The sequence below is a fragment of the Rossellomorea sp. KS-H15a genome (assembly GCF_024195245.1).
Lineage (GTDB): Bacteria > Bacillota > Bacilli > Bacillales > Bacillaceae_B > Rossellomorea > Rossellomorea vietnamensis.
On sequence record NZ_CP096886.1, the window covers coordinates 3,009,493 to 3,470,865 of the forward strand.

A 461,373-nucleotide genomic window follows, 5' to 3' on the forward strand; every position below is an offset into this window, starting at 1 on the left:
GTTGAATGCTTTGAACTGCCATGTAGATAGGGATGGACCAATACATCTTATATCCCTTGTCGAAGTGGAAGATTCCGATTTTTACTGTAAACCACTCCATTAAGAGGGAGAAAGCGGTCCAGATTAATATGTACGCTAGGTTCATGATTCCGTTGATTCTCAATTTACGATAGATATAAATAAAAAAATAACTATAGGGCCCATACATAATATAACTGATAAAATCAATTCCCTGATAGGCGGAACTATCGTTTACATCATAAAAGTCCCATGGCGGGATGCTGATGGTATGATCATAGAACATACCCACCGAGATTCCATAAACGAAATAGCTCATCCCTTCAAGAAAGGAGAAGATCTTCGGAGTAACCCATATCAGCAATAGAAGACCGATCAGACTAATGATGATGAACCATTCATTTAAATCAAAGGATCTCTCATATATCCTGTCCACGTCTTCCCTCCTCCTTCTTCTGGAAATAATATAGCCCCTTCCCCAACCAAATACAGAATACTAAATACAACGCATTGACGATGACAGTATTAAAAAGACTCCAGTCCGGATAGGAAAGAGAATGAAAATGCACGTGTAGGATGTCCAATACACTTATTAACAACAAAAGACTTACATAATAAAGGATTTTTCCGCTTCTTTTATTATAATTCAAGTACCCATTCACCATGATCACACCCACCAAAGGTAAAATACATTCCCTGTTTATGAGAAGACTGATAAATTGGGTGACATCCTCGGAAGCTTTCATCCATTCCAGGTTATTCGTCATAATGGTAATATAATTAGTGGAAATAATGGATAACACCATAAATTGAATGGAGTTAGCAGTAAATGAAAGTTTCTTCTTCATAAAGAGAGCAATGTATATCAACATGATCAACACGGTAATAAAGAAAGGGAGCGACATAAGGATCACCTATACCTTTTTTCTTCATTCTTCCCTTAAACCCCTCTTCACATAACACACGGAACGCACTAAAATGTTTGAATTACTCTACTTGGGGAAAATAAGGAAGAAGAAGCAAGGAGGTAAAACGATGAGACATGAAACGATAAACCCTACAAATGGAACAGACGAAATCAAAGAAATTTTCGTAGATGGATTGCAACGTGACCTGTCAACCGAAGAGGAAAGCCTTCTATCCGGATGGACCCGCACATTCGATAAGACCGAGAGAGCAACCATCATCAATATGATGAAGGAATTACTTAATAAACATAAAAGACACGACTAAACAGCGGGCATAATTAGTGTGAAATATGAAGAAGGCAGGCCCTAATGTAAGGGCCTGCCTTCTTCATTCTCTATATGGAACTCTTCTTATATATCACTTGTCAATTCTAATAGTTTATCGATGTCGACGCGATAGATTGGTCGATTGATATCTTCTTGTCCAAGTTCTACGGTATCTTCTAGTACTTCGTCTATATTCATACTTATAAATACCTCCCAAAGTTGTAATATCAGAATATGTTGAGAGATGATCCATCATCCTCAATATAATATACGGATTCATCACTTCATTCTTGGGGGTACTTATCAACTCTTTCAATCAGACAATTGTATTAAATAATCAGAAATTTGAGTAAAGTAATCGTTTATGTTATCGTTAGACAACCATAGATTCTACTTAAATAGTAATAGATGGGTAGAATGGCTCTCTCCTTAAAGGAGGCATACTGATGAAACGATTTTCCATGCTTCATGTACCTAAGGATTTCAGGCATAGAGGGCGACCAGCTGTTACCGTTCATGTTTTACCTGTTCATAAAGAATACTTTGCAATAGGTAAATCACTAAAGGGAAACGGTAAAGCTGCTAACAACAATGAAAAACTAGCCGCATATTATGCGTATCTAGATACATTAGAATAAACGCTTATCTCTATAGAAAAGCTGATCAGAACCTTCTCTGATCAGCTTTTTTTCGATAGTGAAACTGGTTTATAACGGTATGTATTGACACACTTCAAATCCATTCCCATCCATGTCATGAAACTCAAAATAGGTCACATCTTCATCCACTTCAATTTCCCCTGCCTTCACATTCTTCTCCAAAAGCTTCAACCTTGTTTCTTCCAGCGCATCGGAAAACAAGATGGGTTTGACCGATGAGGAACGGACCTCTCCTTCTTGAATCGTCAGAGTCGTTTCCCCCACCCCTATTTTGAATACCAAGTATTTTCCTGAATCAAAGACTTGTTCCAACTCCAATACCTCTCCGTACCAGTGTTGAGCTTTCTTTAGATTCTTCACTTGAATATGTACCGTGTCGATTTTCGAAAACAATGCAAATTCCTCCTTCACTCTCTCTAATCTTTTAATAGGGACAAATGGCCGACAATTTCTTTAGCTTCATCTTTTTCCATCGGAGGCAGTGCGGTCACAGTCAATGACCCTTCTTTGATTTCAGTTAACCCACTGTCATGTATGCTGAAATACCCCTTCTTTTCTAATTTCTCCAGCTCTGCCGTTTTCCCCTTTAATACCACTTTCTTCATGCCCGTCTGCACCCACTCTATAAATTCCTCCTGCCTGTCTTGGAAAGGAGAATCCTTTGACATCATCGTCAAAGTACTCAATGTGGCGGCATGTGCCACTTGTGCAGCGGTCTTCCCTTTCGACATCGATAGATCTCTGTTAACGATAAAATATTGAACAAGGTCCTTATTCGTCATATGCATAATCATTCCTATCATAAATGAATTCAATACTATGGTATTATCCTACCACACTTACTTCCTTCTTAGTTTTACCTCATTTTTATCAATGGACACTATTCTGACCTTCTCCCCAATGTTGTAATCAAGGTATTCATCGCAGTCCACTGAATACGTATGACCATTATCAAATTTCATGGCACATGCGGAAACAAGTTGAGAAGTATCTGGTTTCCCCCCCGACTTGATTCCTAACGGATCATGTCCATCCCTTAAGGGAAAGTACTTCTCTTCGATTACTACCCAGTCATCCTTCGTACTAACCACTATTTTCAAAAACAGTAAACATACCAGCGTTATAACCAATAAACTAAGAATGGCCGCTTTCCACCATAAGACTTTCATGCGAATCCCCTTTCCCCCGATTAAAATCAACAGAAGATTATATGTATGGGATAGGCGGATCATTCGCATGTATTCTTTAAGAGTGATCATTTTCAATTCTTGCATTTTGCTGTAATCGATATTATAATTAAACTAACGACCGTTAGTTAGTTTCAGAGAGAGGGATCATCGTGAATGATAATAAGCAGCTGATAAAAAGTGTGGCTTTGGATCTATTTGGACAAAAGGGCTATGAAGATACATCTTTGGCAGAAATCGCAAAGGAGGTTGGAATTAAAAAACCTTCTATATATAATCACTTCCGCAGTAAAGAGGATCTCTTTATTGACGTATTAGAGGACTTGATTGTGTCAGAGGTGACCGCGTACAGAAAAACGGAGGTCGCCATGAATCATCAAGAACCACTCAAGAATGTCAGGGTGCTTTTTGATTTGTTTTGTCAACGTCTTATGACAACGAAAGAAGCTTTACTGTGGAAAAGGGTGACATTCTTCCCTCCTGAACAGTTTAAGGATTTAATACAGGAACAATTCATTCATTTGGAAAAGGTTACCACATCCATCTTAGTTTCGGTCTACAAGGAAGGCGTGAACCAGGGAATGTTTCAAGAGGTCACTGAGGATGAATTTGTAGCGTCTTTTTTATGTCTGGTTGACGGTGTTTTTCTGGAGCATCACTATTACACGGATGAAATCTTTCAACAACGAATCGAATCGGCTTGGAAAGTCTATGCACTTGGAATATCAAGCCGTAAAGGAGAGTAGCAACATGGGCTGGCTATATGTGATTATTGGGGGAATCCTGGAAATTGGCTGGGCAACGGGATTATCCCTTTCAGAAGGGTTTACAAAACCGGTGCCAAGTGTCATTACGGCATTCCTCATTTTAGTGAGTTTTTACTTTTTTTCTCAATCAATGAGACTCCTCCCAATCGGGACAGCATATGCCGTCTTCACTGGTATAGGCGCAGCAGGAACGGCTGTGGTTGGTATGTTCTTTTTGAATGATGGGATAAGCATATTGAAGATCGCTTTCATTACTTTACTCATTTTTGGAGTCATTGGACTAAAGATGAGTGATAAAGAAGAAACAGATACTGGGGGTGGCTACTGATGGCTTGGGTAATTCTCATCTTTGCAGGTTTCTCCGAAGTGATCATGGTAACGTTCATGAAGCTTTCAGAAGGATATAAAAGATTCGTGCCTTCCTTGATCAGTTTCACAGCGGGAGCCATGAGTTTTTACCTGTTGTCTCTATCCCTGCTGGATATTCCCGTCAGCACAGGCTATGGGATCTGGACCGGCATCGGCTCGGCAGGTGCTGTGCTCATGGGGATGATGTTTTTCAATGAAACCAGGGATATGAAAAGGCTGTTTTTCATCTGCTGTATTGTTGGAAGCATCATCGGCTTAAAGATGGTCTCTTGATCATGATACATGGTCCAGTACTTTAAATGTACTGGACCATTAGTTTATAATCCCGTGTCCTATAATATCGACTTTGATTGTCGGTACGATCGTAATCTCAGGGTAAGCTTCATCCCAATTTACTTTTTCCCAAGTTTTGGGGTGGAACGCCATCAGCTGCCTCCCGACCCCGAATAAATCCGAGTTTGCCAGTTGAATCTTCTCAATCATCCCTTCTGCATCTTCTGTCAGTTTTTTTGAAATCTCATCATTGAGTTTTTTTAATTTTTTCTTATCCGTTAATTTATCCTGGGGAAATTCAACGATTGATACTTCCATAGCTACGTCTATCCCCACCTGGATGTTATCCGGGGCATCTGAAATGATTTTGAGCTTTGACTTGGATGCTGTTACATTATACGTGATATAATTATCCACATTCAAAGGTTTATCCTTTTCTATTTTGGATACAAAACGGGCAAGTTTTGCCTTTTTGTTATCCATGATCAGGAATAATGAGGATTCCTTGAACGTTAAAGTACCGGATAATGAATGCTTATGGAAAATACCCGTACCTGCTAATATGACCTCACCATCTTTTAATTTTAAGAGAGGCAGGGCAAAATCCTTTCCTTCATCAAACATGAGTGTGCAGACCGTTTGTAAATTTTGTTTCGGAACTCCCGTGGAAGATTCAGCACTCGTAAGTAATTCAATTAAAAACTCTGATATTAGAACGTTCTTTTCGCTCAATTTAGAAAGGATGTCTCCTCCATTCCCCTCTACCACGGCAAGCTTTGAAGAAATCGAACTGTTAGGATCCCGGTAAAAAATATCCAAAAACTTATAGATATCCTCTGTGGCTAATTCTTCTCCCAATAAAAATATCCGGTTTTTAGACGGCTCAAATGCCCCGGATATCTTTCTGTCCATTGCCATCCGTGTTTCACGAATGGTCTTCCCTTCGCCTTGGACTATTGTATTCATAGGAGTTCCATTCTTGAAATCCCGGATGATGGCAGTGGCTCTGATGGTTTCATCATCCAGGAGATCAAAAGAAGATGAAAAAACAAGCCTTCCATTTTTAAGCAGCCGCTGATCCCAACAACCAGTTAAGGAAGGGAGAACAACAAGAAGTATGCTGATGATGAGCAATCGTTTTTTCATGCGTCTCCCCCTCTTTCTGCTTTCTTGAAAAGATATGAAATGCTTAATAATATAACAGGGATCACCAATATATAGAGATACGAAAGATTGATCACCATTTTATTATAGATTTCCATTTCTCCTTCTTTACCTGGAATTAATGCTATGATAAATGCCACCATACCAAATAACAAAGTATAGATGTACCGTTTCCGTTTAAACCACCGGAACGTATGTATACTCCCTTCCGTTGATAAAAAAAGATAACTTGTCAGGGAAGTGATGACATTGACGACCCAAAGAGACATGAAAACTAAGTCAATCCTCTCAACAATCTGTAAATAAAGGGATTTTACAAAGTAAAGAACCGGTTGAGGGACAATGACTATTTCTTCTGGGCTGAAGGTAATCAGGCTGACGATGGTGAGAAATGTATATGTCATTGTCACAAAGAGGTTCGCAATCGATGCTGAATACAGGACAGAACGTTCACCAGTGTGTTGAAAATATGGAAACAGAAAGAGCAGCAATTCAAACCCTAACATGGAGAAGTATGCTTCTTTTGCTCCCTTTAATATCTGAATACCACCGGATTGCCCGATTGGCAATAAGTATCTCCATTCAATGGGATAAGTGACCAGTACCACTACAGAAATCAGGAGAAGAAAAAAGATGAGACTCGATACCACTACATATACATCGCTGATCGCAGCAACCTTTTCCTTTCCCAAGTAGATTGCAGTAAAAATCAATAGAAACATGACAATCCATTTGGGCGTAAGGGGAAGCACCCACGTCTTGATGATGGCGGTCGAATACATCAATATCAATGCCGTGACCAGAACCCCGTATATGATAAAAGAAATATTGACCATAGAACCTGCCAGTTTACCCAAAAGTTGACGGGAATACTGAAAAAGGGATTTCTTTGGAAATCTCCTCCCCAATATCCAGAAGAGAACGATAAGGATCTGAACAATGAAGCCGGCAAGCAATACAGATATCCATGCATCTGACTTCGAAACTGAAAATACACTGAATGGAAGACCGAGAACCCCTACTCCGATCTGAGTCTGAATAATAAAGAAAATTAGCTGAATGGAAGTAAGGTTAGTCTGTATCTTCATTTTTTTCCCATCCCCGGGAATCCGACGTTTTCCATCTGTATACTGTTCTTAAATCCTTCGGCCGCTTTTTCATCAGCCATACAGGAAGCCGAATAAACGTATCTTTCAGTCCCTTAACATCAAAAGGGGCTACCGGGTATAAATAATGATGGCCCATCGACTTCAGATTGGACATGTGGATCAAGAGCAGCATCAGACCGATGACAATTCCAAGAACACCGAATAACGCTGCAGCAATCATAAGCGGGAACCCAAGGACCCTAACAGATGTGCTCAGCTCATTGGAAGGAATGACAAAAGAAGAAATCGCTGTGATCGCTACGACAATGACCATCGTATTCGAAACCAGATTGGCTTCTACAACAGCTGTCCCAATGACGAGACCACCCACAACCCCGATGGTTTGCGCAATCGGATTGGGAAGCCGTATCGCTGCTTCCCGCAGCAATTCCAGGGTAAGCTGCATGATTGCCGCCTCAATCAATGGTGGAAAAGGCACATATTCAAGCGAGCTTTTTATCGAAAAAATGATTTCCACAGGGATGATCTCATAATTATAAGAAATCACGGCGATATAAAATGCCGGTAAACAAAGGGTCGCAATAAAGCTGATCAACCTGATGAAACGAATAAAGGACCCAATAAAGGCGCGATTATTATAATCCTCCGACGTTTGAAAAAAGCTGAAGAAGTTTACAGGGAAAATCAGCACAGTCGGACTTCCTTCCATCACCAAGGCCACCCTCCCCTCCATCAGATTTCCCGCAACACGGTCAGGACGTTCCGTATTCAAAAACTGTGGGAATGGGGAAAACGAATTATCTTCGAGGAATTCCTCAAAATACCCTGGTGATTGTATCGAATCGGTGTCAATATAGCTGATCCGGTCCTCTATGGTCTTCACTATATCCATATCTGTCAGATCGGATAAATAAACAAGAGAATACTTCGTTTTTGTCGTCTCCCCTACACTCGAGTATTTCACGGTCAGCTTTGGACTGGAGATTCTTTCACGGATCAGATGGATATTTTCTGAAATGTTTTCACTGAACCCCTGATGAGATCCCCTGATTACCTTTTCATTAATGGGCTCATTTCGGTTAGAAGGAATCTTTGGCATACTTATGAAAGTAACCCATTCACTATCTTCTTGTAAAATGATACAGTGCCCATCTACCATTACACTAAGTGCCTCTTCTAAGTGAAGTGTTTCATTCACACTATTACTGTTTACCGTATCTTGGATCGTTCCGGCCTCTTTCTCTAAGAGGGGCTGGATGATGTATGTCTGTAAGCTTCTATTATCAATGACAGAGTCTAAAAAAAGGATGGTCATTCTTTTTGCATTAAACGTTACGTTTCTTATTTTCAGATCATCCGTATGAAAAAGACCTTCCTTAAAATAAGACACTTTCTCGTCCAAGGTGAGTGGTTCAATGATTACTTCATTTTTTTCTGAAAGGAGCTGTTTCGGCTTTCTTCTATTCTTTTTGTAAAAGGAACTCATATTCGCACCTTCAGTCAGAATCATTTTTTACTATGCTCCCCAAAGATGGTATCATTATGCATTTTCACTTGCAGTGCCAGGATGGTCCATATGTTTCAAATACTTCTTCTCAAAAATAATTTTGGATTACCTCAGATATTAGTAGGGGTTCTCCTCCTATTTTTGATATACTTAATCAGATAAACTAGTCGTAGCAGAGGTGAACAGGTTGACCAGGAAAAAAGTTTATTCGTGGAGCTTACAAATTCTTATCATTCTTACCATCATTTATGTTTCAACTAAGATTTCTTTTCTATTTGAACCGATTGTCGTATTTGCATCTACCTTATTTTTCCCGATCATCATTTCAGGATTTCTTTATTTTTTATTGAATCCATTAGTCAATCTTCTGGTGAAAGCAAGGCTGCCACGGACGATTGCGATCATCGTTCTTTACGCTGCGATCATCGGGGCATTGGTGTTGATCATTGGGAATATCGCACCTATTATTACCCGTCAGGTGACTGCGTTATTCAATGCCCTGCCGGAGTATGCAAAGCAAACGAGGAACTTCATTGAATATTTGTCTGAAACAGAGCAGTTTAAATGGATGATGAATCAGGATTATGTGTCACTGAAAGATATTGAGAATCAGCTGGTGGATTTCGCCAATACACTGCCTGATAATATCACCACTGCCTTGAAGGGATTACTCAGTGTGTTGACAAGCATCACCATTCTCATTGTTACCGTACCTTTTCTTCTGTTCTTCATGTTCAAGGACGGTCATAAATTCCCGAAGGCCATTTCAAAATTTTTGCCTCCTGCGTACCGCGAGGAAGGAATCAACACATTAAAGGATACGAGTGAAACACTTGCCGCTTACATTCAGGGTCAATTGACAGTCGCTTCATTCGTAGGGACGCTTACCTTTATCGGTTACTTGATCATCGGGTTGCCTTATGCACTCGTGATGGCACTGATCGGGGCCGTCACGAATATCATCCCATTTATCGGCCCGTTCATCGGTGCAGCACCAGCCATCATCGTGGCCTTGTTTGATTCACCGACGAAGGCGATACTTGTCGTAGTGGTGGTCACGATTGCTCAGCAAATTGAGGGAAATCTTCTTTCCCCCCTTATCCTGGGCAAGCGATTGGATACCCACCCTGCCACGATCATCATTTTATTACTCGTTGCAGGTAATTTAGCGGGAATACTCGGTATGATCTTAGCCGTACCTACCTACGCAGTATCAAAAACGATTGTATTGAATTTAGTGAAGTTCATTAAACTGAGAAGATCTTCCATACAGGAGTGAACACTGGAGACAACCGGGCTATCGCCCGGTTGTTTTTTTGCAGGAGGATATACCTTTTTTACAACGCTTTGAATATCATCCAATGAGGACTTATAGGCTCCTCTATTTCAAAGAAATCACCTGACTGTATCAGTTCACTATACAAAAAGAAGCAACCTCACAGAAGATTGCTTCTTTCAAAGTCTTATTTCTTTTTAAATAGTTTATTGGATGCACCTTGTATGGCTTTACTTGCTGTATCAACGGTTTTGCCGACCATTTTATTTCCGGTGCTGCTTACGTTTTTCACGAAGTCTGCCGATGTATCCGACACTTTCCCCACCAATCCACCTTCTCCGCTCACACTCTTGACAATCCCATTTGCTGTATCGGCTGTTTTATTCAGAAGTTCACTTGCCTGCTTTGATGTGTTCTTAACCAAATCTCCGGCCATGTTGCGCTTATCCTCTTTCATGATGATTCTCCTCCCTGGAAAAAGACTCATCACTATCCCTATGTGAAGGGACGCCGGAGTATGCCCGGTTCTTGAAAATTACATAGGATTTCCCAAATATTTGGTCGCGATTTTGAACTCTTGAATCATACCATCTTTTTTCTCAACCCGGTAAGCCGTCGCGTTTGGTCTTGAACTCACTGCTTTGGCAAGTCCTAGATCAATGAAATGTAAAGCCGCTCCATCATCAGCGGCATAGCCCGGTTTCAATTCTCCTCTCTCAATAAAAGAATGATAGAGGGGACGACGGTTTTCTTCTCCGTCATAATGAGGGGAGTGACTGCCTGCTATCAAGCCTAATCCCTCTATGGTATCTAGACCATCTCCGTATGAATCGGTGGTTCCTTCTTCGAACCAGCAAATCGATCCTGCACTCAATCCAGCCAGAATGGTTCCTGACTCCCAAGCCTTCCTCAGTATCACGTCAATTCCCCACTCTTTCCATAAGGCAAGCATACTCTTCGTATTTCCCCCTCCAACATAAATAATATCTTTTTCAAGCAGGAAACCTTCTAAGTCCCTGGTGGAGGGCTTGAATAAAGATAGATGAGAAGGTTCACTTGTCAGGGATGAAAAGGCTTTGTAAAAGCGTTCAATATACCCTTCTGCATCTCCGCTTGCCGTAGGAAGGAAACATACCTTTGGCCTGGATGCATTTGACTGATTTATGATGTACTGATCCAATAACAGGTTATCAGGTTCCATTGAGAAACCTCCACCACCCATTGCAATGATTTGTTTCATGAACAATCCCCACTCTCCATTTGGTATCTCTATTTTACCAAATGAATGATGCTTTCGGAGACCCGAATGGAAATATTTACATCCATTACACATTCACCCCCCTGTCAAGATGACAGGGGGGTGAATACCTAATTATTTAATGCCTATCTGTTTCCCTTTTATTCTTCAACCTGGTCTCTTTCTGAAAAGAAATGAGCAAGCCATATGTCATGACGAGGAGGATGATCCCGAGGGGCAGCGCGGTGATGATCGTGGCTGCCTGAAGTCCACTGATGCCTCCGGTTCCCATTATAATGGCAGCGATCGCCGCCAAGATGATTCCCCAGCTGAATTTCACAAAGAATGGAGGATTCAGACTGCCATTGGATGTTTGCATGCCCAATACGAAAGTGGCAGAATCGGCAGAGGTAACAAAGAAAGTAATGATCAGGAATAGGGAAATGATCGATAAAACCCCACTCAAAGGCATCTGATCGAACACATAAAATAATGCCGTTTCCAAACTTTGACCCGCTACATCCACTCCCTGGACAAGATCATAGTACAATCCCGTTCCTCCGAAAACCCCAAACCATAGCGAGCAAACAATGGTAGGAACGATGATGACCGCAATGATGAATTCACGGACAGTCCTTCCTTTTGACACCCTGGCAATGAATGTTCCCACAAAAGGTGTCCATGAGATCCACCATGCCCAATAAAAAATCGTCCAGTCCTTCACCCACTGGTTATTTTCCACATTAAATGGTGAAAAACGCAATCCCATACTCGGCAGGTTCTGAACATAGCTTCCAAACGTTGTCAAAAATAATTCCAGAACAAATTGTGAAGGTCCTACGATAAGGAATAAAATGAATAACAAAACCGCGAGAACCATATTGGCATTACTCAAATATTTAATTCCTTTAGATAAGCCAGTAGAAGCAGATGTAATGTAAAGGACCGTAGCAATCCCCATGATGATCAGCTGGATGCTGAAATTAATCGGTACATCCATGAGGTAGTGGAGGCCACTATTGATTTGTTGGGCTCCTATTCCAAGTGAAATGGCCACTCCAAAAATGGTGGCAAATACAGCGATAATATCCACGATGTAACCGATCGGACCTTTCGCTCTATCACCGATGACCGGATAGAGCGTGGCGCTCATCAGCCCAGGCATTCCCTTCCTGAACTTATAATAGGCCAGTGCCAGTGCCACCACGGCATATATGGCCCAGGCATGGAATCCCCAGTGAAGATATGTATACCGTAACCCGACCTTGGCTGATTCAATGGTCCCTCCTTTTCCAAACGGTGGAGTGGCATAATGTGAAACTGGTTCAGACACCCCGTAAAAAAGCAGGCCGATTCCCATTCCTGCACTGAACAGCATGGCAAACCAGGTCAATGTAGAGTATTCAGGTCTGTCCGTGTCTTTCCCCAAGCGAATCTTTCCATATTTACTCAGGGCAAAGAAGATGGCAATGATAAAAAAGAATGTGGCTGAAAATTGATAAAACCAGCCGAATTTATCAAGGAGAACCCCTTGAGTATTTGTCATGACATCGATCAGCATTTGAGGAAAAAGGACTCCCCATAAAACAAAGATCACTCCAATCGAAATCGCGATCCAAAACATTGGTGTAAATTTTTTCAACTTGCTTCCCCCCTCAATCAATTGTGTCTCTTACTTATGTAAATAATAATAAAGGCATGAACTTAGTGTTACCCTCTTTTTAAAAGAGCTAAACTAGTAAGTAACTGGAAACGGAGTCTGAAGAGAATTGTAAAAAATAATATTTCGAGTATCTTTTTTTCAAAACCGGGCAAATTAATGTAGAGGGAGGTGATCATGATGACAAACAATAATAACAAAAAGCCACAACAACAAAAAAATGAAGCTGAATTTGCTCAAGAACAAAACGCTTCTGAAAGAGCTAAAAAAGCTGCTAAACAACAAAACCAACAAAATAAATAATCTAACATAGGATCAATATCCGATACTTAAAGGGAGATCAGTCACATGACTGGTCTCTTTCCTTATGTATCGATACCTAAATTAGATTAAATCTAAAAAACCTCCCCAATTTGGGAAGGTTTATTTTTCGTTCTAAGAAGCAATTGCTACCTTTTATGTGCCCCGCTTTTTTTGAACGGTTTATAGGCGACCAATACGGCAATGACAGCTGAAGCTCCATTTATCATGGTCCCGATCATGGGAGAACCTTTATAACCGGTACCATCGTACATATAGGTGATGATCAGACCGGTTATGATACTCAATAAAAGACTTATCCCGAGGAATACTCCTATAAAAATAAAAAATTTCTTAGCATTTTTCCACAAAATCAAAACACTCCAATGCAATGTATCAATCCCTGATCTTGTACCTGATTCGCTGTTCAAAGACCAGGGATGAATGGGTATTTCTTCTATTCCTTCATTTTCTCAGAAGAAGGAGCGGTTGTCACTTCAAGTCTTGATTTCCCCATCAGGAACACAAATACTAATGCAATGCCAAGGGGTATCAATGCATAGGCAAAAGTGGTTGTGATGGAATCTGACATAGCATCCGTGATTTTAGAAAGAACAAAATTCGGGATCTTTTCACGCATTTCAGGTTCAAAAATACTTCTTGGATCCCCCTGGAAGCCCCCTCCTGCTTCCTGTCCCTTGAAGGCATCTTCAAGGTTAGAGGCAAAAAGCTTTGTTTGCAGCGTCCCATAGACTGTGATTCCGATGGTCATCCCCAGTGAACGGAAAAAGGCGTTTGTGGAGTTCGCAGACCCTCTAAACCTCGGATCAAGTTTATGGATCGTGGCGTTAGGCAGTAATGAAAAAGAAAAACCTACTCCAAAACCACTTATGACCATATAGAGCGTCAACAGCCACCTGCTCGTATCCGGCCCCATCGTCGCAAGTAATACCATACCTGTTATAAACGAAATGATGGAAACCCACATGATATTACGGTAACTTGTTTTCGTCATCCGGATGCCTGCAACCGCACTGCCAGCTACAGAGCCGAGCATCAACGGAGTCAAAATCAATCCGGCGTTCGTCGCAGATCCACCATATACAGCCTGAACAAAGATCGGGATCAATATAGTCAAGATAATGAACGCAGCCCCATATAGAAAAGCAAGGGCCTGTGCAGACGCAAACAATGGACTTTTAAACATCCAGAATGAAATAATCGGCTCGGAAGCTTTTCGTTCGATCCATAAAAAACTTATAAAGAAAAGCAGGAAGGATGCAAACAATCCAATGATTTGCCACGACTCCCAAGGAAATTCCTTTCCGCCGAATTCCAGTGCAAACATGAGACTGACAACGGCTATCACCAGGGTTATCGCTCCCCCCCAATCAATCCGTTGATCTGATCGTTGCGGGGATTCTTTATACGAGGTTGCAATAAAAAAGAGCGACAAGAGACCGATTGGTACATTGACGTAGAAGATCCAATGCCAACTTAAATGATCCGTTAAAAACGCCCCAATCAGGGGACCGAATACTGAAGCGGATCCAAATACTGCACCAAGGAGCCCTGTCATCTTCCCACGTTTTTCAGGTGGGAATAAATCAAACACAATGGTAAAGGCGATTGGAAGCAAAGCTCCACCACCAATTCCTTGGATGGCCCGGAATATACTTAACTGGACGATATCCTGTGCAATCCCACACAGGGCAGAACCAATCAAAAAAATAGAAAGACCGAATATGTAAAATCTCTTTCTCCCGTACATGTCAGACAGCTTACCGAAAATCGGCATTCCCGCCATGACCGCTACCATGTAGGCGCTTGTCACCCATACAAATTTGTCCAGTCCACCCAGATCTGACACGATGGATCCCAATGCCGTTGCTACGATGGTGTTATCCATGGCTGACATGAGTATACCTAACAATAAGCCGGCAAGTGCCAGTTTCATATTACTTTCTTTAGCCACCAACGCGATCATCCTCCATAAACAATGTAATACAGTCTATTTCATTATAGAACTTTCTACCTGATTGTCCACATCGACTTCTCTATAGAGCGAAAAAAGCAGGGTACGTCAGCTGACGTACCCTGCTTGGAATTATACGATTGAATTACTTTTGAACGTTTGCCGCTTGTGGTCCACGAGCGCCTTCAACGATTTCAAATGTAACGTCTTGACCTTCTTCTAATGATTTGTATCCTTCACCTTGGATAGCGGAGAAGTGAACAAAAACATCGTCTTGACCTTCAACTTCGATGAAACCGAAACCTTTTTCAGCGTTAAACCATTTAACTTTACCTTGTAACATAAAACATGTACCTCCTAGTGCAGTTGCACGTAAAAATATTTATATTCCTGCTCTGATTAAAATTCAAGACGAATGCTTTTCAATCATGTAGATTAATCGAACAAAAATAATTATCTTTACTATAACAGATTCCCCTTCAAAACTCAAGAAAGGAATGGGTCTTATTGTAAAAAATATAGTCTAACCTACTCTACTGTCGTAGGTTGATTTTCTTTTACATATAACTTTTTAATCATTCTTATTTGACCTCTATGATTGATTTCGTCTTCAAAAACGTGAAACCATTTAAAGAAGTTATTCCCTTTTTCCCCGTACCACCAATCTGTTTCTTCATAAAGCCATGCTTCGTCCAGTTTTTTAAATTGCTCGATTGTGGCCTTTCTTGTACGTTGAAGGTTTTCCAGGTAGTATTCCACAGAATTCCCTTTAATCCTTTCGGCTGCCTTGCTGCCTAAACTTAATGCCGGTTCCAATTCCGTCGCATATGCTTCAATTTCATCATCCGTCAATTGTTCGAATGTCAATGCCTGATAAATCTTTTCTACTGCATCAAAATGAGCAAGCAACATCCCAATGGAATTCGCTTCATCATGACAACGGTAATCAAGCACTTCAACCGGCAAATTTTCCACTTCCTGAATGGAAGTCAATCTTGCATAGTCCATCATGGAAAGAAGGAGCGAATAGTCTTTTTTCATTCCGTTTTTTTCTTTGATCAAGTAGATTGAGTTCATTTCCATTTAAAGTCCCCCTCACAGTCTTCTCTTACTATATTGGCTACTGTAGGGAAATCCCCTCTATTTTTATCCAATCTACTTTCAAGATGGTCGATTTGGCGATTCCTTTAATACATCACGTATTTCCCTGAGCAGTTCTTCCTTCTGGTCGATTTTCACTTCCGCTTTCACTTCTTCTTTACGCTCGATTTTCTTATACAGTCGAACCATGACGAATATGACAAATGCGATGAGAAAAAAATCTACTACGTTTTGAATGAATACCCCATATGTAATGACCGCCTCCCCGACCGTAACCTTTAATTCGGTAAAACTGATTCCTCCAAGCAAAATACCAAGTAGGGGCATGATGATGTCGTCTACCAGTGATTTCACAATCTTACCAAAGGCGGCACCGATGATGACCGCCACTGCTAAATCGATCACATTCCCTTTTACGGCAAACTTCTTAAATTCCTGCCACATGCTCATTCTCCTTTATCTCTTAACTTCACAGCTGAATCCCTGCCATGTACGGATTAGTTTACCACAATCATACAAATTCATAGTGTCTTACTATTTTTTCTACTGAACAAATGCATTCATAATGATTTATTTATGTTTCGTCACACTGACCGCTGATTTCTTCCAACTACTACTTTGGTTACCATACTATAAGCTGACCAAGGTTCATGAAGAAGAAACGATGGCTCTCTTTCATGTCCGTTATAGGAACTCTTATGTTACGATGGAAGAAACAAAAACTGGAGGGGTACTCATGATGTTTACAAAGATACCTAAAGAGCAAAAGGATGAGATGATTGGGAGGATCCAACGTTTTCACTATGAACAAACAGGGGATGAAATTGGGGATTTAGGAGCTGAAAATTGGTTTGACTTCTTTATGAAAGAAATCGGTCCCTTCTTATATAATAAGGGAGTGATGGATTCCAAAGATGTATTGATGGATAAAATGCTTCTACTCGAAGACGATCTTTATGCATTGAAAAGACCAGTGAATCCTAAATAAGCTGCATACATAAAAAAGGAGAGGGATGAATCTCCCTACTCCTTTTCTATATCATGAAGAACCTTGTCATCAATTCGGCCATTATCATTTACGATTTCGATGGTGACAGATTCTTTATCTTCATCTTTAATCTCGCTTATGACTTTATCGATCTCTTTAATCTTTTTTATTTCAACTGTTTTTTCTACTTTATACTCTTTAGGATCCTCCCCCTCTTTATGGCTCTTCAGCTCTTCATCCGTATAGATCAAGTCGGTTCCCAGCGCATTTTTGATCGTTTTACCCTGCAGGAAAAAACGTGCTCGAAAAGGCGTTTCCGGTTCTAACGCTTCATCCGTTAACACTCCGGAAAATGTAAGTGTTTCAGCTTCTTCATTTATCTTTACACTACCATTAACGACCATGTCCGCTGCATTTCGATTACATCCGCTTAACAGAATAGTAATCAATAGACCAGCTATCATGACTCTTTGTGACGCTTTCACTAGTTGTCCCCCTTATATGTATGTGCACTTATATCTTACCAAAAGACCAATAAAATACACCAGGAACATTTTATTGTCTTTTGCCGGGAAGTGTGTGAAAACGGGATTAAGGACAGGAAAAAAAGACGCGGATTGGTGGGATTGTTTTTGGGGATTTCATGTTCACCTTCAAGGGAGCATGATCAGAAAAGAATAAGAAGGTGGCTGGATCAACGGCCTCCATGTAATTTCTACATTACATGGGGTTGGATTGCTTATGTCGCACTTCTGTTTGCAAACCTTACATTCCTGATTTGATCGTACCACCAGTGTAAGCGGCCCAATGACAAAAAATGTGGCATGCACAAATCGGCGATAATTTCCACGGACTATTTTTTGAGATGCTTATTACATACTGCTTTCAGGATAAATAATTTTTCCTGTACGCTTAACATCCTCCAACATTTAGCACGAATGATCATAATGATTCCCCTCTCCTTTATCTAAGTCTTTCTGTTACTTCTCTTTACCTCCTCCTAACCTTTTACAAACCATTCAATTTGCTACATATTGACATACAAAAATACTTTCTCCGACAGATTGTTCTATCGAAAAAAGTATAAAAACGAAACGCATGTCAATCCGTACAGGTAAATGTAGAATTTCTTTTGATTTTTTTTGTTTTAAATAAATAAAACGGACTATGAAATAAGTTTTATAAAGTGATGGAGTACGCGGGCGGTGAGGCCCCAGATGACTTTGTCTTGGTAGTAGTAGAAATGTTCTTTCATGTTCCTTGCCTGCCAGTCGTAGTTTTCCCCACCTGGTATTTGATTGTATGGGAAGCTCTCCTCCGGTTCCATTTTAAATTTGATATTATACAATTCCGGTTCTTTTTCACGCATGTAAGAGAGCGGGGTTGTGAAAATCTCTTCCACCTCGGCAGCATTCGGTCGCAACTCGTCCAATGGTATATTCAGCTTCCCAACAAAGGGATAGATGATCGTCCCAAATGGGGATACGATATAGTCGAGGGGATAAATATCCGAGATGACATGTTCTTGTATGCCCAATTCCTCTGTCGTCTCCCTTATAGCAGCTGCCTTCTCATCAGAGTCACTACGGTCGATTCTACCACCCGGAAAGCAGATTTCCCCCGGTTGTCTCCGCATATTCAATGATCGGACTTCAAAGAGAACATGAATCTCACCTTTCACTTCAATCAAAGGAAGTAGAATAGCATATTCGGAAAATGTTTCACTCCCCAACACTTTAGGCGTTCTATCCTTGAAACGCATCAGCAGATCGTTCACGTCCATTCTATTCCCCCCTTTACGATAATCTATTCTATGATTTTCTTTATTATAGTATGAACGGAATGCTACACCCAAACCATAAGCGCTCAAATTAAACTCTTCCATATATTCCCTTACGTTCTATGAATCTATGATATACTAATGAAGTCTTATCTCATGGTAAGAAAGAAAACAATCAAAATCGAAAGGATTTGAACGCATGTTTGGAAAAGTTGCTTCAGACGTATTAGGTTTAAGTGATATCGGCACAGTCATAAAGCCTCAGGATTACGACAAAGCCGATTCAGATGATTACATTATGCATGAAGATGGAGAGAAGATTTACTTCCTGATCAAATCCAAATCCGATGAATACTGCTTTACAAACAAAGCTCTCATCCACCTGGATGGAACGAGTGCAGCAAGCAAGAAGCGGGTGCTCCGCCGCTTGGATTATTACAAATATAACCTTTCGAATGTCCTTCTCGAAACAGCGGGAACAGTAGATCTTGATGTCGAAATAAAGTTTAAGATCGGTTCTGAAATCTACTCCATCGATGTTCATAAAAAACATTTAACAGAAGTGAAAGATCTCTATAAGTCCCTTATAAAAATTGGTGAAATCACCAATGACAATAGCATTTATTCCGGCTTTGCCAATGAAAGTCTTCAATTGGCATCCTCAACTTTGGGACAAGTAAAGACTGATGAAGTAAATGTTGTTGAGCAGTTTAAAGAGGTCAATCAATATGCCTTCAATTGGCTTTCGGACAAGAAAAAAGAATTGACCCTTAAAGATTTTGGGTTTGTATTTGAAAAATTCATTCAAAATTAATCTGCATCATCCGGCTGACATCATCAGCCGGATGATCATTACGGCATTTCGGGCATACCAGTCCCTTTCCACTCCTGAATCCCATTGTCCTCTATGATTCCCAATGTTACATCCGCAATATCGGGATCTGCTATTAATTGATCCTGTATGACAAACTTAATGTCATCCGCTTCTGACAGGGGTAATCCCTTTTTCAATTCAAGATATGATTCAACATGGTAATAGCGGCCTTCCTGAGTGATCCTCATCTTAAAGATATCAATGACTGCTTCATGTTCAAAGATGGCAGCAGCAATCCGGTCCTCCACTTCCTTTGGAGCAGCAACCCCTATCAGACCCACCATATTGTCATATCCGACCCTGAAGGCAACCCCCACCATCAGGAATCCGATCATGATGGTCACAATCCCATCCAATAGTTGAAACGGGGAGAAATATGAAACAAGGACCGCTATCAAAGCAAGAATGGCACCTGATACAGCCACTAAGTCTTCATAAAACACAAGTCTTGTTGGGGGCGCTGCCCGTTTTACATGCTTGAACGCACCTGTTACAATTCCGGCTCCCCTGCTTTCCACGCGGGCTTCCTGACTGATTTCCTTCATCACTTTAAAGAGGATCGTACCATCAATGAGGATGTTCAGGAGTAATACGGAAACATTTATCCATATCCCCTTCACTTCAGCGGGATGTTTAAGTAGATGAAACCCCTCACGAATCGTTTCATAAGCCATAACCGAAACGACGATGACCGCAATCATACAAAATAGATTGATGACACGTCCAAAACCTGTCGGGAACTTTTCCGTCGGCTTTTTCTCTGAAAGAACACTGCCAATAAACACAAATCCTTGATTGACGGCATCGGCTAACGAGTGCATGGCTGAGGCAAACATTGCCCCGCTCCCACTGATAAAGAATGCCGCCCCTTTTGCGACTGCAAGGATCCCATTTCCCACCATTGCAAAGAATGAAGATTTATTTCCTTTTTTCATTAATGTGAAAAATGATTCATTACTCACCAAGCTCACCACCTTACGTTTTATCAAGCTACTAGATAGTATCTCTCAAACCTCCCCTTTCATAAGTCGATTGACGAACCTTTTGTGCTTTTCTATACTGTAACAAGAAATGTGAAATCATAAGAATTCGAATCTAATCAGGTCAGGAGAACAAATCATGGATTTTACCATACAACATCTTTCCTTTTATTTAATCCAGGTAGAAGGAAAAGGCGAAGAAGCAGATAAACGACATAAGCACTTTCAAACATTGACAGGTGATGAGTATGAGGAAAGCCCCCTCAAAAGCTTCCTGGACGGCGAACTAACTAAGATCGTCAAGCGCAAGGTGGACAGGCACTCCAAGTCAGATTCCGCTCCCACCAAAATTGGCCGATTTGTTGTAGAACCAGGTCATGAACTTACATCGAATCCAAACTACAATTTATTTCATCGAACCCGTTATGCTGAAAGTAAAGAAGATTTTCGTGAAGCATGTGATCAGATTGTCCAAATGTACATAGAAGCCAGCGCTATCCGGGGCGGAGCGTTTTTAGTGGCCACCGCAAAGCTCACCAAATTTTTTGATGATCCCTTTTTATTCCTCATGAAATGTGATTTCGAACCAAAGGTTGCCACCATTACGGATGAAGCCACCCTGATACATAATGTAGAAATGGCGATCACAACGAAAAATATGAAATCCATCCAATATCCGTATATGCCCGAGGAAGGCATGATGGATTCAGCCGAAATCAAGATCCATCAAGCATCACATGCGAGATACTTTGAAGATTTCCTGAAATGGGTGGAATATGAAAAGTCCATGCCTGAAATCGTCAAATCCCAAGTATACGGCATGGTAAAGGAACATATTTCTGAAACCTATGCGGAAGAAAGTGACGAACGGGTCGAATTTGAAGAAGCCGTGGAAGAATGGGCCATCAGCCCAAAGCGTGAACTGCAGGAACGATTCACGACGGAACAGGTAGTGGAAGCCACTTCCCAAATTGTCGAACAATCTCCTGAAGTGGAACTGAAAGTGAAGCTTGATCATGTTTCAGTAAAAGCCCTTCTCTCGGATTTCGGAGACAGCATTCACTTGGCGAAAGTAAACGGTCGATACGTCCTGATGATTGAAAGCGAGTCCGTCATGTTTGAAAAAGGATTTTCCCCATTGGAATTTTTGAAGCCGGATGAACTCCATGAGGTCATTCAACGGATACAGGATAAGGAATGAGATGGAGAGACTGTGACATATCTAAATCTCCTTCACTAAAGACGAACACTCAAAAAATTATGTAGGATCACTTATTACACCGCTTTTGATTTCCGTGCAAGACTTCGCTTTTCTCGGGCGGAAGGCAAGCCTCCTCGTCGCTTCGCTCCTGCGGGGTCTTACCTATTCCGCTTTTCCCGTAGGAGTCTTCGTCTTGCACTACAATCAAAAGCTAGATCCTGCTCTCTACAGTGTATAAGCTTTAGCAAAAATTTTAAAAGTCCCGTTTTACCATGTTTGTTATTCATACAAAGACTTATAGTTTTCCGTTGTTCGATCATTCGGAGCATATGAGTCATTCACAGCAGGTAAGAAAGAGTATTTGTATAAGTAACGGTAATTGATCATTGGTACTAATAGAATCAGAGTTGGTGTATGCAATGGGGGACTCTACCATGTAATAGTGAAACACTTACGCTTGGAAAGTTGATTGGAGCGGAAGTTGCTCGACTCCTGCGGGAAACGCTGGACAGGTGAGACCCCGCAGGGCTTTAGCCTGAGGAGGCTCACCGCCAGCCCCGCGGAAAGCGAGCAACTGGAGCGGAAATCAACCACTACTCACTACATCCAAAACCAACAGTATTTACGTAACAAGCTAAATGATAAATCCGAACGATTGCAAATGATCGTTCGGATTTTTTTTTAACTAAACTCTTTTGTCCCAACTTCTTTTTTCAATGAAATAACAAAATTTTCTTGTATAAATAATGCTCATAAAATAAAATCAAGTAAGAAAATTCTTTCTCTTTCGGGAAAAGGGGGATAACGTTTGCTTACTTCTACACAACTTCAAGATATAAAGGATCTCCAGAATGTCTGCGAGGATTTTGAAGGGATAAATTTAAAATTGAACTGGGAAATGCTAAAAAAAAGAAAGAACGATCAAGATGATTTCCTTCTTTATAAGGAGGGCCGTCTGGTCGGATTTTTAGGAATATACGGTTTTGGTGATTCCTACGAAATATGTGGGATGATCCATCCTCATTTCCGTCGTCAGCACCTGTTCCAAGAACTGTTTCAAAAAGCACTGCACTCTTTAAAATCCCGTCCGGTCAACACGCTCTTACTTAATATTCCGGGATCTTCGACGTCTGGAAAAGGGTTTATTACACATACGGACGCTGTCTATGATTTCACGGAATATGAAATGAAATGGAATAAAAAAGAGTTGCTCATAGATTCTGATTCTGTCGAGATCAAAACAGCGGATGAACAAGATATCGGAACCATCATCGACCTTGATGAAACCTGTTTCGGGGTTGTCAGAAGTGATGCTGAATCCTATACCAAGAGGCTGTTTGAAGAGTCAAGGGAAGGAAATCTTATGATCATCCACGATGAAAAAGTGGTCGGTAAGATAAGGGTTCAACGTGCGGACCAAAAAAGTTTCATTTACGGGTTTGCGGTCTTCCCATCTTTTCAGGGAAAGGGAATCGGCAGAAAAGCATTGTCACAGGTCGTGATGCAGGAATCCAAATGGACCGATGATATATACCTTGATGTGGCTGCAGCGAACAGCAAGGCACTGAATCTTTATGAATCAAGTGGTTTTCAAACCTTTTATAGTCAAGAGTATTATCAATATCCCATTAAATAATGAAGAAAGCACAGTTCAGCCACTGTGCTTTTTCTTTTTATTTATAAAATATGTGCTCGATCTTCCAGGTATCTCCGATTGTCAATACACCGTGGGAATAATATGGTAGCTTCCGTTTATCAGTGGGAGAGCCTGGGTTGAATAAGAGGACTCCTTTCATAAAGCGGGAATAGGGTATGTGGGAGTGACCGAAGATGATTACATCCACATCCACATCTTCAAAGGCCTCCAGTGCCCTTTTTTCAGTGGTCTTCCCCATTCCGTCCCCATGTGTTATCCCGATCTTCATGCCCCTTCTTTCTATGATCCTTCTTTTCGGGAGTAGGGATTGAAGTTCTGGGTCATCGACATTGCCAGCAACGGCAATCAATTCCCCGTACCCCATGAATTCCATATATACATCATGGGTCCCGAAATCTCCTCCATGAATGATGAGATCACTCTCCATAAGATCTTTCTGTAGGAGAGGAGGGAGTCCCCTTCCTTTTCTCGGCAGATGGGTGTCTGAAACAATGACGACTTTCATTTCATTCTCCTTTGGATTTTCCATTCAGCTTTTCCCTTTCTTTATCGATCCATTTCAAATCAATCCGGTTGAACAAGGGTAAAGCATTTTCTATTGTCAGCTTTAAGGGGAGGGATACACTTTCCCAAAGCGGTTGGTGGGTCATCCCCAACTGCTCCGCGACCTTTGAAGCTGTAAAAGGTAGAAAAGGCTCGAGAATACTTCTAAGATTACTTATGAAATAAATGAATTCTTCAAGTACCATTTTCCCTTCTTCCCTGTTTTCGTTCACTATTACCCATGGCTTCTGTTCATCAAAACGTTTATTACACCACCTGATGAATTCAAATACTTCCTCAAGCCCCTGTCTCGTACTTCCTGATTCAATCCAGTGACCGACGGATGAGAATACCTCATCCACTTTTTGTTGGGCCCTCTCATCTACTTTGGTTACAATCAGGTTGTCACCGAATTCTTTCTTATAGAATTTCACGGTGCGTTGTACAAGATTTCCGAAAGCACCGAGAAGTTCACTGTTATGGCTATAAATAAATTCTCTCCATGAAAAGTCTGCGTCCCTCTTTTCAGGTGCATTGATCGTCAGAAAATAACGAATCGTATCAGGATGGTAATCACTAAGAAGATCCTTTACCCAGACAGCCCAATTCTGGCTCGTCGATATTTTCCTTTTCTCCAATGTCAGATACTCATTTGAGACAATGTGACCCGGTAAATGGGTTTCTTCATTCATCCCCAGAAGGACGGCTGGCCAGATGATCGTATGAAATGGAATATTATCTTTTCCATGTACATAATAAGAGAGTGTATCTTTAGCCCAAAACTCTTTCAGGCTTTCATTCCCCTCTCCGGCCCATTTCTTTGATGCACTCAAATATCCACACACCGCTTCGATCCACACATAAATCTTCTTATCTCGGAATCCCTCAATCGGAACCTCCACCCCATTTTCCAAATCTCTTGTAACCGGGCGGTCCTTCAATCCTTCTTTAAGGTAGCGCCTTGTAAGCTGGACGGCATTATCCCTCCACTTTCCTTTCTGTTCCTTTATCAGCCTCTCTAATGGTTGCTGGAATTTAGAAAGGGCAAAGTATAAATGGGTGGTCGTTTTCAGGACCGGTTCCTCACCGCAAATTTTACAAATTCCATTCAATAAGTCTGTTGGATCCAGTACGGTCGAACAATGATCGCATTGATCTCCCCTCGCCTTCGCACCGCAAACTGGACAGGTTCCCTCTACGAACCGGTCTGGCAGGAAACGCTGATCGTTTAAACAGTATACTTGCTCAACTTCTTTTTCATACAGCCACCCCTGTTCATGGAGGGTGGTAAAGATTCTTTGTACCTCCTGATGATGATACGGATGGTCCGTCCTTGTGTACTCATCATAGCTGAATCCCAGTGATTGAAAGGAGCGGACAAACTCCTCATGGTAGCGATCTGCCACTTCTTCAACCTTTATCCCTTCCTGTCCCGCCCGTATCCCGATCGGGGTGCCATTGCAGTCGCTTCCCGAAACATACAGAACCCTTTCCCCTTTCAAACGGTAATAACGGGCAATGATATCACCCGGCAGCAATGCAGCGATGTGTCCCAAATGCAGGGAGCCATTGGCGTATGGCCAAGCCCCTCCTATAAAAACAGTCATAGTGTTTTCCTCCTCGATATAATTAAAAACCCCTCGTCCTGCGGATATCGAAAGACATCCAAGGACGAGGGGTTAAGCTCGTGGTACCACCTTAGTTTATAGCTTGCTCACGCAAGACTACCTCAACAAGTACGGAGCAAGATAAGCCCTTATACCGTGGCAGTGATAACGGACGCCCACCCCCGTTCTACCCTACACCCCATTGGTTCGAGTAGAATGCTCCGAGACCATTTTCCATAGGTAATCTCCCTGCTTCTTTTCAGCTTCCGAAGCTCTCTGATAAGGGGCTTTCACTATGTACTCTTCTCATCAACGCAAATTAGATTTGATTATATTATGCCACTTTTTCAAAAAATTGCAACATTCCAATCAAGGTTTTACTTCACAGGTTTTGTGGAAAATTGAAAGGTAGAACTTTCATTTTAAAATATAGGAAACGAGGTGATGCCCTGTTGTTTACGTTACAGAAACAATTTAAGCGGCCGAAAGGAATCCTGGGCTGGGTTGTGGGGAAAGTAATGGAGTTTGATAATCGGAAGATCAACAATTGGTCCATCAAACAACTGTCCATCGAAAATGGCGATCGCGTTCTTGAAATCGGATATGGGCCGGGATATTGTATTAAGCGCATTTCCACTCGATTCCCTGATACCTTTGTGGACGGGGTCGATCTTTCCGAAACAATGAAAGATGCGGCTGAAAACAAGAATCAAAAAGCTATAGAGAAAGGCAGGGTTCGCCTGTTTGTTCAGGATATCAGTCAATTCGAGTTAAACGATGCTCAGTACGATCGAATCTTTTCCGTTAATAATTACCCATTATGGAATGATCAGAAGCAGGCACTCAGCCATTTATACAAGATGCTTAAAACCGGTGGCACCCTCCTCATTACCGTTCAGCCCCGGGGAGATGAAGAGCGGGACAGCAAAGCTCGACGCTATGGTGAAGAAATATCACAGGCTCTAAAGGAAACCGGCTTTAAAAATATTTCTTTATCTTATAAAGATGTAAGCCCTGCACTGACTGTCTCCATAAAAGGTGTAAAATAATTCATCTTGTCAAGGAAAAAGCCGACCCTATAAGGATCGGCTGTAGATCTATTACTCCTCGGTGTTGCTCTCGTCTGTATTACTTTCTTCATCCATGTTTTCTTCTGTTCCTGTGTCATCTTCTGAGTCGCTGCTGCATCCGGCTGCAAAAGTTACGACTGATAGTGCTGTCATGAACATTAACAACCACTTTTTCATACTTTTCATTTTAATAGCCTCCTAGTAAGATGCTTTGTTCAACTACATCTCTATCATACTGATTTTTCAGAGTATTAGAAGACTATTTACCTTTATTTAACATTCATTTAGAGTCTGTTCATCAAATTCTATATATCTTTACAAAAGGAACGGTTTCACAGGTGAAGAATCCCCTTCGAAGCCCCGATTAATTCCTTGATTTCATCAAATGAGCCTTGCTGAATAAGGTCGATTATCTTACTTCCAACCACAACCCCATCACAGCTTTCACTCATGCTGCGTACGTGATCGGGGCTCGATATCCCGAAACCTGCAAGAACCGGAACCGGACTATTGTTTTTAAGCTTGTTTAAGTGAGTGGAGATGTTCTCAGCAAACCCCTCTCTTGTTCCTGTGATTCCATTAATCGTGACAGCATAGAGGAAGCCCTCTGTCACAGAGGCTAAATCCTTCACTCTCTCCAAAGGGCTGGTGAGGGTTGCCAATTGGATGATGGCTATTTCTTTTTCCTTCGAGGGCTGCTTAACCAAATCGTAATGCTCCAGGGGCAGATCAGGAATGATCACCCCGTCCACACCCGCTACTTTACAATCTTCGAAGAAGCGTTCTACACCATATTTGTAAATCGGATTGATATAGGTCATAAAAATCAGTGGGATCCCAATCTCTTCTCTTCTTTCAGTCAATATATCGAACACCCTTCGAAGTGTGGTTCCCTTCTCCAATGCTCGTTTACCCGCTTCTTGAATCGTCGGTCCATCCGCAACGGGATCAGAGAATGGGATACCGACTTCTATGGCCGTCGCCCCGGCTTCTTCAAGTTTCTTTAAAGTTGTGATCAATGTGTCTATACCACCGTCTCCCGCCATTATATAGGGAATGAACAGCTTGTTCCCACGCTTTAATTCGGATTCAAGGCTGCTTTCCAGAAAGATTTTACCCATGCTGACTACCTCCCAGTATCTCTTTTACTTGTTCAACATCTTTATCCCCTCTACCTGATAGACAAATGACGATTGATTGGTCCTTTGTCATGCCTTCAGCAAGCTTCACCGCGTAGGCAACGGCATGGGAGCTTTCGAGTGCAGGAATGATCCCTTCCGTCTGTGATAATTGTTTGAATGCTTTCAGGGCTTCGCTGTCAGATATAGATGCATAACGGACTCTGTCAATTTCCTTTAAATAGCTATGCTCAGGTCCTACACCAGGGTAGTCAAGCCCTGCTGAAATGGAATGGGCTTCCTGTACCTGTCCTTCTTCATTCTGAAGGAGATACATCATGCTTCCATGAAGGATTCCGACAGATCCTTTTGTTAATGTGGCGGCATGCTTCTTTGTTTCAATACCGCTTCCGGCTGCCTCGACACCGTATAAGTCCACTTCTTTGTCTTCAATAAACGGGTGGAACATTCCAATGGCATTGCTTCCTCCCCCGACACATGCCACGATGGCATTTGGAAGACATTTTTCTTTTTCAAAGAATTGTTTTTTCGTTTCTTTTCCAATGATACTTTGGAAGTCCCGGACCATCTTCGGAAATGGGTGTGGACCTAAAACGGACCCCATTATATAGTGAGTGTCTTCAACATTGGCTACCCAGTAACGCAGCGCTTCATTCACGGCATCCTTCAATGTGGAACTTCCCTGGGTGACGCTGATTACCTTTGCACCCAGCAACTCCATTCTGAATACATTCAGCTTCTGCCTGCGGATATCTTCCGCACCCATGAAAATGACACAATCAAGGTTTAATAGGGCACATACGGTGGCGGTTGCGACCCCATGTTGACCTGCTCCCGTTTCTGCTACGACTTTTCTTTTCCCCATCCGTTCAGCGAGGAGGGCCTGACCGATCGTGTTGTTGATTTTATGGGCACCTGTGTGATTCAGATCTTCCCGCTTCAAATAGATTTTGGCTCCCCCTATCTGCCTGCTGAGATTTTCTGCAAAGTAGAGAGGATTCTCCCTTCCTACATAGTCCTTCAAGTAACTTTGCAGCCTTTCTTGAAAACGTACATCATTGATTGCTTCATCGTAAGCGGACTCGAGTTCCTGAACGGCTTTCATCAATGACTCTGGAACGAACCTTCCACCGAATTGACCGAATAGGCCTTTTTGATCTGGTTGTGTATATAACATTCTTCTTCCTCCATTCACTGTTTTCATTTTATACAAGCACTGATTTCGCTTCCCTTATGAATGCTTCCATCTTTAACCGGTCCTTCTTCCCATCCGTCTCCACCCCACTCGAGACATCCACCATATAGGGACGGACCTTTGTTATGGCTTCCCTGACATTGTCCGGATTTAATCCTCCTGCAAGAATCAGCTGCTGAGGAATGTTGATGGAATGTGCATAATCCCAATTGAATGTGGTGCCATTGCCACCACGATGGGGTCCCTTTCCGCTATCCAACAAAACCATCTCTCCCGGAAATTCATCGATACCTTCTATATCATTTCTTTCCTTCACCGAAATCGCCTTGATAAAAGGGAGATTGAGAGTTTCACAGAATTCCACTGATTCATCCCCGTGCAGCTGAACATAATCGAGCTGAACGAGATGAAAGATTTCTTCCATTCTTTCTACTGATTCATTTACAAACACACCGATTTTCAATAGATCTGGAGAAACGGATTTGCTGATCTCGGCCGCTTTCTCAACATCGACTTTCCTTTTACTCTCGGCAAACACGAACCCTATGGCATCGGCTCCCGCTTCCAGTGCCCACTCGGCTTCTACTTGTCTTCTGATGCCGCAGACCTTGACTTTCGTCATTTCTTCTCACCTTTTTCAACCTTGAGAGCGGAGAGGGTAACGGCGGGATCTGTACTTCTCATTAACGTTTCCCCGACGAGGATCCCTTGTGCCCCTGCATCTTTCACTCTCCTTGAATCCGACTCATTTCTGATCCCACTTTCACTAATAAGTACGACGTCCCTTCCCTTCACCATCGAAGCCAGTGTTTCAGTGATCAATAGATCCACTTCGAAGGTTTTCAGGTTCCGATTATTCACCCCGATTATAGTGGCACCGAGTTCTAAGGCGTCCATCATTTCTTCCTCCTTGTGAACTTCTACAAGAACCTCCAGTCCAAGATTTGATGCATAAGAATATAATTCCTTAAGTCTGGTGAAATCCAGTGCAGCCACAATTAGAAGAATCACATTCGCCCCTGCATCCCTGGCACGATCGATTTGGATTTCATCGATGATAAAGTCCTTACACAGAATCGGGATCGATACGGATCTTCGAACATTCGCAAGATCCCCCATCCTCCCCTTGAAAAATGGTGTATCCGTCAGAACAGATATGGCGCATGCTCCGGCTTCTTCATAGATAGCGGCCTGTAATTCCGGATCGACTTCTGTCCGGATATCGCCTTTTGATGGTGATGCCCGCTTGATTTCAGCTATGACTTGTAGGGAGGAAGCCGATTTAAGCGTTTCGTATAGTGATGCGGTCGGAATGCTTTGATTATGAAAGGATTGATATCCGGATTGTTTTAACTCCTTCACTTCTTCTTTCTTCTTTTCAATGATGGTGTCTAAAATGGTTGCCACTCAAATCACCTGCTTTCGTCGTTGTCGGCTATAGTGTACAAGGGATGAGAGTGCGTCATTTGCCCGTCCGCTTTCTATACTTTCCCTTGCCAGTTTTACACCTTCTCGGAAGGTCGAAGCTTTACCATGAGCAACTAAGGCAATTCCTGCGTTGAATAGGACCGTATCCGTATAGGCTCCTTCTTTCCCTTGTAGGACGTCCTGTAAGATGCGGGCATTGTCACGTGCATCTCCTCCTTTTATCTCTTCAAGGGTATAAGATGGGAGCCCGACTTCGTTCCCTGATAATGTAAATGAGCTGATTTCACCATTCTCTAAAAGGACAAGATGATTTTCACCTGCAAGTGACGCTTCGTCCATGTAGTCCGCCCCATTCAAAACGATTGCCCGCTTTCTTCCCAATTCACGTAAGACACGTGCCATTATTTCCAGCTTATCTCTTCTGTACACCCCGACCAACTGGGTTTCCAATTGAACGGGATTCGTTAGTGGACCAATCAGATTAAAGATGGTCGGGATTTTCAATTCTTTCCGTACCTTCATGATTTTTTTCAGCCCAGAATGAATATGAGGGGCATAGAGGAAGGCGATATTGGTTTCATTCAGGAGAATTTCCACTTCATGGGCCTGAAAGTCCAATGAGATGCCCAGATGTTCCAATACATCTGCACTGCCGGTCCTGCTTGATATGCTGCGATTTCCGTGCTTTGCGACTTTGACGCCTGCCCCCGCCAATACGAATGCGCTTGTTGTACTGATATTAAAGCTCTGGGATCCATCTCCACCTGTCCCACAGTTATCCAATACATCCTTTAATGTGCTGGTTACGGGCAATGCCTTCTCTCGAAGCACTTCAACCAGGGCTGTCATTTCCCCCACTGTTTCGCCCTTCATTTTTAACAGGGTCAAGAAACAGGCTATCTGACTCTCGGTCGTGTCTTCCTTGAATAATTCCTGAACGGCTCCCCTCATTTCTTCTCTTTCTAATGAATGACCATCAGACAGCTTTTGTAGATATCTTTTCACGGTTATTCCCCTTTCTCATCTCGCCTAAAAAGTTTTGAATGATCTTCTTTCCTGTTTTCGTCCCGATGGACTCTGGATGGAATTGAACCCCAAACAAAGGAGATCTCATATGCTTGATGGCCATGATTTCCCCGTCATCCATGGAAAGGGCAACTGTCTCCAGTGGTTCTGGCAGAGTCCCTTTTTTGATGACCAGTGAATGGTACCTCATCACTTCCAACGGCTGTGGCAAATATTCAAATATCCCTTCACCACTATGTTTGATAAGTGAGGTCTTTCCATGCATGACCTTTTCAGCTATTTCAACGGTTGCCCCAAAGGCTGCCCCGATTGCCTGATGACCGAGACAAACGCCGAGAATCGGCACACTAGCGTGAAGATTCTGTATAATAGAGGTGCAAATACCCGCATTTTCAGGCTTACCTGGTCCAGGGGAAAGGATGATCCCTGAAGGATCCAGTTTTTTTATTTCTTCCAATGAAATCGCATCATTCCGTCTGACCACTACCCTTTCACCAAGTTCTTCAATATATTGATACAGGTTATACGTAAACGAATCATAGTTATCAATGAGTAGAATCATCCCGTCACCTCCAATAATGATTTCGCTTTATTCAACGTTTCTTCATACTCAGATTCCGGATCTGAATCATACACGATGCCCGCCCCTGCTTGAACATTGGCAACACCATCTTTCACGACCATTGTTCGGATCGCCAGGGCAAAGTCCAGATTGCCGTTGACCCCGATATATCCGACTGCGCCTGAGTATACTCCACGTTTTGTCGTTTCAAGTTCATTGATGATCTGCATGGCCCTGATCTTCGGTGCCCCGCTCACTGTTCCTGCAGGCAAACAGCCTGTTAATGCTTCAAGGGGGGTTACTTCTTCCTTCAATTTACCCTTCACCTCTGAAACGATGTGCATCACATATTTATACCTCTCAATGGTTAAGTACTTGGATAATCGGATGGATCCAATTTCACAAATCCTTCCCAGATCATTCCTGCCTAAGTCCACAAGCATTCGATGCTCAGCCATTTCCTTTTCATCCGATAGCAGCTCCCTCTCAAGCTTTCCATCTTCTTCATCGGTATTCCCTCTGCGCCTTGTACCTGCAATGGGATTCGTTGTGATCTGACTGCCCTGTACCTTCAACATGCTTTCTGGGGATGCCCCCAATACGACGTACTCTTCAAAGTCGATGAAGAACATATATGGTGACGGATTGGATTGCCTTAAGCCCCTATAGAATGTGAAAGGATCTCCGGAAAAGGATGCCTGCAGCCTTTGGGAAAGCACCACTTGAAAGATTTCTCCTTCCTGAATCGACTGCTTCGCTCTTTCCACTCTCTCCATATAATCATCTTTTGACGTTCGAGCATGAAAGGAAAGACGATCCAGTTTTTCTTTGTTTGTGCCCAAATACACATTTGTCAGCTCTTCTTCGATTTCTTTCACTTTTTCCTGAAGATCCACATCCATTTCTACTGTCCATTCATTCATGACAATGATGTATACTTTATGCTCAAGATGATCAAAGACGATGACTTTTTCATAGAACATGAGATGAATGTCCGGCATCTCCAATTCGTCATGGGGGGTGATACCGATTCCCTCGTAATGTCTGATCACATCATATCCTAAATACCCAACCCCTCCACCTGTGAAAGGAAAGGGTGCACCTTCTAAAGGGACGTGGGGAATAAGGCTTTGAATCATCTCGACGGGGTCCCCTGTTCGTTCCTCTACTCGATCAGTAGACGTTTTTATAATCTGTACGGTATCCCCATATGCTTTACATTCCATGAACGGATCGCTTCCCACAAAAGAATAGCGACCGGATTGTTCGTGTTTCAGCGAACTCTCCAATAAAAATTTCTTCTTCCCCTTTAGGGATTGAAAGAGTGATATTGGTGTGTACATATCACCATTCAATTCTTTCACGACATAGTTTAAATCTTGGTGCTTCATCATTGATATCCTCCTATTCGCTTTCACCTTTTAAAAAGTCCATAAAAAAAGTCCCCTATGAACAGAAATACTGTTCATAGAGGACGATGCTGACCGCGGTGCCACCTCTATTGGGATATACTTATATCCCCTCTTGGTTCAAGTACGGGGTTTATCACCCGATACTCTATCCTTTTAACGGTGGAAATCCGTACGACCCTACTTCATTCAGATCATCTCTCATAAGTCCATTCCAGACAAGCTATCATGCTAAGGTCTCACTGTCCTTAACTCCCTGTTATGCATCACTTGAATGTACTCCTCTTATTCAACGATTTATCAATATAATAGAATAAAAAAAGGCATCCCAATCCTTATCTTATAAAAAGAAAGGACGGGATACCCGTGGTGCCACCTTTGTTGACTGCTTTTACAGTCCACTCAATCGTATCGGAGCAAAATGCTCTAATACGCGTCTTTTGTAACGATAAGACATTCGCCAAAGCCTACTTCCCAAAGGTTTCGGTTTGGAAGCTCGGAAGTCCATTCCCTAGTAACGATCACACTGGTTCACACCAACCACCAGCTCTCTGAAGTGTCGATTAAAGGTACTCCTCTTCGTCAAAGCCATTCGCTCATTTAATTGATTGTTTATTATACTAATCGCTTTTTCTCACGATGTCAACCATTTAATGAATATTCTATTCCAACTTGTGCTGATTGGTTCAAACAATGGTGATCATCATGGAATCACAGACTGGTTTATAACCGATTTCCATATAGATCTTGTTCGATGTGGGATTATCCAGGTCCGTATAGAGGGAACAAAAGGAGTGTTCATGCAGTAACAGACGGCTCAGTTCCGCTACAACAGAAGAGGCGTATCCCTTCTTCCTGAATTCGGATGGGGTATAGACAAAATTTACGGTAATCCCGTTTTTCGTTCTTCTTGCCCCCCTTGCCATGGAAACAGGCTGTCCGGCCACTTCCCAAAAGAACACATAGCGTTCATTATCAATCATATCTTTCGCCCTTTTGAGCGCTTCATCACCGGACAAAGTTATAAGTTCTGTATCTGCGACAAATTCACTGATCCACTCGGCCAGGAGCCCCTCTTGACCTGAACGAACCGGGACCATTACCCCTTCACTCAACTGAACATCATTCACTTCATTCAATTGATACACCCGTTGGTTCATACGGATGGTGAAACCCTTCCCCGTAACGTGACACCAGGCATGGGTCAATTGAAGTGCGGTTTCTTTCTCAGCAACAAAACCGGGGATCGTGATTCCGGAATCCTCACAAAACGTATTGAGCTGTTCGGCTATTGCCTGGATATCATCCTTCCCTACTTTCAGGGTAGCGACAAGGTAATGAGGTGGAGTCATGATGAATGATCCCACTGCGTCTTCATCCTTATTTTCCACTAAAAGCAGAAGTGGATCTATATATTTGTCACTCGTTTTCATAGTATTCAATAATCCCAAAGGCAGATTATTCGCTGCCTCATCTTCCATAAGGAGAGAATGAACCTTATCATGGAAGGCTATTGGGTCGTCATACTGTGTCAGCTTATACATATTATCACCCCATCACAACATTCTACATACGGGATCCTGATTCCTGCTTTATGTTGGAAGCTTTTTCCCTGTGATAGAGTGAAAGACATGGTACCCACTGACAGACACCCCGATGGTACCCGCACCTGGGAAGATAGAATCTCCATACATCCAGACATTCTCAAGTGGAGTCCTGTGCGATAGACTGTTAAAGAGAGCGTGATCATTGGTTTGGGGGAATCCCCCTACAATGCCGCCGGGCCGCCCCGTATATCGTTCCCACGCTTTGGGCGCACCCGGGTAGAATTCTATCAGACTACTTCTAATAGTAGGTATGACCATCTCTATTGAATCCAGCATCTTCTCTTTAAGATTCTCCTTGTACCAATCATATTTTTCTTTTGTGTCCCAATTCTCTAATTTTGTATGGGTGGATACCGTCATAGTACGGAAACCTTCCGGCGCCCGCTGCCGGTCATCCGGATGGGATAATGATAAGAACAGATGGTCTCCTTCCGTCATATGACCATCATTGCTTGTGCAAATTTGCGTAAACAGGGGGAGAGTTTCCTGCAGTGATTCTTCTTTCAATAACATATAAAGGGTCATGGTCCCCCACACAGCCTCTCTTTCTTTTCCTTTCAAATAGGTTTTAATCATTGGTGCATATTCGTCAGGGAATAGATTCTTGAGTGACTGGACAGGAACGTTGCATATGACATGATTGGCATGATATTCATTCCCTCTATGATCAGAGACGATCCACTCCTGAAGATGCTCATCACGTGTAATGCTTACCACTTTCCTCCCCAGGGTCGCTTTAACCCCATGCGATACCGATGCATCGACCAGACATTCGGCTATGCGATATAAGCCACCTTCAAGGTAGAAGGCCCCCTCATGATACATATCAAGTGCCAGGCATCCGAGTAATAACGAACATTGGTCGCTCTCCACCTGCATACTGTCGATCAGCTGTCCATCAATAAAATGTTTGAAGGATGTGTGGACATGCAGGTCATGTTTCTTCAGCAGATCGAGCATGGTCTTTTGAAAGCCTGGCAGAAGGGTCAGTGAACCCAGATTCAGGCTCATAATGAGCTCCTTCCACTCTCTTAGCGTCCTCGGCGGAAGGATGGGCAGGGAATCCACGAGTCTCCGTATTTTTTTTGCGATCCTGTACAAATCCTTGAAGTAACAGGCAATTTTATCTGCACTATCAGGAAACGCTTTCATCAACCCATTTACATGCGATTTCCGATTCCGATGGAAAGTTAAGCTAACCTCCGGAAGATGAACGTCCATTACCCGCTCAAGGAGTTGAGTCGACGGCAACTCAATGCCGAGGTACTGGAAGATGCGTTGATGAATTCCCCCCGTTTCGAACCCTATTCCAAGAGTCGCCCCGACTGGAAATAACGCTTCTCCCCGTTGGAACTTCCCGGCACAGCCTCCCCATTCCCTTGAAGCTTCAAGGACATGTACATGATACCCGGCACTTCCAAGGAGGGCAGCAGCAGTGAGCCCCCCGATCCCTCCTCCGACCACGACTACAGAATGTTCCATATTCCCTCATCCCATCCTTCATTTATTACTATTCAATGTACTGTATTGCGTTAGAAAAGACAAAAATGGATGGGTTACTTAAACCCATCCATCCGAAGTTTCGATTGAGTAGCCAAAGAAGCCAGTACATACATGAAAAAGGAAATGATAATAGGAAAGATGACCGTATTCATATCTAAATAGTTTGGTGCAAAACTATGAAATAAAATATACGCCATCAATCCTGAAACCATGGAAGCAAGCGCACCAGCACTATTTCCCTTTTTCCAGTACAGTCCGAGTACAATTGGCCAGATAAAGACTGCTTCAAGACCTCCGAAAGAAAATAAATTAAGCCAGATAATCAATTCAGGCGGGCTTAATGCCATGAGAAAAACCATTATACCTGTAATACTCGTCACCCAGAAGCTGATCGTCTTGATCTGCTTTTCTTTTGCATCTTTATTGATGAAATTCATATAAACGTCTTTCACGATGGCTGATGATACAATCAACAGCAACGAATCCACCGTCGACATGATGGCTGCCATGGGAGCTGCCAGAACAATTCCCGCAAGCCACGGAGGAAGCACCTCAAGCGCAAGGAGAGGCATGACTTTGTCCGCCACTTCGATTCCCGGCAGGACGACTCTTGCCAGAACGCCGATAAGATGCATGCCAAGCATGATCGAACCCACGACGATCGTGCCGATAATCAGTGCCCTGTGCAGAGAACGGGAATTTTTATAGCTCATGGCCCTTACGGCTACTTGTGGAAGTCCAACGACCCCCACTCCCACTAAGATCCAGAAGGACGAGATATACTTTGCACTCAATTCACCGTTTGGTCCATGAGGACTTAGTAAATTCGGATTTTCAGCCTGCAATTCCATCATGATCTTTTCCATTCCTCCACCTGCCATGATAGTAGCAATCAGCAGGATCAATGTCCCTACAAGCATGACAACTCCCTGGATCGCATCTGTGATGGCCACGGCGCGGAAACCGCCGATCGTCACATACACGAGGACGGAGATGGCAAACAGGAACAGAGCGGTTTCATAGCTCAATCCCGTCAATGATTCGATTAAACGTGCCCCTCCTACCCACTGGGCTATCATGGCAGAGAATAAGAACAAGATGATACTGATGGCCGATAGGACCGTTATCTTATTGCTTCCATATCTCCCCTGTAAATAATCGATCAATGTAACGGCTTTATACTTCCTTGACATAATGGCAAACTTCTTACCGAGTATAAGCAGAACAAAATATCCTGTCACAACCTGGCTCATGGCAAGGAGCACCCAAGATAGCCCATATGTATATGCAGCACCCGGACCACCGATGAAGCTGCTGGCACTGCCGTATGTAGCAATCATCGTCATGGCGAGGATAAAGCCTCCGAGTTGTCGGCTGCCGAGGAAATATTCCTGTACAAAGGAGTCTGATCTGCTTACGGTTCTAGCGGTATAAATCCCTACTATGAAAATCAAAATCAAAAAGGCAAATAAGGGAATCATTGCCATACTATTCATGACCATCCTCCTCATCACCAAACGGAATATCTGTCAGAAAGTATTTCACCACAATGATCACTAAAAATACCATAAGAAGAAATCCCACAATACAGCTATAGAAGAACCATGCCGGCATCCCTAAGATACAATCGTACTCCGATACAGGCTGTCCGCCGAGTCCAAATGCAAATCCATACCACCACAAAAAATTTATGAGAACGAGTGCAACACCAATTAATGCTTCGTGGTTGGCGATCCGAAACCGTCTGTCATCCTTATGATTCACTTTCTATTATCCCTCCCCGTAAATAAACATCCTTTAACAATTTACGACATGATGATATGAAATGCAAGAAAAAGCCAGGCCTGAAGCATCGCTCCAGGCCTGGCTTTTTGAACTAATAAAAGGGGGTAATCATGAACCATTCTCTCTATCTGAAAGAGGGGGAACTCTTTTTTAATGAGAATGATTTTCAATATCATTGTAATCCCTCCAAAAATAAAAGTCAACACAAAAGTTCATGTCCCTAAAGGAAAAATCTGGTGAATATAAATAAGAATTGTGGTAAAATTCTAAAATGTACTCACATGTTTTAAGAGAGAGAATGAGGGGGAATGAATGTGAGAGCAAAATTAAAAACATTTGGAATACCAATCGTGTTCATTTTATTATTGATTGGTGCACTTTTCTTTCACCAGCTTCTGAACGTCAAACAACAGCCGGATCCCGATTGGAGCAGGTCGATCCCTTTGGGCTATTCATCTGAGGAACGTCCGCTTGTCTTCTATAACGAGGAGGGACTATTCTTAGCAAGCAATGGAAAGGTAGATCAATTTTCGTTCGATGAATCACTTAATCCAAATAAAGAAGGTTCATTGAATATAAGCGTGACAAGGGGCAAGCCTTTTTGGACGGATGGAAATAAGATCATACAAGTGAAGAGTGACCAGCTCATTTCATCCGATGACACCGGAGACAAGACCATCGATGATAACGTAACGGGAATCAGCACTTCATCAAACACAATCTATTACTGGAAACAAGAAGTCCTGTACTCTCTTTCTCCAGCTGATCTTTCCAGCAAGGAAGTTTACAGATTCCCTGATGAAGTCCTTGATGCCTATGTCGAAAACGACGGAAGTGCCGTAGTACAAATAAAGCAGGATGATACCCATGCCCATCTTTACTATTTAGATGAAGAATTACAATTGGTGAAGCAGCCGTTTGCCGTGGTCAAAACAGCGACGAATCATCATATTAACGGGTTATCCTTCATAAAAGAAAACAATCAATTAACACTATTGTACAATGAAGAAATGCGTGCCCAAGGTACATTATCCTATAAGATATGGAAATTGGAAACACCCATGAGCGATATAGGAACGTCGATCATAAAGCCTGTCCAGGTTGCATTTACAAATGACCAATCAGGCTTCAAATTGGAAAGTCCGAGGTCCGTGCAGTTTGCAGACATCGATGGAAAGCGGTCGATCCTCTTCACATCCGAGAGCCACAAAGTAGGCGGACAAAATACCATCAGTCTGTACGTTGCACCTTTCAGTGAATCCAATCAGTTTGTGGCTACGCCTATAAGTACAAGCAAGCACTTTACATATTCACCACTTCAGATTTCCGATCAAGAAATCGCCTGGCTTGATTATGGCGGTGATTATTATGAACTGTTCGGCGCCTCACAGGATGAAAAAGCCATTGTCAAAAGTACGGAATGGTCGAAACGAAGCGTAAAGGAAGCCTTGAACAACTCGGTGCTCATGCTGTTCAGCAGTTTGGTCACTATTTTGGTTTCGTTTTATTGGGTACTTCCTTCCCTGTTTGTCTTGATCCTTCTTTATATGTTCAAACCGAATATGTTTGAAAAAGAAGAAATCAACTGGGTGGAATATGCTTCGATCATTCTATTCATCCTTATGCCACTGACATTCATCGGTAAGGCGATGGGAGATTATTTCTATTTTTCAGCTCCCGGCTATCTCACATTTACGGGAAGTGAGTATGTATTATTAGCGGTAATCAGCATCCTTACTGCACTGCTTTGGAAAGTTGGCAGAGATCCGGACTGGGGTACATTCGGAGGAGTATTTTATTTCATGGGAATCTATATTCTTCTATATGTCACGTCCATCGGTCCGTATATCTTTAATTTGTTTTAATACAAAAACGCTCAGGTCTCCTGAGCGTTTTTTATATGCATATCTTCATCTTCTCTCCAATGCTTGCGTTTGTAGAAATACATATAGATCGTGATGCAAAGGGTCAGCCAGGCACCGCCTGCTGTGAATCCGCCAATGATGTCACTTGGATAATGAACCCCAAGGTATACCCTGCTCAATCCAATCAGCAGGACAAGCATGGCGACCAGTATCACACTAGCCCATTTATACCGTTTACGATCCAGGGCACGGAACAGGATGAATGCCAGTGACCCATAAAATATGAATGAGCTCATGGAATGACCACTGGGAAAACTGTATCCCCCCTGCTGGATCAATGCTTCAATATCGGGCCGGTCCCGTTTAAAGATCCATTTTAAAAGCCCATTGAACCCCGCACCTGTCAGGATGGTAATCGCTACAAACAGAGCAAGTGGATATTTCTTCATAAACAGAAGGATGATGACTACACACCCGGTGAAGATGGTGATACCCTTTATTCCCCCTAAAAAAGTGATGACCGTCATGATTTCCGTTAATTTAGGTGAAATCGTCCCTCTGACGATGTCGAATACACCATTATCAAATTGGGCAATCTCATTTTCTTTCCATTCTTCCACGATCGATACAAATCCCCAGGTGAATACAATCAAACACAAAAGGGATACAGCGACAAAGACGCCTTGTTCAATATGTTTCTCCTTCAAGACTTCTCCCTCTCTCCTGACTCACGCCTTCTACTGAGCTTTTTTCTTAGAAGTCGTTTTCTTTTTAGTTGGTTTCTTTGCCTTTTTGGGCTTGGACGAATCGATGGATGCCTGCAGGGCCGCCATAAGATCCGTTACATTTTCTTTCGGTTCCTTTTCTTTGGATGTGACCATTTTTTCCCCTGTTTGTTTCGATTCTATCAATTGACTTAAGCGTTCACGATACTGATCCTTATAGTTCTCCGGCTGAAATTCTGTCGTCAGTTGATCTATGAGCATGGTCGCCGTCTCCAGCTCCTTTTCAGAAATATCATCTCCTTCAGGCACATTGGGGACATCACCGGTTCCTCTGACCTCATCGGGATAATGGATGGTTTCCATAACGAGGGTCTGCTCGTATACACGGACGATGGAAAGCTGTTCCTTCGACCGCATCGTGATCTTGGCTATCCCTACTTTCCCTGATTCCTGTAGGGCTTTTCTCAAAAGGGAATAAGCTTTTTTTCCGCCGTCGTTCGGTGAAACGAAATAACTTCGATCAAAGAAAATCGGATCGATTTCCTCCATCTTAATAAAATCCACAATCTCAACAGCCTTATCACCGCTTGCTTCCTTCAACTCATTCAATTCCTCATCTTCAAGGACGACAAATTTGCCTTTCGTCACTTCATATCCTTTCACGATATCGGCTTGATCCAGTTCCTTTTCACAAGCAGGACATACTTTTTCGTATTTAATGGGTGTATGACATTCTTTATGAAGTGAACGGAGCTTGATATCCCGGTCTTCTGTAGCAGAATGAAGTTTAATGGGGATGTTCACCAGTCCAAAGCTGATGGAACCCTTCCAAATAGTATGCATATCTTTCAATACCCTCCTTTACATAAACTAATCCCTTATCCATAGCATTTAGTTCCTGAACTTTCTTCATCCCTTTAAACATCTGGAAATATTCCGGGTCCAAAGCGGACACACTACTACTTAAAAAAAGGTGAAACAAATGAAACCGATGCTCCCAACATTACGTCATGAACTTCCTTCTGGTCATGACTGGCTATATGAGGTGAAATATGATGGCTTCCGTGGCATTTTATCTGTTCAATCCTCTGATCAAATCAGCCTTCAAAGCCGGAATGGGAAGGAACTTCTGAGTCACTTCCCTGAGATAAAGAAGCATATCCACCAATTACTTGATGAGCATACACTTCCCCTCCCTCTCGTTTTGGATGGAGAGGTTGTATTGTTACGATCCTCCTTCAGCACCGAGTTCCAGGAACTCCAGGTCAGGGGGAGAATGCGGAATGCTCACAAAATCCTACAGGCAGCTGCCAGTAGACCTGTTACCTTCCTTGCATTTGATTTACTTCAGTGTGGGAAGAAATCATATATTCAGGAACCCTATCTTAGGAGAAAAGAAAAACTGAAAGAGGTCTTCTCCCGCCTTCAATTACCGTTGGAACCTGCCCCGTCTCACCCATTGAGTTTGCAGATGGTCCCTTATTACCGAAACTTTGAGAGAGTATGGGAGCTCGTTCTAAATGATGAAGGGGAAGGGGTTGTAGCGAAGAGGAGCCAAAGTAAATGGGATGCGGGGAAACGGAGTGCTGACTGGATCAAATGTAAGAACTGGAAACATTGCCAATGCTTCATCACCGCACTGGATGATGCGAATGATTATTTCCATATCGGCGTTTACCATAACGGACAAATCATGCCGATCGGCTTATTTCATTTCGGTCTTTCTGCTGAGGAAAAAAGAACGGTAAAAACGACAATTAAGCAAAATAGTACAGAAAAAAACGATTCTCTTTATTCCATAGATCCGGCCATCACCGTAGAAATAGTCTATCTGAATTGGCATGAAGGAAAGCTTCGGGAACCCCATTTTAAACAATTCCTTTTTACCACTCCACCGGAAGCGTGCACACTTGAGCAATTTATGTTGGACGAAGCCTCCCTTCCAAGAGAGGTTGACATCACTCACCCGGAAAAGACATTGTTTCGGGAGGTTTCCATGACGAAACTGGATTATATCCGTTTCCTCCGAAAGATGTCTGTGGTGATTTTGCCCTTTTTAAAGAACAGACCCTTAACCTGCATTCGATTTCCCCACGGGGTTTTCGGTGAATCCTTTTACCAAAAAAACACTCCTGATTATTCTCCTGCTTTTGTTGAAACATACAAAGAGGATTCTATTCATTACACCCTTTGCAATAACCTGGAAACGTTGATATGGCTTGGAAACCAATTGGCACTCGAATTTCATGTCCCCTTTCAGAAAGCAGGAGAAGAATTCGTCAATGAGGTGGTTTTCGACTTAGATCCACCAAGCCGCGATCATTTTTCACTGGCCGTTAAAGCGGCCACCATCATGAAAGGATTATTTGACGGGCTGAACCTCAAAAGCTTTGTCAAAACATCGGGAAATAAGGGGCTTCAAGTGTATATCCCCCTCCCTCCAGGATATACGTGGGAAGAAACAGGGTTATTTACAGAATTCATTGCTCACTACCTTGTAACCAATAATCCGGGGGACTTCACGACCGAGCGGTTAAAGAAGAACCGCAAAGGCAGACTGTATGTGGATTATATACAACACGGTGAAGGCAAAACCATCATCGCCCCCTATTCATTGAGAGGGAATGAAGAGGCTTTGGTCGCCACTCCACTTTGGTGGGATGAAGTGAATGTAGATCTCAATCCTGAGATGTTTACCATTGACGCAGTTTTAAGAAGATTTCAGGAGAAAGGATGCCCCTTAACTGGTTTTGACCAGGTGAAAGCCTCTCAGCCATTTGACAAAGTCATTGATTTTTTGAAAAAGCAGGCCAACTCAAATAAAAAGGGTACCCCGAAATCATAGGGGCACCCTCTTTGGCTATCCATTGGTTATCTATGCGCTCATGAACACTTTGCTTTCGACGATTGACTTGGCATGGTTCTGTAAGTGCTCATACATGCCCTCTTCAGTGAATTCCTGCCTTGATACTTCATGATACTGCTCTGGATGGGAAAGGGACAATTCTAATTGGGATTGATAAAGATACGTTGCATTTCCAATCAACTCCATGTTGTATCGTCCTTCACCCAATTCGTTCACGACGACACGGACTTTCCCACCGTTATTGTATACATCGATCTCCTGACCGAACTCATTCTGCTGAAGCAGGCATGTTACAAGACTGGAAGCAGACATGGCTGTCCCACATGCATTCGTGAAACCGACACCTCTTTCATACGTACGAACATAGATGGATCCTTTTTCCAGAGGATGCACAAAACTGACATTGACTCCATCAGGAAACAGGTTATTGGGTCCATTCACTGTTTCAGCGATGGATTTCTGCTCGTTCGAGAGGATATGCTCTGTGCCGACGACACTGATCAAATGGGGGTTCGGCACCGCCAGGGCAGAAAAGGTCAAATGGTCTGAAATTTCAGGGATGCTTTCATTCACCAACGTTGCACGATCGATGTTCATTGGCAGTTGATCCAGCTGAAAAAGGACAGGGGAAATTTCAACATTATAGGTCGGGATGTTTTCGAAAATGGATTCCTGTGAAGATACGCGAAGATCAGCCTTCATCGTTTGAACGACGATGGTCTCTTTGTCCAACAGCTCGCATACATAGCGACCGACACATCGCAGGCCGTTTCCACACATCGAGGCCTCTGAACCATCTGCGTTGAAGACCCGCATTCTGGCATCACAATTTTCGCTTGATAATACAAACAAGATCCCATCTGCCCCGAAGGCCGACTTACGATCACATAGGGCCAGGGCAAGATTTTGTCTGGCTTCTTCAGTAAAATCATATCCATTCGTCATTTCATCAATAAGTAAAAAGTCATTTCCGGAGCCATGACATTTTATTAGATTCAAGTCCATCGTGAATCCCTCCACGCTAATTTACTAGTAAACTATTCATAATAGTCTTAGCTTGCCACAAACAAGCTCATTACGCAATCCTCTACCCCCTCATTTTCAAAAAATAAGGGATGTTCATAGTTGAATTATGTTGGTCATTTCGAGACAATGGAAGTGGTGATGATGATGAAGGAAGAATACCGTTTTCGTTTTCAGGTCCATAAAGTGGAAGAAGCGGGGGATGAATTTGAGTCAAGGGATGTGACTGTGTTCGCCCGGATCTTCAACGAAAAAAAAGACCTCGTCCATGAAGGTCTCTTTCGGGTGCGCTTTAATACAATCGGAATCTACCCTTTCCCTGCAGATGTTGGGCGTCAGATTTATTCAAAGCAACTGCAGCGGCTCTTGCTCATGGAATTGAAACGGTATATCAAACCCCAGAGAAAATATCTTATCCCGGGGGATTATAAACCTGTCTGGTAGCATTATGCCATCTCGGTTACTTCATGATTCAGAAGCTCTTCCGTCCACTTGCAGGAATGATGATAACTCTCCATCACTTCCCTTTTGGTTAACTTCAATTCTGTCATTTGCAATTCGATCTCTGTCCAGTTCGCCTGTTCGATGGAGAGGACGAGTTCCAATATCTTCTTAAGGTCATTACGTGAACCCGTCAAAGCATTGCAAATGTCGTCATTCAAAGGTAAATCCATCAAGATGCGCTCGATCGGCATGGATAGAATCGTATCCATCAAGGAAAACATACCCGTCAGGAAGTAACTTGATTTAATGGATGGCCGGTTGTGTTTTTCTGCCAGCAGCTCACACATCTTCGCCCTCGTCAAACATAATGTAATCACTTCATTGTCCAATTGTCTCTTCTTCCCCACCTGTTCCCTGACCGCCAAAATGTAGATCCATCTCTTGATCTCCACTAGACCTAATAGTACAATCGCCTGACGGATGGAATGAATCTTATGTCTCGGGCGGTATGCGGGAGAGTTGATCAATTTCAATAGTTTATAGGATAGGGAAAGATCCTGTTCGATCAATTGACTGATTCTTTCAATGTTCGGCTCCGTCATTTCCAGGCTCTGTATGATGGTATAATACGAATGGAAATAAGTCGGGACATCCTGAGTGGCGATGATCTTCGGCTTACTGAAGAAGTAGCCCTGAAAAAAGTGATACCCCTTAGCCAGCGCTTCTTCATACTGGTCCTCTGCTTCCACTTTCTCAGCAAGAAGCTTGAAGCCAAGTAAAGGGGAAAGGACCTCAATGCTTCCCCGCTCCGTATCAGTCGTGTTCATGAAATCCACCTTCACATAATCCGCCAGTTTCATCAATTCCCTGAAATATGGATTGTATTCATTGAATATAAAATCATCCAAGGCAATCTTATACCCCAGTTCTTTTAATTCCTGACACACGGCCAGCACATCAGGCCCTGGAACCACACTCTCGAGAATCTCCACAACGATCTCCCTGGGATTAAAATAAGTCGGGACTCTCAATCTTAGAAGATTCTCTGTAAAATTTATAAAACAAGGCTTTCCTGCTGAAAGGCTCTCCAGCCCGATATTTAAATAGCTGTTAATAATCACATCTGCGGTTGCCTGATCCCCGTCAATGGATGGAAACATATTGATTTCGTTGTTTCGGTAGAGAAGTTCATACGCCACCGTTTCTTGATTACGATTAAAAATTGGCTGCCGGGCAACAAATACTTCCATCAACATCACTCCTGCGTTCCAGTTCAACATTCGGAAAAATAGTTAAAAAGATTCATATTTTTTCTTTAATAGTAACAAGAAATATGTGGAAAGTCCATGTATTTTGACATTAGTTGTAAAATAAGGGAGGGGTACCCCGTAGTACGAATCAAACAAAAGAGGCCCCTCACAATGTGAGGGGCCTCTTTTGCTTACGTTCGCCTTAATGAATCGAATGAACAAAGAAATTCATCAGAAACAGCGCAGCGATGATATATAGAGGAATGGAAACTTCCCGCGCCTTACCTGTAGCCAATTTTAATACTGGATACAGAATAAAGCCGATGGCGATTCCGTCTGCGATACTGTACGTAAACGGAATCATCGCAATGATGAAAATGGCGGGAAACGCCTCTGTCAGATCACGAAGATCCATATGTCGTATATTTTGAATCATCAATCCGCCGATGATGATGAGAATCGGGGCGATGGCATGATCAGGAATCCACTTTAAATACGGAATGAACAGCACAGATCCCAAAAATAAAACGCCCGTAGTCAAGCTTGTCAATCCAGTCCGGCCTCCTGCCGTCATGGCTGCTGCACTTTCCACCGTCGAGACTGTCGGACTCGTTCCGAAAAACCCTGAGGTGAAAGCGGAAAAAGCATTAGCTTGAAAGGCTTTAGAATACTTATGCGGTTGATCGATCATATCCGTATGACCATGAACGAGACCGATGTTTTCAAATACCAGCACCATCGTGACAGAAAAAACCGCAATCCAAAACGGGATTTCCATAATGGCACTAAATGATATTTGACCGAATACCTGACTGTATTCACTCAGATGGAATGAGCTTGACTGAATGGAAGGCTCAATACCGAAGATGAATCCCAGCAGTGTACCGAATGCGATACTCCATAAAAATTGACCTTTAACATTGCGAATGAAAAGAAAAATCGTCACCAGGAACGTCAGCACCGTGGCCAACACCTTTAGCTCCCCAAAATCACCGATCATGATGATGGCACTGTCACCTCTTTGGATGAGGCCGCCTTTTTCAAGACCGATAAACATTAAAAACATCCCTAACCCTACAGTAATGGCTTCTTTTAATGTTTTGGGGATGGCTTCCGATAATACTTTGGAAAGCTTTGTAAATGCAATGATCATAAAGAGTATTCCTGAAATCACTATGACAGCTAATGCTTCCTGCCACGAAAGGCCTGACGACTTCACCAGGGTGAATGTAAACATTGCATTAATTCCCATGCCTGGAACCAGAAGGATCGGCGCATTTGCCCAAAAGGCCATCACCAAACACCCAACGAAGGAAGCAAGTATCGTTGCCATGACTGCCCCTTCAAATGGAATTCCAGCTTCAGAAAGAATTAAAGCATTTACAGCGATGATGTAGACAATCGTAAAGTAACCGATCGCACCTGCCATCATCTCCTGTTTCATCGTGGTACCGTGATCCTTTAACTGAAAAATACCTCCACGTGCTTTCATATAATCTTCCTATAAAACTGCCCTCTCCCTACCCGCTCGTCCCTTCATAAAGGGGAGCCACAAAATACTATTCTAGCAAAAGGTCTGACGTTTGCCAATATGTATTTTGGTGGGGGGGTGTCCCCTCAAAAAAAAACAAGTCTCCAGTGCAGGAGACTCGTCAAATTCTTATTTATCTATTTCACGGATCAAATTGGCCATTTCGATGGCTGAAACCGCCGCTTCCCATCCTTTGTTCCCGGCTTTTGTGCCGGCTCTTTCGATTGCCTGTTCGATTGTATCAGTCGTCAAGACCCCGAAGATGACCGGTACGTCTTCCTGCAGGCTGAGATTGGCCACTCCTTTTGCAACCTCTCCGCTTACGTATTCAAAATGAGCGGTTGCTCCACGGATGACCGTTCCCAAAGTTACAACGGCATCATATTTACCCGAACGCGCGAGTTTTTTTGCGATCATGGGAATTTCAAATGCTCCCGGGACCCAAGTGACGGAGACATTCCCTTCTTCAACACCGTGTCGCTTCAAGGCATCTTCCGCTCCGCCAAGCAGCTTAGATGTGATGAATTCATTAAAACGTGAGACGACGATGGCCACTCTTAAACCTGATCCTACTAAATTTCCTTCATAAATGGTTTTCATTGTAAATTCCCCCTAAAATTTAAGTAAATGTCCGAGCTTAGTGTGCTTTGTTTTTAAATACTTTTCATTTTCGAATTTTGCAGGCATCTGGATCGGCACCCGATCTGCAATTTCTAAACCGTATCCGTTGATCCCGGCGATCTTTCTAGGGTTATTGGTCAATAGGCGCATCCTGGTTATACCTAAGTCTCTCAGAATCTGCGCTCCGATTCCATATTCCCTTAAATCGTCACCGAAGCCCAGTTTTTGATTGGCTTCCACGGTATCATAGCCTTCTTCCTGAAGCTTATAAGCCTTCAGTTTGTTTATTAATCCGATCCCACGGCCCTCCTGCCTCATATAAAGCAGGACACCTTTGCCTTCTTCTTCAATCTGGGTAAGGGCTGTAGCGAGCTGAGGGCCACAATCACACCGATTGGAACCGAAAACGTCCCCTGTCAGGCATTCGGAGTGTACCCGCACCAGTACATCCTCTCCCTCTGACCATTCTCCTTTTACAAGGGCGATATGCTCTTTTCCTGTAAGATTTTCTGTGTAAGCAACCGCTTTGAAGTTTCCAAATTCGGTTGGAAGCTCAATTTCCACTTCCCTTGTCACAAGCATTTCTTTTTTTCTTCTATACCTGATCAAATCTTCTATGGAAATGATCTTTAGATCCCATTTTTCAGCGAGCTTCATTAATTCAGGCACCCTTGCCATCGTTCCGTCTTCATTCATGATTTCACAGATGACGCCGGACGGTTGTGCACCTGCCAGAACAGCCAGATCGATGGCTGCCTCTGTATGCCCTGCCCGCTTTAGAACCCCGCCATTTTTGGCGACAAGGGGAAATACATGTCCGGGACGTTTAAAGTCCTCCGGAATTGAATTCTTGTTCAATAATTCCTGTATAGTGGCCGATCTTTCAAATGCACTTATCCCCGTCGTTGCGGATTTATGATCAACTGATATGGTAAAGGCCGTGCCATGGGGGTCTGTATTCGACATAGTCATCGGCGTAAGCTTCAATTTGGTTGCTATTTCCTCCGTAATAGGGGCACAAATCAAGCCTCTCCCTTCTTTAGCCATAAAATTAATGACTTCAGGAGTCGCTTTATCCGCCAGGGCAATAAAATCTCCCTCATTTTCACGATTTTCGTCATCCACCACGATGACGACTTTGCCTGCCTGTAAATCTTCCAGAGCTTCTTCGATCTTATTAAACATGGGGCAACCCCTCCTCTTAGTCAGCGAACCCGTTTTGAGATAAAAAATCATAGCTGATGCTGCTTGAAGTACTCTTAGACTGTTCCTTTGCTTCATAGAAACGATGAAAATATTTCGCCATTACATCACATTCAATATTGACAAGGTCCCCTACTTTCTTTCCACCAAGGACCGTGTCCCCTCTCGTTTGAGGGATGAGGGAAATCGTAATGGTATTATTTTTGACACCAAACACCGTAAGGGAAGTGCCGTCAATTGCGACCGAGCCCTTCATGATAAACAAATGGCCCTGATATTCCGGGATGGTGATATCCATATACCATGCATTTTCCACTTTCTCCACTCTTACGATGGTACCCACCCCGTCTACATGGCCGTTGACAAAATGACCGCCGAAGCGTCCGTTTGCCGCCATGGCTCTTTCCAGGTTCACTTCCGAACCTCGGGTAAGGGTCCGTAAGGTGGTCCCTTCAAAGGTCTCAGGCATGACATCAACCTGAAACCTGCTGGAGCTGAATGAGGTGACGGTTAAACAAACCCCGTTCACACTGATGCTGTCCCCGATATGGATATCTTCGAGAATGCGGCTCGCTGCAATCGTCAGTTCCATGGAAGAGGAAGACTTTTTCATCTGTTCGATCGCTCCAATTTCTTCAATGATGCCAGTAAACATCTTTCTCCCCCTTTCACAAAGATTCCCTTTTTGGCCTTGCGACAATTTTGATATCCTGTCCTACACGATCGAGGCTTGCAATCTCCATTTCCAATCCTTCTGCAATGGTTGGAAATCCTTTTCCTCCAAAACTCGTGAAGGCAGCACTTCCACCAACAAGCTTTGGAGCCATATACATGATTATTTCCTCAAAAGCCCTTTCCTCTAAGAAAGCGGAATGTATAGTAGATCCACCTTCTACATAAAGGGAAGCTATCTTACGGGAACCCAGTTCTTTAAGGACGGTTCGGATCCCAATCTTTTCATCGATTAGGGAAATGACTTCGCATCCCCGATCGATATAGGGCTTCTTCTGTTCTTCTTTGACCGAACTGCCTGTAAATATGATGGTTCTACTTTCTAGATCCTCTACGACATGAGAGTGGATCGGTGTACGCAAATAAGTATCTAATATAATTCGAATGGGGTTTTTTCCACCTTGGGGCAAACGGGTGGTAAGGTGTGGGTTGTCTTGAATGACCGTATTCACTCCTACTAATATCGCGTCATGCCTGTGACGATCATAGTGGACATCGGTTCTTGAGGCTTCGGATGTAATCCACTTACTGTCTCCCGAAGCTGATGCGGTTTTTCCATCTAGTGTAACCGCTGTTTTTAGCGTGACATATGGGGTACCATATTGAATGAAGTGGAAAAAATGCTTATTCAGCTCCCGGGCTTCTTCTTCAAGCTCTCCCACCACTACTTCAATGCCTGCATCCCTTAATTGTTGAATGCCACGCCCGGCCACCAAGGGATTTGGATCCCGGGTGGCGATATGAACCCTCTTTACGCCGCTTGAAATCAACATTTGAGAGCATGGAGGTGTTTTCCCATAGTGGGAACAAGGCTCGAGGGTAACGTAAATGTCGCTTCCTTTCGCTTTATCTCCTGCCATTTTAACGGCATTCACTTCTGCATGTCCTTCTCCCGCTTTGAGATGAGCACCCATCCCGACAATTTCTCCATTTTTGACCACTATAGATCCTACCACCGGGTTAGGCGAGGTCTGGCCAAGGGTTGCTTCTGCCATTGAAATGGCAAGCTTCATATAATGGGTATGATCCAATGAATGTACCTCCCTTCTATCAACAATACTATTCAGAAATAAAGAAACCCCAAGTAATGTTTTACTTGGGGGAAGTTGGCATGACTAAATAAAGCATTCAATCTGATATTTCAGAAAGGGAAAATCATCCATAAACACTTATCGGACTCCTATCCTGTGTATCACTAAATGCTGCCGTTCCTTCTCCCATCCAGACTTTCACTGTCGGCTTTGGAGTTTCACCAAATCCACCGTCTAATATGTATTAGCCGGGTCACGGACTAAGAGCAATTGCTCATCACCGCCGGTAGGGAATTTCACCCTGCCCCGAAGGAAACCTATTCGATTATCATTATTCTATCATAGTTTCATAAATTAAATCATGTAAGAAGAACTAAAATAAGATTTTTGTCCTAATTTTTAGAATACAGGGCGATGAAATCACGGGATAAAAAAATGCCTCTATATGATTAGAAGCATGTGTCTTTCATACGTGTTACATTCTTCCTTTGTTAGTGTACCCAAATGACTTGACTATGATGTGAGAAAATAATCACTGTCTACATACCAAAGAAAGATCAGAAGCCAGTCCAGATCCTCATTGTACGTTTCGTAAAATGATACATAGCTGTGGTGGGAATCGAACAGCCGTTGAACACTTTGAGGGAGATACCCTTTTTGTAAGGATAGATAATTTTTTTCTTGATAGTTCAAGATCCATCTCTTGTTTCCTTTATAGATGAGGATCGTGTCCCCACCTTCATTCTGCCATTCGATGGCGGTGGCACTTTGATATTTCAGTTGAAACATCATCCTTCTCTCAGGATGATCGATTTTTATGGTTCTGCTCCATTTCGAAAATGACAGCGGAAGTTTGTGCTTTCTGTGAAACAAATATTGTTTTGGGTTATTGATCATGGATGTACGTTGAATAAAATAGTGGGACCAACCGTTCGTTTTTAAATAATAGGAGCCTTCCTTTGTATTGACCCCTACAAGTGCATGTTCGGAGACGGGCATATTTTCATAATTCAGACGGTTTGCCTTCTTAAGTTCCTTTTTCAGGCTATAGCTGAGATATAGATTTGAAAATGCCGGGATGAAGATCAGCAGGGGAAAATAATATAATTGCTGTGTCACTACAAGCATCCCTACACCAATGAGAAAATACATGACACTTCTAAAAAGCAACGTATATTGTTCATTTTTGTATATTTGATAGAGGTTCATAGAATGCTCGTCCTTTCAAGGAATCTCTATCATATGTATGTGAAAAATCCGTAAAAAGACCATTTGTCAGGAAAACAGAGGGAAATGAACAGAACACTCTTTCACAAAGGAGTGGTTCTATTCATCCCTGACGTTTTATGAGTGCACCAGCTTCCCTGATCGGTTCCAATCGACTAACTGTTTCCATTTTGATTCTGCATCATGATAGCCCTGCCAGTACAATTCGTCCAGTTTTTGAGGATTTTTTTCAATCCGGCTTACTTTGAGTGGATGCTGAGGCTGGATGATCAATACCTCTCCATTTTTTTCTTTTTCTTCAATCTCCTGAATCGTTTGATTATAGCGCATATAGCGATTCATCAGCGTTTTGTGCAACTCTGGATATTGAGGATATTTTCTTCTCACCAGGAACGAAAATCTTGAAGGCTTTTTATAATATCCCCTATTCCGGGTGAGGATGACCACATTTTTTTTGAATCCGTCCTGCTCGGCTTTTTCAATGGGAACCGGATCGCTTATGCCCCCGTCAAGGAGGTGGCGGGAAGCAAATTCAACAATCGGAGCCACAAATGGAAGAGAGCTTGATGCGCGGATGATCGTGAGAAGGTCCTCTCCATAATCCTTCCTTGAGAAATAGGCTGGCTTTCCTGTTTGACAGTCGGTTGTCCCGACTACAAATTCCGTTCGGTTGGAGTGAAAGGCTTTATAATCGAAGGGGACCAATTTATTCGGTATTTCATCAAAGACATAGTCCATCCCGAATAATTCACCCGTTTTCCAGTAGTTCCGCCATGATAAATATTTGGGATCGCGGATGAAATCCACATTCACCTTTTTATTGCGGCCGTTTTGTTTGGACAAATAAGACGCGGCATTGCATGCACCTGCCGATACGCCGATGACATAAGGGAATTCAATTCCGTTCTCTAAGAAAAATTCCAGTGCCCCCGCCGTGTATATTCCTCTCATGCCGCCACCTTCGAGGACGAGTCCGGTTTCATTTATCATCATCTTCTTGACCACCTGCCTTTTACTGTAATAGAAATCGCTTTACTTCCAGAGGGTACAATTTTTTCCCGGCCAGTTCCTCCATCGGGATCCAGCAGGGAATATATTTCCCTCTATCCCTGGTAAAATCGTATTCTTCACCTTTTCCTGAGCCAAATAAGCCATTATATTTTCCCACAAAATAATAGGAATGTGTATCATTCTGCTTGAAGGTCAGCGCTATTTTCAGTTCCGAGACGTTGATTCCCATTTCTTCCTTCGCTTCCCGGACCGCCGTTTCCATTTCGGTTTCCCCTTCCTCCATACCTCCCCCTGGAATCACATAATATATACAGCCATTCCTTATTCTTTTTATAACCGCCAGCTTGCCATTTTCAATGAGGATGACGCCTGCACGATGGATCATCGGGTATTATCCAAAGGGATCAATTTGGCCCCGCACGTCTTCTCGTAAAATTCAATGGGACCAGCTTCTTTTAACACGGCATACAGGTATCCTCTTTCTTTCATCCTATGTAATGCAGTGTACAGGAGCTGTTTGCCTACTCCATGAAGACGGGTGGCAGGTATGACACCCATCGGTCCGAATATCCCTTTCTTATTCATATATACGTCATACGCTGCAAATCCGACTAATTCCCCTTTCTCTTCTGCTTTCAAAATCGGGATGAAAGGAGAGGATGATTGAAAAGCACCGCTTAGTGTTTCAAACCATCTTTCACCGAATTGATGTTTCACCCAGGACAGAAAATCTTCTTTCTCGTTTGGTTGAACCATACTAATGACAACACCTTTAAGTTCTTTATTGATCCAATCATTCGTCAACAAATTAACGGTTAAATCTCTGGCCGTGGTGACGGATTGAATGATCTGTTTCTTCGGGATTTCCATCAACACTTGTTCCAACTGAGGATGTGAAGGAATATGTGAGAAAAATGCTTGTATGATATGTCCTTCATTCAGGAAAGTTTGATTGTACCGTTTCATGATATCAATCGATGAAGTCCATATTCTGTGTGCATGTAAAGATAGGGGCATGGAAAAAGGTTCGATCCAATTCTCGGAAGACGGTTCAGGAGTCAGGGTTTCTATCAATCTTTCTATTTTATCTGTGTACGGTTCAAGGAGGTAATGCATTTCTTTTAGTGCGCCCTCCTTTACGAGGGAAGCACCAATGAACAGATCAATACTTTGTATGCTTCTATGATGATGTCTTTCAGCAATTCTTTCTGCTTGTTGAATCAATTTGATTACTTTATGAGTAAAATGGGGGGCTTTCATGGATCATCCTCCTTCTTCTACCACCATTCGACATTAATCTGTGAAATCCTTTTCTCATCATCCAAGAGGTCCGTCCCTCTTCAGGAAAGAGCTGACGATGTGACGTCAGCTCAGTTCTTTTTTTCTGGAGAGGGTGGGGGTGAGGATGAGGATGATCAGGCATATAGCCAGGGTCAGGAAGATTGTTCCTGAGAGATTTTCTGTCCATCGGTCCTGTAGGATCAGATCATTTACATAGCTGGTCAACTGCCCCGGCGACCATTTTAAAGTGTTTGTCATATATCCTGAGAAGAAGGTGATCAGCATGGTCGATGCGATTGTATAAAAAGCAGCCAGACCAGGCGTTTGTACGAGGCTGCTGAAGAAAATCACCAATGTCATGATAAAGGTCAGCCACATGCCGTAAACCAGGAAACCCTGTATGAATATGTGTAAGTCGATTCCATCAAATAATAGATGTATATAATACAATCCCGATAGCATCCCAAGGCTGTATGACACCCAAACCAACACGAATGCAGCCGACCATTTGGAGTAAATATACGAATTATATGGAACAGGTTTCACAAGTACCAATATTGCGTTACCGCTTTTCCTTTCCCCTGCCACCGTCCCCATGAACCCCAATACGATGACCAGGACACCCAGGGTGCTGAATTGATTCATGATGGACAGCAGTACTTCACCCGCCGAAGGGGTCGGTATGGATATGACTGTGCCGTCTGGCAAGTCCCCGACCGATTGTAATATTTCGGGCATATAATAGGCCGTTAAAGGTTCCGTCAAACCAAAAAGAATGAATATGAAGGGCATCCATATCATTTTATAATTACGGATGAGCTCGAGCATTTCTTTTCTGAATAATACCCAACCGATTTTCATTTCTTCATCACCTCCATGAAGACCTCTTCCAGGCTTTGTTCACTGCTTTCAAATTTGGTCACACCCCATCCATACTCAGTGATCAGTGAAAAAATCCTGGCTCTGTCCCGGTCCAAATCAGCCACCTCAAAGGAAAGCCGCTTCCCGTCTGACATCATATTATGAATCCACTCTTTTCCCTTTAAGATTGGAGTATATTCATGGCTATCCTCATTGAAATGCAAGGTCAACCTTAATTTATGGTGCCTTGCCTTTACTTCCTGGATCGCCCCTTGCTCAATCAGCACGCCCTCATGGAGAAATAGGACATCATCACAAATTTGTTCTGCATCATTTAAGATGTGGGTCGAGAACAGAATGGTCGTTTCCTTCTTTAACGTCTTTAATAAGTCAAGAACTTCCCTTCTGCCGAACGGATCAAGCGCTGATACCGGCTCATCAAGGATGATGAGCTTAGGCTTATGAATGAGAGCCTGAGCGATTCCAAGCCTTTGTTTCATTCCGCCAGAATACTGACCCACCTTCCGATTCTTCCCTTCTTCCAAACCGACTAAAGCAATCAGTTCTTCTGTCCGTCTCTCTGCGTCCCCCTTCTTCATTCCTGAAATTTCACCGGAGAAAATCAGGAACTCCTTTCCGGTCATCCACTCAAAAAAGGCGGGATATTGAGGCAGATACCCGATCATTTCACGGATGTCATCAGGGGAATCAGGAGCCATGATCATCCCCGCCGTAGGTTTAATTAAACCTGCCAGCATATTTAAAGTCGTCGTTTTGCCGGCACCATTCGGCCCGAGCAAAGCAGTACAAGCCCCACCTTTCAACTGAAAGGAAATATCCTTCACTGCAAGCTTTTCCTTATACCTCTTTTCTAAAGTCGATACTTCCAAGACATTCATCCATTCTGTCTCCTTCCGAAGATGAAGTAGATGACCGGTCCAATAATATTAATGAAAATGATGATTAATACCCATAGCCATTTCGGGCCGTTTGTAGATTTTATTCGGATTACATCGATCATTGCCACCACCATAAGAATGAGCTGAATAACGATAACAGGAGCGATAAGTCCCCAATTGATTGCTTGTAACGATTGTTGTAATTCGTTCATTTTTTCTTCCTCCCTTTCCTTTTCCAACTATAAGACGGTAGAAAGAAAAAATCGTTCACTTTTCCATGAAAATTTTTTTCGCAAGTAAAAAAGACGTAAAAAAATCCGAACGATTATCGAAATTCTAAATCGTTCGGATATATCCTTTAGTTGTTTACGTAAATACTGTTGTTTTTGGATGAAATGAATAGTGGTTGATTTCCGCTCCAGTTGCTCGCTTTCCGCGGGGCTGGCGGTGAGCCTCCTCGGGCTAAAGCCCTGTGGGGTCTCACCTATCCAGCGTTTCCCGCAGGAGTCGAGCAACTTCCGCTCCAATCAACTTTCCAAGCGTAATTGTTTCACTATAACCTTGTAGTGTCCACTATTGTTTACACCACTTTTTTTCTATTAGTTGCATTGACAGATTTCTGTTAATAATAAAATTATTCTTTCTTACTTTGTGTGAATGACTCATTCTTCTAAGGCACACCTTTAAGAAGGATCACAAAAATGAAAAATAATGGTCCTCGTCTGAATAACAGCCTAGGTGAAACGTGACTTTAATTACTATTGCAAAAGCATATTCAGTGTATATAGCAGAATCTAGCTATTGATTGGAGTGCAAGACGAAGACTCCTACGGGAAAAGCGGAATAGGTAAGACCCCGCAGGAGCGCTAGCGACGAGGAGGCTTGCCTTCCGCCCGAGGAAAGCGAAGTCTTGCACGGAAATCAATAGCGGTGAAACAAGTGATCCTAACTAATTTTTTGATTGTTTTTCTTTAGAGGAAATGGATTTAGAATTGTCCCTGCCTCTGGTTAGTTATCTTGATATAAAGTATACAGTTTATTGACTTCTGTTTTGACGGTTTCGATGAGGGAAGGCGGAGAGATCACTTGAGCCTGACTTCCAAATGTGAGGATCCAGTTTACGAGACCGGTGCTTACCCGGGCTTTGGTTGACAGAATAAAATGGTCTTCGCCGTGCCTTTGGATATTAACATTTTTTCCGAACTTATCAATCATCACATTGATCAGGTTGTTATGAAACTTAATCTTGATCCACTCTTCATCTCCGGCAAACATCTGAAAGGTTGACTGAACGTACTTGGATACATCGAAGCCTTCATATGGGTAAGTTTCTGAAAGCACTTCAACATTACGCAATCGATCGACCCGGTAATGACGTATTTCGTCCGCTTCAAAATAGTAGGCAATAAGATAATAAAAATCATTCGCCCATGCAAGAGCATACGGTCTCACCTTATATAGCCGGCCCTCATGACTCAGGTTAAACTGTTTGTTGACATCATACCGACCATATTGAAAGGTGATCACCCTCCTTTCTGCAATCGCCTCATGGATATCATGGATGGTGCGTCGAATAAAAGGGCTCTCACTTTTGATGGAGGAATCGATCTGGATTTCATTATGTAACTTCTTTCCTTGTTGATGGCTTGTCAGCTGCTTGATCTTCCCTGTCAGCTGCCTCGTTTCCTTCTTCGAAATGAATTTGGCAGATACCACTGCATCGATGAGCATCCGGAGTTCGTATAACTCGAACAATCGATATTGGTGGCTGTAATATTTAGGAAGCCCATCCTTTTCCTGATTGATGGTCACATCGAACCCATGGAGGATGAGATGATCCAGATCATCCTTTAAGGAATTCTTGTTAAGTTTCAATTCCGGTCCATATGCCTGTTTAAAGCGAAGAATGATGTCATCCAGGTTCAGCTCATGATCCTCGTCCGTTTCGTCTTTTAAAATACTCATTAGCTTCAGCAGTCTTACTTTATTATCAATCCTCGTCATAGGGATGCATTCTCCTTTATAGAGATGATAGTTTTATAAAATTATAAAGTTAATGAACGTTTTGTCAACTCTTCATTCCTCGTTCTGTTTAATAAAAAGAAAAAGAGGCTTGGACAAAAGTGTTTTAGTAAAAGAAAATCCGAACGACATTCGAAATTTTCCTTAAAAATCGAAATCGTTCGGATTTATCATTAAGCTGTGTACGTATATATTGTTGATTTTGGGTTGATTTTGATGTAGTAAGTAGTGGTTGATTTCCGCTACAGGTGCTCGCTTTCCGCGGGGCTGGCGGTGAGCCTCCTCGGGCTTTTGCCCTGCGGGGTCTCACCTGTCCAGCGTTTCCCGCAGGAGTCGAGCACCTTCCGCTCCAATCAACTTTCCAAGTATAAGTGTTTTTCTATTACTATCTAGTGGCCAACATTACATAGATGAACTCTTACTCTATTAGATTCAGTGACAGAATCCTGTTAATAATACAAATATTCATTCTTACATATTGTGAATGACCCATTCTAAGACACACCACTGATGATCAATCAATGGGAAACAATATTCTGAATATGGATAACTACCTTGGTGAAAACGCGACTTTTATTATTATTGCTAAGTCGTATTCAGTGGATATAGCAGGATCTAGCTATTGATTGGAGTGCAAGACGAAGACTCCTACGGGAAAAGCGGAATAGGTAAGACCCCGCAGGAGCGACAGCGACGAGGAGGCTTGCCTTCCGCCCGAGGAAAGCGAAGTCTTGCACAGAAATCAATAGCGGCGTAACAAGTAATCCTTACTACTTTTTTGACTGATCGTCTTTAATGGAAATGGATTTACATATTTCCCAGCCTCTTTCTTTGTTTATTTCAATAATCGAAAGACAGTAGGGATTTTGTAATAGTCACCTTCATATGCCTTTACCGCACCCAGGATGGTGAAGATCAGGGCCATCAGCCCTACGATGGGAGCTAGCACAAACCCGATTAATACCACCATGAGAATGCTGCTTACAAATCCGTAAACGGCATACGAAATGAGAAAGTTCAAGTATTCTTTCCCATGAAAGTCCACGAACTCCGATTCGTCCTTTTTAATGAGCCAAATGATCAGTGGACCGATGAATACGGTAAAAAAGCTTGATATATAGATAAGAGCTGCCATCATTCTTTCATCTTTTGCCGGCATGTCAATTCCTCCTTGTCTAAACCCTGTTAGAAAGACACGTTAATTGTATCCTCCTCTATATTTACGTCCTTTCTTTCATAAAGTTTCACCTATTTTTGAAGATTTTCTTTATGTGGTCTTTTTTTGTTTCTTCATGACAACCCTCATGAAATGTGACGAATCGGAATATACGTTTAGAAGAGGAGTTTGTCCTTAGAGTATTTGAAGAAAGGCAGTGGTGAATATGAACAAAATCGAGGCATTTATCCTCGGCGTTATACAAGGGTTAACAGAGTTTCTTCCCATCTCAAGCACCGGGCATCTTTATCTCGGGAGGCTTGCTTTCGGACTGGAAGAAGCCGGGCTATTCCTGGATACGATGCTTCATATCGGTACCTTGATTGCCGTCCTGGTCGTTTATCAGAAGGAACTTTTATACATGTTGAAGCACCCATTCAGTAAATTATCCTGGATTCTCATCATCGGGACCATCCCTGCAGTGATTATCGGATTTATGTTCGAAGACTATTTTGACGCCATATCAAAGACAGGGTCTACCATCGGTTGGGAGTTTCTTGTGACAGGGTGCATTATGTATGTCGCTGACGGGGTGAAGAACGGATATAAGAAGCTGGATGATCTTTCGTATACAGATGCTTTGGTGATCGGGAGCTTCCAAGCGGCAGCCATTTTCCCCGCCCTTTCAAGGTCCGGCTTAACGATAGCAGCAGGATTATTCAGGAAATTGGACAGAGAGACTGCAGCCTATTTCTCCTTTCTCCTTTCTACCCCTGCCATTCTGGGAGGTATCGTGCTACAGGGAAAAGCAATGATCGGTGGCCAAGTAGAATCGATCCCCTTTTCAAGTTTAGCCATCGGAACAGTCAGCGCTGCAGTCTTCGGCTATTTCGCCATTATGACCATGGTGAATTTCTTAAAAAAGCACTCTCTGAAAATATTCTCCTATTACGTTTGGGCTTTAGGACTCTTGATTCTCATTCTTCAATACTCAGGATTCATGTAGGAGGAAAAATATGAACCATGAATGGATTTTACACATCCTTACATTCTTAACCGATTTGGGATATGCGGGAATCTCTCTCGCACTTATGATAGAAGTCATCCCCAGCGAGCTTGTCCTGAGCTATGCAGGCTTCATGGTAACCGCCGGCAAACTCACGTTTATCGGGGCCTTCATCAGCGGGGTCGTCGGTGGGACCATGGCTCAGTTATTTCTTTATTGGCTGGGGTACTATGGAGGCAGACCGTTTTTTGAAAAATACGGAAAATATCTGTTTATTCATTCAAAGCATATTCTTGCTGCAGAGAAGTGGTTTGAGAAGCACGGGACGATCGTCATTTTCACGGCACGTTTCATACCGATCGTCCGGCATGCCATCAGTATACCCGCCGGAATAAGCCGCATGCCCTTCTCTACATTCACTTTGTACACTTTTGCAGCCATGCTGCCCTGGACATTGTTGTTCATGATTATCGGGATGGAGCTCGGTACACACTGGGAGCATATTGAAGTCATCGGGACGCGCTATATTAAACCCCTCAGTTTAATAGCTGTCATTTCAACCCTTTTCTATCTAATTTATTCATATAGAAGAAATAAAAGGATGGATTAACTTCTTTTTTTACGCAAAATTGTTTAAAATAATAAGGAAACAAGCCTCATGAAAGGAAAAACGATGAATTCCATACTTTTAAGAAACGTAACCATTTATCCCATTACATCCAAGCCTATTCATAATGGAGCTTTACTCATAAAAGACGGAAAAATCAAACAAATATTCCCCCATGACGTGGAGGGATTCCACCACGCTTCCGTGTACGATTGTCAGGGGAAATCCCTTTTTCCCGGATTCATTGATTGCCACACTCATCTGGGACTCTATGATGAAGGTACAGGCTGGGCGGGTAACGACGCCAATGAAACGATCGAACCGATGACCCCTCATATCAGGGCCTTCGACGGGGTATACCCATTGGACCCTGGCTTTAAAGACGCCCTTACATACGGCGTCACCACCGTGAATGTCATGCCCGGAAGCGCGAATGTGATCGGAGGTACCACAGCGGTAATCAAAACACATGGTTCTAACATCAGATCCATGCTAATCAAAGAAACCTCCGGATTGAAGATCGCTTTAGGGGAAAATCCGAAACGGATCCATAGCAATGGAAACAATGATTCCATTACAAGGATGGGGATCATGGGGATGCTCAGGGAAGCCTTTTTCTCTGCTAAATATTGTGACCAGCCAGAGGAACTGAGAGTCGCTCCTCTCGTTTCCGCTTTAAAGCGGGAAATTCCTGTTCGGATCCACGCTCACAGGGCAGATGATATTTTATCCGCAGTGCGTTTCGCTGAAGAATTCAGCCTTGACCTCCGGATAGAACATTGCACGGAGGGCCACCTCATATCGGATGAGCTGAAAGGAAAAAACTTAAAGGTTTCTGTCGGTCCGACGTTCACAAGACGCTCGAAGGTAGAGCTTAAAAATAAGAGCTGGATCACCTATCAGAAATTGACGGAAGCAGGTGTCGAAGTGTCGGTTACGACCGATCACCCTTATACACCCATCCAGTATCTGAACATGTGTGCGGCGATTGCCGTGCGTGAAGGATTGGAGGAACAGAAGGCATTGGAAGGAATCACCATCGCTCCTGCCAGAAACCTTGGTGTATCTGACCGGGTCGGCAGTATTGAAGTAAATAAAGATGCCGATCTGGTCCTGTGGAGCCACCACCCATTTCACTTTATGGCAAAGCCTATGTTGACTTTCGTCAACGGGGAAATCGCTTATCAAAACGTGTAGAAATTTGTTAAAAATTTTCTTCAAAAATCAGCATTTTACCTATTTCCTTTTTAAGATATTTCGTATATGATACAGATGGATAATTTATTTCCGATTACAAAGCGATCTATTCATATATTTTAGCGACTGTAATGAAGGGAAGGCAAAAGGTGCGCCACCAGTTTCTTGACTGGTCTTAGTGGGTTCGATTCCCACCCCGAAATTTTTTAGTTACCATTTAAAAATTTCGAGGGTGGGATCGTACGCGAGTAGACTGCCCTCAAGGAGGGTCTACTATGATCAAGAAACGTGATTTACATGAGTGTCATGAACTTTATGACCTGATGGTGCACCCGGATGTCTTCCCTTTTGTGCGTCAAAAGGCGTATTCCTATGAGGAGCTTCTTTTCCTGACAAAACAAACCATTGAAGCAGAAGAGCGGGGAGAACTTATTTCCCGCACGATTTTGGACGAGTGGGGCAACCCTATCGGAACGATTAATTTATTCGATATCCAGGAAAATGCAGGATTCCTTGGTACATGGCTCGGGAAGCCGTTTCATGGCAAAGGGTATAACCAGCCGGCGAAGGATGCATTCTTTTCCGAGTTATTTTTTGAGCTGGGAATGGAAACCATCTTTATGAGAATCAGAAAGGTGAATACCCGTTCACAAAAGGCCGCAGAAAAGCTTCCTTATGTCGTAAAGGCAAATGAATCAAGGAAATCTCTCTATGACCAATTAAATGCTCAGGATGATGTGTATGATCTGTATGAGATCCCTAAAGATTTGTACACCCTCTATTTATATCAGCTTCAGCAGTCGCCTGAAGAAGAGCAGGCGCTCGAAGCTTAAAAACAGAAAAAGGTTATCATAAAGGTATTTACCCTTTGTGATAACCTTTTTTGTTGGGTCGGATTAAAAAGAGGCATGAATCATAAAGAATACGGTAAAGGTGATGGCAAGTTTTAAATGCCATGCTCGGTCCTTCCTTTTGAAGCGCTTAAAACCCATGCTTATAAGGAAGAAGAGCGCGATGCTCGAAAGGATCCCCGTAATATTGGTGAAGTCCCAATCGAAATCTCTGATGATGGCCAGAATTCCGTGTACCACCACACCTGCCGATGCCAATAGTGCTAAGGGAACGTGCCATTTCCTCAACAGCTTTCCTACAAACTGGACAAGGCGTTTTATTTCTACACCCTTCCACTTTACCCCTTTCAAGCCTTTCCATTTCATTAACAGGAATACCGGAAAGATACTGAGGACGACAAAGTAAATAATTCTTGCTGTGGACCCGAATTGTTTGAGAAATTCCTTATAGGATTCCTCATTCATTCCCATAAGGACTTCCCTGTAAGCAGAAATGAGGAGGATTCCTGCAGCCGTTAAACAAATGCTTAATGCCAAATAAAAAATGACATTTTTTCGTTCCTTAGGATTCGGGATGAATTTCGATAAAAATGATGGACGGCTGATTTTTGATTTGGATTCCATTTACGTTCTCCTATTATCATTAAGAATTATACGATTACTATAACCCTCAAACATGAAAATTAAATGAAAATCTCATGAATATTTGCTTTTGATGAAGCGAGTGGTGGTTGATTGCCGCTCCTCCTAGGCTCTGTCACCTCTCAAAAATTGAATATGTACAAAAAAAGCCGACAGTATGGATGCCTGATCTTACTCTTTAGGATCAGCACCAAAACAGTCAGCCCCTATTTTTTATTTCTGTTTAGCTATTTTTTCGAAGTACAGGTTTCTTACCACGAATGTTTTATAGTTCTCCAATTTTCTTTTTTCTAATGGGTGATGATTGATTCCCATCTTTTTAAGCTCTTGAAGGTACCATCCTTTTGAATATTGATACGCCATTCCACTTCTCCCCTTCAACCATTTGTATACTATATGCTTGAGGGGGAGTACAATGACTCTTTATCTGGACATAGAGGAAAGCACCTCATACATATCCTGGATGGTGTAGGCTTTTTCACCTTTTTCCATATTACGGATCATTGTGTCGCGATTTGACTTAAGCTCATTAACACGGTCCAAGAAGCTCTTTTCGTCCAGTTCTTCTTCTTCCAGCTTTATCGCATAACCGTGTTTCACGAAACTGTTGGCATTGAGGATTTGATCCCCACGGCTCGCTTCCCTGGAGAGGGGGATCAATAACATCGGTTTCTTTAATGCCAGAAATTCAAAGATTGAATTTGAACCGGCACGGGAAATCACGAAATCTGTCATCGCCAGGTAATGAGGCAGTTCACCCTTGATGAATTCGTATTGACGATACCCTTTTTGTACGAGGCTTTCATCCACATTGCCTTTCCCACATATATGAATGATTTGAAAGGCAGTCAACAGCTCCTCCAGATTCCCTCTTACCGCTTCGTTAATTTTTCTCGCTCCAAGACTTCCTCCCATGATCATCAGGACGGGTTTATCCTCATAATAACCGGTTAGTCTCTTCCCTTCACGGGCATCACCCGTGAATAATTCCTCGCGGATGATGGCTCCTGCGCATAAAGATTTTTCACTCGGAAGGGATTGAACCGTTTCCGGGAAGGTGGTGAAAATTTTAGTTGCGAATGGGACGGCTAATTTATTGGCAAGTCCCGGGGTCACATCGGACTCATGGATCGCTACAGGAACTTTCGCCATCTTTGCGGCCATCACGACCGGGACGGATACGAACCCCCCTTTGGAAAAGATGATGTCCGGCTTCGTTTTCCTGATGACGGATAATGCGTCAAACACGCCTTTCATCACTCGAAACGGATCTGAAAAGTTTTTCCAGGAAAAATATCTTCTCAGCTTGCCGCTGGAAATGCTTTTGTATGGGATATGGGGAAATTGTTCAGTGATGATTTCCTTTTCAATCCCATCTTCCGAACCTATATACGTTATGTCCCAACCTTCTTTTTCAAAGTGTGGAATGAGTGCTGTATTAACCGTGACGTGGCCCGCAGATCCTCCGCCCGTAAATAATATACGTTTCTTCATATGTATAAACTCCTAACTCATATTCTAATTTCTTTCTCTCTAACCATTATACACTTTACCAAAAATAGAAGCGGGATAGAACTACGAAAGTTTGACAAAAAGAAAAGAGACCCTTTTCGCAACGAATGAAGGGACTCTTTCACGAGAATGACAGGGATGTATGGCCCCCATCCCTTTTTATAATATAATTGGCTACATTTCTTCCACTTATCGTCACCATCGGGGATCCGCCTCCGGGATGTGTCGTTCCACCCGTGTAGAAAAGGTGATGGATATCCTTGCTGACATTGGAAGGACGAAGAAATGCTTCGGTCATACGGTGAGAGGCCAGGCCGTAAAGAGATCCTTTATAGGCAGAGAATTTATGTTTTATGGTGTCCGGTGTGTAGATCTTCTCCACTTCCAGAGATTCCTTTATGGCCAGTCCCTTTTCTTCTAATGTATGATAAATCTTCTCTTTATACGACTGAACTTCTTCATCTGTCAATTCGATGGCCGGTGCATTGACAAGGATGAATAAATTACTTCCCTTTGTGACGCTTGGATCTGTCGCTGCTGAATGGCTGATATAAATCGTGGGATCACTCGGAAGCTTCTTTTCTGAGAATATTTCTGTGAATTCCTTATGATAATCCCCTGTGAAATAAACCTGATGATGATGAATGGATTCCTGGAAGGTTCTGAGACCCGCTAATATCACGAAAGCCGAAATCGACGGTTCATAGGAATCAAGCTTCCCGTCAGGATGACTCGGTCGATCCTCCTCCTCTATCAATTCTTTCGTAGCCGTGATAAAATCCCCATTTACGATCACGTCGTCAGCAGGAAGAAATTCTCCATCTTCTGTTGTCACACCTATTGCCCTTTTCCCCTTCACCACAATCTCTTTCATTCGGACTCCGAGACGTATCCTCCCCCCGAGTTCCTGGAAGAAAGAACTAAACCCTTCCGCAATCCTTGGGTTTCCACCCTTTGTATAATACACCCCATCTTTCATCTCAAGATGACCGATCAATGAAAAGGTGGCAGGGCACTCATAAGGTGATGAGCCAATATACGTCGCATACCGATTGAACACCTTCAACACTTCTTCATCCTGAAAGAACCTTCTATGAAAATGATCCATTTTCTCAAAGGGACGGACCTTCATAAAGCTATAGGAAAGACTTGGTGACAGATAATCCCTCCAAGAACCAAATACCCGGTAAAAAAATCCTTTCTCAGCCAATGTATAAAGTTTTTCTACCTCTTTTAAATACTCTGAATATCGATTTGCCCCATAGGGATCGATGCCTTTAAGTTCGTTCATCATTTCTTCGGGGTCGGCTGATTGATAAAGGATCCTTCCATCCGGAAAAACGTTTTTCGTATGTTTTACAAGTCTTTCAAACTCAAAATAACGGGAGGAGTCCCCTCCAGCATCATTGATCACTGATTGAAAGACATGTGGCATCGTAATCGTGTTCGGACCGAAATCAAAGGAGTAGCCGTCGATTTCAACGCGCATCATTTTCCCTCCCGGGTGCTGGTTCTGATCTACGACCGTAACATGATATCCTCTACTTTGGAGGGATATCGCTGCTGACAATCCCCCTAATCCCCCGCCAATGATGATGATATTCTTCATGAATAGGTCCTTCCTTTCCACGTGTATCCCTGATTTTTCATTCCTCTCAGCATAGACGCCCACATGATGAAGATAAAGAAGACGGAAGCGAAAGGAATCAAAAGAAAATGCCACTTTGATTGATTGGAGGCTATATCGATCATGAATGTTTGCACCCATATTCCCAACAGGGGAAGAACGTACACGAACTCACCCGACATCAACCCGTAAAGAGCTAAAGGCAGAGGAAGGATGAAGAAAATGGAATAAAACAGGGAAAGAAGAATAACTGATATTGGACTTCTTCCCGTGCCTACATAGATATTCTTCAAAAATCCTTCCCATACTTCCTTATTCGTTTCATACATATGACAGGTCACGTCAAAGCTATTATTGACAAGTGTCACCCTCCACCCGTTTTCCTTTACTTTCCTTGAGAGGTGGACATCCTCCAGAAGGGACGACTTAACAGCCTCATGTCCACCGCAATCATTGTACGCTTCCCTTTTGAAAAACATAAATGCTCCATGAGCTGCCGTGAATGCACTTCTGGTCGTATGATTTGCCACAGCGAGGGGAAGATGAAAATAGACGAGAAAGTGCTGAAACGGTACGAGCATTTTACTAAGGAAGGTCGGTAAGGGAAAATGGGGAAATCCCGTTACAAGCCCCGAATCATATTGTTCCATTTGGAATAGTACTTTCTCGATGATGGATGGAGAAACCCTCACATCGGCGTCCAGATAAAGATAATACAAACCTGAGGCATGCCGACTTAGCTCGTCGCAGGCATGGACCTTTCCCACCCATCCTTTTGGGAGGTGCTTTCCATCGATGATCCTAAAACGGGGATCGTCTTTCGTTAAGCGTGTCAGGAGCTCTCTTGTACGATCCGTCGACCCATCATCCAATATGATAAATTCCACGGGGGAATGGGTGATTCGTTTGATGCTTTCGATCAGCCCTTCTACATTCCTTTCCTCGTTCCTCATTGGTACCAGTACAGAAACCAAGTCATTTACAGTCAACTTACGGGATAGCTTTGGTAAAAAGAGCAGATTGATCATCGTGGCCAGTACAAATAGGAAGATGATCAGTATATAATACATCATGTTCTTTCCACCCCTACTTTCTTCCCTTCCAAAAACTCAACCACTCACTATTAGTCGGAAATCCTTTAAGCAACAATTCAAATGAGGATATGTTTTCATGAATGATATCCTTCTTCAAGCCATCAAGCCTCGTTTCCATACCCATTCTTAAGTGCCCTGTCACCTCTTCCCGTGTTGAAAGCTGACTTGTATCCAAGTCATCCCGGCCAATCCGGATGAACAACTCGGGTCTTTGATCATGACGAAAGGTATAATAAAATGTCACCATCGTGACCATGATCTCCGCATTCCGTTCGTACAAATAACCCGGTCCACTCATAAAGGATAAGGGTCTCTTTTCAAGATGCTCTTCCTTCCCTTGAGGAAAGATCCAAACCGTTTTCTTCTCTTGTAAACACTTCTCAGCGAATTTCAAAGAAGTGATGAGGTCTTTCGGAGAATGGGGATTGACAGAGAATGCGCCGATTTTCCGAAAGAAGGGGAAATCCTCCATTCCTTTCTGACTCATCATCGCGAAGCTGTCTTCTTTTATGACATGATGATTTAAGTAAAAGACCATTAATCCATCCCACCAGCTTGAATGATTGGCAAGTACCAGGTGACCTGAACCCTGTTGAAGCGAATCTCGCTGGTCTTCGATCCACACTCGATAAAAATGCTTCTTGAGCTGGTAAGTAAGATAGCCCGACAGCAGTTGTTGAAATCTCTTACTTTTTTTCGGTTCAATCATGCTACCTTCTCCAATCGTGTTCTTAGAATAAGAGATGCCGTGTAAAATGACGAAGTGACAAGAACCGCAATCCATAGCCCTTCCACCATAGCCGTCACCATAAACATCAAGATCACAAGGAGGTATAGCTTCCTCATCCGGCCGCTCCATTTGGTAGTGAATCCTTCACGCTCCATCCATACATACAGGAAGCATTGGATGAAAAATGAAACAAAAAACCATCCAAGGAAGTTTTGTGCAGGGATATCATAATATGCTCCCCCTTGATCCCATATCCAGTATTCCCTGCCTTTAAAGGCAACGGGGTCGATGATCAAATCCATTGTCACCGCTAACAGAGAGGTCACTGTACTATAGACTAACGCTCCTCTGACAGTCTTCTCCCTGTGCAAGAGGAACTCATAATGTGACATGCTGGTGAACACCACCATGACCCAGGCGAAGCCGATTGTCACTGGCACTCCGAATAATTGAAACCCAAAATCCCTTTCATAATGATAGGACCCGAATATAAGACCGTAATGGACACCTAAACTCTCGGCGATAATCGTAAGCAGCATGATGCCTAAAGAAATGATCAGTCCGGGCCGGGTCCCGAGCCTCTTCATGGCATAAAGAATGGCCAATACCCCTGCTAAATATAAAAAGATGGCATTTGCCCAATGCATGGACGGAGGCAGCAAGTCGAGAGAAACCAGGATGATCCCCACCCCATACCATATAATAAACACTATCCAAATCCAGTCCTGCCAATGTTTAGTCATTCTTTCCTCCCATAGGGTGTTTTTCCTCATTCATCATGAGTACTCGTTTGTTAAGTATATTTCACTCTCTATCCACAGGAAAATATGGTACAGTATGATAGTGAAATCACCATGCTGTATCTGAAGCCATTCAGGAGGAGTACGTTCAATGAGAGAAACTCATACAATGAAAGATAAGATCAAACAACTATCCATCATACTCATCCCCATCCTAGTCACGCAGCTCGGGATGTTTGCCATGAATTTCTTCGACACGATCATGTCAGGGAAATACTCTCCCATTGATCTGGCAGGTGTCGCCATCGGCTCTTCCCTTTGGGTACCCGTCTTCACAGGATTAAGCGGGATCCTTTTGGCCGTGACGCCCATCGTCGCCCAATTGAATGGACGTGGCAATAAAAAAGAAGTTCCCCATACCGTGTTACAAGGTGTGTATGCTGCCATCGCTTTATCCCTTATCGTCATGGTGACTGGGGGACTCGCCCTCAATCCGATATTAAATGGTATGAATATAGAACCTGAAGTCCGTATGGTGGCGAAGGAGTATCTCATTGCCCTCTCGTTCGGAATGATTCCCTTATTCATCTATAATGTATTAAGATCATTCATCGACGCCCTTGGGATGACGAGGGTGACTATGTTCATTACTCTCATGTCCCTGCCGATAAATGTCGTGTTCAATTATCTTCTTATTTTTGGTAAGTTGGGACTCCCTGCACTTGGAGGGGTGGGTGCAGGTGTTGCCTCTGCCATCACCTATTGGCTCATTACACTCATCGCCTTCTGGGTCGTCCATACAAAAGGGCCTTTTAGTCAATATACGATCTTCCGTACCATCCATAAGCCTGACCTTGCTAAGTGGAAAGAAATCTTTGTGATCGGGGTACCGATTGGTTTATCCATTTTCTTCGAAGTAAGTATTTTTTCAGCTGTTACTTTGTTGATGAGCAATTACGATACAGTGGTCATTGCTGCTCACCAGGCAGCGATCAATTTTGCATCCTTCCTCTATATGATCCCTCTGAGCATTTCCATGGCCTTGACCATCGTCGTAGGCTTTGAGGTCGGTGCCAAGAGGCTTCGGGATGCAAAGGTTTACAGCTGGATGGGCGTCAGCTTTGCATTGCTGTTAGCGGTCATATATGGAATCATATTACTCGTCTTCCGTTCTGAAATCGCCTATCTGTACTCGGACGATGCGTATGTATTAGAATTAACGGCTCACTTCTTATTGTATGCCGTTTTCTTCCAGCTTTCAGACGCGATACAAGCCCCTGTGCAAGGTGCCCTTAGAGGATATAAGGATGTCAATATCACCTTCATCATGGCTCTTGTATCGTATTGGGTGATTGGCCTTCCATTGGGTTATATCCTTGCTAACTACACTACTTTTGGTCCATACGGCTACTGGCTTGGGCTTACATCCGGCTTAACGGCAGGCGCCATCACATTGTCGGGTCGGCTCCTATTTATACAAAAGAAATATAGAAAACAATATAGTCATTAGAATAGTGACTGAAAGAGCAACGGAATTCATTTGCCGTTGCTCTTTATTGATGAAATACCTTTCCTAGAACATCCTTACCACCTGTAACGGGAATGATGGAACCGGTAATGAAATCGGATTCTTCCTGACACAGGAACGAAATGATCCTCGCCAAATCCTCCCCTGTTCCGGGTCGGCCAATCGGTGTATGTGGATCATATTGTTCTTTGGCCTTGCTGATTTCGCCTTCTTTCCAATCACCTACTATATCACCAGGGCAGACCATATTTGCCGTTATGCCGTTTTCTGCTTCTTCGATTGAAATCGTTTTTGTGAAGGAAGCGAGTCCCGCTTTCGCCGCAGCGAAGGCAGAACGATAAATCCAGCCCGGTGCTGATTCGACCCTGTCATATCCAAATGTGATGATTCTTCCCCATTGCTTTTCACGCATCTTTGGAATCAATAACCTGGATAAGTAAAATACACTATTTAAATTCCCATTCACAATATAATTCCATTCCTCTGGGGAATATTCGGCAAAAGACTTTCGTTCTTTAACATAGGGTCCGGCATTGTGAATTAAGATGTCGACGCTCTCCACCTTATTCCAGATTTCGGATGCCATCCGTTCACATTCTTCCGGCACGGAAATGTCCCCCTTGACCGGGATGATGGAATTGGAGTAGGTTTCGGTTAATTCATCAACCAACCCTTCTACAAAAGAATCATCGCTTCTATAATTCAGGATGACCGTGTAACCTTGTTTAGAGAATTCCTCCACGGTCTTTCTTCCGATTCCCTTTGATCCGCCCGTTATCAGGACAACTTTAACTTCTTTCATCAAGCTCACTCCACGTACTCGTTATATTTCAATAGTAAGAATGATTATCATGAAATGCAAATCTAAGCTCTTACATAACTCGTTCAACATGGTATGAAAAAAGAGGCGTATAGCATCATTTGATTACGGAAAACTAAAAAAAGCAGCCTCTCCAAAGAGAGACTGCTTTTCGTTCCTGAAATTACTTACCGATGAACTGTTGAGTCCAGTAGTTACCGTTCTCTACATATCCCACACCAATGTGAGTGTAGTTTGAACTCATGATGTTTTTACGGTGACCTTCACTATTCATCCATGCCTGTACTACTTCTTCAGGAGTCTGTTGACCCATAGCGATGTTTTCACCTGCAGAGCTGTACTCGATACCAAACTGCTTCATCATGTCGAATGGTGAACCATACGTAGGGCTTGTGTGAGAGAAGTAGTTGTTCGCTTGCATATCACGAGACTTCTCACGTGCTACCTTGCTTAATTCTGCATCTACTTTAAGAGCTGGAAGACCTTGTTTTGCACGTTCCTGGTTAGTTAATTCCACTACTTTTTGTTCAAACTGGCTTAATTGACCAGATTGTTCACTTGCTTGCTCTGATTGTTGTTTTTGCTCATTTGAAGCCGGAGCTGGAGCTGGTGCTTCTGACTTAGGTGCAGGTGCTTCTGCTTTTGGTGCTTCTGCCGGTGCAGGTGCTTCTGCTTTTGGTGCTTCCTTAGCCGGAGCAGGTGCCGCAGCCTCTGCTTTTGGAGCCTGTCCATTCAGTAATTCTTGTACATTTATATTTTGGCCGTTGATTTGGTATTTTGATAGAACATCTTGAACATATTTGTTTAGATCTTCTTGATTACCATTATATTTAAAGGCGTTCACTTTTTGAGCGACCTTATCTTGTGCCGGGCACGGTGCTGCAGCATCAGCTTTACCTGCTGCGAATGGAGTTGCTAATAATGTTAATGCTGTTGCTGCTGAAACCATCATTTTCTTATTCATAAAAATGAATTCCTCCTTAGTGAATGTGTTTTTCTTTGCTGCACATTCATCATACCACCCTGTTTTTGTTACATTTACGGGAGAACTTGGTAACTAGTAATCAATTGTTCTATTTTGAAAGACAATTTCCTTATAGTAAGATAGTAACCACTGATTCTAGTAGGGAGAAAAGCATGTTTTAAATGATTTACTTACATTTCCAACAGCTGAATGAATTGGATGCTGCAACTAATTATTACCGGTATCCTATTCTTGACAGGTTTTTAAGAGCTCACTCAATGTAACGGATATTACAGGAACATTTCAAATCAGGAAGGATTTCATCCCAGAGAAAGGTATTCATTGCATTTTTTGTCAGAACCGATGAGCAGGTATCCCTTCACGTCGAAGCCTAGCCGTTTTAATTGTCTCACGCCCACATTACACTCGACGAAATTGCTCCCCATCACAATGACAGGCCCTTCTGGAATATCACTTGCATATCTTCGAATGTATCCGCAAGGCAAGGCTATGACCTCTTCGCAATCTCCTTTGGACGAGTCCTGATAATCCCTTACATCCACTACGACATGTTCTGTCGTCACATCAAGGGAATTCCATTGTTTGGTTCGTACGGGAACATATCGATAATAGATCATATATGAGAGTATACTGACTAATAATATGGTTAGTAGAGGCATACTGGTATCACCCTTTTCATTAAACTCCTCTCATTATATACCTGAGCAGGTATAGTTGAAAAGCGAACTGCTCGTATTTACTTTCATGATGATCAATCCTGATTAGAGATTCCTGTCTTTCATTAATTGTGCGGCCATTTCGATATGTAGATGAATTAAACGGACTTTATCATCGTTTGACAAGTCGGATTCAGTAATTCTTTTAGTGGCCAAATAATATTTAACCTCAATAGACTTACGAACCCTCGGGTGACTATTAGCATCTTCAAGTTCACGTTTAATGGCTTCTTTCAATACTTGTTCCGGTGAAACGTCATTGTTTGCTAACATGCGGTTTTTCCATATTTGTCTGTATGATATCAGCAAATCGTTGAATACTACTGACATATTCAATCATCCTTTACATAAAATCTTTATTCTTTAACCATACTAAAAAAAACGAAGAAAGGTGATCTCAATGACTACACCCTATCGCTGTCCCAGCTGTAAAACGAATCGAACACGATTTAATATTATACAACAAGTACCTCAGAGTGTGAAACTTGATCCTGCTTCAGGAGAAGTCGTTCAGAATTACGAGCAAAATCAACTCGAGCCGTTCCACCTCGCTTACAACGGTCCCCAGTTAAAAGTTCAATGTGCGGCTTGCGGCCTGGTGGAGGATGAAATGACCTTTAAGAAATTTGGAGAAAGCACAATGTCATAATCAGAAAGAGGGTAACCAAGCCTGCTACTTGCAGCAGACATGGTCACCCTCTTTTATTTCATGGTCATCAGTGATTGGAAGCTTTTTTAAGCTTCGTTTCCTTTTCTTCCTCTGGAACATCTTTATTTGACATCCTTAATGGGATCTCTTTCATAAAGAAGGTTAAAACAAATCCTACGAGGAGAACCATGGCTCCAATAAAGAAAACATTCGTTAACGCATAACTCAATGATTCTCTGACACCATCCAGAATGGATGCATAGATCCCTTGGAATTCTTGTGGCAATGTTGATTGAAGCTCTTTTAATTTCCCGCCGTTCATGATGTTCTGTGGATCTTGAAGCTGCTTCATGACGCCAGCCGTTTCAGGATCTGTCAGTAATGGAGAGTCTTTTACTGCAGACATTTTCTCTGTCATCTTTGACGTCATGGAAGAATTCATCACAGTCCCCATGATGGCTACCCCTATCGTCCCTCCGATTTGTCTGAACAATTGCGTAGCAGCCGTAGCGACACCAAGGAACTTATGCTGCACTGCGTTTTGAACCGTCAGTGTAAAGACGGGAAAACTCAGTCCAAGTCCCGTTCCTACTATAATGATATTCATCAGGGCTCTGGCGTTGGTCGTATCCGTATCCATAAAGGATAATAGGATCATACCCGTACTCATGACGAACAAACCAATCAGTGCAAGAAACTTATATTTCCCTGTCTTTGTAATGATTTGTCCCCCGATCGTACTGGCAAATACCATACTCAATGTCATAGGCATCATCACAAGTCCGGACTTTGTCGCAGAGGTACCCATTACGCCTTGAATGAAGAACGGCATATACATAATGGCCCCGAACATTCCGGCTCCGAGTATGAATCCAATGATATTGGAAAGGGTGAAGATCTTATTTTTAAACAATTGCAGTGGAAGTACAGGGTTACTTGCTCTTTTTTCCGTTATGATGAATAGGACCAGTGCTACAACCGAGATGGTCAGTAGTCCAATGATTTGAAGGGAAACCCATTCATAATCGTTTCCACCCCACGTAAAGGCAAGTAATAACGGAATGATCGTTAAAGTCAGCATGATCGATCCCAGGTAATCCACTTTCAAGCCTCTATTTGGTTCTTGGGAAGGGAACATTTTATAAATCATCCCAAATGCAATGAAACCTACCGGAAGGAATACCCAGAATACCCAGTGCCAATCGGCATTATCTACGATCCAACCCCCAAGTGTCGGACCGAATACACTGGCTAAACCAAACACACTGCTCATCAGCCCCTGCCATTTCCCTCTTTCACGTGGAGAGAATAAGTCCCCGACAGCAGTAAAGGCGGTGGACATGATCATTCCGGCCCCGAATCCTTGAATCCCCCGGAAAATGATTAACTGTATGATGGAAGCGGAAAGCCCGTTTAAGAACGAACCAATCATAAAGACTCCTATTCCAAGTAGAATAAAAGGCTTCCTTCCATACATATCGGATAATTTACCGACCAATATGGCGGTTACGGAGCTGGTCAACATGAAGATGGTGAATACCCAGCTATAATAATCCATGCCTCCGATTTCAGAAATGATCTTCGGCAATGCAGTCCCCACAATAGTCTGATTCAATGCGGCAAATAACATGGCTGACATGATCGCAATCATGATCAGTACTTTTTTACGATGTTCTAAATGCTCCATATTCTCTGTCTCCCTCAATATTTATAGTATGAATAATTAACCAACTTAAGTAAATGAGCATAATAGAAGGGATGACCAATCTAAAGGTCAACCCTTTTTTCATTCCTGTCAAATATATGGCTGAACACCTCTGTTTCCGAAGCAGAACAGTGACATTTACAGGACATTATCTTGTAACACGTTATGACTTACGAACGGATGAACTCAACAGTTTCTCGAACAGTTCGATCAGGTGCTCGATCTCCTCTTTTTCAAAGGTTTGGAATAACTGCTGAAAATAGTGCGACTTCTTCTCTTCACATTGTGCCAGCACTTCCACTCCTTCAGGAGTAACCGCCAACTCTACGACTCTACGATCTTCATTGGATCGTTGTCTTGTAATATAGCCTTTTTCAACTAGTGTATCAGTAATGGACGTAATGTGACTTGCGGAGACTTCCATTCGCTTTGAAATTTCCGAGGATTTCAGTGCACCATTTTCCCTGATGAGTTGAAGCACCCGGAACTCCCCATTTGAAATGAATTCTCCAAAGATGGTTCGAATATCTGATTTCATCATTCTAAACACGGACCTAAACAGTCCTTCTAGCTCGAACAATTCTTTTCCCACTAAAAATCGACCTTTCTTACACTCAATAAATACTTCACTAAGTTAACTATTAAATAATATACATTTTATTCGATCTTGTCAATGGTTTTATCTTGTTATGGTCATGATCATGTCTACTCCCCATTTGGAAAAAAGGACGATCCCTATCGATAATCCCGTTCCGCACAACAGACCTGTCAACAATCGAAGTATGTTTGTACTCTTCCTCCACCCCCACTTCTGGGTAAACCCGTCAGCTAAAAGGGGGAATGTCAACACACCAGCCATCACAAGAGCGATAAAAGATGAGGAGGGAATCACAAGCCAGATGATCGGGATCCCCAAAAGTATTCCCATGAGTATTCCCATGCATCTGAAGCATACCGGGAATTGCTTCCCCTTCACAATCAGTGAACGTTCCGGTATTCTGTGACACGGCATAAAGGAGAGGGTATACCATTCTTTCACTTTATTCCCCTCCTATGGGCTGCAGTCCGGTGTACAGTCACAGTCCGGTGAATCGCAGTCGAATTTATTCCCTCTTGGCGAGGGCAGGCAGTCAGGGGAATAAATGGCGCAATCCCAACAGTCATTCGTTCTTTGCCTGCCATGATTTTTGCGCTGATAATAGACGATCGTCCAGATGAACAACAGGATACTGACCACGATCATGCCGGAGAAGATGAACAGCTGCAGTGAGGTTTCATGAACACTTAAGCCGTAAACCCCCGCAATAAATAATATGAGTTCCACACAAAACATTAAGAAAACCATATAAGGACTCCCCTACCCCCTTAAGAATTACTCCGTCAGGTCAATCTTCTGTAAAGACTGTACTATTTCTTCTTTATGTAAATTTTCTCCGATTATGACGAAGTTGGTAGGGTATTTCATATCTCCGGGCATAAAGAGGGGCATCCCGTATGAGTACTGAAACAACGTTGGATAGTTCCTGCCTTTCAAAGGGACGTATCCTTTCATCCTGTATATGGAATCAGGCTGGCTTTTCACCCATTCCTCAAAGGCTTCTCCACTCACTTTTCCGCTGAACGTATAAACTACCGCTTGGAGAGTCAGATGTTCCCCAATGGAAGCTCGATCATACGTATGTGTTTCTTGTTGTGCTTTTAAAGACAGAATATCTTTCATGGACACTTGAGAGTAATTCGTTAAATACACCTTGGCATTTTGATTCAATTGTTGTAGTTCATACGAGAATGTCCCTTGCTCCATTTCAGTCAGCAAGTCCATTTTATTCGCAATGATGAACTGTGCATGACGGATTTGTTCTCTCATCAAATGTAAGACAGCCGGACTGAAGTCGCCCCTGTTCCGCCATTGAAGACCATCCACCACCGTGAGGATACCCCTGAATTCAAAACGATCGGCAAACAGAGGGGACAGGATGGAATCGACCACCTCAACTGGGTGTGCAGCACCCGTTGTTTCAATGACCAGTACATCAAAGTCTTCGTTCAGTAGAAGTTCCTGGAGCTGGGACTCCAATTTTTCTGAAATGGTACAGCAAATACAGCCATCAAGAAGTTCACGCAATGCTGTGTCATCATCAACCGCATCACTATCGATGGATACACTTCCTAATTCATTCATCAGCACCGCGGGTTTTTTATCATGATCCTTTAAGGACTTCAGCAATTGTTTAAGTAAAGTCGTTTTTCCACTGCCAAGAAATCCCGATAATATATAGACATCTTTTTTCATGTAATCTTCCTTTCCAATGATCCCTATACACATTTTATTAGAAAGTGAATAGGAACACAACGGACATCACCGATGGATGACAATAGGCAGGGAAGAATTATTCGTTTAAAGAGCGTTATCCACTTTTTTTACGCATAGAATGTAATAAGGCTATGTACCGTCGTATTGATACCTGAAGAAACAGTAAAAGGTGGGAAGATTCATGTATTATGAGAAGATTGTTCCGCTTAAACTTAGAGATTTCCTGAAGAATCCTTCTCATGAAACATTGAAGGATCTGTTACTTCATAATACAGGGGAAACAGATTATGTGGATTTCAAGTCCGATTGGATCGAATTCACCAAGATGGCAAAACATATCCTTGCCATTTCCAATACAGGAGGTGGATGTATCATCGTCGGGGTGATGCAATTTGATGACGGATCAGTCGATTTAAAAGGACTGACCGATGAAGAATTTCTCGATAAAGCAGATGTTGATAATAAACTCCAACATCTGCTGCCTAAATATGTGCGGTATCGCACCGAAGATTTCATTTTCCCTGAAAGCACCCATCCATTGATGAGCCTTAAACGATTCCAAGTCCTTATCATCGATTATGATCCAAGGTACGTTCCTTACACTTCCATTGTCACAAGGGGGGAATTGAGATATGGAGCAATTTATGCAAGGCAAGGAACCAAGACGATTGAAGCCACTCACGACAAATTAGTGGATGTCATTCTCCGGAAAGTGCAGTCAGGAGGGTCAGACAGCGATGAAAAAACATTGAAGGAACACCTTGAGCACTTAAAAATCCTTCATACGGAACATGATCTGGCAGAAGATCAGAAATATAAAGACTATCTGCACGAATTGATCATAAGGAAAATGAAAAAAATTGAATCGTTCCTGGACCTTGATTCTTCTGAATTTCATTCATGGTGACTTGAACCAAGAAAATCCATGATGGCTTCCCGATTCTTTTGTTCATCCATATCGAGGACCAGTCCTGCACGGGCAGCCTTAAGATCAGTGAAGCTTCCTTCAACCGGTATCCTGATCGTATCCACTTTGTCGATTGGATGAAGCATGACAGACATCCCATATTTCAGAATCTCACTTATAGGAGTGGAGGTTTCCACGTTTTTCAATCCCTCTCTGATGAGAGATACAAGAGTCTTCATCCCTTCACCCGTCTCCATTTTTTCCATCAGGCTCTTTTCTGCCAATGACATGATCTCCTGCTGTCTTTCCACTCTCCCAAAGTCGTTCTGACTATCCCCCCTGAACCTTACATATTGTAGGATTTCTTCTCCTTTCAGTACGTTTTCACCCGGTTCTCTCGACCAATTCCAGTGAGCGATCATTGGTTCTGTCACCGTAACCGGTACCCCTTCAGGAAACACAAGGTCCATCATACTGATGAACTCTTTGAAATCAATCTTAATGGTATGGTGTATGTTCAGATCGAAGTTTTTTTGTATCGTATCAGCTAATAATTCTTCCCCTCCCCAGGAATATGCGTGATTGATCTTGCTCTTTTCATAACCGGGAATCTCGACGAATGTATCCCTCATGATGGAAACGATTTTAATAGTCGACGACTCTGGCCTGTATTGAGCAACCATTAGTACGTCAGCCCGTGCAGGCTCATTTTCGCGCTGATCTGAACCTATCAGGAGGAAGTTTACCGGTTGCTTATTTTCATCAAGGGTAAAAGGAAAAACCGATCCATCGGAAGTATTTAATACTTTTTTCGGGGTAGACCCCTCTTCTACAGCAGGCACTCCTTCATCCTTCCAAATCGGAGAACAGCTCACCGCTACAAAGAGAGAAAGTAGGATTGAAAGGATTAACACTATCTTTTTCATTGAATCACCTCATATATACTTTCATTGTTGGTATGGAATGAACATTCTATACGAGGATTCAGAAACCAATTCGGCAATCGGCCGCTGCTGCCGGACAAAAAAAGATCCCAGGTGATATCACCTGAGACCTCTGATTTATTGATCTTTGTTTAACACTTCAATCGCTTTTTTCAGTTGGGGGTCGTTTTCTTTCAGCTTTTCTCTTAGGTCGGTCATAAGCTTCAAGATGGTTTCCCCGTTCAGTGTGCCCGTCACTTCGAGGTCGTTCTCCCCTTGGAATTCCTTAACGGCTGCCGTTGTATCTGCATCATAATAGCCGTCTACTTTCCCTGGATCTAAATCCAGAGCTTCGAGCATTTGCTCTGCTGTTTTCACAGAATCTGATAAATCTTCTTCCTTTAGTTCCTTGTCCGGGTTGATATAAGGAAGCTGGGCATAATCAGGCATCTTCACTTCGACATCTGGCTTGATTCCTTTTTCATGAATCCAGTTTCCTTTAGGCGTCAGCCATTTAGCCGTCGTAAACTTCATATTTGAGCCATCTTTGAAGGTTTCGGCCGTTTGGACGGTCCCCTTACCGAATGTCTTCGTCCCAACCAAAGGTATATCATTGGATTCGCTTACCGCTGCTGAAAGAATTTCTGCAGCACTTGCACTTCCTTCATCAACCAGGACGGCTGTAGGGACTTCTACCTTCTGACCTGATTCTGATACATACTTTTCCACTTTACCGTTACTGTCTTTCACCTGGAATAAGACTTCACCTTCAGGTACAAACAGATTCGAGATCTTTACAGCTTGATCAAGTAATCCACCCGGATTTTGTCTAAGATCCAGAACAAGTTTCTTCATGCCTTTATCGTTCATTTCATTTAACGCTTCTGTCAATTCTTTATACGTATTTTCTGAAAAACTTGTGATTTGGATTTCTGCTACACCATTATCTTTCATCTCAGCATAAACCGTTTCGATCGGGATCTCATCTCTGGTGATGGTTACCTCCATCGGTTTATCCTGACCTGGCCGTTGAATGGTCAGCGTTACCTTTGTGCCTTTTTCTCCACGAATGAGAAGAACGGCATCTGTCACAGACATTCCCTGAATGCTTTTGTCATCCACCTTCGTGATGATGTCGTTAGGCTGCAGGCCGGCTTTTTCTGCAGGGGACCCTTTAATTGGAGAGACGATGGATATGTAACCATCTTTCTCCTGAATTTCTGCTCCGATCCCTTCAAACGAAGAAGAAATGCTTTCCTGGAACTTCTTAGCCTCTTCTTCGTTCATATAATCCGAATAGGGGTCCCCGACGCTATCGATCATCCCATTGATCGCACCGTTCACAAGTTTGTCCTGATCCAGGTCCTTGTAATAGTTCTGGTTTAACTTATCATAGGCTTCATAAAGCTTCTGAAATTCAGAGCGTTCTGTAACCCCTACGTTAACTGCTTTTTCATCTCCAAACGCCAATGCAAATGTTGTAATTCCTGCCGTTAGGAATACAAGGAAAAATAAGAGCATGACGAATTTGAATTTTTTCATTTTTATATAACTTGACTGGGTTTCCTGTTGTGCCTGTTCTGTCTTATCTTGTTCCAAAGCTTCCACCACTTTCGTTGCTATGTATCTTGTGTGAATTTTCGTTTAGAATATCATGAAACATTCCCCTGAGCAATCGTAAGCTCATAACTTCTTCATTCTATCAGCTTTTCCATGTTAGCGAAAGGAAAATCCATCTTCCCCCTTATGATGCGTCAAAATCGTCGTAAAAAACCCCACCGTGCTTACCGCTAACAAAGAATATAAAAATGGTCCCATTCCAATAATGGGGAATCCTGCCATGAGGACGATGCTATCAAAGGCGAAGATCAGCTTACCCACATTCCATCCAAAACTCTTTCCAATTAATTGTGCCAATAAGTCAGATCCACCTGTAGCAGAATTCCCCCTTAGCATGAGGCCGACTCCGATTCCGACAAAAGCTCCTCCAAAAAAAGCACTCAATAATGGGGGAAGATGTACGAGCGTATGCCATTGATAAAAGTAATCGATCATTAAAGAGGATAACCACAGGCCGTGAATACTGTTATAAAAAAGGATTCGATCTTTAAAGAAGGCAAGCAGATAAAGGGGGATACTCAGGAGAATGATGGTAAGACCTGGTTTCACACCAAGCCAGTAGTGGGCAATCAAACCGATCCCGATCATGCCCCCATCAAGAAAATGATGGGGGACAAAAAATAGATTGATGCCTATACCTACGAAAATACTGCCAATGATGATTATACTGAACACCCTTATCATACCATCCACCCACCCATTCCAAATTGGACATCCCTTATTACTGTTGTATGTGGAGTCGCAATAAAAGAGAACAAAGCGGAACGGAATTCGTCCACTTTAAAAGCAGAAAGGTCTTGGTATCCTTAAATCCCCATCTAAAAAAGGGTCAGGAACCGTTGGCCCTGACCCCTAATCATCATTAGATTTTCTTTACATTATTAAAGTATTCTTCAAGTGTCCAATCGTTTTCATGAATCACTTTAGCGGCTTCCATCCCGACATATCTATAGTGCCAAGGTTCATATTGATATTGGGTAATGGACACCTTATCTTCGGGATAGCGAAGAATGAACCCGTACTTATATGCGTTCTCTGCCAGCCATTTTCCTTCTTTCGTATCAGCAAATTCTATGTTCACTTGAAATTGGTTACTTTGACTGGAAATATCCATAGCCAATCCAGATTGATGCTCACTTTGTCCCGGAGGCGCAACGGCCATGACCGCCTTTTCTTCGCCGAATTGGGCTATTTCCCTATCAAGGAGCATTTTTTGGTATTCGTATGAACGGTAACCTGAAATGGCTGTCAGGAATACCCCTCCAGCTTTGGCATCTGCGAACATCTTTTCCAGCTGGTCTGCCGCTTCTTTACGGAGGTGCGCTTTTTCAAGGTCCTGATCCCCGAATACGAATGGAACGTTTGGACGGACTAGATCGGCAGGTTTATATTCATCTAAAGCATATTCCTTATTTACCAATGCCAGTAAATTGGATGGATTTTGAATAACCTGTTTTCCGTCCACGACTTTTACGTCATTGAAGTATTGGGACTCTAATTGCAGCTCTTTAGGTACCGCTTCTTCGGCAGGCTGCTGTTCCGGCAATGATTGTTCATCCTGTTCGTTGTCAGGCGTTTGAACCTTTGGTTCTTTTTCCTGTGTCTCTTGCTGTTTTTGGCCAAATAATTCGTCTGACCACTCTTCCACTTGCGAACAACCTGATAACATAACCAGGGAGGCAGCAGTTATGAAGATGATCTTTTTCATACTTTCACCTAGTTTCTCTATAATGGTTCCATTCTCCATCTTACCATGCCCGGGGCAATATGTAAGCAGGAGAAACTTCACAAAATGAAAAACTGCCTATAAACCCGACATGGGATTGTAAGCAGTTTTTTCCTTTTGCTTCTATAAATTATTCTTGAATGGCTGCTTCTAAAGCTACTTCAATCATTTCATTGAAAGTCGTCTGACGCTCTTCTGAAGAGGTTTCTTCCCCTGTCAGGATATGATCGCTTACTGTCAGAACTGAAAGGGCATTTCGACCATATTTGGCTGCCAATGTGTAAAGGGCGGACGTTTCCATTTCAATGGCAAGGATACCATATTGAGCCCACTTCTCATGCTCCGCATTGTCATTGTAGAACATGTCGGCAGTGAATACGTTTCCGACTTTCAGATTAAGACCTTTTGCTACCCCTGCATCGTATGCTCGTTTTAAAAGGTCGAAGTTCGCGGTAGGAGAATAATCGATCCCGTTGAACGTTAATTTATTCATTTGAGAATCAGTGGACGAAGTCATAGCCAGGATGACGTCACGTACTTTGACGTCCTTTTGAATGGCACCACAAGTACCGACACGAATCAAGTTCTGAACGTTATAACTCTGCATCAATTCATTGATATAAATGGAAATCGACGGGACACCCATTCCAGTTCCCTGTACCGAAATTCTTTTTCCTTTGTACGTTCCCGTGTATCCAAACATATTCCGGACTTCGTTGTAGCATGTTACATCTTCTAAGAACGTTTCCGCAATATACTTTGCTCTAAGTGGATCCCCAGGTAAAAGAACTGTTTCTGCAATTTCGTTTTCTTTCGCATTAATATGTATACTCACTTAAATATTCCTCCTATCAAGACTGTTGAAAGACCATTGTAATTCTTTTTCCGGACATATGCAACGCTAGGAAATGGAAGGATAGAATGATGAATGAGAGGTCAAAATAAAGGCAGAAGGAGTGATTGAACATGGCCAAAGAAAAAATGAGCAAAAAACTGAAGCAAGCAGTACAACATGCAAATGAAACCAACCCTTCTACCCGGTCGGGGACCCAACCAACTTCTTCAAGAACAGAAAAGCTTAAATCATAACAAAGGGGGACACATGGATGGGAAAAAAACACCGAAATAGAATCAATGCCCCTAAGAAAAATAATCATATCCCAAAAGAAGCATTGGATGCCGAGCATAATGCACACGGGAAAGAAAACACAGGTCTAAATAGAAAAAATGGTCCGGGACATAATATGTAAGGACTCATATAAAAAAGGAAAGAATCCGGCCTGTGAGGCAGATTCTTTCCTTTTTTCAAATAGTACTTTATCTAATGAATGACGATCCGGTTCACCCGCTTCCATCCATTTGGCTGGAGACGATAATAATGATGGCCCCTCCGCCCTTCATCAATGAAGACGATGTCACGTGTAGCAATATATCTGCCTTGATAATCCTTTGGAATCAAGTCTGGTACATTAAACGTTCTAAATGTCTGATACAGGGCTTCTTCATGGTTATTTGCTTCAACCGAGATACGATAAACCTTTTCGTACCCTTTATCCTCCCCATATTTAGGGGTTTGGAAAATGGTCACGTCATAAGTCGATCTCAAAAGCTTTGGACGAATGATTTTTTCAAGTAAAGGCATGAGCACCCCTCCGTCATTATGTTGTACTCATACAATTACACAAACTGTGTGTCGAATCCTTCACAGAATCATAGGAATCTTTGTCGAATGGAATATTTTACGCAAATTTGTCGATGGCTTGTTGAAGTTTCGATGCTAAATGGGGGACATCGGACGAACTTATGGTCAGTCTGACCATGGATTCATCCATTTCGAGAGCTTCAGCCAGGAACCCACCCAGTCCCCTCGCCCGTCTGTCCACTTCCAGAAGCAGTTCCACCCGGTCTTCCGTTTGATTCAGGAACATCACTTCAAGTTCATCCAATTTACGCTGATATGGTCCATTTACCGGTACAAACTCAAACTCCTGAATAAAAGGATATCTCCCTCTGTAACGTCTCGGCGCCTCTTCACATTCAACTGTACGAATTCTGAAGCCGAGTTCCTGTACAGAAGTCAGGACGGCATTTGTCAACTGATTCGGCACGATTTCAATATAGTCTTTGTCTTTTGGATCCACTGCATTTTTAATATCGACCCCTGTCGCTACCCATACCCTGGTGTTCCCATATGTGATCGGGGTTTCAAAGGGCAGGGTGAAGGTAAATGGAAATTCTTTTTTTTCATTTTCCAAAACGGTGAATGGATTGGATATTTGCACTTTCTGAATCGGTGCATAATCTGTAAATTTCTTGTCATCCGATTCACGAATATATGTAGTGAAAAGGGTTAAATAGATGGCATCGATACTCTGCTCCGTACTCCCCCCCGTAATTTCCACCACCCCGTTTACCGTCTCCCCTGCAACGTAGCTTGATTTCTCCAATTTCGTATCCACTGTTGCTGCTCCAATACCGATTGAAGCAAATACTTTATTAAAAAATGACATATGAAAATTCCTCCTCGTTTATTGGTTGTGAAATATTTCAATCCCCTTTAATAAATCCCCGGTAGACTCAGATCCTACATGATATTCTTCGTCCCCTCTTTTCAAGATTACAACTCTACTTTTAAGAAATTCTTCCACCGAACACTTTTTTCCTTCTTGCTATAACAATTCCTAAAGATGCGGGGGAAATAAAGTTTCAGGTGCATCCCTTCCATTCCCGACATATTGGACGTGATTAGAAAATAACTTCTTGTAAGGGCGTTAATCAAGAAGTGTTTCTATATATGTATCTATATACGATTCACCTCAAGTTTAGTTTCACACGAGAAAATATTTTTCATTTTTTTGAGAGGTGTGATTACTTGGGTTATTCACCGTTTCAAGTCATTTCAAACCTATTCAAACCGGGTAAACATTCGAATATGTCCCCCCTTCTCGATGTTCAGGCGGTTAACAGGCTTTACGGCGAAATGAAACTGGAACCGGTCCCTTATGTCTATTTTCCTGAAGAGCAAGCTTTGTTCGAGGAAATTTTCAACAAAGTGAAAAAAGGCAATGTCAATAACTTGACAAGAACCTCTTCCTATCTTGATTTATTTAAAAGACACCCTGAACTGCACTGGTCCTTTCTTGCCCACATGGTATCGAGAAATGCCGGTTATCATATGACAGATATCCATAACGATCTGCTCTCACATCTAATGAGTCACACCGAACAACAATCTCTATTCGAGTTCCTGGAGCAATGTAATGCAGCTATCTTTGAAGACGCGTATCCTCAACTATTACTTTATGAAAACTGGAAATTAACCGGCCGCCACTCCTTTCACCTCCTGAAAAAGTTCAACGTTTCAATATTCATGCGGAAGCTATGGGCAGATTATCTCAAGACAGGGAATCACCCAGTATTGACCACCGCACTCATTATGAATGAGCAGCACCTGATTCAAAACAAGATATTATCCAGTCCCGAGCTTAATATGGGAATTGAAAAGTGGAAGTTTTTTCTACAGGACCGGCTTGAATTCACTTCCATCCTTTTCCCTTATGGCAAGCAGTCCCCATTCTCCCTGGCCGGCCTTTCCGTTTCCCACTTTGAGAAATTGGATCGCAGAATACAATTAGGCAAGAAATTATATAGAGTATTATTCCATCCGAATGTTTACCCCACTGCATTATCTTTCTCCCTTCACCATCCTCATACGGGATCCAGGGAAGATTATTGGCCGCATATTTACTCAACTGTGAAGAAAAGAAAGCATTTATTCAGCCCCGAGCTAAGAGCTGTCTGGGAAAATATTCATTATGACGATCCTTCCTCGCCGGATTGGTTTAGAGAGCAGCCGATTGAGGTAATGTCTCCCCTTTTGACGATGACGGACCCTCACCATTTCTCTATGACCCGTAAATGGAAAGCAAGAACGACTATTCTTTTGAAACTAAAGAGGGATTGACACAAAATAATGTGCCCCCCTTCCTTCATACATGAAGGTATGGGCGACACATCAGAGTCAATCCCCGTTATATGAATGGTCGTTGGCATACTAATTGAAATCCAGATCGATGGGTGAATAGAATCTAAACCTCATCTTCCCATTCTTCATCAATGATACATTTGGCAATCAGATACTCGAATGTGATGTCCGCTATTTCTTCAAGCTCATCTTCTGATGGTGCATATCCTCTTTGGATCAGTTCTTTCATAAAGAACTCAGCAATTTCCTCGGTGTCGATAAAGACTTCTATCTCCCGCATGTGATCGCCCCCTTTGATTCTCAATTTATGACAATACTATCCCGGTTATGCCAGGAAAAAAAGTTTTCATAACACTTTAAAGACAAGCATAGACTTTATCATCAAAGGTAGAGGAGCGGATAGTATGTTACATACATTTACCCAAAAAACGAAATCGATGGTAAGAGACCTGGAAAATGGAGAAGGGATCATTGTTTCAGGCATGCAATGGATCCTTCGTGTCATACTATTATCATTCCTGGTCATAAGCGTCCCGGTTTTTCTATATATTATGTGGCTTATTCCTTCTCTTTGACGATAGACTGTGTGTTTGTATGATTCTTCAACTGTTCTAACACATAATCCATTTTATTCTTGTATTTACTATCATTGAATAATAGATACAGTGTTTTGTAGTCATTGTAATGATCAAGGAGCTGATCAATCCAGGTTGGCTTTGGAAATGCAGGTGAATGGAGAGATTTGGATTTACCTTCTTTTTTTTGCGGGAAGACAAATCCATATTTCTTTATGAAAGCTTCCGCCTGCTCTTCATCGGCAACCAGGGTAATTTCATCTTCGTCCGCCTCCAGCCATTCCCCATCCGTGATCCTCATTAATTCATAGATCACGTCTTCCCATGCATCATCTTTATATCGCCATATCTCTGTTCTGAAACCCACCACTTTAAAGAGATCCTCTTCGTATCCCTTTACAAGGACAAGGTCACCAAACAGAAATTTGTATTCAATATCGATCTGTTCCTGTTCAAAAATATATCCATCATAAGAATCAAGCAGTTCTAATGCTTTTTCCTTGAATAACCCTTCACTTTCGTTGACCTCATATAAAAACTCTCCGTCAATCTTTTTAATGTCTGTGATTTTCCCGACGGTACCATAGATTGTAACGACTACCGTTTCCCCAACTCTGAATCTAGGCTCTTTTCGTTTCTTCATTCTCCCCTCACCCTTAATCGCCTTTTTTATATGATATGCAATAACAATCATATCGGTATACACGAAATCCCTGACTATCTTTTCTTTAGGGTAAGAAATGTTTACATGAAATGACCAAAAAACGAATCAATAAGCATACCGCGGGACTTTTTAAAAAAGGACCGACGTTTGCGGGAAACAAATGTCAGTCCGTTGGCTTGGATTATCGTTAATCTTTTTCTTCTAATTGGTAATGGTCCCAGGCCATGTCGAAGATGGACATGCTTTCAAGGTAGTGCCCATTCATTTCGAGATAGGAGCTGATTTCATGGTATTGCCCGGACTGTTTCGGAAAGCTGTGATCATCATAAGCTGAATTCGCAAATCGGGTTATATCATCCTTGGCAGTAGGTTGCCTGTATTTCATCAAATAATGATAAAAGGATTTTCTCATCTCTTCCACCTGCCCTCGTTCTTTCTTTTCTAAAAGGATAGCGGAAGAAGATGAATTCGTAAAGTGTTTGCATCAAATGAGAGCATATCGGTGCCTCTACCTGCTAAAACCGAAAATAATTCTTCTTAAGTAAGCGGGGAAGAGCCATTAGCTCTTTATAAGAAATCACTTTATCAATTACCCTCGTATCAATCAGCATCAGTTGGTCCTCGATTTCATTGATGATGGATTCCTCTTGATAGTCCATCCCGCAATGACTGCAAGAGAGGCTCGGGACATTCGCAATCTGAACCGCCCGTGAGCCATCGGGCAGCTCCCAATACACACTTGACTGATGAGCATGAGCCGTGTTCTCTTCACACCATTCGCACAGTTTCACCGTATTTTCAGCCATTGATGGTTTCTTCCTTATCATCATTTTTGTCCTGATTCATTTTTGAAAGCATCGCTTTATGCTTCTTTTCCTTCAGCTGATCCCTTTTTCCCCTGAAGTCCTTGAGAGAGTTATGATCCGGGTTCTCCTGATATTCCTTGCGACGTTCCAAACGCTTGAGACCTGCAGGCGTAAGAGAGGAATGTGTCTGATTCATCAATCCAGCGATCCCTATGGTAGGTTCATTGATTTCTTCATCATGATAAACTTCTTTAAAGTATTCATCCGCCCTTCCTGCTACGTATTCCTCCGGTTCCGGATAGGTGGAAATGACGCCTTCGAAATTCCTTACGACCACTTTCGAAGCACTTTGGGATATCAGGTAATTCGGTTGAAGGGATATTTTACCTCCGCCTCCGGGAGCATCCAACACGAAGGTCGGTACGGCGTAACCCGATGTGTGTCCCCTCAATCCTTCAATGATTTCAAGCCCTTTGCTGACAGGTGCCCTGAAATGACCGATTCCCTCCGATAGGTCACATTGATAAATATAATACGGGCGCACGCGAATTTTAACCAGATCGTGCATAAGTTTCTTCATGATTGGAACGCTGTCATTGATGCCAGCCAGGATCACAGCTTGATTCCCTACAGGAACCCCTGCATTCACAAGCATCTCACATGCCTTTTTGGACTCTTCCGTGATTTCAATGGATGTATTGAAGTGAGTATTTAACCAAACCGGATGGTATTTCTTTAATATATTACACAGGTTTTCAGTGATCCGTTGTGGAAACACGACAGGAGCCCTCGTTCCGATCCGGATGATCTCGACATGGGGGATGTCCCTCAGGTTCTTTAATATATACTCTAATATTTGATCATTGATCAAGAGACCATCCCCGCCGGAAAGCAGGACGTCCCTTACGCTCGGCGTTTCCCTTATATATTCAATGGCCGCGTCAAGCTGCTTCTTCGGGACACCCATTCCGATCTGCCCGGAAAACCTCCTTCTCGTACAGTATCTGCAGTACATGGAACATTGATTGGTGACGAGGAATAACACCCTGTCCGGGTATCTGTGCGTTAACCCCGGTACCGGTGAATCCTCATCTTCATGCAAAGGATCTTCCAGGTCATACTTTGTTTTATGGATCTCCTGGCCTATGGGAACGGATTGCATCCGGATCGGGCAGCGGGGGTCATCCTCATTCATCAGCCATGCATAGTAAGGAGTGATATTCAACGGAATGGTCTTGGTTGAAATTTTGACCCCTTCTTCTTCCTCCGGCGTCAAGTTCACCACTTTCTTTAAGTCATCAAGGGTTCTGATTGTGTTTGTCAGCTGCCATAACCAGTCATTCCATTGTTCATCCGTGACATCTTTCCAAAGCTCAATATCCTTCCAATCCCTTTTTGGTTTATAGAGATTCATTTTCATCTATTCCACCAACTTTCCAGAAAGTTTCGTTCCACAAGACCAGGAGAATCCTTCTACCTTTCACTTAAATCCTTCTCCCAAATGTTCATATCTTCCATTTTGTCAAAGATGATGCAGTTATTCGCAAGTCTCCCACCATATCTGTACCCAAGCTGGTGGAATGCAGCATTCATCCCAAATGAAAGTGCTCTGGCAATCGTATAAGCGCAAAAAATGTTCTGTTTCACTAATTCATCCTCAAGCTTCGTCAGCAGATGCTTCATATACCCGCCTTTACGATGAGAAGATCTCGTAGCACAATCCGTTAGTTCAGCATTCTTGTTGGTTGCAGATATTTCAGCAGAAGCGGCGCTGATGATCCTTCCATCCTCCTCGATATATACAAAGATTGTCCCATTTTTCATGGATTCTTTTATATAATCGGGATCTTGTAATGGTACAGGATATAGCGTGAACACTTCTTGATAGAGATCTGCTAATTTCTCTGCGTGCCCCCCGGTGGCTACAGATATCAATCCTGACCCTTCCATGGTTTTACTATTCAGCTGTTGAACCGCTTGAAGAATGTCATCCTCTTTTCTCCAAAAAGAACTATTCCTTCGATCATCCGTCAGAAATTTACTCATAAAGAAAGCACTGTCTCCCCTAAAGTAACCGTTTACTCCCCCCTCTACAATAAATCCCTTTTCTATCAGGTGGGCAACCTGATTTGACTTTGCCTTCACAATGAACTTTTCGAACTGATGGGTCTCAGCTATAGTCACCATGAGCTCCAATAGCCTTCCTGCATTCCCCCTGAATTCATCCACCCGGAGTCTACGATTATAATCATCTTTATAAATGGTCGCTTCCACTTTTGGTTGTTGTATATATTCATATGTTTGCATTCTTTTAAGCCCCTTTTTAACAAACATATGAAGGCATGAGATAAGTTATGAAACAAACCACCATAAAAAGGGAACAACCTCATACTTGAATCAAGTGAGTTGTTCCTGTCTAAGGGTGAAGAAAGGGGTGGGTGTTTGACTTCGTTCTTTTGTCCTGGTGTGTCCGGGTCATGACCAATCCTCTCTCAGGCGAATGAGTATAGCATCTTATTACCTTCTACCCCATTGGGATGGAAATCATGAGGGTTTATTACACCAATCGATCATAAATCGAGAAAAAATTTCAGCCGATTGGTAAACCCTCTCTAATTCGATGTATTCATTTGCATCATGGGCCACTTGGGTTGTGCCCGGTCCAAAAATCACCACAGGCATATTGCCTCCTTGAGACAAAATCCCCCCATCCGTTCCCCAGGGAGAGGCTTCAATGATCGGCTCAGACGACATTACCTGCTTAGCATGCAGCGACAGGGTGTTAACTAATTCATGGTCACTTGGAAGGTTGCCCGGCTGCCAGCGCCCGCCAAACCATTCCACCTCGACAGGGTGTTCATCAAACCATGGATCGATTGATCTCAGCTTGGAAATTTCAGTTGTGAATTCCTGTTCGACTTCATGGAGTGTCTCCCAGGGTCCGACTCCTATCCTGCCTTCAATGATAGCCGTATCAGGAACGGAAGATGGCCATTTCCCACTTTCGATTCTTCCGATATTAACGGGTAACGGGATGGGAATATTCCGATACAATGGATCATCCACCCTCTCGTTACGTACATTCTCCAATTCCTGAAGAACGTGAATGACCTTATATGCTTTCTCTATTGCATTTACCCCTTCATACCTCGTTCCCCCGTGTGCAGATTTTCCTTTTACCTTTAGGCGAAACCACATGGATCCTTGCTGTTTAGGGAAGATCTTCATATTGGTCGGCTCAGGAATGATGACAGCATCCGCCTTATAGCCTCTAGTCAATGTGGCTAAGGTACCCGTTCCCCCACTTTCCTCTTCTATGACACTTTGAAAGATCACATCTCCCTTTAAAGGAATATTCAACTCCTGTATCACTTCGATGGCGAGTAGCAAAGCGACCGAACCGCCTTTCATATCCGTTGCTCCCCGCCCGTAAAGCTTCCCGTCCTCGATGAGTCCGCTATAGGGATCGTGAATCCAATCTCTTCTATCCCCTTCCGGTACAACATCGATATGTCCATTTAAAAGAAGGCTCTTTCCGCCGCCTGTGCCTTTTAAAACCCCTACCACATTGGGATTACCTTTAAAATTTGTCCGGTCACATTTGTAAAAGGGATGATGCTTGATATCAGTCTCTTTTATTTCCCAAATGTCCAGATCCAATCCGAGCTTTCTGCATTTCTCTATGATGATTGCCTGTGCCTTTGATTCGTTTCCCCTGACACTATCTTCCTGGACGAGTCTTTGCAGAAGCTTGATCGTCCTTTTCTTTTTTTCTTCTATTTTATCTTTTATGAGGCGATGAGTATCCATTTGAATTCCTCCCCCTACCCTATAAACTTGATATCAGGGCTTAAGATGTAACGGGCTTCTGTCGTCTCCTCTATATCCTTCAATGTGTATGGATTGAATATCTCACGCAGAATTAATTGATCACCTTCACGTGAGAATACAGCACGGTCGGTGATGATCATCGAAACACAGCGCCTGGCCGTTAATGGAAGGGTGCATTCCCTTACGATCTTGCTGCCGCCATTTTTGTCTAAGTGGGTCATGAGTACAATGACTTTCTTTGCTTTAGAGGCTAGTTCCGTTGCCCCCCCCATCCCCGGGACCTTTTTGCCCGGGATGATCCAATTGGCAAGATCCCCATTTTCACTGACCTGCAGGGATCCAAGTATCGTAAGATCGATCTTCCCCCGGCGGATCATGGCGAAAGCGATGGAGCTGTCTGTATAACATCCCCCCTCCACTAACGAAACCGGGAACCCCCCGGCATTGCACAGATTTTCATCTTCATTTCCTTCCAAGGGTACAGGACCGATGCCGATGATTCCATTTTCAGATTGAAAAATGACTGGAAATCCTTGAGGAAGGTGATCTGGAACGAGAGAGGGAATACCGATCCCGAGATTCACAATCATATTTTCTTTCACCTCAAGCGCTGCACGTTTTGCCATCTTTTCCTTCAATTCGTTTCCCAGGCCCATTTCCAATCGACTCCTTTAGACAAGACGATATGATCTACAAACACTCCTGAAGTGACGATTTCCTCGGGATCCAGCTCTCCGTAAGCAACCACTTCCTCCGTCTCGACAATCGTCACATCCGAGGCCATGGCGATCAGGGGATTCGTATTCCTTGCGCTCTTATCATAGACAAGGTTCCCGAATGTATCGGCTTTCTTCGCATAGACAATCCCCACTTCAGCAACCAGTGCCGCCTCGAATACAAAACGATCACCCTCTACCTCAACGAATGTCTTCCCCTTATTCAAATAGGGGTCATCCACCCCGATGTCGCTTATGATCCCTTTTAATCCCACTCCGCCTGCCCTGATTCTTTCAGCTAAGATACCTTGTGGGGAGAATTCAACTTCAAGCTTCCCTTCACTCATCAATCTTCCTGCAATCGGATTAGATCCTATGTGTGAAGCAATCACTTTCCTCACTCGATTCTTAGCAACCAATTGACCGATGCCGATGTGAGGGAACCCTGTGTCGTTTCCGATGATGGTAAGATCCTTCACACCCCACTCCACAAGATGCTTTATCATGCCAGGCGGGGAGCCAACCCCACCAAACCCTCCAAACATCATCGTCATTTCATCATGAAAAAAGTGGCGGATTCCCTCATAGTCGCTCAACTTATTGTGATGTGCGGACATCTACGTCACCTTCCAATTATCTGCTGCCATTTGAAAAGTCCTTCTCAACCTTTTAACCATCTCCTCAAGCTCTCTTTTCGTACTGTTCAATGGCGGTGCCACCATGATGGCAGAGCCCTTCCTGCCATCAATTCCAGCTGAAGCAGGGTATAACAATATCCCGTTATCCACTCCATTCTGCACGATGAAAGACGTAAATCCAGCACCCCGCTCATCAAATTCAATCCCCCACATGAGGCCCCGTCCCCTGATGTCCTGAATAAAGGAAAATTCTGTCCTGCATTTTTCCAGGAGATTCTTTAAATAGGTCCCTTTCTGATCGACACCTTCAATGATCTTTTCTGAATCGATCAGCTTAAGTACGGCCAATGCCGCAGTGGCAGACATGGGGTTCCCACTAAAGGTATGGCCGCTCATGATCACTTTACTTCCCTGTACGATCGGTTCCATGATCTTTTCTGAAATGAGGGTGGCAGCAATCGGGGCATATCCGGCACTGAGACCTTTACCGACAGCGACGATATCTGCCTTGACCCCCCATTGTTCCAAAGCTAAAAAGGTTCCCGTCCTCCCACATCCGGTCATGACTTCGTCGGAAATGAATAATATGTCATGGGCTTCACAGATTTCTTTAATCCGCTCATAATATCCCTTTGGAGGAGTGATGGCCCCCCCTGCTGCTCCGATGATCGGTTCTGCCATAAATGCAGCTATGTTCTCAGCGCCAATCCTCGTAATCATGGTATCCAGTTGGGACGCACATGCCAAACCGCATGAAGGGTAAGTCTTCCCAAATGGACAGTGTGCACAATAAGGGGGTTCGATGGTTGGCCAGTCCCCTAAAAAAGAATCAAACCGTTCCCTTCTTGATGGATGGCCTGAAGCAGATAAGGCCCCAAAAGTGATGCCGTGATAACTGAGCCACCGTGATAATATCTTTCTCTTCAGGGGCTTCCCTTTCTCCTGCCAATGTTGAATGGCGATCTTGATGGCTGTTTCCACTGCCTCTGATCCACTATTGACAAAGAAGGTCCAGGGATAACCAGTTTTATCATTCAAAAAGGAGGCTAACTCCTCTGCCGGCTGATTGCTGAACTGAGACCTGTACACAAAAGCCACTTTGTTTCCTTGATTCACGATTGATTGAAGGATTTCTTCCATACCATGTCCCAAATTTGCCGTCACCGCTCCAGAACAGGCATCTACGTATTCATGTCCATCGGTGTCATACAAGAAAACACCCTTTCCATAATCGATCGTTGGATATTGCTCCCCAATCAACGGTTTTATTAAATGCGAATGAGGCATTGTTCCCCCTCCTGAAAGAATCAGATTCGTACTCTCTTTCGATTCGCTCATCTGGGTGCTCATAAAGATTTCCCATACATTATTCATATGTGTGAAAAGCCGAATCTTTCATTTTTTATTAAAAAATCATCTTATCTTTGGATTTTCCCGGAAATCAGGCAATGATCGAAAGAGAGTTTCCTTTTTTCTATGATTGAAATATACTAAAATTCTCAAAAATTCGACAAAATTTCTGCAAATTGACTAGATATATTAGGTCGATATGTATAAAATAATGGTAAGTTCATCCTTTGATGCTACTTTTTTCTTTATCTTCAGGAGGGGGAAACGGTGAAAAAAACGAGAGAAAAATGGCTGAAATCGCCAAAAAGAAAGAAAATGAAAAAAGAAAGACCAAAAAGAAGCTTTGGTATATTCTCATACTTTCGTACTATAAGAGGGAAAGTCGTCCTGTCATTCGGCCTTTTGACCATTGTCCTGTTGGTCCTAGCGTCTACTTCTTATCTCAATATGATGAAGCTCCAGAAAGAAATCGACACGCTGATCACATATGATATGAAAGTCGATACCAACTTAAAGGATCTTTCAAAAGTATTAAACGATATCGAAATCGGGGAGCAAGGGTTCGTGATTACAGGTGCAACTGGTTTTCTTGCACCCTATCAAAATGGAAAAAAAGAAGTGGAAGGCCAAATCAAAGATTTACATTCACTTTTGAAAGATGACCCGGAACAGCTTGAGAAGATGGGAAAAATCGAAGCACAGTACGGTTTCTGGATGCAATTTGTTGATCGGGTGATCGAGACCAGGAAAGATAAAGGCCTCGAAAAGGCTGCGAACCTTGTCGAAACCGGAGTCGGTAAAAAATATCTGGACGGGATCCGCTCATATGTAGATATGATCGTCGTCGACCAGCAAAAAGATCTGGATGCACGGATCGACTCCCTGACCCGCCAAGTCCAACTGTCGCAAGTCGTCACCATCGGCTTATCGGCATTCGCCGTTCTATTGGCGGTATTCTTTGGAATCATTTTATCTCATACGATTAAAACCAATACAAAGAAAATCAGTACATCCATTTTGGAGATTGCCAATGCAGGTGGAGACTTAACGAAACGGATCCATGTTAAATCAAAAGATGAGCTGGCTGACCTGGCGTCGGATACGAATCAGCTTATCGCAGGGATCGCATTGCTTGTAAAACAGGTTTCAGAGATGGCAGAAAATGTATCTGCAAGCAGCCAGGAGCTTCTCGCATCTGCAGAGGAAACATCGCGCACAATCACGTCCATTGCGGAAACATCGAGTGAAATTGCCGCTGGAAGCGACCAGACGACACATCGCATGTCCTCTTCATTAGAGAAGATGAACAGCTTGGAGGAAGCCGCCCGCTTCTTATTCAACCAGGCAGAACTTGTCAGACAAACCGCTCGTGACATGAGAGTCGTTGCTGAAAAAGGCGGAAAGACTGTCCATGCCTCTTCAACTAAAATGATGAGCATTGAAGAAACCATGTCCAATACCAGTGAAACCGTTGAAGCCCTGGGACAACGTTCAACACAGATCACCACTATTATCGGAACCATCACTGACATTGCCGAACAAACCAACCTTCTCGCTCTGAATGCTGCCATCGAAGCAGCAAGGGCAGGGGAACACGGCAGGGGATTTGCAGTTGTAGCAGATGAAGTCAGAAAGCTTGCTGAACAATCCCGCCAGGCTGCCAAGGGTGTAACGGAAATCGTCCACAGCATTCAGGAAGAAGTCAATATCATCATCAAGCAAAACTCCGACGGGGTGAAGGAAGTCATCGCAGGAGTAGAAATCACCAATGAGACCAATGCATCACTTGAAGATATCCTGAGCCAAACGACGAAAACAACAGTAGTCGTGGATGAAATGGTCGACCATATTCAGGAAACACTGAATCTCAGTCAAGAGGTGGCCACTTCATTTGCCCATGTCAATGAAATTGCCGAATCTACCGCATCTAACACTGAAACCACTGCAGCTGCATCAGAGGAAGGATCCGCTGCCATGGAACAAGTCACGGCAAGTGCTTCTGAACTTTCACAGCAAGCTGAAAAACTGAAAGAATTAATTTCCAGCTTCAAAATATAATCCAAAAAGAGCTGTCTAGCGACAGCTCTTTTTTTCATCATTATTTTCAACTATCCTCTAAACGGATTAATGTCCGCAGTAACAAACGGCTCCAATAATAATCAACAGGATGAATAACACAACGATTAACGCAAAACCACTACCGCCACAACCGGCAACCGGATAAGCATATCCACCTTGATAACATGGATCACAGCCATAACCATAGTTCATACCTATCTCTCCTCAAAAAATTATTTATTTACCTTATACTCTATGTCATTCACCTAGAATGTGTTTGTGCATCCGCCCATTTTTATTTCATGAGACTTCTTTACGCATATCTTATGAGGGTCATTCAATGGATCATTTTTATTTTTTGCTTCATTTACCAAAATCAAAATATGGGCATTCCTATTCCACCGAAAACTTATCCCATAAAAAAAAAGACCGGCATCTTCGCCGGTCTTTCCACTTACAATTATTTTGAAGAGATTTCCAATACTTCTTCCTGTCCTGCCGTCACACTAGTCACGTCTTTTTTCACAAGATCTCCCATGTCATCACCGTTTGTGATGATGATAGGTGTGATGGTGCTTTTCGCTTTTTCTTTTACAAGTTCCAGGTCGTACGTGATCAATGGATCTCCGATACTCACTTTTGAACCTTCTGAGATATGGGCTTCAAACCCCTCACCGTTCATCGAGACCGTTTCAAGTCCAATATGGATGAGGATCTCAGCGCCGTTTTTCGCTTTGATTCCAACTGCGTGTTTAGTCGGGAAAAGCTGCATGATTTCACCGTCTACTGGGGAAACGACTTTTCCTATCGTCGGATCGATGGCAATTCCATCCCCCATCATTTTTTGTGAAAATACAGGGTCCGGCACTTCTTCAAGCGATTTCACGGTACCTGTTAAAGGTGCTACAGCATTAACCGTTTTAGGTGCTTCTTCTTTTTTGCCAAAAAGCTTTTTAAGCATCAATATTCACCTTCCTCTTCATATTTTTATATACACATATGTAACTCAAAGTAAACATGAAAAGTCTATTTTAGCACATATGTGAATGTTTTCACAGTAATTCATTATGTTAGAATAACTTCTTGTATACCCCGTAGCCTTCCTCTTCCAATTTCTCGACGGGGACAAATCTGAGTGCTGCAGAATTGATACAATACCGGAGTTTTGTCGGACCGGGTCCATCATTGAACACGTGACCCAGATGAGAATCGGCCTCTTTGCTTCTAACTTCCGTCCGGACCATAAAGTGACTTCTATCTTCTTTTTCCGAAACCTCTTCTTCATCGATCGGTTTGGTGAAACTCGGCCAACCGCAGCCGGCATCATATTTGTCCTTCGAGCTGAAAAGAGGTTTACCTGACACGACATCCACATAGATGCCCTCTTCGAACGTATTCCAATACTCATTTCTAAACGGCGGCTCCGTCCCATTATTCTGGGTGACATCATATTGCTCGGGTGTCAGCTTTTTCTTTAAATCATCTTTACTCATTCTTATCCCCCCAATGATTTTCAATGAATGCAACTCTTCCAGATCCCCTGCTGTATCGTTTATAATGACCCGGGTTCTTTTTGTAATAGTCCTGATGGTATTCCTCTGCAGGATAAAATTCCTTGGCAGGTAAAATCTCTGTGGCAATTGGCTTGGAAAAGATCCCTGACTTCCCGAGCCTGTCCTTTGATTCCTCAGCAAGTCTCTTCTGCTCTTCGTCATGGTAAAAAATGACCGTTTTATACGATTGGCCCCTGTCAAAAAACTGACCGCCGGGATCCGTGGGGTCGATTTGCTGCCAGTACAGTTCCAATAACTTTTCGTAAGGAAAAACGGAGGGGTCATATTCGATTTGAACAGCTTCATAGTGCCCTGTCGTTTCTGAACATACTTCTTTATAAGATGGGTTTGGAACGTGTCCCCCTGTGTATCCGGATGTCACACTTCCGATTCCGGGCTGTTCATCAAATGGTTTTACCATGCACCAAAAACATCCTCCGGCAAACGTGGCTTTTTGATACATTTCAGTTTCTGACATGCTCGTCATCCTTTCCATAACATTCTCTTTCACTATTCCCTTTGTATGCGATTTTAACGCATTCCTGTTAAAAAGGGAAAGCAATTAGCTTGAATCAAACCTCACCATGATTAAAAAAAAGAGCGCCCACCAAAGGGTCACTCTTTTCGTCCTTTATTTAAGCTTTCTCTGCTTCCCTATACTTTTCCACTTCTTTCGTTCCAAAGATTCTAACCGCTTATTTCCCCGTCTTTCCATGTAAGCGATTTCCCTTTGCAGCTTCTGATAGTGTTCGAGCCTCTCCTCTGAAAGACTTCCTTCTTCAATGGCCATGCGAATCCCGCAGCCTGGTTCATCTTCATGCTGGCAGTCATTGAATCGGCAGTGAAGGGCTAATTCCTCAATGTCATGATATTGTGTGGACAATCCTTCCTGCCCCTGCCACAATTGGATTTCTCTCATCCCCGGTGTATCAATGATCGCAGCACCATTTTCTAACAGGAACAGTTCCCGATGAGTCGTGGTATGCCGGCCTTTGTCATCGGATTCCCTTATTTCCTTTGTCTTCTGGACATCATCTCCTACAAGAAGATTGGTCAGTGTGGATTTTCCCACTCCTGAAGAACCAACGAGGGCGACGGTTTGCCCCTTATTTAAATAAGGCATCAGGTTCTCTATCCCTTCCCGACTAACGGCACTTATGGTAACGACTTTCACCCCAAGCAAAGTATTCTCCACTTCTTTTTTCTTTTCTTCTATATCGGAACACGTGTCCGATTTTGTCAGGACGATGACAGGATTTGCACCGCTTTCCCAGCATAGAAGTAAATAGCGCTCCATCCGTTTGCTATTGAGATCATCGTTTAATGAAGATAGGATGAAGACTGTATTGATATTCGCGGCGATGATTTGCTCTTCTGCTTCATTTCCTGCTTTTTTCCTCGAGAATTTACTAATCCGTGGCAGTACTTTTTCAATGACCGCCCCTTCCTTGCTTAGGAGTACCCAGTCACCTACTGCGGGTAGATCTTCGCGCTGAATGGTGTCAAACCTGAGTTTCCCTGAAATCTTACTTAACACTTCCCCTGTTCGTGTCATGACCATAAAGGCACCCCTTTGTTCAGTCACAACCCTTCCCAATATAAAGCCTTCTTCTGTCAGGTGGTTCATCATTTCAAAAACTGTTTCTCTCGTATTCAACTTGTTTCCTCCCAAATAAAAAAATCCGTTGCGTGGTTCGACACGTCAACGGATTTTTCACGAAAGAAGAAATGAAAAAAATCAAAGAATCCCGTTTAAAGTGAGTTGACGTGCAGAACCGATATTATACATATTTACATTAGCCTTTTGCTCAATTAATGATAGGTTCATATGACATCACCCACTTTCTCAATTAGTACTTTTATTATCCAATATTTTCATCCGGTTTGCAAGCTATATTTCTGATTTTTATAAAAATAGGTGTTTTCACCATTTTTTCTCCCCGGCATATTCTATTGTGTTAATACTGTTAAGGGAGAGATACGGATGAGCCAACATGATTATTTGACGAAAGCTGCGATGTATGACTTGTTATCCGGTTATTATAAATATTCCGATCCGTCCATGCACGTTCATTACTACCAGAAGCACCTTAAATATATGAGGCTTGCCATGCAGGCGCAGCGAGCTGACATGACAACCTCTACACAGCCTTCGTACGTCCGTGTGTTACATGCCGTCCCTGATGCACCGAATGTTGATGTATATGTGAACGGAAATCGTGTATTACGGGATGTAGCCTTCAAGGATGTGAGCGATTATTTAACTTTACCAGCCGGAAAGTATCATATTGATGTCTATCCTGCAGGTACAAGTGTGACGACAGTCATTAGTAAAAAAGTGAAAATCGATCCAGGAAAGATCTACACTCTCGCAGCTGTTGGAACACTGAATAAAATGCAATTACTTCCTTATCTGGATGATCCAACAGTGCCAAGCGGAGAAACAAAGGTAAAGTTCATTCACCTTTCCCCTGATGCCCCGGCAGTCGATATAGCTGTGAAAGGCGGGGATGTTATATTCCCGGATATATCCTTTAAACAAGCCACCGATTATCTTGGGTTGACTCCAATGACCGTCAATCTCGAAGCAAGGGTCGCCGGAAGTAAAAACAGTGTACTGAGCGTTCCGAATGTGAAGCTGAGCCCAAATCAGGCATACACGATCGTTGCCGTTGGATTAGCCAATGGAACACCGGAACTTGAAGCTCTATTGCTGAAAGGATAGAGTCACAGCATAAAGAGGTTTACCATACAAAAAAGGTGACTCCAGAAGGAAGCCACCTTTTTCTTATTGAGCACGGTCGACAGGGACGAGTAGTCTGAAAGAAATATTATCTTCTTTCAAATCAAATTTGTTTGCCCGTACTTTCACATCACTCTTCAGTTTCATGTCTTGCAGTGAGACGTAAATCAATTCATCATTGGGTTGAATCTTTACCCAATCCGGAAAATTATAAGAATCTCTGATCACTTTCAATACATAGTTGACCGGAAGATTCAGTGAACCTACTGAAATGGATTTTTGTTTTAAGAGAATATCCCCATTATCCAACGCCTTCGGTTCAAAACTCAATTTAAAGTCCAGATCTGAAGTAAAGACAGGGACGGATCCCAGTAGTTCAACATCATCCTTGAGCTGAACATCGTAATCCACCGGCCCTTTCATCCCTTCTTCTTCAATATAATGTTCAATGATTAGATTTAAATCTTTCTTGTTGGTCTCTACATTAAATCCAACTTGTTGATCTGTATTATTGTTGTTGTCAGGCAGTGCATCATCCTTTACAGGCATAAAGATCATGGATACGATGATGACGAATCCAAGTATGATCATACCTAAAAGGACAAAGAACCCCACCTTCCATTTGTTCTTCATGACGGCTGCTCCTCTTCCTCAACAGAATCTTTTCTATCTGTCAATGTAGCTAATGTTTCCCCTTTTGCAAGATCCGTAAACATTCGGTCTGCGATCAGCTTATACCCTTCATCATTCGGATGAAAGTAGTCTTCATACAACAAAGTATCCCCTGCATCGATAAATAAGTCCTCGATTTTCACGAATAACGTCTTATCATAACCCGTCAGTATCTGTATGCTTGCTTCATTCCAATTATGAATCACCTGATTGACTTCATCAATATCCGAAAACCAAGTATTAAAAGGATTATACAGACCGACCAGGACAATGCCTGCATCGGGGTTATAACTTCTGATCGTTTCAATGATCTCTTGTAACCGGAGTTGATATTGTCGTTTCTCCTCCTGGAATACCTCTAACTTCAAGTGTGATAAATTTTCACGAAAAATTTTCATAACATCGTTTCCACCGATGGTGATCATCACTAAATCAGATTCTTTAATGGAAGATTTCACATCTTCCTTCTTCAGTCTTTTCAGTAGTTGATCGGTACGGTTTCCTCTTACTCCGTAGTTATGAAACTGGGCATCCTTAACCCCATCCAATGTTTCGAGACTTTTTTCCAGATAAGGAACATACCCTCCCTTTTTCGTACTGTCACCGACACCTTGAGTCAATGAATCTCCTATTGAAACCACCTTCAAGTTTTTCGGTATAAATGTTTCATTGGGACTTTCTTTATCCCACTTGGATACTTCCCTTGTAATATGATCAGCAGCATCTTCCAACGAACACCCTGCCAGGAAAAAAACAAAAGCGAGCATGAGAATGGACATTTTCTTCATATGTGTCACCTCGCTTACTCTTTTAATTATTATATCACGGTTCTTCACCTGTAAAACATTAATACACTCATCCATCGGTCATCGCCAATCCTGACGGCTCGGTCCTGATTGTAAAGTAGAAAAAACTTCCTTTATAAATTGTCCGTAATGGAATTGTTTTGCAATTTTATGAACACGCCATGGTTCCTTATCCGTTGACTTCCTGAAATCCCCGACGCTTTGACCAAAAGTACAACCGGTATTGACGGCCACCCGTATCGGGACTTCCTCGAATATCATCTTCCCTCCATCGGCAAGGGCCCACATGGCCACTAGATCATGAAGGGGACTTCCAGTAATATCCGGATACGTCTTCTTATAAAACCCGTAATAATAATCAACCATTGGTTTAATGATCTGGCCAACTTTATCATTTGATTTCAGATAAAATTCGTGTAGTTGATCGATCATTAGGGGAGTTATGAGTGCATACATTGTAACATCCAAAGGTATGAGGTGAATTTTCTTCGGGGCAAGCTGAATCAGGATATTCGCGGCATAAGGATCTCCATAGAAATTGGCTTCTGCGGTCGGGGTGACATTCCCAGGAACATTGAAAGCCCCACCCATCACATAAAATTCTTTGACTTTCTTCATCGTTTCCGGGTACAAGATGAAAGCAGTGGCTAATGAGGTCAATCTGCCGGCAGAGTAAATATAGAGTTCTCCTGCGTATTGATTGATGAGTTCCTTGATTTCATAGAAATTTTCACTTATGTCGGAAGGGTCGAATGCCATTTCATCCGGGACGATCGGCCCGAGTCCAGCCACCCCATGAACTTCCGGATAGAAATTCGGCCGGGTACCCGTCAAGGCAGAGACTGCACCACCAATAACCGGGATATCGGTTATCCCCGTAATGCTTTGCAGGTATTTTACATTTTTCAATGCGGATTCTCTGGAAACATTCCCATAGTCCGAAACAATCCCAACAACTTCAATCGTATCGCTATAGTAAGCATACAGTACTGCGACGATATCATCGATTCCAAAATCTGAAATCACCAAGACTTTTTTTTTATCAGACAAGCACATACACTTCCCTTCATCAAACATCCTCTAATAAGGAGGAAATGCTGTCGTTCAAGATTCTATCTGAGCCTTTCTTGCCTATTATATTTCTATGATATGTTGATTGTAGTTATGAGGTGGCAAGAATATTCATAAAATCAACCATAACATGGACGAACCCGTGATGGTTACCATGCTACAATAACTATATATCTAAAATGAAAGGTGATTGGAATGAAGAAAAATCTCTTTTTGTATTTCACATGTTTGATTGGTTTATTAGGATTACTTGCCGGTTGTTCAAGTGATCAGAATGAAGATCCTCATAAGGACCATACTGCGGCAAACGGGGACATCAGGGAAGAAACCGCTTCTGTCGACACCCTTCCCTCATTTCTTGACGATAAGGATGACAATATGAGACTCATCTATTCCTCGGCAGCTAAAAACCCTGATCTCCTAAAATATATTCCTTGTTATTGCGGGTGCGGGGATTCAGCCGGGCACGAAAGCAACCTGAATTGCTTTGTTTATAAAACGGAGGGGGACAAAGTGGTGTGGGACGACCACGGTACCAGATGTGAGCTTTGCTTGAAAATCGCAGCTGAATCCATCGTAAAATATAAAAATGGCGAATCCATCAAGCAAATCAGAACATTCATTGATGAACAATATAAAGAAGGCTACGCAAAGCCCACCCCGACTCCGATGCCATCATGATAACAGGCAGCAGGTTTACCTGCTGTCTTTTTCATCCAAAAAAAAGACGAAAGGATCAATTCCCCTTCGTCTTTTTTCATTAGTCTGTGTAATACATGAAACCGATGGCCCCGATACCTGTATGTGTACTGATGATAGGCGTTGTCGGTGCGATTTCGATTTGATCGTATCCTGTTTTCTCTATGATCTTGGCTTTCAGGTTTTGAGCGAGATTCATCCCATCCGCATGGACGAGTCCAACTCCCCTTATGGTCTTTCCTTTCACATCTTCCACAAATTGTGCCGTTAAATACTTCACTACCTGTGAGTGACTTCGAACCTTTGCAACCGGAGTATACTCTGCTCCTTCCAGTGATGCAATCGGCTTGATATTGAGCAGGGAACCGATCATGGCGCGCCCTTTCCCGATTCTCCCACCCTTTACAAGGTTTTCAAGGGTATCCACCACGACAAACAACTTGGTGTTGGAACGGATCTCTTCGATGGCTTCAAGGATTTCATCCATAGACTTTCCTTCTTGAGCAAGTTTGGCGGCTTCAATCACCTGGAAGGCCAAGCCTTTTGAAATGAAACGGGAATCTACTACCGTCACATCTGCTGAAGACATTTCCGCAGCAGACTCTGCCGATCGAACGGTCCCACTCATATTACCGGTCATATGTATGGATAAAACGCGTGATCCATCGTTACCTAATTCATCATACAGTTCAACAAATGACCCTGCAGGCGGTTGAGAACTTTTTGGTAATTCTTTCGAGGCCTTCATTTTTTCTAAGAAGCTCAGAGGTGAAAGATCTACTCTATCTAAGTATGTTTCTCCATCAATTGAAATGGACAGAGGAACCACATGAATATCCAATTCTTTTACGACTTCATCAGATAAATCAACTGTCGAATCTGTTACAATCTTAATTTTGGTCAATTTTGCCACATCCTATCTCCCATATCATTAGTATTATATCGTTAATCGCTGAGGATTTAAATAGATAGTAAGCATTTAACTGATTGGACATGGATCGATATATAAATGCCGGGATAAGCCCCTAACAGAATGGAAGTCATATAAAAAGGTCTGATCCATGGGCATATCTATGCCTTTAGGATCAGAACCCCGCAAAACTTATGCATTATTCTTTAACTCTTCTGATTGATAAATTTCTTCGTACTCTGACCATTTCGTCGTTCTCTTTAAATGTTCTCTAAAGCTGAAGATGGTCTTAGGCCCATGATGATTCATCACTTTCGTGATAAATTGATGCAGCCTGAGATTTACCCTTAGGTAGAGAGGGCTGTCTTTCTTCAATACAGGAACTTCTGAGATTTTGACCTTCCGTCCATACTTTGATTTGAACTCGATGGTTTTGGTAAGCAAAGTATCAATCCTCTTTTTCACCCGTTTATGCCTATATTATACCCTATTTACGTCCGCATAAAATGTCAAACCATGCAAAAGTATGAAAATTTTTTATCCTACAGATGATACCGGAACAATGCATTCAGAGGTGTCATGTTTAGGAGAGTTCACGTAGGTGGACACCCGGTAACCCTCCATCATTTCACGTGGGAGTGGCTTTAATACGGATGCAGCCTGATCAAAGGAATATTCATCAGTGTTGAGCCATTTCTCAATATCTTCACTGTTTGTTAGCATCACAGGCATTCTTTCATGTACATCTTCAACCAGAGAATTGGCTTCGGTTGTCAGAATGGTCGATGTGGTGACCTCCCCATTCCTGTCCCATAATCCGGCAAAAACAAATGGCTGTTCTTCTTTCAATTTGAACCTTATCGGAATCCTCCCTGATTCCTCCTTCTTCCATTCATAAAAACCGTCAGCAAAGATCACCATCCTTCTTGAATGCACAAGGGATTTAAAACTGGGTTTGACAAGGAGCGTTTCACTACGGGCATTGATCAATGGCTTCCACTTAGAAGCGTCAGCCCAATGGGGAACAAGCCCCCATTTGATTTCACCTGCCCTCCTCTTCCCCTTATGAGAAATAAGGGAAAGGACGTTCTGGGATGGAGCGATATTGTATCTCGGCTGCCAGTCTTCAAGAAATTCATCAATCAAATAGAGTTTTACCAATTCTTCCAAGGGGGTCGTCAAAGAAAATCTACCGCACATATTTGGCACCTCATCATCGTTTCTTTACTTAGGAATATACATCATTCCGCACTCGAATCCAACCATAACACTTTACTCCTTTACTATGTTGATGATTGCACAATAGCTTAAAGAGGATTATCATGAATACATGAGACTCGTTAAGCGATCAATTTGACGATCGTAGAAAGGATGAAACCACCTTGACATATGATTTCGATTTTTCAAATTGGAAAGAAGAAGTTGCGAACGCCATCACCCATGGTATCGGATTGATTCTCAGCATTCCGGCATTAGTGATGTTAATCATTTTTGCCGTTCACGAAGGGTCTGCCTGGCATATCGTCAGCTTCTCGATATTCGGAGCTTCGATGATACTTCTTTACTTATTTTCGACACTCTTGCACAGCTTTAAGCCTTCTAAGGTGAAAAATTTATTTGCGATATTGGATCATTCGGCCATTTATGTGCTGATTGCAGGAACGTATACGCCATTTATGCTTGTCAGTGTGAGAGGCGCATTAGGATGGACGTTATTTGGAATTGTATGGGGTCTTGCCATAGTGGGGATCGTGTTCAAGTGTTATTTTGTTCAACGCTACCAAGTGGTATCCACCCTATTCTATCTTGTGATGGGCTGGCTCGTGATCATTGCGATTAAACCACTTTATGCCAGTTTAACAGGTGCAGGATTCGGACTTCTCTTAACAGGAGGGATCATGTACTCCGTTGGTGCCATCTTCTACGTGTGGAACAAGCTTCCTTATAATCACGCCATCTGGCACCTGTTCGTCCTTGCCGGCAGCGGTTTTATGTATTTCTGTATATTGTTCTATGTGTAAATTCATCATTCCAATGGATAAAAAGGTCCAGCGTCTGGCTGGACCTTTTTTATTATGCTGCGATTCTCATTTCGTCCAAGGCAGCCTGTATGATTCCTTGAACCTCGATTGATAACTCCTTTACGTCTTTATCCGCTATATACGCGGAAGAAAGGGAGGGAAGGACTTCGACATATATGTCGCAGGGCTTGATGCCGTGTCTTTGTTTTTCAAACATGTCGGCCGTCCCCTGTATGACGACCGGGACGATCGGGACGGCGGCATCCTTCGCCATCCGGATCCCTCCTGTCTTAAATTCCTTCAACGCTCCACCCTTGTTTCTGGTACCCTCAGGAAAAATTAAAAGGGAGTGCCCATTTTTCAGAACCATACCACCTTCACGGATCGACAGCACGGCCTGTCTCCGATTCTTCCGATCAATGAAAATGCATGAAATCATTTCCATCCAACCGCTTATGATCGGCAATTTCTTCACTTCCATTTTTGAAATAAATCCAAAAGGCTTTGGAATGGAACCTAACAGGACAGGAACGTCAAAATCCCCTGAATGATTGGCTACAAACAGGACCGGCCCCGCAGGAAGCGCCTCCTGCCCCTTAATATGTACATTGCTTCCGGTCCGTTTCATGATACCTCTGGACCACCTTTTAGGTAGATCATGAACGATCCCGTCCCGTTCCTCGACTGACATATCCCTATCCAGTCTTTTTACCTTTTGAAGTGTCGGGATGCTATATAGAAGATATAGCCCCATATAGATCAACACATACACCATTCTGAACACAGTATGATCCTCCTTGATTTTCCTTATCTATTATACAGGATACGATTCGTCAGGAGAATAAAAAAAGGGGAAGCCCATTATGATCTGAGCTTCCACCGGAAGATCATCTATTTTCTTTCATAGATCCTGAATTCATAGTCGTAAGGATTCTTTTCGTCCCTTACACCCTTTTCTGATGAGATACAAGTGAATTCTTCCCATGGAATGGCCGGCATGGTCGTATCCCCTTCAAATTCATGATGGATCTGTGTGACATATAGTCTTTCTACATGGGGGATGAACTGTTTATATATTTCTCTTCCACCCATGATAAAGATTTCTCCGCCATTTTCTTTAGACCACTCCAGAATTTCTTCAACAGAATGCATCACAAGGCAGCCTTCTTGTTGAAATGCTGTATTTCTGGTCAAAATGACATTTTCACGATTTGGCAGCGGCTTACCGATGGAATCGAATGTCTTTCTCCCCATGACGATGGAATGTCCGTTCGTCGTTTTTTTAAAGAATTTCAGATCCTCAGGCAGTCTCCAAGGCAATCCATTATCTTTCCCGATCAGCTGATTCTGATCCATCGCCCAAATAAACGAGATCATACACTCACGACTCCTTTGATATGCGGATGGGGATCGTATCCTTCCAGTTTGAAATCTTCGAAAGTGAATTGGAATATGTCCTTCACTTCAGGATTGATTACAAGCTTCGGCAACGATTTAGGCTCTCTTGAAAGCTGTAAGTTCACTTGATCTATATGATTTTGATAGATATGCACATCTCCGAATGTATGGACGAATTCACCTGCTTCTAGATCACAAGCCTGTGCAACCATCATCGTTAAAAGAGCATATGAGGCAATATTAAAAGGAACACCAAGGAATACATCGGCAGATCGTTGATATAACTGACAGGATAACTTACCATCTGCCACGTAGAATTGGAAAAGGCAGTGACAAGGAGGTAAAGCCATGTGATCCACATCGGCGACATTCCATGCGCTGACGATCATCCTTCTGGAGTCAGGATTATGTTTGATCGTTTCGATGAGGTTTGTGATCTGATCGATCGTTTCACCGTCTGCACCTGACCAAGATCTCCACTGATGCCCGTATACAGGTCCCAATTCACCATTCTCATCTGCCCATTCATTCCAGATACGGACTCCGTTTTCCTGTAGATAGGCTACGTTGGTATCCCCTTTTAAAAACCAAAGCAGTTCATGGATGATGGATTTGACATGCAATTTCTTCGTTGTAAGAAGAGGGAATCCCTCCTGTAAGTCAAAACGCATCTGGTAACCGAACGTACTGATCGTACCCGTCCCCGTCCGGTCCTCTTTCTTTGTCCCATTTTCCAGTACATGTTTGCACAAGTCTAAATACTGCTTCACAGTGACCACACCTTTTACTAGTTTATAGTTCTTTAAAAAATCGATATGTTGCGGGTGCCTTTTCTTTCAGTAGATTCCTAGTTTCGGGATTCAAATAGTACATCGCAAATGTTTCTGCAAAATATTCTTCTTTGTATTGAATGAAATATTCTTCACCCGGGAAAACCCGGGGTGCTTCCCTTTTCCAAAGGGGTAGGAATTCCAGCTCATAATATAGATCCGTCAACACGTACCGATCAATGCTATGGGCGAACTCATGAAGTTCCAGATTATATGAGTTGTGCCCTTTTCCTTTCCCGCTATGACCGATCTTTACCAGTACAAGCTTGGAACCACCTATTCCAGGGACATCATCCCACGTGATACTTTTATTAGTGTACCCTCTCGGGGTGACTCCTTTCAAGTGACTTGTGGTAGAAAAATCGGTTAACTTGGTTTGGAATAATCGAATCTTGATATTCTGCGATTCGGCGGACTCCAAGAGCGAGGTCGGAATATGATCCAGTCGTTTGATCATAGCACCGGCCTCTTCTTGATCAAACGTTGACTCTGGTAAGAGGATCATATTTTCCAGTTGCTCACTGGATTGAAGATTTAGCTGTGTTTTAAGGGGTGAGTGTTTTAAGAGGGTACCATCGTAAGTAGCATTTGTATGGGTCCAGAGAATGACAAGAGTGATTATATTCAGAAGGATGATGAAGGTACGTTTCACATTGATCCCTCCTTTTTCTTATGATCCGACAATGATACAATTATTACTATTTTACCATAATGATAGACCCGATTTCAGAGAGTATTATTTCCATTTCTTAAAATGAGCAAAAAAACAAGCACGTTCATCACCGTGCTTGCTTTTTTCTTTTGATATATGGTAAATCAGGACACGCTCATCCATTGAGGTGGGGTGTTTTTGTCCCAAAAAATGCTTCCCAGTTCATGGTGGGCCTGGAAGTTATCGTGCACCGTATGGTAGTGAAAGTTGAAATAATAGCCATCTTTTGGTGGATGGTCTTTTCTTACATGAAAACGAATGATATCTTCACCCGAACGCTCGTCATAAATATGAAAGATCTTTTCTGTTTTAGCATATTGAGGTACTTCTGAAATGGTAAGGGACGTTAAGTCTTCTTCCGGAAACTCTGCTGCTGTATCCGCTATTGCCTTTTCAATCTTTGGAAGGATCAACGATCTGAATTCATCCTCTATGACAGGCTTGATCTTGGTCCCGAATTTTTCATATGCATTTTTTTCTGCTTGTACCAGCATCGATTCGATGAAACCATCATGGGTTAGGGCTAACTCTTCTTCCCTAGTTTCCTCTGGAGTCGATTCCACCGTGGAAGGCTTGCCATTATTTTTGGCAAGGGCATGATTTTCTTCATTCAGGAAGGCCTGTGATGGTGAAACAAGTCCAAATGTCAGGATGGATAGTAAGATAAAAAACGATTTCTTGAGCCAGATCGACATAGATAACGTCCTTTCCTATGTATTACGTCTATTATTATACTACTTCTTACGAGTAAAAAGTGAAAAAGGTTTCATTTTTTTGTAGGATATAAAAATCTTTATGTGGTAGTATATTAATGAGGATACTTTGTAAGGAGGATAACTAGATGGATACTGGAATTATGATCAACATCGGATACATACTTCTGTTAGGTTATTTTATTGTACTGGGATTCACTGATTAATATTATGGGATTAGACAGGCGATGGATGCCTGTCTATTTTATTGGCTATTTCCGTAATTCATTGCTGCGTTTAATTGGAGCGAGAAGTGGTTGATTTCCGCTCCAGGTGCTCGCTTTCCGCGGGGCTGGCGGTGAGCCTCCTCGGGCTAAATGCACTGGCCCCATAATGTTGGACACTTAAATTTCTAAGCAGCTAATTCAGTACTTACTCGATAAGCTACCGGACTTTTTCGTTTTAACCTTGATTTGATTCTCAGGTGATTGTAGTAATACATGTATTCTTTCAGTTCTTCTTTAAAGTGCTCGATACTATCAAATTCCTGTAAGTAAAGGAACTCAGACTTCATTATCCCAAAAAAGTTCTCCATGACCGAGTTGTCGTAACAGTTTCCTTTACGAGACATACTTTGGGTGATGTTATGTTTTTTCAGTGTCCTTCGGTACTGAGCCATTTGATAATGCCACCCTTGATCTGAATGGATTAAGAGCTCATCGCCTTCATTTACATGTTTTAATCCTTGTTCTAACATCTTCTCGACCAAGTCAAATGTCGGCCTTGATTGGAGCGTATAGGTAATGATCTCTCCGTTAAATAGGTCTAGAATGGGGGACAGATAGAGCTTTTGACCGAACAGTTTGAACTCCGTTACGTCTGTCACCCATTTTTGATTAGGTTTATCGGCTCTAAAATTACGATTTAGGATGTTGGGAGCCACTTTGCCAACTTTCCCTTTGTAGGATTTATATTTTTTCATTCGCACAATGCATTTAAGGCCCAATTCTCTCATGATCCGAAGAACTTTCTTTTTGTTAATATCGTGACCTTTTTCTTGAAGAACGTCCGTAATGCGACGGTACCCAAGACGTCCTGAGTGTCTATGGTAGATGAAATTAATTCTTCTTTTCCATTTACGATCAGGATCTGGTTGGTCTAATTTTTTTGTGATGTGATAGTAAGTACTTTTAGGAAGCTTAGCTACTTTTATCATTCTAGTCACCGGGAATTCGTTCCTTAGTTCAAATACTACTTTCGCTTTGATTTCGTTGGTGATGGTTCTTCCTGAACTAAGGTGTTTAGCTTTTTTAAATACGCATTCTCCATACGTAGGTATTCCAGTTCTTTTTTCATATCTTCCATCGTTTGGTTAGAAGAGTTATCTTTGATCTTCTTATTCTTATGGTTAGATGTCATTGTAGAAGGCCTCATTTCTAATGATCCGAAGGCATCTTCTCCAGCTCTTTCCCACTTTTTCACCCACCTACGAACCATACAGGGGTCTGGGATATGAAAAATGGCTGATGCCTCTCGAATGGAGCAATTCTTCTCCGTAATAAATTGAATTACCCTCAGTTTAAAGGCAGAAGGATAGTTTGTATAGGGAAAGGTAAAGGCTTGGTCCCCGTGGTGACGAACTAACATCACCCAATAGCGCAGAACAGATTGATCAACCCCCACTTGATTGGCAAGATCTCGATAACTAACGAGTTCATTAAGATAACGTTTAGCAGCTTTCAGTTTAGATTCTTGAGTAAACTTGGCCATACGTGCTGGCACCTCCTATTGTTGGTTGGGGTGTCCAACAATAGGGGGGCAACTCAAAAGCCCTGTGGGGTCTCACCTGTCCAGCATTTCCCGCAGGAGTCGAGCACCTTCCGCTACAATCAACTGTCCAAGCATACGTTTATCACTGTTACAGATTACAAATCACATTCTGCATAATAATCCCAGCAATCTATGCAATCAAAGCCCTTTATAACCGGATGACGCCAAAATGGAATTTGGCTGATGGCCTTTTTATGACTTCAAAGCCCATTTCTTCGAATAGGGGTGATTGATAGTGTTCTTTTAGTACGACCCGCTTCTTGGCCACTCGTTTCGCTTCTTTTATTCCTTCTTTTGTAACCCCGGTATAGCTTGCCCACTGTCTGATGGGATTAATTCCATGTGAGTCGGTCAATGCTTCTTCAAACATGGGATCAATGTAAACGACGTCGAATGCATCATCCCTGAATTTCTTTAGTTCTTGGTCAAAATGCCCATTCAGGACGTTTATACGTTTCATGGCCCGATTTAACGCAGAAAGCGGGGAGTTCCATTCCTGCAGTCCTTGATGAACGATATGGGCAATGAATTTATTCGCTTCAATCCCTGTTACCGACCCTTCTTCCCCTACGATATGGCTCGCAATGATGCTGTCTGAAGCAAGTCCAAGGGTGCAGTCGAGAAAGCTCATGCCTTCCTCAAGGTCTGCCGCTTCGATGAGTGGATCTTTTTCCCCCCTCATAAGCCTCTTGATTCGGAAGGATGCTGAATTTGGATGGAAAAAGAATGGCTCGCCCTTCCCTTCCCGCGTATGAAGCTCAAGCCGTTCTTTCCCGATGACAAGGCAGTCACCATCAGCTTTTTCCATATGGTGACGGATCGATCTTTTTTTCCTCGGGATATACGGTATTGAAAGGAGATCGGCCGCCTCATGCGCTTTATCTATTACGTTCTGATTGGTTCTTCCACAAGTGGTGACAAACACGTTAGTGATTCTCCTTTGGATATTCATTTTTCTATCATCTTTTCATTATCCTACCACAAACAAAGAGCGGATGACTCTGTCATCCGCTCTTTTATGATGGTCTGTTAACAGTTTTCGTTAAATGCACTCACCAGATTTGAAATAATGGAAGAAATGTCGTGATCTTCAATTTCTTCCCTGGGGATAAAGTGCACGACCTTTTTTCCTTTTAGTAGAGCCATGGACGGTGAAGAAGGTTCGTAACCGTCGAAGTATTCTCTCATCTTGGCAGTCGCTTCTTTGTCCTGTCCTGCAAATACCGTGACAAGTTGGTCAGGGGTCTTATCGTTATGCATGACGGATTGAGTGGCAGCGGGACGTGCAAGTCCAGCTGCACATCCGCAAACAGAGTTAACGACGACAAGGGTCGTTCCTTCTGTGTTTTCCATGTAATCCTCTACTTCCTCTTCTGTACCAAGCTCTTTAAAGCCTGCTTGTGTCAATTCCTGCCTCATCGGCGTAACCAACTGTCTCATATATTCTTCATATGCCATAGACATGCATAATCAATCCTTTCCTTTTTATTGGTGACGTGCTTCTGTCATCTGTTTCCAAACCGATCCTTTTGCCTCTTCGCCGCCTTCGATTCGTTCAATGGCCATTTTCACCTGAAGTTTCACTTCAAATTCAGGGTCGTTTTCTGCCTCTTTTAAACCAGGGAGGGCAGATTCATCACCGACTTCGTAAAGGAACATGGCCGCGCGCCATCTAACCAGTTTACTCTTATCCTTCAAGGCTGCAACCATTTCAGGAATGGCCGCTTGAAAGCCCAGATCAGAAAGACAGTCACCCGCCGTCCTTCTCACTGTTACGGACCTATCATGCAATCCTTTGTACAGCAATGGAAGGACTCTTTCATCTTCAATCATTCCAAGGTACACAACGGCTAATCTGCGGATCGATACTTTCTCGTCCTCAAGGGCTTTTTGAAGGAGAGGTAAGTCACCCAATGTAGGGTCCTCCATCGCATCCAGTTTCTGATACCTGGTTTCCCATTCCGGCGATTCAAAATCTTCGACGGTCACCTTTTGCTTTTTCTTATAAATGAGTGGTCCCTTGGCATCTGTTGTTTCCTCTGCTTCCGCGATAAGCCCGGAAAGTCTTTCAGAAGGATAGGCTGCCACTAATTCTTCACTCACGTCGCTGCCGATCTCATCCAGATCACCGTACCGGATGCCGTAATCTTTCCACTTTCTAAGAAGGACGACATTATCCCCCTCTTTTTGGGCCTGACCGATCGCTTCAAGGAATGAAGAAGGCAGGGAAAAACGCTTTTCTTGTTCCCCATCTGTCACCTTTACTTGCATCGGAATTCCTTTGAACATCTGCACACTGACATTCACTTCACCGAAATGTTCCTCCATAGGGGATTCCGTTTTCTCATCGGCTGCATCTTCACCGAAAGCCTTTCTCACCTGTGGCAAAAGCTCTTGCCAATCGAATTTAGCATTCCGTTCGACGGCCAGGAAATCGGCAACATGGTAAACCCCTTTCACACCTTCGATGGCCAGGATCTCTTTGATGACGGGAGGAGCCCCCTCCGCTTCATCTTTTTTATAGTTGTTGCTCTTCCCGACCTTCATTTCCTGATCGAGAAGAACTTTCATCGTATTCGGACTTGGAGTAGGTTCAATTGATAAAATCCTCAAGACTGTTACCCCTTTCTCTAAACTGTTCGTTTCCATCTTAACACAGTATCCTTGTTGCCTTAAAGAAAGAGACTTATTCGGCAAATTCAGAGAGATAGGTCCACCTCTCAATGAGTCTTTCCAGTTCTTCGTTCAGCTGTTCGCTTTCCTTCATCAACTCTTGTGCCCGTTCGAAGTTGCTGCCGACTTTTTGGAGCTCGGCATCCGCTTCTTCTATTTTTGCTTCAATTCCTGCCATCTTATCTTCAATTTCATCCCACTCTCTTTTTTCCATATAAGAGAGCCTTTTTTTCTCTTTCTCCTTCACTTCTTTAACAGGGACGGGTTCTTTCGTTGAATCTGTCGGCTGCTTCTTATTTAAAGCTTCACTCTTCTCCAGATACTCAGTATATTCCCCGTAATAGAAATCGATCTGTCCATCACCATTGAATATTAACAACTGATCTGCTGTCTTATCCAGGAAGTAGCGGTCATGGGAAACCGTGATTACGACACCGGAAAATTCATTGATATAATCTTCAAGCACTGTCAGGGTTTCTGTGTCTAAATCGTTGGTAGGCTCATCCAGCAGCAGGACGTTGGGTTTTGACATTAATAGTTTTAACAGGAAGAGCCTTCGTTTTTCACCGCCAGACAGCTTTCGGATCAACGTTCCATGGGTGCTCATTGGAAAAAGGAATCTCTCGAGCATGGATGTAACGGAAACTTGTTCCCCCTTATCTGTCGTTATATACTCTCCCGCTTCTCTTATATATTCAATCATTCTCATATTTTCATCCAGTTCTTCATGACCCTGGGTATAGTAGGCGATCTTGACGGTCTGTCCTTTGATCAATTCTCCTTTTGTCAGCTCATCGGTTCCTGCAAGGAGATTGAGGAAGGTTGATTTTCCGCTTCCGTTTTTTCCTACTATCCCGATCCGGTCTTTAGGCTTGATCAGAAAAGAGAATTCATTTAAAATCCGCTTGTCTTCAAATTGTTTTGAAGCGCCTTTGAACTCATACACCTGCTTGCCTAAACGATTTCCTCCAATCGCCATATCGACTTGTCCATTGGACGGACCGGATGACATGGTATCTTCGAGGTGTTCAAATCGCTGGATACGGGCTTTTTGTTTCGTGGTCCGGGCTTTTGCTCCCCTTCTCATCCATGCAAGCTCTCTCCGGTAAAGATTTTGCTGTTTTTCGGATAATTGGCGTTCCACTTCTTCACGTGAAGCTTTCGCTTCAATAAAGGAAGCATAATTCCCTTTATAGGCATAGAGGCTGCCTCCATCCAATTCAAATATTCGATTTGTCACTTTATCAAGGAAGTACCGGTCATGTGTAACGAGTAAAACCGATCCGTTATATTTCCCCAAATAGTCCTCCAGCCACTTGATGGACTGGTAATCCAAATGGTTGGTCGGTTCATCCAATATAAGCAGGTCCGGAGTTTCAATGAGGACCCCCGCCAGGGCAACCCGCTTCTTTTGGCCACCGGATAATTCATTCATTTTCTTCCCGAAATCATGGATGCCGAGTTTCGTTAAGATGGCTTTTGCATTGGCACTTGCATCCCAGGCATTGAGAAGATCCATTTGCTTTTGTGCTTCAAATAATTGATCTTGGACCCTTGGACTTTCCGGGTTCTTCTCCATCTCCATGAGCACCGTTTCATAGTTTCTCATAGCCTGGATGATCTTCGCTTCTCCGCTGAATACTTGTTGAAGCACGGTTAATTCCCCATCAAATGCAGGTTCCTGTTGAAGGTAGGCAATATGATAGTCGTTTGGCTTTGAAAGCTCACCGGTATCATAATCCTCCATTCCGGCTATCAGTTTCAACAGACTTGATTTACCTGTACCGTTCACTCCGATCAGTCCGACTCTTTCCTTCTCCGTAATGGAAAAGGATATTTCTTTAAACAGAGTCTTCTCCCCATATGTTTTGGAAAGATTCTCAGCTGTTAACATTCTCATTCTTGACCAGTCCATTCTTTATTGAATTGCTCTAGAAACCGCATCATGAATTCATGGCGTTCTTCTGCCAAAATCCTGCCGGTTTCTGTACACATTAAATCTTTCAACTTCAGTAATTTCTCGTGAAAATGATGGATGCTGGAGCTATCCCCATTTCTGTATTCCTCTACGGTCATATGTTCCCTCACTTGAAAACCAGGATTATACATCTCTCTGCCTTTCCTGCCCCCATAAGCAAATGTCCTGGCGATGCCGATCGCCCCGATGGCATCAAGGCGATCGGCGTCCCTGACGATTTTCGCTTCGATCGCAGTCAATTCCGCTTCATGACCACCTTTATATGAGATGGAATAGATGATCGATTTCAGTAACGTCAAGTCTTCTTCATTGAGTGTGAGATTCATTAGGATATCATCCAGCTTCTTTTTTCCTTCTTCTTCACCTACGAATTTCTCGTCCGGCACATCATGAAGCAGTGCCGCAAGCTCAATGATATATGTATGGGAAACCTGCTCTTCCCTCGCGATTCTAAGAGCCTGTTTTCTCACACGATCTAAATGATACCAATCATGTCCGGTTGATTCACCTATGTATTCTTGTTTTAAATAGTCTATTACTTGGTCCAGCTCTTTACGCTCCACATTTCCACCTTCTCTTCCATTGTACCAAATGATGTTCTACTTTCAGAATAAAAAGGAGTGGATGCCCGACTCTACACATCACTCCTTCTTTGATTTTTTCATTTACTTTCTGAAAACCAGCTTATACCAATTGTGTTTTCACCAGCATGTACACCGATCACTGCCCCGAGGGGATAGGCCCCAAATTCTATTTCCGGATAAGCTTGCCTCAGCTGTTCCATCCATTCCAAAGCATCTTCCCGATTTAAACCGTGTAATACAGATACTTTCCCTATTCTCCTATTTCCAAGAGCTAGATCCAACTGGTGGCTCATGCTGCTTAAGCCTTTTTTTATGCTTCTTACCTTGTCTTCCACTTTAAGCTTACCATCTTCAATGGAAAGCATGGGCTTTATCTTCAGCACGCTCCCCAGGAAGAATGATAGGCCGCCCATCCTTCCGCTTTTATGCAGCTGCTCGAGGCTTCCTACCATCACATACGTCTCACAGGAGTTGATTCTTTCTTCAATCGCCTCTTTTATCCCAAGGGGATCATTACCTTCCTCCGATAAACGTTTACCGTACTGAATCAATTCTGTCAACGGGTTGGAAAGTATTTTCGAATCGATGCAGCTAATATTTGGAGTGGTGTCCTTCAGTAGTTCCGCTGCCTGATAAGCAGACGAAAAGGTACCGCTGAAATGAGACGAAACATGGATGGAGAAGATATAGTCATAGTCCCTTGACAGTTGTTCAAATAATTCCTTAAACCTGCCGATTGAAGGCTGAGAGGTTTTCACTTCCACCTTTTCGTTCCTTAATTTAGAGAACAATTCTTCAGGGGACAGGTCAATGCCGTCCATATACTCCTTCTCCCCGAACAGGATGCTCATCGGAACTACATAGATGTCGTTTTCCCCACTCTCCGATTGATTTGGAACAAATGCAGTACTATCCGTTACCCATGCTATTCTCATGAAAAATTCCCCTTTTTTCTATTTATATGAGCTCAACTTAGGACTAGAAGTCCTTTCGCTTCAGTTGTTTCAGTGTATCTACAGAGAACGATATCATCTGTAACACATCATCGACCATTTCCTCCGTAATCACCCGGTTGAAGGTTAAAATCCCTTTATATGAGATCGGTTTAATGGAGGACTTCACTTCTTGCCACTCCCAATGTTTATCCTTCCCCCAGGCTTCTTCCAGGATCTCCATATGACGATGAAGTTTTTCATCACCTTTATAGACGATAAGAATGTCCGCTCCAGCCGTATTCTTTTCAGTCATCATCTTTCTTTCTGCCAGGAAATGCCCCATATCCGCCTTCAGATGAAACTCGATTGAAAGCGATTTTTCGTATGGGAGTGAATAATGGATTTGATAACACCGCTCATAATGAGCAAAATCAAACAAATCCTTCCGATCAAGTATCTGAATATCCCCTGTCAAGTCAAGATCGTAGACTGCTCCTTCAAAGATTACCTTTAAGTTATCAAATGCTGTCGGGTCAAACATCTTTGCCCTCCTTTCCCTTCTTCTTCGTTAAAACAGTCCGATTGCCCTGCCGTCTTCATCTACATCCATTCCGAAGGCAGCAGGTTTTTTCGGCAGTCCCGGCATCGTCATGACTTCACCCGTCAACGCAACGATGAAGCCTGCTCCGATCTTTGGTTTCAGTTCGCGTATCGTGATGGTGAAATTCTCCGGACGGCCGAGTTTTGCCGGGTCATCAGAAAGGGAGTACTGCGTCTTGGCCATACAGATCGGGAGAACGCCCCAGCCACGTGTTTCAAACTCTTCCAACTGCTTTCTCGCTTTGACCGTGTACTCCACTCCACTTGCCCCGTATACTTTTTTGGCTATGGTTTCGATTTTCACCTGCAGGGAATCTGACAGTTCATAAAGGGGGGAGAATTCTTTTTTATTCCCTTCGATCTCCTCTAAGACCTTCTGTGCTAAATCGATACCACCTTCTCCGCCTTTAGCCCATACATCCGTTAATGAAACCTTTTTATTCTGGTTTTCACACCACTTGATCAAGGCTTGAATTTCATGGTCACTGTCTGTTTTGAACTTGTTGATGGCAATGACAAATGGCACATTGAATTGCTCCAGTGTCTCCATATGCTTCTTCAGATTGGACAATCCTTTTTCCAGGGCCGGAAGATTTTCTATTTGAAGGTCCTCTTTCGACTGGCCACCATGCATTTTTAACGCACGGATGGTGGCAACCAGTACAACGGCATCTGGAGATTTACCTGCAGCACGGGACTTGATATTCAGAAATTTTTCGGCTCCTAAATCTGCCCCGAACCCGGATTCTGTTACTACATAATCAGCAAGCTTCAAAGCTGTCTTTGTCGCCATGACACTATTGCAGCCGTGAGCTATATTGGCAAATGGACCTCCGTGGATAAGAGCAGGGGAATGCTCGATCGTCTGGACGAGATTAGGCTTTAGTGCATCCTTCAGTAATAACGTCAGAGCCCCTTCCACCCCGAGATCCTCGACGGTCACCGGTTGTTTGATCCGGTTATAGGCGACAACCATCTGACCGAGTCTTTTTCTTAATTCTCCGATACTCTGAGATAGACAGAGAACAGCCATGATCTCAGACGCAACAGAGATATCAAAGCCGTCTTCCCGTGGAACCCCCTGTACTGGCCCGCCCAGACCGACGATGATCTGGCGAAGGGAACGATCATTCATATCAATCGATCGTTTCCATACCACTCTTCTTTGATCGATATTCAATTCATTACCTTGATGAATGTGATTATCCACTAAGGCAGCCAGGGCATTATTCGCTGTGGAAATGGCATGGATATCCCCAGTGAAGTGGAGGTTGATGTCCTCCATGGGAAGCACTTGTGAATAGCCGCCACCTGTCGCTCCCCCTTTGATACCCATCGTTGGCCCAAGGGAAGGCTCCCTCATGGCAATGATGGTGTCTTTATTCAATCGGTTCAAAGCATCCCCGAGTCCCACAGTCACTGTCGACTTCCCTTCACCTGCAGGCGTTGGATTGATCGATGTTACGAGGATTAATTTCCCCGGTGAATGGTCTTTCAGTTTATGTATCGATTCAAAGGATATCTTTCCTTTGTACTTGCCATAAAGCTCCACGTCATCTTCTGTCAGGCCGATCTTTTTAGCAATGTCCACGATCGGCAGTAAAGTGGATTGTTGAGCTATCTCGATATCCGATAATACTTTTTGCTTTATTGTAGTCATGGAAGTTCACCCTCTTAGCTTCATTTTTAAAGTAACCGCGGCTTGTCTATTCCTATTGTATCTTTATTTTACACTATAAATGAACACTTTTGCTCTTCAAGCTTCTCTCCTGACGGGAATGATGGCGGATAGTAAAACATGATCGACTCCCGGGACGAGAATCGATCATGTTTATTTTTGAAACATAAATAATGTCGTGAACGTCAAAGCCTGCTTTAATTCATTGGAGAGATTGTCTGTGTGCGTCGGTTTCACGCCTTTTTTGTAGATATAGTCTTCACCGACCTTTTTCCATCCTTTATCATGGGCAAGCTTTTCCAATTCCCACGGCATCATGGTATTACAGATGACCTCTTTACCTTGGAGACGGGGATAGGCATTTTCCCTCGGATGAGCAGTCGGTCCCAATAATCCGATGCAAATAAATCCATCCTTCCTCACTATCCGTTCAATCTCATTCAATGTGTGTAAAGGATCTTCCGTCCATTCTACCGAATTGATCGCCATCACAGCATCAAATTGATCATCCTCGAACGGAAGGGCATTCAGATCCCCTTGTTCAAAGGACAGATTGTCCCTTTCCTGCTCCTTGGCAAGTTCAATCATGTTCCTTGAGAAGTCCATTCCTGTGACCCAGTATCCTTTTTCATACAACAGATAAGATCCGTATCCGTCGCCACACCCTAAATCCGCAACGGTTCTTGCTTTCCCTGCGTGATCATGAAAGAAAGGGATGACGGCTTTTCTGCTTCCAGTTGTCCACATTTCGACGCTTTTTGAATGCCAATTGTCGGCATTATCTTCCCAGCGGGTTTTGGCGCTTGTATGCCATTCTGAACTTTTCATATGTACACCTCAATATTTTTTCTATACTGTTCTATATTCTCAGTTCATCGCCTTAATTCCTGCATAAAGGCATAATGAATCCAAACCTGAACATAATATTATTATGTAAACTTAAAATTATCCTGCCGTTCACATTATGATTTCTTTCTCATTTGTTCATACTAATGGTAAAGTCTGAACAGAAAAGGTGATAGATATGGAAGAAATCTCCAAGGTGCAACGGAATTATCATGGAGATATTATAAGCTTCCAAACCTCTTCCGGCCGTATCATTTCCTACCGGAAAGCCGTATTGGAAGCATCTGAAGGTATACTTCAAGGTGTCACACTCAATGAGAATGAATGGGGAGAATCTGAGTTATCCAGTCTGGCAGTCGAAGATGGAACTTTTAACGACTATCCTTCTATATTTTGATTCCCGCATCCTCCATCCAAAAAGGACTTTCATTTTAAATGAAAGTCCTTTACCCTTTTCTTATGTTTTTGCGGCTTTTAAATGGATATATTCATTATTCACTGCGATTTTGAATCGTTCGCAGCCCTTCTACCCGGCTCTTTTCTTCCTCGAAGAATTGTACGAGATCACCAATGCGATCGATGGAATCCCAGCTTAAATGATGTTCGATTCCTTCCACATCTTCATAAATATGTTCTTCCTTCACTCCAATGACACGAAGGAATTGTTCCAACAGCTCGTGTCTGTAAACTAAACGCTTTCCTACCTTATTTCCCTTTGGAGTGAGAACAAGACCTCGGTATTTCTCATAAATGAGATAATCATCCTTATCAAGTTTCTGAACCATTTTGGTAACTGAGGAGGGGTGGACAGATAAAGCTTCTGCTATATCCGAAACTCTGGCGTAACCTTTGTTCTCAATTAACATATAAATCTGTTCTATATAATCTTCCATACTTGGTGTAGGCATTTTTTACCCTCCAAATTCCCATAAATATCATTAAAAGTTTACTATAACTACAGGATGAATACAACCCGGACCCCGAACGCCAAATCACTCACTCGTTCACCGTCATCTCTCCACAGTCAACTGATTCCTTTCTAAATTGGACGAATGTTGACTCGAAAAACGTCATATTGTATAGTTAAGACATCATTGAAGTGACCCGATGATTATGGCTTATATATCTGTCATAATCATCATTCATTTCGTGAAAACTATTTTCCAGAGGCACAACCGTGCTTGAACGATTTAGGAGGATTCTAACATGCAAAATGGTAAAGTAAAATGGTTCAACAATGAAAAAGGTTTTGGATTCATTGAAGTTGAAGGTGGAGACGACGTATTCGTTCACTTCTCAGCGATTCAAGGTGAAGGATTCAAATCATTAGAAGAAGGTCAAGAAGTTTCTTTCGATGTTGTTGAAGGAAATCGCGGACCACAAGCTGCAAACGTAGTCAAATTATAATCGTACAAAACAATAGATCAACATGATGAAGGGCAGCCCCTAAAATGGCTGCCCTTTATTTTTGATAGGCGTTGTTCTTATTCAGATATTCTCCGTATTGACGGATTTGTTCCCCGATGGTGCATTGTTCTATACAAAAGCGGTGAGCATACGTTTTACCATACTCTTTGCGAAAGTGTGCTTTCAGTAAGCAGTCGTTACAGTAGGTGTCTATAAGCTCATCCACTTTATCCACCACTTCTTTTCGATTCATGAGATCACTCCTAGATTTATTCACGCACAGCCAATCATTGTATTAATAGAGTATATAATACACAGCAGAATTATTCTAATCGTTTATTACTGTGTACCTTAATGCCTTGAAGTGCCTGGTTGGCAAGCTTATCGGCTTCTTTGTTGTCTTTCCTGTTCAGGACGATCAGATTGGGTTTCAGCCCAAGCTTTTGGATCGATCCTTCAATTCGATCAAGCCACCTGCTCAACCCCTCTTCATAGCAAGGCCACTCTCCCCCAAGCTGCTTCATTGCCACCTGTGAATCTCCTTTAATCGTACAGGGCACATTTTTAACCCCGATTTCTTCAAGCAGCCCGAGAGCTATATGCAATGCCGCGTATTCAGCTTCATTATTGTTCTCGATTTCCTCTAGAAGTGCATTTTTTCTAATCCGAAAAGATTCCCCGCCTTTTTCATAATAGATGACGATTCCCGCACCCGCATAGTTCGTTTCTTTATCGAACCCGCCATCAAAGAACACTACGATGTTTTCGGGTTCCTTCTCTAACTCCTGATTCAATTTGATGTATTCTTTCCTTGTCCAAGAGTTTCCCATTTCATCAATGATTTCAAGATCAACGACCCTTCCCGTTTTCATCAGATCATCTACATGGATCAATGTTTCTTTCCGCTTGAAAAACCCGGATTCAAACCATATATCGGAAGCGGTTTTGCTTTTATATTTAAATTTAATTTTCATTTTCATTCTTCTTTCACTCCCTTTTCTTCATTTTATTGTTCAAAATCATTTTTCTTTGTATAATGAGGACTATTGTTTCATTCACTTATGAACAATAGGAGGACTTATTATGTTTAATATATGGTTTGGTCTGGTTTTTGTACTCATTACATTCTCATGTTTACTTGTCATGTATCGAATGTTTGGACGAACCGGACTCTTTGTTTGGATAGGGATTTCGACCATACTTGCAAACCTTGAGGTCGTCAAGACGATTGAAATCTTCGGTCTGACGGCGACACTCGGGAATGCCATGTATGGTACCGCCTTTCTGGTGACGGATATCCTGAACGAGAAGTATGGTAAAAAAGATGCACAGAAAGCGGTTTGGCTTGGATTCTTCACGTTGATCGTCATGACTATTATTATGCAACTGGCACTCTTATTTCAACCACATCCTGACGATTTCGCCCAGGAATCCCTTGCGACGATCTTTGGCATCATCCCGCGGATTGCACTTGGCAGCCTTGCCGCTTATCTTGTAAGCCAATTTACGGACGTGTATATCTTTACGTATCTGAAGAAGAAGTTCCCGACAGATGGCCAATTTTGGATCCGCAATAATGGGAGTACGATGGTGAGTCAACTATTGGATACCCTTGTCTTCACAAGCATCGCCTTCCTTGGTGAATATCCGATGCACGTTTGGTTCGAGATTTTCGTTACTACCTACCTTCTCAAATGGGTGATTTCCCTTATGGATACCCCGTTTGGCTATATTGCAAAACGATTTCCAAAGAATATGGGATGACCGAAGCCGGGTGTAGGCATTTTCACCCGGCTTTTGCTATGTATATGGAGGATATGGAGTGAAATGCCATGAAGCATTCTCCTTCCTCTCTCTTAATATGCTACTATATTTATATTCTGAATATGTATGAGGTGAATACGATTGTTAGAAGTATATATTGATGGTGCAAGTGCCGGGAATCCCGGACCAAGTGGAGCCGGTATATTTATCAAATACAACGGTGAAGTGGAAAAACATTCGATTCCTTTAGGGATCATGGACAATCATGAAGCTGAATTCCTCGCCTGCAAAAAGGCACTAGAAATCTGCTTGGAGAAGAAGAAAGATACCGTATGGTTGAAAAGTGATTCTCAAGCTGTCGTTCATGCGATTGAGAAAGAGTTTGTACGTAATGCGCAATATAAATTATTGCTCGGAGATATATTGAGCTTGACGAAGCAAATGAACCTTTTCTTTGTCAAATGGATCCCAAGCAAAGAAAATAAAGCAGCTGATGAGCTGGCTCGTAAAGCCATCCACCTGAACTAAAGGGATCCCGTCCATATGATTTCGCCCTTATAATTTTTCACAAGCGCTTTACAAACACTTACTAAAAAGACCATCAGAAAGGTTACAATCCCCCTTCTGATGGTCCCTGCCTTATGCCAATCCCTGTTTCTCCATCCACCTTAGAGCTTCCTTTCTGGAAGGGATTTTCTGGGAATGGAGTCTTTCTAATATGGACATATAGAAGCTGCTGTCAAATTGTTTCTGTGCTTTTAACGTAATTTCAATGGCACTATTGACCAGTTCATCCGGGGCGTCTGTGTATTTTTTGCCGAAATAGATGAAGCCTATCGCATCTTCCTGAAATTTAAAGCCTTTGTTTTCCAGATCTATGAGAAATTCTTCTGTTGTCTTTTTCACGTTTCTCCTCACCTTATCGCCACTTTGTCATCTCTTATCTTACAGAAAATCTCTTCTTTTGCCTATCCTTTTTGGAAAACAAGAAGGCAATGAAGCCAAGAAGGGAACCAAGTAATGCACCGCCCACCACTTCCTGTGGCTGGTGCCCAAGCATTTCCTTCAGTCTCTTAGGTTTCTTCTCTTCGAATTCAACGGTTTCCTTTTCATGCGCCTTCCTGACAAGCTCATCGAGACTATTTACTTTAAGAGTCAATTCACCGGTTTGGCGGCGAATTCCCTGGGCATCGTACATGACGATCAGACCAAAGATGAAGGAAAGTGCGAAATCAATCGTTCTTACCCCTCTTTTTAACGCAATGAATGTCGTCAAAGATGCCACTCCGGCACTATGGGAGCTTGGCATTCCCCCTGTCTGAAAAAACAGCTCAGGCTTCCACTCCTTCTTTTTCAAAAAGTGGAGCGGAATCTTCAATCCTTGGGCAAACGCAATACTGATCAGTGCGGTAATGATTCCTTTATTCACCCTAACACCTCCCTTATTCGTAGTGTGTCCTAAAATTCTCTGTACATGGGATATTTGTAGGCAACCAAGACAAAATAGTAAAGATCACACTAAAGGAGGGTCTTTATAATGACTAAAGGAAACAATAAAAATAAAGGGAAAAGCGCTAAAAGTGTTAACCCCCAAGGAATTTCACAGGATGCTGAATTCGCGATCGAACCGAAAAGCGCACTAGAGAATGCAGCTAAAAAATCGAATAAAAAATAAACGTCAATAAAAAAGTGTCAGGCTTAAGTCCTGACACTCTTATCATATTTAGCTTGAAGCCGCCAGCACATTCGAACCTACTAAAAACCTTCTAAGAACTTTAAGCTCTAATTCGTCCACAAGCGTAAGTGTATCATGTGATACATGCTCCCACCTGGCTTCGTCAACCGACACAGAAAGAGGTACTTCACAGTGAATTTCAGCCAGTTTCCTTGAAACATGCAGCATGTCAAGGTCTTCCTCAATCTTCTTCCGTTGTGAAGGAGTCAGTTCATGCAGATTGGCAAGGATACCGGAAATATCCTGATACTGTTGAATCAGTTTCATGGCTGTTTTCTCCCCGATCCCTTTTACTCCTGGATATCCGTCACTTGTATCTCCCATGAGTGCTTTCACATCAATGAACTGTTCCGGGGTGATGCCCCTTTCTTCCACAAAGAGGTCTTTCGTATAGGTTTGATAATTCCCAAAACCTTTTTTCAGCAGCATGATGTCAATGTTATCATCAAGAAGCTGCAGGAGATCCTGGTCTCCACTTAGAACGGAGACTTTTCGCTCGGATCGATGGAGCTTTGCCAGGGTCCCGATACAATCGTCTGCTTCATAGCCCACTACGCCCACATTGGAAAGATTGAATCCTTCAGCCACTTCTTTTGCAAGGTCGAACTGTGGGATCAGTTCAACAGGGGGTGCATTCCGATTCGATTTATAGTCATTGAACACTTCATTACGGAAAGTCTGGCTCCCCATATCCCAGCATACAATGATGTGTGTAGGCTTCACATGATCCGCTGCCATGAGCAGATGTTTCATGAACCCCTGGACCCCATTGGTCGGGAGGCCTTTTGAGTTCATCATGAATTGGCCCGTTACGGCCGTTGCAAAGAAAGAACGAAATAATAATGCCATTCCATCTATTAATAATAAATGCTCATTTTTATTTTCCAAGTCATCCACTCCTAACCCCGTCGTTTCGTACATACCTTTTAAAGTATAACACATCAGCATAAACAGCTAATTGGAAAAGTGATGAATCTCTTCCAATTAGCTACTCGGTATTATTCTTTTTCCACCCTGTGCTCTTCGTACGAAACCCAATCGCTATAACTTCCTACATATAGCTTCACATCAGTAAATCCGGCTACTTTAAGAGCAATAAAATTTGGGGTTGCCGTTACACCAGATCCACAGTAGACAATGACGGGCTCATCTTTTTTAAGCTTCGAGAAACGTTCCTTCTGCTCATCGGGCCCAAGGAAATACCCTTCATTCATCCCTTCCGTCCATGGAAGGTTGATCGCGCCGGGAATATGGCCCGGAATACGGTCGATCGGCTCTTCCTGACCAGAGAACCGTTCCCTGCTCCTGGAATCAATCAACGGGATCATTCTATCTCCATCAGCAATTTCCCGTATTTCATCCAAAGTGGCCAGAATGCCGTCATTTACGTTCGGATGATAATTTGTTGTAGGATAATGGGGAACGAAGGATTCGGTCTTTTCAGAACCCTTCTTCCACGCGGCAAATCCACCATTCAGGATAAAGACATTTTCATGACCGATATAATGGAATAACCACCAGCACCTGCCCGCAAAAGCCCCTTCCTTCTCATCATAAATCACGATGGTTGTTTGTTTATCGATCCCCGCATCCTCCACTTTACGAAGGAAATTCTTCATATTTGGGAGGGGGTGTCGTCCCCCGTGCTTCTTCGCATAACCGGATAAATCTTTTTCAAGGTCAAAAAAGACGGCACCGGGAATATGGCTTTCATTGTATCCTTCCCGGCCTTCTGCAGGATTCCCTAACGAAAAACGACAATCGATGATTCTGACATCCCCATCGTCCATATGTTCTTTAAGCCACTCCGCATCTACCAGCACACTCATGGTTTCATCCCCCTCTTCTTCATCAATCTCCGCACTTCTTCCTTCGGTTCCCAACAAGAAAACTGATAGGTCGTTTTGGTCTCATAGCCTAATCTTGAACAATAATAGGAGGTCTTCTGCTCTTTTTTCACCCCTTCTATGTGAATACAAGTAGCACAGCAATGATAAGGATTCACTATGGATGTCCTCCTTCTTTTCTAAGCCTCCTCGAGACATATTAAATCCCGTTTCAACTGATCCAGGTCCTGGACGGTCTCGAGTGCTTCAAGATAGGATGTAATCTGATCGGTCACCTGACTTAGCAGCTCCTCTTTAAGCAACTTGAATTCCTCTTCCAAATAGGATTGGCCCCAGGTGTCCAACCTTGACCGTTCCTGTGTCAGGTAACGGTCTGCAGGTTCTTGAAGCAAGGCTTCCAATTTTTCCTGCACCACTTTCTTTCCGCCTTTTTCAAAGAATTGCTTTGGATTCTTGAATGTGGAGAAAACTTCTTCAAATGGTCGCAATTCCGTTTGGTTAAAAGCGCTCTCAAATTCAATGCTCGTTTCATTTTTATAATCCATTGGGGACAGGACGAGATCTTGTTCCACCCGCTGGATTTTTTCTTCCATTGCAGCCCATTGATCTCGGAGCTGCTTCTGAATGAACTGCTGAATCCGCAGGGAGGTAGCCCGCATTTCCTGAGCCAGATCAAACCCGATACTTGATAAAAATTCCTTTAATCCTTCACGGATGGCCTGGGATTGAGATGGATATTGAAGAAATAACCCGGAATGAAATGCTTCTTTATAGAAGTCCGGCACCCTGAAAAATACTCTTTGTTTTACATAATGCACGAGTTCCTTGGATTCCTGCAACATCTCCACTGTAAAGGGATCCCGGGATATGCCGTCAATGATGGATTCAACCTCGGACTTCCGCTCCAGAAGCTCCCTCTTCCTTGATTGTTTATACGTCTTTTCACTGGAAGCGGAGTGGAGATATTGTTGAAAACGCTTCAGCCCTCTCTCCCACTCGCCAAGTGCGGATTCGATACTCATGCTCACTAATTCATTCTGGATGAAGGTTTGGAATTCCTTCTTGAAAGCATCCATCCCCGATTTATGAGATGCAGATTCTTTAAGTGCCTGAAGAGATGATACTCCGAAAATCCTTGGAAAACGGATTCCATATTGAATCAATTGGTCTTCCACATAATCAATGACTTCATTTTTTTCTTTTTCATCACTTGCGAGGTCGATGGCATTGACGACGAAGAACATTTTATCCAGTTCGAAGGTGTCTTTCACTCGGCCCAATTGAATAAGGAATTCCCTGTCTGCCTTGGCAAATGCATGATTATAATAGGTCACAAAAAGAATCGCATCGGCATTCTTGATATATTCGAAAGCAACACCGGTATGGCGGGCATTGATGGAGTCAGCACCCGGTGTATCGACGAGGGTGATCCCCTGTCTTGTTATCTCACAATCGAAATAGAGATCGATGGACTCCACAAAGCAAGCTTTCGTCTCATCGGCTACATATCCTTTATATTCTTCAAGATCGACCTTCCTCCTGCTGCCGAGGGTTTCCTTAAATGAAGGATACCCTGTCAGAAAGGCTTGAAGGAAAGAAAGATGTACATTTTCTTTCCCGCTTCCTTCAGTCGATAAATCTGGTATCATTTCCGCGGCTTCGTCCAGGGAAGATGCATTGCGATTGAAAAACGAAAGGGAATGATTGATGTCTGCCATTAGCTGTTCACCGGTTTTGATGTGTACATGGGCCGTTTCATGCTCACACTCTTCCGATACAGGATTGATCCTGTTGATGGAGGCGGTGGTAGGGTTCGGGCTCACCGGTAGTACTTTTCTTCCTAACAGGGCATTGGCAAACGATGATTTCCCTGCACTGAATGCACCGAATAATGCGATGGTAAAGAATTGACTCGAGAGGCGCTCTCTCTTTCCGTCCAATAGATGTGCCATCTTGGTAAACCCATTGTAATTCCTGAACACATTCGCCATCGTTTCTAACCGTTGAATCGCTTCGTCTTTTGACGAGAGCTGCTCCTTGATGTCCGGGGATTGATTTATGTCGCGTTCTTGTCCCGAGTCCTCTTTACGATCCAGAACCACATCGGAAGCAAGTGTATAGGTTTCTTCTCTCTCTTTCCATTTCACGGTCCATTCTGACATAATCGTCTCCGCACGTGTTGGATCAACTTCCGCTTTCCTCAATCTTCTGATTTGAGCGTCCTTCTCTTCATTGAGTGAATTCCATTGATAAATGATGCCTGTTTTTTTCTGAAGCTCTGCCAGTTCTTCTTCCATGCCGGCATTCTCTTCGGGCGATGAGTTTTCAATTTCGGTTATCAGTCCTTCGATCAACCCGCTCGTTTCATTTCTTGCTTTTCTTTTCAACTCCTCAGAAAGATCATCACAGTATTGGAGAACATAATCACTCGAGACTCCTGCCCCTTGTTTAATTAAATCGACAAGGAAATGATCGTCCACTTCAAGGTTCAATCGGTCCCATTCCACCCGCTGATCAGATGAAGGGATATATTCTTTCACGATGTTTTTACCAAGCGTCTTTAAGTGCCATTCGAGTTGAGATTCGATCCGTGAGTTGATATCCTCTTTGAACCTTTGAAGTCTCAGTGCTTTTTCTTCTTCTGTCTTTTGCTTGGAGAACAGGAAGCCGACTTTGAAGTCCTGTTGCCTGCTTTCCAGGAAGTCCTTTGCTAATTCCCTTGTTTCAAAAGGCATTAAATAAGCATTCTTGAGGATTTCCCTTCGCTCTTCTTCGAATTGATCTTTTATGGATGCGACATCATTTTTTGCCAGTGTATCGACGAGCTTTCTTTCTTTTAGAAGGATGGAGTCTTTCTTTTCCCATTCTTCGTCTGTCAGGAAATCCAGGGCTCTATCCTCAAGTTTTTCAAGCTCTTCCTCATACCATTTCTCATGTTCAGATCTCAATTGCGAAATAGCCGAGACTGCCGAGTCTTCAATCAGTTCATCCTTCTGTTTGACCTGGCCATCAATCAGTGCCTTCAATTTTTCAAGGTCATTGTTAGGATGGTCGGGATTTTTCAAACTTGTAAAAAACGTGCCATCGGGTACTACTCCCCAAGAGGCGAATGAATTTTTGACGCTTTCCTGAAACTCGCTGAAAGATAATTCTTCCTCCTGATGCTTATCGATCTGGTTCACAATCAGATACAATTTGACACCATGACGCACCATTTCCTTGGTGAACTCAAAATTTACCTGTGATTGGACATGGTTATAATCCATTACATAGAAAACTGCGTCGGCAAGGTGAATCGCCGATTCCGTAGACAGCCTGTGGGCATCGTCCGTACTGTCAACTCCCGGAGTATCCAAAACGGAAACCCCTTCAGGCACGGCACTTCTCTCCCGACCGATTTCTACAGAGTATACGTCTTCCCCGTTTTTACAGAAATTCTTAATGGTCTCAAAATCATACGGTGCCTTAAAAAAGAGGGGCTGGGACTGATGATAATGAATCTTTGCAAAGTCCGTTTGGGCATGATGCACCTTTACCAGATTCGCACTGGTTGGAATCGGACTGGATGGCAGGATGTCTTCACCCATCAACCGGTTGATCATCGTGGACTTCCCAGCGGAAAAATGGCCGCAAAAAGCAAGGATCAATTCATGATTATTCAACTTTTCTGCAAGCCGTTCAACCTTGGAAGCCCTCTCCCCATCCCCATTCTGGAGGAAGATGTCGTAGTAAGCCGTAAGTTGGTTTAACGTATTATGTAAATGTGTGCTCTTATGTTCAATCTGACTCATAGTCTAATCTAATTCCTTTCTGCACTTAAGAAGAATGATAACGTTTTTATTTTATCGTATTTGAATCAAATTCTCTATGAAATCCTACCGGAAAGAGTGAGCTGAGATTGATAACAGTATATGCGAAGGATTGAATGAGGGGAAAAGACAATATGGAATCATGTTTCTAAAAGGCTTTATGTAAACTTTGTTGCTATGTAAGGTAGCGAGTAATGGTTGATTTCCGCTTCAGGTGCTCGCTTTCCGCGGGGCTGGCGGTGAGCCTCCTCGGCTTCGCCTGTGGGGTCTCACCTGTCCAGCGTTTCCCGCAGGAGTCAAGCACCTTCCGCTACAATCAACTTTATTGTAATTGGAGGATTAATCTACCTCTGTACACCTCTAGAAAACATCATTTTCTATGTGTGGAGAGGTCAATTTCAGTTTGAATAGTAAATTAAAATGCTGTTTTATTTGTTTTTTCACTGGTAGGCTCTGTTACGCTATCTCATTTAGATGGGGAGGGAACGGCGTAGACTCCTGCGGAAAAACGGACGAGACAAGACCCCGCAGCGAATGCGAGGAGGCTTGGCCGTTCGTCCGCCGGAAAGCGAAGCCGTTCCCCTCACCATCTATCCATACATACATAGACAGGGCCTCAGAGTTCCTATGTTAGAAAACAACAATCTTTGCGAAAAGAGCTTTCTAAAAATAACTAAGTCACGGTTTAGCAGGTGATTAATTGAAGCATTATTGACAAATATCTGACTTTCCGCAATCTGTAACATATACATCAATCCTAAGATCTTTTTGGTAGTTGTCTAATCTGATTTTTCACATATAGAAGCACAGAGTGGATTGGAGCGGAAGGCACTTGACTCCTTCGGGAAATAGAGGAAAAGTCTAGACCCCGCAGGGCAAAGCCCGAGGAGGCTTGACTTCCTCCCCGAGGAAAGCAAGTGCCTGAAGCGGAAAGGAACGGTCCAAGTATAATAGCTGTCACTTTTACAAACAAAGACAAAAAAAGCCTCTTCCGAAGAAGAAGGCCCTGTTTATCGTGTTGTTTCAGTTGCGATTAAGTTTGAGTGAACAAAAGATTTCGAGTTCGACTGGTATGAAGATACGTTCTTCCGCTGTGCCTGATTCTTCATTACATTAGATAATACATACTTCATCGTGAAGCCATACGCTACTACAGTAAACAATATCAAAAACCATACCATTCTTGTCCCCACCCTTTTGTAAAAATACTTGTACTTGAGAATAATTTTCATCTTCAATTAGAATCTTATCAAAGTTGATAATCATTTTCAATAAGAAAATCATTTTTCTTTTTTGAATAGGGGAATCCATCCCTTCGTGTTGAGATGGACCTTCTCATACTCCGTCTCCTCCTTCAGGGCATGTTCCTCGAGAGGGATTCGGATAGAAAGAATGAATTGATTTAATAATGCAAAGATGAAAAGTGTCCAATAGGCTTGAAAAAGCAATGGAACAATCAGGAACTCAAGGGTTACAATCAAATAGTTCGGATGCTTCAAGTGTTTATAGGGACCTTTGGCTATGACCTTAGCTTCGGGGAGGACGATGATCTTAGTGTTCCAATACCTCCCAAGCGAAGCGATCGACCAGATCCTCCCGAGCTGAGTCAGGATAAAACCGCCAAGCAATAACGGCCAATAGTGATTGACACCTGAGTGATAGAACCCCCCCTCTATGACGAGGGAAATGAAAAATGCAACATGGATGCCGACCATCAGCTTATAATGAGCCTGTCCGTATTCTTTTGCGCCCCGCTCCTTCATCCACTTTTCATTCGATCTTGCAATATACAGTTCCACCAGTCTTTGAATCATCAGTACCGAGAAAAACAATACAAAATACAGCATCATTCCCACCTCATCAACAAAAGCTCCGAACTGAACCCAGGTCCCAAAGCAGTGCCAAGACCAATATCTCCCCGTTCACAGCCTTTTTCCATAAATTCCTTGAGGACATAAAGAATCGTGACAGAGGACATGTTGCCATATTCCTTCAATACCCTCATTGATTCAGTTGTCATCCTTTCATCCATTCCTAAAGCATCCATGTAAGCCTCAATCACTTTCTTTCCACCCGGGTGGGCCACAAAATGCTTAATGTCCCGGAGTCCGATCCCGTTCGCTTCAATGAATCCTTCTACATTCGGACGCAGCCAATTTTTCACCAATGTGGGAATGTCCTTCGAAAATACAACATATAATCCATTTTCCTTCACTTCCCATCCCATGACATCCAATGAATCCTGGAGCAGCGTCGACTGAGTGGCAAAGATCGTTGGCAAAGGATGCCGGACGCCTTCTATTGCCGGGCTGTCATCCCCGCAGACAAGGGCACATGCCACACCATCAGCGAAAAGGGACGTCCCGATCAAATTGCTCTTTGATCGATCTCCGTGTTGAAAGGTCAATGAGCAAAGTTCGATCGAAAGAACAAGAACATTTGCCTTTGGAAAGGCCAAGCAATACTCATACGCCCTTGATAACCCCGACGCCCCCCCTGCACATCCCAAACCCCATATCGGAATTCGTTTGATATGGGGAGAAAATGGGAGCCTGTTCATGATCCGGGCTTCCAGACTCGGGGTTGATAGACCTGATGTTGATATGGTGATGATGGCATCGATATCTCCCATTGAGAGCCTATGACGTGAAAGGCTCTTATGGACCACTTTACTCCCCAATTCTACGGCATGGTGGATGAATTCATCGTTCTTTTCCTGAAAGGTATGCTCCTTGGAAAACCACTCCAGGTCCTTTACGAAATAACGGCTTGCTATTTCCCCGTTTTGAAACACATTTATGAGACGTCCTATATCTTTAAAACTTGAAGAAAACAATTGCTTTGCAAATTCAGCGGCTTCATTTTGCGTGATTTTAACTGGCGGAACCTCAGTTTCCACTGAGAGTATTTTCGGCATGCACGACCACTCCTTACACTTCCATATAAGGATAGCTTTTCCACCTAGGCAAAAATCATGTATGAAGTGTTATTTTTGTTTTAAACACCTCTCTATAAATAGTTCTTTAGTATGAAAAGAGGACGAAAATATCATCCTTTAATCCTAGTCCGTATGGTATGATTATAGTGACAAAATACTGGAGGATACGACATGATTTTAACTAAAAGTGTCACCGATATACTTAATAGTTCAGTAGAAGCGATTAAAGGAGTCATCCCTTTGAGTGTTACTGTTTTAAAACCCTCATTGCTGACAGAACCCTTCAGTCAGCATAAGATCGGTGTACTCATCGGGTTCACGGGTGACGTAAGAGGAAGAATGATCATTGATGGAGAAGAAGAGAGCTTTCAAGGTTTGGGAGCATCCATGTTTGGAATGCCCCTTGAAGGTGAAATGCTTGAGTCATTCGCGGGTGAGCTCGGGAATATGATTGCAGGGAATCTAGCTACTCTCCTTGCACAGGCCGGTCATTCACTCGACATCACACCACCGACCGTGATTGTGGGGCAATCGAAGATGTATGGTTTCGACAAAGCCTTAAAACTACCGATTTCCATTGAAAATGTTGGTGATTTTTTAGTGATACTGATGATTGAATAGAAAATAGATAAAAGGCTGACCTTCAGCGAAAGGTCAGCCTTTTATCCTGGAATCAAAAACCGTTGATCGTCATTCCTCCGTCTACAAAGAGGGTTTGTCCGGTAATATAGTTTGAGGCATCCGATGAAAGGAATACCGCCGGGCCTACCAATTCCTCGAGCTCACCGATCCTTTTCAAAGGAGTCACTGCCAGTATATCGTTTACATACTCTTCATTTTGCAGAAGTTCCTTTGTTAAAGGTGTCTTGAAATACCATGGACCGATACTGTTAACATTGATATTGTGTTTTCCCCATTCCATGGCTAATACCTTCGTCATTTGAATCATGGCTGCTTTCGTGGAAGCATATACGACCCCGGTTCTGAGGGCGACGTGGCCTGCGACGGAGGCAATGTTTATGATTTTCCCCCGGCCCCTCTCTTTCATATGCCTTCCTACTTCCTGGCTCATCATAAAGGCTGATTTCAAGTTCGTATCCATGATTTTCTGCCATTCATCATCCGTTACCGAAAGCGCTTCCGAACGTATATTCATCCCTGCATTATTGATCAGGATATCGATGGACAAGCCATGGTCTTCTATGTAGGTGATCACCTTGTTTATTTCATCACGTGATGTCACATCTGTCGGGAGGATATGAGCCTTCCTCCCCAGCTTCTCGATTACACCAGCTGTTTCTTCCAAATCATCCCTGGTTCTGGACAACAGGACTACATCGGATCCTGACTCCGCTAATCCAATACTGAGGGCACGTCCAATTCCCCGGCCTGCACCTGTGACAACGGCCAATTTACCTTTCAATGAAAATGAAGGAACAAACAAATTCCCCACCGCCTTATCTGTTATTCGAATCTTCTTTATTTTAGCACAGTAAGCCTCATCGGTGATCTTTTTTCACTTGCTGATGATGGACCTCGATGTGTATCTTCGCTTCGACCGGCATCCGGCATTGAGGGCACATCATCTTATCAGAGAAGATTTGACAGCATTGTTTACAATAATATTTTTCCATTTGATCATCACCTTCCTCTTCATTCCTACACCTTATGCAAGAGTTCACGAGAATGAACACACCCGAGTGCCTATTTTTAATCATTTCACACTTTTTTCACAAACCACCCCTTTAGGTGTGACATTTATCACAGATTCAAAGAGGTGTACCCGCTTATGATTGAACTATCAATTCAGTGAATAATGAATGGAAGGAATGAGTGGAATGGGAAAACCGGAATTACATCGAAAAACGGAAGTCAAAGTCAAGGAACCCACCTCATTAAAAGGTACATTTACTTCGGTATTATTTTTGGGAGGGTTTTTAATCCTCACATGGCTTGGGGTATTCTTGCTGTTTCTGAATCGTTTTTAATTTAAGGAGTGATTTATATGCATATGCATCGCTATGAGAAATGGTGGTTAACACTGGGAACAGGGTCTCTTATCTTATTTTTAATCATATTGGGTATCAGTGCTTTTCATCAGGGGCATCAGCCTCCAAGCGCAAAGGCATACGTCAATCCGGAGCAGGTGGACAAAATCGCTCCGTTTAACGAACCCGGACTTAAAAAAGTGGAAGGAAAGGCTTGGGATTATGAATTGGTATTTGTGGCCTCCGCTTTTCTCTATACCCCCGGGGAAATTGAAATCCCTAAAGGATCAACACTGAAAATCACGGCTACAACCAAGGATGTTGTGCATGGGTTTGAAGTGGCAGGAACCAATATTAATATGATGCTTGAACCGGGATTTGTCAGTGAATACACTACAACACTCGACAAGGCTGGAGAATTTCTCATTGTTTGTAATGAATACTGTGGTGTCGGTCATCACACGATGAAATCTATGTTAAAGGTGGTGGAGTAGATGAAACCATTTGTAAGAATTGATAAAAAGGATGCTACACTGGCCATGGCTCACATTTACGTAGGGTTTGCTGCTCTGGCATTAGGTGGACTCGCCGGCCTGTTACAGGTTTTGGTCCGTTCAGGCAGATTCACTTTGCCTGCAGGTATCGGGTATTATCAAGTATTGACTGTTCACGGGGTATTACTCGGATTGGTACTGACGACATTCTTTATTCTCGGATTCCAGCATGCTGCCATTTCCCGTACGTCAGGGACTTATTCTGGAAAATCCCGCTTCATGGGGTGGCTGGGATTCTGGGTCATGCTTCTTGGAACGATCATGGCAGCAGTCATGATTTTATTAAATGAAGCTACGGTCCTTTATACATTTTATGCTCCCCTCCAGGCCCATTGGATCTTTTATTTAGGATTGACCTTCGTTGTGGTGGGGAGCTGGCTTGGCGGCGCAGGGATGATCATGAAATATATAAGCTGGAGAAAAGAACATCCTGGACAACCGAGTCCTTTACTGACTTTCATGAGCATCATCAACACCGTCTTATGGATTGTTGCCACCATCGGGGTTGCGGGGACTGTATTATTTCAGCTCCTTCCATGGTCCCTTGGTCTGGTGGACAGGGTCGACGTCCTTGTCAGCCGTACCTTGTTCTGGTATTTCGGTCACCCACTCGTCTATTTCTGGCTGCTGCCCGCTTATATGGCATGGTATGTGATCATTCCGAAAATCATCGGAGGAAAAATCTTTTCAGATTCTTTGGCACGACTTTCCTTTATCCTTTTTCTTCTATTCTCGATACCGGTCGGATTTCACCATCAACTAGTGGAGCCTGGCATTGATGCTTATTGGAAGTTCCTTCAGGTGACCCTGACGTTCATGGTCGTCATCCCTTCCCTGATGACAGCATTTTCTTTGTTCGCAACATTTGAAATGTACGGGAGAAGCAAAGGAGCTACGGGATTATTCGGATGGTTCAAGAAGCTTCCATGGGGTGACGCCCGTTTTACAGTGCCGTTCATCGGAATGGTTGCTTTCATCCCTGCAGGAGCAGGCGGATTGATCAATGCATCCAATCAAATGAATCAGGTGGTCCATAATACGATTTGGGTCACCGGTCACTTTCATTTAACACTGGCCACATCTGTCGTCTTGACCTTCTTTGGAATTGCTTATTGGCTAGTCCCTCATCTGACGGGACGCGTCCTAACGAAAGCAATGAACAAATTGGCCATCGTGCAGGCTATTGTATGGGCCGTCGGAATGAGCATCATGTCTGGCGCCATGCATGCAGTTGGATTACTGGGTGCACCAAGAAGGTCTTCATATTCCACTTATGGGGATGCACCTCAGGCAATGGATTGGATCCCCTACCAAATAGCACAGGCGATCGGGGGCACGATCCTTTTCATGGGTATCATTCTCGTTCTATACATCTTTATCAACCTGGCATTCTTCGCTCCCAAGGGAGAGGAGGAATTCCCTGTCGGTGAAACGGCTGATACAGCCGAAAGGACACCAATGGCACTCGAGAACTGGCGGATCTGGTTAACCATCCTGGCCGCTCTCATCCTCGTCGCCTACACCGTACCATTCATCGACATGATCCAAAACGCCCCACCCGCATCTAAAGGTTATAAAATGTGGTGACAAGAAAAGCGGAAGGGGCTCGCTCTGGGGCGACAAGTATAAGAAAAGGCTGCTTCAAATGAAGCAGCCTCCTTTTTATTTCAGTTTAATTGGGACAAACAGCTCTAATTTCCTTTTATCTTCCGTTTCGTTGATTTCACGGTCCTGGGATAGGTACTTCTCAACACTCAGTCTGGAGTAGTCTTTTTCATACCCATTCTCTTTAATCCAATTAAAGATGGCGAAATAGGCTTGTTCCACTTCCGTCGACAGTCCTTCATAAAGGGCATGTGCATATTCACCTGCAGGAAGTGACAGTTCCACCAACCCAGGTGGAAGTTTCTCCACACGATCAACTTCAACGGTACAATAATACGTAAAATCAGTTGCCCTATCATGGAATGGTGCGTATATGCATTCATCTCCATTTATATAGTGAATGGATGGGATCATCTGTTGAAACTTCGTGAATAGTCTCGGGATCTCGGACCCTCTTCCATATGGACCTGTCCAGCCTATTCCAACAAGCAATTTATCCTCTAGTGATGCTACATTAATTTCCATGATTCTTGCCTCCAATAGTTAATTTAAGGAATATACCTTTGAATACTTCTCCGTTAAATAATCGGCCAAGTATTGGGCATTGAGCCCTTCTCCAGTCACTTCCCTGATGATTTCAAGCGGTTTTTTCATCTTGCCCCATTGATGAACATGTTCGGTCAACCATTCTCTCACGGGAGCAAGATCCCCTTTTTCCAGGAGCTCTTCATAATGGGGAATATCTTCTACCATTGCACGCTTTAACTGAGCAGCATACATATACCCAAGCGCGTATGACGGAAAATAACCAAAGCTTCCACCTGCCCAATGAACATCCTGGAGGACACCTTCTCCATTATGGGAAGGACGGATACCTAAGTACTCTTCATACTTCTGATTCCAGATTTCAGGAAGATCCTTCACTTCAATCTCATCATTGAACAATCCTTTTTCAATTTCATAGCGGATGATGATATGGAGGGCATATGTTAATTCATCTGCTTCGATCCGGATCAACGAAGGCTTCGATTCATTGATCGCTCTGTAGAAATCGTCCAATTCAACAGAATCAAACTGTCCAGTCGAATGATCCTTCAATAACGCATAATTTTGCTTCCAGAAAGAATGGTCCCTGCCAACAAAATTTTCATAAAACAGGGATTGAGACTCATGGATACCCATGGATGTTCCTGTACAAAGGGGTGTGCCCATTAAATCCTTTGAAATGTTCTGTTCATACAGGGCATGTCCACCTTCGTGGATTGTTCCGAAGACGGCTGTCCTCCAATCCTTTTCGTCATATTTAGTTGTTACCCTTACATCACCAGGGTTCAAACCAATCGCGAACGGATGGACCGTTTCATCCAGTCTTCCTGAATTGAAATCATACCCCATTTGTTCAAGAATTTTTAAACTGAAATCCTTTTGACGTTCCTTTGGAAAGTGTTCAAAAAGGAAATCGGTTTTTGGCTTATGTTCCGATTTTGAAATCTTATGTACGAGTGGGACAATCTGATCACGAAGATCTCCAAACACCTTATCCAATACCTCTACCGTCACACCCGGCTCATACATATCCAGTAATGTATTGTATTTATTATCTTCGTATCCCCAATAATCAATGAAGCGTTTTGTGAAAGCCACAAGCTTTTCTAAATAAGGCTTGAACATATCAAAATCCGCTTTTTCTTTCGCTTCTTCCCATTTCCCTTCCGCTTTCGACTGCAATACCACGTATTCTCTGTATTCAGAGACGGGAATCTTTTTATTTCGATCGTACTCTTTTTGACACTCTTCTATCAGTTTTTGTGTCATGGGATCCAGTTGATCCATCACTGGAGATAGTTTCGCTAAGTAAGCGGCCATTTCATTGGAAGTGGACATCTCGAACAACTCCGATGAAAGCATACCAATCACTTCTGACCGTTGTTCAGCCCCATTTTTTGGTGCGCCTGTACGCAAATCCCAGAACATCAACCCAAGTGCTTCGTTGTAGGCCGACATTTTTTTTGCATATTCGTGAAATTGATCTTTTGTCTCTAGTATAGATTCTTTCATTCAAAAAGCCCCCTTTTTTTAACATTCAATCTATTTTATCATATTTTTCTGGCAACTTGGGTCCAGAACAATTTAAAAAACCGCCTATTCAGGCGGTTTCGGTTCACTCTATTATACGTTCAACACTTCGATTCCAACGGGAAGGACGGACTCTGCCAATTCTCTATATGTGGTTTCATCATCATTCAACAGAACGTGAACACTCCCCTTGTCATCACTTGTCCGAATCAGACGTCCGATTCCCTGTCTCAGACGAAGCATCATGTAAGGAAGATCCACCTCTTCCACGGAATGAGTGGCATGCTTTCGTTTCGCATCAAAGACAGGGTCTTTTGGCGGGAAAGGAAGTGAGTAAATGATCACTTGTGAAAGGGAATCCCCCGGCACGTCCAATCCTTCCCATAGGTGATAGGAACATAGGACCGTAGACGTTTCCTGCTGGAACTGTTCCACCGTATCACTGATTTCACGGTCACCTTCATAGATGACACTCCAGTTTTGATCCGGCTGCTGAATCTGATAGGCCCTAAAGGCGTTCATCTCATCCTTAGATGTAAAAAGAATCAATGATTTCCCTTGATTACTCTGTAATTTTTCCCAAACATATTGATTTTTCGAATCGACACCGGAATCCAATGAAGGAATATGTGCCCTCATCATCTCCTCATATTCATAAGGGGATTCCACTGAGAATTTTTCATATGTCTCAATCCCCAGTGATCGGGACACATAAGAAAAGTCCCCATTATAGGAAAGGGTGGCTGAAGAAAAGATAAATGGGATGTTTTGACTGAAAACCTGTTCTTTTAGAATTTCTTCGACTAATCTCGGCATCACCACAAAGGTGTGTTCTTCCTCTGATGTTTCCAGCCAGTAGATTCCTTTTTCATCATCTAAGAACAGTTTCAAAGAATACTGAATCTGTTCCAGATATTCTTCCACTACTTTTAACAGGTAATCATCCATCACATACATTTCGCTTTCAAAAACAAGCTCATTCAGCAGGTTCTCGATTTTTTCCGTAAGAGACCTGGCCTGCTGCAAAATCGCCTCTGAACGCGTGATATACTGCCTGTCGGATCCAGTTTCCCCTTTGGAATCTTTCTCCAGAAGCCCGAACCACTTTTCATTGTCGAGCATGATATCTTCAATGATATAAAGAGTCTCCTCCCTCATATCAGATGAAGACAGCTTTTCTAACAGTCCCTCAAGAGTCTCCATCCTCATCCGGTAGGTCATCGCTTTCTGTGAAGCAAATTCCAACAGATGCCCTTCGTCAAAGACCACTGAGCTTGCTTCCGGAAGGAGCGGCAGCTGACCTTCCCGCTTTCTGCTGTCTTTCGTCCAGATATGTTCCATATAAAAATCATGGGAACAAATGATCAAGTCAGACGCATTCCGATAATGCTCACGATGAAGCGTAAGTCCACAGCGATGACGATAGGCACAGGACATGCAGTCCTGAAGGGAATCCCAGCCTACAGAACTCCACTCTTCATCTGACAAGCCGGCATATTCTTTACGATCCCCGTAATGAGTGAAGCTTCTCATAGAGGAATTGTCATGGACGAAGCCCGGCAATTCTTCCCACATCTCCTGATAGACATCCTTTTGAGAAGCATTCTCTTCTAACTTCTTGATACAAAGATATTGCTCCCTCGATTTGGCCAGACGGACATCTATATCAAGATCCAGTGCATTCTCAAGCTTCTCTATATCCCCTTCTTTTTTGACGATCTGCTCGATGAGGGTTTCATCCGCACAAGCAATGATGGCAGGCTTTCCCGTATACCTTGCATAGGAAAGGGCATATAATAGATACACAAGGGTTTTCCCTGTTCCAACACCTGCTTCTGCAAACATGACCTGCTTATTCTTGTATGCCTGATTTAGTTGAAAGGCCATGAAAACCTGTTCATCCCGCAGGTCAAATCCTTTCTCTGGCAATATATCATAAAAAACATCCCCGACCCAATCGGATAATGCTTCATAAAAGGATTGCTCCTTGGTTAATTCGAATGGTAATTTTCTTCTCATATGAACCTCCTGCATGACACAATATTTCTAATTTACTAGAATTCATTCTTATTGAAAAGGTGTAACCGATATTTTATCTAAGGACTTTCTATAATAAGAAGTACATTCTACCCAAAAAGAAAAGAGACTCTCCATACAAAGGGTGAGTCTACCAGTTGTATGGATGTCTCTAGCTTCGGAGAGAGTGCACTCAGTCGTATATTCTCTTTTTTAATAATTCATACTGAAATGCCTGATCCAGGTTTTTGGATGCTTCATGAAGGTCAAGATGTACGGCCTCCGCTTCTTCACCTGAAATGGAAGAAATAGAGCTTTGTAAGGCTTGATAGATTTTGTGGAAATCGATGAAAGAATGGTCCATCCTCTTTCACTCCTCTAAAAATGATAGAACTATTATACGCAGGAAATGAAAGGGTTATTCTCAACTTCATCATCTTTTTCCAACAATACGAATCAGATCACTTTCTTGGGGGGCGCGGCCCGAAAAATTGATAATAGTCTGTCCTTATAAATCCATTGAACAATTTCCGTTTTTTTGTAGCTTGTTTCCCGTAGCATTGTTCAAAATTTTCATGGGACGTCAGCATGTAAACAGACCATGTATCCAATTTTTCAAAGGCCCTTCCCATTTCTTGATACATTTTCTCTACTTCTTTCCGTTCACCCAGACGTTCACCATATGGAGGGTTTCCGACGATGATGCCGTATTCTAATTCCGAAGTGAAATCACGCACTTGCATTTGCTTGAATTTCACCAGGTCCCCAAGTCCTGCTTCCAGGGCATTCTCTTTGGAAACTTCAATCATTCGATGATCGATGTCGGTACCCAGTATTTCAAGGGGCTGATCATAGTTTGCCAAATCCTCGGCTTCCAGACGCGTTTTCTCCCACACATCGGCAGGCATCAACGGCCACTTTTCTGACAGAAATTCACGATTGAAGCCGGGAGCGATATTTTGTCCGATCAGCGCAGCTTCGATGGCAATGGTCCCTGAACCGCAGAATGGATCCACGAAAGGACGATCTGGATTCCAGGTCGTTAATTGAATAAGGGCAGCTGCCAGCGTTTCCTTTAAAGGCGCTTCACCTTGTCCGATTCTATAACCCCGTTTATGGAGACCTTGACCACTTGTATCCAGGGTGATGCTTGCCACGTCTTTGTGGATGGCCACTTCAATCTTGAATAGAGGACCGGTTTCGTCCAGCCATGACGATCGCTTGTAGGCCGTTCGCAGCCGTTCCACTATCGCTTTTTTCACGATGGCCTGACAATCTGGGACACTGTAAAGTTTTGATTTAACGGATTTCCCCTGCACCGGGAACTCTGCATCTACAGGGAGAAAGTCCTCCCACGGAAGCTTCTTTGTATTTTCAAATAGTTCGTCAAAGGAATAAGCCTTGAACTCACCGACAAGGATTTTGATTCTATCAGCGGTTCTCAACCACATATTGGCCCGTGCAATGGCCGTTTCATCTCCCTTGAAGATGACCTTTCCATTTTCGACCTGACATTCATATCCCAATTCCTTCACTTCTTTGGCAACAATGGATTCTAAGCCCATCGCTGCCGTTGCGATCAACGTATATGTACTCATCTTTGTCACCCCGTTCATTAATATGCCACTACCACTAGTATGGTCCGGTTTCCTGTAAAATAAAAAGGACTGATACAAAAGAGCAGTGTATTACCTGCATGTATCAGTCACTTGCATTATTTAATCCATATTGCTCTTATCCCGTAATAGTGTTCTGTAAGCCATGTTTTGTTCCGTTGTACTGCAGGCGACTGTTCGTCTCGTACTCGGGTGGTAATCATCTATCTACAAAGGAAATTCCTTTGTCCCTCTCTTCGTTCAATTCCTTTGAGAGGATTCCCCTACCAAATTTGGGTTTCTCGCTCGTGGGGTTTACCTCGTTCCACTCCTGCCATTTCTAACAGGACTTCGTCACTGTGGCACTTTCAAAGTAGTCACACCATATCCTCCGTAAAGGACGTAGGTGTTTTCCCTGCCGTCAGCCCGGGTTGGACTGCCCTAGCTTATGAATTGGCTAGGCACGAACACTACGTGCATCTCAGCACCGTGCGAGCATGGACTTTCCTCTACAACGAATCGTTGCAGCGATTACCCAAACACCATTAAGGATCAGCAATACCTAATTATACGGTAAATCCCCCAATAATTCAACTGGAAATATCAGTCGTATAATTTGTTACCAAAAACGTGTTTCTCTAAATTAGACAAACGTTTTAAAATATCGAAATTCGTGGTTCCGGTCTGTTGAGGCGGAGCCGCTGAACGCTGTTGTTTCAAAGCACCCTCAGCCTGCTTTTTCAATCGCAGGTTTTCCTGCTGTAAGTCTTCTATCTCCTGATGAAAGGTTTCATAGTCTTTAATAATCAAATCTAAAAATTTATCCACATCTTCCGGCTTATATCCCCGCATTCCACTTTTGAACTCTTTTTCAAGAATATCCTTTGCCGTTAACTTCACTTTATCTGAGATCATTCTATTCACCTCTATATTTATCACTATCATTTTTTCAAATAACCGTCAATTTGTCAATTGTATTTCATACTTCCGTGATTCCAACCCCTCTAAAAAAATCGTGAAAGCATGATTCATCAGTCTCTCTTCCACTGTTCCTCTTCAACGATCCACTGTAAATCATGGAAGCTGATTGCCCTGAGGTCAAAAGATGGGTCGGATTGTTTCTTTTTTTTCGCTTCTTCATAGAAATATTTAGGCGAGCCTTCTTTTTCCTCATCGTATAGAATCACACACGAATGGCTTTTGTGTAAAAATAATTGATTCTTGTTACGGAACTGCTGAGGATTCTTATAAGGATCCTTCGAGATGGTTTCGACAAAATCGGCTTGAGAAAGAATCAGTTCATAGTATTCCTTATTCTGTTCGTTCCAGTTTTCCTCCTGAGAAATAAAAGGGGTCAGCACGGCAAGTTTAAGATCAGCGTAGTCTTCCTGAAGCTCATATACAACTTCCGCTCCCCAGAGCTCTACACCAAGCTGCCCGCTGATGAGGACCCATTCTAATCCTTCATCCAGGAGGGATACCAGTTCTTTCTTCAATGCTTGTTTTATGTAATGAACCGCTTTGTCATCCTGCTTGAAAATTCCTAATTCAAAGGATTTATATCCAGTAATGCATGCAACATTCCCCACATGGAAAACCCCTTTAATAAACTTTGGGCACCTTCGATTCTCTTTACTAGCGTACCCCAAACCTTCTCACTCTATTGTATCATATTTCACGGATTTCTGAGACGGGGAAATATCCATCTCGGGATCTCTCGCCATAAAAAAGAAGAGATGCCTCCATAAATACTGCATCCTCCTTAGGAAAGTGATACAGTGCCGGGCACTGTATCACTGAATGCAGTCTTTAGAGTCATCCCTCTGATATCATGATGATATTATCTTCCCATACCGTATGGTCCGAATGGCGGTCTTGGACGAGGTCCGAATCCCGGGCCTCCCGGTCCTACTGGGCCTCCTGGGCCTCCTGGTCCCCCACCACAATTAAACTGCTGGTGAGACACACTGTCTACTTGAGATTGAGTGTGAGGGAAATAATGTTTATGTTGATACATGACATTATTCACATTGGTTGTGTGTGTCGGGTGAATATGAGGCACCTCATAGGTAGTCATGTTGTGATTCACACAACATTTCGTCGGGTGCATAACTGCAGGAAGCACTTGATTAGGTCTTGGTCTACAATACATCGTAACGCTCTCCTTTCATCTCTTAGTGATTACACTTATAGCCTATGAAACGAAGAGGGTACATGTACTAATGCAAATACCTATTTTTAGGAGCTATTTGCGAATACTTACATCAAGCTATATAAACTTTGTGAATAATTGGTAAAAACAAAGGCTGTTAAACCAATGACGACAAAGAACAAAATTAAGATGGCACGGTTCACTTTCATCATTCCTTTTTTCATAAAAAATTTTCAACACAATTAATTATTTTACATCTACTTTAGAAAATTCTCAATATAAAAATAAGAAGATGGAACCACTTTCACTCTATAAATTTTCCTCTTCGCTCCTTCGGGTAACAAAACCTATATTTTTGTCTATTTTATTCTCGATCCTAACCTTGCGATGATTCAGATTTCCTACTATTTTGAGGTGCTTCCCCTTTGTTTCCCCTGTATGTTCCGCCAGAGCCAGAAGGCGGTTGCACATCTCCAGAGCACGCTGCAGGTCCTTTGTTTTGTGCTCATACAATTTGGCCAATTCCAACAGGACCACTTTCCGTATGGGAACAGGTGCATTTTCATGGATGCCCTCCCACAACTCAATAGCCTTTTGTTCCCGTTTTTCTTTTTTATATTGAAGGGCAAGCTGGTGTACTGCCTTAAAGTTCGGCTCTCCGTTCTCTTTAATGATTTCCTCGTAGCGTTCCTTGGCTATTTTCCTGTTACCCGTATACTCAAGCCATCTGCCGACTTCGAACCGTTCATGCCCTGTCGCCTTGTCATGGACGTTCAAGAGCTGGAACGTCAGATGTGTATAAAGCGTGATGAGGGATAAGATATCCAGCTCGTTGTGGGTCATGACCTTGAAGATCCCTTCAGGGTCTCTACGCTCGATATAGTCGAAATAAATCATGGGTGCAAGGTATCCGGGCACATCATCAATCCTGTTAAACCCAAGGATGTTCCTTTCAACGTTCATGAGCTTGACGGAGTCCAATTTATGCTTAAAGAGTCTTCTGGAACCGTGGTAAAGGTCAAAATGCCCAAATCCAGGCAGTTTCGGTACATGATCCTTAATAAGGGTATGCCTTGTCTTGACCTGGGGCCAATCAAAGGCTTTCCCATTGTACGTCACCAGGGTATTGTAATCCACATTGCTCAAGAAGCTGTGGTATAAAGGGATTTCGCTTCCCGGCTGCGGAAGGAAGTGCTGCGTGACGATCACTTCTTTATCCGTTACTCTTCCATGTCCCAAAAGGAAGATGGTATTTCCCACCCCTCCGCCAAGTCCTGTCGTTTCCGTATCGAAAAAAAACATATCTTCATGACTAAGACCTTTGGAAGACAGGGGATGGTCCCCTGTAAACCCCTGCCATGCATCAACGGCTTTTATAAAATCCTTAAAGGTGTAATCCCCATGTTGGTGATGAATGGGATAACGCTTTTCCTTTACCAGGCAATAATCATCATCAATATAATACGCAGTCGTTCCATTTTCTTTCCATAGATCCCAAAAGGGGAGATCTGCTGAATGGTCTGCAGGTCGACCTGCAGGCTCCCCGTCTTCTTCCCGGATAATATGCTTTTTCATTCTTGTTAATTTATTTTTCAATGACATATCGGTTTCCTCCTTCCATTTTTCATTGAAGGAATTGACGAAGAAGTTTCAAAGAGTCAAGTTTCGCCGAATCCATAGAATGCTCCATCCCGATACAGGACGGACAGCCGCTTTGGCATGGGCATCGCTCAATCATGGAAGTCGTCTCTACAAGAATCTTCTCTATCTGTTCATATACCTTTTCACTGAGCCCGATGCCGCCAGGATACCGGTCGTAAATAAAGATGGTGGGCAGCTCATTATGGGCAGCCTTGATTTGTGGAACCACAAAAATATCGCTCGGGTCGCACATGACAAATAATGGGATGATCGATTTCAAGCTTTGGGAAGCCCCGATAAGCCCCTCTTCAAGCCTTTCCTGGCTGAAAGATTCTGCGTCTTTTAATGAAATCCAGCTGGAACTTGTATGGAGCTCCTCTTCAGGTAGATGAATCGGACCTGATCCGATATTTTCATGGGTATCAAATTTGATTTTTTTGAAAATCGTGGCCATCGCTTGAACTGTCACATCCCCGAATGCCACATCGAACATGTCTGACTCTCTCATTTTGTCTGTTTCGAGTACCCTTAATTGGACGGCCAGATTGGCGTCCGTAAAATAATCCACGTCCACTTCCCTTACGAATGCCTTCTTTTCCTCCCAGTCCAGCTTCTCCACTTGGAACTGTACACCTTGATGTAAATAGATCGCTTCATCATGAAGTAAAGTCATGGCTGAGAAACGGTCCATTTCCCCGATGACCTTCACGGCTGAAATATCGGTTTGATCGATGATGATGACATTTTCCTGCGATGCCGAACGAAGACTGATGTTATGTGCAGGGAAAACATCGTTCATCCAATACCACTTGTCACCATTTTTATGAACGACCCGCTCTTCTACGAGAAATTCCAGTATATCTTCCATTTCATGACTGCCAAATTGCTCTCCTTCCCTGAAGGGCAACTCATAAGCAGCACACTTGATATGATCGATGAGAATGATTAAATTATCAGGATTGATCCGCGCGGTTTCAGGAGTCTGCTCAAAGAAATAATCCGGGTGTTCGATGATGAATTGATCCAGCGGACTGGAGCTCGCCACCATGATGACCAGGGACTCACCATGTCTTCTCCCCGCCCTTCCTGCCTGCTGCCAGGCACTTGCGATCGTGCCGGGATATCCCGTCATGATACATACTTGCAATTGGCCGATGTCGACACCCAGTTCAAGGGCATTTGTACTGACAACCCCATATATATCACCCTGCCTCAAGCCTCTTTCAATTTCTCTTCGCTGGGTGGGAAGATACCCACCCCGGTAGCCCCTGATCGATTTCGCACCTAATTGACTTTTCACCAACTCTTGTAAATAGGTCAGAATGATCTCCACCCGCACTCTACTTCTCGCGAATATGATGGTTTGCACTTTATTTTTCAATAGCTCGCCAGCGATTCTCCTCACCTCGAGCGTTGCACTGCGACGGATATTGAGGGGTTTATTGACGATGGGGGGATTGTAGAAAACGAAATGTTTCTTTGCACTAGGGGCCCCGTTATTGTCTATTAAATTCATTTCCGTTCCTGTCAATTGCTCCGCCAGTTCTTTAGGATTGGCGATCGTTGCGGATGTACAGATGAATACGGGTGAAGCTCCGTAAAACTCACAAATGCGTTTCAGTCTTCTGATCACATTGCTTACATGGGACCCAAACACCCCTCTATATATATGAAGTTCATCGATAATGACGTATTTCAGGTTCTCAAAGAGGGACACCCATTTCGTATGGTGAGGAAGGATCGCCGAATGCAGCATATCAGGATTTGTAATGACGATATGTCCGGCCTTCCTCACCTTTTGACGGATATTTGCAGCTGTGTCCCCGTCGTATGTATAGCTATTGATGGAAACCTCGGCCTCTGCGATGATTTCGTTCAGCTCACTCTTCTGGTCCTGGGCAAGTGCCTTCGTAGGGAAGATATACAATGCACGGGAATCCGGCTGATCCAGAATGGTTTGAAGTACAGGAAGATTGTAGCAAAGGGTCTTACCAGAAGCGGTTGGTGTGACGGCTGTGAAACTTTTCCCTTCCATGGCAAGCTGGAAAGCGGAACTTTGATGGGTATATAGCCGTTCCACCCCTCTCCTGTGCAACGCTTTTTTAATTCTTTCATCTATTTCAAATGGCAAGTCTACCAATTGAGCAGGTTTTTCATCAATTGTATGCCAATGAACAATCTGTTTATTGAAATCAGGATCTTTCTTAAAATATTCAATCAACTGCTGAAGGTTGTTCCTCTTAAACATCTCTATCACCTCTCCTACTCATTTTACCGAATCTATGTTCGAAACTAAAGTAAAAAAACCACCTTTCCATATTCATCCTTGTCCAAAAGGGAATGCGACGAGGGAAAAGCCACTCTATCTTTTTTCTTATTGGTTGTATAGGACAAATGCACATTTTTGTTGGTGTGGCATAGGCTAGTATGAATACGTTTCCCGTGAAAGGAGCATACCCATGTCCAAGGATTCAAACAAAGGCGGTTTTGGTGACCTGATGCATTCCATGAATGAATTCTTCCATGAAAGACCGATGAAAGGCATGTTACAAAGTATCGATGAATTCTTCACATCTTCTGCCAACCCGTTTGGCTCGTTCCCAGTTGAATTGAGTGAAGCCGACGATCATTATCTCGTCACTGCGGAACTTCCCGGTGTAAACCGAGAGCAAATACAACTCGATGTGTTTCCTCAGTACATCACGATTTCTGTGATCCATAAAGAAATATATTCAGAAGAAAATGAAAAACACCAGACAATCAGAAGAAAGCAATCCATGAGAAAAAGCAGCAGGACCGTATCCTTTCCAAGAACCGTTAACGAAAAGAATGTGAAAGCTTCCTATAAAGATGGTTTATTATCAGTAAAAGTAAAAAAGGAATCAGGAAAGCGGATAGAAATTGAATAAAAGAGAAAGGAGCTGCGTGAATGCAGCTCCTTTCTCTTTAGAATTTAAATATCCCGCCTAAGCCTTTTACAAGAGATGAAACTTGATTGATGGCACCCATCATCTGTCCAGTCGTATTCATCATTTTGTTGAAATCCAGCGATCCGTCCTGCGATTTAAAGGAGTTCATGATGCCGCTTACCCCTCCTGAAGAAGGTTTCGTCATAAAAGATGCTTTCGGGTAGGGATTCGCGTAGGACTGCTGTTCCATCGCTTTCATTTGATATGGATTATATTCTTTGTGCTGAAGAGGATTTTCAAAATATGGATTCATTTGCTGAGGCTGATTCAACTGCTGATATTGATTCATCTGACTCGAGGGTCCTGAATAAGGTCCATCCGGCTGTGGTAAATAATTGGGTTGATAAGGTCCATAATTCGGCGGTCTCATCCCCTGCGTCGGATAGTTCACCATCGGACCCATATTCTGAGGCTGTAAATGGTGATATGGGTATGGCTGAAATTGCATCTGTCTCGAATATGGTGAAGAATTCATACTTAGCCCCCCTACATTTAGTGGTTACTATATTTTATGTATGAATGGAAAAATGGTGAAAGAACCCATAAAGATTTTTCGACAACCCTGAGAAGAATGTCGGAAGTTACACTATTCTTACAACTTAAAGAAAGGGTTTTCTATGATAGGATGAAGATAGAAAGAGCTATGATCATTCATAAGAAATATGTGTATTGGGAGGAATCAAGATGGACCTTAACGAATTGCTGAAAAGATATGAAAGCAGTAAACAGTATCAAGCAACCGACCAACAAGAACTTCTTACACTGGCCAAAAAACTTTATATTTCGAATGAAATCTCCTTTTATCACTACAAAGGATTAGCGAAGCAGATCAATACAATAGAAGAAAATGCGATTTCAACTCCATAAGAAAGAGGCTGCCAATACGGCAGCCTCTTATTTTCCTTTCAGTTCATCGAGTTCGGTACCGAGAACGTACGAAACAGATTGGAAGTGACTGATGAACCGGTTGTAACTGGACTCAGGAAAGAAACAGTGGACCGATAACATTTCTATATTATCGAACGTATTGAGAATCTGAGGTAAATGGATGTGCTTCGGCTTCGTATCTTTGATCCAATTCAGGGACAGGCCTTTCCATCGGTCATTCTTTTCTTTCACTTCGTCCGCAAACGGCTTCACTTCAGTATAAAAGTCCCCTTTTTCACCTGACTCGCGCCTGCTTTTATATTCACTAATCATCTTCTCGGACAGGACGAGAAGTTCTTCCGTCACTTGTATCAATTCTTTCAAAAAAAGCCCTCCATGAAAAATCTAGACAAAAAATAAAAGTAGCACCATGCTACTTTCTTATAAAATCAGTTTAAGACGTCTTAAAGGATAATTCAAGTTTTTGTAAGACATAGGACTTTTCTCTATTCTTCAAAAGAACCGTTTTAGATCCGGTCTTTCTCTCCAATGAACTTAATTGACTGTCCATTTTCTGTATTTGATCGGTTAGGGTGCCAAGTCCTTCTTCCTCTTCGACTGAGATTCGGTCATGCAGGCTCTGTTCCAACTGATTGAGGCTTTCTTCGATTTCAGCTAACTTTAACATAATATCTTGTTTTGGAAGCATGTGAATCCTCCCACCTTTTTTTTGGATTAATACAGTAATTCTCCGTCCTTTTTCCTTTCCCTCCCACCCTGACAAAACTAGAAGCGTTTCGCCAAAGAAAGTGCAAATAGGACATTCCTACAGGATGTTTCGACACCTCCTGAATAAAAGGTAGCAAAACTCAAAATACTATGGGTGGAGGTGTTACTCAATGAAAAATCCAAAAAACAAACAAACCAAGCCGCAACAAGCCGAAACCAAAGCATCCAAAGGCAACCCTAAACTAGAGGGCGAAAACAGGCCCTCTACCTAAGAAAGCGGAGGCGGCTTGATCAGGCCCGACAAGCATAAGACGAACCATCCGGAAAGGCGCCCTTTGCCTTTTTGGATGGTTTGACTTATGACCTCGAGGGTCTAGCCGCCGGAGCTGGACTACTCTAATCAGTTCAATATTCAAAAGAAGATGCGGACAGTTTCAAAATGTCCGCATCTTCTTTTTCTTTCGACCAGGCCATATCCCCTTGAAAAGCTTCTTGGTGACTGCCATTTTCTGCAGTTGCCGCTGCTTATGGAAAAACCACTTTGTCATGATGACGTCTCCAGGGAGTTCCTGCTTTTCATACCAGTTCCCCTCAATGATTTTGTCGACGGACCAGTCTTTGCGATGAGCCCAATTATGGGTTATTGGACCGTATGCCTTTTTAAGAAAAGGTGTATTCGTATCAGGTACTCCACGGCAGTATTTCTCGTAATCCGTCCTGGTTCCTGTATGCTCGACCTTTAAAGCAAACTCAAGAAAAAGACCATGGTATTCAGGATGAAATAATAGTTCAAATAAGAGGTTTCCCAACTTGATCCTATTTTCAACTTTTCTGAAACCATGTACACTCGCCCCGTAAAGGTCTCCATGTAAAGTCGGGAAAAGGACGGAACTGAAATGCAAGTGATCTTCTATAAAGAAGAGCGACGAACCAAACACCTTTCTCTTGTACAACCCATGTTCGATGACCGGACGCTGGATAAGATGCTGTTCATTTATGATGAGTGACTGCACCAATCGCCTTTCATCCCTCTCCACCCAGAAACGGTTCCATTCCTCTTCCATGAAATGTGAAATGTGAAAGTGTTTAAAGAGATGAAACATTTTCTTCTTATATAACGTCGAATAATGATAGAGAAGGAGTTGAGGGAATGCATCCTGAAAGATGCTCCAATTCGCCCTTTCATATGTCATAAACAGAAGATCGCATGTCTTATGACTCAAGAGGTCGGGAAAGATATCCCCCTTTAAATCGGTCATATTCCATCCTGCATTCCTTGATACCATAGAGGCCAGGAAAGACCATTTGATCTCAGGATGAAGGAGAAAAAATGTTTGATAAGCTTTTGTGCGTGATATATTATCCTGATTGTATTCATCCACCAGATGATTTACATCCTGTATCCATTCTTTTGTACGTTTAGGTTCAGGTAAATAGGGTAAAAAGCGATAAGTATCGCTGAATTTATCCATCCTTCCTATCCCACCTCCCCATCTAATCCTAGAATGAGGAGATTTGTAAACAATTATTCACACAAAATGGAGTGGTTTCTGTTATGATATAGATTAGTCTGCGAGGTGAATTACCATGAAATTCCATTATCCCAATGGGAAGAAATATGTGGAAGCGACATTACCCTCAAAAAAACCAAAGGCAAAACCGAAACAAGTATCGTACAGCAATAGAGGGATGACACTGGAAGAAGATATCAATGAAACCAATCAATATTATTTGACGTTTCAAAAAGCGGTGATTCACAAAAAACCCACCCCGGTTCAAATTGTGGATGTTCACTATCCTTCAAGGAGTGCCGCCGTCATAAAGGAAGCGTACTTTAAACAGCCGTCAACGACAGACTATAACGGGGTCTTCAAAGGAAGATACATTGACTTTGAAGCGAAGGAAACGAAAAATAAGACGTCCTTCCCCCTTCAAAATTTTCATGAACACCAGATTCTTCACATGGAGTCCGTCCATAAGCAGGAAGGCATCACTTTCGTACTAATAAGGTTCTCCCTCTCAGAAGAGGTATTCCTCCTCCCCTACGAGGCACTGCGTGTTTACTGGGACCGCATGGCAGGTGGCGGGAGAAAATCAATCAAGCGGGAGGAAATGGAAGAGAAAGGGTTCTCCATTCCACTGGGACTCCATCCCAGGGTCGATTATTTAAAAATAGTCCATCAGTTATATTTTTAGTTTATGAAAAATGAGTTAATCTATATTTTATCTCATTATGAGTAGTATATTTTTAATCTTAGACAATACTAAAAACAGAGAAGACCTGAAAGTGAGGAAACAATATGGCTGGTCAATATAAGTCAAGGGAAGAAAAACGCCTGGCCCAACAGAAGTCTAAATCCCCTAAGGGCAAGAAAAAAGGCTCTATGGTTAAGCGCGTCATTATATCATTATTTATTATCGGGATCATCGGGATGCTCGCGGGTGCAGGGTTATTTGCCTATTACGCATCAAGCGCACCAAAGCTTGACGAAAAATTGCTGAAAGATCCGATCGCATCCGAGATTTATGATATGAACGGAGACCTGATCACGACTGTAGGAAAAGAAAAACGGGAGTACGCAAACTTCGACGACATTCCTCAGGTCATGCAGGACGCCGTCATTGCAACGGAGGATAACCGGTTCTACAAACATAACGGTATCGATCTCATCCGTTTAGGTGGTGCAGTCATTGCCAATGTGACCGGTGGATTCGGTTCAGAAGGTGCTTCGACGATCACCCAGCAAGTCATCAAGGGCTCCTTTTTAAGCCCTGAGAAAACTTTGAAGCGAAAAGCTCAGGAAGCGTGGCTTGCGCTGAAACTTGAGCAGGAATATACAAAAGAAGAAATCTTTGAAATGTACTTCAATAAGGTCTATATGTCCGACGGAATCAATGGGATGGCGACAGCTGCAGATCATTATTACGGTAAGGACATCAAGGATATCAAATTGCACGAAGCGGCTATGATTGCGGGCCTTCCACAAAGCCCGAATAATTATAACCCTCTTAAGCACCCTGAAAGTGCAGAGAAAAGACGAAATATCGTTCTGTCATTAATGGCTCAGCACGGTAAAATTACGGAAAAAGAAAAGAAAGCCGCACAAGCCGTCCCGATTACAAAAGGACTGGTATCGGCTGAAGATGTGGAAAAGAAAAACGGAGATAAGTATCCTGCATTTGTCGATGCGGTGATAGATGAAGTTCAGAAGATGGGAGATTACAACCTATTTTCCGATGGCTTAAAAGTCTATACAACCGTCGATCCGGATGCCCAAACACGATTGGAAGAAATCCTGGCAGGTGAAAACACGAGTTTCAGCTATCCTGAAAATGCCGAAGAGCCAATGCAGGCCGGTGTAACCCTCATGGATACGAAAACCGGAGAAATCAGGGCCATTGGTGGCGGAAGGGAACAAGATCCCGAGGTCAAGCGTGGTTTCAACTACGCCATTGACTCCAAACGTCAGCCGGGATCGACTATCAAGCCATTGCTTGACTACGCTCCTGCCATCGAACATTTAAAATGGTCAACCTACCATATTTTAAAAGATGAGCCTTATGAATACTCAAACGGTACGGAAATCAACAACTACGACGGTCAATTCAAAGGGCCGATCACCATCCGTGAAGGACTGTGGGATTCCCGCAATATCACAGCTTTAAAAGCCTTCCAGGCAGTTGGAGCTGAGAAGGCGGCGGATTTCGTTAATGGCCTGGGACTGAAGTTCGACCATTACTATGAATCAGCTTCCATTGGAGGGGTTTCACCTGGTGTAAACTCCGTACAAATGGCCGGTGCGTATGGTGCATTCGGTAATGAAGGTGTTTATAATAAGCCTCACACCGTAACGAAAATCGTCCTGCGCGATGGAGAAACAGAAATAAAGAATGAGAACAAACCAGAACCGGCGATGAAGGAATACACGGCTTATATGGTTTCCGATATGCTGAAAAGCGTCATCGATCACCCGCAAGGTACGGGTAAATTCGCTAAAGTGCCCGGGTTACCGATGGCAGGTAAATCAGGTACGACCAACTATTCCCAAGAAGAGCGGGACAAATATGGCATCGCAAAATCAGGTGCACCTGATTCATGGTTTGTAGGATACACGACCAATTACACGGCAGCCGTTTGGACCGGTTACAAGACTCAATCCATTCCACTGTCCCCTACTGATCGCCATGTCGCTCAATATATCGTAAGTGACTTGATGAGCTATGTTCATGATGGCGTCGATACAGCTGACTTCAAAAAGCCTGACAGCGTAGTGGAATCGAAAGTGGAAATGGGAAGCGATCCTGCGAGACTGCCAAGCGAATATACACCTGATGACAGAATCATCACAGAACTATTCGTGAAGGGAACGGAACCTTCCAAAGTTTCCAAGGAATTCGATAAAATCGATGCCCCTTCCAAACTGAAAGGGAAATTTAATAAGAAGGATAAAACCATCACCCTTGCATGGGATTACGGTAAAGAAAAAGACGTACAGTTCGAAGTTTCCGTATCCATCAATGGTGAAGCGAAACAAGTCTTGACGACTACAGATAAAAAAGGATTAAATGTCGAAAACATTCAGTCCGAAGGTACCTTCACCTTTGAAGTTGTAGCCATTTCAGGTGATCAACGAAGTAACCCTGCATCCGTAAACGTAGAAGTTAAAGGGGATAAAAAGGATGAAGGAAAGCCGGAAGATGACAATGAAGGCAACAACGACAATGGTCAAGGAAACGGAAATGACCAAGGAAATGGAAATGGCAATGGTAACGGTCAAGGAAACGGAAATGATGATAACTCCGGCAATGACGGCGGTACTCCAGGTAACGAGGATGGTACCACTCCCCCACCTGAAGGAGACGGGACCGGAGACGGAGGAACAGGCGGCGCGGGTGACACTGGAACCGGTGATGGCGGAACGACCGGTGATGGCACTGGCGGAACTGGAACCGGAGATGATACCGGGGCCGGGACCGGAACAGGTGATGGCAATGGTACACCTGCTACTCAATCTGAACCTAGAAGAAATCAAGAATAAAAATAAGGCAACGAGAGATTTTCTCTCGTTGCCTTATTTATTTGCCCATTGATTCAAAGCCTGATACTTGGCATATTGCTTATGCTGTTCTTCAAAAAGCTGGGACAGCTGAATAAACGAGTGATAGAGTGCCGGATTATTTCTGATGAAGGTTAAACGTTCAATGACATTAACAGGCTTTAAGGAAAAGTGTTCAATTGATGACTGCCAATTCTCCAACCTGACCGGATGCTTATTGCTCCAATACAAAAGCACATAAAACCTGGCGATACTTTTTTTCATTGACTCCGGTATGCCTTTTAAGCGGCCTTTGAATAGCACGTTAAGATGCTCCTCTTCTTTTTTCCACTCCATGAGGATGTCTTTAACCCATGACCCTTGAACCAGCCAAGGCGGGGAATCAGCACCCCTCCCATTGTAATAAAGGAGTTCATATGCGAAAAATGGTTCACAAGGTTTAACGTGATTCTCATCGATCTTTACAATATCCCCCGCAAAGAAAAAAGGATCTCGCAATTCTTTCGGAATGGGAAAGACAGTATCACTCATATGCGGCCCTTTTTCTTTAATCTTTTCTGACCTTCCCTGCACAGGTCTACCAGGGGACAAACCTCACATTGAGGAGATTGCGCCTTACAATGATACCTACCGAAAAAAATCAACCGGTGATGGGTTTCTGACCATTCTTCTCTCGGGATTTTTTTCATTAATGTTTTTTCCACTTCCAATACGCTGTCTTTCCACCTGCAGATTCCCAACCTTTTACTGACACGTTCCACATGGGTGTCGACTGCTAAGGCGGGTTCTCCAAAGGCAACGGAAACCACGACGTTTGCCGTCTTCCTGCCCACGCCGGGAAGCTTCACTAATTCCTCATGTCTTTTCGGCACTTCTCCCCCATACTCAGTAAGGAGTATTTCACATAATTTGCGGATATTTTTAGCTTTATTACGATATAGACCAATAGAGCGTATATCCTGTTGGACTTCCTCCAATGAGACCTCCAGATAGTCCTCAGGTTTTTTATATTTCTCAAATAAACCTTTTGTCACTTTATTCACCAGGACATCCGTACACTGCGCCGATAGAAGGACTGCTATGACGAGTTCAAAGGGATTGTCATGACGGAGTTCACAATGTGCATCGGGGAACATCTTTCTCATTTCATCGAGACAAATATGTATTTGTTTATTATTTAACATGTTTCCTGCTACCTCCAACCCAAGGAATGAATTGTATCAAAAAAAGAGACCAACCCAAAGATGTGAGAGTCAGTCCCCTTTCATTGTTTTATTGCTCAAGCCAATTATAGAATGGTACTGATTTTCGCTTTGGAGAAGAAGCTGGTTCATTCGAAGCAGCCGGTTTTTGGTGAGACCTGAAGCGTTGACTTTGGCTCCGTGCATCTTCAATGGTCTTCACACCATTTTTCTTCCATTCAAAAAGGATCCGATCGATGTATCTGAAGTTCAGCTTCCCTGAAATGACCGCTTCCCTCAATGCCGCTTTAATGATAATGGCATTGTGATCATCCTGATCCAGCCACATGGCCAGGGTCTCACATTCTAATGGAGAAAGAGGGCGGCCGAATTCTTGTTCGAATGTCGTATAGATATCCGCTTCTTCTTCCATCGATTGCTGCATTTGTTTCATTTTCGAATCCTGGATGACGAATTCCGCCATCTTTTCCCATAGTGGATTGAGAGAATACTTCTCAAATAGGATCCCTTCTGCTGATGAACCTTCTTCAATCGATAAAAATCGTTGTTGAATGAGCTTTCGTAATAGGGATGAACAAAATTCACTGGAAATGCTCATGGGACTGGAAAGCTCTTCCGGTGTGGGAAAATAGTTTCCCTTTTCCAAGTGCCCGTAAATATGCAAAAGCAGGACAAATTCTGATTCATTTAAGCCCAGTGTATGGTAGTTTGATAATAATAATTGCGGGATGTTCAGTGTCCCCTCTTCGATCCAGGACACCATTAATTGTTTATAATCCATATTCAGTACACCTCACTCATTAGTATATCATGATTCAATATATGTGGACATGGTTATGGATTAGAAGAAAGTTGGAAAAACAAAAGATCTCATGATTCATTTATTTCCAAATTTAGTGTAAAACATCGACCGTTCCTTTCCGCTTCAATCCACTCTGTGCTTCTACATACTGACTGTCAAATTATAAACCTAACTAAAAGAGATCGCTTTGCACAGAATTTTAAATTCGAAAACCATGGTGTTATAAGAATTTGAAATCAAAAGGAGAAGTGGTTTTCACATTAGCCAAAACCCTTAGGCTCTAAATTAAGATCCTAACGACAGTTATAAAAGAAAAGAACCGGCTGGAATGCTCTTAAGCAATCCAGCCAGCTCTAGGGTCAGTGTAATTAAGGATATAGACGGTTTAACAGACGTGGGAATGGGATAGTTTCCCTTACGTGTTCTACTCCGCTGATCCAGGCTACTGTTCGTTCAAGTCCAAGTCCGAAGCCGGAGTGAGGGACTGATCCATATTCCCTTAATTCCAGATACCACTTGTATGCGTCTGTAGCGAGTTCATGCTCTTCGATACGCGCTTTCATCAGCTCTGCATCGTGGATACGTTCTGAACCACCGATAATTTCCCCATACCCTTCAGGAGCAATCAGGTCAGCACATAATACCACATCATCACGATCCGGATCCGGCTGCATATAGAAAGGTTTTAATGAAGTCGGATAATGGGTGATGAACACAGGCTTATCATAACTTTCAGCAATGGCCGTCTCGTGCGGAGCACCAAAGTCATCTCCCCACTCGATATCATCAAAGCCTTTTTCATGCAATAATTTCAGGGCATCATCATATGTGATGCGCGGGAACGGAGCTTTGATCTGCTCAAGTTTAGACACGTCTCTTCCAAGGCGGTCTAATTCAAGCTTGCAGTTATCCAGTACGGATTGAACGATATAAGAAACGTACTGCTCCTGAACTTCAAGGTTGTCCTTGAAATCATAGAAAGCCATTTCTGGCTCGATCATCCAGAATTCGATCAGATGACGACGTGTTTTAGACTTCTCCGCCCTGAATGTAGGGCCGAATGAGAATACTTTCCCTAATGCCATGGCTGCCGCTTCCATATAAAGCTGACCGCTTTGGGAAAGGTATGCGTCTTCTTCAAAATATTTAGTGGCAAATAATTCAGTCGTTCCTTCCGGTGCACTTCCAGTGAGGATCGGTGGATCCACCTTGACGAATCCTTCTTGATTGAAGAATTCGTATGTAGCACGGATGATTTCGTTCCGCACTTTCATCACGGCATGCTGCTTGCGGGAACGAAGCCAAAGGTGACGATGGTCCATCAGGAATTCAGTTCCATGCTCCTTCGGAGTGATGGGATAATCCACGGCTTCGTGGATTACTTCCACGCTCTTCACCTGCAGCTCGTATCCAAACGGTGAACGGGAATCTTCTGAAACCGTTCCTGTTACATATAGAGACGTTTCTTGAGTCAATGATTTTGCTTTTTGAAAGATTTCTTCTTCCACTTCACTTTTGACGACAACACCTTGAATGAATCCAGTACCGTCACGAAGCTGAAGAAAGGCAATTTTTCCACTTGAACGTTTGTTGGCAAGCCATGCTCCGATGGTTACTTCTTCACCAACGAACTTACTTACTTGAGATATAGTAGTTTTCACGATTTTTTCCCTCCAAAAAAACTAAGACGCTTATGTATCGTTATTTATTATACATTTACCATTATCCCGTCGCAATAGATAGAGCGAAACGAGATGAGTTTAAGGAAAAAGCAGACCGGTATACGGTCTGCGATTCCCTGCATTATCTGCTTTTATCCTCAACAAATTTATGCATGCGCCCGATCGCTTCTTCAAGAGCATCGAGGCTTGTGGCATATGAAAGGCGGATATTGTTTTCCGACCCGAATCCTGAACCTGGGATGACGGCCACCTTCGCCTCTTCAAGGAGGGCCTTCGTGAATTCATCAACAGTGTGATAGCCTGTTTTCTTTGCGGCTTCTGACACATTTGGGAATAGATAGAAAGCACCTTGAGGTTTCAAACAATGGAACCCTGGAATACGGTTCAATTTATCAAACACAATGTTTAAGCGCTCTTCGAATGCCTCCCTCATATCCTCTACAGGCTTCTGGTCCCCCATGTAAGCTGCAACGGTCCCGTATTGTGAGGTCGTAGTGGGGTTGGAAGTTGAGTGGCTGGCAAGATTGGTCATCGCTTTGATGACGGATTCGTTTCCTGCCGCATACCCGATTCTCCATCCCGTCATGGAGTGTGATTTAGAGACTCCATTGATCACAATGGTTTGTTCTTTCAATTCCGGGGACAATTCTGCGATGGACGTATGGGTGTTCCCACCATAAACCAGCTTCTCATATATTTCATCAGACACGATCATGATGCCCTTTTCCAAGCACACTTCGCCGATGGCCCCAAGCTCTTCACGGGAATACAGCATACCTGTAGGGTTGCTTGGTGTGTTGAGTATGACTGCCTTCGTTTTCGAAGTGACTGACTCTTCCAGCTGTTTGGGGGTGATTTTATACTCATTCTCTTCTTTTCCTTCGACAATGACAGGAGTCCCACCGGCCAGTTTCACTTGTTCAGGATAGCTTACCCAGTATGGTGTAGGGATGATGACTTCATCCCCTTCATTTAATAAAACTTGAAATAATGTATATAGGGCATGCTTTGCCCCGCTTGTCACTATGAGCTCGGATGGTTTGTAGATCAGGTGCTGATCGGTTTCAAACTTATGGATGATCGCTTCTTTCAGTTTGGCCATCCCACCGGACGGAGTATATTTCGTATGACCTTCCGTCATGGACTCATAGGCCGCCTTGATGATATGTTCCGGTGTATTGAAGTCGGGTTCTCCGGCACCCAAACCGATGACATCGATACCCTGTGACTTCATTTCCTTCGCTTTAGCCGTGATTGCTAATGTCGTGGATGGTGTTAATGCACTGACTCTATCAGCTAACGTGAATTTCATTTGTCCTGTTCCCCCTGATCATAAATTTTCAATTTTTCGCCACCATTCCCCGGTAGAAAACAGCAGATAATAATAATTTAAATTGTCTTGTTGATCTAAGTAGGTCATTTCCCATACCGGACCGACGGATTCATACCCTAAACGGACCGATAGTAATTCTTTTGGTTTCTTTTCATCATTTAGTTTATTGATTGCCTGATCTTTTGTAATGCCATTGGCCCATTTTTTCTCAATAATTTTCCCCTTCTTACCCGGGACCCAGGCAACCAGCTTTTCCCTCTTTTCATTTTGGCCGGTTACCACTACATAGGACTTCGAGCCATTATAAAAGCTCGTGTCCTCCACTTTCACGATGGCAGTTTCATCTTCCACCCGCTTCAAGGCCAGGTCCCTCTGATGATCAAGAGGATTCCGGGAAAGCTGGTACACAAGTACAGAGGCTGAGATTCCAATGACGAGAAACAATAGTACGATGATGGTTATCCATTTTTTCATTACAATCACTCTTTATGTACGATAAATTGTTAATACTGCTTGATTCTGATCTTCCGGATCTAATGCTAAACCAAACATATAATCATCTTTTTTTAACGTTCTATTCAATGTATCAACCACTTTATATAAGTTATCCGTATACTCGATACGAACAGTGGAAAGAACTTCAATTCGGCTTTCCATGTTGGTCCTCCTTTTAACTATTACCCTCATTCGAGTAAAAAAACTCTACACACATTATAACAACATAAGGGGCCACCTTGGTAGGGGAATATCATAAAAACAGTGATGAATTCATACACGGAAGGCTGAGCTGTCAGCCTCCCTCCTTGAATACTCCATCTTCCTGATCAAACGTGAGCACCTCGTAGTTTCTTCTGTTAAATTTTACTGCTATCAGCCCGTGTTGACCCGTTAAGTAAAGATCGATCCACGCTTCGTTGATGGCTTCAAGCATTTCACCATTCAGCAGCCTTTCTTTAGAACGGTAAAGAATGGCGGTTTGTGGGTCAACATGTTTAAGAAGCCTGTGAGACATACCTTCTGATTTGGCATGGACCGGCAGTTTCACGATGTTAACGTTTTTCAAGGGTTTACTGAGTAGCACCCCTTCAGCATGTGATGATTGGGAACTCAGCCAGAGAAAGCGATGCTGAAAAAAAGTGAAGGAAAAGTCCAACCCTTCTCTCTTTTCGTTTCCTTCGTGTAGAGCCCTCATGGTTAATTCATCTGAAAATGTACAGGTCTGGTCCTCTTGTATCGTATGAAGGTATCGGGAGACTCTTTTCGGCATAAGTGTTTCAAGGGATTTCCCTACGATGATTTCTTCAATGCCGAACTTTTTCACCAGTTCAACGATCATTCTCACGTCGACTTCATTCTTCTCCGTAATGATCAAACCCTTGATGCTGCCTATATGAATTTGATTGAAATAATAATAAAGTTGCCTGCGGTCCTTAAATGATCCTGTATTGATCAAATAATGATTGCCAGATGCCAGGTGAAGGACAGCGACTTCCCCTTTTTCGACAGGGAGGAAACTAAGCGCATACTCTTCTTGGGAGATATGTAAATTCACCTTGGGTACTTTCATTCCATAAGCATTTGACGTCATCAGGAGAAAAGACAGCACGGCCAGTAAAATCACTCTCATTTACAATCCTCCAGTTTCACATCTCCCCTTTAGATTGTGTCAAAGGAGAGATTTTATCACTGAAGTTCAAACGGATTTCAGAGCCAATCCTCGATCCAGGAAACAAGATCAAATAGATCGCCTTCTTTGGCTTCCATTGAAGGGATCGACTGCAGGAATGCTTTACCGTACCTTGTTGTCTTGATTCTACGGTCATACACAATCACGATCCCCCGATCACTGCTTCTTCTGATCAGCCTTCCGACCCCTTGTTTGAAGCGGATGATGGCTTCAGGTAAAGAGTGGGAAGAAAACGGGTTCTTCCCCTGGGCTTTCAGGATATCAGATTTCGCCTGATTGACCGGCTCATCCGGTGGGGAAAACGGCAGTCTCACCATGGCAAGGCAGGACAGGTCCTCTCCTGGAATGTCCACCCCTTCCCAGAAACTGCTCGTCCCAAATAAAATCGCCTTGTCGAACCGTTGGAAGTTCTTGGTCAACCGGGTCCGGCTGCCTGATGTGATCCCCTGTGCCATCAACACATATTCTTCCAATAAGCCACTTTCCTTCATGAGCTCGTATGTTTTCCTCAGCATATCGTAGGACGTGAACAATATGAGCATCCGTCCCTTTGTCGCCTGGGCGACCCCTATTAAATGGGAACTGATGGCCTCAATATATTCCTCGCTTTGAACCTGTTGAATTTCAGGTACATCCGTTGGAACGAAAAGCCTTGAGACCTCATGATAGTCGAAGGGGGAAGTCAGCTGCACTTTTTTCACATTGTCTGCAAGTCCGATTTCATTCAGGAAGTATTGAAATGATCCGCTGACGGTCAACGTGGCAGATGTCAACACCACGCTTTTCTTCTTGGCGAAAATCTCACTCTGAAGATTCCCGTCGACCATGATCGGCTGAGCCTGGATGGTCAGGCTGTTCGGCAGCGACCTTGTATCTCCATCAAGCCAGAGAACATGATTGTTCATATCTTTTAGAAACACGGTTTGAAAGTTCGTTCTCAATTCCGTCAAATCCACCAAAAAGCTATAGAATTCTTCAATTAGTGCCTTTTCTTTATCAAGGAGTTTGACTTTCTTCTCCTTGATGGTATCCAGCACCTGCTGAAACTCCCTTTCCATATGCTTCATTCCTGAAATCACACGTTCCATCGACATGAGGACAGGTTGCCAATAACGGCTGTTTTTCATTTCATCGGTAATGCGCAGCTGGATCTTCTGTATCCCGGTTCTCTTTTTAGCCTTTTTGTAGAATATACTTGTCAAGACAGAAAACGCTTCTTCCAGATCCAGATAGAACTGCCCGATGATTTTATCCAATACAAAGGTATGGGTCTTCAAATCGACAGAGTGACTGGAAAGAAGCTGATCCAACCGGTAGAACAGTTGTTTATGATCCAACGTCCCCAGCTGTGAAGTGCTGAACTTAATGGAGAGATAATCCATGATTACTCCTAGATGCTGCCGCGCTGATTTTTCCAAATGATGGGCCTCATCGATCACTAAATAATCATAGGGAGGGAGCATGCTGCTCTCCCTCACCATATCGGTTAATAGCATTGAATGGTTGGTGATGATGATATCTGCTTCCTGGGCATTCTTTCTTGCAGCAAGATAGAAATCCTTCCCGATCCAGGGATCTTTTGTATGGGCGAGGTGCCAGCCGTCGTGTTTTAATCGATTCCAAAACAACTGCCCCCCGGAAGTGAGGTTCAATTCATCCATATCCCCGGTCTCGGTCCGTGTCAGCCATACAAGAATCTGCATCTTTGTCAGGACCACATCGTACTGGGATTCATCTTCCCTGAGGGACTGCTCGAATTTAAACAGATTTATGTAATGATTCTTCCCCTTCAAAAGAACGGTCCTAAAAGGGGTTGGACTCATTTTCTCCAGTAATTTAATTTCTTTATGAAGCAGTTGCTCTTGCAATTGAATGGTATATGTACTGATGACCACTCTTTCGTGTCTGCGTTTGGCAAACAGAACGGCTGGCCATAAGTAACCCAGTGACTTTCCAACACCGGTACCCGCTTCGATGACCACATGCTGTGCTTCATCAAAGGCATGCCCTATTTCTTTCATCATGACCATTTGCTGCTCTCTTTTTTCATAGAAAGGAACATGCTGCGCCAGGTGTCCTTCTATATCGGATAGGTCAAAATCGACCTCTGCATCGCTTGTCACCGGGAGATTCTTCTTCCGAAGGGCAAGGCCCCGGTATACCTCCAGGTCTTCTGAGAGATCCTCTACATGCTTTTGTTTATTTGTCACGATGCTGTCAAACAACAAGTCAATATCACTCTTTAAGTGATTTGAGAGTTTATGAAGTTTTTCAAGGGTGACCAGGGGAAGCTTTGAAAGTTCTTCGATAAAATAAAGAAGGATTTCAGCTGTCACATAAGCATCGCTGTCCGCCTGATGCGGCCTGACATGGCTCAAATTCAATGAATTGGATAGCTCCGTCAGTTTAAAGCTGTCCGCCGATGGCAGAGCCACCTTTGCGAGCTCCACTGTATCAAAGGCAGGTCCCTTAAATGGGTTATACCCTGCTTCTTCCAGCTCTGCCTGAAGGAAAGAAAGATCAAATTGGACGTTGTGGGCGACAAAGATACCATGATCCAATAATTCCAGGATTTTCGGTGCAATTTCGTGAAAGAACGGCGCGTCCTTCACCATGTCATCATTGATCCCGGTTAACTCCTCTATAAATGCAGGAATGGGTTTTCCCGGAGATACGAAGGACGTAAATTGATCGATGATTTTCCCACCTTCTATAATAACCGCTGATAGTTGAATGATTTTTTCACCCTTTTTAGGGGAATTTCCTGTTGTTTCCAAGTCGATGACAACCAGTTTAAATGGGTACATGTTATTCACTGCCTTTATATAGATCCTACTCTTATGATTTTCTAAATAAGTGTACCATAAACAAAAAAGCAAGTCTTCTATTCCCACATTAGAAGACTTGCCCATCTTTTATAGTATTGTCGCTTCGGGTTCTGTTCCGATCATATCGATCACCCGGTTATTTTCTCCCATGATCGCCACTTTCGGAATATGGTCATGAACCATTTCCTCAGCAACCAGTTTATACGAAATGATGATGACGATATCCCCTTTTTGCACGAGCCTTGCAGCCGCACCGTTCAGACAGATGACGCCGCTTCCTCTTTCCCCCGGTATGATATAGGTCTCCAGGCGGGCCCCGTTATTGTTGTTGACGATCTGAACCTTTTCATTTGCCATCATTCCGACTGCATCGAGAATATCCTGATCGATGGTAATGCTCCCGACATACTCAAGGTTTGCCTCGGTTACAGTCGCTCTATGAATTTTTCCACTCATCATCGTTCTAAACATCTGAATCCTCCTCCGGTTGTACACTGATGATTATATTATCTATTAACCTGGCCTGTTGAAATTGAACGGCTACAGCTATGATGATGTCGCCTTCCAGCCGCTTCAGTTCCTCGAGCTCCGGGTATGAATACACTTCTACATAATCGATGGTACCAGAAGTGTTTTCTTGTATGATTTTAGAAATCATCCCCGTAAGGACTGAAGGGGTCCTCTCTCCGTCTTCAATCCTTTTATGAGCTTCTTTCAAACTTGCATAAAGGAAAGGGGCAACTTGTCTTTCCTCTTGTGACAGATAGACATTTCTTGAACTCTTGGCCAGTCCATCCTTTTCCCTGACTGTAGGGACCCGGATGATTTCAAGCGGAAAGAAATAATCGCTCACCAAGCCTTCCACCACAGCAACTTGTTGCGCATCCTTCTGCCCGAAGTAGGCCCTCGTAGGCTGCACAAGGTGAAACAATTTCGTCAGGACGGTCACAACCCCGTCAAAATGACCTTCCCGCTTCCGGCCGCACAGTACATCCACACGCTCGTTCACGTTCATCGTGATTGACTGCTTCCCCCGGTACATGTCAGCCACATCAGGAATGAAAAGGATATCCACCCCTGACACCCTTGCTAACTCCGTATCCCTCTCCACATCCCGGGGATAGCGGTCAAAATCTTCATTCGGCCCGAATTGCAGGGGATTCACAAAAATACTCATCACAACGACTTCATTGTTAGCCCTTGCTTCCTTCGCCAAGGTCAGATGTCCTTCATGAAGGAATCCCATTGTAGGGACAAATCCTATCGTTTCCCCCGTATTTTTCAAATGATCTATCGTTACTCTCAAGTCGTTTATTTTGGTTATGACCTTCATTTTTTCAACCCGCCATAGAGAGAATGAAGTTCTTCATCCCGCATAGTAAAGGAATGCTCATCTGTCGGAAAGCTACTGTCCTTTACTTCATGTATATAGCTCTCAAGGCTGTCATGCATGACGTCAGATGCATTCCCGAATTGCTTGACAAACTTAGGCACGCGGTTCACACCATACGTTACAAGGTCATGGAATACCAATACCTGCCCGTCGGTATCAACCCCGGCCCCGATGCCGATCGTCGGGATCGTCAAGGCTTCTGATATCTCCCTTGCGATTTGTTTCGGTACGCATTCCAGGACCAGTGCAAAGGCACCGGCTTCTTCACATTTCATACTATCTTCGATCAATTTCTTCGCTGTGTCTGCCGTCTTCCCCTGAACTTTATAACCTCCAAGGACCCCGACAGATTGAGGAGTCAATCCTAAATGGGCCACCACGGGAATTCCCGCACTGGTAAGGTCCCTTATTCGATCGATGACGTGGGCACCTCCTTCGACCTTGACGGCATGGGCTCCTCCCTGTTGAAGGATGTCCGCAGCTGTTTTAAGGGTTTCTTCCCTCGATAGGTGGTATGACATAAACGGCATATCCGTCACGATGAACGTATTCGATGCCCCTCTTTTTACGGCTTTCGTATGATGAATCATATCGAATACCGTTACAGGTACCGTAGAGTCATATCCTAAAACGACCATCCCAAGGCTGTCTCCCACCAGAATGACATCGATTCCCGCTTCCTCGGCTACTTTCGCACTTGGATAATCATACGCTGTAACCATGGCAATCTTTTCTTTTTCATTCTTCATCTTAAGAAAATCGGTTGTTTGTTTCATGTGATCCTCCTTCTTTTCAGTCAGAGGTGACGAAACGAAATGAAAGCACTTTCATGATGAATATAAAAAAACCTCCTGTAAAAAATGACAGAAGGATCATAAGTGGTTGATATCATTGTTTCGACCCTCTGTCCCAGTCCACAATGGATCAAGGCAGAAATAGTATTGAATAGTAAATGTACGTTCATTAAAGGTGCAGTTCCGAGGATACTGCCCAATAGGATTATACCATAAAAAAACGGGATGGCTACACAGATTTCCATCCCGCTGCAAGTTCAAACATTCACTTCAATATCGGCGGAGTAGATCTGGTGGATCGTCCCACTTGAGTCTTCGATCTTCAGCACACCTTCGTCCGTGATCCCGAGTGCTCTTCCTTCAATGGTACCATTAATGGTTCTTGCCCGGATCTTCTTCCCGATACTGATGGCATAGCTTTCCCATAAAAGCTTGATTGGTGTGAATCCTTCTTTCATATAAAGGGAATACAACGCCTCTATCCGTTCCAGCAACCTCTGAACAATGACAGACCTTGATAAAGTACGTCCTTCCTCAATGGAAAGCGAGGTTGCAATTTTTTGAATCTCATCGGGGAAATGGTCTTTCGTCTGGTTGACATTCATCCCGATCCCGATAATGATGGAATTGATTTTATCCGATTCAGCCTGAAGTTCCGTCAGGATGCCCGTCACCTTTTTCCCATCGATGAGTATGTCGTTTGGCCATTTGATCTGGGGATGGAGACCGGTAACTTCCTCGATTGCCTGGACCACGGCCACGGCAGCAATGAGTGTGAATTGGGGGGCCTTTTGAGGCGGAAGGTGCGGCTTTAAGATTAAGCTCATCCAAATCCCAGTACCTTTCGAGGAGTGCCATTCCCTCATCAATCTGCCCCGTCCGGCGGTCTGTTCGTCTGCGATGACCAATGTACCTTCTTCTGCTCCATCACTTGCAAGGGTGTGAGCGATCCGCTGGGTGCTCTGAACAGACTCTTCATAATGGATCACGGTTCCTAACGTACGGGTTTGTAAGCCTAAACGTATTTTACTTTCTGTGACACTATCAGGCGTCTCGATGATCCGGTATCCCTTTTTCCTCACAGCTTCTAATACAAACCCTTCTTTACGAAGCTCTTCGATATGCTTCCAGATCGCAGTCCGTGAACAACCCACAATATCAGCAAGTGCTTGTCCCGATAAAAATTCCCGGTCCGATTCGAATAATGCCTGAAGGACTTTTTTTCTTATAGTCGATTGCATGATTCCAGCCACCTCCTTATCTCTTCTTTGTCATTGTGTATCGTCTCATTGATGATAGCTGATTCAATTTCCAATAATCGTTCTTTCACCCACGGACCACCCTTTTGATCGGCCCAAGCCATTAAGTCTGTACCTGTTACATCGAGTTCTTGCCTGGACGAGATTGCGAGCTTGTGATATTGCTCCATCACTCTCTCCACCGAAAAGTCTGATGACGGTTCCAGGCATCCGTATACCTTTTCAACATTGAGGGCGCAATCGAGCCCGGCACGATATAATAATGTCTTTGTCCATCCGGATTGACGTTCCTTTAGAATATCTAGCTCTTTGGAACGGAGCCTGATCATTTTGGTAGGAAGTCTCCACCCTTTCAGAAAGGTCTGCACATCTTCCTCTTCTATATAAGTCAATAATACCAGCCATGCTTGATCTTTATTTAATGAATCCAAACCGGGGAGGTCTGCGAACGCTTTGAGCTGTGTGCCATATCCACTTAGAAAGGGAAGCTCCTTATACAAATCGGAATCCACAAGGAGATTCAGCCCTTCTTGCTTCCATCGGCCAGCCAGAATTTTCTCGAATTCCATCGTTTTTCGTTCAACTGCTATATGCTCGAGCAGTTTCGAGTGCTCCCTTAAGCTGGTTAAAGTTGATGATTCGAGATTGAAGCCGAGCTGACTGACAAACCGGACTGCCCTCATCATCCGCAAGGCATCCTCTGTAAACCTCTTCTCCGGTGAGCCCACGGTCCGTATCAACCTATTCTGTATATCTTCTCTGCCATGATAAGGGTCGATGATCGTGCCATCCCCGTCCATGGCCATGCTGTTCATGGTGAAATCCCGGCGTTTCAGGTCCCCGTCGAGTGAACGGATGAATTCTACCTTATCGGGCCTTCTATAATCCGTATAGGAAGACTCGGTCCTGAACGTGGTGATTTCATATTCCCTGCCCTCTTCCAATACGAGGACCGTTCCATGCTCAATACCGATATCAATCGTTTTACGGAAAACCATTTTAACCTCTTCCGGATAGGCAGAAGTGGCGATGTCTACGTCATTGATCGTCCTGCCAAGAAGGTAATCCCGGACAGATCCTCCAACGAAATAGGCTTCGAACCCTGCCTTCTCAAGCCTTTTCAACACGGGAACAGCCTGTTGGAATATGGTTGGTAACATTCTTAACACCTGCTTTACTTGAATCGTCTTCACGTATCCCTGACTGTTCACAAAAGATTCTTATAGATTTGTTCATACTGTTCGACTATTTTGCTCGAGTGAAAGGTCGACCGTGCCGTATGAAGGGCATTCTTCGATAATTCACCGTGGAGCCCATCGTCCTTCAGTAATTGCAGCGTCCTGCCGGCAATTTGCCTGACGTTTCCGATTTCACAAATAAAACCGTTGTATCCATCCTCGATCACTTCAGGGATGCCGCCTACATTCGTACCGATGCTCGGAACGCCACAAGCCATCGCCTCGAGTGCGACTAAGCCGAAGCTCTCTTTTTCTGAAAGTAATAGTTTGATATCACTGATCGAATAAAGTTCTTCCAGATTATCCTGTTTTCCAAGGAATAAGACCCGATCCTCTAATCCAAGCTCCGTTACCTGCTTGCATATGAGGGTCATTTCAGGTCCGTCCCCTACAAGGAGGAGCTTGGATGGGATCTCCTTCTGGATGAGGTTGAAGGAATCGACTACATCGTTCACCCTTTTCACACCACGGAAGTTTGATACGTGGATGATGACCTTTTCATCCTCCTTGATTCCATATTCGCTTCTCAGATGACGGGAATCCACTTTCCTGTAAACCCTCTCATCAATGAAGTTATAAACCGTCTTGATCTCTTTATCAGGCTGGATTAAATCATGGGTCTGTTTGACTAGAGCGGTAGACACCGCCGTCACGACATCCGACTTTTCAATGCCAAAACGAATGGCCCCTGTCAGAGATGGATCGTACCCAAGAACCGTAATATCCGTTCCGTGTAATGTGGTGACGATCTTCACGTCCTTCCCGGACATTTGTTTCCCCAAGATAGCACAGACAGCGTGGGGGATGGCATAATGAACATGCAGGATATCCAGGTTTTCCCGTTCCGTGATCTCCGCCATCTTATTTGCCAGCGCAATATCATAAGGAGGATATTGAAACACTGAATATTGACTCACTTCCACTTGATGAAAATAAATATTGTGATACATTTTGTTCAACCTGAACGGGATGCTAGAGGTAATAAAATGGATTTCATGGCCTTTCTCAGCCAGTAACTTACCGAGCTCCGTTGCCACTACCCCTGATCCTCCGACCGTCGGATAGCAGGTGATTCCTATCTTCAACTTCTTCATACAATTAATCTCCTAACAAATCATGATGCAAGATAAGGGTGTGATAGGAAAAGAATCCTTCTGCATAAAGGAGTCCGGCATCCTTCCCCATCATTCTCTCCCTTGCTTCTACCGCTTCGATGTAACCATCTGTCAAAGGAGTCGAGACCCCGTCGGATCCTTTGGAGAATTGGCTTCCATATGCTTGAAGGCTCGCAATCTTCGCTTTCATATACGGCTCGATATCCACTACAAATTGAGGCTTATGAAACCCGTTGATCATATAGAAATAGAGATGAGCGGTTTTATGCGCCGGGATTTCGGGATGATATTTCCGGATTCCAGCAGAAAAAAAAGCCTCTTTCACCAGTCGGGAAGCATTTCCATGATCTGGGTGGCGATCTTGGTCAAAGGGAGCAAATATCGCTTTCGGTTTATATGTTCTAATCAAGTTGACGACTTTCCCGATGTTTTCGTCCGTTATGTATATTCCCCGATCGGGTATATCGAGGGTCACTCTCTTATATGCACCTAATATGTCCGCTGCCCGCAGCGCTTCCTCTTTTCGCAAAGAAACCGTCCCATTCGAGGACAGCTCTGCCTCTGTTATATCGCAGATGACAATCTTCTTACCCTCAGCTGCATATTTCGCCAATGTTCCCCCCATACCGATCTCCACATCGTCGGCATGTGCTCCGAACGCAAGGATGTCTATTTGTCGGTCCACTTTACTCCTCCTTTTCCTTCACTATACTTCGCCACGCAATATCCCCTCTGTCAAGACCCATTACCAGCACTTCAGCGGTCCCCATATTGGTCGCAAGGGGTACTGAATACACGTCACAGAGCCTGATCAGAGCCGATACATCAGGTTCATGGGGCTGTGCCGTCAGGGGATCCCGGAAGAAGAGGATAAGGTCCATTTTATTATTGGCAATGTAGGATCCTATTTCCTGGTCTCCCCCCAATGGGCCTGAACGGAATCGATGGACGGATAAACCCGTTTCTTCCCCGATTCTTTTTCCCGTTGTCCCAGTGGCAAAAAGAGTGTGTTTCTCTATGATTGTCTTGTATGCGAGCACAAAACGAATAAGATCGTCTTTTTTCTTATCATGAGCAATCAGCGCAATATTCATAACACTCACCCTTTAGTCTAAAATATTTTCAAGTCCATACACTAATGTGTCCAGTTTCATGACCGTGTCCACAGAAACCTTCACGCCTGACATGAAACTTCCTCTGTTAAAAGAATCATGGCGTATCGTCAATGTTTGTCCCTCTGCACCCAACATCACCTGCTGATGGGCGATGAGACCCGGAAGACGGACACTGTGAATATGCATCCCATCTACATTCGCTCCCCTGGCACCACTATGTGTTTCCTTTTCATCAGGGTGCCCCTGCTCCTTCGATTGCCTTACTTCCCTTATCATTTCCGCTGTTTTCACGGCCGTACCCGATGGTGCATCCAATTTTCGATCATGATGTAATTCAATGATTTCAACATCATCGAAATATTTTGCAGCCATTTGAGAGAACTTCATCATAAGTACGGCACCGATCGCGAAATTGGGAGCAATGATACATCCAAGAGACTTGGACTCTGCCAATCCCCTCAATTCTTCCAGTTCATCCGGAGAAAAACCCGTTGTCCCGACAACCGGTCTGACTCCATATTCCAGAGCCGTTTTCGTATGATGATACCCGACTTCAGGCGTCGTCAAGTCAATCAACACATGTGGCGCTTCCACTTGAAAGCATGCCTCTATATCTGTATACACCGGTACATCCAGATTCGTTTCCTTTTTATGATCGATTACGCTAATAAGAGTAAAATGCTCGGTGTCCTTCACCAATTGAACCGCTTCCTTACCCATTCTTCCTCTTGGTCCTGCAATCGTGATGTTAATTTGCTCCATCTTCATCCCCACTTTCGATTCTGGTCCAACGATCTTTATCTCTTGTATTAAACTTATGCATCACTCTATTATGGGCTTCTTCAAGGCTTATATCCAGGGAGTTGGCCAAACAGATGACGACAAACAATAAATCCCCCAGCTCTTCCTCAATCGTGTTTTCTTTTTCTGTATGTTTCTTTGGTTTTTCGCCATGGTAATGATTCACTTCTCTCGCTAACTCACCAAGTTCCTCGGTCAGACGCGCTACCATCGCCAATGGACTGAAATAACCCTCTTTGAATTGACTTATGTATTGGTCCACTTCTTTTTGCAATTGATTCATCGTTTTATTATTATCCATGAGAAGCCTCACTCCTTCATTATCTCCTATCATGTTAGCTAAATCCTCCCCGTTTGACAAATATTACGTTTGATTTCGCAAGTCTTCGTTGCCAGTTTGTTTTTCTTCTTATATAATGTCTCTGTCAACGGGATAATACTATAAAAGGAGGGAAACACAGATGTTGGGATTACGTATTAAGAATATATTGTTCATCTTATTAGGATCGGCTATATTTGCATTTGGACTTGTACATTTTAATATCCAAAATAAACTGGCTGAAGGTGGATTCACGGGAATAACACTCATCCTTTACTTCTTATTTGATATTGATCCATCGTACTCAAACCTAGCCTTAAATATACCCCTATTCTTTCTGGGATGGAAGCTCCTAGGGAAGAAAGCTTTCTATTATACTGTGATAGGGACTGTAGCTCTATCCGTATTCCTATGGATTTTCCAACGGTATCAAATGACCATCAACCTGGAAGGGGATCTTTTTCTCGCGGCCTTATTTGCAGGTGTTTTCATTGGAATCGGACTGGGGATCATTTTCAGATACGGAGGTACGACAGGCGGGGTGGATATCATCGCCCGGCTTGCCCATAAGTACATAGGCTGGAGCATGGGAAAGACGATGTTCATGTTTGATGCCGTCGTCATCGGCATCTCTCTCATTACGTATTTGGAATATCGGGAAGCGATGTACACCCTGGTCGCTGTATTTGTTGCTGCAAGGGTCATCGATTTCATGCAGGAAGGGGCTTATTCTGCCAGGGGCGCCATGATCATTTCAGAAAGCCATGAAGAAATCGCCAATGTCATCAATGAGAAAATGGACCGGGGAGTGACCGTCTTACGCGGCCACGGCTCATTTACGAAACAAGAGCGGGAAGTTCTTTACTGTGTGGTAGGGAAAAATGAAATCGTAAGACTGAAAAACATCATCACAAGCGTTGATCCCCACGCCTTTGTATCCGTCACTGTGGTCCATGACGTTCTCGGCGAAGGATTTACACTTGATGCAGATAAAAACCCTATACTGGACTAGAGGGAAACAAAAAGCAGCCGGACCCATGATCAAGGGTCCGGCTGCTTTTATTCTATTCTTAATCGTCACCATTCATCCCGGTGAAAATAAGTACCAGTCTTAACAATTCAATGATTGCGACAGCTGCAGCTGCTACATACGTCATTGCTGCTGCGTTCAGCACTTTTCTGGCATGACGCTCTTCTTCGTTGCGGATCAGTCCAAGGGAAACGATTTGATTCATCGCCCTTGAGGAAGCATTGAATTCAACAGGAAGCGTGATCAATTGGAACACAACCCCTGCCGCCATCAAAATGATCCCGAGCAGGAACATACCGGATAATTGCGTGAAAATACCGATCATCAAGAAAATCCAGGACATATTGGAACCAATGTTCGCTACCGGTACGAGAGCATGTCGGAAACGGAGAAATGCATAGCTTTCAGCGTCCTGTATGGCGTGGCCAACTTCATGGGCAGCCACTGCGGCCCCGGCTACGGAGTGCCCGTGGTAGTTATCAGGTGATAAGGCGACCGTTTTGGTCATAGGGTTGTAGTGATCACTCAGAAATCCCCGGCCTTCCACTACCTTCACATTGTGCAAACCGTTTTCGTCCAGAATCCTTCTTGCCATTTCCCTTCCGGTCATACCAGAAGTGGTGGCCACTCTTGAATATTTCTTAAACGTACTCTTTACACGCATCTGTGCCCCTATTGGAATAAGAGCAATCAGTAAAAAGTAAATCAAAAATCCTGCCATTATCGCAAAAACCTCCAGATGTATAGATTACCTAAATTTTATAGCGCCATCCTCGCACTGTCAATTTTTTTGACGTTCGGACTTTTTCATTTCACCCTGTCCCTTATATTTTCTCCAACCTACATAAGATAATGTAGAAACAATGATACTGCCCGTCGATATAATGACCCACCAAAGAGAAGGATCTGCCTCATCCTCTGTCATGTTCTCGAATAATTTCTGGAGATCCGTTTCCAAAGCAGTAAGCTCGCTCATCGTTTGCTCCCCTTCCAGCACGTCCTGTCGATAATGATCCAAGTAAGTGATCCTCGCATCAAGGGATTGAGCCCGCTCAACTGGAATATCCAACTTAATACTCGGTTGAATGATATTATATTTTGATAAAAAGACATTCAATGTCGTTTGGTATTCATCCACGTTTCCATTTTCCGCCGCCACTTTGACACCATTAAAGGCTTCCATGATCGGGTCCTCCATTTCAACCCATAAAGGCTGATGCTGACTGTTTAATGCATCCATCACCAGGCGGAACTTCGTAACGGCATTCACCTTTTGCTCAAGGGCAAGGGAGGATTGGTTGATACTTTCCAATGCAAGATTATGTGAAATGGTAAGGATTCTAAGCTCATCCATCGAAAAGGACTGCTGGGCACTCAAAGAGGCAAATTCTTCGGAGAAATAAACCAATAGGTGCTTGGCTTCTTCATATCGGCCGGCCTTTGTCATCTGTAAAGCCTGATCCGATAGATCATCAAGCTCGTTGATTGGAGACGGAGATTCTACAGCGATTAATGGGTGAGGTACTAAAATGAGAAATAAGAAAAGCGTGATAAAAAATTGGATTAATTTCATACTTGTCCCCCCTAAAACTACTAATAAAGTGTATGAAGGGGTGGACAAGAGTAGACCATAAATCAGTCAAACTAATAGTCGAGGGTGAGACGATTTGTTTTCTGAGTGAAATAATACGCAATGGCAATGGAGATGATGCTTAGCCAGAAAGTGAAATACCCTATATCCTGAATATACATATAGAGTTTTGAGTATACCGGAAACTGCATGAAAACATAATCGATGATATCATTATGAACGGTCCAGACGGCCCCTGCGACAATATGCCACAACTTCACCCGATAAAACGATGAATATAGGATCCCTTGCACGGCCATTGCGCCGTGTGAAGCCATCAGCATATATCCTTCCCAAGGCAAGTCACCTGATACCATGAGGGTCAACAGATTCATGATCACTGCCCAAACACCGTATTTAAACAGGGTGATGATGGCAAGCACTTCGAAAATCGGCCAATTCCGCTTCAGTATAAATGCGATCAATACGAAGCAAAAAAACAGACTGGCTGTCGGACTATCCGGGACAAACAGTAAAAACTGTGGAGGAGTATTTTGGAGTTGTGGAATATACCATATGTATCCGTAGACGGTACCGAAAACATTCACTATAAGCAGCAACCATAAAAACAGTTTATTTCTTAAGATCGTCATGAGCCAAAGCATGTTCGCACCTCACTTTCAAGTAGAAAAAAGGCCGACATAAGCCGGCCTTTTTTATTAAAACTATTCTTCTAAACCAGCAATGAACTCGGACAGCTTCTTCAGCTCTTCATCTGTCCCTTTAAATAAACCTGCAGGCATGCCCGGCGGTTTACCGTTTTTAGCAATTTTCGCAATTTCTTCAGGTGCAAGACCCGTTCCGATTAGGGAAGGACCAGCCCCACCTTGCAAATTCTCACCATGACAGTTGATACAGCCATTCTTCTGATCAGAAAAAATCTTATATCCTTCAGATTCTTTATCGATATCCACTTCGGCACGGATCTTCCCTTGTTCCTTAGCCGCTTCCCAGTCATGGGTCGCAACGGATTCCCAAGTCAGGAAGTACGTAGCTGCGAGTGCCAATAACATGAATCCTACTGCAAAAGGACGTTTTGTCGGGCGGCGTTCAGGTCCTTTATCAATGAATGGTGCAAGTAAAAGTGCCCCAAACGCGATTCCAGGAATGACGAACGCTCCGATAACATTATAAGGTCCTGATGCATATGTGTACTTAAGTAATTGGTATAAGAATAAGAAATACCAGTCAGGTAATGGAATGTATCCAGTATCTGTCGGATCGGCTATACGTTCTAACGGTGATGGATGAGCAACCGTTAAACAAAGATAACCGATAAGGAAAACAGCTCCTACCAGCCACTCCTTCAATAAGAAGTTCGGCCAGAAAGCTTCTGTTTTACCAGGGAACTCCGAATAGTCTTTCGGTATATTCGGCTTTCTGTCTGCAGGAACCCGGGAGTCCCCTACAAACTTCATCCCTTTTCCTCGATGCATAGTGTCCCCCTCCTTTTATTAGGTTAATCATTTAAAATTGTTTCTTATAGTGGTCCGGAAATACCTTGCTTACGGATCATCAGGAAGTGAGCTCCCATCAAACCAAGTAGAGCAGCAGGCAGGAAGAATACGTGAATAGCGAAGAATCGAGTCAGAGTCTGTGCCCCGACGATATGAGCATCTCCCGCTAATAACATTTTTACCTGGTCTCCGATAAATGGAGTGGCCCCTGCGATTTCAAGACCTACTTTCGTCGCGAATAGCGCTTTCATATCCCACGGCAGTAAATAGCCTGTGAAACCAAGCCCCAGCATAACGAAGAAAATAAGAACCCCAACAACCCAGTTTAATTCACGAGGTTTTTTGTATGCACCTTGGAAGAAGACGCGTAGTGTATGTAAGAACATCATTACGATAACCAAACTGGCTCCCCAGTGATGCATTCCGCGGACAATTTGTCCAAATGCAACTTCATTTTGAAGATAATACACAGATTCCCAAGCGTTTTTAATATCTGGAACATAGTACATCGTTAAGAACATTCCGGATAAAATCTGGATGACGGTTACGAAGAATGTCAATCCTCCGAAGCAGTAAACGAACGCAGAAAAGTGATGCGCCGGGTTTACATGTTCAGGAACTTCGTGATCCGCGATATCGCGCCACAAAGGCGTAATGTCTAAACGCTCGTCAACCCAATCATAGATCTTGTTCAGCACAGATTACGCCCCCTTACTTAACAAATTTATTTGGTTCTGGTTGTCCAAGATAAAGAATTCCATCTTTTACTTTTGTCGGATATGAATCCAACGGTGCTGTCGGTGGTGTACCTGGTACATTCTCACCGTTCTTGTGATACATTCCACCATGACATGGGCAATAGAACATTTCTTTATGATCCGGATTCCCATTCCAGTTAACTGTACAACCGAGGTGCTTACAAACCGGTGAAAGAGCAATGATTTTGTCTTCTTTGTTCTTATATACCCAAGCGGTTTGTGTAACTTCTGATGTGTACCACGCATCTTTTTGCTCATATGAGAAATCGACACGTACTGGTTCATTCGATAATTCTGAAACCTTTTGCTTAGTCGCTCTAAAATCTCCCGCAGCTTCCGTTTTCAACACTGGATCCACTGCAAAGCGAACCATCGGCATTAGCATTCCCGCCGCCATGAAACCGCCTACACCCGTAAGTGTATAGTTAAGGAATTGACGTCTAGATACACGATGTTTGCTCATCCTTTTCCCCCCTCTATCGTAAGGTAAGTCCGTCGGACATATTTCGCACAAATATAAAACTAGGACATAACTATGATATATTAAACTCTATACAAGGTCAATAACTCTCGTATCTAAAAGATGGAAACAATGTGAAGTTTTTATGAATTTTTTTGCCATTTTTGTACAATCACATTTAACAGCTGCTTGACCTGATCTTCCATGATTGAATGTTTATATTGGTCGTCCAGGTTTTCAAGCGGGATGGACGGGACCCAGATCAAGCCTTCTCCAAGTTTATCCTCGACCTTCTTCCACCGGCTGTCTGAAGTCAGGAAGAAGACGTGCTTCACACCACTCCCGGTTAATTCTCCTGCCCACTGGGATAATTCGGATGCCTCTTGCTCTTCCGATGATGTCATTCTATACGTAAATGAAGGGGTCATCATCATTCTTCCTTTGAACTGCCTTTCCAGGTGTAGAGCGAGTAGATTGATAAACTCTGATTGTGCCGCCGAGACTCTTATATCCTTCCCGAAATCAACAGGGACAACGGGAATGACCGCCGTATCTACATATGCTTTTTCCGCTTCAAACACTTCAATATCTTTTACGTTCCAATTCATATATAACCCTCACTTTTTTCTTTCATTTTCCACTTCCCATCTTATCACTTTATCTCATCTCATATAAAGCGATTTCACTTTTTTTATACTAGTGCCTTACATACAAAACGTGCTTCCCGGTGAAATACTCCCCTGGATAGAAATACTTCTGGGGGATACTCCACTAAAAGGGCACGAAAAGAGCCTCGTTCATAGTATGTACCATTCTTAATCTTCCTATCTAAAAAGACAATAAAAAAATCGAATGAAGAGATGGTGTTTCTCTTCATCCGACTTATCAGGTCAGGCTATTCAATTCTCTGGTCAATTTACTGAAAGCCTTTTTGTCACCGGTATCCAATGCTTGATCGATGGCCTTTAACAAGCGGTCCTTCCTGAAAGTCTGCAGGCTGTCCTCTAAAAACTGTTCAGCTACCATTCTGTCTTTTTCATTGATGAGTAAGTACTTCGGCATAAACGGATTTTCTTCCAGTACGGCTGCAAATTGATAACTCGAATTTGCCTTACTGAAGTTCAGCTGAATATAAATGTCCTCATCTTTGTTCAAGCGGATATCATGAAATGACTTTTCTGCGTCCGTTGTCATGATATTTTCCTTGTAGAACCGGAATGGAACATCTTCGACACAATGAGTGGACATCACCAAGCCTCTCGGACAATACTGGGATTCTTCGACAAAGTGAACCTTTTTCATTAATTGGTCATGACTCATCAAATAATTTAAGATCCACACACATTCTCTTCGTTTTAATTGATATCGGTTCAAAAACCAGCGGATAAATTCTTTCTTCTCGTTGACAGAAACAGGGGTGGTCATGGTTTTCCCTCCTCTGCAGAATCCTTTTTAAAAGGTCCGTTTTTCTTTCATCATAAAGTGCAAGTCACATTCATAAGCTCTTTGCCAATTTCATCTCAAGACACCCTAGTCCCTTTAACCCACCGTCACAGATCAGTCTTGTAATCTTTCAATCAGGTCCTGCCATTCGTCATTTGAAGGATCCATTTCAATCAGGTGTTTATATACTTCTACTGCTTCACCCCTGAGTCCTTCTTCTACTAGAAATTGTCCGAACTCTAGTAAAAACTCTTGATGATTCTTAAAGTAAGTATATGCAATACGGTATTGTTTTAATGCATGATTATATTGTTCAAGCCCTTCATAAGCCTTTGCCAGATCCCAGTTGATCTGAGGCTCTTCTTCTCCTTCAACTGTCAGCATCTGGGCGATTTCCAGAACATCTTCATACCGGTCCTGTGTAAAGAACAATTTATTGATGATAAGGGCAGCTTCCACATATCCCGGATCAAGGGCAAGGGCTTCCCGAAGAAACGCTTCTGCTTCTTCTTCAAGTCCCATCTTCAATGAAATTTTGCCTCCGAATACATTCAGTTCTTTATTGTATTCATCCTGTTTGACTCCCGCCTGAACAGCCTCCAGGCTCTCTTGAAGCTTTTCTTCACGCTCATACGACTTCGCCAGTAGTAAATAGACTGAATGATATTCAGGATCCAGTTCCTTGACGGAAACGAATTTTTCAATCGCCTTTTCGTAATAGCCAGCCTGATAGGCGGTAAAGGCATAGCCAAACAGTGTATTGATTTCCAAATGTTCTTGAAGGGCTTTTTCATAATGGGTCAAAGCTTCTTCGAATGCTCCTCCTACACTATAGGCCTCGGCCAATCTCTGGTGGACATTCGTTCCGCCAAGCTCCGTCGTCCCCTTTTCTATGAGGATCTGATAATGCCTGATCGCTTCCAGGAATCTGCCCGTTTCGGAGTACAATTCCCCAAGTCCGAAATCGATGACGGGTTCATGGGGTAATAACTTCTTGGCTTGGAGAAGCTTCTGTTCGCTTACTTCAAACAAACCCTGCATTTGATAAAGATCCGCTAAAAGAAGAAGTGATCTTGGATAGGTGGGGTCACCCTCATCCAGTTCAGCAAGCGTTTCGATGGCTCCCTCTTCATTATCCATCTCCACCAGCACTTCAGCCAGTTCAATGAGAAGTTCACCCTCACCCGGATAATATTGAAGGAGATTCCCGTAAAGCTCTTTTGCTTCCTCCAGAAACCCCAATTGATGTAATTCTTCGGCAAGACTGAATTTTTCTTCATGACTTCCAAATTTCAGCACTTGATTATACTGTTTCTTTGCTTCTTCTAAATTCCCTTCTTCCAAGGAAGATAACATTTGTTCTTTGTATGACATGGTCAATCCCTTTCTATAAAAAAGCTTGTATTCAATTAAGTAAAATATCCCGGGGTTTGTATGATCAGTTCTTCACCAGCTCCAGGATAAAAATGACCTCTATTATTTACATAATGATATTTCCCTTTGTTCATAGTACATTTTAGCACATGATGATCATATTGAAATGATAATGGCTCAGTACTTGACTTACCTTCAGGCTTCATATAGAGGTTATAACATATTTCTCCACCCACTAAAAAATTTCCTCTAAGGGGATATATTCCAATTTTCTTCAATATGCTTACGTTCAGTGGCTCTTTTTCAGGGATTTCAACAGGAATATGAGGAATACCCTCGTTTTTCATCGAATTCTGCCATATTTTAAGATGCTTCATTTTGGTTTTATTGTCTATGTTTGTCGTAAAAAAAGGGACAAAAGTAATAGGGTAATCATACAATAATCCTTTGATCCATCCCCATGGAATGTCTCTGAATCCACTTGCTTCATCCAGTTCGATCCAGATGAGGGGCACTTTATTCCGCTTACATGCACGTATGATGTTCGGGGTAATCAGATTCGCAGATGTTTTCAACCCTATCGCATAATCAAGGGGACTGTTGAGCAGGGAGGTTTTCCGTTCATTCAATTGTGTAAGGAATTCATACTCATACTGTATTGAAAATGCCGTTAAAATGGTGGTGCACCCTCTTTTTATGAATTCGTCAAGGTAATAATTCTTTACGGAGATGAAGTCGTTCCCTTGGGGTACCATTATGTCACACATGACATGTCCGGGAGTCATCAAAAAATGCGACACATCCATTTTCATGTACTTGTAGTACTGAAAGCTGTTCCTGATGGCTGAAATCCTTCCATCTTTCACCAATAGTGAAGTGTGAGTTAGCTTGGTGTCCTTTACCCAATGGGCATTTTCAATAATATAGGTGCTCACCCCATCATCACCTTCCTTTATAGACAAGCTATGAAGGTAAGGATGAATTCATGCCACCCACTCATTAAAAAGAGAGGCGGATTTCAGCCCAAAGACCAACCACCTCTCACTTAATCGATTCAGTTTTATTTCATCAACAGTTGGTTGATATGTTCAAAGAAAGTCGGATACGAGATCTTCACGGCCTCTGCATCTTCTAAATATACATCAGAGTCGGTCAACAGGGAAGCGACAGCCAGTGTCATGCCGATCCGGTGATCGCCCCAGGAATGGACTTCTCCACCGTGTAAAGGGGTTTTCCCCTCGATGATCATCCCATCATCCGTACCCTGTATGTTTGCACCAAGCTTTCCAAGCTCCTTCACAACGGCATCGATTCGATTGGTTTCCTTCACTTTCAATTCCTCGGCATCTTTGATGACGGTCTTCCCCTCTGCCTGTGAAGCTAAAAGAGCAATGATGGGAATTTCGTCGATCAAAGAAGGAATCAGGTCCCCTCCGATTTCAATGCCGGTAAGGTTGGAGGTTTGCACGAGAATATCACCGATAGGTTCACCTTCGTTTGATTGCTCCATGACCTCAATGGACGCACCCATTTTCTTCATCACTTCTACAATGCCGGTTCGCGTTTCATTCAGCCCGACATTCTTCAACAGTACTCTGCTATCTGGAACGATGGCTGCGGCCACCATGAAAAAGGCTGCTGAGGAAATATCTCCAGGTACATAGATTTCCGTTCCTTTCAATACCTGTCCTCCCTTTACTTTAATGGTGTCTCCGTGCTTCTCAATCGTTCCCCCAAACTCAACGATCATTTTTTCTGTATGGTTCCTCGTCTGCTCTCTTTCGACTATTTCAGTCATTCCTTCAGCCTGAAGCCCGGCCAGTATGAGGGCGGATTTCACCTGGGCACTCGCCACAGGTAAAGAATAATGGATCCCTTTCAAGTTTCCACCCCTGATGGATATAGGCGTGAAGTTGCCTCCTGAACGGCCATCAATCACTGTCCCGAATTGCTTTAAAGGCTCTGTCACCCTCTTCATGGGCCTTCTCGCAATCGAGGGATCACCTATCAGGACTGAATGAAAAGGTCTTCCTGAAAGAATTCCCATAATGAGACGGGTCGTGGTCCCTGAATTTCCCACATCAAGAATGTCAGAGGGTTCTTTCAAGTGGCCCCACCCTTTACCGTACACGGTCACTGCGTCTTTAGAAACCTCAATCTCAACTCCTAATTTACGGAAGCAGGATATCGTGCTTAAACAATCCTCCCCCATAAGAAAATTATGTATAACCGTTTTCCCTTCAGCTACCGATCCAAACATAATGGAGCGGTGGGAGATCGATTTGTCTCCTGGTACGTGAAGCTCTCCATTCAAACCAATGTTTGGATTTGACAGTCTTTTCTTCGGTTCCATCCTTATCACCCTTTATCCTAAGAATAGTTCATAATTTGTTTGTTCTCTTAAGCAGTGCAAAGCTCTTTCCCTATCTTCCAGCGTTTGAAAGCTGATTGCTAATACTCCGTATATATCTTCTCTCGTTTCCATTATTCTGATATTCGTCAAACTGATCTTCTCCTGTGCAAGATATCCTGTCACTTCCGAGATCACACCTGGATAATCCGGTACGTCTACAAACAAATCATAGAATGAAGGTATCGCCCCTTTTTCCAAGATGGGGAGATCATCCCTGAATTCTTTCGCATCGTTAAAATAATCGTATATTTTCTGTGAATCATTCATTTCGATGAGTGATACGACCTCATCCATCTCTACTTTCCACTCCTTTAAGAGTGAAAGCAGGACTCCCCTGTTCTGGATGGTGATGTCTTTCCACATGGTCGGGTTGGATGAAGCGATTCGGGTGATATCACGAAAGCCCCCTGCAGCGAGCCTTCTCAAATAAGGGTGTTCGGTCGAAGAGCCCTTCGCTTGATGAACGAGTGAAGCCGCTACAATATGGGGAAAGTGGCTGATCATGCCCGTTAATTCATCATGTTCCCTTGGTTCTACTATTAAAAATTTCGCATGGGTTCCCCTCAGCCAGTCTTGAAGCCTGGCGACGTTTTCCTCTGCCACTCCGGATCCCGGCGTAAGCATGTAAAAGGCATTTTCAAAGAGGATTTCCTTCGCAGCTGCTACGCCGCTCTTATGAGAGCCTGCCATCGGGTGGCCCCCGATAAATTGAAGCCCGTTTTTGGTCAGCACTTCCGAAGATCTCATAATCTGTTCCTTTGTACTTCCAGTATCGGTTATCAGGACACTTTCTTTCAAGGAAAGGGATTCAAATTGTGCAATGATCTTTTCTGTTTGAAAAACAGGTGTAGAGATCACAATAAGATCCGCCTGTTCGGCGGCTGTCCGTAAAGAAAGTGACATCTCATCGATCACTCCCAATGATTTCGCCAGCCTTAATTCTTTATGATTCACATCATGACCAATGATCTTGGCATGTGGGTGTTCTTTTTTTATGCAGAGGGAAAGGGACCCTCCGATCAGCCCCATCCCAATGATCAACACTGTTCCATTCATCGTTTCCCCTCCATCTTTCTATTTAAAAAAAGCCGGAAAGGACCAACGCCCCTCCGACCGCTCATCATGCTTGTTTCTGAAGTGCCAGAAATTCCGTCATTTTCTCGATGACCTCTTCATTTTGATCATAGGATCCCACTGTTATCCTGACTGAATAAGGGTATCCGAGCGCTTCTCCGGAACGGACGATATAGCCCTTGCTCATCAAGTATTGAAATACCTCGTCCCCACTTACGCCGAAGTCGATCAAAACGAAGTTCGCTTGGGATGGGACATAGGCGAGGCCGTTCTCCTCACAGAAGCGGTAATACTGCTCTAGTCCTTTTCGGTTCTCTCTCCTGCATTCCTCTATGAACGCCTGGTCTTCGATGGCCGCTGAAGCCGCTCCTTGAGCCAGTGTATTATTATTGAAAGGTTCACGGATCGGATCCAATTTCCCGATTACGTCCTTATTCCCGATTCCAAATCCCACTCTGAACCCTGCCAGGCCATATGCTTTTGAAAAGGTGCGTGTAATCAATAATTGAGGATATGACTTCAACAATTCAAGAGAATTATAATAATCATCCGCCACGACATATTCAAAATACGCTTCATCCAAAACGACCAGGACATGGGAAGGGACTGCGTCCAGGAAGGAAATGAGTTCCCCGTTTCGGATATATTCCCCTGTTGGGTTATTGGGCGAGCATAACCAGACGACCGAAGTGGTGTCATCAATTTCTCCCAGCATTTTGACCAGTTGATGCTTTCCTTCCGCATCCAGGGGAACTTCACGGACCTCTGCTCCCTCAACGATGGCATTATGCTTATATTGAGGGAAGGTAGGGGTTGCCATAACCGTGCTTTTCCCTCCATCCAATAAAGCCCTTGAGATGATCTCGATCACTTCATCAGAGCCATTTCCAAACAATAACTGTCCAGGTTCCACAGATAAATGTTCTGCCACCTTAAAACGTAACTCCTTCGCATAACCGTCAGGATAGAGCGCATGTGAAAGGGCATTGTTTTTCAGATAGGTTTCAACGTTTCTGGAGCATCCAAAGGGATTTTCATTCGATGCGAGCTTCACTACTTTCTCAAGATTGAATAACTCTTTTACATCATCCATCGTTTTTCCAGGCTGGTATGCTTTAAGATTTTGAATCTGGGATTTCCACTTCATGTTTAAACTTCCTTTCAGTCGTATTCATAATGGCCGCTTCTTACTTCTTCAAGTCAGGACGAAGGCTGACTGCATTTTTCATATAAATATGTTGGATGTCACTCTGAGGTGTTGAGGTATTATAGTGAATCATCACCCTGATGCAGCGGGACAGTCCATGGGGTACGTCCAATTCCTGCATGCACATCACCGGGACATATTTCCACTCTTCGAATCCCCTTAATGCTTTGGCTGGAAATACGCTTTTAATGTCATCTGTTGCAGAAATAAAAACGGATGCGACATGTTCTGCCGTAATATTATTATGTAAAATCATTTCCTTTAAGAGACTTTCAGTTGAAAGGAGAATTTCCTTTTCATTATCACGATCTGCTGTAGTGGCACCTCGAATTCCCCTGATCATTCTTCCACTCTCCCTTTTTCTTGATATTCTGTACTCTCTTCAGCGGCGGGATCTATAACTGTCGAATGTATGCATCCGCCTGTTTTAAATCTTCCTCCGTAACGCCCGCCATCACGGGTTCACCGATCTCCTTCAACAACACAAAAACCGGATTGCCGTTCAGGGACTTCTTATCACGCTTCATCCCCTCGTATAATGTGTCAAAACCGATGTTGGAAGGAACCTTCAGATTGTACCCGAGAGTTTTGATCCATCCTATGAACCCATCCATGTCAAATGACAGGTTGCAGTAGCGTTCACTGAGATATAAAGCATAGACCATCCCGATCATGACCGACTCCCCGTGAGTCCGATTTCCATAGCCGCTTGCACTTTCAACCGCATGCCCGTATGTGTGCCCGAAGTTTAAGAAAGCCCGGATATTTGACTCCCGTTCATCCTTTGATACGATGTCTCCCTTAACCTGTATTCCCCTGATCAGGCAATCTGTTAAAAAGCTTTCATCTATGTTTTCAGGCGATCGGAAAGAGTGCATGAGATCCTGCAGGAACTCACGGTCAGACAAGAAGGCATGCTTGATTACTTCAGCGAATCCCGATCGTATTTCCGTTTTAGGAAGGCTCGAAAAGTAATTCAAGTCAAAGAATACGCCTTCCGGCTGATAAAACTGTCCGACCATATTTTTCCCCAGGGGGTGATTGATCGCGACTTTCCCTCCCACGGCACTGTCGTGTGCAAGGATCGTGGTCGGAACGCCGATGAAAGGAATTCCCCTCATATAGGTGGATGCGATAAAGCCCGCAAGATCACCTATGGCACCGCCACCGAAAGCAATCACGATGGATTTGCGATCTACTCTATGCTTGAGCCCATGTGTTATCGCATCTTCATACGTGGCAAAGCTTTTCGCTTTTTCCCCTTTGGGAGCTTGATAAATGGTTACATCAAAGGACTGACCGAGATCATCCGAGAATGCTTGCCCATGGAGCTTATATACGGCTTCATCGGCAATGAGCCATAGCTTTGATACATCAGGGAAGGACTTCTTAATAAAAGAAACAATCTCATTCGTCATCTCCACTCCAATAGTTACGTCATATGTCTTGGAAGCAGTTTGAATGGTTACCTGTTTCATTTCATTAATACTCCTTTGATTCCTGGCGTTGTCTGTTGATATCCTGACGAAGTTTCTCAAATTGATCACTATTGAATTGTTCAACGATGCCAGCAGCAAGTTCCCATGCCACTACGGCTTCCGCTACTACGCTTGCAGCTGGAACCGCACAGCTATCCGACCTCTCGATGCTTGCTTTAAAAGGTTCCTTCGTTTCGATGTCTACACTCTGAAGAGGTTTGTAGAGAGTCGGGATCGGCTTCATGACACCTTTGACACGGATCGGCATGCCCGTTGTCATACCTCCTTCAAATCCTCCTAAACGATTCGTTTTCCTGTAGTACCCAAGCTCTTCGCTCCATGCAATTTCGTCATGCACTTCACTTCCAGGCTTTCTTGCCATTTCAAAGCCCAAGCCGAATTCGACCCCTTTAAATGCGTTGATACTCATGACAGCCATGGCAATTTTCGCATCAAGCTTACGGTCATAATGAACATAACTACCTACTCCTGCAGGCATCCCATCAACAATGACTTCCACGACCCCGCCTATGGAATCCCCATTCTGCTTCGCTTCATCTATCAGGTTCATCATTTTCCCGGCAGCCTCTTCATCCAGGCAGCGGACAGGAGATTCTTCCGTGATCTCTCTCAGTTCATTTATTGAATCATAATGAAGCTTTTCGGCTTTAATGCCTCCGATCTCAAGGACATGTCCGACGACTTCTATATCCAATAGCTTCAACAGCTTCTTAGCAACGGCTCCTGCTGCCACCCTTACAGTCGTCTCCCTGGCAGACGAACGTTCCAGGACATTCCTTAAATCTCTATGTCCATATTTCATTCCGCCGACGAGATCAGCGTGACCTGGTCTCGGCCTCGAGATCTTTCTTTTCACTTCTTCTTCTCCGCCCTCAAGAAGGGGCTCGATTCCCATCACCTTCGTCCAGTGAGTCCAGTCTTTATTCTCCACAACCAATCCTAAAGGAGAACCAAGGGTATATCCATGCCTCACCCCGCCGACGATGGAAGCACGGTCCTTTTCTATCTGCATTCTTCGTCCGCGCCCATAACCTTTCTGCCTTCTTGCAAGGTTTTCATTTATATCTTCAGCTTCAAGCGGCATTCCTGCCGGCAGCCCTTCAATGATGGTCGTTAACTGTGGTCCATGTGATTCTCCAGATGTTAAGTATCTCATTTACTTTCCCCCTTCAACTCGTTAAAGAATTATGTACCAATATAACATAGAATTTATATTCTTTCCTAGTCCTTACGTTTAAAAACTTTTCTAATATTCTATTTTCCTGAAAAAAATAAAACGATGTGAATCCATCATATTTTGAGAGTGCACTTCTTCATCAGCCTAAGGGATGAAAAAGTGATTCTTGGATATGCGGATTGACATCGCCGTTGTTTATATTTTTTTGTAGAAGAAGGTGTCTTCTGTTTCGAAGCCGTATTGTGAGGGGTTGAAGATTTGTTCTGTGCTTCCTACGAAGAGCACGCCGCCTGGCTTTAGTGAATGATTGAATTTATGGTAAAGGAGGTTTTTGGCTTCTTCGGTGAAATAGATCATCACATTTCTGCACACGATTAAATCATATTTCCCTTCGAATGGGTCCGAAAGCAGGTTTTGCTGCTTAAAGCTCACCGTTCGCTTTACTTCGTCCTTCAGTTTAAATAAAGGTCCTTCCTGGGTGAAATGGACTTTTTTCATTTCTTCCGGGAGTTCGGTTAGGGATCTTTCCGGATAGACCCCGTTCATGGCCCGCTGAAGGGCATTTTTGTCTATATCTGTAGCTGTGATGGATCCGTTTGAGAGGGTCATATACTTCGACAGCATCATGGAAAGGGTGTAAGGTTCTTCCCCGGTTGAACATGCTGCGCTCCATACTTTCAGTACTGGATTCCCACTTAACAGTCTCGGGAGGATCTTTGTCTCCAGTATTTCCCAACGCTTGTAGTTGCGAAAGAATTCTGACACATTGATGGTCATACGATCCAGAAACCCTTCCATTTCTTCTCGATCCCGATTCAACGCACCAAGAAATTCCTGAAAACTTCCATACCCTTTCTTTTCATATAGGGCAGTCAGCCTCCTCTTCATCTGCGCTTCTTTATATAGGGAAAGATCAATCCCTGTTTTTCGTTTAACCCCTTGAATAAATTCAGTATAATCATTTGACATTCAGATCCACACTCTCTTTGCTGCGAAAGGTATAAAGCTATATTATCTATATCGAACATTTCGGGGAAAAGTTAACCTTTATCCATAGAAAAAAGCAAGCCGCAAAATGCGACCTGCTTCTAAATAGCAAAGGCTATTAGTAAACCCACTCGTTCATTAACTTGGAATATTCAACCAATTCTTCTTCTTTGAAAAATAGACCGATTTCTCTTACAGCGCTTTCAGCAGAGTCGGAACCGTGGATGATGTTCTTGCCTACAGTCAGACCGAAATCACCGCGGATCGTACCTAGTGCAGCATCCTTTGGATTTGTTGCACCCATCATTCCACGTGCTGTCGTGATGACGTTTTCACCCTGCCAAACCATTGCAAATACAGGTCCAGAAGTAATGAAGTCAACAAGTTCCCCAAAGAATGGTCGTTCTTTGTGCTCACCATAATGTTCTTCTGCAAGCTCGTTTGAAATACTCATAAGCTTGGCACCTACCAATTGAAAGCCCTTTTTTTCGAAACGTGATACGATATCACCGATTAACCCTCTTTGTACGCCGTCCGGCTTAACCATTAAAAATGTCTTTTCCATCTTCCCCACTCCTAATATGTATGTATGGAATTCCTAAGGACATCCCACGAAAATAGTAACACTGATCGGGGGTTTTGGCAACGTTTCCATTTTAAATTTTCTTAATATTTTCTCTTGCCGATATAATTTGCGATATTTTTAAGGCTTTTCTTTACGCGGTTATATGGAAGGTGCTCCAGGTCTTTCAGGGCACTGTCCAGATACATCCTGCTGAGATCATGGGACCGGTCGATGGCGTCTGTAGCCAGGATCGAAGATATGACCTCTTTCATTTCGTCGGGGGTGGTATATTCCGTCACTCGTTCAATCTTGGATTTCAAATCCGGGTACTCCATGGCGTACAGGATCGGCAGGGTGATATTCCCTTGCCACAAGTCACTTCCCGCAGGTTTCCCGAGTTCTTCCTCACTTGCTGTAAGGTCCAGGATATCATCCGTGATCTGAAAACTCATTCCTACATTGTAACCAAATCGGTAAAGACGCCTGTGAATCTCTTCAGGTGCACCGGAAGAAATAGCACCGAGCTGGCAGCTTACGGCAATAAGCAAGGCGGTTTTCCTTTTGATCCGTAAAAGATAATTCCGCAGATTCTGATCAAATCGGTATTTATCTTCGATTTGAGCGATTTCACCCTTACATAATTCCACCAGTGTGTGTGATAAAATCTGATGTGCTTCAGGAACTTTTATAGATGTCATATATTCAAGGGCCCGTGCAAATATATAATCCCCTGTATACATCGCGATACGATTATCCCATTGGGCTTTAATCGTCGGTTTTCCTCTTCTCAACTCTGCATCGTCGATCACATCGTCGTGTACGAGGGAAGCCATGTGCATCAGCTCTAATGCTACCGCTACATTTTTTACAATATTAATATCGTATTGTCCGAATTTGGCAGACAGCAAAACAAACACCGGCCGGATCCTCTTCCCACCTGCTTGAAGAAGGTGAAGGGAGGCCTCTTGTAAAAGCAGGGATTCTGACTCGATCGCCACTTCCAATTCCTTTTCAATTTCATCTATATCCGCTTTAAGAAACGAATACATCCTGTTTAGCTTCATAGTTTTTCCACCTAATTTACGAATTTCTTACTTTCTGCCGGAATGCATAGCAGCAACCCCGCCACTATACGGCTTCACATGTATGTCTTTAAAGCCTGCTTCTTCAAACATCTGTGCAAGCTCCTTCATGCCCGGAAAATCCCTTGCAGATTCCTGAAGCCAGGAATATTCATTAAAGCTCTTGGCGAATATCTTACCGAACAGGGGCATCACAAAACGGAAATATGCGTAATACATCTGCTTGAAGCCAAACATGGTAGGTTGGGAGGTTTCAAGGCAGACGGCCATCCCTCCAGGTTTCACTACGCGGTTCATTTCCTTCAGGACGTGGAGATAGTCAGGTACATTTCGCAAACCGAAGCCAATGGTCACATAATCAAACGTGTTATCGTCGAAAGGGAGCTCCATGGCGTTCCCATGAATCAGCTCGATATTGTTCAGGTGGGACTCTTTGACTTTCTCTTTACCGATCGAAAGCATATTTTGACTGAAATCAAGACCCACCACGTTGCCGGACTCACCGACTTCTTCCCCCATGGCCAATGTCCAGTCCGCAGTACCGCAGCAAACGTCAAGCGCCTTGGAGCCAGGCTTCACATTCATATGCTTCATGGTATCTTTTCTCCATTTTATATGCTGTTGGAAACTGATTACGGAGTTCATCTTATCATAATTGGAATAAATCTTTTCAAATACTCCATGAACTTTTTGTTCTTTCGACTGCTGCATGTTGTTTTACCCTTCTTCCGCGTATAGTTTGGTCATTGGTTCAGGCTCCACATAAGGTAACAGCTCTACAATAAGCTTCTTAAAATAGGGCGTGTCCGGCTCGATGGTCTCTAACTGCCCCTGGACCTTTCTCTTTGTCATTGCTATGAGTTCATCTATTTGAGACAGCAGATGTCCCGCTTCTTCCTTTGTTAAATGGAAGTCCGGTGAAGCCTGATCTGTCCGGTTGGATAAAGTGGTCAAAGCCCGTATGAAGCTCGTATACTGCGAATGCCCAAGACTTATTTTCTCCTGGACGAGCTTCTTGTAAAGCAGTGCTTCTTCTACGATCTCAATCCATTGATCGTCTTCGAAGGAACGATAGAAGTTGGACACAATCGCTGATTCCCTGGTCTTTAACTTCTTCATGAGTTCAGCGATGCTTTTATGCTCGTCCTTGTATATGGAAATTTTGCTTTCATTTATTTCTTTGATCGCTTTTGCTAAATGTGAGATAAGTTCAACATCATCTGTTTCTGCGAGGATCTTGTAATAGAGGCTGCTGAAGTACACTCCAGCGAGAACTGTCAGCTGCCTTTCCTTTAAGGAATCACGTTCAGAGATTGTAACCTTTTCATGTGTATCAAGGGCTATCTGCAATAACATGGCAGTCGAAATCCACTGTACAACTTCTTTACTCATCGTCCGTCCTTCACTTACGAAAGGCAGGAGCAGAAAATAGATCCGGTCCCGGTCAATATACGGTTGATCGATATATTCCTTTAGATAAGAGTGATGCAACTGCTCTTCTATGTATTGATGAATGATATTCGCTTGATGGTTACAATCAATGAATTTCATACCCTGTAATCCCCATTTCTACTATGTATCGGTCTAAAAATTTCAGCATTAAATATTATACCATAAAATCCTCCACAATAGGGAACATGAGTCCCATCCCCCTTAAGGAGATTATAACAAAGGGGACGACCACGAAGCTGAAAACTTCTTAGTCCGTCCCTCCTTTATTCTCTCTATCAGCCAAAAGCAGAATAGAAGATTATTTCTTATTATCACTCTCAACCTCGCCGTAACTGGTGACGATCGTCGCTTTCCCTCTTACCTTGATGGCAGAAGTGTGATCCGTAAATTGTGCGATCATCACTTCCCCTTTATCCAGCTTCTCTGAATGATGAAACCTTGTGTCCGTCCCTCTTGTCAGGCCGATCACATTCACGCCGTCTTCTATTGCTTTGATGACAATATAATCATTTGAATTCATTTGTCGTCACTCCTAATTCTTTATGAAAGAAAGAACTTCACTGCGTGCCTGAGCGTCCTCTTTGAACGTCCCCCTGACAGCTGTCGTCACTGTACTGGATCCCGGCTTCTTCACTCCTCTCATCGTCATACACATATGCTCCGCTTCAACGACTACCATGGCACCGTGTGGAAGAAGGGTTTCCATGATCGTATCCGCCACTGTGGATGTGATTCTTTCTTGCAGCTGAGGGCGCTTGGCAACGGATTCAACGGCCCTTGCAAGCTTGCTTAATCCTGCCACCTTACCATCCCTTGGAATATACGCAACATGTGCTTTTCCGAAGAAAGGGACTAGGTGATGCTCGCACATTGAATAGAACGGAATGTCCTTTACCAGTACGAGTTCTTCATGTTCTTCACTGAATATGGTTTCAAAGTATTCTTTCGGATCATGATCAAGTCCTGAAAAAACTTCTGCATACATTTTCGCCACGCGTTTCGGCGTATCTAATAAGCCTTCTCTATTAGGATTCTCTCCAATAGCTTCTAATATTAATCGAACTGCTTCTTCTATTTGGCCATGATTGACTTGTGCCATAATGTTGTCCTCCTAAAATAACTTAAAGAAATAGTAACATTGTTAATATTAGCACAAGCCCATAATGTCATCAAAGACTAGTGCTTTAGAAGTTTTATCTTAATATAAAATACTCGATAAATGAAGAAAACTTCATACATAATTTTCGGGAGGAGACTTCATACTAGTAGAGAAAAACAAAAAGGCCGCATAATTATGCGACCTTCCCGTTACGCTCAAAGTATGTAATTATTTTACAGCTTCTTTAAGCGCTTTACCTGGTTTGAAAGCAGGTACTTTGCTAGCTGAGATTTCGATCTCTTCACCTGTTTGTGGGTTGCGACCTTTACGGGCTGCACGCTCACGTACTTCGAAGTTACCGAATCCGATTAATTGTACTTTATCACCGTTTGCAAGTGAATTTTGAATTGTATCGAAAACAGCGTCAACCGCTTTAGTAGCGTCCTTCTTAGATAGCTCAGCAGCTTCTGCAACAGCATTGATAAGTTCTGTCTTGTTCATGCCATTCACCTCCTCCCAAGGAAATGTCTCAGTCATGATTCATTTACTTTAATATCATTAGTAAACAACTTTAGCGAATTCTATACATGATGTGTAGAAAAAACGCTTGAAAACGTTGCTGAATCAATATTCAACAACAATTCTGTTAAAAGATTATCACAATAGATAAACCTTAGCAAGAACAAATCAAGAAATAATGGGAATCTTTTCTTATTTGCAACAGAAATGTAATAGAATCACCATCCATCCCTTTATTCTCGCACTCTAATCAACCTATCACTTCTTTCGGATGACTGCAACTGATACCCTCATCTATCAGGTACTCTAACTTACTTCCCAACCTCCGAATCCCTTAAACATCCATATCCGTTTCCCGTCAGGTTTGCATACCTTCCATGATGGCATCCATCCAGGGCATAAACCTTCCACAAACCCATACACACCAATGCTTCACAGGGTATGACGCAATGACAAAAACCTTCCTTCAGACGACTGGAAATTTATAATTATACATTGTGAAAAATCCAGAGTCCGAGGAATATTTCTTAAAGAAAAAGCAAACAAAAAAAATGACCCTCCTAAGAAGGTCAAAGACATTTATAATATAATGGCGATCAATCCACCCGATCCTTCGTTGATGATTCTTTCTAATGTATCCTTTAATTTATATCTTGCATTTTCAGGCATCAGGGAGAGTTTTGCCTGAATACCTTCTCTTACGATGGAACTCAAGCTTCTTCCGAAAATATCGGAGTTCCAGATGGAGAGTGGATCATCTTCGAAATCCTGCATCAGGTAGCGCACCAATTCTTCGCTCTGTTTCTCTGTCCCGATGATCGGTTCAAACTTGGACTGAACATCCACTTTGATCATGTGTATGGATGGAGCCACCGCTTTCAAGCTGACACCGAATCTTGCCCCTTGCCTGATGATTTCAGGTTCATCCAGGCTCATATCGTTCAATGAAGGGGCAGCAATGCCGTATCCAGTCTGCTTCACCATTCTCAGCGCGTCTGAAATTTGATCATATTCGGCTTTCGCATGGGCGAAATCCTGCATTAATTCAAGCAAGTGATCTTTCCCCCGAATTTCCACCCCTACAATTTCCTTCAACACTTCATCGTACAGTTCATCCGGGGCGTACAGGTCGATTTCAGCAATCCCCTGACCCATATCGATGCCGGCAAGCCCCGCACGTTCGATATGATCGAATTCACTGAAGTAGTGGACAACCCGATCCACATCCCGGAGTCGCTTAATGTCCTTGACTGTTTCCTTCACTGCTTCCTGGTAGTTCTGTCTTAACCAATGCTCTTCTTTCAGCACCATTACCCAGCTTGGAAGATTGACATTTACCTCAAGAACCGGGAATTCAAACAGCGCTTCTCTCAGGACATTCAATACATCCGAGTCCCTCATACTTTCCACACTCATGGCGAGGACCGGTATGTCATATTTATCCTGAAGTTTCACTCTAAGGTCTTCTGTTTCAGGAGCATGAGGCCTCGCTGAGTTGATGACCATGATAAATGGTTTACCCACTTCTTTCAGTTCCTCTATGACCCTTTCTTCTGCCTCAATGTAGTCCCCTCTGCCAATTTCCCCGATGGAGCCGTCTGTCGTGACAACCACTCCGATCGTGGAATGTTCCTGGATGACTTTCCTCGTGCCGATCTCGGCTGCCTCATGGAATGGTATAGGCTCTTCATACCATGGGGTATTGATCATCCTGGGTCCATTTTCATCCTCATATCCCTTGGCACCAGGGACCGTATATCCTACACAATCTACCAATCTAATATTCACTTCGAGGCCTTCATCGACGTGAACAGAGATGGCTTGATTCGGAACAAATTTCGGTTCGGTCGTCATGATCGTCCTGCCTGCCGCACTCTGAGGCAACTCATCCTGCGCTCTTGCACGCTCTGATTCGCTTGCGATGTTAGGAAGGACGACAAGTTCCATGAACTTCTTGATGAATGTTGATTTTCCTGTTCTAACTGCTCCTACCACACCTAAATAGATATCTCCGCCTGTTCTTTCGGCAATGTCTTTAAATAGATCGACTCTTTCCAAGAGATTCCCTCCCATCTTATATTCCAGGGATGTTTCATCCGTGTATTCTGTGTCTCACATTCTATAGTTATGATGTTGTCCCAATGACTTATGACTATTAATATGCTTTTTTTCCCCCCTTATGATGAAAAGTGAAAAATTTATTATGTCTTAGCATTTATGATCATTTGTTTTGATGAAATAACCCTATAAAGGATGACATAAAAATAATAACCCTTCCCTTACAATATATTTTGCAAGAAAAGGGTTATGCCTATTTTGTCATAAAGACAGGTTCGTTATTTTCATCAACCGTATACGGTAAAGAATATGCAGGAACAAAGTATGTATCTTTTACTAGTAAATTCCGGATATCTTCACCTTTTTTATAATCTTTGTCACCCGATTTGAGTTCTTCAAATAAATCCATTGAATAATCAACATAAATGTCGCCGTCCCCATTGATGACAAGGGGAAGATTTTTATTGGAATAAGGGCTATTCACGTAGACTTCCTCGTCATAGCCAAGTTCCTTATAATTCAGGGTATAGACATTGTTTGCAACTTCTTTTTTAAACGGAGGGTAGTCCTGTGCCTGGATCCTGATTTTCAATTCCCTTATTTGTTCAGCCATACGAAGATCGAATATCTTGACTTCGGGATTTTCTTCCACATTCACTAGAACATATTGAAAGATTCCTCCATTCTCAAAGGCATTCCCCGGAATTTCGGGTAAGTATCTGGGGGATAATTTCCTGAAATCAATCGGATATTTCTGATAGATGGGAGTATCCTGATCCCTGGTCTTGATCGGAAGCAGTCCGCTATTATCTTTCTGATAGGTTTCCACTGCCTCTTGTACTGCCTTCACCTGGGTTTCATAAGGAATCTGATTCTGACTTAATTCTTCATCCGGATACAAACAGCCGGAAAGTATGCTCATCGTAAGTATGAGGAGTAATGCTGCTATACTAAAGCGCTTCAATCTAAAACGTCCTTTCAATCGGGCGGCCCTAATTGGTAGGTCCGCTTAATACTATATAAATCATCATGAGCCCACCAGCGATCATCAGTATGTATGCCATGAAAGCTGTGATAAAACGCAGGAATTTCTGCTTAATCTTATATCTGCTGAAATAAATCGTTAATATGGCAAAAAACATGAATCCCATCGAGGCAAACGAAATCCACATCTTCATCATCGAATCCAAAGTACATCCCTCCTGTTATCGAATGTATTATATCATAAGATTTTTACTAAAGAATAGAAAAGAATGGTTGTTCAATAATCTGTTACAACCTTAAAGGGGGAGCTTATGGATGAAAGATCAAAAAAAGCTTCTCAAGTATGTCAGCATCATAGACGTCAACATACTAAGAGAAGCTCTAAATAAGGGAGACCTACCCATCCATAGGCAAAGCTGTATATATTCATGACAGTGTATGCAGAAAGATCCGTGTAAGCATCCTCGAATGCCTATAAATCGAGGAATAATTGTGCATTATGCAAAAATAATCATTCATACAGTCCTATTTTCCGGATTAGGTTAAGCGTTCACCCAGAATATTCACAAGGTCTTCCATTTCATTCGTTTTCACGCGACCCATCAAATGATCAACGGCTTCTTTCGCTTCAACTTTATTGAAGAGGACATCGTACAGTGCATCCGTAATCGGCATATTCACTTCATACTTCTCAGCAAGCTGATGGGCCGCTTTCGTCGTGCGAACCCCTTCTACGACCATTCCCATGTTGGCCAGGACCTCATCCAGATTATGACCCTTTCCGAGCATATTCCCGGCTCTCCAGTTTCTCGAGTGCACACTTGTACACGTTACGATGAGGTCACCGATTCCCGTTAATCCTGAAAACGTCAGGGGATTCGCACCCATCTTCGTTCCCAGACGGGCAATCTCAGCAAGCCCGCGTGTAATCAGAGCCGCTTTGGCGTTATCCCCGTATCCCAAGCCGTCTGTAATTCCGGCAGCAAGGGCGATGATATTCTTTAAAGCCCCACCAATTTCTACACCCAGGAGATCCGGATTTGTGTACACACGGAAATTCATGTTCATGAAGAGGTCCTGAACTTCTTCAGCAGCCTTCATATCCTTAGATGAAACGGTCACAGTCGTTGGATGCCTTAAGCTCACTTCTTCAGCGTGGCTTGGTCCTGATAGTACCACGACTGTATGTAAATTCTCAGGTGCCATTTCATCTTCGATCAATTCTGAAATTCTGAGGAGGGAATCAGGTTCAATCCCCTTACTTACATGGACCACGGTCAACGGGGCACGTTGAACCTCTTGAATTTGCCCGAGGACCCCGCGGATCGCTTTCGTCGGAACGGCCAGAATGATGGTATCGACACCATCCAATGACTCCCCAAGGTCGTGATAACCAATAATGGAGTGAGGAAGCTCGATGTCTTTCAAATACTTATGATTCGTATGCTTGGAATTGATTTCTTCGATTTGTTCTTTTTTGTGGCCCCATAGCCTAACTTCCAGTCCATTATCAGCCAGTACCATCGCCAGGGCCGTGCCCCAGCTTCCTGCTCCGATTACCGTTACATTTTTTGAACTTTTCATTTTTACACCCACCTTATTATTTTCTAGCACGAGCAATAATACGAATAGGGGTTCCTTCAAATCCAAATGCATCACGGATTCTATTTTCCAAGAATCGTTCGTAAGAGAAGTGCATTAATTCAGGGTCATTGACGAACACAACGAAAGTAGGAGGCTTTACAGCCACTTGTGTCGCATAGTAAATCCGTAATCTCTTTCCATTATCCGTCGGTGTCGGATTCATGGCAACAGCATCCATGACCACTTCGTTCAACACACTGGATTGTACACGCATGGCGTGATTTTCACTTGCCGTATTAATGATAGGCAGCAATGTGTGAATGCGTTTCTTTGTTTTCGCAGAAAGGAAGACGATTGGAGCATAGTCAAGGAATTGAAAATGTTCCCTGATATTTTTTTCCCATTTATTCATGGTTTTCTCATCTTTGTCCACGGCATCCCATTTATTCACGACAATGACGACAGCACGGCCGGCATCATGTGCATACCCTGCGATTTTCTTGTCCTGCTCGATGATCCCTTCCTCACCGTCTATGACGGATAGGACGACATCTGAGCGCTCAATGGCTCTGAGAGCTCTTAATACACTATATTTTTCAGTGGTTTCATACACTTTCCCTTTTTTCCTCATACCCGCTGTGTCAATGATGACGTAGTCCTGTCCATCATACGTATAGGAGGAGTCAATGGCATCCCGCGTCGTACCCGCTACGTTACTGACGATGACACGGTCTTCCCCTAATAAAGCGTTCACTAAAGAAGATTTCCCTACATTCGGACGTCCGATCAAAGAAAATTTGATGACATCTTCCGCATAGTCCTCTTCCTCTTCCTGTTTGAAGTTCTTGACGACCTCGTCGAGCAGATCTCCAAGACCAAGTCCATGGGAACCTGAAATAGGATACGGTTCGCCAAATCCTAAAGAGTAGAAATCATAAACCATTTCCCTCATTTCTGGATTATCGATTTTGTTTATCCCTAATACGACCGGTTTCTTTGATCTGTAAAGAATTTTGGCAACGATTTCATCAGCGGCTGTGACACCTTCACGGCCATTGGTCAAGAATACAATGACATCGGCTTCATCAATCGCAATTTCAGCCTGCTGCCTGATCTGATCCAGGAATGGTTCATTTCCCAGTTCAATCCCGCCTGTATCGATGATATTAAATTCATGCGTCAGCCATTCTGCAGAACTATATATTCGGTCCCTTGTTACACCAGGTACATCTTCAACGATGGATATTCTTTCCCCAACAATTCTATTAAAGATCGTGGACTTCCCGACGTTCGGACGCCCTACGATTGCTACTACTGGTTTAGTCACGTTCATCACCCTTTCTGTAAGAAGTTGTTTCGTTCTTACATTTCCTCTTTTTAAGCCTGTTCAATCATTTTCATTAACTGGCACAAGAAGGACCGGCCCTTAAGGTAATGCTTCCTTATGGGACAGTCCCCCCTAACTTTACTATTTTATCAGTAAAAGAATAAACTGGCAATCAATGTTTTACAATGATGAAGAGTCCCTCGTCTAATTCATGGGCAATCCCGTCCAGGATGGCTTCCAGGTTTGCACAGATCTTTTGTAATTCATCATCCGTTTTACAATAGAACACACTTGTTCCACTCGGTACTTTTTCAGGAGTGGTGGTGACGGTTGCGAGGATGAATTTCTGTATCGTCGTACTCATTTTAATTTACTCCCCTCCTGATTCGCTTTCGACTCAGACGGCATCCTTATGGCATTTTCCAGTGTTGGTACCTGCCCAAGGATGGCAATTGCCTTCTCTACGTCCTTTCGCTGCGGAAGGACAAACACCCCGACTCTCCCATCATCTAGATCCCTCTTGGCGAGCGGTGTCAAAGCAGGAGTCCCCGAATCCTTAAAGATCCCGAGGGAAGTGGACATATCATGGAGAATGGCCTGACGCTGACCCAGATTGGCGAGTGTCGACCTTGCATCGAAGGATTTAGGCGAAAGGATAAACCCCATCCCATATCGTAAGATCTCCTCCTGCCTTACTTTCAAACCTATATTCATGATGTAAATATTATCAACATATAAACCCGCTCCGTCAAAACGCGGCTCCACATATTCAATGTCGACAATGTCCTTTAATCGTCCGCCAGCCATCAGTTTATGAGCCAATACCATACAGATCGCGCTGATCACTATAGCCGCATATATATTAATGACGATGTACGCGATGGTGGCAAGAAGAGAGGTGAAGATGACTAAGTAATTCCGGCTTTCAAAGGCAACGGCAATTCCCTCAATATATGTAGCCCCTCTTGGGACAAGTTCATAAGCATCCAGTTCTGTCAAAGTGTTTCTCTCCATATTCCTCACATCCCGAAACTGTGAGGCCGCAACGGTCAAGAATGTAATCGCCGTAAAATTCTCCTCAAGTAATGCCGGAATGGCGATGGTACCTAGCCCCGCTGCAATGAACCCAAGGGCTATATGGATAATCTTTCCGTGCAGATAAGTTGGATATTGGCGATAGTCGGTGCGAAGCATATAAATCCTTGTCAGGGTCCCCACCACCACACCAAAGATCACCGGATACACATACACATTCATAGATTCTTCATTTCCCCCTTATTTGTTTGTGTCTTGATGTGAACAGCCTGATTTAATTCCCCCACTATTTTCAAGGCTGATAAAAGCCCGATGGTTAGAGCAAGCACGTCCAGGTAAGCAGGACCTCCAATCGAATAATAAAATCCCACCTTGTTTAATGGAATGCTCAGAAAAAAGTCGCCGATCACACTGCTTAAAGCAACCGCAATGAGACGGAGCCTGTATTGGGTGGAGAGACTGTAGAATAGAACACCTACAAGCACCAACGACAAAGAAAGGATGATATCCCGATCTATAAACATAAGTACCGGGTCATAAATGGAAATCAGAGCGATTCCAGCGTAGAGCATCCCCATGGAGAGAACAGCTACAAGCATGTATAGCTTCTCTCTCAAGCTTAAATTTCGTATATAAACAATACAAATGAGTGCAAGTACAATAACAGGGAATGATACTTCTAAAGGACCCACCATCATTCCATAAGGAAATACACAAAGAAGCAATAAACAGAGAAACGAATAACGAAAACGTTCCGGATGCGTCTTTCTCATTAAAAATGTCGTATATACCCATATTCCCCACAGTAACCACAAATACAATATCCCATCCATCAGTACACTCTCCCTCCTATTATCTACATTATGGAAAATCTTTATGTATCTCATTCATGTATGAATCAACTTTCCAAAGAAAAAATAAAGAAAGGAGGTGTTTTCAAGTGGGTAAAGATCGACAAGAGAAAAAGCTGAAACAAAGCAAGCGCGTGGAATCAGACCGTGACCAGGGCTTACATTACAACGGAGCGACAGGCGTCGAAGGACCGGAAAAAGCTAAACGCTAGTCCACCAAACCGAATCAAAACCGACCGACTCAACCCCTGCAACAAAAAAAAAGAACGAATTCTCACTCATGAGAATTCGTTCTTTTTACATACATCTATTGCTGTACCCCCGGGGATTCAACCCTCTCGTCTCAAGCCAATGATATACGTGGCCTGATAGCACCATGGGCACCTTATGAAGATCGTCAATCCGTCTACATCCGAGAGCACACATTAAAAATTGAATATCCGTATGAATTTGATTCACTTCTTCAATGGTATCGTTCAAACCCGATTCCAGGAGCTGTTTAAGGATGACGCCGGCCATCCCAACAGCGGATGCCCCTAAACCAAGGGACTTAACGATGTCCAGACTGTTCTGGATGCCACCGGAAGCCAGGATCGGCTTATCTGAGACAGCGTAGCTCTCGGCAATCGATATCGCAGTGGGGATCCCCCATTCATCAAAGAAATCCAGCATACGCTTTCTCCGTTGGTTCTCGATTTTTGAGAAGTTCGTTCCGCCGAATCCGCCTATATCGATGGCTGAAATCGTTGAGCCGGACAAGGATTTGGCAGCCTCTTTACTAGTGCCAAACCCGGTCTCTTTCACAATCACAGGTACAGAAAGATTCTCGGCAATATTCTGTATCCTCTCCAATGCACCCCGGAAGTCACGGTCCCCTTCAGGCATCGTCAATTCCTGAATTACATTCAAATGAATCTGCAGGGCGTCGGCTCGAATCATTTCAACGGCATCTCTTGCCTGTTGAACAGTGGCCTCACTTCCCAAATTCCCGAAAACCATCCCATCCGGGTTGTGCTTCCGTACGACTTCATACGTTTTTCGTTCAGCAGGGTCTTTAAGTGCTGACATTTGCGATCCTACCGCAATGGCGAGCCCCGTTTCCCTGGAAAGAATTGATAATTCCTGATTGATTTTTGTAGTGGATTCTCCACCTCCACCCGTCATAGCATTTATGAAAATTGGCGAACTCCATGTAAGTTCGCCAATCTCAGACTGCAGATGAACCTCATCTACTGCTATATTCGGTAAGCTTTGGTGGACAAAAGCCACTTCATCAAAACCGGTCTTCCGCTGTTGACCGGTAGACAAAGCATAATTAATGTGGTCTTGCTTTCTTTGAGCTCTCGTCACAATTCATCACCATTACTTAAGATCTTTTAATTTGTCTCCAATCATTTCACCTAATTGGAAGCCGGTGCTTTCTTCAGGCATTTCGTAATCCGTTACTTCTTCCTCTTTTTCCTCAAGTGCCTTGATGCTTAAAGATAAGCGTTGTTCATTTTCGTTCACGTCAAGCACCTTCACTTTTACATCCTGGTTCTCCTGAAGCACTTCGTGCGGAGTACCGATATGTTTATGCGAAATTTGAGAGATGTGAACAAGTCCTTCCACTCCAGGGAACACTTCTACAAATGCACCATAAGATACAAGTCGTTTTACGACCCCATCCAACACACTTCCTTTAGGAGCCTTGCCTGTGATGTCACTCCATGGCCCAGGGAGGGTTTCTTTGATGGATAAAGAAATCCGTTCGTTGTCACGATCGACACTCAGGACCTTCACCTGTACTTTTTGTCCCTCAGTCACGACATCCGAAGGCTTCTCTACATGTTCGTGGGAGAGTTGGGAAATATGGACAAGTCCGTCCACTCCACCAATATCCACGAATGCACCGAAATCCGTAATCCGCTGGACTGTCCCTTCAAGGACGGCACCCGATTCGATATCTGTCAGCAGTTGTTTTTTCTGTTGCTGCTTCTCTGCTTCGACCACTGCTCGGTGGGACAGGATCAAACGATTCTTCTCCTGATCCAGCTCAACGATCTTGAATGATAAGGTTTTGTCTTTATAATCGGAGAAATCCTCGACATAGTAATCTTCCACCAATGATGCCGGGACAAATCCCCTTACTCCAAGATCAACGACAAGACCGCCCTTCACAACGTCTTTCACTTCAGCTTCGAAGACGTCTCCATTTTCAAAGCGGACCTTCATTTCTTCCCATGCTTTTTCGGCATCCACTTTACGTTTGGATAGAACCAGAAGTTCTTCTTCCACTTTTGTCACGATTAACTCAAGTACATCCCCTTCACTGACTACATCAGAAGCTTTTTCAATATGAAGGCTTGAGAGTTCACTAATTGGAATGATGCCATCCACTTTACTATCTTGAACGTCGACTAAGACTTGTTTTTCTTCAACCTTAGTGACTGTCCCCTTAACTTTTTCACCAATTTCAAGATTCTTCACTTCAATTCCATTCATGTCTTCCATTATGTACTCCTCCTTAATCCATGACTGCAAAGATTTTGATTATTGTGAGACTTCGCAATTTAAAATATTCTTTCTACTAACTTCTAATAAATACTACTTTTTGTCAAGCGGGAAACCTTATATTATTGATTCGCAAGTATCAACTCTTCAATATGCTTCATGATGATTTCCGTCGTTTTCTCCGCATTTAATCTTTCTTCACGGATACTATCCATCGGGATCGGCGGTCCGAACACAACCTTCAATTTCCTGAATGGCTTATATGGGCCGATGATGGCACAGGGTACGACATAAGCTTCAGATCTGAGAGCGAAGAAGCCCGCTCCGGCCAATCCCTTGCCTATTTGCCCTGTTTTACTTCTAGTACCCTCTGGAAACAGTCCTAAAACATCTCCGTGCTTCAGGATCTTTAATCCTTTACGGAGTGCTTCCCGGTCGCTCATCCCTCTTTTCACAGGGAATGCACGTAAGTCAGGCAGCAATTTCCCCAACACGGGAACATTGAAGAGCTCTTCTTTCGCCATGAAGGATACTGGCCTTGGGGCTGAGATCCCTACAACGGGGGGATCCAGATTATCAATATGGTTGGCGCATAGTAAAACACCCCCATCTTCCGGGAAATGCTCCAGCCCCTTCACCTCTATCCGGTACAAAGGGGAAAGGATCGACTTAACGAGACCTCTGGCAAAGGTATATAGGTTCACTTTAACCTTTCCTTTCTACTAATATCATGATTTGGTCAACAACTTCTGAAATGGAAAGGGAAGTGGTGTCTATTTCCGTTGCATCCTCGGCTTTTTTCAATGGGGCCACTTCCCTTTCAGAATCGATCTTGTCACGGCGGGCGATTTCTTCTTTTAATTGCTCCAGGTCACTCGGATATCCCTTCGAGAGATCCTCCTCATGTCTCCTTTGGGCTCGTTCGTCCACACTCGCGAGTAAGAAAACCTTGATTTCCGCATCAGGTATGACATGGGTGCCGATATCCCTTCCGTCCATCACTACAGCGCCTTCTTTTGCAAGCAGCTGCTGTCTCTTCACCATTTCTTCCCTTACACCGGAGTGAACGGCCACATGGGAAACTGAATTGGTCACGGAAGCTTGACGGATTTCATCCGTTACATCGTTCCCGTCCAGGAATACAAGCTGTCCCATTTCAGAAGGTTCAAGTTCGATCGTTGTTTCAGACAATAATTGATTCAATTCATTCTCATCATGCAAGTCTACGTTGTTGCTCAAAGCTTTATACGTTAAAGAGCGGTACATCGCCCCGGTATCAATATAAAGATAAGATAATTTTCCTGCCACAATCTTTGCAACAGTACTTTTCCCTGCAGCTGCAGGACCATCGATTGCAATTCTTAATTTTTTCAATTCATCCACCTACTTAAGTTCCTAATAATTTTCTTACCCATTTTAACATAAATCTCACTTTCCGTTTATAGATTCTTACTTTTGGAGTCTTTTTCAAAAAAAAGAGCAGGGATTCATCTCCTGCTCTAACGTGATAGGGTTTCTACAATTTCACTGTACTCCATTTTCTCCACTCCTTCGTAGAATACAAGCTTATGAAGCTCGGGAAGGACATTCAGTTGATGAAATACAAACTGGACCGCTATTAATAATATGACATGTATGATGGCTAATTTGATTAAAATTCTTTCTACCCTTTTCACTGTGATCACCCTTTTTCCTTACTAAGAAAAAGTATGTGTACATTTCGTTTTTTTATTCAAGTAAGCCTTTTTTTCTTAAGTCAAGCTGTCTTTCGAAACAATACCTTAAAATATGTTGCCTCTGATTTTCAGTTAAATGAACAAATTCGATGCTTGCAATTTGTTTGTGTTCCTTTTCCCATACCCGGATCACTTTCCCTTCGATTTCTGCATACCGGCACTCCCCTGTCTGCATCGGGAGGACGATGATGGTGGACAGCCTGTCGCCACTTTTCAAATCCATTCCCTTCCTCACCACCACAGCACATCCTCCTGCACTGAGATCTTCCGTGATCGTAGGGTAAAACTGACCATTTTTCTTTAATGAAATGTCGGTATTCGCATCTACACGAACGAATTGCCTTCTCTGGACTTTCATTAACCCTTCATCCCCTGGATAGTGCAGGTGGATCATCGGTATCTTGGATAATTTACGGCCCATCACTTCCGTTTCAAACATCAGGACGGTCTGTTCATTGAAGGTGAAGCTTGCTTTCAACTGTGTTCCATCGATTAAAAAAACGGCTTTCTCCGTTTTGGTATGGATGGGATAATCGATAAAAATCCCCTCCTCGGAAAGTTCGACCACCCTGCATCTATATCGATCAAATGTTTCATTATCTATAGGCTCCAATTGCAATGTGGTACCTGTTTTTATCATAGTCCAAAATTCCCACTTTCCCATATTATGTATCTATATTATGTCACGAGATCCCTCTCCTTTCCATACCTTTTTTAACTCCATTCTGAATTTTCCAATAAAAAAGAGAGGGACGGACCTCCAAGTTGGAGGTCCGTCCCTCTAGTGTTAAACGACTTCTTCATAAATGGGCTCTGCTTTTTTGAGCCTTTCTACTTTCTCTTCTTCTCCTGTTTTTGCATTGACGAATATTCTATAGGTATCTTTACCCAGCATACCCATGAATTCATAGCAAAGCACTTCTTCGTTAAGGTCGTTCACGATCACTGCCTGGCGCTCTTCCATTATCTTCAGGTTGGGGTTCGTCGTTTCTTTCGCCTCTGCCTTTGTAATGGACGCTTTAGGGATTTCTCTTTCATGATTATTCTTTAAGTATTCTTCAGCAGCAAATCCGACAATCTGTCCATTATCCAGCGCTACTTTTATTTTGACTGAATCAGGATAAATCCTCACTCCGTCCAGGACCGTCACGTATGTGAAAATACCGATGTTATCATATTGTGCACTCTCAAAAAGTTCAAGCTTCTGGAAGTTATTTTCCTTCAGGAAAGCCGTCGCTTTTTCAGCTGCTTTGTTCAAGCTGATCTTTGGTTCCTTGATTTTACGGTTATTGATATACCAGATCGGATACCCGCCTTTTTGGGTGATATCCATGCTCGCTTCGGTGTTACCATTTCCGATTGATACACTATAGAATTTGTAATCGGCACCCTTCCCACTTTTTGAAACTTTTGCATCTTTTGATTTAGGGATACCGGAATATCTTCTCAATATCTTGACTGCTTCCTCTTTGGAAATTTCTTTCCCTTTTAACTTCTTAAAGTTCTGATCTTTTTTCTCCGTGTTGACGAAGGTAGTCGTGCCAAAGTTCGCCTCATCATATCCGGTTACATTTTTCTCAACAGTCTTGAATCCATCGATTATGGTATTATCTGCCTGTTCATCCCCTGAAGCCAAAGCCATTTCCACATCCATCCATCGCAAATTGTTTTCCATGACAAGATGCTGGACTTGACGTAACTGATTTTGAATATCGGCACTTTGTTTATACAGATTTTCCAATGACTTATATTCCTTATCCGTCAATGGATTTTTATCTAAATCCCTTACAGCTACACGATAGCTGAAGTCACCGATATTACTCAGGAATTCTTCCGTCTTATTAAATGGCAGCAGCGTCAAAGGAAGCTGACCTACGTCACTGTGAGCCTGTGACGTCAATCTCCACACATCGGCTAGTGCCGGTGATAGTGACTTCCGTGAATTCATGGCAAGAGTGGAACCGATTTGATCATGAAGCAGGTCCACCTGGTAAGTCAATTCATGAAATGCTCTTTGATAATTATTTTCCGCATTGATCAGTATCGCATTTTTCTCCTGGTGTTCCTGGTATCCCCAGAAAGCGGTACCTGCAACACCGAGGACGAGTACCGTAATTAAAATGATACGTAGCAATTCCCTTCACCTCTTTAACTACAGAATATGTGTTTTCCAATTTTCTTGATTTGGGGACGGGACCAAATCCACTTGCTTGTTGCCGTCGCTGGATTAAAGTAATACAGGGCACTTGATGACGGATCCCAACCGTTAATGGCATCCAACACCGCTTCTTTTGCTCTTTCATTAGGGGTTAACCAGATTTGTCCGTCAGCTACGGCTGTGAACGCACCTGGTTCAAAGATGACCCCTGCCACGGTATTGGGAAACGCTGAGCTGTCTATCCGATTGAGAATGACTGCTGCTACAGCTACTTGTCCCTCGTATGGTTCACCACGCGATTCTCCATATACTGCGTTTGCGATCAATTGAATGTCATTCTGAGAGAAACCATTCGGTGTATTCACCGCCGTCGGCTTAGAAGGTGCCGGCTTGTTTTGAGCAGGAGCCTTTGCCCCTCCCCCACCTGTCGAACCTCCTTGTTTATCTAAATCTGTCCCGCCATAATGGCTGAAGTCATTGCCTTTTTCAATTTGATTCTTCACATATTCCTTATTGTACTTTGATGCTTTCACAAGTTTTTCTTTTGTTTTCGCACCGGCAAGGCCATCGATCGGAAGACCGAACTCATATTGAAAGTTTCGGAGCGCCCAATAGGTCCCCCATCCAAATACACCATCAATATCGCCGTTATAATATCCGATATATTGAAGTCTGGATTGAAGCTCGATTACATCCTCACCCGTTGCGCCATGCTGAATGACCTGATTCGTAAAAGCGTCTGCCTTCTCACCTTCAGAAGAAATCATAAGAAGAGAACACATAAGCACCATGACGACTGAAGTAGAAACCCATTTGAAACGACTATTCATAATGCCTTAACCTCCATATCTTCAATTAACATTAACTCTAGTTTTTGTAGAGGCTCCCATTTTATACAAGTGGAATCATTAAAATTTGAAAACAGGAAAAAGCGCCTGCACAAGTGAAGCACTTTGATAAGACACTGTAATGTCTCAGCAAAAAGGATGTAAACAAGTAAGGTTATAATGAGTGAGGGATACTTCATTAATTCAAACAGGAGGGTCATGATGGAGGATTATTTAGCGAAATCGTTGGATGAATGGAAAGAAGATATTTCAGAGGTATTGGATCAAATCAATACAGATTATGAGGAAGTAAAAAAAGAACTGAAGGTCTATTCCTATAAATACGGAATTACAAAGCAGGTCATTCAATCCACGGTGAATGAGGAAATCATTGAAAATATCAGGGAAATGTATCATAAGCCATTTGAAGAAAAGTATAGTGAATTGAAAGAATACATACGCGACTTGGATGAAAAACGTAAAGTATTTCAGATGTTTGTGAACAAAATTGATGAAGTGAAGCGGAAAGAATCCCCAAAAACTGATCTAGCTGCTGCCTATAAATAAACCGAACCCCCGCAATTAGCGGGGGTTCTTCTGATTCACTTATTCACAAACGTCTTTAAATGACTTCTTTCTTCAGTTCCCTTTTGTACTTCTTCTCTGTCAGCTGATGGGCACTCTTCACTTTCTTTAATCCCAGCCACCATAAGAAAAACATAAACGGAACCATATAGTAAACCCAGTTTTTCTCAGAAAGGAAAATATAATTGTAGGTTCCATGTAACAAGATAGGCACCGAAATGGCCAGAAAAAGCCATTTATGCCTTTCTTCTCGGGAAGAGAACTTGGCTTTCCCTAAATAATACCCCATGATGACCCCGAAAAGGGCATGACTGGATACAGGGAGTACCGCCCTCCCAAATGCGTGCTCTACGCCATTGGCGATCAAATATAAAATATTTTCCACTGTAGCAAACCCAAGGGAAACACTGGCCCCATACACGATCCCGTCATAGGGTTCGTTGAAGTCAACGTGTTGGAAGATGGCAAACATCAAAATAAACCACTTAAAAAACTCTTCGAGGAACCCGGAAGAAATGAAGGCTGTAGACCAATTGGAATCAATGATCCCTTCCACTTCCAGGACATATTGTAGAAACATAATCGGAAAGGTAATAAGGGCCCCGTACATAAACGTTTTAAACACCAATGTAATGGGTTCGGCCTCATATTGATCCCGTAAATAAAAGTAACTTAACAATGCTAATCCTGGTGCTATACCCGCTGATAAAATCACCAGCATAAAAAGTCCTCTTTTCTTTCGGTTTTCTTAATCGTATCATGTTAATGTAGGATTGGAAATAGGAATTTAAATGGTTGGAGGAATGAATAATGAAGAAAGATATTTTAGTCATACATACAGGCGGCACCATCTCGATGATGGAAGACGAACAGACCGGAGCCGTTTCACCGGGAAAAGAAAACCCGCTCTCTGTGCAAACATCCATCGTTTCAAATCTGGCGAATCTGAGTGTAGTAGAAGCATTCCATCTGCCCTCCCCTCATATTACGCCTCTGCATATGCAGCAGCTGAAAGAGACCATCGAAGAAAAGTATCAGGAAAAGCCATTTCACGGGGTCGTCATCACCCACGGAACAGATACATTGGAAGAAACAGCTTATTTCCTGGACTTGACTCTCTCCCTCCCCATCTCGATCGTGGTGACGGGGGCGATGAGATCAAGCAATGAAATCGGGGCTGACGGTTTATATAACCTGATTTCGTCTGTACGTGTAGCAGCGGACGACAAATCCATGAACAAAGGGGTTCTGGTTGTCCTGAACGATGAGATCCATTCTGCGAAAAATGTGACCAAAACCCATACGAGCAATGTATCTACTTTTCAAAGCCCACAGTATGGACCGATCGGGATCGTGACGAAAAGAGGGGTCCTCTTCCATCACCAGCCGACCTCTAACGAACACTACGAAGTGTGTGACATCTCCAAGAGGGTGACACTCATAAAAGCGTATGCAGGAATGGATTCAGGTTTACTGCGGGCGATAAAAGAGCTTCAGTACGACGGGGTCGTCATCGAAGCATTGGGACAGGGGAATCTCCCACCGGAAACCGTGATGGGCATCGAGGAACTGTTAGAAGCGAATATTCCCGTCGTTTTGGTTTCGAGATGCTTCAATGGGATCGTCCAGGACATTTACGGATATTCAGGTGGAGGAAAACAACTGAAGGAAAAAGGGGTCATCTTCTCTAACGGTCTAAATGGACAAAAAGCCAGAATCAAGCTTGTGGTCGCCCTTTCCCAAATACATGATATGAAAGAACTTGAAGCGATTTTCAAAAACTAGTAAACGACAAAAAGTAAAAAAGACGAAAGAAAGAGGCTCCTCTCTCGAGCCTCTTTGTCATTCTATTTTTTCATTTCCGTGATGGATCCTGCAATCAATCCGCCATGCAAACGACCGTTTTCTATGAAGATTTCATTGGCATTGTTTCCTGCGGCAATGACTCCCGCAATATAGACGCCGGCTACATTTGTTTCCATCGTTTCGGGATTGTGGGCCGGACGTCCTGTTTCCTTATCGATTTCTATCCCCATTTTCGTCAGGAAGCTGTGATCGGGATGATAGCCGGTCATGGCAAACACAAAATCACTCTTGACTTCTTTCTTTTCTCCATTCACGTTGTAAAGAACAGAATCCCCTGTTATTTCGTCCACACATGCCTGAAACTCCATCGTTACTTCACCGTTTCTTACTAGCGCATCAAAATTCGGGAGAATCCAGGGCTTGACACTTTTGGAATATTCACTACCCCGGTATAAAACGGTGACCCTTGCCCCCGCTTTATTCAATTCGAGTGCTGCATCAACCGCGGAGTTTTTGCCTCCTATGACCACCACATCCGTATCAAAAAAAGGATGGGCTTCTTTAAAATAGTGAAACACATTCTCTTGTTCCTCTCCCGGGATCTCCATATAATTCGGGTTATCGTAGTATCCGGTTGCGATGACGATCGACTTACTTTCGTAATGGCCCTTAGAAGTCGTCACCGTAAAGCTGTCGTCGTGCTTCTCTACTTTATAAACGGTTTCAAATCGGTTGATCCTCAGCTTTTTACGCTTCGCCACTTCGCGATAATAGACCAATGCCTGATTCCTTCTCGGCTTATGCTCTTCAATGACAAATGGTACATCGCCGATCTCAAGCTTCTCACTCGACGAAAAGAAGGTTTGATGGGTAGGATAGTGGTAAATCGCATTGACGATATTTCCTTTTTCAATGATCAAAGGATTGATTCCTTTTTCTTTGAGACTAATGGCAGCAGACAACCCGCACGGTCCTCCGCCTACAATTATGCATTCTTCCATTTTCAAATTCAGACACTCCTTCAATTCCTCTATCTGAATGATCAAGTTCATCCGTACACTTCAGATTTTTAAAAAGTCTTTACTCAGTTATTATGGAATAAGATTGCGTCCAGGTCAAAAAGGAGCCCTCGGTCTCCCGTGATCCACACTCATTATATGGGCGCCATTGAATATGATCCCAATAGAAAAAAGGGTGGGGTATCTTGTCCCCACCCTTTTAGTATGTCGCTAAATCCACCCTCTGAACCTGCAGGCTTCCGCCATTTTCCTTACCCCGACCATATAGGCTGCGAGCCTCATATCCACTCTTCTTGTTTGTGACGTTTCATACACATTATTGAAAGAATTAACTAGGATCTTTTCCAGTTTCTCTTCCACTTCTTCTTCTGTCCAGTAATACCCCTGATTGTTCTGAACCCATTCGAAGTAGGAAACCGTCACGCCACCCGAGGACGCTAACACATCCGGTACCAATAGGATACCGCGTTCTGTCAAGATCTTCGTCGCATCCAGTGTGGTCGGGCCGTTGGCAGCTTCGACGACGATGCTTGCCCTGATATTGTGGGCATTCTTATCCGTGATTTGATTTTCGATGGCAGCAGGCACTAGAATATCACAATCCAGCTCCAGCAGTTCTTCATTTGTAATCGTATTATTGAACAACTTCGTGACCGTTCCAAAGCTGTCGCGTCTGTCCAGCAGATAGTCGATGTCCAAGCCGTCCTCATCGTGCAGGCCGCCGTAGGCATCGGATATCCCGATCACCTTCGCACCGGCATCATGCATGAATTTGGCAAGGAAGCTTCCGGCATTCCCGAACCCCTGAACGACCACCCGTGCCCCTTCGAGTTTGATTCCCTTTTTCTTCGCCGCTTCATGGATACAAATTGTCACCCCTTTGGCAGTGGCCGTTTCACGGCCGTGGGATCCTCCTAGCACCAGTGGTTTACCGGTAATGAATCCTGGAGAATTGTATTCATCAATGCGACTGTATTCATCCATCATCCACGCCATGATTTGAGAGTTGGTGAAAACATCCGGTGCCGGAATATCTTTAGAAGGTCCGACAATTTGGCTGATGGCACGCACATATCCACGGCTTAATCGCTCTAACTCTCTGAATGACATATCCCGGGGATCACAGATGATTCCGCCTTTACCTCCCCCGTAGGGAAGATCGACAATTCCGCATTTCAAGCTCATCCAAATGGAAAGCGCTTTAACTTCCTTCTCCGAAACGTTTGGATGAAAGCGGATACCGCCCTTAGTCGGTCCGACCGCATCATTATGCTGGGCACGATAGCCCGTGAAAACCTTTACTTTTCCATCGTCCATCCGGACTGGTATTTTAACCGTTAACATACGAATTGGTTCTTTTAATAATTCATAAACTTCTTCTGAATACCCTAATTTATCGAGTGCAAGATGAATAACCGTTTGTGTAGATTTCAGCACATCATGCTGTTCTGAACTTTGATGATTTTCTTTCCCCTTTTCGGCTACCATGTATGTAAACCTCCCAGTATCCTTCACTGTTTAGCAGAACCTCGTCCGCTTTCATGACATAGTATACACGTTTGATTTGCACTTGCAAAGAAGGAAAATTCAATATGGGATATTTTTTTGAAAACGCTATCATTTTAGAATAAGAATTTCTAAAAAGCACCCCCAGGAGACCCTGAGAGTGCAAAAAGACGATTTTCTTATAAGATCAAACATAAAATATATATTCAAAGGGGGTAAACATACAATACAAGGATGAACGAGTCAAAAATAATGTAATATTTTTTTAATGGAATCCCTTAGTAACACAACTCGGCCATATTCCATCAGAATATGCTTTGTGATCGTCGAGTGTTGACCATATTCGGCGCAAATCGCTTCAAGGACGAAACTGTCGCCTTCAAGCAAATTCTCTATAAGTACGTAATACTTTTTTTCATAGTGAAAAATACTGCATTGAATGAGGGAATGGCTCAGCTTTCCCATCTCATTGATCCGTTTGAGAAGGTTGAGTAAGTCCTCGAAATCATTGAAATACACGAGAACATCATGATCGTTCATGGATTTCATCATTTCGGTACCTTCTTCCCAGTCGGAAAAGTCATCCTCAGACTCCAACGTGAGGATCAGACAGATTTCCTGGTCATCAAAGGATTCGATCTCCACTGTGATTTCCATTTGTGTTTCGATGCCGAACTTCCCTTGTACTTCATCTAACATGTCTTCGAACAGATCATGCCACATATAGGAATCTTTCCATTGGTCCTGTTCAAATAACCCTTTTTGTTCCAACTCTTCTACACTAATGGAAAATTTTATTTTATTGTCCGAAATTCTTTCGAGCTTCATCTTCGTACCCCCTAGAGTGTGACGATTTATCATCATACTATGTAAGGGGCAAAAAACAGTGCATGCTCTTATAATTTACTTTTGAGCCAATGTTCCCATTCGGATTTGGATTGTCCCACGATGTGTTCATCAAATTCTGCTTTTACGTCTTTGGGCAGATGATCGACGGCGAAACCGCCCATTCCGATTACGAGATCCTTCCGCTCGGTCTTTAAGGATGTAACGAGTGAAAGAAGGTTATCCACATTTTCAAACAGTGTGCACGAGAAGAATAAAAACTTTGGATCCACTTCATCCAATACGACCTCAATATCATTCTCTTTTATGCTGGATCCCAGATAGATGACTTCAAACCCCTTCCTTCGTACGTAAAGGGTGAAAATCAACAACCCTAATTCATGCCATTCTCCAGGGCCGCAGACAGCCACTACCTTGGGTAATATCCCGTTATGTGGGAAAGAATGCATGATGATACCGATACGGGACCTGAGGATGGAAGTGGCAAAGTGCTCATGGGCCGTCGTGATTTCATCATTTTCCCATAAATCACCGATCCTGACCAGGAGGCTGCCGAGAATGTCGATGACCACTTTGTCGATGGTATACACCGAAAACGACTGGTTGATCAATTCATGGGCTTTCGTTTCATCAAAACTCAATAAAGCCTTCAAGAGATCATCGGAAATCGTCTGGGTACGATCCTTCTGTTCAGAGGATGTGATTTCATTCTCTTCCAGCTCCTGTTTGTCCAGTAACGCAACGGCCTGGCTGATGGTAAAGCCTTGATCGACCTTTTCAACCAGCCATTTCAATATATTTAAATGTTGTTCGGTATACAAACGGTGCCCGGATTCATTCCGCACAGGAGCAATGATCTGGTATCTTCTCTCCCATGCCCTCAATGTTCCAGGTTGAATCCCTAAAATGGTAGACACAGCCTTAATGTTGTATTTGCCTTCCAACTTTTTATCATTGCTCATAAATAGTCCCCCAAGTATTTCTCATCTCTCTAAAATTATAACCCGAGAAACCTCATTGTGTAAAATTTGTATAGGTAATGAATAACATTTGTTCATTTTAACCTTTATCTATCATCACCAAGTGGGTTTCCGCCGGGGCACCCAGCCGCAAAGGAATAGCGGTGGTCCCGTAGCCATTGCTTACTAATAGGGTGGTCTCCGGGAGAGTTTCAAGTCTTCCTTTTTTATACATCCCCCAACCGAACAGACGAATCTGCCCCCCGTGTGTATGTCCGCTTATCATGAAGTCGATTCCGTCTTCTTTCCGAACTTGATTCACAAGTCTTGGATCATGACTGATCAAAAGGTTGAATTCATCAGGGTGTACCCCTTCAAGTGAAGCCTCATAATTTGCCCTCTGGGTACTTGCGTCATCCACCCCTATCAAGTTCAAGACACCGTTATGAACCTTTACCTTCACTGAGGAATTGACGATTTCGATGATTCCTTTTTTCTTGAATATTTGTTTTAACCTGCTCGTATTCACTTCATAATCATTATTTCCCCATATGAAATAAACGCTTCCCAACGTCAGGAGTTTGTCAAGATTTCGTTCGACCCTGGAAAAAGGCACTCCTTTTTCCAACAGGTCCCCGCCGATAATGACAAGATCCGTTTTCCCTCTCACTTCTTCAATGATTTCATTTGAAATTTCCCGTTTATGTATATCAGAAATAAAAAAAAGGGATACAGGCTTCATCTGTCGGGGATAGCGAGGCAGCTTCACCTTTTCAATCTTTACGATGTTACGTCGGGCTTCATATACCATATAAAAGAGGAGGCTTGCTCCCCCTGCCAATAAAATCATACTAATTTCAAGCATTGTGGCCTCCTTGACGGCGAAAATCTATTGAAATGATACCATAAAAAATGGCTGAACAGGAAAAAATCATGGTTTGCCATATGCCATACCCGCTCAACACGTAGATCACCGCTAAGTGAAATGGAATGAGGATCGATTCTTTATGTAGTTTTCCATTCCAAAATTGAAGGACAGAATAGAATTCAGCTTTCAGTACATTCACCTGGACCATGACCCCGATCATAAAAGCAATGGACGCAGCGAAGAACTGTACAGGATTGAGGACCATTTCCACAATGAAATCCGGATTTGTAAATCGTTCGGATGCCGGAAACCAAGTAATGAATAGATACCCTAAAAGAAACGTCATTATCAGTTTCATGAAATGATTGATCAAAAAAATCCCTCCCATAAATCTTATGAGAAGGATTTTGTTTCATACAGGGATTTATTCAATTATTCATCTTCATGGATATCGAGAATCCGGAAACCTGATTTTTCTAACTTATGAAGGAACTTATCCATATTGTCCTTCTTTTCCACCTTCAGGACAATACGACGTAATAATTTATCGGATTCATCGAATGTTACAAGGGATATCACTGATTCTGAATATTGTTGGATGATGTCACCGAGCCTTGCGATCCGCCCTTCCGTTTCTACAGAAGAGAAAGCGATGCGGACTCCCTTCTGGTCCATGCCGAATGCACTCCTGAATTGATCCAGGACGTCGAAGCGTGTAACGAGTCCCAGGAACTTATTATTTTCGGCCACCACCGGGAGGATCGGCGAATCCTTTAATTCGATCAATGCATTTTCAAATACATCCTTTTCGGTTATATATTTGTCCGAATCCGTTATGATATCACTGACCTTTTTCTCTTTGAGAAAGGATTCCTTGTCCATTCCGGAAAGGAAGAAGCTTTGATAGATATTGTAACGGGTCGCTACGCCTTTAAACTCTTCATTCGAAAGGACAGGTACCCCGTCGATTTTATGGTGTTCAAGCACCGTCAGCGTCTTTTCAACTGAATCGTTTACATCCACCACATAGCATTTGTGTTTCGGTATCATGGCATTTTTAACAAACATTTGACCACCTCATCATTAATTTCCTACATCTTAAGTATTCAACATTTCCCTTGTATTTCCCTTCATTCTAATGAATTTATATAAATTAACATGTTCCCATTCCTCCAATCATATGTTGTTACGAAGGAATTCATTTAAAGGAGGAATCGGTATGCATGAATTCTATAAAGCATATTATCCGTATATAAGTCCCTATGACCCGTGTAAGCCGATTACACGGAAGGTATATTCGACTCCCCCAAACCTGTATCTTGGGTTTCAACCACCAAATTTAGAACAATATACCCCTAAAGAGGCATTGCAGAAAGGGACACTGTGGAAAGTATTTTATGATCCGTATTATAGTCCCTACGAAAAAGCGAAGGGAGAGTGATCCCATATGAAACAGCTTCCCGCCCATTATTATGAAGTGTTGGAAGAACTGCAGGCGGTCGATTTCGTCATTGTCGACCTCACTCTGTACCTTGATACCCACCCGGAAGATCATGAGGCCATCTCACAGTACAATATGTATGTCAAAACCCGAAAACAAATTAAAAAGAAATTTGAAAAGGAATTCGGCCCACTGACCCATTTTGGGTACAGCTACTCCAATTACCCGTGGGATTGGAAGGAAGCCCCCTGGCCATGGCAAGTGTGAGGGATGTGCATGTCTGTTAAAGCCACTCCCAGTGCTTCCCTTTAAGCACTGGGTTCTCATTTACTGCCATGGAACAGATTGATATCCCATTCTTTCTTCATCTTATCGTATACATGATGCCTCTTTTTCCACGCTTCTTCTTTCCATAAATCTTTACTGCGATCGATGATTTCGCATCTTAATGCATGAAATTCTTTTTCTTTCTTTTCCTTCTTTTCATATAGTATTTTGGCAGCTCCGAATAGCACAACCAAAAAAAGGACCATGAATAAATGAATGGAATCTGATACAAAGCTTGAGAACATGGCGGCAAATGAGTATGAATAAGGGTCCAACACGAACTTCGTCAAATAATATAGAAAAAAGAAGGACGCAAACATTGCCCCCCATAATATATAGAGGTGAAGGGCCTTCGCCCTATCAAATTTTTGTTTCTTCTCAATCAGGTTATAGAGCATTTGCTCCGTTGCCTGATCTGTCCACTCCCCAAATTCCTTTCCTCCACGGTCCATCCTTATCCACTCCTCCCCTCCTTAAAGCATATGAGCATGTCCAGGGAGATAGAATCAGCACATGAAAAAGGATCCCCTTTTGAGGATCCCTTTTGACTATTTTTTCATCCATACCGCTGCGTTTGGCTATGGAAGGAGCTCACTTCCCTTAATTCAGTTATGAGTTTTTCGAAGATAGTATCCCAGGATTGTTTTTCAGCCATCTGAAGTGCTTTTCGTTTCATGTAGATCAGCCGGCTTTCATCCAGAGATTCGATGATATGGTGGATGAAGGATTGATATCGATGAGCTTCTGCAACCCTGCCCGTATGATCATGCTCGACGATATTCGTCACGCCTCCCCTGTCTGCGACTACGGCAGGCAACCCTGATGCCAGTGCTTCCAGTACGACATTCCCAAATGTTTCAGAAGCTGAAGGGAAGACAAACAAATCGGAGGAGGCATACGTTTCTGCAAGTTCTTCCCCTGTCAGATAGCCTGTGAAGATGACATTTTCACCCTGGGTCTTATCCATTAGCTCTTTCTTTAGCGGTCCATCGCCGACGATGAGCCATTGGACTCGATCCTTCACTTCCCTTGGAAGGTGTTTGATCGTTTTTTCAAGTGTATCCAAGTCTTTCTCTGGTGCCAGCCTCCCTACGTAAAGGAGGATATATTTCTTATCAATCTTGAATTTTTCCCTAAGGGAGGAGTTTCGCTTCTTGGGTGAAAACGTCGCACAATCGACCCCTCTCCCCCATATGGACAGGTCGGTAAAGCCCTGATTCACCAGATGCATCCTCGTTTCTTCAGAAGGGACGAGGATGCGGTCGGCATGTGAATAAAACCACTTCATATATTTCCATAATAATGGGGCTGCCCACATCATTTTGTAATAATTCAAGTAAACATCAAAATGGGTATGATAAGAAGCCACAAGGGGGAGGTCCAATTTCTTTGCTCCACGGATTCCATAAAGCCCCATCGTCAGTGGCGTGGTAACATGAATCAATGTGGGAGAGAAATCCATTAGCTGCTTTCGGATTGTTTTTGGATTTACTATGGCCGTCCGGCATTCAGGATAAAGAAAGAATGGGAAACTCGTGAATGAGTGCACATTAGGATAATTCTCCCCTTTATGCTGAAGATCAGGTGTGAACACTTTGTATTCAATCCTTCTCTTATCATAATGATCCGTCAGTTTTTTTAACGTCCTTGCCACTCCGTTTACCTGCGGATAAAACGTATCAGTAAAAAGCGCCACTCTCATTACCCTTCCCCCTTTTTGGTTTGCATGCAATCTTAGCTTTCCGTTAGCTTCTTTAGATAAACAAGATAACCATCATTGTCGTGGCAAATGCCAGAAACGCACCTGCCAATACGTCTGAAGGATAATGGACACCCAGGACGACTCTTGAATACCCAACGAGCCAGCTCAACGGGAACAGAACGAGCATCGTGATCGGGTAGTGGATCATAAAAGGGATGGTGATGGAGAAAATAGCCGTTGAATGGCCCGAAGGAAATGAGTGATCCTTGAATGGATAGCCATGAATGATCGCCCCCGGTAATGTCATATATGGACGGATTCTTTTGACCCCTTTTTTCAGCAACATCATCAGGATATGGCTGATGATCAGGGAGACAGCAGCCGCAATGACCGTATCCATGAGCCAACTATAATACTGACCCAGGAAGAATAAGATGAAGATGGATCCCACACTGAACCTCGCTCCTCCCAAGTGAGTTACATATCCAAAGAATGAACGATAAAGCTCCTTACTGCCATTGATCCTATAAAACAACTTATCATCTGCATGACGAAAGCGCGTCAGCATATTGTCCATTCCATCAACCCCTTCTCGATACTGATATGTCAGTTTCATTATATTTTCGGTATGTAATGCTTCTACTAATTCCATGTAAATTCTCATTGCGATTGTTGCAAATGAATGTAAATCACCAACAAAAAAAACACCCGCCCCATATTCTGGGGAGGGTGCTTTATTGATCTAACGGAATTTCCAACACTTGGCCTGTCTGAATGTCTGTATCCTGAATTTTATTCCATTCTTTGATCCGGTCAACGCCTGATGGGGAATGGTAGTAATTCATGGCGATCCGATACAAGGTTTCCTGTGGTTTAACCGTATGATACACAATCTTGACCTTTGGCTCTTCTTTCTCTATTTCTTTTGGTTCTTCTTTTATCTGTTCCTGCGGCTTTTCTTCCACTGTTTCTTTAGGCGGCGGTGCCGAGGCTTGTTGATTCTTCTCACCAGTAGTGGAAGCGGACTCTTTCGATGTTGCATTTTCCTTGTCCGTTTCAGGAGGATCCTCTTCCTTTTGAGGGGCGACGGCAGCCTCAGCCTCACTATCTTCTTGTTCATCCTCAGATTGGTCATAACGGACTTCAACCACGTCATCTATATCTTCGGACATGACGACGAGGGGACCATTTCTGTGATCGAGATAAGAATAAATGCCAAAAACGGTCAAAGGCAATAAAATAAAAAATAAGAGCAGCATACTGATCAATGGGTACTTCATTTTCCATTTGTTCTTTTTATGTTTCTCTCTATGCAGCTCACTTCTTGGGGGAAGGGGCTCCCTTTTTTTGACGGGTGTTTCCTCAGGGACTCGTTCAATTTTTATCTTCCGTTTCGCTGCCTGATCTCGATATGGGTCTTTACTCATGTGACATCCCTTCTTTACTTCTTTGTCTTCCATTCTTACGCATATGTAACCCCAGTAAAAAATCGATGACAAAGTGCATGATGATCGTAACCAATAAATTATCTGTGAATTCATAAATGAAACCGATCCAAAAGCTGAGCAATACGATATTGATGATTAAAAACCAGTGAGCCCAGTACCTGAAATGAATGAGAGCGAAAATAATGCTTGAAATGATCAGTCCAAAGTGAAATTGAAGGACACCCCTGAATAAAACCTCTTCACTTACACTGATAAACATCGCTAAAAGAGCGATTTCCCCCATGCTTCTATTTGTGAATATCTGTGCATTGACCCCGCCATCGTCGTAATATTTAGCAGGCAACACCTTCATCAGGAGGATATCGATCAGGACGATCAGGAGACCGCTCGACATCCCGACCGTAAAGATGGCAGGGGAAAACCTGATTTGATTCAAGAATTCGGACGTTGTGTCAAATAAAAATATACCTAACACACAGGCGATCGTTAATAGTAAAAATTGAGTAAAATACAAATGGAAAGTTAATTGCTTTTTGGAAAGCTGTTGAATGATTTCCCCTTGTTTCTTCATTGATACCACTTATCCTAATAATAAATTTTCTAACCTTTTCTCCCAGTTCGCAGTGCCGGTTTCTTGTATATTTAACGCGAATGGCTCAGTCTTGAAATCATCGAGTGAATCACCGCATCGATCACAACAATATGGGTTATCGACATTCTTTTTTTCATTGAAATAATGGAGAAGCTTCTCCCGTCTGCACGTAACGGCCTGAAGCCAGTTGATCATTGAGTACAGATTGTCCTTCTTGTATTGTAAACGATTGTTCCGGATTTGTTTCACTTTTTCTAGTAATCTATCTTGATCAATTGGCATGTCCCGGGTCAACTCCTCTGTATAATACAACAGGAATCGATACTGCACCTCTGTAAGTTGAAGCTGTTCGATTAACTCCTTTGACTGTCCCTTTCTGCCCTCTTCGATAAACCTCTGAATTTGATCATCTTGGGGCAACTCACTTTCGATGAACTGAAGGGGCAAGGAAAGATCCTGTTCTGAGTATAGCACGACAGATACACTACTTTCTCCATCGCGGCCCGCCCTTCCAATTTCCTGTAAAAACGCTTCGATGCTGGAGGGGAAATGAAAATGAATGACGAAACGGATATTTTCTTTATTCACTCCCATTCCAAACGCCGAGGTTGCACAGATCATTCTAAGCTTCCCGGAAAGGAATTGCTGCTGAATCAAGATCCGGTCCTCCTGCTCCATCCCACCATGGTAGTGTGCCACTCCTGACACACCGTTCTCTGACAGCCAGAGAGCAATATCTTCAGCCATACGTTTACTTGAGAAATACACTACTCCCGGACCGTCCCACGCTCTCACACATTCTAACAACGTGTTCAGCTTTTCGTTTGGTCCGGACACCCTCTTAACAAATAATCCAATATTCCCACGATCGACTGAATAGACCATTTCAACAGCATGATCCATTTGAAGCACCTTCTTGATGTCTTCCCTGACTTCCTCCGTCGCCGTTGCCGTCAATGCCAGGGTGGTCGGATTGTGGAGCAGCTTCTTCAGTTCCCCGAGCTTTAGATAATCCGGCCTGAAATCAGGTCCCCACTGAGATATACAGTGTGCTTCATCGATTACATACAGGGAAATATCCAAAGATTGCAGGGAGGATATGACCCCTCGATTCATTAACATTTCAGGGGAAATGAAGATGAACTTATACAGATGTAATCGTTCCAAAGCCTCTCTTCTTTCCATATAGGGCAAAAAAGAATTCAGTGCGATGACCCGCTTTTCCCCCATCACTTTCATCTGCTCCACTTGATCCTGCATTAAAGAGAGCAGGGGAGAAATGATCAACACGTGCCCATCCATCAGATAACCGGGCAGCTGATAACACAGTGACTTCCCTGTCCCAGTCGGGAGCATAGCAACTGTGTCCCGTTTATTCAGCACGGAATGGATGATTTCTTCCTGTCCTTCCCTAAAGGAAGAGTAACCGAATCTTTCTTTAAGTTCTTGTTGCAGATTCACTTGTTTCACCTGCCTTTGCGATAGCCACCCGGATTTGAAAATAGCTCAAATGAGGGAGCTTTTCTTTAATGGGCTTAAGTCTTTTCGTCTGCGCTTCCTCCATCACCTTCAGTACGTTTACGTATTCTTCCCTGGTAATGAAGGGATCAATGCCCAAACCTTCTTCTGTTAAGATCAACTCGATGACATGGTCCTCGATGGTATTGAGTTTCAATTTACGGATCCGGGCGATTTCTTCAAGGGAATGCCCCCTCTTATACAAGTCGTAGGTCTTGCTGGTCGATAAGGTCAGGTTCTGTCGGTGATCACTTTTCAAGCCCATGGAATATAATAACGGAAAGCCTTTAGGATCCTTTTCTATTTCTGTCAACATACCGTGAAGCAAATTAAGGAATCGGAAGCGGCACTCCTCAAGATCCATGTCCAATTGCTCTGCCACCTGAAATTCCGTCCAGCCATAGTCCTTATATCCAGTTAATCGATACACCAATAAAGATGGATCACTTTCCTGGACATTCAGCAGGGTGGACAGCTCTTTGAACAAGAGGGACGAGAGATTGTCACAGTTTGGATTGGCCCTGATACAATTCTTGACCCATTCCTGTATATGTCTGTTCCGCTGAACCGGGTAATAGAGGAATTCCTGTCGTTTCGCATTGGAAAGGACCTGAACCAGGAGGCTTAACCTCATCCAGAATAGACGGGCTTTATCACCATGGATGAGACCGTTCATTTCTGAAGGGAAGGTCTCATCAAGAAAATACTGTTTCACGGCTTTAGAACCCTCGGATGACACTATGGCATTATCATTTTCACCAACGGTCATCCATCCGGCCTCTTCCAGTTCCCTTACCTTTTGATTGAAATACGGCCGCTTCAACTTAGGTAAAGAAAGGAAAAAAGGCTGCAGATGAAAAATGTGTGCATCCTGAATCGATTGGGAAGATTTCTTCCCTTTTAGAATGTGAAATACAGAGTAAATGGAGCGCTCTCCATTAATGTGCATAAAACAATATAGGATCACATAATTAAGATAGGTCAATGCTCTCCTCCTTAATATGTAGGTTATTGTCAAATATTGTACCATGAAATTGGCTTTTCACCATGTTTTGTTTTTCATATATAGGATAAAAATAAAAAGAAAGCACCTAACTATTGAAAAGTCATCCAATCCTCTATAAAATAAACATTAAGTGATTTTTCACAAATTGACATTGTGTATAATGATGAATTATATAGAATTATTTATTCGGGAGGTTTTTTCTTTGCCAAAATATACGATCGTTGACAAGGATACATGCATTGCATGTGGAGCATGCGGGGCTGCCGCTCCAGATATTTACGATTATGATGATGAAGGTATTGCATTTGTAACATTAGATGATAACCAGGGGACGGTTGAAGTTCCTGACGTGTTGGAAGATGATATGATCGATGCATTCGAAGGTTGCCCGACAGATTCCATTAAAGTATCTGACGAACCATTCGACGGAGATGCACTGAAGTTTGAATAGTAAGGATGAGGGCTAAGAAGATCGATCTTCTTAGCTTTTTTTATGGATGGAATCCAATAGAAAAACCCCTCAATATGGTTGAGGGGTTCATTTTTATAATATCACTATGCCGCTTTGTTTAAGGCAACCTGTCTTGATAGCCAGCCTTGAAGGCGGACAAATAGTAAAGTAAATACGGATGTCACCAAAATCCCTTTCAGGATATTGAATGGAACGATTCCGGTAATGATGATTTCAGCAGGAAGCTCAAAGTTCATGAAGTATTTATAAGCAGGAAGGAACACAAAGTAATTCAGGATCCCCATGCTGATACTCATTACGACGGTTCCTGTGATCAGTCCGATCAACAGACCTTTTTTCGATTGAAAACGTGAATAGATGTAATATGTCGGAAGAATCAAAAGGACTCCCGCAATAAAATTGGCTGCATGACCAATCGGAACACCTGTGTCGCTTCCGGTCATGACATAATCGATCACGTTTTTAAACAGTTCGACCAATATTCCTGCAAGCGGTCCCAGTGTGACCGTCGCAATCAATGCAGGTACATCACTGAAATCAACCATGAGAAACTTTGGAAATGGTGGAATTGGGAAGTTGAATAACATTAGTACATACGATATGGCACTTAGCATACCAATTGTGACAAACATTCTCGTATTCATTTTTTTCATAACTCTCTCTCCTTTAGGAGATTCATCTCAAATCGAAGACGGTTCAAGCAAAAGGTAGCATTAAAAAACTCCCGGATAAACATATCCCGGAGAATGAAAGGCATACCCTAATAAACGTTTAGCTTCCCATTTTCTAAACGTTGTGGCCATCACCTTCATCTTCTCCCATCCAGACTATACTGTCGGCTTTGGAATCGCACCAAATCCTGCCCCAAAAGGCTCGCGGGCTTAGAAACACGTGGTTTCATCACCGCCGGTAGGGAATTTCACCCTGCCCCGAAGACGAATCTTTATTTTTTTATACATTCTCATTATACATAAAGTTGAGTGTTATGTGAAGAAAAACAGTTCGAATTCGAACTAATTATGTGTTTTCCCTTTCCCATGCTGTGTGTGACATCATCAATTCACCTTCAGCACCTGCCTGGGATAAATCGCCGATGCCGGGTTCAAGTCATTCCTCGACACCAGTTCATCCATATCGATCCTCTGCGCCTTAGAGATCGAATACAGTGTGTCCCCTTGCTTCACTACATATTGCCCTTTAGGGGAGAATGCTGGAATCATCAACCTCTGATTGACCTTTAACACGGAGCTCTTCAATTCATTTTTCTGCATGATTTCTTCAACTGACATCCCGTATTGTCTGGAAATCCCCCAAAGAGTCTCGCCTTTATGGACGATGTGCACTCCCTCGGCTACACTTTCTTCAGGAAGCGATTCCGGAGTCCCAGAGACACCTACTGCCTGGAAAGGATCCTTCTCTTTAGCAAATACCAGCTGTCCGACTTCCCCCTGACCGAATACACGATAAGGGTCGACTGCATTTTCTTTATCAATCGTCCACTCCCCTCTGTGTACTTCAAAATGGAGATGAGCCCCCGTTGATCTTCCAGTGTTCCCCAACCGTCCAAGTTGTTGACCTTGTGCCACTTCCTGATTTTCATCCACAAGCCTGCTTTGAAGATGAGCATAGACGGTTTCATATCCATTTTCATGCCTGATGAATACAACATGACCGTAGCTATCTGAAAGATAAGATTTGATCACTTTTCCTTTAGCGACAGAATATACAGGCGACCCGATGTCCCCTCCGATATCCATGCCTTTGTGAGAACCCGACCTTGTACCATATGAATCTGTTATCATACCTTCTACGGGAAATGTCCAGGACGATGTGTCACCTGACACCTTATCCAGCTCTGCGTTTGCTGCATTTTCGGTTAAGAACATCATGAATACACTTACCGTTAAAAGAAAAACGATGAAAAGCCTTTTTGCATAATCGAAAATCATGCTTGTCCTCCTTCGGTCTTATTGACAGACGTACCTTGACTTCTATATGTATTACACCATTCTAACCGTTTCCCCCTCATTACATGCATAGGCATTCTTTTTGAGATATTTTTCCTTTGTGTAGTTTGTCTGTGTATTGGGTAAATATTCGTTTTTATAGCGTATAAATAAAAAGACCAGATTCGGATCAAATCCGCTTCTGGTCTTTTCCATGATATTTAATTCACAACGCTCTTTTTATTCGGACTGATCGGTGTCTCGAGGGGCTCTGTGAAGTCAAAGCCGTTCCAGCTTTCCTGTTTGATGTTTTCAAACCGGGCACTTTCAAAGCCAGAGCTCCTGCTTGTCAGCAATATTCCTTCGATCAGCTCCTGTGCGGTTTGTTCGCCTAAAGAGGTTAAATCCAATTCGTTTAAAAAACTGATTGTGACCACCTCATTTGCTTCTGTCACGTTAAAGTTGATGTCTTTCGGGACGACACTTTGAAAAAGGCCCGTCTCTGCACTTTTCATTGCCTGGATCGACTCCTTGATCCCCCCTCTGTTTACATTATCAGGTACAAGGAAGCGGTCCTTCCCATTGGGTGAGTATAGATAGTATGCACTGTGCGTCTTTTCGTTCAGATCAATACTTGAGAATTCTCCCGTCGAACTGAATTGAGGGACCGAACCGTCCTGATTTTTCAGTACAACTTCATCTAACCCTTTGTGCTGGAATGAATATTGAAGAGAGTGATAAAAAGCGTATTCGACTGCACTGCTGCCACTGTAAGAATGATCGGGATCGAGGGTGAAGATGACCTTATTCTTGTCAAGGGACACATCTCCCTTTAAAGGCAGATAGTCTTCAAGTCCCCAGTCGGTTTCCGGCAGTTCCTCACCAATTTGCTCATGTCTTGTCAACCAGTCTTCCTGTCTCTGTTCTTCCACAATCGTTACAGGTATGGGCACTGCTTCAGGTGAAACAAGTCCAAAGGAATAGAATTCACTTCCCTTTAGATCTTCTTCATAAAGAGAAAGCCTTTTGGGGGATTCTTTTAGATCCTCCGACATCGTCAGATTGCTGTTTTCATTTGGATCAGCCTCCGTCGCAGCGACTATCTCTTCTTTACTGGATCGGGGAGGGAGTTCGCTTTCTTTCTGAAGAGAAGCGATGTCCCCTTTATTTTCTGAGCTGCCTGGTTCCGCACCCGATTCGGATTTCTCCATACTGGTATCCGTTAGTTGATTCAGAACGGTGGGAGCGAGTAAGAACATGATGAATATGGCGGCAAGTGCAGCGACTGCCGGTATGAATCGTTTAAATGAGCTTTGACTTTTCTTTTTTCTCCTTTCCATTCGTGCATGGATATAGTGAGAAGTTCGATCATCTTTGATTTGAGGAAGTTTTTTGATGAGGTCCTCGATATCACGATCTTTCCATTCTGACTGGTTCAATGTCTCTTTCCTCCTTTGGGAGCCGTTGATTCATTTCAATCCTCAACCATTTAATGGCCCTATGCTGGGTCGTTTTTACTTTGCTTTCTGACCAGCCAAGCACCTCAGAGGTTTCAGAGATTGAAAGTTCCTGTAAGTAACGCATGATGATGACCATTCGAAAGTCCGTTGTGCAGTGTTTCAAGCATTCATACAACACCTGGATTTCTTCATTGGCAACGGCGATCTCTTCGGGAAGTGCCCCGTCGTCTGTTACTTCATTGCGACTCCAATCGAATTTATCCAGAATACGGTTCTTCCAGTTTTTCTGTCTTCTGAAATGGTCGATGGCAACATTTTTCGCAATGGAAAAAAGCCATGTCTTTTCGGAGCTTTTCCCTTCGAAATTCTCATGGGATTTAAGCACCCGGATATAGACTTCCTGAGCCAGGTCTTCTGCCTGCTGTTTATTTTGTACCATGTATATGAGAAATTGAAATACATCCTGATGATAAGCAGAGTATAATTTTTCAAAAACGGAGTTCACTTTATTCCCTCCCCGTCAAATGATTAGTCGTTTACCTATGTAAAAAAGTTACACACTATCAATATAGTATTATTTAGGTGAAAAGGAAAGACCTATATTGACCTTAAAACCGCATGAAAAAAGCCAACAGGGAAATCACCCTGCTGGCCCATTTTCTCTTTTTCAACAGCCTTCTTGAAATAGAGCAAAAAATAAAGAATGTTTCCCATGTAACAAGAAAAATCGTCATGTTTCTATGGAGATGATCGATAATTGCCTAAATAGGGAGAAAGAAAGTGAAGGTTGTCCCTTGGTCGACTTTGCTTTGCACCTGAATATGCCCCTTATGGGACTCAATGATATTCTTGGCGATGGCGAGGCCGAGACCTGTTCCGGACTTTCCTCTTGTTCTTGCTTTATCTGCCTTGTAAAAGCGCTCGAATACAAAAGGAAGGTCTTCTTCGGGTATACCGGAGCCCGTGTCCCTGACATGGAACAGAAATCCACCTTTCTTTTCCGTCAGGGAAACCGTCACTTCCCCTCCCGTCGGCGTATGCCTCAGAGCATTATCGATGAGATTCGTTAATACTTGTTCAATTCGATCGGGGTCTATGAAAATCTCTTTATTCAGTTCCACATCACTTTCAAAGTAAATGGAAACCTTTTTTTCCTTGGCCAATCCGATGAACTTATTTGTCACCCTTTCCGTGAAAGGCACAACACCGATCACATCCTTGTTCAGGGTGATATGCCCGGCTTCCATGCGGGCGAGATCCAGGAGATCGTTGACGAGCCTTCCCATGCGAAGCGATTCATCATAGATGATGCGCGCAATTTCTTTCTTCTCTTCTTCGGATCCGGCAATATCATCCACGATCGCTTCACTATACCCTTGCAGCATGGAAATGGGGGTGCGAAGTTCGTGGGATACATTGGCGATGAAATCCTTGCGGAGCTTATCCAATCTCCGTTCTTCTGTCATGTCCCGAACCACCGCGACCGCTCCCCTGATGGTGTTATTATTATACAGGGGACTCACGATCACTACATAGGAACGCCCTTGCAGACTCAGTTCATCCGTCTGTTCCATTTCTGTTACGACCACACTCTGCAATAACTCCCTTACTGTCGTCGGAATGGCTTCTTCACCCTCTTCACTTTGCTCGTAATACCAGTGTTGAAGGAAACGATCAGCAGGGGGGTTTGTGATCAGGATGGTCCCGTCCCGATTAAAGGTGATGACACCATCAGCCATACTGCTGAGAATGGATGAAAGCTGTTCTTTCTCCTGACTGAGTGCGTTGATATGAAACTTCAGCTGCCTTCCCATCTGATTGAAACCAGTAGCAAGTTCACCGATTTCATCCTTTGTCAATATTGGAACCTTTGTATCGAATTTTCCCTTTGCCACTTCGAAAGCAGCCTCCCTCATTTTCCGGAGCGGAGCAGTGATACGGGTGGAGAGGAAAAAGGCAAAGATGGTCGTAAGGATGATGGCAATCCCTGCCGCAAGCAGAATCAGCTTGGTGGTTTGTCGTGTCGTATCCTTGATCACCCCTAAGGACTGATAGAGGTAAACGGCACCATCTTCCCCATTGATATGAAGGGGCGTGCCGACTACAATGACATTCTCATATCGATTAGACGACTCCTTGGACAGTTCAACCTCTTTTTTCACGGTGATTTCTTTTGATTTGACCGACTGAAGCTTGTTATCCTTCGAGATATAATGGTGGATCTTCTTTTGAAAGACCGTCGAATCCTGAGAATATAATGATTGGTTTTGATCCAAGGAAATAATGATATTGACAGGTTCATCGATGATCTCTTTCCCAAGTTCCATTCCAAGGGTCAGGTCATTATGATTCTCGATGACCCTGGCTACTTTTTCAGCCGTATTGGTCAATTCTTTCTCGACTACACCAACATGGTAATTTTGAAAGAATTCCAGCAATAAGATGGTGAGAATAAATAATACAAAGGAAACCAGGAGCAGGATGGTCACCCACAGTTTCCCTACTACACTACGCCAAAGCCTCATTCATTTGTTACCTCGAATTTATAGCCTACTCCCCATACGGTTACGATCATTTTAGCAGCCATTTCAGATACTTTGTTCAGCTTTTCCCGTAATCGTTTCACATGGGTATCCACCGTACGCAAATCACCGAAGAATTCGTAATGCCATACTTCCTTCAACAGGTGCTCACGATCAAATACCTTATCAGGAGCTTTCGCAAGGAAATAGAGGAGTTCATATTCTTTAGGAGTCAGATTGACATCGATCCCATCCGCCGACACCCGGTGGGCATCATTATCGATTGTCAGATGCGGATAAACAATCAGGTCCTTTGCTTTTGCATCTGTCTGAATGAAGCTTGACTTCGTGGAGCGTCTTAATAGTGCCTTCACCCTGAGAACTACCTCACGGGGAGAGAAAGGCTTCACGATATAGTCGTCGGTCCCGACCTCGAAACCTTGTACCCTATTCACTTCTTCACCCTTGGCAGTAAGCATGATGACGGGGGTCGCCTTGCTTTCCCGAAGGTGCTGACACACTTCGATTCCATCCATTCCAGGCATCATGATATCCAATAGAATACAATCATAGTTTTGTTCGAGGGCCATCTCTAACGCCTGTTCCCCATTTTCCGCTTCATCGATTTCATAGTTTTCCCTTTCCAAATACATCTTTAACAGTCTTCTGATTCGATCTTCATCATCAACAACCAGAATGCGAATATTTTCCTCCATGGGTACATCCCCCTTTGTATATTTACACTATATTATCCTATATTTTGTATAAAAAAAGAAGCTGACAGGAAAGAGAATTGGATTCTCATGGTTGTCAGCTCCTTCCTTTCGGTACGATTGATTAAGCGTATGAGTGTAACCCGGCAATGATAAGATTAACCGCTACAAGGTTGAATAGAATGATTGCAACCCCTACAACAGCAAGCCATGCCGATTTCTCCCCATGCCAGCCTTTGGACAGGCGGAGGTGGAGAAAGGCTGCATAGAATAAGAATGTAACCAATGCCCAAACCTCTTTAGGGTCCCATCCCCAAAAACGGGTCCAGGCGATCTGTGCCCAGATCATGGCAAAGATGAGTCCTCCGAGAGTGAATACCGGGAATCCGATCAATACGGAACGGTAACCGATTTCGTCCATCAGGTCGAGGTTCACATTCTTTACGAGTGGCTGCATCTTAGCTGCGATCCGCTTTCTGAAGATCAAGCGGAGAAGAAGATAAATGACTGTCCCGACCATAAATGACCAAATCACGGTATTTAATTTCTTCGCATTGATGAGAGCAGGCATTTCAACGAGTGGCTCCATCACGTCTTCGCTCAATAATTCACCTTTATTCGGACCTACCAGGGCAGGGAGCGTGTATTCAGAAATGGCCTCTTCCCCCTGTTGATTCACATATTGAAAGTTCGCTTCATAATGGCCAAGGGTAAATGCCGTCGATGCGACAACAAACCCCAGTACGACAACCAATGAATACATCACTGTCTCGAGCCAGAATGACTGCCTGCTGCCTTTTGTATGCTGAACTGATTTCAGTAAGTAGATCAGCCCTGCTACGAAGCTGATGGAAAGAATCGCTTCCCCTGCTGAAACGGTTGTGACGTGGATCTTCAACCAATCACTTTGAAGGGCGGGGATGAGTGGACTGATGTCCTTTGGAAACATGCTGGCGTATGCAATCACCAAAAGGGCGAATGGCAGTGCGATGACACCAAGGATCGTCGTCTTATACATAAAGTAAAGAATGATGAATGCCCCGACAAGCATCATACCGAAAAAGGTTGTAAATTCGAATAAATTACTTACCGGTGCATGTCCCGAAGCCCCCCATCTAAGAAAGAAGTACCCCAATTGAGAGGCAAATCCGACAAGGGTTAAAGCAATTCCGATAAAGCCCCATTTCTTCTGGTTCGTTTCCGTTGTATTCTTTTGACGGATACTCCCGCCAAAAAACAGAGTCGCGATCAAATACATGATGAAGGATACGTAAAGTAAATTACTGCTCCACTCTGCCATTGTTGTCGTTGACATCCTCATTCCTCCTTACTTCGTCCTTTTGTTGTTGATCGACAGGCTCATTGATTCCACTGCCTTCCAATACAAAGCTGATTTCATTTTTCAAACCATGCCAGTTTTTGTTCGTATGACCGGCTACGATGACTCCATCCCCATCATCACTCCGCCTGATCCAAATCCTTCTGTGATGCCAGTAGGCACCCTGTATGACACCGATCATGAAGATGGCTCCTCCAAGGGCCAGGATCCAGAGGGTAAGATCTTTATGTACGGTTAAGGCGGATACATCTCTCGTCTCGACACCGGCAAATGATAATTTATAGTCATTTTCCCCTAAAGGTTCAAGGTTTTTTCGGATTCCTACAAAACTGATTTCACCTTCGGGCTTTTCAGGTGAGAACAATTTAAACAGGAATGCCGGGTTATTCGGAAGCGGGGATTTCGTCTGGGGTTCACCCTGCTCGTTGAACCCGGAAAAATCCGGATAATATCCCATAAGTTCTGCTTTATACCCATCTTCAAACGTATAGGCGTTTTGAGGGTCGAATAAATCGACTGTGAATTCACCGAAGCTTTTCCCCGACTCTTTGTTATCCAGGGTAAAAGACATGGATTTGAATTCATCCAGTTTATAACTTGTTTGATAGACAGCAAAATTCCCGAATTTAAGAGGATGGTTTACCTTAATGGACTCCTCTTGTTCTTTCTCGCGTTCTGCCTTCTGACCGGGAACGCGATCTCCTGATTCCTTATACAGGATCACATCCGATTGGAAATTCTTCGCAATGGTCCCGTTTTTGTCAATCGCTTCACCGAATACTTCTTTATCCTTATTCTTGTCGTATGTCTCCAGGGTGAAGCCTTTGTTTTCCAAGTAATATTCCTGGTCCGTCCCCGGAACGGCTCTCGTCTCTCCTTCACGGATCCACACCGTTTCGTCTATGTACATCCCCGGAACGAATCGAAGCATGCCACCGAAAAGGAAGATGATCAGACCGATATGATTCACATAAGGACCCCATCTTGAAAACCGGTTCTTCTCTGCAAGGATATTCCCATCCTCTTCCCGGATCTTATATTTTTTCCGGGTCAGATTTTCTTTTATTTTTCCAAGTGGCTCTTCATATTCGGCCGTGTCCGTTTTCCCGTAGATCCTTTGGCGTTTCAAGAAGCCGGCATGTCTTGTGACACGCTGATTCTTCAAGGCGCGATAGAGGGGGATCACACGGTCCAGACTGCATATGACGAGGGAAACCCCAATGGATGCAATCAATAGCAAGTACCACCATGAGCTATAAAGATCATGGAACCCTACCGTATAGTATAATTCTCCGAAGAAACCATAAACATCTTCATAGTACTCATCTGCAGGCTGACCATTTGGAATATACTGTTCCTGGGGCAGTATCGTTCCCACTGCTGAAGCAATAAGCGTGATGACGATTAACCATACGCCCACTTTCACAGATGAAAAGAAATTCCAAATCTTATCTATAATTGATTTATTATACGTTTGGGAACGTCTTGCACTCCCCTCGTAACGCATGTCATGGAGCTTTTCATTCTTTGCTTCCTCCGTTAAAGCCCGTCCACAGGATTCACAGAGAACTGTACCATTTGGATTCACATGACCGCATACACATTTAATCTCTTTCATGCTAAAACTCCTTATTTCAAGTTAAACTGCCTTACGGCTTGATGCTCTCTAAATCTTCAATGATATCGTTTTCTGTCATCGTACCCGTTATGATCTTCTCAATTTCTCCCTGAGGGTTGATCAGGAACGTCGTAGGAAGTGGATCGATCCCGTATGCATTCTGCACTTCCTCTTCCTTGTCTACTAATATAGGGAACTCTAACCCATGTTTTGAAACGAATCGATTAATGAGGAAATCGGATTCCCCTACATTTACCGCTAAAATCTGTACACCTTGATCCTGGTACTTCTTAAATTGATTGTTCATGTAAGGCATTTCCCTTTCACACGGCTTGCACCATGTTCCCCAGAAGTTAAGGAAGACCCCTTTTCCTTCATAATCGGAAAGGCGGTGTGTATTCCCATCCATATCCGTAAGGACAAAATCCGGTGCCTTATCGCCTGCCTTTAACATCCCTCTTTCGTCCTTCGTAAAGTTTGCATAAAGGGTATATGCAACTGCAGAAGTCAGCACAATGAGAATAATGGTCCGGATGAGCAATCTGCGCTTTTTCTTATTCATTTACGTGTGCCTCCCAAATTGAAATCGTTCTCAAGAATGGAGAAGTTTTTCTCTCTTTACAGTAGCAAAGGGCCTGAAGTCATAAGAGTCCACTTATGAAATCAGTCCCTGCCATAATGTACGGTTTCATATCCTCATAATGAGCAGAGAAATATCCCATGATTTCAGGGTAAAATTCCTTTCTCATTATATCATTTATCACTTTAAAGTTAATGTAAATTATATGAAGGATATGTGACACTTTCCATAGTGGACATTAGTGGATACTGCCTGTTTCAGCGAGCGCCCTCAATTGTTTCACTTCATGTGGTGTCAGTTCTCTTCCCTCTCCAGCATTCAAGCCGTGGAGCGAAAGGAATGCATATCTTTCTCTTTTCAACTTTTGAACAGGATACCCCAGGGCTTCGAACATCCTGCGGACCTGACGGTTTCTTCCTTCATGAATCGTGATTTCCACGATTGATTTCCCCTGCTTTTTATCGATGCTGAGGACCTTCACTTTAGCCGGTGCGGTCATTCCGTCTTCCAGCTTAATTCCTTTCTCAAGCTCACGGATCTTGAATTTAGGCGGAATCCCTTTTAATCTTGCCACATACGTCTTTTCAATCTCATTGCTGGGGTGCATAAGGGAATTGGCAAAGTCGCCATCATTGGTTAACAGGAGGATCCCTGACGTTTCATAATCAAGTCTGCCGACAGGATAAATTCTTTCCTCGATTTCAGGGAAGAAATCCGTTACCACCTGACGATCTTTATCGTCTGTTACAGCGGAGATGACCCCTCTTGGTTTATAAAGCATGTAATATACTTTATTTTCTCTTTCAATCTGGATGCCCGTCACTTCAACTCGATCGGAGTGTGATACCTTCGTCCCAAGTTCCTTCACGACTTTCCCATTGACCTTTACTTTACCTTCTATAATTAATTGCTCTGCTTTACGACGTGACGCCACGCCACTGTGAGCAATTACCTTTTGTAATCGTTCCACGGTCTTTCACCTCATTTAATTTTCAATACATTTACCTTCATGAATTATTACACAATCCAGGCAAAATAGAAAGGCATAAAGGAAAATCGACCAATTCAGTCGATCCCTTTATGCCTTTTCATCTTTCCTGCAAGGTGAGGCTGATGATTAACACTTTAAATATTGTTCCTAAATGCTCTGCCTACAGGTGTGTGCTTTAGGGTGATGGGAACTGCTCCGCTTTCCACGGACGTTCGGCCGAGCCTCCTCAGCACAGTTCGCTTCCGGGGTCTCGACACGCCCGTTTTCCGTAGGAGTCTACGCAGTTCCCCTCACCCTTTAAACAAGTAATTGGTGGCAGAGCTAGAGGTTTTCATAAACTCAGTAATGTTATAGAGGATTTGTTATAATAAATCCCTTTACTCTTTACAGCGTGATGTGATCGGGATCAAACACCATATTTTCGAGTTTAGGGAAATAAACCCACTTTGAAAAGTTGATTGGAGCGGAAGGTGCTCGACTCCTGCGGGAAACGCTGGACAGGTGAGACCCCGGAGGCGCAGCCGAGGAGGCTCACCGCCAGCCCCGCGGAAAGCGAGCACCTGAAGCGGAAATCAACTACTTCTCGCTTCGTCAAAACCATAAAGTTACAATGACAGCCAATCATTAAAACATGATGGTGACGATGAAGATGGCGGCGGCTATTCCGACTAGGTCGGCGAGGAGACCTACTTTCAGGGCATCCCCCATCTTCCGGATGCCGACTGCACCGAAGTATACGGTCAGTACATATAGCGTTGTATCCGTGCTTCCCTGCAAGGTGGAAGCGAGTCTTCCGATGAAGGAATCAGGGCCGTTGGTGGCGATGATATCACTCATCATGCCGAGGGCAGCAGTTCCGGAAATCGGCCTGATGATGGCCAGAGGGACGATTTCCGGAGGGATGCCGAGTGCAAGCAATGCGGGGCGGATCAGACCAACAAAGAATTCAAGGGCACCCGATTCCCGAAAGATGGTGATGGCCACCAGCATCCCAATCAGAAAGGGAATGATCGATACCGCTATTTTGATCCCTTCCTTTCCACCGTCAACAAATGTTTCATACGTCGGGACCTTTTTGATGGTCCCATAGATTAATATAAATCCAATCATGATCGGTATCAGCCATAAGGAAATGGTGGATATCCATTGCATTTACTTCACCTCTCGACGGGTTCGCCTGTAATGAAAATAACGGTCGATCAGAATCGCACCAATGGTGGACAGCATCGTGGCGATCAGAGTGGGTCCTACGATTTCAGTTGGCGACGCAGAGTCATATTTCATACGGATGGCGATCACCGTTGTCGGAATGATCGTAATGCTGGAGGTATTGATCGCCAAGAATGTGATCATCGACCTGCTTGCCACATCCTTTCCACCGTTTAAGCTTTTCAACTGCTCCATAGCTTTGATCCCGAGGGGGGTCGCAGCATTCCCCAAGCCGAACATATTAGCCATCATATTGGAAAGGATATACCCCATTGCCGGATGATTATCGGGCACTTCCGGGAATAGCCTCTTCACAAATGGCCTGAACAACTTAGCCAATTTATCAAGCAATCCCGCTTCCTGGGCGATCCTCATAATCCCGAGCCAAAACACTAATACACTGATCAATCCTATGCATAAGGTAACGGCTTCATTAGCTGAAGTGAAAATGGCTTCATTCACTTCTGCCATTTTTCCGTTAATGATGGCGAATATCAACCCGATGATGGTCATCCCCACCCAGATCAAGTTAACCATGGTCCCGTACCCCTATGATGGATTCGAAGGAATAAGCCCAAAACTTCCACCAGCTTTTTTCTTCTTTCTTTTCAGGTGATGCTTTATAAAAAACGGGAAGGGTATCCACTTCCTTGTCACCTAAATAAACCACTGCCTTCCCGACTACCTCAGGCACATGCTGGCCCTTTAACCATTCCTGTTTTGGCTTCAACATCTTATACTCCACCTTGACCTTATCCACTTCATCATCCGTCAAGGTTAATACAGATTCCCGCTTGAGATAGGTATGGTCTTTATAGATTTTATCATCCATTTTTTCAATTTTGCCTTTGTCCAGGACGATTTTGTAATCATAGTGTTTAAATCCGTATTCAAACATCCCAATATGGTCATTCCAGTCATCAGGGCCGTTCAGGGTCACGGCAATCAGATTCTCCCCATCCTTGGATGCGGTGGAAACGAGCGTTCTTTTTGCCAGTTTTGTATAACCCGTTTTCCCTCCTGTACTATATTTATATAATTCGGTCAGCAGTCTATTTTTGTTTTTCCACTTGCGGTCCCACTTTTCATCTGGATTAGGGGCGGTGTGGACCTTGGTGCCTGCAATTTCCTTATACCTATCGTTTTCCATGGAATATCTCGTGAGAACGGCCATATCATACGCTGTCGAATAGTGATCTTCATGGTCATCCAGACCGTGTGGATTGGAGAAATGAGTATTTTCCATCCCTATTTCCTTTGCCTTTTCATTCATCATATAGACAAAACCGTCGAGGCTTCCCCCTACAAATTCCGCAATGGCGACTGCCCCATCATTCCCTGACCTGAGCATCAATCCGTACACGAGATCCTCAAGCTTTATCTTCTCTCCTGCCTTCAAGTAAAGGGAGGAGCCTTCCGTACCGGCCGCGTTCTGAGATACGGTTACTTCCTGATCCATCTTTCCGGACTCGACGGCAAGGATCGCGGTCATGATTTTCGTGATGCTGGCAATGCGACTTTGAGTATGGGCATCCTTTTCATATAGAATGCGCCCTGTTTCCTGATCCATTAAGATTGCTTTTTGTGAACTGACTGAAGGTGCAGCCAGAACCTTATTGGAAACAGAGACAAACAGAAAAGCAATGATTAGAAAATAGTATATGTAAAATCTCGCTCTCTTTCGATTCACACCCATCTACTCCTTTAAATCTAACGTGTTTGTACAAGTTTATGAGAGGACAAGGGGTAATATGAGTGAAATCTCGAAAGCAAAAGGGCAGATTGTACAAGTGAAAGGTTTATCACGATGGGGCCGTCTCCAAAACAAAAAACGCAGGACTGTGTATGCATCATTACAGTCCTGCATTTTCATATATGATTTTCTATTCGTTCGTTTCCATCGTCTCTTGAAATTTCTCAAAGAACAGGTCCGCTTCGTCCTGGGCGAATTCGTCTTCAATGCTTTCAGGAAGAGGCGGAAGCTCCTCAATGCTCTTCAGGCCGAAGTAGTCCAGAAATTCTTTCGTGGTACCAAATAAAAAGGCACGTCCGGTCCCTTCCGCCCTGCCCACTTCCTTGACGAGCCCTTTTGATGTAAGGGTCTGAATGGGACGCTCGGTCTTGACACCCCTGATCTGCTCGATTTCCATACGCGTGATTGGCTGTTTATACGCGATAATCGCAAGGGTTTCAAGGGCTGCCTGGGACAGGAAGCTTACATGTGGGGATTCTACCAGTTTCTTTAAGTAGTCTGCATTCCTTTTTTTTGTCACTAATTGAAAGGTTCCTGCTATTTCAATGATGTATATGCCTCTATTGGAATCATTCTCATAATCATTCTTCAATTCTTCAAGGACATCCTTTGCTTTTTGTTCTTCGATTTCCAGCACAGAACAGACCTGTTTCAGTGATAAACCTTCGTCCCCTGCTGCAAACAATAAGCTTTCAAGGATCCCTTTCCAATTAATATTGCTCAACCATTCCAGCCTCCTTTCCTGCTTCTACAAATATTTCCGTAAAGTTATTCTCCTGGTTGACGATGATTTGTTTCCGCTTCATTAATTCAAGCACAGCAAGGAACGTCACCACGAGATGCTCTTTACTATCAGAGGGGAAAAGACTTGTAAAGGATGTGCGTCTTTTTAAATTTTGTAAGTTTTCCAGAATATCGGTCATTCTCTTCTCAATGGATATTTCCTGTCTCGTAATTCTCGTTTGAACGGGGCGCTGGAGTTTTTTCCTTCTCAATAATTTATGAAAAGCTCCAAGCATATCATATAAAGATACCTGAACCTCAGTATTCTTTAAATCAACCTCTTCACTGAATTCAGAAAGGTCACTTGGAGGCTTGGTATACACTTGCCCCCTCTCTTCCTCACGATGCTTCAGTTCATTCGCCGCTTCTTTAAATTTACGGTACTCAATCAACCGCTCCACCAGTTCGTCGCGGGGATCTTCCTCTTCAAATTCGATTTCATCGCCCATCATGCCCTCATCATGCTTAGGCAGGAGCATTTTACTTTTAATGGCGAGTAACGTAGCTGCCATCACCAGATATTCACTTGCGACATCCAGTTGCAAATCCTTCATCGTATGTACATATAACATATATTGCTCCGTGATCTGAGCCATAGGAATATCATATATATCAATTTCTAACGAGTTAATCAGATGCAAAAGAAGATCCAAGGGACCTTCAAAAGCGTCAATCTTTACATTGTATTCCACTTTATCACCAAATTTCTCATAACAATCTTGCTGGAACGCTACTTAATAGTATAGTAGAAAGACCACTATTCTCCAATAGAAAGTTTTGTATTTACAGGCTTTCCTGTCGTATCAGCGGGGGTTTATGCTACAATTTAACTACTTTGCGTCATATGGAGGGATCTTATGGTTTATCCTGAAGCCTACATCGAATACTTAATGTATTTTCACGGTAATCGAGATTATTTTGAATGCCATGAAGTATTAGAAGAATATTGGAAAGAAGTCGATCCGGGAAACAGGACTTCCCACTGGGTGGGTCTCATTCAGGTCGCAGTGGGCTTTTATCATTATAGACGAGGCAATCTGACAGGTGCTGTGAGGACATTCAATAAAGCCATGAAGAATATTGAGGAAAATCACAAACAATTGACCGGGTTGGGGATTCATTCCGGAAAGCTTCACGCAATGATGGAGGAAACCATTCACCAAATCGGTGAAAATCAACCTTATCACAGTATCATCCTGCCTTTAACGGATGCTTCCCTTTCAGATCAGGTTCAACTGCGGTGCAGGAAAAATGGCTACATCTGGTGTTCAGAGAGTGACCTGACGAATTCAGCGCTCATTCACCGCCATTCCTTCAGGGACCGCACCGATGTGATTACCAAGCGGAGAAATGCCTTACGAAAAAAAAGAGGCGGACCACCAGAATAGGCGGCCTGCCTCTTTATTGTTCCTGTTCCTCGTTGTCTTCACCCATTTCATCGCATTTCTCAAAAAATGATGCGGTGTCTGAATTGGGCTTCACTTCAAGCTCCGAGTGCATATCCCTCAGATGTTTCACCATAGATTTCCCGATTCCTTCGTGACGATGTGATGGATTGACTGATATATGTTGAATCTCTAATGTACCTTCTGTTTTGTAAACTCCGATCAAACCTACTATGTCCTCTTCTTTCCATAAAAAGAGCTGCCAATTTTCTTCAGTTTCGTATTGCTTCATCGTTTGTTGAAGCTTCTTCAAATCCTTTTCATTTGGCATGAAAGATAATAATCCCATGGCAATCTTTTCAAACGCCTTTTTATACCGAATTAACATATTTACCCCTCGTCATGTTTTATGTCTAATCTATTTATTTCCTAATTATAGACAAAAACTAGAAATTTAATTGATATGAACGTTTATTTATCTTACTAAATTTACTTTTATTAAGCAAATCCCAATCAATCAGTTTCCAGCGATGAACATCCAGTAGATGACTCCCCACACCAGACCGGCAACGATTAATAACAAGAACAATGCTTTATTACTGATCTTCATGACTGACTCCTTTGTCTTCACTCTATGTGTTTATGTCATTGTTATTGTATAGTAAAATCGAAATTTGTTAAAGTATGTAATTCAGAATACAAAAAAAGTAGTCTTTAAGTACGATATACTTAAAGACTATATGATTGATCGTTAAAACCTAACATCATGGGTAATCAGATCCTCATATGTCTCCCTTCGGACAGCTAACCTGGCTTCTCCGTCCTCGACGAATACGACGGCTGGCCGTGGAATCCGATTATAGTTATTCGCCATTGAATATCCGTATGCACCTGTACAGAACACAGCGAGAATATCCCCGTCTTCTGCGACAGGGAGTGGCAGGTCCCATATCAACATGTCTCCGGACTCACAGCACTTCCCTGCAACGGAAACCGTATCTTCACACATCCGGTCTGCTTTATTCGCTATGATCGCTTCATATTTCGCCTTGTATAGGGCAGGTCTGATATTGTCGCTCATTCCCCCATCGACCGCTACATATTTCCGGACGCCCGGGACATCTTTCTGCGACCCCAACGTATAAAGACTTGTACCTGCGTCCCCTACAAGTGACCGACCCGGTTCAATCCAGATTTCAGGCATAGCTAAATTGTATTTCTCCACTTCCTCTTTCACTGCAGCAATCATTTCTTTCACATACTGAGCAGGAGGAATGGGATCATCCTCTTTCGTGTATCGGATTCCAAATCCACCACCCAGATTAATGACCTGTGGATCAAAGCTGTATTGAGAACGCCACAGGGCGACCTTTTCAATGATTTTCCTGGCGGCGAGAATGAATCCCGTCGTTTCAAAAATCTGTGAACCTATATGGCAATGGAGTCCCAACAATTCAATTGTTTCGGAATCCAGCGCTGATTTCATCGCTTTTTCGGCTTGACCGTTCTCTAAATCAAATCCGAATTTCGAATCTTCCTGTCCCGTAAGGATATAATCATGGGTATGAGCTTCGATCCCTGGTGTTACTCTTAACAACACCTTTGTGGCTTCTTCAAGAGATCGTGACAATTCACCCACAAGCTCCAGTTCATGAAAGTTATCGACGACGATACAGCCAATTCTATGTTCAATGGCCATCGTCAGTTCTTCCCTTGACTTGTTATTGCCATTAAAATGGATCCGCCCCGGAGGAAAACCTGCCTTCAGGGCCGTAAATAGCTCTCCTCCAGAAACGACATCCAGGGACAGCCCTTCTTCATCCATTAACTGAAAGATTCCGATACAGGAGAATGCTTTGCTGGCATAGGCCACTTCCGCCTTCACCCCGAGGGATTCAAATGTTTCTTTAAACCCTCTTGCACGCTCCCTGACAAGTTTCGTGTCATAAACATAAAGGGGGGTACCATATTGAGCCGCCAGGTCTCCGGTACTGACCCCGCCTATCATTAGGCCCCCGTTTTTTATTTCTGCTGATCCATGAAGATGCATGAAACGTCTCATTCCCCTCTATAGTCCACTACTAATTAAACGTAATTTACCACAGAAAAGGAATTGTTGCAATATTCTAAGATTTAGCAGGCTGTTTGTATTTATTTCTCGGCTGGACGATACTTGGTCGAATTTTAGACCCCGGTACCGACTTCCTGACGAGAATCTGCATAAACGCCTTCGGACTGAAAGGCAGCAGCGGCCATAGATACGGTGTATTGAGGGATTTGATATTCGCTACGTACAGAATGAACAGGGTACTTCCAATCATCAAACCAGGGATATGGAAGAACGCAACCATCACCAGTAGAAGAAGCCTTGCCATCTTATTCGCTACACTCAATTCATAACTCGGAGTTGCGAACGTACCGATCGAAGCGACAGCTACATACAAGATGACCTCAGGCTGAAATAGCCCTACATCGATGGCAATCTGACCGATCAAGACGGCGGCGATCAAACCCATGGCCGTCGAGAGCGGGGTCGGGGTATGGATGGCGGCGATCCTGAACATCTCCACCCCAAGGTCAGCGATGAATAATTGAACGATCACCGGAATATTGGTCTGTTCCTGTGGGCCGACATATTTAATGACTTCCGGCAGCAGTGATGGATCCAGTACGAACAGATACCATAACGGAAGAAGGAAAAGTGAAGCAAGCACTCCCATGAATCTTGTCCATCTCACAAACGTACCTACAGCCGGTGATTGTCTATACTCCTCCGCATGCTGCAGATGATGAAAGAACGTTGTAGGTGTGATGATGACACTCGGCGATGTATCGACAAAGATCAGTACATGCCCTTCTAACAGATGGGTTGCAGCTACATCCGCCCTTTCTGTATATCTGACCAGCGGATATGGATTATATCCTTGCTTCACCAGAAACTCTTCTATCGTTTTATCCGCCATCGTCAACCCATCGATTTTAATATTTTTCAATTCTTTCTTGATTACTTCAATCAAGCTCGGGTTGGCCACATCATCAATATATGCAATCGAAATATCCGTCTTGGAACGCTCTCCGATCCGGAATATTTCAAACCTCAGCCTGGGATCTCTTATTCTTCTTCTTGTTAAGGCTGTATTGACGATGATATTCTCGACATAACCGTCACGGGAACCGCGGACGACCTTCTCTGTATCGGGTTCTGACGGCTGTCTTCCAGGATAACTCCGGACATCTACGATCAGCGCTTCTTCATATCCTTCAACAAATACGGCAATCAAACCGGAAAGCACTTCATCTACTGCTTCTTCAATCGTTTTTACCGGTTCAACGGATTGATGCACAAGTCGATTATGTACAATATCGTATAATCTGCTTGTAGCCCGTTCATGATCATTGATCTCCACAAGTTCTTCCACAATTTCAATGATATAGGATGCATCAGTGAGCCCATTTATATAATAAAAATGAACACCTTTTTTCAAGACCATCAATTTACGGACACCGATGTCAAAGCTTGTGTTCAACCCCACGTGCTCTTTCATATAATCTTCAATGACCTTTAAATCTTTAGGTATCGGTGTTTCTTTCGTCTTTTGAGGCATGATACCCACTCCTTTCTAAGATGATCTCCACTGCTTTTTTCGTAATGGGGGCGCCTTGGGAATAATGATCCCGCTTGGCCATTTTCCCTATGTCACCAATTCCGACAATCACCGGCACATCCAGTTCATCAAGGCAGTAAACAGTGTCCCCCGTCAATCTTCCAACATCCATTTCAGGTACACCGAATTTATCGACCCCGTATGGAGTCAACTCCCCGAATTTATCAATGCAGACATCCACCCTGGTCCATTCCGCCTGCCTGGTTTTACTTGCTACCGCAATAATTCCGAGCACGTCTATTTCCGGATGATTCGCAACATACTTAAGGGCCCTTTCACCTGCGCCTTCCCCTATGAATCCACTATCATCAAACATCACAAAGACAGGGTCGTTTTTGGCTCTTTGAATCAGCTTTACAATTTCGGGTCCCGACAACACAGAAGGATTGCCTTTGGAGCTTGATATACACCTTCCGCCATATCCTTTCGCCACACATTCGATGGCGCGCTTGGCGTATTCATCCCCATCTGTTATCAGGATCACTTTCCTTTGATTGTCCATACGAAACCCCTGCCTCTTGCAAATTATTGATGAACCAAGTAAAGCCAATGAAATAGAGAACCGAAAATCTTCCCGAATACGATTGCCATGATCAGTATCACAATCTGTCCATCAATCCCGATTCGTTTGGCCAGGATGGGAAACACATTCAATACTTCTGTCAAGGCAGCAGCCAACAGTCCGATGAACACTCCGCTCATGAGACCGAGGGGGATAAGGACCAATGGAGAGAAATGGAGAGTGTAGTCATTCAGGCTGATGAATCCTCCTGCAAGCGCCCCGGTAATGACGGCCATCTCATAGTAATGAATCATTTTCATTGTTTTAGTCAATTGAGTTAACCGGGGGATGATACCCAATACGGTTAAAAATGCAACGAATCCCGAGCCTACAGCCAGCCCCCCGGCAAATCCGATAAATACGGTGATCAATACATTAATGGTCATCCAGTTTCTTCTGACTTTCTTTATTTTCGTGCATAATCACGTATTGATCTAAATCCTGCTGGTAGTTAAACATTTCAACTTCAAGAGGGCTCGGCTCTTCATTGAGTCTTTTTCGAAACACATGATTGAAAAACAAAATCATTCCAAGACCTAAACCAAACGAATAAGGAACCTGAAATAATAATGGGTGGGGATCCACCCCTCCCGTCACAAAATGATACAGCCTTTGATGAACTTCTCTCATACTTACGTCTTCATGGAAATTCATTATAGCCAGGGCCGCACCGATGAATAATAGTAACCAAACGCCAATGAATAAAGGGAGAGAGACTTTCTTTTTCTCATAGATCACTTCAATGATGCTTTGAGTAGGCCCGATCGTTTGAATATCCAGGTCCGGGTATACTTTGCATACCTCACTGATGACCTTCATGACATCGACTACGACAATATTCTTATCTGAAGGGGTCACCTGATGAATCGGGATTTCCTTTATATCTTCCACAATCGTTTCAGATGCTATGATTTGCGCCAGCTGAGAAAGCTTGACCATGCTCTCTTCCCTTACCTGCACTCGATGGCGTAAGCGTATATACAAAATACCTTCCATGCAGTTCACTTCCTGAAAACATGATTTTCCCTTCGTACCAATAGTATGGATTAACGTGATTTATTTATGTAATATCCTCGGGGACGATGGGACAAATGGGTGAACGAAACGTCGGGATGGAAGTGATGGGAAGGTCTGGAGGGAAGGTTTATGGAAACAATTTCAAGCAAAAAAATAACCTTGTGGATTCAGTAAATGGAATCCACAAGGTTATGTTGCCTAAGGTTCTGAATGCATATGTTCTTTCATCGTTTGTAAAATCTTCTTCTCAAGTCTTGATACCTGCACTTGGGAGATCCCCAGCCGATCCGCTACTTCCGATTGGGTCTGATCTTTGTAATACCTTAAATACACGATCAGCCGCTCCCGATCATCCAATTCCCGGATGGCTTCCTTCAGGGCAATCTTATCAAACCACTTATTATCCGTATTATCGGCAATCTGATCCAAAAGCGTGATGGGATCACCATCATTTTCATAAACCGTTTCATGAATCGAAGAAGGGGCACGACTCGCTTCCTGGGCCATGATCACCTCTTCAACGGAATACTCAAGATGGTCGGCAAGCTCGCTGACGGTCGGGACCCTGCCGAATTTCTTGGAGAGCTCATCCTTCGCTTTCCTGATTTTATTCCCCATTTCCTTCAGGGAACGACTCACCTTCACTGTCCCATCATCCCGAATGAAACGCTGGATCTCTCCGATAATCATCGGAACCGCATACGTCGAAAACTTGACATCGTAGCTTAAATCAAACTTATCCACTGATTTCAGCAACCCGATACTGCCTATTTGAAAGAGGTCATCCGGCTCATAACCGCGATTGAGGAAGCGTTGCACAACGGACCATACCAGGCGCATATTCTTCTGGACGATCAGGTCCCTTGCGCTTTGGTCGCCATCCTGACTTTGCTTGATCAGCTCTTTCACCTCATGATCCTTCAAAAAGGTCTGTTCCTTTTCATTTTTCACTTCGACATCCATGGGCACGACTCCTTAATTGCATAGCGCTTTACTATTGGTCAAGTGCTTCTTCAGCCTTACCGTGGTGCCTGTACCTGGGTGTGATGACACTTCTATTTCATCCATGAAATTCTCCATGATCGTAAATCCCATACCGGAACGCTCAAGCTCCGGCTTGGAGGTGAAGAGTGGTTGACGGGCTTCTTCCACATCTCCAATCCCGATTCCTTCATCGCGGATGGTCATATCAATGAACCCATCCTCTTCCATGATCACGGAAATATAAACCGTCCCATTGGGCCTGTTATCATAACCGTGAATGATGGCATTGGTCACGGCTTCCGAGACGACGGTCTTGATTTCAGTCAACTCATCCATGGTCGGATCGAGTTGGGCAATAAATGACGCCACAGTCACGCGGGCAAAGGATTCATTTTGGCTTAAGGAACTAAATTGAATGTTCATTTCATTTCTCATATTATGCGACCCCCAATCTTTGTAATGCATTTTCTTCAGACGGCTCAAGACGAATGATCTTAAACAATCCTGACATTTCAAATAATCGGTTTACAGAAGGGGAAATCGCACATACCACCATTTCTCCATGCTTTTGCTTGATCTGCTTGTAACGACCCAAAATGACACCTAATCCAGAACTATCCATAAAGCTTAATTCCTCTAAATTCAAAATGATATGCTTTACATTCTCACTTTCGATCAGGCTTGAAGCTTTTTCCCTGAGTTCATCGGCAGTGTGATGATCCAACTCACCACTTAAACGGACACACAGTACATCTTTTTTGACTTCTAAGTTAATAGCAAGACTCACTATCAGAAAGCCTCCTTCTCTGTCGTATAGTGAGTCATTTCGCTATTCTTTTAGTAAATTCCTTCTCTATGACAAAACTAGAAGGAATTCGTCATAATTAGAGGTTATTTTCCGAGGCTCATTACTTTCCTACCTTTGTAAAAAGTCCAAAGGATTTTTTATATAATTCCCACCAGCTTGCATCGTTTACATTTTTCTTGGCAACGAGAGTGCTTTCCACTACTTTTTTCCCTTTATTCATCACCACGAGCGTCCCGACTTTGTCTCCTTTTTTAATCGGAGCTTTCAAGTCTTTCGATAATGTGATCTTCTGCTGGATTTCATCTAACTTTTCACCTTTTTGGGTAAGGAGGGAAATGGGCTCATCCGTTACGGCATCCACCTTATTCTCCTTCCCTTTTGAAACTTTCACCTTAGCCAGGGAATCTCCTTTTTTGAAGAGAGGTTTGGTTGAATACTGATTAAAGGCATAATCGAGCATTTTACTGACTTCGTTGTTCCGTTCCTTTGGTGTTGGGGCACCGAACACGACCGCAATCACTCTCATATTGTCTTTCTTTGCCGTAGCCGTCAGGCAATATTTCGCCTCATTCGTGAAGCCTGTTTTCAAACCATCCACTCCGTCATAGAAGCGGACCAATTTATTCGTATTCACGAGCCAGAATTTTTTATCCGATCCTTCACGAAGGTAAGATTCATAGCTGCCCGTGAACTTTGTGATTCCGTCGTATTTAAGAAGTTCCTTGGCCATCATGGACATGTCATGTGCCGAACTGTAATGATCCTTCGAAGGTAGACCTGTAGGGTTCTTGAAATGAGTGTCTTTCAACCCAAGCTCTTTCACCTTGTTGTTCATTTTCTCAACGAATGCTTCTTCACTTCCTGCAATATGCTCCGCCATCGCGACTGAGGCGTCATTGGCGGACCCAATGGCAATTCCCTTCAGCATTTCTTCTACAGACATGCTTTCGCCCGGCTCCAGGAAAATCTGTGATCCGCCCATCGAGGCAGCATATTCACTTGCACGCACTTTATCATCCCACTTGATTTGACCTTTTTCGAGGGCTTCCATGATCAGAGTCATGGTCATGATTTTAGTCATGGACGCAGGTGCCAGCTTTTCATGGCTATTTTTCTCATAAAGCACCGCTCCAGTATCACGCTCGATTAAAATGGCTGATTTCGCCACGTCGGCGAGCTCCGATTTCTTCTCCTGGGCAAACCCTATGGAAGGAAATAGAAAAGCTGTTAAAACAAATGTCACCACTATATACGCAAAACGTTTCATCCAACTGTCCTCCAATCAAAATCTCGTTATTATTTCAATACTCATAGATCCATTTTTTCCATCCTCATCATTTTTATACAAACATTGGTAAAAAGTCATTCAAAACTTATTGCGCCGTTTTCTTCGTTCATTGAAATGAAATCAAGAATCTGTTTTCACACAAAAAAAGCCTTTGCCGAAGAGAAATAATCCCTTCGGCAAAGGCTTCGTTCAAATGGATGATCAACCCGTGATTTCAGTATGAATCAACGTGGGTGCATCCACATGTTCAGTGGTCACTTTAATGCTCTCATATAGCTTCTCTTTCACATTGTCGATGTTTTCTTCATTGCTGTAAATGGTGGCAAGGGAATCTCCCGCTTTGACCTCATCACCAATTTTCTTGCGAAGTTCAAGACCGACGGCTAAGTCGATCACAGAATCTTTCGTTGCACGGCCTGCTCCAAGCCACATGGCAGCCGTTCCGACTGCATCGGCCACGATTTCAGACACATAGCCATCCTGTTTCGCTTCAAGCTCGATTTTGTACTTTGCTTGAGGAAGTTTGGCTGGGTCATCCACAACAGATGGATCTCCACCTTGTGATTCAAGGAATACCTTGAAATTCTCAAGAGCTGAACCGTCTTCAATCGCTCTTTGTAATAATGCTCTTGCTTCTTCTAACGTTGAAGCTTTCTCCGCCAGGAATACCATGTGGCTTCCAAGAGTCAGACAAAGTTCCGTTAAGTCCTCAGGCCCTTCCCCTTTTAACGTATCGATCGCTTCCTTCACTTCCAGGGCATTCCCGATGGCATAACCAAGGGGCTGACTCATGTCGGAAATGACAGCCATCGTCTTTCGTCCGACGTTATTCCCGATGTTCACCATGGCTTTGGCAAGATCCTTAGAATCGTCCAACGTCTTCATGAAGGCACCGGCACCGGTTTTCACATCAAGGACGATGGCATCAGCACCCGCTGCAATCTTTTTACTCATGATCGAGCTTGCAATCAGTGGGATACTATTGACCGTAGCCGTCACATCACGCAGGGAATACAGCTTTTTATCGGCAGGCGTCAAGTTACCGCTTTGACCGATGACGGCAAGTTTATTCTTGTTCACCAGACGGATGAACTCCTCGTTTTCGATTTCCACATGGAATCCTTCTACGGATTCAAGCTTATCGATGGTTCCCCCGGTATGACCAAGACCCCTTCCACTCATCTTCGCTACAGGGACTCCGACAGACGCCACAAGTGGTCCAAGAACAAGTGTCGTTGTATCACCGACTCCACCTGTGGAGTGCTTATCGACTTTGATGCCTTCAATGGCGGACAAATCAATTTGATCTCCGGATTCCACCATGGCCATTGTCAGGTCCGCTCTTTCTCTATCGCTCATATCTTTGAAGAAAATGGCCATCGTCAGGGCGCTCACCTGATAATCAGGGATGCTTCCGTCCGTATACCCTTCCACGATGAATTTGATTTCTTCCGTAGATAATTCTTTTCCTTCACGCTTTTTCTCTATTAAGTCAACCATTCTCATTGCCTTCACCCACTCTTCTAGTATTAATCCGCTTTTATAATGATTTCACGATTTCTTTTACATATGAAAGGAAATTGGCACGGACCATTTCCGTCGTTTCCATGACTTCATCATGGGAAAGTGGCTGATCCAGGATCCCTGCAGCCATGTTTGAAATGCATGAAATCCCCAGTACCTTGATTCCTGCATGACGGGCCACGATGACTTCAGGTACCGTTGACATTCCGACTGCATCCCCACCCAGGGTACGGGCAAGACGAACTTCAGCAGGCGTTTCATAAGTAGGACCGGTATTACCTACATAGACCCCTTCCTGCACTTCAATGGATAATTTCCCGGCGATTTCTTTCGCTTTTTGACGCAGTTCTTTACAATATGCTTCTGACATATCCGGGAACCTCGGCCCTAAGCGGGAATCATTCGCTCCGATGAGTGGATTGCCTCCCATATTATTGATATGATCGGAAATCAGCATCAGATCCCCCGCCTGGAAGCTTTCGTTCACACCGCCGGCAGCATTGGTCACAATCAGCACTTCCACGCCCAACTCTTTCATCACGCGTACAGGGAATGTCACTTTATCGAATCCATACCCTTCATAGTAATGGAAACGCCCTTGCATCGCGACGACTTCCTGTCCGGCCAATTGACCGAATACCAACTGTCCCGCATGACCTGCTACTGTTGAAACAGGGAAATCAGGAATTTCCTTATAAGGGATCTTCACTGAGTTTTGGATTTCATCTGCCAGTACACCAAGTCCTGATCCCAGGATCAACCCGACCTTAGGCTGTCCTGTATATTGATTTTTCAAATGATTTGCTGCATTTTGGATGTTTTCGTAATTCATCTTATTACTCCTTTTCAACGTAAAGAGGAGGAAATGAGCCTTTCGTTCGGCTTCACCCCACTCCCACTCATATTTTTTATTTTAATTTCGTCAAGAAGCTTTGGCCGAACTTCGGCATGTTCACATTGAAGTTATCTGCTACTGTTGCCCCGATATCTGCGAATGTTTCAGAGATAGGAAGTTCTTTCCCTCCATCAAAACGCTTTGAATATACAAGAAGTGGGACATACTCCCTCGTATGATCTGTTCCTGGAGCAGTGGGATCGTTCCCGTGATCAGCTGTAATGATCAGAAGATCATCTTCGGTCATTTTCTCGAATACTTCAGGGAGGCGCGCATCAAATTCTTCCAGCGCCTTTCCATATCCTTCTGGATCGCGTCGATGTCCATATAACGCGTCGAAGTCAACCAGATTCAGGAAGCTTAAGCCTGTGAAGTCTTTGTCGAATGATTCGACGAGTCCATCCATTCCGTGCATGTTATGCTTCGTGCGAATGGATTCGGTCACCCCTTCACCATTATAAATATCTGATATTTTCCCAATGGCGATCACATCAAAGCCGGAGTCCTTCAATTCATTCATGACTGTACGGTCAAATGGCTTTAATGCATAGTCATGGCGATTGGATGTGCGCTTAAACGCTCCCGGCTCCCCTACGAACGGACGGGCGATGACACGTCCGACGAGGTATTCCTCTTCTTTCGTGATTTCACGGGCAATTTCACAGATTTTGTACTGTTCTTCAATCGGGATGATGTCTTCATGAGCTGCGATTTGAAGAACGGGGTCTGCAGATGTATACACAATGAGTGCCCCTGTTTCCATATGCTCTTTTCCTAATTCTTCAATGATTTCAGTGCCACTGGCAGGCTTGTTTCCAATGATCGTCCTGCCTGTTTCCGCTTCCAGTCTCTGGATCAATTTTTCTGGAAATCCATCCGGATACGTCTTGAACGGCTTATCGATATTCAGGCCCATGATTTCCCAATGCCCCGTCATCGTGTCTTTCCCGACTGACGCTTCCTGCATTTTTGTGTAGTATGCAAGAGGTTTGCCGGCCTTCTCGATACCCTTCACTTCTTTAATATTGGAAAGGCCAAGCTTCCCGATATTCGGCATATTCAGTCCATCCATGTGTTCAGCAATGTGACCGAGCGTATCAGATCCCTTATCGTTGAACAGTTCTGCATCAGGCGCTTCGCCGATACCGACCGAATCCATTACGATCAAGTGAACCCGTTTGTATGTATAGTTGCTCATTATCGTAAACCTCCTATATAGTAATCCATTTTTTAAAAAAGCGGTTACATTTTCGACCTTCAAACGTATCATACCCTTATCTGCTTTGAAGCAATCGACAGGATTTAACGTCAGAAGTCTGACATCTATATTCTACTTTTCCCTCTCAAAAAAAACAAGAGAGATCCCTTAAAGAATCGTAATTTCTTTAAGGAATCCCCCTTCATTCTTTTAAGCTCTGGGATGGAATTGCGAATAGACATCCTTTAAGCGGGTTTTCGTCACATGTGTATAGATTTGGGTCGTGGAAATGTCTGCATGACCCAGCATTTCCTGAACCGCCCTGAGATCCGCCCCATTCTCCAACAAATGAGTGGCAAATGAGTGGCGAAGCGTATGAGGCGTCAAATCCTTCTCAATATTGGCTTTCTTCGCAAGGGCCTTTAAATTCTTCCAGAAGCCCTGCCTTGTCAGCCCTTTCCCATGGTGATTGAGAAATAAATGATCATCACGATGCTTCTTGCTCCGTAATTTCAACCGTGCATCCCCTAAATATTTCTCGAGGACATCCATGGCCGTCTGCCCGATCGGGATGATCCGCTCTTTGTTCCCTTTTCCGATGCACCGGACAAATCCCATGGTCAAATGGACGTCTTCCAATTGAAGCTGGATGAGCTCGCTTACCCGTATCCCCGTCGCATAAAGGAGTTCAAGCATCGCCTTGTCCCTCATCCCTAAGGGTGTCGATTCTTCAGGGGCTTCAAGTAAAGCCTCCACTTCAGCGATGCTCAAGATCCTTGGGAGTGTCCTTTCAGTCTTTGGTGTTTCGATGTGCACAGTCGGGTCTTGGTCCGTCGCCTTTTCCCTTAAGAGGAACTGATGAAAGGAACGAATCGACGCCACATGACGGGCAACGGTCTTTGAAGATTTCCCCTGGTTTTTTAAATGTCCGAGAAATTGAAGGATATTGACCCTTGAAACGGCGTTTAATTCCGCCACTTCTTCAACCTTCGATAAGTATAAGGCATAATTCTTTAAATCACGTTGATACGACTCGATCGTATTCTTTGCAAGCCCTTTTTCTACTATTAAAAAGTGCATGAAATCTTGAATATGGTCTTCCACACTGCATTACTCCCCGTTCATATAAAAAAATAATAATCTGTCATACCAATGGCTTTCTTCCTCTGTCACGGAAGAATAAACCTTCACCGCTGCTCCCTCTGGCTCATCATATTTGTGGTAACCTTCGTATTCTTCGCTTATCCACATGATACCATAGTAAAATAAAATCGTTGAACCCGTAAATAAAATAAACACCTTAATGGTCTGCCATACCAATTGAACCCCTTTTATCATCCAGTCGTCCTCCATATTCGCTTGCTTATTAATACAAGCTATGACGATTTTGAACCGTTTTATACCTTATGGAGTGAGATACTGTGAAAAATTCCGGGAGAGTATGAAAAAAGCCTTAAAGAGTATGTATGGGATGTTTCCGATTCTAGAAACAACACAGGGGTCTTTAAGGCTTTTCGGCATCATCTTATTCTTCTGGATCTTCTTCTTTATCCTGACATCTGGAACAAATGCCATGAAAGGTGAGGCGGTGGTCTTTTATTTTAAATTTCCAGTCTCGTTCGACAATCGTTTCCACGTCTTCTAAAAGATCATCTTGAATTTCATCGACAGCTCCACATTCAATACATACTAAATGGTGATGGAAGTGGGCTGCCCCTTCTTGCCTGAGGTCATAACGCGATACACCATCGCCAAAATTGATTTTATCTACAATTTTCAGTTCAGACAGCAATTCCAATGTACGATATACGGTCGCCAGTCCAATTTCCGGAGATTTTTCCTTAACGAGGAGGTATACATCTTCGGCGCTGAGGTGATCTTCTTCATGTTCCAATAACACGCGGACCGTAGCTTCGCGCTGTGGCGTAAGCTTGTAGCTGGCAGAATGAAGCTGTTTTTTTATTCGTTCAATGCGGCTTTCCATAGTCCTCTCCTCCCTCGTCAATGTCTTTACTATTATATCAAAAAGGGAGGAATAAGCAAAATAAAATAATTATAATCAAACAAATAAAATGATTCTTATATAAGAATCATTTTATTTTATTTTCCCTATGACCGCTTCCATTAAAGTAGGTGAAAGATAGGCTTCAATACTTGCGGCAACGGTGACGATTCCGATGGCCACCACCATGAAGATGACGTATCTGGACAGGAACGGGATCATCTGGAACTGCATGGACGAAGACTGCCTCATAAAGATCTTCCGGATCAACGTCAGGGAGAAGTTCGCGCTGATCGCACCTATGAAAATAAATGCCGGAATGATGATGATATTTTGTGGCAGGACGCTCACAAAAGACAATAAAAATCCGCTCCAGCCCATTTGATTGACTAGAAACCCGACAGAAAAGCCAACGACGACACCCTTCATGAATAATAGGACGAAGATGAGGGGCAGCCCGATGATCGAGATCCCGAGTAGCCACATCAACCCGAGATACTTCACATTATGGAGGAAACTCTGACGGAAGAGTTCTTCCGCTGATGTCATGCTTCCATCCTCCATCTCACTGAAGAACTTACTTAAATAGAAATAAAGGTCTTCCTTTTGGGCAAAGGATAATGAATTCACGACAATCGCACCAAAAATGATCCCCATTAAAAACAATGTAATGATAAATAAATAGATTGAGGAATGTGCTTGTACATGTTGAACGAGTGGATTTGAATTTGATATTTTTTTACGCATCACAGTGCTCCTCCTAGATATCGGTTACTAATCTATATGTAAGGCGGAAGAGGTTTATTCTACTCTATTGAACTTCCATTCGGATAAACGTATAATCATAGAAACCTGAGTGGGAGGAATATCATATGACCAAGGCAAGCTTAATCGAATTTCCCGATCGTATTGAAACTCCACGCCTTTATATTCGGCCATGCATGCCTGGTGACGGGTCAGACGTGTTTCGTGCCATTGCAGATTCACGGAGTGAGTTAAAACCATGGCTCCCCTTCGCCCGGAAAGAACAGACCCTTGAGGAGGTGGAGGCAGGCGTCCGGGAATCCTTTGCAGATTTCATTAAGAAGACCGATATCCGACTACATATCTATCTGAAAGAAACGGATGAATTCATCGGATCCACGGGACTTCACCGCATTGATTGGGATGTACCTAAAGTGGAAATCGGGTATTGGCTCAACTCACGGCACACAAAAAAAGGCTATATGGTGGAAGCCGTGAAGGCGTTGACCTATTTCGCCCTACACGACCTTTCCTGTCAGCGTGTGGAAATCCGCTGTGATGAGAGGAACACTGCCTCTCGGAGGGTGCCTGAGAAGCTGGGCTTTCTGCTTGAAGGGACCTTTCGGCATGACCATCTTGATGAAAACGGGACGGATGCACGTGATACTTGTGTTTATTCTCTGATTCCGGGGGACCTAATTAAAAGTTGATTCCTGTATGTAGTAGGGTCAGCCTCTTTTGGGTCTCATTTGTACCTTTGCAGCGGTGTACCTGTTTCTGAATATATAAACCATCATTTTGAAGACTAGTACTAATTAAATCAGATCATCCTTCCCTCTTTTAGAGAAAAAAATAGTAGCTTTAAGCCCTTTTTCAACTAAGAATATGAATCTTTTAGATGAAAAATACTTTTCTGGGTGGATTGTGGCTTTGAGGAAAGTAATTTGAAGGTCCGTTTGCACCCTATGGGGATAATTGCGTCAAAATTGAGGGTAATTGCGTCATTTTTTTATTTATTGCGTCAAAGTCCATTTTTTTGTGTCATTTATTCATTATTTGCGTATTTCACCAATAATTTCCAACAAAAGCTGGACCCCCTCTCAACGGGAGTCCAGCTTTCTTCACATCATCTTTTATTTCCCCAACTTCTGCAGTTGCAGATATTGAACCGCATAAGCCGTTTTCGCATCATATATCCGCTGTTCTTTAATAAGTTGCAGTGCCTCTTCTACTGTCACTTCAATCAACTCGACAAATTCGTCTTCATCCGTTTCTTTCGACTCCTGGATGGGATGGATATCGTGAGCGATATACAAGTGAACCAGCTCATCCGCAAATCCAGGTGAAGTGTAAAACGAGATCAGATGCTCCAGATTCTCACACCCGTATCCTGTTTCTTCTTCCAATTCCCGCAGGGCCGTTTTATCCGGCTCTTCACCCGGCTCGAGCTTTCCGGCAGGTATTTCGATGATGGATTTCTCCAACGCTTTACGGTACTGCTCCACCATCACTATTTTCCCTTCCGGTGTCAATGCGATGACCGCTACGGCTCCAGGGTGCTTAATCAGTTCCCGCTTGGATGTCTTGCCGTTTGGAAGCTCGACTTCATCCACTTGAAGATCAATGATTTTCCCTTGATAGATCGTTTCTGTTGTGATCGTCTTTTCTTCGAATTTTTTCATCGTTCAACTCTCCTTGTTCTGTCATCGACCTTGTCCTCATACATTTTACCATATCCTATTCGAGGATCGAGGTGAAAACCCTTGAAGGTGATTGCTGAAAAGGACCGGATCATCCTGGTAGGGAAAGCATGGGAAATCAAGGCTAAGTTGAAGGAATATAATCAAACCTACGTTACTGTCAAGGAATGGATCGAAGCCAATCGTTGAAGGCAGCCGTTTTCTTTGTTTATTCGTCCCCACTTTCGTTAATATAATAGAGAGTGCTAATGTTGAAAGGACGGATACCATGGAAAAAAGACAAATAGGTCATTCCGATTTACATGTATCAAAAATGGGGCTCGGTTGTATGTCCCTTGGAACCGAAGAGAGTTCTGCGAAGGAAATTGTGCAGCACGCTTTAGAAAATGGAATCAATTATCTTGATACGGCTGATTTATATGACTTTGGCCAGAATGAAGAAATCGTCGGCAACGCCATTCGTGATGTCCGGGACGATATCATCCTCGCTACAAAAGGTGGAAATCGCTGGAATGATGTCGAGGATGGTTGGCGCTGGGACCCTTCCAAATCCTATATCAAGTCTGCCGTGAAGGACAGTTTATCGCGCTTGAAAGTGGACTATATCGATCTTTACCAGCTTCACGGAGGGACCATCGAAGATGATTTTGAAGAAACGATCGAGGCATTTGAAGAATTGAAGAAAGAAGGGTTGATCCGCTATTACGGCATCTCTTCCATCCGTCCGAATGTCATCAAGCGATTTCTGAGTTCTTCTTCCATTGATAGCGTCATGATGCAGTACAGCTTACTGGATCGCCGCCCGGAAGAATGGATGGATCTGCTCGATGAAAATAAAGTGAGCATCGTGGCCCGGGGACCTTTGGCAAAGGGACTTCTTTCCGAAAAGATGCTGTCTAAAGCTTCTGCGAAAATGAAGGAAGATGGCTATCTGGACTACTCTTATCAAGAACTTGAAGAAACACTGAAGTCCATCCATGAGAAAATGGGGGACAACCGTTCAATGAACGAACTTGCTCTTCAATATATTCTCGCTCATGAGTCGGTTGGTGCTGTCATCCCGGGCGCCAGCTCCGTTCAACAGCTTCAGGAGAATATCGACGCAGTGAATGCGGAACCTTTATCTTCCGAAGAGCTTGACATGCTAAAACAGTTAACCAAATTGTCACGATATGAGCAACATAGGGACTGAGAAAAAAATAAGCGGGTCAGGGTTTATTGGTTCCCTGCCCGCTTATTTTTTTCATACCAGCTTAACGCCTTTTCCTCAAGGTCCTTCACAAATTGATCCTTCCCTTGAATGTAGCCATCCATATCATGCGGAAACTTCTTTGCAAGCATTGATTTCAAGTCACCGTATCGTTTGGCTTCCTTGTCAAATTCCCTCAAATAATCACGAAACGCCAAGTGCCTTACTACATGATCGATGCCATAAGGGAAAATATGAAGATGTACCGCTCTCTCATTCCCTTCTCCTTTATAGAAGTAGCGGCGGTTCGGGATGCCATTCTCACCTTTTCCGACAAAATCCAGTTGCCTGAATTGTTCTCTACGTTCATCAACGCTCTCTAAGCTCGGTACTTCTATCATTATGTCTATGATCGGCTTAGCAGCCAAACCCGGTACGGAGGTTGAACCGATATGATAGATGGTTGCGTCAGGAAGGAGCTTATTCAGACTGCGTTTTTCATTTTCAAATTTCTCCTGCCAGTCTGCTTGATGAGGCACCACTCTTACTTCCCTCATCAATCCTTGTAGTTCTTCCAATTCATATTACTTTCATTCAACAGCTCTTCGAAACTTTTATTCTTTTCACGCTGTTTTTTCTCTTCTATTTTCCGGAGGCGCTCTTCTTCCTTCTTCACAGACTCTACTTTTTCAAGCTCTGCCTTCTTCTGCTTCAGTTGTTCGAAGATGTCCCCGTTGATGGAATTTTTCAACGTCAATTCGGCTTCCTGTTTCTTTTTCTTGGACATGTTCTGATTCCCCCTATCTGTCATAGTTATAAATCTTTTTTTCTCTTTAGTCAAAAGGCAGGCTCAAAAAAAGCCGGTCAAAAGAGGTACTCTCCCCTTCTAACCGGCTCTCTCCATCAATACGCTTCCAGTACTACGTCATCCCCTACGATCAACGTTGCATCCGTGGATGATTGGATATCCTCCACAGAGAAGCCGTTAGCTACTTCGCGAAGCAGTAAGCCTTCCTCCGTTACATCCATTACGGCGCGGTCCGTTATGATGCGGTCAACGACGCCTTTTCCCGTCAGGGGCAGGGTGCATTCTTTCAGGATCTTGCTTTCCCCGGCCTTATTGACATGTTCCATGATGACGATGATGCGCTGGGCTCCGTGAACCAGGTCCATCGCTCCACCCATCCCTTTAATCATTTTCCCCGGGATCATCCAGTTGGCAAGATCCCCGTTTTCGGCTACTTCCATTCCTCCAAGGATGGCGATATTGATATGCCCTCCGCGGATCATTCCGAATGACTCCGAGCTATTAAAGTAAGAGGAGCCCGGAATCGCCGTAACGGTCTCTTTTCCGGCGTTGATGAGGTCGGCATCGACTTCATTTTCACCCGGATATGGTCCTATTCCGAGTAATCCATTTTCCGATTGAAGGACAACCTGTTTGTTTTCTGTAATGTAGTTGGCTACCAGCGTAGGCATCCCGATCCCTAAGTTGACATAGAAACCGTCTTCTATTTCCTTTTCCGCTCTTCTTGCGATTCTTTCACGCATTTTGGCACGATCCATCCCGTTCCACTCTCCCTTCTATGCTTGTCTCACTGTTCTTCTTTCAATCCGCTTTTCCTGCTCGGCCTGTATCAGGCGTTGCACGTAGATGCTCGGTGTGTGCACTTCATTCGGGTTGATGTCCCCGATTTCAACCAATTCTTCCACCTCGGCGATCGTCACTTTCCCCGCCGCTGCAATCATCGGATTAAAGTTCTGCGCCGTCTTGTTATAGATCAGATTCCCCATCTTATCGGCCTTCCACGCCCGTACAAGTGAGAAGTCTGCCGTATACGCTTCTTCCAACAAGTATTCTTTTCCATTGAATGTGCGGGTTTCTTTTCCTTCCGCTACCGGTGTCCCGACTCCTGCAGGCGTGTAGAATGCAGGGATCCCTGCACCACCTGCACGGATTTTCTCCGCAAGCGTACCTTGGGGAACGAGTTCCACCTCAAGCTCTCCCGATAAGACCTGTCTTTCAAATTCTTTGTTTTCCCCGACATAGGAACCTATCATCTTATCAATCTGCTTATTTTTCAGTAATAAACCCAAGCCCCAATCGTCTACTCCACAGTTATTTGAAATGACGGTCAGGTTTTTCACTCCTTTTTCCACAAGGGCAAGAATGAGCTTTTCAGGGATCCCGCACAGGCCGAATCCTCCAACCATCAATGTTGCTCCATCGTGAATATCCGCCACCGCTTCGTCATATGAAGTGTATACTTCTTTCATTGTATTCCCTCCTCCAATCTGGATTTTCCCATTCCTTATTTATGAAGTTCAACGACTGTCGCTACTCCCTGTCCCCCACCGATGCAAAGGGTAGCAAGTCCATTTTGGACGCCTCTTTTCTTCATCTCATGAATCAGAGTCACAAGGATCCGAGTTCCACTGGCTCCAATCGGGTGACCCAGGGCAATGGCTCCCCCGTTTACATTAAGGGCATCCTTTTTGAATTGAAGCTCTTTATCCACTGCCAATGATTGTGCGGCAAATGCTTCATTGGCTTCAATCAATTCCATATCCTCAATCGTCATCTTCGTTTTTTCCAATACTTTTTTAACAGCGGCAACCGGTCCGATTCCCATGACACTCGGATCTACACCTGCATTGGCATTCCCTTTGATCGTCACGAGAGGCGTGATGCCAAGTTCGTCTGCTTTCTTCCTGGACATGACGACAACAGCAGCAGCCCCATCATTGATGCCCGATGCATTACCGGCTGTCACAGAGCCATCTTTTTTGAAGGCAGCCCGAAGACCCGATAACTTCTCCGCCGTTGATCCCTTACGTGGGAACTCATCCTGTTTGAACACGAGCGGATCCCCTTTTCGCTGCGGGATGGAAACCGGAACGATCTCATCATCAAATCGGCCGGATTCAATGGCTGCAGCAGCTTTTTGCTGACTCCATGCAGCGAATTCGTCCTGTTCTTCTCTTGAGAGAGAGTATCGGTCACATAAATTCTCTGCCGTCACACCCATATGGTAATCATTAAAGGCACACCATAAGCCGTCTGATATCATGCTGTCTACGACTTTCTGGTCCCCCATTTTATATCCTTCTCTTGCTCCCTGCAGTAAATAAGGGGCCTGACTCATATTTTCCATTCCACCTGCAACGATGATATCTGCATCCCCTGCAAGGATTGCCTGCGTTGCGAGATGAACCGTTTTTAATCCTGATCCACATACTTTATTTATCGTCATGGCCGGTACCTGCTCAGGCAGTCCCGCTTTGATGGATGCTTGACGGGCCGGGTTCTGTCCCAATCCTGCCTGCAACACATTCCCCATAATTACTTCATCCACATCACTACCGCTTAAGCCAGCCTTACCAAGGGCATCTTTAATCACAATCGCTCCAAGTTCCGGAGCGGAAATACCTTTTAATGATCCGTTAAAGCTCCCGATGGCTGTACGTACTGCACTTACGATGACAACTTCATTCGACATCTTTCTTCCTCCCTTTCTCTTCTGACTGATGTGCTTGCCAATTCGTTACTTCCTGAAAACTGTTCCACTTTAACTCATTCTATGTAAGCGGTTAAATTCCTCTAAATTTGTCAAAAAATTTTTATATTGATTTATATGTCGAAATTTTCTTAAAATGGAGAGGGAGGAGTGAAATGATGAATTTACCTAAAAAAGCTACGATTATCGAAGTAGGTCCGAGAGACGGCTTACAAAATGAGAAGAATTTTGTCCCGACGGACGTTAAAAAAGAATTTATCCTGCGTTTGAAGCAATCGGGAATCAAAGAAATGGAACTGACTTCGTTTGTGTCTCCGAAATGGGTTCCACAGATGCAGGATGCGAGTGACATTGTCGACTCGTGCATGACACTGGACTCCCGTGATATGGTACTTGCCCCTAATAAAAAGGGGATGGAACGTGTTTATGAAACAGACTGCCGGTCTGTCGCAGTATTCGTTGGCGTGAGCAATACGTTCAATCAAAAAAACATCAATAAGACAACCGATGAAGCTCTTACAGACCTGACGCCGCTTATTTTAGAGTTAAAAGAAAAGGGCTATTTCGTGAGAGCCTGCATCTCTACCGCTTTTTACTGTCCATACGAAGGTAAAATCCTACCGGAGGATACTCTTGCTCTATGTAAGAAATTTGTTTCACTGGGTGTAGATGAACTGAGCGTCGCCGATACGATCGGCCGTGCCAATCCGTCTGAAGCGTATCATCTTTTTACATTATTGAAGCAGGAATTACCTCATACCTTACTGACAGCACATTTCCATGACACCCGCAAGATGGCCCTCGCGAATATCCTTGCGTCCCTTCAAGCAGGGATCGACCGTTTCGACACAAGTGCCGGCGGTCTCGGAGGCTGCCCTTTTGCTCCCGGTGCGACCGGGAATGTGGCAACCGAGGATGTTGTGTATATGCTCGAAGAAATGGGGATCTTCACCGGGATTGACCTGGAGAAGCTTGCACATGCCATCGAAGTCGTTAAACCGCATGTCAGCCGTCTGATTGAAAGCGGTTACTACCGTCTTCATGAATTGAATCAGTAATGCATAGGCCTTATCTCCTTCGAGCATTCTATAGGTGATAACCACTAAGGAGATGAGTCACATGAGCCAAAAACGCGATAAAGGATTCAGTCAAAAAGGGAAACCGAACGCCGATACGGTTTCAAACACCATGGCGAAAGAAGAACTGGATAAAGCCATTCATCCAACAAAAGGACAAAATGCTAAATCATAAGTCCTGAACATGCACATCCACTAAAGAAGAGTGTCTCCTCCCGAGGCACTTTTTTTCATTCTCAAAATTCCGCTTATTTCCTATATTTGCTACAATAAGAATAAACGATATTCCTATGAGGTGATGACATATGCGAAAAAAATGGGCCATCCTCGGCGGCACCCTGTCCTCTATCGGGCTGCTTGGGGTTTATATTACGAATCGATTTATGTATTTACCGAAAAAGGGGGACGACTTCATCAGGGCGCGTGAAACCGAATCGACCCGGCTGATCGAAGAAGAGTATGACTCCCTTCCTAAAGAAGAGGTCCTGATTTCTTCTCAGTACGGTTATGATATTAAAGCGGTATTCGTGAAGCCCCACTCTCATAATAAATTTATGATCTTTTCCCATGGAGTGACGGAAAACAAGTGGAATTCCATCAAGTACATGAATCTTTTCATCAAACAGGGGTTCAATGCCGTCATTTATGACCACAGGCGTCATGGGGAATCAGGGGGGAAGACAACGAGCTATGGATATTTTGAGAAATATGACCTGAAGGCGGTCGTGGACGAGCTGATCCGCCGGGAAGGGGACGATGTATTCTTTGGAATCCACGGAGAATCCATGGGGGCAGCGACTTTGCTTCTTTATGCCGGCAGCGTGGAAGATCGGGCTGATTTTTATATTGCCGATTGTCCCTTCTCCGACTTTGGTGAACAGCTTGCTTACCGGATGAGTGCAGAAGTGAAGATGCCTGCAAAATTCCTCCTCCCCCTCGTGGACGGTACCCTGAAACTGCGACAAGGCTATACATTAAAGGATTTATCACCAATTTCGGTTGTCCAAAACATTCAAAAACCCGTATTATTCATTCACAGCAAGAACGATGATTTCATCCTTCCTCAAATGACAAAGGATCTATTTGAGAAGAAGCAGGGTCCAAAGGAGCTTTTCCTTGATTTCAGCGGTACCCATGCCCAGTCGTATAATGATAACCCGGAAGAATACGAGGAATTGATCCAACGGTTCCTGGAGCAATTTGTTTTAAAGGGAAAGGATGTCGTCTCATGATTCCAACGGATTTCAGGTTAAAAATGCAAACGATGTATGGGGATGCGGGGGATGATTGGATTACGGATACGGAAGATCTCATGGAGTCATTAAAAGACCGATTCCAGTTAACCTACGGTGAGCCTTTTTCTCTAAGCTATAACTTCGTGATTCCGGTCCAGATCCTGCAGGAGCGAGCCGTTTTAAAGATCGGGTATCCGAACAATGATTTCTCCAATGAGTTTCATGCCCTTCAGGATTTTCAAGGAAAGGGAATGGTGAAAATGCTCGACTACAGTAAGGAAGAAGGCTGGATCCTGTTAGACCGTCTTATGCCGGGATCTTCCCTTCTCTCGATTGAAGATGAAACAGAGGTCCTTTCTGTCTTCTCCCATACCGCCAAACGACTTTGGCATAAACCTGTCAGCACCCACCCCTACCCTACGGTTGAATCCTGGTCAAAGGGAATCGGAAGGCTACGGGAACGATTTAACGGGGGAACCGGCCCCATCCCTCAGGAGCTCGTCGCTAAAGCTGAAACCCTTTATCCGGAATTGCTGAGTTCTTCCACAGATCTCTATCTTCTTCACGGTGATCTTCATCACGGAAACATTCTCTACTCCGATTCTTCCGGCTGGACTGCCATCGATCCCAAAGGGCTGATCGGCGAGAGGGAATATGACTGCATTCAGTTCATGTTGAATGAGTGGGAGAAATGGGATGCGCCGTTAGAGCTGCTCCGATATAGGACAGAGACAATCGCTTCCCTCCTTTCCCTCTCTTATGAGCGGTTGCTTCAGTATGGATTTTGTCATTCCATTCTGTCTGCGTCCTGGTCTGTAGAAGGTGGACTTGATGGATGGAAAACCGGGGTTTCTTTGGCGGGGATGTTTGAAGAGCTCTTGGCGGAGTAATGGATAATCTTCCTTAACCACCCAATAAATTGGGATTATATGTTAATATTTATATAACTAGTTTTTTTACATGGGGTGGATTATATGAGAGAGATTGCATTGGCCTTCGGGAATATTTTTGGAGGGATCGCGCTTATCGCCCTCTTCGCTTCTTTGTGGGGAAGATTTGAGGACTATTTCGTTGTCAAATTAACCGCCTTTCGTCAGCAGCTTTTCTTCTTCTCCCTTACCCTTTTCAATGAAATTCTTTTTCTTTTTTCTGTCTATTTCTTTTTCCACCTGGCTTTTTTGGATGCACTGTTCATTTCTTGCACCGTCTTTCTATTTGTCATCTGGGTGATCCCCTACCATGCTCATTTCAACATGAATACAGACTTGTTGTTTTTGAAAAAATTCGGGCTCTCTTCTCCGATACGGATTTTCATCCCGGTCCGCTCCCCGTTTTTTACAGGGACTCTCCTTTTTTCTGTTTTCGGCTTCATGGTTATATTTTGTGCGTATTATTGGTTTTAAGAACACAAAAGCTCCGGCATGCACCGGAGCTTTTGTATTCTATTCCTCAGGGTACATCAAAAAGTTCATTCTCCCATTGATGATCTGAGCGGGGCTTTTTAATTGGAATGTATTGCTTTGGGAAGAAAAATCGATTTTCAGCTCTTCATCCAGAAAGACCATCTTTGATTTTTCTACGAGAATTGAATGACTGTTCGTGTCGATCTTGATATCTTCACCTTCAACCGGGCGATGGACAAACCACAGGGTAGGAATGCCGCTCACCACACAGCCACAGCCTTCTGTATCGTATTTGAGTTTCAGGTGACCTTGTTTGTTTTCTATTTTATCCTGGATCTTTTGGGTTGCTTCGTTCGTTAGTTGGATTTTCATTCGATGACCTCCTCTGTCCTTTATCCTACCACATTTCATTTGTTCCTTTTAGAATATTGCTTTTTTACTCTTTTCATCTTACTATCGATAGTGGGGATTCTTTTGTATTTTCTAGAAAGGGTGGGTTTTCATGACAAAAGCTCAAATTAAAGTGAATGATAACGGTTCGTTTCGCGTAAGCGGCGATGTGGAACTGATTGATGCTGACGGAAATGTATTTCCAACGAAACAAGTGTTTACTCTGTGCCGCTGCGGTCTATCAACCAACATGCCGTTTTGCGACGCTTCTCACAAAGGGAAATTTGAATCATGTGTACGTGCAGAAAAGGTATTGGACGAAGAGTAAATGGAATGAAAAAGAGAGACTTCACCCGAAGTCTCTTTTTTTCATTTGGAGATCAGTCAAAAAAACGAATGTCCACCACGCTTGCCAGTGGAATATAGTGTACGTCTTCAAACTTGTCTACGACGTGCAGCTTCCCTTCCAATGGGTCGACATGATGAACGGTTCCGATCGATAATTGATGACGGTGCTTCACATAGTGGGTAATCGACACCATTTTATCAAACTCCATCGCCTCTGCGACAACTTCATTCATCCTGTCGAGCTCCTGCTCATCAAGTTCGATCCTCTTTTCGTGTGTATCTTCCTTTGCCCAATCCCTCAGGAGCTTCACGTGCTCGGGGAGCATCATGGAGGTCCACTTGATTCTACCTCGATCCCGAATCAACTCTCTCACCTCCTGTCATTCGTTATGATTTATGTCCGCCGAGCAGACGGGCACGATGCCTTGCCGTCCCGGCTTCTGTGTAGGAGACGGCGCGAAGCAGGGCCCCGGAACCATATTTATTCCGGATGTGATCCACTACATACCCGAGCTCCCGTTTTTCCCAGCGGTCAGGTTCGAACAGGGAAACCTGCAGCGCTCCATCCTCTACAATATTCGAAAGGGCGATATTGATTTTCCGTACGGTTTTCCCATTATAGTTCTCTTCGAATAGTTCCAGGCACACCCGGTACAGATCCATGGTGATATTGGTCGGTTCCTCTATCGTCCGTGACCTGTGGAATCCCCCTCCGAACTCCTCGTGGCTGTAGCCGATTCCGAAGCTCACGGTCCGCCCGGCCTTGCGATGGGTCCGGGCACGCCTTGCGACCTCTTCGCACATTTCTAAAATGACGCGTTTGATTTCCTTTCTCTCCTTATAATCCCGCAGCAGGATCTGACCCTTGCCGAAGCTGACCTGCCCATCCATGATCGGTGCCCCTATTTCGGACAGGTCCACCCCCCATGCATGATAATAAAGCTGGTTCCCCATCACACCGAGCTTCGCCTCCAGCTTCTCCAGGTCATACTTCGCCAATTGCCCGATAGAGAAGATGCCCATGCGATTGAGGGTCTTCTCTAGGCGTCCTCCAATCCCCCACATTTCACGGAGCGGAGAGAGCGGCCACAGCTTTTCCGGGACGTCTTCATAGGTCCACTCGGCAATTCCCTCTTTCTTTGCTTCAAGATCCAGGCACAGCTTGGACAAGAGCATATTGGGGCCGATTCCGATGGCACACGGAAGCTGGAATTCCCTTTCCATATCGTCTTTGATTTTGCCGGCGATGGTGGCCGCGTCCCCCCAGAGGCCCGTCGCCCCATCAATCTTAATGAAGCTTTCGTCCACACTGTACGTGTGGATGGCATCCTTTGGAACATAACGATGAAACAGGCGGGTCAGCTCCGTGGAGATCCGGACATACGTCGCCATCTTCGGCTCTACAAGCTGGATTCTCGGGTCGTTTGGAATTTCAAACATCCTCGAACCCGTTTTGATTCCAAAGTCCCTCTTCATCCTGGGTGAGGCCGCCAGTACGATGCTTCCCTGCCGACTTTTATCCCCCACTACAGCCAAGTGACATTCAAGGGGATCCAACCCCTCCATGACAGCCGAACAGCTAGCATAAAAGCTCTTCATATCGATGCACAAAATCTTGTGGTGTGGCAGCACACTGTAATCGACAGTCATATCCTCATCCTCCATCTTACCCAAAATAGAACAAACGTTCTTATATAGTATAGTTATGATTCTAACCGAATATACGTTCCCTTTCAACTTAAATTACTGGAAACAGAGAGAATAATAAGAAAAGCGGAGGCGGCTTGGACAGAGGCGAAAAGCATAAGATGAACATACCGGAAAGGCGCCATTTGCCTTTTTGGTATGTTTGACTTATGACCTCGAGCCTCTAGCCGCCGGAGCTGGCCAAATAGAAAAGCGGAGGGGCATGCCATGGGGCGACAAGCATAAAATGATTGACACAAAGTCTGGCATACACAAGGATCAGAACAAAAAAATAAGTCCAAAATCATTTTTGTGATTTTGGACTTACCTTCTCATTCATCAACCTTTTCCAGCTTGGAATCCTGGGTATTTCGTCATACCCCCATCCGCGATGAGCGTTGTACCCGTGACGTAGCTTGCCTGATTGGAGGCTAGGAAAACAGCGCAGGAAGCGACCTGTTCAGGTTCTCCGATGTAGCCGAGGGGAATGAGCTTCTCCACTCCTTTTTTCTTTTCCGGATCGGAAAATTTCTCGGCATTGATGGGTGTATCAATGGCCCCTGGAGCAATATTGTTCACCCGTATCCCATCTGGTGCAAACTCCAGCGCCAGGCTTTCCATCAGCAATTTCACCCCACCTTTACTGGCTGCATAATGAGCGAAGTGAGGCCACGGGATGATTTCATGGACAGACGATACATTGATGATCGATCCCTTGATGCCATGCTCGAGCATGTATTTCGCCGCTTCACGGCAACCTAGGAATGTACCTGTCAAGTTCGTGTTGATGACCCTTTGCCAATCTTCAATCGGCAGATTTTCAGACGGAACTTCATTTTCGACTCCCGCATTGTTCACGTAGATATCCAGACGGCCATACGTGTCATGAGCAAATCGGACAAACCCCTGGACATCCTCTTCTTTTGACACATCCCCTTGAATGATGGAGGCTGTCCCACCTGCTTCTTCGATTTCCTTTACAAGTCCTTCAGGGTTTTCTTCTTCTTTGAAATAATTAATGATCACCTTACTGCCTTCAGAGGCAAAGCGTTTAGCAATCGCCTTTCCTATACCAGTAGCGGCACCCGTTATGATGACAACCTTATCCGTTAAATCTGTATACATGTCCTATTCCTCCTTAATCTTTCGTAAAGCCCAATAGAACCCCGCCAATGATGATCAGGACACACCCTGCAATGACGAGGAGGATCTGCTTTTTCGATTTCTTTTCCCCTAAGAAGAACAAACCACCGAGAGTGGAAATGACGATTCCCGTTTGGGACAGGGAGAAGCTTGTCGCCACACCGATCCGGGGCAGGGCAAGGAGCAATCCGAGATTCCCGGATGCCCACATAAGTCCGGTTAAAATATTTCGAACCGTATATTTGTTAAATGGCTTATGCCTGAATGTGATGACAACGGCTCCGATGAACATACCGATTGCCTGTGGTAAAATCGCTTGCCATCCGTCAATATCAAACCATCTTAATATGACAACATAGGCTATGTATCCACAACTGGAAAGGAGCAGGGTTAACAGACCTTTTTTCAACTGAGAGCCTTCATCCCCTTCGGACTTCTGTGTGAATGAGGTGAGGACGACACCGATGATCAGAGCCAGAACCGCCCCGCTTCCAAGGAGGATCGTTTCAGTCGTTTTCCATTCTTTAAATACCAGAACACCAAAGAGCGTCGTTCCGATCAGCTGCATTCCCGTTGAAATCGGGACGGTTTTCGAAACGCCGATGAATTTAACACTGGCAAGCTGGTTCACTTGCCCGACAGCCCAGAAGACGCCGGAAATAAACCCGATGCCCCACACAAATAATGTTAACTCAGGGGACTTGATGAAGAAGACGCCAATCGCAAACAACAGTGAACCAACCGTGATCCCAACTGTTTGACTGTAGGCATTCCCTCCAAGTTTTACACTTACAAACACAAGACTTCCCCACGCGACCGCGGGGATCAGGGCTAAAAGAATCCCTATCATACACCCACATCCTTTTTCCGACAATAATCATAGTTTTCCTCTGAAACAAAAATTCTACCCGTTTAACGCAAAATATTTCCCACTCTCTCTTGCATACCCTTCTTCCCTAAGGTGTAACCTCAAAAAAAAAGAAAGCGTCGAGGTGTAATCGACGCTTTCTTCTTTGTTATTTGGTAGAAGTATGTATCGGGACAATGACCCTTTCATTCTCGACATTCACCATGACATGGACATCACGGTCGAGGGAAAGGTCTTTGAATCGTAACGAGTAGAGACCGGTGGGGTTTTTTTCGATGGATTGGATGACGACCTGTGAGAACCGGGGATCACTCATGACTAATTTCACAACAGTCTCTTCGGTCTCACTCTCTTTATCTGTCAGAAACACCAGTTGATCCGCCGAAGCCCTTCTGGGATAGGATTCCTGCATCTCCCCATTAAAGGTCACATTCACTTTTTTGCCCATCTCTATATCTTCTTTATGAAGCTTTTTATCTTGATCTGTCAACATGACAGTTTGTTGATCGAAAGAAAACCAAACGTCATTGATCAGCACCTGATTGTTTTCCAATTGGGTGACAAAGCCTATGAAATCTGTGCTGGCCTGAGAATTGACAGATGCTGATGGCCCGCATCCGGTGAACAGTATACAGGAAAAAAGGATCATAACAGTCAAACATTTCTTCATAGACTCCCCCCTTATTATATTAGACGATTGATGGCACTGTTTGGTTTCACTATTTTTTGAAAAAAAGGTTATTTCCTACTTTTTCGACAAAAGATGGGAATAATTGATAGAACTTGCTCCCTATATTCATCCATCGCGGCAGGTTGATTTCTCTTTTATTGGTAAATAGTGAATCCACTACTTTCCCAGCGACAAATGCAGGATCAAGCATGAACTTCTCCACATTCTTCACATACGTGCCGGTTTCATCGGCAATGGAGAAGAAGTTGGTGGCGATTGGTCCGGGGTTCACCGCCGTCACCTTCACGCCGTATCTTTTCGCTTCCATCCTGACACTGTTCGTATATCCTAGGACAGCATGCTTGGAAGCGGAATAGGCACTTGATTTCGGAGTGGCAAACTTCCCTGCCTGAGAAGCGATATTGATGATGTGACCAAACCCCTGTTCACGCATGTAAGGAAGGACTTCCCCTGTACATGCCATCAGACCAAGAACATTCACATCCATCATCCCTTTTACATCTTGGAAGGAGGTTTCGTGTGCTTCCTGGAAGATTCCATATCCTGCGTTATTGATCAGGGCATGGATGGATCCAAAGTCCTTCCGGATGGCAGTGAAAACAAGGGGGATCTGATCATAATCCGTGACGTTTAAAGGATATACTTCCACCTTGCAGTTGAATGTTGTTGTCAGCTTTTCCTTCAATGCCTGGAGCAGGTGGACACGGCGTGCGATCAATGCAAGATTCCCGCCATTTTCCGCAACCTTTATGGCCATTTGCTCCCCGATTCCTCCCGAGGCACCGGTAATGATAATCGTTTTTCCATTGATTTTACTGTTCATGTCAGTCACATCTTCCTAAGCAAAATAATAATAGATTCCTTCATGCTTTTCTTTCCGTATAAATTGATTGGATTCCAAGTAATCCAATTGCCCGATGGTCTCGGACAATGTCAAACCGAGCTCCTTTCGATACACGGAGGGAAATAACCTCTTGCATATCTCAAATACGGTCACGCGGTTTCCTTTGATCATGTCGAATACATCTCTTGCTCTTTCTTCCTGTTTCCCTAATCTCCTCGGAATCAACCCATGAACATCCCTTACGTCGGCACCATGTCCTGTGTAGGCGAGGGAAATCGGAAAATCGAAAAGTTTTTTCAGAGAAGCATTATACTGCAGCAGTGGCTTTGTACGCTCCAACTCCCCTTCAAATGGCGGTTCGATGAGGGGATTGGGAGAAATAGTGGCGAGTATATGGTCGCCCGCTATCAGAACGCCATCACGTTCCCTATAAAAGGATAAGTGACTCTGGGCATGACCAAGGGTTTCAATGACCGACCACCCTCCCATTCCAGGAATGCTATCTCCTTCTGCTATCGCCACGTCCAGCTTTCGATCCCCCATGAATTTCAATGGACTCTTGAACTTGGGGATGGCCGGGAGATATTCTTCAGGGAGCCCTGATTCCATGGCAAGCTCCGTGAAGAAACGGTCATACTCTTCATGAAAGTGCTCATCACGCTTGAGCCAGAATCGATTATACTTGTGACCATATACCGTGACGTCGGATGAGAACCGATCAAGCAGACCTGCATGATCAGGATGATGATGCGTCAAAACGATTTGTTCGATATCCTCAGGTGTGTACCCTAAAAGAGACAATTGCTCAGTCAGCTGCATCCAGGCCGTATCTGTAAGAGGGCCAGCATCCACCAATGTCAAGGCATCCCCCTTGACTAAATAAACATTCACATCTCCCACGGCAAAAGGAGTGGAGAGTGTTATTTTTGCGATATCATTCACTAAAGTTGTCATAGTTTCACCACATTCTTCATAATAAAAAGGTACAGCCAATACGGTACCTTCCCGTTCTGTCACTCATTTCCAGAAAATGAATGACCCTTCATTACCTAGTGTACATTTTTTTCAGCATGATGTCATTTTTAAAAAGTGTGAATATACTAAAAATAACCCCTTGACAGATAAGCTGTATTTCTACGATAATCACCTATAATATAGATTTATTCCATTCATCACCCATTACATATTTATATAGAATAAAGCGATGAGAAAGATTAGTAATGAATAGATGATGTCAGAGATCGGGGCCCACCGGCTGAAAGGCACCGTCGTCCTCTCTATTTGTGAACCTGCCTTTTGAGCGTCTTAAAGCAGAACGTCGTCCAGCGTTAATGGAAATGGAGTGTGTTCATCTTCTTCTTAGAAAATGGACAAAACAAGGTGGTACCACGGAAGAGACCCTTTCGTCCTTTATGGATGAAAGGGTCTGTTTTTTTTTCAAAACAGAAGGGGGAATGAGCGAATGAAGACATTATTTATCGGAGCAGGATCGATGGCTCATGCTTTAATGAGCGGTGCATTGAAAGCGGGAGTATTGAATAGCGAAGAAGTATATGTAACCAATCGTGCCAATCAGGAGCGTTTAAATGAAATCACGCAAGAATTCTGTATCCGGAAGGTGAACCGGGCGTCACACTATGATGTCATCATCCTCGCCATGAAACCAAAGGACTTCCATGAAGCAGCAGATTCTGTCAGACCCTACCTTTCCGGGAATACGCTGATCATCTCTGTACTGGCAGGCATCACCATGGAGCATATAAGCGGCAGGCTGGACTTTAAGGGAGCCATCGCGAGAGCTATGCCGAATACCAGTGCAGCCATGGGGAAGTCGGCAACGGCGGTGGCTTTCAATCAATATCTCTCACCCTCCCAGAAGGAATGGACGAAAACACTATTTCAGTCTGTCGGCATAGCTGCGGAGGTAGAAGAAGAGAAATTGGATCTGATCACGGCTCTTTCAGGGAGCGGGCCGGCTTATATCTATTACGTAGCCGAAATACTGAAACATGCTGCAGTAGAATTGGGACTGAAAGATGAGCTCGCTGAAAGCCTTGTCACCCAGACGATCGCCGGGGCAAGCGCCATGCTTTCTGAATCCGGATTGGAAGCCCGGGAATTAAGAAGGAATGTGACCAGTGCAGGTGGAACGACCGAAGCGGGAATCGCTGCGCTTGAAGACCACAAAGTCAGGGATGCCTTTTTCCAGTGCATTTCTTCCGCGAATAACCGCTCTCAAACACTCGGTCATGAATTAAAGGAGAATTCTTTGAAAAAATAAGCCTACAGCCGATCATGATTCGCGGGAGATCCCGTTTCAGTGATACAATCAAAGCAAAAAAGAAGGTCGACACAGATGAATCTACTCCTCATTTTACTTTCTGCAGTCCTGGTCGTCTGGATCGTTCTCGCCGTAGAGGTGTGGAGGGGGTTGGGTACACTTTCTCCCCTAGAAGGATTGCCGGACAAGGCAAGCGGCCCGCTTCTCTCCATCATCGTGCCTGCCAGGAATGAAGAAGAAACGATTACAGACAGCATTCTATCTCAACTCAAGCAGGACTATAAACGGATTGAATGGATTCTCGTCAATGACCGTTCAACGGACCGTACACCGGATAAACTTGAAGCATTGGCGGAAATGGACAGCCGGATCCGCGTCCTCCATATCGATACACTTGAAAAAGGATGGCTCGGAAAGAATCAGGCATTATTTAAAGGATACCTCATCTCGGAAGGGGAACTCATCCTGTTCACGGATGCAGATGTCCTGTATAAAGACCCTTCCACCCTGTCAAGGGCTGTCGCGGTCTTTCAATCTCAGAAGCTCGATCATCTCACCCTTGCCCCCAACATTAAATCAAAGACATACTGGTTAAAAAGCTTTGTTGTGTTCTTTTTATTCGGTTTCTCTTTTTATAAACGGCCATGGAAAGCGAATGACCCTTCCTCGGGGACGGGCCTCGGAATCGGCGCATTCAATCTGATCACACGTTCTGCTTATGAGGAAATCGGTACACATGAAAAGATCAAGCACATGCCGGATGACGATCTGCAGCTTGGGATCCATATCAAAAAAGGCGGGAAGACCCAGGCGTTCCTCACTGCCCTTCACTCGCTGGAGGTGGAGTGGTATCACTCCTTGAAAGGAGCCTTTCAGGGCCTTGAGAAGAACACATTTGCCGGGCTCCATTACTCCATCCTTCTTGTCCTATTTGCCATGACGGGTGTGTTCTGCTCCACGGTCCTTCCTTTCTTCACGATCTTTGCCGGGGAAGCCCTGATCCGGACCGTAAGCATGTTGATCATTTTGTTGATTTCCATCACCTATTTCAAAGTCATAAAGGAGATGACGAATGAGTCTGCCCTTCTCATCCTCTCCCTGCCCGTCACAGCCTTGTTATTCATCTTTTCCATCGCCCGGGCGACGTTCCTGACGTTTAGAAGAGGCGGGGTCGAATGGCGCGGGACGGTTTATCCATTGAAGGAGCTGAGGAAGAAAAGAAAATAGAGCACATTCCTTTTCCGTCAAAAGTGATGTTGGTATACTCATGATGAATTACTGTTTAGAAACCCGAAATAAATTCCTCATGGAAAGGTGATTGGAAATGAACGCAAAGCTATTCGAACCATATAAACTTAAAAATGTTGAATTGAAGAATCGAATCGTCATGGCACCCATGTGCATGTACTCTTCCCACCATGAAGATGGAAAAGTCGAAAACTGGCATCGCACCCACTATACGAGCCGTGCTGTCGGCGGAGTCGGACTCATCATCCTGGAAGCGACAGCGGTTACACCACAGGGTAGGATCTCCCCACAGGATTTGGGGATCTGGAATGACGAACAGGTTGAGGGCTTAAAAGAGTTGGTGGATCTGATGAAAGAGCAGGGGGCAAAGACCGGCATCCAGCTTGCCCATGCCGGAAGAAAAGCGGTACTCGAAGGAGATATCCTTGCTCCATCAGCCCTTCCATTTAATGATGAAATGAAAACGCCTGTTGAAATGACAGCGGATGATGTGAAAGAAACCGTCACCGCATTCATCAAAGGGGCCGAAAGAGCGAAGAAAGCGGGCTTTGATGTGATTGAAATTCACGGAGCCCACGGATATCTCATCAACGAGTTCCTCTCTCCCCTGTCCAATAAACGAACAGATGAATACGGGGGATCGGCAGAAAACCGCTACCGTTTCCTCCGTGAAATCATTGACGGTATTCAACAAGTATGGGACGGACCGCTGCTTGTGAGGGTTTCTGCCAAAGACTATAACGACGAAGGCCTGGACGTCGAGGACTACGTGGTATTTGCACAATGGATGAAAGAGCAAGGCGTCGATTTGATCGATGTCAGCTCAGGCGCCCTGGTACCGGCACGGATCCCGGTATTCCCCGGCTATCAGGTGAAGCTTGCCGAGACCATCAAGAACGGGGCCGACATTGACACGGGTGCGGTTGGACTGATTACAACAGGCATCCAGGCGGAAGAAATCCTGCAAAATGAACGGGCGGACGTCATCCTCCTTGCACGGGAATTGCTTCGGGACCCTTACTGGCCGAGAACGGCGGCCAAAGAGCTCGGTGTTGAAATCGAAGCACCTAAACAGTATGAGCGCGGCTGGAAATGAAAAATACGCAAACAAGAGGGTGGACCAGAAGTCCACCCTCTTGTTTTATTTATTCATACACCTTCTGCACTTCATATCTGAACCCTAGACAACGGTAATTCTGCTTTTGGTACATCAGTCTTGGCGTATCTTCCCCGTCCGCAACCAGGATGATAAACGTGTCAGGGAACCGTTCCATGACATACCGCTGCAGCCTGCTTCCAATCCCCTTCTTTTGAAACGATTCGTGAACCATCAAACCGTCTATTTCCGCTGAATCTTCTTCGATGATCACATCCACGGATCCGGCCGGCGTCCCTTTATAGAAAGCCAAAAGCTGCATGATACGGGGATTTTCAAAATTCCGTTTATGCATATCCACCTTTTGGTCCGCAAAATCCGGACCATAGTCCATATCCTGCTCATACTGAAAAGAAAGATAATCCTGGAGTTCTTCCCTGCCCACTTCCTTGACTTCTATATCAGGATTCACTTCCATCGATGGGAATTGATCTGGTGCAATGGAATAAAGTTCATTGAATCCGACGTCATATCCCTCTAGTTTACAATAGTCCATCAGTTCTTCTGAAGGTTTGTGATCTTGAGGAAGGAGGAACTTTACATGCTTCTGGCCTTTTGCCTGATGGAATTCCCGTAAGAAACGGGCGGCTTCTATAAATTCTTCAAGAGTCGGCTGTTTCTTAAATGCAAGAAAGTTACTATCATACCTCGTCAGCATTTCCGGATAATGAATATGTAGATAAAGAGCGTTTTCGGCTATAACGTGACCAGGATAATAAATATGTTCAAATGTAAATGAATTCATCTCGATTCCCCTTTTTCTGTTTAAACGGGATTTCCTACTCCCAAACACGCTGTACAGAAGCGCGGTCCCCCTCAAGCCTGACGATATAGACGTCCGGATTGGATAGAGCCAACAGTTCATTGTATCCATAGCTTTCATCAAATAACTTGAGGAGCAGCGTCGTTAAATTACCATGACTCACACAGACAATGTGTTCCTCTTCTTTTCCCATCACTTCATCGACGAAGGACCTTGCCCGTTCCATCGCCACTTGATTGGATTCCCCACCAGGTAATGAGAGAGAGAAATCTTCAAAGCTCATCTTTAACTTTTCCATCCAATCAGGAAGATCCTGATCGCTCAGCACCCTTTCTCCCAGTCTGTCGTCCTCCTGTACCCGGAGGCCTGAGCGATCTGCAAAAGGAGCGATGGTGTCCAGTGCCCTTTTGAAGGGGCTTGAATAAATCGCTTGAATGGATCGATTTTCTAAAAAGGACGCTAACTGACGTGCCTGACGTTCCCCCTCCCCCGTTAACGATGCATGAAAGGGCTGTCCTTCCGCTTTTGCATGACGGACGATATAGATTTCCTTCATTTATACCCCTCCTATTTCTTTAAAGGTATGACGTACTCCATGAAATCCCTTGCCATATAGCTTTCCGGGAAGACGTCCCTTGCTTCCTTCTCCAATTCTTCCCATGATTCCTTTGCATACCGGGAAGAAATATGGGTTAGGAAGAGGCGCCTGGCCCCGGCTTGAAGAGCGGTCTCTCCAGCCTGTTTTGTCGTGGAATGATAATACTCCCGTGCCATCTCTTCTTGATCCCGGTTAAAGGTCGCTTCATGAACCAGGACATCTGCATTCTTAGAAAGTTCCATCGCATTGGAACAAAATCTTGTATCTCCAAGGATCGTAACCACCCGTCCAGGAATCGAAGGTCCGAGAAAATCCTTTCCATCAACCTCCGTTCCGTCTTCCAGCCGAACCGTTTCACCACATTTTAATTTCTTATAAAGGGGCCCTGGTTGAACGCCCCTTTCACGTAATTGATCCACTTGAAGGACACCGGGCTTAGCTTTTTCAATAACACGATAGCCGAAAGTAGGAAGAGCATGGTCAAGTCCCATTGCTTCTACACTGAACCCTTCATCTTGAAAGATGACCCCTTCCTCGATTTCCACCACTTCAAGGGGATATTGAAGGTGGGTCCTGCTGACTGAGAGGGAAACCTCGATAAACTCCTTGATCCCCTTAGGGCCGTATACCGTCAGTTTTGTTTCCCCACCTTGGAAGGAACGGCTCCCGAGTAATCCCGGCAGCCCGTATATGTGATCACCATGCAGGTGGGTAATGAAGATCTTTTCGATTCTTCTTGGTTTCAAGCTTGTATGTAAAATTTGATGCTGGGTGGCTTCCCCACAATCAAAAAGCCAAACCGCACCGCGTTCCTCCAGTAATTTCAAAGCGATACTGGTTACATTGCGGAGCTTGGCCGGTACCCCTGCACCCGTACCCAGAAATAATAATTCCACTATCATCACTCCTCAGATGAGCTATTCTGTCTCCATTTTAGCATAATCGCCCCTATTTTACCCTTTCCCTCAAAATGAGTTATAAGAATGAAAATTAAAGCCAACATAATGACGAAGATGTTTGCAAAAAAGATAAAACGTTTTCATGCATATACGCAGATAAAGTCCTCAGCATATCATTTGCTAAATGAATGAGAAGTCTTTAAAATTAAGTAATTGTATAGGATATTAAATAAGAAGAAACGCATAAATAAGGGTTACAACAAGATAAAGTGAGGTCATGACATTGAATAATTCAACTACACCAACATCTCTGATTACGATTTTCGGAGCGACAGGTGATCTAGCGAAAAGAAAACTATATCCATCTCTTTATCATCTGTTCCGTAAAGGAAAAATCTCAAAGCGATTTGCCGTTGTAGGTGTGGCACGACGCGAATGGTCAAATGAAGAATTCCAGGAGCATGTAAAAACATCGGTACATAAAGCGTTAGGCAGTGATGAGAACATCGATGAGTTTGTGTCCCATTTCTATTATCAGCCGAATGATGTATCCAACAGTGATTCATATAAAGCATTGAAGAACTTATCCGATGAGCTCGATGAAACATATGAATTAGAAGGCAATCGCGTTTTCTACTTAGCGATGGCTCCTGAATTCTTCGGGACGATTACGGAACAGTTGAAAAATCAAGGCTTAACCGATACAAAAGGCTTCCAGCGACTTGTGATCGAGAAACCATTCGGTCACGACCTGCCTTCAGCCGAAAAGTTGAACAGCCAGATCCGTGAATCATTCTCCGAGGATCAGATTTATCGTATCGATCACTATCTTGGAAAAGAAATGGTGCAGAACATCGAAGTCATCCGATTCTCAAACGCCATGTTCGAGCCACTCTGGAACAACCGTTATATTTCCAATATCCAGGTCACTTCATCCGAAGAGCTTGGTGTGGAAGACCGCGGCCGTTATTACGAAAAAAGCGGAGCCCTTCGCGATATGGTACAAAACCATCTGCTTCAAATGGTTGCATTACTTGCCATGGAGCCTCCGATCAAATTGACGACGGATGAAATCCGCAGTGAAAAGGTACGCGTGTTGCGTTCCCTTCGTCCGTTTGAACAGGATGAAGTCAAAGACTACTTCGTAAGAGGTCAATATGGTCCTGGAAAAGCAGGAAATGAAGCTCTTCCTGGTTACCGTGAAGCAGAAAACGTCGATGAACAGTCCAATACGGAAACCTATGTTGCTGGTAAATTGATGATTGATAACTTCCGTTGGGCAGGTGTCCCGTTCTACATCCGTACCGGAAAAAGAATGGAGACCAAATCAACGAAGATCGTCATCCAGTTCAAAGACATCCCAATGAACCTATATTACAACCCGGACAAGCCACTGGCACCAAACTTGCTGGTCATTCACATCCAGCCGGAAGAGGGAATCACCCTTCATCTGAACGTGAAGAAATCCGGACAGAATATCGAAACGACACCGGTGAAACTGAACTTCGCCAACAACAGCGTGGATGGAATGAACACACCTGAAGCATATGAAAAGCTCTTATTCGATTGTCTTCGTGGAGATGCCACGAATTTCACACACTGGGATGAAGTGAAACTATCCTGGGCATTTGTCGACAAAATCTCTGAAGTATGGGAACATACTCGTGACGGAGAATTTCCGAACTACGAAGCAGGTTCGATGGGTCCGAAAGCCGCTGACAATCTGCTCGCAAAAGACGGCTTCTCCTGGTGGCCGATTGCCAACCTTGATGTAGACCAATGCTAAGAAAGGTGTGGAACCTATGAAAATTTATGACGTAACAGCCCCGATCTTTAACGGGATGCCCGTGTACAAGAACAAACCTGAAAAACAACCGAGTATTGAAACCAATACGAACGGACATGTGACGGAGTCAAGACTCTCAATGGATGTTCATACAGGAACTCATGTCGACGCTCCCCTTCACATGATCAACGATGGCGAGACGATTGAAACGATCGATATCGAGAAGCTCGTCCGCCCTGTCAAAGTATTTGATGTAACGGAAGTCGATGAAAAGATCAGCCTGAAGGATATTGAAGGATTAGAGATTGAAGAGAATGACTTCATCCTCTTCAAAACGAAGAATTCATGGGATACGGAATTCAACTTCGACTTCATCTATGTAGCAGAAGATGCTGCCGCATACCTCGCTGAGAAAAAGATTGCAGGTGTCGGGATCGATTCACTTGGAATCGAGCGGGCCCAGGAAGGTCATCCGACTCACCGCAGCCTGATGGGAAGCGGCGTCATCATCATGGAAGGCCTTCAGTTGAAAGACATCAAAGCAGGCCAATACTTCATGGTGGCGGCACCACTAAAAATCCAAAACACCGATGCATCACCGGCACGCGTCTTGCTGTTTGATGAAATGATCGGGTAAAGGGTAGATATAGAACTCTCCGGCTAACTTGCCGGGGAGTTTTTTATTGTAAACATAAAACCAGGTGCCTCATTAGAGACACCTGGCACTCCTTTAATACAACTTTTTCAGGGCTTCCTTATCAAACGGCAGCAGGTCATCCGCCTTGCCTTCTTCCACTTTCCTCACCCATTCAGGATCCTGAAGGAGTGAGCGTCCGATTGCGACCAGGTCGAATTCTCCACGGTCCAGTCTCTCGATCAGACCATCAAGGCTTGTCGTACCCGCACCCGAGAAGCTGGTGAACTCCCCGTCCAGACCAACCGATCCCACGGATATAACCGGTTTACCGGTCAGCTTCTTTGTCCACCCGGCAAGGTTCAAGTCGGATCCTTCAAATTCCGGCTCCCAGAAACGGCGTGTCGAGCAATGGAAAATATCCACGCCTGCGTTCACAAGAGGCTCGAGAAAACGCTCCAGTTCATCGGGGGTTTTTGCGAGCTTTGCTCCGAAATCATTCATTTTCCATTGCGAAAAACGGAAGATGATCGGGAAATCAGGTCCCACTTCACGCCGGCATGCTTCAATCACCTCGACGGCAAATCTGGTTCTTCCTACAAGATCTCCACCATATCGGTCCGTTCTTTTATTAGTATTCTCCCAGAAAAACTGGTCGATTAAATATCCATGCGCCCCGTGCAGTTCTATGCCGTCGAAGCCGATGCGTTTCGCATCAAGAGCTGCTTGGGCATACGCTTCCACCATCTGGACGACTTCCTCTTCCGACATGGGTTCCGTGATTTCTTTACCTGAAAGACTCAGTCCTGATGGACCAACAGGGAGCGCTTCTTCATTTGGAAGCTCCCCCTTTTTACGGGTCATCCCCACATGCCAAAGCTGTGGAACGATCTTTCCTCCTGCTTGATGGACTTCCTCCACGACCTTTGCCCATCCCTTCAGTGTTTCTTCCCCATGGAACAGAGGGATGCTTGCTCCTGAAACAGAAGAAGGGTGATTGATTCCGGTTCCCTCCGTGACGATCAGTCCTACCCCATTTTCAGCCCTGCGGCGATAGTAGGCAGCCACGTCCTCACCCGGAACTCCATTTGGCGAAAAGCCACGTGTCATCGGTGCCATCACCGTGCGGTTGGACAATTGTAGTTTCTCACTATTGAAAGGTCTGAATAATGGTTCAGTTGATGTATTCGTTTGACTCATTGAAATGCCTCCTCTTTTCATGGTGTGCTATTTCATTATTTCAAACGAGCAGGGAAAATCAAAGAAATCTGTTTCACATTGACGCACACCTTTGTAATTCTTGTGAAAGTGCCTGGATCGCTTCCATGACTTCCAAGACATTTTCTTCATCGTTCATTTCATTCCTGGCATGAAGGAGTACGGGCCGAACAGACTCCACAGAACGCCCGAATTCATACATCCACTCGTAACGGGGAACCATCCAGGTATGGAAATGATGAGTGGTATCCTCATTGTAAAAGTAGTAAACATATTCAATCCCCAACACATCTCTTTGAGCCTTTCTAATGCTGGATAAAATCGTTATGTAATCTATCTTCTCTTTTTCATTAAGTTCATCAAACGATTTAATGTGACGCTTGGAAGCTAATATGATCAATCCCCTGATGGGGTAAGCTACATCCTGATGTGCATGGAAATATTCCGTTTCATATACCACACCACCATCTGGTTCGACTAACCCGTTTGTCAATGCGCAGCTTAGACAGTCGACCTCTACCACTTTTCCGTTTGATAATGTGATTTGTCTCATGAACTTCCCCCTTTAACGTTTATAGTGCAAGTGCAAGGATTCATTCTTTCAGTTACATATCAAAATGTACTATAGTTTTTTCATGATATTATTTCCGGATTTTCCCTCGTTTTCAGCGACCCTGAATTTTACGATTTCACGAATCAAATCATAGGGCATAGGCTTATCCAGGGGGAATTGTACCGTCGCCTTTGAGGTCTTGTACTCTGTCATCTTATCTTTAAACGCACTGATTCCACTTGGAGTAGGATAAAACCCAATATGATTTTTATATGCAGCAAAATGCACCAGATTTCCATGCAGGGCGAAAGTAGGCATTTGATAGCTGATCTTCTCCTGTGCGGCAGGCACCGTCTCAATAATCACTTCTCTTAAGGATTGTAAACGTTCCTGGACGCCTTCCGGGAATTGGGCAATATATTCATCGACGGTCGTAAATGACTTCTTGTTTCCTTCCATTATAAAGACTCCTTTCTGAAAAACATGGATAAAAATGATTACTTAATTTAGTTTATCCTAAAAAATTCGTTGGTGTCACCTCCCCCAACGAATTTTCCGTATGTCCTATTATCCTTGTTGACCATTCCTAATTTCATAAAGAGCCCCTCTTCTATCCAATAGAAAAGGGGCTCTGTCTTTCTTTTATTTCATCCACTCCGTATGGAAAATACCTTCTTTGTCCACACGTTCGTAGGTATGAGCACCAAAGTAGTCCCGCTGAGCCTGGATCAAATTCGCAGGAAGCGTTTCTGTACGGTAGCTGTCATAATAAGATAAGGCTGCCGAGAAGCCGGGAACGGGTACGCCATTCTGGACGGCTACACTGATGACTTCGCGAAGTGCGTATTGGTAGCTTTCGACGATCTCTTTGAAGTAAGGATCGAGTAAAAGGTTAGTGAGATTGGATTCACGGTCATATGCTTCTTTAATCTTCTGCAGGAACTGTGCACGGATGATACAGCCTCCGCGGAAGATCATGGCGATATCTCCGTATTGTAGATCCCATTTGTACTCATCAGACGCAGAACGCATCTGGGCGAAGCCTTGCGCATACGAACAGATCTTACTCATGTAAAGAGCTTTCCGAATCGATTCCACCAATGCTTTCTTATCACCATCGAATGGTTTCGTGTCTGGACCTTTCAGCATCTTGCTAGCCTTTACGCGTTCATCCTTAATAGCTGAAATGAAACGGGCGAAGACAGACTCCGTGATGATCGGTAAAGATACACCGAGATCCAGTGCACTTTGACTTGTCCATTTACCCGTACCCTTTTGACCTGCTTTATCGAGGATGACATCCACCATCGGCTTGCCGGTTTCTTCATCTTTCTTCGTAAAGATATCTGCTGTGATTTCGATGAGATAGCTGTCAAGCTCACCTTCATTCCAATCCGCAAACACTTCATGAAGTTCTTCTGCACTTAAGCCAAGGACATTTTTCATGAGGAAGTAGGATTCCGAGATCAGCTGCATATCTCCGTATTCGATACCGTTGTGCACCATTTTCACATAGTGACCTGCGCCGTCGGGACCGATATACGTCGTACAAGGGTCTCCGTCAACCTTCGCTGCGATATCTTTCAGGATAGGGGCCACGAGATCATATGCTTCCTTCTGTCCACCAGGCATGATCGAAGGACCTGTCAGAGCACCTTCTTCCCCACCGGACACACCCGTTCCGATAAAATGAATGCCAAGTTCGCTTAGTTCCTGATTGCGTCGACGGGTATCCTCGAAGAACGTATTTCCCCCATCAATCAAGATGTCACCTTTTTCAAGATAGGGCTTTAATTGTTCGATGGTGGCATCTGTCGGGTTTCCCGCTTTGACCATCAGAAGAATCTTGCGGGGGCTTTCCAATGAATTTACAAATTCCTCGATTGTATATGTAGGATTGATATTCTTGCCCTTCGATTCGTTCATCATTTCTTCCGTTTTCTCACTGGAACGATTGTATACAGAAACAGAATATCCCCTGCTTTCAATATTCCATGCCAAGTTTTTACCCATAACGGCTAATCCGATAACACCAATTTCCTGAGCCATAACATCAACGTCCTTTCATCTATAGAATCATGATTTCATTACTTCTTTAGTTTCATCAAATGAATGACCGGAGTCTATTTCAATCTAACAAGAATGGGTCACTGATGCAAATAATCCGATTGAGAAGTACGTCACTGTTATAAGGTGTCCCCATTCACAACTGTCATTCCCTTAAAAAGTCTTTATTGAAGCTTGTGTCCTGTTTCTGGTCATAAGACTTTTTCTTATTCTTGGCTTTAATCCCTTGAGAGATGGAATCTTTCCCAAACTTGTCATGAAGCTTGGATAATACGTTGTAGAGTGGCTCCTTTTCGGCGACTTTCTTATAAGAAAATAAGTCCAGCTGTTCCGTGGCTTCGCTTTTCTCCACGACATCCTGTGCCGTGACCCCCAGGAGCCTTACAGGATCCCCATCCCAATGCTTCAGGAATAAGTCTTTCGCATGGTGGAATAGGTCTTCTTTTTTATAGATGGGATTTTCCACCTTTTTGCTTCTGGTGATGGTTTTCCTGGACTTATCCCGGATCATCAGCTGAATCGTCGTTCCCAGTACATCTTTTTGTTGAAGTCGCGACGATACCTTTGCACACAGCTTTTCTACAACCAATAAAAGCTCATGTTGATTCGTGGTATCCTTTGGCAAGGTTGTGGAATTGCCTACGCTCTTATAATCATAAATCGACTCCGGGTCCACATTCCTTCTGTCGATTCCATTGGCTCGCTCTTTAAGACGGAGACCATTGATCCCGAGCAATGACTTCAACTGGATATCGTTGGCATGGGCAAGGTCGCTGCATGTAAGGATACCGATTGAATTCAGCTTCTCGGCAGTCTTCTGACCAATCCCATGCATTTCAATGACGGGGAGCGGCCACAGCTTATTCGGGATATCCCTTTTACGCAGCACGGTGATTCCCATAGGTTTCTTCATATCTGATGCCGTTTTCGCCAGGAATTTATTGGGCGCAACACCTATACTGCATGGAAGGTCTAACTGACCCTTGATCTGGGCCTGAATGTCCGAGGCAATTTGTAATGGAGTTCCTTTCTCGAAAGAATCCGTAATATCGAGATACCCTTCATCAATCGACACGGGTTCCACTAATTCTGTATATTGTCTGAGGATATCGAATATTCCTTTGGAGGCGGCACGGTAACGGTCGAAGTTGGGTGTCATGATAACCAGATCCGGACAGAGTTTTTTGGCCTCCCAAAGAGGCATCGTCGTTTTCACACCAAAGCCCCTGGCTTCGTAGCTGCATGTCACGATGATGCCCCGTCTTTCCTGGGGATTCCCGGCTATAGCCAGGGGTTTCCCCCGCAGAGTAGGATCATAGGCCATCTCCACAGAGGCATAAAAACTGTTCATATCAACATGAAGGATCACTCGTCCGTTTTTGGGATAGTGTGAGTTCATTTCAATCGCGGCTTTCTTTGTCTAGTTTTGATGTGTTTTTTGCTCGTTTACGTAATCCTTTATTTCATTTATACCTTCTAAGCTTTCCACTAAAACATCGGGATCAATTTGGGTCAAAAGGGAATCTTCAAGATTGATGATGCCTGAAAAATAGGTTGTTTTCGAGTAAGCAAGTAAACCGACGTTTGTTATCGATTCATCCGGCACTTCGATGATTTCCTTTGCTTCCATCACGACCAGACCGACCTGCATCGTTTTCGTCTGGACGACGAGGAGAAACATTCCCCTTTCAGCAATCGCAGGGGTATGATACAGGATATTTCCTAAATCAAGGACCGGAATCAGCTCTCCCCTGACCTTTACAAGTCCCAGGACAAATGGGGGTAAGTGAGGGATCGCCCTGACCTCCTCCACCTTTTCAATGGATACTACGTTCTCAATCGGCAGAGCATATTCTTCTTTTCCGGCATGAAATACAACTACTTTCGGCAATGTATAACGTCCCCTCTCGCATTTCTGATATGTATACTACTAATGTACCATATTTTACAATTGGGCGCAGATTTGAAGGAAGAAAAAAAGTCCATGTACAAAAGATAACCCTTTTGCACGTGGACTTTTTTCTTTCTATTGTCCAGCTACGGGGCTTAGAGGCTCGAGGTCATAAGTTAAACCGACCAAAAAGGCAAAAAACGCCTTTACGGTCGGTTCACCTTATGCTTGTCGCCTCTGGGCAAAGCCCCTCCGCTTTTCTATTGTCCAGCTACGGGGCTTAGAGGCTCGAGGTCATAAGTTAAACCGACCAAAAAGGCAAAAAACGCCTTTACGGTCGGTTCACCTTATGCTTGTCGCCTCTGGGCAAAGCCCCTCCGCTTTTCTATTGTCCAGCTACGGGGCTTAGAGGCTCGAGGTCATAAGTTAAACCGACCAAAAAGGCAAAAAACGCCTTTACGGTCGGTTCACCTTATGCTTGTCGCCTCTGGGCAAAGCCCCTTCGCTTTTCTGTGTCCAGCTCCGGCGGCTAGGCCCTCGAGGTCATAAGCTAAATCCGGCAAAAAGGCAAAGAACGCCTTTCCGCCGGATTCATCTTATGCTTGTCGGGCCTGTTCGAGCCGCCTCCGCTTTTCTATTCCCCAGCGACTTCCTGGATGATGGCTACTACCATTTCTGAAAGCTTGTTTAGTTCTTCTACAGGCATTCTTTCGCTTTTGGTATGGATTTCTTCGTATCCTACTGCAAGGTTTACAGTCGGTACTCCGAATCCGGCGATGACGTTGGCGTCGCTTCCGCCTCCGCTTGTGAGCAGCTCGCTCGGGCGGCCGATTTTCTTCGCCGCACGTTTTGCCACTTCCACTACTTCGTCACCGTCTTTGAACTTGAAGCCTGGGTACATGACTTGAACCTCGACTTCCGCTTTCCCGCCCATTTCTTCGGCAACGGAAGTGAAGGCGGCTTTCATTTTTTCTACCTGTGCTTCCATTTTTTCAGGAACCAGGGAACGGGCTTCAGCAAGGATATCGGCTTGTTCGCATACGATATTCGTTGCTTTTCCACCTTCAAAGCGGCCGATGTTCGCAGTCGTTTCTTCATCGATACGGCCAAGTGGCATTTTAGAGATGGCTTTCGCTGCAATCGTGATGGCAGAAACGCCTTTTTCAGGAGCTACACCTGCGTGTGCCGTTTTTCCATAGATTGTCGCCTTCACTTTAGCCTGTGTCGGTGCTGCTACGATGATGTTTCCTACTTTTCCATCACTATCAAGGGCGAAACCGTATTTCGCTTTGACAAGAGAGGAATCCAGGGCTTTTGCCCCAACGAGACCTGACTCTTCCCCTACCGTGATGATAAACTGTATGTCACCGTGAGAAATATTGTTTTCTTTAAGAACGCGCACGGATTCAAGCATAGTGGCAAGGCCGGCTTTGTCATCGGCTCCGAGTATGGTTGTCCCATCGGAATAAATGTAACCATCTTCCTTAAGAGTAGGCTTTACCCCTTTGGCAGGGACCACGGTATCCATATGGGAAGTGAAATAAATGGTATCCACTCCATCTTTATTCCCTTTTAATGTACAGATCAGGTTGCCGGCACCGTGGCCCGTTTCCCCCATCGTGTCGTCTTCGAATACCTCCACTCCAAGGTCGGAGAATTTCTTTGTTAATACTTTCGCGATTTCCGCTTCTTCTTTCGTTTCAGAATCGATCTGGACCAATTCCAGGAATTCATTTAATAAACGCTCTTCATTAATCATTTAGTAGACCTCCACAAATATGTATTCACTTCTATAGTATAGCGTGAATAGCCGGGTTCAACAAATGGTACACCTTTTACAATGGGATATTCCCGTGCTTTTTCTTCGGACGTTCTTCCCGTTTATTTCTCATCATTTCCAGTCCTTGAATCAATTTGATCCGGGTTTCACGGGGATCGATAACATCATCCACCATCCCACGAGACGCGGCGACGTATGGATTCGCGAACTTTTCACGATATTCTTCAATCTTCTGTTCCCTTAACTCTTCAGGGTTATCGTTCGATGCAATTTCCCTGGCAAAAATGATGTTCGCTGCGCCTTGTGGCCCCATGACGGCGATCTCCGCATTCGGCCAGGCAAATACAAGATCCGCACCGATCGATTTACTGTTCAGGGCCACATACGCCCCGCCATACGCTTTCCTTAGGATCACAGTCATTTTAGGGACTGTCGCTTCAGAATACGCATATAGAATCTTGGCGCCATGACGGATGATCCCTCCATGCTCCTGCTTGATCCCAGGGAAGAATCCCGTAACATCCTCGAACGTAATGAGAGGAATATTGAATGAATCACAGAACCTGATGAAACGGGACGCTTTGTCGGAAGAATCGATATCAAGGCCACCAGCCATGAACTTTGGCTGATTACATACAAGTCCGACGACTTCGCCTTTTATGCGGGCCAGCCCCACAACGATGTTTTTGGCGAATTCCTTCTGAACCTCCATGAAGCTTCCTTCATCGACGATTTCATTGATGACGGTCCGTACGTCGTATGGACGAATCGCATCAAATGGAATCAGGTCCGTTAAGTTGGCACGGTAATCATCTTCTTCATCCGCATCGAGGCGAGGGGGCTTCTCTTCATTGTTTTGAGGCAGGTATGTTAATAATCTTCGAACCTCTTGTAACACCTCTTCTTCCGTTTTCCCCCTGAAATGGGCATTTCCGCTGATGGAATTATGAACCTTTGCCCCACCGAGATCCTCTGAGCTTATTTTTTCCCCAGTCACGGTTTCAATGACTTTAGGTCCTGTGATGAACATTTGGCTCGTCTCATCCACCATAAAGACAAAATCCGTAATGGCAGGGGAGTAAACCGCCCCACCGGCGCAAGGACCCATGATGACGGATATTTGCGGAATCACACCTGAATAGACGGCGTTTCGATAGAAGATATGTCCATAGCCATCTAAAGAAACGACCCCTTCCTGAATCCTTGCCCCGCCTGAATCATTCAATCCGATGAACGGAGCACCATTCTTCACGGCAAGATCCATCACATGGGAAATCTTCTTCGCGTGCATTTCTCCAAGCGCACCGCCGAACACCGTGAAATCCTGGGAGAATAAGTAAATCGGTTTCCCGTTCACCTTTCCGTACCCTGTCACGACCCCGTCACCAGGTCCCTGTACCCCTTCAAGTCCAAAGTCTGTGCATCTGTGCTCGATAAACGGGTTCAACTCCACAAAGCTCCCCGGGTCAACCAGGATATCGATCCGCTCCCTTGCTGTCAGTTTTCCTTTTTCATGCTGCTTGTCTATTTTTTCATCTCCGCCGCCAAGTTCCACTTCTCTTCTGCGGTCGTATAATTCATTGATTTTTTCATAAATATCCATTGTGGTTACTCCCCTTTGATGTTGGATTTATCACAAAGCTCGTATAAAACGCCGTGGGCTGATTTCGGATGCATGAAGGCGACGGAGGCCCCGCCGGCACCAGGCTTCGGCGTTTCGTTGATCATCCGTACCCCTTTGGTCTGGAGCTCTTTGATGCGCTCCTCGATTCCTTCTACACCGAAGGCTATATGGTGAATCCCTTCACCCTTTTTTTCTATGAATGCCGCAATCGGGCTTTCTTTATGTAGTGGCTCCAGTAACTCGAGCTTAAGATTTCCGCCATCCATGAATGCTACCTTGACACCTTGATTCTCTACTTCTTCGATCTTCAATAGTGGAAGACCGAGAGTATCTTCATAAAATGCGAGAACATTGTCTATTGATGAAACTGCTATTCCGATATGATCTACCTTTTTCATCCCTATCATCCCCCTGTTGTTTGCATGCTCCACCCATATAGTATTCCATACTTGTTGTCGAATTTCCTCCTATAGAGACGAATAATTAAAGCGTTTTCTTTTATTGGGGTGGTTGTCTTCTCTCATTATTCACGTTAAAATAGAGATGAAAATGATTCTACGTTTAATTGGAAGAATGGAGCGATACGATGGGTAATAAAAAAATGCAAAAGATCATTGTATTTGTGATGCTGTTTGCGATGATTGCATCCACGATCATGGCAGGACTGTCATTCTTATTATAAAAATAGTAACAAAAAGGAGCTGCTGTTCGAATCCATCGATCAGCAGCTCCTTTTTATATCGCCCCATATTCTTTCCCCAACTGATTGAAGCTCTTCTTCGTTTTCACGACGAGTACCTTGGTGCCGACGGGTGCTTTGTCAAACAGATATTCAACATTTTTATTCTGCATCCGGATGCATCCATTGGAGATGTATCTCCCTATGCTCGATGGCCGGTTCGTCCCGTGGATTCCGTAGATCCGGCCATCCGTCCCTTCTGCATCAAATCCGATCCAACGTGTTCCGAGGGGGTTTCTCGGGTCCCCGCCAGGGATGTTCTTCTTACGATAGTAGGGGTCCTTGGCTTTCACCATAACATTAAATAAACCTTCCGGGGTGAGCTCAGCCGTTTTTCCTGTGGCGACGGGAAAGGTAGCCTGTATTTTCCCGTCGTCAATATACGCCAATTGATTGTTTTCCTTGTTCACGATGATAAACGGATCTCCCGGTATCGGGTTCCTCCCGAGTGGCCATATGGGAGAAGCGAACAATATGATGGCAAGAAGTAAGCGCATCCTATCACCTTCTTCATGTTTTAGGTGTAGTTTGCTTCACTTTCCTCCTTTTTTATTCCTTTGAACGAGCTTTTCAAGAGAAGATACTGTTCCATTTCCTGAACAAATTGATAAAGCGCGGCACGTGTTTCAAACTCTTCCCTCGTTTTCGGCAGCTCCATCTGCTCGAACTCCACTTTCATATCGTACAGTTTTTTCAAGTAAAAGAGCGCCGTATTCCCTGGATGGATATGATCGCTCAGTTCTTCCAGGAAATCTGCGATGCGATGACCCTGCTCGACGGTTAATGAAATATTTGTGGCAATCGGCAGGATGCGCTGAAGGATTTCAAACTGTTTCTCCCTCATTTTGAAATATAAATAGTATAAGTTCTCATCCCTTAAAAAATGGTTTTCTACATCTTTAAAGGCGATCGTCTTCGCCTCTTTGAGCAGCTGTTCCGTTTCTGTGATCTCCCTGCCGTCCCAATCGCTATCATTTGTCTTTAAATAGTTGATCATTTCACAGAAAACCTTATAAAAATTCGCTTCGATTTTTTCCTGATACTCGATCATCTTTTTATCGACGCTCGGCATATACAGGTTCATCAAGAGGGCAATCCCGATCCCGATCACGATGATTCCAAGCTCATTTTCAAAAAGGCCAAGGGTGACATGACCGGCTGAGTATACATGCAGGATGATGACGGAGCTTGTGACGATCCCCTCTTTGATGTTCAAGGCAACGGTGATGGGAATGAACACAAGAAGCAGCAAACCGATGACCGCCGGATGATAGGCGATAAATTCGAAAAAGGCGGCAGAAAATACCATGGCAATCACACAAGCCAGAAAACGGCTCCATGATGCATTCACCGATTTCTTCTTCGTATTCTGAATGCACAGGATCGTCAATATCCCGGCTGATACGAAGTTATCCAGGTGGAACCACTGGGCGATGCTGATGGCAGCCGCGGTGCCGATTCCTGTCTTAAGTGTCCGATATCCGATTCGAAACATTCATCTTACTCCTAACTACTTCATTTTTTAGCTACTCTAGGATACCATAAACAGGCTTGAACATAAAAAGAAGGATTAACGAATGATGCCGTTAATCCTTCATCCCTATAATATTTTCTCAAGGAATCCTTTTCCCCTGTCACTTTGCGGGTTCGAGAAAAAGGCCTGGGGTTCTCCCTCTTCAATGATCTTTCCATCATCCATGAAGAGGATCCTGTCCGCAACCTCTCTTGCAAAGCCCATTTCATGGGTCACGATGATCATCGTCATCCCTGTGTGAGCGAGTGATTTCATGACATCCAGAACTTCTTTCACCATTTCGGGATCCAGGGCAGACGTCGGTTCATCGAATAACATGACTTTTGGTTCCATTGCAAGTGCCCTTGCAATGGCCACACGCTGCTTCTGTCCGCCTGATAAACGGCTCGGGTATTCATTGCACTTTTCTTTCAGACCGACTTTTGTCAGGAGGTCCGTCCCTAATTTCGCAGCTTCCGTTTTGTTCATGCCCTTCACTTTCATTGGGGCGTAAATGACATTTTCCAATGCGGTCATATGGGGAAAGAGGTGAAAATGCTGAAATACCATGCCGACGTCCTGTCTTACCTTGTGGATGGCTTTCCCCTTCACTTGGGCTCCTTCAAAGTAAATCGATCCCGATGTCGGTTCTTCCAGGTGATTCAAACACCGTAATAAAGTGGATTTCCCTGAACCTGATGGACCGATCAATGCGACGACTTCCCCTTTCTCAACCGAGAAGTCGATTCCCTTTAAAACCTGATGCTTTCCAAACGACTTGGTAATCTGTTCGCCTTTAATCATTTCCACGCAGTCTCCCTTCCAGCACTTTCCCTAGTAAAGTCAGAATCATAACGAGCACATAATAGATCAGTCCTGCGAATAAAAGCGGTTCAAAGAAGGAATACAAGTCACTTCCAACCATGTATGAACGCCTCATCACATCTGCAGCACCGATCACCGTGACGATGGCGGATTCCTTGGTGAGCGTGATGAATTCATTCATCAGCGCAGGGAGGATATTCTTGATCGCCTGAGGCAGGATCACGTCTTTCATCATCAATCGGTAAGGCACTCCCAGCGCCATCGCGGCTTCCGTTTGCCCTTTGTCCACTGCATTGATTCCCGCACGGATGATTTCGGATATATAGGCAGCCGAATTAAGGGAAAAAGCGAGGATCGCTGCGTAATAAGGTTCGATCTGTGTCCCGAAAAGCTGAGGCGATCCGTAGAAGATGATCATCAGCTGAAGGACGAGGGGAGTTCCCCTGAATATGGATGTATAAAGATCGGCAAGCAGGGTCAGTGGTTTGATGGAACTAATTTTACAAAAGGCAAGAAGAATACCGAATAGGAACCCGAGCACCCCTGCTAACGCGACAATTTTAAGTGTGACCTTCAATCCTTCCAAAATAAAGGGGATCGAAGGAATCAGTTGTTCAAAATCTAGTGGCATAATGGTCCCCTCCAACGTTGTAATGTGGCATTTAATAGGAAGGGCTAACCGGATTAGAGGTTAGCCCTTCTTTAATCTACTGTTCTCCGTCAAACCATTTTTCAGCGAGTTTTTCCAGTTCTCCACTGTCTTTCAGCTTCTTCAATGCGTCATTGAATTCACCTGTCAGCTCGCTGTCCTTTGGAAGGGCGACCGCAGAACCTGCCTCTTCTTCATTTACATTCATCGTATTCCCTTGAAGCTCTTCATTTTTGTCCAAATATCCGTTTGCCACTGTATTTTCGATGATGATGGCGTCAAAGCGTCCATTTTGAAGATCCTGGATCAGTTCAGGAATACGATCACGAGTGTCCACTTTCAGCTTGATCGATTTTGAAAGTTCTTCTGCCGCATCTTGTTGGATCGAGCCTAATTGAACTCCCACCGTTTTCCCATCGAGGTCCTTTTCACTCTGGATGCCGCTTTTCTTAGTCGAGATGATCATATCTTTAGCCGTGTAGTAGACATCACTGAAGTCAACATTCTTCTGTCGTTCCGGCGTTGGCGTCATGGCAGAAAGGACAAAATCCACCTGTCCGGTTTTCAGGGCGGAGATCAATCCGCTGAATTCCATATCCTTGATTTCGATTTCATAACCCATTTCATCTGCAAGCATATTGGCAAGATCGATGTCATACCCGATGATTTTGTCGCTGTTGGCCGTGTCGACATATTCAAACGGTTTATAATCGGCCGACGTCCCCATGGTCAGCTTCTTGGATTCCCCCGAAGCAGGCTTGTCTTCTCCTGAGCCGCATGCTGCGAGAGTAGTAGAAAGGATTAATACGAATACGAGAGATAATAGCTTTTTCATTGTGATTCCTCCTGGGTTGTTGTGTATAAATATAATATATAATGTATATTAATTACTATATTCGTATTGTAGCAGAGTTCAATATTTATGCAATACTTTTTATAAATATTGATAATTGATTATATTTTCTGAAAATTTATGTGTTGGTAATGACTATTTAATTGGGATGAACGGTAGTAGTTGGTGTATTTTATGCATAATCTATGCACGGAGTATGAATCAAATAGAAAAGAAGTGATTCATTGGGGGTTATGGAGATCTGAACGAGCGTTCACTGCCATGAAGAGGGGTGAATGTCAGCCTGTTGCTGTCATTGCGTCATTTTTGAAGGTGATTGCGTCATTATTGATTTAATTGCGTCGTTTTTCCATTTATTGCGTCTTTTCCAATAGGAATTGCGTCTTCTTACAAAATAAGGAATCTCTTCAGACTCAATATATCAGCTAAAAATAAAAAAACGTCAAGCCTCTCACTCTCACAGTGAGAAACTTGACGAAATGTTTTATACCTCTTCGCAATACTCATCAAAGTACGATTGAAGTTTGTTCACAACGGACATTGGATCATGTCCTTCGATCTCGTGTCTTTCAACCATCGTCAGGAGCTTTCCGTCTTTCAATAGGGCGAATGACGGTGAAGATGGCGGATAACCCGTGAAGTAACTGCGTGCTTTCGCAGTCGCTTCTTTATCCTGACCGGCGAAAACCGTGACCAATTGATCCGGACGCTTATCGAAGTGAATGGAATGAGCGGCTGCGGGACGGGCGATCCCTCCTGCACATCCACAAACCGAGTTGACCATGACAAGTGTTGTACCTTCTTTAGAAAAAGCCTGATCCACTTCTTCTTCTGTTGTCAATTGGGTATACCCTGCTGTCTCGATTTCTTGACGGGCCTGGCGGACAACGTCGTTCATAAATAAATTGAAATCTATATCCATGCTTGAACTCTCCTTTAATCGCTGACTTAATCATATCTCAAATTACAAAGGGATCTGATATACCCCTATCATAACAATTTCAAACCCTATCTTTCAATCAAAATTACCTATTCTCATGAAGTAAGGCTTCTTTGTATTGTTTCAGCAAATCTTCCACTGCCTGGGAAGTCGTAAACTCCCCTTCTTTCACCCGACTTTCCATAGTAGGGAGGGATGACTTGATGGTCTTATGAAAGAGAAAGTCTGATAGTATCCTTTCTCTCAGCATCGTATGAAACCATTCCTGCTTTTGGACAAGCCTTCTTTCTTCGAAAACACCCTGTTCTTTTGTCTGCTCTTCGAATTGTCGGACCACATCCCATAGTTCCTTCAATCCCTCATTTTTCAATGCCGAACAGGTATAAGCCTTTGAACTCCAGCCTTTTGTGGCAGGAATGAGAAAGTGAAGAATTTGATTGAGCTCCCTCCTCGTCTTCTCGGCGAGGGGCTTATTCTCTCCATCGGCTTTATTTACGAGCAACACGTCGGCAAGCTCCATGATCCCTTTTTTCATTCCCTGAAGCTCATCTCCTGCTCCGGTGATGACGAGGAGCAGGAAGAAATCGACCATCTGTCTGACCATGACTTCACTCTGACCGACCCCCACGGTCTCTATGATAATGAGGTCATACCCTGCGGCCTCGCATAAAAGGAGGGTCTCATTGGTTTTCCTGTGGACACCTCCAAGCGTCCCTGCCGTTGGGGAGGGACGGACAAAGGCACGTGGATTCTTCGACAACTGCTCCATCCTTGTTTTATCGCCTAAAATACTCCCACCTGAGATGGAAGAACTCGGATCGATGGCAAGGACGGCTACACGCAGACCCTCTTCACATAACATTTCCCCGAATTGTTCGATAAACGTACTTTTCCCGGCTCCCGGAACTCCCGTGATCCCGATTCGGAAACTATTACCGGTATGGGGGAGGAGTTCTTGCAGCAGCTCCTGTCCCAACGCATAATGCTCTTCTGCATTGCTCTCGATCAACGTGATGGCTTTCGCTAAGTGACTCCGGTCCCCGTTCAGGACCCCGGCCTTTAAATCACTGATCGAAACAGGGTCTTTTTTCTTTTTCACAAACCGCTTCTTTCGTTCCGGCTTATACTCCGTCATTAATCAGCCACTTCCTCATAGCCGAGCACTTCATAAATTTCTTTAATCACTTTTTGTGCGGCTACCGGAATGATCGTTCCAGGGCCAAAGACGGCAGATGCCCCGTTGGATAGAAGGAAGTCATAGTCACCCGCTGGAATCACCCCGCCGATGACGACAAGGATGTCTTCCCTTCCAAGTTTCTTCAGTTCTGCCACTAATTGAGGCAGAAGCGTTTTATGACCTGCGGCCAATGAACTGACCCCAATGACATGTACATCATTTTCAACGGCCTGCAGAGCCGTCTCTTCAGGGGTCTGGAACAACGGCCCGATATCCACATCGAATCCAAGATCGGCAAATGCCGTACTGATCACTTTCGCCCCCCTGTCATGACCGTCCTGCCCCATCTTGGCGATGAGAATTCGTGGCCTTCTTCCTTCATTCTCCAAAAATTCTTCCGTCATCTCTTTCACGATATTGATTTCCTGTTCATTTGAAAAATTCGAGCTGTACACCCCGCTTATACTCCGGATCGTCGCTTTATGCCTGCCCGATACTTTTTCAATCGCATCGGAGATTTCCCCTAAGGTCGCACGTGCCCTTGCAGCATCTACGGCTTTTTCAAGAAGGTTCCCCTCGCCTGTTTCTGCCGTTCGCGTCAAAGCTTCCAGGGTTTCAACCACTTTCTCTTCATTTCGTTCTTCCTTCAACTTTTGGATCCGTTCAAGTTGCTTCTGTCTGACCACCGTATTATCGATGTCCAGAGTTTCAATCGGATCTTCCTTATCCAGACGGTATTTATTCACCCCGATGATGGACTCGTCCCCTGAATCGATCATCGCCTGCCTTCTTGCAGCGGCTTCCTCGATGCGCATCTTCGGCAGGCCTGTTTCGATTGCTTTCGTCATGCCTCCGAGCTCTTCGATTTCTTCAATATGCTCCCATGCCTTTTCCATCAGCTGATGAGTCAGTGTCTCGACATAATGGGAACCTGCCCATGGGTCGATCACTTTCGTTATGCCCGTTTCTTCTTGAAGATACAGCTGGGTATTGCGTGCGATACGCGCCGAAAAGTCTGTCGGGAGTGCAATCGCTTCGTCAAGGGCATTGGTATGGAGCGACTGCGTGTGGCCCATTGCAGCTGCATGGGCTTCGAGTAACGTACGGATGACATTATTATAAGGATCCTGCTCCGTCAAGCTCCAACCGGATGTTTGGGAATGGGTCCTGAGCGCCATCGATTTTGGATTTTGGGGATTAAATGTTTTCATCATTTTCGCCCAGATCCTCCTCGCCGCCCTCATCTTGGCCACTTCCATGAAGTAATTCATCCCGATCGCCCAGAAGAATGACAGCCTCGGTGCGAAGGAATCGATATCGATCCCTGCCTGGAGGCCGGTCCTGACATACTCGAGACCGTCCGCCAGTGTATAGGCAAGCTCGATATCAGCGGGTGCACCGGCTTCTTGCATATGATAACCGGAAATACTGATACTGTTGAATTTCGGCATATGTTTGGAAGTATACTCGAAGATATCCGCAATGATATTCATGGACGTTTCAGGTGGATAGATGTACGTATTCCTCACCATGTATTCCTTTAAGATATCGTTCTGTATCGTACCGGATAGCTTCTCCTTCGACACACCCTGCTCTTCTGCCGTCACGATATAAAAAGCAAGGATGGGCAGGACTGCCCCGTTCATCGTCATGGAAACGGACATCTGATCAAGGGGGATCCCGTCGAACAATATCTTCATGTCCAGGATGGAATCGATGGCAACACCTGCTTTTCCTACATCTCCAACAACCCTTGGATGATCCGAGTCATACCCGCGGTGAGTCGCCAAATCAAATGCCACCGACAATCCTTTCTGCCCCATACTTAAGTTTCTTCTATAAAAAGCATTGCTTTCTTCAGCGGTAGAAAAACCCGCATACTGCCTGACCGTCCAAGGACGATTCACATACATCGTCGGATACGGCCCCCTTGTGTATGGAGCGAGGCCGGGTAAATCTTCTCGATGAGAAATATTTTCCGAATCCACTTCTGTATATAAAGGTTTTATGGCGATTTTTTCATTCGTTTCGTAGGGACTCCCGGTAAGGTGGATGTCCCCCGCTTCCCCTTTATTCGAATACGGGTTGATTTGTTGCCAATCAGGCTTCGTCATGGTCTTTCCCCTCCTCCCAAATGGTTAATAGTTCATCCAATTTTTCCAGGATGTTTTGTTGGCTGTAGATGGACCCGTTCAATCCCTGCCGGCCCCATTCACTTCTGCTTTCATCAGGGATTCTTCCAGCTATGTCGATCACAATGGAAGAATCCACGTGATGGACGGCTTCAGTGATCATTGAAAGTTTATCGTGATATTCTTCGTCTTTTCCGCACACTACATAGTACGGATACCGGGTTTCTTCCACGAATTGCAGGATATCTTCCTTGGAGAAGCAATCCGTACTTTGATCCGCGTGAATACCGCCCGTCGCTAAAAATCCTTTTACAAAATCCGCACGGGGCTTATACGTTTTCAGTTCGCCTAACCCGATCAGACCGGCAGTGGGATTATTTCCTAGTTTTTGTGCCCGCTCTCTTAATTTCTCAAAAGGAAGAGAGAGACGTTCTCCCGCGGCTCGAGAAATCGGAAGGGTCTCTTCCAGGTTTGCATAGATGTTCGTCCCGATCATGGAGTTCTTCCGGGTGGCTAGATCTCGGATGCGGGCGTCCCTTACTACTCTTATCTTCTCATCGATCGATCCATTAGCGAGGAGGGCAAGGATCCCCCCCTCTTTATCCAACTGCTGGAATTCCTTCCATGCACGCTTTCCTACTTCATCTGAAAGCCACTCCACGAAATAGGAACCACCCCCGGGGTCCAGGACCTTATTCAAATGAGCTTCTTCTCCCAGGACAAGTTGAGTGTTACGGGCAATCCTTTCAGCGAGGGGAGTCACTTCGCCGCTCACCTCATTGAACGGGGCCACGACAAGATAATCGACCCCTGCAAGGATCGCAGAGAATGCTTCCCCACCCCCACGGAGAATGTTTACATGGGAATCGAGGGCCGACTTGTTGAATCGGGAGGTCTCTGCACTGATGCTGATGGATTTTGCCATAGTTTGTTCACTCAAGCCGTAAGAGGTTAATACAGCTTGCCACAATTTCTTGAATGCCCTGATTTTTGCAATCTCCATAAAGAAATGACTGCCTATTGAAAAATGGAAGTGCAGGGTCTCTGCAGCCTTCTCAATTTCCCATCCGCTATCCTGAACAGCCTCCATATAAGCGACACCTTCACTCAGTGCATAAGCAAGTTCCTGTATCGCACTGGCTCCTTTGTTATGATAGGGAGCTGAATTTACAATAAGGCTCTTAATCCCTGTAATCTCCATACCAGACCCTTCGACATCATTCAGCCACCTTTCCAATCTGCTTTCATCGGACCATTCTTCCTCAGAAATGGGATCGTAACCGACAACCCCTGTCATCCCCTTACTCTCGGGGAGATCCTTCTTTCCATGCAGGGCCATGGACGTACCCTTATCAATCGAAAAAATAGGATAATCACACTCTCCCAGGCCGTTCATGAATGAGTCCAGGCCACGAGCCTTATCCAAGTCCCCAATGGAAAACGACAGACAGTTTTGCCCCCGGGACAACGCATCCCTCACGGCTTCTGAGAGTTCTCCCCAGGATTTCCTTTTGACGGGTTGGGCAATGTACCATTTATGAGTGCGCATCAATTTGTCATCAATAGTCGGGATATAATCTTTCACCCTATCACGTTGAGGTGTGTCCTCCGCTACAAATAACGGTTTAAGATCAATATGTTCATATGTGCTTGTATGTAAGGAGCTTATTCCCTTCCCCTTTAACGCTTTTTCAGCCGCTTCCTCCCATTGTGACAGTGTATGACGACTGAATGATTGGCTTTTCATATCACTAAGCTTCATAGTTCCCCTCTTTTCGTAAACTATTTTTGTAATCGTTTACATAATTTTTCACTAAGATTCTCCTAATTAAGCAAGCATCCCCTTTGAAAATTCAAAATGTTTATACTAATACTATTTTAGTATATAAACCTCCTTTCATCAATCTCTCAAGAAAATGAGTATAAAAAAGAAGAAGAGTTGGACATCCCAACTCTTCTCCCCGTTATGCTTATTTTTTTGAATTGATATACAATTTACCTTCAGCACGCTTCGTCGTGACATTTCCATAATCATCTGAAACTTTCACTTCAATCATGGCTCCCGGCGCCTTCACATTCGAAGTAGCCGTATAGTACCCTTCATAATGACCTTCGGATGTTTCCATCATTGGAAGTTCAGTGGCATTTGACACTTGGGAGCGTGCATTTGTCAGAGGCATTTGAATGATAAATGTCGCATCCAAGCCCGGCTCACTGTCAAATTCGATCTTGACGGATTCGCCCTTCTTCAATTCTTTATCTTCTGCAGGAAGAAGATTCTCGATCTCGATGTCACCAAATTTCGCAAAGACCGTTACACTTTGTTTCTTTTTATTTCCTGCTTTATCTTTCGCGATTACCCCAATGACATTTTCCCCTTCATTCAGAAGGATTCGATGACTGAACTCACCGTCTTTGACAGATGCTTTCTCACCATTCACCTTCACCCATGCAAGATTTTCATCTGCGATGGTTCCTTTAACCGTGATCGCTTCACGATTTGTTTTCATGTCATCCTCCGGTGATGTGATGGCAAGTTCCGGCTTCACTTGATCAAGTGTTACCGTCACCGAATCCGATGGACCCGTCATGCCCTGTTCCGTCGCTGCCTTGGCGGTTAATACATTCTCACCTTCATGCAGTGAAACATCGGCTGAGAATGTTCCATCATCACCTGTGTCGGCTGTCGCTACTTCCTCTTCTCCATTAAAGAGATGGACGGTCGTAGTCGGGGCAGAAGTCCCCTCAACCGTAACGGAATCTTTATTGGTAAATGATCCATCCTTCGGTGAAGTGATGACCGGTGCGGTCACTTCATAATTCACAGTTGCGCGAATCATGTAGTTCCCCTCGTCTTCAGGTGCCTGTGACCAGGCTCCACCGACGAACTGCCAGCTTCTTGCGGCATATTCACCATCTTCATCTGTCCCAAGTCCAGGCGCATTCGGATTTGGTGCAGACTGGATATACACCATGTAGAAGTCTCCTTCGACCATGATGCCGTGCTCACTGAGATCTACATGCGTCCATTCTCCGTTACGCAACGCGGTACCATCGAATGGACCGGCGATTTTCTTACCAGGTGCCCCGTCAGGTCCAGTTGCATCATATACGGCAACCTGGAATTCAGTTCCTCCTGGTACAGGCCATTCAGTATCCCAGAAGCGGAATAGTCCACCCGTCACAAGTGCGGTGTCATTTCCTTCTTCAAGGGACATTTTCACGGCCCAGCCGTTACCTGCATCATAGAATGCCCGTGCATTTTCTGCTGTTCCATCATCGTACCCGATTTCACCAGGATATCCGATGAATGGTTCTAATGATACATCGGCGGTTGTGACTTCCCCGCCTTCAACAGTGACGCTCATTTCCTTACTATAGTAGTAAGGCGCAACCACTTTCAGGGTGTAGTCCCCTTCGTATGCTTCTAATTCATATTCTCCATTGGCATTTGTTTCAACCGGCTGTACTACGGCATCTTCAAGAACGAAGACCGTTGCTCCTTCAATCGGTTCCCCCGTTACTTCGTTCGTGACGGTTCCGGTAATATTCCCTTGAGGGATTTCTTCAAGGGTGAAGTTGGCAGTTGATGTTTGATCGGCTTCAATCGTCACACTTTGCGTTTCAGATCTGTAACCGTATGTGGATGCCTGTAATGTGAATTCACCCGCTGCATGAGTCATTTCATATGATCCATCTGCAGGATTTGTATAAACGGAACGGCCCGTTTCCAATACACTTACCTCTGCTTGCAGTGGAAGAAGGGCAGGTGCCGGACCTGATGCATCCGTCTTATCATCTTTCTTCACGTCATTTTTCAATGTGATCTTACTTGGATTTACACTTGGTTTTTTCGATACCGAAGATGATTTTTCATCCTTTGATTTCAGACCAAGATTCATTTTCTTGGCTGGAAGATTTGATTCTGCGCTAAGCTTCACATCATCAAGGTACCAGCCTTGTTTCGTCACACTTCCATCGGAGGTAACGTTGAAGGCGATGTATACACGTTGACCTGCATACTGACTCAGATCCACTTCTCCGTCTATCCATCCGTCGGTATTTCCATTCACGCGAAGTGCCTGTGTCCACTCTTCACCATTAGTGGATACAAACACATGACCGTAGTCATAGTTGCGTTCCAGTTCGTGCCACTGTTTGAATTGTAAGAAGCTCTCCCCTTCAGGTAAATCGATCGGAGGCATCTGAAGTGACATATTCGCGCTATTGTCATACGTTCCGTCTAAGTTGGTGGCATATGCTTTTTCTCCTGAAGAAGCATTTCCCGGACCGCTTGCCGGTACGCCCCATTCCCAGCTGTTCCCTGGACCGTAGGATGTCCAACCAGTCGGATCTGTTTCAAAGTCCTGCTCATATCCAACAGTGATACCCGGTAATAAGTTTACAGTATACGTATCAGATTCGACTTCATTGCCACCGAAGTCCACAGCAACCCACTTGTACGTAACCTGGTCTCCTGTGAGATCCTCACCCGGGATAACCGCCTCATACGTTCCTGAAGTGTAGTCGCCTGACGTTCTGCTTGCTTCAACTTCTACCCATTCACCGTCCTGATTTTGATAATTCAGAGTTACATTCGTCACACTGACATTATCACTTGCTTCTGCCTGTAATGGCAGATTCATTTCTTTAAATGCTTCTTGTGGTGCGTCATGACTGATGACAGGAGCTTCCGTGTCATCACCTTCTTTTGAAACCTGTCCTTTTACTTTACCGATTCCGCTCATAACGGATGATACTGCATCAAACGCATTGACCAAGCCGTGTCCATACCCGTTATTTGGAGATTCCGGGAATGTTCCGTCTGTTAACGGAACAGCGGTCGACATAAGGATTTCTTCGATTTCATCCACTGTTAAGCTTGCATCCACTTGTCGTAACAGGGCAGCGACTGCCGTTACGTGTGGACCAGCCATCGATGTTCCATTCCAGCCCCCTTCATAATTGCCACCTGGAACGGAAGAGCGGATATTTACTCCCGGTGCGGCAATCTCAGGCTTGATTTCCTCATAAGGAGAAGGTCCCTGTAATGAGAAGCTTCCTAATTGATTGTTGATATCCGTAGCACCTGTTGCAAATGACTCAGGGTAGTTAGCCGGATTGGCAATCGATCCTGGTCCTCCCGGATTGAAGAGCGTTGTATTTCCTGCAGAGAACTCAGGGAATATTTCTGCCGCCCTCCACGCACTGACCATATCCCGGTACCATTCATCAAGTCCTGCTCCGCCGCCCCAAGAGTTGTTGACGACATCAGGAGCCATTTCAGGATGTGGATTTCCTTCAGCATCCTTTGGAGCCAGGATCCATTCTCCCGCTTCCAGTAAGTCTACATCGGTTCCACCATCGGCCGTGAATGCTTTGACTGCGATCCACTTGGCACCCGGGGCTACACCGATTTGATTGCTGCCATCGGGCTCAGACCCGACCATAGTACCGACAGTGTGCGTTCCATGGCCCTGATCATCATAAGGTGCACTTTGACCTGCAGTTGCATCAAACCAGTTGAATTCGTTGTCCGGTGAATCCGGATTCTGAGGGTCATACCCTCTATATTTTTCTTTTAATGCCGGGTGATCCCACTGTACCCCCGTGTCAATGGAGGCGATGACGGTTCCTGCCCCATCGATTCCCATTTCCCAGACCGCCGGTGCTCCTACCCGATCGATATTCCACTCGATGGATGCCGGGGTTTTTGGGGCTTCTTTATCCAACACTGCGGATGAAGAAGCTTTTGCCTTTGCCGGCTGGATAATTTGTCTCGTTTCATTCGGCAGGATTTTCTCCACTTCAGCAAAGGTTGAAATCTTCTCCATGACTTTCTTCGTACTTGTAACGGCCATTCCGTTTACAACATAGAAGTCTTTGATTTCCTTCACTGCACCTGACTTCTTCTCTTTCGCTAAGTATTTCTTCACTTCTGCCTGAGATTCAAGGGCTTTAGCACGAAGCTCTGAGACGACCATATTCCGTTTTAACAATTTCTTATTATTAGCAGACAGTTTCTGCTTTTTCGCTGTTTCAGCCGCCTTTTTAGATACAGCTTCCGTATCTACCTGATCCTTGAATTTCACTAAGTATGTGACCTGTTCCTTTTTCTTAAATTGTTCCTGTAATGTTGTTGTGATTTTTGATTGTGGACTTACTTTTGCCGACTCATTGGCTGATGTGGATGGCTTTTCTTTCGACAGAGCAGCTTGTGAGGTATTTGCCGCCCCTGCATTGAATGGAAACATCAAGGGGACAAACATGACTAAGGTGAGTAAAATGGATAACCATCTTGCCTTACGTTTTCTTCCTGACATCTAATTCCCTCCCAGTCTTTTTATAAATCCAACCACCCGTCACCTCCTTCGAACACCAACTTTGGAAAATAGTAGGTGTTAAACCAAAGATAACCAAGTATGTATGTAAAATGTTGTAAGTTGCTGTCGAAATAAATCTGAAAATTCAGTAATTGATTGAAAAGTCACGAATCCCGATTTTTTCATAAGGATAAAGTCCCTCTTATAATATAACTTCAAGAATATTCCAGGATAATCTTCAGATTTAGTAGGATGAAAGTGGAGGTTATGCCTCTTTTAATAAGTGAAGGAAAGAAAAAATGAGCGAGAAGTTTCATAGGGAGAATTCCCGGGATGAGGAATCAGAATTATGACCCAGATAGTGACCTATGACGGTCCATTAAAATATTCTTCCAGTAATATTCCGGTTGTTTTTCCCGGAATTTTACTAGAGCGAACCTTTTTTAATAAGTCATTCTATCTAACTGCACAAAAAAATAAGGACCAACCACCCATGGTCAGTCCTTATCAGTATTAATATACAGATGTATTTTCTTTCGAAGTGTTTTCTAAGATTTCTTTCACCCGCTGAAGGAATCTTCCACATACCAAACCGTCAAGTACGCGGTGATCAAGTGACATACAGAGATTCACCATATCGCGAACGGCAATCATTCCATTATTCATGACGACAGGACGTTTCACGATTGATTCTACTTGAAGGATCGCTGCCTGTGGATAATTGATGATACCCATCGATTGTACCGAGCCAAATGACCCTGTATTATTCACCGTAAATGTTCCGCCCTGCATATCCTGGGAGGTCAATTTACCGCTGCGGACTTTTCCGGCAAGCTCGGTGATTTCTCTTGCGATCCCTTTGATTGTTTTTTCGTCAGCATTCTTAATCACAGGAACATAAAGTGCATCATCCGTAGCTACTGCAATGGAAAGATTGATATCCTTCTTCTGAACGATCTTGTCTCCAGCCCACATGGAATTGATTTGTGGGTACTCTTTAAGAGCCTGTGCGACAGCTTTCACGAAAAATGCGAAGAATGTCAGATTGAATCCTTCACGTTGTTTGAATTCTGTCTTAAGTGAATTTCTGTAGTCAACCAGGTTGGTTACATCCACTTCCATCATCGTCCAGGCATGAGGCGCTTCATGCTTACTGCGGACCATGTTGGAGGCAATCGCTTTCCGTATGCCGGAAACCGGGATCTCGATATCACCAGGGACGACAGGGACATTTGCTGCAGGTGCTTGTTGTTTAGCCGGTTGTACTGGTGCGGATTCTTTTACCGGCGCTTGTTGTGGAGCCTGAGCTTCATTCTTAGGTGCAGGTGCATCTCCCGCTTTCGGAATTGAGCCTGATTCGATGATTTTCTTTAAATCTTTACGGGTGATCCGGCCGCCGTTTCCGGTCCCTTCTACTTGATTCAAATCAATATCGTGCTCTTGGGAAAGCTTTAGTACGGCTGGAGAATACCTGGCTTTATTTCCGCTATCTCTCGTTGGAGCCTTAGGCTTAGCAGGAGCCGATCCCTTCGCTTCCTCTTTTGGCTCTTCTTTCGGAGCTTCTTCAGCAGGGGCTGTGCCTCCACCTTCGATCTCGATGGAGCAAATGATTTCCCCGACTTCAAGGGTGTCCCCTTCTTCGGCAATTAATTCTTTAATGGTACCCGTGAAGGAAGATGGCACTTCTGCATTCACTTTATCTGTTTGAACTTCTGCAATTGGATCATATTTATTTACGGTATCACCGGGTGACACCAACCATTTACTTATTGTACCTTCTGTAACACTTTCCCCTAGCTGAGGCATTTTCATATTTTCAATACCCAATGAGGAACCCTCCCTACTGCTTTGGTTTAATTGGTCTGGATGAGATTAAAATTCTGCAAGTTCTCGCATTGCTTTTTCTACTTTATCCGGATTGATCATAAAGTATTTTTCCATTGTCGGTGCATACGGCATAGCAGGAACGTCTGGACCTGCAAGGCGTTTTACCGGGGCATCAAGCTCGAACAAGCAATTTTCAGCGATGATCGCAGAAACTTCACCCATGATGCTTCCTTCTTTATTGTCTTCTGTCACTAGAAGTACTTTACCTGTTTTAGACGCTGCTTCAATGATTGCTTCTTTATCTAATGGATAAATGGTACGCAAATCCAGGATATGTGCTTCAATTCCGTCCTGGGCAAGTTTTTCAGCCGCTTGAAGGGCAAAGTGAACACATAAGCCGTAAGTGATGACTGTGATGTCTTCTCCTTCACGCTTCACGTCGGCTTTTCCGATCGGTAGCGTGTAATCATCCTCAGGCACTTCACCCTTGATCAGACGATAAGCTCGTTTATGTTCAAAGAATAATACCGGATCTTCGTCACGGATGGCCGCTTTCAATAAGCCTTTCACATCATATGGAGTGGAAGGCATCACGATTTTCAATCCCGGTTGATTGGCAAAGACGGCTTCAACGGATTGCGAGTGATAAAGCGCTCCGTGCACTCCACCGCCGTATGGTGCACGAATGACCATCGGACAGCTCCAATCATTATTTGAACGGTAGCGGATGCGAGCCGCTTCAGAGATGATCTGGTTTACGGCAGGCATGATAAAATCAGCAAACTGCATTTCTGCGATCGGTCTCATACCATACATTGCAGCTCCGATCCCAACCCCTGCAATGGCTGATTCCGCAAGTGGCGTATCAATGACACGGTCCTCACCAAATTGGTCATACAGGCCGTGAGTCGCTTTAAATACTCCACCTTTTTTCCCTACGTCTTCACCAAGAACGAAAACTTTCTCATCACGTTCCATTTCTTCTCTTATTGCCATGGTTACGGCATCAATGTATGAAATTACTGGCATGATTGAATTCCCCCTTACTTCTCTTCTGCGTAAACGTACTTCATAGCTGATTCTGCTTCAGCATATGGAGCGTTTTCTGCATAATCCGTTGCCTCGTTTACAAGCTTCATAATACGATCATTGATTTCTTTCTCAATGTCATCATTCATGACGCCTGTTTCTTTCAGATAAGCACCAAATGTGATGATCGGATCGTTCGTTTTCGCTTTTGCCACTTCATCCGGTGAGCGGTAACTTCTGTCATCATCATCAGAAGAGTGGGGAGTCAAACGATAAGAAACTGTCTCGACAAGCGTTGGTCCTTCTCCGCGACGTCCACGATCAGCAGCTTCCTTCACAGCTTTATATACTTCGATGGGATCATTTCCATCGACTGTGATTCCAGGCATTCCGTACCCGATGGCGCGGTCTGATACTTTCTCACAGGCCAATTGCTTTTCAATCGGAACCGAGATCGCATATTTATTGTTTTCACACATGAAAATAACAGGAAGTTTATGTACACCTGCAAAGTTTGCCCCTTCATGGAAATCTCCCTGGTTGGAAGACCCTTCTCCGAACGTTACAAACGTCACAACATCTTTCTTCTCCATTTTGCCTGCAAGAGCGATACCAACGGCATGTGGCACTTGAGTCGTTACAGGAGATGAACCCGTTACGATATTATTTTTCTTCTGTCCAAAGTGACCAGGCATTTGACGACCGCCTGAGTTTGGATCTTCTGCTTTTGCAAAACCTGATAGCATCAATTCCTGGGCCGTCATTCCGAATGTCAATACAACACCCATGTCACGGTAATACGGCAGTACATAATCCTTTTCACGGTCCAGGGCAAATGCAGCACCAACTTGAGCCGCTTCCTGACCCTGACATGAAATAACAAATGGGATTTTACCAGAACGGTTCAGTAACCACATGCGCTCATCGATTTTTCTGGCAAGCAGCATAGTTTCATACATTTCTAATACTTTCTCATTGGAAAGTCCTAACGCTTCATGACGATTCTCAGCCATTTTATTTACCTCCTACACAATCTAATGATTGGGAAGGTAGAGAAGATCTCTACCTTTCCTGATTTTTCTTATTATGAGTGAATTGCCTTTCCATCTACGGCAAGCGCGGCTTCACCGATTGCTTCCGACAGGGAAGGGTGAGGGTGGATGGTGTGCGCGATTTCCCACGGTGTTGCATCCAATACTTTAGCAAGTCCCGCTTCTGAAATCATGTCGGTTACATGAGGACCAATCATATGCACGCCAAGGATGTCCTCGGAATCTTTGTCTGCAATGATCTTCACAAAACCATCCGATTCCCCGTATACAAGCGCTTTTCCGATCGCTCTGAAGCTGAATTTACCGACCTTCAGATTGTATCCCTTTTCTTTCGCTTCCTGCTCTGTGATCCCTACGCTAGCAATTTCAGGATTACTGTAGATGCATTTTGAAATCAGGGAATAGTCAATCGGATGAGGGTTCTCATTCGCCATATGTTCCACCGCCGTTATTCCTTCATGAGAGGCAACATGTGCCAATTGAAGTCCACCGATGACGTCCCCTATCGCATAAATATGGGATTCTTTCGTTTGGAAGAAATCATTCACCTCAATAAAGCCCTTTTCCACCTTAATATCTGTGTTCTCTAAGCCAATGCCTTCAACGTTTGCTTGTCTGCCTACAGATACAAGGATCTTCTCTGCTGTAAAGGATTTTTCTTCCCCTTTATGCTCCGCGTTTATTGTCACTTCTCCGTCCCCTTTTTTTAAGGATTCAGGAAGCACTTTTGCACTTGTCACAATTTTAACGCCTTTTTTCTTCATGAGGCGCTGCATTTCTTTTGAGATTTCATGATCTTCCGTCGGTACGATCTTATCAGCGTATTCCACAACGGTTACATCGACATCAAAATCGGAAAGCATGGAAGCCCATTCGATACCGATGACACCGCCACCAACGATGATGATCGATTTCGGAAGTGTTTCAAGTGAAAGCGCTTCATCAGAAGATAAAACATAATCACCATCAATTTCAAGTCCAGGCAGTGAACGTGGCCTTGAGCCCGTTGCCACAATCACATTTTTCGGAATCAGCATCGCGTTATCTTCGCCGTTATTCATTTCCACGGAAATGGTCCCTGGCATGGGAGAGAAAATGGAAGGTCCGAGAATCCGGCCGAGACCTTCGAAAACATCGATTTTACCCTGTTTCATCAGATGTTGTACACCTTTATGCAGTTGTTCGACGATTCCTTCTTTTCTTTCCTGGACCTTAGGAAAGTCAAGTTCCACTCCATTGATTTTCACACCGAAATTTTCACTGTGTTTCGCTGTCGCATATACTTCAGCACTGCGAAGAAGGGCTTTACTTGGAATACATCCCTTGTGAAGGCATGTCCCTCCAAGCTTTCCTTTTTCAACGATTGCTGTTTTTAACCCAAGTTGAGAAGCACGGATGGCAGCAACATAACCACCTGTACCTCCACCGAGAATGACTAAATCATATTCTTCTGCCAATCTTAAGTCCCCCTTCTCTCTTATACTCTTGCTTCTTTTTTTACATTTCCCGGGTATACTTTATAGTCTTCTTCATTCCGTAAGACCCTTAAAGCCCCTTCAGCAAGAGCTTGCAGTTCATTTTCTCCTGGTTGAATAACGACATCCGCTATCCAGTTGATTCGTTCACTTATCGCTTTGACAAAATCCTTGCCGTACGCAAGTCCTCCTGTCAATACGATGGCATCGACTTTCCCATTCAGGACCGCGCTTGCTGATCCGATCTCTTTCGCAATTTGATACGCCATGGCATCATAGACGGCTTTGGCTTTTTTGTCGCCATTTTCTATCATTTTTTCTACCTTTACGGCATCATTTGTATCAAGATAACCGACCAGGCCTCCCTGACCGACAAGTTTCTTCATGATTTCATCACGGTAATAGTCTCCTGAGAAGCAAAGGTCAACCAGATCGCCTGCCGGAACGGTTCCTGCTCTTTCAGGGCTGAATGGTCCGTCTCCGTGGAGACCATTATTCACATCCACGACTTTCCCATTTCGGTGTGCACCTACAGTGATACCTCCACCCATATGAGTGATGATCAGATTAAGGTCTTCATATTTCTTCCCGATTTGTTTCGCCACTCGTCTTGCGACCGCTTTCTGGTTCAACGCATGGAAAATACTTTTTCTTTCAATGAGTGAGAACCCTGAAACGCGGGCAAGGGGCTGCAGCTCGTCCACGACAACGGGATCGACGATATAAGATGGAATATTTAGTCCTGAGGCGATTTCAAATGCCAGGATCCCCCCAAGGTTAGACGCATGCTGACCAGAGAAACCTTCTTTCAGATCCTTCAGCATGTCATCATTCACTAAATAGGTGCCACCTTCTATCGGTCTCAGAAGTCCCCCGCGACCGCATACGGCGCTCAGCTTTGAAATATTGATCCCTTCTTCATCCAATGTCTGAAGGATGGTGTTCTTCCTGAATTCATATTGATCGATAATCGTCGCAAATTCATTGATCTTTTCAGAATCATGACGGATTGTCTTTTCAAATATGGAGCGATCATCGTCAAAGACACCAATTTTGGTGGATGTCGATCCAGGATTAATGACAAGTATTCGATGTTTATTTTCCTGCACTGTTGTTACCTCCATTTGGGCAGCTGTATTGTAATGTTTGCATGAAAGAATTTCCCCCTATGATAGATAACCCCTTACTCTGTCCGATGTTCCCCCTAAAGCGGGAAGAAACGCTTCACTTTTTCACAAAGTAAAGCGTTTTTTCTTCTATTTATCCACGTCTGCTAAGAATGTGGTGTCCATTCTGCAGGAACTGACTTCTTGAACGGTGCATTTTTTCGATGCGCTCCTCTGCCATACGGTCAGCAGCAACGTACGTTGGAACGTTATCACGCTTCGCGATTTCAATGACGCGTTCTACATTGTTGTATACCTGCTCCACTTTCTTCATGGCTCTTTCACTGTTGTAGCCGTATAATTCATCTGCTACGTTGATAACTCCACCTGCGTTGATGACATAATCAGGTGCATAAACGATACCCATTTCATGGATAGCATCACCGTGACGTGTTTCTTTCAACTGGTTATTTGCAGCTCCCGCAATGACTTTTGCCTTAAGCTGTGGAATCGTTTCATCATTGATGATCGCACCCAGTGCACATGGTGCAAAAATGTCACAATCCACTCCGTAGATATCATTGATGTCCACTGCTTTCGCACCAAACTCATCAACAGCACGTTGAACGGCTTCTTTGTTGATATCAGTCACGATCAGATTTGCTCCTTCTTCGTGAAGGTGGCGGCACATGTTGTACGCTACATTACCGACTCCTTGGACGGCGATTGTTTTCCCTTCCAGTGAATCTGTACCGAAAGCTTCTTTTGCTGCTGCCTTGATTCCGCGGTATACTCCATAAGCCGTCACAGGAGATGGGTTACCTGAAGAACCGAAAGCTGGTGAAATCCCTGTTACATAATCTGTTTCTTCGTGGATCAAGTCCATATCGGCAACCGTCGTACCAACATCTTCCGCAGTGATATAGCGTCCATTTAAACCTTGGATATAACGACCGAAGGCACGGAACATTTCTTCGTTCTTATCTTTACGGGGGTCACCGATGATAACCGTCTTCCCTCCACCAAGATTCAGACCCGCAGCTGCATTCTTATAGGTCATCCCTTTTGCAAGGCGCAGTGCATCTTCAATTGCCGCTTCTTCTGATTCATATGTCCACATACGGGTACCGCCAAGGGCAGGTCCTAGTGTTGTATCATGAATGGCGATGATTGCTTTTAATCCTGAAGCTTCATCTTGACAGAATACCAATTGTTCATAGTCGTATTGTTCCATATAGCTGAAAATTTTCATTATTATTTCCCCCTGTAGGTTTATATTTTTAGAATTGATGATTATTTATTAGAAGCAGAGCATATAGCCAGAGCCAATGAATATAATTTACTTTCGGCACTGTCTGCTCTGGATGTTAATACGATTGGTGCTTTAGCTCCGGCTATCACTGCCCCTACTTTTGCCCTGGCAAAGTAGATCAAGGATTTGTATAGGGCATTCCCTGTTTCAATCGAGGGTACGAGCAGAATATCCGCTTGCCCCGCAACCGCACTTTCGATTCCTTTATGTTCGGCTGCATGATGGGAAACAGCATTATCGAGGGCTAACGGACCATCGACTGTACAATCCCGAATCTGCCCCCGTTGATTCATCATGGTAAGAGAAGCGGCATCGACTGTAGCCGGCATCGACGGATTCACCACTTCCACGGCAGCAATTGGCGCTACTTTCGGCATATCCACACCGATTGACCGGGCAACCCCGACGGCATTTTCGATGATTTGCGCTTTTTGTTGCAAATCTGGAGAGATATTCATTGCTGCATCCGTAATGAACGTAAGCCGATCGAAACCAGCCACCTCAAATGCTGCAACATGCGACAGGACATTACCTGTACGAAGTCCCCATTCTTTATTCAGTACTGCCTTCAAGATGACAGCAGTAGGGACATTCCCCTTCATAAGGGTACCTGCCTCATTTTCCTTTACCGCCTTGACCGCAAGCTCAGCTGCTTTTTGAGGCGAGAAGGCATGCTTGATTTTAATACTGCTGTGAGATATCAGCTGTGGGGCAACCTCTTCCAGTATGGAGATGATTTCTTCTTTATCCCCGAAAAGTAAAAAATCAGCCATCTTTTTTTCAACCGCCATGGAGACAGCCGAAAGGACTTCTTTATCTTCTGCTGCAGCGACTGCTACAGTGGAGTGTTCAATTCGGGTTGCTTTTTCCACTAAAGATTGTAGATTCATGTATGTCGTTTCAACCCCTTTTTTCTGTTATTGTGTTCCCAATTAACTACATGCAAGAAGCGTGCCAACTTTTAAATCCTGAAAACGCTTTATAAAGCCGGGACTACATATGCAATTTTCTTCACACTATGCAAATTACTTCATGCTATTTATTTCAATGTTATATTTTTCAATTTTGTAATATAAGTTTCTCACCGATACATTCAGTGCTTTAGCAGTAGCCGTCTTATTACCATTATTCTGCTCTAAAACGTTTTGAATTATATTTTTTTCATACTTTTCAACCTGGGTTGCAAGATCTTCATCGACTTGAAACGGAAGTTCTGCTAGGTTGACCATGGGCTTGGCCGTATTTTCTAATTGAGGTAAATGCTTTCCATCAATTTGGACTTCATTGTAGTTCATGAAGATGATGGCTCTTCCCAACACATTTTCAAGCTCCCTTACATTCCCGGGCCAATGATAATTCATAAGCTTATCCATGGCCAAAGCCGTCACTCCCTCGACGTTCCTTCCGTAATCCTGATTGATCTTTGTAATCAGGGTTTCCGTAATGAGTGGTATATCGGATTTACGCTGCCTTAACGGAGGAATTTGAATCGGCATCCGGTTGAGGCGATAATACAAATCTTCCCTGAAGGATCCATCGGCTATTCCCTTTTCAAGATTTACGTTCGTAGCGGCAATGACCCTGACATTGATTTGAATCGATTTCGTCCCTCCGACCCTCACAATTTCATTTTCCTGCAGGACCCTCAATAATTTCGCTTGTGTATTGGCACTCAGTTCCCCAATTTCGTCAAGGAAGATACTTCCATTATTCGCCTCTTCAAACAATCCGCGTTTCCCGCCACGCTTTGCCCCGGAAAAGGCGCCTTCTTCATATCCGAATAATTCGCTTTCCAACAGGTTCTCCGATAATGCTGCACAGTTGACCCTGAGGAATTTATTGAATTTACGGTCACTCGCATTATGTATGGCATGGGCAAATAATTCCTTCCCGGTCCCCGATTCTCCGCGGAGCAGGACGGTAGCAGGTGTTTTCGCGCCTAGTTTCGCTTGCTCTATGGCGATCATCATTTCCTCTGAGTCACCAATGATATCCTCGAACATATACTTCGCTTCAAGGGTTCGGATGATCCTCCTCGCCCGGTCCAACTCCTGGGTGAGAGATTGTATTTCCGACATGTCATGAATGACGCCGACACTCCCCTTAAGCTTATTGTTTACAATGATGGGGGCAACATTCACGATGACTTCTTTACGGTTGGGTCCTACCCGCATCCTCGTGCCACGGATCGCTCTCCGTGTTTGCAGCACTTTCAAATGGATACTCTCCCCTTCAGAGATATCCGCCGTCGCAGGCTTACCGATCACTTCCTCCCGGGAAAGTCCCGTGATCCTCGTGTAAGCAGGGTTGATCATAATTCCCTTACCCTCTTCATCGACAACTGAAATCGCATCATCACTGGAATGGATAATGGCTTCAAGCATCGTCTGGATCTCTTTGAGGTTGGTGATTTCCTCTGCCAGATTCACTACTTCTGTGATATCTTTAAATACTGAAAAGGCACCGATGATTTCATCCTGCTCCGTGATCATCGGAATCCGGTTGGAGATGATCTTCAATCCGTTCCCAAGGATGACTTCCTGATTGATTTCTGTCCGTCTTGTTTCAATGGTTCTGGTCAGCCTGCTCTCAGGTATCACTTCAGAAATATGAAGGCCCATCACTTCTTCCTGGTGTTTTCCGATCATTCTCTCTGCACTTTTATTAAACAGCATGACAATGCCTTGATCATCGATTCCGACCATGCCATCATCAGTTGAATTAAAGATAAGGTCCCTTTTAAAGGACTCGCTCGTCAATTGATGGATAAGATCCTCTTTTTCTTCGAGGAGCTTTGATATAAGGAAAGCCACACTCCCAGGGATGAGAACCGTATTCTTTCCACGGTGATCCCTAATTTGTTCAAACACTTCCTGTTCACCCGTCACCTCGATGACGATGTCTACGGAGTCACTGAGGAATGGTCGCCAATCTGTACCGACAGGGATGCCAAGTTCCTTTGAGAGCTTAATGCCTGAAGCGTTTTCATTTACATCTACAACAGCGATCACTTTCATGACGGAAACCTCGTGGAGGATCTGCAGGATGGCTGTTCCACCCTTACCACCGCCGACAATTAGAACCTCTTGCAACTTTCTTCACCCCGACACCTGCAATTTTTTTCACATCCATAATGTTACACTACTTTTCGAAACTTGACAATTCTCTGCTTGGAGTTAGAATTTTAGTAAGGAAACGAAAAGGAGTTATGCATCTCATGGTCCGTCTTATTGCACTGATAATCATGTTGGTCCCCGGAGCATTCGCAGCTCTCGGGATTAAGTTGATGAGAGATATGTTATTCGGGATCCTGCAGCCTCCGATCCCTTATCTTTGGCTTCAATTCATGATCGGGTTAGTCTTTTTTGTCTGCGGTCTGGGCTTCATTGCAGGTTTCGTCCTGCATCGTGACCGAAAACGCAATAAGGTTCAGTCCCGATTCAACAAGAAAGGCTAGCGCTATGTATGCGCTAGCCTTTCTTATTTTCCCTCAGATTCCATGCTTTTTCAGGATAATCCGTTACAAATGCAGTACAGCCCAGATTCAGTAATCTTTCCATTTGATCCACCTTATTCACCGTGTAAGGTCTGACACCAATACCGTTGTTCATCGCTTCTATGATCATCTCATCCCTTATCGCTTTCAAGTTGGGGTGTATCGCTTTCGCCCTTATTGACTGGGCATAAATCCAGGGCATGAATAAGCGTGATGAGTAAAGGGGCGCGATTTCAACAGCGGGCTCTAAACGGTAACAGGCCACAATCGAATAATGATTAAAAGAAGAGATGATAATCCGGTCCTCGTATCCAAACTCCTTGATCAGTCCGATCACCTTCTCTTCCAGACCTTGATAATCCATGATACTGTTTTTTAACTCGATATTACAAAGAAGGTCATTTCCCTTTAGCCACTGAAAGACATCCCTCAATGACGGAACGCGATTTTTCTTGAATAGTTTACTTTTGAATTTGAAATTCGCCTGGAGCTTTTGAATTTCTTTTAACGTATAATCTTTGACGAACCCTTTTCCATTGGTCGTCCGGTCGACGGTTTCATCATGTATGACGACCATTTCTCCGTCTTTTGTCAGCTGAACATCCAATTCAATTCCGTCCGCCCTCACTCGCTCCGCTTCATAGAAAGCTTCCATAGTATTTTCCGGGTGGGTACCCGCAGATCCACGATGAGCAAAAATCAGCGTCATGAGTTCACTTCCTTTGTTTTTCTATATGTAGATTGACTCCATTATATACTTATTTGCACCTTCCTCAAAGAATGTACCCTTTAACGCCTATCATCAAAAAAACCCTGAGGGACTCAGGGTTTTTCGCGTTTTATGGCGGCATTTAATTAGAACCAGCGGCAGCGGCAGCAGCGGCGGCGATTGTCCATTTCTCCTGCTACATCGTTTTCCCTGCAACGGCGAACAGCTCTGCAGAAATCTTCTCCTCTGATATAAGCTTTGACAGGAACTCGGAAGTTGTTGTCGGAAGCCCCTGCAACATCATTGTTTCTGCAACGGTCATAGGATCCTCCTACATCGTTATTATCACGGTAGTATCCCATAATTTCACCTCCCCCTATTTTGTTTTTGCACTACACTTTATCTTATGATGCAGGGGACAGGCTGTAAGGGCGAACCACCATTTTTGAATAAAAGAGGCGATTGTAATAGGGTTTGATGAGGCTTTGGGAGGACAAGCAGAAGAAAATGAGCAAACAAAACCCCCTGACCCGAATAATCAGAGGGATAGTCATATGAAAATTTGGATGATGCTTGTATTATTCCTTACTCTTTCAAGAAGCCATATGCTCCAGGCGCAGTTTGTCCGCTACCATGGCAATGAATTCACTGTTCGTTGGTTTTGCCTTAGACATGCTGACGGTGTATCCGAACAAAGAAGAAATGGAATCAATATTCCCTCTGCTCCAAGCCACTTCGATGGCATGACGGATCGCCCGTTCCACACGTGATGCGGTCGTATTGTATTTCTTAGCAATATCCGGGTAAAGGACCTTTGTGATGGACCCGAGTAACTCGATATCGTTATACACCATAGAGATGGCTTCACGTAAATATAAGTATCCTTTAATATGTGCCGGCACGCCTATTTCGTGGATGATGCTGGTGATGCTTGCATCCAAGTTCCTTGGTTTTTGTTCTGTATTCATTCTGGATGAGGAAGGTTTTTTGATGATTGAGTTTGATTTACCGCTGACTTGTCTGATATGACTCACTAGGTTTTCCATATCGAATGGCTTTAAAATAAAATAAGAAGCTCCAAGGTCGACAGCTTTCTTCGTCACATCTTCCTGACCGAAGGCCGTAAGCATGATGACGTTTGGAATTCCCTTCTTTTCACGAAGTCGTTCAAGCACCGCCAGCCCGTCCAGGTGAGGCATGATGATATCCAGGACCAGGACATCCGGATCGACTTCCTCCAATAAATCTAAACAATCTTGACCATTATGGGCAATCCCTACTACTTCCATATCATTTTGCGAAGCAATGTAGTCCTCCAATAAAGACGTCAGCTCACGGTTATCATCCACAACACATACTTTAATCGATTTCACTACAGGTTTCCTCCTCAATCCTAATTAATTCATCTCTGTAATTTTATTCTAAATTACTTTTTCGACAATGCAACCTAAATTCCTTTTATTTTTGAAAAAAACTTGAAAATTATTATATTTTCTTCGATTTTCTAACGATTTCTTTATATTTCGACCCTATTCGATATTCACGATTCGTTTTGTCGAATATTCTTTATTTTATCAAGGATCAACTCTCTTTGGCAAACGGATGTAAAAAGCACTACAAAAAAAAGAACCCTTATGAGTACCTGGTTTCGGTACTTTCGTAAGGGTTTTCCACTTTCAGCTTGCCCGGTTATGATCTTTTTTATAAATATCGATTCCTGCTTCACTCAGCATCCATTCAATGTGGACCCCATATCCACTGGTTGGGTCATTGACAAACACATGGGTGACAGCCCCGATGACCTTCCCATTTTGAATAATGGGACTTCCGCTCATCCCCTGTACGATTCCACCTGTTTTCTTGAGCAACTCGGGATCCGTCACTTTCAAGACCATCCCTTTTGTTGCGGGATACTTTTGAGGGATGGTACTGACGATTTCAATATCGTACATTTCAACTTCTTTCCCATCCACAACGGTCAAAATTTGTGCCGGTCCTTCTTTCACTTGATGAGACAGTGCGATTGGCATCGGCTTATCCATCAAGTCGTTTTCAATGGACTGATTCAATTCACCAAAAATCCCAAATGGACTGTTACGCTTAATATTACCGATGACGTTCCGGTCAGACGAAAAGCGGGCCAGTTTCTCTCCTGGTTTTCCATCCGTCCCTTTTTGAATCGAAGTGACTTCAGAATTCACGATTTCCCCGTTTTCAACAACGATCGGTTTCTTCGTATCCATATCTGAAATCACATGGCCGAGTGCTCCGTATTTCTTCGACTTTGGATCATAAAATGTCATCGTCCCGATCCCTGCCGCCGAATCACGGATATACAGGCCTAATTTATAGTTTTTGTCCCCTTTTTCCTTCAAAGGAAGCAATTGTGTCTTCACGGTCTTTTGATCCCGCTTGATGACGACGTCTAGAGATTCCGCTTCTTCTCCTGCCTTCTGTACAAAAGGAGCAACATCGGCAAGTTCTTCAATCTTCGTTCCATTAATTTCAGTAATCATGTCCCCTACCTGAATCCCGGCTTTTTCGCCGGGTGACATCTTCCCACCATCGGTTTCCACCAGATGATGCCCAACTACTAACACCCCGACAGTATTTAATTTCACACCGATGGATTGTCCACCGGGAATCACTTTGAAATCTTTCAGTACTTCTACATCGACCTTTTTGATGGGCAGGCCGGCAAGCTCGAAGACCACTTCGTCCTTACCTACAGAGCTTCCCTGGATGGAAAGCTGGCCTTTCCCTTCTTCCAATTGAACATGCTCATTATGCGACGAACCCATGGTCGTGACGGATGCAGCCTTAGGGAGAGCAACTTGATCCCCTTCCATCATCCTTACAGAGTTCGGAGTATTGACAAATTGTTGAACCGGTTTGTAAAAACCAATAAGACAAAGCGAAACAAGGAGAATTCCACCTATACATTTCCTTAACCAATCTAAACTCAATATATTCACTCTCCTCGCTTCTAATCCACAAACACTTACTATTGGCTACAGTTTTAATTTTGCCTTTAAAAGCCACATTTATAACTGGTAATCATGAAAAAAAAGCTACCCGAATTGGATAGCTTTTCATGTCTCTTTAATGGAACCGGCCAGTTGCAGTAATTCCTTTGCATGCTCAAGCGTCAGATCGGTTATTTCCACTCCTGAAATCATACGTGAAATTTCCCTGATCTTATCTTTTTCCTGAAGACGCTTCACCATGGTGCTCGTCCTGCCTCCTGACATTTTTTTCGAAATGAACAAGTGACAATCGGCCATGGCTGCCACCTGAGGCAAGTGAGAGATGCACATCACTTGTGAATGGACGGCAACCTGGTAGATCTTTTCAGCAATGGCCTGGGCGACCCTGCCGCTCACACCTGTATCAACCTCATCAAAAATGATCGATGTAATCCCTTGATGCTTTGAAAAAATGGTTTTAAGGGCAAGCATGATCCGTGACAGTTCCCCACCTGAAGCCACCTTCGATAACGGCTTCAACGGCTCTCCTGGATTGGTGGAAATATAAAACTCAACCGTATCCCAACCATCCTTCTTAAAATCATGAAACGAAAAGGATTCGTTTTCCCCGCTTTTCACAAACCTGACTTCGAATTTCGTCTTATCCATATACAGCTGCTTTAACTGTTCGTGGATACTGGCGGTCAATTTCTTCGCCCACATTTTTCTAGTATCGGATAGGTTTTTCGCCTCCAGGGATAGATCTTTTTCAAGTGAATGTAATTTACTTTGTAATTGTTCAACATGGGAATCCTTATTCATAATCGTTTCGATTTCTTCTTCGATCTTAGAACTATAGGCAAGAATCTCTTCTACCGATGATCCATATTTTCTCTTAAGACCATTGATTTCATTCAATCTTGCCTCAATCAGGTCCAGTCGATTCGGCTCGAATTCAAGCATATCCAATCCACCCCTGACTTGATGGGCAGCATCTTCAAGGATATAATACGCATTCGATACGGATTCAAGCGTCTTTGCATACTGAGAATCGACTTCTGCAGCGGTTTCAAGATGGCTCATGGCGAGTCCTGCCCAGTCCATCCCCTTTCTTTCACCTTGTATGCTGTCATACGAGGTTTGAAGCGCTTCGAATAGCTTTTCAAAGTTCATCAGTTTCCGCTTCTCTTCCTGCAACTCTTCATCTTCTTTAAGCTGAAGATTCGCATCTTGGATCTCTTTCAGCTGAAATTGAATCAGATCCAAGCGATGAGCCATCTCCTGTTCATTATCATTCAATCTGTTCAGCTGCTTATAGATGGATAGATACTCTTTGTATACTTGTCCATAACTGGATAAACCGGATGCAATATCCTTCCCTCCGAATTGGTCCAATAAGGAAAGATGAAGGCTTTCATTCATGAGTTCCTGATGTTCGTGCTGCCCGTGGATGTCAATAAGGGATGCCCCGACTTCCCTCATGATGGCGATCGTCACCAGCTTCCCATTAATTCTGCAAACACTTTTCCCCGTGCTCGAGATATCCCTTCTGAGGACGATCATACCTTCCTCGATCTCGATCCCGAAGTCTGCCGCTTTCTGAAAGCAGGGATGTGTTTCATTATCAAGAATAAATAACCCTTCAATTTCCGCCTTCTTCTCCCCATGCCGTACATACTCAGAGGAGCCTCTGCCGCCAACAAGTAAATGAATGGCATCGATGATGATCGACTTACCCGCACCCGTTTCACCTGATAATACAGTCAATCCTTCTTCAAACGAAAGGGAAAGGGAATCGATAATGGCGAAATTTTTGATTGATAGTTCTTGTAGCAAAACATTCACCTCAAATAAAAAGGAACTTTCCCCTCAAAATTTTGAAAAAGAAAAGCTTCCTATTGGATTTTGTATAAAGGGCTGACCATAAGCCCCGTGATATTGATCGTTTACAGCATATCTAAAAATCGTTCTGAAACGACTTTCGTTTCTTCTTCCGTCCGGCAAATAATCAAACAGGTATCATCCCCGCAAATGGTCCCGAGAATCTCTTCCCAGTCCAGATTATCGATTAATGCCCCGATGGCATTAGCATTTCCGGGTAACGTTTTCATCACCAGCATATGCCCTGCCTGATCCACTTTCACGAACGCATCCGTCAGTGTACGCTTTAACTTCTGAAGTGGATTAAAGCGCTGATCTGCCGGCAAGCTGTATTTGTATCTGCCATCCATCAGCGGAACCTTCACAAGATGGAGCTCCTTGATGTCCCTGGATACGGTTGCCTGCGTCACATTAAACCCTGCATTCTTCAGGCCTTCCACCAGCTCATCCTGCGTCTCCACATCTCTATTCGTAATGATTTCCCTGATTTTAATATGTCTTTGCCCTTTGTTCATCATAGAACATACACCTCTTACATTTGATTAAAGCCTGTATAAATATACCTCTACGCTTATGTTAGCCTATTTCGTTGGGAAGTACAATAAAAAAGAAAAGCGGAGGCGGCTCGTTTAGAGGCGACAAGCATAAGACGAACATCCCACAAAGGCGTTCTTTGCCTTTTTGGGATGTTTGGCTTGTGACTCGAGCCTCTAGCCGCCGAAGCTGGACAATAGAAAAGCGGAGGCGGCTTGGTCAGGCCCGACAAGCATATGGCGAGTAACCCGGAAAGGCGCTCTTTGCCTTTTTGGGTTACTTGACTTATGACCTCGAAGGACTAGCCGCCGGAGCTGGACAAAAGAAAAGCGGAGGCGACAAGCATAAGGGAGCAACCGATTAATGGATATTTTCGACTTTTGGAGATATATTATCAACTTTTGAAGATATATTACCGACTTTACATAATATATTATCGACATTGTCCATTATATTATCGACTTTCCTTCCAGCGCATTTATCAATCAACGTTAAAGGCATTTCCCATAAAAAAAGCCACTCTCCTAAGAAGAGTGACCCTGTCATTACTGCTGTGTTTTTGCCTTAAATTGACTATGCGCTTCATCGATCACGTCATCCGGTGTGGTGGTAAGGAGGGACTCCCCTTCACCCTCCTGCCCCGGCCATCTCAGATGAATGAGGAATTCTATATTCCCATCTCCGCCTGTAATGGGGGAATAAGAAAGACCTGCTATATGATAGCCTTCTTTGCTAGCTAATGTCATGATTTTTTCGATGACCATTTTGTGTACGGCAGGATCCCTTACGATTCCTTTTTTCCCGACCTGATCCTTACCCGCTTCGAATTGCGGCTTGATTAAAGCGACACAATCCCCTCCAGGTATCAATAGGGTTTTCAGGACAGGCAATATCAATGAAAGGGAAATGAAGGAGACATCGATGGAAGCAAAGCTTGGCATCTCCCCTTGAAGATCCGCCGGGGTCACGTATCGGAAGTTCGTCCGTTCCATCACCACGACCCGTTCATCCTGTCTTAGCTTCCAGGCTAATTGGTTGTATCCTACATCAAGAGCATAGGACATTTTTGCGCCATTCTGGAGGGCGCAATCCGTGAAGCCGCCAGTGGAAGCACCGATATCGATCATCACTTTACCGTCCACATCCACATCGAAGACCTGTAGAGCCTTCTCAAGCTTCAAACCGCCACGGCTCACATAAGGAATCACTTTCCCTTTCATTGTAAGGGGGATATCTTCACTTACTTTTTCCCCGGGCTTATCCAATCTCATTTCATTGGAATAAACAAGACCCGCCATGACAGCCCGCTTCGCTTTTTCTCTTGTATCAATCAATCCACGTTCTACCAGAAGTACATCTACTCGTTGTTTTTTTACTTTCATCATTAAGCCCTTTTTTGTTTTTTTGGTGTGATCGTTAAAATGCGATCCACTATGTTTTCTTTTGTCATACCGATTTCATTCAATAATTCCTTCACACTGCCATGCTCGATGAAGTAATCAGGAATACCGATCCTGTCGATCACGGCGTCATGGAAGCCCTGTTCCTGTGCGAATTCAAGAACACCACTTCCGAAACCGCCTTGAAGAACCGCTTCTTCGATCGTCAGCACAGGCATCTCTTCTTCCAGGATCCTTTTCAGCATGATCTCATCCATCGGTTTGATGAAACGTGCGTTTACAACCCGGACCGAAAGTCCTTGTTTTTCCAGGTCTTCTGCCGCTTCCATGGCCATCGGGATCGTCGTTCCGAAAGTCAGGATCGCTGCATCGGTTCCCTGTTTCAATATTTCCCACGTTCCAATCGGGATCGTTGTAAGTTCCCCGTCCATCGGTACTCCATACCCGTTTCCACGTGGATAACGCAGAGCGATTGGACCGTCATTATATTGAAGTGCCGTATTGACAAGGTGCTGACCTTCATTCTCATCTTTCGGCATCATGATCACCATATTCGGTAAATGTCTTAAAAAGGCGATATCGAATACCCCTTGATGGGTTTCCCCGTCGGCTCCGACCAACCCGGCACGGTCGATCCCGATAAAGACGTTTAAGTTTTGGCGGCAAATATCGTGAACCACCTGATCGTACGCCCGTTGCAGGAAGGTAGAATATATGGCTAAGAACGGCTTCATATCCTGCGTGGCAAGACCTGCAGCTACCGTTGTGGCATGCTGCTCGGCAATCCCCACGTCGAACATCCGATCAGGGAATTCCTCCGCAAATCCGAGAAGTTTGGAGCCGACCGGCATTGCCGGGGTAATGGCCACAATCCGTTCATCCTCACGGGCAATCCTTCGGACCGTTTCACTCACAAGGCCACTCCAAGAAGGAGGTGCATTCACGGGCTTGATCAGATCCCCGGTATCGATCTTGTAAGGTCCGGTACCGTGCCACGTTCCTTCTTTGTCCGACTCTGCAGGATGAAACCCTTTTCCTTTTTTCGTGATCACGTGTAAAAGGACGGGTCCTTTCGTTTTCTTCGCATATTGAATATTTTCAGCAAGATCATTATAATCATGTCCATCGATCGGTCCAAGGTATGTAAAACCAAGCTCCTCAAAGAACATTCCGGAAACGAATAAATACTTCAAGCTGTCCTTCACCCGTTCTGCTGTACTGGCTAATTTGCCGCCGACAGCAGGGATACGCTTAAGGATATATTCCATTTCATCCTTCACCCAGTTGTATTTGCCAGCTGTACGCAAACGGCCAAGTACACTGTGAAGGGCCCCTACATTCGGAGCGATGGACATTTCATTGTCATTTAGTACAACGATCATGTCCTTCTTTTCATGACCGATATGATTAAGTGCTTCAAGTGCCATTCCACCAGTCAAGGCACCATCACCGATCACAGGGATAATATATGAATCTTCTTTCTTGACGTCCCTCGCGATCGCCATACCCATGGCTGCCGATAATGAAGTGGAACTATGACCGGTTTCCCATACATCATGCTCACTTTCATTCCGTTTCGGGAAACCGCATAACCCCTTATATTGACGGAGGGTGTCAAACTGACAGGCCCTGCCGGTTAATATCTTATGGACATACGATTGATGACCAACATCCCAAAGGATTTTATCTTTTGGACTAGAGAAATGCTTATGAAGGGCAACGGTTAATTCGACCACCCCTAAGTTTGGACCAATATGACCGCCGGTTTTGGAAAGATTCTTGATCAGGAATTGGCGAATCTCTTGGCTGAGCTCTTCTAATTGTTCATTCGACATGCTCTTTAGAAAAGAAGGCTCCTTTATTGATAATAGATCCATGGGGTCCACTCACTTTCATCACTAAATATTTTGTTTCTCACGTTTAAAACCTTTTTTCTTGTTTTTATCTTTTTTGTCTTTTTTATCTTTGATCAGGACGATATGAAATCGGTCTTCAAGAAATTGTAGAACTTTACCAACTCTAAATATTATATCCTTAGAATAGGTGATAGCAAACGTTTTTCCAAGCGCTTTGCCTCCGACTGTCAAGGAAGCGATGATACTTGTCAGGGTTACGCTTACGATATACTCCTTCAAGGACCCTCCCTTGAGGTGAAAGGAAACCGCCAGTTGTACCAATACAATGGCTGATGCGGTCCCGCTTATGATCCCTGAAATATCACCGATCACATCGTTACAGAAGCTTGCGAATCGATCTGCGTTCCGTACAATTTTGATTGAATATTTCGCTCCGTATACCTTTTTGGCCGCCATGGCGTGAAAAGGGGTTTCATCAGCTGCAGTTGAAGCGATTCCCAGCATATCAAAAAAAATCCCGATGAAGACGATGATCAACACGACTACGAGCCCTGTAAACCATGCGACCCCATTTAAAACCATATTGGAAGTAACTGAAAAAATAGCCGCTAACACAAATGTGATAACGGCAATGCTGACACTCCATTTTATTGAGTTTTTCATTGTTTCATTCATTATCGTTTAAACACACCGTTTCTACTGTGTAAATAGTTTGGTTATATGTAATTGGGGGGTCATATAAAGAGTAAAAATTGCAGCTTAGGTCCAGTAGGTTTTCCCAATCAGGTACCGGATGTTGCCATACCGGCGGTTTCCCATTAAACCCGACTTAGCCGCGTCACCACAAGCTAGACTGGATTACCACTTAGTCCGCACTATAATCCTCTTTATATGTCCGAATATGAACAGTCTAGGAGTTTTCCTCAACAGTCCTTAACACAATCCTTAGCCTCTTTTGCAAAGAGGATTTCATATGGGCGAAAAAGCACATATCAATGGCCAACTGATGTGTACCCTGTAACCATAATCCCCTCTCTCTTCACTCAAGGCAGGCTACGCTGCTAGTGAATCATCACATCGCAGGTTCATACTTTGTTCTTATTGCATATGCTTTAAAGCCAGCATAAGAAACAAAGCCTCCGCGGCTCGCGGGTCAACGCCCACATGCCATTGTGGATCGCCCTCAAGCCTTACTCCCAGATATGACCCAAAGCTGGGCGCCTCAAGCCAATTCCAGGAACTTCATCGATGTGCCCTTTAGTGGATTTTTAGGCCCACCTTCAGGATTGGTGGACTGACTAGAATACTGCACCACCCCAAAATTTATTCTAACCGTATTATAACATATGTTAAATCACTAGCTCAAATATAGAATGTTTTAATGATTCCGGGAAACGATCAAACGGGCAATTTCTGCCAGCAGACCGGAGTCCACCGGCATGGAAGTAAGGGCCGTCAGCGCCTCGTCCAGATGAAATTGAAGCTTCTCCTTCGCACCTTTCATCGATAAAAGGCTCGGATACGTACTCTTATGTTTCGATTCGTCGCTCCCCACCGGCTTACCAATCATTTCTTCAGAACCTTCAATGTCGAGGATATCATCCTGAATTTGGAACGCCAGACCGATGTGGTATGAAAACCGTTCAAGCAGCTCAAGTTCATTCTCTGACGCACCTGAAATGATCCCGCCGGCCAATACGCTGAATATGAGTAACTTCCCTGTCTTATGAACGTGAATGTTTTCAAGCTCCTGTACAGTTAACCGCTTATTCTCCCCTTCGATATCGGCAACCTGTCCGCCGACCATACCTTCTGGACCGGCACACCGTGCGAGAAGGGCGATGAGTTTCACCTTTTGGTCATTGGGTAAGGCTGAATCTTCTGCAATGAGCTGAAAGCTATATGTCAAGAGACCATCGCCTGCAAGAATCGCCGCTGCCTCCCCGAACATTTTATGATTGGTCGGCTTGCCTCTCCTTAAATCGTCATCATCCATGGAAGGAAGGTCATCATGGATCAAAGAATATGTATGAATCATTTCAAGGGCGGACGCAGTATTGAGGCCCAGCCTCGTGTTTTGATTGAACGTCCGGATCACTGCCAGCAGGAGGATGGGACGTATCCTTTTTCCACCTGCCTGCAGGGAATAAATCATGGCCTCCTTTAATACAGGAGGGATCTTTAGGCCTTCTACGGTCTCAACCATATGTTTGGTGATCAGTTCGCCATGTTCCTGTTGAAACTCTTTCAATGTAATGGGAGGATACATGTATTATTCCCCCTCATCGAGATCAAAGGATTTTTCCCCTTCATCCGTCATCATTTTCGTTAATTGATTTTCTGCTTTTTGCAACGTATCATGACAATATTTTGAAAGGTCCATCCCTTTTTGATAGAATTCCAACGCCTTCTCGAGGGGAACTTCCCCTTCTTCTAATTTCTCCACGATTTCTTCCAACTGATCCATAGCTGTTTCAAATGATAATTCTTCTTTAGATTTTGCCATTTTGCTCACGCTCCTCAACGGATTCAACTTCACAATGTATTTTTCCATCTTTGACATTAATCTCGATGCGGTCGCCTTCCTTTACCTGCCGAGATGACTTAATCAGATCTCCTCCGTCACGGTAAACGAGGCTGTATCCCCTGTCCATGATCTTCAATGGACTGAGGGCATGTAAGGTGGACAGCGCTGAAGTGAAACGATGATTCTTTTCTTTCAACACTTGTTTGAATTGCTTCTCAAGCATGGTCTGCATAGATAATACCCGTTCATGCTGCACCTTGATGATCTGGGATGGATGAACACGCTCTAGCCTTGAATGAAGAACGGATAATCGATCCCGGTCTTGTTTTACATGCATACTTATATTTCTTTGCAGTTGATCGGTCAGCCGGTCGACGGCCTCGACCTTCTGCTGATAAAGATTTCTGGGATTTCTCAGAGCATACGATTTGGTTAATCCATTTAATCGGTTTCTTTCGCTTTGCAGCTTTGTTTTAAACGATTTAATCAGCCTTAATTTCCGGTTCATGATCCTTTCCAATAGATCATCAATATGAGGAACAGCTAATTCCCCGGCAGCCGTCGGCGTAGGTGCCCTGAGATCTGCCACAAAATCGGCAATCGTAAAATCCGTCTCATGCCCCACGGCAGAAATGACGGGAACCTTTGACTCAACAATCGCTTTCGCCACTACTTCCTCGTTGAAAGCCCACAACTCTTCAATCGAACCGCCACCCCGGCCGATGATCAACACATCGATATCCCCGTGCTCATTCACCTTCCTCATGGCGTCTGAAATCGAGCCTGCCGCTTGATCGCCCTGGACCAGAGCAGGATAGACGAGTATTTCTCCAATCGGATACCTCCGCTTGATCGTCGTGATGATATCACGGATCGCAGCACCCGTCGGGGAGGTGACAACGGCGATCCGCTTCGGAAACTTAGGGATCATCCGTTTGCGCTCAGGCTCAAAGAATCCAGCCTTCTCGAGCTTCTCCTTCAGCTGTTCATACGCTAAATAAAGCTCACCGATTCCATCGGGCTGCATTTCTTTCACATAAATCTGATATTGCCCGCCTGACTCATACACGGAAATATCTCCGCGGATCAATACATTCATCCCATTTTCCGGCTTGAATTTCATTGACTGATTGTGACTTGAAAACATCACAGACAATATCCTGGCCTTTTCATCTTTCAGAGTAAAGTACATATGTCCGCTTGAGTGCCTTTTGAAGTTAGAAATTTCGCCCCGTACAAACAGGTTGGACAGATGCGGGTCCCTGTCGAATTTACGTTTTATGTATTTTGTCAGAGCTTGTACCGTTAAATAACGCGATTGATCAAGTTCCATGCTCACTGACTCCTTTGTCCCTTGCACCGAAATACATGCAGGAATACGGAAAGGGACCAGCGATTAGCCGTCCCTTTCCTTTTATGTTACGTATATTGTACTATTTTTTAACCATTTTGGCGATTCCGGAGAGCCCATTCGGCAGATTTCACCGTGTTATAAAGAAGCATGGTAATGGTCATCGGGCCGACTCCACCGGGAACAGGGGTGATTTTCCCTGCTTTTTCCTTTACTTCCTCAAAGTTTACGTCTCCGCACAGCTTGCCATCTTCATTACGATTCATGCCTACATCGATGATGACAGCCCCGGGTTTGATGTCTCGAGACCCGATCAGATTCGCTTTCCCTACGGCAGAAACGATAATATCCGCCTGTTGTGTGTAGGAAGACATATTGTCGGTTTTGGAATGGCAGTACGTCACGGTGGCATTCCGGTTCAGGAACAAGTGGCCTGCCGGCTTTCCGACAATGTTACTTCGCCCTAATATGACGACGTGTTTTCCTTCTACCGAAATGTTTTCATATTCAAGCATTTTCATGATCCCAAGCGGCGTGCAGGAATAGAAAGTATCTTGATTCGTCACCATTTTCCCGATAGAAACCGGATGAAAGCCGTCCACATCCTTCGATGGAGAAATCGTCTCAATCACGGTAATCGGGTTGATATGGTCCGGCAGTGGAAGTTGAACGAGAATTGCATGAATATGATCCTGTTCATTCAATTCTCTGATTTTTCCAAGCAGCTCTTCTTGTGTAAGAGTGGATTCATATAAATAAAGCTCTGAATGGATCCCAAGATTACTGCATGCCTTCCTCTTCATTTTCACATACGAATGGGAGGCATGGTTATCACCCACCAGGATGACCGCCAGGCCAGGTACGATTTCCTGCTCCTTCAGCTGTTCAATCTGAGTCTTTAATTGCTGCCGATAGTGATCTGCAATGAGCTTACCATCAATTATAGAAGCTGACATTCACTCGCCCCCTTACATTGTTAAGATTGACTTACCTTTGAAAGGACACCATTGATAAATTTACTGGATTGATCATCACCAAAGATCTTTGCTATTTCAACCGCTTCATTAATGACCACATTATTCGGAACGTCTTCTACAAACAGAAGCTCGTACACGCCTAGACGCAAAATATTACGATCGACTTTTGCCAGACGGTCAAATGACCATTTCTCCAGATTTTCACGAATATGGCCATCAATCCGTTCCTGATTCTCGATGAAGCCTAGAACGATCTGCTCAAGATACGCATCCATCTTCTCCTCTTCCTCCAGCACGTTCCTTAACGCAACTGCCGGCTCAATCCCACTCATATCTATTTGAAATAACGCCTGTAAAGCCTTTTCACGGGCAACTCTTCTCTTCATCTTCTATTTACTCCTTTTAATCCATCAATTTTCATACCTTTGATAATAGCACAAACCAAGGGCATTACGCACGCGTATGTAAAAAAATCAATATTCTGACAAGAAAAGCGGCAGACACAAAAAGAACGGCCCCCTAAAAGGACCGTTCTTCCCCATTACATTTCTTCGTCAATTTCAGCTTCAAACTTTTGGTTTTCAAATTGAACGCCAACGATATGAACATTCACTTCATCTGCTTCGAGAGCAGTCATGTTAAGCAAGGCTTGACGGATGTTATCCTGGATTTTTTGAGCGACCGTCGGGATGGCTACACCGAATTTCATGATGCAGTATACATCCACGATGATTCCTTCTTCGGCCAGTTCCACTTTGACACCCTTACCGTGGTTTTTCTTTCCAAGACGCTCGACGACACCTGTTGCGAAGTTTCCGCGCATTTGGGATACGCCTTCGACTTCTGACGCGGCGATTCCTGCGATCACTTCAATCACTTCAGGTGCGATTTCAATTTTCCCAAGACCGTCTTTACCGTGAGACATTTGTAAAAGGTTTTGATTTTCCGCCATGTATGGCACCTCCTGAATTCACACTAGGATTTCATTACTTCATATTTTTCTAAGAATTTCGTATTGAATTCCCCACCTACAAAGGTTTCATGATCTAATAGTCTGAGATGGAACGGGATGGTTGTGTGTATACCTTCAACCACAAATTCACTTAGAGCCCGCTTCATCCTTGAAATGGCTTCTTCACGTGTCGCTCCATAGGTAATCACTTTGGCAATCATGCTATCGTAATATGGAGGGATCATATAACCAGGATATGCGGCTGAGTCGACTCTTACGCCAATGCCGCCCGGTGGAAGATACATTTCAATCCGCCCCGCTGAAGGCATGAAATTCTTCTCTGGATTCTCGGCATTGATACGGCATTCAATGGCCCAGCCAGTGAACGTCACTTCTTCCTGTGTCAGGGAAAGCTTTTGTCCTGATGCCACGAGAATCTGTTCCTTAATCAAATCGACACCTGTTACTTGTTCCGTTACAGGATGTTCCACCTGGATACGCGTATTCATTTCCATAAAGTAGAATGATTGATTTACGTAATCATATATAAATTCTACCGTGCCGGCACCTGTATAATCAACCGCTTTGGCTGCTTTTACTGCTGCTTCCCCCATTTTAACACGATTCTCTTCTGTTAAAGCAGGCGACGGCGTTTCTTCAATCAGTTTTTGAAGACGGCGCTGAATCGTACAGTCCCGTTCACCAAGGTGGATCACGTTTCCGAAGTTATCGGCGAGCACTTGAATTTCCACGTGCCTGAAGTCCTCGATGAACTTCTCGATATATACACCCGGGTTTCCGAATGCAGTCATGGCTTCCTGTTGGGTGATCGTCACCCCTTTGATAAGCTCTTCCTGACTTTTCGCGACACGGATCCCTTTACCTCCGCCACCGGCAGTGGCTTTGATGATGACGGGATAACCCATGGATTCTGCAAGCTGAACTGCATCCTCTGCATCTTTCACTATGCCTTTTGAACCAGGGACAATCGGAACGCCTGCTTCTCTCATCGTTTCACGAGCCACATCTTTCGTCCCCATCTTGGAGATGGCTTCAGGTGAAGGACCGATGAAGATGATGTTGCAATCGCGGCACAACTCTGCAAAATCAGAGTTTTCGGCTAGAAATCCGTAACCCGGGTGGATCGCATCACAATCCGTCAGTTTTGCCACGCTGATGATATTTGTGAAATTCAGGTAGCTGTCTTTCGAAGCAGTAGGTCCGATGCAATAAGCTTCATCCGCTAATTGAACATGAAGTGCCTCTTTATCTGCTTCAGAATAAACGGCTACACTTTCAATGCCTAGATCTCGGCATGCACGAATGATACGTACAGCAATTTCTCCTCGATTGGCGATTAGTACCTTTTTTATCATATCTATATTCGCTCCTTATTCAGGTTTAACCAAGAATAACGGCTGACCATATTCCACTAATTGACCGTCTTTTACTAGTATTTCTACGATTTCGCCTTTTGCTTCGGCTTCGATTTCATTAAATAGTTTCATCGCTTCCACGATACATACCACTGAGCTTTCATCGACTTTATCCCCGACTTTTACATATGGACCTGATTCAGGTGAAGAGGATTGGTAGAATGTCCCAACCATCGGAGATGTGATTTTATGTAAGTTAGCATCTTCTGCGCCAGCTTGTGGAGCTTCTTTTTCCGGTTGTGCAGGAGCAGCAGCTTCCTGTACAGGTGCTTGTTGAACGGCTTGTGCAGCAGGTTTTACTTCTTCGACTGCTTGTACCACCGGCTGGGCCGATACGGTCACGCCATTATTTTTCTTTAGATTGATCTTAGAACCATCATGCTCGTATGTAAACTCTTCAACACTTGATTGATCTACGAGTTTGATTATTTCGCGAATTTCTTGAATTTTCAACACTGTTGACACCCCTCTTATAGTTTAAAAAATTATGACTAGCTACTAACATCATACGATAATACCTCGTATAAATTCAATATGCGATTCCTACCATCCTTTTAAAAGCGCATACAACCCTATCTCTATTCTAGACCTTTTTCGGAAAAAAATAAAATAATAGAAAAGGATTTTTCATTTATCTGATAAAAAGGTACAATAAGAAATTTCTGGCTTAAACATAAATAAGCCGCCTAAAGAGTCTGCTTTAGGCGGCAACGTGGCCTGGATCCGTTTAGTTTGCCGGCTGGAATTCCACTGCGACCGGCTTCATTTGTCCCACTTCACTCATGACCAGGCGGATGATTTCATTGGCATCGGCTTTAGTGTGCTCTTTGTCTGATTTCACTGTGATCCGGATGTTTTCTCCGTTTGCTCTGACAAGGGCATCATCGTAACCCATTGTTTTGATCATCGTTTCAAGGACCGATTCCGTCATGGCCAGTTCACGAAGGTTTTCCATCTGCTCATAGGCTGCACTCTTTTCTTCCGCTGACACATCCGCGTTTGCTACCTTCGCCTCCAGCTCTTCACGAAGCTGATCACGCTGGTCTGTCACTTCAAGACGCAATGCTTCGAACATTTCATTTCCAGCTGCGTCCGTGACGACTTCCATGCCGTTGTCTGACATTGTCTCTTTATCTCCACCTTTAGCCTGCTCTTTCGCATCCTTTTCCTGATAAGCCATATCTGTCGCTTGTTGTGTTGGTGACGTAATGTAGTAAACCGAAAGGACAATCACAAGACTCAACATCGTTAATAGCCAAACCGTTTGTTTTTTCAGTAACATCTATCATTTCCCCCTTATTGTTTGGGCAGGACCGATACCCGGTGACTTGGAACATCAAGGGCGCGGGTTACGGCCTCTATAATCCATTTTTTGATTTGTATGTTATCGGCTCCCTTTGCTACTACAAGGACACCGGTGACTTTAGGTTTTTTTGTTTCTTTCACAATGGGAACTTCTTTATCCCCGTTATTTACAATAACGATTTCTTCTTCCCGGGATTTATCTTCGATCGACCGCTTTCCACCTTCTTTGTCTTCTTCATCGGTGGATTGTGTTTTTGTAGATTCATTTTTTTCATACACTTTGGATTCTGTTGCCTCCACATTCACGACGACATATACATCGCTAACCCCGACAATTTGATCAAGGGCTTCTTTCAACTGATTTTCGTATCGATCTTCGTAATCCCTCATGGACCCATCCGATTCCTTTTGACCGGATCCGAATGTCGCCACTTCTTCAGGGGTACCTCCATCCACCTGCTTCGCAACCTCCACCCCTTGATCACCGCTCCATAGGTCGCTGATCAGCATGAAGGCCACTCCTATGAGAAGCACAATGAGAAAATAATGCAGCCTTTTACCTTTTTTTCCCCTTGGTGGAGAGTTTGCGTCTTCTTTTGACAACCATTCCTTCAGCATATTCAGCGGACCTTTATTAAAGTTCATTCGCTTCCCCAGTCCCCCCTTCAACTGTAATGATTATTTTGTCTTGTGTTAGATTCCATTGTTCGGCTAGTAAGGTGGCCAGTTGGGACGTATCTTCGTCGGATGTTTTCTTTCTTGTTTCAGATCCCGTATCGATCTCCACGTTCTGGACTGTTTCAATCGTGCTGTCTTTTTCACTTACCTTTTCTTTCACAATCACTGTCACTCCTGTAATACTGTCGGGAAGATTTTCTACGTCATCTGCTTGTATGGTCACCTTCTCAATGACTTTGCCGTGCTCATCCATCATCTCCTTTTCTGCTTCTTGTTTCATTTGGACAGCCATCTGTTCTAAAATATATGCACGTTGTGAGGCTTGTATTTCTTTTTTCTTCATTTCTATTTCATTTTCCATCGATTTATTCTGAGAAGGACCATTTAAATCTATGGAATTCATCACCTCATCAAAATCCGTGGACATCAATTTGAAGAGCGGTGTAAGGATGATGGTGATCAATAATAAGCCGGTCACGATTTTGGCATATTTCTGCATATTCGAGCTTGGAAGAAGCATGTCAATGACGGTGGCTAAGAGAACAAAGATGATGATATTTGTAATCCAATCGGTTAGAAATGACATGGCGGGACCCCCTTATCGCATCATCATCGTAATATTTCCCGCTGCAATGATGACGGTAAGACTTAAGAAAAACATAAAGGACACGATCGCCAGTGCCGCAAAGACATAAATCACACTCTTTGCGATGGTATCCAGGCATTCGATCACCGGCCCTCCCCCGAGAGGTTGAAGGAGAGCGGCCGCCAGTTTGTATATGAAGGCAATCATCAAGATCTTTATGGCCGGAAAGGCTGCAATGATCAGAACGATGGCGACACCCGCTATCCCCACCGTATTTTTGAGGAGGACAGATGCGCTGATCACGGTATCTGCTGCGTCCGTGAACATCCTGCCGATGACCGGGACAAAGTTGCCTGTCACAAATTTCGCTGTACGGATCGTTATACCGTCCGTAACGGCTGCGGTGGCACCCTGTACGGATATCACCCCGAGAAAGACCGTCATGAACGCCCCTAACAGTCCGATGCTCCAAGTTCTCAATAATTGAGCGAGCTGAGTCACTTTATAATGACTGGAAAGGGTGCTCACAATGCTCAGAAGGGCGGATAGGAACAGGAGGGGCAGCACGACATTTTGAATGAGCAGACCGCTTGTATTCATCAGGAAGATAATGACCGGGTGAAAGAAAGCTGCCGAAACCACGCCTCCTGAAGCGGCAATCAGGGCAAGGAGCAGCGGGATGAGGGCGATGATGAAATGGACCATGGTGGAGATCGCATCCCGGGTGTAGTCGATGGCCACGTGAAAACTATTCAGGGCGATGATGATCAGCACCATGAATATGATGCTGTATGCCACCTTGCTGACGCTTCCCCCTTCGAAAGCATTCTGCAGGGACTGGAGAAACATGCTGAAGATCGTGAGCATAATCAGGGTCCCCAATAACTTTCCATTCATCACAAGCTCCTGAAAGGCAAATTTGAAGATTCCGCTGAACCATGCCTTGAAGGAGAACTCTTTCTCGCCTTTCATGAAATCGATCAAACTGCCTTTTTGACTTTCGGGAAGATAGCCGCCGTATTGATCCACGATACTATTCCAGTATCCTGTCAATTCTTCAACCCCTAACCGGTCCAGCTGCGCATCGATCAATTCCTGCTGGATGTTTGTATCGGGAGGAGTCTGTTCATCCCCTTCTTCTGCTTGTCCACTTGAGGCTGTGATGAAAAAGATAACGAGTGCTGTGACGAGTATCCGGTATAATTGCAACATTATTCCACCTCTTAACGTTTCGCTTATCCAGTCGGAATCATATTGATGATCGTTTCGATGATGACTGTCAGAATGGGAACAGCCATTGCCAATATTAAGATCTTTCCGGCAAGCTCCACTTTCGCTGCCAGTGCCCCCTGCCCGGCATCTTTCGTAATGTGTGAAGCGAATTCCGCTATGTAAGCGATGCCGATGATCTTCAGGATGGTTTCCACATACACCATATTCACGTTTGCGTTTGCAGCCAATTTCTCAATCATATGAATGATGGAATAAATTTGATCAATAAGAAATAAAAAAATCGTACAACCTGTAAACACAATGAGCAGGAAAGCAAAATTTGGTTTTTGTTCTTTCACAATTAAAGCAAGAAAAGTAGCAACCAGTGCAATACCTACAATCTGGATGATTTCAATCGCGGACGCCCCCTTATCCTTGATATAAGAAGACCGATTTTATCTTCTGGAACAAATCATCGACAATCGAAGCCACCATGAACAAGATGTAGATGAACCCGAATAATGTCACCCACTGGGCATATTCCTTCTTTCCTACCTGATCTAAAATCGTATGCAAAAAGGCGACGACAATCCCTACTCCGGCAATCTTGAAAATAATATCCACGTCAATTCCCATATTTATTTCCCTCCTGGTTTCTAAGCCTCATCCCGTATGCCGTCCGCAAGTCAGAGTAGTAGGATGATCAACAAAAGTCCTGATAGAAAACCTAGACTTTTCGTCATCTTTTCATATTTCTTCTGCTTTTCAACGGCTTCCGTTTCTTCCCTATCCAGATGTTTAAGAGCAAGCTGGATATGTTTTTGCTGAGTCATCATGTCGTGTCTGCCAAGGTTTTCTCCGAATTGCTTCAGGATTTCATACTCACCCGCTTTAAAGGCCGTTAACTTCCAGACATCGTTCAGGCTTTCTTCCCATGCTTTCTTCACTGAGATCTCCTGCTCTGTCAATTTCTTCGAGAACGTTTCAAAAAACCAGGAAACAGGCTTTTGCAGTTGTTTGGAAATCTTTCTGGTCGCTTCGTGCAAAGGGGTATGACTATAGGTGATTTCAGCTTCCAATGACTGAAGGGCCAGCTTCAATAGCCGAAGCTGCCTTGGCCTTTCCGTCAAATATTTCGAAGCTTCGAACCCTGCCCAGGAAGTGGAAAGGAGAATAAATACAGCGCCAACAAGTTTTATCATTTACGTCACACTCACTTTTTTCAGAAGAGATTGTCCGTGTTCGTCCCACACCTCATGGACCTTACCCGGTTCATCCCCCCTCCTCAGTTCCACGAATCGTTCAATCGTCTGTAGATTCACAATATCCTTGATCACAGGTCTCTTCCTTACTTCGCTTAAAGAAGACCCATGCGTCGTCATGACAAGGGTAATACCGGCATTTACGGCTTCCTGAATCGCCTGACCGTCTTCCACCCGTCCGATTTCATCCACGATCAGGACATCCGGACTCATGGAACGGATCAGCATCATCATGCCTTCAGCTTTTGGACAGGCATCCAGCACGTCCACCCTCGGACCGAACATCAGCTGAGGGATGCCGTTCACGCAGCCGGCAATTTCTGATCGTTCATCAACGATCCCCACCTTGAATGGCGGGATATTTCTTTCAGGGACCCCCGTCGAAATCATCCTGGCCAGATCCCGTAACAGGGTCGTTTTGCCGGTCTGAGGGGAACCAATGAGCATCGTATGTTTCCAGCCGTCACTGTACACATATGGAAGGATGGACCGAGCTATGCCAAGCTTTTCCCTGGCAATCCGGATATTAAAAGAAGAGAGATTCCGAATCCCCTTCACAACTCCGCCCTCTAGTATCACCTTCCCGGCGAGCCCCACCCGATGCCCGCCTTCAATCGTGATATAGCCACGCTTCAATTCTTCTTCCAATGTATAAAATGAATGGCGGGATAATTTGTTAATGAGCTGTTCACTATCTTCTTCTGTGACCGTATAGGAAAGAAAGTATGGCTTCCCCCGTGCCGTTACCTCTAATACACGGTTGGTACGAACCCTGATTTCTTCTATCCGGTCAATCAGATCTTGTGGAAGGGACAGGACTTTATCAGATATAGTGCTGGGTAGAAAGGCTAGAACTTCTTGCATATGGAGACCTCCTAATCTTGTTCCACTTCGGGTAGAAGGATCTGGACCCTTCGTACATGCTTCCCGATAATACAATGTATTCTAGCGAATGGAGATTATGACAATAGAGTTGGGAGATTCGAGGTGGTCATTGGGAGTGGAATGGAAAAAGACAAAAAAAAGCCTGAACGGGATTCATCCCGTTCAGGCTTTTGATATTTATTCTTTATCCCCGTGATACGTAAGATCCGTCCGTTGTGTTAATGATCAGTGTGTCCCCTTCGTTCACGAAGAATGGAACGTTTACCACTAAACCTGTTTCAACAGTAGCTGGCTTGGATCCACCGGAAGCCGTGTCACCTTTGATTCCCGGTTCTGTTTCCGTCACTTTTAATTCAACAGAGTTTGGAAGCTCGACACCAAGCGTTTCGGCTCCATACATCATAATGGATACTTCCATGTTTTCTTTTAAATATTTCAATTCATATTCGATGGAAGAAGCAGGAAGCTCGATTTGATCGTAGCTTTCGTTGTCCATGAATACATGCATGTCCCCATTGGCATACAGGTACTGCATTTTACGGTTGTCGATCTGTGCTTTTCCAACTTTTTCACCGGCACGGAACGTTTTTTCCTGGATGGCACCTGTGCGCAGGTTACGAAGTTTAGAGCGGACGAACGCGGCTCCCTTACCTGGTTTAACGTGTTGGAAATCGATTACCCGCCAAATTCCGTTGTCGACTTCAACGGTTAAACCTGTGCGAAAATCATTTACTGAAATCATGTTTATTCCTCCTATTGATTAGTAGGCCTTTTTCAGGACTAAAATGGTAGAATGATTAGATCTTTTGTTGAGTGTGTTAGTGTTTCATTTGAATCTTCCGTTATGAGTGTATCGTCCTCGATGCGTACGCCGCCAACACCCGGTACATAGATACCTGGTTCAACGGTTACAATCATCCCAGGCTCGAGAACCACATCAGAGCGCGTAGAAAGTCCGGGTCCTTCGTGTACTTCAAGACCGATCCCATGCCCTAATGTGTGTCCGAAATACTCACCATAACCCTTTTCTGTTATGTAATCGCGTGCGATCGCATCCGCTTCCTTACCTGTCATGCCCGGCTTGATCCGGTCCATGGCAAGAAGCTGTGATTGAAGGACGACATCATAGATCTCTTTCAATTTCTCGCTTGGTTCTCCTACCGATAAAGTACGTGTCATATCGGAGCAGTATCCTTTATAGTATGCACCATAATCCAAGGTTACAAAATCACCTTTTTCAATGACTTTATCACTGGCCACCCCGTGAGGCAGTGCAGAACGATAACCTGAGGCAACGATGGTATCAAAAGAGGATGAAGTGGCTCCTGCTTTTCTCATGAAGAATTCTAATTCATTTGAAACCTCTAACTCTGTCACACCCGGTTTGATGAAATCTAATATATGCTTAAATGCTGCATCGGCGATATCCGCCGCATCCTTAATTATATTAAGCTCTTCAGGTGTCTTAATCAAGCGTAACTTTTCCACTAAACCGGATACCGGCACCATTTCCGCTTCCACTGTATCCCGGTAGCTTTCGAAAGCACTGTAGGTCATATCGTTCTTTTCGAAACCAAGTTTCGTAATACCCAGGTTCTTCACCTGCTTTGCCACTTCTTCATGAATCGGACCGGTATGCTGCACGATTTCATAATCAGCTGCCTGTTCCGTTGCTTGTTCTATGTATCTGAAATCGGTGATGAATAAGGCCTTCTCCTTTGAAATCAATACCACTCCCGAAGAACCCGTAAAGTTCGTCATATAGCGTCGGTTATACATACTCGTCAATAAAATACCGTCAAGTTCATTCTCTGAAAAGGTTTCACGTAATCGTTCAATTTTCATCGTGTTCCACTCCCTTAATGTTCATTATAATGGCTTTGAGGGCCAACTCGTACCCAAACAGTCCGAATCCGACGATCTGACCAATCGTCTCAGCTGCCACCACAGACTGATGCCTAAACTCTTCCCGTGCATGAATATTTGATATATGCACTTCCACAACCGGAACGGATACCGACGCCACAGCATCTCTCAACGCATAGCTGTAATGCGTGAACGCACCGGGGTTCAATATGATCCCCCCATATCCTTCATCTTCACAGGTGTGGATGATGTCAATCAATTCCCCTTCATGATTCGATTGAGCGGCAAGCAATTCATAACCGTCATCTTCTGCCTTGCTTTTCAAGGTTGATTCCAGTTGAGCCAGTGTGACATGACCGTAAATAGCGGGCTCCCGTTTCCCTAATCGGTTTAAATTGGGCCCATTTAACAGTAAGATTTTCACCATATGTAAACTCCTAAAAAAATAGAATGTTCATCATGAACATTCTAACATAAACCTTTTACCTATACCTACTTAATTGTCTGATAAATTAATGAGAAACTTCCCCTGATTTTTCCTTTTCATCCTGATGCCTTAATTCATTTTCTTCGTATGAAATCGAGTAACCTATAAATACACCGTAAAGAATATACAAACAGAACGTTGTGATCAATGTGTGATAATCAATGGCTGTAAAGGATTTTATGCTTGGGAAAAGTGGATTCAGTACCAGAAAAAAAGCCAGGTACAGAGCGATTCCGTACGCTGCACCAACCCACATGGACTTGAATTTTCTCAACAGGCCATAATAAATGAGGGCCACGCCGATCGATATGACACCATAAGCCACGATGGATAGAACGATACCGATCCATTTGTCCACCCAGTTCCCGACTGCCCAAGGTTCGAATATGATATTGGGTTCAATCTTCGTAAAGGAGAAGAAGTAGCAAATGTATGCAATCCCGCTCCATAACATCCCGGCTGTAAAGCCCGTCACGACGACCATTGCCGTGAAGGAAAGCGGTTTTTCACTTTGATTCTGCTCCAACCGTGGATTTTCTTTACTCTCTTCCGTCCCATTCTGGACCTTCTCATGTTGCCCTTTCTGTTCTGCCATCTGTAACACCTCCATTCGTAGTATGTCCCATAGAATGAAACATTTGCATGGAATGTTTATTTTTCTCTCCTCCAATCTGGACCAGATCGTAGATAAATAACATTCGGGAAACGCTCTCTCTAGTGATTTTCTTCAATATTTAGTAAAATAGATAATATCTTTTAAAGTTTCAGAAAAAAGAAGTGGGTTTGTCCCCTTCATACCCTGATAAAAAATCAATTTATACGGTTAAAGAAGGCCGAAATGGTCTAGAATAATAGTATAGATAATATCTAAGATGGATAGTGATGTAAGGAGGTGGCTTTGTTGAACGCTCGTAATATCTTTGTTTTCACACTCATTTTGTTGGCTATAATCGGGCTCGGAACTTCCCTGTTCGGAAATCCTTTAGGTCTTGCAAGGCAATTGCTGATTACAGCAGCCGTCATCGGGATCATCTATTTCATTTACAAAAGATGGTTCAGTGGAAGACGGACTGGAAATAGCAATGAACAGAGAGCGTTTGTTAAAGCAGCCAAGCAATCGAAGAAGCGGCATAAGAAGAAGTCTACAAGTAAACCTCAAGTATCCAATGTTTCAAAAAAACGTTCGATACGAAAAAAATCCAATGCCAAACTAACCGTAATTGAAGGAAAAAAGAATAAAAAAAACAATCGAGCTTCGTTTTAGGAGCTCGATTGTTTTTTTAATGGGGCCATGTCTGCAAAAAGGCTGCGGCCTTTGTTTTCCCGTATTGGACGAGTTCAATCTTCCGCTCGGGAGTGAGTTCGAATTCAGTGGTGAGTACCCCTTCAGTCGGTATAAAAATAATGTTCTTTTCAAGCTTTCTGGAAATATATCTTGAATCATGGGCGTCTTTCATGGTCGTAAAGAGGGCTCCATATAAATCAATGGCATTTTTGATCGGTTTTTTCGGCTTACTCATCAAGTCGTGACTAAGCTTCACTCCGAGTACCGGCCTTACCTTCTTCACATTTTCCCTGTCAAAGAGCCACATGGGGAAATTACTGAGCACCCCCCCGTCCACCATGAAACTGGTCCCTTCGAGTGAACGCAGTTTCACAGGTTCAAAGAAATAAGGAAGGCTCGCACTCATCCGAATCGCCCTGGCAACGGGAAAAGTTTCTTTCGGTATGCCGTATTTCTCAAGGTCATCAGGAAGTACAAGCAGTCTTCCGTTTGATAAATCCGATGCAATGACACGGAGGGACCTGGGGGGCAGATCGGCAAACGTATAGATCCCCCTCGCTTTCAGCTTTTCCTCCACCCAGCTTTCAAGTGCCGCTCCTTTATATAATCCTAAACGATAATAAACTCGAAACCACTTAAGGATCGGAAGGGAAATGACTGCGTTTGAATCCAACAGGTCTTTCAAATCAAGGTCGCCCATGATTTTGAGTAATTCACGACTTGAGTATCCTGCAGCGATAAATGCAGCAATCACTGCCCCTGCACTGGTTCCTGCCAGCCTCTTGAATGTGTATCCTTCCTCTTCAATCGCCTGGTACGCTCCAATCATGGCGAGCCCCTTTATACCTCCACCGGAAAATACGCCATCGATGTCCAAAGGCTCCACTCCTTTTAGTGTATTACTACATCTTTAATTCACCTGGAAGGATTTTAGACTAAAAAAAACAGGAGGGGAACCAGTCCCCTCCTGCGCATTTTAATGATTATAGTCCACACTTCAGCTGAGCGCCGCAGTTTGTACAAGTATTGCAACCACCCATATCTTTTACCGTACCTTTACGGCAGACCGGGCATGTATTCCCCACTTCAGAACCGATGGTTACGTCCGTGGAACGCACGTCCTGGATTGTATCCAGTAATACGATCGGCTTTTTAGCGGTCGGAATGTCATGTTGTTCCTGTTCATTTTCATCATCAAAGCTGTTTTCTTCCGCTTTAAGGGTAAGCACCTGAGAATCACGGCTTCCGTCCACATACACGGTACCGCCCTTTGCTCCACCTTTATACAGTCGTTCATATACTTTTTCTACCTGTTCTACCGTATAACCACGAGGGGCATTCACGGTTTTCGAAATGGAGCTGTCGATCCAATTTTGGATGACGCATTGAACGTCGGCATGTGCTTGTGGAGCCAGGCTCATGGAAGAGATAAACCATTCCGGAAGATTGTCTGCATCCGCATCCGGATTTCTCTTCAAGTAATCCTCTACAATATCCGCCTTTACTTCAATGAATTTACCGAGACGTCCACTTCTGTAATAGGTGAAGGAGAAGTATGGCTCAAGACCCGTCGACACCCCGACCATCGTACCGGTCGAACCTGTTGGGGCCACCGTCAGCAGATGGGAATTCCGGATTCCGTACTCTTCAATGTCATGACGTACGTCTTCAGGCATTTTCTTCATAAAGCCTGTTTCCACGAATGCCTTACGCAAGGCCTTCGTTTCTTCATCAGTGCTTCCAGTCAGGAATGGGAAGCTTCCTTTTTCCTTCGATAATTCAACGGAAGCACGATAAGCAGTTGTCGCGATGACTTCAAAGACTTCATCCACAAGCCTGTTACCTTCTTCTGATCCGTATTCTTTTTCACAGTAGATCAATAAGTCGGCAAGACCCATTACGCCAAGGCCTACGCGTCGCTCCCCGAGAGCCTGCTTCTTATTTTCATCCAGGAAGTATGGAGTCGCGTCGATGACATTATCCTGCATGCGAACACCGACTTCAACCGTACGCTTCAATTTCTCGAAATCAACGGTCTTCGTCTCTTTATCCGCAAACTGAGCAAGGTTGACGGCTGCCAGGTTACACACTGAATATGGAGCAAGGGGCTGCTCGCCGCATGGGTTCGTGGCCACTACCTTTTGGCCGTATGCTTTCGCATTCGTCATATCATTGGCGTTATCGATAAAGAAGATTCCTGGTTCAGCTGAGTAGGTTGCACACACATTGATCAGGTTCCACAGTTCTTTCGCCTTGATCTTTCGGTATGTGCGAACTTTGTATCCAAGCTTTTCCCATTCGCGCACATCGCCTACATTATGCCATTCTTCATTATAATAGTTCATTTGCTCTTCGTTATAACTTTCCACATCAGGGAAGCGAAGCTCATATTCACGATCGTTCTCCACGGCTTCCATGAAGTCGCTTGTCAGGCAGACGGAGATGTTCGCCCCTGTCAGGAATTCTGAATTATGGACACTGTATGTGCCCCCTGTGCGCAGTTTTTCTTCCGCATTCTTAAGGATCTTCACATCGAATCCACCATAGCCGGGGATCTGTCTGTAGTTCAGGATCCCTTGATACATCGCTTCCTCTTGTTCAGTCAGCGGGGTGAATTTCAACTTATCCTGAGCCGCCTTTTTGATGGTTTCATCTTCCGTGTTTTCAAGAAGATAACGCAGGATACGCGGGTTTTGCATTTTAGAGATAATGAATTCAATAATATCGGGATGCCAATCTGAAAGCATGATCATTTGTGCCCCACGTCTTGATCCGCCCTGCTCAACCAAGTGAGTCAGTTTCGCGATGTCATCCAGCCAGGAAACGGAACCTGATGATTTCCCGTTGACACCTTTCGCGAGAGTATTGCGTGGACGAAGGGTCGATCCGTTCGTTCCGACTCCGCCGCCGCGGCTCATAATCTCCATCACCTGCTTGCGGTGCTCTGAGATACCTTCGCGGGAATCCTGTACGAATGGCATCACATAACAGTTGAAATACGTTACATCCGTGCCTGCACCCGCTCCGTATAGGACACGTCCAGCAGGAACAAAATGGAGATTCACTAGCTCATGATAGAATTTTTCAAACCAAACCTGTCTCTTTTCAGGAGTTTCTTCCACCTCTGCCAAGCCTGTTGCGTTACGCTTCGCAATTTGTTCATAGTAGACTTCAAGTGGTTTCTCAATGACATCGAGTGTCCTCGAGACAATCCCTGTCTCCATCTCCTCCGGTTTATCGATGGCACTTCTGTACTCTTCTTCGATCCAGACAGATGCTTTTTTCGTTTCCCAATCGATGCTTGAAATGTAGCCCAATCCCCTTGCAGGAAACTTGGGATCTTCCTTGATGGTGAGGACCACGAAGTCTCCTTCGCTAAGTGTGATCTTTTCCGTATCCTTGAACGAATAACGATCGATCATGACCAGACGGGAGACACCTTTGTGTGTAGTAGTCATATCCGGTGTGATGGGATGTACTTGAGGAAACAATCCAATATCCTTATTTAATCTCTCGGTGTTTAATTTCATCGCATTTTTCGACGCAACAGTCATAAAGACAACTCCTTCTATCTCAAATGTTTCAGTTTCTGTTTTCTTCGCTGATGTCTTATATCAAGTATTAAGATATCATAGCCATTCTGGAAAAGCAATAAATAAACACAACATATTGTGTACGAAAAATTATTCGACACACCATATATTGTGTTTCAGGTCAATAGGTCATTTGTTTGTCAAACGGTTAATATGCCAATAAAAATAGAAAACAGGAGAAAAGAATAGAAAAACATCTATTAATCCCGCTATTTCTATTAATTTTGAACTTGATATAATATAAAGCACCGTAATCGTTGGTAAAATAGGAAAAAAGCGACAAGCATCGCTTTTTTTCAACAAAAAATTTTTTAACGTTTAAAATTCCACTCATCAGATTCGTATCGTGATTTGGCAAGATCCACAACATATTGTGTTTCCTCTTCAGAGAGCTCATAGGGCTCGAGATGGATATTCAATCCTTCCTCAAAACCTTTTTTGAATGCTTCCTTCGCCATATCCATTGTGACCGGCACTGAACTGATCTCATTCATTGCAACAGCCTTGCTTTTAAATGCCCGCTGCATACGCTCTTTTACCCTGTCGGAGGGGTATTTGAACAGGCTGAACAACTTATCCTCATCAAGGTCCAATAGAATCGAGCCGTGCTGAAGGATAACACCTTTTTGTCTCGTCTGTGCACTTCCTGCCACTTTTCGTCCTTCCACGACAAGCTCATACCAGCTCGGGGCATCAAAGCAAACCGCCGATCGCGGATTCTTTAATCCTTCCCGTTCTTCTGCCGTCCTTGGTACAGCAAAGTAGGCTTCGAGACCAAGCCCTTGAAATCCCTTCAGAATCCCTTCTGAAATCACACGGTACGCTTCTGTGACTGTCCTTGGCATTTCCGGATGTTCTTCTGACACGATGACGCTGTACGTCAATTCATGTTCATGAAGAACCCCTCTGCCTCCCGTCGGCCGTCTTACAAAACCAAGTCCGTGTTCTTTGACAGCGTCAAGATTGATTTCCTTTTCTACTTTTTGAAAATAACCGACAGAAAGTGTCGCTGGATCCCACCCGTAAAACCGGATCGTAGGAGGGATCTTCCCTTCACTGTGCCAATCGAGCAAGGCCTCATCAAGGGCCATATTATAAGAGGGAGAACAATTCCCGGAGTCAATGAATCTCCACGTTTCCTTTTTCATGCAGCATACCTCATTTGCGTCTTCTATTTAATAGCGTTATGTAAAAATTCATCTTCATTCAAGTCCGTTACTAGTCTATCAAATCCAATCGAAAAAACAAAGAAAAACAGATTGGAAAGTCTTTGCTGTAAAATAATAAATTTGTTTTGATTCTTACGCACTTCATGAATATAATAGAAGGTAGCGCATTTGTAGAAAGGAGCATGAATGATGGAAGGATTATATATTCTTTTAGTCGTACTTGGTGGAATCATCATCTATTCACTTTTTACGTTCTTCTATCAAAAGAGAATCGTGAATACACTGAATGAGGAAGAATTTCGAGCAGGATATCGTAAAGCTCAATTGATAGATGTTCGTGAAGCGAATGAATTTGAAAACGGTCACGTCCTCGGTGCACGCAATATTCCTTTGTCACAGATCAAAATGAGACAAAAGGAAATCCGCTCAGATCAACCCGTATACCTTTATTGCCAAAGCGGGCTCCGCAGTGGAAGAGCAGCTCAAATGCTGCACAAAAAAGGGTACCGCAATCTTCACCAGTTACAAGGTGGATTTAAAAAATGGACAGGGAAAGTAAAGCATAAAAAATAATGCAGAGAGATCGCCCCTGGGCGATCTTTTTTTTTGCATGCGGTTCGTGAGTGGCCGGGATGCATCCGCAAATGGAACTAAATGGTTTACGGCTGGATTTTTTGATCTTTCGGCCGAATTATTGACCAAAACGGCTGGTTTCCTGTTCATTTCCGCTGGATGATCACCCATAACGGCTGGATTCCTCATCACCATCACTACATATCACAGGTCCGTCCCTCAACTAAAAGCCCTGCAGAGATTTTCCTGCAGGGCTTTCGGTGTCAATGGTATGTTTAGCTCTCTTTTGTATAACGGAGTACCGGTTTTCTTGCAGCCAGTGTTTCATCCATACGCTTCACGATGGTTGTGTGAGGGGCTTCCTGGACGATTTCCGGTGTTTCTTCTGCTTCTTTGGCAATTTGGATCATGGCATCAATGAAGGAATCAAGGGTTTCTTTGGATTCTGTTTCCGTCGGTTCGATCATCATGCACTCTTCCACGTTTAACGGGAAGTAAATGGTTGGTGGATGATATCCGAAGTCCAGTAGTCGCTTCGCAATATCCAATGTTCGGACGCCGAGCTTCTTCTGACGTTTCCCACTGATGACAAACTCATGCTTACAATGACGATCGTATGGCAGGTCAAAGTGAGGTGCCAGTCGACGCATCATGTAGTTGGCATTCAGGACCGCGTTTTCCGTTACGGCTCTCAGTCCGTCCGGCCCCATCGTCCTGATATACGTATACGCACGGACATTGATTCCAAAGTTTCCATAGTAAGGTTTTACCCGTCCGATGGATTCAGGTCTGTTGTAATCGAATTCGAACGTGTCACCATTTTTCACCAGTACCGGTTTAGGAAGGTATTTAATCAAGTCTTCCTTCACTCCTACAGGACCGCTTCCCGGACCACCGCCACCGTGAGGGCCAGTGAATGTTTTGTGGAGATTTAAATGTACGACGTCAAATCCCATATCCCCCGGTCTTGCTTTTGAAAGGACGGCATTTAGATTGGCACCATCATAATACAGCTTTCCGCCAGCTTCATGAATGATGGAAGCCATTTCCATGATATTCTCTTCGAATAATCCAAGGGTGTTCGGGTTTGTCAACATCAGGGCAGCCGTGTCATCCCCGACGACGCGCTTAAGATCGTCTAAATCGACGAGTCCATTATCGTTTGACTTCACCGTAACCGTTTCAAAGCCGGCAACCGTTGCACTGGCCGGGTTAGTTCCATGAGCTGAATCGGGTACGATGACCTTCGTACGGTGTGTATCACCATTTGCTTCATGATAAGCACGGATCATCATAAGCCCGGTCCATTCGCCATGGGCCCCTGCAGCAGGTTGAAGGGTGACTTCATCCATACCGGTGATTTCTTTCAAATGCTCTTGCAGGTCATACATCAGTTCAAGGGCACCTTGAACGCTTTCCGGTTCCTGCAGCGGGTTGATATGGGCGAATCCGTTCAAGCGTGCAACGTTTTCGTTCACTTTCGGATTGTACTTCATCGTACAGGATCCAAGTGGATAGAAACCGGAGTCCACACCGTGATTACGCTTGGACAGTGCCGTATAGTGGCGCATGATATCAAGTTCCGAAACCTCCGGGAGTTCCGGTGCTTCTGTGCGGATGTAATCTGATGGAATGAGCTCGGATAAATCTACCTGAGGTACATCCATTTCAGGTAAGCTGTAACCAATTCGGCCTTCTTTAGATAATTCAAAAATAAGAGGTTGATCTTGCTTATTCATGACAATCCCCCAATTCTGCTGCGAATGCGTCGATTTCATCTTTGCTGCGAAGTTCCGTGACAGCCACCAGCATATGCTGCGTTAAGCTGTCATCCATAAGTCCAAGGTCATATCCACCAATCATGTCTTTTTCGAGTAGCTTTTGATTGATTTCTTTGACAGGCCTATTTACCTTTATGACAAACTCATTGAATGATGGTCCTTCAAACGCGACGAGGAACCCTTTCGCTTTCAAGGCTTCTTTAGCGTAATGAGCTTTTTGGATATTCTGAATGGCCATTTCTTTGACACCCTGTTTTCCTAGTGCCGTCATCGCGACGGATGCAGCGAGTGCATTCAATGCCTGATTGGAACAGATATTCGATGTCGCTTTATCGCGACGGATATGTTGTTCACGGGCTTGGAGAGTCAAAACGAAACCGCGGATACCGTCTTCATCAACGGTTTGACCGACCAGGCGTCCAGGTACCTTGCGCATAAGCTTCTTATTCACGGCGAAGTATCCGCAGTGAGGTCCACCGAAGGCGCTCGGGATACCGAATGGCTGTGCATCCCCAATGACAATGTCCGCCCCTAATTTCCCCGGAGGTGTAAGTGCCCCGAGTGCGAGGGGATTTGAGGACACGACGAACATCGCTTTTTCCCCATGTGCCACTTCTTCGATCGCTTTCAGCTCTTCCACACGTCCAAAGAAGTTAGGATATTGAACGATGACCGCTGCAATCTCATCACTCATTAATTTCTTAAGTTCTTCCACATCGGTTACACCATCCGTGTGCGGAATCTCCACCACTTCGATATACTGACCTTTTGCATATGAGCGCAAAACATCACGTGATTCGGGATGGACTGTGCTAGACACTAGGACCTTCTTCCGGCGGGTCTGGCCAGCACTCAGCATTGCTGCCTCTGCAAGGGCCGTCCCCCCATCATACATAGAGGAGTTGGCTACATCCATTCCTGTCAGTTCACAAATCATCGTCTGGAATTCAAAGATGGCTTGAAGTTCCCCTTGGGAAATTTCAGGCTGATACGGCGTATACGCTGTATAAAACTCTGATCGTGATAATACGTGATCTACGATGATGGGCATGTAGTGATCATAGACCCCTGCCCCGAGAAACGATGTATGACTTTTCAGGTCAGCATTCTTCGCTGCCATTTTAGTCAGTTCCTTTACCAATTCCGTTTCGGACTTCGCTTCTTTGATGTTGTAATCCCCTTTGAAACGAACCTGTTCAGGAATATCTTCAAATAGATCGTTAACGCTGTCTACTCCTATTTGTTCTAACATTTCCCTTTGATCCTGCTCTGTCATCGGTAAATAACGATGCTTCATGACCGTCATTCCTCCCCTATTTCTTTGGTCTTTTATAAAAAGGTGTTGATGCCACTTTCGCTTTAAGCTTTTTCCCTCTGATTTCAACCAATACTTCTGTATCCAATGAAGTGAATTCTTTATCAAGCAATGCCAATCCTATATTTTTCTTTAATGTAGGAGATTGTGTCCCTGTTGTGACTTCCCCTATTTCTTCTTCACCTGAAAATACTTTGTAGCCATGACGTGGAATGCCGCGGTCGATCATTTCAATCCCTACGATCTTTCGTGGGGCTCCTTCGTCTTTTTGTTGTTTCAGTACTTCCTGACCGATGAATGGCACCTCTTTATTTACTTTTACAGCGAAGCCAATTCCAGCTTCAATCGGTGTGATGGATTGAGAAAGTTCTTGGCCATAAAGTGCAAGATTCGCTTCAAAACGCAAGGTATCACGTGCACCAAGTCCACACGGCAGTACGCCATGCTCTTTGCCGGCAGCTAAGATCGTCTTCCAGATTGAAGCAGCATCACCTGTAGCACAATAGATTTCAAAACCATCTTCACCTGTATAACCGGTACGGGAAACGAGTGCAGGTTTACCATCTATGTTCACTTCCGTCTGAAATTTAAAAAAACCGATATCACTCAATGTTTGTTCATTTGTAATTTTTTGTAGAACTTCTTCCGCAAGAGGGCCTTGAAGTGCCAATTGCGCCATATGTTCAGAAATATTATTAATTTCAACTTCTTTTGTCTGATGTTCTTTCATCCATTTGAAATCTTTATCTATATTTGCTGCATTGACAACAAGCAAATAATCATTGTCTTTAATTTTATAAACAAGTAAATCATCGACCGTCCCACCGTTTTCGTAGCACATAGCCGTATACTGAGCGCCTCCGTCTTTCACTTTGGAAACATCATTTGTCATCATTTTTTGTAAGTAGTCAAGAGCCCCTTCACCCTTCACTTCAATTTCTCCCATATGAGAAACGTCGAATAGTCCTGCCCGGGATCGTACCGCTTCATGTTCTTCCTTAATACTTGAGAATTGCACTGGTAAAGCCCAGCCACCGAAGTCGATGGTCTTTCCTCCATACTCTTTGTACACTTCGTATAAAGGTGTTTGTTTTAACTCTGACATGACTTTTCCCCCTTTATCTTCCTTACATGCATAATCCTTAACCACGTTTTATCCCATGAAAAAAGGACAGAAAAACCCCTTTTCATAAAGAAGTTTTCTCTGTCCTTGCACCTGAAAGTTTACCGAAGAACGGCTTTCCCCTTTGGTGGTTTCCTGAGTCGGAAACACTCTCCAGAGTTGCGTCCAACAAGAGTCTTTTTGCCTGAGAGATTCACACTTAAACGTGCTTGCTCCTTCGGCGCTGTATGCACAGTCTCTCCCCTTGTCATCATTCGCCAATATTCCTTGAAACAATTGGTCATACTAGAAATATACAGAAGAAATGTTGTAAATGTGAATGTTCGGATTTTCGAGTTTTTCTAACAATTGAAAATCTATTTTCATCCTACCATTAAATACGAGTTTTGAGCAATCATTTTTATAAGAATTAAGGAGATGTTTTTCAGATGAATGTTGAAGTAATATTTGATGAAGAGTGGGGAGAAGGTCTCGAAAATTTAATCGAAAACGATGGACCATGGGGGAACTGGGAACTTTATAAGCTCGCCATCGAATTCGAGCATCATCTTGCAATTCCGAACTTTGATGGCCTGCAGGCTCCAAAACATTTGGCAAACGTCACTCCGCTCCCTCATCAGCTGGAAGCAGCGAAACAGGTTGTGGAAACGATGAATGGAAAAGCCATCCTTGCAGATGAAGTCGGACTCGGGAAGACGATCGAGGCAGGATTGATATTAAAAGAGTACATGATTCGGGGTTTAGTAAAAAAAGTATTGATCCTTGTTCCTGCTTCCCTCGTTTCTCAGTGGGCGTATGAATTGAACAGCAAATTCTTCATTCCTGCCGTGCCCCAGAGAAAGAGCTATGTGTGGGATCAATGTGACATCGTGGTCTCTTCCATGGACACTGCTAAAAGAAGTCCTCACAGGGAAAAGGTGTATGAACAGGATTATGACCTGGTGATCATTGACGAAGCTCACAAACTGAAAAATCATAAAACAAAAAACTATGAATTTGTGCAGAATCTAAAGAAAAAATTCTGCCTGCTTTTGACTGCCACACCTATCCAAAATCGCGTAGAGGAAATCTTTCATCTCGTTTCCCTATTAAAGCCGGGGCATCTCGGCAATGAATCAGGATTTACGGACAGATATAAAAAAGGAGATCGTTCGCTTCAGGAGGATGAACATTTAAAGAGCCTCATTAACAAAGTGATGATCCGTAACCGCCGTGGAGATACAGGTATCGAATGGACAAAGCGCCATGTAAAGACGGTGTTGATCGATTTCAATGAAGCTGAAAGGGATCTGTATAACAGTATCGATCTGCTCAGGGGGAGATATGATGACTGGGCCAATTCAAGTTCCTTCTCCCTTTTGACTTTACAAAGAGAAGCATGCAGCTCACGCGAAGCTGTTTTTTACACCCTGAAGAATATGCTTGAGAAGAAGGAATCACCTACCCCGGGCTTTGAACAGATGATTGGGACATTGATGAAAAAAGTAGAAAATGTCACGATGAACTCCAAGGCTCAGAAAGCATTGGAAATCGTACAATCCATTAATGATAAAGTGATTATTTTCACCGAGTACCGGGCGACACAGCTTTATCTTCAATGGTTTTTGAAGCAGCACGGAATCAGCTCGGTCCCATTCCGTGGTGGATTTAAACGTGGTAAAAAAGACTGGATGCGTGAATTATTCCAGAAGCATGCCCAGGTGCTGATCGCCACCGAAGCCGGCGGGGAAGGAATCAACCTTCAATTCTGTCATCACGTGATCAATTTCGACCTACCCTGGAATCCTATGAGGCTTGAGCAACGAATAGGCCGTGTGCACCGACTCGGCCAGACGGAAGATGTTCATATTTATAACTTTGCAACTAAGAATACTGTTGAAGAACATATCCTGAAGCTTCTGTATGAAAAGATCAATCTTTTTGAGCGGGTAATTGGTCAATTGGACGAAATCCTGACCCGGCTTGATTTCAGGGATTTTGAAGAGCATGTGACAGACATCCTCTCCTCCTCCCGTACAGAAGGGGAAATGAAGATCAAAATGGAAAATTTGACGAGTATGATTCAATTCGCCGAACAATTAAAGGAGGAGAAATCAAATGCAGCAGCACGAAATTCATCGATTTCTTGAGAGATACTTCGTCGCCAACGGCTGTGATATGGTTGCGAACGGCAATGGATATATGACCGTACAGCTGACCATCGACTTGGATAAAGAGCTAATGAACCGACCGTTCTATTGGCATTATCTCGAAAAGACAGGCGGGACACCAAACCCAATGACATTATCTCTCGTCACAAATCCCGACCAGGCACCGGAAGATATGAAAGGAGAACCGATTCACTTTGGTTCACCGCGTCTGCATCAGATCTTTCATTCGACACGAAATTTGGCAGGGTATATCCGACTGTATGAAAACAGGTACACTCCAAGCGGACAGCAAACCCCGCTCCACCCATGGCTGGGCCTGAATATTAAAATATCCTATCAATCCAATCGAAAGAAAGACAGCATAAAGAGCATCGGATTAAACCTGATCAACGGCGTCATAGAAGAGGACTTTCACTCTTTATTGTTATCCAAAAACCTGACGCCGAAGATTCCGGACTTCTCATTCACTTTGACACCGATCATCAAACCGAAAAGCGGAGTCAACCGGATTCAGGCTTATCTTTATGAAGAAATCACAAGGGAGCCCGTCGAATGGGCGGAACAAGCGAGGAAAACCTGGGATGAGGACCTTCAACTTCTGAACCATTTCTATGGAGATCAGGAAGAAAAGCCAGAATCTTATTTTCTTGAACAGCAGGCGTTAAAAGAGCAGTATGAACCGAAGATCACCATCGAAGTCATAAACGGCGGGATTTTTTATCTGCAACAGTCGAAATGAGGATTCAGGGGGAGACAAGCTTTGTTTCTCCCCCTTTTGGCTATAAAAAAAGGACTACCATAAAGGTAATCCTTATCCACTATTTGTTTTTCTTGAACATGATCATGAAAGCATATGGGATGATGCCGAACCACCTGAAGAGAAATGGTTCCCGCTCATTCTTTCTCTGCTTTTTTAATGTCTTACGTTCATGGGGTGATTTTTCATAATGCTGGACAAATGTTTGTGTTATGAACTTAACATAATCATTTACTGACATAAAAGCACCACCTTCCGCTTTTATCAGTATTCCCAATAGAACGGAAATTATACAGCTTAACTCTTGATGTAGGGCAATATCGCTTGAACCACTTCATCGACTGATTTATGATCTGTATGAATTATTACAGAGCTCCCATCTTTATACAGGGGAAGACGACGCTCAAAAAGGTCCAGTAATTTGCCCTTCGAATTATTTTGTACCAGAGGACGATCCTCATCCCCTTCAAGCCTTTCCCATAGTGAATCAAAAGAGCATGTTAAATGGAAAACAGATTCGTTCTGCCTTAGAAATTCCCGGTTCTCCTTTCTTTCCACCACTCCCCCACCAGTAGTGATAATGACTTCTTCACTTTTCAATTCATTGAGCACTTTTGTTTCCAGATCCCTGAAATACGATTCACCATGCTGAAGAAAAATATCTTTGATTGCCTTTTTTTCTATCCTTTCGATGTATTGATCCATATCGATCACCGGAAGATTCAAAACGTCTCCAAGACGTTTTCCAATCGTCGTCTTTCCTACCCCCATAAAGCCAATAAAGAAAATCGGTTTCATATTCTACTCCCAACGTGTGATTTGTTTTGTTTCCCTATTATACACAACCGTCGAAGGAAGAAAAACCTTATTATTCCGTGAGAATGTCAATTCCAACTGGACTTCTTGCGGGTTTAGCATCTGACTGGTGGTCATGACCTCACCAAATTTGGTTTTTACATTCCCTGAAGGATGAGGTCCATTCTCGATTTCAAATAAGATCGCGCGGGAGACACTGACATTTCTTTCCTGAATACTCTTCATGTTAGAGAGATACTGATACTTACTTATAAACAAGTCTTTTGATGCAAAGGCTAAAACCAGTACAATCATCAATAGAAGCAGCGTATATGGAAGAATAAACCCGTTATTGTTAAGGTGAGAATCCCCCCTCCGCTGCTGAAAAGGAAAAGAAGTTCCCTTCCACTTTTTCCCCGCCTTCAAATTCCAGATCCAAATGCACCCCCTGATCGATGACATTAAACGTAAACCCATCCACTGACTGAAGGACGATTTCATGACCCCTATTATTCACCCTCCTTCTAATGGACTGATTATAATTTTCATACAGTATCGTTTCCCCGTCCATGACGAAGGAGAGTTGATTGGACATTACATTTACATCCTTTGCCTTCCTTAATTCATCTCTTACACTTTCATGAAATAAATTCCATTCATAATATCGGGGAGGAACCAAATCATGCTCGATCGTCGAAAAACCTTTCATCATCAGGGGAATACTGAGGGAAATCATACAAAACAAACTAAAGCTTAACAGAGCCTCAATCAATGTGAACCCCTTCTCATCCATCCGCCCCGACGCACACTTCACGGATGGTCCCTGCGTCTTCATCATAGCGTACACATGCTTCACCACTCCCCCCGTTTTCCCAAATGAGCTCATACCCGACCCCCTTATAGATTCTTGAATGATCGACAAACTCATGTGTAACGATTGCCTCCTCCACCCCTTCCCGAAGGAATTTCAATGCTTCCACTTCACGTTGGAGCTTTTGAAGCCCGGACGCATAATGAATGAGGAAGGGGATGAACAAGCCGCATATCATGAGAACACAACTAAACGCTACGAGTGTTTCTGGTAATGAAAAACCCTTAGTATTCCTGTACATAAAATCTCCCTTGACCAATTTGGAACATCAGATACATATTGACATCTCCCATTTTAAAATTCACCCTGCCAAATTGATTTGTGTTCCCATCAGGATAAAAAGTGATTTCCTCCAAGCTGTTCGTTAAGGCTATCTGTATACCGGCAGGAAGTTTTCTCGACACAATCGTTTGACTTGCTCCTGTTTTGGCAACGTATTTATTTGTATAAGGATAAAAGATAAGCAATGTCGGGACTTGATGATTGATACTGTAACTCTGGATCTGGTAGAGGTCTGATTCGAGCTGAGAAATGAACAGTTCCTTTTCAGTATGGTCTTTTAACGGAACGATGGAGAAACCAACCCACGATAATAAAATGGTAAAGATCAATAAGACGATGAGCATTTCAACGAGGGTATATCCCGCTTCAACTTTTATCCCTTCATTAATCAGCAGCCGTCACCACCTTCCCTTCAGCATCGATGGAGATGGTCCTTCCGTCTGGACAGGCTTTATAGTCATCGTTCAGATAACCATCTGCAACAAGGGTATCAATGGTCACTGAATCTGTATTCCCATCCATCTTATACGCTTCAATCTGCCCTTCCACCATATGAACGAACGCTTCACAGCCTTTAGAATTGATGGAGTTACTCTGATTGGTCACATTCGGGATCGTGATAAAAAGCAAGACGGAAATGACGAGCAAAACGATCATCATTTCAATTAATGTGAATCCTTTTTCATTTTTGAGCATACTTTTCCTCCTGGGTATAGATTTCATTTTAGATTCCCTGCATCATCTGGAAGAGAGGCATCATGATAGAGAAATAAATCGCCATGATAAATAGACCGACAAAAGTGAAGATTGCGGGCTGGATATACTTGAGCCAGGCATGTGTTTTCTCCTCTAATTCCTGAAAGCAGATATCACTGTAAATACGAAGTTCCTCTGATAATCGTCCGTTCTTCTGCCCGTGCTGAACAACGAATGACAGCTCTTCCTGGAAAAAAGGCATAGTGGAAAAACATTCATGAAACGGACTCCCTGCTTTGAGCTGTTGGATGCAACGGCTGGAAATGTATTGTAAGGTCGGACGGAATGATTGTCTTTCGATGATGAGGAGGGATTCCGTGATGGATACACCGCTTGAAAGCAGGAAGCTTAATTCCCTTGAAAAAAAGTGGGAATGACCGAGCTTCATGTAAGTGGAGATCAATGGTATTCGACATAAGACAACCGAGAGCTTCACAGGCGAAATTCTCTTTTTAAAAAGGAAAAAGACGATTGTAAGGAGCAGGAGAAACAGTAATCCTGCACAGAAAATCATGGGGAAGTTCTCAATGAAATGTAAGAGATACGTAAGCTTGGCGGAAGGTTCATAGCCCATCGAGGAATAAAGGGACTGAAATCTTGGAAATAATACTTTTCGAAGTAAGACCATCATGATGATGGATATAAAAATTAACATGAGCGGGTATTGAAAGATCTTTTGCAATTGCTCCTGATTTTTTTTTCTTTTAATGAGATAGTTTCCTGCCTCAGACAGGGTATGTCCCATTTGGCCATGATGCTCGGCGAAAAAAATCTGTGCGCTGACATGAGCGGGGATGTTGAGTTGTTTATTCATCACGGTGGAAATGGACTCTCCTTTTTGGAGGGAGCCGATCAATCTTTTTTTAAATTTGATGGTTTTCTTTTCTTTAGGAAGCAAGAGAAAGTCGATGGCCTCTGTAAAAGAATAGCCTTTTTGAAGGAGGTCACCAAGCCTCTTCAGGAATTTACCCTGATCATCGCTTTTCTTCATGAACCCATTTCCTATATTCATGTTCTGAAACAAATCCGAGTGCCACCCCCTTACATATTAAAGCCTGCAATGTGCGATACTGATGTTCCGCCCTCTCGCCCTTAGCCTCCTTCAATACTTCCTTCAAAGAGCTTCCCGTAATGATTTCATAGACAGATGCCCTGTTACGGTTTTTCCCCACAAGACACTTTCCGCCACATTCTGCTTTGCAGATCGGACAGAGGAGCTTCAGCAGTCTCTGAGCAGATACAGCAAGCAGCGTCTGTTCGATATCGTGCCACTCGATCCCCAGTTCCATCAAGCGATATATCGCCCCTTTTGCATCTCTAGTATGCAAAGTCGAGATCACCAAATGACCTGTCAGGGATGCCCGTATTGCAATCTCTGCCGTCTCCCGGTCCCGGATTTCCCCCACCATAATGATGTCGGGATCATGGCGCAAAATGGCTTTTAATCCCGTTGAATACGTAATTCCTGCTTTTTCATTCACCTGGATCTGCACCATTTCATCATGCTGCTTCTCGACTGGATCCTCAAGGGTGATCACATTCCGGTTCAGGGCGACGGAACAATGGTGTACGAGGGAATACAAAGTCGTCGTTTTACCACTTCCTGTCGGTCCTGTAAACAGGATGAGTCCGTGGGAATGCATAAGAAGTGCAAGAAGTTTTTTAGCTGATGACGGGTATAGTGACATTTTTTCAATGGGAATCTGGTATTTTTGTGGGAGTATCCGAATGACGAGACTTTCTTTCAAGTGGGTGGTTGGCAGAGTGGAAATTCTGAGAGATAGGGGGGTATTTCTTACGGTAAGGCTGAAGGAGCCGCTTTGGGGCTTACGCTTTTCTCCGATATCCATGGAGGCCATGAACTTCAGATGGGCAATCAAGCGATCTGCCTGATCCGGGTCTATGGTCTGGAATGGAACCAGTACCCCGAGCTTTCTGAATTGAATCAAGTAATCTTTCGTTCTGGGAATCAAATGAACATCTGTGGCATCATTGCTGAACGCTTCTCCAATCATCACTTCCGATAACGATTCGACTGAGTGAAATATGGATTGGCACCACCTTTCTGTTTTCTTAAAGTAAATATACGACATTAATTGGCAAAATCCTTCTTTTTTTGAAAGTTTTTTAACTTTAAGTCTCTTCCGATTCACACTTCAATCGCCCACCCATATATTAAATAAGAAAATCAGCCATTCGAAAGTGGTGACCCTCCCATGACGAAATATATGGATTATTCTTCACCTGAAGCTCAATTCTCTTTTGATGTGAATGAAAGTCCCCTATTCAAAAAAGATAATCAAAACCTGATTAATGTTTTAGGAGTAAATCAGCTAAATACATTGGACAATACTTCTCTTCTTGATATCTATTTAAGTAAACATAACTTTGTAGAACCTCATTACCACCAAAATGCTGCGGAACTGGTCTATTGTATTTCCGGCGCAGCCATCGTCTCCATACTTAATCCATTTACGAAAGAAATATTAAATTACCGGATTTCGCCGGGACAAGTGGCGAATGTACCTCAAGGATGGTGGCATTATGAAGAAGCAAGGAAGGACAATACCCACCTACTCGCTATATTTAATTCTCCCGTTCCAGAAGTTGTCCTTGGATCCGATATTTTAAAACTTACCCCCTCAAGCGTCATGGCTCAAAATTATTGCATGAATGAAAACGCATGGATCAATACGACAGAGAAAGTAAAGCCAGGCACGTATATCGGCCCGGGCTGCCTAGAACAAGAAAGGCATTCACCAGTACGGCAAACACATTTCAATTATCCTCCATACTATTATCAATATCAGCCAAACCCTTATTACAACAGACAATGCATTCCGAAGACATTTTAAAAACTTTTTAGCAATACATGAATAGTTCCTCAAAATACATCCATACTATATTTTGTAAAGACGATTCAATGGGCTATAGCCAAGCGGTAAGGCATCGCACTTTGACTGCGACATGCGTTGGTTCGAATCCAGCTAGCCCAGTATTTAAAGCGGAAGGGCTTTGCTCAGAGGCGACAAGCATAAGATGAGGAACCCGGAAAGGCGCTCTTTGCCTTTTTGGGTTCCTTAGCTTATGACCTCGAGCCTCTAAGCCCTGTAGCTGGATAGACGAAAAGCGGAGGCGGCTTGGTTAGCCCCGACAAGCACAACTGGAAAATCCCAAAAGGCGCTTTTTGCCTTATGGGATTTTTCAGTTGTGACCTCGAGGGGCTAGCCGCCGGAGCTGGACAGTACTAAAAGCGGAAGGGCTTTGCCCAGAGGCGACAAGCATAAGATGAGGAACCCGGAAAGGCGCTCTTTGCCTTTTTGGGTTCCTTAGCTTATGACCTCGAGCCTCTAAGCCCTGTAGCTGGATAGACGAAAAGCGGAGGCGACTCGTTCAGCCCCGACAAATGAGTAAACCATTGAAAAAGGCAGGCACTCGAAATTCAAGTGCCTGCCTTTTTCAATTCAACCATTTAGCTGCTTTTCTTCAATGATCTGTTTTTGTTCGCCAAACTCTGAAGTCCTTCTGGATTATAGCCGACGACCAGTTTTTTTCCGTCTGTCAATAGGGGCCTGCGAAGAAGTTTGGGTTCATCGATAATTAGTTTGATCACTTCCGATAATGGAAGATCGTTCACGTCTTTTCCCAAGTCTTTGAACGTTTGGCTTCTCGTGGCAAGTATCTCATCAAGACCATCTGTCGTTAAGGAAAGTAGATCCATTAGCTCTTTATGTGTAGGAGTGTCTCTGAATAGGTGCCTCTCATCAAAATCGACGGAATGTGCGGTTAACCACTTTTTGGCTTTGCGGCAAGAGGTACAGCTTGGATAAGTAAAAAATGTCAGGTTGTTCACTTTATTGACCTCCTTAAATTTGAACTTCTTATTCGTTAAACATATTGTATATTAATTGTATAACTTTTGTACAGTAATATCCCTTGGAAATTTGTGATTATTTTTTTACATAAAATGGTTCGGGGTGAAATACCAAGAAAAGAATAGAGTGAATGAAAGTTTCATGTTTAGTTAACAAGCATTCGTCACAAACTAACTTCAAACACATATTTACTTTTATGGTAGTATTCATTTATAATATTGAGTGATGGACTTAGGGTGCAAAGGAGGGTTACATATGGATCGTATGTTTAGAGTTCTTGGGTTTTGGACTGGTATTTTTGCCGTTATGTTCTATCTTGGTGATATGACCACGACATCATTAATCTTTTTAGGCCAAACCGGATTCTTCATTATGCTTAGCTATTTAAAACTGTCCGAACGCATGTATATTTATGTTTTCGGTGCCTACTTAACAGTGTTCTTTGCAGGTTTTACTTATTGGACGACCTTTATGATGACTCCTGGTGCAGGAGGACACTAAAAAAAATCCCTTCAGCTTTTAGCTGAAGGGATTTTTTTATTTAAAAGCCGTTTAAAAAGGGATTTGAATCCATTTCCGCTTCAATCGACGTTTCAGGACCGTGACCTGGTAGAACCGTGGTATCCTCAGGCAGGGTCAATAGCTTATCGTGAATACTTGCTAATAGTTCTTTCTGATTTCCCCCCGGCAAATCAGATCGTCCGATACTTCCCATGAATAAAGTATCTCCTGCTAATACGATTCCACATTCTTGTACATAATAAGAAATACTACCCGGTGAATGACCAGGTGTTTCGAATAATTGCAGCTGAAAATCACCAATTTTCAAGGTCTTTTCATTTGTCAGTATGTAGTCCGCCGGCTTTAGTCTGATGAGTTCGCCCATCATGAATAGCTGCGATCCATTCAATGCAGGATCCAATAACCACTGAGCCTCTTTTTCATGTACATATACAGGGATGCTGAAGTGGTCCCTCATTTGATCGACTGCTCCGATGTGATCAAAATGAGCATGAGTGAGAAGGATGGCTAAAGGAGACAATGAGTGATTTTCCAACCATTGAATCAGTTTCTCCCCTTCTCCACCGGGGTCAATGACCAGACAATCATGGTTAGTGTTCCATAGGATGTAACTGTTGGTTTGCAAAGGGCCTAAGGGCATTTGTTTCCATTGCAACGTTTCCACCTCCATTTGTGATACTATTATTGTATCAGAACTTCCATTATCATAAAAATGGGGTCGACATAGAAGTGTCAAACTTTTTGACCTCGACAAACCGGAGAAAAACCTATAAAATGTTAATGGGTGCATTTATGTACATAATGTTACAATAGAGTCAGAAAAACGCATTTTAATGAAAGGGGTCATATAAATGGGTCTTGTAATTATCACTTCACTTGTTACACTATTAGCTTTATTTGCAGTAGTAAGCACATTCAAAAACAAGAATGCGATGGGAATCCTTTTCTCACTGGCGACATTAGGTGTCTTTGGATGGTTTACAATTATGACTGTCCTTCACTCTGGATACCCAGGTGGCCATTAATTAAAAATGTTTCACATTGAAAAGCCTTCCACTTCATGATGGAAGGCTTTTTAATTTCCCCACTTCTCCTATAGGCACTCAAAAGTACCCTATGGACCTTTTTGATGTGTACGTTATAATGATAGTGAAATATTTCTACAAGGAAATGGGATATTCCCTGGCCCTGTTGCTGATTCTATATAGTATTCGACCATAGATGGGGAGGTCATGATATGAAAAAATACAACATACCCGTTGAAGCTTCCTTGGAAGTGATTGGTGGCAAGTGGAAGGTCGTCATCCTCTGTCATTTGATTAAAAGCAAGCGGAGAACCAGTGAATTAAAACGCTTGATGCCTGGAATAACACAGAAAATGCTGACCCAGCAATTGAGGGAACTTGAAGCTGATGGAGTCATAAACCGGATCATTTATAATCAGGTACCTCCAAAGGTAGAGTACGAACTGACAGAATACGGATGGTCCCTAAAAGAACCCCTGGATATGTTATGTGCATGGGGTGAACAGCATATCGAAAAAACCTATCCCGACAAAAGTGAAGTCCTTTTGGAAAGTGAAGAAGTTTGATCGGTTCAATAAAAAGAGTGGGCTTAGACGCCCACTCTTTTTGTATTTGTTATTTTTCTAATTTTCGCTGCACGGAAGAAAGCTTTCCTTCCATGGTCGTTTGCTTATCCCTGCGGTCATCAATTCTGATATTGGTTGCCACACGCTGAATCCCTTGCTGGAATGGGGATTCATGAATGTCTTGTATCACTTGGAAAAGAACGGGAAGTTCCCCTTCTATAATCGTATTCATGGGAGTAAGTTGAAAACGAATCTTACCTTCCTCTTCATACCCCTTAAGGATACTTTGCAGATCCGCTACATATGAACTCACGCTGGGTGATTCCGTTCCGATTGGAATAACTGTTACATCGACTATTGCCATTATATATCTGCTCCTTCTTCTTTAAGTAGTTGAACGATACTGGAGTTCTTAAAATTGATTACTTTTTCAAGTTGATTACCATATAAACACGACTCTCCATCAGGAGAACACTTGATGGGTTCTAAAGGAAGATCATCAAACAGGACCTCTTCCTTTCCGGAATCCGTGTCCCACTCTTTTAAAGAGAACGTCCCAGAGTACGTATCAAAAGAACCCGGTTCATTGGCAATGAACGTAATCAACCGCCCCGTCCCTTCTATCATATCATAATAAGGGATTAACCAATCAGAGTAACGGCTTAAGAGGTCAACTGTAAATTCCGACTGAACCTCTCCGTTAGAATGAATGAACTGATACGTAAACGGCCCTTTTTCTTCCCTTGAAAAGACCGATAACAGAGAACTTTTGAATTGGTTGAAATGGATACTATCCTCCACGATCATTTCCTTTTCACCATCGAGGATATTTTGTGCTACCAGTGGAGCCGATACGCTCACTTCATCCTTGCTCCAGTCCTGATAAAGGACGGAGGATGCCGATTGCCACTGAACAAACGGCTGCTCTACATCAATGGGGTCCATGGTCCCGTCCCCAATCTTTATTTCAAAGACTTGAAAGCTCCAATCTTCATTGAAAGTGGTCATGACCACTGTATCATCATTGAATGGACTCCAGCTGTGGGTCAAGTCATAGGAAGGAACATCCTTTTGAAATTGTACTTCTCCTGATCTATCGATAATCGTCAGCTGGGCTTTATAGGATGCCGGAGAGGAATGAATGAGTATTTTTTTCTTATCCGATGAGATGCTTGCGCTCACATAGGAGGGTTGTACATCATAAATTTTTTGATTGCTTCCGTCGTACACATTATAGATATAGAAGGTCGTCACACCATCCTCTTCCCGTACAGAAAGGATTTCTGAACTGGACAGCCAGCCGACATTTTCTATAAATCCATCTGCAGGAAGGATATTGACCATCACGTCTTTCTGATCATCCTTTTCTTTCTCTGAGGGGGAAGATTGTGTTTCTTCCGGCTGACATGCCGTTAACCATAGAATGCACATCATGAGAAATATCAACACACTACCTTTTTTCATTTTCATCCTCTTCCCCCTTCTCCTGTATTCCATATTCATTAGTACGTTTATAATGCGAAAATGTTTCAATAAGATTAAAAAAACATGACAAAAATTCAAAAAAAGTGATGACCAGATGTTCATACATACATCTTTTGGGTCACCACGAGAGGTTACTATTCATAGGATGATGATTAATTTTACTCCTGATTTTCATTTTCCACAATAGATATTTATGGAACTAATATAAAGATTTTTCGAGTGTTTTCTTCATTCATACCACCGATAGATAGAAACAAGTAAAATACCGGACACGTCCTGGTAGATTTCATCGAATTGTGACAGGGGCAAGGGGTTAATGCCCCTTCCTAATTCAAGGGTGAATCCGGATTTTTGGAATTCTTTCACAAACCAATCCTTGTATCCTGCATAACTATCAATGTAACGGACTGATTTATATCCGCTTACTCTGGTGAAATCATTTGCAAGTTTGGCTGCATCTGGAGGCTCCAATCCATCATACCCCCAGTAAAACTCTTTCCCTTGGGTGTGCAGGGCCAGAAGTCGATCGAACTTCCCTTGCCGTGCAAGCTTAGCCATGGCGATGGCTTCGGGCTCTGAGAGGGGCTTATATCCTGGGAAATCTCTTGGAGCCGGTTCTTTCTCCTCTTTCCTTTCCTGCTCAACTTCCCATTTGGCAGGAAACTGATTGTTCAGGTCCACGCCTCTAATGTTGGCTTTCCAGCCTGTAAAGTCAGTACTCCCCCGATTAAGAGCGATTATTTCATTTCTTTTATCGCTAGGGGGACCGTTCAGAACAAGGTCCACTCCATCCGGATTGACCATAGGAACGAGTGACAACGCTACATCTCCATATATGGGCAGGGTTTGTACTCCCCTCATTAGCTGACTGTTGGTCAAGGAAAGTAAGTACTCATTGATAAACGTCATAAGGACAGATGTAGTGATCCACTCATTCGCATGGAAGGAAGCATTCATTTGAACTTTCTTCTTTCCGGTTCCTATCCTTATTTCGATGAGATCTTTTCCACCTACGCTTTCGCCAGCAGATCGTAACTTTATAAAGGGATAGATTTCCTTTAAACGTTGTACATCTCCTTCAAATCGTTGTGAGCCGTAGGCCTGTTTACCATTGACGATGGGTGAAACCACCCTTGATGGAAGACTGATAGTCGATCCTATTTGTAATCCATCGGGATTGACACCTTCGTTCAATAGAAGGAGCGCGTCGACAGCGATGTTACGGTTTTGCGCCAGTGACCAGAGAGAGTCACCCTGAATAATAGAATGACTTTCTTTCCTGAATCCTGGGAGTTGTATCTCTGTACCGATTTTCAATCTATTCGGATCAACGGAAGGATTTGAATCGATGATTAACTGGATCGGGATATAAAACAGTTGACTGTAGTACCAAAGGGTATCGCCACTGCGCACTTTCACTTTCATGATGCAACCTCCCCATTCATATGTCCTTACTTACATGTATGAATGGTTCAAAGATTCATGACAAAAAAAAGCCTGCGAAACCTTTCGCAAGCTTGTACTTTATGATTCATCTTTATCACGATATTCGGTTTCCCCATAAAAGCGGAGCAGATCTCCATAAATGATCTTATCGGAGTATTCCAGCTCATTATTGACTCGCTCTTTAAAGGGTTCACAATACTTCATATCGGTTTTTTCTTCCGTTTCCTTATTCCAGCATTTTTCCCCTGCATATACATAGTCCTTCGAGATGAACCGGCCGTCACGGAGTATGGCGAGGTTTTCATGGTCATCTGAGAAGAGATCCGAACCAAATTGGATATCCTTTTTGGTATCGATGCCGAGAAGATGCATGATGGTCGGCTTTAAGTCGATTTGTCCGGACACCTTGGAAATGGTCTTCCCTTCCTCACCGGGAACGTGGATGATCAGCGGCACCTGTTGAAGCTGTGTGCTTACGAACGGTGTAATGTCTTTACCGAGATATTGACTCATCGCTTTGTTATGATTCTCTGAAATCCCATAATGGTCCCCATACATCACGATGACGGAATTATCGTACAAACCGGACTCCTTTAAGTCCGCAATGAAGTTCTTCACCGCTTCATCCATGTAACGGACGGTTTGGAAATAACGATTCACCGTACCGTCATGGGAAGTGTAAGGATCGATTAACTTATCTTCTTCATCAAGCGTGAAAGGATAATGGTTCGTTAAGGTGATCATCTTCGTACTGAACGGTTGAGGCATTTGTTTCATATGCTCCACGGACTGCTCGAAGAACGGGATATCCTTCATGCCCCAGTTCACGGAATTTTCTTCTGTCACATCATAATCCGGTAACGAATAATACCGGTCATATCCCAGGGAATCATACATGATGTCACGATTCCAGAAACTTTTATTATTTGCGTGCATGGCCGATGTATAATATCCGTTCTCCCCAAGTTTTTCCGTCATGGACTCAAACTCATTCCCGGAATGGGTAAAGAAAACAGCACCCCGGTTCAAGGGATAAAGGGAGTTGTCCATGATGAACTCGGAATCGGACGTCTTCCCTTGCTGCGTTTGATGGTAGAATTGATCAAAATAGTAGCTTTCCCCTATGAAATCATTAAGGAAAGGCGTGATTTCCTGACCATTCACTTCACTGTTGATAACAAAATTCTGCAGTGATTCAAGGGAGACAATGATTAAGTTCTTGTCTTTCGCTACCCCGAACATTTCTTTATCTGGCCGGGCGTAACCCGCTCTGACGTAGTTGTCGATATCTGCCAGTTCACTTCCATCTGCGAGGGCTCTCTGGGCGGAAGATTTGGATTGCAGGAAAAGATCGTATACATGATAATTATAGGTTCCGATATTCTTGACGAGCATTTCCCGGTCAAATGTCCTGGTCAGAAGCTGAGGCCTTTCCGATTCTGCCAATCCCAGGTTAAAGAAAACCAGTGCTGTTGCAACGAGGAAATAAGCGCGTCGATTGGCTTTAGAGTAATTCTGTAAAGAAAACCAGGTTGGTTTCAACTTTATGATGAGAATTAATGCGATCACATCGGTGAAATAGAAAACGTCCTTCCAGCTCATGATTGCACTGGCACTCGTGCCCAAATCAGAGAAATTACTTGTTTGAAAGAGGACGGGCATTGTCAAAAAGTCATCAAAGAAACGATAAAATACTACGTTTCCGTATAGGATAAATGAAAGGACGAAGCTTGCAGTGATGATGTACCGGGTGCGAGACTTATCCTTTTTAAGAAGTAACCCCACTCCGAAGATGAAAAGTAAAAAACTTAGCGGGTTAATGAATAGAATCAGTTCCTGGAGTGCGTTTTCGATCTTTATGTCAAAGCTCGTTTTGTAGACAATATACGTTTTGATCCAAAGGAACAATGCAGCGATAATGATAAGCGGGACCTTTGGTATTTTTTTCACATTCATTTATTCAACCTCCTTGCTACAAACGGTTCAATCGTATGTAACACTTTCATGATTTCAATAAGGAATTATTCCGGATGTAACATTGACTCATCTTCATTATTTATTTACATAACGCCAAACGTGGATACATATTGAAGGTGTATAATCGTGGATGCCTTATTCTCCTACCCATACTATTAGACGGATGAAACCATTAAAAGTTTCAAATTAAACAGCATTATATGAAAACAGTTCATTTGTCATTAGGTGTTTCAGACTACTAATCCAAATAAAAAAAGAACTCTCCATAAAGGAAAGCTCTCTTTCGAATCTCACTTTAAGGTCAAATCAGATCTTGTTCTTGACCAGCCATGCTGCCCCGATAACACCGGCATCATTTCCAAGCGTGGCAATGCTTAAGTGTGTAGAGGTACGGACAGTCGGGAATGAAAACTGTTTAAAGAATTTAACGACCGGCTGTAATAAGATGTCCCCTGCTTTAGAGACTCCCCCACCGATCACGATTTTTTCAGGGTTCAGGCCATTCCCAAGGTTCGCAAGGGATAAACCGAGATAGAAGGCTAATTGATCAGTGACTGCCAGGGCTAGTCCATCTTGGTTTCTTGCCGCATCGAAGATATCTTTGGCGCTGATTGAGCCGTGAGAATCCCTGAGGGCACGAAGCGTTGATTCTTGCTCAGTGGCATCCAATTTTTCATTTGCGAGTCGGACGACACCGGTTGCTGAAGCAACGGTTTCAAGACACCCTGTCTTCCCGCAATTACACTGGTATCCGCCTTCCGGTACGACGGTGATATGGCCGATTTCACCACCTGCTCCTTTTACACCGTGGACGATATCGCCATTTGTAATCACACCGCCTCCGACGCCCGTTCCTAATGTCACACAGACAATGTCCTTCGCCCCGTCTCCTGCACCCTTCCACATTTCACCGAGTGCCGCACAGTTTGCATCGTTGTCGATGACTGCGTGCAAACCTGTTTCGACCTCAAGCAGATCTTTTAATGGTGTATTATTCTCCCATCCTAAATTGACTGCTTCGTAAATGATTCCTTTTGCCGTATCGACGGGTCCTGGTGCCCCCATTCCGATACCAACCAGTTTATCTCTGCTTTGATCCAATTCCTCGAGCTTTTGATCGATCGCTTTCGCAATATTCACAATAATATTTTTACCGTTTTCCGATTTGTCAGTGGGGATTTCCCATTTATGTAAAAGCTCACCGTATTTACTTAAGAACGCTATCTTCGTCGTCGTTCCCCCTAAGTCAACTCCAACTAACCATTTTTCTGTCATCATTATCACCTGTCCTGTTTTTCTTTTTCAATCGCTATTTCATGACGCAACAAAAATAAAGCGGTCTGAAAATCCCGGGTATCAATCAGTTGGGATTGGTAGAGTTCCTTTAATTCGCCTTCCATCAGTTGCAGGTCGGAAAGACGATGCCCAACATATATGATCGTTCCATAACTTTTGAGGAGCTGTTGGATATCATAAATCGTTTTCATGCATACACCTGCTTTCTCTTCTTCCCTATAAAGTATAAGTGAAAACCGCTTTGTTCTCAATCCTAAACAAACCAGTACGGACACAAAACAAAAAGAGATTTCCTTAAAGGAATATCCAGTAAGAAAATCTCTTTTCTATCATGTCTAACGATCCGGATCTTTCGGGTGCAGGAATCGCGGCCGCCTGTTCTTAAGGGGAATCGGGGAACGAAGGAATACGTCCCTGAATGCCCTGAGATTGAATGGAATAAATGGCCACATATATGGAATGCCAAACGAACTCATTCTTGAAAGCATGATGATCCATAAGAATACACCCACCACAAATCCATAAACACCAAATAACGCCGTGCATATCAATAGGAAGATCCGCACCAGTCGATTAGCCAGACTCATCTCATAACTCGGCGTAGAGAACGTACCGATGGCAGCGATGGCCAGGTAAAGAATGACTTCATTAATGAACAGCCCGACTTCAACGGCAACCTGCCCGATCATCAATGCTGCAACGAGCCCAAGGGCGGTCGCAAGGGAAGACGGGGTGTGTATGGCGGCCATCCTCAAAATATCGATCCCCACTTCAATGATGAGGAATTGAAGGAATAGGGGAACTTCCCCTACATCATTCGGACCAATATAGGCCATGGGTTCCGGCAGGAGCTCAGGGTGGATCGCAAATAAATAATAGAGGGGCAGTAAAAAGATCGATGACCACACCGCAATAAACCTTACAAAACGCAGATAAGCCCCAACAGAAGGTTTATTCCTGTATTCCTCGGCATGCTGAAGATGATGCCAGAACGTGGTCGGGGTGATGAGAACACTCGGAGATCCATCCACCATGATGAGGACATGCCCCTCATATAGGTGGGACGCCGCAGTATCTGGTCTTTCCGTGTACCGGACCAGTGGATAGGGATTCCAATGCCGTCCCGCAATGTATTCTTCTAACGTTTTCTCCCCCATGGGAAGACCGTCTGTATCGATCTTCGAGAGGGCATCCTTGATTTTATGCACCAAATTGGGATCGGCAATGTCTTCTATATAACTGACAACGATATCCGTTTTGGATCTTCTGCCTATTTGCATGTATTCCATCCTAAGAGAAGGATCGCGCACCCTCCGCCTTGTCAATGCTGTATTAAATACAATCGTCTCGACATATCCGTCCCTCGAACCCCGTACGACCCGTTCTAAATCAGGTTCCTGAGGCCCTCTGACAGGATATGTCCTTGCATCAATCATGATAACCTTGTCAATGCCGTCCACAACAAGGGCTGTCGGACCTGCTAATACTAAATCGATCACCTGATTCAAGTCATCTACTTGTTCAATCTCTATATAAGGAATGTACGTCTTCAAAAGCTTTTCCAGAGTATCCTCTTCCAATTGTTCAGGACTGAGTCCAGATAAGAGCTTCATCAGATAATGCATAATATCATCTTTAACGAAGCCATCCACTAAAAACATGGCCATTTTTCTTTCTGCATACTCAAGATCCAATTGAATGACATCAAAGCTCTTGTCCACTGCTAAGGTATCCCTTAAATAATTGGTGTTTTCTTCAATCTGAGTAGAGACAGGCTTTTTCTTTTCATTCGACATTAGCCTTCACTCCCAATACCTTTACATGATTTTCCATCCTTACCATCCTAGACAAAGAAGCCTGAAATCATACATCCTATCATATTCAATTCCATCGATTCATACTATGTAGAAAATGGACAAACCACTGGAGTGAACAAAATGAAGGATAGGCTGAAAGAAGCAATGCCATTTCTGGTGATCATGTGTATAGTGGCCCTGGGCATTCAATTTATTTACAAGCCGCAAACCAGGGAGAGCATCATTTTTTTTCCCATCAATGAGAACGTATCTTATGAATCAGCCACGACGATTCTCATGCTCCAACCGGAAAAGAAAAATGATCATTATGAAGTGAATTGGAAAGTCACTTCAAAGCTTGATACGCCCGCCTATTTACGTCAGGATGTCGGTTTTATATATATGAACGGGAGATTGAAGGGTCTGATGAATGAATGGGAACAAGATACCGATCAGATTGTAGAGGAATCGACGATAAAGGGGAAAGATAGCAGCATTCTGCAGGCTGTATCTTTTCACTATTCAGAAATACATGAATCGGACACAGAGTTCACCAGTGCCCAGAAGATGTCCGAAGATACCCTGTACGTGATTGATTCCAATTTCAGCCCATTGAATGCATTCAGGCAACCGGGGAACAGCGCAGAAAAAGAGTGGAAGAATATCCTGGACAAGGTGACGTCCCAACAACTCGAATATTTATGGGAAAAGGCGATCACCTCCATGGGTATCCCAGCCGATGAATACACCCCCATCCCCCTGACCAGTCTCCCGATATATGATGGCCGCCCCTTGGAAGGATTCTCCCGACAGGAATGGGATCGCCTAATCGGGAATCTATGGGAAGGACTTTATAAAAACTATTATTTAGGAATTAAAAAAGAGGATGGCTCTGTCGTGGAATCCATCGACAGTGCCATTCCTCTCCTATTAATAAAAAAAGATAAAAAGGAAGTCCTTGTACTCCTCGTTGATCAAAACGGGGACGCGTCCTTACTCAGACAGCTGATATCTTAATCGCTCCCTTGCAACTCTTTATAAAGTTTCTCATAATTTTTATCCTGCCTATTTAATTCATAGGCTTTTTTTGCGTGGAGGAGAGCTTCTTCCCTTTCCCCGGAATCGATCAGGATCAACGCAAGATTGTAGTGGGCTTCATGGAATCGATCATCTTCTTCGAGCGCAGCTTTCAAATGCTTCTTCGCCGGTGCCAATTTATTCTGCTTGATTTCAGCATAAGAAAGATAGAAATAGGTTTGGGCATCCGGGGACCCTTCTTCCACCACAGGGGAAAGAATGTCCTCGGCCTCTTTCCACTCCTGGTTCGATATTTTTTCCTGGGCGACACCATTTGCCGTATCGACGTCCCAGGAGCTTGAATCCCCTCCGATCCCATTCCATACCAATGTACCTGTTAGTAGAATGCTTCCGAGCAGAAACAGGAGCTGACGCACCGGCCGGATGGCGTTTGGCAGACTGACGATCCCTGCCGCAAGGAACCCTCCGATAAGACCCCCGATATGGCCAGCATTATCAATGCCTGGAAGGCTGAATCCCAGGACCAGGTTCAATAAGATGACCGCAATGATATTGGTGCCCATGGTGCGGAAGAAAACGTTCGGATGTAATACCCCAAAGTACAGGAGGGCACCGAAACAGCCGAAGATCGCCCCACTGGCCCCTGCTGAAAGATTGGATGTGAACAGGAAGCTTGCAAGGGTGCCTGCGACTCCCGACAGCATATAAATGAGCACGAACCGAAGCCTGCCGAACATTTTCTCCACTGCCATTCCGAGATAATAAAGGGCCAGTGTGTTCATTAAGAGATGCAGTAATCCTATATGCAGGAAGATGGGCGTGACAAGGCGCCACCATTCCCCTTCAATCATGAGGGGGTTATATTTTGCACCGAATTGAATGAGCGTCTCCTGGTCCTTACTCCCTCCATTCATTTCAAGAATGAGGAACATGATCACTTGAACGGCAATAAAGAGATAAGTGAAAAACGGTTTCCCTCTCTCAAATAGCTGTCTCTCTTTCTGAATTTGCTTGGAGGAAGACGTCATGGTCATATTTTTGATCCAATCGACATTGGCCTCCAACACTTCAGGGGGGAGAACCCATTCTCCATCATGGAATAGTGGATGGGCTTTAAGCTTTTCCAAACTTTCATCTCCATCAAGGAGAATGGGCTGAATGGTCGTTTTGTGACGATTCACCGGGTCGAGGAATAGACCTGGATCCCCATCCACAGGTGGAAAAGTAGATATGTAGAGATTCTTGATGTGAAGCTGTCTTTTTCTCAGGGTTTTCCTGATTTTTTCTCCATTCATGGAGGTCAATTCCAGATCCCTCTTGACCCAGTTACCCCAATCGAGGTCCTTTCGAACGATCCGGACGATATTTCCTTCTTTCATGCCTGAATTCTCCAACCATATTTCATCCTGGTCGGGGGAAATATTCAGGATCCGATAGTGTTTATATTCCACTAAATAGTGGGCTATTTTCCAAAATAAATAATGATAACGTAAATCCACATCATCCACTACTTTCTTTTTACTCTTTTAACCTACCGACATCAAATAAACGCGTCTCCCCCTACTATACCGAACCTGTTTTTGATGTGTAAACAAAAAAGCTGCAGGAATGGGGTATGGCCCTCCTGCAGTCTTTTTTTGTTTGGTCAAGAGCGGAATGCGCCCTGAATGAATTTCGAGCGTATACCGGGTATTCCCATGGCCGCTCTTACGGCAAATTTGCGTAGTAGAAAATTCCCTAATAACAGGTTTAACAAACGATATCGATTCGGAACCAGAAAGAGAACCAAACCGCCAAGCACTAACCATTTTGTCCATCCGTTCATCATGATCCCTCCTGCTTATAGTTTGGATCATAACCGATTAGCTTATCCCATAAATTTATCTAAACCTGGGATTTTTTTGCCTGCTACCTATAGAGGAGAAGCAGGATCACTCCGGACATTACACTTGAAAGGGCATTGACAAGTTCATTGTTCATCCAGTAGCCCTTCGTTCTTTCGGTTTGCTGTCCGCAGTGGACAGTCGATTCCGTCTGTATCCCGCACATCCGGCACCTGTAATCCAATTGTACATATGCCCCTAAGCATGTATCCAGGAGATTTCCAAGAAACCCGGAAAGTGTGATCAATAGAAAGAGCGTGGCATCCATACCATCCAGCATGACCAGGGCTGTCAGTGCGATAAAGGCTGCACCCATGACCGCCGCTATTGTACCGATAAGGGAAACGGCTCCCGATGTGCCTTTTGGAACTCTCTCGAATGACCTTATGGAAAAAGGATGTTTCCCACTCAGGGGACCGATTTCAGAAGCCCATGTATCCGAATTTGCCCCTGCAATTGATGCAACAAAAGCAAATGTCCAAACGCTTTCCCCGGTCAAGCTGAACAACAGGGCGAAAAGTGCTGCCGGACCGCCGTTGGCCAATACTTGCTGCCAATCCCGTGTGGACGTCTTAGCAAGCCGGTCCTCTATCCCGATCTTATCCTTCTTGAATAGATGAGACCAAATACTTGAGGAAAGGAAGAAAGCCCCCAATACAAATAAGCCCCGGAAACCATAGGCAAACCCAATGACAAGCCCGATCAACACCGCCATCCAAGCCCCTGATCTACTTAAATTCTTTGTTCTCCATCCTGCAATCGCGATGGCAAGGATAAAGAGAAGAAGCAGGAATAACTCAATCTTCACAATCGATCCGTCTCAATTCCGTCAGGATGGTTGACACCTGCATATCAAAGGGTTCAATCGGCAATGATTCGACCATCTGCTCTTCAAAGGCAAGGGACATCGTCGTTCCTGAAAAGGCTGAAAGCAGCCGGTCATAATATCCCCCGCCAAATCCAAGACGGAAACCCGCGTTTGTATAAGATAATCCCGGGACAATCATCAATTCAATCGATTCGTTATGAACAGCGACGGACTTCGCGGGGTCCGGTTCAAACAGATTGAAATATAATTGTTCCAACTGATGAAAATCATTCAGTTTATAAAAAATTAACCGGCGGTCCTCTGGAACGCACTTTGGCACGACCATTGTCTTCCCTTCTTCCCAGCCCCTCTTAATGATATTCCAAGTATCGAGTTCCGGAGGCCTTGAAATGGTGATCGAGACCGTACTGCTTTGCTTCCACTCGGGAGAATCAAAAAGACGTTGTTCTATTTCAAAACATTTTTGTTGAAATGCAATATGGCCAATGGATTTTAATATTTGCAGCTGAGATTTCCGCTTTTCCTTTTTAGACATATGATCCCTCCATACTTACAATCCTGAAATTATTTTAATGGATTTCCAGCCTAAATGCGACAGCCAGTCCACCACTTTTCGGAAAAGGCATTGCTCTAGAACCTAATAAAGCATAAAAAAAAGCAGCGGATAAAATCCGGCTGCTTATTTCGTTTCGCGGTGAAGAGTCACACGCTTTAATTTCGGGCAATATTTTTTTAGCTCTAAACGGTCTGGGTTGTTACGCTTGTTCTTAGTAGTAATATAGTTACGCTCACCAGTTTCTGTGCAAGCCAAAGTAATGTTTACACGCATTATAATTTCCCTCCAAACATATACATCTTCTACTATTCATACGACTTTTATATAATATCACTTTTCACCGGGAAATGCTAGTCCGTTTTTAATTCTATCACTTAAATTTGCAACCTCTTCTTCCATCTCACCTTCAATCGCATATACTTTCCCCTGTTTCACTTCAAATGGCTTGAAAGTGAAATCCAGCATATACACCATCATATTGAGCCCATTTGTTATAGGATAGTAGTATAAGCTACCTTTGCTTAAGGATTTCTTCCAAAGTTTAAGCCCCTTCAGATTAAGGGGATAGATGGTTTTCTTGACAGATTCGGCACAGGAAACAATATTGGTGATGGCAACCCGTCTTCCGCTATAATTCCAGAATGTATCCTTCGAAAGGGACAGCACCCCCACTCCATCTTCTTTGCAGGCGAGCCACTCGATGAGAAAGAAAACTTTCAGACGGCGGGTTTCTTTCGACTTATTCTCCATTTCGAATACATAGGAGTCCCCCCACCCCTCAGCTTCTTCTTTCACCTTCACGTGTATATCTGTAAGGGAGGAGCACTTGTCAGAGTGAATAGGAGTATACTCATTTTTCTTGTTCCAGGCTATTCCTTGAATATGAAACGTTCGATTCCGGTTCTCCCTCATTAGCCTCTACACCTTTTGCCAGATTTTTATTTTTTTTCCGTAATATCTTGCAAACTCCCTTGCCAGATTCCTTCTGTCCGCATTGGAATAGATGATGAATCCTCTCTTTGGATCACTTATGATTTTCGTCCGGCCCCCATCCCTGTGGTCGAATACAATCTCTTTCTGATTGGAGGAAGATGGAACCGTCTCAAGCAGTTTTGCAAGGACCATCGGTTTCTTCCCATTTGGACAGGCTACCTGCAGTCGGGTAATGAAAGGCTCCATCAAGCCCTTTGAATGATGGAAGCCTTTCTTAAAAGAGGGAGGGGAGAAATGTCCCCTCATAAGATCGTCCCTTGCACACTTATATTCTTCCGGGCTACCGATATCTCTCCAATAAGCACTTGTCTTGAATACGTATACTTCTTCATTATTCAACAGGAGACGGGGAATGAAATCCTGGCCGAAATCTTTGGCCCCAATGTGGGCATAGCGGTCCAAAAGCCGTGGATCAAGCATATAAACACCTGTATTGACTTCATTGCCCACCCACTCTTCGGGCTTTTCGATAAAATCGACTAATTTGCGGGTTTCGTCCGTATGACAGATTCCGTATTCCTTTGGATTCTCCACTTCCTTTGAGACGACGGTCATAACCGCTCTTTTCTCATAATGGAACTCAATGACCTTGTCGATGGGAATATTGGTAAACGCATCTCCGCTAAGAACAAGGAACGGTTCTCGCAGCCTGTGTCGTGCGAGGAAAATGCCGCCCGCTGTCCCGAGTGGGGATCTTTCTTCAAGATACGTGATATTCACATTGAACCGTTTCCCGTCTCCAAAGTAATCTTTGATGGTCTCACTTTTATAACAAGTCGTAATCAATATATCTTTTATTCCATAAGAACTCAGGAGGTTAATGCTATATTCAAGTATTGGCTTATTCAGAATCGGGACCATGGGCTTAGCAACGGACATCGTATATGGCCTTAATCGCCTGCCTTCTCCACCTGCCAATATAACCGCCTTCATCTTTTTATACCCTCCACTTTTGATTGAAGGAGCACATCATCATATACATGAATGGTCTGGTCTGCGATCCGGTCCCAGCTGAACATGGACTGAGCCATTTTAAAGCCCAGTTCACCCAGTTGTTCGGATTTCCCCGGATTTTCAATTAATGAAATCAATTGAGTATAGAGACTATGTTCCTGATTTGGTTCAAATAATAATCCGGTTTGTTCATGTTTCACAATGGACTTAAGCCCACCGGTATTCGAAGCGACCACGCCTTTCCGGAAGGCCATCGCCTCCAAGGCAACGATCCCGAACGGTTCGTACAAACTCGGGAAGATGACGGCAAGACAATTTTTTAAATAATCATTCCGTTCCCTATCCGAGACGTATCCGACGAATGAGACGCTATCCGAGAGTTCCTCCTCGATCACAGCCTTTCGGTATTGCTCGAGCATCGGACCCTTCCCTGCTATGACAAAGGAGATGTCATACCCAGCACTCTTTAACCGTGAAGCTACACGGATGATCGTCTCAAACCCTTTCTCATGGACCATCCTACCGATTGAAAAAAAGTACGGCTTCGATGGTTTGGAAAGGGCGTACGGAGAAGACTGATCCAGTTTCTCCAGTTCCACACCATTCGGTATGACGGCAATTGGTGCTTCTATCGTGAATAAACTCTTGATTTCGTCTTTCATATGCTCACTGCAGACGATGAGATGATCGGATGCCCCTATGAGAAGCTGCTCTTCCCCGTGGATCTTGTGTTGCAAATCCGTATAAATCCCTTGATTCCTGCCATGTTCAGTAGCATGGATCGTAGTAATAAGTGGAAGGGCATAATAGTCTTTCAGCTTCATCGCCGATGTCGATACGATCCAATCATGTGCATGGATATGGGTGATTCGTTCATCTCGTATCAGGTCATGGGCGTACTGAATGAAGGACTGATTCAAATCGAATACCCACTTAAAGAAATCTTCTTCATATGGATGCAAAGGATGCACCCGATGAATTGTGACACCTTCCATTTTCTCAAGGGGAAGGGCATCATTGGCCATGGTGGTAAGAACATGCACATGCTTTCCCTTTTTCACAAGATTGTTGGCTAAGTCATACACATGTCTCGATAATCCACCCACGATATTCGGTGGATACTCCCAGGAAAGGATCAGTACGGAATCATGCTTCTCTTCCACGTCTCCCTTTATTCCAATGGAGAGCTTCTCAAGGATTTCGTCAGATGGAAAAGGCATCATTCTCTTCCGATGAAGAAGGAGATGTCCATCCTTATGCCCATCCATGACTTGTTGAAGCAACCGGTCGAAATGGACCGTGGATATTCCATTGTCATCTTTAAAACCTTCCATGCTAGAGATCCATTCCCTTATAATCTGAAAGGTCCACTCTGTTTCTTCTGACAGCGTCACCATATTTTCCAGCTGCTCTTCCATGCGATGGACCACCCGAATATTCCGAATGGCTGAATCGGTCATGATCGGTTCCTGTTTCTCCATTCCAAGATACCCGAAGCCGACCCTTGAAAGAGCGGTAGGTTCTTCCATCATGGCTTCCATTGTATGACGGGCATCTCCTCTATCCAGTTTCATTAATGCATCATAGTCTGATAGCGACTTTACAAAGGCGATTGAAAGTGGATGGCTTTCCTCCAGGGAGTCGATGCCCTCCCTAACAGGAATAAGCTTCAATCCTCTCGGGGTCCTGATGACCCCTCTGTGCTGTTCCTTTTCACTATGTTCATAGGAAAAAGAAGAAATGAATGTATACTCGATGCCTTGCCCAGTGAGATAAAGATCAATCCCCGGTACATATGCGGCTTGAGGTAACCAGAACGACTTAGGGATCATTTGGAAATATTGCTTGAATAATAATGTACTCATCCGAACCTGGGATTCGATGGCTCTTGGAGTCCGGTAATGCGTTAATGGAAACGGGCTTACCGACGTAGGGATGACGGTAGCCTTCCCTTCCACTGCGAGATGTTTGTAGGCTTGTACGAGATTCATATCATAAGTGGACCACTGTGAATAGATGAGCTGCCACTTCTGTTTATCATGAGTGTCTGCTTGCAGGAGGTTGCCTTGAATGATGGCGTTCGCCCTCTCTTTAAACTCTTCGCTCATAAAAAGGGAGAAAAGGAGGGGGTTCAATACGACAGGAATGGAACTACCTTCATTCCGATCAAGGAAATCGATCAATTCACCATTCTCTATAAGTAATGCAGTAAGCGAATCTTCCTGTTCAAACACTTGAGAAAATGAACATTCATTACATGTTGGATACACGATGATTTCTGAAAGAGCCTTCATGCCTTTTCCTCCCCATTCATGACATAATACGAATATGTGCTGACATGCTCAACCCATTTTGGTTCCCTGATTAATCCCTGCTCGTATTCCATCAACTCTTTCATACTGTGCGCCTCTTGATGATGAGAGGTTCTTGGTGTATGAATGACATTGGAACGAGTGAAGGCAACAAAGTCCCCTGATGGCAGGCGCAAACCGATCTCCATGCAGTAGCTTCGATTTTCCTTCAATCCGTTCACAAACCAATCGGTTTCTGTAAAGGGTACATATGAATCCGAATAGTGATGCTGATTATGACCATTAAAAGAAATAGAGGTAATATCATATAATCGAAGAACATATGGCTGTGGGTCGGAGTTCATCTTAAAATGACTCTTCACATGTCGGATCCATTCATGGGAAATGTTCCAATAACAATAGATCCTTGAAGAAGTTGAAAACGTAATCGATAACTCGGTCGCTTTCGGATTTTTTGATCTCTGCTTAGGCATCTTCCTGCCAAAAGCAGCTCTTCCTACACGTTTCTTCGGTGTTTCGGGTTTTATCATTTCAACTTCTGCCGGTTCCGGACCATTCTCCAATGCTTTCTGGTACTTCACCCATTGATACTGAACCTTACCCACGGTTGTATTCAGTTCTTTGGCAATTTTCCTGAATGACACACCTTGTTCCTTTAACTTGATTATTTCTGTTATCAAAACCATTCCTCCTAAACCGAAACATTTATTATATGAATTGGATCTAAATATTATGACAATTAATCTTAATTTTATCGTAACACCGTATTGAAAAACCTACAATAAACGCATTTTGTCGTATCTTGTTACACATGATGGCAATAGGATTCAACCTGCATTTTTTTTATGAATTAGTATGCTGAAATGATAATAAAGCGATTACATTTCCATAACGACATTTTTCTTGGTAGATCTCTCCACGACATTCGACAAAATATTGGGATATCCCTCACATTTATCCACGTATCATATAGAGTTGGAACATGATCTGTGCTATAAATAAAGAAGAAGAATACATCTTGGGGTGATAAAGTGACTTACCTATTCATTGGATTAGTAAGCTTCTCTATCCTATTACTTGTCATTTCGTTTTTTCAACGGGATCGGTACAGCGATATTGAAAAAGACATGGAAGAGTTATCGATGAATGTCCTGCAGGAGCATTATAAATTGAAGAAGAGAATAAGCGTTTTGGAAGAAGAGCTCATGTTGGATGGGGATATGACTTTTCATAAGACACCGATTAACGAAATCATAAAGAATCAAGTGATTTCCCTTTATAAGCAGGGGGTAAAAGTGGATCAAATCACAAAACAATCCACACTGTCGAAACAAGAAGTCCTCTCTATCATTCAGGACTCATAGCAGGAGTATAAGAACGGCTTACTCAAGGAGTAAGCCGTTTCTTTTACATTCTGAATGTTTTCACAAGGTCAGAGAGTTGGTTTGCCTTTTGGGTCAGGTCATCTGACTGGCCATATAGGGTTTCAATTAAGCCATTTTGTTCCTGGATGGAGGAATTGATGGTGATGGTTCCGTCATTGAATTCTTTGCCTACAGCTGAAACGCTTTGGAATGCTCCCTGAATATGGTGCATATATTCCTTTAACATCTTCAGGCTCCCTGATATTTCCGTAATATTGTGATCCATACCAGTGGCCTGTTTTTTCATTTCATTGAAATGTTCACCTGTTGTACGGATATATTCCTTACCGGTACTAAGCTCTTTATACCCGTCTTTTAATGAACTGGACACTTCCTTGGATATATGTTGAACATTTAATACACTCTCATTCATTTCAATCAACGAGGCGTCTACATCCTGTGCCAGCTTCCTGACTTCGTTTGCAACAACTGAAAACCCTTTACCTGCATCTCCGGCCCTGGCCGCCTCAATCGAAGCGTTAAGGGAGAGCAGATTCGTTTGATCGGCAATTTTCTTGATGCTCTTTGTCAGGTTGCTGATATCGATTGCGCTTTCCTCTAATCGATCCAGAAGGTCATGCGTTTTCTTTATTTTCCCATACACCATTTCGATTTGGTTTGTCGTAGAATTCATGGATGCGATTCCTTCTACCGTGACTCCCTGCATATGCGATGAGAGTTCTGACAGGGAATGACCATTCGTTTCTACTTGAAGGACCCCATCATTGAATGTTTGGTACTGATTGTTCAGCTGTTCAGCAGCCGCGACTTGTTCTTCAGAACTCCCGGATAACCGTGCCATGGAATCTCCTACCTGGTGACTGGAGGCATTGATAGAATCTGCAAGGGATTTGATATGCCGGCTGTTGCTTTGTACGGTGTGAGAACTGTCTTTTATCCCTATGACCAGCTCCCGCAAGCGCTCCACCATATGTCTGATGGAAGAATTCAACTGACCTATTTCATCCTTTCTCCCCGTCGGAGGAACGGAAAGGGTTAAGTCTCCCTTCGCCACGGCTTTTGTCACCGAAAGGATTTTATCGATACTTTTATTAATCTTGTCCGATACGAGGTTTACAATGAAGAAGCTTATGACGATTGAACTTATCACAAAACCGATCAACAAGAAAAAGAGTGTGTTCATATTATTTTCGGTTGATTGCAAGACTGTATCCTGTTTATGGAGGGTCCGTTCCCTTACTTGCATTAATAATGTATTGTTTTGATCCCTCAGAACACTTATTTTCATTCTGGCATCTGTATAAATGGCTTCGTCTAAACGAACGACTGCAGGTGCAATTTCTTTAATAAATAGTTCATCGATGGTTTTGTTATTTTCAGAGAATCTTTGAAGGAGTTCCCGGTCTTTTTTACCCAGTCCATTCATTGTCTCATCGGTCATGCCATTCAGTTCCGCTCTCAGTTTCCTGTACTCTTTCACATCCTCCTCATTCAAAAAGGTAATGTAATCGGCAATCCGGATATCTTTTGCATTAATGAGCCTGCTCAATTCCGTGATTTGAACAGAATGCTCACCTGTATCTTTCATGAATCTCATGTCCTTCATCAGATCGTTCATGCTGAATATGGCCAAGCCTACACATGAAATGAACAGTACGGCATTAAGCAGAAACGTATAAACAAGTTTATTCTTGATAGAGTGTTGATAAGACATCTTGGATAGGATACGGATTTTTCTGATATGGGGTACATATTTCATAAAGGGAAACGATTTTTTCGACATTGTGTCCTCCTGTATGTATAACTTTGTGTCTATTATGAATATGTACCAAAATACCCATATTTTCTATACTTTCACTGTTATCTTAATATAATCTTTACAAATCACGCACATCATCCAAGAATGCAAAAAAAGCGTCCCTTCAGCAGAAGGAACGCTTTTCATTTAGTTATTCAGATCAAACCGTTCACCGGTCACTAAGAAAATGACATTTTCACAAATATTCGTCACGTGATCCGCTACGCGTTCAATGTATCTGCACGTAAACGCCAGCTGGGTGATCTGACTGATTTCATTCGGATAGTTCGGAATGTAGGTCATGAGTTCTTTTACTAATTTACCATATAACTCGTCGACTTCATCATCACGATCCGCCACTTTTTTCGCAAGGGAAGCATCCTCGCTGTAAAAAGCGGTTAGCGCTTCTTCGAGCATTTCTTCAGCAATCGAGAGCATTCTCGGAATTTCTTCAATCGGCTTGATCAACTTCTGGTTTCCGATATGCAGGGTTGATTTCGCGATATTCGTAGCCATATCCCCGATCCGTTCAATTTCAGAACAGATCCTTAATGCAGAGATGATTTTACGTAAGTCCGTTGCTACAGGAGATTCCTTTGCAATGAGAATGATCGCAAGATTATTGATTTCATTATCATATTGATTGATGATATGATCTTTTTTGATGATTTCCTCTGCTTTTTCAATGTCCTGGGTCTTCAAGGCTACCACGGACTCTTTTAAAGACACTTTGGCAAGATCCGCCATATCGAAAAGCTTGTCTTTTAACTCTTTTAAATTATTATCGAAATTTCTTCTTATCGCCATACTTATTCCCCTTTGCTAAGTAATGATGAAGAACCTTTTTCTTTTAACGCGCACTTTATCCAAATCGACCCGACACATAGTCTTCCGTTCGTTTGTCACTGGGATTAGAAAATATTTTATCCGTTTCGTCCAGCTCAATCAAGTCCCCTAATAGGAAAAAGGCTGTTTTATCAGAAACCCTTGCTGCCTGCTGCATATTATGAGTCACAATGACAATCGTATATTGTTTCTTGAGCTCACCAATCAGCTCTTCGATTTTGACAGTGGAGATGGGATCGAGAGCCGATGTCGGTTCGTCCATCAAAAGGATTTCAGGCTTTGTCGCAAGTGCCCTGGCAATACACAGACGTTGCTGTTGACCACCTGAAAGACCCATGGCCGGGGCATCTAATCGATCCTTTACTTCGTCCCATAATGCAACACTCTTTAAAGTGGATTCCACTATTTCATCAAGCTCTTTCTTCTTTTTGACTCCATGCACTTTCGGACCGAACGTAATGTTGTTATAAATGCTTTGGGGAAATGGATTTCCTTTTTGGAACACCATCCCCACTTTTTTTCTCAATTCAACTAAATCAACCTTGTCTGAAAGGATATTCGTCCCGTCAAAATTGATTTCACCGGACATTTTAATCCCAGGGACCGAACGATTCATTAAGTTCAATGTTTTAACGAATGTCGATTTTCCGCATCCGGATGGTCCGATGATCGCTGTGACCTCTTTATCATAAATAGGAAATGTAATGTTTTTTAACGCATAGTTATTTCCATACCATAAATTTAAGTCGTTTACATTAAATGCCGTTTTTTTCGTTGTAGCTACTGACACGCGAAACCCCTCCAACTAAATGATCAACTGAAACGCCCTGAAATATAGTCTTCCGTCCTTTTTTCTGATGGATTGGTGAAAATCTTTTCGGTTTGGTCGAATTCCACTAAATCACCATTATAAAAGAATGCCGTTTTATCAGAAACACGGGATGCCTGCCCCATATTATGGGTCACAATGACAATCGTGTACTCTTTTTTTAGATCGGTGATCAATTCTTCGATTTTTGCATTTGAAATTGGATCAAGTGCTGAGCTTGGCTCATCCAATAACATGACAGTCGGTTTCATAGCAATCGTCCTTGCAATACATAAACGCTGCTGCTGTCCACCGGATAGTGCGAGTGCCGAAGTATGGAGGCGGTCTTTAACTTCATCCCATAGTGCTGCTTTTGTCAAACTTTCCTCTACCAGATCATTCAAAACACTCTTCTTTTTGATTCCAGAAAATTTCAATGCATGAACAATATTTTCGTATATGGATTTACTGAATGGATTCGGCTTCTGGAAAACCATCCCGATTTCTTTGCGAAGAGCTACTACATCAATGTCCTTACCTAGAAGATTCACATCTTCATACATGATCTTCCCCTCTGCACGGGCAATAGGAACCAGGTCATTCATGCGGTTAACCGTTCTTAAGAAGGTTGATTTCCCGCAACCGGAAGGGCCGATCAAAGCCGTTACAGCATTTTTTTCGATTTCCATATTAATATTTTTAACGGCGTGATTATCCCCGTAATAGAAATCTAAATTCTGAACATCGATGATGGTCTCTTTTTTGATTTCATCCGCTACTCTTGAAGAGCGCTTCTGTTTCGTTTCTAATTGAACCGACATGTACTATCACACCTTCTATTATTTTGTCGCTGTCATTTTATTATGAATGTAGCTTCCGATGAAACGTGCACCCAGATTAAAGACTAACACTGAAAGAATCAAGACGGCTGAGGCTCCTGCTGCTTTTTCGTCTACGTCGGGAATCAATCCTTGTGTGTTGACTGACCAAATGTGAACAGCCAGTGTTTCCGCCGGTCTGAAAAGATTCAATGGTGACGTAGGCGAAACTGGATTCCAATCCATATAATTCAATCTGGGAGTCGACAGGCCGGCTGTGAATAATAGAGCAGCAGCCTCACCGAATACACGACCCGATGCAAGAATCGCTCCTGTCAGGATAGACGGGAATGCACCCGGGATGAGCACGGTTTTAACGGTGTGCCAATTGGTGATCCCAAGAGCAAGGCTCGCTTCTTTCAACTCACGGGGTACGCTTCTGATGGCATCTTCACTAACACGAACCAATACAGGAAGATTAAAGACCGTAAGTGCCAGGGCTCCACCTATAATGGTATATCCCCAACCCGTTGTATTTACGAACACCAATAGTCCAAACATTCCAATGACGATAGATGGTAATGAGGCCAGTACTTCAATACAAGAACGGATGGTATTCGTGATCTTGCCAGGCTTGGCGTATTCAGCCATATAGATGCCTCCGCCGACACCGAGAGGCACCGTAATAATCATCGTGATGATCAGGATATAGAATGAATTAAATAATTGATCCCGGATCCCTCCTCCGGCACGGACTGCACTGGATGGGGTTGTAAGGAAGTCCCACGTTACATATGGTAAACCCTTCACCAGAATATATGAGAATAGAGCCACTAAAAGGGCGATAATGACCGTTGCGATTCCAATGAACACGCCAGTGGCGATCTTGTCTGCTCTTTTACTATTCATTAGACTTTCCTCCTCGATGATAAGTAGCGGATTAATAAGATAAATACGAAGGACATGATTAATAGAATAAGACCCATCGACCATAGTGTGTTATTCTCCACGCTTCCATAAGTGGTATGTCCCATATTCAGCGTTATGATCGTGGTCAACGTAGCCGACGCATCTACTATACTTTGAGGAAGATCTCTTGTATTTCCTATGACCATTTGAACAGCTAGTGCTTCACCAAATGCTCTCGCCATACCCAGTACGACTGCTGTCAATAAAGTTGGCAATGCTGCCGGGATTAATACTTTTCTAATCGTTTGCCATCTTGTTGCCCCTAATGCATATGATCCATCGCGCAGGCTTTTTGGCAAAGAGCTCATGGCATCAGTGGCAATGGTTGTGATGGTAGGAAGGATCATCACGGATAATACAATCATTCCGGCTAATAATGAAAATCCGATACCGGATGTATGGTTACGAATGAATGGAACCAATACTGTAAGTCCTATAAATCCATAAACAACGGAAGGAATCCCTACAAGGAGTTCTACAATCGGCTGCATGATTTTCCTTCCCCATGACGGTGCGATGTCCGTCATAAAGATCGCCGCTCCGATTCCGAGCGGTGCTGCAATTAAAGCAGAAAGAATCGTAACAGCAAATGATCCAAAAATGAAAGGCAAAGCGCCATACATCGGGTTTTCTCCTGTAGGACTCCAATCTGGACTGGTTAAGAACTCAATTGGACTTACACCATTTTTTATAAATGATTGCAACCCTTTTGAAGTTAAGAAAATGGTGATGGAAATTGTTGCGGCAATCATGATGACTGCGCTTAATGTCACTAAGAATCTTCCCTTAAATTCACCGTTCATCCAAGATCTATTGCTTTTGATCAGCCTCTTTGAGGCAGGTAGCTTGTTTTCCATATCCATAAACACCCCTAAATACGAGATAATAGGGTAAATGCCCTCAAGCATCTACCCTATCAATTTATTTAATTGATTCATCTTTTACTTCTTTGTTTGTTTCCCTTCAGCATCACGTTCTACTTCCATTTTTGTAGAAGGAATGTAACCTTGATCCTTTAGTAAACCACTTTGAACATCTTCGCTCATCATGTAGTCAAGGAACGTTTTAGCTAGACCATCAGGCTCACCTTTAGTGTAAGAGTGTTCGTATGCCCAGATTGGGAAATCACCTTTTTGTACGTTTTCGTCAGTTGCTTTAACACCATCGATTGCTAATGGAGTTACACTGTCATCAGTGAAGTAAGAGAAAGCAAGGTAACCAATTGCTCCATCAGTTTCGTTGATGATTTTCTTTACAGTGTTTGAAGAATCTTCTGTGATTCCTTCAGCAGGTGTCTCTCCATCAAGACCGAATTTTACGAATGTAGCACGAGTACCAGAAGAGTCTGGACGGTTTACAAGCGTGATCTTTTGATCTTTACCACCAAGTTCTTTCCAGTTCTTGATTTCACCTGTGAATACTTTTTTAAGATCTTCTTTTGAAATGTCATCAATACCAACATTAGGATTAACTGCAGCCGTCATTCCTACAACCGCTACTTTATGGTCAACTAACTCGTCCGCTGGAATTCCTTCTTTTTCTTCAGCGAAAACGTCCGAGTTACCGATTTGAACTGATCCTTCAGAAACTTGGGATAATCCTGTACCAGATCCTCCAGCATTAACTTGGATATCTGCATCCGGATTTTCTGCCATGAATTCTTCAGCTGCTGCTGCAACAAGTGGTTGCATTGCAGAAGAACCTGAAACTACGATTGAACCAGAAGCTGTTTCTGAACCTTCTTTGTCGTCTCCAGCATTTTCATCTGTGCTGCTTCCATTCCCACATGCAGCTGCAAATGCTACTAGCGTTGCGATGATTAAAAGCAGACCGTATTTCTTGAAGTTCTTCATTCTTTAATTCCCCCTAGAATATTGGTTGTTTTGTCCTACGAGTACTAGATTAATAGATGAGTGTTAATGGTGTTTTAATCGATTGTAAAGGTTTTGTAAATTCGACATTTTTTTTATGATTCCGCGGTTCATAAATGCTTTAAACCCTTATTAACACTAGTATTGAACAATGTTTGATAAATTATGTACGTACTTAAAAAAATGTCTTTTTTTCATGAATGTATGATGCCCATTCATGGATTAATGTTATGATTCACAATAAAAAAAGCTGATTCATGGAACCATTTACCCATGAATCAGCTTGTTACATTAGTTATTCTGTTCTCTTTCCTTCTGCATTTGCTCTTCTGCCTCATCCGCATTCTCGACTTTCTTGTTTACGGAAGTTGGATCCTTCTCTTCTTCGGCACGCTTCTTCTTCAATTCAAAGTACTTATCCATTACCCGTCTGGAGATGTACTTATTCACATATGGATCGGCCACGCCGCTTGCCTGGATATGAGAGGCGGGTACCACAGTCGCATACGCCACCTCAGGATTATCGTAAGGCGCATAACCGATCAATGTGGTGTTATAACTCAGTTCCCCGTCAATATACGTCTCGGCTGTTCCGGATTTACCCGCTGCATTATAAGGAGCATCATGGAATAAGTAACCCGTTCCTTCAGGGTTATGATAAACACGGTAGAAACCTTTTTGGACATGTTCGATCTGTTCCTGTGTGGCATCAATTCGATTCAGTACATTCGTCTCTTTCTCGAACAGGATGGGACCGAGGCTTTCCTTTTCATTGGTCGGTTCCCTTATCTCCTTCATAATATGAGGCTGTACACGGTAACCATCGTTCGCGATGGTAGAAACATATTGTGCCAGCTGCATGGTGGTGTACGTATCAAACTGACCGATCGCCAAGTCAAGTAAGAAACCGGGATCTGTCTTGGTTCCTGTAAGACCGGCAGATTCACCGGGCAGGTCGATGCCTGTCGGGACACCTAAACCAAATTGAGCGTAGTGATTCCTGAACACATCGAACGCTGCCGGGTTGTTCACGATCGGCTCATTCGGTACGTACCGGCCCCCGGCTATTTTCAAGGCAACCTTCCACATGTAGGCGTTGGAGGACTTCTCCAGAGCATATAAATCGGTCATCGGGATTTGCTGGTATTTATTGAACCAGGATGTTTTCGGATTAGTCCCTTTGATCCTTAACGGTTCATCAATCAAAACCTCACCCGGTGTCAATTTACCGGTCATATATCCTGTCAATACCGTAGCGCCCTTCACAACGGAACCTACTTCATAGGAAGATGTAAAGGTCCCTAGTGCAGCATCCCGCATTTCGTACTTACCCGTTTCAGGATTCTTGACATATTGTTTACCTGCCATGGCCAGGATCTCCCCGGTATTCGGGTCAATCATGACGACATATGCCCGGTCAAGATCTGGAGATGCGTCCCGGTGGACAATCTGTTTGCTTAATTCTTCTTCGATTATTTTTTCGACTTCCCGCTGAAGTTCCATATCGATGGTAAGGACAATATCCTTACCTCTCTGTCCTTGTTGAACAAGGACGGATTCGAGCACACTTCCGCCTTTGGTTACGTTCTTGATCTGTTCCTTTTGTCCTTGGAGGACATCTTCATATTCAAGTTCTACATAGCTCTTACCTACGCGATCATTCCGGTTATAATCCTGAGCTAAATAGGAATCCACCAAATTCTTTGGCAATCCTTCCCTTGAAGAGGACACGTTCCCTAAAATCGTCCGTAACGTATCATCAAATACGTAGGAACGCTTCCAATCTGTCGTCGTATTGACACCTGGAAGTTCACTCAGATGCTCACTGACCGTTGCGAATTCCTCCGGAGTGACTCCTTCATTCTTCACAATCTGCGGATTAAGCGCATAGCCACTGGAGAACTCACGATAAATGGCGATGATTTCAAGGTCATTTTCAGTGAGGGAATCCAGTTCTTTCTCGGTAATCCGGTCGAGTCTCATCTGATACACTTTTTTATTCACGTCATCTTCAGACAGTTCTTCATTGCTTTGGAGGTTTTTGATTTCCCTGTCCGAAACTTTTGCATCGGCTGCTTCAGGATGCTTGATGATCCAATAATCCTTTTTGTCCCGCTCTGTCACGTCCCCTGTATCTTTTTCGATGAACCGGGATAGCCTGGAGGCGACTTCGATCATTTCATCGATCTTCGTATTATTTGCCCGTGTATACGTAATGGCATTCAGCGGAATATTGTCGACGATCACATTCCCATAACGGTCATACATTTTCCCGCGTGGCACACCAGTATTGACCACGACGTCTTCGGTTCTTTCCACTTCTTTTTTATAGCTTTCCCCATTCACGATCTGAACAAGTCCAAGTCTAAGTACAAGAAGGGAAAATAATAAGAACACAGCAAAAAACAGCAGATTCATCCTGACGGGAACATGCGTCTTTCTTTTTCTCTTATTTTTTTTCAAGTCTTCCAGCCCTTCCTCTATGTAAAAATCTCTCTCTGCCCTTGTTTCGTTCCTGGTTGATTGGATAGCAAACAAGGTGGGAACAATCATCTTAACCCTCCCCTTATTTTATAGAAAATGTCAGGGATAATCTAGCCATAAGTAAAGAGAGGAAATCTTTCCCTCTCTTTGTAGTAAGTCCCTTATAAAGGCAGCACGACTTTCCGTACAAATAAGTAAATCAGTGTATGTCCTGCCCCAAGTATCAATAGAAGTATCGGGATGCTCTCTTCCTGATTAAAGAAAGTCACGGCAACAATGAAAGCAAGGACTGAGACGATCCTTCCCAGGTTCAAGAAGATTTCCCTTACGACTATGTACTCAATCCTCATTTCAGCTGCGTTCCATCCCGTACCGATCACATCGTATGTCATAGAGATATAGGGAACCAACAAGATGGGATAGGCAATGGCAATGACACCTGCATAAAGCAATAATTTTGTATACGTGACATCAAATACGATCAGGAATATGGCCAGATAAAGAAGGATACCACCTAGCAGGATGGCGCGTTTCCTCAATTGTTTCTTTATGACCCTGGAAGCGACATAATAGCCCACAAAGGCAATGCCTGAGTTGATCAAACCAAAGGTACCGATGGCAAATTCACTTCCCGTACTGATGAATACAAACACCGATATGATAAAGATAAAGGTTCCTTCCCTCAGCCCCTGGAAAAAGTGGGCATTGGTGATGGAACGCCAATTGTGATTGTGCTTTCTTTCCTCGAGAATCCTAAGGAAAAGATAGCGTCCGGATGCCGGCCGCCTCTTAAGGAAGAAACTCATAATAACCGCGAGGAAAAAAAGAAACAGAGAGATTCCGAATACAATGGTATACCCCTTGAAGGAAGCAAACCTTGAAATGATGAAACCGGCGAGGATCGGTCCTATCATCCCCCCGGCAGACGTCAGAGTACCGAGGAAGCCATTGAAGAAATCCCTTGTTTCAGGTTCTGTGATTTCAAACGTCAACACATTGAAGGCTAACCAGTAGAAACCATAGCCGATCCCTAGTAACGCTCCCAACACGACAAGATAATCTTCTGCCGATTCTCCGAATGCCAAAACGGATATGTAAAAGAGAGCCAAAAAAATAACACCGAAGCGTAATACAATCACCCGGTCCACTTTCTTTGCCAACCTTCCAGCTAAAATAAATGTCAGGGGCTGAAAGATGACAACGGTTAAATTATAGACACCCAAATCAATGAATTCACCTGACTGTTTCCATAAGTAGATGTTCACAAATGTGTTCGAGAGGGCAATACTCAAGGAGTATAATCCCCCGATCAACAGGAGCAAAGTCAGATCTTTCGTTAAATCAATGTCACCTAATATTCTTTTAAAGCTGCTCATGTGTAAAACTCCCCTTTAACGTACCCCTATCTTGTGAAAAAGGGAAGGAACTTATACAAAAAAAAGAGAGGTTCCTGAAAGAACCTCTCTTACCTTATTCATAAAATTACTTAGCAGCTGAATAACGCTTCGCTACTTCATCCCAGTTTACAACGTTCCAGAATGAACTGATGTAATCAGGACGACGGTTTTGATAGTTCAGGTAGTAAGCATGCTCCCAAACATCAAGACCTAAAACAGGCGTTTTCCCTTCCATTAAAGGACTGTCCTGGTTTGGTGTGCTTGTTACTTCCAATTCACCGTTATTCACTACAAGCCAAGCCCAGCCTGAGCCGAAGCGTGTTGCAGCAGCATTAGCGAATTCTTCTTTGAATGAATCGAAGCTTCCGAATTTGGAAGAGATGGCATCTGCTAACTCTCCAGATGGAGCGCCTCCACCATTCGGAGATAATACCGTCCAGAATAGAGAGTGGTTAGCGTGACCGCCACCATTATTGCGAACTGCCGTACGAGCACCTTCAGGAACAGCGTCTAAGTTAGAAACAAGATCTTCAATGGATTTGCTTAATAAATCGTCGTGTCCTTGAAGTGCATCATTTACTTTCGTCACATATGCGTTATGGTGTTTAGTGTGGTGGATGTTCATTGTTTCCTTGTCGATATGAGGTTCTAATGCATCATATGCGTAAGGTAATTGCGGTAATTCGTAAGCCATTATAAATTCCTCCCTATGTATAGTTTCCTGAATAGCTATATTCAGGCCGTTTCAGTATAAGATTACCAAAACTACTATATCTGTTCAAATATTTTGCCTTCAATCTCTCACTTTTTTCTTACAAGAATAAAATGCCCAATAAACATTAAATATATTTCATGTTATGTAGGCTGTCATAAATAGTGGTGAGTCCCTTCACACGACCATAAAGAAATAAATGGCCATGACGATTTGAATGAATCCTTTTGTGAATACGCTTGAGATGAAGCCTATGACTGATCCTATACCTACTTTAAATGCTGTCTTCAAGTTAGTTCGATGAACGATCCATTCTCCTATGACGGCTCCGAGGAAAGGTCCGATCAGTATTCCTATGACAGGGATGACGAATGGACCAATGAGCAGTCCGATCGTGCTTCCCCATATTCCTGCCTTCGAGCCTCCGAACTTTTTGACACCGATCAGGTTCGCCATATAATCGGCACCGAACAAGAGGGCGACAAACAGAATCTGTATCGTCCAGAACAACCAGCTGAATGGTTCAAAGCTGAAAAACACCCCATACAGCAGAAAGCTGCCCATTAAGAAAACGACACTTGGCAAAATCGGATACACAAGCCCGACAAACGATAAAATCATGAGTATGATAATGATACTCCAGTAAACGATGTCCACGTTCCAACACCCCCTTTTGAGTATAAAAAAAACTGACCCCTTTGACAAATTTCAAAGAGGTCAGGAAAGAAACTTATTCTACTCCCAATACTGCTTCAGCAATATTGACGGCATGATCTCCAATACGTTCTAGATTACTGATGATATCTACGTATACGATACCAGCTTGACCCGAACATTTCCCTTCGTTCAGACGCAGGATATGCTGTTTGCGGAGCTTACGTTCCATTTTATCGATCTGGTCTTCCTTCTCCGCCACTTCTCTTGCAATTTCAGTGTCGTTCAAATCCAGAGACTTGATCGCTTTTTCAACTGTTTCAATCGTCAAATTGAACATGACTTCAAGATCGGACATGGCATCTTCTGTGATTTTCACTTTGTTGGCTTGCTGATATTCAACTAACTCGACGATGTTTTCAAAATGATCACCCACGCGTTCAATATCCCGAACCGTATCCATCAGGATCGAATGACGCTCGGATTCAGATTCCGATAGGGAAGAAGATGATAGATCAACAAGATAGTTCGTGATTTTCTTATCGAGGTTATTGATGGCACCTTCTATTTGATATGCTGCTTCTGAATTTTTCGAGCTCTTTGTCTTCAAGAACTCATTTGTTTCCTGTAACCCTTTAACGGCAAATGTCCCCATGCGGAGAACTTCTTCTTTTGCCTGCCCCAACGCAATGGAAGGAGATTGTTCGATGAATACAGGATCCAGGTGTTTCGAGTTATAATCCACGATAGAGTCCTGACCCGGAATCAACTTCGTTACGATCAGCGCCAATACGGCGATGAACGGAAATTGAATGATAGTATTCGTTATATTGAAAGTACCATGAGCGAATGCAATGGTCATTGGCTCATTCAGGTTGAATGTAGTTTGTAGAAATACGACAAACTTTGAGAATAACGGCAATATGATCAAGAATATGGTTGTTCCGATTAAGTTAAAGAGTACATGCACCGCCGCAGCTCGTCTGGCAGCGACTGACGCACCCAGTGCAGCCAATACCGCTGTGATGGTTGTCCCGATGTTATCCCCGAATAAGATAGGCAGTCCTGCCTGTAAGTCTACCAGGTTTGAGCTGTACAGCTCCTGAAGGATACCGATCGTGGCAGAAGAACTTTGTACAACCACGGTGAACAACGTACCGACTACCACTCCAAGAATCGGATTATCACTCATGCTGACGGTCAAATCATGGAATGCTTCCAATGAGCGTAAAGGTTTCATTCCTCCACCCATTAATTCGAGCCCATAGAATAAGGCACCGAAGCCAAAGATCATTTGTCCAACGTTGTGGACTTTTTTATTCTTGAAGAAGAATAATAAGATGGTACCTACGGCAATGATCGGAAGGGCATACTCCCCTACGTCCACACCAATGATGAAGGCTGTCACCGTCGTACCGATATTGGCACCCATGATGACCCCGATTGCTTGTCTTAGGGTCATGAAACCGGCACTTACCAGCCCGACAACGATAACCGTCGTACCACTACTCGACTGGATCAGGACGGTAACAAAAACCCCTGCCAGCACTCCCATGAACGGATTGGTCGTGAACTTATCAAGGATTTCCTTGAGGCGTTCACCGGCTGACTTCTGAAGGCCGTCCCCCATATACTTTATCCCAAAGAGGAAAATACCTAGTCCTCCAAAGAACTGAAACAACATTTCCTGCCAATTTAATTCCATTTTTTCAACCCCTACATATATTTTCGACATTAAACAACAAAAACCCCATATCATTTTTAATATATAACGGGGCTTACGTAAATACTTTTTACCCCAAATTTACAATAGGTTAATAAAACTCGACTTTTATTACATTTATGTTACAAATGATACTAATTATAAATGCTTCCGAAGACTTACTTGATGAAAGTATGAAGACAAGCTTAAAATAGATAGGGTATGCACGAAAGGAGAAAAAAACGAAATGAATGTATTTCAGCAATTGTATAAAAGTATCTATTCCCCAAAAGATATTGCAAAATTCCGTTTCCAGGGAATTGGCAAGACGATCCGTTTCATTTTTTTACTTGCTCTTATATCCATCATTCCTGTGGCCGTACAATTTGTATCGTTCGCAACCAATGCCCTGGATACATTAAAGGATTCTCTGGATAATGAATTGCCATCATTTTCGATTGAGAACGGCACCTTGACTTCTGATCATTCCGGGCCCGTGACCATTGAGAAAGAAGGCATGACCATCATCTTGGATGATACGGGTCAAATGAAAGAAGGGAACCTTGACAGGAATGAAAACACGGTCGCCTTCCTTAAGAATGACTTTGTGGTCATCAGCCAGGGACATGTCCAATCCTCGTCTTATACGTTGTTTGGTGATAGCACTGTAACAGAGGATGGATTACTCGACATCCTGAATTCTCTCAAGGACCTGAAATGGATTTTGATCCCTGTGGCATTAAGCATTCTTTACGTGTTCACCTCCGGAATGACATTCTTGAAAATAACCATTTTCGCCATCATCGGTGTTACATTTGCTAATGTACTGAAACGAAATGTACCATATCGCCAAAGCTTTCGCATCACCGCCTATTCGGCTACGGTTTCTACCGTATTTTTTACCCTAATGGAATTATTACAAACCAGGATTCCCGCTGCTCCAATATTGGACTGGTTTGTCATCACAATCATCCTGTATTTAGTAGTGAAAGAAATACCCCAAAGGAAAAAACGCCAATAAATAAAGTCCCCGTTTCCACTTAACGGGGACTTTTTCCAAAGGTCTGTTGGATTTCAGTACGAGCCTCTCCTTTTGTCCGTGTAGCCAATAGGGCAAACAGGAGGATATTCATCAATGTGAATCCAAATGTGATAATATACATTTGTGTTGGATCCTGCTTCCATACCCCAAAGGCGACAGGACCCAAAGCCACCCCGCTGAATCTTACAGCACCATAAAGGCTGACAACCATTCCCCTTTCTTGTTCAGATACGCTTCCCGTTATGAAGGTATTGATGACAGGAAGCATCAATCCCAATCCCCCAAAGCTTAGGGTGAGAAAAAACATCAAAGATCCCAATGAAGAAAAAAAGATCAATAATCCTAATGGGATGCTCATGGTGATTAGCCCGCATTTCAAATAGGTCCAACCCAATTCCTCATCAGTCTTCAGTCTTTTTCCGCACCAATACGAACAGATCGTCATCGCCCCAAGGGGAAAAATGAACGAAAATCCTTTAAAAAACCCATCAATATGAAAAGTATTTTCAATATGGTAGGAAAGATAGAAGAGAATGCCGAATAATAAAAATAAACCGGTTCCCCCGATGACATAGAGAGGGATCAGCAGCCTGCCCTTTGATAAAAAAACGGCAGAGAATTCCTTCACATCCAATTTCCGAACACCTTTAGTTGATTCGACTGTTTGTCGCAGACCGACTAAGATCACGAAAGAAATCACGGGGAAGACCCAAAAAGACTGATCCCAAAGAACGAGTTGGGCGAGGGTGGCACCAATAAGTGGAGCTGCCACTTTGCCGATCCCATTGAATACCTCCAATGAACCAAGCATCCTTGAGCGCTCCTCCCCTTGATAAAGATCACCGATCAATGCCATTGCGAGAGGCATCGTCCCTGCTGCACCGACACCTTGCAGTCCTCTTCCGAGCATAAAGAGGCTAATGAGCCCTCCATTGAAGATACACAATATACTCCCGAGAATCATGATCCATAACGAAATGCTGATCAACCGTTTACGCCCATAGCGATCAGACAATATCCCTGTAAAGGGTATCACCAAAGCTGCAGGGATTGTAAATGAACTTAAAATGAATCCCGACCATCTGCTCCCTAAATGCAAGTCTTCTTCAATATCAGGAAGAATGGGAATCAGCATTGAATTCCCCAGTACCATCAGTATGGGCAGTAAACCGATCACAAATGGGAGAAGTTTCTCTCTCATATCATACAACTCCTTCATTGTTCCATTCAGACATCACACTAATCGGGAGGAAATTCAGATGAAAAGAATGGCAATTTTCTTTGGTATTATCATTCTTCTATACAGTGTTTATTATGACTTAAATAAGGGGACGTTACGTCTGCTGTATAAAGAAGCGACCGTCGCCTCCTCCGAGCCCCTGGTGAATGGAAATCAAGGGAAACTCCCACAGGAACCTGTTCAAAGGGGTGAAGGTCCCTCCTCCCTTCCATATGTGGAAATGGAAGTGAAGCCGGGCGATACCGTATTGAGCCTTGTGGAAGATCTTCTTGATGGATCCATTCCCGTTTCCATCGACCGGGTGATCACCGACTTTGAAGAATTGAATGATGTCCCACCTGACAAGATTCAAATAGGGAAAACCTATAAAATACCCAATTATCAATAGCTTGAACATGTCTTAAACACCTATTTCTTGTCATTTTACACAAAACACTGTTACAATAGCTTCGTATTACTTATAATGAAACTTTGAGAACCTTTCTAAAGGAGCGAATTACACTTGAGTGAAATTATACATCGTACAAAAACACGTCCTGTCAAAGTAGGTAATTTAACGATCGGCGGTAATAACGAAGTGGTCATCCAAAGTATGACCACGACCAAAACCCATGATGTTGAAGCAACGGTTAAAGAAATTCACCGTCTGGAAGAAGCAGGATGCCAGGTCGTACGTGTCGCTTGCCCGGATGAGCGTGCAGCCGACGCCATTGCTGATATTAAGAAGCAAATCAATATCCCACTTGTTGTCGATATACATTTTGACTATAAATTAGCCCTGAAAGCCATTGAAGGCGGAGCAGATAAAATCCGAATCAATCCAGGGAATATCGGCCGCCGCGAAAAAGTGGAGGCTGTAGTCAAGGCAGCAAAAGAAAAAGGCATCCCGATTCGAATCGGAGTGAACGCCGGTAGCCTGGAAAGAAAAATCCTTGAGAAATACGGATACCCGACAGCTGATGGAATGGTGGAAAGTGCCCTTCACCATATTAAAATCCTTGAAGACCTCGATTTCCATGACATCATCGTATCCATGAAGGCTTCTGATGTGAACTTAGCAATTGAGGCTTACACGAAAGCTGCGAAAGCCTTCGACTACCCGCTTCACCTTGGGATCACAGAATCAGGCACTCTGTTTGCAGGTACCGTTAAAAGTGCCGCTGGTCTTGGAGCCATCTTAAGTCTTGGGATCGGTAACACGGTCCGAATTTCCTTGAGTGCGGATCCCGTCGAAGAAGTGAAAGTGGCAAGGGAATTATTGAAATCATTTGGACTCTCTGCAAATGCAGCTACATTGATTTCGTGTCCGACTTGCGGTCGTATTGAAATTGACTTGATTTCAATCGCCAATGAGGTGGAAGAATACATTTCCACGATTAAAGCACCGATCAAGGTTGCTGTGCTGGGATGTGCAGTGAATGGACCTGGTGAAGCCAGAGAGGCTGATATCGGGATTGCCGGTGCCCGAGGGGAAGGACTCCTATTCCGTAAGGGAAAAACGGTCCGTAAAGTACCTGAAGAGACCATGGTGGAAGAATTAAAGAAAGAAATTGACAAGATTGCTGAAGAGTACTTTGCAAAGCAGGAAGCTGAAAAGAAAGAGCAGGAGCAAGTCTGATCCTGTGCATGAAAGAGGGCTGATCCATGATCAGCCCTCTTTTTTTGGTTTCCTGAAACGCTCCCAATTTCAAGAAAAACGATTTAGTTTAAAAGAACGGCAGTACAAATAATCCTACGATTATCGATACGGCCCCAATTCCGATTGCCCAGGCACCGAGCATCTCTGCCCCCCTGCGCCTTGCCACAAACCCAAGGACAATCCCCGCTGCCCCCATGATGACCGGGAGAATAAATAAGGATAGAATGGATAGTGCAAGTGCAGAGTATCCTAACACACGCCCTGATGTTGTCGCATCTTCGGCGGCATCATCTTCAAAGTCGCGGCTCACATTCATTGGAGCAGCAATTTCTGCTGCTGTTTCTTCACGGTAATCATCTCTACTCACATCTGTTTCCGGATTGTCGTAATACACGTCGATATCTTGAAGATTTCGATCAACGCTGTTTAATTCGCGTCGTTCATCACTCATACAGCAATCCCTCACTTTCTGTGTTTGGGAGCCTTCTTATTGTGTGTCAGTTCAACCATTTTACTATGCTAATCTTTGTCATTTTTGTTATCTGTGCGATCGCGCTTAGGCCGTTCTCATGAATAATTGTTTTTCGAGGTTATTTCAATACGGGGAATGTGATAAACTTGAAGGAGTTTTTATAAAGGGGAGTATGATAAAGAATGAAACGTTTTGGAATCGATATTGATGGGACAGTTACGTCACCTGAATCTTTACTGCCTCATATAAATGATCACTTTCAATTGAATTTAACCTTACAGGACATCACCCAATATGAATTGACAAAGGTTTTGGACATATCACCTCAAACCTTTGGAAAATGGTTTAAAGAAGCAGAACCGCTCATCTACAAAGAGTCTCCCCTTGCTCCCGGCGCAAAAACGATCCTGGATCAATGGAAAGAGAAGCACGAACTTTATTTTATCAGTGCAAGACGAACCGACCTCATCGATATTACGAAGAAATGGTTCGATGCACAGGACCTTATGTATCATCATATCGAATTAATCGGATCTCACGATAAAATATCAACTGCTAAAAAACATGCAGTCGACATTTTCTTCGAGGATAAACACGATAATGCAGTGGCCATCTCCGAAGAATTATCCATCCCTGTTGTGTTATTCAACACGCCTTATAATCAAAAACCGATCCCTGATGGGGTCATTCGTGTGAATGACTGGAAGGAAGCGGATTCCTGGGTACAGAACTGGTTGCAGCAACAACGCTGATTATAGAAAAAAAGCCTCGTTTGAGGCTTTTTTCTATGCGTTATTAAATAAGGATTTAAATCGTTCCACGCGCTTCCGATTCACTTTGAAATCATAATACCCTAAGCGTGAAGCCGACTTGAAATGCAAAAGATGGGTACTTTCATCAATAAAAAGCTCCAGGTCATCCTTAAATTTCATCCACTTGGATGTGAAGACGGCATGCACATAATGCGTCCCTTCTTCCTTGATTTCTACATGATCGAATTGATTCAGCGTCTGGTGTATCCTTGCTTTCGTATCTGCCACTTCCCCGCTTACGGGAAGAGGTGCGATTCTGTGGTAAGAGGTAAGGTCTATCGTACTGACGCAATTTTTTTTACTGGTGGGGCAGTGTGTGAAAGGGACCGATTCCATGGCTACATCTCCTCTATATTCCTTCTATATACCTATTTTTCCCCTCCTTTACACAAGGTTAAACACGTGAAGATGTTCCGAAGAAAAAAGAGACCCCGAAGGATCCCTATTGACACTGTGGACATTTACCGTAAATTTCAAATTTATGTCCTGATATATCATAGCCGGTTTCAGCTAAATTTTCTTTCAACACTTCCATGGGACAGGTATGGATTTCTTTCGTTTTCCCACAATCCATACAGATGAAGTGATGATGGTGATGATGACTTTCACACGTAATCCGGAAATGCCTTTCACTGGATAACTCAGTTTCTTCCAGTATGCCCAGCTCTACGAAAAGGCTTAAATTACGATAAATGGTATCGAAGCTCAGGCCGGGATAATCGGCTTTCATATACTCCAAGACGTCCCTCGCGGTTAAATATTTATTCGAGCTTGAAAACAATTCAAGTAATTGCTGCCGTTTCCCTGTATGCTTATATCCTTTTGCTTTTAATAGATCCATGGCTTCCGTTACATTCATTTCCTACACCTCACCTTTTGAAGAATGACCAGACGACCTCAATTTCTTGATGAGGATCGTCAAGAGGAGAATCAAGATGGCCGTCATGACGATCGTTCCACCCGGAGCAAGATTCAAATAGAAGGCGCTGACTAGTCCGACGATGACGGAAATTTCCCCGAATAAAAGGGAATATCCGATCGTTTGTTTAAAGCCGTTCGCGATTCTGATACTTGCTGCAACCGGAAGTGTCATGAGAGATGATACCAGAAGAATTCCCACAATGCGCATGGAGGCGGCAATCACAAGGGCGACCATGATCATAAAGATAAAGTGGATCGCTTTCGCAGGGATCCCAGATGCCTTTGCATGATCCTCATCAAAAGATAAAAGGAATAATTCCTTATACAATAAGAAAATCACTCCGATGACAAGGATACTGATCCCGGCAATCAGATACAGGTCCCCCCTGCTGACCGCGCTGACACTCCCAAATAAATAACTGAATAAATCCGTGTTGAAACCGTCTGCAAGTGAAATGAATATGACCCCGATCCCAATTCCACCGGACAGGATGATCGGGATTGCAAGCTCCTGGTAATGCTTATATACCATTCTTAATCGTTCTATGAATAAGGAACCCATCACGGAGAAAGCCATTCCAAAGTAAAGGGGATTCAACCCTGAAAACCCAGGAACGGTTTTGCTTAAGTACAGACTTGCCGCAATGCCTGAGAGCGTCACGTGGCTCAGTGCGTCTGCAATCAGGGACAATCTCCTTACCACGATGAAGGCCCCCAGTAACGGAGCGATGATCCCGATAAGGATTCCTGTCAGAAATGCATTTTGTAAAAATTCATATTGAAAAATAGCTTGAAGCATTTTCTTCCCTCCGATCGATCATGAATGATGATGTTCATGCTCATGATTCAAAAAATGTACATCATGACCATAAAAAGAGGAAAGCTGATTTTCTTTGAGCTTTTCAAACTCTTCTGTTTTGCCATGGAAATGTAAATGTTTATTTAAGCAGGCAACATGTGTGACCTTATTTGAAATCGATCCGATGTCATGGGTGACCAGCACAAGAGTGATACCTAAATCCTTGTTCAACCTTTCTAACATATCGTAGAAGTTTTGAACGTTACGGCTGTCGACTCCAACTGTCGGTTCATCAAGGATCAATACATCAGGCTGACTCACGAGGGCCCTTGCGATGAAGACCCTTTGTTGCTGACCGCCTGATAATTCCCCGATATTCCGTTTGGCGAACTCACCCATGCCGACTGATTCAATTGCTTGAATCACGTCTTGCTTATATGCTGCTGAAACCCGCTTGAACAAACCTGCCTTTTTCGCCAGTCCGCTAGCCACCACTTCATAAACAGTAGCCGGAAATCCTGTGTTGAAGCTGTTTGCCTTCTGGGATACAAAGCCGATGCGATCCCATTGTTTAAATTTATGCTGCGGGATCCCGAACAGCTCAATATTCCCCTGTTTCACCCTAAGCAGGCCTAGGACAAGCTTAAGTAATGTGGATTTCCCCGAACCGTTCGGACCAACAATTCCGAGAAAAGCACCTCTTGGTATGCTCAAATTAATATCTTCGAGCACTCTTTCACGCTCATAGCGGAAATTCACATCTTCTATTTTTATCACTGGATTTGTCATATCCATCTTTATCATCTCTCTTTATAAGAATCATTCCGATTTAAAAGTACATAGGGTAGTATACAGGATGCATCATCAATTGTAAATGATTCCGTTCGTCATTCAAAAAAGGACCGCCATCTTGTTTGGGCGGTCCTTTCATTCCATAAAGGGATGATTTTAATACATCAATGGATGGCAGATTTGAAACGTGCCCCTTTTGTTTCTTGCGTGCTCATGATCGTGATGAAAGCATTTGGATCAACATCCGAAACGATGGATTTCAATTTCGTCACTTCAAGTCTCGTGACCACGACGTAAATGACTTCTTTATCATTATCCGTATAGCCGCCACGCCCCTTCAACATGGTTGTACCTCTTCCAAGCCGTTGTAAGATGGCATCCGATACTTCGAGATAATAATCCGAAACGATGATGACCGCTTTCGTTTCATCCATTCCCTGAATGACCGTGTCAATCGTCTTGAAGGCGATATAATAGGTCATGACAGAATACATGGCTTCTTCGATTCCAAAGACAAATGCCGCCCATCCGAAGATGAAAATATTCATAAACATCACAAACTCACCGACGGAGAATGGCAATTTCTTAGTCAAAAGGATCCCTAAGATTTCAGTTCCATCCAACGAACCTCCATGACGGATGACCAGTCCTACTCCCACCCCAAGAATCAATCCGCCGAAGACGGTTGCAAGGATCTCTTCTGTTACAAATGGATCCATATGGTGAAGGAGGCTTTCAATGATCGCCAACGCGACGATGGCAAACAAAGAAGATACGACAAACGTCTTTCCTATTTGTTTGTACCCCGAATACATAAAAGGAAGGTTGAGTAAGACCAACAGGGTTGAAAAATTAAGGAAAGGGATTGAATCAGAAACCAAATAATTCAGGATCAGTGAGACACCAATGATCCCCCCATCAATAATATTATTCGGTACAAGGAACAGTTCGATCGAAACGGCTGCCAACCCTGCTCCGATAGTAATAAAGAATAGACGGTAAATGAAATGAAGGGGACTTTCTTTCTTATGTACTCTTTGAGTCATCGCCAATTCCTTTCCTTTCAGTTTATTTTCTAATAAAATTGTCACTTTCTCGATGGATACTACATATGTATCTGTTGAGGAGTGATAAACTTGAAGCTATTACAAAATGTGATCAATCACAAAATCAACCATATTACAAATGATGAACTGCTAAAGTATGCCAAACAATATAATATTTCACTGACCCCCGATCAGGCTACAAGCATTGTTGCCAAGGTGAAAGGAAAAAACATCAACATTTTTGATGATACGAAAAGAAGCAGACTAGTGAAAGATCTTGCCAGGGTCATTGGACCAACAAAAGCAAAGGAAATCAACCAGCTCTTTTTACAGCTCATCAGATAGTATAGAAAAAGGAGGCTTCCTCAAATCTTGAGAGATGACCTCCTCCACTCTTTACTGATTTACTATTTTCGTTAAAACATCTTCATCAAAGGTTTGATTACGCAACATGTCAATTTCGAATTTGTAAGGAGGTTTTTTATTTTTCTTATCTTCCCCTACATATGGAGTTTCCAGAATCTTAGGAACTGCCTCCAGCTGCGGATGATGCACGATATAATTCAGTGCCTTGAATCCAATATGACCGAAGCCCAAGTTTTCATGACGGTCCTTAGCGGCTCCCCGTTCATTCTTGCTATCATTTATATGAAGCACCTTTAAGCGATCGATTCCAACGATTTTATCGAATTCCTCCAATACACCATCGAAATCTTCTACAATATTATATCCTGCATCATGGGTATGACAGGTGTCAAAGCAGACTGATAATCGATCATTCAACTTTACTCCATTGATGATTTGAGCTAATTCCTCAAATGACCTACCGCATTCGGAACCTTTTCCAGCCATTGTTTCCAAGGCGATCTGAACTTTATGATCCTTAGTCAATACTTCATTCAGACCTTCTATGATCTTCTCGATTCCTTTATCTGCCCCCGCCCCTACATGAGCACCGGGATGAAGCACGATTTGCCCTGCACCGAGCGCTTCAGTGCGTTCCATTTCAGATCGAAGGAAATTGACACCCAACTCGAATGTAGACGGGTTGGTCGTATTGCCTATGTTAATGATATAAGGAGCATGCACGACGATGTCCTCTATTCCATTTTCTTTCATATGAGCAAGACCCGCTTCGATATTCAGGTCTTCGATTTTTTTCCTTCTCGTGTTCTGTGGTGCACCTGTATAAATCATGAAGGTATTCGCACCATATGAAACGGCTTCTTCACTTGAAGCGAGTAACATATTCTTTCCACTCATGGAAACATGGGATCCAATCTTAACCATTCTTCTCAACTCCTAAGAAAATCTCTCTTTATTGTATCGAATGTGTACAAATGAATCACGTTCAAACACTTATTTGTTTCTGTTTTTTATTCTTCTTTCCCGCTTCTTGATTTGATCCATTTTGTATTTCATTTTCTTCTTATAGCCCGGTTTAACCGACTTCGGTTTACGGACTAATGATTTCGCCTTTTCATCGATTTCATCGACGTTCGATTTTTGACGGTTCTTACGTTTGTTCAAAGGAGGCAGCTCGGACCATTCGCCTTTTTTAATATCCCTATGTGAAAAGCTGATTCCAAGCTTCTCCAAGCGATTCAATGCATCTTCGTCTGAAGGCGTATAAATGGTGAAGGCGATACCGCTATTCCCGGCACGTGCTGTACGGCCTGAACGATGAACATAGAAATCCAGATCTTGAGGCAGTTCATAGTTGATGATATGACTGACCCCTTCGATATCGATCCCTCTTGCTGCAAGGTCTGTCGCCACAATATATTGATAATCCAGGTTTCTAATTTGTTTCATCATTTTCTTACGCTCACGTGGAGAAAGATCACCGTGAATACGGCCGACCTTCAGTCCTTTGGCAATCAGGGCATCGGCTACTTCATCTGCCTTTTGCTTCGTGTTGGTGAACACAATCCCTAAATAAGGATTGATCTCCACTAAAATATTGTAAAGCATATTGGTTTTATCACGGCTTTTCAAAGGGACGATCACGTGTTCAATATTTTTTGCCGACAGCTGTTCCGGTTCCACATGGGCATACTGTGGATTTTCCATATACTTCTTCAGGAACGGCTTCAGTTTCTCTGGGATCGTGGCAGAAAACACCAACATCTGTAGTTTTTCAGGCATCTTCGCAGCGATTTGATCCACATCTTCAATGAATCCCATATCAAGCATCAAATCAGCTTCATCGATTACAAGAAGCTTCGCTGTATGGACAAATAGTGCCTGGTCCTTGACCAGGTCATTGATCCGTCCCGGCGTACCGACAACGATATGAGGCTGATGCTTTAACTTCTCGATCGTCCTCTGTTTGTCCGTTCCCCCGATATAGCAACGGGAAACGATCTCTGTATCTTTCGTTATCTTAAGTACTTCCTGATAAATCTGTTGTGCCAACTCACGGGTAGGTGCAGTGATGACAGCTTGTACCTGCTCAGAAGCTGCATCCACCTTTTCGATGATCGGTAATAGATACGAGTGGGTTTTCCCCGTTCCCGTCTGAGACTGACCGATCGCACTTTGTCCCTTTAAGATCAGAGGGATCATTTTTTTCTGAATTTCAGTTGGTTCATAGAAACCCAGTTCTTCTACAGCTTCATTGATGAAAGACTGAAATCCAAATTGCAGAAATAAATTCTTTTTCATTGAGTACATCTCCTTTTATCGTCATATCCTTTTATTTACGCTGTCATCGGGATAGATGTCTATGCCGTTCACATCATCACCACAGATTTATATAAAATGTACAGATCACTTTTCAGTTGTCAGTGATTTTATTTTAACGTTTAGAAGCGTGATATTTAAAGAACATCTAACCATTATAATCAATTTTCAGCAAAACATCTAGGTCAACTTGATATTATTTCAGATGATATTGTCACAATACCCTTTTTTAACCTGTTGCATACTCTATAGTGACAACGAATTTATTGAAATGAAAGGAGGCTGTCATTATGCCGCCTAGAAGAATGAGAAATCAGGGTCAGGATATGAGAAATCCTTTCGGAATGAGACAGCGCCAGGGGAACGGATTCGGGTTACAGCAACCTGGGATGAATACTTTCGGATTGGGACAAAGACAAGGCAACGGGTTCGGATTGCAGCAGTCTGGCAGGAATCCTTTGGGGTTGGGACAGACACAGCAAACGCCTTTTCAATTTGGAAGGCAAAATCCTAATCAAGGCTTTAATATGGGAATGAATCAAAGAGGAAGCGGAAGAGGCAGAGGGCAAGGCAAAGGGTTACTGTCAAAGTTCCTGAAAAAAGGGGAAAACCGAAATGCAGGTGGTGGCGGACTTCTGGAACAATTTACGAGGTCTTCTGGCGGTGAAACCGGATTTGAGCGATCACCTCAGGCAGCTGGGGGAATCATGCAAACCCTCTTGAATCCCGGCAATGTCAATTCCTTTCTGTCTAACACTCAACAAATGTTACAGACTGCCCAACAATTGGGTCCGATGTTTCAACAATACGGTCCGATGGTCAAAAATATCCCTTCTCTGTGGAAGCTGTACCGCGGGTTTAAGGATATGTCTGCTGATACGCCTGATGAACCATCGACAGAGGTTCAAAATGTGGAAAGTGAAGAAATTCCTGAAGCAGATATTCCTGTAAAGAAAAAAAAGAAAAAGAAACCTTCTGTAAAAATCAATGATGAAGAAGATTGGGATGATAAGGCACCGGCAAAATCACATCCAAAACCAAAACTCTATATATAAATGTCGCATCCCTAAAGGTATTTCATCACCTGACAGGGATTATTTTTTTGGTATATTAGCAAAAAACATGTATCACTTTTTCATGTGAAAATGGCCTTTTACTTCGTTCTCTTTGTCAGACGGACCTTTCTCCTTTATAATGAAGACAAAAGACTCTCTCATGTAGGAGGATATTTATAGATGGATATTATTAAGATTACTCCGAGAGGCTATTGTTATGGTGTGGTAGATGCAATGGTCATTGCAAGAAACGCCGCATTAGACAAATCGCTTCCTCGTCCAATTTATATTCTGGGCATGATCGTCCATAACAAACATGTAACGGATGCGTTTGAAGAAGACGGGATCATCACCCTCGATGGCAGCAATAGAAAAGAAATCATTGAACAGGTGAATGAAGGAACGGTGATCTTCACCGCCCACGGAGTCTCTCCTGAGGTGAAAGAAATCGCCAAGCAAAAAGGATTAGTCACACTTGATGCTACCTGTCCTGACGTCACAAAGACACATGACTTGATCCGGGCCAAAGAAGCTGAGGGCTATGATGTGATTTATATCGGGAAAAAGGGGCATCCCGAGCCTGAGGGCGCAGTCGGTGTCGCACCCGAAATCGTTCATCTCGTCGAAACAGCCGACGACGTTGAACAGCTATCTATCGACAACGATAAGATCATCGTCACGAACCAAACAACCATGAGTCAATGGGATGTACTCGATACAATGGATAAAGTGAAGGAAATGTATCCTCATGTCGAGCTGCACAAAGAAATCTGCCTGGCTACCCAAGTACGGCAGGAAGCAGTGGCAGAGCAGGCAGGGGATGCCGATGTCCTTATCGTCGTCGGCGATCCGAAGAGCAATAACTCCAATCGCCTTGCACAAGTGTCGATGGATATCGCAGGTACGCCTGCCCACCGCATCTCAGACATCAGCGAGCTCGATATCGAATGGATCAAAGATGCGGGTGTCGTCGCTGTCACTGCCGGTGCGTCCACTCCAACACCGATTGTGAAGGAAGTCATTAAATTCCTGGAGGCTTTTGATCCAAATGACGAATCCACATGGACAAGAGAGCGCAATGTTCCATTGAATAAGATACTTCCTAAAGTCCGGAAAGCGAAAATGGGAACGAAATAAGAATGCCAAAAGGCCCCTTGCCATCGCAAGGGGCCTTTCTTTTTTTACATATACGTAAATGGGTTCGTTTCTGCTTTCGAAGCGAATATATTGACAATAAACCCTTTTTCCGAGCATCTTTTGGCTAAATGAGCGGCTACTCCCTCTTTCATCACCTTTTCAATGTGATGACCTGCATCCACAATATTGAGCCCCATCATCATGGCATCATGAGCCGTATGATAATAGATATCACCGGAAACGAACACATCGGCACCCTGTCTCTTGGCTTTTCCGATGAACTTATTTCCATCTCCGCCGAGTACTGCCACTTTCTTCACATTTGCGTCCCCGTCCCCTATCAACCGGATTCCATCCATGCCTAATGTTTTCTTCACGAATAGGGCAAAGTCCTTCAGGCTCATCTCCTCTGCCAAATAACCGATCCTGCCGAGTCCAAGGGCTTTAGAACCGTTTTCCAAGGAGTAGATATCATAGGCAATCTCTTCATATGGATGGTGGGTGAACATCGCTTTCAATACTTTTTTCTCCAGTGAAACAGGATAAACCGTCTCCACCTTTTCTTCTGAAACCTCTTCAAGTGCACCTTGCTTTCCTATATGAGGATGGGTTCCCTCCCCGGGCAGAAATCTTCCCTGTCCTTCAGAGGAGAAGCTGCAATGAGAATAATTCCCGATATGTCCGGCGCCGGCTTTTCCTAAAGCTTCCCTCAGTTCCCCTGCATGTTCTTTTGGCACATAAACCGCCAATTTGCGAAGTTCTTCCTGATAGGTAGGGACAAGCACAGAAGGCTCCTGTAACTGAAGCTTGCTAGCAAGTAGATCATTCACACCGCCTACCGCCACATCCAGATTGGTATGGGCAGCATATACGCTAATATCATGTTTGATCAGCTTTTCAATCATTCTTCCCTGGTAGGAATCTGTTTGCAAAGATTTCAGTGGACGAAATAATGGCGGATGATGGGCAATGATCAATTTGACATTATTCTTGATCGCTTCATCCACGACATTTTCCAGCACGTCCAGTGTGATCATGACATTTTCGACCTTTTCATTCAACTTACCGATTTGAAGTCCGATGGGATCTCCGCTTTCAGCCAGATATTTCGGTGAGAACTCTTCAAAAAGCTGAATGATTTCATGGCCGTTTACTGTTTTCATGAGATAAGGACCTCCTCAACCATCTTGATTTTGTGCAGAAGCTCATTTTTACGTATTTCCAGCGCTTCGGTCTTCTCTGCCTTTTCCATGTTTTTCACAATATTTTTCCATTGTCGGAGTTCCTGATTCCATTTTTTCATGAAGGCACCATTTCGATTCTTCATCAAGAACGGTCCGAGCAGCAGTTCTTTTTCAATTTCCTTGGAATAGTGGGAGTTTGGATCTCCTTTTTCTGCTATTAAAATTTCATATAGCTTATCATCTTCTTCAAGGATTTCCTCACCGATGAGATCCCATCCATTTTCCATCAGCCACGTCCTGATCGATTTCGCACTCACATTGGGCTGGAGGATCAATCTCGGTCCGTCGGTCAGCTTTTCCTTGCCTTCCTCCAAAATCGATGCGATCAATGCACCACCCATCCCCGCAATCGTAATACAATTGACTTCACCGGGTGAAATGACTTCCAGGCCATTGCCTAACCTAACTTCAACTTCCCGTGTAAGTCCGGCATCTTCCACTTGTTTTTTCGCAGAAAGATATGGGCCCTTTACCACCTCACCGGCAATCGCTGAAGAAGCGATTCCTTTATTGACTGCATAGCAAGGAAGGTAGGCATGATCTGAACCGATATCGGCAATTTTTGATTGTTCTGGTATGTATGAAACAACGGTTTCAAGTCGTTTTGATAATTGTTGGATATTCATTCGTTCACCTTTACTCATTATTATTGGTCCTGCTTATCTGATACTCATTCTAACCAACTTTTCCATATAAAAAAAGCCCTTTGCCCAAAGACAAAGAACCTTTTTCAACCATTCATTATTTTAGTGATTTGATCCAGTCTGCCATTGCATCAAGATTTTCATCTGCTACAAGACCGGCCGGCATGATGCCTCCACCATTTTTAATTCTATCTTTGATCTCGTCTTTTGACAGCTTCGTCCCTTTAAGAGCAGGACCCGCGCCACCTTCATAGTTCCCACCATGACAAGATACACAAGACTCCTTGTACTTAGCTTCCGGATCGAATTCACCGCTTGAAGCTTCTTCTTTACCAGCAGTCTCACCATGCTTTTCTTCCTTCGCTTTTTCATCGGCATTGTTTAGGCCTTCAATCGATAAGAAGAAAACAAGACCAATTCCAAGAGCCGCAATAAGTACGAATGGAATAATTGGATTACGATTCATGATTTTAACCTCCTTTATGTACAACATCCAAAAAATAGTGCTCTTTTCAACACTTTTTATTTTACTGTAAAAACCGACAAAGTAAAAGTACTATCAATTAACTTTTCCATCTTTCTCACAAATTAGACACATTTCCTTCTTTTTTCCTGTTTTTCATCTTCCGTTTCTTCTCATTTACCCCTTAGGCATGAAAACAGATGAGCTCTATCTGCCCCCAGTGGACCGATAGAGCTCATTTACCCTTCTAGATGATCTAGCCCCTATTGGCAGCCGATCAACCTTGAAATCACCATTCTCTGTACCTCTGATGTCCCTTCTCCGATTTCAAGGAGTTTCGCGTCACGCAAGTAGCGCTCAACATGGTATTCTTTCATGTAACCGTATCCGCCATGGATCTGAATGGCTTCGTCGGCCACTTCCATACTGATCTCCGACGCGTACAGCTTACACATTGACGCCTCTTTGGAAAATGGTCTTCCCTGATCCTTCAGCCATGCTGCTTTATGAACCATGTTCCTTGCGAGCTCGATCTTCATTGCCATGTCAGCCAGCTTAAATTGAGTGACCTGAAATTGAGATAACGTTTTACCGAACTGCTTTCTCTCTTTCGAATATTGAAGAGCCTTGTCAAAAGCAGCCTGAGCCACCCCGACAGCCATTGCCCCGATTCCGATCCTGCCCCCGTCAAGGGTGACAAGGAACTGCTTGAATCCTTCCCCCTGCTTCCCTAACAGGTTTTCCTTAGGGACTTCCACGTCCTCAAGGACCAGCTCAGTTGTATTGGAGGAATGAAGCCCCATTTTTTCATAATTATCAATGACCGTAAATCCTTTGGCTTTTGTGGGTGCGATGATGGCACTGATCTCTTTATTCCCGTTGTTCCTGCCTGTGATCGCCGTTAACGCGAGATGATTCGCGTAACTTGCATTGGTGATGTAACACTTATTCCCATTGATGACCCATTTATCCCCTTTATCTTCAGCAGTGGTCTGGGTCCCCCCCGCATCTGAACCGGCATTGGGTTCAGTCAGGCCGAAAGCTCCAAATGATTCCCCTGTACAAATCGGCGTTAAGTATTCCTGTTTCTGTTCATGTGTACCAAATAAATTGATCGGAGCACCGCCCAGTGAAATATGGGCAGAGTACGTGATCCCTGTAGAGGCACATGCACGGCTGAGCTCTTCTGTAACGATGGCAAAGCTTACTGTATCCGCTCCTGAACCACCATATTCTTCCGGAAAGGGAAGCCCCATCATCCCCAGGTCAGAAAGTTTCTTGAAAATTTCTTTAGGAAATTCCTTTGTGCGGTCACGATCCAACGCACAAGGTGCTACTTCTTCTTCAGCGAATTCCCTGATCGTTTTCTTAATCATTGCTTGCTCTTGTGTTAAGTCGAAATTCATCTTTATCCCCCTTGTCTAACTTTGATGACTGAAAGCCACAGACTTCTACAGTATATAAAGCGCTTTCAAGCATAGTCATTCGACTCTATGAATACGCTCTCATTCCTATTATAAGAGGGAATCATGAATTTTCTCAACTTTAAAAAACTTTTAAATTTTCAGAAGTTATAGTAATATATAAATTCCTACAAGGATCGATCCTACCGAACCCGCCAGCGTGAAATAATTCATCTTCCATTTCATCCCTGCACCAATCCATATAAAACAGTTCAGGAATAAGGTTACGTATAATGGCAAAGAGTGCCCTTCAAAGATCCTTTCCGTCAGTTCCATAGATGAAAGAAGGAGGATGCTGGCAGCTGACGCAAAGAGAAGTAACGGAGAGAATTGTTTCTTAGTATAATAAATTCCTACACCCATTAATAATCCGACAAAACTTGCCAAAATCGCTGTTTGCAAAACGATTGACAATTCAGTAAAATAAATGACAAATAATGAAATTATTATCGAGGAAATGGAAAGCAGAAAATCTTTCAGGATGTGTTTTTTCTGAGATTCCGCTGCTCTGTCATCGATTCCTGTTCCTTCCGTATATAATGCAAGAAGATAATCACAGTATTGTTCAGGCAGCATCTTTGTTTGCTTCCAAAGAAGGATTTCATGGATGATGGTTTCTTTTTTTGAATTATTTATTCTGGTCACTTTGTCACACCTTTTGTAGTTGCATCCTTTAAGTCTATTCGGCAACGATCAGGGGAAACCCTTTAATTTGGACAAAAAAAACCACCTCTATGCACGATAGAGGCAGTAAAGGTTGGTTCTATTCCAAAAAGTCTTTCAATCGTTTGCTTCTGCTTGGATGGCGCAGTTTCCGAAGGGCTTTCGCTTCGATTTGACGAATACGTTCCCGGGTAACACCAAACACTTTACCCACTTCTTCCAGTGTACGTGTTCTGCCGTCATCCAGACCAAAACGTAACCGTAGAACATTTTCTTCCCGGTCTGTAAGAGTATCCAGGACATCTTCAAGCTGTTCTTTCAACAATTCGTAAGCTGCATGTTCCGAAGGAGATTGAGCTTCTGCATCCTCGATGAAGTCCCCAAGGTGAGAATCGTCTTCTTCACCAATTGGTGTTTCAAGGGATACAGGTTCTTGAGCGATCTTAAGAATTTCACGAACCTTTTCAGGAGTCAGATCCATTTCTTCAGCAATTTCTTCCGGTGCAGGTTCACGACCCAAATCTTGAAGTAATTGTCTTTGTACGCGAATCAGCTTATTAATGGTCTCAACCATATGAACCGGGATACGTATCGTTCTTGCCTGGTCCGCGATGGCACGGGTGATGGCTTGTCGAATCCACCAAGTCGCATACGTACTGAATTTGTACCCTTTCCGGTAATCAAACTTTTCCACTGCTTTAATCAGACCCATGTTACCTTCCTGGATCAGATCCAAGAATAGCATCCCGCGGCCTACATAGCGTTTTGCGATACTGACAACGAGTCTCAGGTTCGCTTCTGCCAGACGTCGCTTGGCTTCCTCATCACCATCTTCAATTCGCTTGGCAAGATTGATCTCTTCCTCTGCAGAAAGTAAATCGACTCTCCCAATTTCTTTCAGGTACATACGTACAGGATCATTTATCTTAACCCCGGGAGGAACGCTTAAATCATTTAGATTAAATTCTTCTTCCTCTTCCTTCTCTAACTCCGTGGCACCTGGATCATCATCTTCGTCACTTTCATTAACGATTTCTACACCCTGCTCACCTAAGTGTTCATAGAATTCATCCATTTGATCGGAATCCAATTCGAAGCCGGATAATTTATCTGCAATATCTTCGTATGTGAGGACTCCTCTTTTCTTACCTTGGTTTACTAAAAATTCTTTCACCTGATCAACTGTTAATTCTGACGCTATTTGTTTGGAACGCGCTGACTTTTCAGCCATTTGTTCCCCTCCTTCCAACTTCCTTACAAAACTTTATAGAGACTTACGCAGCTGTAAGATTTCCATTGCTATTTGTGCTTCCTGCCTATAATCCTTTAGTCTTTCCGCTTCTTTTCTTTCCACTTCTTTTTCTTTTATTCTCAACATCTTTTGATGTTTTAACACCTGGTTTACGTAATCTGTCAATTCCTGATCCGTACTTTCTTCGCTTATGGACATCATTTCGATTTCCGTCACGATCCTTCTGAGCCTTTCATCGGGAAGGTACCCGATAAACGAACTGGCACTTGGAGGCAGACCTTCTTCGTAATAACCCAATAAATAAGTAATAATAGCTTGATGCTCATCAATATTGAGGTTCGTGCCTGCAAGCCACTCCTGAATCTTATAAGCAGTATTCGGATCCTTCAGCATGTAAGCAATCAACCTTCGCTCAGCGGTTTGATATGCAGGCAAGAGCCTGGACTGGGTGGATTGTTTGAAATTCCCTTGCATACCGACCTGTTTAGGCGGTTTAGGAACGCGGTTTTCCGGCCCTTGCAATTCAGATAGCTGTTGTTGAAGAGCCTCTAACGATAGTTCGAACTCATCAGCCAAGTATCTTACATAATAATCCTTTTCAACCGCTTTACTTAATTGAGTAATTTCCTTTAGTATGTCTTCTATATACTTAAGGCGATCTCCTTCATCATTTAAGTTTTTATTCAGTTTATAATACCGAAGCTTAAACGCCATTAACGTTAAACTTGCCCCTATTACATCCTGTTGGAATCGTTCTGAACCATATTTGGCAATGTAGTCATCAGGGTCTAATTGTTCGGGCATCACCGCTACGCGTATGTCCAACCCATGCTTATGAAGAAGCTTTCCGGCTCTGAATGCGGCTTCCACTCCGGCAGAATCACCATCGTAACAAATGATGATGGAATCCGTTAATCGCTTTAACAGGCCTATTTGCTGTTCCGTCAACGAAGTACCCATGGTGGCTACCCCGTTTTCAACACCGGCTTCGCTCGCTGAAATAACATCTGCGAATCCCTCAAATAATATCGCCTGCTGCTTTCTTCTTATCATGGATCGTGCATCATGATAATGATAAAGGATGCTGCTTTTATTAAAGATCTTCGTTTCAGGGCTGTTTAAGTATTTCGGCTGATCATCCGCATCGATCGTCCTGCCTGAAAATGCGACGGTATTTCCTTTTGTATCCACAATGGGGAACATGATTCTTCCCCTGAAGCGATCGAGGAAGGAATCGTCTTTTTCCCTTCTGACGAGTAACCCCGCGGCTTCCATCAGTTCAAGGGAGTAACCCCTCTTCTCCAGGAACTTGACCGTGAAATCCCAACTTGGGAGTGACCATCCAATCTGGAATTTCGTGATGCTTTCCGTTGTAAAGCCCCTTGCAAGCAGATATTCCAGTGCTTCCTGACCTTCCTTTGTATTTAGAAGGAGATGATGGTAAAATTTACTTAATAAACTGTGAGCTTCCAACATTTGCTTCTCATCCTCTTGAGGAGGAAGCGGTTGATCCGATGAAGGTGTTTGGATGGAAATTTCTTCGCCGACTCTTGCTCCGAGCTTCTGAGCCGCTTCGAGAAAGCTAAGGCCGTCTACATCCATGAGAAACGTAAATGCGTTTCCTCCTGCACCACATCCAAAGCAATGAAAAATTTGTTTGTCGGGAGAAACAGAAAAAGATGGAGTGTTTTCTCCATGGAACGGACATAAACCAAAATAATTTCTGCCCTGCTTTTTCAGTTGTACATAATCACTGACAACATCGACGATATCGGTTGACGATAAAATTTTATTTAACTTATCTTCAGGGATTCTTTCAGACATACTCTATCACCTGTTTTTATTTACCCTCTTAATCCATTCTGTACTTATTGCGATTCTCCTGCAATTTCCGACAAGATTTTATCGAAGGACGTACAAAATGTTTCTCTGTCTTCATTTGTAAAAGGCTTGGGACCTTTTCCATAGTTGCCTCTCCTGCGTTCTTTGGCAGCGACATACCGATAATCGAGTGCCGTGACAATACTCTCTTCCCTGTAGGCTTTTCCCCTGGGAGAGATGGCATAAACTTTTTTCGGTAATACCAGACTTGCAAGCCCTATGTCCTGTGTGACCAAAACATCTCCTGCCTTTACATGATTCATGATGTATAAGTCTGCCGCTTCTTTCGAACTATCCACATACACCCATTCACCTTCATCAGGTGTGTTCTTCCTGTGGGCATGGGAAGCAACAAAAATGATTTTAAAGCCATACCCTCTTGTTATTTTAATGATTTCCTGTTTTACCGGGCAAGCATCCGCGTCTACATATACGGTAGGGTTATGTTCGCTAATACTAACTATTCTACATCACTCCGTATTATCCTTCTCTCTTTTTAGAACTTTCCCAGAGATTTGATTAAAATTGTCGAATTTTAATTCAGACGAGACTTGACATATCACAATAATTAGTTTATTCCTTAAGAGTTTAGTCTAAACCTATTTTAAATATTTTTATCACAATTTTTTATTATAGTATAATCGGACAAGTTTGACCACTATAAAAACTTAATTCCTTTAGGTTTTTCTTTATGTTTGAATTTCATCAAACATAAAGAAGCGAGTGCTGGTTGATTTCCGCTTCAGGTGCTCGCTTTCCGCGGGGCTGGCGGTGAGCCTCCTCGGGCTTTGCCCTGCGGGGTCTCACCTGTCCAGCGTTTCCCGCAGGAGTCGAGCACCTTCCGCTCCAATCAACTTTGAAGGATAAGTTTTCACTAAAACTATAGAGATTATCAAAACCACCCCATCATTCTCTCGGTGCAGATGATATCGATTAAATAGTTCTAGTGTGTGTAAACGGCCTAAATAAAAGATGATTCCCCCATTTTCCAGGGGGAATCATCTTTTTATGTACACGGTCAACATGATGACCGCCGATCATTCGTGGCTGTTTTGGTAAATATTCGTAATGACATTGGCTGTTTCTTCGACAGCTTTGTTGGTAACATCGATGACGTGACAGCCGATGCGGTCCGTTATTTTTTCGAAATACGTCAGTTCGTCTTCTATACGTTTAATATTGGCGTAGCTCGCCTGATCGTTCAATCCGAGAGATTTCAATCTTTCCCTGCGGATCGTATTCAGCTTTTCAGGGCTGATTTTTAATCCGAAGCATTTCTTCGGTGAAACCATGAATAGTTCCTCCGGGGGATCTACTTCCGGTACAAGTGGAACATTCGCCACTTTGATCCTCTTCAGCGCAAGGTATTGCGACAGAGGCGTTTTTGACGTCCTGGACACTCCTACAAGCACTATATCCGCCCTGAGTATGCCCCGGGGGTCACGCCCATCATCATATTTGACGGCAAATTCAATGGCTTCCACCTTCTTGAAGTAGTCGTCATCAAGCTTCCTGACAGTCCCTGGTTCAAACAGCGGTTCCCTCTGGTAGGAAGATTGAAATTTGTCCATTAATGGACCGATGATATCAAATGCATAGAGCTCTTCCTTTTCAGATTGTTCTTTAATGTACGCACGCATATCCGGCTTTACAAGGGTGTACACAATCAACCCCTGATTGAGCTTCGCCAAGGAAATCACTTCATCGATATGTTCGGTGTCCTCTATATACGGAAAGCGCTTGATGACCGTATTGGAACCATTGAATTGGCTAATCGCCGCTTTTGTGACTAATTCAGCAGTCTCACCCACCGAGTCGGATACAACATAGATGATCGGTTCTTTCACGATCGTTCACCACCTTCTAATATTCATCTGCCAACGCAACAAATGCTTTAGTTATATTGGTCTTCGTAATCCTGCCTATGACTTCTAAATCACCCTTTTCGGTCTTTTTGATGACAGGGACAGAGTCAATTTGCTTATGAATCAAGTCCTTCGCCACTCCGATCAGCTGGTCATCCTTTTCACAAACCGTGATATTGGGCATCCTTGTCATAATAATATTCACCGGCAACGTACTGAGTTCCTGCTTTCCGATACTCGCTCTCAAAAGATCTTTACGGGACAGGACACCCACCAGGTATGTATTGGCGTCCACGACAAACAATGTTCCCACATCTTCCAGAAACATCGTTACGATAGCATCATACACGGAAACATTCTCATTCACGACAACTGGAATCGATTGATAATCCTTGACGAATATTTTGTTCAGGTTCTCCGTCAGCAGCTGTGTCCCTGTTTTCCCTGTATAGAAATACCCTACCCTCGGACGGGCATCCAGGTAACCTGCCATGGTCAGGATGGCAAGGTCGGGTCTGAGAGTCGCCCTGGTTAAATTTAATTGATCCGCAATCTGTTCACCAGTGATAGGGCCATTGTCTTTCACTATTTGCAGAATATGTTCTTGACGCTTATTAAGTTCGATTGTTACTCACCACCTAACGGTCCAACGATTTATGTTATACTTTATATTAAATATTATATACTATTCACCCAAAATGAAAAGAGCATATTATCATCCATTTGTGACAACCTATAGCTAAATTTCACTTTACAAAGAGTATCTTCTTTTGAACGAAACTTCAAATCTTTTCTCTTCTCTCAATCATTAGTTGTTTTTATTTCTTTATCATGATAAAATGTCATCATCTTATAACCAATAAGGCTATGATGGATCAATAATCCTTGCTAAACGATAAGCGACTGGGGACGGTGAAAGCCCAGAAGGCATGGAAACGGCAATCCGGAGCTATTTACCGTTTAAAAGTGGGTATACCTTCACGTATATCAACTAGGGTGGAACCGCGAGTAACAAGCTCGTCCCTAGGCCTCAAGCGCCTAAGGACGAGCTTTTTTATTTACATAAATGATGAAAAGGAGTGACTTATATGTCAATGGAACAAGTAGTCAACTTAGCAAAGCACAGGGGGTTTGTCTTCCCAGGTTCTGAAATTTACGGAGGACTTGCCAACACATGGGATTACGGTCCGCTTGGTGTAGAGCTGAAAAACAATATCAAAAAAGCCTGGTGGAAAAAATTCGTACAGGAGTCCCCTTACAATGTGGGCCTTGATGCAAGTATCCTGATGAATCCGCAAACATGGGTAGCTTCCGGACACGTTGGAAACTTCAATGACCCGATGATCGACTGTAAGCAATGTAAAACACGTCATCGTGCAGATAAAATCATCGAAAACGCCCTGGAAGCAAAAGGGATCGAGATGATCGTCGACGGCCTTTCATTCGAGAAAATGGAAGAAATCATCAAAGAGCATGACATTGCATGCCCAGATTGCGGAAGCCACGATTTCACGGATATCCGCCAATTTGATCTTATGTTCAAAACTCATCAGGGAGTAACAGAATCTTCTACAAATGAAATTTATTTACGTCCAGAAACAGCACAGGGGATCTTTGTAAACTTCAAGAACGTTCAACGATCCATGCGTAAGAAGATGCCATTTGGTATTGCGCAAGTGGGTAAAAGTTTCCGAAACGAAATCACTCCAGGTAACTTCACATTCAGAACCCGTGAATTCGAACAGATGGAACTGGAATTCTTCTGCAAACCTGGTGAAGACCTAGAGTGGTTCTCGTACTGGCGCGAATTCTGTAAAAACTGGTTACTGAATCTTGGAATGAGCGAAGACAATATGAGACTCCGTGACCATGATCAGGATGAATTATCCCATTACAGCAACGCGACTACGGATATCGAATACAAATTCCCGTTTGGCTGGGGTGAGCTTTGGGGTGTGGCAGATCGTACAGACTTCGACCTGAAGCGTCACATGGAACATTCAAATGAGGACTTCCACTACATGGATCCACAAACGAATGAAAAATATGTACCATACTGCATCGAGCCTTCCCTTGGGGCTGACAGGGTAACCCTTGCATTCCTATGTGATGCGTTCGAAGAAGAAGAACTCGAAAACGATTCACGTACCGTCTTACGTTTTCACCCGGCACTGGCTCCGTTCAAAGCGGCTGTCCTGCCACTTTCGAAAAAGCTCTCTGACGATGCATTCAAGGTGTATGAAGAGCTGTCACAGGACCTTATGATCGACTTCGACGAAACGGCATCCATCGGGAAACGTTACCGCCGCCAGGACGAAATCGGTACACCATTCTGCATCACATTTGACTTTGACTCCGTAGAAGACGGTCAAGTAACCGTACGTGACCGTGACACAATGGATCAAGTTAGAATGCCAATCAGTGAAGTGAAATCGTTCCTGCAAGAGAAAATTAAATTCTAATATCCATAAAAAATCAGGCCCATTCACAAAAAGTGAATGGGCCTTTCTATATCACAAGCAGCATCTATGTAACTAGAATAAGTCCTTAAGGTTATCCATTTGGTCCAGAAACCTCCTGGATTTTAATGTCAGACCTGAGTTTTCATCGTAATAAGTCCTGATTACCCGCTTCAATTGACGTTTCGTTTCATCTTTCACCGATATATTTCCCAATCGATTGAGATCGAAATAGTAAAATACCCTGAGAAGCTTCACAGTGCTTTGTGAGATCGGTAAATGATGTGGATCTTCACCCAAACAGCGATGACAGATGAATCCATTTTCTTTAAAGGAAAAAGCAAATTCACCATCGGTCTCCCCACATACAGCACATCCATTCAGGTGAGGGTACAACCCCATTACAGGGAGCATCTTCATTTCAAAAATATGCATCAGGATTTCCGGGTCATAGTCTTCATTCAAGTAGTGAAGAGTCTTGTAAAGCAACTCAAACAGGAAGGGGTTCGGCTTTCGGTCCTCGGTCGCTTTATCAAGGAGATCCACGATATAAGTGGCATAAGCCGTCTTAAACAGATCCTCCCTCACATGCCTCAGGGACTCTGCCATCTCTCCCTGTTGAAGGGTGCCCAGCCCGCTTCCTTTGATAAAAAGGAAATAACCATATGTAAACAATTGTGAAATGGCGGATAGACGGCTATTAGGTTTCTTTGCCCCTCTAGCCATCAATCCAATCTTTCCGAATTCCCGTGTATATATGGTAACAATTTTGTTCGACTCACCGTAATGATTCGTTCGAATGACAATTCCTTCACACTTCTGCAGCATTTAGCCACCTCCCGATCTCTGCTTTCCCGGGTGATGACACACTTATCACGTTAAAGGAAAATCTACTTCCGCTGTTTCTTCTTCAAAGCTGTAAGGATCCTCAAATGACTCCTTTTCAAGCTCCTTGAAAAGGAGATAGGTGTCAATACTTCCTGTCTGCGAAAAAAATTTCCATGTTAAGTCTAACATAAAAAACCCACCTTTCTGGATTTAAACTAGCAAGACTTCATAAGCTTTCTTGTGATTAGAATGAGCATTTTCTCTCTAAAACATGTGGCCTAAATATTGTTAATTATCAATATTCGTCGTCGCTGAACCCAAAGTCACGGAGGTTTGCAGATCGGTTACGCCAATCCTTCTGTACTTTCACCCATAGTTCGAGGTAGACCTTTGATCCCAACAGGTTCTCAATATCCACCCGCGAGCGCTTTCCGACTTCTTTGAGCATGGAACCCTGTTTGCCGATGACAATCCCCTTCTGGGAATCTCTCTCTACAATGATGGTGGCGATGACGTCGATGAGCTCCTTCTCTTCTTTCCTCTCCATCTTGTCGATCACGACCGCTATACTATGCGGAATCTCTTCCCGTGTCAGGTGCAGGACCTTTTCCCTGATCAGTTCAGATACGATAAAACGTTCTGGATGATCGGTAATCTGATCTGCAGGATAGAATTGAGGCCCTTCCGGTAATTGATCCTTCAGTAGCTGAAGCAGCTGGTCCACGTTGTTCCCTTCGAGTGCTGAGATCGGGACAGTCGCTGCAAACGGGAACAGGTCATTGTATTGTTGAATCATTGGCAGTAAGGCATCTGGATGGATCTGGTCGATCTTATTAAGGATGAGGTAGACCGGTGTTTTTACACCTTTCAGCTTCTCTATGATGAAGTGATCTCCTTTTCCCAATCCTTCTTCGACGTTCACCATGAACAATATGACGTCCACTTCTTTTAAAGTGTTCTGAGCAATCTTCATCATGAAGTCTCCCAGTTTATGTTTCGGTTTGTGTATTCCAGGAGTGTCGATGAATATCATCTGGGCATCATCGGTCGTGTATACTCCTTGAACTTTGTTGCGTGTCGTCTGGGGCTTATCACTCATAATGGCGATCTTTTGACCGATGACCCGGTTCAGGAAAGTGGATTTCCCGACGTTAGGTCTTCCAATGATGGAGATAAAGCCTGATTTGTATTCTGTGTTACTGATATGATTACTCATTTAGATCCTCCGGTGAAAAAGCTCCTGGTAATAGTTCTGCTACGGTTAATTCTTCTACATCGCCCTTCAGGTTCGTCAATACGACTTTCATTTCTTTCGGACAAAGTTCTGAAATGACCTGCCGGCATGCTCCACAAGGTGGAACAGGTCTTGCCGTGTCTGCCACAACCGCAATCATCGAATAGTCTGTATCGCCTTCTGAGTACGCCTTGAATAAAGCAGTCCGTTCAGCACAGTTACACATGCTGTACGCTGCATTTTCAATATTGCAACCGTGATAGACCTTACCGTCCTTTGACAGAAGAGCCGCTCCCACCTTGAATTTACTATAGGGTACGTATGCTTTTTCCCTCGCTAGTTTAGCTTCTTGTATCAATTGTTCTGCATTCATTGATTTAACTCTCCTTTTAACCCTTACACATTCATTTTACTACAATTTTCATAAAAGAAAATGGGCTGTTATCATTTTGTAATAAAATAGTTAGATTATTCAAACTATTTATCGATTTTGTCCTTTGCTCCACTTATTCTATACAAGTATAAGAACGTTTTCAAATGAATTAAAGGCTGCAGGGAAGAAATCGCACAATTTCTTCTCTGCAGCCTTTATTTTGCGGTCTTACACTGTCTTTTTTCCGTTTTAGTGGATCAGTTCCAAAAGCTTTGGAAGAAAGATGATGGTTCCTACGATTGCTGTACAGATTGCGAAGAGAAGGACCGAAGCCGAAGCCAGATCCTTCGCAGCTTTCGCAAGGGGATGATACCCTTCTGTGGTAAGGTCGACTGCCTTTTCAATGGCTGTATTCATCGTTTCAAGGGCAAGAACGGAAAAGACAAGGATGATCAGTATGACCCATTCCATGGCGGATACAGAAAGCAGGTAGGCAAGAAGGAAAACGACTATCCCTACGAATGAATGAATTCTGAAATTCTGTTCCGTTGCCCAGACAGATTTCATGCCTTCCGCTGCATATCCAAAGGATTTTAGGAATCGGAATAAGCCGAATTTAGTCTCTTTTGAGTCCATATTCATCTAAAATGTCCTTTTGTCTCTTGAACATCTTCTTTTCCTCTTCTTCTTCCATATGATCGTATCCTAATAAATGAAGGAAGCCATGAAGGGCAAGAAAACCTAGTTCACGGGAGACGGAATGGTTGTATTCTTCCGCCTGTTCTTTTGTCCGGTCAATGGAAATGATGATATCCCCAAGAACGCGCGGAATCCCCGCCCCTATGATTTCCACCTCATCTTCCCCTAGTTCTTCAAGAGCAAATGAAATCACATCCGTGGGCTGGTCCTTATCCCGATATTCACGGTTGATCTCACGGATACGGTCGTTGGACACGAAGGTCACGGACACTTCGCTTTCATCTTCGATCCCCTCTTGTTCAGCAGCAAAGTTCAGGATATTCTGAACCAGCTGTGTCTGTTCATCGGATACTGTTTCTGTTTCATCAATAAAGTCAATTAATAAAGTCATGCCTATTCTCCTTTTGCTTGAAGTTCGGGGTACTCGATCCTCGGATGGAAGATTCCATTCAATGTTTCACATAGAGACCTCTTCACCGTCTCTAATTGCTTTAATGAAATATCACATTCGTTAAACTGCCCGTCCTGTAGGCGGTCTTGCACAATCGAATGGACAAGCTTTTGAATTTCTGCCTGGGTGGGTGATTTCTTCGACCTGACAGCCGCTTCTACACTATCCGCAATGCTGATCACTGCCGCTTCCCTCGATTGGGGTTTAGGACCCGGATAGCGATATTCTTCTTCCTTAACATCTTTCCCTTGTTCTTTTGCCTTATAATAGAAAAATTTCAACAATGTTGTTCCGTGATGCTGCTCGGCGATGTCGATGATTTCCTTTGGCAATTTATGTTTTCGGAGCATCTGGGCTCCATCTGAAGCATGACTAATAATAACATCCCTGCTTGTTTCAGGCGAGACCCTGTCATGGGGATTCCCCATATTCAGCTGATTTTCAATGAAGAAATGCGGTCGTTTGGACTTTCCTACATCATGATAGTAGCATCCGACCCTGGCGAGTAACCCGTTGGCCCCGATGGCTTCACACGCTGCTTCCGCAAGGTTCGCCACCATGACACTGTGATGATAGGTGCCGGGCGCATCGGTCAACAGCTTCTTCAATAACGGCTGTGTAGGGCTAGAGAGCTCGACCAGTCTCATGGAGGAAAGAATCCCGAATCCCGCTTCGAAAAACGGGAGGAAACCGATCGTCAGGATGGAAGACATGATCCCCGATAACAGGGCAAACACTAAATAATACACGTATTCACTATTAGAATAGGAAGTACCGCTCAATAGGATTAAAAATCCAAGGATCAGGATATTGACAAGTGCTACATAGATCCCCGCCCTTAAAATATTCGAACGCTGATTTCGACTCACAAGGAAAAGAATCCCTGATACACCGCTGAATAACGTATAAATCGCAATTTCGATATCGATGGATCCGGAGAACTGCTGGTGAAACACGATACTCGAGCAGGCAGAAAGGATGAACACCATCATCATGGCGATCCGTTCGTTCAGTAAGATCCTCAATATCATACCCGTGAACGCCGCCGGGAATATGAAGGCAATATCATTGATTTCCAGCTGTTCGATCAGTCCTACGATCTTCATGATCAAGAGGGATATGACAAATACGATGCTTGTCAGGATCAGATAATTCTGCTTTCTTTCCTCGGTCACTTCAAGTGTGTAGAAGAAATAATATAGTGAACTTATCACCACAAGGACGAAGAGTGCCAGTCCGACATACGGTTTGAAGGAGAATGTATCCTCCACCATCCCCAGAGTCTTCAGGATGCTGTATATTTTAGGTGTGATCAGATCCCCATCTTCTACGATGACGCCTCCTTCAATGATTTCAACCTTTTCCACGTTTGCTTCGGCAAGCTTCTTTAACTCATCTGTTTTTTCAGCATCGTAGTAAAGCGTCGGCTCAATGGCGACTTTCCCGAGCTTGATGGCAGCAGTGGTTAAATCATCTTTAAATGAATAGTTGGTGATCCGTTGTTCCAGATTCAATTTCGCTTCATTTAATTCTTCTTCTTTGACGCCGTTTTCCATGATGATTTTCATTTGGGTGGTAACGATGGTCTCTATGCGGGACAAGTCATCTTCTGACGCCTGGAGGAGCGTCTTTAACACGTCATCACTCAGACTGTTGGTGACATTATTATTTTTATCCTTCGGCAATTTGGCTTTCAGGAGCTTCAGCTGTTCAGTTGTATCCGTACTTGTAGACGGTTTTAGATTTTCCTCGTCCCCCGCCTGCTGTTTCGACTCCTCCTTCACTTCATTTACACTTTCCAACAGAGAGTGGATCAATGAAGTAGAGTTATCGATCGCCCCTTCTTTCGGAGTATACACACTTGCGACTTCGGCCTTTGCTTCTTCCTTCTTCTTCGCGGTGGCCTCCTCATCGACGAATTTCTTAGGTGCCCTTATCGTGGTGGGGGCATCTTCATATAAATGAATATCCAGCGTTTTCGGTGTCACATTTCCATATAGGACACCGAATACAATGATGCCGAGCAGTACAAATAAGAGATTGGTAAATAATCGGTAGCTGAGAAAGCTCCTTATTTTAAGTAGAAATGGGTGAGTTTGCATAAAGAACCCCCTGTTATGTATAAACAATTTCTGATGGCCATAGGTAAAGCAATTAGCAATTATGTAAAATGATAACAGTTTTTGACTTATTTATCTATGTATAGCACAACAAAAAAAGATTGATCCATGGCCACACCGGATCTTATGATGACGGCATGGATCAACTGGATCAATCTCTCTTTGTCTATTTTTCGATTGTTTCATAGGCATCGATGATTTTCGCGACCAACGGATGACGGACTACATCGGCTTGATCGAGATAAATGAACGACACTCCTTTAACATCTTTTAAAATCCGTTCAGAAGAAATCAATCCTGACTCGCTGCCCCTGGGCAGATCCACCTGGGAACGGTCTCCCGTGATGATCATCTTGGAATCAAAGCCGAGCCTTGTCAGGAACATTTTCATTTGGGCCTTCGTCGTATTCTGGGCCTCATCAAGAATGACAAACGCATCATCAAGGGTACGGCCCCTCATATATGCCAGGGGAGCAATCTCGATGGTACCTCTCTCGATCAGGCGGGCGGTATGCTCTGCTCCCAATACATCATGCAGGGCATCATATAGGGGGCGGAGATAAGGATCCACCTTCTCCTTCAAGTCACCTGGAAGGAACCCAAGGCTTTCACCTGCTTCCACAGCAGGCCTCGTCAGGATGATCTTCTTGACCTGCCCGTTCTTTAAGGCATGTACAGCCATGACAACGGCTAAATAGGTCTTCCCTGTTCCGGCCGGTCCGATCCCGAACACCATGTCATGCTTCTTGATGGACTGGATGTATTGGCGCTGTCCCAAGGTCTTCACCCGGATCGATTTACCTTTGGCGTTCTTTGTAATCTCTTCATTGTACAACTCTGTAAAATATTCAAGCGTCCCTTGTCTGCCCATTTCGATGGCATAATGGACATCACGCTGGCCGATATTGATCCCTTTACGGATCACGGCCACCAGTCGATCAGAAATATCAACGGCGAGACTTACATCTTCTTCTTTACCTGAAACCAGCAACTCTTCGCCTCTTGTTACGATCGAAACGTGTAATTCCTGTTCTATTAATTTAAGGTGAGAATCTGAAACACCGAACAAAGCGATGGCTTCATTGGGGTTTTCAAGTTGTAATTTCATTAAGATTTCATCTGACATTCGTTAGTCTCCTTGAATAAGTGGTTGTCCTTCTGCAATATTTTCTATTACTTTGAAGTGAATGGTTACCCTAACTTTACCATTCTCCACCTTTTCTTGCAAAATTTTTTCCCCTCTTATTTCTGCATCTTCCGGGAGGGAGGATTCCAGGTTACTTTTGGCAAGCTTCTTCGCAGCCTTGATCGCCTCGGATTTCGTATAGGTCCTCTCCACGTCCTCTTTTTCTTTCATGCTGCGATCAATATAATACACCGGGAGCTCCCATTTCAAAAAACGCAGCGGCTTTTTCGTTTCTTCCACAACGACGTGCTTGAATTCCGTTTTCCCGAAGCCCCAAACCTGGATATTAAGTGAACCGAAGCCGAGATAATGTTTTCTTTTCTCATTTCCGCTGAACACGATAAATCGTGACTTCAACGGGAGTTCAACCGAAGTCTTATACCATGTTTCCCCCAATATCTTCGCTTTGGCCGAGACTCCCTTCGGCTCTTTTTCATTCCCGATCAGACCCGATACAAGGAGCTGTCCCTTATTGACGTAGTCATTGACGTTCACCTGGGGATCCCCTTCTTCTACAAACATGTCGGTGATGATGGCTTTCTTTTTGGCGACAATATGCTGCAGACCGGTTGTTTCAGGGGGCATAGGGGCATTCTTTTCCACGACTTGAAAGTGAAAGGTTGTCCCCTGTAACTCCACCCCTACCCACGTGATATTATTCATCCTGTAGGATAACTCACGTTGGATGGTTTCAACATCGGGGATGTGGAACTGCATCTTCCCCTTGGAAACACCCATCTCCTCCAGTTCCTTTCGTATACTGTGCTCGGTTTGAGGGGACGCACCTTTGATCTCGATGCCCCACACCATATTGGAAAGAAGGAATACGATGACGAAGAATGCCAGTCCACCAATCATGAAGCCTGAATTTTTCAGTGATCTCCTGAATAGAAAGGGAACCCCCTGCCCTCTTAGAAATGTCACTTTACACTCGGATGCCCGTACCGCTCTTCGGAAGTTATGTACATCTTCTAAGGATAAGTAAAAGGTGATGGTTTCCGTTCCCGCCCTCTTCACATTCCAGATGGTGATACCGGCACGGAGCAATTGATTGATGACCCGCTCAACTAATCTGCCTTCCATTTTCACGAATACCTTTCCCCTCAGAAAGGTGAACCATTGATTCTTCAAATCCGTCCCTCCTATTGTTCTAAATAGATCACTTCAACGATTTTCCCCTGAAGGAGAATTTCTTCCGGAAGGATCATCTTGATGACAAATTGCTCCCCTTTTATGAGAAGTTGACCCTGTTTAAGCAGAAGCCGCACCTCCCGATCTGTGAAGGTCAACAGCCCCCGGTGATTTTCTATATAGATATGAATTTGTCCAATCATTGTGACGCGAGGAAGGTCCATCATGACATCTTCGGGTAAATCCATTTTCTGTGTCATCCATTTTCGCATCTGTTGTAAAATGCTTTTCGCCATAAAAAAAGAACCCCCTTTCATCTCATATTTATGAAATGAAAAGGGGTTTCATCACTTTTATTTTTGATGATGCCGTTTTTTTGATTTCGGAGGGCCGAACACCTCTGAAAAAATAAATCCTTTTACGATATCATCTTCATTTTTGAAATCGAGAATGGGACCTGAATTCTCCCGAATCCTCTTCGCCCGGTTTTGGTGGGCTTCAAGCTTCCTGGAATATCGTTCTTCTTGTTTCTGAAGACTGGAATAAGCAGATTCCGTCTCCCTCTTCTTATCTTCCAAACGGGTTTGGATGGAGGAAACGGCCTCTTTTACAGGCTCTTTGTATGACCTTGGTTCCCTCCGCCCGGTTCGTTCCCGCTCAACTCTTTCCCTGCCTCTTCCAACAGGCTCTGGAGAAGCGGGAGAGGCCGTTTGAATCGGCTTCTGCCTCACGGGTTTATTGGATGGAGGCTGTTTCATTTTATTGAATATGGATGTGATGATCCCGATCAAAATAAATAAGATCAATGATTCCATGGAGATACCTCCTTTCTGAACAAAGGGAGCTTACTTATCACTCTTCGGATCTTTTTTATCCCCTGTCAGCTTTCCGATCGAGTCTCTCATTTCTGTATCGGCATCAATATTCTTTATGTTCATATAGTCCATCACACCGATGTTACCTGACCTGAGTGCTTCAGCCATGGCAAGAGGCACTTCTGCTTCCGCTTCCACAACTTTCGCCCTCATTTCTTCTACCCTTGCTTTCATTTCCTGCTCATTGGCAACGGCCATCGCTCTTCTTTCTTCCGCTTTCGCTTGAGCAATGTTCTTATCAGCTTCCGCTTGTTCTGTTTGCAGTTCTGCTCCGATATTCTTGCCGATATCAACGTCCGCAATATCAATCGAGAGAATTTCAAATGCCGTACCTGCGTCCAGGCCTTTTGAAAGGACCGTTTGAGAAATCAGATCCGGATTTTCCAATACCTTCTTGTGGTTGTCGGATGAACCTATAGTAGATACAATCCCTTCCCCTACACGGGCAACGATCGTTTCTTCCCCGGCACCCCCGACAAGGCGGTCGATATTCGCACGGACCGTAATACGCGCTTTCGCCTTCACTTCAATTCCATCCATGGCCACACCCGCGATGAACGGTGTTTCGATCACTTTAGGGTTAACACTCATTTGAACCGCTTCAAGTACGTCACGACCAGCAAGGTCAATCGCCGCAGCACGCTCAAAGGTCAATTCAATATTTGCACGATGAGCCGCAATCAGTGCATTGACCACTCTGTCTACGTTACCGCCTGCTAAATAGTGACTCTCCAGCTGATTGATCGTTACCGTGATTCCTGCTTTATGGGCTTTAATTAATGGATTGATCACACGACTCGGGATAACACGTCTTAATCTCATCCCCACTAGTGTAAAAATACTGATCCTGACTCCTGCCGCGATTGCTGAAATCCACAGCATGACTGGTACAAATGTAAATAATACAGCTAAAACGATAATGCCCACCACAATCGCAACGAGCAGTAGAATCGTACTTGGTCCTATAACCATAGTTTGTTACCTCCTAAAGTATTATGAAATGTCTCTTACTACAATCCTTGACCCTTCCACCTTCACAATTTTAACCTTTTCACCTGCTTTGATAAAGCCGCCTTCTGTCACTGCGTCGATTCTTTCTTCCTCCACGATGACGGTTCCGGATGGCCTTAAAGGTGTTTTGGTCACGCCGATTTTCCCAATCAAATCCAATCGATTGGCATTGGATACGTATCCGCTTTCTGTGCTGGTGGAATCGTTTAAAATGATTTTGTTAAAGAATTTCATCTTTTTACCAAACACCTTTACAAAGATAATCACTGTTGCAACGGCAATGAATAAAGCGATCAAAAGAGAGATTCCCATTTGCACCATATCGCCCCCTGCCAACATAATACTTGCAAGGATCGCCCCTATACCGAGTATCCCAGCAATTCCACCGGGGAGGAAAAACTCCGCGACTATAAGGATGATACCAATGATGAAAAGAAGAATGGTTTCGTATCCCGCAAGTCCTGCAACCAAGTGTCCATAAAAGAATAATACAAGGGAAATCAAGCCGATAGAACCGGCAATTCCAAAACCGGGTGAGTACAGCTCCACAATCAACCCGATGCTTGCCAGGGATAATAGAATCGGGACAACGACTGGATTTGTGATGAAGCGGGCGAGTTTTTCCGCGAACGTTTCATCGACACGTTTCACAGAAGATTTATCCACTCCAAGGGTTTCATACAATTCGTCGAGGTTCTTCACTGTCCCCTCTGAATACCCGATTTCCTTTGCTTCCTTTGATCCCAGTGTCAATAGTTCACCTTTTTCAATCCCCAGCTCTTCTATGACGAGAGAATCATCTGCCATGGCGAGAGCATATTGAGGATCTCTTCCATTAGACTCAGCGGCACTTTTCATGGCAGAAAGCCAGTAGCTCTGGGCTTTTTTATCCGCCGCATTCCCCTCCTGATCAATGACCGCTGCAGCACCCATCTGTCCATTAGGTACCATATAGATTTCATCTGCATGAAGGGAAATGAATGCTCCCGCAGACAGGGCATGGTCATTTACAAACGCAATCGTTTTAGCATCGATCCCATCCAGGAGCTGCCCGATATCGCCCGCGGCATCAACCAATCCCCCAGGTGTATCAATATCGAAAATGATCAGTTCCGCATTATGGTCTTCCGCATCTTTAATCGCCCTTTCCAAAAAGGCATGAAGTCCTCTTTCCACTTCCTTTTGAATGGGAATCACGTATACCCTATCCGAATCCGCGGCTGAACTGATCAACGGCTGAATAAAGCTGCACCCAAGAATCAGCATCAATAATACAAGTATACTTCTCCTCAACTTAACCCCCTCGTTTCAGGTAATATTCCTTGATACTCTATGTACGGATGACCCATTAAAAAAGTTTCATCTTTTTGAAAAAATATGTTATAAAAGTGCGCAGGTCCCCCGTTCCATCTGTAATCGGTTTTAAAAAAACCGGAAAGCATCAAAGCTTTCCGGTTTCTTTAATCTTATGATAGATGTTGAAGAACAAGTTTGTTGACGAGAGCCCCATCGGCTTTCCCTTTTAATTTAGGCATGATTGCTCCCATCACTTTGCCCATATCGGCTTTTGAAGTAGCACCTACCTCCGCTACCGTCTGTTCGACAATAGCAGAGACTTCTTCTTCTGAAAGCTGCTTAGGCATATATATTTCGACGTAAGTCAGTTCTGTTTGAATTTTTTCAACGAGGTCTTCACGACCCGCGTTTTGAAATTCCTGGAGGGAGTCTTTCCGTTGCTTCACTTCTCGAGAAAGGACAGTCAACTCTTCGTCTTCAGAGAGTTCCTGTTTCCCATGTTTGATGGCTTCATTTTGAAGTGAAGCCTTAAGCATGCGGATAACGGAAAGCTTCTCTTTTTCTTTATTTTTCATCGCTTGTTTCATATCATCATTTAAACGATTGAGAAGACTCATACTTACACCCTCTCTTAGAACTTACGCTTTCTTGCAGCTTCTGATTTCTTTTTGCGTTTTACGCTTGGCTTTTCATAAAATTCGCGCTTTCTAAACTCTTGTAAAGTTCCTGTTTTAGAAACTGAGCGTTTGAAGCGACGAAGAGCATCTTCAAGCGATTCGTTTTTACGAACAACTGTTTTTGACATCTCTCTTTCCCTCCCTCCGAACACACTACACTTACATGTTCAAGTCAAGAAATGGTTTGTACCAATTTCTTAAGACGCAGGATTATCTGACGTCCTTTACTTCACCAATTGGTTATGGCTTTGCCCTTGCCTGATTGTCACAAGGGGACAGAAAGTGTATGTCTTTCTTGGATGGATTCTTTAATATACTATAAAGAAATCCATGTACTTTGCCATTATAATATATGATATGTGTCAGGTCAACAATTTATCATAAAACACTCACATAAATAGGCATGTCTCATTCATTTCCCCCATACATTTGTAGTAGTCGTACTGGTGTACAGGAGGAATTCAATGATCTTACATGGAATCGCCTTTATTTTTTTTATCTTATGTTTTTTATTCGGCATGGCCTGGCTCAGGTCGGGGCTATTTAATATCGCAAATCAGAAGATCAAGACATGGCTTCATTATCTTACAAGCACCCCTGTGAAGGGTGTCATGACAGGTACCGTTGTAACCGCCTTTATTCACAGCAGCTCGGCGGTCATGGTCCTCACGGTGGGACTTGCTTCCTCTGGTCTGATCCCCTTCCGTCAAACCATCGGCATCATGCTCGGATCGAATATCGGGACCACTTTCACCCTTGAAATGTTTACCCTGGACATGAACTATCTCATCGTTCCATCCATGATCATCGGCTGTGTACTGTATTTTTTCAAATCTCCACAGATCAGAAGCAGCGGTATGATCTTTATTGGCTTCGGATTGATCTTCACCTCGATCCGGGCCATTCAATGGCTGGCAACGCCTTTGACGACACACGAATCATTGCGTTCTTATATGATTCAGGTCAATGAACATCTTGTTCTTGCATTGCTGATTGGATGCGTGCTGACGGCCATCATACAATCGAGTACCGTTGTGACAGGCGTGACGATGGGTTTTCTGGCTGCTGGTTCGATTGATCTCCATGCAGGGATAGCCATCATGCTCGGTGCCAATGTCGGCACCTGTATCACAGCCTTTATTGCAAGCATCGGCGGCGGCACCCAAGCCAAGCTGACGGCATACGCCCATATCTGGCTCAATGTGATGGGTGTGGCACTATTCATCCCTTTCATCCCCTTACTTGGGTCGGTTGTAGGAACGCTTGCCGACTCTGCGGATTTGCAATTGGCCCACGCCAGTGTCCTATTCAATCTTATATGTTCCCTGCTTGTTCTTCCCTTCGCCAATTCGTTTGCCCGGTTAATCGAAAAGGTCCACCTTCCAAAAAAAAGCTGAGCGGTTATCCGCTCAGCTTTTTTCACATTAATAGTCAGAATCGCTTGTTAAACCTTGGACGATTTTCACACCTGAACTCGCGCCTAAACGAGTAGCCCCGGCTTCGATCATCGATTGTGCATCTTCAAGGGAACGTACGCCTCCTGAAGCCTTCACACCGATATCAGGTCCAACCGTTTTTCTCATTAAAGCGATATCTTCAACCGTTGCTCCACCAGTCGAGAAGCCGGTCGATGTTTTCACATAATCCGCTCCCGCTTCCACAGCAAGTTGACAAGCTTTCACTTTTTCTTCTTCTGTCAGAAGACATGTTTCAATGATGACTTTAGAAAGTGCTTTTCCTTTAGAAGCTGCAACAACCGCTTCGATGTCACGTTTGACTAGCTCATGGTCACCGCTTTTCAGTGCACCGATATTGATGACCATATCGACTTCCGTTGCCCCTTTTTCGATTGCGTCTTTTGTTTCGAACGCTTTCGTTTCAGGTGTAGAAGCTCCAAGCGGGAACCCGATAACCGTACATACTTTTACTTCTGTACCGCTTAATAATTCGCTTGAATATTGTACCCAAGTAGGGTTTACACACACAGAAGCAAACTTGAATTCTTTCGCTTCCTGGCAAAGTACCTCTACTTGATCTTTTGTTGATTCAGGTTTAAGTAAAGTATGATCAATCATACTTGCAATGTTCATAGTCATTGATTATCTCTCCTTTAACAGTTGTCCGTACCTCTCTTATCATACCAAAACTAAGAGAAAAAGACGAGCACTTTATAGTATCTCCCAAAATAAAGAAAACCTTTTCATATTCTTGCAAAAGGGTTGCATCTCAATAAGCAAGCAGTAGTTGATTTCCACTCCAGATGCTCGCTTTCCGCGGGCGCGAGTTGAGCCTCCTCGGGCTATGCCCTGCGGGGTCTCAACTTTCACGCAATTCCCGCAGGAGTCGAGCATCTTCCGTTCCAATCAACTGATCCTAGAAGTATTGAAAAAGACTATAGTCATTAATATTCCTTTTTGTAAGATAGCCACCAAAAGTTAAATAATCTAGAGACTGTAGCTATCAATAATGGAGAAAATAAGAGTGAAAACGAGGCTGAAACAAAAGCGTTTTATCAAAGAAAAATCCGAACGATCATTCGAGATTCTTAATTAAAAGTCGAATTCGTTCGGATTTTTTGTTTTTGTCAAAGCATATAAAGAGTATTTAGACGAATCTAGCTGTTGATTGGAGTGCAAGACGTAGACTCCTACGGGAAAAGCGGAATAGGTGAGACCCCGCAGGAGCGTCAGCGACGAGGAGGCTCGCCTTCCGCCCGAGGAAAGCGAAGTCTTGCACGGAAATCAACAGCGGTGTAACACGATTATTTTAGTCGGTATACTCTCGCCTCGTATGGTTTGAGGGTTAATTTGCTCAATTCTCCATGGTTCTCCACTTCATAGTTGTTCAATAGAAGGTTCTCTGATGATACGTTTCGTTTACCAAGGTCACAAACAGCATTCTTTGTGGAAAGATTTGTGATGACGACCATGGATGTGTTTTCTCCAGTGCGGGTATAGGCATAGATTTGCTTGTCTTTTTCAAGGAGCAGATCATAGATTCCATACGTGAAGACGTCTTCCCTTTTCTTAAGTTGAATCATTTTCTTGTAGAAGTTCAGAATGGAGTTTTCGTCTTTATCCTGCGCCTCTACGTTGATCGTCTTATAGTTTGGATTGACTTTCATCCAAGGTGTCCCAGTTGTGAATCCGCTGTTTTCCCCTGCTGACCATTGCATCGGTGTTCTGCTGTTATCACGGGAGGAAGCCCAGATGATTTCCATGATGTCTTGATGAGGCACTCCTTCTTCACGTTTAAGACGGTATAGATTTTTTACGGCTACATCATCATAGTCTTCGATGGAAGGAAATTGAACGTTGGTCATGCCGATTTCCTGGCCCTGATAGATGAAAGGTGTCCCCTGCATCAGGAAATACATGGCTGCCATCGCTGTGGCACTTTCTTTCCAGTATTCCTTATCATTGCCCCAAGTCGAAACAACGCGGGCTTTATCATGATTTTCGATGAAGAGGGCATTCCAGCCGTTTCCTTCCAGCCCTTTCTGCCAACGCGTAAGCACCTTTTTCAATTCCACGATGTCGAGATCCGGATTGGTTTCTGCATCCCATAATCCAAGATGTTCGAATTGAAAGATCATATCCATCTTTCCGTTTTCTTTACCGACCCATAGTTCCGCTTCATCTGCTTTCACACCGTTAGCTTCTCCAACCGACATCACGTCATAATTGGCATACGTACGATCCTTGAATTCTTGAAGGAACGTATGGATCCCTTTTTGATTCATATGCATGTCAAAGGAAGAAACGTATTTTTCCTTCTTCAGATTCGGCATATCCGGCAGACCCGCACGCTTTTTGATATGACTGATGGCATCGATTCTGAACCCGTCGATTCCTTTATCCAGCCACCAATTCACCGTATCATATAGTGCCTCACGCACTTCTTCGTTTTCCCAGTTCAGATCCGGCTGCTTCGTCGAGAAGACATGCAGGAAGTATTGGTCCGTTTCTTCATCATACTGCCAGGCAGATCCCCCGAAGATGCTTTCCCAGTTATTCGGTTCTTTCCCTTTCACGCCATCTCTCCAAATATACCAATCACGCTTTGGGTTGTCCTTGGAACTCTTTGACTCGATGAACCAAGGATGCTCATCACTAGTATGATTCAGGACAAGGTCAATGATCAGCTTCATATCCCTATTATGAACTTCTTTCAATAGCTGGTCGAAGTCTTCCATCGTTCCGAAATCTTCCATGATATCCTGGTAATCCGAAATATCATACCCATTATCGTCATTAGGGGATTTATACATCGGACAGATCCAAATCACATCGATCCCTAACTCTTTAATATAATCCAAACGCTGGATGACTCCCTGTAAGTCCCCGATTCCGTCTCCGTTTGAATCCTGGAAACTTCTCGGATAGATTTGGTATCCCACTGCCTCTTTACGCCATGCCATTTTCATCGTAACACCTCATCAAAGTATAGTAAGATACAAACGCTTACATTTAATGCAATCGTTTGCACTGTTGTTTAAAAAAAAGACTCTTTTCAAATATTCCATTAACAATACCAGTTTACAACCTTCTTCTTCACTAATCAATAGATAATTCGATTCTAACCCAAAAAAAGAAAGTGGTTACAAAGTATTATTGTGCGAAAATAAATGCAAGGCACCCGAGCGAAACGTCAGGTGCCTTCATCCATTAAATGGCTGTTTTTTCTTCTGATTCTTCAAGCACGCGTACAAATTGGCCTTCATTTAGAGGATAACCCGCTTTGGTCAATTTCACTTTCACAAGCTTCCCAACCATCTCTTCGGTTGCAGGGAATACCACTTTCAAGTAGTTATCCGTGTATCCTACATAGAGGTCATCCTGATAGATTTCTTCAGGGATTACTTCAAGCACTTCGTTTTCGAACTCTGAAGCGTATTCTTTCGCTAATTGGTTCGACAATTCAATTAAACGGTGGACGCGTTCGTTCTTGATGTCTTCATCAATCTGATCGTCCATTCGTGCTGCGGGCGTGCCTGTTCGTTTTGAATAAGGGAAAACGTGAAGCTCAGAGAATTTATGCTCTTTGATGAAATGATACGTTTCCATGAATTCTTCTTCCGTTTCACCAGGAAAACCAACAATGACGTCGGACGTGACGGCAAGACCAGGCAGCGCTTTTTTAAGCTTCTCTAAACGCTCGGCAAAGAATTCCATCGTATATTTTCGGCGCATTCTTTTTAGGACCGTGTTGGATCCCGATTGAAGTGGGATGTGTAAATGCCTTACCACGATATCGGATTGATCGATCACTTCTATGACTTCATCCGTCAATTGACTCGCTTCAATGGAAGATATCCGTATTCTCTTGAGACCTTTCACCCTTTGCTCAAGATCTTTAAGGAGCATAGCAAGATTGTAGTCTTTCATGTCCTCTCCGTATCCGCCTGTATGGATTCCTGTCAGGACAATTTCTTTGTATCCTGCATCAACAAGCTGCTGAGCCTGGTGAATGACTTCTTCAGGATCGCGGGATCTCATTAATCCGCGTGCCCATGGAATGATACAGAACGTACAGAAATTGTTGCAGCCTTCCTGGATTTTAAGGGACGCACGGGTACGGTCCGTGAATGCCGGGACATCCAATTCCTCGTATACCCGATTTTTCATGATGTTTGTGACGCCATTGATCGGTTGACGTTCTTTTTTGTATTCCTCGATATACGTAAGCATTTTCCTGCGATCCTGTGTGCCGACAACGACATCGACTCCGGGGATGGCCATGATCTCTGCTGGGGACGTTTGGGCATAGCACCCTGTTACACAGATGACTCCGTCAGGATTTTTCCGGATGGCACGGCGGATGACCTGCCTGCTCTTCTTATCTCCTGTGTTGGTTACGGTACATGTATTGATGACATACACATCTGCGATCGAGTCATATTCTACACGTTCATATCCTTCTTCTTTAAATAGTTGCCAGATGGCTTCAGTTTCGTAGTGGTTCACTTTACACCCTAGAGTGTGAAACGCTACTGATGGCATTGCAATCACCTCATAAGTTCTAATTGATAGCTGATGGCTGAGAGAACATACAATGGAGCAGTCTCCGTTCGGAGGATCCTCGGGCCAAGGCCGCATGTAAGAAAGCCCCCGCTTTTCAACAGCTCTATTTCTTTCTCCGATAGTCCACCTTCAGGGCCGAATACGACCAGTACACTTTGCCCGTTACCGATGGAGGACAACATCTTTGACAAGTTCCCTTTCTCACCGGCGCGTGCTTCTTCTTCATATGCGACAAGTTTATAATCGAACTGACTTCCTATTTGAATCAATTGTTTCATTGAAACGGGTGCAGAGACATCAGGGACGAGAAGTCTATGGGACTGTTCTGCCGCTTCCTTCACGATCTTTTCCCATCGCTCTGTCTTTTTCTTTGCTTTTTTTTCATCCCATTTCACAATGGAGCGATCCGCATTAAAAGGGATAAATTGAGTGGCTCCAAGCTCTGTTCCCTTTTGGAAAATCAACTCCAATTTATCCCCTTTCGGCAGTCCGCTCGCAATGGTTACTTTAATTGGTAATTCTTTCGTCGATGTTTCCCATTGTACTATTGATAGCTTCACTGAGTCACTGGTAATCGTTTCAATACGGGTGATCGCTGATGCCTGATCCTTGAAGACAACGAAGACTTCATCCTGTTCCTTCATCCTCATGACACGGACAATATGATGATAATCATCTCCCGTAATCATAATCGGATCATTTTCTCGATATAAGTCTTCTATAAAATATCGTTGCATACAGTTTCAACTCCACCGTTTTTACTTTGTTTTATTCAGGCTTGACCGCGATGATCGCAACCCAGTCTTCCATTACCATGATCTCTTCGATCTGGAAACCGGCAGCCTCCAAAGAGTCACGTACTTCCTGCTTTTTAGGCTGGATGATTCCGGAAGTGATAAAGTATCCACCCGGCTTCACAAGCTCATATGCATCTTCTGTAAAGCGCAGGATGATTTCAGCCAGGATGTTCGCCACGATTACATCAGCCTGCCCGGTCACCCCGTTCAATAGATTATTGGCATCCACCGATACCGTTTCCTGTACTTTGTTCAGCTTAACATTCAGCCTTGCTGAACGAACCGCAACTTCATCCAGGTCATATGCACGTACCTGGTCTGCAGCCAATAGAGCCGATGCAATGGATAACACACCTGAACCCGTACCCACATCAATGACGGAATCATGTTCTTTTACGATCCGCTCAAGTGCCTGGATACACATGACGGTAGTGGGATGCGTCCCCGTTCCAAATGCCATGCCAGGATCCAGTTCAATGATGAGTTCATCACTATGAACCGGAGTATATTCTTCCCAGGTTGGGACAATCGTAAATTTATCGGAAATCTTCACCGGGTGGTAATATTTTTTCCAAGCCGTCGCCCACTCTTCCTCATTTACTTCAGAGATCTCCACTTTGTTTTCACCAATGTCGATATCATACGTAACGAGATTCGTGATGCCCTGTTTGATCTCGTCAACGGTTTCACCAAGGAAACTATTGACGGGCAGATAGGCTTTGACCATGACGCCGTCAGTTGGGTAGTCATCAGGGTTGAGTTGGTAGATCTCCCCGAACATATCTTCTCTTTCCTTAACTAATTCGGCAGGGTCTTCAATGACCACACCGCTTGCCCCTGATTCGTGAAGAATGTTTGAAATCGGCTCAATCGCTTCATTCGTTGTAAGAATACTGATTTCTGACCATTTCATTGATCTACCAACTCCGCTCTTTAGTTATTCGCCTTTAAAGGCCTTTTTTACTTTATCAAAGAAGCTTTCATGCTGTTCATCAGGGATTTGACCGCTGATGTCTGCAAATTCTCTCAATAATTGTTTCTGCTTATCCGTCAATTTGGAAGGCGTGACCACTTTCACCTGTACATGCTGATCCCCAGTGCCGTAACCACGGACATTCGGAACCCCCTTGCCTTTCAAACGGAATCTCGTACTCGTCTGAGTTCCTGCAGGGACTTTCAGCTTTACTTTACCGTGTAGGGTCGGTACCTCAATTTCATCACCCAATGCTGCCTGTGCGAACGTTACAGGCATTTCGCAGTAAATGTCATCTCCGTTACGTTCGAAGAAATCATGTGAACGGACGTGGAAAACCACATACAGGTCACCTGCAGGGCCGCCATTGATACCCGGTTCCCCTTGACCTGTCACCCGGAGTTGCTGACCATCATCGATACCAGCAGGAATTTTGACCGCTATCTTACGACGTTTCTGTACTTTACCCGCACCGCCACACGTTGAACATTTTTCCTTGATTTGCTTACCTGTACCGTTACAGTAGTGACAAACCCTTCTGTTCACAATGCGGCCGAATGGTGTATTCTGCTCGACATTCAATTGACCGGATCCATTACAGTGAGAACATGTATTGACCTTTGTCCCGGGCTTCGCTCCCGAACCATGGCATGTATCACACTCTTCTTCTCTCGGAATTTCAATTTCGGTTTCTTTCCCGAATACCGCTTCTTCAAATGTCAGAGACATCGTGTATTGAAGATCCGCTCCTTGACGGGGAGCATTTGGATCTCTTCTGCGGCCTCCGCCGCCTCCACCGAAGAATGTATTGAAAATATCCTCGAAACCGCCGAAACCGCCGCCGCCAAAGTCTGCGCCGCCGCCGAATCCCTGGTTAGGGTCCGTGTGTCCGAAACGATCATACTGAGCGCGCTTCTGATCATCACTCAACACTTCATACGCTTCCGATATTTCTTTGAACTTTTCATCCGCATCCGCTTCTTTATTAATATCCGGATGATATTTTTTGGAGAGCTTGCGGTATGCTTTCTTCATTTCGTCTTTTGAGGCGTCTTTTCCTACCCCAAGAACCTCATAATAGTCCCGTTTACTCATTAAAACACCACTCCCGAATCCTTTGCATAAAGGTTATTTTAACATTGAGCTTCGACTATTATCAATAAAAACTCAACATTCCTTACTTTAGTTTGTGTCTGTTGATTGAAGGTTTCCTTCAATCATAGAAAAAGTCAAAGCCAAGAACCGCCCTGACTTTGACTTTTTCGTTCGTTTACACCTGATTATTTCTTGTCGTCATTTACTTCTTCATATTCAGCGTCGACCACATCGTCATCTTTCGAAGCTTCGCCTTCAGCGCCTTGAGCTGCCTGAGCTTCCGCTTGAGCCTGCTCATATAGCTTCATCGTTAAGCTTTGAACGATTTCCTGCAATGCGTCTTTCTTTTCGCGGATAAGATCAAGATCATCTTTCTCGATCGCTTCTTTCAGTTCAGCTTTCGCATCTTCCGCTTTTTTCACTTCATCTTCTTCTACTTTGCCTTCAAGATCTTTTAACGTTTTTTCCGTTTGGAAAACAAGTTGGTCGGCTTCGTTGCGAAGTTCAACTTCCTCTTTACGTTTCTTATCTGCTTCGGCATTTTCTTCTGCTTCTTTCACCATGCGTTCTACTTCATCATCTGAAAGGCCAGTTGAAGACTTGATTGTGATGTTTTGTTCTTTACCTGTTCCAAGATCTTTCGCACTAACATTCACAATACCGTTCTTATCGATATCGAATTTCACTTCGATTTGTGGTACGCCGCGTGGTGCCGGTGGAATGTCCGCTAATTGGAAACGTCCAAGCGTTTTGTTATCGGCAGCCATTGGGCGTTCACCTTGTAATACGTGAATGTCAACAGCTGTTTGGTTATCTGCAGCAGTTGAGAATGTTTGAGATTTAGACGTCGGGATCGTTGTGTTACGCTCGATCAGCTTCGTGGATACGCCACCCATTGTTTCAATACCAAGTGAAAGTGGTGTAACGTCTAGTAATACAACGTCTTTTACATCTCCAGTCAGAACTCCACCTTGGATCGCTGCACCCATTGCTACAACTTCGTCAGGGTTAACACCTTTAGATGGCTCTTTACCAGTTTCTTTTCTAATCGCTTCCTGAACGGCAGGGATACGAGTTGATCCACCAACAAGGATGATTTTATCGATTTCGCTTGCAGAAAGACCAGCATCTTTCATTGCTTGACGAGTTGGTCCCATTGTACGCTCTACAAGGTCAGAAGAGATTTCATCGAATTTCGCTCTTGAAAGAGTCACTTCCAAGTGAAGAGGTCCTGCTTCTCCAGCCGTGATGAATGGAAGTGAAATTTGAGTTGAAGTCACTCCTGAAAGATCTTTTTTCGCTTTCTCAGCTGCGTCTTTTAGACGTTGAAGAGCCATTTTATCTTTAGAAAGATCGATTCCGTTCTCTTTCTTGAATTCAGCCACAAGGTAATCGATGATCACTTGGTCAAAGTCGTCTCCACCAAGACGGTTGTCACCGGCAGTCGAACGTACTTCGAATACTCCGTCACCAAGTTCAAGGATGGATACGTCGAATGTACCGCCACCAAGGTCGTATACAAGGATCGTCTGGTCTTGATCCATTTTGTCAAGTCCGTAAGCAAGTGCTGCAGCAGTCGGCTCATTAATGATACGCTCAACTTCAAGACCTGCGATTTTACCTGCGTCTTTTGTTGCTTGCCGTTCTGCATCATTGAAATAAGCTGGTACTGTGATAACCGCTTTTTCAACTGTTTCCCCAAGATAATCCTCTGCATATGATTTCAAGTGTTGAAGGATCATAGCTGAGATTTCCTGTGGCGTATATTCTTTTCCTTCTGCTTCTACTTTATGGTCCGTTCCCATGTGACGTTTCACTGAGATGATTGTGTTAGGGTTTGTGATTGCTTGGCGCTTTGCTACTTCCCCAACTTGCTTTTCACCATTTTTGAACGCTACGACTGAAGGAGTTGTGCGGTTTCCTTCTGCGTTTGCAATGACCTTCGGCTCTCCGCCTTCTAGTACTGATACACATGAGTTTGTTGTACCTAAGTCAATACCGATAATTTTACTCATAGTAAGAATCCTCCCTGTTTTATATATGTAATGTCTTGTTTATTGACTGACCTTCACCATAGAAGGACGAATTACTCTGTCTTTCAGTTTGTATCCCTTTTGGAATTCCTCGACAACGATATTACTATCGTAGTTTTCATCTTCCACCTGCATCACAGCTTGATGCATATGAGGGTCAAACTCCTGACCTACCGCTTCAATCGGTTCCACTCCCTCTTTCTTAAGGGCTTCTACAAGACTTCTGTGAACCATTTCCATTCCTTGAAGCAGTTGTTTCGTTTGCTCATTATCAGCTTCTATATTCAAAGCACGTTCGAAATTATCCAGTGCCGGTAATAGTTCCGTAATCAGTCCTTGAGCACGATATTTTTCCTTCGATTCGTTTTCCACGTTAATGCGACGGCGGAAATTATCGAAATCCGCTCTTAAACGAAGATAACGATTTTCAGACTCATTCAGCTTTTCCTCTAATTGTGAAAGCTCATCTGATTCTTGCTGCTCTTCAAGCACTTCATCCGCTTGAGGTTCTTCAGCGAATACTTCTTCCACCGCTTCGCCTTTTTCCTCTTTCGCTTGCTGCTGCTCTTGTTTCGTTTCTTCAGACATAACATTCACCTCCTTAAAAATGTGATCCTTTAAAGCGCTCATATGAAGGCTCCGAAACGTCTGTAGAGACGCACTTTCGGGGCCTTATTTTCCTTTATACAATATGTCCACTAATCCCCGCTTTGATACAGCTTCGTCAGAACCTTGGACATATCGTTTGAGAAGAAATTAAGTAAACTGACGACACGGGAATACTCCATCCGGGTAGGCCCGATGATCGCAATGGAACCTAATTGTTCTTTGCCAATTGAATAAGTAGCGGTTATGAGACTGCAATTCTCCATAGCAAGATGATCGTTTTCTTTCCCGATCTTAATGTTCACACCTGTGGCAGATGGGCGGATCAGGTTATAGATGCTCTCTTCCTGTTCAATCATTTCAAGAAGCATGCGGACCTTTTGTACATCGTTGAATTCAGGCTGATTCAGGATATTGGTCTTACCTCCGAAGAACAGCTTATCCGTGACCGTTGGATTAAAGGAATCCGTTAGGGAGTGGAGGATAAAATCATAATTCTGTATATGCTCTTTGAGTAAAAGAGCGACTTCCTTAAAGATTTTATCGTTCAGCTCACTGATCGGAGCACCCGTCAAGCGGTCATTTAATATGTGTACAAGCTTTTCAAGCTCGGAGGCATCCATTGTGGGCGGGATATGGAACAGCTTATTTTCAACATGTCCGTTATCCGTGACAATGATGGCAATGGCCGTATCTTTGTTAAGGGGAATCAGTTGAATTTTTTTCAACTTGTTTTCCTTTAAATCAGGCCCTAATACAATGGTTGTATAATTGGTCAGCTCTGAAAGGATCTTCGCCGATTTCTGAACCACTTTCTCCAATTCATACATGCGCTCGGTAAAGATGGAGCGTAGTGCATGCACATCATTCTTCTTTAATTTCTGTGGAGAAAGCAAGTGATCCACATAGTATCGATAGCCTTTTTCTGACGGTACGCGACCTGAGGATGTGTGGGTTTTTTCGATAAAGCCCAAATCCTCAAGATCTGCCATTTCATTTCGGATCGTAGCCGAACTGAATGAGATCTCATCTTTTTTAGATAAGCTCCTCGAACCGACAGGCTGGGCAGAAAGAATAAAATCATCAATGATCACTTGAAGAATTAGAAGTTGTCGATCTGTTAACAACGTTCATCACCCCTGTTAGCACTCTACTAAGATGAGTGCTAAATCTAATTAATAAATTATCAAATCAGTAAAGGGATGTCAATATATTAGATTGAAGCAATTAAATTACACCGAGGAATGATTGAAAAACCTCATTCCCTAAAAAGCGCCCTTGTTTTGTAAGTGCTATTCTCTCTTCATTTACTGAGAGCAGTCCTCGTTTTTCCATTTCTCCGATGGATGGGCCAAAGACGGATTCTATGCTGGATCCGAATTTTTGTTGGAATATGGTTTTACTTACGCCTTCGACTTTACGCAACCCGAGGAACATTTCTTCTTCCATCATTTCGGCTTTGGTGACTCCATGCTCCTGGATGGTCGGAAGAGAACCTTCTGAAATCGGGTCCATGTATTTTTTGAGCGGTCCATAGTTGGAATAACGTACTCCGTTTATATAACCGTGTGCACCTGCTCCTAAACCAAAATATTCATTATTGTCCCAGTAAACGAGATTGTGTTTGCTTTCAAATCCCGGTTTGGCAAAGTTACTGATTTCATATTGATTGATCCCATACTTCTCCATCGTTTCAATCAGGATCTCGTACATGGCTGCTTCCTGATCCTGTGACGGCAGTGACAACTTACCTTTTCTCATCAAATTATAGAAAACCGTTTTCGGCTCTACGATGAGCGAGTAGGCTGAGTAATGAGGAAGATCCAGGTCAAGGGCTTTTGTCAGTGTATCCTGAAAATCTTCTTCCGTTTGCCTTGGAAGACTATAGATCAAATCGATGCTGATGTTTGAGAACCCTACTTTTTGAGCGTTTTCTACTGAAGTATAGACATCCTCGCTTTTATGGGTACGACCGATTCCTTTCAACAGTTCATCATTGAAGGATTGAACCCCGAAACTCAACCGGTTTACACCGTGATCCTTTAGCACACGAAGTTTATCTTGTGTTAGATCACCAGGGTTTGCTTCGAAGGTGAATTCACCCTTTTCAAAGGGCAAATGGGTCGTGATGGATTCACACAGCGTATCGAGCTGACCAGCATCCAATGACGTCGGCGTACCACCTCCGACAAAGATGGTGTCCAGTTTCTCAGAAGCTGAGACTCTATGTTTCATTTCCTGACCCAGGCTGATTAAGTATTCATTTACGGGCTGGCCTTCCAGGAAAACTTTATTAAAATCACAATAGTGGCAGATATGTTCACAAAAAGGAATATGAATATAAGCTGATTTAACCAAGATTATCCCTCCTTTGGGGGCATTCATAGAGAAAAGGGGGTAAGCTGTGCTTGAAAACAAGCCACTTTCCCCCTTTATCTGCATGACGATTATTTTTTATCCGTATCATCCATTTTCAGGACGGCCATGAAGGCTTCCTGCGGAACTTCAACATTCCCAACGGACTTCATACGTTTTTTACCTTCTTTTTGTTTATCAAGAAGCTTACGTTTACGGGAGATATCCCCACCGTAACATTTTGCCAGTACGTTCTTACGGATGGCTTTAATGGTCGATCTTGCTACAATCTTCTGTCCGATCGCTGCCTGTACGGGTACTTCGAATTGTTGTCTCGGGATTAATTCCTTCAATTTCTCAACAATCAGCTTCCCGCGTTCATAAGCAAAGTCACGGTGAACGATAAAGCTCAGGGCATCGACATTTTCAGCGTTCAGCAGGATATCCATTTTCACAAGCTTGGATTCCTTGTATCCGATGAGCTCATAATCAAATGAAGCATACCCTTTCGTATTCGATTTCAACTGGTCGAAGAAGTCATATACAATTTCAGCTAGCGGGATTTCATAGACGATGTTCACCCGGGTATCATCCATATACTGCATATCGATGAAGTTTCCGCGCTTTCCTTGACAAAGCTCCATGACGGCACCTACATAATCGTTCGGAACCATGATCGTTGCTTTAACATAAGGTTCTTCAACATGATCGACCTTTTGTGGATCCGGCATCATGGATGGGTTATCCACCTTCACTTCTTCACCGTCCGTCAATTTCACATGATAGATTACGCTAGGCGCAGTCGTGATCAGGTCGATCTTGAATTCCCGTTCGATCCGTTCCTGAATGATCTCCATATGAAGAAGACCGAGGAATCCACAACGGAATCCAAACCCTAATGCCTGTGAAGTTTCAGGCTCGAATTGAAGGGCAGAGTCATTTAATTCAAGCTTTTCAAGCGCTTCTCTCAAATCGTTATAACGATTTGAATCAATCGGATATAGACCGCAGTAAACCATCGGGTTCATTCGTCGATAACCAGGCAATGCTTCCTGTGCAGGTTGATCGGCAAGTGTGATCGTATCCCCTACACGGGTGTCCCCGACGTTCTTGATTGCTGCAGTCAAATATCCAACATCCCCAACCGTCAATTCCTTCTGACCCGTGGCTTTCGGAGTGAAAACACCGATCTCAGTCACTTCAAACTCTTTCCCTGTCGCCATCATGCGGACCTTATCCCCTACCTTGACGCTTCCATCCATCACACGGATGTAGGCAACGACTCCCCGGTAGGCGTCATATAAAGAGTCAAAGATAAGGGCTTTCAATGGTGCATCTGGATCCCCTTCTGGAGCAGGCACCTTTTCCACAACCTGCTCGAGGATCTCTTCAATCCCGATTCCGGCTTTGGCTGATGCAAGGACCGCTTCGGATGCATCCAGACCAATGACGTCTTCCACTTCCTGACGAACTCTCTCGGGATCGGCTGCCGGAAGGTCGATTTTGTTGATGACGGGCAGGATTTCCAAGTTATTATCCAAGGCAAGATACACGTTTGCAAGCGTCTGGGCTTCAATCCCCTGAGCGGCGTCCACTACAAGGACAGCTCCCTCACAAGCCGCTAAACTACGGGATACTTCGTATGTAAAGTCTACGTGCCCCGGTGTATCAATCAGATGGAAAATATATTCTTCCCCATCCTTTGCCTGATACTTTAATTGCACAGAGTTTAATTTGATAGTGATTCCACGCTCTCTCTCAAGGTCCATGGAATCCAGCAATTGGGCCTTCATTTCACGTGCCGTCAATGCTTTCGTCTTTTCTAATATACGATCGGCAAGGGTAGATTTCCCATGGTCGATATGAGCTATAATGGAAAAGTTTCTAATTCTCGATTGTCTCTCTAATTTCTCTTCACGGTTCATTATTCGTTCAACTCCTGTTATTTCCACACATATACACTATTTTGAATTATAGCAGTAGACTATACATTATTCAATGTAAACTAAAAGGCCTGTTTGGAATTGACCGATTTCCTTGTATTTACAAGAGGTTGAAATATATCTAAATCTATTTCCTCTAAAGGCGAACAATCAAAAAATAAGTGGGGATCACTTGTTACACCGCTTTTGATTTCCGTGCAAGACTTCGCTTTCCTCGGGCGGAAGGCAAGGCTCCTCGTCGCTGTCGCTCCTGCGGGGTCTTACCTATTCCGCTTTTCCCGTAGGAGTCTTCGTCTTGCACTCCAATCAATAGCTAGATCCTGTTTTATACAGTGTATATGCTTTGGCAAAATTAAAAAGGCAAATTTCACCTAACGGATTCGGTTTTAAAGTGCACAATTTGAATTAGCAGTGAAATGAACACGTAAAAAAGCTCGTAGCCATTATGCTTCGAGCCGTTTTTGTGTTGAATAAGGAAAGCCGTTTCACTTGCGTTTGAAAATAAGCGGAAAAATTCCGTTTAAATTGGAAAATACGACTATTTCATCAATAATAGCCGGAGTTTTTCCGCTTATTGAACAATAGCCGTTGAATATTATTTAATATTGAGGAGTTAAGCGGAATTTCTCCGCTTATATCAGCGTTTTAGCTCTCCTCCAGCTGCCTTAGCTGGAATTTCTCCGTTTAAAAATCTGCCACCAAAATGGAAGCATTTAAGCAGTATGCTTCTTTGCTATTTTACTTTAACAAACATCATTTCCTCACCATGGTTATTCTATTCCTACTAAGGCTATAGTTATCGAATGTTCGATCACAGCAACTGACTTAATAAAGTTTATGTATCCAATAGGCTTTCCGCCATCTCGCGAAAAGCGAGCACCTGTATCGAAAAAAAAACCACTACTCACTACATCAAAAGGTAAATGATAATTCCGAACGACTTCGAATTTAGAAAAATGAATTTCGAATGATCGTTCGGATTTTTTTTAACTAAATACTTCTGTCTCAGCCTCTATACGTTTAAATGAGCGAAGCAATGACGTCCACTATTTTATTGGTGATGCTTTCGATGGTATCCGCTATTACTTTTCCGATGGAAGAAAATACATTAAAGGCCTTCATTTCTTCTAGCTTCTCTTTCTTTTCAGTCAGGGTTTTGGAATCTACCTCATTCCCGAGGAACGATGCCTCGACATTTCCCTCCACATTCTGGTTGACGTCGACAGGAGAGGTGAAGTTCTGCTGTTCATGTCCCTTCATTTCCACGATTCCTTGATTGGCATATTGCATCCCGATCAGGACTCCGATAAATAATGCCGTTATGAGAAATGCACATTTAAAAAAGAATTTCGTCATGTTCATCCATCCTTTTCATTACTGTCTTACAGCAGGGGTCTTGAGGGAACCATCCACCTTTTCTGCCTGCCGATAATAGTCAGCAAATACATCAGCGAAAGCGTCTGCTGTCCTCTCCAGTTCCTCAAATGTATTATCCACCCCTCCGAATTCAAGGAGCATGGCGTTTCCAGAAAGATCCTGATTGAATTTACCGTTTGTGCCACTGCCCTTTTTCGCTATGACTCCACGTGAAATCCCTTTATATTTTGATTCCAATCGCTTATGAAGTTCGGTTGCCAGTTTCAGGTTCTGTTCATAGTTCGGATGCTCTTCCCCTACAACAAATGCAAGCTTCGCGTAGGATTTCCCGCCTATCGTCACGGTCGTCATGTCTCTTCTCTGTGAATCCCGGTGAATATCCACCATATACAACAAATCTTTATTGCTGGTCATGGCTGCCTGCACCAGCGGCCTTGACTCCTGATAAGCTGCCCAGTAGTCAAGTCCCTTATGGTTTAAGTTTTGGATGACATCGGTCTTATCGATGCTTGTCCCAATCCCCTCGTCCTCCAATCCCGTCTTCACCATTTCACCCACCCTGGTGACATTGATTTTGGAATGCATGGCGGAATCCGGATTCGTCACTCCCTCCAGATAAGGAAGGTAGGATTCCCTCGTATGGGTGAAGTAAAGAAGGACCGTCTTTTTATTTCCTGTGGATAATGGCGGCGCTACGTCCCCGCCTTTTTGATTGGTTTCTTTCAGATCACCGACATTTTTGAGTTGCGCTTCATTTTCAGATTCCAGGGCTTCGGGTGGGGGGACCGATTCAATCGGCATATTCGTGAAGTCCGTCCCTTCCCCTGCCACCAGGATATCCCCATCGAAAATCGAGAAACCCGGCAGTTCACGACCGAGAAAGCTCCGGGGATCTTCGAAACTTACGTTGGTCGCCACCTGAAATAAGATGGATGAGAAGCTTGGGAGGGCCTGCTCCTCTTCTGTCAATATTTGATTAAAGGACCTGTTTTCCAGAGCCAATATTTTATATAATGTTTCACCCTTCACACTGGAAGCCGCTTGATTCAACGAATTCGACGTTATTCTATATTCAGGGTTGAAGGAAGTGAGGATGCCGACCATCGAAAAAACAGAGAGCAATCCTGCAATGAAGATCAGCGTCCCTTTCAATATCGTAGACATTTGAATGGCAATGACATAATTAGAGTCTTTGTACGATCTCATTCTCCCACCCTTTCTTTTTTCTACTCTAGTACAACCTATGACAATGATAGAGATAGTAGAACTGTATGTAGTAGTCATTATGAGATGATTGGTCGGAAGTTAAACGGTGGAGTCTAGTATTTTTCGTGATGGGAAGTTGCTTTCGGATGGATTTTGATGAGAAAGGGACAACTTTTCCCCATACTAAAAACGCCTCGAGGTCCACATTCCCCCCTCGAGGCGTTATCATCCAACTCCTTTATCTTGTCTGATACCCCGTATTCTCCTGATTCACCGCATCATGGAGCGCCGCATTGAGTCCGCTTGCGATGAGGTTCGACATGTCCTCCATGAACACATCCACTTCTTTCGGTGTGACCATCAGGTTATGGCCGAGGGGAGACAGAACTTCATGAATCAGTTTTCGTTTCTCCTGATCTTCAAGAGTCCCGACGATCCCCATGAATGTTTGGCGATGCTGTTCTTCCGGGAGATCTTCCTCTGTCAATTTCCTTCTCTCACCGAAGCTTAATCCTGCCGGTGCAAGCGATCTTGATGGACGGTCGCCTTCTCTCATTTCTTTTCCAAAATGTTTCAAGAGGAAATCGACTGTATCGCTGACGATTGTCACAGCATCGAGCACAGTCGGAACACCGATGGCAATGACCGGGACACCCAGTGTTTCTTGATCCAGCCCTTTCCGTTTATTCCCCACTCCAGACCCCGGATGGATTCCGGTATCTGATATTTGGATTGTCGCATTGACGCGTTCAATCGACCGGGAAGCCAGGGCGTCGATGGCGATGATAAAGTCGGGTTTGGATTTCTCCACCACTCCGAAAATGATATCGCTCGTTTCAATCCCTGTCAGTCCCATGACACCCGGAACGAGGGCACTGACCGGCCGATACCCTTCTTCCACCGATTCAGGCTGAAGTTCAAATAAGTGCCTCGTCACAATGACATCTTCACATACCCTTGGTCCGAGGGAATCAGGAGTCACATTCCAGTTTCCGAGACCCACGATTAAGCAGCTTGCATTTTTGCTGATTTTGTTATTAATCAAGAATTGGCTAAGTTCATTGGCGAATACCTTTTCAACCCGCTGCTGCAGCTCTGTATTTTCTTCACGTATACCATGAGCCTCTATGGTTAAATAGTTTCCCGGTTTCTTGCCGATTTTTTCTTCTCCTTCAGGTGTCACCGTGACCAGGGAAACCTTCACTCCGTCTTCTTCTCTTTCTTTAAACATCACACCTTGAATGGAAGACGTATTTTCCGCTTTATTTGCATCCACCATTTCTTTTGCTTCCACGGCAAGATCAGTACGAATGGAATATTTACTAAGATCGATTTCTTCTTTTTTCATTGTGACTCTACCTCCAGGCTTGGGATATTATCCAGTATTTTTTTATGTTTACCTTTTTGGTATGTGTTCATTCACTTGTTTAATTTCGTTCCATAGTATTGCAATATCACTGTCCGTTTGATAAAATATCATTTGTTCTTATTGTTTAGGAATTTAAATCGAGTCACATAGAATCTCGATCCTTTTATAGGAGGTGACAGGAATGCCAAATATCAAATCAGCTATCAAACGCGTAAAAACAAGCAACGAGCGTAACGCTCAAAACGCTGCAGTAAAATCTACTATGCGTACTGCTATCAAGAAAGCAGAAGCAGCAGCGACTAACAGCGCTGATAATGCGAAAGATCTAGTAACTGAAGCGGTACGTCAATTAGACAAAGCAGCTCAAAAAGGTCTTATCCACAAAAACGCTGCAGATCGTCAAAAGTCTCGCCTAATGAAAAAAGCGAACTAATTGAAAAAAACCACCGAACCAATTGGTCCGGTGGTTTTTTTATGTAAAACTTTGATCATGAAGTTTAAACAGGAACATTTCAATCATCAGTTCTTTCTTGATCTTTCCTGATTTGATTTCATAATCTCCTTGTGAAAGGGTATCGATGATATGGGCCAGCTGCTTATCATTAAAATGCTTCGCCTGCCCGGCTGCAAGTTTTACCCTGAACGGATGCACTTTCAAGGTCGAAGCAATCTTTTGTTGGCCGTAGCCTCTGCGTGAAAGCTCCTTTGTGCCATAAATGAGGCGGAACTGGCCTGCGAGGATCGCCAGGATTTTGAGTGGTTCCTCATTTTGTTTGAGCAGATCGTAATAGATCCTCAAAGCCTCATCGATCCTTCTGTGCACGACTTTGTCCACTAACGTGAAAATGTTTTGTTCCAACGATCTGGCCGTTAACCGCTCAACAACCTCCACATCGATCCGGTTCGTATCACTTGCATACAAAGAAAGCTTATCCAATTCCTGAGTGAGCATCATCAGATTGGTGCCTGCTAATGTCAGCAGTAATTCAACTGCATCTTCGTCGATCTGTACACTATTACCGGCAGCACGTTCCCTTACCCAGGATTTTAATTCATGCTCATTCAACTTTTTGGCTTCGACCACCTCAGCACTCTTTTTTAAGGACTTGGTAATCTTTTTACGCTCGTCCAGCTTTTCATAATTCGCCGTGATGACAAGGATGGTGTACGGTGCAGGTGATTGTATGTATTGTTCAAAACGCTTGATGTTATGCTCTACTTTTTCTTTTGTTTTTTCAGCAGTCAAAAAAACGGGATTCTGGATAACGACGACTCTTCTTTCTCCCATGAACGGAAAGGTTTCCGCGTCTTCTATCGCTACTTCTATCGGTGTTTCCTCGAGATCATAGCTTGAAAAATTAAAATCCATTTCTTCTTCTGAAATGGCCCTTGAGACAATTCTTTGTTTCGTTTCATTAATAATAAATGACTCATTTCCGTAAACTAAATATACAGCGGCAAATTGAGATTTCTCTATTTTTTTCCATGTATCGATAACCAAGTCAGCACTCTCCATTAAGTCTTTTCTCTACTCTATGGTAAAAAAGCTTTCTGGTTTTGGCAAGGGGTAAAGGGGACATCCCTCTTATAGGACACCCCCTATATCTATATTAACGTTGACGGATAAGACCTAGGAACCTGATCCGTCAACGGTATTTCCTTTGTATTGATTAGTGTCACCACACACCCATGAACTTATGGGTGACAACTCTTGTCAGTAAAGGAAAAAGTAAAGGGAAGTATAGATTTTTCAGTAGCGTTGTTCTATACTAGAATAGAAATAGGAGGGGTAATTGTGAACCAATTTGAAAAGAATGTACAATCAAAAAGAAATGATGCAGTAGATTCAGGTGTAGCATTCGGTGTTTCTTTTGGATTCTTTGCATTAATGTTCATTATTGCAACAGCGATCAAATTAATCGGATCTTAATGAAAAATAGGAGGCAGGCCTGTAAAGAAAACGGTTACTTCAACTTCCATATATGGTACTTTCGGTATCATAAAGATGGTTTGAATGCCCTGATTCTTTGCAATAGGTCTGCCCCTTTTTCATTAGCGCTTAATTTGTTTTGTTCTACATCCTATGGCAGGTGGGCTGAAAACGTTCCTTTTTTATCCCAAAAACGATAGGTGATCGCCCCGTTCACAGCCGTATTGTAAATTGTCAGTCCCCTTTCCTTTAATCGCTCCACCACTTCAGGGTGAGGATGCCCGAATCGATTGGTTTCTCCCGCAGAAATCACCGCCACACGCGGCTCCGTTTCATCGAGGAACGCTTCCGATGTACTTGTATTGCTGCCATGATGACCGACTTTCAACACATCCACAGGAAGATCGAATGTTGTAACGAACGCTCTTTCCCCTTCCTTCTCCAGATCCCCTGTAAACAACCATTTCTTTGATCCGATTTCACCGTAT

The 461,373-nt window shown here is 43.7% G+C and carries 501 protein-coding genes, 1 tRNA gene, 1 other RNA gene, 3 riboswitches and 3 other annotated features (2 of these 509 cut by a window edge); of the genes, 89 read left to right on the forward strand and 414 right to left on the reverse strand.

The features are described from left to right. On the reverse strand, positions 1-454 hold the 5' portion of the coding sequence (locus M1J35_RS15300; protein ID WP_159362108.1) for a hypothetical protein. The gene continues 38 nt to the left of window position 1, outside the view; only the first 454 of its 492 coding nucleotides appear in the window; its start codon is at positions 452-454; its stop codon lies off the left edge, out of view. Beyond that, positions 438-866 carry a hypothetical protein gene (locus tag M1J35_RS15305; protein WP_254651648.1) on the reverse strand — a complete coding sequence of 143 codons (429 nt, stop codon included), beginning with the start codon at positions 864-866 and terminating at the stop codon, positions 438-440. Before M1J35_RS15305 ends, M1J35_RS15300 begins: the two co-directional genes overlap by 17 nt. Before the next feature lie 187 nt (positions 867-1,053). On the opposite strand from M1J35_RS15305, the gene M1J35_RS15310 reads away from it, so the two are divergent. Together M1J35_RS15310 and M1J35_RS15315 are read left to right on the forward strand one after the other, a co-directional pair. After that, positions 1,054-1,251 carry a hypothetical protein gene (locus M1J35_RS15310; RefSeq protein ID WP_254651649.1) on the forward strand — a complete coding sequence of 66 codons (198 nt, stop codon included), beginning with the start codon at positions 1,054-1,056 and terminating at the stop codon, positions 1,249-1,251. Between the two features lie 448 nt (positions 1,252-1,699). Next, positions 1,700-1,891 carry a hypothetical protein gene (locus M1J35_RS15315; protein ID WP_061809919.1) on the forward strand — a complete coding sequence of 64 codons (192 nt, stop codon included), beginning with the start codon at positions 1,700-1,702 and terminating at the stop codon, positions 1,889-1,891. A 69-nt stretch (positions 1,892-1,960) separates the two neighbouring features. Here M1J35_RS15315 and M1J35_RS15320 read toward each other — a convergent pair whose 3' ends face one another. The 3 genes from M1J35_RS15320 to M1J35_RS15330 are packed head-to-tail and all read right to left on the reverse strand — an operon-like array spanning position 1,961 to position 3,186. Further along, the gene (locus tag M1J35_RS15320) at positions 1,961-2,305 is read right to left on the reverse strand and encodes a VOC family protein (protein WP_224519786.1); all 345 of its coding nucleotides are present in this window, start codon (positions 2,303-2,305) and stop codon (positions 1,961-1,963) included. Positions 2,306-2,328: 23 nt separating this feature from the next. Further along, a complete protein-coding gene (locus tag M1J35_RS15325; protein WP_254651650.1) occupies positions 2,329-2,715 on the reverse strand; it encodes an aminoacyl-tRNA hydrolase in 387 nt (128 codons plus the stop codon). A 36-nt stretch (positions 2,716-2,751) separates the two neighbouring features. Next, the gene (locus tag M1J35_RS15330) at positions 2,752-3,186 is read right to left on the reverse strand and encodes a hypothetical protein (RefSeq protein WP_254651651.1); all 435 of its coding nucleotides are present in this window, start codon (positions 3,184-3,186) and stop codon (positions 2,752-2,754) included. A gap of 65 nt (positions 3,187-3,251) precedes the next feature. Here M1J35_RS15330 and M1J35_RS15335 point away from each other — a divergent pair, with 65 nt between their 5' ends. The 3 genes from M1J35_RS15335 to M1J35_RS15345 are packed head-to-tail and all read left to right on the forward strand — an operon-like array spanning position 3,252 to position 4,508. Further along, the gene (locus M1J35_RS15335; RefSeq protein ID WP_254651652.1) at positions 3,252-3,845 is read left to right on the forward strand and encodes a TetR/AcrR family transcriptional regulator; all 594 of its coding nucleotides are present in this window, start codon (positions 3,252-3,254) and stop codon (positions 3,843-3,845) included. Positions 3,846-3,849: 4 nt separating this feature from the next. Further along, positions 3,850-4,194 carry a DMT family transporter gene (locus M1J35_RS15340; RefSeq protein WP_254651653.1) on the forward strand — a complete coding sequence of 115 codons (345 nt, stop codon included), beginning with the start codon at positions 3,850-3,852 and terminating at the stop codon, positions 4,192-4,194. After that, positions 4,194-4,508, forward strand: a complete 315-nt coding sequence (locus M1J35_RS15345; RefSeq protein ID WP_254651654.1) for a DMT family transporter — start codon at positions 4,194-4,196, stop codon at positions 4,506-4,508. Before M1J35_RS15340 ends, M1J35_RS15345 begins: the two co-directional genes overlap by 1 nt. Positions 4,509-4,547: 39 nt before the next feature. On the opposite strand, the gene M1J35_RS15350 is transcribed toward M1J35_RS15345, so the two are convergent. From M1J35_RS15350 to M1J35_RS15360, 3 genes are read right to left on the reverse strand one after another with little or no spacing between them, the layout of a single operon-like run. Beyond that, positions 4,548-5,654, reverse strand: a complete 1,107-nt coding sequence (locus M1J35_RS15350; RefSeq protein ID WP_254651655.1) for a Ger(x)C family spore germination protein — start codon at positions 5,652-5,654, stop codon at positions 4,548-4,550. Next, positions 5,651-6,760, reverse strand: a complete 1,110-nt coding sequence (locus M1J35_RS15355) for a GerAB/ArcD/ProY family transporter (protein WP_254651656.1) — start codon at positions 6,758-6,760, stop codon at positions 5,651-5,653. The genes M1J35_RS15350 and M1J35_RS15355 overlap by 4 nt, the downstream gene beginning before the upstream one ends. Continuing rightward, the gene (locus M1J35_RS15360; protein ID WP_254651657.1) at positions 6,744-8,291 is read right to left on the reverse strand and encodes a spore germination protein; all 1,548 of its coding nucleotides are present in this window, start codon (positions 8,289-8,291) and stop codon (positions 6,744-6,746) included. Before M1J35_RS15360 ends, M1J35_RS15355 begins: the two co-directional genes overlap by 17 nt. Before the next feature lie 184 nt (positions 8,292-8,475). Here M1J35_RS15360 and M1J35_RS15365 point away from each other — a divergent pair, with 184 nt between their 5' ends. Next, positions 8,476-9,567 carry an AI-2E family transporter gene (locus tag M1J35_RS15365; RefSeq protein ID WP_034758806.1) on the forward strand — a complete coding sequence of 364 codons (1,092 nt, stop codon included), beginning with the start codon at positions 8,476-8,478 and terminating at the stop codon, positions 9,565-9,567. 184 nt (positions 9,568-9,751) lie between these two features. Here the strand turns inward: M1J35_RS15365 and M1J35_RS15370 are convergent, their stop codons facing one another. From M1J35_RS15370 to M1J35_RS15380, 3 genes are all read right to left on the reverse strand, one after another. Next, positions 9,752-10,021: a hypothetical protein gene (locus tag M1J35_RS15370; RefSeq protein ID WP_254651658.1), complete on the reverse strand. Its 270-nt coding sequence runs from the start codon at positions 10,019-10,021 to the stop codon at positions 9,752-9,754. 78 nt (positions 10,022-10,099) lie between these two features. Further along, positions 10,100-10,804, reverse strand: a complete 705-nt coding sequence (locus tag M1J35_RS15375) for a Type 1 glutamine amidotransferase-like domain-containing protein (protein ID WP_224519776.1) — start codon at positions 10,802-10,804, stop codon at positions 10,100-10,102. A gap of 136 nt (positions 10,805-10,940) precedes the next feature. Next, the gene (locus M1J35_RS15380) at positions 10,941-12,443 is read right to left on the reverse strand and encodes a glycine betaine uptake BCCT transporter (RefSeq protein ID WP_371928679.1); all 1,503 of its coding nucleotides are present in this window, start codon (positions 12,441-12,443) and stop codon (positions 10,941-10,943) included. 195 nt (positions 12,444-12,638) lie between these two features. On the opposite strand from M1J35_RS15380, the gene M1J35_RS22710 reads away from it, so the two are divergent. Continuing rightward, complete coding sequence (locus M1J35_RS22710; RefSeq protein ID WP_256503881.1) at positions 12,639-12,764, forward strand: hypothetical protein; 126 nt, start codon at positions 12,639-12,641, stop codon at positions 12,762-12,764. A 146-nt stretch (positions 12,765-12,910) separates the two neighbouring features. On the opposite strand, the gene M1J35_RS15385 is transcribed toward M1J35_RS22710, so the two are convergent. The 5 genes from M1J35_RS15385 to mscL form a co-directional block, all read right to left on the reverse strand. After that, the gene (locus tag M1J35_RS15385; protein WP_224519775.1) at positions 12,911-13,069 is read right to left on the reverse strand and encodes a hypothetical protein; all 159 of its coding nucleotides are present in this window, start codon (positions 13,067-13,069) and stop codon (positions 12,911-12,913) included. Positions 13,070-13,218: 149 nt separating this feature from the next. Next, complete coding sequence (locus M1J35_RS15390; RefSeq protein ID WP_279727004.1) at positions 13,219-14,739, reverse strand: MDR family MFS transporter; 1,521 nt, start codon at positions 14,737-14,739, stop codon at positions 13,219-13,221. A 142-nt stretch (positions 14,740-14,881) separates the two neighbouring features. Further along, positions 14,882-15,079 (reverse strand): cold-shock protein CspD, encoded by a 198-nt coding sequence (cspD, locus tag M1J35_RS15395; RefSeq protein ID WP_032088076.1) that lies wholly within the window; start codon positions 15,077-15,079, stop codon positions 14,882-14,884. 185 nt (positions 15,080-15,264) lie between these two features. After that, on the reverse strand, positions 15,265-15,819 hold the full coding sequence (locus M1J35_RS15400) for a DinB family protein (protein WP_371928680.1): 555 nt from the start codon (positions 15,817-15,819) through the stop codon (positions 15,265-15,267). A gap of 78 nt (positions 15,820-15,897) precedes the next feature. Beyond that, positions 15,898-16,281, reverse strand: a complete 384-nt coding sequence (gene mscL, locus M1J35_RS15405; RefSeq protein WP_034758792.1) for a large-conductance mechanosensitive channel protein MscL — start codon at positions 16,279-16,281, stop codon at positions 15,898-15,900. A 121-nt stretch (positions 16,282-16,402) separates the two neighbouring features. On the opposite strand from mscL, the gene M1J35_RS15410 reads away from it, so the two are divergent. Further along, positions 16,403-16,825, forward strand: a complete 423-nt coding sequence (locus M1J35_RS15410) for a DUF2164 domain-containing protein (RefSeq protein WP_254651659.1) — start codon at positions 16,403-16,405, stop codon at positions 16,823-16,825. 35 nt (positions 16,826-16,860) lie between these two features. On the opposite strand, the gene M1J35_RS15415 is transcribed toward M1J35_RS15410, so the two are convergent. Both M1J35_RS15415 and M1J35_RS15420 read right to left on the reverse strand, forming a co-directional pair. Next, positions 16,861-17,310, reverse strand: a complete 450-nt coding sequence (locus M1J35_RS15415; protein WP_254651660.1) for a hypothetical protein — start codon at positions 17,308-17,310, stop codon at positions 16,861-16,863. A gap of 680 nt (positions 17,311-17,990) precedes the next feature. After that, positions 17,991-18,608: an NUDIX hydrolase gene (locus tag M1J35_RS15420; RefSeq protein ID WP_254651661.1), complete on the reverse strand. Its 618-nt coding sequence runs from the start codon at positions 18,606-18,608 to the stop codon at positions 17,991-17,993. Positions 18,609-18,804: 196 nt separating this feature from the next. Between M1J35_RS15420 and M1J35_RS15425 the strand changes: the two genes are divergently transcribed. Beyond that, on the forward strand, positions 18,805-19,419 hold the full coding sequence (locus tag M1J35_RS15425) for a PH domain-containing protein (RefSeq protein ID WP_034758781.1): 615 nt from the start codon (positions 18,805-18,807) through the stop codon (positions 19,417-19,419). A 38-nt stretch (positions 19,420-19,457) separates the two neighbouring features. Here M1J35_RS15425 and M1J35_RS15430 read toward each other — a convergent pair whose 3' ends face one another. Then, entirely contained in the window at positions 19,458-20,414 is a 957-nt protein-coding gene (locus tag M1J35_RS15430; RefSeq protein ID WP_254653775.1) for a cation diffusion facilitator family transporter, read from the reverse strand. A gap of 184 nt (positions 20,415-20,598) precedes the next feature. On the opposite strand from M1J35_RS15430, the gene M1J35_RS15435 reads away from it, so the two are divergent. Then, positions 20,599-21,660 (forward strand): DUF3900 domain-containing protein, encoded by a 1,062-nt coding sequence (locus M1J35_RS15435; RefSeq protein ID WP_224519768.1) that lies wholly within the window; start codon positions 20,599-20,601, stop codon positions 21,658-21,660. Between the two features lie 898 nt (positions 21,661-22,558). Then, on the forward strand, positions 22,559-23,296 hold the full coding sequence (locus M1J35_RS15440; RefSeq protein ID WP_254651662.1) for a GNAT family N-acetyltransferase: 738 nt from the start codon (positions 22,559-22,561) through the stop codon (positions 23,294-23,296). Positions 23,297-23,333: 37 nt separating this feature from the next. On the opposite strand, the gene M1J35_RS15445 is transcribed toward M1J35_RS15440, so the two are convergent. Both M1J35_RS15445 and metG read right to left on the reverse strand, forming a co-directional pair. Further along, positions 23,334-23,846: a metallophosphoesterase family protein gene (locus M1J35_RS15445; protein ID WP_254651663.1), complete on the reverse strand. Its 513-nt coding sequence runs from the start codon at positions 23,844-23,846 to the stop codon at positions 23,334-23,336. Continuing rightward, the gene (gene metG, locus M1J35_RS15450) at positions 23,824-25,467 is read right to left on the reverse strand and encodes a methionine--tRNA ligase (protein WP_254651664.1); all 1,644 of its coding nucleotides are present in this window, start codon (positions 25,465-25,467) and stop codon (positions 23,824-23,826) included. The genes M1J35_RS15445 and metG overlap by 23 nt, the downstream gene beginning before the upstream one ends. 57 nt (positions 25,468-25,524) lie before the next feature. Beyond that, positions 25,525-25,789 (reverse strand) — a binding site (T-box leader). A gap of 130 nt (positions 25,790-25,919) precedes the next feature. Here metG and M1J35_RS15455 point away from each other — a divergent pair. Further along, a complete protein-coding gene (locus M1J35_RS15455) occupies positions 25,920-26,516 on the forward strand; it encodes a class I SAM-dependent DNA methyltransferase (protein WP_254651665.1) in 597 nt (198 codons plus the stop codon). 51 nt (positions 26,517-26,567) lie between these two features. Here M1J35_RS15455 and M1J35_RS15460 read toward each other — a convergent pair whose 3' ends face one another. From M1J35_RS15460 to M1J35_RS15520, 13 genes are all read right to left on the reverse strand, one after another. Next, positions 26,568-26,723, reverse strand: coding sequence for a hypothetical protein (locus tag M1J35_RS15460; protein WP_224519763.1), 156 nt, complete (start codon positions 26,721-26,723; stop codon positions 26,568-26,570). Positions 26,724-26,869: 146 nt separating this feature from the next. Next, positions 26,870-27,658 (reverse strand): tryptophan synthase subunit alpha, encoded by a 789-nt coding sequence (gene trpA / locus M1J35_RS15465; RefSeq protein ID WP_254651666.1) that lies wholly within the window; start codon positions 27,656-27,658, stop codon positions 26,870-26,872. Beyond that, complete coding sequence (gene trpB, locus M1J35_RS15470) at positions 27,651-28,853, reverse strand: tryptophan synthase subunit beta (RefSeq protein WP_254651667.1); 1,203 nt, start codon at positions 28,851-28,853, stop codon at positions 27,651-27,653. Before trpB ends, trpA begins: the two co-directional genes overlap by 8 nt. A gap of 28 nt (positions 28,854-28,881) precedes the next feature. After that, positions 28,882-29,493: a phosphoribosylanthranilate isomerase gene (locus tag M1J35_RS15475; protein WP_061811375.1), complete on the reverse strand. Its 612-nt coding sequence runs from the start codon at positions 29,491-29,493 to the stop codon at positions 28,882-28,884. Continuing rightward, complete coding sequence (gene trpC / locus M1J35_RS15480) at positions 29,490-30,278, reverse strand: indole-3-glycerol phosphate synthase TrpC (RefSeq protein ID WP_254651668.1); 789 nt, start codon at positions 30,276-30,278, stop codon at positions 29,490-29,492. Before trpC ends, M1J35_RS15475 begins: the two co-directional genes overlap by 4 nt. Continuing rightward, positions 30,279-31,304 carry an anthranilate phosphoribosyltransferase gene (trpD, locus tag M1J35_RS15485; RefSeq protein ID WP_254651669.1) on the reverse strand — a complete coding sequence of 342 codons (1,026 nt, stop codon included), beginning with the start codon at positions 31,302-31,304 and terminating at the stop codon, positions 30,279-30,281. Then, on the reverse strand, positions 31,276-31,887 hold the full coding sequence (locus tag M1J35_RS15490) for an anthranilate synthase component II (RefSeq protein WP_224519756.1): 612 nt from the start codon (positions 31,885-31,887) through the stop codon (positions 31,276-31,278). Before M1J35_RS15490 ends, trpD begins: the two co-directional genes overlap by 29 nt. Then, positions 31,884-33,281, reverse strand: coding sequence for an anthranilate synthase component I (trpE, locus tag M1J35_RS15495; RefSeq protein ID WP_254651670.1), 1,398 nt, complete (start codon positions 33,279-33,281; stop codon positions 31,884-31,886). Before trpE ends, M1J35_RS15490 begins: the two co-directional genes overlap by 4 nt. A gap of 73 nt (positions 33,282-33,354) precedes the next feature. After that, positions 33,355-33,598: a binding site (T-box leader), on the reverse strand. A gap of 46 nt (positions 33,599-33,644) precedes the next feature. Continuing rightward, positions 33,645-33,891, reverse strand: a binding site (T-box leader). Between the two features lie 91 nt (positions 33,892-33,982). Beyond that, positions 33,983-34,840 carry a GNAT family N-acetyltransferase gene (locus M1J35_RS15500; RefSeq protein ID WP_254651671.1) on the reverse strand — a complete coding sequence of 286 codons (858 nt, stop codon included), beginning with the start codon at positions 34,838-34,840 and terminating at the stop codon, positions 33,983-33,985. A gap of 48 nt (positions 34,841-34,888) precedes the next feature. Further along, entirely contained in the window at positions 34,889-36,385 is a 1,497-nt protein-coding gene (locus tag M1J35_RS15505; protein WP_254651672.1) for an FAD-dependent oxidoreductase, read from the reverse strand. Positions 36,386-36,459: 74 nt separating this feature from the next. Beyond that, positions 36,460-37,902, reverse strand: coding sequence for a sodium/pantothenate symporter (gene panF / locus M1J35_RS15510; RefSeq protein WP_254651673.1), 1,443 nt, complete (start codon positions 37,900-37,902; stop codon positions 36,460-36,462). Then, positions 37,895-38,170, reverse strand: a complete 276-nt coding sequence (locus M1J35_RS15515) for a YhdT family protein (protein WP_254651674.1) — start codon at positions 38,168-38,170, stop codon at positions 37,895-37,897. The genes panF and M1J35_RS15515 overlap by 8 nt, the downstream gene beginning before the upstream one ends. Before the next feature lie 41 nt (positions 38,171-38,211). Continuing rightward, positions 38,212-38,367, reverse strand: a complete 156-nt coding sequence (locus tag M1J35_RS15520) for a hypothetical protein (protein ID WP_254651675.1) — start codon at positions 38,365-38,367, stop codon at positions 38,212-38,214. Positions 38,368-38,505: 138 nt separating this feature from the next. On the opposite strand from M1J35_RS15520, the gene M1J35_RS15525 reads away from it, so the two are divergent. Further along, a complete protein-coding gene (locus tag M1J35_RS15525; RefSeq protein ID WP_254651676.1) occupies positions 38,506-40,056 on the forward strand; it encodes a hypothetical protein in 1,551 nt (516 codons plus the stop codon). 11 nt (positions 40,057-40,067) lie between these two features. On the opposite strand, the gene M1J35_RS15530 is transcribed toward M1J35_RS15525, so the two are convergent. Together M1J35_RS15530 and M1J35_RS15535 are read right to left on the reverse strand one after the other, a co-directional pair. Continuing rightward, on the reverse strand, positions 40,068-40,763 hold the full coding sequence (locus tag M1J35_RS15530; RefSeq protein WP_224519748.1) for a phosphatase PAP2 family protein: 696 nt from the start codon (positions 40,761-40,763) through the stop codon (positions 40,068-40,070). A 30-nt stretch (positions 40,764-40,793) separates the two neighbouring features. Next, positions 40,794-41,624, reverse strand: a complete 831-nt coding sequence (locus M1J35_RS15535; RefSeq protein WP_224519747.1) for a non-homologous end joining protein Ku — start codon at positions 41,622-41,624, stop codon at positions 40,794-40,796. Positions 41,625-41,763: 139 nt separating this feature from the next. Here M1J35_RS15535 and M1J35_RS15540 point away from each other — a divergent pair, with 139 nt between their 5' ends. Then, a complete protein-coding gene (locus M1J35_RS15540; RefSeq protein WP_254651677.1) occupies positions 41,764-43,626 on the forward strand; it encodes a DNA ligase D in 1,863 nt (620 codons plus the stop codon). A gap of 30 nt (positions 43,627-43,656) precedes the next feature. On the opposite strand, the gene dapF is transcribed toward M1J35_RS15540, so the two are convergent. Continuing rightward, positions 43,657-44,652 (reverse strand): diaminopimelate epimerase, encoded by a 996-nt coding sequence (gene dapF, locus M1J35_RS15545; protein ID WP_254651678.1) that lies wholly within the window; start codon positions 44,650-44,652, stop codon positions 43,657-43,659. 120 nt (positions 44,653-44,772) lie between these two features. On the opposite strand from dapF, the gene M1J35_RS15550 reads away from it, so the two are divergent. After that, on the forward strand, positions 44,773-45,114 hold the full coding sequence (locus M1J35_RS15550; protein ID WP_254651679.1) for a hypothetical protein: 342 nt from the start codon (positions 44,773-44,775) through the stop codon (positions 45,112-45,114). 2 nt (positions 45,115-45,116) lie between these two features. On the opposite strand, the gene M1J35_RS15555 is transcribed toward M1J35_RS15550, so the two are convergent. The 15 genes from M1J35_RS15555 to M1J35_RS15625 form a co-directional block, all read right to left on the reverse strand. Further along, positions 45,117-46,364: an EAL and HDOD domain-containing protein gene (locus M1J35_RS15555; RefSeq protein WP_254651680.1), complete on the reverse strand. Its 1,248-nt coding sequence runs from the start codon at positions 46,362-46,364 to the stop codon at positions 45,117-45,119. A 202-nt stretch (positions 46,365-46,566) separates the two neighbouring features. Next, a complete protein-coding gene (locus M1J35_RS15560) occupies positions 46,567-47,856 on the reverse strand; it encodes an NCS2 family permease (RefSeq protein ID WP_159362127.1) in 1,290 nt (429 codons plus the stop codon). A 168-nt stretch (positions 47,857-48,024) separates the two neighbouring features. Then, positions 48,025-48,495, reverse strand: a complete 471-nt coding sequence (gene ribE / locus M1J35_RS15565; RefSeq protein WP_044336602.1) for a 6,7-dimethyl-8-ribityllumazine synthase — start codon at positions 48,493-48,495, stop codon at positions 48,025-48,027. A 12-nt stretch (positions 48,496-48,507) separates the two neighbouring features. Then, positions 48,508-49,701: a bifunctional 3,4-dihydroxy-2-butanone-4-phosphate synthase/GTP cyclohydrolase II gene (locus M1J35_RS15570; RefSeq protein WP_254651681.1), complete on the reverse strand. Its 1,194-nt coding sequence runs from the start codon at positions 49,699-49,701 to the stop codon at positions 48,508-48,510. 16 nt (positions 49,702-49,717) lie between these two features. After that, entirely contained in the window at positions 49,718-50,374 is a 657-nt protein-coding gene (ribE, locus tag M1J35_RS15575) for a riboflavin synthase (protein ID WP_254651682.1), read from the reverse strand. Between the two features lie 13 nt (positions 50,375-50,387). Next, positions 50,388-51,482, reverse strand: a complete 1,095-nt coding sequence (gene ribD, locus M1J35_RS15580) for a bifunctional diaminohydroxyphosphoribosylaminopyrimidine deaminase/5-amino-6-(5-phosphoribosylamino)uracil reductase RibD (RefSeq protein ID WP_371928681.1) — start codon at positions 51,480-51,482, stop codon at positions 50,388-50,390. A gap of 174 nt (positions 51,483-51,656) precedes the next feature. Further along, positions 51,657-51,800: riboswitch (FMN riboswitch) on the reverse strand. A gap of 195 nt (positions 51,801-51,995) precedes the next feature. Then, positions 51,996-52,691 (reverse strand): hypothetical protein, encoded by a 696-nt coding sequence (locus M1J35_RS15585; RefSeq protein WP_254651683.1) that lies wholly within the window; start codon positions 52,689-52,691, stop codon positions 51,996-51,998. Between the two features lie 135 nt (positions 52,692-52,826). Continuing rightward, positions 52,827-53,699 (reverse strand): patatin-like phospholipase family protein, encoded by an 873-nt coding sequence (locus M1J35_RS15590; RefSeq protein ID WP_254653777.1) that lies wholly within the window; start codon positions 53,697-53,699, stop codon positions 52,827-52,829. Between the two features lie 22 nt (positions 53,700-53,721). After that, positions 53,722-54,105: an NUDIX domain-containing protein gene (locus M1J35_RS15595; protein WP_254651684.1), complete on the reverse strand. Its 384-nt coding sequence runs from the start codon at positions 54,103-54,105 to the stop codon at positions 53,722-53,724. Further along, complete coding sequence (locus M1J35_RS15600) at positions 54,102-54,980, reverse strand: GNAT family N-acetyltransferase (protein ID WP_254651685.1); 879 nt, start codon at positions 54,978-54,980, stop codon at positions 54,102-54,104. The genes M1J35_RS15595 and M1J35_RS15600 overlap by 4 nt, the downstream gene beginning before the upstream one ends. Before the next feature lie 105 nt (positions 54,981-55,085). Further along, positions 55,086-55,862 (reverse strand): ABC transporter permease, encoded by a 777-nt coding sequence (locus M1J35_RS15605; RefSeq protein ID WP_254651686.1) that lies wholly within the window; start codon positions 55,860-55,862, stop codon positions 55,086-55,088. Beyond that, a complete protein-coding gene (locus M1J35_RS15610; RefSeq protein WP_254651687.1) occupies positions 55,859-56,761 on the reverse strand; it encodes an ABC transporter ATP-binding protein in 903 nt (300 codons plus the stop codon). Before M1J35_RS15610 ends, M1J35_RS15605 begins: the two co-directional genes overlap by 4 nt. Further along, positions 56,758-56,973: a PLD nuclease N-terminal domain-containing protein gene (locus M1J35_RS15615; protein WP_229592559.1), complete on the reverse strand. Its 216-nt coding sequence runs from the start codon at positions 56,971-56,973 to the stop codon at positions 56,758-56,760. The genes M1J35_RS15610 and M1J35_RS15615 overlap by 4 nt, the downstream gene beginning before the upstream one ends. A 796-nt stretch (positions 56,974-57,769) precedes the next feature. Further along, on the reverse strand, positions 57,770-58,765 hold the full coding sequence (locus M1J35_RS15620) for a helix-turn-helix transcriptional regulator (RefSeq protein WP_254651688.1): 996 nt from the start codon (positions 58,763-58,765) through the stop codon (positions 57,770-57,772). An 853-nt stretch (positions 58,766-59,618) separates the two neighbouring features. Then, the gene (locus tag M1J35_RS15625) at positions 59,619-59,942 is read right to left on the reverse strand and encodes a DUF4870 domain-containing protein (RefSeq protein WP_254651689.1); all 324 of its coding nucleotides are present in this window, start codon (positions 59,940-59,942) and stop codon (positions 59,619-59,621) included. A gap of 223 nt (positions 59,943-60,165) precedes the next feature. On the opposite strand from M1J35_RS15625, the gene M1J35_RS15630 reads away from it, so the two are divergent. From M1J35_RS15630 to M1J35_RS15645, 4 genes are all read left to right on the forward strand, one after another. Then, a complete protein-coding gene (locus M1J35_RS15630) occupies positions 60,166-60,945 on the forward strand; it encodes an undecaprenyl-diphosphate phosphatase (protein ID WP_254653778.1) in 780 nt (259 codons plus the stop codon). Between the two features lie 10 nt (positions 60,946-60,955). After that, complete coding sequence (locus tag M1J35_RS15635) at positions 60,956-61,555, forward strand: undecaprenyl phosphate transporter UptA (protein WP_254651690.1); 600 nt, start codon at positions 60,956-60,958, stop codon at positions 61,553-61,555. Positions 61,556-61,618: 63 nt separating this feature from the next. After that, complete coding sequence (locus M1J35_RS15640) at positions 61,619-62,749, forward strand: amidohydrolase (RefSeq protein WP_254653779.1); 1,131 nt, start codon at positions 61,619-61,621, stop codon at positions 62,747-62,749. Positions 62,750-63,024: 275 nt separating this feature from the next. Beyond that, positions 63,025-63,582 carry a GNAT family N-acetyltransferase gene (locus M1J35_RS15645; protein WP_254651691.1) on the forward strand — a complete coding sequence of 186 codons (558 nt, stop codon included), beginning with the start codon at positions 63,025-63,027 and terminating at the stop codon, positions 63,580-63,582. A gap of 63 nt (positions 63,583-63,645) precedes the next feature. Here M1J35_RS15645 and M1J35_RS15650 read toward each other — a convergent pair whose 3' ends face one another. The 7 genes from M1J35_RS15650 to M1J35_RS15680 form a co-directional block, all read right to left on the reverse strand. Continuing rightward, on the reverse strand, positions 63,646-64,224 hold the full coding sequence (locus M1J35_RS15650; protein ID WP_254651692.1) for a hypothetical protein: 579 nt from the start codon (positions 64,222-64,224) through the stop codon (positions 63,646-63,648). 231 nt (positions 64,225-64,455) lie between these two features. Then, positions 64,456-64,605, reverse strand: a complete 150-nt coding sequence (locus M1J35_RS15655; RefSeq protein WP_079531931.1) for a YflJ family protein — start codon at positions 64,603-64,605, stop codon at positions 64,456-64,458. Between the two features lie 60 nt (positions 64,606-64,665). Then, positions 64,666-65,736, reverse strand: coding sequence for an undecaprenyldiphospho-muramoylpentapeptide beta-N-acetylglucosaminyltransferase (locus M1J35_RS15660; protein WP_224519728.1), 1,071 nt, complete (start codon positions 65,734-65,736; stop codon positions 64,666-64,668). Between the two features lie 139 nt (positions 65,737-65,875). Then, positions 65,876-67,363, reverse strand: coding sequence for a phytoene desaturase family protein (locus tag M1J35_RS15665; protein WP_254651693.1), 1,488 nt, complete (start codon positions 67,361-67,363; stop codon positions 65,876-65,878). Then, positions 67,360-68,454 carry a glycosyltransferase family 2 protein gene (locus M1J35_RS15670; RefSeq protein ID WP_254651694.1) on the reverse strand — a complete coding sequence of 365 codons (1,095 nt, stop codon included), beginning with the start codon at positions 68,452-68,454 and terminating at the stop codon, positions 67,360-67,362. The genes M1J35_RS15665 and M1J35_RS15670 overlap by 4 nt, the downstream gene beginning before the upstream one ends. 13 nt (positions 68,455-68,467) lie before the next feature. Further along, a complete protein-coding gene (locus M1J35_RS15675) occupies positions 68,468-69,184 on the reverse strand; it encodes a lysophospholipid acyltransferase family protein (RefSeq protein WP_254651695.1) in 717 nt (238 codons plus the stop codon). After that, positions 69,181-69,948, reverse strand: a complete 768-nt coding sequence (locus tag M1J35_RS15680) for a carotenoid biosynthesis protein (protein WP_254651696.1) — start codon at positions 69,946-69,948, stop codon at positions 69,181-69,183. The genes M1J35_RS15675 and M1J35_RS15680 overlap by 4 nt, the downstream gene beginning before the upstream one ends. Before the next feature lie 148 nt (positions 69,949-70,096). On the opposite strand from M1J35_RS15680, the gene M1J35_RS15685 reads away from it, so the two are divergent. After that, the gene (locus M1J35_RS15685) at positions 70,097-71,455 is read left to right on the forward strand and encodes an MATE family efflux transporter (RefSeq protein ID WP_079531938.1); all 1,359 of its coding nucleotides are present in this window, start codon (positions 70,097-70,099) and stop codon (positions 71,453-71,455) included. Between the two features lie 43 nt (positions 71,456-71,498). Here M1J35_RS15685 and M1J35_RS15690 read toward each other — a convergent pair whose 3' ends face one another. The 4 genes from M1J35_RS15690 to M1J35_RS15705 all read right to left on the reverse strand — a co-directional run bounded on the left by M1J35_RS15690 (position 71,499) and on the right by M1J35_RS15705 (position 74,324). Next, complete coding sequence (locus tag M1J35_RS15690) at positions 71,499-72,275, reverse strand: SDR family oxidoreductase (protein ID WP_254651697.1); 777 nt, start codon at positions 72,273-72,275, stop codon at positions 71,499-71,501. A gap of 181 nt (positions 72,276-72,456) precedes the next feature. After that, positions 72,457-73,257 (reverse strand): CAP domain-containing protein, encoded by an 801-nt coding sequence (locus tag M1J35_RS15695; protein WP_254651698.1) that lies wholly within the window; start codon positions 73,255-73,257, stop codon positions 72,457-72,459. Positions 73,258-73,577: 320 nt separating this feature from the next. Beyond that, positions 73,578-73,937 carry a hypothetical protein gene (locus tag M1J35_RS15700; protein ID WP_254651699.1) on the reverse strand — a complete coding sequence of 120 codons (360 nt, stop codon included), beginning with the start codon at positions 73,935-73,937 and terminating at the stop codon, positions 73,578-73,580. Between the two features lie 102 nt (positions 73,938-74,039). Then, entirely contained in the window at positions 74,040-74,324 is a 285-nt protein-coding gene (locus M1J35_RS15705) for a hypothetical protein (protein ID WP_034758656.1), read from the reverse strand. A gap of 70 nt (positions 74,325-74,394) precedes the next feature. On the opposite strand from M1J35_RS15705, the gene M1J35_RS15710 reads away from it, so the two are divergent. After that, positions 74,395-74,643, forward strand: a complete 249-nt coding sequence (locus M1J35_RS15710) for a DNA alkylation repair protein (protein WP_224519717.1) — start codon at positions 74,395-74,397, stop codon at positions 74,641-74,643. A gap of 67 nt (positions 74,644-74,710) precedes the next feature. Here the strand turns inward: M1J35_RS15710 and M1J35_RS15715 are convergent, their stop codons facing one another. The 5 genes from M1J35_RS15715 to M1J35_RS15735 all read right to left on the reverse strand — a co-directional run bounded on the left by M1J35_RS15715 (position 74,711) and on the right by M1J35_RS15735 (position 78,641). After that, positions 74,711-76,330, reverse strand: a complete 1,620-nt coding sequence (locus M1J35_RS15715; RefSeq protein ID WP_061810783.1) for an MDR family MFS transporter — start codon at positions 76,328-76,330, stop codon at positions 74,711-74,713. Between the two features lie 181 nt (positions 76,331-76,511). Then, a complete protein-coding gene (locus M1J35_RS15720; protein ID WP_051758245.1) occupies positions 76,512-76,889 on the reverse strand; it encodes a MarR family winged helix-turn-helix transcriptional regulator in 378 nt (125 codons plus the stop codon). Positions 76,890-77,027: 138 nt separating this feature from the next. After that, the gene (locus M1J35_RS15725; RefSeq protein ID WP_229592527.1) at positions 77,028-77,387 is read right to left on the reverse strand and encodes a DUF2085 domain-containing protein; all 360 of its coding nucleotides are present in this window, start codon (positions 77,385-77,387) and stop codon (positions 77,028-77,030) included. Positions 77,388-77,399: 12 nt separating this feature from the next. Next, entirely contained in the window at positions 77,400-77,693 is a 294-nt protein-coding gene (locus M1J35_RS15730; RefSeq protein WP_229592525.1) for a hypothetical protein, read from the reverse strand. Between the two features lie 27 nt (positions 77,694-77,720). Then, positions 77,721-78,641 (reverse strand): CobW family GTP-binding protein, encoded by a 921-nt coding sequence (locus tag M1J35_RS15735; protein ID WP_224519712.1) that lies wholly within the window; start codon positions 78,639-78,641, stop codon positions 77,721-77,723. 202 nt (positions 78,642-78,843) lie between these two features. Between M1J35_RS15735 and M1J35_RS15740 the strand changes: the two genes are divergently transcribed. Continuing rightward, on the forward strand, positions 78,844-79,569 hold the full coding sequence (locus M1J35_RS15740) for an AlbA family DNA-binding domain-containing protein (protein ID WP_079531946.1): 726 nt from the start codon (positions 78,844-78,846) through the stop codon (positions 79,567-79,569). Here the strand turns inward: M1J35_RS15740 and M1J35_RS15745 are convergent. The 5 genes from M1J35_RS15745 to deoD form a co-directional block, all read right to left on the reverse strand. Then, positions 79,557-80,495 (reverse strand): LCP family protein, encoded by a 939-nt coding sequence (locus M1J35_RS15745; RefSeq protein WP_254651700.1) that lies wholly within the window; start codon positions 80,493-80,495, stop codon positions 79,557-79,559. The two genes, M1J35_RS15740 and M1J35_RS15745, sit on opposite strands and share 13 nt — an antisense overlap. A 135-nt stretch (positions 80,496-80,630) precedes the next feature. Next, positions 80,631-82,091, reverse strand: a complete 1,461-nt coding sequence (locus tag M1J35_RS15750) for a lmo1851 family serine protease (RefSeq protein ID WP_254651701.1) — start codon at positions 82,089-82,091, stop codon at positions 80,631-80,633. Positions 82,092-82,208: 117 nt separating this feature from the next. After that, on the reverse strand, positions 82,209-82,796 hold the full coding sequence (locus M1J35_RS15755) for a YitT family protein (protein ID WP_224519709.1): 588 nt from the start codon (positions 82,794-82,796) through the stop codon (positions 82,209-82,211). Between the two features lie 178 nt (positions 82,797-82,974). Then, positions 82,975-83,820, reverse strand: a complete 846-nt coding sequence (locus tag M1J35_RS15760) for a M15 family metallopeptidase (protein WP_224519708.1) — start codon at positions 83,818-83,820, stop codon at positions 82,975-82,977. Positions 83,821-83,968: 148 nt separating this feature from the next. After that, complete coding sequence (deoD, locus tag M1J35_RS15765; protein WP_254651702.1) at positions 83,969-84,673, reverse strand: purine-nucleoside phosphorylase; 705 nt, start codon at positions 84,671-84,673, stop codon at positions 83,969-83,971. Positions 84,674-84,804: 131 nt separating this feature from the next. Here deoD and M1J35_RS22715 point away from each other — a divergent pair, with 131 nt between their 5' ends. Further along, a complete protein-coding gene (locus tag M1J35_RS22715; protein ID WP_256503889.1) occupies positions 84,805-84,927 on the forward strand; it encodes a hypothetical protein in 123 nt (40 codons plus the stop codon). Positions 84,928-84,944: 17 nt separating this feature from the next. Continuing rightward, positions 84,945-85,088, forward strand: a complete 144-nt coding sequence (locus M1J35_RS15770) for a hypothetical protein (protein ID WP_167562123.1) — start codon at positions 84,945-84,947, stop codon at positions 85,086-85,088. 71 nt (positions 85,089-85,159) lie between these two features. Here M1J35_RS15770 and M1J35_RS15775 read toward each other — a convergent pair whose 3' ends face one another. Continuing rightward, a complete protein-coding gene (locus M1J35_RS15775; protein ID WP_224519707.1) occupies positions 85,160-85,480 on the reverse strand; it encodes a YodL domain-containing protein in 321 nt (106 codons plus the stop codon). A gap of 97 nt (positions 85,481-85,577) precedes the next feature. Then, the gene (locus M1J35_RS15780) at positions 85,578-86,348 is read right to left on the reverse strand and encodes a sporulation protein (RefSeq protein WP_254651703.1); all 771 of its coding nucleotides are present in this window, start codon (positions 86,346-86,348) and stop codon (positions 85,578-85,580) included. 362 nt (positions 86,349-86,710) lie between these two features. Here M1J35_RS15780 and M1J35_RS15785 point away from each other — a divergent pair, with 362 nt between their 5' ends. Continuing rightward, positions 86,711-87,802, forward strand: coding sequence for a DUF2515 family protein (locus tag M1J35_RS15785; RefSeq protein WP_254651704.1), 1,092 nt, complete (start codon positions 86,711-86,713; stop codon positions 87,800-87,802). 124 nt (positions 87,803-87,926) lie between these two features. Here the strand turns inward: M1J35_RS15785 and M1J35_RS15790 are convergent, their stop codons facing one another. Continuing rightward, complete coding sequence (locus tag M1J35_RS15790; RefSeq protein ID WP_079531952.1) at positions 87,927-88,103, reverse strand: YozD family protein; 177 nt, start codon at positions 88,101-88,103, stop codon at positions 87,927-87,929. 124 nt (positions 88,104-88,227) lie between these two features. Here M1J35_RS15790 and M1J35_RS15795 point away from each other — a divergent pair, with 124 nt between their 5' ends. Further along, the gene (locus M1J35_RS15795) at positions 88,228-88,398 is read left to right on the forward strand and encodes a hypothetical protein (protein ID WP_156029996.1); all 171 of its coding nucleotides are present in this window, start codon (positions 88,228-88,230) and stop codon (positions 88,396-88,398) included. On the opposite strand, the gene M1J35_RS15800 is transcribed toward M1J35_RS15795, so the two are convergent. From M1J35_RS15800 to M1J35_RS15840, 9 genes are all read right to left on the reverse strand, one after another. Next, positions 88,382-89,041: a hypothetical protein gene (locus tag M1J35_RS15800; RefSeq protein WP_034758621.1), complete on the reverse strand. Its 660-nt coding sequence runs from the start codon at positions 89,039-89,041 to the stop codon at positions 88,382-88,384. The genes M1J35_RS15795 and M1J35_RS15800 overlap by 17 nt on opposite strands. A gap of 208 nt (positions 89,042-89,249) precedes the next feature. Beyond that, positions 89,250-89,474 (reverse strand): YozE family protein, encoded by a 225-nt coding sequence (locus M1J35_RS15805; protein WP_254651705.1) that lies wholly within the window; start codon positions 89,472-89,474, stop codon positions 89,250-89,252. Between the two features lie 103 nt (positions 89,475-89,577). Beyond that, positions 89,578-89,868, reverse strand: coding sequence for a YokU family protein (locus M1J35_RS15810; RefSeq protein WP_224519703.1), 291 nt, complete (start codon positions 89,866-89,868; stop codon positions 89,578-89,580). Next, entirely contained in the window at positions 89,861-91,288 is a 1,428-nt protein-coding gene (gene ablA, locus M1J35_RS15815) for a lysine 2,3-aminomutase (protein WP_224519702.1), read from the reverse strand. The genes M1J35_RS15810 and ablA overlap by 8 nt, the downstream gene beginning before the upstream one ends. Positions 91,289-91,341: 53 nt before the next feature. Next, positions 91,342-92,175 (reverse strand): putative beta-lysine N-acetyltransferase, encoded by an 834-nt coding sequence (gene ablB, locus M1J35_RS15820; protein WP_224519701.1) that lies wholly within the window; start codon positions 92,173-92,175, stop codon positions 91,342-91,344. A 237-nt stretch (positions 92,176-92,412) separates the two neighbouring features. Then, positions 92,413-93,678 carry a peptidase gene (locus M1J35_RS15825; RefSeq protein ID WP_224519700.1) on the reverse strand — a complete coding sequence of 422 codons (1,266 nt, stop codon included), beginning with the start codon at positions 93,676-93,678 and terminating at the stop codon, positions 92,413-92,415. Between the two features lie 14 nt (positions 93,679-93,692). Then, entirely contained in the window at positions 93,693-94,355 is a 663-nt protein-coding gene (locus M1J35_RS15830; protein WP_254651706.1) for a 3-oxoacid CoA-transferase subunit B, read from the reverse strand. After that, complete coding sequence (locus M1J35_RS15835) at positions 94,334-95,032, reverse strand: 3-oxoacid CoA-transferase subunit A (protein WP_061811508.1); 699 nt, start codon at positions 95,030-95,032, stop codon at positions 94,334-94,336. The genes M1J35_RS15830 and M1J35_RS15835 overlap by 22 nt, the downstream gene beginning before the upstream one ends. Beyond that, a complete protein-coding gene (locus M1J35_RS15840; RefSeq protein ID WP_224519698.1) occupies positions 95,033-96,340 on the reverse strand; it encodes an aspartate aminotransferase family protein in 1,308 nt (435 codons plus the stop codon). Between the two features lie 330 nt (positions 96,341-96,670). Here M1J35_RS15840 and M1J35_RS15845 point away from each other — a divergent pair, with 330 nt between their 5' ends. Continuing rightward, positions 96,671-98,461, forward strand: a complete 1,791-nt coding sequence (locus tag M1J35_RS15845; protein ID WP_224519697.1) for a methyl-accepting chemotaxis protein — start codon at positions 96,671-96,673, stop codon at positions 98,459-98,461. A 66-nt stretch (positions 98,462-98,527) separates the two neighbouring features. On the opposite strand, the gene M1J35_RS15850 is transcribed toward M1J35_RS15845, so the two are convergent. The 5 genes from M1J35_RS15850 to rsgA all read right to left on the reverse strand — a co-directional run bounded on the left by M1J35_RS15850 (position 98,528) and on the right by rsgA (position 101,671). Beyond that, complete coding sequence (locus M1J35_RS15850) at positions 98,528-98,674, reverse strand: YjcZ family sporulation protein (protein WP_079531961.1); 147 nt, start codon at positions 98,672-98,674, stop codon at positions 98,528-98,530. A 247-nt stretch (positions 98,675-98,921) separates the two neighbouring features. Beyond that, positions 98,922-99,422, reverse strand: coding sequence for a PTS sugar transporter subunit IIA (locus M1J35_RS15855; RefSeq protein ID WP_061811461.1), 501 nt, complete (start codon positions 99,420-99,422; stop codon positions 98,922-98,924). 109 nt (positions 99,423-99,531) lie between these two features. Continuing rightward, entirely contained in the window at positions 99,532-99,954 is a 423-nt protein-coding gene (gene msrB / locus M1J35_RS15860; protein WP_061811462.1) for a peptide-methionine (R)-S-oxide reductase MsrB, read from the reverse strand. Continuing rightward, positions 99,947-100,492 carry a peptide-methionine (S)-S-oxide reductase MsrA gene (gene msrA / locus M1J35_RS15865; RefSeq protein WP_254651707.1) on the reverse strand — a complete coding sequence of 182 codons (546 nt, stop codon included), beginning with the start codon at positions 100,490-100,492 and terminating at the stop codon, positions 99,947-99,949. Before msrA ends, msrB begins: the two co-directional genes overlap by 8 nt. 153 nt (positions 100,493-100,645) lie before the next feature. Then, positions 100,646-101,671 (reverse strand): ribosome small subunit-dependent GTPase A, encoded by a 1,026-nt coding sequence (rsgA, locus tag M1J35_RS15870; protein WP_254651708.1) that lies wholly within the window; start codon positions 101,669-101,671, stop codon positions 100,646-100,648. A 327-nt stretch (positions 101,672-101,998) separates the two neighbouring features. Between rsgA and M1J35_RS15875 the strand changes: the two genes are divergently transcribed. After that, positions 101,999-102,739, forward strand: a complete 741-nt coding sequence (locus M1J35_RS15875; RefSeq protein ID WP_061811463.1) for a DUF4397 domain-containing protein — start codon at positions 101,999-102,001, stop codon at positions 102,737-102,739. Positions 102,740-102,802: 63 nt separating this feature from the next. Here M1J35_RS15875 and M1J35_RS15880 read toward each other — a convergent pair whose 3' ends face one another. From M1J35_RS15880 to M1J35_RS15890, 3 genes are all read right to left on the reverse strand, one after another. Beyond that, entirely contained in the window at positions 102,803-103,390 is a 588-nt protein-coding gene (locus M1J35_RS15880; RefSeq protein ID WP_224519694.1) for a YpmS family protein, read from the reverse strand. Beyond that, on the reverse strand, positions 103,387-104,217 hold the full coding sequence (locus M1J35_RS15885; RefSeq protein WP_034758592.1) for an SGNH/GDSL hydrolase family protein: 831 nt from the start codon (positions 104,215-104,217) through the stop codon (positions 103,387-103,389). The genes M1J35_RS15880 and M1J35_RS15885 overlap by 4 nt, the downstream gene beginning before the upstream one ends. 78 nt (positions 104,218-104,295) lie before the next feature. Then, the gene (locus M1J35_RS15890; RefSeq protein WP_254653780.1) at positions 104,296-105,261 is read right to left on the reverse strand and encodes a nucleoside hydrolase; all 966 of its coding nucleotides are present in this window, start codon (positions 105,259-105,261) and stop codon (positions 104,296-104,298) included. Positions 105,262-105,501: 240 nt separating this feature from the next. Between M1J35_RS15890 and M1J35_RS15895 the strand changes: the two genes are divergently transcribed. After that, on the forward strand, positions 105,502-105,987 hold the full coding sequence (locus M1J35_RS15895; RefSeq protein WP_224519692.1) for a PCYCGC motif-containing (lipo)protein: 486 nt from the start codon (positions 105,502-105,504) through the stop codon (positions 105,985-105,987). A gap of 79 nt (positions 105,988-106,066) precedes the next feature. Here the strand turns inward: M1J35_RS15895 and M1J35_RS15900 are convergent, their stop codons facing one another. The 3 genes from M1J35_RS15900 to M1J35_RS15910 form a co-directional block, all read right to left on the reverse strand. Continuing rightward, positions 106,067-106,909: a DegV family protein gene (locus M1J35_RS15900; RefSeq protein WP_224519691.1), complete on the reverse strand. Its 843-nt coding sequence runs from the start codon at positions 106,907-106,909 to the stop codon at positions 106,067-106,069. 198 nt (positions 106,910-107,107) lie between these two features. Further along, positions 107,108-107,359: a DUF2535 family protein gene (locus M1J35_RS15905; RefSeq protein WP_034758584.1), complete on the reverse strand. Its 252-nt coding sequence runs from the start codon at positions 107,357-107,359 to the stop codon at positions 107,108-107,110. Positions 107,360-107,452: 93 nt separating this feature from the next. Beyond that, positions 107,453-108,115, reverse strand: coding sequence for an SOS response-associated peptidase (locus M1J35_RS15910; RefSeq protein ID WP_254651709.1), 663 nt, complete (start codon positions 108,113-108,115; stop codon positions 107,453-107,455). 182 nt (positions 108,116-108,297) lie between these two features. Between M1J35_RS15910 and M1J35_RS15915 the strand changes: the two genes are divergently transcribed. Next, positions 108,298-108,936, forward strand: a complete 639-nt coding sequence (locus M1J35_RS15915) for a PAQR family membrane homeostasis protein TrhA (protein WP_034758579.1) — start codon at positions 108,298-108,300, stop codon at positions 108,934-108,936. Between the two features lie 52 nt (positions 108,937-108,988). On the opposite strand, the gene M1J35_RS15920 is transcribed toward M1J35_RS15915, so the two are convergent. The 15 genes from M1J35_RS15920 to M1J35_RS15990 all read right to left on the reverse strand — a co-directional run bounded on the left by M1J35_RS15920 (position 108,989) and on the right by M1J35_RS15990 (position 123,674). Next, positions 108,989-109,711 (reverse strand): lysophospholipid acyltransferase family protein, encoded by a 723-nt coding sequence (locus tag M1J35_RS15920; protein ID WP_224521064.1) that lies wholly within the window; start codon positions 109,709-109,711, stop codon positions 108,989-108,991. 116 nt (positions 109,712-109,827) lie between these two features. Beyond that, positions 109,828-110,313, reverse strand: a complete 486-nt coding sequence (locus M1J35_RS15925) for a dihydrofolate reductase (protein WP_254651710.1) — start codon at positions 110,311-110,313, stop codon at positions 109,828-109,830. Continuing rightward, the gene (locus M1J35_RS15930) at positions 110,310-111,104 is read right to left on the reverse strand and encodes a thymidylate synthase (protein ID WP_254651711.1); all 795 of its coding nucleotides are present in this window, start codon (positions 111,102-111,104) and stop codon (positions 110,310-110,312) included. The genes M1J35_RS15925 and M1J35_RS15930 overlap by 4 nt, the downstream gene beginning before the upstream one ends. Positions 111,105-111,126: 22 nt before the next feature. Continuing rightward, the gene (locus M1J35_RS15935) at positions 111,127-111,816 is read right to left on the reverse strand and encodes an anthrax toxin lethal factor-related metalloendopeptidase (protein ID WP_254651712.1); all 690 of its coding nucleotides are present in this window, start codon (positions 111,814-111,816) and stop codon (positions 111,127-111,129) included. A gap of 164 nt (positions 111,817-111,980) precedes the next feature. Next, positions 111,981-112,571, reverse strand: coding sequence for a YpjP family protein (locus M1J35_RS15940; RefSeq protein WP_254651713.1), 591 nt, complete (start codon positions 112,569-112,571; stop codon positions 111,981-111,983). Between the two features lie 409 nt (positions 112,572-112,980). Further along, positions 112,981-114,338 (reverse strand): IS3 family transposase gene (locus M1J35_RS15945; RefSeq protein ID WP_254651714.1). Its coding sequence is split into 2 segments (ribosomal slippage): positions 112,981-113,873 and positions 113,873-114,338, totalling 1,359 coding nucleotides; the frame shifts between segments, so codons are not numbered across the junction. 208 nt (positions 114,339-114,546) lie between these two features. Next, positions 114,547-115,323 carry a class I SAM-dependent methyltransferase gene (locus tag M1J35_RS15950; RefSeq protein ID WP_254651715.1) on the reverse strand — a complete coding sequence of 259 codons (777 nt, stop codon included), beginning with the start codon at positions 115,321-115,323 and terminating at the stop codon, positions 114,547-114,549. 104 nt (positions 115,324-115,427) lie between these two features. Continuing rightward, a complete protein-coding gene (locus M1J35_RS15955) occupies positions 115,428-115,862 on the reverse strand; it encodes a BrxA/BrxB family bacilliredoxin (RefSeq protein ID WP_254651716.1) in 435 nt (144 codons plus the stop codon). 21 nt (positions 115,863-115,883) lie between these two features. Next, positions 115,884-117,011 carry a conserved virulence factor C family protein gene (locus tag M1J35_RS15960; protein ID WP_254651717.1) on the reverse strand — a complete coding sequence of 376 codons (1,128 nt, stop codon included), beginning with the start codon at positions 117,009-117,011 and terminating at the stop codon, positions 115,884-115,886. Positions 117,012-117,084: 73 nt separating this feature from the next. After that, positions 117,085-118,971, reverse strand: a complete 1,887-nt coding sequence (locus M1J35_RS15965; protein WP_254653781.1) for an ABC-F family ATP-binding cassette domain-containing protein — start codon at positions 118,969-118,971, stop codon at positions 117,085-117,087. Next, positions 118,968-119,612 carry an HD domain-containing protein gene (locus tag M1J35_RS15970; protein ID WP_254651718.1) on the reverse strand — a complete coding sequence of 215 codons (645 nt, stop codon included), beginning with the start codon at positions 119,610-119,612 and terminating at the stop codon, positions 118,968-118,970. Before M1J35_RS15970 ends, M1J35_RS15965 begins: the two co-directional genes overlap by 4 nt. Positions 119,613-119,710: 98 nt before the next feature. After that, positions 119,711-120,568 carry a DegV family protein gene (locus M1J35_RS15975; protein ID WP_229592464.1) on the reverse strand — a complete coding sequence of 286 codons (858 nt, stop codon included), beginning with the start codon at positions 120,566-120,568 and terminating at the stop codon, positions 119,711-119,713. Between the two features lie 43 nt (positions 120,569-120,611). After that, positions 120,612-121,109, reverse strand: a complete 498-nt coding sequence (locus M1J35_RS15980; protein ID WP_254651719.1) for a hypothetical protein — start codon at positions 121,107-121,109, stop codon at positions 120,612-120,614. A gap of 27 nt (positions 121,110-121,136) precedes the next feature. Continuing rightward, a complete protein-coding gene (locus M1J35_RS15985) occupies positions 121,137-122,828 on the reverse strand; it encodes a formate--tetrahydrofolate ligase (RefSeq protein WP_254651720.1) in 1,692 nt (563 codons plus the stop codon). A 171-nt stretch (positions 122,829-122,999) separates the two neighbouring features. Then, a complete protein-coding gene (locus M1J35_RS15990; protein WP_254651721.1) occupies positions 123,000-123,674 on the reverse strand; it encodes a class I SAM-dependent methyltransferase in 675 nt (224 codons plus the stop codon). A 196-nt stretch (positions 123,675-123,870) separates the two neighbouring features. On the opposite strand from M1J35_RS15990, the gene M1J35_RS15995 reads away from it, so the two are divergent. Then, positions 123,871-124,089 carry a DUF3892 domain-containing protein gene (locus M1J35_RS15995; RefSeq protein WP_254651722.1) on the forward strand — a complete coding sequence of 73 codons (219 nt, stop codon included), beginning with the start codon at positions 123,871-123,873 and terminating at the stop codon, positions 124,087-124,089. A gap of 94 nt (positions 124,090-124,183) precedes the next feature. Here M1J35_RS15995 and mntR read toward each other — a convergent pair whose 3' ends face one another. Then, positions 124,184-124,600: a transcriptional regulator MntR gene (mntR, locus tag M1J35_RS16000; RefSeq protein WP_034758545.1), complete on the reverse strand. Its 417-nt coding sequence runs from the start codon at positions 124,598-124,600 to the stop codon at positions 124,184-124,186. 298 nt (positions 124,601-124,898) lie between these two features. On the opposite strand from mntR, the gene cspD (M1J35_RS16005) reads away from it, so the two are divergent. Beyond that, positions 124,899-125,099 carry a cold-shock protein CspD gene (gene cspD, locus M1J35_RS16005; RefSeq protein WP_034758543.1) on the forward strand — a complete coding sequence of 67 codons (201 nt, stop codon included), beginning with the start codon at positions 124,899-124,901 and terminating at the stop codon, positions 125,097-125,099. 55 nt (positions 125,100-125,154) lie between these two features. On the opposite strand, the gene M1J35_RS16010 is transcribed toward cspD (M1J35_RS16005), so the two are convergent. Beyond that, positions 125,155-125,352: a zinc-finger domain-containing protein gene (locus M1J35_RS16010; protein WP_224519674.1), complete on the reverse strand. Its 198-nt coding sequence runs from the start codon at positions 125,350-125,352 to the stop codon at positions 125,155-125,157. Between the two features lie 70 nt (positions 125,353-125,422). Further along, positions 125,423-126,079, reverse strand: a complete 657-nt coding sequence (locus M1J35_RS16015) for a reverse transcriptase-like protein (RefSeq protein ID WP_224519673.1) — start codon at positions 126,077-126,079, stop codon at positions 125,423-125,425. A gap of 103 nt (positions 126,080-126,182) precedes the next feature. Between M1J35_RS16015 and M1J35_RS16020 the strand changes: the two genes are divergently transcribed. Together M1J35_RS16020 and M1J35_RS16025 are read left to right on the forward strand one after the other, a co-directional pair. Further along, complete coding sequence (locus M1J35_RS16020) at positions 126,183-126,863, forward strand: queuosine precursor transporter (RefSeq protein WP_254651723.1); 681 nt, start codon at positions 126,183-126,185, stop codon at positions 126,861-126,863. 141 nt (positions 126,864-127,004) lie between these two features. After that, positions 127,005-127,391: a reverse transcriptase-like protein gene (locus tag M1J35_RS16025; RefSeq protein WP_254651724.1), complete on the forward strand. Its 387-nt coding sequence runs from the start codon at positions 127,005-127,007 to the stop codon at positions 127,389-127,391. A gap of 111 nt (positions 127,392-127,502) precedes the next feature. On the opposite strand, the gene M1J35_RS16030 is transcribed toward M1J35_RS16025, so the two are convergent. Continuing rightward, positions 127,503-127,769 (reverse strand): DUF6123 family protein, encoded by a 267-nt coding sequence (locus M1J35_RS16030; RefSeq protein WP_034758529.1) that lies wholly within the window; start codon positions 127,767-127,769, stop codon positions 127,503-127,505. 34 nt (positions 127,770-127,803) lie between these two features. Then, the gene (locus tag M1J35_RS16035) at positions 127,804-128,292 is read right to left on the reverse strand and encodes a divergent PAP2 family protein (protein WP_224519671.1); all 489 of its coding nucleotides are present in this window, start codon (positions 128,290-128,292) and stop codon (positions 127,804-127,806) included. A gap of 108 nt (positions 128,293-128,400) precedes the next feature. Between M1J35_RS16035 and M1J35_RS16040 the strand changes: the two genes are divergently transcribed. Next, positions 128,401-128,538: a small, acid-soluble spore protein L gene (locus M1J35_RS16040; RefSeq protein WP_254651725.1), complete on the forward strand. Its 138-nt coding sequence runs from the start codon at positions 128,401-128,403 to the stop codon at positions 128,536-128,538. Between the two features lie 48 nt (positions 128,539-128,586). On the opposite strand, the gene M1J35_RS16045 is transcribed toward M1J35_RS16040, so the two are convergent. From M1J35_RS16045 to M1J35_RS16070, 6 genes are all read right to left on the reverse strand, one after another. Next, positions 128,587-129,540 carry a 5'-3' exonuclease gene (locus M1J35_RS16045; protein WP_371928762.1) on the reverse strand — a complete coding sequence of 318 codons (954 nt, stop codon included), beginning with the start codon at positions 129,538-129,540 and terminating at the stop codon, positions 128,587-128,589. 56 nt (positions 129,541-129,596) lie between these two features. Beyond that, positions 129,597-130,427, reverse strand: a complete 831-nt coding sequence (locus M1J35_RS16050) for a sulfurtransferase (protein ID WP_254651726.1) — start codon at positions 130,425-130,427, stop codon at positions 129,597-129,599. Then, positions 130,424-130,603, reverse strand: coding sequence for a hypothetical protein (locus M1J35_RS16055; protein WP_034758519.1), 180 nt, complete (start codon positions 130,601-130,603; stop codon positions 130,424-130,426). The genes M1J35_RS16050 and M1J35_RS16055 overlap by 4 nt, the downstream gene beginning before the upstream one ends. A gap of 21 nt (positions 130,604-130,624) precedes the next feature. Continuing rightward, positions 130,625-134,236 (reverse strand): dynamin family protein, encoded by a 3,612-nt coding sequence (locus tag M1J35_RS16060; RefSeq protein WP_254651727.1) that lies wholly within the window; start codon positions 134,234-134,236, stop codon positions 130,625-130,627. 1,298 nt (positions 134,237-135,534) lie between these two features. Beyond that, entirely contained in the window at positions 135,535-136,098 is a 564-nt protein-coding gene (locus M1J35_RS16065) for an isoprenylcysteine carboxyl methyltransferase family protein (RefSeq protein WP_224521063.1), read from the reverse strand. A gap of 2 nt (positions 136,099-136,100) precedes the next feature. Further along, positions 136,101-137,171 (reverse strand): type III polyketide synthase, encoded by a 1,071-nt coding sequence (locus M1J35_RS16070; protein WP_224519666.1) that lies wholly within the window; start codon positions 137,169-137,171, stop codon positions 136,101-136,103. A gap of 192 nt (positions 137,172-137,363) precedes the next feature. On the opposite strand from M1J35_RS16070, the gene M1J35_RS16075 reads away from it, so the two are divergent. Next, positions 137,364-137,813: a chemotaxis protein CheX gene (locus M1J35_RS16075; RefSeq protein WP_098440067.1), complete on the forward strand. Its 450-nt coding sequence runs from the start codon at positions 137,364-137,366 to the stop codon at positions 137,811-137,813. Positions 137,814-137,865: 52 nt separating this feature from the next. Here M1J35_RS16075 and M1J35_RS16080 read toward each other — a convergent pair whose 3' ends face one another. Together M1J35_RS16080 and M1J35_RS22720 are read right to left on the reverse strand one after the other, a co-directional pair. Next, positions 137,866-138,636, reverse strand: coding sequence for an SDR family NAD(P)-dependent oxidoreductase (locus M1J35_RS16080; protein ID WP_034758496.1), 771 nt, complete (start codon positions 138,634-138,636; stop codon positions 137,866-137,868). A gap of 55 nt (positions 138,637-138,691) precedes the next feature. Continuing rightward, a complete protein-coding gene (locus M1J35_RS22720) occupies positions 138,692-138,826 on the reverse strand; it encodes a hypothetical protein (RefSeq protein ID WP_256503891.1) in 135 nt (44 codons plus the stop codon). Positions 138,827-139,197: 371 nt separating this feature from the next. Here M1J35_RS22720 and M1J35_RS16090 point away from each other — a divergent pair, with 371 nt between their 5' ends. Together M1J35_RS16090 and M1J35_RS16095 are read left to right on the forward strand one after the other, a co-directional pair. After that, complete coding sequence (locus M1J35_RS16090; RefSeq protein WP_254651729.1) at positions 139,198-139,674, forward strand: cytochrome c oxidase subunit II; 477 nt, start codon at positions 139,198-139,200, stop codon at positions 139,672-139,674. Beyond that, complete coding sequence (locus M1J35_RS16095) at positions 139,675-141,321, forward strand: b(o/a)3-type cytochrome-c oxidase subunit 1 (protein ID WP_254651730.1); 1,647 nt, start codon at positions 139,675-139,677, stop codon at positions 141,319-141,321. A gap of 75 nt (positions 141,322-141,396) precedes the next feature. Here M1J35_RS16095 and M1J35_RS16100 read toward each other — a convergent pair whose 3' ends face one another. From M1J35_RS16100 to M1J35_RS16150, 11 genes are all read right to left on the reverse strand, one after another. After that, a complete protein-coding gene (locus M1J35_RS16100) occupies positions 141,397-141,864 on the reverse strand; it encodes a GyrI-like domain-containing protein (protein ID WP_229592433.1) in 468 nt (155 codons plus the stop codon). An 18-nt stretch (positions 141,865-141,882) separates the two neighbouring features. Then, the gene (locus tag M1J35_RS16105) at positions 141,883-143,397 is read right to left on the reverse strand and encodes a carboxypeptidase M32 (protein WP_254651731.1); all 1,515 of its coding nucleotides are present in this window, start codon (positions 143,395-143,397) and stop codon (positions 141,883-141,885) included. A gap of 111 nt (positions 143,398-143,508) precedes the next feature. Further along, entirely contained in the window at positions 143,509-145,434 is a 1,926-nt protein-coding gene (locus tag M1J35_RS16110; protein WP_254651732.1) for an ATP-dependent DNA helicase, read from the reverse strand. A 190-nt stretch (positions 145,435-145,624) separates the two neighbouring features. Further along, entirely contained in the window at positions 145,625-145,795 is a 171-nt protein-coding gene (locus tag M1J35_RS16115; RefSeq protein WP_156029993.1) for a hypothetical protein, read from the reverse strand. 97 nt (positions 145,796-145,892) lie between these two features. Further along, complete coding sequence (locus M1J35_RS16120; RefSeq protein WP_254651733.1) at positions 145,893-147,029, reverse strand: THUMP domain-containing class I SAM-dependent RNA methyltransferase; 1,137 nt, start codon at positions 147,027-147,029, stop codon at positions 145,893-145,895. A 152-nt stretch (positions 147,030-147,181) separates the two neighbouring features. Further along, positions 147,182-147,569, reverse strand: an RNA gene (gene rnpB / locus M1J35_RS16125) — RNase P RNA component class B. 60 nt (positions 147,570-147,629) lie between these two features. Beyond that, positions 147,630-147,941, reverse strand: a complete 312-nt coding sequence (gpsB, locus tag M1J35_RS16130) for a cell division regulator GpsB (RefSeq protein WP_034758475.1) — start codon at positions 147,939-147,941, stop codon at positions 147,630-147,632. A gap of 116 nt (positions 147,942-148,057) precedes the next feature. Continuing rightward, positions 148,058-148,615, reverse strand: a complete 558-nt coding sequence (locus tag M1J35_RS16135) for an SLOG family protein (RefSeq protein ID WP_224519658.1) — start codon at positions 148,613-148,615, stop codon at positions 148,058-148,060. Between the two features lie 251 nt (positions 148,616-148,866). After that, on the reverse strand, positions 148,867-149,178 hold the full coding sequence (locus M1J35_RS16140; RefSeq protein WP_079534565.1) for a CotD family spore coat protein: 312 nt from the start codon (positions 149,176-149,178) through the stop codon (positions 148,867-148,869). 309 nt (positions 149,179-149,487) lie between these two features. Beyond that, complete coding sequence (locus M1J35_RS16145; RefSeq protein WP_229592424.1) at positions 149,488-150,780, reverse strand: ribonuclease H-like domain-containing protein; 1,293 nt, start codon at positions 150,778-150,780, stop codon at positions 149,488-149,490. 22 nt (positions 150,781-150,802) lie between these two features. Then, a complete protein-coding gene (locus tag M1J35_RS16150; RefSeq protein WP_224519656.1) occupies positions 150,803-153,067 on the reverse strand; it encodes a DEAD/DEAH box helicase in 2,265 nt (754 codons plus the stop codon). 211 nt (positions 153,068-153,278) lie between these two features. Here M1J35_RS16150 and M1J35_RS16155 point away from each other — a divergent pair, with 211 nt between their 5' ends. Then, positions 153,279-153,728 carry an Hsp20/alpha crystallin family protein gene (locus M1J35_RS16155; RefSeq protein ID WP_224519655.1) on the forward strand — a complete coding sequence of 150 codons (450 nt, stop codon included), beginning with the start codon at positions 153,279-153,281 and terminating at the stop codon, positions 153,726-153,728. A 37-nt stretch (positions 153,729-153,765) separates the two neighbouring features. Here M1J35_RS16155 and M1J35_RS16160 read toward each other — a convergent pair whose 3' ends face one another. Then, entirely contained in the window at positions 153,766-154,263 is a 498-nt protein-coding gene (locus tag M1J35_RS16160) for a YppG family protein (RefSeq protein WP_254651734.1), read from the reverse strand. Positions 154,264-154,472: 209 nt separating this feature from the next. Here M1J35_RS16160 and yppF point away from each other — a divergent pair, with 209 nt between their 5' ends. Beyond that, on the forward strand, positions 154,473-154,655 hold the full coding sequence (gene yppF / locus M1J35_RS16165; RefSeq protein ID WP_224519653.1) for a YppF family protein: 183 nt from the start codon (positions 154,473-154,475) through the stop codon (positions 154,653-154,655). Positions 154,656-154,682: 27 nt separating this feature from the next. Here the strand turns inward: yppF and M1J35_RS16170 are convergent, their stop codons facing one another. From M1J35_RS16170 to M1J35_RS16180, 3 genes are all read right to left on the reverse strand, one after another. After that, positions 154,683-155,039: a YppE family protein gene (locus tag M1J35_RS16170; protein ID WP_254651735.1), complete on the reverse strand. Its 357-nt coding sequence runs from the start codon at positions 155,037-155,039 to the stop codon at positions 154,683-154,685. Positions 155,040-155,109: 70 nt separating this feature from the next. After that, entirely contained in the window at positions 155,110-155,364 is a 255-nt protein-coding gene (locus M1J35_RS16175; RefSeq protein ID WP_224519651.1) for a hypothetical protein, read from the reverse strand. Positions 155,365-155,818: 454 nt separating this feature from the next. Beyond that, positions 155,819-156,856, reverse strand: a complete 1,038-nt coding sequence (locus tag M1J35_RS16180) for a DUF2515 family protein (RefSeq protein ID WP_224519650.1) — start codon at positions 156,854-156,856, stop codon at positions 155,819-155,821. A gap of 115 nt (positions 156,857-156,971) precedes the next feature. Here M1J35_RS16180 and recU point away from each other — a divergent pair, with 115 nt between their 5' ends. Next, entirely contained in the window at positions 156,972-157,580 is a 609-nt protein-coding gene (gene recU / locus M1J35_RS16185) for a Holliday junction resolvase RecU (protein WP_034758455.1), read from the forward strand. Between the two features lie 104 nt (positions 157,581-157,684). Then, a complete protein-coding gene (locus tag M1J35_RS16190) occupies positions 157,685-160,423 on the forward strand; it encodes a transglycosylase domain-containing protein (RefSeq protein ID WP_254651736.1) in 2,739 nt (912 codons plus the stop codon). Between the two features lie 33 nt (positions 160,424-160,456). Here M1J35_RS16190 and M1J35_RS16195 read toward each other — a convergent pair whose 3' ends face one another. The 19 genes from M1J35_RS16195 to M1J35_RS16285 all read right to left on the reverse strand — a co-directional run bounded on the left by M1J35_RS16195 (position 160,457) and on the right by M1J35_RS16285 (position 178,051). Next, a complete protein-coding gene (locus tag M1J35_RS16195) occupies positions 160,457-160,972 on the reverse strand; it encodes a YpoC family protein (protein WP_254651737.1) in 516 nt (171 codons plus the stop codon). Beyond that, the gene (gene nth / locus M1J35_RS16200; RefSeq protein ID WP_254651738.1) at positions 160,969-161,625 is read right to left on the reverse strand and encodes an endonuclease III; all 657 of its coding nucleotides are present in this window, start codon (positions 161,623-161,625) and stop codon (positions 160,969-160,971) included. Before nth ends, M1J35_RS16195 begins: the two co-directional genes overlap by 4 nt. A gap of 88 nt (positions 161,626-161,713) precedes the next feature. Next, on the reverse strand, positions 161,714-162,424 hold the full coding sequence (locus M1J35_RS16205) for a DnaD domain-containing protein (RefSeq protein WP_224519646.1): 711 nt from the start codon (positions 162,422-162,424) through the stop codon (positions 161,714-161,716). Between the two features lie 389 nt (positions 162,425-162,813). Continuing rightward, the gene (gene asnS, locus M1J35_RS16210) at positions 162,814-164,106 is read right to left on the reverse strand and encodes an asparagine--tRNA ligase (protein ID WP_142396221.1); all 1,293 of its coding nucleotides are present in this window, start codon (positions 164,104-164,106) and stop codon (positions 162,814-162,816) included. 142 nt (positions 164,107-164,248) lie between these two features. Further along, positions 164,249-165,439: a pyridoxal phosphate-dependent aminotransferase gene (locus tag M1J35_RS16215; protein WP_229592408.1), complete on the reverse strand. Its 1,191-nt coding sequence runs from the start codon at positions 165,437-165,439 to the stop codon at positions 164,249-164,251. An 18-nt stretch (positions 165,440-165,457) separates the two neighbouring features. Beyond that, complete coding sequence (locus M1J35_RS16220; RefSeq protein WP_229592407.1) at positions 165,458-165,934, reverse strand: cell wall elongation regulator TseB-like domain-containing protein; 477 nt, start codon at positions 165,932-165,934, stop codon at positions 165,458-165,460. A gap of 12 nt (positions 165,935-165,946) precedes the next feature. Beyond that, positions 165,947-166,117, reverse strand: coding sequence for a YpmA family protein (locus M1J35_RS16225; RefSeq protein WP_079533122.1), 171 nt, complete (start codon positions 166,115-166,117; stop codon positions 165,947-165,949). 133 nt (positions 166,118-166,250) lie between these two features. Next, positions 166,251-167,087, reverse strand: a complete 837-nt coding sequence (locus M1J35_RS16230) for a hypothetical protein (protein WP_254651739.1) — start codon at positions 167,085-167,087, stop codon at positions 166,251-166,253. A 77-nt stretch (positions 167,088-167,164) separates the two neighbouring features. Then, entirely contained in the window at positions 167,165-169,954 is a 2,790-nt protein-coding gene (gene dinG / locus M1J35_RS16235) for an ATP-dependent DNA helicase DinG (RefSeq protein WP_254651740.1), read from the reverse strand. 108 nt (positions 169,955-170,062) lie between these two features. Further along, on the reverse strand, positions 170,063-170,446 hold the full coding sequence (gene panD / locus M1J35_RS16240; protein ID WP_224519640.1) for an aspartate 1-decarboxylase: 384 nt from the start codon (positions 170,444-170,446) through the stop codon (positions 170,063-170,065). Then, a complete protein-coding gene (gene panC, locus M1J35_RS16245) occupies positions 170,439-171,308 on the reverse strand; it encodes a pantoate--beta-alanine ligase (protein WP_254651741.1) in 870 nt (289 codons plus the stop codon). Before panC ends, panD begins: the two co-directional genes overlap by 8 nt. Continuing rightward, on the reverse strand, positions 171,305-172,144 hold the full coding sequence (gene panB / locus M1J35_RS16250) for a 3-methyl-2-oxobutanoate hydroxymethyltransferase (protein WP_034758419.1): 840 nt from the start codon (positions 172,142-172,144) through the stop codon (positions 171,305-171,307). Before panB ends, panC begins: the two co-directional genes overlap by 4 nt. A gap of 275 nt (positions 172,145-172,419) precedes the next feature. Then, positions 172,420-173,403 (reverse strand): biotin--[acetyl-CoA-carboxylase] ligase, encoded by a 984-nt coding sequence (locus tag M1J35_RS16255; protein ID WP_229592395.1) that lies wholly within the window; start codon positions 173,401-173,403, stop codon positions 172,420-172,422. Further along, positions 173,388-174,581 carry a CCA tRNA nucleotidyltransferase gene (locus tag M1J35_RS16260; protein ID WP_254651742.1) on the reverse strand — a complete coding sequence of 398 codons (1,194 nt, stop codon included), beginning with the start codon at positions 174,579-174,581 and terminating at the stop codon, positions 173,388-173,390. The genes M1J35_RS16255 and M1J35_RS16260 overlap by 16 nt, the downstream gene beginning before the upstream one ends. Before the next feature lie 47 nt (positions 174,582-174,628). Next, on the reverse strand, positions 174,629-175,753 hold the full coding sequence (gene bshA / locus M1J35_RS16265; RefSeq protein ID WP_254651743.1) for an N-acetyl-alpha-D-glucosaminyl L-malate synthase BshA: 1,125 nt from the start codon (positions 175,751-175,753) through the stop codon (positions 174,629-174,631). Positions 175,754-175,757: 4 nt separating this feature from the next. Next, entirely contained in the window at positions 175,758-176,399 is a 642-nt protein-coding gene (bshB1, locus tag M1J35_RS16270) for a bacillithiol biosynthesis deacetylase BshB1 (protein WP_254653783.1), read from the reverse strand. Between the two features lie 61 nt (positions 176,400-176,460). Continuing rightward, entirely contained in the window at positions 176,461-176,868 is a 408-nt protein-coding gene (gene mgsA / locus M1J35_RS16275; protein ID WP_254651744.1) for a methylglyoxal synthase, read from the reverse strand. Positions 176,869-176,880: 12 nt separating this feature from the next. Beyond that, positions 176,881-177,651 carry a 4-hydroxy-tetrahydrodipicolinate reductase gene (gene dapB / locus M1J35_RS16280; protein ID WP_034758405.1) on the reverse strand — a complete coding sequence of 257 codons (771 nt, stop codon included), beginning with the start codon at positions 177,649-177,651 and terminating at the stop codon, positions 176,881-176,883. Next, positions 177,638-178,051, reverse strand: coding sequence for a nucleotide pyrophosphohydrolase (locus M1J35_RS16285; protein ID WP_254651745.1), 414 nt, complete (start codon positions 178,049-178,051; stop codon positions 177,638-177,640). Before M1J35_RS16285 ends, dapB begins: the two co-directional genes overlap by 14 nt. A 100-nt stretch (positions 178,052-178,151) precedes the next feature. On the opposite strand from M1J35_RS16285, the gene M1J35_RS16290 reads away from it, so the two are divergent. Beyond that, a complete protein-coding gene (locus tag M1J35_RS16290; RefSeq protein ID WP_034758399.1) occupies positions 178,152-179,021 on the forward strand; it encodes a YitT family protein in 870 nt (289 codons plus the stop codon). Between the two features lie 58 nt (positions 179,022-179,079). On the opposite strand, the gene M1J35_RS16295 is transcribed toward M1J35_RS16290, so the two are convergent. From M1J35_RS16295 to M1J35_RS16450, 32 genes are all read right to left on the reverse strand, one after another. After that, positions 179,080-179,760 carry a zinc metallopeptidase gene (locus tag M1J35_RS16295; protein WP_034758397.1) on the reverse strand — a complete coding sequence of 227 codons (681 nt, stop codon included), beginning with the start codon at positions 179,758-179,760 and terminating at the stop codon, positions 179,080-179,082. Between the two features lie 60 nt (positions 179,761-179,820). Next, a complete protein-coding gene (gene ypjB, locus M1J35_RS16300) occupies positions 179,821-180,612 on the reverse strand; it encodes a sporulation protein YpjB (RefSeq protein ID WP_094075201.1) in 792 nt (263 codons plus the stop codon). 71 nt (positions 180,613-180,683) lie between these two features. Continuing rightward, entirely contained in the window at positions 180,684-181,274 is a 591-nt protein-coding gene (locus M1J35_RS16305; protein ID WP_034758394.1) for a lipoprotein heptaprenylglyceryl N-acetyltransferase LhaT, read from the reverse strand. Positions 181,275-181,334: 60 nt separating this feature from the next. Next, positions 181,335-182,105 carry a menaquinol-cytochrome c reductase cytochrome b/c subunit gene (locus tag M1J35_RS16310; protein WP_034758391.1) on the reverse strand — a complete coding sequence of 257 codons (771 nt, stop codon included), beginning with the start codon at positions 182,103-182,105 and terminating at the stop codon, positions 181,335-181,337. 44 nt (positions 182,106-182,149) lie between these two features. After that, positions 182,150-182,824, reverse strand: a complete 675-nt coding sequence (qcrB, locus tag M1J35_RS16315; protein ID WP_032087896.1) for a menaquinol-cytochrome c reductase cytochrome b subunit — start codon at positions 182,822-182,824, stop codon at positions 182,150-182,152. Positions 182,825-182,837: 13 nt separating this feature from the next. Next, a complete protein-coding gene (locus M1J35_RS16320) occupies positions 182,838-183,347 on the reverse strand; it encodes a QcrA and Rieske domain-containing protein (protein WP_034758386.1) in 510 nt (169 codons plus the stop codon). A gap of 140 nt (positions 183,348-183,487) precedes the next feature. Next, positions 183,488-183,952 (reverse strand): YpiF family protein, encoded by a 465-nt coding sequence (locus tag M1J35_RS16325; protein ID WP_034758382.1) that lies wholly within the window; start codon positions 183,950-183,952, stop codon positions 183,488-183,490. A gap of 277 nt (positions 183,953-184,229) precedes the next feature. Continuing rightward, on the reverse strand, positions 184,230-184,769 hold the full coding sequence (locus M1J35_RS16330; protein WP_098440025.1) for a ReoY family proteolytic degradation factor: 540 nt from the start codon (positions 184,767-184,769) through the stop codon (positions 184,230-184,232). A gap of 132 nt (positions 184,770-184,901) precedes the next feature. Continuing rightward, positions 184,902-186,161 carry a tetratricopeptide repeat protein gene (locus tag M1J35_RS16335; protein WP_254651747.1) on the reverse strand — a complete coding sequence of 420 codons (1,260 nt, stop codon included), beginning with the start codon at positions 186,159-186,161 and terminating at the stop codon, positions 184,902-184,904. Between the two features lie 35 nt (positions 186,162-186,196). Beyond that, a complete protein-coding gene (locus M1J35_RS16340; RefSeq protein WP_254651748.1) occupies positions 186,197-187,096 on the reverse strand; it encodes a hypothetical protein in 900 nt (299 codons plus the stop codon). Between the two features lie 125 nt (positions 187,097-187,221). Then, a complete protein-coding gene (aroA, locus tag M1J35_RS16345) occupies positions 187,222-188,514 on the reverse strand; it encodes a 3-phosphoshikimate 1-carboxyvinyltransferase (RefSeq protein ID WP_254651749.1) in 1,293 nt (430 codons plus the stop codon). 12 nt (positions 188,515-188,526) lie between these two features. Further along, complete coding sequence (locus tag M1J35_RS16350) at positions 188,527-189,630, reverse strand: prephenate dehydrogenase (RefSeq protein ID WP_254651750.1); 1,104 nt, start codon at positions 189,628-189,630, stop codon at positions 188,527-188,529. Positions 189,631-189,694: 64 nt separating this feature from the next. Then, complete coding sequence (gene hisC / locus M1J35_RS16355; RefSeq protein ID WP_254651751.1) at positions 189,695-190,795, reverse strand: histidinol-phosphate transaminase; 1,101 nt, start codon at positions 190,793-190,795, stop codon at positions 189,695-189,697. Positions 190,796-190,835: 40 nt separating this feature from the next. Beyond that, positions 190,836-191,198, reverse strand: a complete 363-nt coding sequence (aroH, locus tag M1J35_RS16360) for a chorismate mutase (protein ID WP_034758360.1) — start codon at positions 191,196-191,198, stop codon at positions 190,836-190,838. Positions 191,199-191,250: 52 nt separating this feature from the next. Beyond that, on the reverse strand, positions 191,251-192,333 hold the full coding sequence (aroB, locus tag M1J35_RS16365) for a 3-dehydroquinate synthase (RefSeq protein ID WP_254651752.1): 1,083 nt from the start codon (positions 192,331-192,333) through the stop codon (positions 191,251-191,253). A gap of 4 nt (positions 192,334-192,337) precedes the next feature. Further along, on the reverse strand, positions 192,338-193,510 hold the full coding sequence (gene aroC / locus M1J35_RS16370) for a chorismate synthase (protein ID WP_254651753.1): 1,173 nt from the start codon (positions 193,508-193,510) through the stop codon (positions 192,338-192,340). 216 nt (positions 193,511-193,726) lie between these two features. Beyond that, positions 193,727-194,500: a CheR family methyltransferase gene (locus M1J35_RS16375; protein WP_254651754.1), complete on the reverse strand. Its 774-nt coding sequence runs from the start codon at positions 194,498-194,500 to the stop codon at positions 193,727-193,729. Between the two features lie 136 nt (positions 194,501-194,636). Continuing rightward, on the reverse strand, positions 194,637-195,083 hold the full coding sequence (ndk, locus tag M1J35_RS16380; RefSeq protein ID WP_034758349.1) for a nucleoside-diphosphate kinase: 447 nt from the start codon (positions 195,081-195,083) through the stop codon (positions 194,637-194,639). Positions 195,084-195,184: 101 nt separating this feature from the next. Next, the gene (hepT, locus tag M1J35_RS16385) at positions 195,185-196,147 is read right to left on the reverse strand and encodes a heptaprenyl diphosphate synthase component II (protein WP_254651755.1); all 963 of its coding nucleotides are present in this window, start codon (positions 196,145-196,147) and stop codon (positions 195,185-195,187) included. Positions 196,148-196,174: 27 nt separating this feature from the next. Then, entirely contained in the window at positions 196,175-196,876 is a 702-nt protein-coding gene (locus M1J35_RS16390) for a demethylmenaquinone methyltransferase (RefSeq protein WP_224519622.1), read from the reverse strand. Between the two features lie 6 nt (positions 196,877-196,882). Next, positions 196,883-197,716, reverse strand: a complete 834-nt coding sequence (locus tag M1J35_RS16395) for a heptaprenyl diphosphate synthase component 1 (RefSeq protein ID WP_224519621.1) — start codon at positions 197,714-197,716, stop codon at positions 196,883-196,885. A 199-nt stretch (positions 197,717-197,915) separates the two neighbouring features. Beyond that, positions 197,916-198,137 (reverse strand): trp RNA-binding attenuation protein MtrB, encoded by a 222-nt coding sequence (gene mtrB / locus M1J35_RS16400; protein ID WP_034758340.1) that lies wholly within the window; start codon positions 198,135-198,137, stop codon positions 197,916-197,918. Between the two features lie 12 nt (positions 198,138-198,149). Further along, positions 198,150-198,716 (reverse strand): GTP cyclohydrolase I FolE, encoded by a 567-nt coding sequence (gene folE / locus M1J35_RS16405; protein WP_034758338.1) that lies wholly within the window; start codon positions 198,714-198,716, stop codon positions 198,150-198,152. A gap of 228 nt (positions 198,717-198,944) precedes the next feature. Beyond that, positions 198,945-199,217 (reverse strand): HU family DNA-binding protein, encoded by a 273-nt coding sequence (locus M1J35_RS16410; protein ID WP_034758336.1) that lies wholly within the window; start codon positions 199,215-199,217, stop codon positions 198,945-198,947. A gap of 597 nt (positions 199,218-199,814) precedes the next feature. Beyond that, the gene (gene spoIVA / locus M1J35_RS16415) at positions 199,815-201,293 is read right to left on the reverse strand and encodes a stage IV sporulation protein A (RefSeq protein ID WP_034758333.1); all 1,479 of its coding nucleotides are present in this window, start codon (positions 201,291-201,293) and stop codon (positions 199,815-199,817) included. Between the two features lie 253 nt (positions 201,294-201,546). Next, positions 201,547-202,257 carry a hypothetical protein gene (locus M1J35_RS16420; RefSeq protein ID WP_224519620.1) on the reverse strand — a complete coding sequence of 237 codons (711 nt, stop codon included), beginning with the start codon at positions 202,255-202,257 and terminating at the stop codon, positions 201,547-201,549. Between the two features lie 28 nt (positions 202,258-202,285). Beyond that, positions 202,286-202,474, reverse strand: a complete 189-nt coding sequence (locus M1J35_RS16425; protein ID WP_079533131.1) for a DUF2768 domain-containing protein — start codon at positions 202,472-202,474, stop codon at positions 202,286-202,288. Positions 202,475-202,814: 340 nt separating this feature from the next. Beyond that, positions 202,815-203,861, reverse strand: coding sequence for an NAD(P)H-dependent glycerol-3-phosphate dehydrogenase (locus tag M1J35_RS16430; RefSeq protein WP_224519619.1), 1,047 nt, complete (start codon positions 203,859-203,861; stop codon positions 202,815-202,817). 16 nt (positions 203,862-203,877) lie between these two features. Next, a complete protein-coding gene (gene der / locus M1J35_RS16435; protein ID WP_034760591.1) occupies positions 203,878-205,188 on the reverse strand; it encodes a ribosome biogenesis GTPase Der in 1,311 nt (436 codons plus the stop codon). Positions 205,189-205,360: 172 nt separating this feature from the next. Then, the gene (locus M1J35_RS16440) at positions 205,361-205,552 is read right to left on the reverse strand and encodes a capping complex subunit for YIEGIA (RefSeq protein ID WP_034758320.1); all 192 of its coding nucleotides are present in this window, start codon (positions 205,550-205,552) and stop codon (positions 205,361-205,363) included. Continuing rightward, entirely contained in the window at positions 205,549-206,445 is an 897-nt protein-coding gene (locus M1J35_RS16445) for a YIEGIA family protein (protein ID WP_224519618.1), read from the reverse strand. Before M1J35_RS16445 ends, M1J35_RS16440 begins: the two co-directional genes overlap by 4 nt. Beyond that, positions 206,442-207,056, reverse strand: a complete 615-nt coding sequence (locus tag M1J35_RS16450) for a YphA family membrane protein (protein WP_224519617.1) — start codon at positions 207,054-207,056, stop codon at positions 206,442-206,444. Before M1J35_RS16450 ends, M1J35_RS16445 begins: the two co-directional genes overlap by 4 nt. A gap of 107 nt (positions 207,057-207,163) precedes the next feature. Here M1J35_RS16450 and M1J35_RS16455 point away from each other — a divergent pair, with 107 nt between their 5' ends. Then, positions 207,164-207,286 (forward strand): YpzI family protein, encoded by a 123-nt coding sequence (locus M1J35_RS16455; protein WP_079533103.1) that lies wholly within the window; start codon positions 207,164-207,166, stop codon positions 207,284-207,286. A gap of 85 nt (positions 207,287-207,371) precedes the next feature. On the opposite strand, the gene fni is transcribed toward M1J35_RS16455, so the two are convergent. The 8 genes from fni to sleB form a co-directional block, all read right to left on the reverse strand. Further along, positions 207,372-208,424, reverse strand: a complete 1,053-nt coding sequence (fni, locus tag M1J35_RS16460; protein WP_254651756.1) for a type 2 isopentenyl-diphosphate Delta-isomerase — start codon at positions 208,422-208,424, stop codon at positions 207,372-207,374. A gap of 12 nt (positions 208,425-208,436) precedes the next feature. Continuing rightward, positions 208,437-209,570 (reverse strand): 30S ribosomal protein S1, encoded by a 1,134-nt coding sequence (gene rpsA / locus M1J35_RS16465; RefSeq protein ID WP_034760590.1) that lies wholly within the window; start codon positions 209,568-209,570, stop codon positions 208,437-208,439. Between the two features lie 119 nt (positions 209,571-209,689). Continuing rightward, positions 209,690-210,271, reverse strand: a complete 582-nt coding sequence (locus M1J35_RS16470) for a lysophospholipid acyltransferase family protein (protein ID WP_254651757.1) — start codon at positions 210,269-210,271, stop codon at positions 209,690-209,692. 1 nt (position 210,272) lies between these two features. Then, positions 210,273-210,941, reverse strand: coding sequence for a (d)CMP kinase (cmk, locus tag M1J35_RS16475; RefSeq protein ID WP_371928682.1), 669 nt, complete (start codon positions 210,939-210,941; stop codon positions 210,273-210,275). Between the two features lie 125 nt (positions 210,942-211,066). Beyond that, positions 211,067-211,243, reverse strand: a complete 177-nt coding sequence (locus tag M1J35_RS16480; protein ID WP_159362177.1) for a YpfB family protein — start codon at positions 211,241-211,243, stop codon at positions 211,067-211,069. Positions 211,244-211,295: 52 nt separating this feature from the next. Further along, complete coding sequence (locus tag M1J35_RS16485) at positions 211,296-211,922, reverse strand: flagellar brake protein (protein WP_254651759.1); 627 nt, start codon at positions 211,920-211,922, stop codon at positions 211,296-211,298. A 168-nt stretch (positions 211,923-212,090) separates the two neighbouring features. Then, on the reverse strand, positions 212,091-213,437 hold the full coding sequence (gene ypeB, locus M1J35_RS16490; protein ID WP_229592353.1) for a germination protein YpeB: 1,347 nt from the start codon (positions 213,435-213,437) through the stop codon (positions 212,091-212,093). Positions 213,438-213,451: 14 nt separating this feature from the next. Further along, complete coding sequence (gene sleB, locus M1J35_RS16495) at positions 213,452-214,252, reverse strand: spore cortex-lytic enzyme (protein WP_371928763.1); 801 nt, start codon at positions 214,250-214,252, stop codon at positions 213,452-213,454. 258 nt (positions 214,253-214,510) lie between these two features. Between sleB and M1J35_RS16500 the strand changes: the two genes are divergently transcribed. Then, positions 214,511-214,855 (forward strand): hypothetical protein, encoded by a 345-nt coding sequence (locus tag M1J35_RS16500; protein WP_034758298.1) that lies wholly within the window; start codon positions 214,511-214,513, stop codon positions 214,853-214,855. 55 nt (positions 214,856-214,910) lie between these two features. Here the strand turns inward: M1J35_RS16500 and prsW are convergent, their stop codons facing one another. Beyond that, positions 214,911-215,594, reverse strand: coding sequence for a glutamic-type intramembrane protease PrsW (gene prsW / locus M1J35_RS16505; protein ID WP_034758297.1), 684 nt, complete (start codon positions 215,592-215,594; stop codon positions 214,911-214,913). 89 nt (positions 215,595-215,683) lie between these two features. On the opposite strand from prsW, the gene M1J35_RS16510 reads away from it, so the two are divergent. Continuing rightward, entirely contained in the window at positions 215,684-216,658 is a 975-nt protein-coding gene (locus M1J35_RS16510) for an asparaginase (protein WP_224519612.1), read from the forward strand. Positions 216,659-216,720: 62 nt separating this feature from the next. Here the strand turns inward: M1J35_RS16510 and M1J35_RS16515 are convergent, their stop codons facing one another. The 7 genes from M1J35_RS16515 to M1J35_RS16545 form a co-directional block, all read right to left on the reverse strand. Continuing rightward, the gene (locus tag M1J35_RS16515) at positions 216,721-217,686 is read right to left on the reverse strand and encodes a YpdA family putative bacillithiol disulfide reductase (protein ID WP_224519611.1); all 966 of its coding nucleotides are present in this window, start codon (positions 217,684-217,686) and stop codon (positions 216,721-216,723) included. 222 nt (positions 217,687-217,908) lie between these two features. Next, positions 217,909-219,186, reverse strand: coding sequence for a Glu/Leu/Phe/Val family dehydrogenase (locus tag M1J35_RS16520; RefSeq protein ID WP_034758292.1), 1,278 nt, complete (start codon positions 219,184-219,186; stop codon positions 217,909-217,911). Positions 219,187-219,447: 261 nt separating this feature from the next. After that, positions 219,448-220,032: an adaptor protein MecA gene (locus tag M1J35_RS16525; RefSeq protein ID WP_034758290.1), complete on the reverse strand. Its 585-nt coding sequence runs from the start codon at positions 220,030-220,032 to the stop codon at positions 219,448-219,450. A 68-nt stretch (positions 220,033-220,100) separates the two neighbouring features. Next, the gene (locus M1J35_RS16530) at positions 220,101-221,012 is read right to left on the reverse strand and encodes a MerR family transcriptional regulator (RefSeq protein ID WP_034758288.1); all 912 of its coding nucleotides are present in this window, start codon (positions 221,010-221,012) and stop codon (positions 220,101-220,103) included. Positions 221,013-221,109: 97 nt separating this feature from the next. Further along, positions 221,110-221,874, reverse strand: coding sequence for a metallophosphoesterase (locus M1J35_RS16535; protein WP_254651760.1), 765 nt, complete (start codon positions 221,872-221,874; stop codon positions 221,110-221,112). Then, positions 221,867-222,235, reverse strand: a complete 369-nt coding sequence (locus M1J35_RS16540) for a hypothetical protein (protein WP_254651761.1) — start codon at positions 222,233-222,235, stop codon at positions 221,867-221,869. Before M1J35_RS16540 ends, M1J35_RS16535 begins: the two co-directional genes overlap by 8 nt. A 74-nt stretch (positions 222,236-222,309) precedes the next feature. Continuing rightward, entirely contained in the window at positions 222,310-222,945 is a 636-nt protein-coding gene (locus tag M1J35_RS16545) for a CBS domain-containing protein (protein ID WP_034758282.1), read from the reverse strand. Positions 222,946-223,096: 151 nt separating this feature from the next. Between M1J35_RS16545 and M1J35_RS16550 the strand changes: the two genes are divergently transcribed. Next, on the forward strand, positions 223,097-223,318 hold the full coding sequence (locus tag M1J35_RS16550) for a spore coat associated protein CotJA (protein WP_224519606.1): 222 nt from the start codon (positions 223,097-223,099) through the stop codon (positions 223,316-223,318). Positions 223,319-223,324: 6 nt separating this feature from the next. Further along, a complete protein-coding gene (locus M1J35_RS16555; protein ID WP_034758277.1) occupies positions 223,325-223,585 on the forward strand; it encodes a spore coat protein CotJB in 261 nt (86 codons plus the stop codon). A gap of 56 nt (positions 223,586-223,641) precedes the next feature. On the opposite strand, the gene M1J35_RS16560 is transcribed toward M1J35_RS16555, so the two are convergent. From M1J35_RS16560 to M1J35_RS16590, 7 genes are all read right to left on the reverse strand, one after another. Continuing rightward, a complete protein-coding gene (locus tag M1J35_RS16560; protein WP_159362179.1) occupies positions 223,642-224,097 on the reverse strand; it encodes a DUF2663 family protein in 456 nt (151 codons plus the stop codon). 104 nt (positions 224,098-224,201) lie between these two features. Next, the gene (locus M1J35_RS16565) at positions 224,202-225,347 is read right to left on the reverse strand and encodes a glycosyltransferase family 4 protein (RefSeq protein WP_254651762.1); all 1,146 of its coding nucleotides are present in this window, start codon (positions 225,345-225,347) and stop codon (positions 224,202-224,204) included. Between the two features lie 52 nt (positions 225,348-225,399). Further along, a complete protein-coding gene (locus M1J35_RS16570; RefSeq protein ID WP_254651763.1) occupies positions 225,400-226,011 on the reverse strand; it encodes a phosphatase PAP2 family protein in 612 nt (203 codons plus the stop codon). 70 nt (positions 226,012-226,081) lie between these two features. Next, a complete protein-coding gene (locus tag M1J35_RS16575) occupies positions 226,082-226,774 on the reverse strand; it encodes a LysM peptidoglycan-binding domain-containing protein (protein WP_159362181.1) in 693 nt (230 codons plus the stop codon). Continuing rightward, complete coding sequence (locus M1J35_RS16580) at positions 226,767-227,366, reverse strand: CPBP family intramembrane glutamic endopeptidase (RefSeq protein ID WP_254651764.1); 600 nt, start codon at positions 227,364-227,366, stop codon at positions 226,767-226,769. Before M1J35_RS16580 ends, M1J35_RS16575 begins: the two co-directional genes overlap by 8 nt. 9 nt (positions 227,367-227,375) lie before the next feature. Next, entirely contained in the window at positions 227,376-228,848 is a 1,473-nt protein-coding gene (locus M1J35_RS16585; RefSeq protein WP_254651765.1) for a RecQ family ATP-dependent DNA helicase, read from the reverse strand. Next, complete coding sequence (locus M1J35_RS16590; RefSeq protein ID WP_254651766.1) at positions 228,826-229,890, reverse strand: YpbB family protein; 1,065 nt, start codon at positions 229,888-229,890, stop codon at positions 228,826-228,828. The genes M1J35_RS16585 and M1J35_RS16590 overlap by 23 nt, the downstream gene beginning before the upstream one ends. Before the next feature lie 223 nt (positions 229,891-230,113). On the opposite strand from M1J35_RS16590, the gene M1J35_RS16595 reads away from it, so the two are divergent. After that, positions 230,114-230,362 (forward strand): ferredoxin, encoded by a 249-nt coding sequence (locus tag M1J35_RS16595; protein WP_034758261.1) that lies wholly within the window; start codon positions 230,114-230,116, stop codon positions 230,360-230,362. Positions 230,363-230,466: 104 nt separating this feature from the next. On the opposite strand, the gene M1J35_RS16600 is transcribed toward M1J35_RS16595, so the two are convergent. The 16 genes from M1J35_RS16600 to M1J35_RS16675 all read right to left on the reverse strand — a co-directional run bounded on the left by M1J35_RS16600 (position 230,467) and on the right by M1J35_RS16675 (position 245,989). Beyond that, positions 230,467-231,036: an ECF transporter S component gene (locus M1J35_RS16600; RefSeq protein ID WP_034758259.1), complete on the reverse strand. Its 570-nt coding sequence runs from the start codon at positions 231,034-231,036 to the stop codon at positions 230,467-230,469. 153 nt (positions 231,037-231,189) lie between these two features. Beyond that, positions 231,190-231,324: riboswitch (FMN riboswitch) on the reverse strand. 114 nt (positions 231,325-231,438) lie between these two features. Next, positions 231,439-232,332 carry a peptidoglycan DD-metalloendopeptidase family protein gene (locus M1J35_RS16605; RefSeq protein ID WP_254651767.1) on the reverse strand — a complete coding sequence of 298 codons (894 nt, stop codon included), beginning with the start codon at positions 232,330-232,332 and terminating at the stop codon, positions 231,439-231,441. 51 nt (positions 232,333-232,383) lie between these two features. Next, positions 232,384-232,545 carry a hypothetical protein gene (locus tag M1J35_RS16610; protein WP_254651768.1) on the reverse strand — a complete coding sequence of 54 codons (162 nt, stop codon included), beginning with the start codon at positions 232,543-232,545 and terminating at the stop codon, positions 232,384-232,386. 5 nt (positions 232,546-232,550) lie between these two features. Continuing rightward, the gene (locus M1J35_RS16615) at positions 232,551-233,768 is read right to left on the reverse strand and encodes a hypothetical protein (protein ID WP_254651769.1); all 1,218 of its coding nucleotides are present in this window, start codon (positions 233,766-233,768) and stop codon (positions 232,551-232,553) included. After that, on the reverse strand, positions 233,740-234,294 hold the full coding sequence (gene sigX, locus M1J35_RS16620) for an RNA polymerase sigma factor SigX (protein ID WP_224519596.1): 555 nt from the start codon (positions 234,292-234,294) through the stop codon (positions 233,740-233,742). The genes M1J35_RS16615 and sigX overlap by 29 nt, the downstream gene beginning before the upstream one ends. A 256-nt stretch (positions 234,295-234,550) precedes the next feature. After that, positions 234,551-236,314: an ATP-binding protein gene (locus tag M1J35_RS16625; RefSeq protein ID WP_254651770.1), complete on the reverse strand. Its 1,764-nt coding sequence runs from the start codon at positions 236,312-236,314 to the stop codon at positions 234,551-234,553. After that, on the reverse strand, positions 236,311-237,027 hold the full coding sequence (locus M1J35_RS16630; RefSeq protein ID WP_034758246.1) for a response regulator transcription factor: 717 nt from the start codon (positions 237,025-237,027) through the stop codon (positions 236,311-236,313). The genes M1J35_RS16625 and M1J35_RS16630 overlap by 4 nt, the downstream gene beginning before the upstream one ends. A 121-nt stretch (positions 237,028-237,148) precedes the next feature. Further along, a complete protein-coding gene (gene ccsB / locus M1J35_RS16635; RefSeq protein WP_034760586.1) occupies positions 237,149-238,324 on the reverse strand; it encodes a c-type cytochrome biogenesis protein CcsB in 1,176 nt (391 codons plus the stop codon). Further along, positions 238,305-239,981, reverse strand: a complete 1,677-nt coding sequence (locus M1J35_RS16640) for a cytochrome c biogenesis protein ResB (RefSeq protein WP_254651771.1) — start codon at positions 239,979-239,981, stop codon at positions 238,305-238,307. The genes ccsB and M1J35_RS16640 overlap by 20 nt, the downstream gene beginning before the upstream one ends. Positions 239,982-240,012: 31 nt before the next feature. Continuing rightward, positions 240,013-240,543 (reverse strand): thiol-disulfide oxidoreductase ResA, encoded by a 531-nt coding sequence (gene resA, locus M1J35_RS16645; protein ID WP_034758241.1) that lies wholly within the window; start codon positions 240,541-240,543, stop codon positions 240,013-240,015. A 256-nt stretch (positions 240,544-240,799) separates the two neighbouring features. Next, on the reverse strand, positions 240,800-241,531 hold the full coding sequence (locus M1J35_RS16650; protein ID WP_034758238.1) for a pseudouridine synthase: 732 nt from the start codon (positions 241,529-241,531) through the stop codon (positions 240,800-240,802). A gap of 645 nt (positions 241,532-242,176) precedes the next feature. Next, entirely contained in the window at positions 242,177-242,704 is a 528-nt protein-coding gene (locus tag M1J35_RS16655) for a spore maturation protein (protein ID WP_034758235.1), read from the reverse strand. Then, positions 242,705-243,298, reverse strand: coding sequence for a nucleoside recognition domain-containing protein (locus M1J35_RS16660; protein ID WP_034758232.1), 594 nt, complete (start codon positions 243,296-243,298; stop codon positions 242,705-242,707). It lies immediately after the preceding gene. Continuing rightward, a complete protein-coding gene (locus M1J35_RS16665; RefSeq protein ID WP_254651772.1) occupies positions 243,291-244,451 on the reverse strand; it encodes a D-alanyl-D-alanine carboxypeptidase family protein in 1,161 nt (386 codons plus the stop codon). The genes M1J35_RS16660 and M1J35_RS16665 overlap by 8 nt, the downstream gene beginning before the upstream one ends. Positions 244,452-244,644: 193 nt before the next feature. Beyond that, a complete protein-coding gene (scpB, locus tag M1J35_RS16670; RefSeq protein ID WP_224519592.1) occupies positions 244,645-245,238 on the reverse strand; it encodes an SMC-Scp complex subunit ScpB in 594 nt (197 codons plus the stop codon). Then, positions 245,225-245,989, reverse strand: coding sequence for a segregation/condensation protein A (locus M1J35_RS16675; protein WP_159362192.1), 765 nt, complete (start codon positions 245,987-245,989; stop codon positions 245,225-245,227). Before M1J35_RS16675 ends, scpB begins: the two co-directional genes overlap by 14 nt. Before the next feature lie 165 nt (positions 245,990-246,154). On the opposite strand from M1J35_RS16675, the gene M1J35_RS16680 reads away from it, so the two are divergent. Beyond that, positions 246,155-246,685 (forward strand): DUF309 domain-containing protein, encoded by a 531-nt coding sequence (locus M1J35_RS16680; protein ID WP_254651773.1) that lies wholly within the window; start codon positions 246,155-246,157, stop codon positions 246,683-246,685. A gap of 13 nt (positions 246,686-246,698) precedes the next feature. Here the strand turns inward: M1J35_RS16680 and M1J35_RS16685 are convergent, their stop codons facing one another. From M1J35_RS16685 to spoIIM, 17 genes are all read right to left on the reverse strand, one after another. Continuing rightward, complete coding sequence (locus M1J35_RS16685; protein ID WP_224519590.1) at positions 246,699-247,070, reverse strand: GNAT family N-acetyltransferase; 372 nt, start codon at positions 247,068-247,070, stop codon at positions 246,699-246,701. A gap of 363 nt (positions 247,071-247,433) precedes the next feature. Then, a complete protein-coding gene (lysA, locus tag M1J35_RS16690; protein WP_254653784.1) occupies positions 247,434-248,732 on the reverse strand; it encodes a diaminopimelate decarboxylase in 1,299 nt (432 codons plus the stop codon). 76 nt (positions 248,733-248,808) lie between these two features. Then, positions 248,809-250,287, reverse strand: coding sequence for a spore germination protein (locus M1J35_RS16695; protein WP_254651774.1), 1,479 nt, complete (start codon positions 250,285-250,287; stop codon positions 248,809-248,811). Continuing rightward, a complete protein-coding gene (locus M1J35_RS16700) occupies positions 250,253-250,849 on the reverse strand; it encodes a stage V sporulation protein SpoVABEA (RefSeq protein WP_254651775.1) in 597 nt (198 codons plus the stop codon). Before M1J35_RS16700 ends, M1J35_RS16695 begins: the two co-directional genes overlap by 35 nt. Positions 250,850-250,872: 23 nt before the next feature. Continuing rightward, on the reverse strand, positions 250,873-251,295 hold the full coding sequence (locus M1J35_RS16705) for a stage V sporulation protein AB (RefSeq protein WP_034758212.1): 423 nt from the start codon (positions 251,293-251,295) through the stop codon (positions 250,873-250,875). Then, a complete protein-coding gene (locus tag M1J35_RS16710; protein ID WP_034758209.1) occupies positions 251,285-251,905 on the reverse strand; it encodes a stage V sporulation protein AA in 621 nt (206 codons plus the stop codon). The genes M1J35_RS16705 and M1J35_RS16710 overlap by 11 nt, the downstream gene beginning before the upstream one ends. A gap of 219 nt (positions 251,906-252,124) precedes the next feature. Then, positions 252,125-252,889: an RNA polymerase sporulation sigma factor SigF gene (sigF, locus tag M1J35_RS16715; RefSeq protein WP_224519589.1), complete on the reverse strand. Its 765-nt coding sequence runs from the start codon at positions 252,887-252,889 to the stop codon at positions 252,125-252,127. A 12-nt stretch (positions 252,890-252,901) separates the two neighbouring features. Then, positions 252,902-253,345 (reverse strand): anti-sigma F factor, encoded by a 444-nt coding sequence (gene spoIIAB, locus M1J35_RS16720; RefSeq protein ID WP_034758205.1) that lies wholly within the window; start codon positions 253,343-253,345, stop codon positions 252,902-252,904. 1 nt (position 253,346) lies between these two features. Beyond that, positions 253,347-253,697 (reverse strand): anti-sigma F factor antagonist, encoded by a 351-nt coding sequence (spoIIAA, locus tag M1J35_RS16725; protein WP_034758203.1) that lies wholly within the window; start codon positions 253,695-253,697, stop codon positions 253,347-253,349. A gap of 121 nt (positions 253,698-253,818) precedes the next feature. Continuing rightward, positions 253,819-254,985: a D-alanyl-D-alanine carboxypeptidase family protein gene (locus M1J35_RS16730; protein ID WP_224519588.1), complete on the reverse strand. Its 1,167-nt coding sequence runs from the start codon at positions 254,983-254,985 to the stop codon at positions 253,819-253,821. A gap of 222 nt (positions 254,986-255,207) precedes the next feature. Beyond that, complete coding sequence (locus M1J35_RS16735) at positions 255,208-256,512, reverse strand: pyrimidine-nucleoside phosphorylase (RefSeq protein WP_254651776.1); 1,305 nt, start codon at positions 256,510-256,512, stop codon at positions 255,208-255,210. A gap of 34 nt (positions 256,513-256,546) precedes the next feature. Next, positions 256,547-257,362: a purine-nucleoside phosphorylase gene (locus tag M1J35_RS16740; RefSeq protein ID WP_060672283.1), complete on the reverse strand. Its 816-nt coding sequence runs from the start codon at positions 257,360-257,362 to the stop codon at positions 256,547-256,549. 76 nt (positions 257,363-257,438) lie between these two features. After that, positions 257,439-258,623 carry a phosphopentomutase gene (deoB, locus tag M1J35_RS16745; RefSeq protein ID WP_224519585.1) on the reverse strand — a complete coding sequence of 395 codons (1,185 nt, stop codon included), beginning with the start codon at positions 258,621-258,623 and terminating at the stop codon, positions 257,439-257,441. Between the two features lie 210 nt (positions 258,624-258,833). Then, positions 258,834-259,727, reverse strand: coding sequence for a site-specific tyrosine recombinase XerD (gene xerD / locus M1J35_RS16750; RefSeq protein WP_034758192.1), 894 nt, complete (start codon positions 259,725-259,727; stop codon positions 258,834-258,836). Between the two features lie 6 nt (positions 259,728-259,733). Next, a complete protein-coding gene (locus M1J35_RS16755) occupies positions 259,734-259,961 on the reverse strand; it encodes a YqzK family protein (protein WP_034758190.1) in 228 nt (75 codons plus the stop codon). A gap of 187 nt (positions 259,962-260,148) precedes the next feature. Then, positions 260,149-260,607, reverse strand: coding sequence for a ferric iron uptake transcriptional regulator (locus tag M1J35_RS16760; RefSeq protein ID WP_034758188.1), 459 nt, complete (start codon positions 260,605-260,607; stop codon positions 260,149-260,151). Positions 260,608-260,718: 111 nt separating this feature from the next. Then, a complete protein-coding gene (spoIIM, locus tag M1J35_RS16765; RefSeq protein WP_034758186.1) occupies positions 260,719-261,372 on the reverse strand; it encodes a stage II sporulation protein M in 654 nt (217 codons plus the stop codon). A gap of 125 nt (positions 261,373-261,497) precedes the next feature. On the opposite strand from spoIIM, the gene M1J35_RS16770 reads away from it, so the two are divergent. Beyond that, positions 261,498-262,079 (forward strand): GNAT family N-acetyltransferase, encoded by a 582-nt coding sequence (locus M1J35_RS16770; RefSeq protein ID WP_254651777.1) that lies wholly within the window; start codon positions 261,498-261,500, stop codon positions 262,077-262,079. Between the two features lie 423 nt (positions 262,080-262,502). On the opposite strand, the gene M1J35_RS16775 is transcribed toward M1J35_RS16770, so the two are convergent. Continuing rightward, on the reverse strand, positions 262,503-263,051 hold the full coding sequence (locus M1J35_RS16775; protein ID WP_254651778.1) for an NUDIX hydrolase: 549 nt from the start codon (positions 263,049-263,051) through the stop codon (positions 262,503-262,505). 81 nt (positions 263,052-263,132) lie between these two features. Between M1J35_RS16775 and mciZ the strand changes: the two genes are divergently transcribed. Both mciZ and M1J35_RS16785 read left to right on the forward strand, forming a co-directional pair. After that, positions 263,133-263,258, forward strand: a complete 126-nt coding sequence (mciZ, locus tag M1J35_RS16780; protein WP_034758179.1) for a Z-ring formation inhibitor MciZ — start codon at positions 263,133-263,135, stop codon at positions 263,256-263,258. Between the two features lie 79 nt (positions 263,259-263,337). Further along, positions 263,338-264,261 (forward strand): aldo/keto reductase, encoded by a 924-nt coding sequence (locus M1J35_RS16785; RefSeq protein ID WP_224519581.1) that lies wholly within the window; start codon positions 263,338-263,340, stop codon positions 264,259-264,261. Between the two features lie 23 nt (positions 264,262-264,284). Here M1J35_RS16785 and M1J35_RS16790 read toward each other — a convergent pair whose 3' ends face one another. From M1J35_RS16790 to M1J35_RS16810, 5 genes are all read right to left on the reverse strand, one after another. After that, entirely contained in the window at positions 264,285-264,836 is a 552-nt protein-coding gene (locus M1J35_RS16790) for a GrpB family protein (RefSeq protein WP_254651779.1), read from the reverse strand. Beyond that, complete coding sequence (locus M1J35_RS16795; RefSeq protein WP_094075198.1) at positions 264,815-265,045, reverse strand: YqkE family protein; 231 nt, start codon at positions 265,043-265,045, stop codon at positions 264,815-264,817. The genes M1J35_RS16790 and M1J35_RS16795 overlap by 22 nt, the downstream gene beginning before the upstream one ends. Positions 265,046-265,161: 116 nt before the next feature. Continuing rightward, positions 265,162-265,824, reverse strand: coding sequence for a CoA transferase subunit B (locus tag M1J35_RS16800; protein ID WP_034758172.1), 663 nt, complete (start codon positions 265,822-265,824; stop codon positions 265,162-265,164). 18 nt (positions 265,825-265,842) lie between these two features. Then, a complete protein-coding gene (locus M1J35_RS16805) occupies positions 265,843-266,535 on the reverse strand; it encodes a CoA transferase subunit A (RefSeq protein WP_034758170.1) in 693 nt (230 codons plus the stop codon). Between the two features lie 35 nt (positions 266,536-266,570). Then, a complete protein-coding gene (locus M1J35_RS16810; protein WP_254651780.1) occupies positions 266,571-267,758 on the reverse strand; it encodes an acetyl-CoA C-acetyltransferase in 1,188 nt (395 codons plus the stop codon). 176 nt (positions 267,759-267,934) lie between these two features. On the opposite strand from M1J35_RS16810, the gene M1J35_RS16815 reads away from it, so the two are divergent. The 5 genes from M1J35_RS16815 (at position 267,935) to M1J35_RS16830 (ending at position 271,490) form a co-directional block, all read left to right on the forward strand. Beyond that, positions 267,935-268,834 (forward strand): hydroxymethylglutaryl-CoA lyase, encoded by a 900-nt coding sequence (locus tag M1J35_RS16815; RefSeq protein ID WP_254653785.1) that lies wholly within the window; start codon positions 267,935-267,937, stop codon positions 268,832-268,834. A 61-nt stretch (positions 268,835-268,895) separates the two neighbouring features. Then, on the forward strand, positions 268,896-269,027 hold the full coding sequence (locus M1J35_RS22725) for a hypothetical protein (RefSeq protein WP_256503904.1): 132 nt from the start codon (positions 268,896-268,898) through the stop codon (positions 269,025-269,027). Positions 269,028-269,157: 130 nt separating this feature from the next. Continuing rightward, positions 269,158-270,084, forward strand: coding sequence for an alpha/beta hydrolase (locus M1J35_RS16820; RefSeq protein WP_224519579.1), 927 nt, complete (start codon positions 269,158-269,160; stop codon positions 270,082-270,084). Next, complete coding sequence (locus M1J35_RS16825; protein WP_224519578.1) at positions 270,081-270,977, forward strand: aminoglycoside phosphotransferase family protein; 897 nt, start codon at positions 270,081-270,083, stop codon at positions 270,975-270,977. The genes M1J35_RS16820 and M1J35_RS16825 overlap by 4 nt, the downstream gene beginning before the upstream one ends. Before the next feature lie 84 nt (positions 270,978-271,061). Further along, entirely contained in the window at positions 271,062-271,490 is a 429-nt protein-coding gene (locus M1J35_RS16830; RefSeq protein ID WP_254651781.1) for a hypothetical protein, read from the forward strand. Between the two features lie 39 nt (positions 271,491-271,529). Here the strand turns inward: M1J35_RS16830 and M1J35_RS16835 are convergent, their stop codons facing one another. Further along, the gene (locus M1J35_RS16835) at positions 271,530-271,862 is read right to left on the reverse strand and encodes an iron-sulfur cluster biosynthesis family protein (protein WP_254651782.1); all 333 of its coding nucleotides are present in this window, start codon (positions 271,860-271,862) and stop codon (positions 271,530-271,532) included. Positions 271,863-271,992: 130 nt separating this feature from the next. Here M1J35_RS16835 and M1J35_RS16840 point away from each other — a divergent pair, with 130 nt between their 5' ends. Beyond that, positions 271,993-272,208 (forward strand): CDGSH iron-sulfur domain-containing protein, encoded by a 216-nt coding sequence (locus tag M1J35_RS16840; RefSeq protein WP_034758155.1) that lies wholly within the window; start codon positions 271,993-271,995, stop codon positions 272,206-272,208. Positions 272,209-272,260: 52 nt separating this feature from the next. Here the strand turns inward: M1J35_RS16840 and M1J35_RS16845 are convergent, their stop codons facing one another. From M1J35_RS16845 to M1J35_RS16875, 7 genes are all read right to left on the reverse strand, one after another. Beyond that, complete coding sequence (locus M1J35_RS16845) at positions 272,261-272,593, reverse strand: YolD-like family protein (RefSeq protein WP_034758153.1); 333 nt, start codon at positions 272,591-272,593, stop codon at positions 272,261-272,263. Between the two features lie 22 nt (positions 272,594-272,615). Next, positions 272,616-273,878 carry a Y-family DNA polymerase gene (locus tag M1J35_RS16850; RefSeq protein WP_254651783.1) on the reverse strand — a complete coding sequence of 421 codons (1,263 nt, stop codon included), beginning with the start codon at positions 273,876-273,878 and terminating at the stop codon, positions 272,616-272,618. Positions 273,879-274,253: 375 nt separating this feature from the next. Continuing rightward, entirely contained in the window at positions 274,254-275,039 is a 786-nt protein-coding gene (locus M1J35_RS16855; protein ID WP_254651784.1) for a glucose-1-dehydrogenase, read from the reverse strand. 13 nt (positions 275,040-275,052) lie between these two features. Next, positions 275,053-275,904: a GRP family sugar transporter gene (locus M1J35_RS16860; RefSeq protein WP_034760584.1), complete on the reverse strand. Its 852-nt coding sequence runs from the start codon at positions 275,902-275,904 to the stop codon at positions 275,053-275,055. A 169-nt stretch (positions 275,905-276,073) separates the two neighbouring features. Further along, positions 276,074-276,595 (reverse strand): DUF3221 domain-containing protein, encoded by a 522-nt coding sequence (locus M1J35_RS16865; protein ID WP_254651785.1) that lies wholly within the window; start codon positions 276,593-276,595, stop codon positions 276,074-276,076. Positions 276,596-276,644: 49 nt separating this feature from the next. Further along, positions 276,645-277,439, reverse strand: coding sequence for an SDR family NAD(P)-dependent oxidoreductase (locus M1J35_RS16870; protein ID WP_224519572.1), 795 nt, complete (start codon positions 277,437-277,439; stop codon positions 276,645-276,647). 15 nt (positions 277,440-277,454) lie between these two features. After that, on the reverse strand, positions 277,455-278,414 hold the full coding sequence (locus M1J35_RS16875) for an MBL fold metallo-hydrolase (protein WP_254653786.1): 960 nt from the start codon (positions 278,412-278,414) through the stop codon (positions 277,455-277,457). A gap of 508 nt (positions 278,415-278,922) precedes the next feature. Here M1J35_RS16875 and proC point away from each other — a divergent pair. The 3 genes from proC to namA all read left to right on the forward strand — a co-directional run bounded on the left by proC (position 278,923) and on the right by namA (position 282,085). Next, positions 278,923-279,741, forward strand: coding sequence for a pyrroline-5-carboxylate reductase (gene proC / locus M1J35_RS16880; RefSeq protein WP_254651786.1), 819 nt, complete (start codon positions 278,923-278,925; stop codon positions 279,739-279,741). 75 nt (positions 279,742-279,816) lie between these two features. Then, positions 279,817-280,968, forward strand: a complete 1,152-nt coding sequence (locus M1J35_RS16885; protein WP_254651787.1) for a glycosyltransferase — start codon at positions 279,817-279,819, stop codon at positions 280,966-280,968. A 97-nt stretch (positions 280,969-281,065) separates the two neighbouring features. Next, positions 281,066-282,085: an NADPH dehydrogenase NamA gene (namA, locus tag M1J35_RS16890; protein WP_254651788.1), complete on the forward strand. Its 1,020-nt coding sequence runs from the start codon at positions 281,066-281,068 to the stop codon at positions 282,083-282,085. Positions 282,086-282,134: 49 nt separating this feature from the next. On the opposite strand, the gene M1J35_RS16895 is transcribed toward namA, so the two are convergent. Genes M1J35_RS16895 through rnz form a run of 3 tightly spaced genes read right to left on the reverse strand, consistent with a single transcriptional unit; the run spans position 282,135 to position 284,402 of the window. Further along, positions 282,135-282,890, reverse strand: a complete 756-nt coding sequence (locus M1J35_RS16895; protein ID WP_254651789.1) for a GNAT family N-acetyltransferase — start codon at positions 282,888-282,890, stop codon at positions 282,135-282,137. A 34-nt stretch (positions 282,891-282,924) separates the two neighbouring features. Continuing rightward, positions 282,925-283,464: a histidine phosphatase family protein gene (locus tag M1J35_RS16900; protein ID WP_224519566.1), complete on the reverse strand. Its 540-nt coding sequence runs from the start codon at positions 283,462-283,464 to the stop codon at positions 282,925-282,927. 11 nt (positions 283,465-283,475) lie between these two features. After that, a complete protein-coding gene (gene rnz / locus M1J35_RS16905; protein ID WP_254651790.1) occupies positions 283,476-284,402 on the reverse strand; it encodes a ribonuclease Z in 927 nt (308 codons plus the stop codon). A 280-nt stretch (positions 284,403-284,682) separates the two neighbouring features. On the opposite strand from rnz, the gene zwf reads away from it, so the two are divergent. Both zwf and M1J35_RS16915 read left to right on the forward strand, forming a co-directional pair. After that, on the forward strand, positions 284,683-286,191 hold the full coding sequence (gene zwf, locus M1J35_RS16910; protein WP_034758133.1) for a glucose-6-phosphate dehydrogenase: 1,509 nt from the start codon (positions 284,683-284,685) through the stop codon (positions 286,189-286,191). A 16-nt stretch (positions 286,192-286,207) separates the two neighbouring features. Then, on the forward strand, positions 286,208-286,828 hold the full coding sequence (locus M1J35_RS16915; protein ID WP_224519564.1) for a cyclase family protein: 621 nt from the start codon (positions 286,208-286,210) through the stop codon (positions 286,826-286,828). 93 nt (positions 286,829-286,921) lie between these two features. Here M1J35_RS16915 and M1J35_RS16920 read toward each other — a convergent pair whose 3' ends face one another. The 9 genes from M1J35_RS16920 to mce form a co-directional block, all read right to left on the reverse strand. Then, the gene (locus tag M1J35_RS16920) at positions 286,922-288,025 is read right to left on the reverse strand and encodes an NADH:flavin oxidoreductase (RefSeq protein ID WP_254651791.1); all 1,104 of its coding nucleotides are present in this window, start codon (positions 288,023-288,025) and stop codon (positions 286,922-286,924) included. A gap of 73 nt (positions 288,026-288,098) precedes the next feature. Next, positions 288,099-288,596 carry an HIT family protein gene (locus M1J35_RS16925; RefSeq protein WP_224519562.1) on the reverse strand — a complete coding sequence of 166 codons (498 nt, stop codon included), beginning with the start codon at positions 288,594-288,596 and terminating at the stop codon, positions 288,099-288,101. A 69-nt stretch (positions 288,597-288,665) separates the two neighbouring features. Then, a complete protein-coding gene (locus M1J35_RS16930) occupies positions 288,666-289,055 on the reverse strand; it encodes an iron chaperone (RefSeq protein WP_224519561.1) in 390 nt (129 codons plus the stop codon). Between the two features lie 183 nt (positions 289,056-289,238). After that, entirely contained in the window at positions 289,239-290,645 is a 1,407-nt protein-coding gene (gene gndA, locus M1J35_RS16935; protein ID WP_254651792.1) for an NADP-dependent phosphogluconate dehydrogenase, read from the reverse strand. 163 nt (positions 290,646-290,808) lie between these two features. Further along, on the reverse strand, positions 290,809-292,062 hold the full coding sequence (locus tag M1J35_RS16940; protein ID WP_224519559.1) for a DNA polymerase IV: 1,254 nt from the start codon (positions 292,060-292,062) through the stop codon (positions 290,809-290,811). 21 nt (positions 292,063-292,083) lie between these two features. Further along, positions 292,084-292,554, reverse strand: coding sequence for a chemotaxis protein CheW (locus M1J35_RS16945; protein ID WP_254651793.1), 471 nt, complete (start codon positions 292,552-292,554; stop codon positions 292,084-292,086). 634 nt (positions 292,555-293,188) lie between these two features. Then, positions 293,189-294,313 carry a tripeptidase T gene (locus M1J35_RS16950; RefSeq protein ID WP_098353624.1) on the reverse strand — a complete coding sequence of 375 codons (1,125 nt, stop codon included), beginning with the start codon at positions 294,311-294,313 and terminating at the stop codon, positions 293,189-293,191. A 76-nt stretch (positions 294,314-294,389) separates the two neighbouring features. Further along, positions 294,390-295,937 (reverse strand): acyl-CoA carboxylase subunit beta, encoded by a 1,548-nt coding sequence (locus M1J35_RS16955; protein ID WP_224519556.1) that lies wholly within the window; start codon positions 295,935-295,937, stop codon positions 294,390-294,392. A gap of 5 nt (positions 295,938-295,942) precedes the next feature. Then, positions 295,943-296,356, reverse strand: coding sequence for a methylmalonyl-CoA epimerase (mce, locus tag M1J35_RS16960; RefSeq protein WP_079531692.1), 414 nt, complete (start codon positions 296,354-296,356; stop codon positions 295,943-295,945). 188 nt (positions 296,357-296,544) lie between these two features. On the opposite strand from mce, the gene prli42 reads away from it, so the two are divergent. Continuing rightward, positions 296,545-296,640 (forward strand): stressosome-associated protein Prli42, encoded by a 96-nt coding sequence (gene prli42 / locus M1J35_RS16965; RefSeq protein ID WP_156029987.1) that lies wholly within the window; start codon positions 296,545-296,547, stop codon positions 296,638-296,640. 53 nt (positions 296,641-296,693) lie between these two features. On the opposite strand, the gene M1J35_RS16970 is transcribed toward prli42, so the two are convergent. The 5 genes from M1J35_RS16970 to M1J35_RS16990 all read right to left on the reverse strand — a co-directional run bounded on the left by M1J35_RS16970 (position 296,694) and on the right by M1J35_RS16990 (position 300,519). Then, on the reverse strand, positions 296,694-297,194 hold the full coding sequence (locus M1J35_RS16970; protein WP_254651794.1) for a L,D-transpeptidase: 501 nt from the start codon (positions 297,192-297,194) through the stop codon (positions 296,694-296,696). A 20-nt stretch (positions 297,195-297,214) separates the two neighbouring features. Next, the gene (locus tag M1J35_RS16975) at positions 297,215-298,192 is read right to left on the reverse strand and encodes an aromatic acid exporter family protein (RefSeq protein WP_098439928.1); all 978 of its coding nucleotides are present in this window, start codon (positions 298,190-298,192) and stop codon (positions 297,215-297,217) included. Between the two features lie 105 nt (positions 298,193-298,297). After that, positions 298,298-299,014 carry an amino acid ABC transporter ATP-binding protein gene (locus M1J35_RS16980; protein ID WP_224521058.1) on the reverse strand — a complete coding sequence of 239 codons (717 nt, stop codon included), beginning with the start codon at positions 299,012-299,014 and terminating at the stop codon, positions 298,298-298,300. Then, complete coding sequence (locus tag M1J35_RS16985; protein WP_254651795.1) at positions 299,007-299,666, reverse strand: amino acid ABC transporter permease; 660 nt, start codon at positions 299,664-299,666, stop codon at positions 299,007-299,009. The genes M1J35_RS16980 and M1J35_RS16985 overlap by 8 nt, the downstream gene beginning before the upstream one ends. Before the next feature lie 76 nt (positions 299,667-299,742). After that, positions 299,743-300,519, reverse strand: coding sequence for a transporter substrate-binding domain-containing protein (locus M1J35_RS16990; RefSeq protein WP_254651796.1), 777 nt, complete (start codon positions 300,517-300,519; stop codon positions 299,743-299,745). A 192-nt stretch (positions 300,520-300,711) separates the two neighbouring features. On the opposite strand from M1J35_RS16990, the gene M1J35_RS16995 reads away from it, so the two are divergent. Beyond that, complete coding sequence (locus tag M1J35_RS16995) at positions 300,712-300,873, forward strand: hypothetical protein (protein WP_254651797.1); 162 nt, start codon at positions 300,712-300,714, stop codon at positions 300,871-300,873. 148 nt (positions 300,874-301,021) lie between these two features. On the opposite strand, the gene M1J35_RS17000 is transcribed toward M1J35_RS16995, so the two are convergent. The 13 genes from M1J35_RS17000 to M1J35_RS17060 all read right to left on the reverse strand — a co-directional run bounded on the left by M1J35_RS17000 (position 301,022) and on the right by M1J35_RS17060 (position 322,002). Continuing rightward, positions 301,022-301,459: a BrxA/BrxB family bacilliredoxin gene (locus M1J35_RS17000; protein ID WP_034758093.1), complete on the reverse strand. Its 438-nt coding sequence runs from the start codon at positions 301,457-301,459 to the stop codon at positions 301,022-301,024. Between the two features lie 103 nt (positions 301,460-301,562). Further along, positions 301,563-302,612: a methylmalonyl Co-A mutase-associated GTPase MeaB gene (gene meaB / locus M1J35_RS17005; RefSeq protein ID WP_254651798.1), complete on the reverse strand. Its 1,050-nt coding sequence runs from the start codon at positions 302,610-302,612 to the stop codon at positions 301,563-301,565. Next, positions 302,612-304,768, reverse strand: coding sequence for a methylmalonyl-CoA mutase (gene scpA / locus M1J35_RS17010; protein ID WP_254651799.1), 2,157 nt, complete (start codon positions 304,766-304,768; stop codon positions 302,612-302,614). Before scpA ends, meaB begins: the two co-directional genes overlap by 1 nt. After that, positions 304,755-306,548: a methylmalonyl-CoA mutase family protein gene (locus tag M1J35_RS17015; protein WP_254651800.1), complete on the reverse strand. Its 1,794-nt coding sequence runs from the start codon at positions 306,546-306,548 to the stop codon at positions 304,755-304,757. The genes scpA and M1J35_RS17015 overlap by 14 nt, the downstream gene beginning before the upstream one ends. Before the next feature lie 208 nt (positions 306,549-306,756). Next, positions 306,757-311,109, reverse strand: a complete 4,353-nt coding sequence (locus tag M1J35_RS17020) for a S8 family serine peptidase (RefSeq protein ID WP_254651801.1) — start codon at positions 311,107-311,109, stop codon at positions 306,757-306,759. Positions 311,110-311,622: 513 nt separating this feature from the next. After that, entirely contained in the window at positions 311,623-312,936 is a 1,314-nt protein-coding gene (locus M1J35_RS17025) for a dihydrolipoamide acetyltransferase family protein (protein ID WP_034758081.1), read from the reverse strand. Positions 312,937-312,981: 45 nt separating this feature from the next. Next, complete coding sequence (locus M1J35_RS17030; protein WP_098353637.1) at positions 312,982-313,965, reverse strand: alpha-ketoacid dehydrogenase subunit beta; 984 nt, start codon at positions 313,963-313,965, stop codon at positions 312,982-312,984. A 14-nt stretch (positions 313,966-313,979) separates the two neighbouring features. Then, the gene (locus M1J35_RS17035; protein ID WP_034758074.1) at positions 313,980-314,978 is read right to left on the reverse strand and encodes a thiamine pyrophosphate-dependent dehydrogenase E1 component subunit alpha; all 999 of its coding nucleotides are present in this window, start codon (positions 314,976-314,978) and stop codon (positions 313,980-313,982) included. Positions 314,979-315,049: 71 nt separating this feature from the next. Continuing rightward, entirely contained in the window at positions 315,050-316,474 is a 1,425-nt protein-coding gene (gene lpdA, locus M1J35_RS17040) for a dihydrolipoyl dehydrogenase (RefSeq protein ID WP_224519548.1), read from the reverse strand. A 20-nt stretch (positions 316,475-316,494) separates the two neighbouring features. After that, positions 316,495-317,616, reverse strand: coding sequence for a butyrate kinase (gene buk / locus M1J35_RS17045; protein ID WP_371928683.1), 1,122 nt, complete (start codon positions 317,614-317,616; stop codon positions 316,495-316,497). A 136-nt stretch (positions 317,617-317,752) separates the two neighbouring features. Next, the gene (gene bcd, locus M1J35_RS17050; protein WP_034758065.1) at positions 317,753-318,850 is read right to left on the reverse strand and encodes a branched-chain amino acid dehydrogenase; all 1,098 of its coding nucleotides are present in this window, start codon (positions 318,848-318,850) and stop codon (positions 317,753-317,755) included. 41 nt (positions 318,851-318,891) lie between these two features. Continuing rightward, positions 318,892-319,800, reverse strand: coding sequence for a phosphate butyryltransferase (gene yqiS, locus M1J35_RS17055; protein ID WP_254651803.1), 909 nt, complete (start codon positions 319,798-319,800; stop codon positions 318,892-318,894). 135 nt (positions 319,801-319,935) lie between these two features. After that, positions 319,936-322,002 carry a sigma 54-interacting transcriptional regulator gene (locus M1J35_RS17060; RefSeq protein ID WP_254651804.1) on the reverse strand — a complete coding sequence of 689 codons (2,067 nt, stop codon included), beginning with the start codon at positions 322,000-322,002 and terminating at the stop codon, positions 319,936-319,938. A 125-nt stretch (positions 322,003-322,127) separates the two neighbouring features. Here M1J35_RS17060 and M1J35_RS17065 point away from each other — a divergent pair, with 125 nt between their 5' ends. Then, complete coding sequence (locus M1J35_RS17065; protein ID WP_034758056.1) at positions 322,128-322,367, forward strand: DUF2627 domain-containing protein; 240 nt, start codon at positions 322,128-322,130, stop codon at positions 322,365-322,367. A gap of 13 nt (positions 322,368-322,380) precedes the next feature. Here M1J35_RS17065 and M1J35_RS17070 read toward each other — a convergent pair whose 3' ends face one another. From M1J35_RS17070 to M1J35_RS17205, 29 genes are all read right to left on the reverse strand, one after another. Then, a complete protein-coding gene (locus M1J35_RS17070) occupies positions 322,381-323,115 on the reverse strand; it encodes a glycerophosphodiester phosphodiesterase (protein WP_254651805.1) in 735 nt (244 codons plus the stop codon). 196 nt (positions 323,116-323,311) lie between these two features. Further along, positions 323,312-323,437, reverse strand: a complete 126-nt coding sequence (locus M1J35_RS22730) for a hypothetical protein (protein WP_256503906.1) — start codon at positions 323,435-323,437, stop codon at positions 323,312-323,314. Positions 323,438-323,708: 271 nt separating this feature from the next. Then, the gene (gene spo0A, locus M1J35_RS17075) at positions 323,709-324,488 is read right to left on the reverse strand and encodes a sporulation transcription factor Spo0A (RefSeq protein WP_034758050.1); all 780 of its coding nucleotides are present in this window, start codon (positions 324,486-324,488) and stop codon (positions 323,709-323,711) included. A 303-nt stretch (positions 324,489-324,791) separates the two neighbouring features. After that, the gene (gene spoIVB / locus M1J35_RS17080; protein ID WP_034758047.1) at positions 324,792-326,081 is read right to left on the reverse strand and encodes a SpoIVB peptidase; all 1,290 of its coding nucleotides are present in this window, start codon (positions 326,079-326,081) and stop codon (positions 324,792-324,794) included. Between the two features lie 126 nt (positions 326,082-326,207). Next, the gene (gene recN, locus M1J35_RS17085) at positions 326,208-327,917 is read right to left on the reverse strand and encodes a DNA repair protein RecN (RefSeq protein ID WP_254651806.1); all 1,710 of its coding nucleotides are present in this window, start codon (positions 327,915-327,917) and stop codon (positions 326,208-326,210) included. A gap of 110 nt (positions 327,918-328,027) precedes the next feature. Next, positions 328,028-328,477 carry a transcriptional regulator AhrC/ArgR gene (gene ahrC / locus M1J35_RS17090; protein WP_034760580.1) on the reverse strand — a complete coding sequence of 150 codons (450 nt, stop codon included), beginning with the start codon at positions 328,475-328,477 and terminating at the stop codon, positions 328,028-328,030. Between the two features lie 564 nt (positions 328,478-329,041). Beyond that, positions 329,042-329,878, reverse strand: a complete 837-nt coding sequence (locus tag M1J35_RS17095) for a TlyA family RNA methyltransferase (protein WP_224521057.1) — start codon at positions 329,876-329,878, stop codon at positions 329,042-329,044. Between the two features lie 2 nt (positions 329,879-329,880). Next, a complete protein-coding gene (gene dxs / locus M1J35_RS17100; RefSeq protein ID WP_254651807.1) occupies positions 329,881-331,773 on the reverse strand; it encodes a 1-deoxy-D-xylulose-5-phosphate synthase in 1,893 nt (630 codons plus the stop codon). Between the two features lie 21 nt (positions 331,774-331,794). Beyond that, entirely contained in the window at positions 331,795-332,427 is a 633-nt protein-coding gene (locus tag M1J35_RS17105) for a hypothetical protein (RefSeq protein ID WP_034758036.1), read from the reverse strand. A 703-nt stretch (positions 332,428-333,130) separates the two neighbouring features. After that, positions 333,131-334,021, reverse strand: a complete 891-nt coding sequence (locus tag M1J35_RS17110; RefSeq protein ID WP_305882318.1) for a polyprenyl synthetase family protein — start codon at positions 334,019-334,021, stop codon at positions 333,131-333,133. A gap of 3 nt (positions 334,022-334,024) precedes the next feature. Next, entirely contained in the window at positions 334,025-334,258 is a 234-nt protein-coding gene (gene xseB, locus M1J35_RS17115) for an exodeoxyribonuclease VII small subunit (RefSeq protein WP_061809680.1), read from the reverse strand. Continuing rightward, positions 334,245-335,612: an exodeoxyribonuclease VII large subunit gene (gene xseA, locus M1J35_RS17120; RefSeq protein WP_254651808.1), complete on the reverse strand. Its 1,368-nt coding sequence runs from the start codon at positions 335,610-335,612 to the stop codon at positions 334,245-334,247. Before xseA ends, xseB begins: the two co-directional genes overlap by 14 nt. Positions 335,613-335,719: 107 nt before the next feature. Then, complete coding sequence (gene folD / locus M1J35_RS17125; RefSeq protein WP_254651809.1) at positions 335,720-336,586, reverse strand: bifunctional methylenetetrahydrofolate dehydrogenase/methenyltetrahydrofolate cyclohydrolase FolD; 867 nt, start codon at positions 336,584-336,586, stop codon at positions 335,720-335,722. Between the two features lie 20 nt (positions 336,587-336,606). Continuing rightward, on the reverse strand, positions 336,607-336,993 hold the full coding sequence (gene nusB / locus M1J35_RS17130) for a transcription antitermination factor NusB (RefSeq protein ID WP_224519541.1): 387 nt from the start codon (positions 336,991-336,993) through the stop codon (positions 336,607-336,609). Positions 336,994-337,148: 155 nt separating this feature from the next. Next, positions 337,149-337,559 carry an Asp23/Gls24 family envelope stress response protein gene (locus tag M1J35_RS17135; protein ID WP_159362225.1) on the reverse strand — a complete coding sequence of 137 codons (411 nt, stop codon included), beginning with the start codon at positions 337,557-337,559 and terminating at the stop codon, positions 337,149-337,151. A 23-nt stretch (positions 337,560-337,582) separates the two neighbouring features. Continuing rightward, positions 337,583-338,935 carry an acetyl-CoA carboxylase biotin carboxylase subunit gene (gene accC / locus M1J35_RS17140; protein ID WP_034758023.1) on the reverse strand — a complete coding sequence of 451 codons (1,353 nt, stop codon included), beginning with the start codon at positions 338,933-338,935 and terminating at the stop codon, positions 337,583-337,585. A 15-nt stretch (positions 338,936-338,950) separates the two neighbouring features. Continuing rightward, positions 338,951-339,451 carry an acetyl-CoA carboxylase biotin carboxyl carrier protein gene (accB, locus tag M1J35_RS17145; protein ID WP_061809676.1) on the reverse strand — a complete coding sequence of 167 codons (501 nt, stop codon included), beginning with the start codon at positions 339,449-339,451 and terminating at the stop codon, positions 338,951-338,953. 271 nt (positions 339,452-339,722) lie between these two features. Then, complete coding sequence (locus M1J35_RS17150; RefSeq protein WP_224519540.1) at positions 339,723-340,277, reverse strand: SpoIIIAH-like family protein; 555 nt, start codon at positions 340,275-340,277, stop codon at positions 339,723-339,725. 14 nt (positions 340,278-340,291) lie between these two features. Further along, positions 340,292-340,945 (reverse strand): stage III sporulation protein AG, encoded by a 654-nt coding sequence (gene spoIIIAG / locus M1J35_RS17155; RefSeq protein WP_224519539.1) that lies wholly within the window; start codon positions 340,943-340,945, stop codon positions 340,292-340,294. Then, complete coding sequence (gene spoIIIAF, locus M1J35_RS17160; RefSeq protein ID WP_254651810.1) at positions 340,935-341,564, reverse strand: stage III sporulation protein AF; 630 nt, start codon at positions 341,562-341,564, stop codon at positions 340,935-340,937. Before spoIIIAF ends, spoIIIAG begins: the two co-directional genes overlap by 11 nt. A gap of 12 nt (positions 341,565-341,576) precedes the next feature. After that, positions 341,577-342,776, reverse strand: a complete 1,200-nt coding sequence (gene spoIIIAE / locus M1J35_RS17165; protein WP_034758010.1) for a stage III sporulation protein AE — start codon at positions 342,774-342,776, stop codon at positions 341,577-341,579. Positions 342,777-342,799: 23 nt separating this feature from the next. Next, the gene (gene spoIIIAD, locus M1J35_RS17170) at positions 342,800-343,192 is read right to left on the reverse strand and encodes a stage III sporulation protein AD (protein ID WP_094075148.1); all 393 of its coding nucleotides are present in this window, start codon (positions 343,190-343,192) and stop codon (positions 342,800-342,802) included. A 13-nt stretch (positions 343,193-343,205) separates the two neighbouring features. Beyond that, on the reverse strand, positions 343,206-343,412 hold the full coding sequence (gene spoIIIAC / locus M1J35_RS17175; RefSeq protein ID WP_034758004.1) for a stage III sporulation protein AC: 207 nt from the start codon (positions 343,410-343,412) through the stop codon (positions 343,206-343,208). Positions 343,413-343,462: 50 nt separating this feature from the next. Further along, positions 343,463-343,978: a stage III sporulation protein SpoIIIAB gene (gene spoIIIAB, locus M1J35_RS17180; RefSeq protein WP_034758002.1), complete on the reverse strand. Its 516-nt coding sequence runs from the start codon at positions 343,976-343,978 to the stop codon at positions 343,463-343,465. Continuing rightward, complete coding sequence (spoIIIAA, locus tag M1J35_RS17185) at positions 343,979-344,902, reverse strand: stage III sporulation protein AA (RefSeq protein WP_061809672.1); 924 nt, start codon at positions 344,900-344,902, stop codon at positions 343,979-343,981. A 205-nt stretch (positions 344,903-345,107) separates the two neighbouring features. Next, a complete protein-coding gene (efp, locus tag M1J35_RS17190; protein WP_060672204.1) occupies positions 345,108-345,665 on the reverse strand; it encodes an elongation factor P in 558 nt (185 codons plus the stop codon). A gap of 38 nt (positions 345,666-345,703) precedes the next feature. Further along, positions 345,704-346,768 (reverse strand): M24 family metallopeptidase, encoded by a 1,065-nt coding sequence (locus M1J35_RS17195; RefSeq protein ID WP_061809671.1) that lies wholly within the window; start codon positions 346,766-346,768, stop codon positions 345,704-345,706. After that, positions 346,758-347,216 carry a type II 3-dehydroquinate dehydratase gene (gene aroQ / locus M1J35_RS17200; RefSeq protein WP_061809670.1) on the reverse strand — a complete coding sequence of 153 codons (459 nt, stop codon included), beginning with the start codon at positions 347,214-347,216 and terminating at the stop codon, positions 346,758-346,760. Before aroQ ends, M1J35_RS17195 begins: the two co-directional genes overlap by 11 nt. Positions 347,217-347,301: 85 nt before the next feature. Beyond that, the gene (locus M1J35_RS17205) at positions 347,302-347,871 is read right to left on the reverse strand and encodes a YqhR family membrane protein (protein WP_061809669.1); all 570 of its coding nucleotides are present in this window, start codon (positions 347,869-347,871) and stop codon (positions 347,302-347,304) included. Positions 347,872-348,177: 306 nt separating this feature from the next. On the opposite strand from M1J35_RS17205, the gene M1J35_RS17210 reads away from it, so the two are divergent. Continuing rightward, on the forward strand, positions 348,178-348,540 hold the full coding sequence (locus M1J35_RS17210) for an SA1362 family protein (protein WP_051758230.1): 363 nt from the start codon (positions 348,178-348,180) through the stop codon (positions 348,538-348,540). A 16-nt stretch (positions 348,541-348,556) separates the two neighbouring features. On the opposite strand, the gene M1J35_RS17215 is transcribed toward M1J35_RS17210, so the two are convergent. The 3 genes from M1J35_RS17215 to M1J35_RS17225 all read right to left on the reverse strand — a co-directional run bounded on the left by M1J35_RS17215 (position 348,557) and on the right by M1J35_RS17225 (position 353,302). Beyond that, positions 348,557-349,438 carry a patatin-like phospholipase family protein gene (locus M1J35_RS17215; protein ID WP_079531714.1) on the reverse strand — a complete coding sequence of 294 codons (882 nt, stop codon included), beginning with the start codon at positions 349,436-349,438 and terminating at the stop codon, positions 348,557-348,559. Positions 349,439-349,544: 106 nt separating this feature from the next. Then, positions 349,545-352,115 (reverse strand): vitamin B12-dependent ribonucleotide reductase, encoded by a 2,571-nt coding sequence (locus M1J35_RS17220; RefSeq protein ID WP_224519535.1) that lies wholly within the window; start codon positions 352,113-352,115, stop codon positions 349,545-349,547. Positions 352,116-352,465: 350 nt separating this feature from the next. Further along, positions 352,466-353,302: a lipoate--protein ligase family protein gene (locus tag M1J35_RS17225; protein WP_224519534.1), complete on the reverse strand. Its 837-nt coding sequence runs from the start codon at positions 353,300-353,302 to the stop codon at positions 352,466-352,468. Positions 353,303-353,512: 210 nt separating this feature from the next. On the opposite strand from M1J35_RS17225, the gene M1J35_RS17230 reads away from it, so the two are divergent. Continuing rightward, positions 353,513-353,896, forward strand: a complete 384-nt coding sequence (locus M1J35_RS17230; protein WP_034757979.1) for a rhodanese-like domain-containing protein — start codon at positions 353,513-353,515, stop codon at positions 353,894-353,896. A gap of 275 nt (positions 353,897-354,171) precedes the next feature. On the opposite strand, the gene gcvPB is transcribed toward M1J35_RS17230, so the two are convergent. The 3 genes from gcvPB to gcvT are packed head-to-tail and all read right to left on the reverse strand — an operon-like array spanning position 354,172 to position 358,097. Further along, positions 354,172-355,635, reverse strand: coding sequence for an aminomethyl-transferring glycine dehydrogenase subunit GcvPB (gene gcvPB / locus M1J35_RS17235; protein ID WP_034757969.1), 1,464 nt, complete (start codon positions 355,633-355,635; stop codon positions 354,172-354,174). Then, the gene (gene gcvPA / locus M1J35_RS17240) at positions 355,628-356,974 is read right to left on the reverse strand and encodes an aminomethyl-transferring glycine dehydrogenase subunit GcvPA (RefSeq protein WP_034757966.1); all 1,347 of its coding nucleotides are present in this window, start codon (positions 356,972-356,974) and stop codon (positions 355,628-355,630) included. Before gcvPA ends, gcvPB begins: the two co-directional genes overlap by 8 nt. 16 nt (positions 356,975-356,990) lie before the next feature. Continuing rightward, on the reverse strand, positions 356,991-358,097 hold the full coding sequence (gcvT, locus tag M1J35_RS17245) for a glycine cleavage system aminomethyltransferase GcvT (protein ID WP_224519533.1): 1,107 nt from the start codon (positions 358,095-358,097) through the stop codon (positions 356,991-356,993). A gap of 180 nt (positions 358,098-358,277) precedes the next feature. After that, positions 358,278-358,369, reverse strand: a riboswitch (glycine riboswitch). Between the two features lie 174 nt (positions 358,370-358,543). On the opposite strand from gcvT, the gene M1J35_RS17250 reads away from it, so the two are divergent. Together M1J35_RS17250 and M1J35_RS17255 are read left to right on the forward strand one after the other, a co-directional pair. Continuing rightward, positions 358,544-360,244, forward strand: coding sequence for a DEAD/DEAH box helicase (locus M1J35_RS17250; protein WP_224519532.1), 1,701 nt, complete (start codon positions 358,544-358,546; stop codon positions 360,242-360,244). Further along, the gene (locus M1J35_RS17255; RefSeq protein WP_224519531.1) at positions 360,213-361,004 is read left to right on the forward strand and encodes a YqhG family protein; all 792 of its coding nucleotides are present in this window, start codon (positions 360,213-360,215) and stop codon (positions 361,002-361,004) included. The genes M1J35_RS17250 and M1J35_RS17255 overlap by 32 nt, the downstream gene beginning before the upstream one ends. Positions 361,005-361,083: 79 nt before the next feature. Here M1J35_RS17255 and M1J35_RS17260 read toward each other — a convergent pair whose 3' ends face one another. From M1J35_RS17260 to comGA, 9 genes are read right to left on the reverse strand one after another with little or no spacing between them, the layout of a single operon-like run. After that, the gene (locus tag M1J35_RS17260; RefSeq protein ID WP_034757956.1) at positions 361,084-361,263 is read right to left on the reverse strand and encodes a YqzE family protein; all 180 of its coding nucleotides are present in this window, start codon (positions 361,261-361,263) and stop codon (positions 361,084-361,086) included. A gap of 56 nt (positions 361,264-361,319) precedes the next feature. Beyond that, a complete protein-coding gene (locus tag M1J35_RS17265; RefSeq protein WP_254651811.1) occupies positions 361,320-361,820 on the reverse strand; it encodes a shikimate kinase in 501 nt (166 codons plus the stop codon). Positions 361,821-361,823: 3 nt separating this feature from the next. Then, positions 361,824-362,132 carry a hypothetical protein gene (locus tag M1J35_RS17270; RefSeq protein WP_254651812.1) on the reverse strand — a complete coding sequence of 103 codons (309 nt, stop codon included), beginning with the start codon at positions 362,130-362,132 and terminating at the stop codon, positions 361,824-361,826. Between the two features lie 40 nt (positions 362,133-362,172). Continuing rightward, entirely contained in the window at positions 362,173-362,703 is a 531-nt protein-coding gene (gene comGF / locus M1J35_RS17275) for a competence type IV pilus minor pilin ComGF (protein WP_371928684.1), read from the reverse strand. Continuing rightward, complete coding sequence (locus M1J35_RS17280) at positions 362,603-362,929, reverse strand: type II secretion system protein (protein ID WP_224519529.1); 327 nt, start codon at positions 362,927-362,929, stop codon at positions 362,603-362,605. Before M1J35_RS17280 ends, comGF begins: the two co-directional genes overlap by 101 nt. Further along, complete coding sequence (comGD, locus tag M1J35_RS17285; RefSeq protein WP_254651814.1) at positions 362,913-363,314, reverse strand: competence type IV pilus minor pilin ComGD; 402 nt, start codon at positions 363,312-363,314, stop codon at positions 362,913-362,915. The genes M1J35_RS17280 and comGD overlap by 17 nt, the downstream gene beginning before the upstream one ends. 40 nt (positions 363,315-363,354) lie before the next feature. Further along, positions 363,355-363,684, reverse strand: coding sequence for a competence type IV pilus major pilin ComGC (comGC, locus tag M1J35_RS17290; RefSeq protein WP_224521053.1), 330 nt, complete (start codon positions 363,682-363,684; stop codon positions 363,355-363,357). A 10-nt stretch (positions 363,685-363,694) separates the two neighbouring features. Beyond that, positions 363,695-364,717, reverse strand: coding sequence for a competence type IV pilus assembly protein ComGB (gene comGB, locus M1J35_RS17295; RefSeq protein WP_224519528.1), 1,023 nt, complete (start codon positions 364,715-364,717; stop codon positions 363,695-363,697). Continuing rightward, positions 364,701-365,819, reverse strand: a complete 1,119-nt coding sequence (comGA, locus tag M1J35_RS17300; RefSeq protein ID WP_254651815.1) for a competence type IV pilus ATPase ComGA — start codon at positions 365,817-365,819, stop codon at positions 364,701-364,703. Before comGA ends, comGB begins: the two co-directional genes overlap by 17 nt. 123 nt (positions 365,820-365,942) lie before the next feature. On the opposite strand from comGA, the gene M1J35_RS17305 reads away from it, so the two are divergent. Both M1J35_RS17305 and M1J35_RS17310 read left to right on the forward strand, forming a co-directional pair. After that, positions 365,943-366,581, forward strand: coding sequence for a cupin domain-containing protein (locus M1J35_RS17305; protein WP_224519526.1), 639 nt, complete (start codon positions 365,943-365,945; stop codon positions 366,579-366,581). 69 nt (positions 366,582-366,650) lie between these two features. Continuing rightward, a tRNA-Gln gene (locus M1J35_RS17310) sits at positions 366,651-366,722 on the forward strand. A 476-nt stretch (positions 366,723-367,198) separates the two neighbouring features. Here M1J35_RS17310 and M1J35_RS17315 read toward each other — a convergent pair. Then, positions 367,199-367,579 (reverse strand): Spx/MgsR family RNA polymerase-binding regulatory protein, encoded by a 381-nt coding sequence (locus M1J35_RS17315; RefSeq protein ID WP_034757676.1) that lies wholly within the window; start codon positions 367,577-367,579, stop codon positions 367,199-367,201. Between the two features lie 277 nt (positions 367,580-367,856). Here M1J35_RS17315 and M1J35_RS17320 point away from each other — a divergent pair, with 277 nt between their 5' ends. Further along, positions 367,857-368,102: a DUF2626 domain-containing protein gene (locus tag M1J35_RS17320; protein ID WP_034757675.1), complete on the forward strand. Its 246-nt coding sequence runs from the start codon at positions 367,857-367,859 to the stop codon at positions 368,100-368,102. 40 nt (positions 368,103-368,142) lie between these two features. Here M1J35_RS17320 and M1J35_RS17325 read toward each other — a convergent pair whose 3' ends face one another. Continuing rightward, positions 368,143-368,778, reverse strand: a complete 636-nt coding sequence (locus M1J35_RS17325) for an MBL fold metallo-hydrolase (RefSeq protein WP_254651816.1) — start codon at positions 368,776-368,778, stop codon at positions 368,143-368,145. A 196-nt stretch (positions 368,779-368,974) separates the two neighbouring features. Here M1J35_RS17325 and M1J35_RS17330 point away from each other — a divergent pair, with 196 nt between their 5' ends. Together M1J35_RS17330 and M1J35_RS17335 are read left to right on the forward strand one after the other, a co-directional pair. After that, positions 368,975-369,148: a DUF2759 domain-containing protein gene (locus tag M1J35_RS17330; RefSeq protein WP_034757672.1), complete on the forward strand. Its 174-nt coding sequence runs from the start codon at positions 368,975-368,977 to the stop codon at positions 369,146-369,148. Between the two features lie 212 nt (positions 369,149-369,360). Next, on the forward strand, positions 369,361-369,714 hold the full coding sequence (locus tag M1J35_RS17335; RefSeq protein ID WP_034757670.1) for a winged helix-turn-helix transcriptional regulator: 354 nt from the start codon (positions 369,361-369,363) through the stop codon (positions 369,712-369,714). Positions 369,715-369,763: 49 nt separating this feature from the next. Here the strand turns inward: M1J35_RS17335 and M1J35_RS17340 are convergent, their stop codons facing one another. The 7 genes from M1J35_RS17340 to M1J35_RS17370 form a co-directional block, all read right to left on the reverse strand. Further along, on the reverse strand, positions 369,764-370,078 hold the full coding sequence (locus tag M1J35_RS17340) for an MTH1187 family thiamine-binding protein (RefSeq protein ID WP_034757662.1): 315 nt from the start codon (positions 370,076-370,078) through the stop codon (positions 369,764-369,766). Then, positions 370,078-371,184 carry a YqgU-like beta propeller domain-containing protein gene (locus M1J35_RS17345; protein ID WP_254651817.1) on the reverse strand — a complete coding sequence of 369 codons (1,107 nt, stop codon included), beginning with the start codon at positions 371,182-371,184 and terminating at the stop codon, positions 370,078-370,080. The genes M1J35_RS17340 and M1J35_RS17345 overlap by 1 nt, the downstream gene beginning before the upstream one ends. A 243-nt stretch (positions 371,185-371,427) precedes the next feature. Beyond that, complete coding sequence (locus tag M1J35_RS17350) at positions 371,428-372,624, reverse strand: M14 family metallopeptidase (RefSeq protein ID WP_224519523.1); 1,197 nt, start codon at positions 372,622-372,624, stop codon at positions 371,428-371,430. Positions 372,625-372,723: 99 nt separating this feature from the next. After that, positions 372,724-374,601: an LTA synthase family protein gene (locus M1J35_RS17355; RefSeq protein WP_254651818.1), complete on the reverse strand. Its 1,878-nt coding sequence runs from the start codon at positions 374,599-374,601 to the stop codon at positions 372,724-372,726. A gap of 327 nt (positions 374,602-374,928) precedes the next feature. Then, the gene (locus M1J35_RS17360; RefSeq protein WP_254653788.1) at positions 374,929-375,897 is read right to left on the reverse strand and encodes an ROK family glucokinase; all 969 of its coding nucleotides are present in this window, start codon (positions 375,895-375,897) and stop codon (positions 374,929-374,931) included. Between the two features lie 5 nt (positions 375,898-375,902). Continuing rightward, positions 375,903-376,109 carry a YqgQ family protein gene (locus M1J35_RS17365; RefSeq protein ID WP_034757652.1) on the reverse strand — a complete coding sequence of 69 codons (207 nt, stop codon included), beginning with the start codon at positions 376,107-376,109 and terminating at the stop codon, positions 375,903-375,905. 144 nt (positions 376,110-376,253) lie between these two features. Beyond that, the gene (locus M1J35_RS17370) at positions 376,254-377,714 is read right to left on the reverse strand and encodes a spore germination protein (RefSeq protein WP_034757649.1); all 1,461 of its coding nucleotides are present in this window, start codon (positions 377,712-377,714) and stop codon (positions 376,254-376,256) included. A 141-nt stretch (positions 377,715-377,855) separates the two neighbouring features. Here M1J35_RS17370 and M1J35_RS17375 point away from each other — a divergent pair, with 141 nt between their 5' ends. Continuing rightward, positions 377,856-378,731, forward strand: a complete 876-nt coding sequence (locus M1J35_RS17375) for a hypothetical protein (RefSeq protein ID WP_254651819.1) — start codon at positions 377,856-377,858, stop codon at positions 378,729-378,731. On the opposite strand, the gene M1J35_RS17380 is transcribed toward M1J35_RS17375, so the two are convergent. The 9 genes from M1J35_RS17380 to M1J35_RS17420 form a co-directional block, all read right to left on the reverse strand. Then, positions 378,728-380,131, reverse strand: coding sequence for a rhomboid family intramembrane serine protease (locus tag M1J35_RS17380; protein WP_254651820.1), 1,404 nt, complete (start codon positions 380,129-380,131; stop codon positions 378,728-378,730). The two genes, M1J35_RS17375 and M1J35_RS17380, sit on opposite strands and share 4 nt — an antisense overlap. Before the next feature lie 266 nt (positions 380,132-380,397). Continuing rightward, a complete protein-coding gene (locus tag M1J35_RS17385; RefSeq protein ID WP_318019851.1) occupies positions 380,398-380,580 on the reverse strand; it encodes a hypothetical protein in 183 nt (60 codons plus the stop codon). 80 nt (positions 380,581-380,660) lie between these two features. Then, entirely contained in the window at positions 380,661-381,443 is a 783-nt protein-coding gene (locus M1J35_RS17390) for a DUF92 domain-containing protein (protein WP_254651821.1), read from the reverse strand. Continuing rightward, positions 381,433-381,999: a 5-formyltetrahydrofolate cyclo-ligase gene (locus M1J35_RS17395; RefSeq protein WP_254651822.1), complete on the reverse strand. Its 567-nt coding sequence runs from the start codon at positions 381,997-381,999 to the stop codon at positions 381,433-381,435. Before M1J35_RS17395 ends, M1J35_RS17390 begins: the two co-directional genes overlap by 11 nt. Positions 382,000-382,143: 144 nt before the next feature. Next, positions 382,144-382,293, reverse strand: coding sequence for a 50S ribosomal protein L33 (gene rpmG / locus M1J35_RS17400; RefSeq protein ID WP_064091498.1), 150 nt, complete (start codon positions 382,291-382,293; stop codon positions 382,144-382,146). A 57-nt stretch (positions 382,294-382,350) separates the two neighbouring features. After that, a complete protein-coding gene (locus M1J35_RS17405; RefSeq protein WP_254651823.1) occupies positions 382,351-382,932 on the reverse strand; it encodes a hypothetical protein in 582 nt (193 codons plus the stop codon). Positions 382,933-382,938: 6 nt separating this feature from the next. Then, the gene (locus M1J35_RS17410) at positions 382,939-383,946 is read right to left on the reverse strand and encodes a nucleotidyltransferase family protein (RefSeq protein WP_034757637.1); all 1,008 of its coding nucleotides are present in this window, start codon (positions 383,944-383,946) and stop codon (positions 382,939-382,941) included. Beyond that, the gene (locus M1J35_RS17415; RefSeq protein WP_254651824.1) at positions 383,943-386,261 is read right to left on the reverse strand and encodes a glycosyltransferase; all 2,319 of its coding nucleotides are present in this window, start codon (positions 386,259-386,261) and stop codon (positions 383,943-383,945) included. The genes M1J35_RS17410 and M1J35_RS17415 overlap by 4 nt, the downstream gene beginning before the upstream one ends. Continuing rightward, positions 386,258-386,959: a DUF4912 domain-containing protein gene (locus M1J35_RS17420; RefSeq protein ID WP_224519516.1), complete on the reverse strand. Its 702-nt coding sequence runs from the start codon at positions 386,957-386,959 to the stop codon at positions 386,258-386,260. Before M1J35_RS17420 ends, M1J35_RS17415 begins: the two co-directional genes overlap by 4 nt. A 351-nt stretch (positions 386,960-387,310) precedes the next feature. Between M1J35_RS17420 and M1J35_RS17425 the strand changes: the two genes are divergently transcribed. Beyond that, positions 387,311-387,643 (forward strand): hypothetical protein, encoded by a 333-nt coding sequence (locus M1J35_RS17425; protein ID WP_224519515.1) that lies wholly within the window; start codon positions 387,311-387,313, stop codon positions 387,641-387,643. Positions 387,644-387,686: 43 nt separating this feature from the next. Here M1J35_RS17425 and M1J35_RS17430 read toward each other — a convergent pair whose 3' ends face one another. The 12 genes from M1J35_RS17430 to M1J35_RS17485 all read right to left on the reverse strand — a co-directional run bounded on the left by M1J35_RS17430 (position 387,687) and on the right by M1J35_RS17485 (position 401,726). Beyond that, entirely contained in the window at positions 387,687-389,447 is a 1,761-nt protein-coding gene (locus tag M1J35_RS17430; RefSeq protein ID WP_254651825.1) for a methyl-accepting chemotaxis protein, read from the reverse strand. Between the two features lie 162 nt (positions 389,448-389,609). After that, positions 389,610-390,269: a phosphate signaling complex protein PhoU gene (gene phoU, locus M1J35_RS17435; protein ID WP_079531735.1), complete on the reverse strand. Its 660-nt coding sequence runs from the start codon at positions 390,267-390,269 to the stop codon at positions 389,610-389,612. A gap of 55 nt (positions 390,270-390,324) precedes the next feature. Beyond that, complete coding sequence (pstB, locus tag M1J35_RS17440) at positions 390,325-391,098, reverse strand: phosphate ABC transporter ATP-binding protein PstB (RefSeq protein WP_079531736.1); 774 nt, start codon at positions 391,096-391,098, stop codon at positions 390,325-390,327. A gap of 23 nt (positions 391,099-391,121) precedes the next feature. After that, positions 391,122-391,937, reverse strand: coding sequence for a phosphate ABC transporter ATP-binding protein PstB (gene pstB, locus M1J35_RS17445; RefSeq protein ID WP_034757615.1), 816 nt, complete (start codon positions 391,935-391,937; stop codon positions 391,122-391,124). Between the two features lie 18 nt (positions 391,938-391,955). Beyond that, positions 391,956-392,843 (reverse strand): phosphate ABC transporter permease PstA, encoded by an 888-nt coding sequence (gene pstA / locus M1J35_RS17450; protein WP_224519513.1) that lies wholly within the window; start codon positions 392,841-392,843, stop codon positions 391,956-391,958. Then, complete coding sequence (gene pstC, locus M1J35_RS17455; protein WP_079531802.1) at positions 392,843-393,760, reverse strand: phosphate ABC transporter permease subunit PstC; 918 nt, start codon at positions 393,758-393,760, stop codon at positions 392,843-392,845. Before pstC ends, pstA begins: the two co-directional genes overlap by 1 nt. Positions 393,761-393,844: 84 nt before the next feature. After that, positions 393,845-394,756, reverse strand: coding sequence for a phosphate ABC transporter substrate-binding protein (locus M1J35_RS17460; RefSeq protein WP_224519511.1), 912 nt, complete (start codon positions 394,754-394,756; stop codon positions 393,845-393,847). A gap of 309 nt (positions 394,757-395,065) precedes the next feature. Next, positions 395,066-397,192 (reverse strand): peptidoglycan D,D-transpeptidase FtsI family protein, encoded by a 2,127-nt coding sequence (locus tag M1J35_RS17465; RefSeq protein WP_371928764.1) that lies wholly within the window; start codon positions 397,190-397,192, stop codon positions 395,066-395,068. Between the two features lie 227 nt (positions 397,193-397,419). Beyond that, complete coding sequence (locus M1J35_RS17470; RefSeq protein ID WP_034757583.1) at positions 397,420-398,634, reverse strand: MFS transporter; 1,215 nt, start codon at positions 398,632-398,634, stop codon at positions 397,420-397,422. A 106-nt stretch (positions 398,635-398,740) separates the two neighbouring features. Continuing rightward, positions 398,741-399,349, reverse strand: coding sequence for a superoxide dismutase (locus tag M1J35_RS17475; RefSeq protein ID WP_034757581.1), 609 nt, complete (start codon positions 399,347-399,349; stop codon positions 398,741-398,743). A gap of 195 nt (positions 399,350-399,544) precedes the next feature. Continuing rightward, positions 399,545-400,024 (reverse strand): DUF456 domain-containing protein, encoded by a 480-nt coding sequence (locus M1J35_RS17480; RefSeq protein WP_254651826.1) that lies wholly within the window; start codon positions 400,022-400,024, stop codon positions 399,545-399,547. A gap of 73 nt (positions 400,025-400,097) precedes the next feature. Beyond that, the gene (locus tag M1J35_RS17485; RefSeq protein WP_061811242.1) at positions 400,098-401,726 is read right to left on the reverse strand and encodes a Na/Pi cotransporter family protein; all 1,629 of its coding nucleotides are present in this window, start codon (positions 401,724-401,726) and stop codon (positions 400,098-400,100) included. Positions 401,727-401,970: 244 nt separating this feature from the next. On the opposite strand from M1J35_RS17485, the gene M1J35_RS17490 reads away from it, so the two are divergent. Continuing rightward, the gene (locus M1J35_RS17490; RefSeq protein WP_254651827.1) at positions 401,971-402,744 is read left to right on the forward strand and encodes a DUF1189 domain-containing protein; all 774 of its coding nucleotides are present in this window, start codon (positions 401,971-401,973) and stop codon (positions 402,742-402,744) included. Positions 402,745-402,763: 19 nt separating this feature from the next. On the opposite strand, the gene M1J35_RS17495 is transcribed toward M1J35_RS17490, so the two are convergent. After that, a complete protein-coding gene (locus M1J35_RS17495; RefSeq protein WP_254651828.1) occupies positions 402,764-403,966 on the reverse strand; it encodes an MFS transporter in 1,203 nt (400 codons plus the stop codon). Between the two features lie 58 nt (positions 403,967-404,024). Between M1J35_RS17495 and M1J35_RS17500 the strand changes: the two genes are divergently transcribed. Beyond that, positions 404,025-404,393: a hypothetical protein gene (locus M1J35_RS17500; RefSeq protein ID WP_224519506.1), complete on the forward strand. Its 369-nt coding sequence runs from the start codon at positions 404,025-404,027 to the stop codon at positions 404,391-404,393. 123 nt (positions 404,394-404,516) lie between these two features. Beyond that, positions 404,517-405,623 carry a flavodoxin-dependent (E)-4-hydroxy-3-methylbut-2-enyl-diphosphate synthase gene (gene ispG / locus M1J35_RS17505; protein ID WP_156030040.1) on the forward strand — a complete coding sequence of 369 codons (1,107 nt, stop codon included), beginning with the start codon at positions 404,517-404,519 and terminating at the stop codon, positions 405,621-405,623. An 88-nt stretch (positions 405,624-405,711) separates the two neighbouring features. Here the strand turns inward: ispG and M1J35_RS17510 are convergent, their stop codons facing one another. Then, positions 405,712-406,095 (reverse strand): DUF4190 domain-containing protein, encoded by a 384-nt coding sequence (locus M1J35_RS17510; protein WP_034757567.1) that lies wholly within the window; start codon positions 406,093-406,095, stop codon positions 405,712-405,714. A gap of 203 nt (positions 406,096-406,298) precedes the next feature. Here M1J35_RS17510 and M1J35_RS17515 point away from each other — a divergent pair, with 203 nt between their 5' ends. Then, the gene (locus tag M1J35_RS17515; RefSeq protein ID WP_061811244.1) at positions 406,299-406,868 is read left to right on the forward strand and encodes a hypothetical protein; all 570 of its coding nucleotides are present in this window, start codon (positions 406,299-406,301) and stop codon (positions 406,866-406,868) included. A 33-nt stretch (positions 406,869-406,901) separates the two neighbouring features. On the opposite strand, the gene M1J35_RS17520 is transcribed toward M1J35_RS17515, so the two are convergent. From M1J35_RS17520 to M1J35_RS17540, 5 genes are all read right to left on the reverse strand, one after another. Beyond that, the gene (locus M1J35_RS17520) at positions 406,902-407,264 is read right to left on the reverse strand and encodes a DUF1499 domain-containing protein (protein WP_224519504.1); all 363 of its coding nucleotides are present in this window, start codon (positions 407,262-407,264) and stop codon (positions 406,902-406,904) included. A gap of 106 nt (positions 407,265-407,370) precedes the next feature. Continuing rightward, a complete protein-coding gene (locus M1J35_RS17525; RefSeq protein WP_034757562.1) occupies positions 407,371-407,787 on the reverse strand; it encodes a Fur family transcriptional regulator in 417 nt (138 codons plus the stop codon). 3 nt (positions 407,788-407,790) lie between these two features. Beyond that, on the reverse strand, positions 407,791-408,648 hold the full coding sequence (locus M1J35_RS17530; protein ID WP_224519503.1) for a metal ABC transporter permease: 858 nt from the start codon (positions 408,646-408,648) through the stop codon (positions 407,791-407,793). Between the two features lie 18 nt (positions 408,649-408,666). After that, complete coding sequence (locus M1J35_RS17535; RefSeq protein WP_034757557.1) at positions 408,667-409,443, reverse strand: metal ABC transporter ATP-binding protein; 777 nt, start codon at positions 409,441-409,443, stop codon at positions 408,667-408,669. Positions 409,444-409,604: 161 nt separating this feature from the next. Then, on the reverse strand, positions 409,605-410,486 hold the full coding sequence (locus M1J35_RS17540) for a YitT family protein (RefSeq protein WP_034757554.1): 882 nt from the start codon (positions 410,484-410,486) through the stop codon (positions 409,605-409,607). Between the two features lie 81 nt (positions 410,487-410,567). On the opposite strand from M1J35_RS17540, the gene M1J35_RS17545 reads away from it, so the two are divergent. Then, positions 410,568-410,831: a DUF2624 domain-containing protein gene (locus tag M1J35_RS17545; protein ID WP_318019831.1), complete on the forward strand. Its 264-nt coding sequence runs from the start codon at positions 410,568-410,570 to the stop codon at positions 410,829-410,831. 51 nt (positions 410,832-410,882) lie between these two features. Here the strand turns inward: M1J35_RS17545 and M1J35_RS17550 are convergent, their stop codons facing one another. Together M1J35_RS17550 and M1J35_RS17555 are read right to left on the reverse strand one after the other, a co-directional pair. Next, positions 410,883-411,776, reverse strand: coding sequence for a deoxyribonuclease IV (locus tag M1J35_RS17550; RefSeq protein WP_034757549.1), 894 nt, complete (start codon positions 411,774-411,776; stop codon positions 410,883-410,885). Between the two features lie 69 nt (positions 411,777-411,845). Then, positions 411,846-413,153 carry a DEAD/DEAH box helicase gene (locus M1J35_RS17555; RefSeq protein WP_061811247.1) on the reverse strand — a complete coding sequence of 436 codons (1,308 nt, stop codon included), beginning with the start codon at positions 413,151-413,153 and terminating at the stop codon, positions 411,846-411,848. A 308-nt stretch (positions 413,154-413,461) separates the two neighbouring features. Here M1J35_RS17555 and M1J35_RS17560 point away from each other — a divergent pair, with 308 nt between their 5' ends. Both M1J35_RS17560 and M1J35_RS17565 read left to right on the forward strand, forming a co-directional pair. Continuing rightward, positions 413,462-414,226 (forward strand): YqfQ family protein, encoded by a 765-nt coding sequence (locus M1J35_RS17560; RefSeq protein ID WP_224519502.1) that lies wholly within the window; start codon positions 413,462-413,464, stop codon positions 414,224-414,226. 180 nt (positions 414,227-414,406) lie between these two features. Beyond that, positions 414,407-415,363 (forward strand): 4-hydroxy-3-methylbut-2-enyl diphosphate reductase, encoded by a 957-nt coding sequence (locus M1J35_RS17565; RefSeq protein WP_061811249.1) that lies wholly within the window; start codon positions 414,407-414,409, stop codon positions 415,361-415,363. 44 nt (positions 415,364-415,407) lie between these two features. Here M1J35_RS17565 and M1J35_RS17570 read toward each other — a convergent pair whose 3' ends face one another. From M1J35_RS17570 to M1J35_RS17615, 10 genes are all read right to left on the reverse strand, one after another. Beyond that, the gene (locus M1J35_RS17570; RefSeq protein ID WP_224519501.1) at positions 415,408-416,526 is read right to left on the reverse strand and encodes a Nif3-like dinuclear metal center hexameric protein; all 1,119 of its coding nucleotides are present in this window, start codon (positions 416,524-416,526) and stop codon (positions 415,408-415,410) included. Further along, positions 416,523-417,233 (reverse strand): tRNA (adenine(22)-N(1))-methyltransferase, encoded by a 711-nt coding sequence (locus M1J35_RS17575; protein ID WP_254653789.1) that lies wholly within the window; start codon positions 417,231-417,233, stop codon positions 416,523-416,525. The genes M1J35_RS17570 and M1J35_RS17575 overlap by 4 nt, the downstream gene beginning before the upstream one ends. Positions 417,234-417,348: 115 nt before the next feature. Next, a complete protein-coding gene (gene cccA, locus M1J35_RS17580) occupies positions 417,349-417,717 on the reverse strand; it encodes a cytochrome c550 (RefSeq protein WP_224519500.1) in 369 nt (122 codons plus the stop codon). Positions 417,718-417,977: 260 nt separating this feature from the next. Then, positions 417,978-419,120 carry an acyl-CoA dehydrogenase family protein gene (locus tag M1J35_RS17585; RefSeq protein ID WP_224519499.1) on the reverse strand — a complete coding sequence of 381 codons (1,143 nt, stop codon included), beginning with the start codon at positions 419,118-419,120 and terminating at the stop codon, positions 417,978-417,980. Between the two features lie 165 nt (positions 419,121-419,285). After that, positions 419,286-419,822, reverse strand: coding sequence for a hypothetical protein (locus M1J35_RS17590; protein ID WP_224519498.1), 537 nt, complete (start codon positions 419,820-419,822; stop codon positions 419,286-419,288). A 118-nt stretch (positions 419,823-419,940) separates the two neighbouring features. Further along, positions 419,941-421,071: an RNA polymerase sigma factor RpoD gene (rpoD, locus tag M1J35_RS17595; RefSeq protein ID WP_034757535.1), complete on the reverse strand. Its 1,131-nt coding sequence runs from the start codon at positions 421,069-421,071 to the stop codon at positions 419,941-419,943. Between the two features lie 33 nt (positions 421,072-421,104). Then, on the reverse strand, positions 421,105-422,916 hold the full coding sequence (gene dnaG / locus M1J35_RS17600) for a DNA primase (protein ID WP_224519497.1): 1,812 nt from the start codon (positions 422,914-422,916) through the stop codon (positions 421,105-421,107). 44 nt (positions 422,917-422,960) lie between these two features. Next, on the reverse strand, positions 422,961-423,428 hold the full coding sequence (locus tag M1J35_RS17605; protein WP_224521051.1) for a YaiI/YqxD family protein: 468 nt from the start codon (positions 423,426-423,428) through the stop codon (positions 422,961-422,963). A 582-nt stretch (positions 423,429-424,010) separates the two neighbouring features. Continuing rightward, entirely contained in the window at positions 424,011-424,823 is an 813-nt protein-coding gene (locus tag M1J35_RS17610) for a pyruvate, water dikinase regulatory protein (protein WP_224521050.1), read from the reverse strand. 13 nt (positions 424,824-424,836) lie between these two features. Continuing rightward, a complete protein-coding gene (locus M1J35_RS17615) occupies positions 424,837-425,463 on the reverse strand; it encodes a transcriptional regulator CcpN (protein ID WP_061811336.1) in 627 nt (208 codons plus the stop codon). A 463-nt stretch (positions 425,464-425,926) separates the two neighbouring features. Here M1J35_RS17615 and M1J35_RS17620 point away from each other — a divergent pair, with 463 nt between their 5' ends. Continuing rightward, the gene (locus tag M1J35_RS17620; protein ID WP_224519496.1) at positions 425,927-427,300 is read left to right on the forward strand and encodes a glycine--tRNA ligase; all 1,374 of its coding nucleotides are present in this window, start codon (positions 425,927-425,929) and stop codon (positions 427,298-427,300) included. A gap of 72 nt (positions 427,301-427,372) precedes the next feature. On the opposite strand, the gene recO is transcribed toward M1J35_RS17620, so the two are convergent. The 15 genes from recO to rpsU all read right to left on the reverse strand — a co-directional run bounded on the left by recO (position 427,373) and on the right by rpsU (position 439,306). Then, positions 427,373-428,125, reverse strand: a complete 753-nt coding sequence (gene recO / locus M1J35_RS17625) for a DNA repair protein RecO (protein WP_159362247.1) — start codon at positions 428,123-428,125, stop codon at positions 427,373-427,375. A 45-nt stretch (positions 428,126-428,170) separates the two neighbouring features. Then, positions 428,171-428,314: a YqzL family protein gene (locus M1J35_RS17630; RefSeq protein ID WP_224519495.1), complete on the reverse strand. Its 144-nt coding sequence runs from the start codon at positions 428,312-428,314 to the stop codon at positions 428,171-428,173. Positions 428,315-428,420: 106 nt separating this feature from the next. Continuing rightward, complete coding sequence (gene era, locus M1J35_RS17635; protein WP_254651829.1) at positions 428,421-429,341, reverse strand: GTPase Era; 921 nt, start codon at positions 429,339-429,341, stop codon at positions 428,421-428,423. Further along, on the reverse strand, positions 429,334-429,732 hold the full coding sequence (locus M1J35_RS17640) for a cytidine deaminase (protein WP_034757514.1): 399 nt from the start codon (positions 429,730-429,732) through the stop codon (positions 429,334-429,336). The genes era and M1J35_RS17640 overlap by 8 nt, the downstream gene beginning before the upstream one ends. A gap of 249 nt (positions 429,733-429,981) precedes the next feature. Continuing rightward, entirely contained in the window at positions 429,982-430,368 is a 387-nt protein-coding gene (locus M1J35_RS17645; RefSeq protein WP_224519494.1) for a diacylglycerol kinase family protein, read from the reverse strand. Then, positions 430,349-430,822, reverse strand: coding sequence for an rRNA maturation RNase YbeY (gene ybeY / locus M1J35_RS17650; protein WP_034757509.1), 474 nt, complete (start codon positions 430,820-430,822; stop codon positions 430,349-430,351). Before ybeY ends, M1J35_RS17645 begins: the two co-directional genes overlap by 20 nt. A 2-nt stretch (positions 430,823-430,824) precedes the next feature. Continuing rightward, entirely contained in the window at positions 430,825-432,984 is a 2,160-nt protein-coding gene (locus tag M1J35_RS17655; RefSeq protein WP_254651830.1) for an HD family phosphohydrolase, read from the reverse strand. A 184-nt stretch (positions 432,985-433,168) separates the two neighbouring features. Continuing rightward, positions 433,169-434,128: a PhoH family protein gene (locus tag M1J35_RS17660; protein WP_034757504.1), complete on the reverse strand. Its 960-nt coding sequence runs from the start codon at positions 434,126-434,128 to the stop codon at positions 433,169-433,171. Positions 434,129-434,131: 3 nt separating this feature from the next. Then, a complete protein-coding gene (gene yqfD / locus M1J35_RS17665) occupies positions 434,132-435,319 on the reverse strand; it encodes a sporulation protein YqfD (RefSeq protein ID WP_254651831.1) in 1,188 nt (395 codons plus the stop codon). Between the two features lie 11 nt (positions 435,320-435,330). Next, positions 435,331-435,615, reverse strand: a complete 285-nt coding sequence (gene yqfC, locus M1J35_RS17670) for a sporulation protein YqfC (protein ID WP_061811343.1) — start codon at positions 435,613-435,615, stop codon at positions 435,331-435,333. Between the two features lie 57 nt (positions 435,616-435,672). Continuing rightward, positions 435,673-436,134 (reverse strand): hypothetical protein, encoded by a 462-nt coding sequence (locus M1J35_RS17675; protein WP_061811344.1) that lies wholly within the window; start codon positions 436,132-436,134, stop codon positions 435,673-435,675. A gap of 30 nt (positions 436,135-436,164) precedes the next feature. Further along, complete coding sequence (floA, locus tag M1J35_RS17680) at positions 436,165-437,160, reverse strand: flotillin-like protein FloA (protein WP_094075155.1); 996 nt, start codon at positions 437,158-437,160, stop codon at positions 436,165-436,167. Positions 437,161-437,187: 27 nt separating this feature from the next. Next, positions 437,188-438,471: an NfeD family protein gene (locus tag M1J35_RS17685; protein ID WP_034757491.1), complete on the reverse strand. Its 1,284-nt coding sequence runs from the start codon at positions 438,469-438,471 to the stop codon at positions 437,188-437,190. 200 nt (positions 438,472-438,671) lie between these two features. Further along, positions 438,672-439,118 (reverse strand): GatB/YqeY domain-containing protein, encoded by a 447-nt coding sequence (locus M1J35_RS17690; RefSeq protein WP_034757488.1) that lies wholly within the window; start codon positions 439,116-439,118, stop codon positions 438,672-438,674. Positions 439,119-439,132: 14 nt separating this feature from the next. Then, positions 439,133-439,306, reverse strand: a complete 174-nt coding sequence (rpsU, locus tag M1J35_RS17695; protein WP_032087602.1) for a 30S ribosomal protein S21 — start codon at positions 439,304-439,306, stop codon at positions 439,133-439,135. Between the two features lie 336 nt (positions 439,307-439,642). Between rpsU and M1J35_RS17700 the strand changes: the two genes are divergently transcribed. After that, positions 439,643-440,575, forward strand: coding sequence for a Na/Pi symporter (locus M1J35_RS17700; RefSeq protein ID WP_229594143.1), 933 nt, complete (start codon positions 439,643-439,645; stop codon positions 440,573-440,575). A 27-nt stretch (positions 440,576-440,602) separates the two neighbouring features. On the opposite strand, the gene deoC is transcribed toward M1J35_RS17700, so the two are convergent. The 14 genes from deoC to gpr all read right to left on the reverse strand — a co-directional run bounded on the left by deoC (position 440,603) and on the right by gpr (position 458,934). Next, positions 440,603-441,274, reverse strand: coding sequence for a deoxyribose-phosphate aldolase (gene deoC, locus M1J35_RS17705; protein WP_254651832.1), 672 nt, complete (start codon positions 441,272-441,274; stop codon positions 440,603-440,605). 665 nt (positions 441,275-441,939) lie between these two features. Further along, on the reverse strand, positions 441,940-443,604 hold the full coding sequence (locus M1J35_RS17710; RefSeq protein WP_254651833.1) for a glycoside hydrolase family 13 protein: 1,665 nt from the start codon (positions 443,602-443,604) through the stop codon (positions 441,940-441,942). A gap of 241 nt (positions 443,605-443,845) precedes the next feature. Continuing rightward, complete coding sequence (gene mtaB / locus M1J35_RS17715) at positions 443,846-445,180, reverse strand: tRNA (N(6)-L-threonylcarbamoyladenosine(37)-C(2))-methylthiotransferase MtaB (protein ID WP_254651834.1); 1,335 nt, start codon at positions 445,178-445,180, stop codon at positions 443,846-443,848. Between the two features lie 5 nt (positions 445,181-445,185). Continuing rightward, on the reverse strand, positions 445,186-445,938 hold the full coding sequence (locus M1J35_RS17720) for a 16S rRNA (uracil(1498)-N(3))-methyltransferase (RefSeq protein WP_254651835.1): 753 nt from the start codon (positions 445,936-445,938) through the stop codon (positions 445,186-445,188). 31 nt (positions 445,939-445,969) lie between these two features. Beyond that, positions 445,970-446,911, reverse strand: a complete 942-nt coding sequence (gene prmA / locus M1J35_RS17725) for a 50S ribosomal protein L11 methyltransferase (protein WP_034757473.1) — start codon at positions 446,909-446,911, stop codon at positions 445,970-445,972. A gap of 24 nt (positions 446,912-446,935) precedes the next feature. Further along, entirely contained in the window at positions 446,936-448,066 is a 1,131-nt protein-coding gene (gene dnaJ, locus M1J35_RS17730; RefSeq protein WP_034757470.1) for a molecular chaperone DnaJ, read from the reverse strand. A 185-nt stretch (positions 448,067-448,251) separates the two neighbouring features. Then, positions 448,252-450,081, reverse strand: coding sequence for a molecular chaperone DnaK (gene dnaK, locus M1J35_RS17735; RefSeq protein WP_079531748.1), 1,830 nt, complete (start codon positions 450,079-450,081; stop codon positions 448,252-448,254). 39 nt (positions 450,082-450,120) lie between these two features. Next, entirely contained in the window at positions 450,121-450,687 is a 567-nt protein-coding gene (grpE, locus tag M1J35_RS17740) for a nucleotide exchange factor GrpE (RefSeq protein ID WP_254651836.1), read from the reverse strand. 110 nt (positions 450,688-450,797) lie between these two features. Continuing rightward, positions 450,798-451,832, reverse strand: coding sequence for a heat-inducible transcriptional repressor HrcA (hrcA, locus tag M1J35_RS17745; RefSeq protein ID WP_254651837.1), 1,035 nt, complete (start codon positions 451,830-451,832; stop codon positions 450,798-450,800). Between the two features lie 100 nt (positions 451,833-451,932). Next, positions 451,933-453,090, reverse strand: coding sequence for a radical SAM family heme chaperone HemW (gene hemW / locus M1J35_RS17750; protein ID WP_254653790.1), 1,158 nt, complete (start codon positions 453,088-453,090; stop codon positions 451,933-451,935). A gap of 62 nt (positions 453,091-453,152) precedes the next feature. Beyond that, positions 453,153-454,985, reverse strand: a complete 1,833-nt coding sequence (lepA, locus tag M1J35_RS17755; protein WP_034757457.1) for a translation elongation factor 4 — start codon at positions 454,983-454,985, stop codon at positions 453,153-453,155. A gap of 1,038 nt (positions 454,986-456,023) precedes the next feature. Further along, positions 456,024-456,359: a DUF3679 domain-containing protein gene (locus tag M1J35_RS17760; RefSeq protein ID WP_254651838.1), complete on the reverse strand. Its 336-nt coding sequence runs from the start codon at positions 456,357-456,359 to the stop codon at positions 456,024-456,026. Between the two features lie 18 nt (positions 456,360-456,377). Further along, positions 456,378-457,586: a stage II sporulation protein P gene (gene spoIIP, locus M1J35_RS17765; protein ID WP_254651839.1), complete on the reverse strand. Its 1,209-nt coding sequence runs from the start codon at positions 457,584-457,586 to the stop codon at positions 456,378-456,380. Between the two features lie 238 nt (positions 457,587-457,824). Further along, positions 457,825-458,934, reverse strand: a complete 1,110-nt coding sequence (gene gpr / locus M1J35_RS17770) for a GPR endopeptidase (RefSeq protein ID WP_224519483.1) — start codon at positions 458,932-458,934, stop codon at positions 457,825-457,827. 202 nt (positions 458,935-459,136) lie between these two features. Between gpr and rpsT the strand changes: the two genes are divergently transcribed. Next, positions 459,137-459,388 carry a 30S ribosomal protein S20 gene (gene rpsT / locus M1J35_RS17775; protein ID WP_034757447.1) on the forward strand — a complete coding sequence of 84 codons (252 nt, stop codon included), beginning with the start codon at positions 459,137-459,139 and terminating at the stop codon, positions 459,386-459,388. Between the two features lie 39 nt (positions 459,389-459,427). On the opposite strand, the gene holA is transcribed toward rpsT, so the two are convergent. Further along, positions 459,428-460,456, reverse strand: coding sequence for a DNA polymerase III subunit delta (gene holA / locus M1J35_RS17780; protein ID WP_034760533.1), 1,029 nt, complete (start codon positions 460,454-460,456; stop codon positions 459,428-459,430). A gap of 294 nt (positions 460,457-460,750) precedes the next feature. Here holA and M1J35_RS17785 point away from each other — a divergent pair, with 294 nt between their 5' ends. Next, positions 460,751-460,885: a YqzM family protein gene (locus M1J35_RS17785; protein ID WP_034757445.1), complete on the forward strand. Its 135-nt coding sequence runs from the start codon at positions 460,751-460,753 to the stop codon at positions 460,883-460,885. Between the two features lie 151 nt (positions 460,886-461,036). Here M1J35_RS17785 and M1J35_RS17790 read toward each other — a convergent pair whose 3' ends face one another. Then, on the reverse strand, positions 461,037-461,373 hold the final stretch of the coding sequence (locus M1J35_RS17790) for a DNA internalization-related competence protein ComEC/Rec2 (protein ID WP_254651840.1). 1,916 nt of this gene lie beyond the right edge of the window; 337 of the gene's 2,253 nt are visible here — the last part of the coding sequence; the start codon falls outside the window, past its right edge; the stop codon is at positions 461,037-461,039.

What these genes read in the sequence shown, in the direction of transcription:
- M1J35_RS16600 (WP_034758259.1), bottom strand. Translation starts at nt 231,036, where the DNA reads ATGAAAAAAATGAATACGAGAATGTTTGTCACAATTGGTATGCTAAGT.
- M1J35_RS17345 (WP_254651817.1), bottom strand. Translation starts at nt 371,184, where the DNA reads ATGAAAATGAAAAAAGGTAGTGTGTTGATATTTCTCATGATGTGCATT.
- M1J35_RS16390 (WP_224519622.1), bottom strand. Translation starts at nt 196,876, where the DNA reads ATGCAGCAGTCGAAAGAACAAAAAGTTCATGGAGTATTTGAAAAGATT.
- M1J35_RS16445 (WP_224519618.1), bottom strand. Translation starts at nt 206,445, where the DNA reads ATGAATGTGTATGTGTATCCGGTGATCTTTGGTGTGGTGGTGGGGACC.
- M1J35_RS16255 (WP_229592395.1), bottom strand. Translation starts at nt 173,403, where the DNA reads ATGCAATCGACTATAAGAAAAAAAGTCCTTCAGGCATTATTCGAATCG.
- M1J35_RS17355 (WP_254651818.1), bottom strand. Translation starts at nt 374,601, where the DNA reads ATGAATGTGAAAAAAATACCAAAGGTCCCGCTTATCATTATCGCTGCA.
- M1J35_RS17015 (WP_254651800.1), bottom strand. Translation starts at nt 306,548, where the DNA reads ATGAAGCTTAGTGATATGAAAAGCCAATCATTCAGTCGTCATACACTG.
- M1J35_RS15490 (WP_224519756.1), bottom strand. Translation starts at nt 31,887, where the DNA reads ATGATTCTACTCATTGATAACTATGATTCGTTTACGTATAACCTGTAT.
- M1J35_RS16050 (WP_254651726.1), bottom strand. Translation starts at nt 130,427, where the DNA reads ATGAGTGTGCTGGTAGATGCGGAGTGGCTTAAAGAACATATGGACGAT.
- M1J35_RS17550 (WP_034757549.1), bottom strand. Translation starts at nt 411,776, where the DNA reads ATGGTTAAGATTGGATCCCATGTTTCCATGAGTGGAAAGAATATGTTA.
- M1J35_RS16680 (WP_254651773.1), top strand. Translation starts at nt 246,155, where the DNA reads ATGGTTTATCCTGAAGCCTACATCGAATACTTAATGTATTTTCACGGT.
- M1J35_RS16015 (WP_224519673.1), bottom strand. Translation starts at nt 126,079, where the DNA reads ATGAAAATGAAAATTAAATTTAAATATAAAAGCAAAACCGCTTCCGAT.
- M1J35_RS17515 (WP_061811244.1), top strand. Translation starts at nt 406,299, where the DNA reads ATGAAACGTTTTGGAATCGATATTGATGGGACAGTTACGTCACCTGAA.
- gpsB (WP_034758475.1), bottom strand. Translation starts at nt 147,941, where the DNA reads ATGATCTCAGATAAAGTGAAGTTAACGGCAAAGGATATTCTTGAAAAA.
- M1J35_RS15685 (WP_079531938.1), top strand. Translation starts at nt 70,097, where the DNA reads ATGAGAGAAACTCATACAATGAAAGATAAGATCAAACAACTATCCATC.
- M1J35_RS16950 (WP_098353624.1), bottom strand. Translation starts at nt 294,313, where the DNA reads ATGATTAATGAAGAGCGTTTATTAAATGAATTCCTGGAATTGGTCCAG.
- aroQ (WP_061809670.1), bottom strand. Translation starts at nt 347,216, where the DNA reads ATGGTGAAAATCTTACTGTTAAATGGGCCCAATTTAAACCGATTAGGG.
- aroH (WP_034758360.1), bottom strand. Translation starts at nt 191,198, where the DNA reads ATGATCAGGGGAATTCGAGGTGCCACTACAGCAGATCGTGATAATGAA.
- M1J35_RS16215 (WP_229592408.1), bottom strand. Translation starts at nt 165,439, where the DNA reads ATGAAATTCACGTTAGCTGATAGAGTCAGTGCATTAACACCATCCACG.
- M1J35_RS15680 (WP_254651696.1), bottom strand. Translation starts at nt 69,948, where the DNA reads ATGACTAAACATTGGCAGGACTGGATTTGGATAGTGTTTATTATATGG.
- M1J35_RS16395 (WP_224519621.1), bottom strand. Translation starts at nt 197,716, where the DNA reads ATGAAATTCATTGATTGTAACCATCAAGCGAATATCATTCATCAATAC.
- hisC (WP_254651751.1), bottom strand. Translation starts at nt 190,795, where the DNA reads ATGAAGTGGAAATCCCAGATTCAAAATCTTAAAGCATACCAGCCTGGA.
- M1J35_RS15940 (WP_254651713.1), bottom strand. Translation starts at nt 112,571, where the DNA reads ATGTCGATCTGGCTCAAGAAATCGTTTTTTATCTTACTATCCATCCTG.
- M1J35_RS15540 (WP_254651677.1), top strand. Translation starts at nt 41,764, where the DNA reads ATGAAACCGATGCTCCCAACATTACGTCATGAACTTCCTTCTGGTCAT.
- M1J35_RS16560 (WP_159362179.1), bottom strand. Translation starts at nt 224,097, where the DNA reads ATGGACCGTGGAGGAAAGGAATTTGGGGAGTGGACAGATCAGGCAACG.
- M1J35_RS16655 (WP_034758235.1), bottom strand. Translation starts at nt 242,704, where the DNA reads ATGCAATGGATATCCACCATTTCCTTATGGCTGATACCGATCATGATT.
- M1J35_RS17395 (WP_254651822.1), bottom strand. Translation starts at nt 381,999, where the DNA reads ATGTCTAAAAAGGAAAAGCGGAAATCTCAGCTGCAAATATTAAAATCC.
- M1J35_RS16580 (WP_254651764.1), bottom strand. Translation starts at nt 227,366, where the DNA reads ATGAAGAAACAAGGGGAAATCATTCAACAGCTTTCCAAAAAGCAATTA.
- gcvPB (WP_034757969.1), bottom strand. Translation starts at nt 355,635, where the DNA reads ATGAATAAGCAAGATCAACCTCTTATTTTTGAATTATCTAAAGAAGGC.
- M1J35_RS15375 (WP_224519776.1), bottom strand. Translation starts at nt 10,804, where the DNA reads ATGAAACAAATCATTGCAATGGGTGGTGGAGGTTTCTCAATGGAACCT.
- M1J35_RS16570 (WP_254651763.1), bottom strand. Translation starts at nt 226,011, where the DNA reads ATGAGAATTTACATGGAATTAGTAGAAGCATTACATACCGAAAATATA.
- buk (WP_371928683.1), bottom strand. Translation starts at nt 317,616, where the DNA reads ATGGAGGTAACAACAGTGCAGGAAAATAAACATCGAATACTTGTCATT.
- M1J35_RS17305 (WP_224519526.1), top strand. Translation starts at nt 365,943, where the DNA reads ATGACGAAATATATGGATTATTCTTCACCTGAAGCTCAATTCTCTTTT.
- M1J35_RS15610 (WP_254651687.1), bottom strand. Translation starts at nt 56,761, where the DNA reads ATGAATGTCTTGGAAGTATCGACTTTAGAAAAGAGGTATAAGGAAAAG.
- gpr (WP_224519483.1), bottom strand. Translation starts at nt 458,934, where the DNA reads ATGAAAAAAGAAGAAATCGATCTTAGTAAATATTCCATTCGTACTGAT.
- M1J35_RS17265 (WP_254651811.1), bottom strand. Translation starts at nt 361,820, where the DNA reads ATGAAACCGATTTTCTTTATTGGCTTTATGGGGGTAGGAAAGACGACG.
- M1J35_RS15885 (WP_034758592.1), bottom strand. Translation starts at nt 104,217, where the DNA reads ATGAAGAAAATGTCCATTCTCATGCTCGCTTTTGTTTTTTTCCTGGCA.
- ablA (WP_224519702.1), bottom strand. Translation starts at nt 91,288, where the DNA reads ATGAAAATGAATCTCTATAAACCAAAAAGGGATTGGAAGGATATTGAG.
- spoIIM (WP_034758186.1), bottom strand. Translation starts at nt 261,372, where the DNA reads ATGCGTAAAAAAATATCAAATTCAAATCCACTCGTTCAACATGTACAA.
- M1J35_RS17410 (WP_034757637.1), bottom strand. Translation starts at nt 383,946, where the DNA reads ATGAAGGCGGTTATATTGGCAGGTGGAGAAGGCAGGCGATTAAGGCCA.
- M1J35_RS17150 (WP_224519540.1), bottom strand. Translation starts at nt 340,277, where the DNA reads ATGTTACTGAAAAAACAAACGGTTTGGCTATTAACGATGTTGAGTCTT.
- M1J35_RS16980 (WP_224521058.1), bottom strand. Translation starts at nt 299,014, where the DNA reads ATGATTAAAGGCGAACAGATTACCAAGTCGTTTGGAAAGCATCAGGTT.
- M1J35_RS16225 (WP_079533122.1), bottom strand. Translation starts at nt 166,117, where the DNA reads ATGGAAAGCCGAATTGAAGTTCTTTCCACTGTTCGTATCGAGTATACG.
- deoC (WP_254651832.1), bottom strand. Translation starts at nt 441,274, where the DNA reads ATGACTATGAACATTGCAAGTATGATTGATCATACTTTACTTAAACCT.
- M1J35_RS15835 (WP_061811508.1), bottom strand. Translation starts at nt 95,032, where the DNA reads ATGTCCGCACATCACAATAAGTTGAGCGACTATGAGGGAATCCGCCAC.
- M1J35_RS15560 (WP_159362127.1), bottom strand. Translation starts at nt 47,856, where the DNA reads ATGAAAGCACGTGGAGGTATTTTTCAGTTAAAGGATCACGGTACCACG.
- M1J35_RS16825 (WP_224519578.1), top strand. Translation starts at nt 270,081, where the DNA reads ATGATTCCAACGGATTTCAGGTTAAAAATGCAAACGATGTATGGGGAT.
- M1J35_RS22730 (WP_256503906.1), bottom strand. Translation starts at nt 323,437, where the DNA reads ATGACCGTTGCAGAAACAATGATGTTGCAGGGGCTTCCGACAACAACT.
- M1J35_RS16310 (WP_034758391.1), bottom strand. Translation starts at nt 182,105, where the DNA reads ATGCATCGAGGAAAAGGGATGAAGTTTGTAGGGGACTCCCGGGTTCCT.
- M1J35_RS17330 (WP_034757672.1), top strand. Translation starts at nt 368,975, where the DNA reads ATGGGTCTTGTAATTATCACTTCACTTGTTACACTATTAGCTTTATTT.
- M1J35_RS15460 (WP_224519763.1), bottom strand. Translation starts at nt 26,723, where the DNA reads ATGAAAAGTATGAAAAAGTGGTTGTTAATGTTCATGACAGCACTATCA.
- ribE (WP_254651682.1), bottom strand. Translation starts at nt 50,374, where the DNA reads ATGTTTACTGGCATCATTGAAGAAATTGGAGCGATCGAACAGATGAAA.
- M1J35_RS15475 (WP_061811375.1), bottom strand. Translation starts at nt 29,493, where the DNA reads ATGACGAAAGTCAAGGTCTGCGGCATCAGAAGACAAGTAGAAGCCGAG.
- M1J35_RS15645 (WP_254651691.1), top strand. Translation starts at nt 63,025, where the DNA reads ATGATCAAGAAACGTGATTTACATGAGTGTCATGAACTTTATGACCTG.
- M1J35_RS16500 (WP_034758298.1), top strand. Translation starts at nt 214,511, where the DNA reads ATGGAGGATTATTTAGCGAAATCGTTGGATGAATGGAAAGAAGATATT.
- M1J35_RS16800 (WP_034758172.1), bottom strand. Translation starts at nt 265,824, where the DNA reads ATGGATCGTGCCAAAATGCGTGAAAGAATCGCAAGAAGAGCGGAAAAG.
- M1J35_RS15325 (WP_254651650.1), bottom strand. Translation starts at nt 2,715, where the DNA reads ATGATAGGAATGATTATGCATATGACGAATAAGGACCTTGTTCAATAT.
- M1J35_RS15315 (WP_061809919.1), top strand. Translation starts at nt 1,700, where the DNA reads ATGAAACGATTTTCCATGCTTCATGTACCTAAGGATTTCAGGCATAGA.
- M1J35_RS17405 (WP_254651823.1), bottom strand. Translation starts at nt 382,932, where the DNA reads ATGAGGGAGAACCGGAATCGAACGTTTCATATTCAAGGAATAGCCTGG.
- M1J35_RS16155 (WP_224519655.1), top strand. Translation starts at nt 153,279, where the DNA reads ATGTCCAAGGATTCAAACAAAGGCGGTTTTGGTGACCTGATGCATTCC.
- M1J35_RS16775 (WP_254651778.1), bottom strand. Translation starts at nt 263,051, where the DNA reads ATGAAAAAATTCGAAGAAAAGACGATCACAACAGAAACGATCTATCAA.
- M1J35_RS16575 (WP_159362181.1), bottom strand. Translation starts at nt 226,774, where the DNA reads ATGAGTAAAGACCCATATCGAGATCAGGCAGCGAAACGGAAGATAAAA.
- mtrB (WP_034758340.1), bottom strand. Translation starts at nt 198,137, where the DNA reads ATGAATTCAAATGATTATATTGTCATCAAAGCAATAGAAGACGGCGTG.
- M1J35_RS16870 (WP_224519572.1), bottom strand. Translation starts at nt 277,439, where the DNA reads ATGAACAGTAAAATCAATGGAAAAACGATTATCATTACCGGTGCCTCG.
- M1J35_RS16640 (WP_254651771.1), bottom strand. Translation starts at nt 239,981, where the DNA reads ATGAAAGAGATTAAATGTGTATGCGGTCATGTGAATCCAAATGGTACA.
- M1J35_RS17535 (WP_034757557.1), bottom strand. Translation starts at nt 409,443, where the DNA reads ATGGATATGACAAATCCAGTGATAAAAATAGAAGATGTGAATTTCCGC.
- M1J35_RS16840 (WP_034758155.1), top strand. Translation starts at nt 271,993, where the DNA reads ATGACAAAAGCTCAAATTAAAGTGAATGATAACGGTTCGTTTCGCGTA.
- M1J35_RS17620 (WP_224519496.1), top strand. Translation starts at nt 425,927, where the DNA reads ATGTCAATGGAACAAGTAGTCAACTTAGCAAAGCACAGGGGGTTTGTC.
- dinG (WP_254651740.1), bottom strand. Translation starts at nt 169,954, where the DNA reads ATGTACCCATTTAAACTGGTTGTCATCGACTTGGAAACAACAGGAAAT.
- spoIIP (WP_254651839.1), bottom strand. Translation starts at nt 457,586, where the DNA reads ATGAGATCGTACAAAGACTCTAATTATGTCATTGCCATTCAAATGTCT.
- gcvPA (WP_034757966.1), bottom strand. Translation starts at nt 356,974, where the DNA reads ATGAAGCATCGTTATTTACCGATGACAGAGCAGGATCAAAGGGAAATG.
- M1J35_RS15620 (WP_254651688.1), bottom strand. Translation starts at nt 58,765, where the DNA reads ATGACGAGGATTGATAATAAAGTAAGACTGCTGAAGCTAATGAGTATT.
- M1J35_RS15805 (WP_254651705.1), bottom strand. Translation starts at nt 89,474, where the DNA reads ATGAGAAAATCCTTTTATCATTATTTGATGAAATACAGGCAACCTACT.
- M1J35_RS15705 (WP_034758656.1), bottom strand. Translation starts at nt 74,324, where the DNA reads ATGTCAGTAGTATTCAACGATTTGCTGATATCATACAGACAAATATGG.
- mtaB (WP_254651834.1), bottom strand. Translation starts at nt 445,180, where the DNA reads ATGCCATCAGTAGCGTTTCACACTCTAGGGTGTAAAGTGAACCACTAC.
- recU (WP_034758455.1), top strand. Translation starts at nt 156,972, where the DNA reads ATGAAATTCCATTATCCCAATGGGAAGAAATATGTGGAAGCGACATTA.
- M1J35_RS15635 (WP_254651690.1), top strand. Translation starts at nt 60,956, where the DNA reads ATGAACCATGAATGGATTTTACACATCCTTACATTCTTAACCGATTTG.
- scpA (WP_254651799.1), bottom strand. Translation starts at nt 304,768, where the DNA reads ATGACGAAGCCTGATTGGCAACAAATCAACCCGTATTCGAATAAAGGG.
- M1J35_RS22725 (WP_256503904.1), top strand. Translation starts at nt 268,896, where the DNA reads ATGAGCCAAAAACGCGATAAAGGATTCAGTCAAAAAGGGAAACCGAAC.
- M1J35_RS17465 (WP_371928764.1), bottom strand. Translation starts at nt 397,192, where the DNA reads ATGAATCTGCTGTTTTTTGCTGTGTTCTTATTATTTTCCCTTCTTGTA.
- gcvT (WP_224519533.1), bottom strand. Translation starts at nt 358,097, where the DNA reads ATGTCAGAGTTAAAACAAACACCTTTATACGAAGTGTACAAAGAGTAT.
- M1J35_RS16995 (WP_254651797.1), top strand. Translation starts at nt 300,712, where the DNA reads ATGCATAATCTATGCACGGAGTATGAATCAAATAGAAAAGAAGTGATT.
- dnaJ (WP_034757470.1), bottom strand. Translation starts at nt 448,066, where the DNA reads ATGAGTAAACGGGACTATTATGAGGTTCTTGGGGTAGGAAAAGACGCC.
- M1J35_RS15985 (WP_254651720.1), bottom strand. Translation starts at nt 122,828, where the DNA reads ATGACTACAATAAAGCAAAAAGTATTATCGGATATCGAGATAGCTCAA.
- M1J35_RS16430 (WP_224519619.1), bottom strand. Translation starts at nt 203,861, where the DNA reads ATGAAAAGTTCAAAAAATGTAACGGTAATCGGAGCAGGAAGCTGGGGC.
- M1J35_RS16930 (WP_224519561.1), bottom strand. Translation starts at nt 289,055, where the DNA reads ATGGAAGGAAACAAGAAGTCATTTACGACCGTCGATGAATATATTGCC.
- M1J35_RS16075 (WP_098440067.1), top strand. Translation starts at nt 137,364, where the DNA reads ATGATTTTAACTAAAAGTGTCACCGATATACTTAATAGTTCAGTAGAA.
- M1J35_RS16145 (WP_229592424.1), bottom strand. Translation starts at nt 150,780, where the DNA reads ATGTCATTGAAAAATAAATTAACAAGAATGAAAAAGCATATTATCCGG.
- M1J35_RS16160 (WP_254651734.1), bottom strand. Translation starts at nt 154,263, where the DNA reads ATGAATTCTTCACCATATTCGAGACAGATGCAATTTCAGCCATACCCA.
- bshA (WP_254651743.1), bottom strand. Translation starts at nt 175,753, where the DNA reads ATGAAGAAGTTGAAGATAGGAATCACCTGCTATCCGACGGTCGGAGGA.
- M1J35_RS16685 (WP_224519590.1), bottom strand. Translation starts at nt 247,070, where the DNA reads ATGTTAATTCGGTATAAAAAGGCGTTTGAAAAGATTGCCATGGGATTA.
- dnaK (WP_079531748.1), bottom strand. Translation starts at nt 450,081, where the DNA reads ATGAGTAAAATTATCGGTATTGACTTAGGTACAACAAACTCATGTGTA.
- M1J35_RS15730 (WP_229592525.1), bottom strand. Translation starts at nt 77,693, where the DNA reads ATGGTTTTCTTAATGTTTTGTGTGGAACTCATATTATTTATTGCGGGG.
- M1J35_RS15735 (WP_224519712.1), bottom strand. Translation starts at nt 78,641, where the DNA reads ATGAAAAAAGATGTCTATATATTATCGGGATTTCTTGGCAGTGGAAAA.
- M1J35_RS17540 (WP_034757554.1), bottom strand. Translation starts at nt 410,486, where the DNA reads ATGACTCAAAGAGTACATAAGAAAGAAAGTCCCCTTCATTTCATTTAC.
- accC (WP_034758023.1), bottom strand. Translation starts at nt 338,935, where the DNA reads ATGATAAAAAAGGTACTAATCGCCAATCGAGGAGAAATTGCTGTACGT.
- M1J35_RS17225 (WP_224519534.1), bottom strand. Translation starts at nt 353,302, where the DNA reads ATGAAAAAGGAAACGTGGAGATTCATTGACTCCGGGAATTGTTCTCCC.
- rpsU (WP_032087602.1), bottom strand. Translation starts at nt 439,306, where the DNA reads ATGTCAAAAACAGTTGTTCGTAAAAACGAATCGCTTGAAGATGCTCTT.
- M1J35_RS16295 (WP_034758397.1), bottom strand. Translation starts at nt 179,760, where the DNA reads ATGGCAGGATTTTTGATTTACTTTTTACTGATTGCTCTTATTCCAATA.
- M1J35_RS16805 (WP_034758170.1), bottom strand. Translation starts at nt 266,535, where the DNA reads ATGAAAGAAGTATACACTTCATATGACGAAGCGGTGGCGGATATTCAC.
- spoIIAB (WP_034758205.1), bottom strand. Translation starts at nt 253,345, where the DNA reads ATGAGAAATGAAATGAACATTCAATTTAGTTCCTTAAGCCAAAATGAA.
- M1J35_RS15980 (WP_254651719.1), bottom strand. Translation starts at nt 121,109, where the DNA reads ATGTTTGACCCGACAGCATTTGATAACTTAAAGGTAATCTTTGAAGGA.
- M1J35_RS16830 (WP_254651781.1), top strand. Translation starts at nt 271,062, where the DNA reads ATGAGAGAGATTGCATTGGCCTTCGGGAATATTTTTGGAGGGATCGCG.
- M1J35_RS17500 (WP_224519506.1), top strand. Translation starts at nt 404,025, where the DNA reads ATGAAAAGAATGGCAATTTTCTTTGGTATTATCATTCTTCTATACAGT.
- M1J35_RS15425 (WP_034758781.1), top strand. Translation starts at nt 18,805, where the DNA reads ATGTTTGGAAAAGTTGCTTCAGACGTATTAGGTTTAAGTGATATCGGC.
- M1J35_RS17250 (WP_224519532.1), top strand. Translation starts at nt 358,544, where the DNA reads ATGAATGTTGAAGTAATATTTGATGAAGAGTGGGGAGAAGGTCTCGAA.
- M1J35_RS15340 (WP_254651653.1), top strand. Translation starts at nt 3,850, where the DNA reads ATGGGCTGGCTATATGTGATTATTGGGGGAATCCTGGAAATTGGCTGG.
- M1J35_RS16885 (WP_254651787.1), top strand. Translation starts at nt 279,817, where the DNA reads ATGAATCTACTCCTCATTTTACTTTCTGCAGTCCTGGTCGTCTGGATC.
- M1J35_RS15435 (WP_224519768.1), top strand. Translation starts at nt 20,599, where the DNA reads ATGGATTTTACCATACAACATCTTTCCTTTTATTTAATCCAGGTAGAA.
- spoIIIAF (WP_254651810.1), bottom strand. Translation starts at nt 341,564, where the DNA reads ATGTCATTTCTAACCGATTGGATTACAAATATCATCATCTTTGTTCTC.
- M1J35_RS16610 (WP_254651768.1), bottom strand. Translation starts at nt 232,545, where the DNA reads ATGGAAAAGACCAGAAGCGGATTTGATCCGAATCTGGTCTTTTTATTT.
- M1J35_RS16020 (WP_254651723.1), top strand. Translation starts at nt 126,183, where the DNA reads ATGTTTAATATATGGTTTGGTCTGGTTTTTGTACTCATTACATTCTCA.
- M1J35_RS16205 (WP_224519646.1), bottom strand. Translation starts at nt 162,424, where the DNA reads ATGGATTATAAACAATTAATGGTGTCCTGGATCGAAGAGGGGACACTG.
- M1J35_RS15355 (WP_254651656.1), bottom strand. Translation starts at nt 6,760, where the DNA reads ATGAAGATACAGACTAACCTTACTTCCATTCAGCTAATTTTCTTTATT.
- M1J35_RS15990 (WP_254651721.1), bottom strand. Translation starts at nt 123,674, where the DNA reads ATGAAAAGTTCAGAATGGCATACAAGCGCCAAAACCCGCTGGGAAGAT.
- M1J35_RS16425 (WP_079533131.1), bottom strand. Translation starts at nt 202,474, where the DNA reads ATGATGAAGATGTGGATTTCGTTTGCCTCGATGGGATTCATGTTTTTT.
- pstB (WP_034757615.1), bottom strand. Translation starts at nt 391,937, where the DNA reads ATGTCGGTTCAATTAGAAACGAAACAGAAGCGCTCTTCAAGAGTAGCG.
- M1J35_RS16975 (WP_098439928.1), bottom strand. Translation starts at nt 298,192, where the DNA reads ATGTTTCGAATCGGATATCGGACACTTAAGACAGGAATCGGCACCGCG.
- M1J35_RS16925 (WP_224519562.1), bottom strand. Translation starts at nt 288,596, where the DNA reads ATGAGACAAATCACATTATCAAACGGAAAAGTGGTAGAGGTCGACTGT.
- M1J35_RS17365 (WP_034757652.1), bottom strand. Translation starts at nt 376,109, where the DNA reads ATGAAAACGATTTATGATATCCAACAGCTCCTCAAAAGTTATGGAACG.
- M1J35_RS17520 (WP_224519504.1), bottom strand. Translation starts at nt 407,264, where the DNA reads ATGGAATCGGTCCCTTTCACACACTGCCCCACCAGTAAAAAAAATTGC.
- M1J35_RS16375 (WP_254651754.1), bottom strand. Translation starts at nt 194,500, where the DNA reads ATGTCAAATGATTATACTGAATTTATTCAAGGGGTTAAACGAAAAACA.
- lysA (WP_254653784.1), bottom strand. Translation starts at nt 248,732, where the DNA reads ATGCATCTTCATGGATCAGCAGAAATAAAAAACGGGGGCCTAATGATA.
- M1J35_RS17485 (WP_061811242.1), bottom strand. Translation starts at nt 401,726, where the DNA reads ATGGAATTAAATTGGCAGGAAATGTTGTTTCAGTTCTTTGGAGGACTA.
- M1J35_RS15875 (WP_061811463.1), top strand. Translation starts at nt 101,999, where the DNA reads ATGAGCCAACATGATTATTTGACGAAAGCTGCGATGTATGACTTGTTA.
- M1J35_RS15310 (WP_254651649.1), top strand. Translation starts at nt 1,054, where the DNA reads ATGAGACATGAAACGATAAACCCTACAAATGGAACAGACGAAATCAAA.
- M1J35_RS16115 (WP_156029993.1), bottom strand. Translation starts at nt 145,795, where the DNA reads ATGGACCATTCTTTCATCGATTTCCACAAAATCTATCAAGCCTTACAA.
- M1J35_RS16525 (WP_034758290.1), bottom strand. Translation starts at nt 220,032, where the DNA reads ATGAAGCTCGAAAGAATTTCGGACAATAAAATAAAATTTTCCATTAGT.
- M1J35_RS17375 (WP_254651819.1), top strand. Translation starts at nt 377,856, where the DNA reads ATGAAGGATAGGCTGAAAGAAGCAATGCCATTTCTGGTGATCATGTGT.
- M1J35_RS17470 (WP_034757583.1), bottom strand. Translation starts at nt 398,634, where the DNA reads ATGAGCAGCTTTAAAAGAATATTAGGTGACATTGATTTAACGAAAGAT.
- M1J35_RS16070 (WP_224519666.1), bottom strand. Translation starts at nt 137,171, where the DNA reads ATGCCGAAAATACTCTCAGTGGAAACTGAGGTTCCGCCAGTTAAAATC.
- rpmG (WP_064091498.1), bottom strand. Translation starts at nt 382,293, where the DNA reads ATGCGTGTAAACATTACTTTGGCTTGCACAGAAACTGGTGAGCGTAAC.
- M1J35_RS15965 (WP_254653781.1), bottom strand. Translation starts at nt 118,971, where the DNA reads ATGAGAATGTTAACAGCTGAGAATCTTTCCAAAACATATGGGGAGAAG.
- comGF (WP_371928684.1), bottom strand. Translation starts at nt 362,703, where the DNA reads ATGAGCTCATTTGGGAAAACGGGGGGAGTGGTGAAGCATGTGTACGCT.
- bcd (WP_034758065.1), bottom strand. Translation starts at nt 318,850, where the DNA reads ATGAAAATTTTCAGCTATATGGAACAATACGACTATGAACAATTGGTA.
- meaB (WP_254651798.1), bottom strand. Translation starts at nt 302,612, where the DNA reads ATGACGGAGTATAAGCCGGAACGAAAGAAGCGGTTTGTGAAAAAGAAA.
- zwf (WP_034758133.1), top strand. Translation starts at nt 284,683, where the DNA reads ATGACATTGAATAATTCAACTACACCAACATCTCTGATTACGATTTTC.
- M1J35_RS17030 (WP_098353637.1), bottom strand. Translation starts at nt 313,965, where the DNA reads ATGCCAGTAATTTCATACATTGATGCCGTAACCATGGCAATAAGAGAA.
- M1J35_RS15830 (WP_254651706.1), bottom strand. Translation starts at nt 94,355, where the DNA reads ATGGGCCTGGGAAACGAATTGAAGGAAAAGATGGCAAAACGTGCAGCG.
- msrA (WP_254651707.1), bottom strand. Translation starts at nt 100,492, where the DNA reads ATGTCAGAAACTGAAATGTATCAAAAAGCCACGTTTGCCGGAGGATGT.
- M1J35_RS17430 (WP_254651825.1), bottom strand. Translation starts at nt 389,447, where the DNA reads ATGTCGAAAAAATCGTTTCCCTTTATGAAATATGTACCCCATATCAGA.
- M1J35_RS17645 (WP_224519494.1), bottom strand. Translation starts at nt 430,368, where the DNA reads ATGGACTCAAAAGAGACTAAATTCGGCTTATTCCGATTCCTAAAATCC.
- M1J35_RS16090 (WP_254651729.1), top strand. Translation starts at nt 139,198, where the DNA reads ATGCATATGCATCGCTATGAGAAATGGTGGTTAACACTGGGAACAGGG.
- M1J35_RS15410 (WP_254651659.1), top strand. Translation starts at nt 16,403, where the DNA reads ATGATTTATTTATGTTTCGTCACACTGACCGCTGATTTCTTCCAACTA.
- M1J35_RS16105 (WP_254651731.1), bottom strand. Translation starts at nt 143,397, where the DNA reads ATGAAAGAATCTATACTAGAGACAAAAGATCAATTTCACGAATATGCA.
- pstC (WP_079531802.1), bottom strand. Translation starts at nt 393,760, where the DNA reads ATGGAAAACAAGCTACCTGCCTCAAAGAGGCTGATCAAAAGCAATAGA.
- M1J35_RS15605 (WP_254651686.1), bottom strand. Translation starts at nt 55,862, where the DNA reads ATGAAAATCGGTTGGGTATTATTCAGAAAAGAAATGCTCGAGCTCATC.
- M1J35_RS15760 (WP_224519708.1), bottom strand. Translation starts at nt 83,820, where the DNA reads ATGAAAAAGATCATCTTCATAACTGCTGCCTCCCTGGTTATGTTATCA.
- M1J35_RS17685 (WP_034757491.1), bottom strand. Translation starts at nt 438,471, where the DNA reads ATGCTGATTCTTGGGTGCAGCTTTATTCAGCCGTTGATCAGTTCAGCC.
- M1J35_RS15790 (WP_079531952.1), bottom strand. Translation starts at nt 88,103, where the DNA reads ATGCGGGAGATAGAAGTCTTTATCGACACCGAGGAAATTGCTGAGTTC.
- M1J35_RS16290 (WP_034758399.1), top strand. Translation starts at nt 178,152, where the DNA reads ATGTTGGGATTACGTATTAAGAATATATTGTTCATCTTATTAGGATCG.
- prli42 (WP_156029987.1), top strand. Translation starts at nt 296,545, where the DNA reads ATGGGTAATAAAAAAATGCAAAAGATCATTGTATTTGTGATGCTGTTT.
- M1J35_RS15500 (WP_254651671.1), bottom strand. Translation starts at nt 34,840, where the DNA reads ATGTATAAGCTGACACAGTATGACGACCCAATAGCCTTCCATGATAAG.
- M1J35_RS16175 (WP_224519651.1), bottom strand. Translation starts at nt 155,364, where the DNA reads ATGCTTCCAAAACAAGATATTATGTTAAAGTTAGCTGAAATCGAAGAA.
- M1J35_RS17585 (WP_224519499.1), bottom strand. Translation starts at nt 419,120, where the DNA reads ATGAATTTCGACTTAACACAAGAGCAAGCAATGATTAAGAAAACGATC.
- M1J35_RS16535 (WP_254651760.1), bottom strand. Translation starts at nt 221,874, where the DNA reads ATGCTTGAAATTAGTATGATTTTATTGGCAGGGGGAGCAAGCCTCCTC.
- M1J35_RS15400 (WP_371928680.1), bottom strand. Translation starts at nt 15,819, where the DNA reads ATGGAAATGAACTCAATCTACTTGATCAAAGAAAAAAACGGAATGAAA.
- M1J35_RS22715 (WP_256503889.1), top strand. Translation starts at nt 84,805, where the DNA reads ATGGCCAAAGAAAAAATGAGCAAAAAACTGAAGCAAGCAGTACAACAT.
- trpB (WP_254651667.1), bottom strand. Translation starts at nt 28,853, where the DNA reads ATGTTATATACACAACCAGATCAAAAAGGCCTATTCGGTCAATTCGGT.
- M1J35_RS15505 (WP_254651672.1), bottom strand. Translation starts at nt 36,385, where the DNA reads ATGGAACATTCTGTAGTCGTGGTCGGAGGAGGGATCGGGGGGCTCACT.
- M1J35_RS15840 (WP_224519698.1), bottom strand. Translation starts at nt 96,340, where the DNA reads ATGCCTCATTCGCATTTAATAAAACCGTTGATTGGGGAGCAATATCCA.
- cspD (WP_034758543.1), top strand. Translation starts at nt 124,899, where the DNA reads ATGCAAAATGGTAAAGTAAAATGGTTCAACAATGAAAAAGGTTTTGGA.
- M1J35_RS15720 (WP_051758245.1), bottom strand. Translation starts at nt 76,889, where the DNA reads ATGATGAAATCAGATATTCGAACCATCTTTGGAGAATTCATTTCAAAT.
- M1J35_RS17370 (WP_034757649.1), bottom strand. Translation starts at nt 377,714, where the DNA reads ATGTCGAATGAAAAGAAAAAGCCTGTCTCTACTCAGATTGAAGAAAAC.
- M1J35_RS15715 (WP_061810783.1), bottom strand. Translation starts at nt 76,330, where the DNA reads ATGGAGCATTTAGAACATCGTAAAAAAGTACTGATCATGATTGCGATC.
- M1J35_RS17675 (WP_061811344.1), bottom strand. Translation starts at nt 436,134, where the DNA reads ATGGAATCATTGATCTTATTTATTTTGATCGGGATCATCACATCCATA.
- M1J35_RS16755 (WP_034758190.1), bottom strand. Translation starts at nt 259,961, where the DNA reads ATGATAAAAGGGGTTCAATTGGTATGGCAGACCATTAAGGTGTTTATT.
- aroA (WP_254651749.1), bottom strand. Translation starts at nt 188,514, where the DNA reads ATGGAACCGAAGAAAAGACTGTCAAATCCAAACATTGGTTTGAATGGA.
- aroC (WP_254651753.1), bottom strand. Translation starts at nt 193,510, where the DNA reads ATGAGATACTTAACATCTGGAGAATCACATGGACCACAGTTAACGACC.
- spoIIIAA (WP_061809672.1), bottom strand. Translation starts at nt 344,902, where the DNA reads ATGCAAGAAGTTCTAGCCTTTCTACCCAGCACTATATCTGATAAAGTC.
- M1J35_RS15695 (WP_254651698.1), bottom strand. Translation starts at nt 73,257, where the DNA reads ATGAATAAGAAAATGATGGTTTCAGCAGCAACAGCATTAACATTATTA.
- spoIIIAE (WP_034758010.1), bottom strand. Translation starts at nt 342,776, where the DNA reads ATGTTGCAATTATACCGGATACTCGTCACAGCACTCGTTATCTTTTTC.
- M1J35_RS16440 (WP_034758320.1), bottom strand. Translation starts at nt 205,552, where the DNA reads ATGAGTACGACGATACAGAAATTCATCCTCGCAACCGTCACCACCACT.
- M1J35_RS17035 (WP_034758074.1), bottom strand. Translation starts at nt 314,978, where the DNA reads ATGGCTGAGAATCGTCATGAAGCGTTAGGACTTTCCAATGAGAAAGTA.
- panB (WP_034758419.1), bottom strand. Translation starts at nt 172,144, where the DNA reads ATGAAACAAACAACCGATTTTCTTAAGATGAAGAATGAAAAAGAAAAG.
- M1J35_RS17110 (WP_305882318.1), bottom strand. Translation starts at nt 334,021, where the DNA reads ATGTATCCTCCCATTACATTGAAAGAGTTTCAACAGGAACATGGCGAA.
- M1J35_RS15910 (WP_254651709.1), bottom strand. Translation starts at nt 108,115, where the DNA reads ATGTGCGGTAGATTTTCTTTGACGACCCCCTTGGAAGAATTGGTAAAA.
- yqiS (WP_254651803.1), bottom strand. Translation starts at nt 319,800, where the DNA reads ATGAATCTACAATCTTTAGTGGAAAAAGCAACCCGAATTGAACACTCC.
- M1J35_RS17195 (WP_061809671.1), bottom strand. Translation starts at nt 346,768, where the DNA reads ATGAAAATTGAACGATTACGTGAAACCTTTTCAGAGAATGAACTTGAC.
- ndk (WP_034758349.1), bottom strand. Translation starts at nt 195,083, where the DNA reads ATGGAAAAGACATTTTTAATGGTTAAGCCGGACGGCGTACAAAGAGGG.
- M1J35_RS17065 (WP_034758056.1), top strand. Translation starts at nt 322,128, where the DNA reads ATGGTCCGTCTTATTGCACTGATAATCATGTTGGTCCCCGGAGCATTC.
- M1J35_RS15370 (WP_254651658.1), bottom strand. Translation starts at nt 10,021, where the DNA reads ATGAAAGAGGATAAGCGCAACATGGCCGGAGATTTGGTTAAGAACACA.
- M1J35_RS15660 (WP_224519728.1), bottom strand. Translation starts at nt 65,736, where the DNA reads ATGAAGAAACGTATATTATTTACGGGCGGAGGATCTGCGGGCCACGTC.
- M1J35_RS15800 (WP_034758621.1), bottom strand. Translation starts at nt 89,041, where the DNA reads ATGAAGAAACGAAAAGAGCCTAGATTCAGAGTTGGGGAAACGGTAGTC.
- M1J35_RS16810 (WP_254651780.1), bottom strand. Translation starts at nt 267,758, where the DNA reads ATGTCGAATGAAGTTGTCATCGTAAGTGCAGTACGTACAGCCATCGGG.
- M1J35_RS16565 (WP_254651762.1), bottom strand. Translation starts at nt 225,347, where the DNA reads ATGAGAGTGGCGCTTTTTACTGATACGTTTTATCCGCAGGTAAACGGA.
- M1J35_RS16985 (WP_254651795.1), bottom strand. Translation starts at nt 299,666, where the DNA reads ATGCCACTAGATTTTGAACAACTGATTCCTTCGATCCCCTTTATTTTG.
- msrB (WP_061811462.1), bottom strand. Translation starts at nt 99,954, where the DNA reads ATGAGTAAAGATGATTTAAAGAAAAAGCTGACACCCGAGCAATATGAT.
- M1J35_RS17510 (WP_034757567.1), bottom strand. Translation starts at nt 406,095, where the DNA reads ATGAGTGATGAACGACGCGAATTAAACAGCGTTGATCGAAATCTTCAA.
- M1J35_RS15305 (WP_254651648.1), bottom strand. Translation starts at nt 866, where the DNA reads ATGAAGAAGAAACTTTCATTTACTGCTAACTCCATTCAATTTATGGTG.
- M1J35_RS15420 (WP_254651661.1), bottom strand. Translation starts at nt 18,608, where the DNA reads ATGGACGTGAACGATCTGCTGATGCGTTTCAAGGATAGAACGCCTAAA.
- M1J35_RS16010 (WP_224519674.1), bottom strand. Translation starts at nt 125,352, where the DNA reads ATGAATCGAAAAGAAGTGGTGGATAAAGTGGATGAGCTTATAGACACC.
- M1J35_RS16850 (WP_254651783.1), bottom strand. Translation starts at nt 273,878, where the DNA reads ATGACTGTCGATTACAGTGTGCTGCCACACCACAAGATTTTGTGCATC.
- M1J35_RS16740 (WP_060672283.1), bottom strand. Translation starts at nt 257,362, where the DNA reads ATGAATTACGAAAACATCCAAAATGCAGCAAATCATTTGAAAAATCAA.
- M1J35_RS16045 (WP_371928762.1), bottom strand. Translation starts at nt 129,540, where the DNA reads ATGTGTTATACTTTAAAAGGTATGTACGAAACGACGGGGTTAGGAGTG.
- resA (WP_034758241.1), bottom strand. Translation starts at nt 240,543, where the DNA reads ATGAATAAGAAAAAGCGCAGATTGCTCATCCGGACCATTATTCTCATT.
- M1J35_RS17565 (WP_061811249.1), top strand. Translation starts at nt 414,407, where the DNA reads ATGGATATTATTAAGATTACTCCGAGAGGCTATTGTTATGGTGTGGTA.
- M1J35_RS16895 (WP_254651789.1), bottom strand. Translation starts at nt 282,890, where the DNA reads ATGAATTCATTTACATTTGAACATATTTATTATCCTGGTCACGTTATA.
- sigF (WP_224519589.1), bottom strand. Translation starts at nt 252,889, where the DNA reads ATGGATGTCGAAGTGAAAAATGAAAAGGAACAGACCTTTTTGAAGGAT.
- M1J35_RS17280 (WP_224519529.1), bottom strand. Translation starts at nt 362,929, where the DNA reads ATGTACAGGAATACTAAGGGTTTTTCATTACCAGAAACACTCGTAGCG.
- M1J35_RS17320 (WP_034757675.1), top strand. Translation starts at nt 367,857, where the DNA reads ATGGATCGTATGTTTAGAGTTCTTGGGTTTTGGACTGGTATTTTTGCC.
- M1J35_RS15780 (WP_254651703.1), bottom strand. Translation starts at nt 86,348, where the DNA reads ATGTCATTTTTTAATAAAGTATTTGCTTCAATCGGTATTGGAGCAGCA.
- M1J35_RS16970 (WP_254651794.1), bottom strand. Translation starts at nt 297,194, where the DNA reads ATGCGCTTACTTCTTGCCATCATATTGTTCGCTTCTCCCATATGGCCA.
- M1J35_RS15955 (WP_254651716.1), bottom strand. Translation starts at nt 115,862, where the DNA reads ATGTCTATGGCATATGAAGAATATATGAGACAGTTGGTTACGCCGATG.
- deoB (WP_224519585.1), bottom strand. Translation starts at nt 258,623, where the DNA reads ATGAGCAACTATACATACAAACGGGTTCACTTGATCGTAATGGATTCG.
- mce (WP_079531692.1), bottom strand. Translation starts at nt 296,356, where the DNA reads ATGAAAAAGGTAGATCATATCGGAATAGCAGTTTCATCAATAGACAAT.
- trpA (WP_254651666.1), bottom strand. Translation starts at nt 27,658, where the DNA reads ATGGGTAAAATCTTTCTGGAAAGCAGCCTTGAATCCGAATTAAAGCGT.
- M1J35_RS16785 (WP_224519581.1), top strand. Translation starts at nt 263,338, where the DNA reads ATGGAAAAAAGACAAATAGGTCATTCCGATTTACATGTATCAAAAATG.
- M1J35_RS16920 (WP_254651791.1), bottom strand. Translation starts at nt 288,025, where the DNA reads ATGAGTCAAACGAATACATCAACTGAACCATTATTCAGACCTTTCAAT.
- M1J35_RS15670 (WP_254651694.1), bottom strand. Translation starts at nt 68,454, where the DNA reads ATGATGTATTATATACTGATCATCTTCCTATTTGTACTGGCCACGATG.
- dapF (WP_254651678.1), bottom strand. Translation starts at nt 44,652, where the DNA reads ATGGACTTGAATCTAATAAAATGTCATGGCTCCGGAAATGACTTTTTA.
- M1J35_RS16350 (WP_254651750.1), bottom strand. Translation starts at nt 189,630, where the DNA reads ATGAATGGAACAGTGTTGATCATTGGGATGGGGCTGATCGGAGGGTCC.
- M1J35_RS17350 (WP_224519523.1), bottom strand. Translation starts at nt 372,624, where the DNA reads ATGAAAGTGAAAGTGCGCAGTGGCGATACCCTTTGGTACTACAGTCAA.
- yqfC (WP_061811343.1), bottom strand. Translation starts at nt 435,615, where the DNA reads ATGGCGAAAAGCATTTTACAACAGATGCGAAAATGGATGACACAGAAA.
- M1J35_RS15440 (WP_254651662.1), top strand. Translation starts at nt 22,559, where the DNA reads ATGCTAAAAAAAAGAAAGAACGATCAAGATGATTTCCTTCTTTATAAG.
- M1J35_RS17335 (WP_034757670.1), top strand. Translation starts at nt 369,361, where the DNA reads ATGAAAAAATACAACATACCCGTTGAAGCTTCCTTGGAAGTGATTGGT.
- M1J35_RS16510 (WP_224519612.1), top strand. Translation starts at nt 215,684, where the DNA reads ATGAAGAAAGATATTTTAGTCATACATACAGGCGGCACCATCTCGATG.
- M1J35_RS16550 (WP_224519606.1), top strand. Translation starts at nt 223,097, where the DNA reads ATGCATGAATTCTATAAAGCATATTATCCGTATATAAGTCCCTATGAC.
- M1J35_RS17720 (WP_254651835.1), bottom strand. Translation starts at nt 445,938, where the DNA reads ATGCAACGATATTTTATAGAAGACTTATATCGAGAAAATGATCCGATT.
- folE (WP_034758338.1), bottom strand. Translation starts at nt 198,716, where the DNA reads ATGGCACAAGTCAATCATGGCCAAATAGAAGAAGCAGTTCGATTAATA.
- M1J35_RS16540 (WP_254651761.1), bottom strand. Translation starts at nt 222,235, where the DNA reads ATGAAACTGATAATGACGTTTCTTTTAGGGTATCTATTCATTACTTGG.
- M1J35_RS15585 (WP_254651683.1), bottom strand. Translation starts at nt 52,691, where the DNA reads ATGAACCTCTATCAAATATACAAAAATGAACAATATACGTTGCTTTTT.
- M1J35_RS16710 (WP_034758209.1), bottom strand. Translation starts at nt 251,905, where the DNA reads ATGGAAGGTATTTTGTATATACGCTTACGCCATCGAGTGCAGGTAAGG.
- cspD (WP_032088076.1), bottom strand. Translation starts at nt 15,079, where the DNA reads ATGTTACAAGGTAAAGTTAAATGGTTTAACGCTGAAAAAGGTTTCGGT.
- yppF (WP_224519653.1), top strand. Translation starts at nt 154,473, where the DNA reads ATGGACCTTAACGAATTGCTGAAAAGATATGAAAGCAGTAAACAGTAT.
- gndA (WP_254651792.1), bottom strand. Translation starts at nt 290,645, where the DNA reads ATGGCTCAGGAAATTGGTGTTATCGGATTAGCCGTTATGGGTAAAAAC.
- era (WP_254651829.1), bottom strand. Translation starts at nt 429,341, where the DNA reads ATGAGTAATCATATCAGTAACACAGAATACAAATCAGGCTTTATCTCC.
- spoIIIAB (WP_034758002.1), bottom strand. Translation starts at nt 343,978, where the DNA reads ATGATAAAACTTGTTGGCGCTGTATTTATTCTCCTTTCCACTTCCTGG.
- mgsA (WP_254651744.1), bottom strand. Translation starts at nt 176,868, where the DNA reads ATGAATATTGCGCTGATTGCTCATGATAAGAAAAAAGACGATCTTATT.
- ypjB (WP_094075201.1), bottom strand. Translation starts at nt 180,612, where the DNA reads ATGAAATTAATCCAATTTTTTATCACGCTTTTCTTATTTCTCATTTTA.
- xseB (WP_061809680.1), bottom strand. Translation starts at nt 334,258, where the DNA reads ATGGCAAAATCTAAAGAAGAATTATCATTTGAAACAGCTATGGATCAG.
- M1J35_RS16330 (WP_098440025.1), bottom strand. Translation starts at nt 184,769, where the DNA reads ATGACCACCCCTGTTTCTGTCAACGAGAAGAAAGAATTTATCCGCTGG.
- efp (WP_060672204.1), bottom strand. Translation starts at nt 345,665, where the DNA reads ATGATTTCAGTAAATGATTTTCGCACAGGTTTAACCGTTGAAGTCGAC.
- M1J35_RS16305 (WP_034758394.1), bottom strand. Translation starts at nt 181,274, where the DNA reads ATGCTTTGGCTCATGACGATCTTAAGAAATAAACTGTTTTTATGGTTG.
- prmA (WP_034757473.1), bottom strand. Translation starts at nt 446,911, where the DNA reads ATGAAATGGTCAGAAATCAGTATTCTTACAACGAATGAAGCGATTGAG.
- M1J35_RS16835 (WP_254651782.1), bottom strand. Translation starts at nt 271,862, where the DNA reads ATGAAAATCCAACTAACGAACGAAGCAACCCAAAAGATCCAGGATAAA.
- M1J35_RS17220 (WP_224519535.1), bottom strand. Translation starts at nt 352,115, where the DNA reads ATGACTGTTGCGTCGAAAAATGCGATGAAATTAAACACCGAGAGATTA.
- lepA (WP_034757457.1), bottom strand. Translation starts at nt 454,985, where the DNA reads ATGAACCGTGAAGAGAAATTAGAGAGACAATCGAGAATTAGAAACTTT.
- M1J35_RS15640 (WP_254653779.1), top strand. Translation starts at nt 61,619, where the DNA reads ATGAATTCCATACTTTTAAGAAACGTAACCATTTATCCCATTACATCC.
- M1J35_RS17385 (WP_318019851.1), bottom strand. Translation starts at nt 380,580, where the DNA reads ATGATGAACGGATGGACAAAATGGTTAGTGCTTGGCGGTTTGGTTCTC.
- M1J35_RS15625 (WP_254651689.1), bottom strand. Translation starts at nt 59,942, where the DNA reads ATGCCGGCAAAAGATGAAAGAATGATGGCAGCTCTTATCTATATATCA.
- M1J35_RS17570 (WP_224519501.1), bottom strand. Translation starts at nt 416,526, where the DNA reads ATGAAAACAGTAAACGGCCATGAAATCATTCAGCTTTTTGAAGAGTTC.
- M1J35_RS15825 (WP_224519700.1), bottom strand. Translation starts at nt 93,678, where the DNA reads ATGGATACTCATCGCCTCATAAAAGATAAAATAGAAGAAAAAAAGAAA.
- M1J35_RS15690 (WP_254651697.1), bottom strand. Translation starts at nt 72,275, where the DNA reads ATGAAAGAAGTTAAAGTTGTCCTGATAACGGGCGGATCAAAGGGAATC.
- M1J35_RS16260 (WP_254651742.1), bottom strand. Translation starts at nt 174,581, where the DNA reads ATGTTACCAACCATATTCCAACAGGCTGTTCCCGTGTTGAAAAGGCTT.
- M1J35_RS15345 (WP_254651654.1), top strand. Translation starts at nt 4,194, where the DNA reads ATGGCTTGGGTAATTCTCATCTTTGCAGGTTTCTCCGAAGTGATCATG.
- M1J35_RS17095 (WP_224521057.1), bottom strand. Translation starts at nt 329,878, where the DNA reads ATGAAAGTAAAAAAACAACGAGTAGATGTACTTCTGGTAGAACGTGGA.
- M1J35_RS16040 (WP_254651725.1), top strand. Translation starts at nt 128,401, where the DNA reads ATGACTAAAGGAAACAATAAAAATAAAGGGAAAAGCGCTAAAAGTGTT.
- M1J35_RS17530 (WP_224519503.1), bottom strand. Translation starts at nt 408,648, where the DNA reads ATGCTTCAAGCTATTTTTCAATATGAATTTTTACAAAATGCATTTCTG.
- M1J35_RS16955 (WP_224519556.1), bottom strand. Translation starts at nt 295,937, where the DNA reads ATGGATATTTATGAAAAAATCAATGAATTATACGACCGCAGAAGAGAA.
- M1J35_RS17525 (WP_034757562.1), bottom strand. Translation starts at nt 407,787, where the DNA reads ATGAATGTAACGGAAGCCATGGATCTATTAAAAGCAAAAGGATATAAG.
- sleB (WP_371928763.1), bottom strand. Translation starts at nt 214,252, where the DNA reads ATGGTGCTTATGTGTTCTCTTCTTATGATTTCTTCTGAAGGTGAGAAG.
- M1J35_RS15360 (WP_254651657.1), bottom strand. Translation starts at nt 8,291, where the DNA reads ATGATTCTGACTGAAGGTGCGAATATGAGTTCCTTTTACAAAAAGAAT.
- phoU (WP_079531735.1), bottom strand. Translation starts at nt 390,269, where the DNA reads ATGGCGATAAGAAGAAATTTCGATAATAATTTAAAAGAGTTAAAAGAC.
- M1J35_RS17255 (WP_224519531.1), top strand. Translation starts at nt 360,213, where the DNA reads ATGCAGCAGCACGAAATTCATCGATTTCTTGAGAGATACTTCGTCGCC.
- M1J35_RS15650 (WP_254651692.1), bottom strand. Translation starts at nt 64,224, where the DNA reads ATGGAATCCAAATCAAAAATCAGCCGTCCATCATTTTTATCGAAATTC.
- M1J35_RS17205 (WP_061809669.1), bottom strand. Translation starts at nt 347,871, where the DNA reads ATGGCAGAACAGAAAGGGCAACATGAGAAGGTCCAGAATGGGACGGAA.
- M1J35_RS16120 (WP_254651733.1), bottom strand. Translation starts at nt 147,029, where the DNA reads ATGAGTACATATACGTTGATCGCAACGGCAGCGATGGGCTTAGAATCC.
- M1J35_RS16915 (WP_224519564.1), top strand. Translation starts at nt 286,208, where the DNA reads ATGAAAATTTATGACGTAACAGCCCCGATCTTTAACGGGATGCCCGTG.
- M1J35_RS16735 (WP_254651776.1), bottom strand. Translation starts at nt 256,512, where the DNA reads ATGAGAATGGTTGACTTAATAGAGAAAAAGCGTGAAGGAAAAGAATTA.
- M1J35_RS16195 (WP_254651737.1), bottom strand. Translation starts at nt 160,972, where the DNA reads ATGAGTGATACTGTCTTTCCCATTCCGAAAGAATTGCGAGATCCTTTT.
- M1J35_RS16730 (WP_224519588.1), bottom strand. Translation starts at nt 254,985, where the DNA reads ATGAAACGTTTTGCGTATATAGTGGTGACATTTGTTTTAACAGCTTTT.
- M1J35_RS16190 (WP_254651736.1), top strand. Translation starts at nt 157,685, where the DNA reads ATGGCTGGTCAATATAAGTCAAGGGAAGAAAAACGCCTGGCCCAACAG.
- panC (WP_254651741.1), bottom strand. Translation starts at nt 171,308, where the DNA reads ATGAAGGTCATAACCAAAATAAACGACTTGAGAGTAACGATAGATCAT.
- rpsT (WP_034757447.1), top strand. Translation starts at nt 459,137, where the DNA reads ATGCCAAATATCAAATCAGCTATCAAACGCGTAAAAACAAGCAACGAG.
- M1J35_RS16855 (WP_254651784.1), bottom strand. Translation starts at nt 275,039, where the DNA reads ATGTATACAGATTTAACGGATAAGGTTGTCATCATAACGGGTGCCGCT.
- dnaG (WP_224519497.1), bottom strand. Translation starts at nt 422,916, where the DNA reads ATGTCTGAAAGAATCCCTGAAGATAAGTTAAATAAAATTTTATCGTCA.
- M1J35_RS15855 (WP_061811461.1), bottom strand. Translation starts at nt 99,422, where the DNA reads ATGCTTAAAAAGCTTTTTGGCAAAAAAGAAGAAGCACCTAAAACGGTT.
- M1J35_RS17640 (WP_034757514.1), bottom strand. Translation starts at nt 429,732, where the DNA reads ATGAATGCAGAACAATTGATACAAGAAGCTAAACTAGCGAGGGAAAAA.
- M1J35_RS17490 (WP_254651827.1), top strand. Translation starts at nt 401,971, where the DNA reads ATGAATGTATTTCAGCAATTGTATAAAAGTATCTATTCCCCAAAAGAT.
- folD (WP_254651809.1), bottom strand. Translation starts at nt 336,586, where the DNA reads ATGTCAGCTTCTATAATTGATGGTAAGCTCATTGCAGATCACTATCGG.
- mscL (WP_034758792.1), bottom strand. Translation starts at nt 16,281, where the DNA reads ATGTGGCAGGAATTTAAGAAGTTTGCCGTAAAAGGGAATGTGATCGAT.
- M1J35_RS15445 (WP_254651663.1), bottom strand. Translation starts at nt 23,846, where the DNA reads ATGGAAAATCCAAAGGAGAATGAAATGAAAGTCGTCATTGTTTCAGAC.
- metG (WP_254651664.1), bottom strand. Translation starts at nt 25,467, where the DNA reads ATGACTGTTTTTATAGGAGGGGCTTGGCCATACGCCAATGGCTCCCTG.
- M1J35_RS15770 (WP_167562123.1), top strand. Translation starts at nt 84,945, where the DNA reads ATGGGAAAAAAACACCGAAATAGAATCAATGCCCCTAAGAAAAATAAT.
- M1J35_RS17270 (WP_254651812.1), bottom strand. Translation starts at nt 362,132, where the DNA reads ATGATTGTACTGGTTTTAGCCTTTGCATCAAAAGACTTGTTTATAAGT.
- comGD (WP_254651814.1), bottom strand. Translation starts at nt 363,314, where the DNA reads ATGCTCATCGTCTTATTGATCTTTACCATTTTATTATCGTGGGTTGGT.
- panD (WP_224519640.1), bottom strand. Translation starts at nt 170,446, where the DNA reads ATGTTTAGAACGATGATGAGTGGAAAAATTCATAGAGCGACTGTAACC.
- M1J35_RS15630 (WP_254653778.1), top strand. Translation starts at nt 60,166, where the DNA reads ATGAACAAAATCGAGGCATTTATCCTCGGCGTTATACAAGGGTTAACA.
- M1J35_RS15755 (WP_224519709.1), bottom strand. Translation starts at nt 82,796, where the DNA reads ATGATAAGGGTGTTCAGTATAATCATCATTGGCAGTATTTTCGTAGGT.
- M1J35_RS17560 (WP_224519502.1), top strand. Translation starts at nt 413,462, where the DNA reads ATGCCGCCTAGAAGAATGAGAAATCAGGGTCAGGATATGAGAAATCCT.
- M1J35_RS15920 (WP_224521064.1), bottom strand. Translation starts at nt 109,711, where the DNA reads ATGGTGTATGTGTTGATCTATATGGGGCTATATCTTCTATATAGCATC.
- rpoD (WP_034757535.1), bottom strand. Translation starts at nt 421,071, where the DNA reads ATGGCTGAAAAGTCAGCGCGTTCCAAACAAATAGCGTCAGAATTAACA.
- comGA (WP_254651815.1), bottom strand. Translation starts at nt 365,819, where the DNA reads ATGTCGTATATTTACTTTAAGAAAACAGAAAGGTGGTGCCAATCCATA.
- M1J35_RS15745 (WP_254651700.1), bottom strand. Translation starts at nt 80,495, where the DNA reads ATGAAAAAGATAGTGTTAATCCTTTCAATCCTACTTTCTCTCTTTGTA.
- M1J35_RS17660 (WP_034757504.1), bottom strand. Translation starts at nt 434,128, where the DNA reads ATGTCAGATGAAATCTTAATGAAATTACAACTTGAAAACCCCAATGAA.
- M1J35_RS22720 (WP_256503891.1), bottom strand. Translation starts at nt 138,826, where the DNA reads ATGGAAAAATATTATTGTAAACAATGCTGTCAAATCTTCTCTGATAAG.
- hemW (WP_254653790.1), bottom strand. Translation starts at nt 453,090, where the DNA reads ATGAATGCCCCCAAAGGAGGGATAATCTTGGTTAAATCAGCTTATATT.
- M1J35_RS15430 (WP_254653775.1), bottom strand. Translation starts at nt 20,414, where the DNA reads ATGAAAAAAGGAAATAAATCTTCATTCTTTGCAATGGTGGGAAATGGG.
- xseA (WP_254651808.1), bottom strand. Translation starts at nt 335,612, where the DNA reads ATGGAACTTGATCAATCGCGTTATTTAACGGTACAAGCTCTGACAAAA.
- M1J35_RS16335 (WP_254651747.1), bottom strand. Translation starts at nt 186,161, where the DNA reads ATGTCATACAAAGAACAAATGTTATCTTCCTTGGAAGAAGGGAATTTA.
- M1J35_RS16760 (WP_034758188.1), bottom strand. Translation starts at nt 260,607, where the DNA reads ATGGAAAGCCGCATTGAACGAATAAAAAAACAGCTTCATTCTGCCAGC.
- M1J35_RS17555 (WP_061811247.1), bottom strand. Translation starts at nt 413,153, where the DNA reads ATGAAAAAGAATTTATTTCTGCAATTTGGATTTCAGTCTTTCATCAAT.
- M1J35_RS17710 (WP_254651833.1), bottom strand. Translation starts at nt 443,604, where the DNA reads ATGAAAATGGCATGGCGTAAAGAGGCAGTGGGATACCAAATCTATCCG.
- M1J35_RS15925 (WP_254651710.1), bottom strand. Translation starts at nt 110,313, where the DNA reads ATGATCTCGTTTATTTGGGCGATGGATCAGAATCAGCTGATCGGGAAA.
- M1J35_RS15600 (WP_254651685.1), bottom strand. Translation starts at nt 54,980, where the DNA reads ATGAAAGCCCCCCATTTTACTCATAAAGTAATCAAATTGATTCAACAA.
- cccA (WP_224519500.1), bottom strand. Translation starts at nt 417,717, where the DNA reads ATGAATCGTAATCCAATTATTCCATTCGTACTTATTGCGGCTCTTGGA.
- M1J35_RS15615 (WP_229592559.1), bottom strand. Translation starts at nt 56,973, where the DNA reads ATGAACGAATTACAACAATCGTTACAAGCAATCAATTGGGGACTTATC.
- hepT (WP_254651755.1), bottom strand. Translation starts at nt 196,147, where the DNA reads ATGAAGCTAAACAGGATGTATTCGTTTCTTAAAGCGGATATAGATGAA.
- M1J35_RS15850 (WP_079531961.1), bottom strand. Translation starts at nt 98,674, where the DNA reads ATGAACTATGGTTATGGCTGTGATCCATGTTATCAAGGTGGATATGCT.
- bshB1 (WP_254653783.1), bottom strand. Translation starts at nt 176,399, where the DNA reads ATGGGGGGAACATTGGCGAAATATGCAGCTGAGGGTAAGAAGATTGTC.
- M1J35_RS17360 (WP_254653788.1), bottom strand. Translation starts at nt 375,897, where the DNA reads ATGACAGAAAAATGGTTAGTTGGAGTTGACTTAGGGGGAACGACGACG.
- M1J35_RS15740 (WP_079531946.1), top strand. Translation starts at nt 78,844, where the DNA reads ATGTATTATGAGAAGATTGTTCCGCTTAAACTTAGAGATTTCCTGAAG.
- M1J35_RS17380 (WP_254651820.1), bottom strand. Translation starts at nt 380,131, where the DNA reads ATGAAAGAAGGAAATATCGTCCGGATCGTTCGAAAGGACCTCGATTGG.
- M1J35_RS15520 (WP_254651675.1), bottom strand. Translation starts at nt 38,367, where the DNA reads ATGATATTGAAAATCATTCTCATTAAAAAAGAGTTCCCCCTCTTTCAG.
- M1J35_RS16660 (WP_034758232.1), bottom strand. Translation starts at nt 243,298, where the DNA reads ATGGTTAACTTGATCTGGGTGGGGATGACCATCATCGGGTTGATATTC.
- M1J35_RS15880 (WP_224519694.1), bottom strand. Translation starts at nt 103,390, where the DNA reads ATGAAGAACAAATGGAAGGTGGGGTTCTTTGTCCTTTTAGGTATGATC.
- dxs (WP_254651807.1), bottom strand. Translation starts at nt 331,773, where the DNA reads ATGGATCTATTATCAATAAAGGAGCCTTCTTTTCTAAAGAGCATGTCG.
- M1J35_RS15350 (WP_254651655.1), bottom strand. Translation starts at nt 5,654, where the DNA reads ATGAAAAAACGATTGCTCATCATCAGCATACTTCTTGTTGTTCTCCCT.
- M1J35_RS16900 (WP_224519566.1), bottom strand. Translation starts at nt 283,464, where the DNA reads ATGAAGGAAATCTATATCGTCCGTCATGCAAAAGCGGAAGGACAGCCC.
- M1J35_RS15570 (WP_254651681.1), bottom strand. Translation starts at nt 49,701, where the DNA reads ATGTTTAATAAGATCGAAGAAGCTCTGGAAGATTTACAGGCAGGCAAA.
- M1J35_RS15595 (WP_254651684.1), bottom strand. Translation starts at nt 54,105, where the DNA reads ATGATCCATCGTGCAGGCGTCATCCTCATTGAAAATGGCAAGCTGGCG.
- M1J35_RS16150 (WP_224519656.1), bottom strand. Translation starts at nt 153,067, where the DNA reads ATGTTTAAGAGGAACAACCTTCAGCAGTTGATTGAATATTTTAAGAAA.
- M1J35_RS16695 (WP_254651774.1), bottom strand. Translation starts at nt 250,287, where the DNA reads ATGCCTCAAAAGACGAAAGAAACACCGATACCTAAAGATTTAAAGGTC.
- M1J35_RS16545 (WP_034758282.1), bottom strand. Translation starts at nt 222,945, where the DNA reads ATGTTTGTTAAAAATGCCATGATACCGAAACACAAATGCTATGTGGTG.
- M1J35_RS15795 (WP_156029996.1), top strand. Translation starts at nt 88,228, where the DNA reads ATGTTACATACATTTACCCAAAAAACGAAATCGATGGTAAGAGACCTG.
- panF (WP_254651673.1), bottom strand. Translation starts at nt 37,902, where the DNA reads ATGAATAGTATGGCAATGATTCCCTTATTTGCCTTTTTGATTTTGATT.
- recO (WP_159362247.1), bottom strand. Translation starts at nt 428,125, where the DNA reads ATGCTGCAGAAGTGTGAAGGAATTGTCATTCGAACGAATCATTACGGT.
- M1J35_RS15675 (WP_254651695.1), bottom strand. Translation starts at nt 69,184, where the DNA reads ATGATTGAACCGAAAAAAAGTAAGAGATTTCAACAACTGCTGTCGGGC.
- M1J35_RS17000 (WP_034758093.1), bottom strand. Translation starts at nt 301,459, where the DNA reads ATGGATATAGATTTCAATTTATTTATGAACGACGTTGTCCGCCAGGCC.
- ablB (WP_224519701.1), bottom strand. Translation starts at nt 92,175, where the DNA reads ATGCAAACATATGAATATATACAACAACCAAAAGTGGAAGCGACCATT.
- M1J35_RS17475 (WP_034757581.1), bottom strand. Translation starts at nt 399,349, where the DNA reads ATGGCTTACGAATTACCGCAATTACCTTACGCATATGATGCATTAGAA.
- M1J35_RS16705 (WP_034758212.1), bottom strand. Translation starts at nt 251,295, where the DNA reads ATGACCATTAATGTATTGATCACCGTATTTATCGGATTTGCCGGGGGG.
- M1J35_RS16140 (WP_079534565.1), bottom strand. Translation starts at nt 149,178, where the DNA reads ATGTATTGTAGACCAAGACCTAATCAAGTGCTTCCTGCAGTTATGCAC.
- trpE (WP_254651670.1), bottom strand. Translation starts at nt 33,281, where the DNA reads ATGATGAAGCACCAAGATTTAAACTATGTCGTGAAAGAATTGAATGGT.
- M1J35_RS15700 (WP_254651699.1), bottom strand. Translation starts at nt 73,937, where the DNA reads ATGCCTCTACTAACCATATTATTAGTCAGTATACTCTCATATATGATC.
- ribE (WP_044336602.1), bottom strand. Translation starts at nt 48,495, where the DNA reads ATGAAAACCATTTATGAAGGAAATTTAGTAGGATCAGGTTTAAGAGTG.
- nth (WP_254651738.1), bottom strand. Translation starts at nt 161,625, where the DNA reads ATGTTAAATAATAAACAAATACATATTTGTCTCGATGAAATGAGAAAG.
- M1J35_RS16325 (WP_034758382.1), bottom strand. Translation starts at nt 183,952, where the DNA reads ATGAATTGGAACGTAAAAGATATTGAAGTGTTTGAAGCGGAAAAAGCA.
- spoIIIAG (WP_224519539.1), bottom strand. Translation starts at nt 340,945, where the DNA reads ATGAACTTTAATAAAGGTCCGCTGAATATGCTGAAGGAATGGTTGTCA.
- ccsB (WP_034760586.1), bottom strand. Translation starts at nt 238,324, where the DNA reads ATGGCAGAGTGGAGCAGTAATTTACTTTACGTATCCTTCATCATGTAT.
- M1J35_RS17135 (WP_159362225.1), bottom strand. Translation starts at nt 337,559, where the DNA reads ATGGCGGAAAATCAAAACCTTTTACAAATGTCTCACGGTAAAGACGGT.
- M1J35_RS15590 (WP_254653777.1), bottom strand. Translation starts at nt 53,699, where the DNA reads ATGATAAATGAAACCGGACTCGTCCTCGAAGGTGGCGGCATGAGAGGA.
- M1J35_RS17340 (WP_034757662.1), bottom strand. Translation starts at nt 370,078, where the DNA reads ATGGCAATAGTCGATGTAACAGTTATTCCAATCGGAACGGAATCACCC.
- M1J35_RS16100 (WP_229592433.1), bottom strand. Translation starts at nt 141,864, where the DNA reads ATGGAAATTAATGTAGCATCACTAGAGGATAAATTGCTTGTTGGAATA.
- M1J35_RS17575 (WP_254653789.1), bottom strand. Translation starts at nt 417,233, where the DNA reads ATGAATATCCAACAATTATCAAAACGACTTGAAACCGTTGTTTCATAC.
- M1J35_RS16320 (WP_034758386.1), bottom strand. Translation starts at nt 183,347, where the DNA reads ATGAGCAAACATCGTGTATCTAGACGTCAATTCCTTAACTATACACTT.
- M1J35_RS16110 (WP_254651732.1), bottom strand. Translation starts at nt 145,434, where the DNA reads ATGAGAAGAAAATTACCATTCGAATTAACCAAGGAGCAATCCTTTTAT.
- ybeY (WP_034757509.1), bottom strand. Translation starts at nt 430,822, where the DNA reads ATGACTTTATTAATTGACTTTATTGATGAAACAGAAACAGTATCCGAT.
- M1J35_RS17630 (WP_224519495.1), bottom strand. Translation starts at nt 428,314, where the DNA reads ATGTTAGACTTAACATGGAAATTTTTTTCGCAGACAGGAAGTATTGAC.
- M1J35_RS16625 (WP_254651770.1), bottom strand. Translation starts at nt 236,314, where the DNA reads ATGAGGCTTTGGCGTAGTGTAGTAGGGAAACTGTGGGTGACCATCCTG.
- M1J35_RS17460 (WP_224519511.1), bottom strand. Translation starts at nt 394,756, where the DNA reads ATGAAGAACTTCAAGAAATACGGTCTGCTTTTAATCATCGCAACGCTA.
- M1J35_RS16410 (WP_034758336.1), bottom strand. Translation starts at nt 199,217, where the DNA reads ATGAACAAGACAGAACTTATCAATGCTGTTGCAGAAGCTGCTGAGCTA.
- M1J35_RS15995 (WP_254651722.1), top strand. Translation starts at nt 123,871, where the DNA reads ATGGAAGAAATCTCCAAGGTGCAACGGAATTATCATGGAGATATTATA.
- pstA (WP_224519513.1), bottom strand. Translation starts at nt 392,843, where the DNA reads ATGAATAGTAAAAGAGCAGACAAGATCGCCACTGGCGTGTTCATTGGA.
- mntR (WP_034758545.1), bottom strand. Translation starts at nt 124,600, where the DNA reads ATGCCTACACCAAGTATGGAAGATTATATAGAACAGATTTATATGTTA.
- M1J35_RS15535 (WP_224519747.1), bottom strand. Translation starts at nt 41,624, where the DNA reads ATGCATACTATTTGGAAGGGTTCCATCAGCTTTGGACTGGTGAACATC.
- M1J35_RS16520 (WP_034758292.1), bottom strand. Translation starts at nt 219,186, where the DNA reads ATGGTAGCCGAAAAGGGGAAAGAAAATCATCAAAGTTCAGAACAGCAT.
- nusB (WP_224519541.1), bottom strand. Translation starts at nt 336,993, where the DNA reads ATGAAGAGAAGAGTTGCCCGTGAAAAGGCTTTACAGGCGTTATTTCAA.
- M1J35_RS16095 (WP_254651730.1), top strand. Translation starts at nt 139,675, where the DNA reads ATGAAACCATTTGTAAGAATTGATAAAAAGGATGCTACACTGGCCATG.
- M1J35_RS16450 (WP_224519617.1), bottom strand. Translation starts at nt 207,056, where the DNA reads ATGGATGGGATATTGTATTTGTGGTTACTGTGGGGAATATGGGTATAT.
- M1J35_RS17070 (WP_254651805.1), bottom strand. Translation starts at nt 323,115, where the DNA reads ATGACGCTGATTTTTGCTCATCGTGGATCTGCGGGTACCCACCCGGAA.
- namA (WP_254651788.1), top strand. Translation starts at nt 281,066, where the DNA reads ATGAACGCAAAGCTATTCGAACCATATAAACTTAAAAATGTTGAATTG.
- M1J35_RS17690 (WP_034757488.1), bottom strand. Translation starts at nt 439,118, where the DNA reads ATGAGTCTTCTCAATCGTTTAAATGATGATATGAAACAAGCGATGAAA.
- M1J35_RS15975 (WP_229592464.1), bottom strand. Translation starts at nt 120,568, where the DNA reads ATGAGAATAGCATGGGTAACGGATAGTACTGCATTTGTTCCAAATCAA.
- prsW (WP_034758297.1), bottom strand. Translation starts at nt 215,594, where the DNA reads ATGCTGGTGATTTTATCAGCGGGTATAGCACCAGGATTAGCATTGTTA.
- M1J35_RS16820 (WP_224519579.1), top strand. Translation starts at nt 269,158, where the DNA reads ATGCGAAAAAAATGGGCCATCCTCGGCGGCACCCTGTCCTCTATCGGG.
- M1J35_RS16605 (WP_254651767.1), bottom strand. Translation starts at nt 232,332, where the DNA reads ATGATTTTCGATTATGCAAAAAGGCTTTTCATCGTTTTTCTTTTAACG.
- M1J35_RS16555 (WP_034758277.1), top strand. Translation starts at nt 223,325, where the DNA reads ATGAAACAGCTTCCCGCCCATTATTATGAAGTGTTGGAAGAACTGCAG.
- M1J35_RS17230 (WP_034757979.1), top strand. Translation starts at nt 353,513, where the DNA reads ATGGAAGGATTATATATTCTTTTAGTCGTACTTGGTGGAATCATCATC.
- aroB (WP_254651752.1), bottom strand. Translation starts at nt 192,333, where the DNA reads ATGAAACAGGTAACCATTCAAACTGCTTCCAAGACATATGACGTAACT.
- M1J35_RS15710 (WP_224519717.1), top strand. Translation starts at nt 74,395, where the DNA reads ATGACTACACCCTATCGCTGTCCCAGCTGTAAAACGAATCGAACACGA.
- M1J35_RS15810 (WP_224519703.1), bottom strand. Translation starts at nt 89,868, where the DNA reads ATGGCTGAAAATACGGTGAAACTGTGCGAATGGTGTGAAGAGAACACG.
- ahrC (WP_034760580.1), bottom strand. Translation starts at nt 328,477, where the DNA reads ATGAACAAAGGGCAAAGACATATTAAAATCAGGGAAATCATTACGAAT.
- M1J35_RS16865 (WP_254651785.1), bottom strand. Translation starts at nt 276,595, where the DNA reads ATGAAGAAATGTTTGACTGTTATGATCCTTTTTTCCTGTATACTGTTC.
- M1J35_RS16815 (WP_254653785.1), top strand. Translation starts at nt 267,935, where the DNA reads ATGAATTTACCTAAAAAAGCTACGATTATCGAAGTAGGTCCGAGAGAC.
- M1J35_RS15655 (WP_079531931.1), bottom strand. Translation starts at nt 64,605, where the DNA reads ATGGCGTATCAATATTCAAAAGGATGGTACCTTCAAGAGCTTAAAAAG.
- M1J35_RS17655 (WP_254651830.1), bottom strand. Translation starts at nt 432,984, where the DNA reads ATGCAAACTCACCCATTTCTACTTAAAATAAGGAGCTTTCTCAGCTAC.
- M1J35_RS22710 (WP_256503881.1), top strand. Translation starts at nt 12,639, where the DNA reads ATGATGACAAACAATAATAACAAAAAGCCACAACAACAAAAAAATGAA.
- M1J35_RS16940 (WP_224519559.1), bottom strand. Translation starts at nt 292,062, where the DNA reads ATGAACTCACACTATCCCAAAAACGGACGAGTGATCCTTCATGTTGAT.
- M1J35_RS16630 (WP_034758246.1), bottom strand. Translation starts at nt 237,027, where the DNA reads ATGGAGGAAAATATTCGCATTCTGGTTGTTGATGATGAAGATCGAATC.
- M1J35_RS17700 (WP_229594143.1), top strand. Translation starts at nt 439,643, where the DNA reads ATGATCTTACATGGAATCGCCTTTATTTTTTTTATCTTATGTTTTTTA.
- M1J35_RS16530 (WP_034758288.1), bottom strand. Translation starts at nt 221,012, where the DNA reads ATGAGCAATGATAAAAAGTTGGAAGGCAAATACAACATTAAGGCTGTG.
- M1J35_RS15775 (WP_224519707.1), bottom strand. Translation starts at nt 85,480, where the DNA reads ATGCCTTTACTTGAAAAAATCATTCGTCCAAAGCTTTTGAGATCGACT.
- comGB (WP_224519528.1), bottom strand. Translation starts at nt 364,717, where the DNA reads ATGAAGAAAAGCGATGATCAGGGTAAATTCCTGAAGAGGCTTGGTGAC.
- proC (WP_254651786.1), top strand. Translation starts at nt 278,923, where the DNA reads ATGAAGACATTATTTATCGGAGCAGGATCGATGGCTCATGCTTTAATG.
- M1J35_RS17105 (WP_034758036.1), bottom strand. Translation starts at nt 332,427, where the DNA reads ATGAATGAAACAATGAAAAACTCAATAAAATGGAGTGTCAGCATTGCC.
- M1J35_RS16060 (WP_254651727.1), bottom strand. Translation starts at nt 134,236, where the DNA reads ATGAGTCAGATTGAACATAAGAGCACACATTTACATAATACGTTAAAC.
- M1J35_RS15555 (WP_254651680.1), bottom strand. Translation starts at nt 46,364, where the DNA reads ATGGAAGTATTTGTTGCCCGGCAGCCAATTTTTAATCGTAATCAAGAA.
- M1J35_RS17495 (WP_254651828.1), bottom strand. Translation starts at nt 403,966, where the DNA reads ATGAGAGAGAAACTTCTCCCATTTGTGATCGGTTTACTGCCCATACTG.
- M1J35_RS16795 (WP_094075198.1), bottom strand. Translation starts at nt 265,045, where the DNA reads ATGTCCAAGAAAAAGAAACAGGAAGCCGAATTGACGTTGAAAAATTCC.
- M1J35_RS17415 (WP_254651824.1), bottom strand. Translation starts at nt 386,261, where the DNA reads ATGAAGGCTCTTTCAGAAATCATCGTGTATCCAACATGTAATGAATGT.
- M1J35_RS16875 (WP_254653786.1), bottom strand. Translation starts at nt 278,414, where the DNA reads ATGACAACTTTAGTGAATGATATCGCAAAAATAACACTCTCCACTCCT.
- M1J35_RS16770 (WP_254651777.1), top strand. Translation starts at nt 261,498, where the DNA reads ATGACCAAGGCAAGCTTAATCGAATTTCCCGATCGTATTGAAACTCCA.
- dapB (WP_034758405.1), bottom strand. Translation starts at nt 177,651, where the DNA reads ATGGAGCAAATTAACATCACGATTGCAGGACCAAGAGGAAGAATGGGT.
- M1J35_RS16230 (WP_254651739.1), bottom strand. Translation starts at nt 167,087, where the DNA reads ATGAGAGTGATTTTACTGGCCGTGCTGTCTTTTCTCCTGATGACGTCA.
- M1J35_RS17020 (WP_254651801.1), bottom strand. Translation starts at nt 311,109, where the DNA reads ATGTCAGGAAGAAAACGTAAGGCAAGATGGTTATCCATTTTACTCACC.
- M1J35_RS16180 (WP_224519650.1), bottom strand. Translation starts at nt 156,856, where the DNA reads ATGGATAAATTCAGCGATACTTATCGCTTTTTACCCTATTTACCTGAA.
- M1J35_RS17760 (WP_254651838.1), bottom strand. Translation starts at nt 456,359, where the DNA reads ATGACGAAATTCTTTTTTAAATGTGCATTTCTCATAACGGCATTATTT.
- spoIIIAC (WP_034758004.1), bottom strand. Translation starts at nt 343,412, where the DNA reads ATGGGAATTGACGTGGATATTATTTTCAAGATTGCCGGAGTAGGGATT.
- M1J35_RS15330 (WP_254651651.1), bottom strand. Translation starts at nt 3,186, where the DNA reads ATGCAAGAATTGAAAATGATCACTCTTAAAGAATACATGCGAATGATC.
- M1J35_RS17260 (WP_034757956.1), bottom strand. Translation starts at nt 361,263, where the DNA reads ATGTCAGTAAATGATTATGTTAAGTTCATAACACAAACATTTGTCCAG.
- M1J35_RS15895 (WP_224519692.1), top strand. Translation starts at nt 105,502, where the DNA reads ATGAAGAAAAATCTCTTTTTGTATTTCACATGTTTGATTGGTTTATTA.
- M1J35_RS16990 (WP_254651796.1), bottom strand. Translation starts at nt 300,519, where the DNA reads ATGAAAAAGCTATTATCTCTCGTATTCGTATTAATCCTTTCTACTACT.
- grpE (WP_254651836.1), bottom strand. Translation starts at nt 450,687, where the DNA reads ATGTCTGAAGAAACGAAACAAGAGCAGCAGCAAGCGAAAGAGGAAAAA.
- M1J35_RS16220 (WP_229592407.1), bottom strand. Translation starts at nt 165,934, where the DNA reads ATGAAAAAATGGATAACCATCATCGTACTATTGTTTCTCGTCATTGGA.
- M1J35_RS16700 (WP_254651775.1), bottom strand. Translation starts at nt 250,849, where the DNA reads ATGGACAATCAAAGGAAAGTGATCCTGATAACAGATGGGGATGAATAC.
- M1J35_RS15665 (WP_254651693.1), bottom strand. Translation starts at nt 67,363, where the DNA reads ATGAAGAATATCATCATCATTGGCGGGGGATTAGGGGGATTGTCAGCA.